Genomic DNA, 461,373 nt, shown 5'->3' with positions numbered 1-461,373 from the left:
TGGCCGGCAACAGTGCCATTGCGGTGTTTCCATGCGGTCGTGCCATCAGCGAGATTGACGCCAACCCGAACACCCCATGGCGGCGTGTTGCATGGCACCTGCAGCGACGAACGCATGTGGGAAATGGATACGGCATATGGACCGCCGAGGTTTTCGTTGCCCGGTTTGGACTCACCACCTGCTTCACCCGGCTTGCCGAACATACGCTTGTTCAAGTCGCCTTCCGGACGCGGAAACAGCTTGTAGACGTATGGCAGATATTGCGGTGTGGCGATCATCCACCGGTTGACCGGATCAACCGCGACCGAACCCCAGTTGAAGACGCCGATATTACCCGGCCAAACAATCGAACCAGTCGTTGTTGGAGGGGTGAACGAATTGCCGTCATAGCGGTTGGAGCGGAACGTGACCCTGCATTCGATCTGGTCGAAAGGTGTTGTTCCCCACATGTCAGCTTCTGTCAGCGGTGCAGGCGTAAAGCTCAGGCCCGACATGGGCTGCACTGGTGACAGTTTTTCGTTCGGGATATCGGTTTCAGTCGATACCTTCATGTCCCGAACTGGCTGGATTGCCTTGCCGTCACGGCGATCTAGAACCCAAATATTACCAATCTTGGTCGGGATGAGGATCGCAGGAACGTCTGCACCATCATGTGGCAGATTCAGCAGCACTGGCTGTGACGGGTTATCACGGTCCCAGAGATCGTGGTAGGACGTCTGGAATTTCCAAACCATTCGGCCGGTCTTGACATCGAGTGCTGCAAGAGCATCGACATAGGCCTGATCTTCTTCCGAACGGAACACGCCAACTTGGTCTGGAGACTTGTTGCCAAACGGCACATAGACGAGACCGAGGTTTTCATCTGCGGCAAACTGTGTCCAGGCAACTGCCGAGTTTGGCTCGTAGAGTTCACCGGCTTGTAGCGGACGTGTGTCGTCCGGTTTGCCAGCATCAAACTTCCAGACGATTTCGCCGGTGCGCACGTCATATGCGCGAATGACGCCCGACGGGTTATTCTCGTAGTAGTTATCGGCAATTGCACTACCGAGGATGATCAGATCCTTGGTCACGAGTGGAGCGGACGTTTGCTGATAGGTCGCCCGTTGCAGGTTCGGCATCTGCGCTTTGAGGTCAACATAGCCGTTCTCGCCGAAGGTCGTGCAAAGCGCACCGGTATCAGCATTCAAGGCGTAGAGGCGCGCATCGACAGACGAGGCGATAATGCGGCGTGGGCACTCGGCCACCGCGGCAGAAATCGCCTGTACCTTGACAGGATCGGTGTCAGCAGGTGGAGCATAGGCGCTGGAATCGTCGTAGGATACACCACGGCACGTCTGATGCTGGAACTGGTTGTCGCGCTGCATCTTCGGATCGAAGGACCATGCGAGCTTGCCGGTTTCCGGCTCCAAAGCCTGGACGATGTTGTGCGGCGTGCAGAAATAAAGCATGCCGTTCACTTTGATCGGCGTCGCCTCAAAAGTGTATTCTTTCGCGTCGACTGCGTCACCTTCGCGAAGATCGCCCGTATGGTGCTCCCACGCAACTTTCAAACCGGTGATATTGGTGGTGTTGATGTCTTTCAGCGCGGAATAACGCTGGCCGAGATTTGTGCCGCCATAGGCAATCCAGTCATTGGCAGGATAGGCCACACCGCTGGGATCGACTGCGGTGTCGCCAGCCGTCGCAACCTTTTCAAGGGTGCCCTGCTTTTCCATCGGATCGATGAACCAGACGGCAAGTCCCATGACGGCGATGAGGGCAACCACAGTGCGTAATGCAAGCGGACCGTTGCTGAGGCTGAAGGACCAGAGTTTTGCAGGCTTGTCGCGCAAACCATTGACGACAAATGGCAGGGAAAGCAGCAAGCCGATGAAGATGATCAGCGCGCCTCGTGGAATCCACTGCCACTTATCAAGCCCAACTTCATAGAGGGTCCAGATGAATGACGCAGCAAGGGTCAATGCATATATGCCCAAGCCGTTTTGACGTTGCCGGGCGATTTGAATTCCTGCGATCAACAGGCCGATGCCCATGACCACATAGAAAAAGCTGCCGCCGATGATTGCAAGCCGCGCTCCATAATAAAGGATCGCAGCTCCCAGTAGTGCGGATACAATACCGCCTAACCGAGCTAGCATGGCTCAAACTCCTATTTAATTTCATTGGGGAGGACTGAAAGTCCCGAGATGAGTGCTGAGGCAGAATGTCACATCAGCCTCTATTTAACGTGATAAATGTCAATGCTGCATTGCACAATAGATTAATCAACCGATCTCGAAAATGTTGGATTTTTTATCTACTTTATAGGCGCCTCCAAGAACCTGCATGCGCTGGCCATCGTTTTAAGTCACGGCAGGCGTGTGTATATCACTTTGATTTCGCTTACTATTTTTACTGTTGCACCCCATCACGTTGACACGTTTGCCTCTATTCCCGCTACGAGGCTTGCTACTTTTCAAGGCGCGCCGGTGGGTGTCTCGCGCGTGCTCAAGGCTGTGATGGTCGTTAATCAGGTTGCGTTACTGTTAGCCTGTCTGTGGCAAATTGAACGCCCCGCTCTGCTGCCTGTCGCAACCGCAAATCGGATAACCGCAGTGGTTCGTCTCATCGACAGGACTGCTGCGAAAGATCGCACATGGCCCGCACAATGTGAGAGATGCCTTGGCAGCGGACATTTTGACAATCACGTGATCATATGAGCAGGCGAGTATGCAATTCAGGACACTCCCAGCACCGGTCAACTTCACCATGGCCGCCTCCCGCCATAGGAAACGCTGGCCTGAACTCCTCAACGCATCATCGCGTTAAACCGGACAGGGTTCCTAGGAAAAGCGGTCAGACCAGAAGCGTGCCGAACGGCAGGTCAATGATGATATCTACACCGTCAATGCGCCATTCGTATGTAATCCTGCCATTCAAATTGCCCACGGTGCGCTTGATCAGCGTCGAACCAAATCCGGTATGATCCGACACGCTTTTTGCCGGTCCATCCCGTTCACTCCAGGTGATTTGCACGCTGTCAACATGTCGACATGAAATGACGAGGTGGCCTTGATCAGAACTTAACGCCCCATATTTCGCAGCGTTGGTGGCAAGCTCATGGAGGATCAGGGCAATACCGGTAATGTGCGCCGATGGAACCCGAATATCATCCGTTCCGACAAAGGTGATTTTTTCAGAGGACGCTTCACCGTCATACGGTGCCAGAATATCCGCCATAATCTGCCGAAGCGGAACGGCAGCGTCCGAAACGTCCTGTGTTGCAGAGGTAGTCTTGGGACGAACGAGATCATGGGCAAGTGCGAGTGCACGCAGACGCCCCCTCACCGCTGCAGAAAAATGATCTACGCCGGTCGCAGATTTCGCGGTCATTGCGACCATCGCATCTGCCAGCGCAAACACGTTTTTCACCCGGTGGTTCAGTTCATGGATGAGAAGAAGACGCTGCTCTTCAGCACGTTCGCGGGCCAGTTCGTTGCGATAGCGCTCAATGGCAATCGCGGTCGTTCGCGTCACCATGCCAATAACTTCGAGGTCTCGCTCGGTCGGCTCACGTGGTTCTTGGTAGTAATTGGCGAAGGTTCCCAGGATGGTGCCATCCGCAGCGCGGATCGGCATTGACCAGCAGGCACGTAAACCATGCTTCAGCGCAATATCACGGTAGTTTGTCCAAAGCGGATCGACAGCGATATCGCTGACCATGACCTGCTCTCCCGTAAAGGCAGCAGTACCACAGGACCCAATCCCGATGGCAACTGGGATACCGTCCACCGCCGCGTTGTATTCCGCAGGCAGGCTTGGCGCCGCTCCTTCAACGAGATTTTTGCCATCCTCTGTCGTCAGAAGTATCGACGCAAGCAACTCGCCATTCGCCGGCTTCTCAATGAGAAGAATAATGTCCCTTAGCACATCCTTGAGTGGGCCACCCAAGGCAACACGTGCGAGAATGTCTCGCTCGGCGATTATGAGCTCAGACGAGACCGACGGGCTGTTTATGTATGTCATCGTCCGTTCTTCTCTGTTGAAGAGAGCCGAATGTCAACGACAGCGGCAAGTTTGTTACAATAGGATATTTGAATCAAAAGTCATCCCAATTGCGGCGCTGAAAGAGGCCTGCGCAAAAATGCAACTTGAACAGGCATTCTCATGACTTACCCGTCAAATCCGCAACGCGTCTCGCAAGTGCATCGGCTGCCACTGGTTTGGTGAGCACCTGCATGCCGCGCTCAAGATGGCCATGGTTCAAAACGGCGTTTTCAGCATAACCCGTTACAAACAACACTGGCAGATCCGGCTGACTGCTGCGCGCGGCATCGGCAAGTTGTCGTCCATTTATACCGTTTGGCAAGCCAACATCAGTGACAAGAAGGTCTATGTCATTGCGGGACGCGAGGACCTTCAACGCGGAGGGTGCGTCTTCCGCTTCAAGAACAAAATAACCAAGTTCCTCAAGCACTTCGACCGCTACCATCCGGACCAGAGGTTCGTCATCAACGACCAAAATCGTTGTTTTTCCTGACGCTGGCGCCGCAGGGGTTTCCAGCGCAACAACCTCTACCACTTCGCCATCAGCGTGATGTCGCGGCAAATAGATACAGACCATCGAGCCCTTGCCAACCTCGGAATATATGCGTGCCGCGCCACCCGATTGACCCGCAAAGCCGTAGACCATTGAAAGACCAAGTCCGGTTCCCTGCCCGGTCGGTTTTGTCGTGAAAAATGGATCGAAGGCCCGGGATATAACGTCCTGTGTCATACCCGTCCCGGTATCGCTGACGCACATCGAGACATATTGGCCGGGCTGGACGCCGCGCTCCCTGGCGGCACGTTCGTCCAGCCAGCGGTTTCCCGTCTCAATGGTCAGCTTGCCACCGTCAGGCATCGCATCTCGGGCATTGATGCAGAGGTTAAGCAGTGCATTTTCGAGTTGGCCCACATCAACGAAGGCCGTCCAAAGCCCGCCTGCGCAGGCAATTTCGACATCGATTGCCGGTCCGACGCTGCGCGTCACCAGATCCTGCATGTCGGTGACGACGCGATTGATATTCGAGGGTTTTGGATCAAGTGTCTGGCGCCTTGAGAACGCCAGCAGACGCTGTGTCAGACCCGCGGCCCGTTTAACAGCGCCTTGTGCTCCCGTCAGATAGCGGTCAATGTCACCAATACGCCCCTGTGCCATGCGCATCTTCATCAGTTCAAGGCTACCGCCAATACCAGCCAGGATGTTGTTGAAGTCGTGAGCAAGTCCACCCGTGAGTTGCCCAACGGCCTCCATTTTCTGAGACTGTCGCAAAGCATCTTCGGCCTGCATGAGGGCTTTCGTTCGATCCTCGACGCGCTGTTCAAGCGTTTCGGTCAAGGCACGAAGTTCACTTGTCGCCCTGTCCCGTTCCTGCTCAATGGCACGGCGATTTTCGATGTCTAGCAGCACTCCAGGAAAAAGCATCGCACGGCCGTCGGGGCCAAGGTCGACACGACCATTTGCCTCCAGCCATCGGTAGTGTCCGTCCGACCGCCTTGTTCTATACTGGTGAAGAAACGGTCCTCCCCTTTTCAGCGCCTCATCGATCGCTTTGGACAAACTGGCCTGGTCGTCAGGATGGACCGTCTCGACAACCTGCGCCAGACTGAGCCCTGTCCGGCCAAGCGAATGGTCAAAACCGAATGCTGTTGCAAAGGCATCATCGACGGTGAATTTGTCCGCTTGAACATCCCAAGACCATGTGCCGATAATGGCCCCGGCAGCCAGCGCAAGCTGAACACGCTGGATGTTCTCTCTGGCCACAGCCTCGCTTTCGCGCAGAGCTTTTTCCGCTTGTTTGCGGGTTGTGATATCCCGGAAGAGAACAGAGACCTGCTTGAGGCTTGCAGGCTCAAGTCGCGTTGCAGAGACCTCAATGTGGCGATTGATCGCCTTGAACTCCTGCTCGAAGCGCACCGTCACGCCAGTTGTCAGGACATCCCCGTAGATCTTCAGCCAAACGTCAGCATTATCAGGTTCAATCTCGCGAAGACGCTTGCCAACAATTCCCTTGATACCAGTCTGGCGTTCATACCCCGAATTGGACTCCACATGTACATAGTCACTCATCGGGCCATCGGGACCGTCGATAAATTCTATGATGCAAAAACCGTCGTCAATCGCTTCGAACAAAGCACGCCTGCGAGCGTCGCTGCGAAACAGCGCATCTTCGTCATCACGTTCGGGTTGCTTGACCAAGTTTTCGTTTGTCACCGATGATCCTCAAGGCACACTCTTCCGCTAATAGATATGTGGCTCCGTCTCGAAGTCAATGAAAACACTTGACGATTCGAAAAATTACAATGGACAGTATGTCTCTTGGCTTAAGGGTTGCGTACGACTTTGGCCTATTCTAGTTTTTGCGGCTCAGGAACCAAAATCAACCAACTTCATTGTGAAGTAAGTTGTGCAGAGTACGGAACCAGAATGACGGATAAAGAGCAGCAACAGACTGATGCCCGCAGTGCCGGTGATCGCCTAGTGTCCGGGCACGTTAGCGAAGATCCATTTGCTGCAGCATTCAAGGCAACACGGATGCCGATGATCGTCACCGACCCCAATCAACACGACAATCCCATCATCTTCTGCAATGCTGCGTTCAATAAACTCACCGGCTACACCAATGAAGAAATCATTGGGCAGAACTGTCGCATCTTGCAGGGTCCGAAAAGTGACCCCAAGGCCGTCGAAAAGATGCGAAAAGCAATTGCGGCGGGCGAAGATGTCGCGGTCGACGTCACCAATTACCGCAAAGACGGATCGACATTCTGGAATGCCGTATTCATCAGTCCCGTACGAGATGATAGCGGCAAGATCATATACTTCTTCGCTTCTCAACTTGACTTCACGCACGTGAAAAGTCGCGAGGCAGACCTTGCCGCCGCACGACACAAGGCCGAGGAGGAAGTTGCCAGCCAGACTGCCAACCTTCGATCTGCACTGTCTGCCAAATCACTCCTGGTTCACGAGGTTGATCACCGCGTAAAAAACAACCTGCTGACGATGGCATCCATCGTAAAAATGCAGGCGCGCATAACCACTGACCAGGGACAGAAACAGGCGCTTGAATCCGTCCTCAACAGGATCGAAGCCCTGAGTACCGTTCAGCGCAAACTTTTCACCTTGGATGATGTCTCGAAGTTCGACATTTCCGAGTTCACCCGTGAACTGGTCACTGACCTGGTCGAGGCAACTGGCCGAAAAGACATACACCTGTCCCTTGATCTTTCGCCCGTGCATGTTCCGGCTGTCAAAGCAACACCGCTATCGCTTGTCGTCAACGAGCTGGTCGGCGATGCGGTATTGCGAGGGCTAAGCCAAGGAGGAGATATACATGTTGTCGTCCGGCGGACTAACGGTCATTTTGTCATCCTGGTTGAAGACACATCAGAGCCGGTTGAGGTGGATAAGGAGCGCGCGCAGTTCAGTCGAAAGCTGCTTGAAGCTTCTGCTCTGCAGCTTGGTGCAAAAATCGAGCGGACCGTACAGAACCGAAAGACAAGTGTAAGCGTTACTGTGCTTGTTGATGTAAACTTGGAGACGACGCATTGAAGGTAATGATAGTTGAGGATGAAATGCTGCTCGCAATGGAGCTTGAGAGCGAAGTCGAGCTGGCAGGTCATGAGGTTACTGACATGGTAATGAGCAGCGACCAAGCCCGGAGGGCACTAGCCTCGACAAAACCTGATTTTGCATTTGTCGACATACATCTGATGGACGGAGCTACCGGGATAGATTTCGGACGCGAACTATCCGAAAACGGCGTACCCTACGTTTTCGTCAGCGGAAACATCAAAAAAATCCCGGACGATTTCGCTGGTGCACTCGGTGCGATCGAAAAACCGTATACCGCAAATGGGATGAAAAATGCTCTGACCTATCTCTCGGCAATTGTTGACGGAGACGAAAGTCTGGAGCCGCCAGCAAGCCTTGTATTGGCGGATGATGCGCGGGCAAGCCGCCGCTCTTGAAAGTGAGACCAGCGTCTGCCACGGCGCTGGCTAGCTCCCAGCGACCGACCTGTCAGCAGTTCGGAAACGAACTCGTATAACGAACGCAGTTGACGCGGAAAATCTGAAACACCTACCGAAGTGGATCAGATCTCTGCTACCTCGTCCTGGCTGCTCTCTTCGTCAACAGCGGAATGTGCGACAGTCTTGTGATAGCTGTCATCGGAAAGCTCCGCCGCTTGCTCTGTATTCATGATGCCGAATGGCATGAGATTTCCGTCCGAGTCAGATACGGATACCTCGATTAGCGTTTTTTTCGTCAACGTCATTTCCTCAGCAATTTCCTGGAGCGGCCACAGACCGATCAATAAAAAAGGCAGCAACCTGTGCAGAAAATGCGCTCGACGAATCATTGTTCCATGATGTGGTGCCGCAAAGGGACGATTTCTGAGCTAAAGCCTGCTGTGTGTCTGGGATACATCGGCGAACAGAACGAGGCCCATGATGACCTCGCCGATTTGCGCGAATTAGCCGTGGAATTGTGTTGCAGTCGACTTCGCAGTTGTCGCACTGAGCCTAGAGTGCTGGCTCGAAAAGATCGACAATTTCGGGCGTCCCTGCAACATATGCAAGCCTATCTTCCAGGCCTGTCGCATTCCAGTCGATTGAACATTTACCGCCCATTCGATCAACAATTGCCAGTCCTGCCATCACGTCCCAGCTGCGTGCGCCAAAGCCAAGAACTGCATCGATTTGACCCGTGGCCATCATCATGAAGGCGACTGTCGTGGAGCCGCAGTTGCGGTAGGAAAACTTCAGATCCTCGAGGATAAAGCGCAGTGCCTCAACTTCCGAAGCGACGGGGGTGTCGGTGCTAAAGCCAAGCGATACCACCCCTCTTGAACGATCAAGAACCGCCAGTTGGTCCAATCGCTTTCCGTTGAAGACAACGTCAGCACCTACCCCCCCCGAAATGGTCTCCTGCCGTGCGGGGGCGTGGATCACGCCGTAAATGGGTTTTCCGTTTTCAAAAAGGCCAATTGAAACAGCCCATTGATCCATTCTTCGTACGAAATTGAATGTGCCGTCTATCGGGTCGATCACCCACTGCCGTGCCGCCGCAGGGTTGATCACGGATCCTTCCTCGCCAACTATTCCGTCGTCCGGATAGCGTCTCAGCAGTTCTGCAACAAGGAAGCTCTCCACATCCTTGTCGGCGCGGCTATGCTACGCACCTGTTTACGGACATGCCGACTGCGGCAGGTATTTTGCGTTTGAACCAGTAGGAAACGCTGATCCCGGCCGTTGCGACCATCGTAAAATGTCTATGTGTCTGCAAAGCGGGAACAACATCGGCCCTCGATGGTTCGGCTGGACAACCAACAGCCGACGGTTTGACCGAGGAGATGCCACATGCCCCTGAAAGCTCTTGCCCTGAACGGAACTCTGAAACCATCCTCGACGAAAGACATATCGTCCACGGAAAAGATGCTGCAGCTTATCGCTGACGAATTCTCCGCCCATGATGTGCAAACAGAAATCTTGCGACTGGCCGATTACGACATCAAACCGGGCGTCACATCAGATGAAGGCGACGGCGATGCATGGCCGGAAATTCGCGGGAAGATTCTAGCCGCCGATATACTCGTTGTCGGAACTCCAATCTGGCTTGGACAACCATCCAGCGTCTGCAAACGCACACTTGAACGCATGGATGCCTTTCTCGGGGAAACCGACGACAACGGAAGAATGGTGTCCTACGGAAAGGTCGCTGCGGTTGCTGTCGTGGGGAACGAGGACGGAGCCCACCATGTATCTGCCGAGTTTCCAAGCCATGAACGACGTCGGTTTTACACTTGCCGCCAACGCAGTGTCGTATTGGGTCGGTGAAGCTATGGGCAATAAGAACTTCGTTGATTTCAAAAAGCCGCCTGAAACAGTGACAACCATGGTTTCCATGTTGGCGCGCAACACGGTTCACCTCGCCACGCTGCTTAAACACAAACAATATCCCGGAGAAAGCGCGAGTTAAGGCGCTGCGAGCGATCAAAGCCAACGACAACCGATCGCTATGTTGACTGGTATTGTCGGATGCAATTCAAGGCCTTGCACTCATTTTAAAGCTTCCCATCTGAGCGTTATCACAGAAGGGAGCATCGTCATGAAACAGTCCAAAGCCGATACTCTGTCGGAATGCAAGATCGAAATCCTGCCACCTGACCGCAGATGCGCACCGGGTCCCGAAACCGTCACCTGCCCTTGCTGCCAAAAAGCGCGACCCGCCTCGACGATGGACGCTGATGGCTGCGGTATTTGCGATGAGTGTCTCGCACCATGATAAATGATGTAGTCGACGAGCCAAAATCTCGACAACCGTCTCCTTTTTGGAACTCCAGAGCGTTCGCGGCGTTTGTGATGGGAGTATTTAAAGAAAGGTATTTCATGACGCCGAACGCCCCAGACGACCCGATCTTGCGCAAAACGGAACCGAACGACAGCAAACCGGAAAAGCGGCGGGCTGGTAAATTCGTAATGGCGGCAATCATCATTGTCTGCGTGGTAGTCGTCATAATTTACGCAGCTCTCATCGGCTTCAGTGTTTCGGGGGCTTAGGTGTCTAAATCGACCGATTGCCACGACCCATCGCTGACAGCTTCGCACCGCGAACTTCCAGATGAGCCCCTGCAATGCGGGGGCTTATCATTATGATCGAATGGCTAAACTCGTTAGGCGTTCAAATCAATATCGTCCCACACCTAGTAGCCCTCCTCTTCGCCTACATCCTCGCATTGCCGATAGGATGGGACCGCGAACGCAACGAACGGAGTGCAGGCCTTAGAACGTTTCCGCTGGTGGCAATTGCTGCCTGTGGCTTTATCCAGGCAGCCGAAACAGTGACAGCCGACAATCCCGAGGCCACAGCACGCATTGTCGAAGGCCTTATCAATGGCGTTGGCTTCATTGGCGGTGGAGCAATCCTCGTGGGCAAGGCGAGTACCCGTGGTACCGCGACAGCCGCCAGTCTTTGGGCAACCGGGGCAGTGGGCGCCGCTGTAGGCTTAGGGGCTTACGACACTGCAATCGTATTATCGATCATGACATTTGCAACCTTGCGGCTCTTGTCCGGCTTCAAGTCGGAAGCCAGTGATAAGGAGCCATCCGCCGGTGATAACGCTGGCGAAACGGTGGCTTCCTCCGTCAAAAGCAGTGCCGAACCATAGCCAGTAACTCGCCGTTATCGTGGTTATCGGTCTCGCAAATAGAGATAACCATAGGTCACGCCGACGATCGCGCCCCCGAGGATGTTTCCGAGTGTCGCGGCTGCGATGTTGCTGACGATTGAAGACATCGCAATGCCGGACAATTCATCTGAGCCGAGTTGAACAATATACCCGTATGGCAGCAAAAACATGTTTGCAACCGAGTGCTCGAACCCACCTGCCACGAAGGCAGCAACCGGCATAAGCAAACCCAGCAGCCTTTGCGAAACAGTATGTCCGGCAAGTGCCAGCCATACACCCAGACACACGAGGAAATTGGCAATTACGCCGCTAAAAAACACTGTCGTGAATGCCTTGTCACCCTTGGTAACGGCAAGTTCCACTGCAGCACCGGCCACGGCATCATCGCCGCCAAGATGAAAGCCGGAGAGGAACACTATCCCTGCCAGTAACAGCGAACCGGCAAAATTCGCCACGTAAGCCACGCCGAGAACACGCATAACGGGCAAGAAGGCCAGGTTGCCAAAGGCAACTGACCCAAAGAACAGAGTATTGCCGGTGAACAGCTCCGCTCCCGCGATAACGACCGCCACCAGGCCAAGCGCAAAAACCAGTCCGGAAAGCAACTGGGCAACACCAAACGGCATGGCGTCAGCACCCGATAAAACTGTGATCGCAAAAACGCCCCCCAGACCAATGAACACGCCCGCAAGGGTGCCGAGGATTGCTACCGTCTTCAGCGGTTGAGAGGCTTTGTCCTCAAGCGTTTCAAAATTCGACGCTGTCAGTTCTGCAGGTGTCGGGAATGTACTCATACCGGCACCACGCGCACCGGGACCGATTTGGCAGCGGGTGTTTTACTCTCTTCAGCGAATTGCCACAGAGGGATTAGATTATTGCATTCAGGGTAATAGGCTGCGCAGCTGCCTGGAGGAATATCGTAATCGATAACCTGCAGAACGATATCCCGGATGATGCCGTCATCAACGGCAGTGGACACTTTCGCAAATCCGTCCTTTTGAATGCCTGCGCGAACTCGATCATCGGCGTTCATCATGATGATCGATCGGGACTTGTGAATGCCCCTCAGACGATCATCATAGCCATAGACCGTTGTATTGAACTGGTCATTCGATCGAAGGGTTATCAGCCGGAAGATGTCACTGTCGTCAATGCTTGCGAAACTCGAGGAAAGCGCCTTCGGCAGCAGGAAGTTCGCCTTGCCGGTTTCCGTCTCCCACTCGCGGGTACGCGCTGCCACAGGTCTGGGAAATCCTCCTGGAATGTCCAGTCGCTTGTTGAATTCACGAAACTGCTCTGGGAAGGTCGCTTCAATAGCATCTCGAACCAGGGCGTAATTACCAACCCATTCGTCCCACGGAACCGCCGGGTTTGGTGACAGTGCATGTTTGGCGATCTCTGCAACAATGGCGGGTTCCGACAGAAGCGTATCGCTCGCTGGCTGGTATTTGCCGCGTGATGCATGAATACATGTCGTTGAATCCTCCATCGACACGATCTGTGGTCCCGATGCCTGCTTGTCGATCTCGGAGCGCACAAGGGTGGGCAGGATATAGGTCGTCGCGGCGGTGATCAGGTGGCTGCGATTGAGCTTGGTGGCAATCTGCACGGAGAGATCGAGGTCACGCCATTTTTCTTCCATCAGGTCGCGCTCAGGAATGGCACGCACGAAGTTGCCGCCGAGACTGATGAATGCCTTGATGTGTCCTTTGACGATACTTTCACACGCCTCGACTGTGTTGAGACCGTCATTGCGTGGTGGCTCAAAGCCATACTGCTCGGCAAGCCGGTCCAGCGGCACCAATTCGGTTTTTTCCGCAATGCCGACTGTTCGCTGGCCCTGGACATTCGAGTGTCCGCGCACAGGACAGATGCCGGCGCCCGGTCGACCGATATTGCCGCGCATCAACAGCAGATTGATCAACATCTGCACATTGCTGACACCATAACGGTGCTGTGTCAGTCCCATGCCGTAGATGGCAATGACGGATTTCGCATTCGCGTAGGTTCTTGCAGCGGCCTCGATCGACGCCCGGCTCAAGCCGCTGACGTGGAGAATATCCGACCAGCTCGTGGTGCGGACCATTGTCTCGAAATCAGAAAAACCGTGTGTATGCTCTTGAATGAATGTTTGGTCGATGACCCTTTCGCGGCCATGTAGCTGTGCCTCATCATCCCATTCCAACAGGAACTTGGCCATTCCCATCATGACCGCGATATCGCCACCGGCATTGACCTGATAATATTGCGTGGCAATTTCGGTAGGCTTGTTGGTGATCATCTGGCCGGGTCGTTGTGGATTGACGAACTCTTGCCAGCCGCGTTCTTTCAGCGGATTGAAAACGATCACTGGAGAGCCGCGCTCCCGCACCTCCTGCAAACTGTGAAGCAAGCGCGGCGCATTTGTTCCGACATTTTGACCGAAGGAAAGGATGCAGTCCGTATGAGCGTAATCCTCCAGCAGAATGGTGCCGACAGGCGTACCTATACTCTGGGGAAGTGCAACTGAGGTTGTCTCATGACACATGTTGGAACTGTCGGGCAGATTGTTGTTGCCATAAAGTCTGGCCAACAGCTGATACATGTAAGATGTCTCGAGAGATGCCCGCCCCGAGGCATAAAATACAACGCTCTGCGGATCGTAGCTTTTCAGCTTTTGACCAATATCGGAAAAGGCCTCCGCCCAACTCACTTCGACATATTTGTCGCTTGAGGGATCGAAGCGTAACGGGTGCGTCAAGCGCCCCTGGTTTTCCAGTTCGTAATCAGACCAGCCAAGCAATTCAGTAACCGTATGACGCGCAAAGAAATCGGGTGTTGTTCGTTTCGCCGTTAAATCCCAGAAGGTTGCTTTGGCACCGTTTTCGCAGAATTCTGCCAGATGTGGCTTGCCAGGCTTTGCCCACGCACAGCTGGTGCACATGTAGCCGCCGGTCTTGTTATGATCCTTCAACAGTCCTGGCAAAGTTTTCACGGCTCGTTGCTGCACCGCGTTTTTTGCCAGCGACTTGACGGAGCCCCATCCTCCCGTTGGCATGGTATATTTGGCATATTTGACTTTGTCTTTCACTGGTACAACCTTTCGCAACTGGCGCGGAGAGCGCCATTCTGACAACCTGCTGGGCTCAATTTGCGCAGCCGCGCTATTGGGCGTTGGCCAGCTTTTGAAATGCATCCTTCACTTCGAAGAAGCGCTTTTCGGGCACCATCACCCTGACGATGGTCGAGCCTTGTTTGAGTTTACGGTCCACGTCTTCGGGTTCTTCGAAGCCACTGCTCATCAAAAACCCAAGTGCCCCGCCTGCGGTTCCCCCGGTTGCGGCACCCGCCATACCTCCTGTGATCGCAGTCACCAGCCAGCCGGACGCGACAAGTGAGCCAGCACCAGGTATGGCGACCAGCCCAAGGCCCGTGAGAGCACCGCCAACCGTACCCAAGACACCACCAATACCAGCGCCCGCTGTCGCACCTTGCTTGGCGTCCGGATGCGGGGCCAGATCGGCAGTTGGGTCATAAGCGATGACTGAGATTTCGGCGGGATTGATGCCGATATCCTCAAGGTATTTCACCGCGCGGCGGGCACCGTTGAGATGTTGAAACAACCCTGTGACATCTGGCATACGAACCTCCTCAAGTACAATCCAAGGTTATGTAACTAGGAAAATATCGGCATTGTTCCAAGCAAATGCCTATTTTAGGTTGTTTCTCGCAATTTTGTGACAAATCTTGGAACCGTTGGGAGCCAGACGCGTTGCGATAAGTGAACGGATCTCCGAAATCGGAACAAAGGGGGCAACAGAATTTGTCGCGCGTGTTTGAGCCCTACTGCGGCGCTGCTCCTATGCCTGCTAACCTGTCGTCCTCGTGGAATTTTGATCCCGCCTTGATCATCATCTTGGCTGCGGGGCTAACCGCGTTGTATTTCGGGCAATCGCGCGCGCAACGCGGATTGACGACAGCACTTGGCATCGTTGTGTTCGCCGCCTTCATCTCTCCGCTTTGTGCCCTTTCAAGCGCCTTGTTTTCAGCCCGCGCGGTACATCATATTCTTGTTGGAGCAGTCGCCGCACCAATGATTGCTATGATGCTGCCCCGTAGGCTCACCTCTCGTGTTAAAGTGCCGGTAGAGCTGGTGTTTGTGCTGCACACCGCAATTTACTGGTTGTGGCACCTTCCCTTCGCCTACGACTTTGCTCTGTCTGGCCCATGGCAATACTGGCTGATGCAAAGCGGGTTAATTCTCGCGTCTGTCTGGCTTTGGACCGTCATGCTGTCACAGGGCACATCTGTTTTTGCAGCGCTCGGTCTGTTGGTCGGCACAATGGTCCAGATGGGATTTCTGGCCGCAGTCATAACCTTCGCGCCTTTTCCGATTTTTGAAGCGCACTTTTTGACGACCGAAGCATTTGGTCTCAATCCACTTCAGGACCAGCAACTTGCCGGCCTTTTAATGTGGACCGTTGGCATTTTGCCTTATGCCATCACTGCAATCTGGATGGTAAGTGCACGGTTTATGGCCCCCGTTGAGCGACGGGGCGGCAGCTGATGGTGATGCTCGTCAAGTTTATTCATCTGGCTGCAATATCGATCTGGGCCGCCGGCATCGTCAGTTTGCCGGGTCTTTATGTTCAAAGAGCCCATATCCGCAAAGATGATGAACTGTACCGTCTGCAAAAGATCGTCCGGTTTTCCTATGTCAGTATTTTGTCTCCCGCAGCCTTCGTCGCCATCGCCACAGGCACAGGCCTGACGTTCCTGCAACATCCCTATAGTGGCTGGTTCTCTGTGAAGCTGGTACTCGTCGGGATGCTGATTGTCATCCATGTCCTGACGGGCCTCGTCATTATCCGCCTGTTCGGAAAGGGAGAGGTATATCCCGTCTGGAGATTTATCATTGCCACCGTACTGAGCTGCCTAGTGGCCGGCGGCATCATTTTTGTGGTGTTGGCACGGCCAGATATCAACTTAACCCTTCCACCTGGCGTTTTTGAACCTGGTGGGCTGAAAAAACTCGTGTCGGATGTCAGTCCTTGGGAGATACCATGAGGCCGATACCGTGATCAAATATCAGCTTACCGCCGTGCCAGCCCGCCAGTCCTGTGAGCATTGTCGCCAGCACCGACAGACCCAAGCCATGTGGCAAGACAGCAATCACATCTGTGACACGCCCTCCCCAGTTCGCCCCCGCGACGGCGATAAGCCCCATGGCTGCGATGCCATGCGCCCAGCTTGCAACCCGCGCCCTTATGCCGGCTACCAGCAAAAGCTCGGCGGTACCGATCAAACCAGCGGTAACACCACTAAAAAAAGCACCACCGGCTGCCCACAGCCCGGCTCGTTCCCAAAAGGTGTCAGCCGTCCACCAGAACATGATATCGGCAGCAAGGGTAGCGATGACCAAAGCAATGGGAAAATGAACCGTCATGGCATGAAGTGGATGACCGGCGACGGCCACTGCAGAACTCGTCGTTTTCTCTTCAAGTTTGGAAATGACCGGGTTCGGACCTTCAGTCTCTGGCATATCTTCTCTCCTGTGTCCAGACCAACACGCGAAGCACTGATCAGGTTCCAGCATCTCTTGGTTGCAGGCCTCGCCACATCTCTGTTATCCAGCTGCCGCAGTGATCTGTCGACACTCGACCCTGCTGGACCATCCGCAAGCATGGTCGCCGATCTCTGGTGGGTCATGTTCGGTGGGGCCACGGTTATTTTTGTCCTGGTCATGGCTCTGTTCGCGATGGTGATGTTGCGCACGGACAAGGTACGCCACATCAGCGCAAAACACTGGATCGGAATTGGCGGCATCGGCATGCCTGTTCCGATCCTTATCGCGCTTCTGATCTTTGCATTTTTTCAGGGCGAAACGCTTTTTGGGGCCAACACGCCAAAACCCGACGTCACGATAACGGCGACATCGCGCATGTGGAGCTGGGAGTTTACCTACACCATCGATGGAGACCAGGTGCACAGCCGTGACGTTCTTCATATGCCGGTCGGACAAACAGTCCAGATCGACACGACCAGCATCGACGTCATCCATAGTTTCTGGGTGCCAAGGCTAGGCGGCAAGATCGATTCCATACCGGGACAGGTCAACAGCATCGTCCTGAAGGCAGATGTGGAGGGTACGTTTGGCGGTATCTGCTCAGAATATTGCGGAATAGGCCACGACCAGATGAGCTTCCGCGTCAACACGCACAGCCCGAATGATTTCGAAGAACTGCTAAGGAATTTGCGCCAGTGATGGATCGAACAGAAACCCGACGAACATCATCTTTGGCACTGCACCGCCAACTGGAACACATCTGGGAAACGGGAACTGGTCTGCGCCGCCTTTCAGCGGTCAATCACAACGTCATAGGCAAACGGTTCATGGTAACGGCCCTGGCTTTTTTCGCCATTGGGGGCTTTCTCGGCATGCTTATCCGCACACAGCTTGCAACCTCTGCAAGCGCCTTCATGGACGCTGGCCAGTATGCCCAAGTGTTCACCATGCACGGCACCATCATGATGTTCCTGTTTGCCATACCATTTTTCGAAGGTCTGGCGATCTATCTTTTGCCCAAGATGCTTGGCGCACGAGACCTCGCATTTCCCCGCCTGTCAGCCTACGGCTACTGGTGTTACCTGTTTGGCGGTTCAATGCTTGTTATTGCCCTGCTGGGTGGTGTGGCGCCATCGGGGGGCTGGTTCATGTACACACCCCTATCGTCGTCAAAGTTTAGTCCTGGCATCAACGCCGACATATGGTTACTGGGCATCACCTTCGTTGAAATCTCGGCAATCAGCGCCGCTATCGAAATCGTCGTGACCATACTGCGCATGCGCGCGCCTGGCATGTCGCTGGTTCGAATGCCAATCTTCGCATGGTATATGCTGGTCGTTGGCGGCATGATGCTGGTTGGTTTTCCGCCACTTATCCTCGGCTCAATCCTGCTTGAGGCAGAGCGGGCATTTGATCTGCCATTTTTCGATCCAGACAGGGGTGGTGACCCGTTGTTATGGCAGCATCTGTTCTGGCTGTTCGGGCACCCCGAGGTCTATATCATATTCCTTCCGGCAGCCGGCGCGCTATCAACGATTATACCGGTTCTGGCGCGCACGACATTAACGGGCTACCACCTGATTGTTGCATCTCTGATCGCCATGGCGTTTCTTTCGTTCGGCCTGTGGGTACATCATATGTACACGGTGGGAATTCCGCACGTTGCCCTCTCGTTTTTTTCTGCCGCCAGCGCTTTGGTTACCATACCGACGGCCATTCAGATTTTCAGCTGGCTGGCGACACTTGCCCAGGGGCGCCCTCAACTCAACGTCCCGATGCTTCACGTCTTCGGGTTCTTTTTCGTCTTTATCATCGGCGGTTTGACCGGCGTCATGCTGGCAATGGTGCCGTTCGATCAACAGGCCCATGATACCCACTTTGTCGTCGCTCACCTGCATTATGTGCTGGTTGGCGGATTCCTGTTTCCCATGCTTGCAGGCCTTTATTACTGGGTGCCCCACATGAGTGGTCGCCAACCCGTTCAGCACCTCTCTCGTGCGGCATTCTGGATGATATTTTCTGGTTTCAACCTGACATTTTTCATGATGCACCTGACTGGTCTGCTGGGCATGCCGCGCAGGATTTCTACCTATCCCGACGCGTCACCATGGGAGTGGCTCAACCTGTTGTCATCCTTTGGCAGTTTCGTCATGGCGATGGGCTTTGTTCTCGCCGCCCTGGATATCGTGCTGATCTTCCTCTACGGCAAACCCTTCAGGAGAAACCCGTGGAAGGCCGGAACACTTGAATGGGCAATGCCCACGCCGCCAACGTCCTACAGTTTTGCATCGATCCCGCATGTTTCAAAGAGAGCGGACGATTTGCCAATCGATCAGTTGGGGGCAGAGCTGGCATCGGGAAAGGGCTACCTCGGCTTTGCCCGCAACGGCTGGATGGAATCCATCGGCGTGGATGCGGTATCCGGAGAGGCCAATCAAATCATCATCTTGCCCAGACCGACCTACCTGCCGCTACTGACAGCTATTGCGACCGGCGGATTTTTCCTATGCCTCCTGTTCAAATCATACGGCCTCGCGGTCGTGTTTCTGCTCGCCACGCTCGGCATCTTTCTGCTGTGGACAAGAAATGGCGATGCGCGCCAGGATCGCGGCCCTGTGTCTGCGTCACCTGAAAGCACGCTTCCCTTGAATTTCGAGAGCCGGGATGCGCCCAGCATACTTGCAATGCGCCTGACACTGGTCGCCAACTCCACCTTGTTTTCGTCCCTGCTGTTTGGCGGTCTTTTCCTCTGGGTTTCCGCAGCACCGGCGACAAGCGCGATCGCGTCCGACAACAACATTATCTGGATCACGGCCACCGCCATGGCCGCGGGCCTATGCGGAATACTGGCCGGATATCGCAAAACATGGAATTACGCGTTTCTGGCAGTCGCTTTTGTCGGTTATCTGATCTCGTCGGCTCTGACGTTGAATGAGTTGCTTCAACAGACGTTTGCAACCTCGCACGCGCTTGAGGCGGTGAAGTTCGCCGTTTTCACCTATTTGACAATTCATCTCATGCTGGGGGCAGTGTTTTCCGCCTTTTGCGGCTTCAGACTGTATCGCGGTTACATTTCGTCAGCGCGCCAAAATGACTTGCTGATTGCACGCCTGTGGCACGGTTACTGTCTGGTAGTCACTGTCGTTGCAGCCTCATACCCCTTCATTTTCACGGTCGCGCTGAAGGGGAGCTGACGATGACGCGTTATCGAATCATGATGATATTGATCGGACCTCTCCTGCTTTGGGCCATGTTCTTCAGCCTGTTTTATGCAGTGCAATCCGTTGGCTGCCGCGCCGGTTGGGATCTCGTCCTGTGGGGAGACATCAGCCAGTTGCGCGTCCTCATCGTCGCCGTGCTGGGTCTGGCCTTGATCGTGTCGGCCTATGCCTATTTCGCGGTGATCAAAAGCGAAGCGGCAAGCGGCGGCATCAACCGTATAGGACGGTATTGCGCCATCGCCGGAATGGCATCGACAGTGCTTGTGTTCCCGGGGATATTCTGGCTGCAACTGTGCTGAGAGATGACGGCCGCGTGGCGCAGAAGACCGTAAATACGCTTTAGACAGGAGCCCTTCAAAGCCGCTTACGATAATGCCCTCGGCGGCATGTTGGCACCGAGGGCATACTCAACAATGGCTTTTGCGACTAGGCAGCATTGACCCGATCAGCGACAATTTTCCAATTGATCAGATTGGTCAGCACAGCTTTGATGTGTTCTGGTTTTCGATTTTCATAATCAACGTAATAGGCGTGCTCCCAGATATCTATGCCGAGATAGGCCGGGCGTCCGACTGCCACAGGATTGTTGCCGTCTTCATACCCGACAAGTGCCAGTTTGTTGCCATCGTCTCGTGTCAACCACACCCAGCCGGTGCCAAATACCTCGTCGGAGGCCGCCACGGCCTTGTCGATAAAAGCTTCATAATCGCCGAACGTCGAGGTCAGCTCTTCTGCAAGTTTACCGTCGGGCCTGTTGGGGCCACCCGGTGTGAACTGCTGCCAATATACAACGTGGTTCCAGGCCTGTGCAGCGTTGTTGAAAATCTTAGTGTCCTTGTTCTCGGCGGAAGCAACAACGATGCCTTCCAGCTCCATATCCGCGTAGGGCGTGCCTTTCACCAAGGGGTTCAACTTGTCAAAATATCCCTTGTGATGTTTTCCGTAATGCAGGGCGACGGTTTTGGCCGAGATATGCGGGGCAAGCGCATCCTCCTCGAACGGAAGGGCAGGAAGCTCAAACGGTGCCGCGGCAGAAGCCACATGTGGACTGCTCATGATGCCCGCAGCCGCAGCTGCACTTGTGACGACCATTAGGTCGCGTCTCGTCATATGCATGGATCTGTCTCCTCTTCCGGTTCTACAAGTAGGGCTAACCATTTTGAGGATCAAAAGTTCGCCATTTCTTTTTGTCTCACCGAAAAAGGCTGCTGAGCAGGCACCGACGTGTTTTGATCGGGCGTTCATATTCTGCTGGCGCCTGTTGCCAGTGCTGAACATCTTTGCCGTGCTTTTTGCGCATCGAGTTCCCCCCATGCATAAGCTCGCGCTCTAATCCAGTCATTCCAGCATCGGTGATGAGTACGACCTTTGAATAGTGACAAATGGATGGTGGCATCTTGGATCGCGTAGCAAGCCAACCTTTTCGGAAAAAGCGCTGGCCGGAAGTATTTCTTGATCGGCCCCTAGCACCCACGTTTTGCCACTCGGGAGGATATGGCAGCCTGCGGCATTGATGCCGAGCGAAACGAGCTTGGCGAGTTCAAACCGTGAATGGCGGGAAAGACTTGCTGAGATAGTTGGATCCGCTCAGTCCAAACCGCCAGGGCACATCTTTTGCCTTTGAAATTCCTATCCGCGGCCCGCATTGCAGCGGCGAGTGCGACACAGGGATCGTCAGCGAAAAAATCGGCAACTCGAGGGACAGGCCATTGAATTTGCCGGTGATGTCCAGTGCCTGGCACAGTCTGCCCGGCCCGGCACACAGTATTGTATCATTATGCATTTTCCTGCGCGCATACATCTGGGCCAGTCCGTGCTCGGGTGCAATTGCCCGGATCAGGACGGCACTTGCAGGTAGACACACGAAATTGAGACACCAATGAAGGCCATAGGAACGATAGACATAAATATCCCCCGGCTTGCCAAACATGACGCTGTTGCCTGGCGTTTTACCTCTGAAGCTATGAGAGGCCTCGTCATCCGCCGTATAGGCTTCTGTCTCGACGATGACGCCGCCAACATTGTCGACGGTGAAGGTCGCACCAACAAGGTCTCTTGCGACATCAGCAGCGTGTCTGGCAAAAAACTGTTGGTGTGACATCGACTTTACCCTCGCCCGGTTTGCCTCAAGCAAGCAGGTGATCCCCTACACATTTCGTGCCTCAGTCTGATCGCAACAAAACCACACTGCGATCGGCCACCACATACTCATTGGCATCTAGCTGCTGTTCCTTCACATCTGGATCGGTCGTGGTCAGCACCGCCGTCCATTTCCCGTTCGCTTGAGGAAGAACGAAGGGCACAGAGGCATCGTGAGGATTGAACAATATCAGAACGTCTTTCCAGCCCTCTTCGTCACTGTCATCTCGCGATAAACGCAGCGCCATGGTCCTGCTTCTCGCATCTGCCCATTGTTCGCCACCACGCTCACTTCCATCGGGATTATACCACGTCACGACTGTTCCGTCGTGCCAGCTGTCGCGCCGGAGGATGGAGTGATTTTGCCGCAGCGAAATGACCTCCCTGGTGAACTCGCGCAAGCCATGCGTGCTTTCAGGAAGGTTGTCCCAATGCACCCAACTCAATTCGTTATCCTGGCAATATCCGTTGTTGTTACCCATCTGGCTGCGGCCGAACTCGTCGCCTGCCAGCAGCATGGGCGTGCCGTGAGAGAAAAGGAGCGTCAGGAGGAAATTGCGCTTCTGTCTTTCGCGTACCGCAATGATATCCTGATTATCGGTGGGGCCTTCCGCGCCGTAGTTGAAGCTGCGGTTATGGTCGTGGCCGTCCTTGTTGTCCTCTCCATTGGCTTCATTGTGCTTGTCATTATACGAAACAAGGTCGTGTAGCGTAAAACCATCATGGGCCGTTACAAAATTGACGCTGGACCAAGTACGCCGGCCGCGCTGGTCGTAAATGTCGGCTGAACCCAAAAGTCGTGACGCGAATTCCGGGGCGGTGCCATCTTCGTTTTTCCAGTATTCGCGCACAGTGTCCCGGTATTTGTCATTCCATTCCGCCCATCCCGGTGGAAAACCACCAACCTGGTAGCCCCCTGGGCCAATATCCCACGGCTCTCCGACCAGTTTCAGACGGGAAAGCACGGGGTCCTGCCCGACCGCATCGAAAAATCCGCCGCGCTGATCAAAACCCTCCGGTTCACGTCCCAGAACGGTCCCAAGATCGAAGCGGAAACCGTCGACATGCATCTCCTCCGCCCAATAACGCAGCGAGTCCGTGATCAGCTGCAAGACGCGCGGATGCGAGGTGTTTACCGTGTTTCCGGTCCCGGTATCATTGATGTAATACCGCGCCTCATCGGGCATCGTGCGATAATAGGAAAAATTGTCGATGCCTTTGAATGAAAGCGTCGGCCCGAGCTCGTTACCCTCGGCTGTGTGGTTGTAAACGACATCGAGGATGACCTCGATCCCTGCGTCATGGAAGGCGCGTACCATATCGCGGAAGCCCGCAAGGCCGCGCGGCCCGTAATAGCGGGGTGCGGCGGCAAAAAATCCAAGCGTGTTGTAGCCCCAGAAGTTTTTAAGCCCATTGTCGAGCAGGTGGGCATCATCTGGAAACCAGTGGATGGGCAGCAACTCAACAGAGCTGATGCCAAGACTTTTGAAATAATCCACAAGCTGTCGGTGACCGAGGCCCTCGAAAGTGCCTCTCACCTCCTCCGGCAACGCAGAGAAAAGCTGCGTGAACCCTTTGACATGGGTCTCATAAAATATGGTCTTGGACCATGATATTCCGGGCTTGATATCACCCGCCCAATCATAGTCCCTGGGATCGATGATCCGCGCCTTCGGCATAACGGGCGCGCTGTCCGTTTCATCGAATGACAGATCCTTGTCTTCACTGTCGAGACCATAGCCAAAATGCGGTTGGCCCCACTCGATGTCGCCAACAATTTCGCGTGCATAGGGGTCAACGAGCAGTTTGTTGGCGTTGAAGCGGTGACCTTTTGCGGGATCATAGGGGCCATGGACGCGGTATCCATAAAGGGTGCCCGCCTTTAGAGCGGGGACAAAACCGTGCCAGACCTCGTTGGTGTATTCTGGAAGCTCAATGCGTTCGATTTCACTTTTTCCATCCTCACTGAAAAGGCAAAGCTCAACCCGTTCCGCATGGGCGCTGAAAATTGCGAAATTCACGCCGTCATCATTGAGCGTTGCACCTAAGGATGTGTAGTCTCCCGCCGTTATACGGGCATTGTTTTTCGGCATCGATCGACCTCGCGTAGATCCAACAAGAAAGAGATGAAGACACGCGAAGCTGATCAGCCTGCGATGAACCGAAAGACAGCCGGTTCACGCTTGGCATAACCACATCAGGCGAAAATGGTTCCCGCGATGCAAACGCGACAGCGGTTCTCACTCCAGGTCGGTCTGAATCCAGCGCGGCGAATGGTGAATGTCGATCGTCTGCAATCGACCAGGCCCCAGATTGATAAAACGATGCGGTACGCCTGCGGGTCCCAGAACTGCCTGTCCGGCTTCGGCCTCGATGACCTGATCTCCGACAAAAAAGCGGGCTTGACCGGCGACAATGACGAAGGTTTCATCATAGGGGTGAACGTGAAGGCGCGGACCTTCCCCCGGCGTGTCGTTACCATAGGCCAAAACGGTAACCGCTGAGCCCAGCATTTCTCCAGGTAGCGAGCCACGCCATGGACCATCTGTTTCGAGACTGAACAGCGTCGCTTTCGCAGCTGGCCGACCATCTGGGCTGACTGTATCGGGATCAAAATCCTTGCGTGCCATCGCAACCCTCCTCCGCACTGGTTTCCATCCTAAGCGGAATTTCGCAAACAGCGAAGTGAATTGATCATCGCGACCAAACGCTCAACTATGTCGAAGGTCAAACGTGAGTGGAAGGGTGCGTTGGCACCACACCATTCCCCAAAGAACGACTGTATCCGACGGAACAGAATGCCTCGCATCCGGTTTGTTGTTTACAACAGGAGGAATGCCCCATGAGTATCAGCTATAACAACGATGCGCCTCGATTGGGAGATGCAGTTACCACGAGCAATTTGACCGCCCTATTCGATAGTCGCGCCGATGCCGACAGTGCCGTAAAGCGACTGAAGGCGGCTGGAATTGACGAAGTGCGGCTACTGCCCGGATATGAAGCCAGCGAAGGCGCTGCAACGACGCTCGATAAAAGTGGCTTTTGGGCTAAGCTAGAGGACTGGTTTTTTCCGGACGATGACCGGGCGACTTATGCTGAAGGATTGAAACGGGGCGGTTTCCTTGTTTCGGTCGATGTCGATCGCGAAAGATACGACACCGCCCATGACATCCTTGATGATGACGGCACGATCGACATCGATGACCGGGCCGACCTATGGCGGCGTGAGGGCTGGGATACCGACAAGGCAATCTCAGAATTCAGACAAGTGCAAACGGACCCTGTTTCCGCTGTCGCTGACGCGGACCGACGTCAACAAGCCGCCGGCGCGACGGATGATATTTTTGCCGGAAATCCATCAGGCAATGCTGGCGTCGGGCGGCTCACGCGCACAGCAGAGCCCCGCTCGGGGCGGGTCCGGTCTTACGAAGTAGATATGTCGGAGATCCCGGACGATCTTAGAGACGATATCCTGCCGACTGGCCATCAGCTTTCGGTAGACGAAGCTAACGACACAGCCAAGAGAGAGATGCGTCAGTCTCAGGACATTGACGGACTTCGGCAGGATCAAATCCTCAACCGTGATCGATGACATAATATCGGGCGTTCATCCCGCCGGTGAGCGCCCGACATTGTCCGTTGGTAAACAACCCGAACGAATTTTTGACTGGTGAGGTGAGGATGATTGAGAAAGTCGAGGCCACACGAGGCACAGAGCGATCAACGGCAACACGGGTCGGCGAGAGCATGTCGATCACGTCAGAGCCGGACAATACGTGGTTCGCCAAACGCCAGTCGACAATCAACGAAAATCTGCACAAGCGGTCCGTGCTTGCAGACACTGATGATGATCGCTCAACCGGTGGGGAAAACGACGCTAGTCAGAATTCAGCCGCCGGCGAAAACTCCAACGACGATAAACTGTTGTCAGGCGAAAGCCCCCGAATTGGAACCGGTAATTGGGATGACGATGTCCCAGATGGTGAGCACGTTGGATATCTGTAATCTCCGCTTTGCATACGAACCGGGCACAGCAACCTCGTGACGAATTTACGCATCATAGACGGATAATATTGCTATCATTGATGTCTCCCACCAAGGTGGAGAAATAGGGGCGGCAGATATGATTACGACGAAAGCCATCGCAAAAACGCCCATAAAGAGTGCTCTTTCTTGCCGACCTCGTGGTCGACCTGTCAAAGGTAGTGAGATGGCGGTGGTTCAGGACATCGTTACCGCAGCCCAGACATTATTTTTCCAGAATGGTTATGAGCGCACAAGCATAGACCAGGTGGCAGCGCTTGCGAAAAGTTCAAAGAGAACTGTGTACTCAAAATTCGCGACCAAGGCTGAACTTTTTGATGCCGTGGTCCGACGCTTCATCGGAGAAAAACAGGCTATTGCAGATCCGTATGTTCTATCTGGAACGACGCTTCGAGAACGGCTGATGAACATGGCTGAAAAATCGGTTGAAGGCTTTTTGCAGGACGATGTAAGGGCACTGTACTTTCTCGTGCATCGGGAAGCCGACATGTTTCCCGAGTTGGTCCGGATCGTCGAGGAGGCAGGGCGTAAACCCGCTCAGAGGCGGATAATGAATTTACTCGCCGAAGGTGGAATTGAGGGGGATCATAGCTTCCTTGCTGAGCAGTTTTCATCTCTCCTCTATTGGCCATTGACGCGTCGAGTCATTGCCGGCGACACAGATGTCACCGAAGAGGTGCTCGCAAGTGCACGAGCATCTGTAGACTTTTTCTTGCGAGGGTGCGGCTACACCGACCTTTAAAAACCCCGGCCTTTACAGGCCGAGGTGATAATCATCACTATTGGTAATCGACGTCATCAATAATAGGGCGACTGGCACGTTGCACGGACGCCAACCCGCGGTACGTATGTGTTGTCGTACGCGCGATATGTGCGGTAGCGCGCAGAGCACCACTGATAATGACGTGGATTTACACCAGAAGCTGATGGCCGAGAGTTACTGATTGCACCACCGATCACCGCACCTGCTCCGAACGCGGCCAGCGGATACCACCAGCCATCGGAATGACGACGATACCCGTGGCGATACTCGCGGTGGCCGCGGTGACCACCATACCAGCCTCTACGATCGTGACGATCATGGCGTCGGAAATCCCGGTGGTCTCGCCGAAAATTACGATGGTCGCGACGGTACTGAACAGTCTCAACGTCTTTTTGGTCTGAGATTGTCGGCTTCATTACAGTCATTGGTACTGCGGATGCGGGAATGACAGATGTCATCACGGTGACAGCGGACAATGCTGCGATCAAAGTCTTCTTGAAAAGCATCTCGTTCTCCTGATTTCCATGTCCCTAACTATCGATGGATAAATATTGTTCCCGACAATATAAACTCATCAGTACCTTTTTACGTCACGTTACGGTGAGCACCGTATTTTTGCCGATCGCAACGGGGGTTCTTTTTTCAAGAATTCGAGATAGATATCAGGCAGTTTCAGTCAGAGGTTTTTTCGTGCTCCGTATCGTGGTCCTGTTCTGCGTTCTCTTCCTCAGTGCATGCGCGCGCCCTGGGCCAGCCACCCTCGCCCTCGTGGCACCCCTCCCTGATGCGAAGACCGTATCGATCCTCGTGGCTTCAAATCGCGTTCCCGCCAAAGACGACTTCCAGTCTTTTACCTCCGGCAGGTCGGATCGGCTGCACTATCTGGAAGTGACGGTGTCGATCCCGCCGGGTCACAAGGCGCCGAACATCGAATGGCCTACCGCCAAGCCTGATCCCCGCACATCTTTCGCAGTCGTCGCACACCGGAATCTTACGAAGACCGAGTTCATCTCGCGTGCGAAAGAACGCGCCAAGGAAACTCCAACCGGAATATTTGTGCACGGCTATAACTACAGCTATCAGGAGGCTCTGTTCCGGCTTGCGCAGATGGCCGCAGATTCGTCCGCCGCAGATGTGCCGATTTTGTTTGACTGGCCGTCGCAGGGATCGGCGACCGGGTACCTCGCCGACAGAGATTCTGCTGCATTTGCGCGAGATGATCTCGCATCTGTACTGACCGATCTTGGCCGAGCAGATGTTCGCAGCATCGTGCTGGCCCACAGCATGGGAGCCTGGCTTGCCGTTGAGGCGGTCAGGCAATTAAGCCTGACAGGACGAAAGGATGGCCTCAGTAAGATCGATCAAATTGTACTGGCGGCGCCAGACATCGATGTCGATCTTTTGAGCAGACAACTTGCCATGACCGGTCGTCTCAAAAACCCGATCGTCATTCTGGCGGCCAAGGACGATCTCGCACTTAATTTGTCACGCAGGCTCGCAGGGTCGGAATTCAACGCCGGTGCTCTTGATGTAAATGACCCACGAACTCGCGCTCTTGCCGTACGGGAAAACCTTCAGATCATTGATATTTCAAGCCTTCCGTCTGCCAATGGGAGTAACCACGACCGTTTCGCAGCACTGGCGGCAGCTTACCCGCAATTGCGGAATGAAAGAATTGCCAATCCCGTGGCAGGAACCGGCTCGCTTGTCCTGAATGGAGTGGGTGCGGTTGTCTCTGCTCCGTTCCGGTTGGGCGGCGCGCTACTCAGCCAATGACTTGATCGATTATCGCGGGAGCAATCTTCGCTTTGCTTGGATCTCTCAGCAGTATGACTAACTACCAATCTGCGAGGGCGCATTTCGATCTTGTGACGGAACTGCAAACATCTTCCGAGGGTTATGTCTGCTTCCGAAGCAAGCCAGCCGCTGACAATGTGAAAATTCCGGCCGACTTTATCTCAAACGGGGCCATATGAACGTTGAACACGTAATTTTCCAATCAAGCGCCTGGGTCCCGAACAATCCAGACCTCCCGGTTTTACTTTATCGAGCCGCGTTGCAGGAGTTAGACTGGTCGGACTTCGAAACGGCCTTCGCCGCCAATGGCTGGACGGGAATATGGCGAGACGGCGTATTTGATTTCCAGCATTATCATTCTGGCGCTCATGAAGTGCTTGGTGTGGCCAGCGGTGACGCCACGCTGTTGATTGGTGGTGTTGGTGGTCACGTCTTCCATGTCGTGAAAGGTGATTGTCTCATTCTGCCAGCAGGTACCGGTCATCGGAATTTGGGAGCATCACCCGACTTCGAGATTGTTGGGGCTTATCCGAAGGACCAGTACGCGGATATTCAAACGGCCGCCCCTACGCAGGCAATGCAAACGACAATTTCAACACTGCCAATTCCCGATACAGACCCTGTGTTTGGTTCGAACGGTGGGGTGCTGGAATACTGGCGCTAGAACGACAGGATTTGGTCGGCAAGAACGCGCCCGTCACTAGCTTCGCCACGACCAACGCAGCCCTTCTTGTCGTACTTTATCGTTTAACAGGAACCACAGCATTAGCGCGAGCATTATAAGTGGGGAATATTGCAAAGGAGCGTATTGAATGGCACTTGTTACCTATCACCTCGACGAGCATGACGGCGGTTACGCATACCGGTCTGGCGATGTCTGGTCTGAAACATTTCCAACTCACGATAATGCGCTGGCCGCTGCCAGATCTGCGGCCGAGCGACAGCAGCTTGAAGGCAGCGATGCAGAGATTTCATTCCAGCTCTCTGACGGTAGCTGGAAGACCGAACATGCATCGGGTGGCGACCGGCCAGACACAGAGATCGTTGATGACACTAAGGCGAGCAGCAAATGAAAGCCGTCAGTTCTAACAGTAACCCTTTAAAAATGGGTCAGCTGACAGGGCTGCTACATACGTAGCAGTCCGCCAGCCAAGATGATAGCCTGAGCCGTGTCTACGTCGCACCTTGCAGCGGATCCGATATCGACCAGCCTGGTATCCAAACCACTCCTTTTTATCGCCATTTTACCCCCATCTTCGTCCCCCAGCCTTTGCATGGCCCCGAACAATGTCCTTGGAATGATGACCGGGTGGCCGGGCATACTGCCATGGGCTCCTCGCACAACAACTTGGCCGTCACTCGACGTGAATGCTAGCAGCAACTGATCGATGTGCTTGGACTCTATGATGGGCATATCCGCCAGCATAATGAGAACACCGTCGCAGTCGAACAAACCCTGATGTCGAAATCCGCTGGCGATCGATGTTCCGAGGCCTTTCGCAAAATCGGGGTTGTTCAAGGTGATGACAGGGAGCCCACGAAGGGCCGCTTCCACCTCAAGTCCCCGATGCCCGGTAACGGCAACAACACGCGACAGTTTGCTCTCCAATAATGTCGATGCAGACCGCCGAACAAGGGGTATGCCATCAAACTCAGAAAGCAATTTATGAAAGCCTCCTGCAACGCGACTTGATTGTCCCGCAGCGAGAAGTAGTCCTGCGACATTGATATCATCTAGTCTCATCGACGTCATGCAAATGCCTCAAGCCGGGCTGCGGCGACGTCGGCCAGGATCGAAATGGCCAGCGAAACGGCATCACGTGTCGGCCCAAATATACCGATAGGTGCTTTGATCCTGTTGAAACTCTCCGCGGGGACGCCATTGGACCGCAACCTTTCCACACGAAGGCGATGAGTACGCGTACTGCCGAGCGCCCCGATGTAAAACGCCGGCGATGAGAGCGCCTTATCCAGAACGTGCGTTTCCCGATCGAGATCATGATGCAGTAGAACAACCGCGGTAAACGGATCAATATTCAATGGCGCTTCCTGATCACCGCAAACCACTTGATAACCCGCAGCTTCTGCAAGGCGGCAGACCACCTCCACTTCCCCGGTCTGGCCTGAAACGACCAGACGCGTTTGCGGGCGATAAACCGTCAGAAACTCGCCTCCTCGCCATCCGCTTCTGGCAGGTATTCTGTCAAAGAGCGTGAGCTGCTGCGCCTCAGTGTCCAGGACAAGTCCGGCCGACTGACGTTTGGAAAATGCCGCAAGTATTCCGGCAATAGGGTCAACCGTACGCAGCACATGGATGGCCACCGTTATGCCTCCGCCGCAGGGCAGAGCGATGTCGAAAAACGGCGAGCCTTCACCAAATTTGACGATGCGGTCAACACCCTCAGCAATGGCTTCCAAAGCTTCTGCAGCAACCGCTGTTTCAACGCAGCCCCCTGAGACATAACCGCAATATCTGCCGTCGGCCGCGACCGCGACGTGCGCACCCAGTGCGCGTGCAGCACCTCCCCTGATCTCAACAAGAGTGGCAAGCGCCGCCCCGCCACACCGCATTGCTTCCACAGCGAACTGCAGAATCTCTGCAGGATCATCTCCGGCACGAGCTCTAACAGGTATAACTCTCGGCGTTGATGTGACATCACACAACATGTTGCCTCCGACACTTGACGCTTGTTCGGCCAACTCATCGAGTCCAATCATCCGAATTCGGGCAGCTTGCTTATCAGCTTATCCAGAGTGATGGGGTACTGCCGAACTCTGATGGCGGTAGCGTTATAGATAGCGTTAGCGATTGCCGCTGATACACCACACAGGCCAAGCTCCCCGATGCCTTTCGCTTTCATGGGTGATGAATATGGATCCGTTTCATCCATGAAAATAACGTCCTGGTGTGGGATGTCTGCATGAACAGGCACCTCGTAGCCAGCGAGGTCATGATTGACGAAGAAACCGTGGCGGGTATCGACAGCTAGTTCCTCCGACAAGGCCGCTCCAGCCCCCATTGTCATTGCGCCAATGACTTGGCTTCGAGCCGTGATCGGGTTCAAGATACGGCCCGCTGCACAAACCGCGAGCATACGCCGGATCCGCGTTTCGCCGGTTGCGATATCCACGGCAACTTCAACGAAGTGACCACCGAAAGTCGATTGCTGGTGCGTTTCGGTTAACTTCCCCCATTCAATCGTGTCTTCGCCAACAAGCCCCTCAGCCCCCGCAGCATCCGCCAGAGCTACCATCCGGTTGCCACTTCTCACCTGTCCGTTTTCGAAAACAACCTCAGAGGAGTTAAAACCGAGCTTGCTCGCGACGGCCTCTCGCAACTTTACACAGGCAGCGTAAACGCCTGACGTTGCAGAGTTGGCACCAAATTGTCCACCTGACCCTGCCGACACTGGAAAGCGGGAATCCCCCAGCCGCACGTCGACACGCGTAACATCAACGCCAAGCATTTCTGCTGCGGTCTGCGCAATGATGGTATAACTTCCAGTTCCAATATCGGTCATATCGGTTTCCACGGCGATCATTCCGGTTTTATCGAGCATCACCCGAGCGCCGGAAGGCATGACAAGATTGTTGCGAAATGCCGCAGCAACTCCCTGCCCGATCATCCATGTACCTTCGCGCCGTTGAGCAGGTAGCATACGCTTTTTCCATCCGAATTCTTGGGCACCACGCCTGAGGCAGCCGACGAGGTCACGATGGGAAAATGGCCGTTTGGGATTTTCGGGGTCCACGAGTGTGTCGTTTAAAATACGAAACTCGATCGGATCCATGTCGAGCTTCTCAGCCATCTCATCCATTGCAATCTCGAGCGCCATCAATCCCGGCGCCTCGCCGGGTGCACGCATTGCATTGCCCTCAGGAAGATCAAGCGTCGCCAGTTTCGTCGCAGTCATCCGGTTTTCGCCTGCATAGAGAAGGCGTGTTTGCATGACGGCTGTTTCCGGTCCACCGCCTGGCAGATCGCCTGACCAGCTCTCGTGTGCGATTGCCGTGATCTTCCCGCTGTTTTCGGCGCCGATGCGAATTCGTTGAATTGTCGCTGGCCTGTGGGTGGTGTTGTTTGCGATCATAGGACGTGGAAGGGCAACTTTGACCGGGCGCCCCACTGCCTTTGCTGCAAGGCACGCGAGAACACAATCTACCCTGAGAAACAGTTTGCCCCCAAAACCTCCGCCGATGAACGGCGACTTCAGATGAATTTTTTCTTTGTCAACTCCAAGCGTCATTGCTAGGTCAGATCGCCACCAATCGATCATTTGACTGGAAGTCCAAACGGTAAGCTCATCGCCGTTCCACTGAGCGATAGATGCATGCGGCTCCATCATTGCGTGAGATTGGTCAGGCGTAAAATATTCCGCGTCCAGCGTCACCGGAGCAGTGGCAAACGCACGTTCAAAATGTCCGATAGATGTATCAGGCTCCACTGAGGGGTCTGGCGTGGTCGCATTTTCAATTTCAGATCTGAGGTCAAATCTGCCTTTTTCTGGCGCATACTCGACCTTGAGCAGGGCTGCGGCAGCACGCGCCTCCTCAAACGTGTCGGCAACCACCACCGCAATAGCCTGATGATAATGCTGAACTTCACGTCCACCAAACAGCTTTGCGGTATTGAGTTTGCCCTTGTTCAGCTCAGATCGATCGAGTGTTGTAACGATGCCCAGAACGCCGGGGGCGGCTGCGGCGGCAGATGTGTCTATTGAGATGACATGGCCTTTGGCGATGGTGGAACCGACGGGATAGCCATAGGCATAAAGCAGGTCTGGATCTGACCACTCGTAAGCATAAACGGCACGCCCACTGGTTTTCAGCTCGCCATCGACACGGTGGACAGGTCGTCCAACCACTTTGAGCTGATCGATTGGGTTGATTGTTGCTGGCTTGTCAAATTGCATGGCTTATCCCCTTGCCTCGGCAAGAACGGCCGCAATTGTCCGTTGGACCAGCTCGATCTTGAATTGGTTTTGATCTGTGGGATGGGCACCCGCCATGAGCATGGCGTTCACGGCACGCGATCCCTTTGAAATCTCCTCGTCGGCGGCTTCGATCCGCCATGGTTTGTGCGCTACGCCCCCAACGGCGATTGCGCCTTTTGCATTGGGTTGGATAATCGCAGCGACCGAGACCAGGGCAAAGGCGTAAGAGGCGCGATCACGAACCTTTCGGTAAATCTGGCGACCACCGACTGGTGGCGGCAAGACGACGCCGGTAATCAACTCATCTCTGGCCAGTGTGGTGTCGATGTGGGGTTTATCTCCTGGCAGCCGATGGAAATCGGCTATTGGAATTGACCGTTTCTGACCATCAGGCTTGACGGTTTCAACCACGGCATCCAGAGCCCGCATGGCAACTGCCATGTCGCTTGGATGCGTCGCAATACACGCCTCACTGACACCCACAACGCCAAGCTGGCGACTGATCCCGCCAATTGCCGAACAGCCACTTCCGGGACTACGTTTGTTGCAAGCTTGGGCAGGGTCGTAAAAATACGGGCAGCGCGTGCGCTGCATAAGATTGCCAGCGGTGGTGGCCTTGTTGCGCAACTGGCCAGAGGCTCCAGACAAAAGGGCGCGAGCCAACACGCCGTAGTGCCGCCGGACCGTGCCATCGGCAGCAAGATCGGTATTGCGCACGAGCGCCCCAATTCGAAGGCCACCGTCCGAGGTCTTTTCCACTTTGTCGAGACCGAGACCGTTCACATCCACGAGGTGGCTCGGGGTTTCGATTTCCAGCTTCATCAGATCCAAGAGATTGGTACCGCCGGCGATAAATTTTGCATCCGGATTATTTGACACCGCAGCCGCAGCTGCCTGCGCAGATGAAACCCGTTCATACGAAAACCCTCTCATGCCGGCACCTCTGCGACTTCGTTGATCGCGTCAAGAATGTTTGAGTAGGCTCCGCACCGACAGATATTGCCACTCATACGTTCCCGGATTTCCTCCGATCCTATAACAACCGGATCTGTCAGGCTTTCGGTGACGTGGCTGGGGATATTTGACCTCATTTCTTCCAGCACCGCCACCGACGAACAGATTTGTCCGGGCGTACAGTAACCACACTGGAAACCGTCATGCTTGATGAATGCCGCCTGCATCGGATGAAGGTTGCCGGGGGCTCCCAATCCTTCGATCGTGGTGATTTTATCATCCTCATGCATCACCGCCAGCGTCAGGCAGGCGTTGATGCGACGCCCTCCTACGATCACCGTACAAGCGCCACATTGGCCATGATCACAGCCTTTTTTTGTCCCAGTCAGGTGTAGATGTTCGCGCAATGCGTCGAGCAGTGTCGTTCGATTATCCAGTGTGAGATGAACGACGTTTTCGTTGACCTGGAAGGAAACCTCGGTTTTCGTTTGCAATATTCCCACTCCCTAAACGGGCGCGCCAAAGAAGTTGCCGATGGCGCTGAATTTCATGACCCTGGACAAAAGCAGTTGCGGTCCCGAAAGTTCCATGAAGCGCATGCTGCGCTTAAGCCATTTCAATGGCTAAGAAGCACCTCTTTGGCCAAGAGCGGCTGAAAGCCAAGGTCCATCACGCTTGGCGATGGAACAATCCAATACGCAAAACAATTTAGCCTCGACGATCAGTCTCAAAACTGACTGAAGTGTTTTGGAGGAAACATCATTATGATTTTTAACCAGCCCACATCCCCTGACGAACAAGATACTGGCACATTTCCCGACGGTCTGATCCGCCTCGACAAGCAGCAAATTGTACCAAGCAATCAGTTCAAGCGCCGCGAAACGGCACATGAGCGTGACTACGGAGAGCGTCGCACTATCAACACCCGCGCTGTCGGATTTGTTTGAAACCCGCCTTGACTGTTAAATTACGGCTAGTCTCTCTCTGAATGGCAATTGCTCTTTCCGCGTGCCGACAAGTTCGGAGGAGCCCCCACCCACGGACGTAAAACATGGCGGATTTCGATCTTTACTACTGGCCGGTTCCTTTTAGAGGACAATTCGTCAGAGGTATTCTGGCCCATGGGGGATGCTCCTGGGATGAACATGATGCCAATGCCATTGAAGAAATGATGGGCCGTGACGTCGACAAGCAGCCGCTTGGGTTTATGGGACCGCCAGTTCTCATTGACCGACATCGTGGATTTGCAATTTCTCAGATGCCGGCCATCGCGATGTACCTTGGAGAGCGCCTTGATCTCCTTCCCACCACCCCAGAAGGTCGAGCCCTGACTACGAAAATCGTAAACGATGCTAATGACGTCCTTGATGAGCTTACCCTCGACGGCGGACGAGAAATGTGGACGATCGAAAAATGGACTAATTTTGTCCCCCGTTTACAGAGGTGGATCAATATTTTCGAGGATACTGGAACCCGAAATGGTCTTTCGGCTGGATCAGCGTTTATGCTTGGCACTGAAAATCCCGGTGTTGCTGATATCGTTACCTCCATCCTATGGATAACTGTCGCTGACCGATTTTCTGTCATAAGGCGCATAATCGAAGACACCTCGCCGACGATATGGTCACTTTCCAAACGAGTTGGAGATACCGCACGCTTGGCTGCGTTAAATCAAAAAAGTTTCCAGGATTATGGAAATGCCTATTGCGGCGGGGAGATCGAAAAATCTCTCCGCCATGTATTGGCCTAGTTAGCCAATAGAAAACTCAGCGCCACAGGCAGTTGAGTGAGAGGATCAGCCACATCCTGAAAAGCACAGCCCCTAACAGACACAAGATCGCCGGCATAGACATGAGAAAAAACTCCCGTCTTTTGTTAACGATCAGACTCTTCCTCTTCTTTCAGAGGCACAGGGTTGGCCACGTATAACGCGCTCGCCTTCGACAAGGTAACCGTTAAATCTGCGTGATCGTAAGGTTTTGCGAGAATGAGCGCGTCATGCTGCCCCTTCACTGCCGTCGGATCGCCAGTCGCAAATACAATTGTTATGGATGGTCGTAGTTTCCTCGCCTCGCTTGCCAGCTCAACGCCTGACGCGCCCGGCAGATTGAGATCAGTGACCAGAATATCGACCGGCAACGTCTGCAGTGCCGTGAGGGCATCTTCAGCACTTGCGGCATCGACGACTATATAGCCTGCATCCTGCAACATTTCAGCTGTCGTCAGTCGGATCAGTCCATCGTCCTCGACCAGCAGCACCGTCTTTGCGTCAGCTGTAAGCCGAGCCGATGTGATTGGCGTGGCAATCTGCTCCACGGTATCTGAAACCGGTGTCGCCGTCTTCTCTACGGCCCGCTGTTTCTGGTTTGCCAATACATGGCGGAACTTCCGAGCGAGCGCCTCACGGGTATAAGGCTTGGACAGCAACTCGACCCCCGCATCAAGCTTGCCCCCATGCACGATCGAATTTTCCGTATAGCCTGATGTGAACAGCACTGCGATATGAGGCAGGCGTTCTTTGGCCTTGCGTGCCAGTTCCGGGCTTTTCAAGGTCCCGGGCATGACGACATCGGTGAACAGAAGGTCAATCGGTATTCCGCTGTCGATTACTGTCAAAGCACTCGCAGCGTCCACTGCTTTCAACGTGCGATATCCGAGGTCAGCCAACAGAGCTACTACCGTTTCCCGGACTTCCTCGTCATCCTCAACAACAAGAACGGTCTCCGTTCCACCGGTGATCGGACCATTGTCGACGACAACCTCGATATCCTCGGCTTCCAGTGCTCGAGGCAGGTAAAGTTTGATCGTCGTGCCGTGGCCTACTTCGGAATAGATTTTGACATGGCCGCCCGACTGTTTGACGAAGCCATAGACCATGGAGAGGCCAAGCCCCGACCCCTTTCCCTCTCCTTTGGTGGAGAAAAACGGCTCAAAAACCTTGTCAATGATGTCTGGCGCCATCCCGCTGCCAGTGTCTGTCACAGCCATCATAACATACTGGCCGGGGGAAACTTCGTCGTGACTGCGTGCATAAGCGTCGTCAAGATGTGCATTGCACAGCTCGATCGTCAGTTTACCTGTTCCCTGCATCGCATCGCGAGCGTTAATCGCCAGATTGAGAAGGGCATTTTCGATCTGGTTGGGGTCGATAAAGGTATTCCACAGACCGCCTGCGACAACGGTTTCAACCTCGATAGCCTCCCCGATCGCCCGGCGGATCATGTCATCCATATCACGCACAAAACGACTGACGTTCACAACCTTGGGCTCAAGTGCCTGTCGTCGACCAAACGCAAGAAGTTGGCTGGCGAGCTTCGATCCGCGACTAACACCCGCCAATGCATTCGAGATCCGCATTTCGGCACGTTCGTTGCCGACAACTTCTTTTGACAAGAGCTGGAGATTGCCAGACACGACCTGAAGAAGGTTGTTGAAATCATGCGCAACTCCACCCGTCAACTTGCCCACTGTCTCCATCTTCTGCGCCTGGGCGAGTTTGGTTTCCGCTTGCCGCCTTTCGGAAATCTCTGCGATCACCCTTGTTTCAAGAGTATCGTTCAGTTGTCGAAGCTGCTCTTCCGCTCGCTCCCGATGTCGAATCTGACGCGACAGGTTTTCTGCCTGTTCACGGAGTGCGCTTTCGGCAGCTCTTTGATGAGTGATGTCCGTATGGACGCCGACCCATTCGACAATTCTGCCAGACGAGCCTAACAAAGGCAGTCCTCTGATTGCGAATTGCCGCCATTCGCCGTCATGCCGACGCACGCGATGCTCATGCACGTACATGGATTTGGTGGCTACCGCATTATTCCATGACACGGTCGACGCTTCTCGATCGTCTGGATGAACGGCATTTACCCAGCCAAACCCTTGGTATTCATCAAAGCTCTGACCTGTCAGTGCCGCCCAACCCGGTTGTTCGCCGACCATTTGCCCATCAGCGGAATTGGTCCAAAGGACTCCATGAACCGCATCCATGGCAGTTCGGAAACGGCTATTGCTGATTTCGAGTTCGGCCTCGCGTACCGCACGTTCCTCAATATCAATGCCAAGGATATGCACGCCTGGTATCGAACCGTCAGGCTCGACATGAGGAACATACCGGATTTCCAGCCGGCGGGGCGCACCCCCGCCATATGGCATATCTGCTTCTGCAATACATGCCTCTCCGGCGAGAGCGCGATCAAGGTCCGGGCGGCGATTAGAATAGGCCTCATCACCGACAACTTCCGACACATGTCGCCCCACCATATCGGCAGGTTTTGACCCAAACCAGCTGTCGTAGGCCGCATTTGCGAAACGATAGACATGGTCCCGGTCCACATAGGCAATCAGCATGGGAATAGCGTCAGTCACGCGACGAAGTTCTGCTTCATTTGCCGCAATCTTGGCTTTCATCGCAGAGCGATCGCTGTTGTCAACGACTGTACACAGCACGCCACCAACCGACCCATCCGCTTCGTAAACTGGCGTGTAAAAGAGATCGAAAATAAATGTTTTCGGAATGCCTTCTCGGACGAGTTCCATGGGCTGGTCACGGTAGGAACGGAGTTCGCCGCGAAAGCCGGCTTCAAGCATTTCCCTGTTCCAGTCCCATATCTCAGGCCATATGCCGGGGACGGTTCCCCCCAGAGCATGTGGATGGTTGGCACCGGCTATCTCTGCGTAACGATCATTGTAGATCATCACGTGGCTCTCACCCCACATTAAAACTTTTGCCACGGGTGAATTCACGACATTTGCAACGGTGGTCCGCAATTCAGCAGACCATGTCTGAACAGCTCCAAGCGCCGTTGATGCCCAATCAAACTCGCGGATCAGCTGGCCACACTCCCCGCCGCCGATTGGCCAATCTATTGTGCTAACTGGCTTTGCTTGAACTGGTGCAGCACGTAGGGTTTGAAGAGCCGCGCAAACCACTTCGCTTGCGTTGGCATACTCCCCCTTTTGAAGGCATTCAACAATGAACGCCTCGAACTCGGAGGTCAGCAAAATGTCGTATGAGAATTTATTGGCCATGAGCTTTCGTCGCAGTTGGATGGTGGTGTGTCAATAACCACCGGACACGAGAAAATGCCAGCCAGATTTATTTCACACCTTGTCTGGCGTTGCGCATCCAAACACTCAGTTCGGAAAGGTCGTAGGGCTTTTCAAAAAACTTGACGCTACCTGGCAGAGCAGACTGTGATGGCCGAACCATGCCAGAAGTCATAACCACGCTCATCGAGGGCCATCGCTGCCGGATGAGCCCTGCCAGTTCCATTCCGTCGATTGAACCAGGCATGTTCACATCGGTAAACACGACCTCAATATCTTCGCGATGCTCGAGTATTGAAATTGCTTCGTCAGCATTCGCAGCTTCAATGGTCACAAACTGATCGTCAGACAGATAATCTGCGACATCCATGCGTATAAATGCCTCGTCCTCGACGATGAGAACCGTGATGGGGGGAGAAATCGCTTCTTTCAAATCTTGCATCCGTACCAGTTCTTTTCTCGAAAATCGCGATTCCAAGACATCACTGCGATTTGATCGCTTGCCACAACGTGGAAGCACACGAATGGTTCCAGCCCTTTTTTGATGAAGCAATCAATATTCAAAAACCGTTGATGTTGCCAACCAGGCTCGTCGATGTTTGCGGCACGAAAGCGCGATGTCGTTGCAGGTGAGCCACTGGGTGCCTTCGAGTTTTCAATCGTTGATAATGGTAGCACTATTAAACAATGTTGCTGCGCACCATGTCACAACAACTCCAGTGAACAATACCTGCAACGATCGGGACTGGTGGAAACATCTGCCCGCATCGATAACCGTGATCTCTACGCCATTTGCGATTATTCTATATGCCGTCTTGGAGAAACGGACATGCAGGCGACTACGCTTACCTGATCAACAAGCAGCTTTCAGTCGTCTCCATGAAGCGCATTGATGTAATGTTAAGTGGTACTTCCCTCGTCCACCTTCCAAACGCAGAAGCCAAGAGAATTGGCCATGTTGGCACACAAGCCTCCTATCTTCGTCAAGCGAATGGTTTAGGGTGCCCAGTTGTCTTTGGGCCCCGTGTTCACGCAGTTGCTATCGATGTTTATATGCATGACAGGTCCGTCATGGGGCAGTCTCTTGCTTCATCTCGGCTATGCTTCGGTCTCGGGTCAGCAAGCGGCCGTTCAAACCGACATAGGCGACGAGGCCGATAACCAGTCCCCAGAATGCGCCACCAATCCCAAGCAGATTGATGTTCGCCGCCGACGCAAGGAAGGTTATGAGTGCTGCCTCACGGGTGACGGGGTTTGCCAGGGCGGCAGCAAGACTGTTACCAATGGTACCTAGCAAGGCAAGCCCTGCCAGCGCGGTAATGAAGGTCGAGGGAAACGCCATGAAAATGGCCGCCAGCGTCACACCAAACACGCCGACCAGCACGTAGAAGAAGCCCGCAGCAATACCGGCGATCCAGCGCCTTGAAGGGTCTTCATGGGCCTCCCGTCCTGTTGCGATGGCGGCGGTGATCGCGGCAATGTTGAACGCATGCGATCCGAACGGAGCCATAATGAGCGAGCCAAAGCCGGTCACCGCGAGTATGGGATTGGCACTCGTCCTGAAACCATCACTCCGTAAAACAAGCATTCCCGGCATGTATTGACCTGTCAGAGTAATGAGAAACAGTGGCAGCGCAACGCTTAACAATGAATTCAGAGAAAAGACCGGCATGGTCAAGACAGGTGCAGCGAACTGAAGCTGCAGCCCGGCCAGATCAACTCGCCCCAGCATGACCAGCAACCCAAGCCCCAGACCGAGAATACCGACAACTGCATATCGAGCAGAAAACCTCTTCAGCAGGACGTAGGCGACAATAAGAAGACCGACCAGTAGTGGGTCGACTGTTACACCGGCGAAGGCACCAATGCCGAATTGAAGAAGAATGCCGGCGAGCAGGCCCGATGCGATACCAGGCGGGATCAGGCGGACGATTCTCTCAAAGCCGCCCGAAAGCCCCAGCAGGACAAACGCAGCCGCCGATACGATATAGGCGCCGACCGCTTCGGCATAAGGGGTTGTGCCGAGTGCCGTCACAAGGAACGCCGCAGCCGGCGTCGACCATGCGGTGATGATGGGCTCACGGTAGCGCCAACTGAGGATCACCCCCGTCACACCAACGCCGATCGAAACCGACCAGACCCAGGATGCCGTGAGGTCGGGTGTGAGACCCGCGACACGTGCGGCTTGAAATACCAGAATGAAAGTCCCTCCGTAATTAACGATGACGGAGATCAGTCCCGCAACGATCGGGTGCACGAGATCGGATATGTATGTGAGATATGGTGATTTCAGACGAGTGGACATGGATTTTAGATGTTCCTTCAATCGCGGCGTTCGCAATTCTTCTGCTTGACTTCTAGGCGATAAATGGACGGATATTCCCATCCATTTATCGAGAGAGATGCAGACCAATTGTTCAGGCATTCACAACTGGAAACCGTACAGGCTTGGCTTGCCCATCCCGGCCATGCCGCGATGCCTATTCATGCCAGGATACAACGGGCAATCCGCCAAATGATCATTGACGGGGCACTTCGCGCCGGCAAACCGCTGCCCGCATCGCGGTCACTCGCACGATCACTTGGTGTTTCACGAGACACTATCGAATCGGCCTATGCCCAGCTTCATGCAGAAGGTTTTATCGAACGGCGTGTGGGCAGCGGCAGCTTCGTCTCGGCGATGACTGAGTTTGCACAGCAGCACCGGCTCAAGCAGCGTGGCACTCTATCGCGCAATCAGGCTCCTGACCTGAGCAAGCGTGGAGCGGCCATGTCGCACAGCGGTGGCGTGCGAGAGATTCTGGCGCCTCGCCCTTTTGCGCACGGTGTTCCAGAAACACGCAATTTTCCGCTGCAGCTCTGGGAACGACTGGAGCGACAGGTGCTGAAAGAGCATGGCACCAGTGCACTTCTCCACAGCGACCCGCAGGGAACGGAACCCTTGCGACGCGCCATCGCCGATTATGTAAATCTCGAGCGAGGTGCTTGCGCGACAGCCGACCGAGTACTGGTACTGACCAGTTCGCAACAAGCGATGACGCTCTGCGCAAACATGCTGTTTGATTCTGGCGACCGGATATTCATTGAAGATCCGGCCTATTACGGTGCGCGAAAGGCGTTTGACGCCGCAGGTCTTGAATGTATTCCGGTCAACGTTGATCATCACGGGATCGTTGTCGACCAGATCAAGGCTGAGCCCCGCAAGGTCAAAGCGGTATTCCTGACCCCGTCCCATCAGTTCCCGACCGGTGCCACGCTTTCCCTGGACCGTCGCCTGGCCTTGATCGACTGGGCCGCCCGGCAACAGGCATGGATCATCGAAGATGATTACGACAGCGAGTTTCACTATGCCGGGAAGCCAACCGCGTGTGTGCAGGGTTTGGATCCTCATGACCGGACAATCTACATTGGCACCTTCACAAAGGCACTCTTCCCGGGATTGCGCATTGGTTACGCCATCCTTCCATCGCAACTCGTCAGGCCGATGACCGTAGGGCGCACCCTTCTGGACGGTCATACCGCTTCCATAGCGCAACTGACGCTAGCCCGTTTCATGGAAGGTGGACATTTTGGCTCGCACGTACGTGTCATGCGCAGCATGTATGCGCAGCGGCTGGACGTCGCTTCGCAACTGGTTCGCAAACATCTTTCGGATTTTGTTGAATCGCAACCACCCGCCGGTGGCTTGCAAATGCCTTGTCGTCTCATCGGCGACCTTTCAGAGCAGGCTGCCGTCAACGCCGCGCGGCGCATGGGAGTGGAACTTCTGGGTCTGTCTGCGCTTTATGCCACCGGAGACGCCAAGCCCGGGTTACTGATGGGCTTTGCCGCCTATACACCGCATGAAATTGAAATTGCCGTCAGGAAGCTGTCTATTGCATTCAGATCGCTCAACCCTTCATAGCCGCGCTTTCGCCAAACTGATGGTCCCCCCTTGTCTTGGAAACTGGCACATTATGGGCGAGTGCGGAGTGTTTCACCTACTTGCACTTCAAAAACCATTCTGGAATCTGTGGTATCTAAGAAAAGTACATAATCAGCATTTTGGCATTTGAAAGCATAACGGCATGGGATCCGAAAGTGTTCGACCACACATCATAATCACCCCACACAATCGATGACCTCACATTTGTCACTTTTGAATCCACCCAGATCCTTTGAACCTTCTCATGTCACGCGCGCTTTGCCGGAAGAAATCCATGCGCTGCAGCGCAACACGTTCGATTATTTCTGGTCGGGTAGTCAGCCCAGCACGGGTTTTCCGCGCGATCGGCTGCGATCGGATGGAAAACCCATCCACGAGATCGCCTCTATCAGCGGGATCGGTTTTGCATTTATTGCAATCGTCGTTGGCGCGTATCGATCCTGGATCACTGCTGCCGATGCCTTGGAGCGGGCAAACAAGATCTTGTCATCGCTTGGGAAGGTAAAGCGTTACCATGGCGCTTTTCCTCACTTCGTGAATGCCGAGACATGCGAGTTGATACCATTTGCAAAATTCGATGACGGTGGCGATCTCGTTGAAACCGCCTTCCTTATGCAAGGTCTTATTTGCTCACGTGAATTTTTTTCAGGATCGACGCCCGCTGAACGCAAACTACAGACCGCGGTTGACGAGTTCGTGCAGGCTGTGGAGTGGGACTGGTATACAAAGGGAGAATCCGGGCCTTTATGGTGGCACTGGAGCGCTCGCCACGCCTGGGCTCGTAATCTACCTATAGAGGGCTGGAATGAGGCTCTGAGCTGTTACGTCCTTGCTGCCGGCTCCTGCAAATATGGGATTGATCCCGCCTGCTATCATTCAGGGTGGGCACGAGATGGATCAATATTGAATGGCAACGAATATCTGGGCGTTCGCCTACCGCTTGGCGACCCTTTTGGCGGTCCGCTTTTCTTATCCCAATATTCATTTTGCGCCTTAGATCCAAGGGGTCTGGGAGACCGCTATTGCAGTGATTATTGGATGCAAATCCATGCACATGCCAAAATCAATTATCTGCATTGTCGATCGCGATACAAAGATGCCGAAGGATGGGGATTGTCTGCGTGTGACGGCCCGAGAGGTTACTTGGTCAATTCGCCTGTCAATGACAGCGGGGTAATTGCACCGACAGCCGCCCTCTCCAGCATTCCGTTTTTGCCAACGGAAGCAATCGAGGCCGCACATCAATTTCTGCATTGGAGAGGGGGACGCCTTGAGGGCCGCTTTGGCCTCATGGACTCTTTCAAGCCGTCTACGGGATGGGTGTCCAATACTCATCTTGCAATTAATCAAGGCCCAATTGTCGCGATGATAGAAAACCATCGCAGCGGCTTGCTTTGGGACTTGTTTATGGGCGCCCCTGAAACGAAATCTGGTTTGAAACGGCTGGGCTTTAACAGCCATGGACAACAGCTCACGACTTAAACATCAGGAGCGATGTTTGCTGCAACTGACGCTCTGTTATGGTTGCGCAGTACGACGCAGGTGCCCGAGAGCACGTACCCGCGAACATGATCCACACAAAGTATCAAGACCGAGCAAAAAACTTAAATGCCCAAGCCTCTGGGCTGCCAGGCATTGGCCTAGGAAAGGTCTTGAAATAGCGACTCTGGCAGACACTCACCCGCCCGAAACCGCGACACGATTGTGCCGAGCTGAAAAGGAGATTATTCACCGATTTTTTCTTGAGATGACACCATTCGAGCATCCGGTCGATGAGAGGCAGCACAGGTATCACCGCCTAGTAGCCTCAACTCGGCAGTATCTTGTTCCTCGGGCAGTGATCAAGCGCGCCTTTCCTTTGCTACCACGAGTTCCCATAGCGACCTTCGTGCAAAACACTTGTCAGCGGAAAGACGGGCTCGGGGAAGAACACCACTATGCGACCGAATGCGGTGCCCTGCACGTTTATTCGCAGTGAAGGAACGATATGTCTGCAATGGCGTTTGCGATTGCCGCATCACGTGGCAAGGAGTACGTCTTATGACTGACGCTCGCAAACCTGATCGGAAGAAAGATCAGAAATCGGACCAGCGCTCCCAGACAGCTAATCCATCTAACAAAGACCACGACCAACAATCCGGTGGATCAAAGTCTGGCGAAAAGAAGAGTGGCTCTGGCGACCGGTAGGCCCCGGTGCCGGCTTGGTACAACCCCAGCCGGAATGTCTTTTTCATACTGATGTTGGTAGATCACCAGTCACCGGAGTAAAACGAAGTTTGCCAATCCGATGATAGGGAAACGGGATAACATGCGCTATTATCCCTAGACGTTTTTGTTCACTGCTGGCTCGTTTTTGAGCATCTCTTTTGTTCCGATAGCCAAACATCAGTGTTTCGAAGCCATCAACGACTTCAACCATCCAGGCATCGTGAGATTTATAGAGAACCACGCTGGAATTCACACGTATACGCGTTACCATTTGTCCGTCCTTTTGTGAGAAAAGGCGAGACAATGCTCCCGCAGTCGGCAACGTCCTGATGAATTTGCTGTCGATTGCCAGAGTATACACATTCTCACTCCGATAACCAATCCGATGGCTCTTACAACAGATCACTAATCCTGAGGTGTCGTCGTTATTTTTGCAGTACCAATCAAAACCAGTGGAGGACCTCCATGCGCGCTTATATAATTGGCAGTATAGTCATCTGGTGCGGGGTGTTTCTGGCTTGGTACTGCTTGACAGTCTTTACACGCCGGGACAGCCCCCAGGACGCGGCTTCCCCTGCAGCAAACGTTACAATCCTGTCCGCCTCACAGTGCAAAGTTGCAGTTGAGACGCTTTTTTCGATGACCGACAAACTGTTGCAAGCCGGCGGCCCGGAAGTCCCCGCAAAGTTACGTCGAAACATCGAATCTTGCATTTCGTCGGATCCAGTCACCCGCGACAAAATCACAGCAACACAACTCATCCGGCTTTTTCCGTGAGATCTACGGCACACAGTCAAAGCTGCGGCCTCCCCTAAGGCATCATCGGATAAGCCAAGGTAGAAAATGATTGAAACATATGCCCACCCGCGTCCACACGGTGTGTTCACACGGCGTTTACATCATGTGTGATGGTTTGATGGCTTGGTATCTCGCCCAAACATTCACGAAGAGCAGTCATTCCGGTCCCATGGCCGAGGAAATGAGCGCCAAGTGAAGGTCAGCCAATCTAAGTTAAGTGAGATCGCTGATTGTCAGAACGTTCAAATTGCGCCCGTATTTCGCATATACTTTTTTGGCCGCCTCATGGATGGGCTTGAGCATTGTGTCAAAACTCGAGAGATACTGGGCTTCCGACATTCGCGTTCTATGTGTCGTGCCCTTGGCCAAAGCCTCAGCTTCAACAAAAAAACGAATTTCGAACATGCCATCATAGCCGAGAAACCGCACGGCGTTTCGCACGTCATCGAAGCTGCGCGCACGGTTGGGAAAAGCCAGTGTCATGATTGACACCTGCTGCGCTCTTGTCTGAGGGTAGCGTTGCGTCGATTGAGTGACAACATGCCGTCAGTCGCCTCAGATATGCTCAAGTCAATGAGCGTGCAGTCCCCTATTCTTACCGGCACTCCCGTGAACACATGGTAGATCGTCCATGAGCGATCTCTCTCGATCCTTCTGCCGTATTGGCTATCAGGTGTATCCTTGACGCAGGCCCCACCCTCGTTTTCCCAACGCTCTACGCTCAGTGCTTGACGTCTGTGTTTGCCGTTCGTGTTCATGGTTTTGGCCTTTCGTTGCAGTTCGAACAAATTCGTCCGCGTAGAGCCAGTTTTCAACATGAGCGCGCGTACTGGAGAAAGTCCAGCACAAGACGAGCCGATAAAAAAAGCAGATCAAAAGCGCGTGTAATTCATACAATGCGGCTGTAATGGAAAGAAGTTCCGGCGAGATATCACAAGACACGCCGGTATGTTTTCCAATCATGCGCCCTGATTGCGCACAAAACAAGGCCGTATTGAAAGTATTTGGGACCAACCGCTTGCGATCATTGGCCATTTCATCGGGAACAATCTCTTTCAGTTCAGCCCCCGTGCAGCAAAAACCTTCGGTAACCCCAGCGCCCTTGAGCGCAAAAGAGTTCTTCAACTCACTTACGCGGATCGCCACTTTTGCGCGAGCAAAACAACGACAAGAACTTTTGGTTGACAATCATTGCAAGACACTTTACGAAGTGTGATCGAGTTTGCTTGCTTAGCTTTGATTATCTCGCGATTGGCACCGCGGTCTGAACGAACCTCTCCTTTCAAAATCGTTATCATCATATACGGCACTGAGTGCTGTGTTTTCTTTATCGTTATGAAAGGGTTCATCATGAACACTGGCACAGTAAAATGGTTTGATTCCACAAAAGGCTTTGGCTTCATACAGCCTGACAATGGGTCCGCAGATGCGTTCGTGCATATCTCCGCCGTTGAGCGCGCTGGGATGCGTAACCTCGTCGAAGGCCAGAAGATCGGCTTTGATCTGGAGCGGGACAGCAAGTCCGGCAAAATGTCGGCCTGTAATCTTCAGTCAGCCTGAGGAGATCGTGCTTTCCCTTGACCACGGATGTAATGGCACGGCTGAAAGCACGTCACCTTTTCATAAAAGGCCGGGTAAAACACCTAGCCCTTTAGCTCGGCCTCGTTGGCCAACTTTGCAACAGGAATTCAAATGACCGAAAAGTACAGCATTTCCCGACAGAAAGCGGAAATTGCTTTCAACGATATCCAAACGCCCTTCTTCGGGAAGGAAAAAGCGTTTGATGAGCTTGAGGCAATAACGCAGAACCGCGAAGCAAAGACTTTGCGGCTCCGGCAAGCACGCCTTGAAAAAGAGCATTCTGATCGTGTCTCTGCGACATCAGCTCTTGTCGCGAAACGCAAACGCACAACTTAAATGTGATAAGGCTCGAACCGCCAAGAACGCGGGCGATGTCCACAGCTTAATGCGCTTCGGACAGTGAGCACACCAAAGCCGCGAGGCGACACGGCGGTCGTCCCCGATGGAACGTCCCTTACTTGAGTGCGTTGCAATTGAACGGCTTGATGCCTTTCACTAGGAACACCTCTATGAAAATACGTGCCGGCTTTAATATCGGTTATCAGTGCGAGCATGAGACGGCGATGCTGCTTGTCCTCAATATTCACCCCAGCCGGCGCGCCGACCTACTTACTGAACAAACGCTCACCTTTGATCGGCCGATTGAGGCTTGGGGTTATCTCGACATATTCGGTAATGTCTGCAGTCGCATATCTGCTCCACCCGGCCTTACGACGATTTCTACCAAGTTCGATATATATGACAGTGGCCTGCCAGATCCGGTTCCCGAAAATGCCTTTCAGCACGACATAAAGGATTTACCAGATGAGGTGCTGGTTTTCCTGCTAGGCAGCCGCTACTGTGACACCGACAGATTGGCAGACTTCGCCTGGGAGACATTTTCCGGTACCCCGCTCGGCTGGCAACGCGTGAAAGCAATTGTTGATTTTGTCCACGAGCACATAACCTTCGATTATGATAGAGCAGATCCCCTCAGAACAGCTCACGGAGGGTTCACTGACGGAAAAGGTGTGTGCCGGGACTTTGCCCATCTGGCAATTACGCTATGTCGTTGCATGAATATCCCTGCACGTTACTGCACTGGATACCTCGGAGATATCGGCGTTCCCAAGAACCCGCACCCGATGGATTTCAGCGCATGGTTCGAGGTCTACCTGAGTGGACGGTGGTACACGGTCGACGCCCGCCACAATACACCACGCGTAGGACGGATACTGATGGCGGTTGGGCGGGATGCAACCGACGTTGCACTATCGACCGCTTTTGGCCCCGCGATTTTGACGAGCTTCGAGGTTTTTACAGACGAACTTCCGTCATGACCGAAGCAAATTGAGACAGAGTGCACCGCGTTGTTCGGAATCACGACACTGCTATAGTACTACCAAAATCTGTACTTTCTGAAGAGAAAGCTAGGTTCGGCTAGCCAACAAAGGCACACATGTCTATTCAACGAACAAGCTTCTACATCTTGCTGGCGGTAGTGACGATCGCGTTTTTCTGGCTCTTGTTGCCATATTACAGTGCCGTGCTTTGGGCAGTTATTCTCGCCATCATATTCTTTCCCGTACACAGACGGGTCGAGCATGCATTAAAAGGGAGAAGCGGGATAGCGTCGATGCTAACCGTATTGTTGTGCGTTTTTCTCGTCATCCTGCCCTCCATGATTATATTGGGGTCGCTCATTCGTGAAGGCTCCAGCCTTTATCAACGGATAAACAACAACGAGATTGATTTTAGCGCCTACGCCACGCGCATCGAGGAGGCTTTGCCCGCGTTTGCCAACGACTGGCTAAGATCAATTAGGCTGGATGGCTTCACAGATTTGCGGGAGAGTGTCTCTGCTGCCTTTATGCAAGCAGGACAGTCGATCGCCGGAACAGTACTCAGTCTGGGCCAGAACACACTGCAGTTTTTTATTAGTTTCGGCATAATGCTCTACCTCATGTATTTTTTGTTCAGGGATGGTGCGGCACTTGCCAGAACAATCCAACAGGCAATTCCATTGAGCGATGAATACACGCGCCAATTCGTCGATAAATTCGCAGCAGTTGTGCGCGCTACCGTGAAGGGTAACGTCATCATCGCGATCATTCAGGGAACGATCGGGGGTATTGCTTTCCTATCTCTTGGTATCGAAGCTCCTTTATTGTGGGGCGTGGTAATGACCTTTCTGTCAATGCTGCCGGCCGTTGGAGCAGCTCTTGTCTGGGGACCAGCTGCCATCTGGCTTTTCCTCACCGGAGCATGGTTGAAGGGGCTCGCCATGGTACTCATCGGAGTGCTGGTGATAGGGCTGATCGATAACCTCTTGCGACCATTGCTGGTAGGGAAAAGCACCCGGTTACCAGACTACATTGTTCTGGTTTCCACTGTCGGCGGTATTTCACTTTTCGGAATTAACGGATTTGTCATCGGGCCGCTCATTGCCGCCCTGTTTATGTCGGCATGGTCACTTTTTGGCCGACAACAGAATGCCAAAAAAACGAACCAGCCGACGAAGTGATCATGTAGGGCCGCAAACGACTGGCTCGCCTTTTTGCATCCCCGTTGTGCGATCTGAGTTTGACGACAGACGATTTATTTGAACGAAGAAGACAATTTGGAACACAACAGCAAGAAATCGTGTTGAACCGACGAATGGTGCGTTAATGCACGCGCTTTGTACTCGGGGCCGATAGCCGCGGCAAACTACTCCAAAAAATATTAGCTTCACTGCCTATTTGTAGGGCTACCGGACGACCGAGAGTGAAAACCGTATTCACCGTCGAAGGGAACTATAATGACCGATAACAAAGAATTTTCAATCAGCAGTAATGGTGATCGTTGGTCGCTTGAGACAAATGACGGAGACATAGTCGTCCTGCATACCGCCAATAAGCCTTCCGGAGGTCCGCAGACCCGCAAGGCTCTCTCTGATTTCCTTGAAGAGAGTGTTGGCAAACCTGAGCACACAGCGCTTCTTCAAATTTTGGGGCAATCCAAAAACGAGATCAACGACCAACTGGGAAATGAAGTCGCAGATCCGTCTGTTTTCGATCAAAGGATGATCGGAAAAGAATGAGGCCGTTCGTGAACTCAAGTGTCGTCACACTCTGACAACGCAAACGCAGACATCATAAACCTAACCGCCAGATAGGATCTCATAGTGCGAAGCTGCGTCTATGGCATGGTTGGTCATATACACACCGTCTCCGACAATACTTCCCTATGATCTGCACAACCTCTGAGACATTATTCCGGCCGTATCATCGATAAGAACCTGGATACGTGCGCCTGTCGTCACAGCCTTTTCCCCTTCTTTTACGGGTCAGTAATTGGGTGGAACGCAGTCCCCTTCAAAGCCGTTCTATCCGCCGATACTTCAAAGACTTTCAGACATATTGATTACAGTTCGGGAATTCGTCGTGAGTAACATCCGCGCGTCAAAATATTTCGTAGTAGACATGATTGCCTGGAAAACCAGACGCTGGAAAGATCAAAACCTATGAAGCCTTTTGTCATAAACCCTCCAGTCTTTTATGGGTCACTCTTCATCATCGGTATCTTTCTCGCCATCGGTGTCTTTATGCCGGGAGAGGCCGGGTTGTTGTTCAGTGCGGTGCAAAAGTCAATTTTGAGCGCTTTTGGATGGTTTTACCTTCTTGCAGTTGCAATATTTCTGCTTTCTGTGCTGGTGCTGGCATTCGGACGTTTCGGGCAGCTGAAACTCGGTCCTGACGATTCAATTCCTGATTTTCGTTTCACCTCATGGGTGGCCATGCTGTTTGCAGCCGGGATGGGCATCGGCCTCATGTTCTATGCAGTAGGCGAACCCATGACACATTACATGGCACCTCCCACAGCAGAACCACGTTCGATTGAAGCCATGCGGGAAGCGATGACAGTGACGTTCTTCCACTGGGGAATTCACGCCTGGGCCATCTACGCTGTCGTGGGTCTGTCTCTAGCTTATTTTGGCTACCGCTATAACTTGCCACTCACGATCCGTTCCGGCCTCTATCCCCTCCTCAAAAATCGGATAGATGGGCCAATCGGGCATGCTGTAGATATTTTTGCAATTGTGGGAACAATGTTTGGCATAGCAACCTCTCTTGGAGTAGGCGTTGCGCAAATCAATGCGGGGCTAAATCACCTGCTGGGCATCCCTATTGGCACAGAGATTCAGCTGCCTTTGATCGCCGCTGTGACCGTGGTTGCGACCTTGTCAGTGGTCTCTGGCCTCGACAAGGGTGTGCGGATCCTTTCAGAAACCAACCTGCTACTTGCAATACTGCTGATGATCTTCGTGCTGATCGTCGGACCAACTGGCCAGATTTTCAGGGACTTCGTGCAGAACCTTGGAATGTATCTGGACACGATCGTTTTACGCAGCTTCAACATTTATGCCTACAAACCCACTCCATGGATCGACATTTGGACATTGTTCTACTGGGCTTGGTGGATTTCGTGGTCGCCATTTGTTGGCATGTTCATCGCCCGCATATCGCGAGGTCGCACAGTGCGCGAATTCGTGATGGCGGTACTTTTCATACCGGCCGGCTTCACTTTTTTCTGGATGACGGTGTTCGGCAATACAGCTATGTTTATCGATACCGGTGTGGCATCTGGCGCCTTGGGCGATGCTGTGGCCAATGATATGTCGGTCGCGCTTTTCCGGTTTTTCGAATATCTCCCCCTTCCCGCTATCACCTCAACCCTGGCGGTCGTTCTGGTTTCGATCTTCTTTGTCACGTCCGCAGATTCTGGTGCACTTGTCGTCGACGCAATAGCAGCAGGCGGCGAAACCACCACAACCACGGGGCAACGCGTCTTCTGGTGTATCATGGAGGGATTGGTAGCGGGTTGCCTGCTTCTGGCCGGCGGCCTTGCGACTTTGCAGTCCGTTACAGTTGCGAGCGCGCTACCCTTTACAGTGGTGATGCTCGCTCTGGTATGGTCCCTGTTTAGGGGTATGAGGGAAGATCTCGCACAGCGGGAGGCTCATCAAGGCCAGAGTGTCCTTCCACCGGCGCAGCCTGCCAGCGGACAAACATGGCAACGTCGTCTTGGTTTAATGTTGACTGCAGCAACAGAACAAGACGTTCGCCGCTTCATGGAAACGAATGTGCGGCCTGCCCTTGTGCAGATGGCGGAAGAACTCACGGCACAGGGCAGAATTTCAGAGATTTTGACAGAAGACGACGATGCAATTGTCCTTCGATCACCAGCTGAAGGCGTGCGCGACTTCGTATATGGCGTGTCCCTGACGAGCCACCGTGTTGCTAGTTTCACAACGATACGTGCAGGACAACCGGAGCTCAGATACGAGGCAAGGACTTATTTTTCGAGTGGTAACCGGGGGTACGACCTGATGAGAATGTCACGAGATCAAATTCTAGCCGATGTGCTTATCCAATTTGAACGATACCTGCATCTGGTAAACTCTCCCGATATGCAGCTTGTCCACGGTGCCCCGGAACATCCCTCGGGAGTTTGATACAATCTCACAATGCAGGAAATCAACGACAGGGTTTTCCAAAAACATCCAGTACCTCTATAGACCAACGGTCCCATATGCTGATCGAAACTGACATGCTGTTGTTGCAGCGACAACTAGCTCAGCCGTACAAGTGCCTTTAACCCCCACAGGGCCCATATCAGGTGATCAGGATAGCGCGAAAATCGTTGACGTTAACACCGGTTGGCCCACAGACGAACAAATCCCCGGCCAGGGAGAAAGCCGAATAACTGTCGTTGGCGGCAAGCAGGGCCTGCCCATCAATGTGTTTCGCGCGAAAGCGCTCCATACTGGTTCCGTCGACAAATGCTCCAGCATTATTTTGCGAACCATCGATGCCATCAGTATCAGCTGCTAGGGCGTGCACCTCTAAACCGTCGATGGAAAGCGCCAGCGAGAGAGCAAATTCGCCATTGCGCCCTCCCCTGCCACCTTTAGATTTTAATGTCACGGTAGTTTCTCCGCCTGAAAGCAGCAGGCAAGGTTTTGCAAATGGACTGTCACGTGTGGCAATTTCACGGGCTATGGCAGCGTGGACGCGCGCAACATCCCGCGCCTCGCCTTCGATGGCATCGGACAATATCACCGCGTTAACACCACCATGCTGTGCAAATTCTGCGGCAGCATCGAGCGCCACACGCGCCGAAGACAAAACGTGCCATGTGTTGCCCTCAAAGACAGCACTTTTTGGACATGGAGCATCCGCAGCGGGCGTGCTGAGAAAATCCACCAGTTTCGATGGCAGCTCCATGCGGTAACGCCCAATGATGTCCAGTGCCTCTTGACGGGAACTGTCGTCGGGAATCGTTGGACCAGACGACACGAGAGCAGCAGTGTCCCCGGGAATATCCGAGACGACAAAAATGACGACGCGTGCTTTCGTCGCCGCAGCAAGCCGCCCGCCCTTGATCGTGGAGAAATGTTTTCGTACCACATTCATTGCTGAGATTGGTGCGCCTGACGCAAGAAGTACCTCGTTCAGACCTATCTCGTCGGCTAGGGTAAAGCCATCCGGTGGTGATGGCAGAAGAGCTGAACCTCCTCCGCACACCAGAGCAATTACGAGATCGCAAGCAGAAAGGCCTGACAGGATCGTTTTCAGCCGCTTTGCAGCGGTAAGTCCGGATTCATCAGGCACCGGATGAGCCGCCCCGATTACTTCGATATCAAGCGTTTCGCACTCGTAGCCATAAGGCGTCACGACAAGGCCGCTGAGCGGACCGTCCCAGACCTGTTCAAAAGAGCGTGCCATCTGGGCGGCTCCCTTCCCGACACCGATCACCACGACGCGACCATTGGCTGGTGGCTCAGGCAGGAATTTCGTCATGCCATTTGCGGGATCTGCCGCTTGCACAGCCACATCGTAGAGAGATGTCAGAAAGCGGCGTGGATCTAAAATCACAGCAGGTTCCTTTCTAAGGCCATCAGCGGGGATCGACTACAAAAGCTCAAACAACGCCGAGTGATCCTTGTCTCCGAAGCCTTTGGCCAACGCACTGTTCATGAGCTGTTGCACCAACGCTGCGTTTGGCAACATCAACTCGAGAAGTCGGGCTGATTCCATAGCAAGCGACAAATCCTTGTGATGCAGACGCATGCGGAAGCCTGGTTCAAACGTTCTGTTGATCATACGTTCGCCGTGCACTTCAAGAACACGAGACGCGGCAAAACCACCCATCAATGCCTTACGTACAATCGCGGGGTCGGCGCCTGCCTTTTGAGCAAACCTGAGTGCCTCTGAAACCGCCTGGATATTGAGAGCAACAACGATCTGGTTCGCAACCTTCGCAATCTGGCCGTCCCCGACGCCACCAATCAAGGTGATGTTCTTGCCCATACGCTCAAAAAGCGGTCTGGCACGCTCAAAGACCTCAGTCTTTCCACCAACCATGATGGTCAGAGACGCTGCCTTTGCGCCAACCTCGCCACCCGACACTGGTGCATCCAGATAGTCGCAGTCCAGGGCTTCAACTCGAGCCGCAAAGTCTTTGGTTGCCAACGGCGAAATGGAGCTCATATCGATGATGAGCTTGCCGCTGCTGAGACCTTGCTGAACGCCATCCTGCCCAAACAGAACTGTCTCGACATCAGGCGTGTCGGGCAGCATCAGAATGATCACCTCGGCCGACTTCGCAACCTCCGCCGCTGTGTCGCAGGCAACCGCACCGCTCTCAACGAGATGCGAGGAGACGGGCTTGACCCGATGCACATAAAGGTCATGACCAGCTTCAATCAAATGCTGCGCCATCGGGCGACCCATAACGCCCAGTCCGATAAATCCAACTCTCAACGTACCTTCTCCCTTATTGATATGCCTTCAGCCAGCCGAGCCCCTGGCTGGTATCGCCCGCCGGGCGGTACTCACAACCAACCCAGCCATCGTAGCCAAGCGCGTCCAGACGTTTGAAAATGAAATCGTGATTGATCTCGCCTGTGCCAGGTTCATGGCGCCCTGGATTATCGGCGACCTGAACATGGCCAATGGAGCTCTGCAGCCTCTCGAACGTTCTGACGATGTCGCCCTGCATGATCTGCATGTGATAAAAATCGTACTGTATCAACAGATTGGGATGGTTGACGCGCCCGATGATACGTTCGGCATGATCTGTGTTGGTCAGATAATAGCCAGGAATGTCGCGGGTGTTGATCGGTTCGAACACCAAGGTCACACCTGCATCTGCAAGCCGCGTTGCCGCATAACGCAGGTTTTTTACCAAGGTCTCCTCCAGAACGTCGGGAGCCACATCCTTGGGAGCGATACCGGCAAGACAATTGAGTTTGTGACAATCAAGAACACCAGCATATGCCAGCGCAGTGTCCACCGACACCTCGAACTCGGCGACCCTGTCGGGCAGGCAGGCTAAGCCACGCTCTCCTGCCGCCCAATCACCGGCCGGCAAATTGAAAAGAGCTTGTGTTAAACCGTTTTTCTTCAATTCGGCGGCGACCGCCTCGGGTGTCTCCTCGTACGGGCTGACATACTCGACGGCCTTGAAACCGTCCGCAGCGGCGGCAGCAAAACGCTGGATGAATGGGTGCTCCGTATAAAGCATGGAGAGATTGGCTGCGAATTTGGGCATGTGCTGGCCTCAGGTTTGCTCTGCGCGCAGACGATGAAGCATGCGCTTGTTGCGTGGATCGGGATTTGGAACGGAGGAAATCAACCGCCTCGTATAGGGCTGCGATGGGTTGGTGCAGATCGTCTGCGCATCTCCAACTTCAACAATCTTTCCCTTGTGCATCACCGCCACGCGATCACAGAAGTAGCGCACGACCGAAATATCATGAGAAATGAAAATGAAGCTGAGATGCAGCTGCTTCTGGATATCAAGCAGCAGATCGAGGATCTGGCTACGGATCGATACATCAAGTGCAGAGGTTGCCTCGTCTGCAACGATCACTTTGGGATCAACTGCCAGCGCTCTTGCTATGCCGATGCGCTGCCGTTGGCCACCAGAAAAGGCGTGCGGATAACGCTCCATAGCCAGCGGGTCCAGGCCCACTTTTTCAAGCAGTTGGGCAACGCGTTCGTCGACAGCTTTCCCGCTCATTTTCCCCGATACGATCAGTGGATCCGCAATGATCTGCTTGACTGTCATTCTTGGATTAAGAGATGCAAAGGGGTCCTGAAAGATCAGTCGCACATCCTGATGGTAGCGACGCAGATCAGTTTTACCGAGCGAGGTGACCTCAACAGGTGCAGTGTCACCATCGGGGCGGAAATGTACGCTGCCCGCGGTGGGCTCTATCACACGCAACATCATGCGCCCTAAGGTCGTCTTGCCTGAACCGCTTTCGCCAACAATGCCCAGATTTTCACCCGGAAAGAGTTCAAGAGTGGCATTGTCCACCGCAACCAGTCCCTGACCAGCGCTTGCGCCGAAAAGTTTCGATGCCCCACCGTAAATTTTCGTCAGTCCGCGTATCGATAGTACCGGCTCGACCGAAGAACTGAGCGACGAAGGTAGCGCTCGTTTTTCGGCAGCGCCCTCTAGCTTCACTGTCGCGTTCAAAAGTTGGCGCGTGTAGGCATGCTGGCTGGCGTGGAAGATCTCATCGACTGGTCCCTTCTCAACGATCCGCCCAAACCTCATCACCGCAACATCGTCAGCTACCTCGGCGACTACGCCCATATCATGGGTGATCAGCAGCATTGCCATGCCACGCTCGTCTTGCAGGCGTTTAATGAGGTCAAGGATTTCCGCCTGGGTGGTCACGTCCAGTGCTGTCGTAGGCTCGTCAGCAATCAACACTTCAGGATCGCAGGCCAGAGCCATGGCGATCATAGCTCTCTGGCGCATTCCGCCCGAGAACTCAAAAGTGTATCGCTTGGCCATCAAAGCTGGCTGCGGGATCTCGACCTGCCTCAACAGATCGATACAACGCTCCCAGGCTTCTTTCTTCGAGACCTTGTTGTGCAGTCGGATAGCCTCGACAATCTGCGATCCGATCGTGTGGACGGGAGACAGAGAGCTCATCGGTTCTTGAAAAATCAACCCGATGCGACCGCCACGAATGGCAAGCACCTCGCGACTGCCCTCTGCCATTTTTGCGACATCAACCGGACCGCCTGGTCCGTCGAGAAGGATCTCGCCGGCGATCATGCGACCAGGCTTGTCGATGAGCCTCATCAATGACCGGGCAGTCACCGATTTTCCCGATCCACTTTCCCCGACAAGTGCCAGTGTCTTGCCGCGTTGCAAATCGAAATTCACGTCACGCACGGCATGAAGGATGTGTGTTCGCAAATGGAAATCGATGGAGAGATTGCGCACCGAGAGCAATGTTTCAGATTTTATCATCGTGATGCACCTCACGTGTCATAAGGGTCGGCCGCGTCGCGCAGACCATCGCCAAAGAAATTGAAGGACAGCACAGCCAGCACGACGGCCAGGCTTGGCCAGATCAGCAACCACGGAGCCGTTGCGACCGTACGGACATTTTGTGCGTCCTGAAGCAATACGCCCCAACTGACGACAGGCGGTTTGAGGCCGACCCCTAGAAATGACAGCGACGTTTCCGCAACGATCATCGTGGGAATGGCGAGCGTCACGACAGCAAGGATATGGCTGGTAAGCGATGGAAGAATGTGACGAAAAATGATACGGCGCTCGCTAGCTCCATCCAGCCTGGCGGCCGTTACAAAATCTTCGCCACGCAGCGAGAAGAACCGCCCCCTGACCTCTCGGGCAAGTCCCGTCCATCCCAACAGTGAAACGATCAGCGTGACCATGAAATAGACAGATAAGGGTGACCATGTCAGAGGAATGGCGGCGGCCAGCCCCAGCCACAACGGTATGGTCGGCATGGCGCTTACGATCTCGATGATACGTTGTATCAGGGTGTCGACCCAGCCTCCGTAATATCCGGAGACCGCCCCCATGATAACGCCAAGGGTGAGCGAAATGGCCACACCCACGAGGCCAATCGACATTGACACTCGAGTTCCGTAGATCAGTCGGCTCATCAGATCTCGTCCAAGACGATCCGAGCCGAGAAGATACATCGGTTCCCGCTGGTCGAGGGGTCCCATCAAACGAGTTTGCATCGGGATAAGCCCCCAAAGCTTATAGGGCGAACCTTCCACAAACAGGCCAATGGGAATGATCTTTGTCTCGTCAACGACAAAGCTGCGGCGCAGGGCCTTCGGATCAATCTCGATCTTGTAACCTTTGACATGGGGAAGAAACTTGCTCCCACCATCCGCCGAGGGGGTAAACAGGGCAATTCTCTGCGGCGGGGCAAATGTGTATTGCGGCCTTGATGCGTTGGGCAGACCCGGTGCCAGGAATTCGGCAAAAACACCAATGACGTAAAGAATGAGAATGATCACACCAGCAACGGCGGCGACCTTATGTCTGAAAAAGCGCTGGCGGATCAGTGTCCATTGCCCAGCCGCCATCAGACTCTCGACCTTACCGCTGCGTTTCAAAGGACTGATTGCGGGACCTGTTTCCAGCGTGGAGACGCTATTTGTGTCACTCAACATGGAGAGCCCCTTCAGTTGAAACGGATGCGCGGATCAAGCGCAGCCAGAAGAATGTCGGAAATCAGCATGCCAACCAGGGTGAGCACGCCCATGAGAAGAATGAAACTGCCGGCGAGATACATGTCCTGCCCCACAAGCGCCCTAAGGAGTAGTGGGCCTGCGGTTGGCAGATTGAGGACGATTGCAGTTATGGTCACACCGGACACAAGATCGGGCAAAACCCAGCCAATTGAGCTGACGAAGGGGTTCAGCGCGATACGCACCGGATATTTTACAATGACTTTCCGTTCAGGAAGCCCCTTTGCACGCGCCGTAATCACATAGGGTTTGCTCAATTCGTCGGAGAGATTGGCACGCAGAATGCGGATCATTGCCGCAGTACCGGACATTGCGATGACAATGATCGGTATCCACATGTGACTAAGCATGTCCGTGAATTTGGCAACACTCCACGGTGCATCTACAAATGCAGGAGAAAAAATGCCTCCGACGCTTTGGCCCAGAAAACGGTAGCTCATATACATCAAGGTCAGTGCCATGATGAAGTTGGGCACTGCCAGACCGATAAATCCAAGCAGGGTAAAGGCGTGATCACCGAACGAATGCCTTTTTACCGCTGAGTAGATACCGATGGGCAGTGAAATGGCCCAGACCATCAACAGACTGGCAAACGAGATGAGCAGGGTCGAGCCCATGCGATCCCAGATCAGCGTTGATACCGGCTGGTTCCACTCGAACGAGTAGCCGAAATCGCCCCGCGTCAGAATACCCGTCATCCAAACGAAATACTGGACATAGACGGGCTGATCGAGACCATACTGCGCGCGAAGGCGGGCAATGGTTGCTTCATCCAGGTTCTGTCCCCCATCAGCCATGGTGGACAGAAGCGAGGTTAGATAATCGCCAGGCGGCAATTGAATGATCATGAAGGCGATTAACGACATGCCGAACAATGTCGGTATCATGTAGAGAATACGTTTCAGCACATAGGCCAGCATGGCTTCCTCCCACTGGTTTTCTCGGCTTATGAATGCCAGGTCAGGTGGACCGTCTCCATGGCCTCGACCGATGGCACCTCCACCTCGACACGGCCGCCCACGATACGGCAGGTGCACTCCTGACCTTTCACCAGCATCTTTGCGACGGCTGACCGCTTTCCTTTCGGCAGTGCTACTGAAAGCGTCTGCGTCCCGATTGGGTACACCTCCCGCAGCGGTCCCTTCATCATCATCGGGTTGGTCAGATTGACAAGGAATACCACCAGTGCGTCGTCCTTTTCGTAGATCGCAATATCTATAATCCCCTTGCCATCAATTCTAACACGATGGTCTTCACCGAAAGCCCAGTTGACTGCATTAGCAATCAGCCGCCCGTGGTCCGGTGCCAGCACTTTCCAATAGACTTCACCGAGGTTGAAGGGGATGTAAACCACGCGACCGCCATACCCTGTGTCCCTCGCGACAACGGCTGCGTCAGTCGGCTCTTGTCGCGGATAGACCTCTTCCATAGGCAAATCAGGAAAATCGGGAACGTAGAGAAACGGTGTTTCTGCAGCTTTTTCTGCATTGACGGCTATCAGGTGCGTACCACCGATGATGCGGGCAGCACCATCGTAACCGATGTTGATTGGGTGGGTACCTGAAAGAGCAATGTAGGTGTTTTTGACCGGCCCGCGGGTCGACGAGGTCAAATGTGCCCCAAAGACGTTTGCCAGACCAAAATCAGCGCGCGGCTTGCCCACCTGGTCGTAAAGCGACGTTTCGAATGCAGCAACAACCGATCCGCCGCGTTGGACGTAGGCTTCGATGGCGCTACATTGTTCATCGGAAAGGTAGGCGGCGTTTGCCAATATGATTAGCTTGAAGCGATCCAGCGTTTCTGCTGTCATGACCTGATCGGACACAAACTCGAACGGAATACGTGCCTCGACCAGAGCATGATAGAAGCCGAGATCGTTTTGTTCGGCAATATGCCGTTCTTCTGGCGCCCAGTGCCGCAGCGTGGTTGAAGGATCGATAATCGCAATCTCGGCAGTTGGTTGCATGCCGTCGATATGCGGCTCGATGTCAGCATGAAGATTGAAGGCGTCGACGACCGGCTGTACCCAGCGATCATCTGGAACACATGCATTGAATTTCGTGAACCACGGGAAAAGTCCCTGCGCCATGCCGTCATGGATCCAGAGCTTGATTTCCTCTCCGCTCTGAACGGAATCCTTCCAGCGATATTCCTCCTCTGGCCCGATGGACGTAATCAAGCCAACAGGCCGATCTCGAAATGTTGCGCGGATGCGTTTGCCGTTTCGCCCCGCGGACCAGCCAACCTCAACGCCTTGACGTGCCTGATGGTCAACGAAAAGAATCGGGCAATGTTTTTGAATAAGTGAAAGGTCAAATTCCATGAGCGATGAGCCGCTCATGTTGGGGATGAAGCTGGCATGCGGCCGAATGCCTTTGACGGTTTCGTCCCAATAAACAACCAGCTCAGTCAGAATACGCCTGCGCCACGCAGCCCATGCCTGCCAGGCAGGATCACTCGCATCCGGTTTTAGCGGCAGGTCAAAGCCGGTCTCATCCTTGAAACGGCGCTGGTTGTCCTCGCTGTAGGATACCCCATGACCTTGCCATCGATTGGCAAACACCGCGTCAATGTCGTATTTCGAAACAATCTCACGAATGACGTCTGTCGTAAAATCGCGGTTGTAGCTTCCCAGTGCGTCAGTCACATAAATGCCGGGAAATGCCCAGTGCTCGCGCGGACTGCCATCCTTGTTGATTGCAACCCATTCAGGGTGGGCCTGCGCTGCATCCGCATGAATTGCATGCGGATCGACACGGGCCATCACGTGCATTCCCAATTTGCGTGCCCCCTCAACGATCGTGCCAAAAGGGTCTGTGCTGCCAATGAACTTGGACACATAGTGCAAAGGGATTTCGCTGGGGTAATAGGCAATGTAACCGCCCGCCGAAAGGCATAAGGCATTCGATTTCGTGCGCCGGAAAACATCGATCCAAAATTCTGGATCGTATTTTTCCGGATCGTCCTCCGCAAATGTAAGCTGTGTCCATCGGGTGGCAGATTTGTACCACTCATGGGAGCGGCTGGCTGTATCGGTGGACGTATTTGGTCGGTGAAGCATATTGATATCCATGGCAATAGGTTGCCGTCGCGCCGGGGACGGCACGTGCGACACGTGGAGATTTACTCTCCCCGAACCGGTTTCTCAGTCCGGGGAGGGAGAGCGATCAGGCTTTGAAAAACGTCTCGGGATTGGCTGGAGCAGGTGTCGGATAGCCCCATGAATTCGGCATGGTTTCAGGAACGTTGCGCATGTCCTTCTTGACGACCCCGTAACTGTCCGTTGGCAGGCATATGCCAAAAACGTAGAATTGATCGGCTGCAATTTCCAGAATCTCAGCCATCAGTTTCTTCTGCTCGTCAGGATTGGACGAGCCAAGTACGCGGTCATAAAGGGCCAACGCATCCTTGACCGGTTGAGGTGGCTCGACTGCGCCCTTGGAACTGGGATCTCGATACCACAACTGCCATCCCTTGGCGTAAAGCGCTTCGGTGGTATTTGGAATGTAGTAGCGAGGATCAAGAATGGCGGCAATTCCGCCATTACCGCCGAAGCGGTGAGCCGTCGCATCATATTCGATACCCTGACGCACCCTTACTTCCCACAACGAGCGGTCCATCGTTCGCATTTGAACATCGACACCAACAGCCTGGAACATAGGCAGCGCCAGCTGAAAGATGTCGAGGAAGGTTGCGCGGGCCTGATCAATTTCAAATATGACCGTTACACGTTTACCGCTGTCATCCAGACGGTAACCCTCCCCGTCCTTGTTGGGAAGGATCTTGTCGAGAAGGGCAATTGCGCCTTCCGGGTCATATTGCGTGAACTGCGTTGCGAGGCGCTCGTTGTAGAGCGGATCTTCTGCTCTGAGTGCGGGTTGCGATACTGTGCCCTGGCCGATGAAAACGGTGTCGATGATGGCTTGGCGGTCAAGCGACATCGATAGAGCAGCCCTGAAATCCTTGTTGTTGTAAAGCTGGCGCTTGAACTCGTTGGGGTGATTGAGGTTGAGCTGGAACACCATCTCGTTCGTTTCGGTTGACGTCAGGGTATAAAAACCGAAGTTGCCCTGCTCCTGTGCGTCATAAAGTACGGCGCGATTGGCCGGGGTTGCGATGTACTGGTCCATCAGGTCAATCTCGCCCTGCATCGCTTTCAAAAGCAATACCTGGGGATCGGCGACCATCTGGTATACAATGCGGTCCAGATAAGGCAGCTGCTTGCCGTCAGTATCGACCTTCCAGTAGAAAGGATTGCGCTCGGCAATTGCCCTATCGGTGCTTTGTCCGGGAGCCACGGTCATCTTCCAGGCGTGGATGACGGGGCGTTGCGAATTCTGGAAGAATTCATTGTCGACAACCAGACCGGCCTCGCGCTGGAATAACTGGATCCAACCGGAGGCGCCCTTTTTCTTCGCCTCTTCCTCAGCATTCTTATTGTACTTGATGTGGAACTGTTTGAGGTAGTGCTTTGGCGCCCGTGTCGTCTGATCATCATTCGCCCACGCCAGTCTCAAGGGGAAAAGCCCGTTTGGCGCGGCGAAGATTACCTTGAATGTCACGTCGTCGACGGCTTCAAACCGCGCTTTCTTTCCACCGGAACGCAGGTGGTTCTGGCCGACGTCATCCAACCCCTCATAGTTGAAGATATCTTCGTACCAAAACAGGATGTCTTCGGTGGTAAAGGGTTCACCGTCCGACCATTTCATACCCTTCCGAAGCCTGAAAGTGAATTCAGTCGCATCAGCATTCGCTTCATAATGTTCGGCGACGTTTGGCACAACGCCCGACCAGCCTGGTGAATATCGCAACAGCGGTTCATAGGCTTGGTACCGGAAAAGCATCGACAAGGAACCGCCACCAACGATGGCACTGTTCCAGTCGCCACCGTGTGATCCGACGCGCTCAAGCGGTGTGACAATCAACGGGTTCAGCGGCAAACGATCCGCCAGCGCAGGCAGTTTTCCTTCGCCAACAAGGTCTTTCAGCATTTCAGCTTCAGTGAAAGTCATTTGAGCCCAAACAGGTAGGGCAGGCAGCAAAACAGCTGCTGTTCCCGCAGCGAGAAACGCGCGGCGTTTTAATCCTTGCATGTTTTCCTCCTCGTTTCATACGCCGAGTGAATCTCCCCTCCTCTGGGCCGACACCTCAGCTTTCTTGCAGATCATTCTCCATTGAGTATTTGTTTTGTTATTTTGTTAGCTTGCATTATGTATTTTGTTAGGTAAAGCGTTATGTTAAATTTCTTTTATTCACTGCGCGATGCGTCAATATTCAGGAGGGTTCGACATGGGTCGGGTCACGCTGCAGGACATTGCCAGCTACACTGGGCTGTCCAAATTTGCCGTCTCCCGCTCCCTTGCGGGAAAGGAAGGTGTGAGCGAAAGCACGCGACAGCGGGTTGAGGAGGCTGCAACCGCACTCGGGTACAACCGGCAAAAGCCGATTGAGGAACAGCGCGAAATCACCCTCATCTTTCATGATAAAGTGGATAGTGTGAGCTATGAGCTGCGCACGATGCTCCAGGATGGCATGCAACGGGAGGCCCACCGGCTCGGCCAGCCGGTTCGGTTGCAGTGGACCCACGATGCCAATCGCGTAGAGGCAATGGCCAAAGATAGCGCTGGCATCATTCTTGTTGGCCCTCACGAGCAGACCACGCTCGACATCGTCAAAGCTTCAGGTGTACCCGTGGTCCGGCTGGGCTGGGTTTCCCCTTTGGAGCAGGCGGATCATGTGGGCGGAACCGATCATGAGGCCGGAATTGCTGTGGGTGAATATCTGCTTGGTCTTGGCCACCGCAAGATCGTCTTTCTTCAGGGTGAAGAAGGATATCGCGGACGACGGGAACGATACTATGGTCTGAGGGAGAGCCTGGAGGGTTGCCCGGATGCTGAACTCCATGACCTGCGTTTTGCAGAAGACGGCGGCTTTATCCCAGCGCTCTTAACACTCCAGAAATCCGGCGTCCTCCCCACGGCAATGTTTTGTGCTCATGACGGGTTGGCACTGACCGCGGTTTCCGAGCTTCTAGCCCGCGGGTTCAGGATTCCCGAAGATATGTCGGTTGTCGGCTTTGGCGACTTCTCCGCTGCAACCCAGATATCTCCACAACTGACGACGATTAAAGTACAGGGCCTGGAAATGGGTGCAACGGCGCTTCGGCTTTTGCTGGAGCGGCTTGAAACGCGCGACCTCTCGGTTCCGGCACGACGCATTCTTATTGCATCGACATTCATTGAGAGGAGATCATCGGGGCCGGCTCCCGTGCAAGCGAAACAACTCAACGAGGCTTCGAGGTAACTTGCCTTGGCCGGGTTCGAACCGGCAATCCAACAGCATGTTGGTTAGGCCATGGAAGCAGGAGGCGTGAAGAACTCACGATCATCCAGCGAGACACGATGGCCATTTTCACGACCGTGGTGAAATCAATCGCCAGAGGCGTAGAGTAAGGAAATATCGCGGTGGTGTAGCTGACAGTTGGCACTTTCACTCTTCACCACAGCACGTTTTCGCTCCAATACGACCAAGCAACCACTTCGATAAGCATATTCCCGATCTCCGTTCGGCAGGGTCTTTTGAACTGGCACTTCGTCCATCGGCCGTACTTCCTGCGCCGTTTCTTTTTGCACATCAGCAGAGGAGCAAGCAGCGAGCGTTGCCGTAATCGGGAGGGCAAATATGAGGCGATATTTCAGCATGTCTGTCTCCTTCTTGATGCCTTACGCTAGGAGCAAGATGAGGCAAAAACACGAACGCGCCCGCCTCTCGGTAACGATCGATCGCCGGGCCACACCGCTCAAATCGGCGGCACTGGCATGTGCAAAGCACTCCGACACTGACGTCGCCGATCGGAGCAAGGTTTTCAGCAGGCTAAGCTGAGTTGGAACAAGCCGTGTCCTGGTTTCGGCCGTTCATGCCGTCCTCGCCCAACGAAGTAGTCGCGCCAGGGGTACGAGAGAATCGAGACGATGCGTCAGCACTCCACGCGTCCACCATGAAACTCGATGAAAGCTTTTATCCCCTTAGATCTTCGTCAGGCAGATGGTCAAAGCACCAGTGGTCGGTCCCCCTGGCGCCCCCGCGACATCCGTGCCCCCATTATTTCCGCTGTTGGTCTGTGAGCGCTCTTCAAAACCGGGCGTGTGGCCCGCTCAGGTCAGTCGGCAAGTTAAACTAGTCTCCAGCAGCATGGAACAATTGCCGGGTCCTGGGGTTAGGGACTGAGGAGTTCGTAACTACGAGCTCCAAACGAGAGGAATACCCCAGTGAAAAATTATATGCTTGCCGCGGCGCTGCTCAGCGCCAGCGCGGTTTGCGCATTCGCTCAGACAGCGCCGACCGCGAACTCTGATGCAACGACACCAGCTATCGCCACACCGCAGCCTAGGAATGCCACCGCACCCGTTGAAGGGGCAAACAGCTTCACCGAAGCACAGGCGAAAAAACGGATCGAAGAAGCAGGGTTCTCCGTCACGGACCTGAAAAAGGATGACAATGGCATCTGGATGGCCACCGGCGTGAAGGACGGCAAGTCCGTTTCGGTCGCCCTCGACTATCAGGGCAATGTCGTCGCGAAGTAACCCAATATAACAATAGGAATTTCAATCATGAAAACTGTAACCGGCCTTTTCGACAACTATTCCGATGCAAGCGCAGCTGTCGGCGCTCTCGAGTCAGCGGGCGTAAAATCCAGCGACATCAGTATCGTTTCTCACAATGCTGACGATCGGCACGCGGATAATTCAAATGCAGCGGAGGGCGCTGGCACAGGTGCTGGCATAGGTGCCGCCATCGGCGGCACTGGTGGCCTGCTCACGGGTCTCGGTCTGATGGCAATCCCCGGCGTTGGACCGGTTGTGGCCGCAGGATGGCTTGCAGCCACAGCTGCCGGTGCGGTTGCAGGCGCAGTCGCGGGCGGCGCAACCGGCGGGATAATCGGTGCCATGACAAGCTCGGGCGTAACCGAAGACGACGCGCACGTCTATGCCGAAGGCGTTCGCCGCGGAGGAACGCTGGTAACGGCTAAAGTCGAAGACACACTCGCTCCACAAGCAGACGCAATTTTGAAGCGCTCGAACCTGGTTGATCCGACAGAGCGGCGCGCCGCTTACGAGGAGCAGGGTTGGACGCGTTTCGACGATACCCTCGACCCCTACCCCGCCGAGGAAATCGAGCAGGAACGTAACCGCTATCGCCGCACAGGCGCTGGTCTCTAGCCCAGACAAAGCCCGCCCATAACAGGCGTGTTTTCAAGTTTCAGTTCACCCCATTTAAAAAACAGGACAACACCAATGGCTAACGAAAAAACATTGAACGACCTTTTCCTTGATACGCTCAAGGACATCTACTTCGCTGAAAAACAGATCTTGAAGGCCTTGCCGAAAATGGCGCGCGCCGCGCAATCAGAAGAAGGCAAGGCTGGCTTCCTCCAGCATCGCGACGAAACTCAGGTTCAGATCGAGCGTCTGGAGCAGATTTTCGAGCTTCTTGGCAAGCCAGCTCGCGGCAAGACATGCGAAGCGATCCAGGGCATCCTCGCAGAAGGCGAAGAGATCATGGAGGACTACAAAGGCACGGCAGCGCTCGATGCCGGACTGATTTCTTCCGCGCAGGCTGTCGAGCACTATGAGATCGCCCGTTATGGCACGCTGAAGTCCTGGGCCAGCCAGCTTGGAATGAAGGAGGCAGCGTCGTTACTGGATGCCACCTTGCAGGAAGAGATTGCCACGGACCAGAAGCTCACGGCGCTCGGTGAATCTTCAGCGAATGCCAAAGGCACGATGAAGAAAGCCAGCTAGACTGCCGACACTACGGATCAGGCCGCCCTTCGGGGGCGGCCTTTCTGCTTTCGGGCCGCAGGCGCCCGTCGAACCCAGTTCATCAGGAGCCCACCATGGCCAAGAACACAACCGTCAAATCGCCGCATTCAGCACCCGATACCGCCACAATACACGATGTGACGCTACAGCGCGGGCCGGGTGGTGAACTACACCAGATAGCCGAAGGCGACACACCCATATTGACGACCGCGCAGGGCGGACCAATTGCGGACGACCAGAACTCGCTGCGCATCGGGGCCCTGGGACCACTCGTCGTCGACGACTTTCACTTCCGTGAGAAGATGTTTCATTTCGACCATGAGCGGATTCCCGAACGGGTCGTGCATGCGCGCGGTTATGGTGCGCATGGATTCTTCGAGACGTACGATTCATTTGCTGCCTATACGAAAGCTGATTTCCTGCAGCGTAAAGGTGAAAAGACGCCCGCCTTCGTACGTTTCTCGACCGTAGCCGGAAACAAGGGGTCTGCCGACCTCGCACGCGACGTGCGCGGGTTTGCCGTCAAGCTCTACACCCAGGAAGGCAACTGGGATCTGGTGGGCAACAACATTCCGGTCTTTTTTATCCAGGACGCCATCAAATTCCCGGACCTCATTCATGCGGCCAAGCAGGAACCGGATAGGGCCTTCCCCCAAGCGCAGACGGCCCATGACAATTTCTGGGACTTCATCAGTCTCACTCCCGAAAGTATGCACATGGTCATTTGGACCATGTCCGATCGTGCCATACCGCGGTCTTTCCGCTTCATGGAAGGTTTCGGGGTGCACACCTTCCGCCTGGTGAATGCCAAGGAGGAGTCGACTTTCGTTAAATTCCACTGGAAGCCAAAACTGGGCCTTCAGTCCGTGGCCTGGAACGAAGCGGTCAAAATCAACGGCGCAGACCCGGACTTCCACCGTCGCGATCTCTGGAACGCCATCCAGTCAGGCAACTTTCCGGAATGGGAGCTGCAGGTCCAGCTTTTCGATCAGGCCTTCGCCGACAGCTTTGATTTCGACGTACTCGACCCGACGAAACTCATCCCCGAGGAAATCATCAAGCCTCAGCCGATCGGGCGGCTGGTTCTTGACCGCATGCCAGACAACTTCTTCGCGGAAACCGAGCAGGTTGCCTTCATGACGCAGAACGTACCGCCGGGCATCGATTTCAGTAACGACCCTCTTCTGCAGGGCCGCAACTTTTCTTACCTCGATACACAATTGAAACGCCTGGGCGGGCCGAATTTCACGCACCTGCCTATCAATGCCCCGAAGTGTCCGTTCGCACATTTCCAACAGGACGGTCATATGGCAATGCGCAATCCTGTCGGTAAGGTCAATTACCAGCCGAACTCGTTTGGCGAAGGGCCGCGGGAATCGCCGGCCCGTGGGTACCGGCATTTCCCCGCCGAAGAACAGGGGGCAAAAGCCCGGCTACGTCCGGAGAGCTTTGCTGACCACTATAGCCAAGCAAGGCAATTCTTCATCAGCCAAACACCACCGGAACAGCGCCACATCGCCGCTGCTTTGACATTTGAACTTAGCAAGGTTGAAATCCCGGTCATTCGCGAGCGCATGATATCCCATCTTTTAAACATAGATGAGACGCTTGCCACGACCGTTTCCCAGAAGCTCGGCATCAAGAAAATGCCAAAGCCTGCTGACGCTGCGGTACCAACGCGCCAGGATCTGGAGCCATCCCCCGCGCTCAGCATCATCGAAAATGGGCCCCAGCGCTTCGAAGGGCGAAAACTTGGTATTCTGGTCACCGATGGTGTGGATGCCAGCCTATTGAAAGGTCTGACAGATGCCATCATGAAGGAAAAAGGTGTTGTCGAGCTGATTGCACCCAAGGTCGGCGGGGTCGAAGCCTCTGATGGGAGCTGGATCGAGGCTCAGCATATGATCGATGGCGGACCGTCGGTTCTGTTCGATGCCGTGGCCATTCTTTCGTCAACCGATGCGATTGACGACCTGGTGAATGAGGCGACTGCCAGAGACTTTGTGGCCGACGCTTTTCAGCACTGCAAATTCATCGGTTACGATCAATCAGCGCTCCCGCTGCTTGAAAAAGCGGGGATTGCAGACCTTGATGAAGGCGTTCTGGCTTTGCCCGGAGAAGACGGCCTGTCAGCTTTCGTTTCGGAACTTGGCAAACTTCGTGTCTGGGGCCGTGAGCCGTCGGTAAAGCTTGGTAAGGCTTCTCCACCTGTCAAGTAACCGCTAATGGGGCGCGGCAGAATGAACCGCGCCCATCAACCAGCAACGATCGCACATCCAAAGTGACACACGGAGCGTTGCGAACATGAAAATACTACGGTCGTAGTATTGGAATAACACCCGTTTCAATGGACTTCGCCTAATCTGTAGCTGCAATCATCGCGGCTATAGGGAGGGATGTATGATGGCGAAGATTCTTATGATTACGGGTGACTTTACCGAGGACTATGAAACCATGGTCCCGTTCCAGACGCTTCTGGCCTGCGGCCACAGCGTCGATGCCGTATGTCCCGGCAAAAAGGCGGGCGATAAGGTCAAGACCGCGATACACGATTTCGAAGGCGACCAGACTTACTCCGAAAAACCCGGCCATAATTTCGCTTTGAATGCCGATTTCGCATCGGTCGATCCAGCGCATTACGATGCGTTAGTCGTCCCGGGCGGTCGTGCACCGGAATATCTCCGGATGGACCCCGATGTCCTTGCCAAGGTGAAGCATTTTTTTGACGAGGGGAAACCGGTTGCCGCAATATGCCATGGTGCTCAGTTGCTTGCTGCAGCAGGCGTTCTGAAGGGTCGTATCTGCTCGGCGTACCCGGCCTGCGCTTACGAAGTAACAGCGTCTGGTGGAACATTCGCTGAGATTGCAGTGACAGAAGCCGTCACCGATGGCAATCTGGTGACGGCGCCGGCATGGCCCGCACACCCGGCATGGCTCAAGCAGTTTCTTGCGATTTTGTAAGAGCAGTCTCCAGCTCCGGGCGAACCAGTGCGCAGTCGGGTTGTTGCCAGCTAGAGGAATTGTCACACTGCTGCGACATTAAAGGGAAGGGAGGCCCGTGCGATGTGCGAACTCTTTATCAAGGCCGATGCCAGTCAGTGGCAAAGCTGCACCCATAGTCTGCGCATCGATGGTGTGACCACCTCGATCCGGATCGAAAATCATTTCTGGTATACGCTGAGCGAAATCGGCCTGCGCGACGGCATGACTGTCGCGCAGCTCATAACAAGGCTATGGCATGAGGCGATGGATGCCGATCATGATCTCGGCAACTTCACCTCATTCTTGCGCGTATGCTGTGCCCGTTACCACGCCCTCATCGCTGCCGGCGAAATTTCGGCAAATCTGAGCATCCCGATTGCCAATCACGCGGCACGCGAAATACTTGCCCGGGAGGCACAGCAGTATAGCAAGATAGTCAACTGACAAGGGTGCTCTGCCGTGATTTGCCTTCTGCCATCCACCTCACGCACCTGGCCTGCCCGGACGTTTCAGATCCTGTGTGGTGAAAGTGCTGTTTCGCTACATCACGATCTGCCGATCACCGACGAGACGAAAATGAGGTGGTGGCGGCCTTAACACCCATAGGTAGAATCGCCTTTAGGCAAAACTAAAAGTTGACAATCAGATTTGGATCCACTATTTATTCATTATCGATATTTTCTTGCTGAGCTTTGGTTACCGCGCGATTAGCACCGCGCTTTCAACGAACCCTCCCTTTAAAACAATCGTTATCATCATCCGCAGCGCAGTCGCGCTGAGGTCATCTATATTGCTATGAAAGGGTTCATTATGATCACCGGCACAGTTAAATGGTTTAATTCCACCAAGGGCTTCGGCTTCATCCAGCCTGACAACGGCAGCGCTGACGCGTTCGTTCACATCTCTGCCGTCGAGCGCGCCGGAATGCGCGAAATCGTCGAAGGCCAGAAGCTTAGCTACGATCTGGAGCGCGACAACAAGTCCGGCAAAATGTCGGCGTGCAATCTTCAGGCTGCTTAAATCGGTATCTGCTTTCCTTTGACCACGGATGTACTGGCACTGTTGAAAGCACAATACCTACTGAGGTCAGGCAAGTTGCCTGGCCTTTTTTTTGCCTGATGACACCGCAATTGCGCGGGTGGCCCAGGTGGCCAGTGGCCGCAATAACAGGAGTTCTCGATGACGAACCCAGCCAACGAACTTCAGGCAATCAACACGGCTTGGCAGATTGCCGTGCAGGAAATTCTGCGGATGGTCGTTCGAGACCTGTACAAATCAGGGGATGAGGCGTCCTTCCAAGCGCATATCAAGAGAGTTGAAGAGGCGGCCGTCGACAGCATCTACACCGGACTGATGCTTCGCGGGACTGATGAATGGACGGAAGTCCTGGTCAAGGAAAAGGCCAGCAACTTCGTCACGACGCTTTTGACGTCGTTCACTTATGACAAGGTTTGATCATAATAATCAGATGCGAAGTTGACATCGGGATGATCAGCTTCAAGGGATCTTAGAGCCGAAGGTCTGAACCCATCAAGAGATGATGGAACAAGGCGGTAAAAGCCAATCATCAATTCGCAGTAAAATGGTCCGACGAATTGATTGGCTCAGCAGTCTCGACTGAGTGGCGATTGCCTGCAACGCGGCTCGCAACGGTAGACCTGACAATTTTCCACATCGCGCGTCGGTACGCTGTTTCGGGCAGCATATTCACCAATCTCGCATTGCCGGGCACTGCGGACGTAACGGTCGTAGAGTGTCATGTCACGAACGCGTGTTGATGGATAACGGAGAATGACTGCACCTTCCCTGTCAATCGCACTTTGTACCGATGCGCAGTTCATTGCGGGCGTTTCATAGCGGGATATGGCAGATGCTGGCGAAGCTGCAAGAGTAGCAAGCACAATCATAAATGTTGTCTTGAGCATGGGTTTGCCTTTCATTGACGTCGAGACCACTTGCGTCAACCGCAGACGCTGCCCAACCGAGAGTCGAACAATCGAAACACCAATTAGTTCCTCAGCCCCATGCAATCGCTGAGAAGCAGGCACCTATAGTGCTTAGCGGCAGCGGCCTCGTCCGCGCTGTGGCAATTCCATGACCAACATATTGAAGAACTTTGCCGACCAGACCGTCACGGACGAAGGCAGTTGCAAACCCACCGTCACGGTAGAGGAAAAGCAACAGACTGCTACAAAATCTCTTTCACCAACTGAGGCAAAGCGGCTTTCCGGTGCGTTTCACCCGCTCGACCCCGAGCCCAGGTTTTCGTCTCGTGAGATGGTAGAGCACAGCGCATTATGGCATGAAACCCTGGCGACTTGACGTAATCGGCCAGACATTGCTGCCTGGCCGATCCACGTAAAACAGGTACTTATTCCTTGCGGAGCAGAAATCTCCTCGATCAGGCAGCAGCCTTGACGGGCGCCCCGATCGTCACGGTTAGCGTGCCGAGATTGTCAATGCTTCCCACGAGCACATTTCCCTCCGTAACGGGCCCTACCCCGTCCGGCGTACCGGTCATGATGACATCTCCCGGCTCCAGCGAGTAATAGCGCGATAGAGTTGAGATGATTTCCGGTGTGCGCCATATCATCAGGCCAAGGTCTGAGTCCTGATGAGCCTTACCGTCGACTTCCAGTTTAATACGGCCCGTTGCCGGGTGACCGACCTGTTCAACGGGGTAGACGGGACCGCAAGGTGCAGACAGATCAAATGACTTCTTCAACTCCCATGGCGAACGTGGCCCTTCTGCGGTGTCGAGAAGCGTTCGTCGTGTCATGTCGAGGCAGATGCCGTAGCCGAATACATGCGATAACGCCTCGGCTTCGGGAATGTCATATCCCCCTGACTTCATGACGACCATCAGCTCAAGTTCGAAATGAAAATCATTGGTTTTAGGCGGATACGGCACGGTCCCCCCATCCTGAACAACGCAGTCGCGGGGCTTTTGGAATACAAGCGGAAAATCGCGTGTTTCGTCTCCGCCCATTTCACGCACATGGGCAACATAGTTGCGCCCGATGCAATAGATGCGTCGGACAGGAAATCGTTTGTCACTGCCAACGACAGGCAGGCTCGGTTGCTCCGGTGCAGGCACGGCAAAGGTGGCTTCTGGCTTCATTTAGGCAATCCTGAGAGTTTGATACGCCTCAGAACAATATGCATGTTACTGCGCCTGTCTATCAAAATCTGCATATTTTTAAAAAAAAGAAAAAAATATGAATATTGATTGACAGTCCGCAAAGTTAGTGACTTCCTGAAGACGTTGCAGAAGACAACGAAGGGGAACAGCAGATGATCACACGCAGAACACTGATGGCCTTCACGGCATCCGCCGCGATGTTTCTATCCGGCCATGCCATGTCCCAGGAGAAAAAGGAGCTGGTCATTGCCTATCCAAGCTCCATGGGGCTGGGTTATTTCGCCCTCTACAACGCAATCGGAGAGGGATATTTTGAGGAGGAGAATATTACGATCCGTCCCGAAAGCCTCAACGGTTCCGCCCAGGTAATCCAGGCCCTGCTCGCTGGTCAGGCGCAGCTTGGCCATCCCGGCCCCGGTCCGCTTTTGAATGCCCGTGGCCGCGGTGAGGATCTGGTCTATATCTACAACTACTTTGCGCGCAGCCAGTTTAACCTGGTAACGACAGAGGATTCACCCTTCCAAACACCAGCAGATCTCAAGGGCAAAGTCATTGGTGTGGGCACGTCGGACGGGGCCGAAGTCGCTTTCGTGCGATCGATCTTCGATGCCGCCGGAATGAAGGAAGGCAGCGACTATACCTTTATTACCGTAGGTGAAGGAGGAATGGCCGTTGCCGGGTTCGCAAACAAATCAATCGATGCTTACGCTGCCGATACTGCCGGCACCGCGACGCTGCGTTTGCGCGGTGTAAAACTGCGCAATCTGACACCACCCGACTTCAAGGCCTATTTTGGCAATGGATATGTGACGACACGGTCGTTTCTCGATGACAACAAAGATGTACTGGAGGGCTTCGGGCGCGCACTCGTCAGGGGAGTGAAGTTCGGCATCGATCCTGCAAACCGCGAAGCAACGCTGCAACATGCACAGATGGGCAACCCGCAGCAGCTAGAGGACAAGGAATTCGCAAGCGCACTTCTGGATATTTACTTCGATTTAACCACACCGCTCGATCCCACGAAGGGTTATGGATACCAGAACCCCGTGGCCTGGCAGCAGTGGCAGAGCACGCTTGTGGCGGCAGGCGATCTGAAGCAGCCTTTGGACAATCTCGAGCAGGCCTACACCAACGAGTTCATTGAAAAGTGGAACTCTCCGAGATGATGGCAGCACAGAGGAAAGCTGTGGTGGAAAAGCCTGACAAGCCGGTCTTTCAGTTGAGTAATGTCAGCAAGATCTATGGCCAGCGCGACGTTGTTGCGCTGGAGGCTGTCGACATAACGCTGAACAAGGGGGAATTTCATTCAGTCATCGGCTCAAGCGGCTGCGGAAAATCAACGCTTCTGAAGATCATGGCGGGTCTGACACCTCCATCCCGAGGCAGCGTCATGCTATCGGGAACGCCGGTTATGGGGCCACGTCCCGATATTGGCATGATGTTCCAGCAAGCGACATTGTTTCCATGGCGAACAACACTGGAGAACATCCTTTTACCCCTCGAAATCCGCGAGGGACGCGCCGTGGCTGCCGCGGCGCGAGTAAAAGCCGAGGCTCTTTTGTCGCTGGTCGGTTTGAAGGGATTTGAACACACCTATCCCGGTCAGCTCTCAGGCGGCATGGCACAGCGGGCAGCAATTTGCCGGATGCTAATTTCAGATCCCGATGTACTGCTGCTGGATGAGCCGTTCAGTGCGCTCGATGAAATCACTCGCGATTTCATGAACATGGAATTGCAACGAGTGTGCCTCGAACGCGGCGCCTCGGCATTTCTCGTGACACACTCCATTTCAGAGTCTGTCATCCTGTCGGATATTGTGCACGTCATGTCCGCAAGGCCTGGACGTGTTGTCAAATCCATCAAGATCGACCTACCTCGCCCGAGAACACTTGAAATGACCACGCTGCCGGAATTCGGGCATTACACGTCCACCATTCGCAACCTTCTCGACAAGGGGGCTTTCCTATGACCGATGCAACATCCTCCGGCTTGATGTCAGGCCCGGAAGACGACACCATATGGACTGAGCGGGTTTCGTGGATATCCCTCCTCCCCAGGTGGGTCTCAATGACCATCCTGATGCTGGCATTTCTGTCATGCTGGCAGCTTGTGTCGTCGGCAGGCATCGTTTCCCAGCTGATCTTGCCATCACCGCTGGCCACACTTTACGACCTCGGGTTTGTGGGCCGTAACCTGCTGTCTGGCCAGTACATGCTTCCCGCGCTGTGGGTCACCGCGCAAGAAGTCTTCTGGGGCTTCATCCTTGCGCTGGCAATCGGCGTTTTCCTCGGGGTACTCGTCGGTGAGACGTCATTTGGCGAACGCGCAGTGATGCCCTATGTCGTAGCAATCGATACCATGCCCAAGCTTGCATTTGCGCCATTGTTTGTTGCGTGGCTGGGTTTCGGCATCACGTCCAAGGTCGCACTTGCAGCCTTCATATCTGTTTTCCCCATCGTGGTAGGAACGGCTGCTGGGCTGCATGCCGCCGATGAGAATGCCAGAATGCTCTTTAAAAGCATCGGCGCATCACGGTTGCAGACACTGCTCAAACTCAAAATTCCCACCGGACTGCCACAGTTCTTTACAGGTTTGAAAATTGCTTCGATAAGCGTTGTATCTGGCGCGATTGCCGGTGAGTTTCTGGGTGGGGGCAAAGGATTTGGGGAACTGATCCGCATCGCTGCTGCTCAACTCGATACCCCGCGTGTATTCTCGCTAATTATGTATCTCAGCCTACTGGGCCTGCTGATGTTCGGACTGGTTTCGTGGATGCAGTACCGGTTTGTTTTCTGGCAGAGAGGCCCGGATGCGGTCAGAAAGACAAAGAAAAAATGAAGCTTCTGTCTCATGGAAAGAATGAATGGCAAAGGTGAGCGACAAGACAACGCTGGCAACCGCAGTGTACCAGAAGTTGCGAACGGATATAATCAACGGCTCGTTCAAGCCTGGAGAAAAGCTTCGCATTGAAACGATTGCCGCCAATTATGAAGTGGGTAGCAATGCGGTTCGGGAGGCATTGTCGCGGCTTTCCTCCGAGCGGTTGGTCGATCGCCACGAGCAGCGCGGTTTTTCTGTCCCGTCCATAGCGCTAGAGGAATGGCGCGTCTTGGTGAAGACACGCTGCTGGCTTGAAACCAGGGCGCTGGAAGAATCCATCAACAATCGCACCGCAGTCTGGGAAGAAGGCATCGTTGTCGCATTCCATCGGCTGTCACGCTATAAGTCATCGGGTTTTCCCGATGACAGGCCCGGCTGGGAAGATGCACACCGCAGTTTCCATCGTGCGCTGTTATCGAATTGCGGCTCGCCCTGGTTGCTCGACTTCTGCGACATCCTTGCCGATCACGCCGCACGTTATGTTTCTGTTTCCAATGCGTATCGCACCGTCCCCCGTGACGGCACCGCCGAACATGAAGCCCTTATGAGGGTTGTAATCGATGGCAACAGCCAGGATGCCTGTGCAGCGCTCATCACACATTACACAAGAACGCTCCAGTTGATTGAGCACCTGTTCGATGGAGGTGTCATGACCGGTAATCCCGGAAAGACAACCGATCTTCCCGCGATTGATCCTGCCGAACTGTTGAAACTCAATTTTTGAAAGATTAAAATGAAGTTCCCGTTTTCCCCGAAATACGTTTCCCGCCGCTCACCTGTCATGGCGCGCAATGTCGTTTCGACATCGCATCCGCTGGCCACTGAAGCCGGTCTGTCGATGTTACGCAAGGGTGGCAATGCGGTTGACGCCGCACTTGCTGCAGCGATTACCCTGCCTGTGGTAGAGCCTACTGGTAATGGGCTTGGCTCGGATGCCTTCTGCATTCTTTGGGACGGCAAGGAACTTCACGGCCTCAATGCCTCGGGACGTTCACCCGCCGGCTGGACGCCGGAACGCTTCACTGGTTCTTCAATGCCCCGCAGAGGTTGGGAAAGTGTTACGGTCCCGGGCGCTGTTTCCGCCTGGGTTGATCTCTCGTCGCGCTTTGGCAAACTTCCATTCGAAACTCTGTTTGAACCGGCGATCCATTACGCCTCGCACGGCTTTCACGTTACGCCGATTATTGCCGACCAATGGCAACGAGGAGCTGATGAGTTGAAAAGCCAGCCGGGTTTTGCGCAAACCTTCATGCCTGGAGGACGGGCTCCGGGTGCTGGCGAATTATTCCGCTCGGCCGATATGGCGCAAAGTCTGCGCCTGATTGCGCAGACGAAAGGCGAGGCATTCTATAGCGGTAGCCTGGCTGAAAACATCGCGGCATTCGCAAGAGAACATGATGCTGTCCTGAGTGTTGATGATCTCGCGCAGCATAAAAACGACTGGTGCGGGACCATCAGCCAGACGTTTGGCGACACAAGCCTTCATGAGATTCCCCCTAACGGACAGGGAATTGCAGCGCTGATGGCGCTCGGCATCTTGCAAGGCACCGAAATTGCGGATCTGGATCCCGACAGCAGCGAGGCAATGCACTTGCAGATCGAGGCCATGAAACTGGCATTTGCCGACATTCACGCCTATGTCGCCGACCAACTGCATATGACCGACGTCACCATTTCACATCTGCTAGAGCCAGCTTATCTGACCCGACGCGGCCAACTAATTGATCGCACGAAGGCGACAAACTTTCCGACCGGCGCGCCGAAAGACGGTGGTACGGTATGCCTTGCCACTGGTGACGAGAGCGGAATGATGGTCTCGTTCATACAGTCGAACTACGCCGGTTTTGGCTCTGGCGTGGTTGTGCCTGGTACGGGTATCAGCCTCCAGAACCGTGGCTTCGGCTTTTCGACCACCGATGGCCATCCCAATCAGGTAGGCCCTTCGAAACGGCCATTTCATACCATTATTCCAGGTTTCGTGATGGGCAAATCGGCACCGGTCATGGCTTTTGGCCTTATGGGGGGGCCAATGCAGGCTCAAGGTCATCTCCAGATGATGCTACGTACACAGGTATGGGGCCAGAACCCGCAAACCGCCGCCGATGCTCCGCGCTGGCGGGTGATTTCAGGGCTTGATGTCGCGCTGGAAAACTCAATGGATGCGGCGACAATCGAAGCACTTGCTGCACTGGGTCACCGCGTCACAGCCGAGCCCCCCGAGGCAAGCTTCGGGTTCGGCGGCGCCCAAATGGTCCATCGCATCGATGGTGGCTATGTTGCGGGGTCAGACCCACGCAAAGACGGTTGCGCGGCGGGATTTTAGACGAAACATCGCGGTTGCAAGGCTTCTATTTGCTTGAGCATCAACCGTCGCATGGCATGGCCGACGGATGAGCTGCAAGGGAGCGCCAATAGGAAAACTGATGCCTAAGTTTGTTCACTCGAACGAAGAGGCCTTGTAATCGGATAAATCGGCACGACCTTGGGTTATAGTGACAGCTTGTTTTCGGACCGCTGTCGCCGAGGGGCAAAACCTTGCCCCCAACCAAGGAGGCCAGCATGTCTTCCACTCCAGCAGAAACAGTGCAGATCGACAATGCCGGCTTCAAGCTGATCAGGGACGTCCTGAGGGCTGCCGGTCTTCGGGGTATTGAAGCCGACGCCAGTTCCGACATGAAACGCGACGCACTGATTTTTCTTACTACCGAATTCCGTGATGGAACCAGGACGAAAGCCAACCTTTTGAAAGCACTCACTCGGCGAAACCGCTCCGCAACAGCCACGGCCCGCTTTGGGCACTTGTCGACGGAAAATGCCATCGACAGGTCACAAGATGACGGAGGCTTTTGATGGCTATCACCTTTCCCAATGAGGCACGCAGTTTCGACGATAAAAACAGGTGTGTGCGATTCAGCGGTTATGACGGAATGTTCGAGGTGAAATTCTATCTCGCGACCGAGGTACTCGCCTGTGAAAAATCACACCGAAACACCAGCGAGAGCGACTATTTGACATCGTTTGACACGCTGCGGCCGAGAATCTTGAAAGCAGCTGCCTCTGCCTATGCGAAAGAAGCAAGCAGTGCCATTTCCCTCAGTCTCGAAAATTTCCGCTGAGGAGATCATTATGCGGGAAGGAACGACTGTGCACCATTCAGCCACTGCAACACCTCCCTCATCAGCGGAGGTAAAAACCGTCCTGGTCAGCGGGTTCGCAAGACGGTTTCGCCTGGATCTGGTCGAGGAAAACAGATTACGGAAGCTACTCGGCCCAGTTGCCAAAGAAATAGATCTTCTCAGAAACGCGGGCCGATAGGCGCGGATAACCACTGGCCTTTTGCGTTCAGGTTAGGACGCCCATGCAGTCTTGATTGTTGTGTGATGACAAATGCGTAGCTGCTGATGCTGCGGACGACAGCCTCAACCTTCAAAAACAAAGGACAAGCAGCATGAAGTCAATTCAGGAATGGCTCGATGACAAGTACGAGGAAATGGCCACTTCTTCAGGGTTCTCCAACGAGACAGTCTATTTCAAGCGACAGGCGGACATCCTGCGCACTCAAGCCCAGGAAGACGGCTACGGTACTCTGGAGCTCGCGGATCAATGCCAGGGCAATGTCGCCGCCTATATCATGAACAGGGTCAATACGCTGAACAAAGCCGAGATCGTACGCGCGGTCGAGAACGCACCGTATGGAGAATGACGACTATAGCTCAGGCCGGTCCGAGCCCGTCGTGTGAGATCAGCAAGTGAGCCGACAACCAAGTCAAAGGCGTGGGTCAAACGGGCAATTACCACTCGCCTCATTCCTGACGCCGTCCAATATCGTGTAACCGCTTAACAGGAGCAATCATGACCAAGGACAATGCAGACACAACAGCGCAAGAAGCTATTGAGGAGACGGCAAAGACGGCACCGATTGCCTCGGACAACCCAGCCGCAGGTCCCCACGCCAAGCAGCACTTGATGGACAAAAGCAAAACACCGGGCACTGGCGCTTCACCGGATGTTGAAGACAAAAGCGTTTCGCCCGGCGGCGGCTGATTTCAATGAACACAGGAGAACGCGACAGGATCGCTAGACAACGCGCGGTCTTTAATGGTGCGTATGCTCGTCTGATATGCGACACCATTCGTTGGCCCCTGCGCTCCATGTAGGATCACAATCGGCCGGCATTCGTCGATTATGAAGCGATAATCTGCTCGATGTTTAGCAGTGAGGGAACCGCTTACCTCCAGGCTTGTTAGAGCTACGTACCAATGCTGGTACGGGCATGGCGGCGATCCTGCTGGTTAGTCAGTTACGGAGCAGGCGCTATGCGCAGTGGAGATTTGACAATGTCAAATGTGACCAAAACAAGCGGCCTCGAACACGATAATAAAACGAGTGAAACACATTTTGGGCGATCAGTGGAAAGCTTGGCGCAGATACGGGACAGTGCATCCGCCGAAGGATTTGCTGGTGAGCCCCTTAATATCTACAGGCTGGAACCAACCGCCAGCATTGACGATCCAAGGTGGCAGAATGCTCCTCCGAACGGTCCCATCACTGTTGCTGCTCGCACGTCAGGCGACGCCCGGTTTGTCGCCTCGAGCCGTGAAGTGGACTTCATGGAGATCGATTCCGCTCCAGCGGAAGACGTCACAACGGTCAATGCCAGTACATTTCGAGACGAGAAGCTTTATACCGTCATCGAAATCGAGCACGGCCGGACCGATGTCCGTCGAGGTGTGATCGAAGGAACCGTTCGGGTCGATGCAATCCGGCCGCTGAAGGACTAGTAGCGCAACACTCGCTTCAGACATTCACGCGATATGCGGGGGCCGTCCCCGCATTCTTTGATTAAACTCATTCCCCAATTGCGCAGATGCGCAAGCCAGTTAACATGTTATTACAACGACGTGGACGATCTGGTACTGGGGACGCTTCTACTCCGCCCAGCGACGTCAAAAAATTCGGACCTGGCACCCTGCTTAAATCTTGCTTGTTCACCATTCTGCGCAAGACGTTTACAGCCGCTATCGGAAGGGGAACGCGAAGTGGCAGGTATTTAAGGCTGCGTGTCGCTGCTTATCTCTGTGCCTCCTTCCCTGAAGGGGCAGTAACGACGTATGAGTTCCATACTGCCGTATACCCTATCGTCCACCCACCGCTGTTCCTCTGAAACTTTTCTGATGGATGAAGATACCCACGAGGCGGCGCCTCTCAATGCAACCCCGATCGGGACCATGAAACGTGTGTGTCTTGCACTGCCTCTCCTGACGAGTGGCTTGGACTAAGGCATCTTCGAAAGTCGGTGAAGGACTCGAACGTATCATATGTGTTTGCCGGCACCTGAATTAACCTGTCTAATTGCCAGATCATCGGCACCCCCGGCCAGCCCCTGACAGAGAGACAACGCGCTCCCGCCGAAACCCAGGATGCCTGACATGCCACGATATTTCTTTCATATTATGAATGGCAAAGCCATTCTCGACGAGGAAGGGTTCGAGCTGGCAGATATGGACAAGGTTCGAACTGAAGCAATACGCGCTACGGGACAGATGCTGAGCGACGGGCAGCACAAGTGGAGAGGCCAAGCCTGGCAGATGATCGTCGTTGAGACAGACGGAACGATTGTGTTCGGCGTTAACCTATCCGTTGACAGGCATGGTTTATAAGCGGGATGCTTGGGACGACTGCGTGACCGAAGTACTCCCTCCAGCACCCGCCAAGCGCAGGTGTAAATAAGCGGGATCAAAATCGGAATAATCTTTCAGTCGGCGGACATTCGGGATCACTATCCGCCCATTCCTGAGACTAACAAGCCCAGCTTCACGAAGCTCCTTGAGGCTCCTGTTTACATGCACAACGGACAGTCCCATTGTGTCACTGAGTTCCGATTGGGTAAGCGGAAGCTCAAATGAACCGTCGTCAGTCAGTCCGACTGCTTTCAGTCTCTCGTGTAATTCACAAAACAGGTGGGAGATGCGATGAGGAGCGGAGCGCTGCCCTAGATTTACAAGCCATTCTCGCAATGTGGCGCCATCAACCAGCGAGCAGATCCAGAGCGCACGGGTGAGCGAGGGTCTTCGCTCCGTCATCTCAATAATTGTACTGGGCGGAAGGTATGCTACCCGACAGGTACTGAGCGTGCCGATGCTGTGATCCATCGTCTTTAGAACGGCAACATGGAGGTCGCAAAAATCACCCGGGATGAGATAGGCGAAAATCTGTCTCCGACCAGCGGAAGTCACCTTGTAACGCATCGCGAAGCCGTCAAGGATCAGCAGGACATTTTCGGGGTCCTCGCCTTCGCTAATCAGGTCTTGGTCGGCATCGACCTCTTTGGTCCGGCTGGAGATTGAGACAAGCCAGGCACGGTCATCGGCATCCAGCGCCTCAAAGCTCTCCAACTTTCTGATAAAAGCATTCGGCACCACAAACCCTCTCTGGTCGTTTTGACCGATAAACCAGCCAAAAGTTGCATTGACTATTAACTATGTGAACGCACGCGCCCTTTTTTCGGCCTACAGATGCTGTGCCCCGCCCTATTGCGCAGGCCTTACTTCCTTCTCGCTCGCTGGACTGTCTATGACTTATTTCTCAACGGCAAGTGGCTGCATGGCCGACGCCATCCGAAAGCATGATTGGGCAAGCACGAGCGCAGGTGCGATCGAGTCATGGCCTCAGGCATTGCGGTCAGTCGTTCAAATGATGCTTCACCAGCGTCATGCCATATGCCTGTTTTGGGGCCGCGATCTTAACATAATCTACAACGATGCTTATAGGCCTTTACTCGGAACAAAAGAAAACGATGCGCTCGGCAAACCGTTTTCGGTAATCTGGTCGGATGTCTGGGACGATGTGAAAGGCTTTGTGGAAGAGGCTCTGTCCGGCAGAGGTACATACACAGAGAATATGCGCCTCATCATGGACAGCACCGGCCGAAAAGAGGAGACGTTCTGGACGTTTTCCTACAGCCCACTTTACGATGATCTCGGCAATATTGCAGGCCTGATCGACATTGCCGTCAATACAACCCCGATGGTCCGCAGCCTGCGTGAGCAAGACGTTCTTCGTCACGAGCTAATACATCGGGTAAAAAACACCATGGCGGTCACAACCGCGATCATCACTGCGACCCTTCGGCAAGCCGAAACACTCAATCAGGCCCGAGAGACAATCAGCCACCGCATGGCTGCACTTGGCAAGGTCCAGAACATGCTGAGCGACGTTCCCACCGACGTAAATGTGGCCGAAGTCGTTATTGAAAGCATGAGTGGTCACCTCGATGACGAGAAACGCCTTTCGGTGTCGGGTCCGAATATGCGTATATCGACGCACCAAGGAGTCGGGCTGTCTCTAGCAGTATACGAACTTGCCACGAATGCCGTCAAATATGGCGCTCTTTCAAATGATACTGGTTGCGTAAAAATCAGCTGGACAACTTCGGCCGCCCAAGGCTTCGAATTTGTCTGGCAGGAAACCGGCGGCCCTGCCGTTAAGGAGCCCGTAAGGACTGGCTTCGGGTCCCGACTGACGAACCAGGTCGTCGCTGCTTATTTTTGCGGCAAAGGCGAAACAAGCTACCTGCCGGAAGGACTACGATTTGTCTTACGCGGCATTTATCAACGGGAAGCCGATACTGCATCGTTGACGTCCAATAGCGCAGCAGCCCCAGCCATTCCTAAAAATATCGTCCAGACGGATGTTGATTTATTCGACGCCCACGAGCGGACGGCTAACTCTGAGCCCTGCCACGGCATCAAGCGGCATCTTCAATAACGATATCGTTGCTGGATGAGGGCTTAACGACGTCGTCGACCGAAAAACCTTTTGTAAAAAGTCGATGAACAAATCGCGCGTCAGCAAATCGCATTCATCTTCCATCAAGCTGACAGGTTTGAGACTGCAGTCACTGGCACAAGGCGCCTCTTCCAACCGTAACTGAAGGAAAAGAAATGACGCAGAAAAATGTTGATCCCACAAGCGATGCAGCCCGGAGCGATCCTAAAGCGGCTGACCAGAGCCGGGAAGAACTCAAGAGAAAGGCCGAGCAGCAATTGCGCAAAACACTGGATCGCCCGAGCCGCGAGAGTGATGCTTGACGGTTCCAGGTAGTTAAAAATGGCCTGCTGCCGAGGCAATGTGACAAAACTCCCACAGCAGACCTACGCTGCTCTACCGCAAAGTTATTTCCCGGCTACGCGAAACAACAAAACGAGGAGATTTGCAATGAAGGCACTTTGCTGGCACGGAAAGGGCGATATCCGATGTGATAGCGTTCCCGACCCGAGGATCGAGCATGGCCGTGATGTCATCATCAAGATGACGGCCTGCGCGATCTGCGGTTCGGACCTGCACCTCATGGATGGCTACATTCCCTTTATGGAAAAGGGCGACATTCTTGGCCATGAGTTCATGGGTGAGGTTGTCGAAGTTGGTCGTGACAACAAGAAGCTGAAGGTAGGGGACAGGGTCGTCGTCCCGTTCACCATCTGCTGCGGCGAATGCCAACAATGTCTAAAGGGCAACTGGTCTGTCTGCGAAAAAACCAATCGTAACGCCGATAATGCGACAAAAGCATTTGGTTATCCAACTGCGGGCCTATTCGGATACTCGCACCTCACTGGCGCTTACGCTGGCGGTCAGGCAGAGTATGTCCGCGTGCCGTACGCCGATGTCTCGCCGATTGTCATTCCGAATGGCATGAGCGACGAGCAAGCGCTGTTCCTTGGCGATATCTTTCCGACCGGATGGATGGCAGCTGCCAACTGTGAGATCGAACCTTCCGATATCGTGGCGATCTGGGGCTGTGGTCCCGTCGGTCAGTTCTGCATCAAGAGTGCGCTAATGCAGGGCGCAGCCCGCGTTATCGCAATCGACAATATACCGGAGCGACTTGCCCTGGCGCGGCAAGCCGGTGCTGAGATCATCAATTTCGACGATGAAGACGCCGACATTCTTGACCGGATCAAGGAAATGACAGGCGGCCACGGCGCCGACAAATGCATTGATGCTGTCGGAGCGGAATCCCACGCAACTGCGTCATTCGATGCGATCATTGACAAGGTCAAGGCAGCCACACTGCTCGGTACAGACCGCCCGCATGCCTTCCGCGCCGCCATCATGGCCTGCCGTCCTGGCGGGATCGTGTCCGTTCCGGGTGTCTATGGCGGGCTTCTCGATAAAATACCGTTCGGAGCGGCTATGAACAAGGGCCTGACAATCAGAACAGGGCAGACCCATGTTAACCGCTACTCGCTCGATCTGCTTCGTCGCATCGAGGAAGGCGAAATCGATCCGAGCTTCATAATCACACACCGCGCGGCGCTCGAAGACGGCCCCGCCCTTTATGAAACCTTCCGCGATAAGAAGGACAGTTGCATTAAGGTCGTTCTAACGCCATGAAAATCAGCCCGGGCTGCAGGCGCGACAATGTTAATTGGCATTGAGTGCAGAGGAGCCTGCAACCGACACCGCATCCAGGACTGCCTCTTGAATCCTGGCTTGCCGGGATCGCTGGCCGTTCGAGTGACGAACTCAGTAGGACGAAAAGCTCCAAGCCTTTTCTCGCAAGGTTTGTACAAAATCGGCCAGTTTGCACCTCATAACTTCCTCTTCCGCCATAAATGGCGGCTTATCCAAGGATGATGTCGATGTTCAAAACGCATGACAGACCTGCCGCGGTCATCGTCGCCTTGACACTATTCATACTCGCCCCCATGCCGCCTGCCATCGCTCAACAAGATCAAAAACAGGAGTTCGCCCAACAGGCTGCCCGCTCAAACTCTTTCGAAATCCAGGCTGCAATGTTGGCAATCGAACGCGGCAAAGATGAACCTGCAAAGCAGTTTGCTCGAGATATGGTCAGGGATCACACCAAAGCTCAGGCCGATCTGGAATCTGCTGCCAAGAACGAGGGGATGCGCATTAATCCCGAACTTGGTGATGAAAATATGAAGAAGCTTGCTGCCCTTAAAGCTGCATCTGATGTCGACTTCGACCAAGCTTATCTTTCAACACAGATCACTGCCCATGAGGATGCAGTCGCGCTTTTTACCGCTTTCGCAAAAGATGGCCCCAACGGTCCAATCAAGAATTTCGCAACATCGACAATTGGCACATTACGAACCCACACGATCAGAATCCATGGCCTCACGGATAAAAAATAGCCAGTGGATGTCTGGATTTGTTCGAAATGCATACAGGTGCTGCAGCTATTTCTGCCTTCGTTCCAGGAAGGCGCCTGGCCATACCTTTTGAATGGTATACCGTCTCGTTATGGTGCTCCTGGCACTCGTATCGCAATCCTTGTGGCACGGCTCGTCAGGCAGGGAACCAAAGGGATCGCATGTCGTTTCCGCTTGTCTAGCGTAAGCCTTTATGTCGCCGACGGTTGCGATCTCTATTTGTTGGCCGCCAATCGCCACAGCACAAACACAAAATTCTGGGACCCATGGAAACTGAAAGCACCATCGAGGTTCGCGACCAGTCCAGCGGCACGAAGCTGCGGCGCTTAGTGGTGATCAGTGATCTTCAGGAAGGGCCGCCCGGTTCTGTGGACACGCTATCTGTCGAACGGTATCGCCAAAAGTGGATCAGCGGCTCACGAGGCCCTCCTCCCAGTCCTTTATCGTCACCACATCAGGTGATTGTTGAGGGCGGTTACATTGAACGACTTCCCCTCGCCGCGCTCAAGGATGAGCTTGTCGACTGCGCGGAAGTCTGGACACACTGGCGTGGAGATCTGCCGCCGCAAGACCTGCTATCTGCCAACCCTTTCTTGAGGCGTCGCTCGTTCAGGATGAACGGTCCAGAGGCCCCGTTCTCGTCAAATGACATGCTGGGCCATATACAGGCCTTCGGGCCACCCGCGATATTGTGTGTCTGGGGTCTTGGCGTGAGTGAAGACATTCTTCTGGCATGCAGCGAAAGCTTCAAGATCTACAATTCCATCGATGCTCCCGCCCTTCGGGTGCCTGCAGACGTCAGCCGCCACTTTGATCTTGTTATCAGCGGGGCTGAGTGGCAATCGGAAACAGTTCGAGCTCGTCATCCAGGAATGCGAACGGCAGTCATGCCCATCGGCCCTGAATTCGCTTCCGAGATAACGTTCAGACCGTTGAACCTGCCCAAAATATATGACGTGATCTACGTCGCGGCAGCGCAACCTTACAAACGGCATGATATCCTGTTTCAGGCTCTCCACAAAATGCCGCGAACCATAAAAGCGCTTTGCGTGTGCGGTTATGGCGAAATGATGAGCGATTTACGCCGCCAGGTGGAAGAACTCGGCATTAACGTCGACTTCGTGGATCCTCCAGGCGTACCCTTCGCGGAAGTAAATCGGCTGATGAACCAGTCGCGCATGGGTGTCGTATGCGGTATCGACGATGGTGCTCCGGCGATACTGACCGAATACATGCTGGCTGGCATCCCTGTCCTTGCCAACAGCCGTCTGTCCTGTGGGTTGCAGTATATAACCCCAGACACAGGCCGAACCGCAACGGCTGAACTTTTCCATGAAGGCATCAGCCTTATGTTGAGTATCCCAGATGCCTTTCATCCGCGCAAAACTGTGCTGGAAAACTGGACCTGGCCACACACCATCCAGAAGCTGCAAAACATAATCTCCGAAACATAGCCAGATATCTTCAGCAACTGGAACCTTATCTGACAATTGTTGTTAGGGGGCTGTCTGTTGCGAGGTAAGTCATGAATCGCCTAAGCTCATTCCCCGAGAAGTTTCTACCCGAAAATGCCCCGCTTATCTGTTTTTCACATCTGAGATGGGATTTCGTGGTGCAGAGACCTCAGCATCTCATGCAGCGCTTCGCTGCAGATCGCCAAGTATTTTTCTTTGAAGAGTTCATCCCGACTGATCATCACCTCGCCTATCTCGAAATCCACCCTTTCGATGGCACTCCAGTCAAGGCAGTTCGCCCACGGATTCCGCACTGGTGGAACGAGACCGAACGCGAGGCTGGCCTTGCAGGTCTGCTCAGCGAGCTCCTTGCGTTACACGGCGGCCATCGGCCGGTGCTGTGGTTCTACACGCCAATGATGTTTGGTTTTGCCAAGCATGTTGATGCTGCAGCGGTGATTTATGATTGCATGGACGAACTTGCAAACTTCAAAATGGCACCACCACACCTCAAGTCGACTGAAGCCGAACTGATTGATCGTGCCGATGTTGTCTTTACAGGCGGCGTAAGCCTGTATGAAGCAAAAAAGCATCGTCACGACAATATCCACCCCTTTCCATCGAGCGTCGACAAATGTCATTTTCTAACCGCTCGAGGCAAGCTGCCTGAGCCGCTTGACCAGGCATCAATCCCTCACCCGAGATTTGGTTACTACGGTGTGATTGATGAAAGGCTTGATCTGGAACTGATTGGTTCAATGGCCGCTAGCCGTCCGGAGCTGTCATTCGTCTTTCTTGGACCTGTGGCGAAAATCTCGGCGAGTGACCTGCCGCAAGCACCAAATATCCATTACCTTGGCCAGAAACGTTACGACGATCTGCCTGCCTATCTGTCCGGGTGGGATGTTGCGCTTATGCCATTCGCACTCAATGAAGCGACACGGTTCATAAGCCCGACCAAGACCCCCGAATATCTTGCAGCCGGTCGCCCGGTCGTTAGTACAGCCGTGACAGACGTCGTGCGCAGTTACGGAAATGTGCCTGGCGTGTTGATTGCCGGCGGGACTGAGGATTTTTGCAATGCTTGCGATAAAGCGATAACGATTGCAAAGTCAGGTACTTCCTGGCTGCGCGATGTTGATAGTGTCCTCGCACTATCGTCCTGGGATATAACATTCCGCTCCATGTCCGCTCTGGTGGACGAAGCAGTTTTGCGAAATGGCAGCGCGCTCGCTGCTGCTAAAAAGCCGCTCCTGCGGGAAAGTAGCCAGGTCCAGAGCGATACCTATGATTACCTGATCGTTGGCGCAGGTTTTGCGGGTTCAGTTCTTGCCGAGCGGTTGGCTGCTGATGGAGACAAGAAGGTTCTCGTTTGCGACAGACGCCCTCACGTCGCCGGTAACGCCTATGATCACTATGATGAAGAAGGGGTTCTTGTTCACAAGTATGGTCCACACATTTTTCATACCAATAGCGACGAAGTCTTTGCCTACCTATCCCGCTTTACGGCGTGGCGCCCTTACGAACACCGGGTATTGGCCCAGGTCGGCGAATTGCGCGTGCCGATCCCGATCAACCGAACCACACTAAACATGATTTACGGGCTCGACCTGCCGAGCGAAGCAGCAGCGGCACTTTTCCTCGCTGGCCGCGCCGAACCATGTGATCCGATTTCGACGTCAAAGGACGTCGTCATTTCGCAAGTTGGCTCTGAGCTCTATCGAACATTCTTCGAAGGATATACCCGCAAGCAATGGGGTCTTGATCCCTCCGACCTCGACCGCTCGGTGACCGCGCGTGTTCCAACCCGCACGAGCACCGACGATCGCTATTTCCTCGACACGTTTCAGGCCATGCCGCTCAACGGTTACACCCAGATGTTCGAGCGTATGCTGGATCACGATAATATCACCTTGATGCTGGGCACGGATTTTGCCGAACTCAAGCAGGCACGCCTTGCAAAACATATTATTTTCACAGGTCCGATCGACGAGTATTTCGACTATCAATTCGGGCGCCTGCCCTATCGAAGCCTGAAATTTCGACATGAGACACATGATGCCGAATGGGTATTACCAGTCGCAGTCGTGAATTACCCCTCAGAGGAGGTCGAGCATACCCGCATCACCGAATACAAGCATCTGACAGGCCAGTCTCACGAGAAAACCAGCATAAGCTATGAATATGCCTGTGCAGACGGAGACCCATATTACCCTATACCTCGGCCTGAAAACCAGGCTCTCTACAAGCGATACGAGGCACTCGCGCGTCAACGGGGTGATGTGACCTTTGTCGGTCGGCTTGGCACCTACAAATATTACAACATGGACCAGGTGGTTGGTCAGGCGCTGGCGACGTATAGACGCCTGAAGAAACGACACGATGTCGGCGCGGTACTGGCCGATATCCATCGTGACTGACAAGCTGCGGATAGTGCTCGCCACAGACAGCCTCGACCCATCAGGCATGGGCGAACACATGATCGCACTTGGTCGAGCACTGAGTTTCGACTGGGATGTAACTCTGTCTTTGATGACGGAAGACCGGACAGGTGTGTTACCTCGCGCTGCGCGTCATGGTCTCGGCGTCCGGCTGTCTGGCAATCACGAAGAATTCGGCAACTGGCTGACCACAGCCGATATAGACCTCCTGCATGTCCACGCCGGGATCGGATGGGAAGGACATGATCTTGCAGCGACAGGACGTAAAAAAAACATTCCGGTTATTCGAACGGACCACCTCCCGTATTTGCTGACAGATCCTGCACAAAAGGAGCACTACAGGCAGCAGACCCTGGGTGTCGCGCACCACATAGTCGTTTCCGCCGCCTCGGCGGAAAGCTTTCACAACAGTATCGATCCAGCCCGCCTTTCGACCATCCGTAACGGTATTTTTCCTTTTGACCCCAGCCGCGAAACTTATAATTTGAAACAGGAAATAGGGGTTGAGGGACGGATCGTTCTGTTAACCGTCGCGCGTTTCACTGCACAAAAAGACCATGCAACCCTCCTGCATGCACTGCCGAAGATTGTTCGGTCTTACCCGACCGTGGTTCTGCTGTTGGCAGGCTCGGGAAGCGAGCGGCAAAAAATCGAGACCCTCGTCACACAGCTTGGTCTTGAGGACCACGTCCGCTTTCTCGGGCAAAGACAAGATATTGCCCGGCTCATGGAAATCACCGATCTTTTGGTTCTCCCGTCGCTTTTTGAGGGCCTTCCCCTCGCGATACTTGAGGCCATGTCGCTTGGAGTTCCAGTCGTTGCCACGCGTATTGGTGGCACTGTTGAGGCGCTGGGCGACACTCATCCGTTCTTTGCAGAACCGGGCGTTCCAGATGCCATGGCCTGCGCCGTCATCGAAGCTCTCGCTGATCCTCGCCGCATGGCAGAGGCAGGCACAATGGGTCACGATCGCTTCTGCGACAACTTTTCTGCCCACCGCATGGCAGCGGAGACGGCCTCGATCTATCAGAGATTTATCAGCAAGCCAGCCAAGCGCTTTCACAAGGACAACTCCATGCAAAAGACACGTCTGGCCTTCATCGGTGCCGGGGGGATTGCCCAACGTCATCTGGATATCCTCGCGCAGTTTGCCAACGTGGAGGTGGCAGGATTTGCTGATCCTGATTTGGCCAAAGCAGACCTGGCCGCCATCCGGTTTGGCGCGAGATCGTTCGAGCATCACCGAGACATGTTGGACGCAGTAAAACCTGATGCTGTTTATATCTGCATCCCGCCTTTCGCCCACGGGATACCGGAACATGACCTGATTGAACGCGGGATCCCGTTCTTCGTTGAAAAACCGGTTTCGCTCCATCTACCGACTGCCGAAGAAATCTCGGCGGCCGTCATCGCCAAAGGGTTGATCACGGCCGTCGGCTATCACTGGCGTTATCTCGATATCGTTGATGAAGCGCGGGCTCTTCTGGAGAACAATCCCGCCCAACTACTGTCGGGTTACTGGCTGGATTCTACCCCGCCACCCGAATGGTGGTGGAAGCAGGACAAGTCAGGCGGACAAATCATCGAACAGGCGACGCACCTCCTTGATTTGGCTCGGTTTCTTTTCGGCGAGGTGACCGAGGTCTACGGCCGTGTTGGACACAAAGACCGACCAGACTTCCCCGGTTTGGATGTTCCAACAGCCACAACAGCCAGCCTCACCTTCCAGACTGGAGTGATCGCCAACATCGCATCCACCTGCCTGCTCGGCTGGAACCACCGCGTCGGCCTGCATATCTTTGCCGATCGACTGGCTATCGAACTGACAGACCGCGAAATCATGGTTGACGTTGGGAGCGGTCGACCGGTGCGTGCTGCCGACGGCGATCCCGTCTGGCGCGAGGATCGCGATTTCGTTGACGCCGTTCGCGGCGGCGAGAACCGTATCCGCTGCTCTTACGAAGACGCGCTTGCGACGCACAGGCTGGCGCTGGCTGTCGTGTCTTCTGCACGTGCGGGCAAACCCGTGCGGCTCGAAGCAGCACCTGTGCCACGAACGCCACTGGCACCCCTGACACACCAGCCGCGATCAGAAGAACCGCAGGCAGTGATGCCGCCTGGCCACCGCCATATTCGTTCTCTCGGTGTGGAGGCGCCCGGCCGGACCTACTTCTTCGAATATGAAGAAGGCCCTCCCGTCGAAGGGCAAGTCAGGCTGGACACGGTCTATACTGGTCTTTCTGCGGGCACCGAACTGACTTTTCTTAAGAACACTAATCCCTATTTCCGGTCTCGGTTCGACCGGGATCGTGGCGTATTCATCGAAAACGAGCCCGATCTGCATTATCCCGTTCCCTTTCTGGGATACATGGAGGTGGCGCGAATATCTCAATCCCGCGCCTTCGGACTTTCCGATGGCGCACTTGTCGCATCAGCTTACGGGCACAAAACTGGCCACACCGCTGACCCTTTCCACGACGTGCTGGTACCCTTGCCGAACGAACTTGATCCCTTGCTTGGCGTGCTGGTCGCTCAGATGGGCCCTATTTGCGCCAACGGTATCCTTCATGCTGATGCGGAAGCGTTTGGGCTACACGTTCCTGCTCTGGGGGCCGGCGTCAACGGTCGCCCCATTATGGTAATCGGTGCGGGAACCGTTGGCCTGATGACGGCATTGTTTGCCCGCTCGCTCGGTGCTTCGGACGTGATCATTACTGATCCGTCTGAATTCCGCCGGGGCAAAGCCGAAGCAATGGGCCTCACGGCCATGACAGAGGAACAGGGCTGGCAGCATGTAAAGGCACGCTGGCATGATGGCGCGATGGGGCGCGGCGCTGACCTTGTATTTCAGACGCGAGCCCATGCTGGCAGTCTGCACACAGCGCTAAAGGCCTTGCGTCCTCAAGGCACGGTGATCGACCTGGCGTTCTATCAGGGCGGAGCCGATCACTTGCGGCTCGGTGAGGAGTTTCACCACAATGGCTTGAACATTCGCTGCGCACAGATCAATCGCGTTCCGCGCGGGCTGGCACCGCTCTGGGATCGGCGCAGGCTGGCCCAAGCCACGGTGGATCTTCTACTCACTGAAGGAAAAATCATCCGTGAGCACATGATTTCGCATGTGCTTCCTATCGATGACGCGCCTGGCTTTTTAGCCGACTTAATCAAGAACCGGCCGGAATTCCTGCAGATTGTCTTCCAGGCGAACGAATGATTGGGCAGGTCTCACCTGTGCGAATTCTGTTCGTTTTTGCCTGGCTGGTCGTAGGCGGTGAGGAAACCGAAGTACGGCTGCTTGCAAAGAATCTGGATCCCAAACGGTATCGTATCGACGTGACAGCCTGCTTCCATAGACCTGGAATGACAGAGCAAACTCATGAGCAACTCCGCGCACTTGGCGTCGACGTCGACACGACACCCTATGAGCTGTCCTTCGATGACACGGTCGAGTATCTGGCCGGGAAAATTCCTCTCTACGACGTCGTAATATCTTGCCAGAACGTTGCTGATATTTACCCGGCACTCGAGCGATTACATCTGCGCCCCCCGCTAATCGAACACGGCGGGCTTATATCGGAGGCGCTGGCGGGACCTAAGCACTACACGACCAGATATGTTGGCGTCTGTCAGACCATCCGCGATGCAGCAGCTTCCATGATGCCAGGGCGAGAGCATCATGCCTTGGAAATACCCTCCATGGTGGATCTCACTGCCTTTGATGAGAACGATCGTAGCGCCATGCGCAACGCGCTGGGAATTCGCGATGGTGACATGCTGGTAGGATGGGTTGGACGGCTGGATCCCAAAAAGAATGTTGAGGATTTTATCAAGGCGGCGGCAATCGTTCACGATATGCATGAATCCGCACGCTTCGTCATTGTTGGCGGCCCGGACGCTTTTTACCCCGACTATGCAAAACAACTCAAGGAACTCGCGGGCAGCCTGGGACTGGATAATACCCTGCAGTTTCTTGGGGACCGCAAAGATGTCCCCACCCTCCTTTCGGCTTTCGACATTTTTGTCTGGCTATCAACTGGTGAGGGCATGCCGCATGTTATAGCCGAGGCGGGTGCGGCAACACTGCCCGTCATCGCGACACCTGACAACGGTGTGCTCCAGCAAATCGATCCTGGTACGTCGGGACTTCTCGTACCATTCAACGATCCGGTCATCGTTGCGCAATGTCTTAGCGATCTAATTGTCTCACCGGACCTGCGCAATGCCCTGGGTCAGGCATTGCGTTTGAAAGTAGAGGCAACCTACTCCGTCGAGGCGGTGCTGCCGCAATGGGAAAAGCTGATTGACGAGGTGGTGAAAGAACGCCAGCCAGCTAAGCCGACGGGTCTTTTTCACTCCTTCCTACAGGGAGGATTTGAATGTTCTACACATCGTCTGCGTCCCAATGAAAATCAACCTACCGGGCGGCGCCTCGACCTAATAGCATCGACTGGTCACGATACTTATGCTGCTCAAGACTACCGCCAGCTTTCTAATCTTGGAATACGAACAATAAGGGACGGTTTCCGTTGGCATCTGATCGATCGGCCAAGCGGCTATGAATGGACAAGTGTCAGACCGATGTTACGGGCGGCCTCGGAGGTTGGAACACAGGTCATCTGGGACTTGATGCACTACGGATGGCCAGACGATGTCGATATCTGGTCTCCCCGGTTCGTTGACCGTTTTGCGGATTATGCAGCCAGCTGCGCACGAATTGTTCAAGAAGAGAGTGACGGCATCCCTTTTTATTGCCCCGTTAACGAGATTTCGTTCTTATCCTGGGGAGGTGGTGATGCAGCCTATCTCAATCCGTTCGCACATGGTCGCGGTTTCGAGCTCAAGGTGCAGTTGGCACGTGCAGCGATTGCTGCCATGGACGCAATTCTGACTGTAGACCCGCGCGCTCGTTTCGTGCACTGCGAACCAGCTATTAACGTTGTCACGGATCCAGAACGCCCTTGGGAGGAACGTTTAGCCGACGGACACCGGAAGTCACAGTTTCAGAGTTGGGACTTGATTGCAGGACGGTTATGGCCCCAGATCGGTGGTGCGGAACGCTATCTCGACGTCGTCGGTGTCAATTACTACTTTAATAATCAGTGGATCCACGGAGGACCGCCACTCGATATCGGGCACAGTCTGTACAAACCCCTCAGCAAAATATTGATAGAGATTTACGCCCGCTACGGCAGGCCAATGCTGATTTCCGAGACAGGTATCGAAGATGAGCGAAGAACCGTCTGGTTCGAATATGTGACGGCGCAGGCTGACATCGCAATGGAAGCCGGCGTACCGTTGGAAGGCATTTGCCTGTACCCGATCGTCAACCATCCCGGCTGGGACGACGAGCGGGCCTGCCAAAACGGCTTGCTGTCTGCTGTGGCCAAACCTCCGAAAAGAGACGTTTATCAACCTCTTGCAACTGCCATAGAGATGTATTCCCTGGCTCACCGGTGTTCACAAGCCAGATGACTTCTGCAACAGGGACACTCACAGAGACCAAACATCTAAGATTTTCCTTATCGCGATATTGATTTTCGCGATGCGAAAACGTAAATCTTTGAGTGACAGGAGCACTCAAATGACTGATAAAGCCAATCCCCCGCCCCCTTTAACCGCACAGCTGTGCTACTCGATCTACTCGGCCGGGATAGCAATACAGCGAGCATACAAGCCTTTTCTTGACGAACTCGGTCTGACTTACCCCCAGTATCTCGTGCTGAATATTCTTTGGGCTCAAGACGAGCAAACGGTTGGATCGATCGCCAACAGCCTCGCCCTGGAATCCAGTACACTGACACCTCTCCTGAAGCGACTGGAAGTTGCAGGCCTGTTGCGTAGAACTCGCAGTAAAGAGAATGAACGACAAGTTGTTGTGGCGCTAACTGAAGAGGGGCGCACATTGCAGCGAAAAGCTGGTTGTCTCAGCGACGCGTTACTATCAGCGTCTGCACATAGTCCACATGATCTGGGCCTTCTCAACCGCGACATCAGAAATCTACGCGACGCAATTTACGCGAACATTGAAGGTTGGAGTGCTCCCGTCTGACCGACGAGAGCCCCGCATCTGTGCCAAGCACCTTAACGACACTGTAAATGCATCCCGCCAAGATCAGTGTGTTCGTAACGTGGGCCATTAAGAAATGGCCCACCGCATTTTCTTGGGGCAGCTGTCCTACTTCTCTGATTTGAGCGCTGTCCACAGCCTGTTCAGCACACGCTGTTGCGTAGCGTCGTATGGTGAAATTGTAAAAAGCCTGTCGAGGACCGCCGCTGAAGGATAGATTGAGGGGTTTTTGCGAACTTCCTCATCTAGAAACTCTTGCGATGCAAGGTTACCATTTGCGTATTGTACGTAATTGGAAGCTCTGGCAATGACTTCGGGCTTCATCAGATAATTGATGAAGGCATGTGCTTCATCCACGTTTTTTGCATCGGCAGGAATGGCCAGATTGTCAAACCACATATAAGTGCCCTCTTTGGGAATGACGTAGCCCAAATTGACCCCGTTGCCAGCTTCTTCCGCCCTTGCCTTCGCCTGCAGCACGTCACCCGAGAAACCGATCGAAATGCAAATGTCGCCTGTTGCAAGCTCATTGATATAGGCCGACGAGTTGAACGAGCGCACCGACGGACGGATTGATTTGAAGACCTCAACACCACTCTTGAGATCATCCGATTGTTTGCTATCGGGATTTTTACCGAGGTAAGACATGGCAATAGCGACCGTCTCGTCAGGCGCGTCCAAAATATTGATGCCGCACGCTGCGAGCTTTTTTGCATTGTCGGGGGCAAAAAGTACGTCCCAGCTGTCGATTGCGACATCGCCTAACGCAGTTTTGACCTTCTCGACATTATATCCGATACTTGTCGTTCCCCACATGTAATTGACGGCATATTGATTTCCAGGATCATAAGCGGCAAGCCGTGTCATGATGTCCGGCCACATATTGCGGAGATTGGGGAGCTTTGATTTATCCAGTTTCTGGAAAACCCGTGCGTTGATCTGTCTGGCAAGGAAGGGGCCGGTCGGAACAACAACATCGTAGCCTGATGCTCCTGCGAGGAGTTTTGTCTCAAGCAGTTCGTTGTTGTCGAATACGTCGTATATAACCTTTATTCCTGTTTCTTTTGTAAAATCATCAAGTATTGACTGTTCGATATAGTCGGACCAGTTGTAAACATGCACAACGCGGTCAGCAGCAATGGCGGAAGTCGCACTACCGATAACGGCAGCGCCGAAGATTACGCGCAACAATATTTCGTGCATAAAAGCCTCTTTTATGAAGTTGATGACATAGCGTCGCGAGTAATTCAGTGTGAGAGGGCCGCTTTGACGGTGCCGACAAAGAATTGCCAGACCGAGCCCCTACGGGGCTAATGGCAGCAGCCAAGACGTTTCTGGATCAAACTGGACACACCTATTGAAATACGGACGACGGCCAAAAATGCGTGCGGCCTGTTTCGTCAGTATTTCCGTTTTATGGTTTCACATTTCAATTGCAGTACGACACCTGCGAGTTGCGCTATGGTGACTGGCGAAACTAAAGCAAAGAATGGTGCGCGCAGAACATTATCGATGGCACAGAATCAAATATAAAACGGCCATGATGCTCAGCAGAGATAAGGCTGCCGCGCCGATCGTGTATAGTTGTCGGAATTCATCTGGTTCGCCATCGGAAGAATGGAATGACTGTTCATTACGTTGACTCACATCCAACGCAACAGGCAAATCAGGAGCGCATTTGGCTCCAATTTTCTCCCCGGATTTATCAAATAACCGATCTTGATAATCCCAAGATATCAGCGCTTTCCTGCGTCTCTTGGATCGCTTTGTATTGAGGTCTTCAGGTCTGTCACTACTTGGCGCTTTTTCAGCATAGTCCTCGGGTCCAAATCCCATTCCCTCATCTCCGTCGCGTGAGAGACTAGAATTTCATGGCCTCTTTTCAGCCGAGTTACATTTCATTACTCATGTCTTATAAATGAAACATGCCCAATTATTTGAAAGGTCTGCTCACACAGGGTGGCGAAGGTCGTCTCACTCTTACTGAGGGGTCACAACAAGGCGGCGTTGCCACTAGCACCCATCAATACGACGCAGCTTACAGGCTCTGAGTAGCCTGTAAGCCAGTCTTAAAGGTCAGGACGAAATTCCGTTATCCGCCTTTAACATGTCTGCCGCACGCTCGCCGACCACCACACATGGAGCCATCAAGTTGCCGACGGGTATTCTCGGCATAACCGAGGCGTCGGCAATGCGCAGATTTTTGACACCATACACACGCAGGCGTGAATCAACGACTGACATGGCATCTCGTCCCATTTTGGCCGTACACGACTGGTGCCAATACGTGACGGCGGAGTTGCGTATAAAGTTCTCCATACTTGCACGGTCGCGTATGGCGGGAATGACTTCCCGCTTGATCAAGGACCGAAAACGATCACTATTGCCCAATTCCCTGCACAATTCGATAGTGCGAAAGGCTGTGTCCATGTCCTGAGGATCGCTCAGTGAGTTGGGTGTAACAATAATCGGGTCGTCGGGTTGCGGGCCGGACAGGTGAACGCGTCCACGGCTCTTGGGCTGGGCAAGCCCGGCGAACATCGTCCAACCATGTTCAGGCGCTTGCAATCCTACCTCAGGTGGCGGCGGCACTGCGAATTCCAGCTGGCACTGCACAATATCAGGCGCAGGCAAGCGCGCGTCGCTCTTTGCATAGAGCACTGCTTCGCAGCCGCCACCACCGACCAATTGAGGTTTCAGATATTCCCAGGTGCAGCCGAAGGCTATGTGGTCCTGATGGTTTTCCCCAACCCCCGGAAGACCTTGGACGATAGGAATACCGTGGCGTCGCAATTCATTTGCAGGTCCTATACCGGATTGCATAAGCACTTTGGGCGTGTGTACCGCCCCAAGTGATAGAACCACTTCGCGATCCGCACCGAAGCGCAAAATCTTATCACCAACCATGGCTTCTACGCCGACGGCTGTCTTGCCTGAAAAAATGATCCGAGTGACAAGCGCGCCCGTCAAGACCGTGAGGTTTGGCTGATCCATGATCGGTTGCGTATAAGAACGAAAAATAGACTGCCGCTTGTTGTCACGGATTCGCAACTCAGCAATGGCGGCTCCGCCGTCACCCTCCATCATCTCGCCATTGGCGCTTTCAAATTTCGCGATGCCGAGATCCTTCGCGGCGTCAATCGTGATTTCCGCAAGCGGCTGAGGGGAATGGGGTTGTGCAACATATACCGGTCCACCCGCCCCCCGTCGTGTCGGATCGGCTTTACCCTGCCAATCTTCAATTCGACGGTAATAGTTCAGAATAGAATCGTATCCCCAGTCCGGATCACCTGTCTCATCAGCAAAATAGTCCCAGTCAGCCTTGTGACCGCGGGCCCATACCATCACATTGATACTAGACCCACCGCCGAGTACCTTGCCCATGTTCAAGGGAAGACGACGACCATTAAGGTGTGGTGAGGGCTCGCCTTCGAATGCCCAGTCGTGCGATGAACCAAGATTAAGCGGCCATTGTGCCGGGTCTGAAATCGAAGGCGCGTTGTCGTCGCCACCAGCCTCCATAAGAAGGACCTGAACGTTTCTGTCCTGGGCCAGTCGAGCGGCAACCACAGAGCCGCTAGAGCCAGCTCCGCAGATGATAAAATCGAAATGGGTACGAAATTTGGTGCGATGAGCCCGTGATTCCGGACCGTCGCGGTCTGTTGTGGCGTGTTCCATAAGTCACCTTGTATGTTGAATTACATGTGTTGTTGCGCCGAGCGCAATGCTCCACCGATCTATGTCGGGAGCCGCGTTAGACAGAGATTTCAGCTTGTGGTCCGTCAGTTTCATTTGAAGTGAACGGGCCGAACTCGTCTGGAAAATGTTGCATTGGTGTTTTCAAGCGAGTGCATTTTTGCACTCGCTTGATGTTTCTGTTGTCAGTTTGCTTTGTTGTTGTCAGTTGGCTTTGTTCTGGATTGTCTTGGCGGCCTCATCGATCGTGTCTGCGACAACCTTTGGCTGCGTCATGAACAGCGCATGGCTGGCTGAGACCTTGGTAATCTTCGCCTTGATCCGCTCAGCCATGTGAATGAGCATCGCCTGATCAAAGGCCTTGTCTTCCGTGGCAATGACAGCCCAGCTGGGCTTGGTGCGCCAGGCAGCATTTTTGAGCTTTGTGCCAAACACCTCCAGATTGATAGGAACCTGGGAGTCGCGCATGAAGGCAGCATCTTCATCACTGACATCATGGGCAAACCCGGCTTTGAATTTCTCGGGGCTGACAAAACCGAAGCCATCATCAGCCTTGTCGATGACAAATTCGGAGGCTGGGGCAAAACCCTCATATTGCTGGCCGGTCGTTTCACCAGCATCTGGCGACAGGGCCGACACATACACCAGGCCAGCGACATTGGCGTGAATGCCTGCTTCCGTGATGACGGTACCGCCCCAGGAGTGACCGACAAGAATGGTTGGGCCGTCCTGACGGTCGAGTGCGCGGTTTGTCGCGGCAACATCGTCGTCAAGAGAAGTCAGGGGGTTCTGGACAATCGTTACCTTGTAGCCACGCTGGGTGAGCTGATCGTAAACGCCGCGCCATCCCGAACCGTCTGCGAATGCACCGTGGACGAGGACGACATTCTTGACGGGCTGGGCTGCTGATACTGAAGTTGACTGTCCTGCGGCGGCGATAGCGATAGCGGCGGCAGCTGTGAGGAATTTGTTGTCGGTCATCTGCATCACTCCGTTGTTATGCGATAACTATTATCGCGATAACTATATAAAACCAGACATCAGCAGGACAGTCAACTCCTTTTTTTCGAGACGGGTTTATTGGCGCTCGCAAGTGCGGCTGGTTATGATGTTACCGCCGCGCCGTAATGTTGTTTTGTCGTGCACAGACTACGACAAAATCGTTTCTCTTCAGATAGTTGGATGGCATTTGCAACAATGCCATCTATTTAGATGCAAGCATGGGCTTACGCGTGCCCCTCGCCACCTGCTCGAAAATCAGCAGGATATTGAGCTGCGCACCACGCTGTCATTCATCATGGGAGAGAATTGTCTCAACGAGGCGAACCCAGTAACTCACGCCGAACGGGATGACGTCATCGTTAAAATCGTACGCGGGATTATGTAATCCCGGCGTATCGCCGTTTCCTATGATTATGAAAGCACCCGGTCTGCTTTGAGCGCGATGACAAGGTGGGAGGCGACCACAACGGGATCAATGGAGAGATGTGGTTGGCCAGCATGCCCGCCACGACCGTGAACAACGATATCAAAAGTGTCGGCAGCAGCCAGAATTGCTCCTGTCCGGATTGCAAAATATCCAACAGGAAGCATGGGCTCGTTATGCATCCCAAACACACGTTCTATGTTAAACCTCTCCATGAGCCCGTCCTTGACCATGGCAAGCGCCCCAGCGCCACCTTCCTCAGCTGGCTGAAAGATAACAGCCACTGCACCTCGAAAATTGAGCGTTCCACTGAGATAACGAGTGGCTCCGAGGAGCATGGCCATGTGACCATCGTGCCCGCAGGAATGCGCACGACCGGATATCCTCGACGCCCAGGATTTGCCGCTTCGTTCAAGGATCGGCAGGGCATCCATATCTGCCCGCAACCCGATGACCGGCCCCTCGCCCAACGTGCCTTTGTAGCCCCACAACCCCGGTTTCGCCGATACCAGTCTCAATCACATCGCAACCGAATTGCGAGAGTTTGTCAGTGATGAAACGGGCAGTCGCATGGACGTCGTAGAGAACTTCCGGGTTCTGGTGGAGATGTCGCCGCCAAGCAATCACGTCATCACCCACCTCGCAAATACCGTGCGCAAGCAGCATCTTGAAAATCCTATGTCTTGAATAATGATAGACCACCATGCTGATCGCACACTCGCCATCAGCACATTCGAGCCGGGTGGTCAGTCGTTGTGATCTGGATCCAATGGAGCCACCTTGTCTTGACCGTCCGTCAGGCGGCCGTCGATTTGCAAATGCGGAAAATCGCACTCGTCAGCCAACGGGTAATAAGGAGAGAAGTAGTAGGCTACACTGCCAATACCGACGATTTGTTTGAGAAACGAAAACACTCTGCTGGCGCGCTTGAGAAGCGCAGAGTACAGCGGGCTAAGCCACGAAATGGTTCCTGAAGAAACACTCAACTTCATGACAAATCTCCCGCCTTTAGGCCGCCTTAGGAAGCCTGCAGGTTGGCGAGGTGAGGTTTCGCTTTCGTATCAGCGAAGGGTGTGTTGACTACAAATGGAATAGATTGCCAATTCCAACACTTCTTGCATATTTTCCATATTTTACTATATCTAATGTTCAATGAGTGGGTAAGTACGTGAAAGATATTCTGACTACGGCGGACGCTGCGGAGTTATTAGGTGTTTCTGTGCGAACTGCCCAGTTATGGGTAGAAAGCGGTCAATTGCCGTCTTGGAAAACACCAGGCGGACACAGACGAATTCCCCGCCAGGCGGTTCTGGATCTGATTGATGATCCCCATTCCGATGATGTTCGGGTTTCAGCCCGGGGTGTGGTTGTCGCAGCTCAAGGTCGCGGTGCCCACTGGCAGCTGACCGGCCTTCCAGGATCGGGCTTGCTCCTGGATGTCGTGGAAGATGTCGAGGCCTTGTCCAAGTTGATCGCGGTCATCCCTCCTATGCTGATTATCGTTGAAAACGCAGATGAACCTGATCGAAAGCGGCTCGTAACCGCACTCGGCAACGATGTTCGCTACAGACAAACGCTTATCCTCAGTGCAACCGAAGCCGACGTTAATCATCCAGCGACGCGGATGTCCCGGCGGGTACAAGTGAAGATGTCGAGTGACGTCTCGCAGATGAGCGCAGCGGTCGTGGATTATCTGCGATCTACCAAGCCAGCTGATAATTTGCCCGCCGGCTTTCCAACGCCCTGGAATGAACGTGCGCGTCTGGACGCAGTGAAGCAGTCCGAGTTGCTTCAATCGGCACCCGACACGAGCTTTGATCGCCTTGTACGCTTGGCAGCCGACGTCACACATGCTCCTGTCGCAATGTTCACTTTGATCACCAAGGACGCACAGTGGTTCAAATCGCGAATAGGGTTTGAGGGAGAACAGACACCTCGAGACTGGGCATTCTGTAACAGTACGCTCATGGCAAACAAATTTACGGTGATAGAAGACCTTTCGAGAGTTGAGATATTCGAGGGCAATCCGGCGCTTGCAGCGCCATTTGGTTTTCGATTTTACGCGGGCGCTCCCGTTCGCGACAAATTCGACTTTGCGCTTGGCTCAATATGCGTCATCGACGTTGTACCGCGTACCTTGGCCCCTTCTGAGTTCGAAGCGCTGACAACTATAGCCGAGGCAACGACCAACTTAATTCGCGTGCGCGCCCAACAACGAGAAGAGCAAAACGCGTATTCTGCGATCTGAGCAGGACACAAACGTCGGCAGCGCTTACGTGGCCACGGATGGGTAGGTGAGGCCCTGCCAATGCGCCAACTTACCCGCAAATTCCCGCTGAAATGATAGCGGTCCCGACCTCGCGGCATATGGCTCGTCGTAGATGCCTATGAAAAGAGTGAGATTGAGAAAAAAATGTGCTCCCATCTCAAACAAAGCCACGAAGTCATGTGCGGTGAGCGCGTTGCGCTCATCTGCCGTCAAGCTCATAACTGTCGATTCCTCAGCTGAATTTGAGAGCAGGGTCGCACCGATCGTTTGTTCCCAGCGTGCGACAAGGCCATGTGGATCGATGGTATACTGCCGCAACAAAGCGGGATCACGGTCCACCATGAAGAGAAACTTGTTGACGAAGTATTTGCTCACGCGGCAGGCTCCTTTGGATACCAGGTAAAATATGCTTCCATTGTGTGAAACAGATCGAGATTGTCGATGTAGTCAGCACATTCCGCACCGGCGACCCCAAGCATCAGTATAAAATTCAGAAAACCGTGCGTCGCATTTCCGCTTTTTTGCATACTCTCGTGGCTGACATTTCGAAGTAACGCTTCGACATCACCATTACGCAGCCACTCAATAGCTTGCCGGTCAAATATCGGATCCGGGCCGGTCTCCGTGAATTGACGAGGTCCACCCAACTCTAGGGAAAGATGGCCCGTACCGATTGCTGCGACCCTTTTCGAAGATGGAAACTCCTCGATCGCTCGGCGAATAGCCTGCCCAAGATCATAAAACCGTCTGACTGACGGTAAGGGTGGTGCAAAGATATTGGTGTACATTGGCACAATGGGCAGGTCGTTCTGGGGCCGTAAAGTAATGATCGGGCAAACGATCGAGTGGTCGATCTTCAGTTCATTGGAAAATGCAAAGTCGAAGTTCTGATCAAGCAATGACTGGTGCATGAACGCCGACATAGCCTCATCGCCCTGCAACATATATTTCGGCAGGCCGAATTCGCGCTCTTCGTTATAAAATGTCGCGTCATACCTTGGGGCCTTGCCGATCAGAAATTGCGGACAATTATCCAGAAAAATCTGATGAAAATGGTCAGATCCGACCATGACGAGGATATCAGGCTGCGCGCGTGCCAAAGTCTCGCGATACGCTTCAACTTTGAGTCTCCATTCCCGCGCCTGAGGCATCTGCTCCTCGACAGGCGCTGTGGTCGCTCTAAGATAAAATGGGTGGTGAGTGGATGCCAGTGTGGCAACTAGTTTAGCCAATGCCCTGCTCCTAAATAAACAGATAGGGTTAAGTCGGGCCAGACTGAAGCATTGAGAATGCCAGTGCGATTTAACCTACCCGAACTGTAAGGTTTGCATCAGCTTTCGTAGGCAGGAATGCTTTCGCGGTTGTTTCAGATATGCATGTTTCTGTTGCGGGTGTAACAGTTAGTCGGGACGCGCGGTGACAGCCGCGCGCCGTATTTCGAGGACATTCTCGTCCTTGATCGCTTCATGACACTGCAGGGAGCGACACCTATGCTCTGCCGACCATCCTGCTAGCCGCGCCTCTGTACGTCGCGGTTACATCCGCATCAAACATGTAACCGGCGCCCCTCTCTGTCTTGATTAACGCTGGCTGAGAAGGATCCTTCTCCAGCTTTCGGCGTAATCTCAGGATCAGAACATCGATACTCCTATCGAACACTTCTTCATTGTAAATTCGGCTTGCCGAAAGGAGCTGCTCACGTGACAGGACCTGACGCGGCGACCGCAGAAAAGCTGTCAAAAGGTTGAACTCACCTGCCGTCAGCTTCACTTCTTGTTCGCCGCAATACATCAGCTTACGAAGCTTGATGTTGAGCTCCCATTCGTTGAATGAATATATTTTCTTGTCTTTATTGACTTCTATGGCAGGTTTTTCACGCAACGATGATCGAACGCGTGCCAACAACTCCCGCGTGCCAAAGGGCTTGGTGATGTAGTCGACAGCTCCCAGTTCCAGACCAACGACTTTGTCAGCCTCTTCAAGTCTGTCTCCGCTTATGATTATAATCGGGTAATCAGACGTGCTTGATAGCTTTCGAACGATGTCGAGACCGTCTTCGTTTCCCAAATTTAGATCGACGATGATTAGGTCAATCGGGTCTGTGCTCAGAACTCTGGCAAGGTCCTGGCTTCCGCTGAGAACAGTTACCCGAAAGGCATGCTGTGAAAGGTAGTCCTTCAACAAGCTGCGCATGGCGGAATCGTCGTCTATCACCAATATGTGTTTCACGGCGCGGCTCCAATCTCCGCAAGGCAAATGACGGCTAATTGCTCGTCTCGACCTAAAACGTTGCAGTCCATGGGTCTTCGGTTCGGGACGGATTGTTTTGACCGGGACGTGTCCACTATCAGATCCTCGGCCCTTGCAGACCCGCAAGCCATTCGATGGCAGTGGCCCAGGAGGCGTTTCAGCAAATCATACACTTTGAGTTTCCTTTTTTGACCTGTCAAAAAGTTACGTCTATCGAAGGTTGAAATTACCGTAAATATCATTTGTATCAATTTTATCATTTTGTAAAGCGCCCTTGAAGTTATTAGTTGTTCTGGTTTCGCGTTCCGCGGTGATATTTTTGGGCGGGGTATGTGCTCTCCCTCCTGAGTTTCGGGCTCATGTCCGGAAGCTGGTGAAGGATTGCAAATGCAACATTGCAAAGGGGTCCCAGCCAAGGATCGTTGAGACCGGCACGGTGAGCGGTTGCCTGTTCACTGATCGCTGATTTTTGAGTTTGGTGCTTTTGTAGAGGGGGAGCCAAAGCTAACTGATGTTAGGACACCGCAAATAAATGCCCTTACAAGAAGGAGACGTCAGCAATGTTTTTCGTTCGAAGCATCGACAGGCAACGAGAAAGGCAATAGCTAAGCCACTGAAAGGACCACAATATATCCTTCTTTGGCTTCATAAATCCATGAAACGCCATCCGACAACGAGGATGTGTTTTGTCGAAAGCCAGTTCGAGCAGCACAGGCTTTAAGGCTCAGTCATTGATGACCGTGGCTGCCCGACAATATTAAGTACCCTGTCATATGGAACGGGTCAGACTGTCGAAAATGGCATTTGCCAACGAAGCGGAACTGAACGGGGTTTTCAATATCCTCGATCGAAGGTGAGAAAGTTCCGGGGTAAGTTCGAGGGTTCTGTCGCCCAGCAACAACATTCTCCCCTGCCCAAACACAGTTTCAATGTGACCAAGATCAGCCTTGGCGATAACGCATTTTTGATTGAAAATAGCGACATCGGCACGCATACCGCGATCAAGCTCCCTGCGCAAACCGACCATGTCGGTGTAACCAATCGGCTCGTAGCCTAATGCGGCGACCTTCTCCTCATAGAGTTCCCGCAGCATCTTGTCCTCCTCAACAATAATCACCTGCTCCCCATTTCCGGTCGGCACCGCGCGCTCATTAAAGAAACTGTCTATCGGTAGCGGCGCTTTGGCTGTGGACGGAAAATAAAGCGAAAACTCAGTGCCTTTGGCGCTTTCACTTTCCACGTTGATGCAACCACCCAAAGCACTGACTATTCCGTGGACGGCAGAAAGGCCAAGACCCGAACCACCAGAACTGGAATTCGTGGTAAAAAATGGCTCAAATATATGGGGCATTACATGGTCTGGGATACCAGGCCCCTCATCTTTGACCGAAAGACAGACATATGCACCTGGCGCAATTTCGCCATGGGACAAAGCCTTTGTGCGAGCGACATCGAAAGTTTGAACCTCGATTTTCACTCTTTGCCCACGAGCCGATGCCTGACTGGCGTTTTTGCACAAGTTCATAACCAGCTGGTGGATCTCCACCGGATTGCCTTCGATAACGGCCGACGTTTGGCAAAGGTACCAGTCCAGCACAACCTTGTTGCCCAAGGTAACCTGCAAGAGAGGTAGGATGTCGGCAATGGCATCAGCAACATCAAATGGTTTGACAATGCGCTCGCGCTTGCGGCTGAAAGTCAAAATCTGATCCACGATATGTTTCGCCCGCGCCCCGCTCTTGAGTATTTCCTCGACATAATTGCGTGTCGCTGACGGTTTTCGAAGAAGCTGAACTGCCATCTCACCGTATCCGAGAATTGCGCCTAAGACATTGTTGAATTCGTGCGCAATGCCTCCAGCCAAAGTCCCGACGGCCTCCAGGCGTTGTGCGTGCTGCAGCCGCGTTTCGAGCCCGTCGCGCTCCTGACGTCCCTTAATTGTCTCGATGAATTCCATGAATGTCTTTAATGTCGCCAGCAACAGGTGCATCTCATCTGTCGTGAAGTGCGCGCGTGCATTGTCGAGCGCAAGAACAAGTACCGCAATGTCATGTTCACCCACTTCAGCACCAACAACCAGATGGCAAATGTTCCTGTCGCGGACATCAAATAGGCTACCCAATCTCATAGAGTGGCAGCAGGATGTCTTGTCGTAGAAGCGAAATGTCGGAGCGCCTTTCTGGCGAATATGATTGCGGGTGAAATCCTTCAGGATAGCCCTGCTTTCACTGCTGTCTGAAAACTGGTGTGCGTCCCTCAGTTCGGACCGATCGGAGTTGTAGATGGCAAAACTGGTGCGATGAGCACCAAAAATGGTTGAGATCCGGGCCAGAGCGCGATCCATGAAGTCAGGGAATCTTGAAGGACAGCAATCAACCATATCGTCTTTGATATCCGCTATGACTTGCTCATAGTGCAGTCGTCGCTTGAGACGGGTCGTTTGTGCACGAAGTCGATAGACAAGAACACAAATATAGACGGACAGAAAGGACGCTATGATCCCGAGCATAATGCGGCTGGTAGACGCTCGCGACGACGCATCGGCCGCAATGCTTACGTACTTTGACTGAAGTTTTTCCGCACGAAGTGGTGTTGGCGATGCCTGGATAGCTGCGATCTTGGAATCAACCCGCGGCAACACGGCAAGGATCATCTTTGCGTGCACAATCACGGTACCAAAACTTTTCAAGACCGGAGCTGCGGTGTCGAATTCGGGCAAGTGGGACAGCCTTGCCTGGATCAGGGACTGGAGGCTTTCGTCAGGCCTTGTTGAAAACCGCATCATGAGGTTTCCAAGGTCGCTTGCACGGGCCAGCGCACGTTTGATCACCTCGTTGTCGGATTCGTGTAAAGTCGTCAGTGTCTGGCCAAACACACTAATCGAGTTTTGCAAAAGAGCGTTGCGTGTCTTGAACCCTTCAACCAAGACCTCATCTGAATCTATGCCTTTGGCCAAGTCCGTCAGCAGCTGGTGTAATTCGTCGTCATCATTGAAGGGCGGGGTTTTCAGAAGCTCGGTCAGTTCGCTAATGGTACGCCTGAGATTTGAAACAGAATGGACGAGCGCGTCATATGACGGCAATAATCCTGCTCTGGCGCGCAGCACGTCGCGCTGCAAGGACGCATGATTGACATCAACTGCCCTCAAGTTCTGCATAACGGCTTCATGGACAGCACGCCCAGGATCTCTGCCTGCTACCACAAGCGCCAGAATGATTGCCGATATCGTCAGGATCCCGATTGGGAGGATTTCACCGAGACTCGTCAGTGACAGCCGTCGAGAGACGCTTACCATTATAAACCCCGGTCAAACTTTTCAGGAAAGCTTCTAAAGCTGCAATATCTTCGTCGTTGAGCTGGCGACCTAACTGGCTCTCCCCCATGATCGCGATCGCCTCCCGCAACGTTTCGGTTCGACCATCATGAAAGTAAGGCGCGGTGACCTCCACGTTGCGCAGACTTGGCACGCGAAAGACGTTCTCTTCTTTATCGTGGCGCTGCAGCCGCTTTTCCAGATCTTCAGGCTCATGCAAGGAGCGCGCATCCGGATCCCCGAAAACGCCAAATATCTGGAACATGTTGCCACCGATGTTGGAGCCTTGATGACAAGACACGCAGCCATACTCCATAAACAATTTCAGGCCCTGTTTCTGGATCGGAGAAAGAGCCTGCTGATTGCCTTCAAGGTACTGATCAAACGACGAATCCGGGGTAACGAGTGACAGCTGGTATGCCACCAGAGCATCTAGAACGTTTTCGCGGTCTGCCTGCCGTCCATATTGCGCTGCAAAAACCTCGATGTAACTTTTTTGCCCATTGAGCCTTGAAAGCAAATCAGGCCATTCAATCGCCATCAGATTTGGATCATGAAGAATGGTCTCGTTCTGCACCGGTAAAGACGTAAACCTGCCCCGCCAACCCAACCGGTAATTGTTGCCTACGTTAAATATCGTGGGCGCGTTGAACTGGTGCACTTTCCCTTGGTATCCAACCGTTCTGGAAAGACGGATCGTGCCACCTGTTTGCAGATTGTGACAGGTACTGCATGACATCGCATTCTGCCCCGACAGAACAGGGTCGTGAAAGAGACGTCGGCCAAGCGAAATCTTACTTGGATCAAGAACCGGCGGAGGTGGCAGCGGCGCCAAAGCCTCTTGATGGCCCGGATAAGGCTCCAGGCTCGCCGCAAATGTCGTGACAACACTGCACGATATTACAGCCGCCATCGCCAGAAGTTGGACGTATCGTGTTACCGGGAAGCGACGGCGTACTTCATCCATACAGCGTTTCGCTCCCCACGGCTCAACTTTGAAATGACAATCGTGCTCACTACCAAGGAATGACTAGCCTCCTAGAGCACTTCCAGTAAGGATATCAAATTTCATTTATTTCACAAGTATCAATTTAATCATTTATTGCGTTGTCTAAACAAGGCTGATTGGTCGTTATAGGTGAGCGACGGGCGCTTGAAAAAGAGCGGCGAAATGATCGCCGCGCACAGCCAACCTAAGATACATCCACCGAGTACGTCGGTGGGCCAATGCTGCTCAGTAAAGATACGTGACAGGCCAATAAGGACCATCATCCCGAAAGCAGTTCCCCGCCATCCGGGTAATCTCGAGACGATGCAGTAACAAACGGCGCCCGAAAGAGCAGCCTGGGCGGATGGAAACGATTCAAAGGCTCGCGAAACAGAAAATGGGCTGAAGAAAAACATATCGGGCACTGTCAACGTCGTTGGACGAGCCCTGCCAATGGATACTTTCGCAATGATGGCGACTAACAGTGCAAACACGCCGCTGACTAGAACAAAACCAAGAAGTTTTGCAAATGCTGAAGCCAAAGTACGTCTCACGACGAATGCGAAAAGCGTTGTGAGAACGAGTAACGTCGCGATTGCGGACAATAGGTTTGTCGGTTCGGTAAATTCGGTCAGATCCTGAAAAAAAACCTTAACGACTGCTGGCGTTTCTCGAGCAGCCATCACGACGGCCTCGTCAAAAAAAGCCACAGCTCCAAATGCGATGACCACGAGGCAGGCCCTAGTTATTCTGGCTTTACGCGAGGCCGGAATTTGCGAGCTGTCTTTACTGGTATCTGTTGATAGGCCTGACAGCCATTTTACGGATTTCAACACCATGGGTTCTCAAGCCTTAATTGTACGACGGTCTAGACATGCATTTCGCATCACGTGCGATTCACGATCGGTAGGCCCAAATGCGTTTCAGACTTTTGAACTTCAGCGTTATGTCGGTGAGGTGGAAAATCATTACACTTGAAATATGAGACTGCGACGCGCCGGGTAAACATTCGCGCATCAAAGGGGCACCGCTAGCTGCCTATGATTGAGAGTATGCGCTGTCATGACGCTACCCATCCCACGACCTCCGCCAGCCGCCCCGATGGACGTCACTGGTCAGGCTAACAGCTAGGTTCGCCCGTTAACCGACTTTTCACTCATTTGGCGATGCCGTTGAGGTTGTAGAATCCCCGCCCTGCGCTCAACAGACAGCCGCGTCACCGCTCAAGGGTACCAGTCCGGATAGAGTGGCGCAGACTGCAGGAGAACGGAAAAGATGGTAATGTGAATTATGCTGAGAGCGAGCAAGAGGATTAGGGGAAAGATACCATTGAACCAAACGTCTTCTGCACTGTTTTCAACCGCCATCTTACTGCCTGAAGCCGTGGTTGCAGTTTCATCAACATGCTGAGATATCACAATTGGCTTGGTTGGTTTGAACGGCGGTTCACCAAGTATGGCGATGATACTCTCAGCGGTTTGTGTATAGTGCGGATCGTTAACTTCCGTCCGAAACCGCGGCCTGCGCAGTTCATCTTCAGATCGAACGCTTACCAGATGGAGATGGCGGCTCTGAGGTTTCGAGGTGGCCTCTTCGTGGTAATCTTGCATGCGGATTTCTCCTTTGAAATAAAGGTTTGGTGTGCAGGTAGTGCTGTGGGGGTGAAGTCAGGGATTGTTTTGGGGCGCACAATCAAGCCTAAGCCGAGCCCCCCGGTACGGAGGCGCTTGGCGTCACGTCGCAGGGATTGCGAACCCTATCGATGTGAATATGTTTGTTGATTTTGCAGTCGGCTAGGACTGCTCAAATGTCTTCGAGAAATCTTTCCAGATAGCCATTAAACTCTTCGCTGTTCTGGAGAAACGGGGCATGCCCGGCCCGCGGAATACGAAAGCACGTACCCTTCCATAGTTTTGAGTAAGGCACGCTATCAACGTAATCCAGGTTAATAATCGAATCGTCGGCGCCATTAACAATGGCTGTGGGAATGGTTGTAGAACTTACAATGGCGCGCTGATTGCTTTTTTCCGTAATTCGCGCAGCGGAGGACAGGATTGTCCGGAAACTCAAATCTGTTCTCATCGCCGCCTGTTCCAGTTGGTACGTTGTTTCATCGCCGAAAACCCTGTTCACGAACTGCATCGCCTCCAGCTCGGTGAACTTTCCCCGAGATGCCAGACCCTTCAGCAGACCGTCGCTGAACCCTTCCGATATATCTGGCCCTACCGGTGACGTACCTGTTAGAAACAGCCCGCGGAGTGGATACGAACGCGCTGCTACTTCGATTGCAACGTGTCCGCCCAAAGACCAGCCAACAAGGACGGGTCTTTTCAAATCCAGCTTTTCAAGAAGTTCAATGCACGCGTCTGCGAGGCCGGGTAACGGATATGTTCTCTCCTTGACTTCAGCCTCATCAGACTGACCGTGCCCGGGCAAATCTATGCAGATCAAACGATGATCTCGGCCAAGGTGGGAATTTAACTGTCGGTGAAAAACCCTGCGGCAAGAGGAGTTGCCGTGGATCAGCACGACGTCCAAACCCTTGCCAAGTGTCATCTCGGCGACAAGATTGCCATGCGAGGTATCTACGTTCTGAATCACGGTATCAAACATGTCAGCCTGCTCTCATGCGTTGAATTGTTATGCGGGTAATCCGTCTTGGCTTCTTTTTCATTGGAGGAAGTTCTATGAGGACGGCTTGGCTTCGCTGTTTCGGATTCCGAAAATCGGGTTACAACTGAAAGCCATGGATCTCTTGAAATACGATAAGGCTCAGTGTGCTTACACCCCACCTGAAGGATGACATCCACGCGAGTTGACCCAAGGCGCGGACACGCATGTTTGGCACACTTGAGTTGCACTAAACTAAGCCGCCCAGGCACACATGTTGGTTTCACTTCGCATATCACTGCTGCTTTACTTTATCAGGAGGCGCCAACCGCAGCGTGTGAACAGGAACTGCCTCCGCGGGGCCAAATGGTCCCGGCACCCTGTTTTTCACCGGCTTGAGAGATTTCAGATACTCCACAAGCGCGAGAATATCGGGTTCTTGCAGTTGAGCTAAATCAGCCCACGGCATGACCGGCGACAGAAGTCGGCCATCGGGACGCTCCCCTGTTGTAAGGGCCAGTCTAATGTCCTGTGGGGTCCAAGTGCCGATTCCCGTCTCATCATCAGGTGTTATGTTAGGGCCGATCACGGTGCCGAGATTGGGGTCCCAGAAGCCAACGTCGGACCCAGACAGTGTTTTGCTTTGATCACGTTTACCTAGAAAATGCCCGGGCGTATGACAGTGCTCGCAATTACCAAGCTGAGAGAGATAGTAACCACGGCTCACCAACTGCTGGCTTAGTTTGTCTGCCGCTCCAGCAATCCCCGCAAAATATGTCGTTAGCACGCACACGCTGGCACAAGAGCTGAAAAAGGTGAACAAGCTTGGTAATTTCATCGGTCTGATATCTCTTGTAAAATGGATCAAAGTGCTGGCTAAAAAACACAGCCAGTGAGGCATTGTGGCTGGCGGGCGCTAGCCGATTGGGATGGATAAAGGGGACACCCGCCTATTCACGACCTTGGCGCCGCGAAATAGAGGGATTATCGCCAACCCGTTCACCTGCATCTCGCGCAGAGACCGAAATGGGATAAACAAGACAAGCCGCCGGACCAAAAAGGGAAAAGAAACGAAACCATAGCGACGGACGAGACACGTGAGCGGGGTGTAAATGCTGGTCACTATGACCTCCAGCACGCTCGTTAGTATGAAGCGACCCAACCAAGCCCGTCTCGTGGCCGACACCGGAGAAATCGTCTTCTGAAAAAGAGCGTCTCGCTTTATTTTGCCGTTCAACCAGCCAAGGGTGGTCAACACGCCTCATTTTCCCGACATCCTCTAAAGGTAGGCCGAGACAGCTAATTTCCTGACGGCTCATGCCCAAGTCACGCAGGATATGGTCATCAAGTAACCGCAACTGCTCGATTTGACGGCGAATTTTGCGCTGAAAATTCCACCAAGACAGTGGTGCTGTAAGAGTGTGCGTCAGTCGTTTTGCACAGTGAGACCAAATAGATCTGCGGCCATACAGTGCGTTGTTGCGTGAGTTCGTATTCATCAATAGGGCGCTCCAAGCGGTTTTGATCGCTTGACATTGCCCGTCTGTATTTGTTGCAAGATTGCGATATCAGACAACTCGATTACAGACGTAATCGCATGTGCCGCCGAACAATTTGCACTTGATTTGACGCAAGGCGCCGTCTCTTGAACGCGTAGTCTGGACGTCCTTAAAAACAGTACAGGCGCATTTGCAGGAAATGCGCCTGTTTTCTGAGTGTTGATCCTACTCTACTATATCGCGATACGCTTTAAGCAGGGCTGACAATCAATTCGTCAACGTTTCTGATGCCTGCATGTCCACTGACCCGCAACGACGCATCCCCCAAGCGCAAATCCTGCATGCAATCGAGTAAGGCACCCAATGCCTCTTCCAGTTCTATTTGCGCTAAGGCTTGCCCAAGGCAACGATGCTCGCCGTCACCATAAACAGGATGCCATCGCGGTCGATTGCGCTCGAGTGAAAACACATCCGGCTCAGGAAAGACGCAGGGATCACGCAGAGCTGACATGGTGGACAAGATAAGCATGCTTCCACGCGGTATTACATGGCCGGCAATTTCTATATCCTCCACTGCGAGCCGAGGGATCGATCCCACAGCGGGCTCCAGTCGCAAGCACTCAGCGACAGCAGGTACAATGAGGCGGCGATCCTCCTTCAATCGCAGCCAAATGTCGGATTGTCCAAGCAACAATCCGGTTTGAATCACGATTGCCGCACGTGTGGTATCTGTTCCACCCAAGATCACGCTAGCGAGTTGCATGACTGCCTCAGAAGGTGAAAGCTCGCCCTCTCTATCCACGTTAGAAACGTATTCGGAAATAAAATCGTCGTTCGGCGACTTGCGCCGTTCCGCGATCAACTCTTCGCAATACGATATGAAAATGGCAGTTGCCGCTTCCATTTCCGGTACGTCCTGGTCAGTCCAAGACGTGGTCAGCACCTTGGACACCTGATAAACCAATGCGGTGAAATGCTGGACATCCGACGCGGGGATCCCAAGTATCGCAGCAATTGTGATTGCCGGTATTTGAGCCGCGAATTCATCGCGCAATTTCAATCCATCTTCGCGCAGATGTCTGGATAGCAGGTTTCCTGCCAAAGCTCGTACTTTGGGCCGTAGGGCCTCCATCATTCGGAAAGAGAAACACTTGGTCATTGGCTGACGTCGTCGGCGATGTACGTCACCATTCGAAAACAACATGCTTTTCGACAGAAACTCCAGAATCGGTCCGCTGGTTATTCCACGAGCCCTCAAATATTCAGTTTCAATCTGTTTGGTGCGCGGGTCCTTGACGAAACGCTGAACATCTTCCCCGCGTAAAAGGAGATAGGCTCCATCCTCCCGCTTCAGGAACGGCATGTTTGCACGATATTCTGCAAAGATTTGGTGGGGTCGGGAGTTAAGTTCGGCGTAGGTAAGGACTGGCGGAGCTGGCATCATCGAATAATATGTCAAATGTAAATCCTTGGGTGAGAGGGGCCACCCTTCTGATCCGGCATTACTTTCTGATCATTACAAGGACGCCTGAATCTCATTGCATTTGACATGGTTTCGTTAGGCTGAACTTGGCCCGAGCTCTCAGCTTGCCGGTGGAAGATCACGCATCGTGGAGCGCGTCAGTCTGGAAAATGTTGCATTGTTGTTTTCAAGCGAGTGCATTTTTGCACTCGCTTGATGTTTCTGTTGTCAGTTTGCTTTGTTGTTGTCAGTTGGCTTTGTTCTGGATTGTCTTAGCGGCCTCATCGATCGTGTCTGCGACCACCTTTGGCTGCGTCATGAACAGCGCATGGCTGGCTGAGACCTTGGTAATCTTCGCCTTGATCCGCTCAGCCATGTGAATGAGCATCGCCTGATCAAAGGCCTTGTCTTCCGTGGCAATGACAGCCCAGCTGGGCTTGGTGCGCCAGGCAGCATTTTTGAGCTTTGTGCCAAACACCTCCAGATTGATAGGAACCTGCGAGTCTCGCATGAAGGCAGCATCTTCATCACTGACATCATGGGCAAACCCGGCTTTGAATTTCTCGGGGCTGACAAAACCGAAGCCGTCATCAGCCTTGTCGATCACAAATTCGGAGGCTGGGGCAAAACCCTCATATTGCTGGCCGGTCGTTTCACCAGCATCTGGCGACAGGGCCGACACATATACCAGGCCAGCGACATTGGCGTGAATGCCTGCTTCCGTGATGACGGTACCGCCCCAGGAGTGACCGACAAGAATGGTTGGGCCGTCCTGACGGTCGAGTGCGCGGTTTGTCGCGGCAACATCGTCGTCAAGAGAAGTCAGGGGGTTCTGGACAATCGTTACCTTGTAGCCACGCTGGGTGAGCTGATCGTAAACGCCGCGCCATCCCGAACCGTCTGCGAATGCACCGTGGACGAGGACGACATTCTTGACGGGCTGGGCTGCTGATACTGAAGTTGACTGTCCTGCGGCGGCGATAGCGATAGCGGCGGCAGCTGTGAGGAATTTGTTGTCGGTCATCTGCATCACTCCGTTGTTATGCGATAACTATTATCGCGATAACTATATAAAACCAGACATCAGCAGGACAGTCAACTCCTTTTTTCGGGACGGGTTTATTGCCCCAGTTCGCCATCCAACAACGGGGTCCTACAACCTATTGAAGTCAATGACGGTATCGTCGCACATTTTTGAAGGACATCGGTTCTGTGGCCAAAACGATGGACAGTACTCTGAAGGACATCAAACAGGGTGTAACTGAGGCCTGGAACAGCATGTACACGGCCATGGTCTGATCCCACATGCGCAACAATCGGTTTCAATGGAAACGTTAAGGCTGAGTTTTGTAGCCGAAACGCAACGCCGATCCCTCACCCCCGGAATGAGCCTGACGCAGTGTCATGCAGTACTCGAAAGGAAAATCGAATGCATGCGTCGTTCAAAATGGTATCCAAATGCCCTGGCGATGATGGTGAATGGTGGGAGGTGACGCCCGGTGAACGATTTACAATCCGGACTTCTGTCGCGATGACCGGAGGCCTGTACACTATGATCGAAGTTACGGCGGAGTCACGCAACGGTATACCCGTTCATACTCACCCTGACGAGGAGGAGCACATCATTGTGTTAGAAGGCAGTATTCACCTCACAAATGGCGACCAGAACCTTGTATTGTCAGCGGGGAACTCTGCAACTGTAAAGCGTGGCGAACCACACGCGTGGTGCAATCTGTCAGATAATATTGCCAGGATGCTGATCGTTTTTTCGCAGGGACACAAAGACAAGGCATTTGGGCTCATCAGTTCAGCGGACGACAGCTATTTGCCGGCCACCACTGAACCAGGAGAAAACGGTGGGTCCACGATTGTCAGCCCACCACCTTTCGACAACGTTTTTTCCGCTATGTCACCTCGTCCAAGCCGATGATCACTACAATAGGTGGAGTGGCTGAGATCGGTCCATTTCCAACGCCGCCTATAGGGCATCTATTTGAGCGGCTCAAAGCACCTGTTAACGCTGATCCGCTTGGCCGCAACTGGCATTCTCATGCACCCTCGCCCCATTTTGGTGGCAGCAGCGCATCGAAGACCGAAGCGTCGGCAAAACGACTCTTACAGATAAAACAGGACGGTTACACTTGAAGCTACTAAACGTTTGCTTCAAGCATCTCGCAAACGTAATTGAGCGCCAGGTGATCTGTATAGACATCCAGTGATCCTGTTCCCCTAGAGGTTATACCTCAAACCTAAGCCTGGGCAGCCAGGCTTTTTTTTCGCCTGGATAAAGCATGCAGGCTCATGGGCGTCTCTTGAAACCGTCACACTTTGGTTGGTCTTCGCCAAACTTACTTAGGATCTGGCGGGCTCGGGTTACATTTGAAACACAAAATATAAATTAGGAATATCGGCAAATTTGATAAATATGATACTTTAGGTATTATTCGTGATACCTCAGGATGAATTACATCACACATGGAGATATGATGCTGACCGTAGCGGAACTGAACGCAGACCCTCACAAAGCATTTGCCCGGTGGCGGCCCAATCAGCGCATCGTTGAATATGAAGGTGGCGGCTTCTTTGTGCTGCGCCACGCCGATGTTATTCGGTTGAGCAATGATCCGCGCCTCGTTTCAACAGAGACGGCTATTCCCGACTCCAGAGGGGTGTCTGAGGGAAGTCTGCACGAATTTTTTAGTCACGGTATGTTGACGGCGAATGGTGCACACCATGAAAGACGTCGTTCGCTCATATCGCGTTCATTGTCGATGTTTGTGGCAACGAAATTGCGAGCGCATGTCCGCGATGCGACTGAAAGTTTGATCGACGCAGTATATAAGGACGGACAGGTCGAGTTCGTCAGCCATTTCGCCGACCAAATTCCTATCCTTGCCTTGGCCGGCCTACTGGGAGTGTCTGACCAGGAACGCGGTTCTTTCATGGTCAACATTCGCGAACTCAGTCGTTTCTTCAGCCCTTCATCAAGCGAAGCAGACATCAAAAGATCGTCAGAGGCAATGGATTTCCTACGCGACTTCCTGGTGCAAAAAATCGCAGAACCAAATGGGCCCGACGATCAAGCATTCGTTGCCGCGTTCAAAAGTGCTTGTTTTGCCGAAGGCGTGCCACCGCTTGAAGCTGCCATCCAGATCATTCAACTGATCATAGGAGGAACGGAGTCTGTTCGAGCGGCAATTGTCGCTCAAACCTCCCTTCTCCTTTTAAATCGAAAGCAATGGAACTCGGTGTGTGATGATCCAGACCTCATCCCCGCAGCAGTTGATGAAGCTATGCGTTACCAGCCGGGGATCGCCGGACTGGTGCGGCTGACTACGGAGAAAATTGAATTGCAGGGAGAAACACTTCCTGCGCAGGCCCTCGTAATACTCTCAACATTATCTGCATTGAGGGACGAGACAGTTTACCATCGCCCTGACATATTCGACATCAGACGTGGAGATTCCGCTCGAAAGCATTTGGCCTTCGGAGCGGGCCCGCATCGATGCGTGGCAGATCATCTGGCACGCATCGAACTGGAAGAATGCCTGCATGTCCTTTCGCAGCGACTGCCGAAGCTTCGGCTTGACGACATTCCTGTTTTCAATGGGCATGTTTTCATCCGGGTCCCAAGCTGTTTCTGTGTGAGCTGGCCAGTCTGAATGGACAAGGCTCCCTCTTATGAGCGCCGCTATTCCATTCCATGAACTCCCAAGTCCGGCGAGAGCCTCGTCGGACACATATATCGCCGTTCTCCAGCAACACGTCCCGTCTTGCCTAAGGACTGCGGCCATGGCTGGTTGTACAGTTCCTGTCACTTTGGTCCGCCATTAACTGAGCGACGACACATCTGCTAAAAGTACAGTGCGAAAAAGCGTGGGTTACAAGCGTAATCCGTTCAGTTGAATTCTGAAACGGTGCTGTTTTTTTTGAGGAGCAAAATGGTCCTCCCGACAATCTCGGTATTACAAATCATCACCGGAGCCACAATGAAGTTAACTGCTCTAACGGTCGTACTGACTACCATTACCGCTGCACCTACCTCGGCTTTCGAGGCTTTTCCCTTCAGCCTCACCTACCCGACACAGTCACGGGCAAAGGCATCAAAACCCTCAGCGAACCAGCCGAAACCGTCATTTAAAACTATGTTCAAATACGACCGTGTGCATAGGGAAAAACCACCGGTCGCAAAAAACGCCCGTCACAATGCCAGACAGGACGACCGTTGAAGGCAACAGTATCGAGCCTCCTTATATCGAGATCGAACAGGAGCTGCACACTTGTTGCATATGGATGTCACGCCGGATGAGCAGCCGTTGATTTGACCCGGCTGCATGTCATTTACACAGTTGCGGTGACAATGAGATATTCGGCGACCGGTCACGTCGTTGGTCATTCTCTGTGATCCAGAATTAGTATTCCGTTGAGGTGATCAATCGCGTGTTGAATTCCTCTCCCCAAATCGTCCTCTGCAATGATTTCGCGCTGCTCTCCGGTGAGGAGAGAATATCCGACCCTCACTCTACTCGGTCGCGTAACATTTATTATTACCCCAGGGATGGACAGGCAGGCTTCGCGCACGGTGACCATATCACCAGCGGTCTCAATGATCTTCGGGTTCACGAAGGGCTGAGATTGCCGCAGGCCACCGCCAGCTGGATCGACGATAATTACCCGCTTGAGAATACCGATCTGGACAGCAGACAATCCCGATCCTCCCGCAGCATACATTGTGTCACACATATTTCTGACGAGCCGGTCTATGCTGTCGTCGTCTCCTGACACAGGCAGAGAGACCTGCCGTAGGACGCTATCCAGTGACGATACTATTTTCTTTACAGCCAGCTTCTGCTCCAACGCATCAGGACCAACGATAGCCAAGAAGCAGTTTTCTCTCCCCATTCCGGCAACGGGATTTTGAAAAACCTGGATATGACTACAGCTAAAACAGCGTTGCGCCACGCTACCCGCAGTCATCCAGTGCGCATGAGATAGGATTATCCTGCTCCCTAGCCGCAGCGCAGGTGGCGTTACATCGGCTACAGCGCCACCAAAACGCTTTTCAAATGCGAGGCTGTCACGGCAGCGTTTTCTTGATCATACAGGTGGCATGGCCCAAGTCCGCAGACGCGGAGTGCGACCTGCATTGTGCGATTTTCATGCTGGTGCCCTTCCTACAAATGCAATCAAATATACAGCTCGTGAAACGAGTGAGCAGAACGCTTCGCCTAAATATTGATCGTCTGGCGCAAATCATTTGTGCATTCAGATTATTTTTAATGCGCGGGAGAGCGTGATGAGATCTCAAAATTCGAAATTATTCTGGCCACTCGGGCAAATCATTGCTGGCGTCGAGCGCAGGTGGAGGTTGCGAAATGCGGCAAACCATCTTGAAGAACTGGATGACCATATGCTTCGCGACATTGGAGTAGGCCGTTGCGATATTGAATATATCGTGCGTCGTGGGCGTGATGGACACTAGTCCTATCTACACCGAACACCCTTTGCCACCCCCCTGAGCTATCGCATGTCATGATATTGGAATTCACCTGGGATTACCCCGGATATTGCGATCCGGGATAATCTATTCATGCACCAGCCAGGATCTTCGCATCGGCCGTTATGATCAACTCAGCTACGAAGCTTGCGCAAATCGCGCCTACCCACCCATCTTAGGCAGATCGATTTTGAAGGCAAAAAACTGGCTTTTCTGGCGCTTGGAGAAATTGTTGTCAGCCGCCAGGATCAGAACATCACTCCCATCCATCGCCTTACCAACAGCGATGCCCTCAATATTATCGGGCGTCAAACCGATTGCGCGCAGGTCAAGCACCTGGGATTTGCGAACAGGTACAACTCGCTCGGCGGTATGAGCAAGTGAAGTGATGTTTGACACATCAGTCGCCCCTTCAACATCGATCATGAACACCTTGATATTATTTCCAAAACCTTGAGAGAAATTGCGTTCGACGACCAGAAGATAACGATCATTGAGCGCTATCATATCTGAGGCACCGTTGTCGTTTGCTCCGTCTGCACTGTCCGGCGCCTGAGGGATAGGCGATACCGGATAGATGTATTGGGCCTTGGGTGTGCCGGTTGAGCCATCGTATCTGATGATCCGCGCAAGGCTGCCCTTTGTCAGGCTTGCCACGTCACCATCCTGAAAAAGTGCAGCCTCAGTTCCAACAAATACATCTCCTGACGGGGAAACTGCCAAATTTTCGAATGAAAGATTTTCCCGCACTCCATGGGCTTTGTCGGCGGTCGGAAAAAACTGCGCAGGAAGCGAAAACTGCCGGATAAATTCCCCACTTCTTGAGGCAACCTGAACGGATGGAGGGCTCATTGGATTGGCACCTCCTTCGCTGGACCAGTAAATTCCATCCGGGCTGATCCGAATTGCCTCGGGATCCACCTCCGCTTTGGAAAAAGCGTCCCCTTCAGCGTTCAAAAACGCAACATGTTTGTTTACACGGACACCTTTCAAACCATCATGGCTGACGTCGATGTCAAGCTCATAGAAACGGGCCGGACCTTTTTCGGAACGATCGTCACTTATGGCAATGTAACGGCCACTGGCCGCATCGAACTCAATGCCCGATATTCCCCCAAACTCAATTCCATATTCCATGCTGCCAGTGGGAATGACGAAGTCGCCGAGATATGTAAATGAGATCGATGCTTGGCACTCTCCAAACGGGCAAGGCGTGGAAATAACCGGGAAGTTTTCATCTGCGTGTAATGTTGAAGCGCCCAGCAGCAAGGCAACAAATGTAAAATGGACTAAGCGTTTATGCATGAGAGGTTCCGATCTGTTTCAGTTGTTGATCCGCGCCACTAAAAGTTGCCTCCATGATCGAAAGCGGAACAAGCGCGTCCCGTGCTGAACAACACACTGGCTGACGAAACCGGCGTTCAATTCGCTGTAAAGGAACGGTTTGCGCAGCTTGCTGTGGGCGCGCATACGTGGTTGGTGGAACGACACGCCTACAGCGCGTGCCTTCTATGCCGCATACGTTGGCGACGTCGAAGCATCTCCAATCTTCAGACATGGTCGATTTCACAAAAGCCCGAGACGGGCTTCAAATGAAACGCGGCCTTGCATTCTGCGTTGTGCCCCACCTGGATTTAATGCCCGCGCGATGCGCCTGCATACCAAATGATTTCATCTCCATGTCGCGGAGCAGCGCGAACGATGCTCGTCATGGAGCCTCAGGGTCGAGCGTTCTTGCCAAGAAAATTACGTCTGAAACCTTGATTGCTCGGCAAGAAATCTGCCTGAAGCAAATAATCATCACAAAGCACTCCTCAACAAAGGAGGTTCGCAATGACTAAGTTTAAACTCGAGTACATCTGGCTCGATGGTTACAAGCCGGTAGCAAACCTGCGTGGCAAAACGCAGGTCAAGGAATTCGACGAATTCCCGACACTCGAGCAGCTTCCGCTTTGGGGCTTTGACGGCTCCTCCACCCAGCAGGCCGAAGGCCACAGCTCGGATTGCGTTCTGAAGCCAGTTGCCATTTATCCTGATCCAGCCCGTACCAACGGCGCGCTCGTCATGTGCGAAGTCATGATGCCAGATGGCGTTACACCACACGCATCCAACAGCCGCGCGACCATCCTCGACGACGAAGATGCATGGTTCGGCTTCGAGCAGGAATATTTCTTCTACGAAGACGGCCGCCCGCTCGGCTTCCCTGAGCAGGGTTACCCAGCTCCGCAGGGCCCATACTACACAGGCGTTGGCTACAAGAATGTCGGCTCCATCGCCCGCGAAATCGTTGAAGAGCACCTCGACCTCTGCCTCGAAGCAGGCATCAACCACGAAGGCATCAACGCCGAAGTGGCCAAGGGTCAGTGGGAATTCCAGGTCTTCGGCAAGGGCTCCAAGAAGGCCGCTGACCAGATCTGGATCGCTCGTTACCTGCTTCTGCGCCTTTGCGAAAAGTACGGCATCGACGTCGAATTCCATTGCAAGCCGCTCGGCGACACCGACTGGAATGGTTCGGGCATGCACTGCAACTTCTCCACCAAGTTCATGCGCGAAGTTGGCGGCAAGGAATATTTCGAAGCCCTCATGGCCGCGTTCTCCAAGAACTGGCAGGAGCATATCGACGTATACGGACCAGACAACCACCTGCGTCTGACCGGCAAGCACGAAACAGCGCCATGGAACAAGTTCTCCTACGGTATTGCTGATCGCGGCGCGTCGATCCGCGTTCCACACTCCTTCGTCAACAACGGTTACCGTGGTTACCTGGAAGACCGCCGCCCGAACTCGCAGGGTTGCCCTTACCAGATCGCGTCTGTCGTTTTGAAGACAATCGCCACAGTTCCGGGCTGGACGAAATCCGCAGTGGCTTGAAAACATTGGCGAGGCACGGTTACAACCGGCCCCGCCATTTCTTCTTCCAAACTGGATAAAATGAAGGGATTATTTTTGCGTCTCATTTTGAGAGCGCCTTGTTTTCCCTGACGGGTTTAAACGAAATGGAGCATAGTCTTTTAGCGAATAAATCCGCCCAAAACATACCTATCGTTCCGCTCAAGTTGAAGGCGCTCCCAACCTGCCCGGTCGCCTCCTGCTGACAAACAGCCACACACCGACAATAAAAGGAGCGTGGCGGCTGCAGAGGATATTATGGATTGTGCGAGAGTTCCAGTTGCCCAGACCCACCATTCAGTGCTGCGACAGGTTGTGCAGCGGTGACTCTACCGTGCTGAACGTTGCGGAAACGCGCAACGTTGGAAATCGTCTGAACAACGGGCATCGAAATTCGCTCCAGGGCCGCCAACTCAAGAACGGCGTCGCAAATGCTTGATAATTCGAGACGTTGACCCCGTTCGTAGTCCTGCAACATCGACGTTTTTACATCGCCCATGCTTTTCCCCATCTCAAGTATGGCCTCCGGTTCGACCTCGAGTTTAGCTTCGTACGCGCTGACAACAGGGAGGACTTCATAGAGCATTTTGCGGCTGATGTCTGAAAGATAGGGATCTCCAAAATTTTCTCTTAACGTGGCACCAGTTATCGCGGTAAGTGGGTTGGAAATCAGATTTCTCGTCACTTTGGTCCAGACAGAATCTCGTATTCGCGGCGCAATATTCGTTGTAATTCCAGATTGCCGCAGGATCTCGGCAATAGCTTCAAGCCGCCAACTTCTACGGTTGTTCAGCTCACCTATCGTCATCTGGAGTGGATTGAATGTGACCGCCGAGCCACGATCAATACGTTGAGCCGTCATGACCGTGGTGGTGCCAATAACTTGATGAGAAGGAATTATCTTCTTTAGGACGTTTTCCGGATCGACCGAAAATATGGTCTTTCCTTCGCGCGCACCATCTATCCCATCGAAATACCACCACGGTATCCCATTGATGACAGGAACCACCGTCGTATCAGGCCCAATGAGATGAGCAATTGACTGCGCAAGGGCAGGTAGATCATGCGACTTCGAGCAAAGGAAAAGAAGGTCGGTTCTGTGAAAATCTGCCGCGACCCCTATATCTACCTCAAGTTCGTGACGCCCTTCAGTGTCGTCAAGGCGCAAACCATTCTCGCGAATGAAATCAACGCTTTCTTGTTTGGCGATCAGTCCAACGTTATGTCCACCAATTATCAATCTGGCCGCGAGCGTAATGCCAATAGCGCCAGCCCCAGCCACGCAGATGCGGGTTTTGTATCCGATAGATTTCATGAGCCAGTCCTTCGTTGTCGTCGAGACTGGATGATCGGCTGCTCACATAGATTGTTTGTTTCGATATACAGGTAATACGCTACAGTCGAAATAGCGGCCCTCTTGGATGGCGCTGTAGAGCATGGGTGGCAGCGGAACGTTTTTCACAGCTGACTGCAGAAATGGCGGCACTAAAACACCCGGTCGATGTCACCTCGGAAAGCAGGCATTGGCACTTGTACAGGAGGCTGATGCCCACCCTACGATCAGCGTTTCGCTCTTAGCGACTGGTCCCTGCGTAAAACCTTGTTGAATAGGAAGGCTGTCAGAACTGTGCAACGGAAGAGTTGCCTAAAGCGTTGCTGGCGGACTGCGACCCGGGCCCAAGACACTGTTTCCGAGTTCCTGTAAAAGGCTGGTATGTGTTGTCCTCAACCCGATAGGAACTATATCGCTCCATACACCACTGGGCATTTGCGTCCAGATCTATTGTATTTTGAACACCTGCTAGGTGCTCAGGTGCCTGCATTTCGGCCGGAGGTACGCAGGTGCGGCGAGGTCCTCCCCCGTATGGCTGGTAGGTATTGCTGCCAGAATCGTAAGAGCGATAGCGCGAACTGCACCATCCTCCGGGATCTACATTCTGCGCTTTGACCGGCGACGCACTCGATAATTCGCCTTCGTTTGCCAATTGTACAGGTATGGAAAAGCGATTGACAGCTTTTGCGCTGCCAGCAGGTTTTGCGTCGGCGATCATAGCAAAAGAAGAAACGCGAGCTGGGAGTCGCTCATATGATTGGTCGGTGAGATCAACGCGCCTTACCTGCGATGTCCAAAGCGGTTCATCGTCAAGATTTGTAAAAGCATGCGGTTTCGAAAACTGCATTATATGAGATGACACCTTCATAGCGCCAGCAGTCATTGGAAGAAGGCAGGAGACAAGAAGCAAGCTTGTGAGAAGTTCACGCATGGTATCGACGGCCCGATTATCTTGCAGGCGCAAATGCCTTTGCGGAAAAATTGTTCCCGATTACAAACGCAGTTTGTCACGGCGTTCACTTTTCTTCAGCACAAACCGGAACGCCTACAACTTAGCCAGGGGTCACTCGTCCCTTCAGCGCAGATTCGCTGTGGATACCCCCGCCAAAGCAATCCATGCGCGCAGCCGCGAATGCCAGACGTCCGACTGGGGTGGCATATTTACTTGTAAAGCACGCCGTCTTCTTATGCGATTGCGCTGACCCAAGCGCGAGTATCGTTGATCAAACTGCAGTTCTGTTGCGTGTCGCGCGGACTTTGGCTTCAAGTTGGCAAACTCTCGAGAGACGTCGTGCAGACGAGGTGCTGGTGCCAGTCGAGAGGTGGTTTGAGTGCGGGCTTGAAACAATTATGCCAAGCCCGCCCAAGTGATCAATTCGACGCTTTGATCTTTGTGACCTCTTCTGCGCTCAACTCTCCGACTGTCGTCACTTCGCCATTGGTGATTTTCCAAAGGCGGAACGGGCCTGTGATATCGCCATACTGGTCGAAGCTGACGGGACCGATAACCCCCTCATACTTTATCGGCTTGCCGTCCTTTATAAGCTGCAGCGCCTTGGCAAATTCCTCCTTGCCGGCATGAATCGGTGTCCCTCCATCGGCCACAACCTCCGGCACCGCAGCCTTGATGGCAGCGGCATCCGACTTGCCTGCCTTGGCAATAGCCAGCGCCACGATCGCCCCGGCATCATAGGAACGATCAGCTGCAGGAGCAGATGGGGATATACCGCCAGAGAAGGCTTCGTAATTGCTGTTGAAATACTCCGTCGATGCCGTAGGGCTTGTGCCAGAAGACGTGCCGTAGGCATTTTCGAGATATTGCGCGCCCACGCTTTCAACGAAGTCCTTGGAATTCATGCCGTCGTTTAAGAGAAAGGTCTGCTTGCCGCCACCGGAAATCCAGGCGCGTGCAATCGTTGCCCCATCAACCGGCGTGCTGACAAGATAAAGCGCATCCGGCTCGCCCGCCATCGCAGCACTGGCTTCAGAAGCATAGCTCGACTGCTTTTCGTTGTAAGGCGTCGTAGAGGTGATGGTGCCGCCGAGTTTCGTGTAGGCAGTGGTGAACTCTTTCACCATGTTGACGCCGAAATCGTTGTTGACGTTGATAATGGCGATCTTCTTCAGACCTTGATCCATCGCATACTTGGCAGCCGCAGTGCCCTGCAGCGCGTCAGAGGTGATTGTGCGGAAAAACACACCATTGGTCTTGCCTTGTCGGCCAAGCTCGGTGAGCGTCGGTGAGGACGAGGCAGGCGAAACCTGCACGACCTTGGCCGGAGCTGTGACCGAGGTCAAAATCGGGATCGACACCGACGAGATGATACCCCCGATGATCACCGGCACCTTCTTGATGTTGACAAGCTGCGTTGCCTGATCAACGGCGACGTTGCCCTGGCTCTGGCTGTCTCGCGTATCGGCCACCACCTTGCAGCCATCGACGCCACCGGCATCGTTGAAGTCACGGAAAGCCATCTCGACAGATTTCGCCCCTGCCTGACCGTATTCGCCAGCAGGCCCTGTCAACTCCATGACGAGGCCAACGGTGATATCGCAATCGGCTGCGAACGCTGGTGCCGTGGACGTCGCCAGTGCTGCAACAATGGCTGAAAGCAGAAATTTCGTTCCCATTTTTATTCCCCTTTATTGAGATTGTATTTCATGATGCTGCCGTGACGGCCCTCCCGGTCCCGCTCCAGCGTATAGACGTCACCCTCGAGCTCTTTGCCTTGTCGCAGGATCAACTCGATCTCTGCCAGGTCTGTGTCGGTGAGTTTGACATTTGCGATGGCGAGATTGGACGGCAGGTGGTCGCGGTTGCGCGCACCAACAATCACAGCGGCCACGCCGGGCTTGGTCAGCATGGCTGCACTGGCGATGGTCGCGATATCCACATCATGCCGGTCAGCGATCTTGCGGAGTGTCGACAACAGCGCCTGGAACAGCTCCCAGCCGCCGAAATCGTCGATAATCAGCTTGTATTTGGTGAGCGAACGGTTTTCGAGCGGATGTTCGGGCTCTGGCTGGCCCAGCCAACGATCACCTAGAAAGCCGCCGGCCACCGTGCCGTAGCAGAACAGCGAAAAATCCTTATCGGCAGCGAGCTCCACCATTCGCTTTTCCGGGCGAAGATCGAGCAACGAATATTGCAGCTGAAGTGAAGTGAACGACACGCCAGATGCAACGATCGCCTCGATATGATCGGTATCGAAATTGGTAGCACTGACCTTGCCGATCTTGCCGGCCTGCTGCAGTTCCTTCAGCCAGCCAGCTGTCTCCTGCCAGCCTGGAATATCGTACGCCCACCAGTGGAACTGGACGAGATCAAGGCAATCAAGATTGAGGCGCTTGCGCGAAGTATCTATGACGCCCTCGACATATGCCTTTGTGATGGCGGGCAAGACTGCCAGATCAGGAACGAACTTGGTGTGCACCCGTATGCGCGACAGCGCCTCGCTACCGCGCTGGTTACCATAGGCCAGACGAAAGCGGCCAATCAGCTCTTCAACGCCAGTATAGATGTCGGCGCAATCAAATGTGGTGATGCCTGCATCGGCAAAAGCGATCATGTCATCGATCGCACTTTCGGTATCAACCGCGCCATGCCCGCCCGCCAACTGCCAGCCGCCACGGATGACGCGGGATATTTCATAACCGGGGGCGATGGTGATGCGTTGCATGTCTACTGGCCTATTCTGCTATCAAGGGAACCGCTGTCGTCGCGGCGTGGCTGAAACGGCGGAGACCCGTACGGGTGATCCTTAACCGGGTGGAACAATTCGGATCGGGGCAAGCGATTTCGGTATCCGTCGTCATCCAGTCGTTGCGATGGGTCGCACGCTGCTTTGCGGCCAGCAGGGGCAAAACGGATGCCAGCGAGTAAATGGAGATGCCCTGACCGGGCGGCAGGTGCAGCATCTCGCCATGCAGTTCGAAGTGATCACCGGGCTTTGCTCCACAATAGACAGCCCCGCCTTCGGGAAAGACCACATCGATGCGCAGGTCGAAAAGGTCAAAACCGTCATCCAACGGATCAGCCATGGTTGTGCCCTTTCTCTACCTCGTCTTCCAGTCGCCCGCGGATCAGATCGAAAGATCGGCTGATGTCGTTGGTGAGCGATTGCGTCGCCCCTTCAACATCGCGTCTTTCCAGCGCATCGATCATGGACCAGTGGTGGTTGGTCGCCGCCAGTCCGCCCTGTTCATCATGGATATGCGCTGCCTTGCGGATGATCGCCCCCGACTGAAGCCAGAGGCTTTCAACGATCGGGATTAGCACCGGCGAGCGTGCGGCCTGATAGATGTGGAAGTGAAAGCGCTGGTTCAGCGCAGAGGTGACGTGGCCGATATCCTTGCCGTGCTGCTCGAAAGCCAGATCGCAATCGACATTGATCTGCTTGAGGACGGCGAAGTCGTCGGCTGTCAAGTTTGGCAATGCGAGAGCGACCATTTGTCCCTCGATCAGAATGCGTGCCCGGGCAAGGTCATCGAGGCGACTGCGAGTGATAAGCGGTACGCGCACCGACCGGTTTGGCAAAGATTCAAGCGCCTGCTCCGACACGAGCCGACCCAGCGCCTCGCGCACTGGCATGGTGCTGGTCTGCAACCGTTCAGCAAGATCGACAATGCGCAAGATGTCGCCAGCATCGAACATGCCATTGATCAGCGAATTGCGCAGCTGCGTGTAGACGCGATCTTGCAGCGTCTCGCGACCAACCGGCGCAAGTGCATCACCGCGATCAAAGCTGCTGGCCTCAGAAACAATACTCATCTCGATTACCGTCCCATTTGCATCGCCTGAAACAACTTTTTGTGGGTTGATTTTCTTCATGAGGTAAAGTTTGATCAAACATCACCGATCAAATCAAGAGACTTCTTTCGTTCATGCACTCTTCCGCGTCATCAGCCCCCGTGACCAATGCTCCCGATCTGCGGGCCGTGATCGATGCACGCGACCTCGTGAAGCGTTTCGAAGGCCATACGGCCGTCGAGGGCATGTCGCTAAAACTCGCAGCTGGCGAAATGTTGGGACTGATCGGTCCAAATGGAGCCGGTAAGACAACGCTTTTCAATCTGATTGCTGGCAGTCTAAGACCGACATCGGGAGAAATCTGGATTGGCGGCCTCGACGTCTCCCAAGAGAGCCCTGAACAGCGCATCGGCCGCGGTGTCGGGCGCACCTTCCAGATCCCAAAGCCCTTTCTCGAAATGACTGTGCTGGAAAACGTTATGACCGGCGCCCAAGCCCAGGATGGCGAGCGGCTTTTCGCGAATTTCCTGCGGTTCGGTCATGTCCGAAACCAGGAGAAACTAGTGATCGAAAAAGCACGGGGCCTGCTGGAGTTTGTTACGCTGTCAGGCCTTGAGGCCCAACCGGCAAAAGTCCTCTCAGGTGGCCAGCGCAAGCTTTTGGAACTGGCACGTATCCTAATGGCCGACCCGCAGGCAATCCTGCTTGACGAACCTGCAGCGGGCGTCAACCCAGCCCTGCTCGAAACCATCATGGAGCGGGTTATCGATCTCAACAGGCAGGGCAAGTCCATACTGCTGATCGAGCACAACATGGACATGATTTCGCGGCTATGCTCTCGCGTTGTTGCCATGGCGCTCGGCAAACCTCTGGCCGAAGGCACGCCTGCCGAAGTGGCTGCCAATGCCGACGTGATCAATGCCTATCTCGGGATTGCAGCATGACGGCGCCCGCGCTTCGCACCCAAGCGCTCGTCGCAGGGTATGAACCAGACCTGCCGATCGTGCGCGGTGTCGACCTATCAGTCGCGCCCGGGGAGCTGCTGGTGCTTCTCGGACCCAATGGGGCAGGCAAGTCGACATTCGTCAAGGCGATTGCCGGTGTCGTACCCGTGCATTCCGGCAGCGTCTTCCTGGGGGAGAGCGACATTACGCGCGTTACTACCCACCGCAAGATCGGCAAGGGCCTCGCCTTCGTACCCCAAACGGAAAACATCTTCGCAACGCTTACCATTCACGAAAACCTCCAGCTTGCCGCCGCCGTCCTGCCAAAGCCCATCCGCGCTGAAAAAATCGCTGCTCTGTACCATCGCTTTCCCGATCTGATGACAAAACCATCGCGGCTGGCGGGAGCGCTTTCCGGCGGACAACGCCAGATGCTTGCGGTCGCCAGAGCGCTGATTGTCGATCCTCCAGTCCTCATTCTCGACGAACCATCGGCCGGTCTTTCGCCGAAGATCGTGGCGGAAGTCTTTGCGATGCTGCAGGAAATCAATTCCGACGGCGTCACCGTCATTCTGGTTGAGCAGAACGTCAAGGCCGCCCTTTCGATTGCCAACCGCGCTGTCATTCTCGTCGAAGGTAAAATCCGCCATGAAGGAGATGCATCAACCCTACTTGGCGATCCTCTGATCGCCAAGCTCTATCTCGGCACATCGCAGCAACATGAGGTGCCGCAGCCATGAACCCACAATTCCTGATCGATGGGCTGATTGCCGGCGCGATGATTGGCCTGGGCGCCATCGGCGTCACGCTGACCTACTCGATTCTGCGCTTTGCCAATTTTGCCCATGGCGAGCTTCTCTCCTGGGGGGCCTATCTGGCACTCGCAGTGAGCGGTGGCCTGGGCCTGCTCTTCTCCACGCTGACAAAGCCTGTCGGCCCCTTCTCCTTCGGCTGGTCTCTGCCGCTTTCAACCGTGCTCGCAATCATCCTCACAGGTGCTTTGGCACTCGCCGTGGACGCGGTATTGTTCGGCCGCCTGAGGGCGCGCGGCAGCGCTGTTATCATTCTGGTGATGGCAAGTTTTGGCGCCTCGCTTGCCCTGCGCAGCCTGCTTGAGTTCATATTCACCTCGAAACCTGCCTATTACACCAAGGCACTGCAAATCGCTGTTCCGATCATTGGCAAACTGCGCGCAACGCCCGATCAGCTTCTATCGCTCGGCGTCTCTTTCGTTGCCGTCATCGCCATCCACCTGCTGATGACCCGAACTGATATCGGCCGCTCAATGCGGGCTGTGAGCGAAAACACGGCACTAGCGGGAATTGCCGGCGTAGATGTGCGCCGGGTAATTCGCTGGGTGTGGTTCGTTGGTGCAGCACTCGCCTGCATCGCGGGCGTCATGACCGGGCTGCTGGTTCAGATACGGCCCTATCTGGGTCATGACCTGTTGCTACCATTGTTTGCCGCCGCGATCCTCGGCGGCATCGGTAGCGTGCCCGGCGCCATGATCGCAGGATTGATCGTCGGGCTTTCAGAGGCTGCGGCCGTGCAAATGATCGGCGCGGAATGGCGCGCTGCGGTCTCCTTCGTCATCCTTGTTGCGGTTCTTCTTCTGCGTCCACGCGGACTGTTCGGGAGGGCGACATGAGCCTGGACCTGATTGCCTATGCCGCCTTCTTCCTCACGATGGCACTGACCTATGCCATCATGTGCCTCGGTCTCAATGTGCAGTGGGGCCAGACGGGTTTGTTCAACGTCGGCATCGCCGCCTTTGTGGCCATCGGCGCCTATGTCTCAGCCCTGCTGACCACGCCTGATGCTGCCGGTCGTGTCGGCGGCTTCGACCTGCCAATCCCCATCGGCTGGATCGGAGGCGCGCTTTTCGCAGGCCTAGCCGCCTGGCTGGTCGGAGCGCTTACCATCCGGCTCCGGTCCGACTATCTGGCAATCGCCACTTTCGGTGTGGCCGTCACAGTCCAGCTTTGCGTGCTCAACCTGCAGCCGCTTACAGGCGGCGCTTTCGGTATCGGTTTCATTCCGCGTCCGTTTGGCGATCTGGCCGGCGATCCGCTTGCCTTTGGCCTTTCTAATCTTGCGCTGATGGCAGCCATCGTACTGGCGCTGTACCTTGCGCTCCAGCATCTGGCCAAAAGCCCGTGGGGGCGCGTGCTAAGGGCTATCCGAGAGGATGAAGCTGCCGCGCAGGCGCTGGGCAAGCGCCCGATGCGCTTCCGGCTACAGGCCTTTACCATCGGCGGTGCCATCATGGGACTGGCGGGTGCCGCACAAGGGCATTTCATCGGCTTCATCGCACCCGACAACTATCTGCCGATTCTGACCTTCCAGGTCTGGGCAATGCTGATAGTCGGTGGCTCCGGCAACAATCGCGGCGCCATTCTCGGCGCGGTAATCGTTTGGGGCCTCTGGGCGCTGTCGGCCGCAACTGTTTCCGCTTTCGTCCCGCCGGAGCAGCAGGCGCGCGCTGCATCACTGCAGATTGTCATGATCGGGGTAGGTCTTTGCCTAATCCTGCTCCTGCGCCCTCGCGGCATTCTCGGCGCGTTGAACACAATCGCATCTCTCACGCGCAAGCGCGCGGCAAAATCTAAGGAATAGACCCATGGCAAAGCGGCCCGATCGCATCGCGATCACCAAGGACCTCTCAATCAGCCGTCTTGTCTGCGGGCTCTGGCAGGTTGCCGATATCGAAAAGAACGGCACGGTAATCGACCCGGACAAGGGCGCCGATGCACTTCAAGCCTACACGCGCGACGGCTTCGACACATTCGATATGGCAGATCATTATGGCTCGGCCGAAGTGATCACCGGACGTCTTTTGGCGCGTTATGACAGCAACGCCAGACCAGTCGCTTTTACCAAGTGGTGCCCTGAGCCCGGCCCGATGACTGCGGATGTCGTGCGTCGCGGCGTTGAGGAACGGCTGAGCCGACTAGGGGTCGACAGGATCGATCTGCTTCAGTTTCACTGGTGGAGTTTTGAGCACCCCGCATGGCTCGACGCCCTTCACGAAATGCAGCGCCTTCGCGAAGAGGGCCTGATCGGCGCGTTAGGACTGACCAATTTCGACGCCGGACATCTGGCGCTGGCCTTGGCCGATGGTATAGAGATCGCCACCAATCAGGTCTCGTTCTCTCTCGTTGATCGCCGGGCGGCCGGAGCGTTGTCCGATCTCTGCGCCAAAAGCGGTGTCAAGCTGCTGGCCTATGGCACACTGTGCGGCGGTTTTCTCTCCGAAAAATGGCTCGACCGGCCCGAGCCCGTCAACATCCCCGACTGGAGCCGCTCGAAGTATAAGCGCTTCATTGACACCGCCGGCGGGTGGGACGCGTTTCAAGGCATTTTGCGGGCGGCTTCCGGTATCGCGGTCAAGCACAGTGTCTCGATCTCCAATGTCGCCAGCCGGTGGGTCCTCGAACATAATGCTGTCGCCGCTGCTATCGTCGGCGCGCGGATCGGAGAAAACGAGCATCGTGATGATAATCTGAAGGTATTTTCCTTCGCGCTGGATGGTGAGGACCATGCGGCCCTTAACGCAGCTTTTGCAAAAACACATTCCATTCCTGGTGACTGCGGCGATGAATACCGCAAACCGCCGTTCCTGACGGCATCTGGCGATCTCAGTCACCATCTGGACGCCATCCCGTCTATCTATACCGCAGTCCCCGTCCCCGGCCGACCTGGTCGTTCGCGTGTATCGTCGGGCAGCATCTGGGAGCCGATCGCTGGATATAGCCGCGCGGTCCGGATTGGCAATCGCATCCTCGTCTCCGGCACAACAGCGACCCATGGCGCGGACCGATGTGTTGCGCCCAAAAATGCTGGCGCCCAGGCCACCTACATTCTTGATAAGATCGCAGCATCCATCTCAGCGCTGGGCGGCAGCATGGAGGATGTTGTACGAACCCGAATCTACTTGCGCGATGCTAATCAGTGGGAACCAGTTTCCCGGGCTCATGGCCGTGCCTTTTCATTGGTCCTGCCGGCCAATACACTGATTGAGGCCGGCAATCTGATCGGGGATTACGAGGTTGAGATCGAGGTGGAAGCGATCTGCGACTGAAGCCGAGAATAATCCCTGTCACGCCTGGCAAAACCGTTGCACCGTGGACACCAGATGGCGCACCCAAGGGTTTTCTGGCTTCACACCCGCTGATGTCCTGGCTTGCCCATGCAGGAGCAAGGTTTAGGATTACAGTGGCTGCAACGAGCTGCAAGCAGCAAGCGCCATCATGCCAGCATTGCCTGTCGTGACGCCTGTGCATGTACTCGTACTCGTCGAAACGGTCGTTACAGAACCATCCATAATGATGGCAACGAAGCCACGCGCGTCACGCTTCGCGACCATTCTGCCCACAGCGTAAAAATACGTAATGTCAGCCTGTTGGCCGGAAGACATCTTCGCACACCTGCTCGCTACCGCGCCTGGCCGATTTTTTGGAGACCAGACCTTATATGCACGAGCCCCACGGAACCGGGACGGGCCAATGCCGAATAGCGAATTATGGTTCGCCAGATAAATGCACCATATGGTCAAACACTGCGGCCGGATCGTCATGATCCGGGTCAAGCATATCGGCAACCCGTTCAAGCGACGCGACAAGTGTCATTTGCTCCCAATCTTTAAGCTGGGAAAAATGTTTCTGGAATTCGGCATGCACCGCATTTGGCGCTTTGGCCAAAATTTTCTGGCCGTGATCTGTGATCGACAAAAGAGCTTGTCTGCGATCTCGCTCGCCGCGGCGGCGATGGATCATCCCGATGGCTTCCAGCTTTTTCAGCAGAGCAGTCGCCGTTGCCTGAGTGATCCCCATGTGAGCAGCAACGTAACCCGCGGTCTGTTCACCCTGCCCGTCCAAGACCTGCATGAAGATAAGTTGTGACGGCGTCAGGCCGGTTTCTAGCATAAGCTCTTTTGAATTAAGCTCAGAAGCGCGCAAGATTTTTCGAATTGCTGTCAGTGCAAGCTTGGTACGATCTTCCATCGTTTTTCCCTGTCGGTTCACTGCGCTGTAACTCTAGAGGGAACCAAAGACAATAGGAATGCATTTACGTTCCCTCCATATCCTTAGAGAGACTAAGTATTGTTGCGCATCTAATCAAAAAAATAGAAACGATTGAAAATTATCTACGAGGATAAAAACTTAAATATTCAGGCATTTAGGCGTTATTTTAGAGAGTCGAAGTCTAATTTGCGGCTTTTTTGTGGTTGATATTTAGTTTGTTTAATCTAAATAAATGGCGTGTTATCGAAAGCGGAAATCTGCTTTTTTCAGATTTTACACATTGGAACAGCTACGGGCACGCGCGCACCGCGCGGGATGGAAATGCGGCGACGAAATCAGCCTTGCCACTTGTCCATCCAGGCATGAAATCAGGAGACGTGTATGACCAAATTTTCACAGCAAGTTTTGACCCTGCTAACATTAGCCGCAACGACAGCATTGGCGGCTAATCCCGGCAACGCCGCCACCCTGGAAGAGATCAAAAAAAGCGGAACCGTGCGTATCGCGGTCGCAAATGAAATTCCTTATGGCTATGTCGACCCGTCAGGTGAAGCAAAAGGCGCCGGTCCAGATGTGGCAAAGGTCATCATGGAAAAGCTGGGCGTCGAAAAGATTGAATGGGTTGCCACCAACTTCTCGTCTCTTATTCCCGGTTTGCAGGCGAACCGGTTTGATATGGTCGCCGCAGAAATGGCAATCTTGCCAGACCGGTGCAACCAGGTCCTTTTTTCCGATCCGAACACGTCTTACGGCGAAGGTCTTTTGGTCGCCAGTGGCAATCCAAAGAACATTCATGCTTTCGAGGACTTTGCCAAAAACGGCGATCTGAAAGTGGCAATTATGGCTGGCGCTGACCAGCTTGAGATGATGCAGAAACTTGGCGTGGACGAAGCCAACCTTGTCACCATCTCGGCCAACGCAGACGCCATATCGACTGTATCCACAGGACGCGCCGACGCATATGCCGCGACAAGTCTTACGGTCGGCAACCTGGCTGAGCAGAATAATGGCGTCGAACTTGCAGAAAACTTTACTGACCCGGTTGTTGACGGAGAGGCCGTGCGCAGCTGGGGCGGGTTTACCTTTGCAAAAGACAACGTGACATTGCGTGATGCCGTCAATCAGGCGCTTGTTGACATCAAGAAGACTGAAGACTGGGCGGAGATCGTCACCTCCTATGGTTTCACTCAATCCGATCTGGATGGCTCACTCAAACGCAGCACACAGGAACTCTGCTCTGTGTCAAACTAATCCTGTTAAAGCGCCTCGGAAGCTCAACTTCCGGGGCCAAAAAATCTTAGTCTAAGGATCATTCGATGCATTGGACCGAATATTTCGGACCGCTTCTCGAGGGAGCCTGGGTTACAATTCAGTTGACCGTTTATTCCACCGTGCTGGGTGCAATCCTCGCATTTCTGGCAGGAATCGGAAAACTGAGCAGGTTTGTGACCGTCAGGGTTTTATCTATTGCCTATATCGAGATATTTCGCGGCACCTCGCTCTTGGTGCAATTATTCTGGCTATATTTCGCGCTGCCGCTTGCAGGTATGGCAATCGGAATTGATTTGCGCCTGCCCCCCATACTCGCTGGTGTTCTGGCGCTCGGTTTGAACATAGGCGCCTACGGAGCCGAAGTCGTGCGTGGTGCTATCGTGGCCGTGCACCGGGATCAGCATGAAGCTGCGCGAGCGCTCAATTTTACGCCGCGCCAGACATTATTGACAGTCATTATACCCCAGGCGCTGCCGGAAATGATGCCTTCCTTCGGAAATCTCGCAGTGCAAAACCTAAAAGACACAGCACTGGTTTCGCTCATAAGCCTCGGCGACTTGGCTTTTCGCGCCGAACAGATCCGTAATTTCACCCAGGACAGCACGACGATCTACACAATGCTTTTGTTTGCCTATTTCGGGATGGCCCTGGTCCTCACGGCGATCATGCACAGTGTGGAACTCTATGTGAGCCGCTGGCGCACAGGAAGGAGCTGATCGATGCTCTTCGGTTATGAATGGGACCTGTCCAGTCCCTCTGCGTTTGCGGCTTCCATCCTGCCGATCTTGCTCAATGGCCTTGTGGTCACAATCCAGGCAGCTGTGTTAGGTTTTGTCGTAGCACTGGTGCTTGGTCTGGTGTGGGCAGTTCTCAAGAATGCATCGTCGCGTTTCATCTCCTGGCCCGCCAAGGCAGTTACCGAGTTCATACGCGACACGCCATTGCTCGTGCAGTTGTTCTTTCTCTACTATGTGCTGCCGGAACACGGCATAGTTCTGCCGGCATTCATGACCGGTGCCCTGGCCCTTGGCATTCAGTACAGTGCCTATACGGCCGAGGTCTATCGCGCTGGTCTGGAAGCTGTTGGGAGGGACCAGCGCGAAGCGGCGCGTGCGCTTAATCTGAGTTCCCGACGCACGTTCAGCCACATCATATTGCCGCAAGCGGTGCCGCGCATCATTCCGGCCATGGGAAACTATCTCGTTTCCATCATGAAGGACGTTCCCGTCCTCTCGGTAGTAACCGTTCTGGAAATGTTGAACGTCGCCAAAATAGTTGGAGACCGCACGTTCGACTACCTTATCCCACTGTCGATGGTCGGTCTCATTTATCTCATCATGACCATCATTGCGTCTGCCGGGGTTCGCCTTGTCGACGCCTCGCTACCCACTCGAGGAATTCCCCTGAAATGACTGATACAATCGTAAAGTTCGACAAGGTGGTAAAACGCTTCGGTGACCTCACCGTCCTCAACAAATTGGACTTTAACGTCCGCAAGGGTGAGAAAGTCTCCATCATCGGCCCTTCGGGCTCGGGCAAATCCACTGTCCTGCGAATTCTCATGACATTGGAAGGTATTAACGAGGGAAGCGTCACAGTGGATGGCGAGCCTCTGTGGCACGAACGAAAAGCCAGTGGCGAACTGATCACGGCAAGCGAAGCGCACCTTCGCAAAATGCGCAGCAAACTTGGTATGGTGTTTCAGCACTTTAATCTGTTTCCCCACATGACGGTGCTGCGGAACATAACGGAGGCCCCAGTCCAGGTTCTCGGATTATCAAAAGCTGACGCCCGGTTGCGCGCAGAGGAATTGCTGGAACTTGTAGGCCTTTCTGATCAAGCCAACAAATATCCCAGCCAGCTTTCGGGAGGACAAAAGCAGCGCGTGGGAATTGCCCGCGCGCTCGCCATGCGGCCCAGCATATTACTGTTTGACGAACCAACGTCAGCGCTCGATCCGGAACTTGTCGGTGAAGTTTTAAATGTAATTGGCAAGCTTGCCGATGAACATGATCTCACAATGCTGCTGGTAACTCACGAAATGCGCTTTGCGCGGGAAATCTCCGACCGCGTGTGTTTTTTCGACCGCGGGAGAATTCGAGAAGAAGGTGCACCTGAAGATATCTTCACCGATCCCACCGAGGAGCGGACAAGAGAGTTTCTCCAGGCCGTGTTGAACTAGGTTCGGCAACCCTGCCCGGCACGACACTCATCTTGTCAGCAGCGGCAGTCATGCTGTCCGGTCCGCGGCCAGCGACAATTCGAACCTTTTTATTTCAGCCCAGACTTCGAAAGCCAGCATGCGTGCATGTAATATCGTTGCCAGTTTCATTCTCTTTCTATCGATGATCCTGCTATCCGCCCCATCATTCGCCCAAAACGGAAGCGAAGCCGTTTCAAAGCAGGCCAGCAGTGTCGATGACCTGATCCGTATCCTCGAGAACGAAGAAGCACGTCACGCACTGTTGAGCCGCCTGAAAAGTGAAGCTGCAGCCCAAGCCTCGACCACATCAGATCCCGGTGAGCCCACGATTGCTCGCCAGATCGCAGAACAAACAAAAGCGGCGGCAGAGCATATCGTCGCTGGAGGCGAGGCCGTTTGGGAGGGTGTCTCCAGCATAGCGACGATTATCTCCGAACCAGACAGTATGAATTATCGCACTCTTCAGGCGTTTGTTCTCAACGTCCTTCTGGTCGGGGCAGCGCTGTTTGCGTCTTATCTCGTGTTGCGCATGACAACTCATTTTCTACAGCACCGTTTTGCAAGCCGAGCCGATGGCAGACACTGGTCTTTGCGCGTGCTCTTCACGGCAGTATCAACGCTCATCGACATTATGGCTATCGCTTTGTCTTGGGGTGCAGGCTACATTATTGCCCTTCAGGTGGTTGGCGGCGGCACGGGCCGAATGGACATCAACCAGACACTGCTTCTCAATGCATTTCTCATGGTAGAACTGCTGAAGGTCGCCATGCGGACGATGCTGCAGCCGCGCTTTCCAGCTCTTCGCCTGCCTCCTGTATGCGATACGACTGCAGCCTATTGGTATTTCTGGCTGGCGCGAATAATGTCGCTCGTTGGCTATACGTTCTTGTTCGTGGCACCCGTTATCGCCTCGCTTGCCTCTGACACGGCAGCGCAAGTGGTTCGCGTCGTGGTAATGCTCACAGTTTTGCTCATCGCTGTGATCATTATTTTACAAAACCGTGACCGGGTGAAACAAACACTCTCTGCGAGAGCGGCAAGCGGTCGTGTCGACTTCATCAGTCGTAGCGGAGCTTTTTTGGCCGGCATATGGCACCTTCTTGCAATCGCGTATGTCGTCTCGGCTCTTATCGTTTGGCTCGTCAATCCGGCAATTGCGCTGCCCTTCATGGTGGCAGCAACGGTTAAATCGATCCTTGCATTCATTTTTGGGGGCTTGGTGATCGCGTTCGTGGCGCGCTTTGCAAATGCTGGCCTTCGACTGCCGGACGACGTACGGCTTCGTCTGCCAATGCTTCAGGCGAGGCTACAAGCCTTCGTTCCGCTGATGATGCAGATCGTCCGCTCTCTGGTGTCGGCCGGGGTTCTGATCGCGGTGGCTCAGTCCTGGGGATTGATCGATTTTCTAGGCTGGTTGGCATCGGAGACCGGCCAACGCTTCACAACATCAACCATTGCCGCACTGGTCATCCTTTTGCTTGGCTTTCTAGCCTATTTGGCTATGTCATCATGGATCGAATACCGGCTCAATCCCGAATTTGGTTCGATACCGACAAGTCGCGAGAAGACGCTACTTTCCCTGTTTCGTAACGCCTTCAACATTGCACTTGTGATCCTGGTGACAATGCTTGCACTGGCACAAATTGGCGTGAACATCGCACCACTCTTGGCGGGCGCTGGCGTACTTGGTCTTGCGATTGGTTTCGGTGCACAGAAGCTCGTGCAGGACATAATTACTGGCGTCTTCATTCAACTTGAAAATGTCATGAACGAGGGCGATATCGTCAGCCTTGGTAACGTGACCGGCGCCGTGGAGAGGCTTACCATTCGCTCCGTTTCCATACGTTCACTGGATGGCACACTTCACCTCATTCCATTTTCCTCGGTCGACACTGTCTCCAATCTCATGAAGGATTTTGGCTATCATGTTGCGGAAATCCGTGTGGGGCTCAGGGAAGACATTGGCGCCGTCAAAAGTGCCATGCAGGAGGCCTTTGATTTGCTGATGCAGACGGAGTGGAAAGACAAGGTGATTGACGACCTGGAAATGCACGGCATCACCGCTTTCGGCGACAGCTTCATAACGGTCAGAGCACGCATCAAGACGTTGGCTGGCAGTCATTGGGGAACTGGGCGAGCCTACAACGAAATCATCAAGCAGGTTTTCGATCAGCGCGGCATCAACATCCCGTTCCCTCACATTTCCCTCGCCGTTGACGCCAGCGGTTCGGGCTACCTACCAAGTACCAACATTTCATAAGACTTCCATCACGGTCAGGACCTGGCACGACCAGGCTGGGTCGTCTGCGTCGGCAGCACTTGTTAGGGAAAACACAACTTCGTTGCGCCCAGTAAGTCACGCCCACGTGTTGTCCGTTCTTTGCGAGCAGTCAGAGACCAGCTCAGCCTTTGGACGTAATGACGGCGTTTCACCTGCCATTTATTCGACGCCATTCAGCAAACAGGGCCAGGTTACGTTCATCCGTTGCTGGATAAAGACCGATAATTGTGTGGCCTGCCTTGACCCGTTCAGTGACGAAATCCTCATAGGCCGTCATCTCGACTGCCTCATCAGCAATCTCCTCGGCAATTTCAGAGGGTATGACGATAACGCTGTCGTCATCACCCACCATGATATCCCCTGGGAAAACGGCCACGTCACCGCAGCCAATCGGCACGTTGATATCAATTGCCTCATGCAGCGTCAGATTGGTCGGGCTAGATGGACGGTTGTGATAGGCTGGAATGTCCAGTTCCCCAATCGTCATTGCATCGCGAAAGCCGCCATCTGTAACCACACCTGCCCCGCCACGTACCATCAACCTTGTAATCAGAATATCACCAGCCGAAGCCGCCCGCGGGTCTTTGCGACTGTCCATGACCAGTACCGAACCTTCCGGGCAGGTCTCGATGGCATGGCGTTGTGGATGTTTCGGGTCGCGAAACACGGACATCGGATTACGATCTTCACGCGCCGGCATATAGCGAAGCGTAAATGCCGGGCCGACCATGTTGCGGCCCTTCGGTCGTACTGGCCGCACATCCTGGATAGTCTGGTTTTTCAAGCCGCGCTTGTAGAGCGCCGAGCAAAGCGTTGCAACGGATACGCCCATCAGTTTCTCACGGGTATCGGGGTTCATATTATCCTCGTTCCTAATACGTGTTGCTTAATTGATGGCAGGCTCGGACACTTTTGCGCCGAACTCGGTTTTCAGAAAATCGAAATCACAACCCTTGTCTGCCTGCTCGATGTGCTTGGTGAACATAAAGCCGTAACCGCGTTCATACCGTGGCTCAGGCGCGGCCCAGGCGGCGCGGCGCGCCTCAAGCTCCGCTTCTGGGACGAGCATGTTGAGACTGCGAGCGGGAATGTCGAGCTCGACCATGTCGCCGCTTTTCAACAGCGCCAGAGGACCGCCAACAAATGCTTCAGGTGAGGCATGCAACACGCAGGCGCCAAAACTCGTGCCGGACATGCGGGCATCCGAAATGCGTACCATGTCTCTCAGTCCGAGTTTCAGCAGCGCCTTAGGCATGGGTATCATTCCCCATTCCGGCATTCCCGGGCCACCCTGCGGTCCGGCATTGCGCAATACCAGCACAGTCTCAGGCGTCAACGGATAATCAGGATCATCGATGATAGCCTTCAGTTCGGGGTAGCTGTCGGCGACAAGTGCCGGCCCTTTGTGCCTGTGAAATTTAGGATCACAGGCGGCCGGCTTGATGACTGCACCATCCGGGCACAGATTGCCTTTTAACACGGCAAGCGAACCCTCATGATAAACAGGATTTGACAGCGGCCGGATAACATCCTCATTCCAGACTTTTACCGTATCCAGCCCTTCTACCAGAGGCTTGCCCGTCACGCAGATGGCGCTCGGGTCTAGCTTGTCACCGAGTTGTTTCATCAGCGCGCGAAGGCCTCCAGCATAAAAAAAGTCTTCCATCAGATAGGTCGTGCCGGATGGGCGGATGTTGGCGATGACAGGCGTTGTGCGACCGATACGATCAAGATCATCCAGTTCCAGCGGAACGCCGGCACGCCTGGCCATTGCAATGAGATGAATGATCGCATTGGTCGAACAGCCTGTTGCCATGGCGACCGTCACTGAGTTGTTCACGGCCGCTGGCGTAATTATTTTGTCCGGAGTGAGGTCTTCCCACACCATGTCGACAATGCGCCGTCCGCACGCGGCAGACATGCGTTGGTGGTTGGCGTCAGCAGCTGGAATAGACGAGGCTCCGGGAAGCGTAAGTCCCATAGCCTCGGCAATCGCGGTCATCGTTGATGCCGTGCCCATTGTCATGCAGTGGCCATAGCTTCGGGCAATACCACCTTCAATGCCCTGCCATTCCTCTTGGGAAATTGTTCCGGCGCGCCGCTCATCCCAATATTTGAAACCGTCCGTGCCAGAACCCAGTGCCTTGCCTGCATAGTTACCACGCAACATCGGTCCTGCAGGCAGATAGATAAACGGAATGCCCATCGATACGGCGCCCATGACGAGACCTGGCGTGGTCTTGTCACAACCACCCATCAACACGGCGCCGTCGACCGGATGTGAACGCAGCAATTCCTCTGTCTCCATCGCAAGCATGTTGCGATAAAGCATTGTCGTCGGTTTCACGAAATTCTCCGACAATGAGAGCGCTGGCAACTCCATCGGAAAACCTCCGGATTGCAGTACGCCGCGCTTGACCCAGTCAACGCGCTCGCGGAAATGCATGTGACAGGGCTGCGCATCCGACCACGTGTTGATGATCGCGATGATTGGTCGACCTTCCCAATCTTGCGGCGCGTAACCCATCTGCATGGTGCGCGATCGGTGTCCGAACGACCGTTGGTCGTCCGGTATCATCCAGCGCGCTGAGCGCAACTCATTGTAGGTTTTCCGGTCTGCCATTTCATACTCCCGTGCCACAGGGCACCCAAGCTGGATCGATAATATCCGTTATTCAGTGAATGCCTCATCCCGCTTGCGACTGATGCTCGGCGACAATACGAGAGCCAGTACGACAACGGCAAAGACCAGCAATGACAGACTAAGAGGGCTGCGTACGAAGATGGTCGGATCACCCTGGCTGATCAGCATGGCTCGCCGCAGATTTTCTTCCAGCATCGGTCCGAGGATAAAACCCAGGAGCAACGGTGCCGGTTCAAAGCGCATCTTGCTGAGTGCAAGACCGATAACGCTGAAGGCAGCCATGACAAAGACATCAAACACACTGTTGTTGATGCTGTAGGCGCCGATACAGCAGAAACCGATAATCGCCGGAAACAGCAAGTGATACGGCACCGTCAACATGCGCACCCAAAGCCCGATCAGTGGCAGGTTCAGGATGACGAGCATGAGATTACCCGACCACATTGAGACAATCATGCCCCAGAACAGCGCCGGTTCATCCGAGATCACATTCGGTCCGGGTGTGATACCCTGAATGATCATCGCACCAACCATCAGCGCCATAACAGGGTTTCCGGGAATGCCAAGGGTAAGCATCGGAATAAACGATGTCTGCGCACCGGCATTATTTGCAGATTCAGGGGCAGCAACGCCTTCGATTGCGCCTTTGCCGAATTCGGCTTTGTTGGGAGAAATCCGTTTCTCCACCGCATAGGAAGCAAACGATGCAAGCATCGCGCCACCACCTGGAAGAACGCCCAGAAAAGACCCCAGTGCGGTGCCGCGCAGAACCGGCGCGCAAATCCGCCGAAAATCATCCTTCGACAGCATCAGTCCTGTGACCCGTTTGACGCCGACCGAACGCTCCTGCTCATTTTCCAGATTGCGCAGGATTTCACAGATTCCAAAAATTCCCATGCTGACTGCCACGAAATTCAGGCCGTCATAAAGCTCCGGAACATTAAACACGTAGCGTGGCGTACCGCTTTCCACGTCAGTGCCGATGGTGCCGAGGACGAGACCAAACACGATCATGGCAAAGGCCTTCAGCAGTGAGCCGCTCGCAAGTGCAACAGAGGCGACAAGCCCCAGCACCATCAGCGAGAAATATTCTGCGGGCCCAAATTTGAGCGCAACGGATGCCAGTGGCGGCGCGGCTACAGCAAGCAGGATGGTCGCAACCGAACCGGCAAAAAATGAACCAAGGGCTGCGGTTGCCAACGCGGCACCCGCACGGCCATTTCGTGCCATCTGATACCCGTCAATGGCGGTAACGACAGAAGAACTTTCACCTGGAAGATTGATCAGAATTGCGGTTGTCGATCCGCCATATTGCGCGCCGTAAAATATGCCCGCCAACATGATAAGCGCAGATTCCGGCGGTAACCCGAAGGTAATCGGCAACAGCATTGCAATTGTGGCGGTCGGACCAAGGCCCGGCAGTACGCCGATCGCAGTCCCGAGAAGACAGCCGATAAAACCGTAAAACAAGTTCATCGGCATGAAGGCCGTTGAGGCACCGAGCCAGAGGTTAGAGAAGATGTCCATGTGTAATCCAATCCGGTTGCGCGGCTGGCTGGCAAACCTTAGAAAAAGTCACCGATGAAAGGAATCCAAGGCCCGAAGGCACTGACGGGAAGCGACAAGAGCTTCGTAAAAAGCAGAACAGAACAGGCAGAGAGAAACAAACCAAGTAAGATGGCATGACGCCAGTTCGCATAACGACTTGCCGTGGCAACCCCGACGATGAGCAGGAACATTGTGGCGGCAAGACCCAGTCTGGCCAATAGAAGTCCGAAGCCGATGGGCGCGAGAATGACCAGAAAATAGGCCATCCAGTTCCACGCTTCAGGCCCATCATCTTCCACCTCAACTAGCACTGACTGCACGATGATCAGAGTTCCAAGGGCCATCAGCAGCAGGCTTAGCATGGTTGGGAAATAGCCAGGCCCCATCTGAAAAGAGTTGCCTACCTGTAGATCCCGCCCGAACCAAATGAACAGGAGACCGGTACAAATCATCGTTACGCCGCCGGCGAAGTCGCGGGCGTTTTTTATCTTCAGCATGGCATGATACTCGCGTGTGTAAAATGTACCGGCCGGAACTGCGTTCAACTCCGGCCGGCAGATAACATCACTGCAGCGGCACGTTGGCAGCCTTGATAACCTCGGCCCATTTGGCCGTTTCACTGTCGATGAAGGCCTGGAATTCAGCCGACGTATTGCCGACAGGCGTTACGCCCATGGCTTTAAGTTTCTCCTGCATCGCCGGATCTGCAATGATCGCCTGAACTTCCTTACTCAGTTTTTCAACAATCTCAGGCGGAGTACCGGCGGGCGCAAACAGACCGTGCCATGAAGTTGCTTCAAATCCCGGAATAACGCTTGCCATTGTTGGCACATCTGGCAACAGGCTGGCTTTTTCCAGGCTTGTTACAGCGAGCGCTTTGACTTTTCCGGCTTTCACCTGCTGGGCGGCGGTCGGGATATTGTCAAACATCATGTCCACGTGACCGGCCACGACATCGAGAATGGCCTGGCTGCTGCCCTTGTATGGCACATGGGTGATTTTAAGATCGGCCTTGGTTGCCAGAAGCTCGCCAGCCAAGTGGATGGATGTACCAACCCCGGACGATGCATATGTATGCTTTCCCGGCTCGGATTTCAGGAAAGTGATCAATTCTTCAACGGAGTTGGCTTTGATCTTGTCTGGATTGACAACCAGAACGTTGGGCAGGCTCGCAATCAGCGAAATTGGCGCAAAGCCTTTTTCCTTGTCATAAGGCAAAGTTTTGTAGAGCGTCTGATTGATGGCGTTGGAGCTGACCGTGCCCATGCCAATCGTGTAGCCATCCGGCTTCGAACGGGCCAGATCACCAAGACCGATATTGCCACCGGCACCGGGCTTGTTTTCAACGATAAAACGTTGCCCCAGCCTCTTGTCCAGTTGCTCGGCAACCAGACGGCCAAAGGTATCTGTATTTCCGCCAGCTGCAAATGGAACGACAACCGTGACGGTCTTGGATGGATAGTCATCAGCTTGGCTCGACTGTGAGCTCGCTACAGCCAATATGGCGGTAGCGGCCGCCAACGTCATGAAACGTTTGAGGTTCATCATAAATTCCTCCTCTTTTCTGGCCTCCCGCCAGCGTTACCTAGCCACCCTTCGAAACCCTCCGACGAAGAAATGGAAGCGCTTTCATTATAAAATCAAAATTCTGAACTTCAACCAGCGAGCGTATTTTTTAAAGTAATTTGAATCAATGGATTAACACGTTAACTATGAGATTTTTTATATTGCCACTTGATTATACTTAAAATGAAAGCGTAAATCATTTTAATGGAGACTATTGCGATGACGGAACACGACAAGACCAAAAACAATGTTACAAATGGTCCAGTGACACTTGCCGACATCGCCAAGCTGGCAGGTGTGTCGCCAGTGACAGTTTCACGGGCTATCAACACGCCTAGCCTCGTTAAACCCCGGACGCTGGAAGCCATTGAGCGAGTGATCGCCAAAACCGGTTATGTGCCAAATCTTCTGGCCGGCGGTTTGGCGTCCAGACGGACCCGGTTGATCGCTGCCATTGTTCCCTCGGTTGCGAGTACAATCTTTGCCGAAACCATCGAAGGTCTGAATGCGGAACTCGTCTCCGCCGGCTATCAGCTGCTTCTTGGTCTTTCCGGTTATGATGCCAGCCGGGAACTGGAACTAACCCGTGCGATCCTGGCACGACGCCCCGACGGCATCATTCTGACTGGCATCACTCACCTTAAAGAGACCCGCGCCATGCTGACGGGGGCAGGCCTGCCCATTGTCGAAATCTGGGATTCCACACCCTCGCCACTCGATACAGCGGTTGGTTTTTCTCATGCCGCGGTCGGCGTTCTGGTGGCTGAACATTTGCTGATCAAGGGGTATGACCGTTACGCACAGGTGGGCGCCAACGATCCTCGCGCCGTCCAGCGCCGTGACGGTTTTGTTGGACGCCTCAAGGGTATTGCTGATGTCGAATTGCCCGAACTCGAAATGAACTCGCCGTCCACTTTCCGTGACGGAAGAATGGCGATGGCTCAGCTTTTGGATCGTGGAGAAGGTACGCTTGGCGTGTTCTGCTCTTCAGATGTGGTCGCTCACGGCGCGTTGGCGGAAGCCCACGCCCGCGGATGCAGCATGCCGGACAAACTTGGAATAGTCGGCTTTGGTGATTTCGATTTCGCTCCCCACACACACCCACCACTAACCACTGTTCGCATTGATCGACGAGAGATAGGCACCAAGGCTGCCCGCTCAATCCTCAGAAAGATCGAGGGCGACAAAGACGTGGAAGCCATGATCAATGTAGACTTCCACATCGTTGCCCGAGGAACGGCCTGACGCATCTCGGTTACGGACGTTTGCCAAATTCAGCCGTTCCGCGCGTCCAATGCCCGGACTGCTCTGAAAGAGTAATGCCCAACCCCGGTCGGGTTGGAACGAGCATACGCCCCTGTTTAATCTCCAGCCGCTCATTAAATAGCGGATCAAGCCAATCGAAATGCTCTACCCAAGGTTCCAGCTCGTAGGCTGCTGCCAGATGCAAGTGAATTTCCATAGCGAAGTGCGGAGCAAGCTGCAGTTTCTTGGCTTCCGCCAGCGCGCAAATTTTCAGGAACTGGGTTATACCACCGACACGGGGTGCGTCCGGCTGGATAAAATCCACAGCGTTGTTTTGGATAAGCGCGATGTGCTCGAGAACGCTTGCCAGCATCTCGCCTGTTGCAATGGGCGTATCGAGCTGTGCTGCGAGGGCGGCATGGCCTTCCACGTCATAGGCATCGAGCGGCTCTTCGATCCAGGTTAGGAGATAGGGCTCCATAAGGCGGCCAAAACGCATCGCGCTTGGGCGATCCCATTGTTGGTTTGCATCAACCATCATCGCTGCCCGCCCACCAATGTGCTCATGCACTGCAGCAACGCGCTTCAGATCAGCACTCATATCGGGCTGACCAACCTTGATCTTGATGCCGCCGATACCTGACGCAATTGACATTTCAACGTTGTCAATAACCTCTTCGATCGGCGACGAAAGGAAGCCGCCTGACGTATTATAGCACTGCACGGAATCACGGTGCGCTCCCAGCAACTTCGCCAGAGGCAGTCCCGCACGTTTGGCCTTGAGATCCCACAAGGCCACATCAAAGGCCGCGATGGCTTGTACGGCAAGTCCGCTTCGGCCGACTGAGGCGCCTGCCCAGCAAAGCTTGTTCCACAACTTGCCAATATCATTGGGGTCCTCGCCGATCAGGACATGAGCGATTTCCTTGGCGTGCTCATATTGCCCAGGTCCGCCAGCTCGCTTTGAATAGCTGAAACCGATCCCGCTATAGCCTTGCTTCGTTTCGATTTCCGCAAACAGGAATGCTACTTCCGTCAGCGGCTTTTGTCTGCCTGTTAAAACCTTCGCGTCACTAAACGGTGTTTTCAACGGCAGGAAGATCGACGACAGCTTTATCCAGGCAATACTGTCCCCGGCCGACTGAAATCCTTGCTGACCTGTCTTTAAAGCATGCATATCCATCTATCCGCCTCCCGATTTCGAGCTTCTGTAGAGCTGTCATGCTTGACTGATAACGCGCCAATCCATTTAAGTCCAAGTTGATTATTGTTGAATATCTATACCGGATTTGAATAGATGCTTGATTTAGGACAGGTCCGTTCATTCGTTATGGTGGCCTCTGAACTGAACTTCAGCCGTGCCGCCCGACGTCTGAACATCACACAGCCCCCGCTCAGTCGGCAGATCAAGTTGCTGGAGCAAACACTGGATGTTACACTTTTTGAAAGGAATAGCAGGCGTGTCGTCCTGACACCTGCAGGCCTGACATTTCTAGTCGAGGCCCAGAAACTCCTGGAAATCGGCAATGCCGCTGTCACGGTGACCAGAAGGGCTGCTCGCGGCAGCGCCGGATCTGTCAAGGTCGCATTTGTTGGTGCCGCCACTTACAGCTTCTTGCCGGGCTTCATCAGTCAGGCCCGCGCTCTTGCTCCCCAAATTGAACTCGAACTGGTGCAGATGGAAACCGCCGAACAGCTTCAGGCTATCAATGGCGGAGAAATTGATCTTGGCTTGTCTCGTCCACTAACCGGCTCGCACCACCTTGAAAGTCTTTGTGTCGCGCGCGAAACCATGATGCTGGCCATTCCCCGCACCCATCCACTAGCGGCCAATCGCCGCTCGCCACTGGATGCCCTCAATGGCGAGCCCTTCATCATGTTTTCGTCTGCAGCACGTTATCTGCACGACAAACTCGCTCGGCTAATGGCGGAAAACGGCGTCACACCGCGTATCGTGCAGAATATGACACATTCGCAGGCAATATTGTCACTGGTCAGCGCAGGTATCGGTCTGGCAATCGTACCCGCTGGCACCCAAAATGCTTGCTTCGATAACGTCGTTTTTCGTGCACTGGATCTGAAGCACGAATGTATTGCCGAGCTTCATGCCATATGGAGCCCGGGCAATCGAAACGCACTGATGTGGGACATACGCGAGATTGCCACGACGAGCGCCGAGTTGCGGTGACAAACAGTTGCTGCGACCTAGTGCCTCGAGTTGATGACAAGGCTACCACGCGACCTTGCAACAACTCCGCCAAGCCCTGTTTTACGACCAAAGGCATCGGGCTTGCGCGGCGCAATAGCTCTCAGACCTCTGTTCACAGAACATCGAAACCTCGAATGAACACCCGCTCCCTATAACTGTCGTCGCCTCATGCGGACGAGAATCGTTCCCGCCTCGTCTACCGGATGCCGCCGTCGATAGCTAAATGAGATCTCGGGCTGACTATTGCACTGTTGCCCAGGGCCTCGCGAGGCAGCGCAGTGCGCGCGAACGCAATTACGTCACACAAGCCGTCACGGTACAAGTGACGCTCCGATACTTAGAACAATATCGCCTCTGGTGGTGAGCCTACGAGCGCCGTTCAACAGTTCGCCATCGGTGTTAGTGAACAAGTCAACCGACCCAGATCACTGTCCTCCTTGGTCAACGCGCGGTAGCATATTCCGGCGAGTAATCCGACCATCCTGACACACGTTCTTTTTCTGGTTCCTAAACTGCGCAGAATGGCTCTCTTGCTTCGTGACTGGAACACCTCAAACGCGGGTCTGGGAATTGCCAGAGCCGTAGTTGCCCCATGCGCCCATCAGCATTTCCAGAAATCTTTCCGCCGCAGGCGATAGTCTTGCGCCGCGACGTCGGACCACGCCGATCATGCGCGAGATTTCAGGGTTGCCGATGGGACGAGTTACCAGGAATGGATGTTCACCTTGAGGCGTTGCCATTTGCGGCAGTACCGAAATTCCAAGTCCAGCTTCAACCAGTCCTAGCGATGTAGAAAGATGAGTGACTTCGTAAAACCAGCGCAACTTGATGTTTGATTTGGCAAGTGCCGCATCAAGTAGTGTTCTATTGCCACTTGAGCGATGCACAGTAATGAGCGGGTATGGCTCAAGTTCTGCCCAGCCAACCTGGCTCCTTTCCGCAAGGGGATGATCTTTGCGTGCTGCAAGGACAAAAGGATCTTCCGCAAGCCGATCAAACGTCAGATCCGGATCTGATGTGCCCATGATGTTTATGCCGAATTCGACCTCGCCACGGGAAACAGCCTGTAGGCCCTCCGTTGCAGGCAGGTCCAGGATGCGGAAACGTATGTTCGGATACTCCTGATTGAACTGTTTGATAACAGTCGGGAGGAAATAAAACGCGGCGGTCGGAAGGCAGGCGATCGTTACCAACCCACCGCGGTTAACCCCAACATCGCGGACAACAAACAGGGATCCGTCGAACTCCTCCAGCATTCTGCGCACCAGCGGAATGAGTTCTGCCCCCAACGCAGTGAGACTTACGTGCCGAGTGGTGCGCTCAAGCAAAGGCGCGCCAATTGCCATTTCCAATTTCTGTATTCGCCTGCTTAGCGCAGGCTGAGAAAGATTTAGCGTCTCGGCAGCACGATGAAAACTCTCCAGTTCGATAACACTCAGGAATGCCCTGAGATCAAGTATTTCACAATTAATGCTCATGGCGCATCAATACTCCGAATCTTCGCATTTCACATATCAATCGAATTACCACAAAGTGCAATAAATCCATTGATTGATACTCATTACACATGAGTGGAGGCGAAAGCACAAGCATGAATGATTTGATCTCTATCCCCTGTGTGTTGATGCGCGGCGGAACGTCGAAAGGTCCATTCTTTCTGGCTTCCGATCTTCCAGCTGACAAGAATGAACGCGATCAGATCTTGCTGTCCGTTATGGGATCAGGCCACCCGCTGCAGATAGATGGCATTGGTGGCGGCAATCCCGTGACCAGCAAAGTGGCAATCATCGGCCCGTCCAGCATTCCGGGTGCAGATATAGACTATTTGTTTGCCCAGGTTCGCATCGATCAGCAAATGGTGGATACAGCGCCAAATTGCGGCAATATGCTCGCCGCTGTCGGGCCATTCGCTATCGAAGCCGGTTTGATGAAGCCCCAGGGTGCTACGACGGTTGTCCGTATTCATAACGTCAATACCGGAAAGCTCATTGAGGCAGAAGTTCCTACCCCCAATGACGAGGTATCCTATCTTGGTGATGCCAGCATTGATGGCGTACCTGGAAAGGCTGCCCCTATCGCCCTGACGTTTATGGATGCTGCGGGAGCGAGAACGGGCAAATTGTTCCCCACTGGCAAATCCCATGAGACGATTGAAGACGTCGCCGTAACCTGTATCGACTGTGCCATGCCAATGGTTTTGATGGAGGCTGAAGCTCTTGGCGTCAGCGGCTATGAAAGCGCTGCAGAGCTTAACAGTAACACTCCCCTGCTTGCCCGGCTGGAAGCTTTAAGACTGGAAGCAGGTAGGCGTATGGGCATGGGTGACGTCACCAATCAGGTCACCCCAAAACCTGTCCTGATTAGCAAAGCGGCAAAAGGCGGTGATCTCAATGTGCGGTATTTCATGCCACACGAGTGCCATCCGTCGCTCGCGACAACCGGCGCTGTTGGCATAGCCACGGCCAGCATTACCCCCGATACGATCGTCTCGAACCTGGTTGGCCTTCGCACACCAACCGTCGTTTTGTCGATTGAGCACCCAGATGGCCACCTCGATGTCAAGCTTCAGGAGCGCGACGGAAAGGTGACCGCTGGAATCCTTCGAACGGCACGCAGGCTCTTCGAAGGGCACGTCTTTGCAAAGCCTATCAAACAACTTGTTTGCGCGGCATAATTCTCGTGGTTGCCGGGAGGGCGCCACGTAAACCGGAGGAAAATCAATGCGTAAATTCATGCTCGCCCTAGCTGCAACTGTAGCGTTTTCCGGAACAGCCTTGGCTGAGCCGGTCCGCATCAGCGTAGGATCTTACAATCTTAACAATCTGCCATTTCCCGTAGCGCAGGGCTTGGGCCTTTACGAGAAGGAAGGGCTTGACGTTACCGTTGAAAACTTTGCGTCTGGTGGTTCCAAAACCCTGCAGGCTCTCGTGGCCGGTTCGACAGATATCGCTGTCGGCTTCTATGATCATACAATCCAAATGCAGTCACAGAACAAGGCAGTTGTCGGCTTTGTTGTGCTGGCCCGCAACTCCGGCCTCGTTCTGGCAGGTGGAAACAATTCGACATTCGACCCTGCAAAGCCTGAGACCATCAAAGGAGCGAAAGTCGGCATCACCTCACCGGGCTCCTCGTCGGATTTCTTCGTGAGATACTATTTGCAGCGCCACAATCTGTCGGCAAATGACGTTGCGTTGATCGGCGTTGGCTCGGGATCCGCTGCCGTTGCCGCACTCGAGCAGGGTAAAATTGATCTATTGGTCAACTATGACCCGGCTGCGACATTTATCGAAGCCAAAGGTGTTGGAAAAATCCTGATCGATGCGCGAAGCGACGATGGCGCCAAGGAAATTTATGGCGGCATTTATCCGACATCGGTTCTTTATGCCACGCAGGATTACATCGATGGCAATCCCGAGACCATTCAAAAAGTGACCAACGCCACTATCGCCGCACTGGAATGGATGAACGCGCATTCGGCTGAGGAAATCGTCGAAAAACTGCCTAAGGAATTCATCTCCGGCGACCGCGAGACCTACATCAAGGCTGTCCAGAACGCCAAGGCAATTTTCTCGACAGACGGAAAGTTCAACGAAGAGGATATCAAGACGCCACTCGCTGTACTGAAAAGCTTCAACGAGAAAGTGGCATCAACCGAAATAGACCTTTCGAAGACCTATACAAACAGCTTCGTCGGCAAAGCGCCGCACGCTGCTGCTAACTGACAGGAGGAGGCAATGTCATTGGCCGTAGTCAAACCCACGCCCCAGGATGGTGCAACAGACAGCAGGAAGGCGATGGTGTCTATTGACGCCGTCACCATGTCATTCGGCTCGTTCGTGGCTGTAGAAAATGTCAATCTGACGGTCGCGGATGGCGAGTTTCTTGCCATCGTTGGCCCAACCGGCTGCGGAAAGAGCACCATTCTCAATGCTATCGCCGGGCTTTTGAAGCCGTCGCATGGTGCCGTTTCAATCGATGGCAAGGCGGTCAACGGAGTGAACGATGACATCGGCTATCTGTTTCAGCAGGACGCTCTGCTACCGTGGAAAACCGCACTCGAAAACGTAGAGCTTGGTCCCATGTTCAAGGGCGTCTCAGCAGCCGAGCGCCGTACAAGTGCTCTTGCCTGGCTGGCGAAGGTTGGCCTCAAGGGTTTCGAGCATCGCTATCCGCATCAGCTTTCCGGCGGACAGCGTAAACGTGTCCAGATGGCGCAGGCCCTGATTACCGGTCCAAAAGTTATCCTGATGGATGAACCGTTTTCTGCGCTGGATATCCATACACGCCATCTCATGCAAAACGAGCTGTTGCGGCTCTGGCAGGAAGAGCGCCGTGCTGTCGTGATGATCACTCACGATCTTGAAGAGGCCATCGCGCTCGGCGACCGCGTTGTCGTGTTGGCGGCAGGCCCTCGCAGCCGTGTGATCGACAGCTTCTCTGTTGATCTGGACCGCCCGAGAGATGTGGCGGAAATCAAGCTCGATCCACGCTTCATGGATCTGTATCGCAACATTTGGGCGTCGCTGCGCGGCGAAGTGGAGAAAAGCTATGAACGCCACGACTGAACGTCTCATTCAGGTTGGACTGCTCGTTTTCATTCTCGGCGGCTGGCAGCTCGGCACCTCGCTGGGTGTCATCGATGTGTTCTTTTTCCCGGCTCCGGTTGACATTCTCAACCAGGTTGTAACGTGGATTACCGACACTGGCTTTTATCGCCATGTCACCATTACCCTTACCGAAACCGTACTCGGTTATCTGATCGGCACAGGTCTCGGAGTTGCCGCGGGTGTATGGCTCGGTCTGAGCCGCAGCGCATCACGCATTCTTGATCCATTCATCAAGGGCCTGAACGCTATTCCGCGTGTAGTGCTGGCGCCGATCTTCGTTCTTTGGTTGGGTCTTGGCCTTTGGTCGAAAGTCGCACTTGCCGTCACGCTGGTGTTCTTCGTCACCTTCTTCAACGCCATGCAAGGTGTTCGTGAAGTCAATCCGGTGGTGCTTTCCAACGCTCGTATTCTTGGCGCAAAGCGCTCGGACCTGCTGCGCCATGTATATTTCCCGGCTGCCGCCAGCTGGATTTTGTCCTCATTGCGTACGTCAGTTGGTTTTGCCGTTGTTGGCGCAATCATCGGCGAATATCTTGGCTCTTCCGCTGGCCTTGGCTACCTCATTGCACAGGCAGAAGGCAATTTCGACGCAGTCGGTGTATTCGCAGGCATTCTGATCCTCGCCATCTTCGTGTTGATTATCGACAGCATCCTTGATGTCGTTGAGAAGCGCCTGATAAAATGGCGTCCAGGCGGGAACGAGCGGACAGCCTGAACCTTTATCAACCACGATCAACAATCGGACGCGTTGTCAAAGAGACAGCGGGTCCGATTTTCCGCTACTATCGATCCGTTTACGCCCATCGACCTAAAGGCTGCAATACATGTCCAAATCTCTTGACAGTTTCCAATGTCGTTCCGTTCTTACCGTCGATGGTAAGGACTATGTTTATTACAGCCTGCCCAAAGCTGAAGCCAATGGCTTGAAGGGCGTTTCCAAGCTGCCTTATTCCATGAAGGTTCTTCTGGAAAACCTGCTTCGTTTCGAAGATGGTCGCTCGGTGACTAAGGCCGATATCGAAGCCGTTGCTGCATGGCTCGACAACAAGGGCGTCAAGGAAGCAGAAATTGCCTACCGCCCGGCCCGCGTGCTGATGCAGGACTTTACCGGTGTTCCAGCCGTGGTTGACCTTGCTGCAATGCGTGATGGTCTGAAGGCTCTGGGTGGTGATCCTGAAAAGATCAACCCTCTGGTTCCTGTCGACCTGGTTATCGATCACTCTGTTATTGTTGATGAATTCGGTACACCGCAGGCTTTCGCCCGCAACGTGGATCTGGAATACCAGCGTAACGGTGAGCGTTACCGCTTTCTCAAATGGGGCCAGCAGGCGTTCAAGAACTTCCGTGTCGTTCCTCCGGGCACCGGCATCTGTCACCAGGTGAACCTCGAATATCTCGGTCAGACAGTCTGGACGAAGGAAGAAGACGGCGAAACCATTGCCTATCCTGATACCTGCGTTGGTACCGACAGCCACACCACCATGATTAATGGTCTTGGTGTTCTGGGTTGGGGCGTCGGCGGCATTGAAGCTGAAGCTGCAATGCTCGGTCAGCCAGTGTCCATGCTGTTGCCTGAAGTTATCGGCTTCAAGCTGACCGGCAAGGTCAAGGAAGGCGTGACAGCCACCGACCTCGTGCTGACCGTTGTGCAGATGCTGCGCAAAAAGGGTGTTGTTTCCAAGTTCGTTGAGTTCTTCGGCCCCGGCCTTGACTCAATGACACTGGCAGACCGTGCGACGATTGGTAACATGGGTCCGGAGTATGGCGCGACCTGTGGTTTCTTCCCTGTCGATAGTGAAACCGTCAATTACCTCAACATGTCCGGCCGTACGAAGGATCGTATTGCACTGGTGGAAGCCTATTCCAAGGTGCAGGGCATGTGGCGCGACAATGATGGTTCGCAGCTTGTCTTCACCGACACGCTGGAACTGGATCTTGGTGACGTTGTGCCATCGATGGCTGGCCCAAAGCGTCCGGAAGGTCGTCTGCCGCTGGAAACCATTGCGCCGAACTTCGCGATGGCGCTGGAAAACGACTACAAGAAACCCGGCCAGCTCGACACACGTTATGCGGTGGAAGGCACAGATTTCGATCTGGGTCATGGTGATGTGGCCATTGCCGCCATCACATCCTGCACCAACACATCCAACCCATCGGTCCTGATTGCTGCCGGTCTTCTGGCCCGCAACGCCGTTGCCAAGGGCCTTAAGTCCAAGCCATGGGTCAAGACATCCCTGGCACCGGGATCGCAGGTGGTGGGTGAATATCTCGCCAAGTCCGGCTTGCAGAAGGAACTGGATGCGCTCGGCTTCAACCTGGTTGGTTTTGGTTGCACGACCTGCATCGGTAACTCTGGCCCTTTGCCAGCGCCGATCTCCAAGACCATCAACGACAAGGGGCTGATTACCGCCGGCGTTCTCTCGGGCAACCGTAACTTCGAAGGCCGTATTTCTCCTGACGTGCAGGCCAACTACCTGGCTTCGCCGCCACTGGTTGTCGCTTACGCGCTGGCCGGTACGGTTCAGAAGGACCTGACCAAGGAGCCACTTGGCGAAGATCAGGACGGCAAGCCGGTTTACCTCAAAGATATCTGGCCAACCTCGGCAGAGGTGCAGCAGTTCATCCATAAGTATGTGACCAGAGAACTGTACGAAACCAAATATGCTGACGTGTTCAAGGGTGACGAAAACTGGCAGGCCGTTCAGGTTCCTGAAGGTCAGACCTATGCCTGGGACGACAAGTCCACCTATGTTCAGAACCCGCCCTATTTCGTTGGTATGGGGAAAAAGGGCACGGGCGTCAAAAACATCAAGGGTGCTCGCGTTCTCGGCCTGTTCGGCGACAAGATCACCACCGACCATATTTCTCCGGCCGGTTCGATCAAGGCTGCTTCGCCAGCCGGTGCTTACCTGACTGACAATGGCGTCGGTGTTGCCGACTTCAACCAGTACGGCACGCGCCGTGGCAACCATGAAGTGATGATGCGCGGCACGTTTGCCAACATCCGCATTCGCAACCACATGCTCGGACCGAACGGCAAGGAAGGTGGTTACACCATTCACTATCCGTCCAAGGAAGAGATGTCGATTTACGATGCGGCCATGATGTACAAGGATGAAGGCGTTCCGCTGGTTATCTTTGCAGGCGTCGAATACGGCAACGGTTCGTCCCGTGACTGGGCTGCTAAGGGTACAAACCTTCTTGGTGTGAAGGCTGTGATCGCGCAGTCGTTCGAGCGTATTCACCGCTCCAATCTGGTTGGCATGGGCGTTGTTCCATTCACCTTCCAGGAAGGCACCACATGGGCAAGCCTTGGCCTCAAAGGTGATGAAATCGTCGAGATCGATGGTCTCGAAGGCGAGATCAAGCCACGTGAAACGAAGATCGCCAAGATCACTTACGGCGACGGCACGGTGAAGGAAATTCCTCTGCTTTGCCGCATCGATACGCTGGATGAAGTCACTTACATGGACAATGGAGGCATTCTCCAGACCGTTCTTCGCGATCTGGCTGCCTGATAATACTCAGGGCAACAAGAAACGCCGGGAGAAATCCCGGCGTTTTGCGTATTAGGGACAATTGTCAAATGTGGTTTGCTCACTTACAAGTTTTGACGAGCATGAAATGTGATCGACGTTTGAATTCTCACTGTCGTCATAACAAAGTTCTCCAACTTCTGTTCAATACATCCAAATGTTGACAGCTAAACCCCTAATCTCCTCAGTTTTCTCGACAAAATTTACGAGGCGGGCAGCCTGACATATCGTAAACGCGATTGCACAGAACCGGACCTTCGGTACCATATTCCCACAGGTGTCTAATCAGACTCGAGATGACCTGGGTGTAGACGTTTCAAGCGCTAACTTCGGAGTTTATGCGCCGAACGCAACAATAGGTCTATTATTTGCATTTCACGAAACCACATTTTTTCCGCTAAGTCTGATGCAAGAGGAGTGCTGTCGGCAATCGGAGTTGCCGGGCGGCTTGGAGGAAATTATGACATCCTTGTTTGGAGCAACATCACGCGTTGTGATGACGATCTCGCTTGCCTATTCCACAGCACCCGCGGCTTTCGCTGCAACGCCAGATGCATCCGGCCCGTGTTCGGCGATCGCCGCACTGTCAATTCCAGCGGAGAGGATAAGCCTGCCAACCAGTGGTGCCACAATCCAGTCGGCCACGCTCGTTACGACGTCCGAAACATCCAACCAAAACGGTGAATACTGCAAAGTGATCGGGCAGATCAAACCTGTTGATCCAAAGGCCCCCGACATTGTCTGGCAGGTTAATCTTCCATCTGCATGGAATGGCAAGCTGCTGCAATATGGTGGAGGTGGCTACAATGGAAACCTGCCGCCCACCACGGATAAAACGACTTTAGGTCTGGACGTCGTTCCAACGCCTCTGGTGCAGGGTTTTGTCACCTTCGGCAGCGATTCCGGTCATCAGGCTGCAAATGCGGATGATGCCTCCTTCGCCAGAAATGACGAGGCGATGTTAAACTACGGCTATATGCACATCAAAAAAGTGCTCGATGTAGCAAAGGTTCTGGTTGAAAAACGTTACGAGAAACCGGTCAATCGCGTTTATTTCCAGGGCGGGTCCACCGGGGGTCGCGAAGGGCTCACGGCAGCGTCACGCTGCCCACAATCGTATGACGGCATACTGACGAATTATCCAACGGCTAATTTTGTTGGGCTCAGGCTGTGGGGAGCTGGTCTGGCACGGGCAGTCTACGATGATGAATCTGCTGGCTGGATACCACCCGCACTCGTAGAGCACATTGCAAAGACGTCTTTGAAGTCATGCGATGGGCTGGATGGCGCCGAAGATGGTTTGGTCAGCAATTTTCAAGGCTGTCGTGCTCAGGCGGCAGCTTTAATCCAGAGCCTCTCCTGCAAGGCGGATGTCACTGGAAATCCCAGAGATTGCCTGACGAAAGCCCAGATAGATAGAACACTGAAAATCTATCATGAGGGCTATTCACTGCCATATCAGTTGGCAAACGGGATAGACCAGTATCCCGGCTATAACAGCCTGGAAGGCATCGTGATGCAGTTAGGATCGGAGCCAAGCCTTCGCATCCCTCCGGTCTCGGGACCAAACGCGCATCACGCAAGTCGGTCTTTTGAATTTTTGCAGAATTTTGTTCAGCGAGATCAGCCGCTTGACCTGCTGTCTTTTGACATTCGGGAGCCCGGAAAACTCAAAGATCGGATCGTGGAACTGTCCAACGTGATTGGTGCGACAACAACGGACTGGTCAGCCTTCAGCGATCGTGGAGGCAAAATCATATGGCTTCAGGGCAATGATGACCCAAGCGTTAGTCCACTGGGCAATGCAAAACTATTTGAAGCTATCGTGACAAAGATGGGCAAGGAGAAGGTCAGAGACTTTATGCGCTTCTATCTCGTTCCCGGTCTGGCACATGGTGGCGGCCGCTTTTCGCCAACGTGGGACAATTTAACGGCACTCGATAATTGGGTGGAAAACGGCGTTCCCCCTTCCAATTCGTTTGTCGTTGACGCAACGAAATCATCCACCACGGGCCGTAGCAGACCCCTTTGCGAATATCCAAGCTGGCCGAAATACAAAGGCGATGGCGACATGGAATTAGCGACTAGCTTTGTCTGCTCTGAGAAATAACTCCATCTGCCCTTCAGTACGCTACTCAATAATTAACGGGAGGATCACAATGGTCACAGGCTCTAACCTGTCAAGACGTTGCCTACTTGCAGCATCCGCAGCGTCAACCTTCGCCGCGATCGGCCTTAGCAGCCAGACAGCCAGCGCAACCAATACCACTCCAAACACCGAGGCTGGTAGACCATGGAAAACTGTGGGTGATGTCAGGTCCGTCGGGTGGTCACAAGCGAAACTCGCAGACGTAGAAGCAAAGCTCTATCCCATGCCAACAACGTCCATGATGGTGGTTCAAGGCGGAGATATCGTCTATCGATACGGCAATCTGTCGGATGTCAGCTATCTTGCATCTGCTCGAAAAAGTATATTGTCGATGCTTTTTGGCCGATATGTCGCCGAAGGAAAGATCGATCTCGACATGACGATTGGCGAGATCGGCATTGATGAAGATGACGGTCTTTTGGCCAGGGAAAAGACGGCCAGCGTCAAAGACCTTCTGACATCAAGTTCAGGTGTCTATCACGCCGCCGGGAGCCCTGGGGGCAACGCAAAAACACCGGAGCGTGGCCAAACGGAACCGGGGTCGGTCTTTCTCTACAACAATTGGGACTTTAACGTTCTCGGCGCAATCTTCGAAAAGCGCACTGGTAAGAGCGTGTTTCAAGCACTGAAAGACGATCTTGCCGAGCCGCTGGGCTTTGAGGACTTCGATTTCGATCGCCAGCGCATGATGGGTTACGAAAATCAATCGCGCTATCTCGCCTATCATCTGTTCCTGTCTGCTCGCGATATGGCGCGCCTCGGACAATTGATGCTCCAAGGCGGGAAGTGGAACGATAAGGTAATCGTGCCGGAAAACTGGATCTCTCAGAGCACGAAAATGCGGTTTACGGCGGAGCAGACCAAGAGCAAAGAAGGGCTTGGATATGGTTATCTCTGGTGGGTACCGACATCAGATGATCCGGCGTTCAAAGGGTCCTTTCTGATGAACGGCAACTTCGGACAATTCGTTTTATGCCTACCCGCGATCGATACTGTCATCGTCCATCGTCGCGCAGTCACGGATGAGTTTGCGTTGGCCCGAAATCTGGGAAAGACCACCTACGAACCCACCAAGGTGTCGGCTGGTGAATTTCTAACGATCGCAGAAGCAGTCGTGGCAGCAAGAGCCTGACACTGTTTTCGCAGCCGTGGTTAAAACGGCCGTCATTTCTATGTTGCCCATGAGAAACAGCACTTGCTCGATTGCTATCGAGCAAGTGTGCTTTTACGGTTAGAAGCAGTACACGTGGCGATATGATCACGGTGGATTGTCGCGGAGACGTCAGGGTTTGCCATGCAGCGGTTTCAATTGGGATCGGTCGATCTCAATCTTTTGAAAGTCATCTATGCGCTGGTCGTAAAAGGCAACATGACGGCCGCCGGAGAGTATATTGGCCTGTCCCAACCCGCTATGAGCCATGCCTTGAAACGGGTCCGCGCCATCACCGGCGACGAACTTTTCAAGAAAACATCGGGCGGGTTTGTGATGACCCGATTTTGCACCGAGATTTTTCCGACGGTGCGACGGATCATCGAAGACACTGAATCCGTTATGCTCCAGCAACTCGCCTTCGAGCCGGCGACATCCCACCGTGCGTTCAGAATTGGGATGAACGATTATTTCTCTGTCGTGCTGATGCCACGCCTTGTGGAGCGCATCCGCTCTGAGGCTGAACATTGTGTTCTGGAAGTCATCCACATGCCACGCACTGGCGTGAACAACAACAGAAACTTTCTTCCGGTGGTTCAGGAGCACCTCGATGAAGGAACCATCGATGTGGCGGTCATGACCGCCGACAATTTTCCAACGCGATATCGCTGCGCCTCACTGTTCACCGAGAGACGCGTCTGCATCATGTCAGCAAACAATCCCGCTGCGAAAAACCCGCTGACGCTCGACGCATTGTTGTCGCTTGGCCACGTCAAGGTAACGTCTGCACCGAGCCGTCGCGGCTGGGTTGACGAACGTCTCGATGCGATGGGATTAGAGCGCCGCGTCGTCGCGGTGGTACCGCATTTTTCCGCAGCCGTCGCCATTGTGTCCCGCAGCAATCTTGTCGCCATGATGCCCGAGAGCGTCGCGAAGCTGTTCGAGAGATCACAAGAATTATTGCTGCTGGAATCACCTTTTGCGGAAGAAAAACAATCCACCAGCATGATCTGGCTTGCCGAAAAGGAACGCGATCCGGCAAGCCTCTGGCTACGTGACCAAATCTCCGCTTGTTTTACGGACGATCGTCACTAGCGAAGTATTGCTTATCTGGTGCCCAACTTTGCTGTAATGAATTGGTCGGCAACGCTCAGGAACTGCTCCATGGTAACGGCAGGTAGTTCTTCCTTGAAGCTTCCGTCATTGCGGCCAATCGCTAGATCATCGGGAATAGCGCGTCTGTTGACGAACACCATGTCGAGTGTTGGCATGGCCAGGATGAACTGTCCGAAATGTCCCGCTGCGACGAAGGCACCCTCCCATTCAGGAGTATTCTTTGGTACGACTGGAATCCACCAGAGGTAGCTGTAGCCGGCAATTCGGGATTTTTCGCTTTCATTCATCTTGTCGGCGGGAACGCGAATGCACGTGCTTTCCGCGACCCATTCTGCCGGTATGATTTGCTCGTCTTTCCACCGGCCGTTGCGCACCATCGACAGAGCCAGTCGGGCCATATCCCTTCCCGACAGGAAGAAGTGATAGGCCAGATAACGGGAAGCGCCCTCATATCCCATCATCCGCTGCCGCGAAGGATCGAAGTCCTGGAGCCCCATTGGGCCCGCGAAGTCCTCTTCAAAAGCTTTGAAGACACTGCGGCCTGTCAGCTGCTCGAACGCCGCCCCCAAAACGTTGAAGTCCCAGTTATTATAGTGAAAATAGTCACCTGGTTTTTTTGAGCCGCGTTCTGGAATGTTTTTTGTATTGCTGCCCGGGCTGCCGGGGCGGTGATAAACCCCTGAACTGCTGATCAGCAGATCGCGAAGCGTCGCCGTCTTCTCGATGGGAAGAAGACCATGATCTTCGTCGATATTCAAATCGGCCATCGTGAGATCTAGATCGATCTTCCCTTCTTCAACGGCTTTACCAAACAGCATAGATAGGATGCTCTTTCGGGTGGAAGCGAGATAGCTGACCTCCGATACATCGCCATAGGTATAGAGCACTTCTCCACCAGCAACCGCCATGAAAGAGGTGCTTGGCAACCCATCGAGCATGGTGTCAACTTTCTCGCGAACATCGGCAGAAAGACCGTGTTCTTCTGGCGAATTTACACTCGCCCATTCCTGCCCGGGAAATTCCTGGCTGACCACTTTTGGCTGGCGTTCCAGAGGTGCGGAAACTGACATTTTCAATCCTTTTAACATTCAGGTTTGTCGATTGCGGGATGTTCAATCGTTAAGATGACAGGCACTCTTGTGCCCTGAACCGATGGTCCGAAGCTCCGGTCTTTCCATCCGGCACCGCGCCATCGCGAAAGGACAACGCGGATGGAAATGGCACCCCGAAGGCGGTGACAGCGGGCTTGGAATTTCGCCTTCAATGGCCGAAAAGAGCCGTTGAACAGGATCAAGACTTGGTCGCTCCTGAAGAAGCGCACGCGTATAGGGGTGATTGGGGTGCGAAAACAATTCTGCGACGGGCGCCTCTTCTACGACGCGTCCAAGATACATTACCACAACACGGTCTGAGATATGCTCGACCACGGAAAGGTCGTGGCTTATGAAAAGGTAAGTCAGATCCAGCTGTTCTCGAAGATCAAGGAAGAGATTGAGGATCTGTGCCTGAATGGAAACATCGAGCGCGGCAACGGATTCGTCGCAGATCAGCATGTCCGGCTGAACCGCCAGCGCGCGCGCAATGCCGATGCGCTGGCGTTGACCGCCACTAAACTGGTGTGGAAAACGGCTTGCCATGGATGGATCAAGTCCTGATCGCTCCATCTGCTGGCTGACATAGTCATCGAGCTCGCGTCCCGTTGTCATTCCGTGGTGCAAGGGTGCTGCTCCAATAATCTCACGGACACGCTGCCGCGGATTAAGTGATGACGACGGGTCCTGAAAGATCATCTGGACTTTCAGCCGCGCCTCTTCGGCGTGTTTGCTCGTCATCTCTGTCAGCTGCTTGCCTCGGAACAGCACTGTACCTTCCGACGCTTGCAACAATCCTGCCACGACGCGGCCAAGCGTGGATTTCCCGCAGCCCGACTCACCGACGATGCCAACAACTTCACGCTCTGTTACGGTGAGACTGACATCATCCAGCGCCCGCACGACTGGATTGGGCGCTTTCAACCCCACCAGTTCCGCACCACGTTCCACAACACCCGATTTACGACTGAAGCGCTTGCTGACGTTGCGAACCTCCAAACGATTGTTCACGATGGCGCTCCTTCCATGACCGGGTGAAAACAGCGGAGTAGACGTCCCCCGACCGGCTCGAGCGCTGGGGCGGTGAGACAGATTTCAGTGGCAAACGAGCAACGCGGACGAAACGCACACCCCTTGGGCATGTTGGCAACGGACGGTGTTGTGCCGGATATCTGTTTCAGCCTTTCACCGCGCTTGTTATGGGCAGGCAGGCTTGCGATCAGGCCATTTGTATAGGGGTGCAAAGGTCGTCTGAGCAAATCGGCAGTCATGCCTTGCTCGACGATACGGCCCGCATACATGACCGACAGTTTTTCAGCCAGTCCGGCGACCACGGACAGGTCATGGGTTACCCATATAAGAGCTGTGCCCTTTTCTCGGGCAAGCCTCTGTACGATTGAGAGGATCTGCGCCTGGATCGTTACGTCGAGTGCAGTTGTCGGTTCATCCGCAATGATCAGATCCGGTGACATGAGAAGGGCGATGGCAATTGCCACACGCTGCCGCATACCTCCTGAAAACTGATTAGGGTAAGCGCTAAGGCGCTCTTCGGGGCTTGGAATGCCGACCATGCCTAAGGCGTCGCGTGCACGCTCGCGTGCCGCCTGTTTACTGACGGCTTCGTGCGCATGCACGACTTCCATCATCTGCGTATCAATGCGAAGCACAGGATTGAGCGTTGACATCGTATCCTGAAAGATCATCGCAATCCGGTTACCGCGAATGGACCGGAGTTCTTTCTGCGAGACCGTTCGCAAGTCCCGCCCCTTGAACAGAATTTGCCCTCCGGTTACGTCTACGGGCTTTTCGAGCAGACCCATGATCGAAAGACCTGTTACGGATTTACCGGAACCGGATTCTCCAACGAGCCCCATGACTTCGCCTGCAGCGAGGCTGAGGTTGATGTCTTCGATAAGGGTGACGTTGCCCTGCTCCGTCACAACCTCGGTTTTCAGACCTTTGATTTCAAGCATGGCACTCATCTCCGTGCAGCCTTCGGATCCAGCAACTGGCGCAGGCGATCTCCGACGAGATTGATGGCGAAGATCGTGACCAGCAGTGCGATACCGGGAAAAAGCGCGATCCAGTATGTGCCGGACAGCATGAATTCGTATCCGCTCGAGATCAGTAGTCCGAGTGACGGTTCCGTCACCGGCACACCAAGCCCCAAAAAGCTGAGCGTTGCCTCAAGCGTGATGGCACGTGCCACCTGCATGGTGAGAAGCACGACAAGGGGTGACAGACAGTTGGGCAGCAACTGGCGAAAAAGGATGTTCCGATGTGGCAGCCGCAGAGACCGGGCGGCCTCCACATACTCCCGGCGTAGTTCCGTCAAGGCGGCCCCGCGGGCCGTACGCGCATAGGTCGCCCACTCTACCAGGACAATGGCAAACACAACATTGCCGACGCTCTTGCCAAGAAGTGCGAGGATCAACAGCGCAGACAGGATCGTTGGGAAGGAAAGCTGAAGGTCCACGAGCCGCATCATCGCAGTTTCAACCCGTCCACCGACATAGGCCGCCGTTAAGCCGAATGCAGTGCCGACGATGAATGCGAGTGCCGCAGAGCCAATGCCCACAATAAGACTTATCCGCAATCCATAGAAAATGGCCGACAGCATGTCGCGTCCCTGATCATCGGAACCGAACAGAAATGTAAAGCCTGCCGAGGATTGCGCGCCAGGAGCCATACGCCCGTCCATGATGTCCAGTTGCATCAGGTCGTATGGGTTTTGTGGCGACAGATAGGGCGCAAACACGGCCAGAAAGACGACCAAGATGAACAGCACAAGTCCCAGCACTGCCAGGGGCGAGCGTGCGAACTGCCGCATGAATTGCAGGCCTGTCCGAAATTTCGAGGAATTCATAACCGCTTGCACGTCACTCTCCCTGAAGCCGAATGCGTGGATCGAGTAGCCTGTAGGTGACATCCACGACGAGGTTGATGATGACGAACATGATGACCACCAGCATCAGGTAGGCGACGATGACTGGGCGATCGAGCGCGGCAATGCTGTCAATGATGATCTTGCCGACACCTGGCCATGCAAAAATTGTTTCGGTCACAACCGAGAACGCTATCGTCTGCCCGATATCCAGACCGACGACAGTGACGACGGGGATCATTACGTTCTTGAGCACATGGACACCGAGGATGCGTCTTGGTGATAGTCCCTTTGCTCGGGCAAACCGCACATATTCGCTCGACATTGCCTCGCGCACGCCAGCCTCAGTCAAACGGGTCACCATCGAAATATTGAAAAGCGAGAGACTGACGGCTGGCAACAGCATGTGCCGCAGACCATCAAGAGTGACAAAAGACCACGGTATTCCAAAGATGATTTCGGTTGCACCTCGCCCCGAACTTGGGAGCCAGCCGAGCTGGACGCTGAAGATCATGATAAGCAGGATAGCGATCCAGAAAATCGGCAGACTGAAGCCGAAGATCGAACCAATCATGATGAAGCGCGCAAAGGGGCTTTCGGGCTTCCAGCCAGCGGCAAGGCCAAGTGGCACACCGACGATGATCGATAAAAGAACGGCAGCGAAGGCGAGCTCCAGCGTTGCAGGCAAGCGCGACAAGATGAGCTCGACCGCAGGCTCCTTGTAAACGTAGCTGACACCGAGATTACCCTGTAACAACCCTTTCAGAAACAGGAAGAACTGTTCATAAAGAGGTCGATCAAGCCCAAGATCGGCGATCAGACGCAAACGGTCATCGTGGGTAGCCTCCGGCGGAAGCAAGGTCTCAATCGGACTGCCGATCAGATGAAGTCCGACAAATACAATCAGGGCCATGGCGAGAGCGACCAGGATCGCTTGCATCAGGCGCTGGATAATCCACAGGGTCATGATACCCTCTTGTTATAGGTAAGATACTGACCATCCGTTCGTGAATGGTTTGCAATGTTGTAGCCGACATCTGAGCCGATAGCTTCGCCACCAAATTGCCGGAAGCAGGCTGATGCTTTGACACCAGCCTGTTATTTCCAGATTATTCGGAAATGTCCTTGGCAAGCGTACGCTCGTCGATGCGCGGCGCATAAGACAGTCCCTTGCGCATCACCCAGGCATTGCTCTGCTGGTAAAGCGGGATGATGGCTCCGTCCGTGACGGCAACCTTGACAGCCTCGATGAGCGCCGTTTCACGGGCCTTGTCGTCGTAGATCGTCATTGCCTTGGATACGAGGTCATCAAGCGCCGGATTGGAATAACCGCTATCATTTGCAGCACCCAGCCCGCGTTTTGGATCCACTGTGCCAAGCACGTTGACCAGCATTGAGCTTGCGTCATAGGTCGCGTTGCCAAGACCCAGAAGCTTCATCGCAAATTCCGACTTGCGCGATGAGAAGGTCGTCCAGGGAAGAGCCTCCACATTCGTCTTCACGCCAATTCTTGTCCACATCTGAGCAACAGCCTGAACAACGGCAGGCGCATTGGGGTAGCGATCATTCGGCACGTGAACCGTCAACTGGAAGCCGTCCGGATAACCGGCTTCGGCCAGTAACTTCTTGGCTGCAGCGGCGTCTGGCTTTGGAGGTTGAATGTCAGGCGTATAGGAGAAAGCGCCCTTTGGAAGCCATTGACCAGACGCGGTGGCCGTCCCCTCCATGATCTTGTCGACAATGCCTTCGCGATTGATCGCTTCCGAAAGGGCGGTGCGAACACGCGGATCCGCCAGCGGATTTTTGTCCAGCGCCTCTCCCTTTGCTCCCTTCACATTGGCCTTCCACGCGTCACCTGATGTCGATGGCGCGAGATAAATAACCCGAAGACCCGGAGTGCTAACGAATGAGAGATTGGCGGTGGTCTTGAAACGGGCGATGTCTGTTGCAGCCGGTGCGTCGATGACATCAACGTCGCCTGCCAGAGCAGCCGTCGTGCGTGCGCTTGCACTGGAAATCATGCGATAGGTCGCGTGATCCCAGGCAACTTTCTTGCCCCACCAATCAGGATTGCGCTCAAGGCCAACCTCGATGCCCTGCTTGAATGTGGTGAAACGGAAAGCGCCTGTCCCGATTGCTGCCTTGCCGGAATTGTAATCGGCCGTATCGGCCCCCTCACCTGCATGACGCGACACGATAGCGATATTGGCGAGATCGCCTGGAAGCGTTGGTGCAGGTGTCTTTGTGTCAATCACAACAGCATTTTCGCCGTCCGCCTCGACTTTCGCAATATTGCGCATGAAGCCGCCAAAGCCACCCGGGCTGTTTGGCACGCTTCCAGCCCGGGTGAGCGTGAAAACCACGTCATCGGAGGTAAATGGCTTGTCATCATGCCACTTGACGCCATCGCGCAGCGCAAAACGCCATTTTGTCTCGGAGACTGATTCCCACTTTGTCGCAAGACCCTCGACCAACAGTCCCTCAGCGGTGCGCTCCGTCAGTCGATCGAAAATCTGCATCGCGATCGAGTTGTTCGGCGAAGCATTATAGAAATGCGGATCGATCGACGTCACCGTTCCGCTGAGACCGATCGTCAGATCCTTTGCCAGAACAGGAGTGGCAACCAAGCCCAAGATACCGGTTACGAGAAATACGCCTGTTTTCATTTTTTAGTTCCCTCTTTTATCAACGTTTAGACGTCAAATTCGCTTTTCTCGATTTACCAACGGAACATGAAATTTAACAAATGAATGTTTTTTGCGATTGCTATTCGCCCGGCGAATAACGCTAGGGGGCCTGGAGCGCCCTATTGTCTTCGTTGTTTCGCTGTCATGCGGGTACAGTCCCCTGGAACCGGGGGCGACATGCTGGGGCCTTCGCGGGTGACGGCCATGGCTTGAGGAAACAAAAATATAATCTGCGGTCCTCACAAACGCCGAGCGCTGATCCATCCAGTCCCAGACACGATAAACCGAACAGCTGACGGGGAGATACCGGTTTGAATCGAGTCCATCGTTCCCGGGGGATTTTGGTGGATTGAAATCTTCGGTTTTTCCGGCAGGATGTCCTAGAGGTGGAGGATGTCACGTGCTGGATCACGCTTTGATATATGATGCCGAAGGGCAACCGCTTTTAAACGGCCAGCTGAATGAGTCTCGAGAGTGGGCTCAAGTGAATGCCTTTTGTAACCGGGTTTATATGCCGCTCTCGACCCGGCCGCTGGTTGCCGGTGCCGATCCCAATGCTACGCTACGCACATTGTCCGTAGGGCAGATCGTTTTCAGTCGCTTTTGCTTTGGAACCCCGACAAAGGCGGACGAATTCGACCCCTCTTCTGGAAACATCATTGTCGTCAACACGATGCGTGGGAGCGTGCGCCAACCTCTAAGCGACGGAACGAGCGTCGACACCAGGCCGGGTGACAGCTATGTTGTTGATTGTAGTCGCACTGATTACTGGAACGTCGCTGATGGCAGTGATCTCCAGCTCAACCTGACGATATCCCATAGGTTAATGGAGCAGACGGCACAGCGCTGGTATGGCTTCGTACCGGAAGACGACCTGTGGAGGAAGCGCATCGTGTTCGGCCGAGGACAGTCAGCCTGGCTTTCCTTGCTTAATTACGCAACCCTTTCGATAAATGCTAACAGCGATCGCGTCGACAGCCCTCTGATTGAGAAACGGATCGAGGAAACGATCTGCCTCGAATTATTGCGCGCATGGGCCACATCCTCGGGGCTTAATCTCGAAACGGGCGCGCGTAGCGCTGCGCCACGTTACGTTCGCGACGCAGAGCGCTTGATGGCTGAACAAGCCCACAAAGCCCCGACTGTGGTGGAGATCGCCGCACAGCTCGGGATTTCAGCCCGTAGTCTCTCGGAAGGGTTCCGGCGCTTTCGTGGTATCACACCTCACGATTATCTGACCGCTCGTCGGCTCGATGGGCTGCGCAAGGCACTCGAGGACGCGTCACCAACCCACACTGTTTCCTCAGTTGCCGCCGCAAGAGGATATGTGAATATGAGCATCATGAGTGCCTCATATCGCCAGCGCTTCGGAGAAACACCTCTACAAACGTTGCAGAACCGAACAGGCGTGGGACGCGGCGAACCTATACCTGATCGGTGAGAGACAGCTCGTTTCGGCACAATACCAAACACCCCGGAACAATCTTTCTCATTTGGATCACAGACCTCCGGATTGGAGCACGCAGTGCCGGCATGACAATGCTCTTTTCGTCTAGGATGATACCAGGGCCAGTCGGCTCTTCACCATCCGGACAGGAGACGGGTTTGTGTGATCTCTGCAAAATCATGCTCAAGGGCATGCCCCAAGGGGAGGATTCGATGAAAGCGCTTGTTTATAACGGACCTGGCAAAAAGGACTGGGTTGAAAAGCCGAAACCAGAAATTCGCAAACCCACCGATGTTATCGTGCGTGTCACCAAAACCACCATATGCGGAACCGATCTGCATATTCTAAAGGGTGATGTTCCGACAGTCTCACCGGGCACCACACTTGGCCACGAAGGTGTCGGCATTGTCGAAGAGGTCGGGGCAGCAATACGCAACTTTAAAAAGGGTGATGCCGTCCTCATTTCTTGCGTCACCTCATGTGGCGCCTGCCCGAACTGCAAACGACAACTCTACGCCCATTGCTCCGACGGAGGCTGGATTCTCGGTCACAAGATCGATGGCACGCAGGCAGAGTATGTTTGTATCCCTCATGGCGACAACTCGCTTTATCCAATTCCCGAAGGAGCAGATGAAGAAGCGTTGGTGATGCTGTCCGATATCATGCCGACAGGCCTTGAAATCGGTGTGCAGGCAGGTGGCGTCAAGCCAGGTGATACTATTGCGATTGTCGGTGCGGGACCGGTCGGTATGTCAGCCCTCCTTACGGCGCAGTTTTACTCGCCCGGGAAGATCATCATGGTCGATACAGACCCGGCGCGACTGGCGCTCTCGCTTCAGTTCGGGGCAACAGACAGTGTTCAGGTCGGAGAGGAAGATGCGGTTTCGCGCATTCTCGCCCTTACCGATGGCCTAGGTGTCGATGTGGCCATTGAAGCCGTCGGCGTACCGGCGACCTTTGACATTTGCCAGAAGATCGTCTCAGCCGGTGGCAAGATTGCCAATGTGGGCGTTCACGGAAAACCGGTCGAGTTGCATATTGAAGAGCTGTGGATAAAAAACATCAACATCTCGATGGGTCTCGTTTGCACCAACACGACGCCGATGTTGCTCAAAACTCTGGCGAGCGGCAAACTGGACCCTGGCAAGCTAATCACGCACCGATTTGCGCTCCATCAAATCCTCGATGCCTATGATGTCTTTGGCAACGCAGCACGCGAGAAAGCTATGAAGGTCATCCTGGCAGCCTGATTGTTTGTGACGAAGTGCGACGGACTTGTGCGATGAAGCAGTGCCCAAGTCCGTCATTCTCAAAAACAGCTTTACCGTAAAGCACACGGCAGACCACCCCTTGTGGCGCCCGCCCGTAATATTGAAGCTGCGATGGGCCGTATGCACCAACGTTTTCTACGAGCGGCCCTTCGTTGAAATTCAAACCCGTTCCAAAGCGATCGCAATACCCTGTCCCACGCCGATGCACATTGTTGCCAGCGCATACTTTCCCTTGCCCAGAGAAAGTTGAAGCGCGGCTGTTCCTGCAATGCGGGCGCCCGACATACCCAACGGGTGGCCAAGCGCTATCGCGCCGCCATTTGGATTGACGCGCGGGTCATCATCGGCGATGCCGAGCTCTCTTAACGTTGCCAGGCCTTGTGATGCGAAAGCTTCGTTGAGTTCAATGACATCGAAGCGGTCCTGTGTGAGGCCGAGCATCGTCATCAGCTTCTTAGAGGCCGGTACTGGGCCAATGCCCATGACGCGCGGAGGAACACCGGCTGCCGCCCCGGCCAGAACACGGGCACGTGGCGTCAGACCATATTTTTTTGCGGCTTGCTCGGAAGCGAGTATGAGAGCGGCAGCGCCGTCGTTGACCCCGGACGCATTGCCCGCTGTCACCGTTCCCCCTTCCTTCCTGAAAGGTGTGCCGAGTTTGGCAAGGGCTTCAAGCGTTGTTGCTCGGGGATGCTCATCTTGGGAAACCATGATGGCATCGCCCTTTCGCTGCGGGACAAAAACCGGGATGATTTCTCGGGCAAGTCGGCCATTTTCCTGTGCAGCCGCGGCTTTCATCTGGCTGCGAAACGCAAATGCATCCTGATCTTCGCGCGAAATCCGGTAATCTTGCGCAACATTTTCCCCCGTTTCGGGCATGGAATCGACGCCATACAGACTTTTCATCAATGGATTGATGAAACGCCAGCCAATCGTCGTGTCATGGATTTCCGCATGACGGGAAAACGCCGTGTCCGCCTTGGGCATCACAAAAGGCGCACGGCTCATGCTTTCCACGCCTCCAGCGATCATTAAGTCTGCTTCGCCTGATTTAATAGCGCGGGCGGCGGTCATCACCGCATCCATACCGGAACCGCACAGGCGGTTGACTGTGGTGCCACTAACGGAGACCGGTAGCCCAGCAAGAAGTAGCGACATACGCGCGACATTCCTGTTGTCTTCGCCTGCCTGATTGGCACAGCCATAAATGATGTCTCCAATCGCCTCCCAGTCGACGCCAGTATTTCGTTCGACAAGCGCCTTGAGCGGCAAAGCTCCGAGATCGTCAGCGCGTACCGAGGAAAGCGCCCCGCCAAACCGGCCAATGGGGGTTCTGACGTAGTCGCAGATGTAAGCTTCGGCCATAGGTATTGCCCTCACAAATCAGGAACGACGAGGTCGGCGACCGCCCCGTCGACATGCAGCGCTGCTCCGGTCATGGCTTGCAGATCATCAACGCTCATGCCGACAAGTTTCTCCCTCAGCACAAAACGCCCCTGAGCGACGTCGATGACAGCGTGGCTGGTGTAGATGCGTGTGACGCAAGCAACACCGGTCAACGGGAACGTGCATTTCTCAACCAGCTTCGGCTCGCCGTTCTTGGTCACGTGTTCGGTGATGACAAAGACCTGCTTGGCGCCGTGGACAAGATCCATCGCACCGCCGACCGCTGGCACACCCTTAGAACCGACCCGCCAATTCGCAAGGTCTCCATTTTGCGCAACCTGTAAGGCACCGAGAATAGCGACATCGAGATGACCACCGCGCACCATGGCAAAACTGTCTGCATGATGGAAGAACGCGGCACCGGGCTTCAAAGTCACGGCCTTTTTCCCGGCATTGATGAGATCCCAATCCTCCTCACCGGCCTTCGGCGCCTCTCCAAAATCGAGGATGCCGTTTTCCGTGTGGAATATCGCTTCCCGGCCGGGTGGTTGGTACCGCGCAACCATCTCCGGAAAACCGATACCAAGGTTGACATAGGCACCGTCAGCGATGTCCTGGGCTGCACGCCAGGCAATCTGCGCGTTGCTTAGCTTGTGTTCTTCGTGAATGGCACTTGTCATGCGTAAGCAACTCCGGCCCGAATGAGTTCCTCTTCCTGTTGTGGCTGTGAGACCTCGACAAGACGATCAACAAAAATCCCGGGGGTCACGACATGTTCGGGATCAATTTCCCCGGGTTCGACGATGCCGGAGACCTGAACAATCGTCCTGGCAGCGGCCATGCACATCAACGGATTGAAGTTGCGTGCGGCCTTATTGTAGATCAGGTTTCCATGGCGATCGCCGAGATGAGCCTTGATGATGGCGAAATCGGCCTTAAGCCAACGCTCCTGAACATAGTGCCTGCCATCAAACTCGCCGATCGGCTTTCCGTTGGCAAGCTCCGTGCCGTAGGCGGTCGGCGTGTAGAATGCCGGAATTCCTGCTCCGCCCGCACGAATACGTTCCGCGAGCGTGCCTTGCGGAACAAGCTCAAGTTCGATTTCACCAGCAAGATACCTGTCAGTAAATGCACGCGGATCAGACGATTTCGGAAACGAACAGATCATTTTGCGGACCATGCCCGCATCGATCATGGCAGCGATGCCGATCCGGCCATTTCCGGCATTATTGTTTATCACTGTCAGGCCTTTCGGCCCTTTGTCGATCAGTGCGTGAATAAGTTCAATCGGCGCACCAGATCCTCCGAAACCACCGATCATCACCGTTGCGCCGTCACCAATCTCCGAGACGGCTTGCGCAAGGTTCGGGCTCGTCTTGTCCATCCTACGACCTCCACGGATGTAACTTCGATGGCCCCGTTAAGGAGCCTTGTCTAATTTTCTACCGCTGCCCATTGTCGACCTCAACCGAATTGTGCGATATACTGCATTTGTTTACATATCGCACAAACGAGAAATGATGTGGCTATCAAGCAGAACGACATGATGGGCGGTTTAGCCAAGGGCCTACGCGTTATCGAAGCATTTACCGCGGAAACACCGCGTTTGAGCATTTCGCAAACTGCGGACATCACGGGACTGGACCGAGCCACCGCACGGCGGTGCCTGTTGACCCTCGCAGAACATGGGTACTGTGCATATGATGGTAAATTCTTCACTGTGACCCCGCGTGTACTGCGGCTCGGAACAGGATGCCTCGCATCCATGCCATTGCCACGCATTGTTCAGCCTTGGCTTGATCAACTGTCGGAAAAGATCGGTCAGAGCACATCTGTTGCTATTCTGGACGATGCGGAAATCGTTTACGTGGCCCGTGCAGCGCAGAGAAGAGTGATGTCGATTGCTCTGATGCCCGGGTCCCGACTTCCGGCCTACTGCACCTCTTTGGGGCGGGTTATGCTGGCGGCACTGGCTGAACATCACGTTCGCGACATGCTGTCGGGCCATCCGCTCCAGGCCAGAACTTTGCGGACACTCGATGATGTCGACGCGATAATGGCAGAGTTGGAACTGGTGAGAAAGCAAGGATATGCCGCGGTCGACCAGGAGGTCGAGCAAGGGCTGCGATCGGTCGCGGTCCCACTTAAAAATGCGCGCGGCATTGTCATCGGGGCTCTCAATACGGGGCTCGCAGCCTCCCCTGAGCCCATGGCACAGGTCATTGAGACCTATCTGCCATCATTGTTGCAGGTAAGCCGCGAGCTTCAGGGCGTTCTCGCCTGAATCTGAATACGATTGGCGGTTCTCAAATTATCAGGCGAGAGGCTCGCGACCTCACGTATGATCTGCATCAGATAGCATCCTCGTGCTAACGAGCCAGCGTATGTCACTCGAGTTGATCGGCAGTGCACACAGTCGTTCGTCAAAGATACCGACAGAGCATCCTTAACCAACAGTGGATTTAGATAGTGCTTGCGATCAAATCCCTTGTCGCATGGCGCCCAGAGATAACTTCAATCTGGATGCTATAGAAAACGGGGGTGAGGCCTACCGCATCCTTGGACTTGTACATTCCCGGTTCCCACCAGTTGGCCCTCTGCTGTAAAAGAGACCAGGCATACATATGTTCATCATGCCATTTTTCGTCGTCAGGCAGTTCTTGATAACGGCCCTCGAGAAGGACGCTCTGCCATTCATCCGGTGTGACCAATTGCTCAATCTGGACGCAGGCGTGCGGGTTAAGTCGAAGACTGTCGATCTTTTTGCCGGGTAATGAAAAGCTGTAAAAGGCGCCGTCCCTGAAAGCATACCGTATTGGAACAACATAAGGACGCTCGTCACAGATGCAGCCGAGATGACCAATCTGGTTCACCGCTAGCATCGTCTCGCATTCCTGCCTTGTCATATCTCGCAAATTCATTTTGGAGCTCCTGTTTACCGGCAGCGATACGGTTTGTGTACGCACTGTGGTTTGCTGGCAGAGCGCTATTCTTGCGCCTTTTGCGCCAACTTTGCCACCCATCATGTTTACCGTCAGTCATGCTTCGCATGACGGTTCTCTTCCAATACAATTGGCGCACATGAGACGTCCGCAGATGAACGAATATTAGCATCCGGATAGTGGCGGGGATGCGGTAGCAGGTTAGGCAAAACGGCATCCGACTTGTGGCTAAAAACCGGAAGAGTTATCCTGGCCATGTTTGAATATTGGCACTTGCCACTTGGTCTTCGGGATACGCCACGTCCATGCGCTCATGTCATCTAGGGGCATTTGATTTGAAATGACAAGGGCGGCTGTCAGCTACAGCAGGGCGCGTGCAGGCCGAAGAATGCAATGGCTTAATCGGTGTCGCAATTAAACCATTGCATTTAGAGCATCACGGAGGTTGCATGTTCCAGCCTCAAAAAAATCGAACGTGCCCTATGGATTGCGCGGGTCTACTTTGTGACCGTCAGCATGGCATGCATGCCCGCTCCATAGTGGCCCTTGATATTGCATAACAGGACATATGATCCAGGAGCGAGCTTAACTTTCAACTGCCCATCAGCGCCAGGCTTTAACTCGGCAACTTCGCCCATGCTGTGCAGGGCCTTCTCGTCGACCCTATTCTTGGATTTGTTGATGGAGATCATCTGATCCGCTGACTTCAGCTTGACGAGCACCATTTCGTGCTCTTCGCTCATGGCGTCATTGTGAACCAGAAACGTCGTATCGCCGGCCTTGATCGTCGACTGATCGAGCGTCAACGTCATCGGACCGCCACCTTCGCCTCCTTCGACAACCTTAATCGTAGTCGCTGCGAACACAGGCGCTGCGACGCAGAACGCAGCACAGGTCATAAAAATTTTCTTTAAGATGCGCATTGTGTGTTCCCTTGGTTTGTCATCGGGAACCAGCTCATAGAAAACAATGCTGACATCAGCCTGAATGATCAAACTCTCGCTGATCCCCCTTGAACCAACTTCGCAAAAGGTGACTGTAACGCATGCGATTATTTCCGGACTGCCGTCGTTCCACCGCAAATCATGATCATAAATCCGCCCTTATAACTCCCCGCTTGAGAAGGACGGGCAATGAGAAAACAAACACGTCAACAGACAGCCATGTGTATGCTTTCGGCGACCATGTTCTCGCTCGCCGGGACGGCGCATGCCGACTGCCGCTCAGCCCTTAACACCCCCAACTGGAGCCAAATAGCGCGGTCAGTTTCCACTCTACAGCTTTGTGAACAAATCCCCGTCGGCCCAAATCAAACAGCAAGGTTCGACATCGTTTCGCTCGATACCTGCTCTTTTCCCAATAACGTTGTATCGGTCACAGCAAAGGCGATTCTCACCTGCCAGTCGGGACAAGGCTCTTTCCTACAAATGCCATCCGTTGATAGTGAAGTCACGGTTGCAGCCACGCTCGATATGGCGGCGTGTCGTATCATAAGTTCTGATCTCAAGGTCAGTGGTGAAATTGGTGCCATTCTGTCGAGCCTGGAAGATGTTCAGGCAGCTGCGCGTAACTGGGCACAATCCAATTTGTCGCGGCTTTGTGCGATGCAGCGCTGACAAAGCCTTATTCTGTCATATCTCACGTCACGGTGGTTCTTTAACGCAAATCACCTGTTGTACAGTCGAGCGTAAAGAGAAGGCCTTCGGAAAGGTATTCGATTTTCGCCTCTCCTTGCACTGTGGCCGATAGGGCGCGTTCTATCATTCGGGTGCCGAAGCCTCTGCGTTTGGGTGATGCAACGCGAGGGCCGTTCGTTTCGTGCCAGACAAATTGAAAGCGCTCACCTTCGACAGTCCACTTGATGGAAACACCTCCCGTCTCAGTCGATAGCGCACCGTACTTGACAGCATTCGTGGCGAGCTCATGCAAGGCCATCATAAGGGCACCGCTCACGGCGGAGGAAAGTGTCACCTGTGGTCCATCGATTGCAAACCTCACGTCATCATTGAACGGCGTCAACGCCCGCTCGACAGCGTTTTTTAAATCAACGATCTCGAAGTTTTCACCGGTCAGAATGGATTGAGACCGAGCCAGAGCGTTAATGCGTTCGTGAACGTTGCTGCTAATCTCATCAATAGGTGCGTCAGTTCTCAATGACTGGGTTACAACAGACTGAACCGTCGCGAGGATGTTTTTGATCCGATGGGCCATCTCCTGAGTTATCAGCGTTCGGAATTCCTCTGCCTTTTTGCGCTCAGTGATGTCGATCGAGATGCCGCTCATCACAGTCGGCTGACCACTTCCGTTATACATCGTCTGCGCTCGGATCTCGATCCAGTGGAGGGAACCGTCTGGCCAGTAGGCACGATACTCCACGTGGAGCTCGCCATCTCCGGCAATCGCAGCCCCAACCGTGTCTTGCCAGCGATCAACATCGTCGGGGTGGATAGCGGCACGAAGGTTCTCGTACGTGAAGGTATCGGCCTCAGGAATACCGAAATTGGCTTTGCATATTTGGCTGGCGACAAGCCGTCCCTCGGGCAAGCTTAGTGTCCATGTGCCAAGTCTGCCCGCCTTCAATGTAAACAGCAATCGTTCTTCTGCGGCGGTCAGATCGGCAATTCTCTGCTGCATCACAGTATCGACATCGAGGTCGCGGGGCGACGTCCCTGCCGTTCTCTCCCGCGTCACATCGAGTTGCGATGCAAAATAGTAGCTAAGTTCACCCTCGTTGAAGACTGGGGAAACCAGCAGGCGATTCCAGAAAGGTGTGCCGTTCTTGCGATAATTGAGAAGATCTATTTCGATGGGCTGCCTGTCGGATACCGCCTTTCGAACCCTGTTGACATCCTCGAGGTTCGTACCTGGCCCCTGTAGAAAGCGGCAGTTTCGTCCAAGTGTTTCCTCGCGGGTGTATCCCGTCAGTTTTAGAAACGCGTCGTTTACAAAAACGATCGGATTGTCTGATTGCGAAGGGTCGGTGATCAGCATCGGCATTCTGGTCGCACGCATCGCCGCAGCAAATGGATCAGCCCCGGCGGTCAGGGAGTGTATCTCCTGATCAATTCGCCGCGCTTCTTTTTTGTTCGTCATGGAGGCTGTTTCATCCAAACTGATCAGCAAGGTAATTAATTTCCTATATGCTAACACAGCGGAAAAAAGCAAGGCGACCACGGTCGACTCACATTTGGCTCCGGACAGATTGGCTTTCTGCGAAGCTCAGTCCTGTTTGAGCAGCAGACGAAACTACTTGATAAATGCGTGGGGCAAGGCGAGCCATCGTGGCAGCGCCGTGGCTACGGGCGCCGACAGTCGCCACCTTGTCTATGCTGAGACCGAAATCAGCAGCAAGTGTGATAACAGCGACAAGAATCTTCCAGTGCTTCGGCGAAGCTAATCTGCAACCCGTACCACGACCTTTCCCTTGGCGCGCCCGGTCTCGACATAGGCCAAGGCTTCCGGCATCTGCTCAAAGGGGAACACCTTGTCCACCACCGGACGGATGATGCCGGCGTCGATTAGCTTGGCGATTTCACGCAATTGCTGTCCTTCTGCGCGCATGAACAGGAAGGAGTAATTGACGCCCCGGCTCTTTGCTTTTTTCAGAATGCTACGGCTCAGCATATGCATCACCAGGCGCAGAAACATGTTCAACCGCAGCGATTTGGCGAAGGCAACGTCCGGCGGACCGGAGATCGAAATGAGCTGTCCACCCGGTTTGAGGACACTGAGTGACTTTTCCAGCGCTTGGGCATCCTGGCTGTTCAGCACCAGGTCATAACCGCTCAACAGCCGCTCGAAATCCTGCGTCTTGTAATCGATCACCACGTCCGCGCCTAAGCTCTTGACCAGTTCGACATTCGCGGCACTGGTGGTGGTCGCCACGGTTGCGCCGAGGTGTTTGGCAAGTTGGATGGCAAAGGTGCCGACACCACCGGAACCGGCCTGGATGAACACCTTCTGGCCGGGCTTGACCTTTCCCACCTCAACCAGCGCTTGCCAAGCGGTCAACCCGACCAGCGGGATCGATGCGGCTTGCTCCATGGAAAGGCTTTGAGGTTTCGGCGCAACATCTGCGGCATCAATCGCTATCATCTCTGCAAAGGCGCCAACCCTCTGATCTCGCGGGCGGGCGTAAACCTCATCACCTACCTTGAACTCTCGCACATTAACGCCAACACGAATGACCGTTCCGGCCAGATCGTGACCAAGAATGAAGGGCGGCCGATAGGGTAGGAACAACTTGAATTCGCCGTTACGAACCTTGGAATCCAGAAGATTGATCGCGGTGGCGTCTATGTGCACCAGCACATCATTGGCACCGATCTCGGGATCAGGCATATCCGCCAGACGCAAGGGACCGTTCTTTTTGTATCTGTCAACGACAAAGGCTTTCACGCGCTTTCTCCAGTATGAAATGATGTTCGATCAGACAGCCTGGCAAGCCAAGGGCTTCCGGCACAAACTTTCAATGATATTGGAATATACCACCATGTTCGGCATCACCGTAGATCACCAATTCGGCCTTCTGAATGGGTCGGGCCGATGCGTTCGTCATGTTCGACCTGCTCTTTGCCCGGGTGGGCAATTGGCCTGAGAATATGGTCTCATGCGATGTTGAACTGTTTGCGCAGGATGCGATCAAACAGCGCACGCGGAAGGAACCGCCGGGCAAACGAGGTCTGTCGGGCAGCCTTGCCCGAGGGGTAGCGTAACAGCAATTTCGTGGCCTGTGCTGCTGCAAGGATGGTCTCCGCAACATCATCTGCGGTGTCTCCAGCCGCCATGGCAGCATTGAATGCAGACTGATATCTGGCAAATGTGTTGCGATAGACCGCAACAGGACGATCGCCTTGTGGTGAGTTGGCTTCGATGGAGGTCTTGGTAGCCCATGGCTCGATGACCGCGACCCGGATGCCGAAACCCCGCACCTCATGATCCAGGGATTCGGAATAGCCCTCGATCGCGTGCTTGCTTGCGGTGTAATAGGCGCCGAAGGGGCCAGGAATAAGTCCCACGACCGAACCGATATTGAGGATCCGGCCACCGGCCTGCTGACGCATGATCGGAAGGACCGCGTTCGTCACCCGCACGACGCCCAGAAAATTGGTGTCGAACAACGCACGAACCTGCTCAATCGAACTCTCCTCTGCGGCCCCCGATATGGCATAGCCGGCATTGTTGACCAACAGGTCGATGCGGCCAAATTCGGCATGGGCGAGTGCCACAGCGGCGGTAACTGAGGCATCTGAAGTTACGTCACAAGCGACCATGCGTATGCCCTCGCGCATCTCCTGCGGCGAAGCCTTGCGGCTGGTGCCGACCACCCGGTAGCCTGCCCTAGCAAGCGACAAGGCGGCAGCCTTGCCGATACCGCTGGATGCACCGGTGACGAATGCAGTTTTCTGTCCTTTTGGTGTCAAGGTCGTCATAGCTTTCTTCTCGATCTGGAACGCGACAGCCTGCCGCGCAGCCCATGGTGTTGTCGGAGAGAATTGTCAGAGATTGATATGATCGGCATTACAGGGAGACGTACTGGCGTACGGCTCCCATCGCTTAGTTGCCGGACGCCTCGTCAAAGCGCGGATAATCGGTATAGCCTGCAGCACCGCCGCCATAGAGCGTGGCCGGATTGATTTCCGCCAGCGGCGCACCGCTTTGCAGCCGCTCTACCAGATCCGGATTGGCAATGAACGGTCGGCCGAAGGCGATAAGATCCGCCTTGCCATCGTTCAGTTGTGACGTCGCGAGATCGAGATCATATCCATTGTTGGCGATGTAGGTCTTGGTGAAGCGGCGGCGCAGCGATCCGTAATCGAAGGGTGCGACGTCGCGCGGCCCACCCGTCGCACCTTCAACGACATGAATGTAAGCAATGCCGAGTGCATCGAGCTGATCGACGATGTAGTCGTATTGTGCTTGCGGATCGCTGCAAGAAATGCCGTTGGCGGGTGAAACCGGCGAAATACGGATCCCCGTGCGCTGTGCGCCGATTTCATGTGCCACAGCAGCGGTGACTTCGATCATCAAGCGGGCGCGGTTTTCTATAGAGCCACCATAGGCGTCTGTCCGGACGTTGGCACCGTCCTTGGCAAACTGCTCGAGCAGATAACCGTTGGCTCCGTGAACTTCGACCCCATCGAAACCGGCCTCAATGGCATTGGCTGCTGCCTTGCGGAAGTCGTTGACTATCCCGGCAATTTCCCCAACCTCCAGGGCCCTGGGTTCGGAAGCATCGACAAAGGCATTATTGACGAACGTCTTGGTCGCCGCGCGAATTGCGGAGGGCGCAACGGGCTTGCCGCCATTGGGCTGCAGATCGGCATGACTGATGCGGCCGACATGCCAAAGCTGCAGGACGATGCGCCCGCCCTTCTCATGCACGGCGGCAGTCACCTTTCGCCAGCCATCGATCTGAGCCTGGTCATAGATCCCGGGCGTGTCCTGATAGCCTTGCCCTTGCTGAGAAATCTGGGTGGCTTCAGAAATGATCAGACCGGCCGAAGCGCGCTGGGTATAATATTCGGCGGTCAGTTCGCCGGGCACGAAGCCTTCACCGGCGCGATTGCGGGTGAGCGGCGCCATGACGATACGGTTTGCTAGAGTGATGGCGCCAAGGGTGTAGGGTTTGAAAAGCGGGTTGTTGGTCATGATGTGTACCTGTGGTGTTTCTTCTGCTGTGGCGTTGGCTTTCTGAGGGGATACTCAGGCTGGCGTCCGATACCGCTGCGCTGGAGCAGCGTTGCCGTAGTTGCCGAGCATGGCTTTGCGTGCGCCGTCAAAAGCGTCCCACTGCCCGTCATCGTGAAGCGGCGGTATCGTCACCGGTTCGCGACGATCAAAGCCGACGAGGGCCGCATCCACCAGATCGCCCACTTCCATGACATTATTCATGGCGTTTACATCTGCGCCAACATGATCCCAGATTTCGGTGCGGGTCGTTGCGGGAAGCACGGCCTGAATGTAGACGCCCTTGGGACTAAGTTCGTGCGCAAGCCCCTGCGACAGGAACAGGACAAAAGCTTTGGTGGCGCCGTAAACAGTCATGCCGAATTCCGGCGCGAGGCCAACGACCGACCCGATATTGACGATTGCACCCTCGCCCGCTGCGGCAAGACGCGGCGCAATGGCGCCGGCAAGCCGGACAAGCGCGGTGGCGTTAAGGGCAACGAGCTTGGTCATGTCGTCAACACTCTGGTCGACGAAACTTCCGCCGATTGCTGTTCCGGCATTGTTGACGAGAATGCCGATGCGCGCATCGTCCCGCAGCCGGGTCTCGACCTTAACAAGGTCCGTCGTATTCGTGAGATCGGCCGGGAGGATATCGATCGTCACGCCGGTTTGCTGGCGAAGACGGCTTGATAGCGCCTCCAAGCGGGCCACGTCTCGGGCCACCAGCACAAGATCATGGCCCCGACGCGCGAAGCGTTCGGCATAGGTTGCGCCAATGCCAGTTGAGGCGCCCGTTATCAGGACTGCAGGAATTTGGCTCATCGGATTGCTCTTTTCTGTCGTTGATCCTATATTCATGACGATCATCATGAATGGATTTAAATATGATAGCCATCATGTAAAAGTCAACTGTGATTACGGAGAAATTTGAAATGAAGGTCAGCCGGGAAAAAATGGCGGAGAACAGACGCCGCATTCTGGACGTCGCAAGCCTGTTGTTTAAGGACAAGGGGTTCGATGCGGTCAGCGTCGCAGAAGTCATGAAGGCGGCGGGCCTGACCCATGGCGGTTTCTATGGCCACTTCAGTTCAAAGGACGATCTGGTGGCACAAACGCTGGCACATGCGCTTGCGGCAGATAGTTTTGAAGACGGGACGTTCAGCGACTTTGTTCGCTCCTATCTGGCGCCTCGACACCGTGACAATTCCGGCAGGGGATGCCCGACGGCAGGGCTGGCCGCCGCAATCCGCCACCAGACGCCCGCAGCGACAGCCGCGATGACAGAAGGTCTGCGCGCGCAAATCGCCCGTATCCAGCAGGCGCTTCCGGATCAATGTGCGACCGACAAGCGCCGTGCAGCAATCGGAAGCTGGGCAGCAATGGTGGGCGCAATCATTCTGGCCAGGGCGGTCGACGATCCCGAATTGTCAAACGAGGTTCTTGATCAGACCCGCGCCTGGATCGACACGCGTGTCGCAGAGGTCGCGCAGGACTAGAACATACGCATTCAAGTAACCGAACATAGAACGGCAAAGACTAGCGTGGGACGATGTGCTCAAAACCCTTCTCGATCCTGAACGTTGGTTGATGGCACCGCGGTTACATTAGGGGGCGATGACTGCAAAAACAGTCCTGACCTCACCTTGACGCGCGGCGCCAACACCTGCACCCAGGGGCAAGCAGATTTGTCTGGACAAGCGATCTCGTCAATGACATTGACCCTCGAGAGCAGCGTTAATGAAAATTACAGTTTTTTACTAAATGTTTGAGGCGGTTGTAGACTGACGGCTTGACGCCACTCACAGCACATTTTGACACGAGTGCCAGGCACAGACTTGACCCGATCGCATCCGACATTTCACACTGAACGTCTTCAGCACCTTCATTACGCATGCCGCTGCGCGTTGCCTCTAGCCGCCCTGGTAAGCGGCGCATGGATACCGTTTTTTGTTCTGATCCAGAACTGGCATCTGGTCGCCATCGAGAGCACACTGTTTGCGTTCTTGACTTTGAGTTGGCAGGTTGGCCGTCACTGGAACATGTCTCTTGGTATGTTGCTGGCCCAGGTGGCCTGCTTACTGTTTATATTTTACTTCTCGATCTATTTTGATGTCCCGAGTGAAGAGGTTCCGCGTGTCTCTCATTTGTATCTGCTGATCATTGCTTTGGCTGGTTACGGAAACTTCCAGAGAGACCGCAGTCAGTTGCAGCTTGCGATAATTTTCTTGTCGCTCGCCGGTTTTGCTGTCTTTTCCAGTACATCGATGAGTTTCGACTTCGCCCTTCCCCTGCCCGATTCAGTGCGTTCGATAACAGCATGGATACATGTGAGTTTCCTTGCTGCGCTATTATGCGTTGGTGTTATTCTCCTTCAGGAAGGCATGACCGTTGACAGCAAGTTACGCAGGGAATTGCGCTCCGCGATTCCAAGGCAGCAGTTCGAGCTTTTTTTCCAGCCTCAAGTCAATCGTGATGGCCGATTAATAGGAGCGGAAGCGCTCATTCGCTGGAAGCATCCAAAACGTGGCTACATCCAGCCCGGCCACTTCATCCCTACGGCAGAGCGCGCCGGATTAATGGCCGATCTGGGTAACTGGGTTATAGAGAACGCGGTCAAAACGCTAGCGGATTGGACAACTCACGAAAGCACACGTGATCTTGTCATAGCTGTCAACATTAGCGCAGACCATTTCTTGAAACAGGACTTCGTCAGCAGACTGATAGATACCCTCAACGCGCATCATGTCTCGCCATCTAGATTGAAGCTCGAACTGACAGAGAGTGTGTTCGTGACCGAGGTGGACGAACTGATTGGCAAGATGAAAGTCCTGCAGCGTCATGGTATTTCGATTGCGCTTGATGATTTCGGCACCGGTTATTCATCTCTGAGCTATCTTCGCCGCCTGCCGCTTCAACAGTTAAAAATCGATCGAAGTTTCGTTCGGGCCATAGCGGAGGGCAGCCGGGGCGCATCGCTGGTCACACGCATTTCGCAGATGGGACAGGACTTGGGCCTTGAAATGTTGGCGGAGGGGATCGAGAATGATGAGCAATTTCAGTTTATGCTGTCTTGCGGCTGCCAATCTTTCCAGGGCTATTATTTCGGACGTCCGGTGGCCCTCGAAACATTTGAAGAGCGGATACGAGGTCTGATAAATCCAGCAGATCACTGAAACACGACTTCAAAACGCCCGACCGGCGCTCCCAAAGCGCCGTACTTAGGGAAAATTTGCATCATTGCCGTCATCCGGTTTCCTTGGCATCGAGCGCTTTACGTTGCATGCCAAGTTCAGTGGGACAGGATCAAAAACCGAAACCGAGAGGGATGGATTGGCAGCAACACCGCGGCCTTGGTATTCGACGCGGCATTATTGCCTAATGGCGTGTCCAACGAATAAGGCTCACGTCATAACCTAATGACTTGGCTTTTCTCGCCAGCATCTCCTGCGTGCGTTCTGAAGGGTTGGCGGTGCGGGTCAGAATCCAGAAGTACCGCCCTGACGGTTCGCCCACTATCGACCAAGTGTAATCAGGGGCGCGGTCAAGTACCCAGTAATTGCCAAAGAAAGGCCCGAAAAACGAAACTTTTAGCTTGGCATTGCCGCTGGAAGGCACGATTTTTGCCCGACCTTCAACGGATTTGACGCTGCCATTGATCCCGCCCTGACGACAGGTATTGATCACCTTGATCATACCATCATCACGCAACGAGTAATCAGCAGTGACGCCTTCGCAGTCAGTTTCAAACCGGTTTTCATAACGAGCCTGTTCGAACCAACGTCCAAGATAGCGGTTCAGTTCTACCGCTTTGACAGGCTGGGGAACTGACGTATTGCCAACCGGCCCGGACGGACTGCAGGCTGCGAGCAAGCCGACGATAAAAATTAGTGAAAGTGATTTCGTTTTCATGAAGCGTTAAATGAAGCGCCCCGCCTAAAGTTCCAGCCTGTACCTTTCCCAAAGCAATGCTTTGCACATTAAATGCATGCGCCGGTCACTTTGGGCAGATGGCAGTGCAAGCAAGGCTCCGCGGTGTATGAACTATCGCCTGGGAAATCAGTCGATCACCCCTTGAGATCTGTCAGGCGGCTGTGGTCGTCCCGGGCCTTGCCCTGATGAGCTTGCGAATGGGGGATTTAAGTTCAACTGCCATGACGTCTGAAAGCGCACCTTGGACCGCGTCTGCGATAGTCGAGGAAATGAAATCGGCACTTATTTCGCCCGGTTCAATGGCAACGATTTCTTCTGCTTCGAGCAGCGGAATGACGATTCCCACCCGCAGGGACGGCTTTTGACGCTTCAGTCTTCTTATGATCTGACGGGCGTGTGGCTTTGATTTCGGGTTCAGGAAAACGATAATCGCGGTGTCTGCCTCACCAACATTCGGCAATTTTACACGGTTTACCGCAGGCATTGCTAAGTCATCCGCGAGAACGGTTGCCCCCTGGACCGCCAGTACCTGCGAAATCATCGCCGCAGCTGCCATGTCTATCGGGCCTCGCCCACCGACGCATAGAAGCGTTTTACCCGCCCCGTCGGGCAGAGAATTTTCCGGGACTTCAGCATCCTGCGAACCATCACTCTCCTCCTCCAAGGCAATGTCAGCCAGGTTGCCAACCAGTGTCATTGTCGTTGCCGCGAAAAGAGCCAGTTGTTCGTCGGTCATCACCCCGCGTTGGCGATCAGCCTCGCCAAGAGACAAGGCAGGCAATCCCACCTTGTCATAATAGTCGATGAGATACTCCTCTTCGAGGAATTCCTCAGCGTTGTCAGTTGCCTCGCTAGGATCTCCTGCAAGCAATCGCTGGTAGAGCTTCTCTTGAGGTTCGAGCACCGGATTATTGCCCAAAAGTACATCGAGGAAGCTGAATTCCGGCACATATCGTCCCAGCACGACCAGGCACACTGTCAGTGGCGTAGACAACATGAGCCCTAAAGGTCCCCATAGCCAAGACCAAAAAATGGCAGATACGATAATAGCCAGAGGTGAAAGGCCTGTGTGGCTCCCGTATAACCAGGGCTCAACCACGTTGTTGCTGATCAGTTCAGTGACAATGAACAAACCAGCAACCCATGCCAGCAATGACCATCCAGGTGCGATTGCAAGTGCTAGGAAGAGCGGGAGGATCATGCCTATGACAGGTCCAATATAAGGCACAAAACGAAGCACCAGTGTCAGGAGCCCCCACAAAATCGCATTCGGGATTCCCAGCCACCACAGCCCAAGTGCAATAGGGATCGCGTAAAGAGAGTTCACGACCAGTTGCATCAGCAAGTATTTTCCCACGCGGCTGCCGGCATCCTTGAGCGCCGCAGTTGTCTTGTGCAGGTCGCCCAGCCCCACTAACCGTATAAATCGGTCGCGCAGATCTTCACGTTCGAGCAACATGAAAACCACAAGGACTATGACCAACCCGGCAGTCGCGAATGGGCTTATCAGGGGAATGATGAAATTTCCCAGTGTCTGGACCGGATTAGACCTCGTGACGATTTCGACGGGCATGGGTTCCTGACGGGAAGGCCCAACTGCCTGACTTTCACTTGCCCTGTCCTGCAGCTCGGCCCCCACTCGCTCAACGACCTTGCTTAAGTGTTCTAGGATCCCGTTTCCCGAACCAGCCTGGCTAAGTGCCTGTATCTTGAGAACGATATTTCGCTGATATGTCGGAATATTTTCAGCAAGATTTGCCACTTGGCCCGCTACGACGAAGCTAAACATGGCAATCGCCAAGAAAGCCACCACCACAGCGGAAATCACCGCTGCGACCTTTGGAACGTGTCGACGCTTCAGGAATGTAACAATTGGGGAAAGGGTGAATGTCAGAAGTAAAGCGAGCGCAAGCGGTACAAATATCTCCTGCCCTACATGGAGAATAACGGCGACCGAGACCAAAATCAGCAACGTTCTGCCTGTAATCGCAGACGTTATATGCCCGCCGGGCTGAGACCCTGTGCTTGCGGCGACGAGGATCTTATTTTGTTCTACAGCCAAGGGACCACCTCTAATGTTAGCCGCCAATGAACAAAGATTGTCTGCGTAGACCGTATTTTAGCTTGATGATTCGACCCGGCGGGCAGTTTCGGGTTTGAAGGTAACGACCCTGTACGCGTAGGCGAGTATGATCCCACAAAGCACCGTTGTTGCCACTGGATCGACGTAGTCTTTGACCGTATCGTATGCCTGACCCAGGCCAAATCCCGCAATTGCGAGTATCGTCGTCCACATAACACTGCCTAACGCGGAGTAAAAGGCAAACTGCCAAAACGGCATGCGGGCCAATCCTGCCGGTATGGAAATGAGTGTCCGTATGGTCGGTATAAGGCGGCCCAACAACACAGACATTTTGCCATGACGGCGAAAGCGGCCGCTTGCCACCTCAATGTCATTTGGCGACAGTGTCAGCCAGCGCCCGTGTCGAGAGGCTATTGCCTCAATCTGCTTCTGGTTCACAGCGCGCCCTAGAACGTACCAAGGCAAGATCCCCATGACGGCGCCGACTGACCCGGCTGCAATGACTGAGAAAACGTTTACTTCCCCTTTTGCGGCCAGATAGCCCGCCAAGGGCATGATAAGCTCGGAAGGAATTGGCGGAAAGATATTCTCAAGGAACATCAATAAACCTATGCCAAATAGCCCCAGTTCCTGCATGGTCCATTGAACAAAACTTTCCATCGTCACGCCGCCAGTTTTTATTGCGACGCAGTCGAGCTTTGCTAAGCCTATGCGATCAGCAAGGATGATCGCGTTTAACTCGCTGGCGATCGAAAGGATGCATCAACAGGGAGATATATATTTAAGGCCGTTGATTAACCTCGCAGCACTGGCTCAAGCGGTGCTGCCATTGCGAAAATCAGGTTCATAGTACCATTCGCTTAGACGATTGCTGCGAAAGAAATTCACCGATATCCGGCTCTTTCATGGGCCGCGCATAAACATAGCCCTGCACCAGGGTAGCCCCGAGACCTTCCAGAGCCTCGAGCTCCTCAGGTAGTTCGACCCCCTCAACCACGCATTCCAGCCCCATGTCTCGACTTAGGGTCAGAAGGGATTTCACGATTTTGTAACTGGCTGGCTTCTTATGCAAATCAGTCACGAAGCTGCGATCAATCTTGATCTTGGTGAGTGGTAGAGCATGCAGCCGTGTCAGGCTGGAATAACCCGTGCCGAAATCATCCAGCGAAATACCACAACCGAGGCGCCGCAACACTTCGACCGACTGTCTGACCTGTTCGAAATCATGCGCAAAGGCCGTTTCGGTAATTTCAAGATCAAGTCTTTGCGGATCAAAGCCGCTGTTTTCAATGATGCCGACTAATCTCAGCACGCCTTCGCAAGAGTTGAGATCATGGGCGGAAAGATTGAAGGACAACCTGAGGGATGGCTCCCATGCCGATGCAGCAGTAAGGGCCGTTTTGAGAAGGGGCCGAGTGAGTGAGCTGACGATACCAGCACGTTCGGCAATAGAGAAAAACTGGTCAGGTGGCACTTGTCCGAGGACCGAGCTGTGCCAACGGGCCAGTGCTTCAAAACCGTTGGCTCGTCCGTCGCGTATGTCAACGATAGGCTGGAATACGACAGAAAGCTCTTTTTCCATATCTTTCTGTTTGAGCATATGTTCGATGCGGGCCTCTATATTGATCTGCTTTTCATGCTCTGCATCGAATAAAACAGCATCGCCACGCCGGGTCTTCTTAGCGTGGTAAAGCGCATAATCCGCCCGGTCGAAAAGCTGTTCAAGCGTCGAGGCAAGGTTTGGAAAAACCGCGATCCCCATGGAAGCGGAAACATGCACTGTTCCTTCCGGCATGTGGTAGGGCGCTCTCAACTGCTCCGAAATAGCATTGGCGTTGGCGACAAGTTGCACATCGTCCGGTATGATCGGGGCAACAATGGCAAATTCATCGCCACCCAGTCGAAACGCCCTGCTTGCCTTGAGAGAAGCGCTAAGACGTTTACTTACATTGACCAAGAGCCTGTCGCCCACAGAGTGTCCATAGAGATCGTTGACTGGCTTGAAGCCATCAAGATCAATAACGCCGAGCGCCAGCCGGGTTCCCGTAATCTTGGCCTTTTCGAGTTCGGATTCCAGATGCGTGAAAAAGGCCCGGCGGTTCGGTAGTTCCGTCAGGCTGTCAATATTGGCAAGTAGCAGGTTCTCGTTGCTCAGCGCTTCAGTACGCTGTTGGGAAACGACCATGCGCTCGAAATTGCGATAGTTGGTCAACAAGATGGACATCATGCCCGCACAAACCAGCAGAACATTGATGGCGATGGCAATGAATGTCGGTTGTTGTGAGGCCAGAAAAAAGACAATGAACGCCCCATTGACAATGACTGTGACAATAAAGGCGGCCGATCGCACATACATCAAACAAAAGATGCAGGAAATGACGGTAATTGCCATGTAGAAGGCGACGTGGGATTGCGTGTAGGCGTTCCCATAGGGCACGAGCGAAAAAGACCAGAGCGTGAATGCTATTGCGATCCCGACGGCCAGCCGGTTTGTGCGCTGTAGTGCGGCATGCGCAACCTTTGGCGAGGGATCGACACCGCGCGTCCGCCACCAGAATGCGATCCTGAGTGTACAGCCGACTGTGAAAACAGCCGGAACTCCAATTGTGAGCCAAGACGGCGCCACTTCCACATGCGTCGTGGCAAGTGCCCAGGTGCTTGAAAGCAGTATAAAGTACATCATCGGCATTTGCCGGGTGAAGGCACGATACTGTTCTCGTAACAGGTCCGAATTATCAGCCCGTACAGACATAAAATACTGCAGTTTCTGCTTGGCGATTAATATGTTCATTCACACGACCCATCAAGTACAGAGTCGGTTATGTAGCAAATCGATCTTTCATCATCGGAAATACAAAAGGTGAATCAAGCGGAAATGAAATCAACTGCAAGGTGTGAATGCATATTGATACATGATGTGCAATCAATACTGCTTCAAATCTGCGCTATTCGTAAGCCTAAATATACTTGTTTTACTCTACTTTAGAAAGCGTTTGGCCTTTACCCAGCCCGTCCCGAGGAGCAAGACTTTTGGCATCGAGAATGAAACTCGACACGGCTACTCTGACGTGGTGTGATTTCTGTCCACTGTCTTCGCGTAATTCGCCGGTCCAGACGGTTGGGAGCCGATGTGGCGCAAGTGCATTTCGCCACATCCGGAGCAGATTGAAGCATAGCGGCTAGGGGAATTCCGTCACTTCTAGTTGGCAGGTCCCAACCTTCCCGGCAGCACTCCATGCGTTCGATGGCCCGACGAAGCTCTATTCTGCGGCCATCGCCCGCATGGGGCCCGGCTCGTCGATCTGGGCCGGTTGCGCATGGTGCACCCCCTTTGGCGGCTTGATCCGGAACCACACGGCATAAAGTGCAGGAAGAAAAAGGAGGATCATCACTGTACCCGCCGCCGTGCCGCCGATCAGCGTATAAGCCATCGATCCCCAGAACACTGAATGGGTCAGAGGTATGAACGCCAGGATCGCGGCAAGCGCGGTCAGGATCACAGGACGCGTCCGCTGAACGGTCGCTTCGATGACGGCATGGTAATCATCGAGACCTGCGGTCTGGTTTTCCTTGATCTGCTCTGTCAGGATCAACGTGTTACGCATGAGGATACCCGCCAGTCCTATCAGGCCAAGAATTGCGTTAAAACCGAACGGCTGATTGAACAGGAGCAATGTCGGCACGACCCCTGCGAGACCAAGCGGCGCTGTCAGCATCACCATAGTCATCGTCGACAGGCTGCGAACCTGCAGGATGATGACGATCAACATGGCGGCAATCATCAACGGAAAGACTTGCACAAGAGCGACGTTTGCCTTGAGGGACTCCTCGATATTGCCGCCCATCTCGATCCGGTATCCGACCGGGAGCGACGCGATGAGCGGCTGTAGTGCCTTCATGACCTGTTGCGAAACTTCCGGTGGCTGCGTCGCCTCGTTGATATCAGACCTGATCGTGATGACCGGGGTCCGGTCACGACGCTTCAAGATCGGCTCTTCGAACCGGATTTCCGAGTGCCCGAGTTGATCCAGCGGCACCTGACGGCCATCCCTGCTCATCAGCGAGAAGTCGGCAAGACGCGACGGGTCGAGACGGATTTCGCCAGCGCTTCGCGCAACGACTGGCACGTTGCGGATGTTGTCGCGGACCTGCGTGACCGGAATCCCGCTCAGAAGCATCTGCAGCTGCTGGGCCGCCTCCGCTGGCGAAAGGCCAATCAGATTGAGCCGCTCCTGATCAGGGACAAATCGCAGAACAGGCGTTCGATTGCCCCAGTCGCGGTTGGCTTGGCGGACATCGGGAACGGTCTTCATCAGCTTCAGAGCTTGCTCCGAGATCTTGTAGAGTTCGTCCTGATCAGGTCCCATGATCCGGAATTCGACGGGGAACGGCGTGTACGGACCAAATACGAGCTGCGTCACCCGGACAGATGCTTCGGGGACAAGTCCTTCCAATATGGCAGCGCGAAGGCGGTGCTTGAGTTCTTCGCGTGCATGGGCATCGGGTGTGAGCACGACGACCTTGGCGAAGGCAGGGTCAGGCAGTTCCGGTGCCATTGCAAAGAAGAAGCGCGGTGCGCCCTGCCCTACGTAGGACGTGACGATGTCGGACTCAGGCTGGGTCTGCAGCCAGCCTTCAACTTTTTTGACCGCAGATGTCGTCGCCTCGATGCTCGTACCCTCTGGCATGCGCACTTCGACCAACACCTCAGGACGGTCTGATGTCGGGAAGAATTGCTGTTTGACCCCGCCCATCCCAATGACAGAAACTGCCATAGAAATGCCCACCACGGCGCAGACCATAAATTTATGGCGAACTGCAAACTCGATGGTTGAGCGCAACCGGCGATAATTTGGCGTATTGTATATCGCCTCGTGGCCGCCCTTGACGGGTTTGATGTCCGGCAACATCTTCACGCCGAGGTAGGGTGTGAAGGTCACAGCGACAATCCACGATACGATGAGGGCAAAGCCGACGACCCAGAAAATGTTGCCGGCATATTCGCCGGCAGTGGACTTCGCAAAACCGACGGGCATCAGTCCGATGATCGTAACCAGCGTGCCGGATAGCATAGGGGCTGCGGTATGGCTCCAGGCATAAGCGGCAGCCTTGATGCGGTCCATGCCTTCTTCCATCTTCACGACCATGACTTCGATGGCGATGATAGCGTCGTCAACTAGAAGGCCAAGCGCGAGGATCAGTGCACCAAGCGTGATGCGGTCGAAGAACCGTCCCGTTTCCAGCATGATCAGGAAGACGACGGCAAGCGTCAGGGGTACTGCAAGCGCCACGACAATGCCGACGCGCCAGCCGAGCGCCACCAGGCTCACGAACAAAACAACGCCAAGCGCCATCGCGAACTTGAGCATGAATTCGCCGACAGCCTCGTCAATATTGACAGCCTGATCACTGACTTTGGTCAGTGTCATTCCCAGCGGCAATGTCTGCGAGATTGCAGCCGACCGGGCCTCAAGCGCCTTGCCCAGATCAAGACCGTTCCAGCCAGCCTGCATGACGGCACCCAACATTATGGTCGGCTCACCTTCATGGCGGATAAGATAGGTCGCGGGATCCTGATAGCCTCGACGCACCTCCGCCAGATCGGAGAGCTTCAGCGTTCGTCCGGCGACCGCGATCGGCGTGTCGGCGATTGCCTGCTCACTGTTATACGCACCGTCGAACCGGATGAAGACCTGTGGTCCTTTGGTGTCGATTGATCCCGCAGGCGTTACCGTGTTCTGTCTTTGCAAGGCGGCAGCGATATCCTGCGCGGATATGCCGAGCGTCGCGAGTTTTGCAAAGGAGAACTCGACGAAGATCTGTTCGGGACGCTCGCCGACGATGTTGATTTTCTTGACACCAGGCACGTGCAGGAGATCCTGCCGGATAACTTCCGCTTGCCGAACCAGATCGCGCATCGGCATTCCCTTTGCCTTCAGGGCATAAAGGCCGAAACTCACGTCGGAATACTCGTCGTTGACGAATGGGCCCATCACGCCCGGAGGCAGGTTTCGAGCCTCATCGCCGAGCTTTTTGCGCGCCTGATAGAATTCTTCTGCCACAGCACTGGACGGCGTATTATCCTTGAGGGTGACTGTCAGGAACGCGTACCCAGGCCGCGTTGTCGTTTCGACGCGGTCGTACCAGGTCAGTTCCTGAATACGTTTCTCAAGCGGCTCAGCGACGAGGTCCTGCATTTCTCTCGCGGTGGCGCCCGGCCAGACTGACGTGACCGTCAGTGTCTTGATCGTGAACGACGGATCTTCGGCGCGTCCCAGCTTTATAAAGGCATAGGCCCCAGCGGCTGCCAGCAGCACGATAAAGAAAAGAGTGATGGCACGTTCGCGAACCGCGATGGCGGAAAGATTGAAGCTCATTAGTTTTTAACCTCTTGTTGCGAGGCAATCCTGACGTTTGCGCCATCGTTGAGAAGATGTGCCCCCAAGGCAACGACCTGCTCTCCAGTCACAATCCCGGTAACAAATGCCGTCTCCTCGCCGATCTGGCGAACCTTGACTGGTGTGAACTTCACAGTCGAAGTGGTGCTTTCGACAACCCACACGCCTGTACGATTTCCGTCGTCCAGGAGTGCACCCACGGGTATCGCAACTTCCGACTGGCGGTCAGTTTCGGGGATTTTGATTGTCACAGTCGAGCCAAGCGGGGCTGAAGCCGCATTGCCCTCGAGAATGTAACGAGCCTCGTAAGTCCGGGTTTGGGGATCGGCAGAATCGGAAATCTGCCGCAGCCTGGCCTTGCCGCTCAGACTGCCGCCTCCGTAAACATCGGCCTGAGCCTCGGAGCCGAGAGCGGGCCGTAGGGTCTCAGGAAGCCAGACGACGGCTTCACGTGGTCCGGACTGCGCCAGTTGCACGACCGTCTGGCCTGCGGCAACGACCTGCCCGGGATCTCCAAGGGTCTGGACTATGGTTCCGTCAGCGTCTGCGACGAGAAGCGTATAGAGGGTGTTGTTTTCAGCCACTTGGGCGTCGGCTTCTGCTGCCGCGAGTTGAGCCGTCGCAGTGTCAAGCGCTGCTTTTGCCTGTTCATATCGCTGTGGAGTGGCTGCCAAACCATTTTTTACCAACGCTGCATAGCGTTTCTCGTCTAACTGCGCCTGGACCAGAACGGCGCGTGCTGCGGTGACTGCATTTCGTCTGGCGATGAGCGCCAGTTGCAGGTCGGTTTCATCAATGCGCATGAGCGCCTGGTCTTTGCTGACCTGCTGCCCCACATCGACCATCCGCTCGACAATCTTGCCCGGAACACGGAAACCAAGGTTGCTCTGGACGCGGGACGCGACCGTTCCTGTGAAAGAGCGCTCAGTCATTCCGGTGTTCGTGACCTCGGCAACCCGAACCAGAGGGGAGGCTGTCCTCGGATCAGCCGCCAAAGCTTCCTGCCTCGTCGGCTCGTAGAACATGAAGAAGGCTCCGGCAGAACCTGCTGCTGCCACGAGGCCTACGAGAGACAGGACATATTTGCGTTTCATTGTTGCGTTCTCTTCTTGACCAGCGATCCAAACGAATTAGATTGCGACCTAACTCTATTTTCATTATAGATGTCAATCGAAATCTAATTGGAGGTCGAAATGCGAGTGAGCCGCGCACAGGCTGAAGAAAACAGGGACAGGGTCATCGATGTGGCAAGTCGCCTGTTTCGAGAGCATGGCTTCGATGGGATCGGCCTCAAGGACTTGATGAAGGGTGCTGGACTGACGCAAGGCGCCTTCTACAAACAGTTTGCGTCAAAGGAGGACCTCGCAACCCTCGCGTCGGCGAGAGCAATGGAGAGCGCCACGGCACGTTGGTCGGACGCCGCCGCAACAAGCTCCGATCCCCTCGAGGCGGTGATGGGCTTCTACCTCTCCACAGATCACCGGGGAGAAAAGGCCGAAGGTTGTCCTTTGGTGGCTCTGGGATCGGATGCGGCTCGTCAGAACGCTGAGGTCAAGCAACCATTTGAAGACGGAATTCGCGCTCATTTCGATGTGCTGGAAAATTTGGTGGGCGGACCCGAGGACCCAACAGCCAATGGCAAAGCCTTGGCGATACTCTCACTGATGGTCGGTGCGGTCACGCTTTCACGTCTCATACAAGACGAAACCTTGTCCCGTGGCATCCTGGATTCAGCAGCTGGCGAGGTCCGCAGGATCGCGGGTCGCGATGTTCCAGCGTGACGTTCATCAACTCCAGCGCCTGACGTTGACAGAGCCAGACGACATGACCGGCACGGGTGGTATTCGGATTGAGATTTAGGTTTTGGCGAGGTTAATACCAGAGCAGTTTTGATCGGTTTCGCGTTGTGACGAAGACGCCCACGTTGACGCGGCGCGTCTGTTGTATTTCGTTTCTCGGTTGATGACGTTGGCGGGAAAGATTGACAGGTTTCAAATCAGCGCACGGGAGGCTGCGGCCTCACGTATTGTCTGCATCAAAAGAGACATAGGCACCGAAGGGACAGTATCCGTTCGCATTGTCAGGCCAACGGGTCCTCGCGTTTCGTTCGTATCAATCGGCAATACGCACAGCCGTCCGTCATCGATATCACGCGCCACGACACCGGCAGATATGATCCACACCGCATCGCTTGAAAGAACGAAGGCACGGCCGAAGGCATCTGACACGGTCTCAATCTGGTTCGGCAGGCCGGAAATGCCATTGGCAATGAGAAACCGATCAACAAATGGCCGAATGATCGACGACGTGGTCGGCATCAGGATCGTGTACTCTGCAAGTTCGGCAAATGGCGAGCAGTCCGATGCGAGCAGCGGATGTCCGGCTCGCACGGCAAACACCACCTGCTCGGAATAGAGATGCTCGAAAACGAATCCCGCCATCCTGTCGGCTCCCGCGAGCCGGCCGACGACAAGATCAAGCTCTCCAAAGCGCAGTTGCTCAAGGAGCACTGCATTTTCACCCGTTACGATCTTGATACGGCTCCAGGTCTTTTCTTTTAGAAAAATGTCCATGGCACGTGGCATGATATGGCTTGAAACAGTGGGCAGCGCACCAATGCGCAGAAGCGGAGCTTCCCCTATCCGTTCATGCGACACAGAATCGAGCCCTTGGCGAAGCGCTGCAATCGCCGATCCTGCATGTTTCAGGAAAACGTCTCCATAACGCGTTATCCGGATCCCTCGCCCATCACGTTCCACCAGCGCGACACCAAGTACGCCCTCAAGTTCTCGTATCGTCTTGGTCACCGCCGGCTGGCTGACATTGAGGAACCCTGCCGCCTTGACGACGCTTCGGTGGCGGGCAACCTCGAGAAATGCCTGAAGATGGCGAAATTTGATCCGGGATTCGTTCATTTAATCGATAACCATATGGATATGTAAGACGCTCAAGAAGTTATTTTACTTAACCGGTTCAATATACCAAGATCTTTGTGGGAGATATTTTTCAATGCAGTTTGCACACGTCAACGGAGTCACGATCCATTACCAGGTCATCGGCGGACCAGCCGATAAACCAGTTATTGTGTTCGCCAATTCACTAGGCACGGATTTCCGGATCTGGCGTGATGTGATCGTACGCCTTGCCGGGGATTTCCCAATTGTTTTGTATGACAAGCGCGGCCATGGTCTGTCCGATGTCGGAAACGCGCCGTATTCGATTGAAGATCATGCCGCAGATCTTGCCGGTCTTCTTGACCTGCTCAACGTAAGCCAGGCTATTGTCTGTGGCCTTTCCGTTGGAGGGCTAATCGCACAGGCGATGTATCAGACGCGACCCGATCTGGTGAGAGCACTCATCCTTTGCGACACAGCAAGCAAGATCGGGTCTGCCGAAATGTGGAATTCGCGCATCGAAGCAGTCAAAGAGCACGGCATAGCAAGCATCATTGATGCCGTCATGGAACGATGGTTCACGCCATTTTTTCGCAGCCCTGACAACATCGGCTATCGCGGTTACCGGAACATGCTGGCACGCCAGCCTGTCGAGGGTTATGCCGCAACCTGCGCTGCCATTCGAGACGCCGATTATACGGAAGCGGCAAGGCGCATAGCAGCTCCGACCCTTTGTATCGTCGGCGACCAGGATGGCTCAACACCGCCCGAACTTGTCAGGTCATTTGCGGGTCTTATTGCGGGAGCGCAATTCGAAATCGTCAAGGACGCAGGCCATATCCCCTGCGTCGAGCAACCCGAAGCACTGACCGACCTGATCCGAACTTTCATCAAGAGCGCGATCACCCGAGGCAAGCTCAATGAGTGACACCGAAACAGACCTCCATCGAATGGGCATGGAGACACGGCGCGCAGTATTGGGTGACGCCCATGTTGACCGCGCCATCGCCAATTCAACCGATTTTGACCAGCCGTTCCAGACGTTGATTACAGAATCCGCCTGGGGGCATGTCTGGTCGCGTCCCAACTTTACCAAACGTGAGCGGTCAATCATTACAATCGCGCTTTTGGCGGCGCTTGGCCAGGATGAAGAGGTCGCCATGCATGTGCGCGCCACCGCCAATACCGGTGCTTCACGCGAAGATGTTCGCGAAGCGCTGCTGCATGTCGCCATCTATGCAGGCGTGCCCGCCGCAAATCATGCCATCAAGATCACCAAGCGCGTCTTCGACCAGATGGACGCCGAAAAGACATCAAGGGAGGAGACCTAAGGATGTCCGATAATTCCAACCAGAGGCCGGAAACAGGTGCATTTTTTGCGCGGGATCGCGATTGGCATTCACCTGCATTGACGCCGGGATACAAAACATCGGTTCTTCGCTCGCCGCAGCGCGCATTGCTGTCCCTGGACGGCACCATCTCTGAAATTACCGGCCCGGTTTTCGGTCATTCCATGATCGGCGAACTCGATAACGACCTGATCCGCAACTATGCCCGCCCTGGTGAAAGTGCCATCGGGGAACGTATCGTCGTCCATGGCCGTGTTCTGGATGAACGAGGGCGTCCTGTGCGCGGTGCCTTGCTCGAATTCTGGCAGGCGAATGCTGGCGGTCGATATCGCCATAAAAAAGAAACCTATCTCGCCGCAATCGACCCAAATTTCGGCGGGTGTGGTCGCGCCATTAGTGACGATGACGGGCATTACGCGTTCCGCACGGTCAAGCCCGGAGCCTATCCATGGCCAAACGGCGTAAATGACTGGCGCCCTGCCCACATCCACTTTTCTGTTTTCGGCCACGGCTTTGCCCAACGGCTTATCACACAGATGTATTTCGAAGGTGATCCGATGATCTGGAAGTGCCCGATCGTCAACACCATCCCGGATCGGCGCGCTATTGAACAGCTGATTGCGCCACTCGACTGGGGGCAGACGATCCCAATGGATTCGCGAGCCTACAAATTTGACATCGTCTTGCGCGGGAGGCGCTCGACTATTTTTGAAAACCGGCTGGAGGGTAACTGATGACCCAGGAACTTCACAGGTTGAAGGAAACACCGTCGCAGACGGCCGGTCCCTATGTCCACATCGGGCTCACTCCGAATTTCTGCGAGATTGGCGGCATCTATGACGTTGATCTGGGAACAGAAATGATCAACGAGCAGACTGTTGGTGAGCGCATCACGATCTGTGGCCGGATATTCGATGGCGCTGATGTGCTGGTGCGCGATGCGGTCGTGGAAATCTGGCAGGCCGATAATGCAGGTCTCTACAACAGCCCTTCGGAAATGCGCGGCACCGCTGACCCGAACTTTATCGGCTGGGGTCGCTGCCCGACCAATAGCGAAGACGGGTACTTCCGGTTTGAAACCGTCAAGCCCGGCCGAGTGCCGTTCAGGGACGGGCGTTTGATGGCACCGCATGTAACGCTCTGGATCGTTGCCCGCGGCATCAATATCGGGCTGCATACCCGCCTCTATTTCTGCGACGAGAAAGAAGCCAATGCCGCAGATCCGCTATTGTTGCGCATAGAGCATCGCCATCGGGTGGAAACCATGGTGGCTCAAAGAGATGGCAGCGTCTACAGCCTCGACATTCATTTGCAGGGGCCAAAGGAAACCGTTTTTCTCGATATTTAAGTCCTTTGACGACATATCGACAAACGTTAATCTGGACACATGATGTCATTTTCCCCCTTCGACCACCCCTTTCTGTCGGGCCTTCTCGGCGACGGCGAAATCGCTGGCTATCTTTCGGCTGAAGCCGATATCAGAGCGATACTGTCCTTCGAGAGCGCATTGGCGCGTGCGCAGGCAGGGATCGGCGTTATACCGACCGAGGCCGCAAACCGTATTTCGATTGAATGTCTTGGACTTAACCCAAATGTGGAGCAGCTTGGCGCGGCAGTAGCAAGAGATTCTGTAGTCGTGCCGGAACTGGTCAAGCAGCTGCGCGAGGCAGTTGGCGGTAGTGCTGCAACCCATGTTCATTTCGGCGCGACCAGTCAGGACGCAATTGACACAAGCCTGATGTTGAGGCTTCAGACAATCGTGCAGATTTTCGCAGATCGCACAGCAGAAGTTGTAGATTTCCTGCATGGGCTCGAACGTCGCTTTGGCGACTGCATGTTAATGGGGAAGACCCGCATGCAGGCAGCCATACCAATTCATGTGTCAGACCGTTTGCGGAGTTGGCGAGATCCACTCGAGCGCAGCCTCAAGTCGCTGGAGCACCTGGAATTTCCCGTTCAATTCGGAGGTGCGGCGGGCTCACTCGACAAACTAGGCGAGCATGGCGCCGCCGTCCGCGCTGCGCTTGCCAAGGAACTGGGCCTTGCCGATATCAGGCAATGGCAAAGCCAGCGTGACCCCGTCGTCGCCATCGGCCATTACCTTTCATTGCTGACTGGAGCACTGGGGAAGATAGGGCAGGATATTGCACTCATGGCGCAGGCAAGTGGCGAGGGAGAAATCTCCCTTGAGGGCGGCGGCACATCTTCCGCCATGGCGCATAAGCAGAACCCGGTGGCGGCTGAAACACTTGTTGCACTCGCTCGCTTCAACGCCGTACAGGTTTCAGGTTTGCATCAGTCGCTTGTCCATGAACAGGAGCGTTCGGGCGCGGCTTGGACCCTCGAATGGCTAATATTGCCACACATGGTGATGGCAACGGCCGCATCGCTTCGCCTGAGCATGCGAATGCTCGCAAGCATCAAAAGCATGGGAACGACAGATCTGCCATGAATCGGGGAAAGTACCCGCCTGACGATCAGGAGTTCATCACATTGTCGATCAATTCCTGCGGGCGCACTGGCCTTCTCTCACGCGCCGATCTGGCGATGGTCAAAGTGGTCGCCAGCGTCATCATGCCATCGCGCGCAGAAATCAGCGGTGTTGCCGTTCCGGCGATGATGTCGATGAAATGGGCAAGCTGGTTGTCATAGGCCCTGCTACCGTCGAGCGTGACATGCCGCCGGACCAGAGGGTGCTGCCAATCTCCATTCTGCGTCTCATGCGTCCACAGATCCATTGAGGGTACAGCCAATGCGGCCTGCGTACCCGACAGAAAATATGCATTTTCCGGCTGGTGTGGGAAATACAGGGCCTGCCCGGCTGCGGTGTCCCAGTTGTAGGGTGAAACGGCAGCATCACTCATCAGGAAGGTTCCAAGTGCGCCAGAGGTGAAGCGTACGCTGATGCTGGCGCTATCCTCCACCTCGAATCCCCGCACTGTGTTGGACGTGAGCGCCATTACCTCTTCGATATCTCCGCAAATGAAGCGCAAACAGTCGACATCGTGAATGAGGTTGATGAGTAATGGCCCTCCACCCGGCTCGCGACGCCAGGCGGTATTGAAATAATGTCCAGGCTTGTCAGCCATCCACATTGCGTTGACAGCAACAAGGCGCCCCAGTGCACCCTCTGCCACCAGTTGTCTCGCCTTAGCAATATCCGGGCTGTGGCGCCGATGGTGGCCAACAAGCACGGGAACGCCTGTCCTGTCAGCCGCCGCGACGAGCAGCATTGCCGACTCCAGAGTATCGGCCACGGGTTTTTCCACCAGGCAAGGAATGCCGTGCTCCACACAGGCGATCACAGCAGCAGCGTGAAGAGCATTCGGCAGCGCGATAATAACGCCGTCCGGGCGAATTTGCTCAAACATCGTGACAGCATCACAATAATGCCTGGCTCCATATTGGTCAGCCACAGATTTTGCCGCTTCAGCAGGATCAACAATTGCGACCAGTGCCGTTTTCGGGTTTCTGAACAGCAACGCTGCATGTTCACGCCCGATCAGGCCCGCACCGAACAACGCAATTTTCGCAGGTTGGGAAACCATGCTCATCCTTCACAATCTGGCAACAGCGCGCAGTTCCTCGGCCGTTGTTGTCGGCAGGTCAAAAAACTCAAGATATGCGGGGATTTGCTCGAACAACATGTCGGTCCCCACCTGATATCCGCAACCGCGAGCACGAGCAGCAGCCAGAAACGGGGTGATTTCCCGGCTCAACACAACCTCCCCTGCAAAAGCAGATGGCGAAATATGGGATACATCGAAAGGAAGCGGATCGTTCTCGTTCATGCCAAGCGGCGTTGCATTGATGACGATATCGTATCCGTCGGGATCGGTTTTGCCGATCTCCACCTTCAAGTCAGGATAATGGCGGCGTAGCCGATCCGCGAGCCCCTGCATCATGGTGGCGGAAGCGTCTGACAGCGCTAGTTCCGCCAGTCCGGCCTTGGCAAGCGACGCTGCGATCGCTGACCCGACCCCGCCAGTGCCCGCCATGATCGCTCTCATCCCACTGATTTGCCTGCCCTTGCGCAAAACCCCGCGCACGAAGCCCTCACCATCGAACATATCGCCAATCAGGCGGCCATCCAATCCGATCCGCACCGCGTTGCAGGCTCCCGCCACCTGTGCATTGGTGGAAATCTGGTCCAGCAGTCCCATGGTCGTTATCTTATGCGGCATGGTGATGAGTGCGCCGTGAATATTGGACAGGCGGAAAACGAGTTTGAGAAACGCCGTGTAGTCTTCCGGGCGACATCCCATGGGTACGACAACCGCATCAATGCCGTTCTTTTCGAAATAGGGATTGTAGATCAACGGCGCTTTGAAGGAGTGCGTCGGAAAGCCGAGATGTGCTATGAGTTTTGTGTTGCCGCTGATCATCGGCCTACCTTCCGGCTGCGAATTGTGACCGCATCAATGCCGCCCAAGGATCTCACCAAGGAACTTCCTGGTGCGTTCATGTTTGGGATCGGAGAAAAATTCTGCAGGTGGTGCCTCTTCCACGATCACTCCGCTTGCCATGAAGACGACGCGATCCGCGACCTGACGCGCAAACCCCATTTCATGAGTCACGCAGATCATTGTCATGCCTTCATCAGCAAGAGCGATCATCGTATCCAGCACCTCCTTGACCATCTCAGGGTCCAACGCAGAGGTCGGCTCATCGAACAGCATCGCCTTGGGACGCATGCACAGAGCGCGGGCAATCGCAACGCGCTGCTGTTGCCCGCCGGATAGCTGTGCGGGATATTTCTCTGCCTGCTCAGCAATCTTGACCCGCTCAAGCAACTGCCGCGCGCGTTCTTCCGCCTGCGCCTTGTCGAGGCCAAGCGCCTTTATCGGCGCAAGCATGCAGTTTTGCAGCACGGTGAGATGCGGGAAAAGATTGAACTGTTGGAAAACCATGCCGACCTCGCGGCGTACCGCATCGATCGTTTTGGATCCATGTCCCAGCATGATGCCGCCAACATGGATATCGCCTTTTTGATAGGTCTCAAGGTGATTGATGCAACGGATAAGCGTGGATTTCCCACTGCCTGAAGGACCGCAGAGCACGATTTTTTCACCCTTGGCCACCGACATATTGATGTTATCAAGGGCCTGAAAGGCGCCATACCACTTGTTTACACCTGACAAGGTGATCATCTGTTCAGTTGGGTTTTCTGTGGCTACTGTCTGGTTCATCAACGAAACTCCGGAATTGTGTGCACGCATAAAGTTAGCGGCTGGCTGCCACGAACTTTCGCTCGAGGTGAGCGCCATAGATGGTCAGCGGGCAGCACATCAGAAAATAGAGAACTCCAACGATGCCGAAGACGGTTAGTGGCTGGAATATCTGGTTGGAAATGATGTTTCCTGCACGGGTCAGCTCGGTGAACCCGACGATCGAGGCAAGTGAGGTCCCCTTGATCAGCTGCACCAGAAAACCGATCGTCGCTGGAAGCGAAATCCGTATTGCCTGTGGCAGAACGACGTCTTTCATTCTGGAGATATAGCCGAGGCTCAGTGCCTTTGCTGCCTCAGTCTGGCCGCGCGGTACAGCTTCGATCGAACCGCGCCAGATTTCCCCCAAAAACGCACTGGCATGGAGTGTCAGACCAACAGAGACCGCAGCCCACGCATCCATCTGGATGCCGATCAACGCAAGGCCGTAATAAACAACGAAGAGCTGCATAAGAAGCGGCGTGCCCTGGAAGATGGCGATGTAGCCGGCAGTCAGGCGCTCCAGTATGGCAATGCCGGATGTGCGTGCCAGGGCGACAAGTAGGCCGGAAATGCATCCGAACAGGAAGGCAACCACTGACAAGGCGACGGTCCATTTAAGACCTGCCAACAGGAAAAGAAATTCATCGCGTCCCATGGGATTGTCTCCTCACTTGACCGGATAGCTGAAGTAGCGGGAGGAGAAGAGCGCAAAAATCCGCATCATCACCCAGGATATGACGAGATAAAATGCCGTCACGGTGAAGTAGACCTCGAAGCTGCGGAAGCTGTCGGACTCGATCCGCTGCGATACTGAGGTCAGTTCGTAGGCTGAAATCGCCGATGCGATGCTGGTCGTCAGCGTCAGCAGAATGAATTGACTTGTCAGCGATGGATAGATCGCACGAAGCGCCGGCTTTAGAACGATCAGCCGGAAGACCTGAGCCTTGTGAAGACCAAGGGCCAACCCTGCTTCCACCTGCCCCTTCGAGATCGACTGAACCCCGCCACGGATAATCTCGATGGCGTAGGCGCCGCCATTGATACCCAATGCAATGATTGCGGTCGGGGTTGGATCAAGGCGGATGCCCGCCAGCGGCAAAGCGAAATAGATAAAGAATATCTGCACCAGGAAAGGCGTGTTACGGATCAGCTCAACGAAGGCAATCGTGAGCCAGCGCAGCAGCTTGACTGGAGACTGGCGCAAAATAACGCCACCAATACCGATAACGATCGCCAGAAGCATGCCACAGATTGCCAGCGTGAATGTGCCAAGACAGGCCCACAGCAGGTTTGGCAAACCTTCAATGACTGGTGTGAAATCCAGGGTATAGTTCATGACGTCTCCTGCAATGCTCTCAGGATGATCTTGCCAGGTCGGCCATGGCCTCGATCGCCAGTTCATATCCGCGCGCGCCGAAGCCAATCATGATGCCGGTCGCGGTGCGGGAGATCAGGGAATTGTGGTAGATGCTTTCGCGTGCATGCACGTTGGAAATGTGCAGCTCTATTTTCGGCCCGTCAAATGTCTTGAGGGCATCCAGCAGGGCAATGGACGTGAAGGTATATCCTGCCGGATTGATGATGATGCCACACGCTTCCTTCCGTGCCTGGTGAACAGATTCAACCAGTTCACCTTCGAAATTCGTCTGGCGGAAATCAACCGAAAAGCCCAGTAACGCGGCTTTCGCCTCGCACCGATCGCGAATATCGGCGAGAGTGGTGGTGCCATATATCGAAGGTTCCCGCTCGCCCAAAAGGTTGAGATTAGGACCATTCAGGACAAAGATCTTATTTGTCATGCAAAGTCTCCATGCGCATCGGCGCACCGGCTTTGGCCGGGCACCGATGCGGACACCTGCACGTCAGGTGCCGCCTCGTGAATGTTGGGGTTGTGAAAGTCGAAACTCAGTTCGCAGTAAACGAGATGCCTTCGAGGCTCGTCGGAAACTCCGGAACCGGAACCTTCATCCAGTTGGCATAGATCTTGTCGAGTTCGCCATTCGCCTTGATCTTGTCGATGAACTCGTTCACCGCAGCATTGAGCTCTTTTTCTCCAAGACGGGTGCAGGCACCATTATAAAGCTTCTGGAATTCGAGCTTGTTTTCAAATTTACCAGGGACAGCCTTTTCGACGCGGTCCATGTAGAAAATGTTTCCGCCAAGAGCGTCAACCTGACCGGAGGCTAGTGCCTGGACACTTGCAGCGTCGCCATCATATCGACGGATCGTCGCTGTGGATGGTGCGTTCTTGGTGACCTGAGTATCCTGGGCAGCACCCTTGGCGACACTGATCGTCAAGCCAGCCATGTCTTCATTGGTTTTGATCGACTTGTCCTTTGGACCGATCAGAACGATGGCATTTGCATTGTAGGGCTTGCTGAACTGAACGGCTTTTGCGCGATCCGGCAGCATGGCCATCGTTGCAAAAAGGATATCAACCCGACCCGAGGTCAAGGCGGGAATACGGTTGTTAACTTCGAGCGGAACGAATTCCACATCCACGCCAAGCTCCTTGGCGAACAATGCGCCCATCTCGGCGTCAAAGCCGTCCTGTTTGCCAGCGCTGGTGACAAAACCCCATGGCGGGTTATCGCCCTGAATGCCAACGACCAGCTTGCCCTTGGCCTTGATCTCGTCCGGCGTGATAGCTGCGGCCGGTTGCGACAGTGATGCCGCGGCCACCATTGCCGCTGCGCCCAACAGGACACTGCGTCGGTTCCATTTGAATCCAAACATAAGGTGCTCCTCCTCTAGTAGCCCAAGGGCCAGCCAACTCTCCTCCAGCTGGCAACACGTTAAAATTGACATAAGGCCATTTCCAAATCAACAGAGTTTTTCTATAATCTCATATAAAATGCATTTCAGCATTCACACGAATTACTGAATGACGAATATCGGTGATGATTTGCCTCTGGAGGAGCGAATATGAAAACATCAATTGCCACGGTATCGATCAGCGGAGATTTTCCCGAAAAGCTTGCGGCCATCGCCGCGGCAGGTTTTGACGGGGTGGAGATCTTCGAGAATGATTTCCTCGCATTTGATGGCAGTCCTGCTGACGTCGGTCGCATGGTTCGTGATCACGGATTGGATATTACGCTTTTCCAGCCATTCCGTGATTTTGAGGGCATGCCCGAACCGCTGCGTGGCCGCACCTTTGATCGCGCCGAACGCAAGTTCGATGTTATGCAGCAGCTGGGAACCGATCTCGTTCTCGTCTGCTCCAACGTCTCACCTGCCTCGCTTGGCGGCATAGACCGCGCAGCCGCTGACTTCCATGAGTTGGGTGAGCGGGCTGCAAAACGTGGCTTGCGGGTGGGTTTTGAGGCTTTGGCGTGGGGCAGGCATATCAATGACCACCGCGACGCCTGGGAGATCGTGCGACGGACTGACCATCCTAATATTGGCCTGATACTCGACAGTTTTCACACATTGTCGCGCAAGATCGACATCAATTCTATCCGCTCCATACCTAAGGAAAAGATCTTCATCGTGCAGCTTGCTGACGCACCGCTGATAGACATGGATCTGCTCTACTGGTCGCGTCATTTCCGCAACATGCCGGGTGAAGGCGATCTGCCGGTGACGGAGTTCACCGCCGCGGTCGCTGCAACTGGCTATGACGGATATCTTTCCCTGGAAATTTTCAATGACCAGTTCCGCGGAGGCTCTCCCAAAACAATTGCCGCTGATGGCTACCGCTCGCTGATATATCTGGGTGATCAGGTTCGTCGTCATTCTGAAGCGGCAACGCTGACCCTGGCAGAAATGCCGGCGCGCGCGCCTGTATCCGGTATAGGTTTTGTTGAATTTTCAACAGATGAGGAGGACGGTGAAAACCTCGCAGGCATCTTGAAAACCCTTGGTTTTCGCAAGACGGCTTCTCATCGCTCCAAGAAAGTCGCGATTTTCCAACAGGGCAACATCCGCCTTTTGCTCAATACCGACGACAAGGGTTTCTCCAACGCGTCCTTTGCGGTACACGGCACGTCCGCCTATGCGGTCGCGCTCATAGTCGATGATGCCAAGCAAGCCTATTCGCGCGCAATCGCGCTTGGCGCCGAGCCCTTCGAGCAGTCTGTCAGTGAAGGTGAGATTGAGATACCCGCCATACGCGGTGTCGGTGGTGGATTGATTTATTTGATCGATGACAAAAGCGATCTCGGTCGCTTTGCGGAGATCGATTTTCTCCCCACCTATGAGGAAGCGGAGATTTCGTCTGCCCACCTTACTCATGTCGACCACGTCGCTCAGACCGTTGCCTATGACGAAATGCTGACCTGGTTGCTGTTTTACACAGCGATTTTCGACGCCAACAAGACTGCAATGGTTGATATCATCGATCCCGCAGGCGTGGTGCGCAGTCAGGTGGTCCAGAATGCCTCGGGCAGTTTGCGGCTGACGCTGAATGGAGCAGAAAACCGTCGTACGCTGGCGGGCCATTTCATTGCTGAAAAATTCGGGTCGGGCGTGCAGCATCTGGCCTTTCATACCGCGGATATTTTCTCAACAGCCGCGGCCCTGCGTGCCAACGGGTTCAAGCCACTGCCCATTTCGCCCAACTACTATGACGATGTAGAAGCACGCTTCGGTCTCGACCCGGAACTGACCGAACGGCTGAAAGTGGAAAACATTCTCTACGATCGCGACGACCATGGAGAATATTTCCAGCTTTACAGCACGACATTCGGTGAGGGTTTCTTTTTTGAGATCGTTCAGCGTAGTGGTTACCGGGGATATGGCGCTGCCAACGCCATTTTTCGTATCTCGGCATTGAAAAAGGCACTCCGACCGGAAGGCGTGCCAAAGCCCACGCCGGATGTGCGATAGGAGCAAACATCGAAGCTCTTCAACGCAAGGAGGCTGGATTTATGCACCGCCGCAAAATATGTATGACGATTAAGAGAATATCCGAGATCCTGACATGTCGTCTGAAACACTGAACGAAACCGTTGCCGAGAGTAGCTACAAGCGTATTCGGGCCGATATTATCTTCGGTCGCCTTGCTCCCGGACAAAGGCTGAAACTTGAAAAGCTCAAGGATACCTACGACACCAGCATCAGCACGCTGAGAGAAATTCTCAATCGGCTTGCATCCGATGGCCTCGTGATGGCTGAAGGCCAACGTGGCTTTCAGGTAATGCCCATGTCATCCGTCGATCTCAAGGAAGTCGCAGGCTTGCGCTTGCTTCTGGAAACGCACGCGCTGGAGCAATCCCTCGAAAGAGGTGATGTCGACTGGGAGGCGCGGCTGGTTTCTGCCCACTACAAGCTGGCGCGGATGGAAGGTGTAATGGCCAGCGGCGATACCAGCCATACGGAAGATTGGAAGCGCTATGACTGGGAGTTTCACCAGGCACTGATTTCAGCATGTGGATCGAAACTGCTGATGGAGGCACATGCGGCAGTGTTTGATAAATACCTGCGTTATCAAATGGTCGCGCTCTCCTACCGCGGTAAAATTGCTGCAGACGAACACAAGCAACTGCTGGATGCGGCGCTCAACCGTGACCAGAAGAACGCAAAGAAAATCCTTGGCCTGCATATTCAAGGCGGCGTCGAGCATGCGCTAGCCCACAAGTCGCCGCTTCAGGATTGACCATGGGCGAGGAACGAGTGACAGACAATAATGACGCAAAGGCATCGCTTGAAACCGTCAGCGACGCCGTTTTCCGCCGCTTGCGGCAGGACATCATACTTGGCATTCTACCTCCAGGTTCCAAGATCAAGCTCGAAAAAGCCCGTGAGCGATACTCGATCAGCATTTCTTCGCTTAGAGAAATTCTTAGCCGCCTCAGTGCGGAGAACCTTGTTCTGGCTGAAGGGCAGCGTGGTTTCGAGGTTAGCCCAGTCTCGCAAAGAGAACTGGAGGAACTCGCCGATTTGCGAATTCTCTTGGAGTGCCGCGCAATCGAGCTTTCCTTTGCCGCTGGCGATCTTGAGTGGGAAGGTACAATTGTCGCAGCCCACCATCGCCTTAAGACTGTCGAGCAAAAACTTCTCGCGGGGGATACCCTGCAGACAGCCGAATGGGTCCGTTTTGACTGGGAGTTTCATCTCGCAATTGTCGCCGCATGCAATTCCGCAGTGCTCGTCCAGAGCCTCTCATCCGTTTTTGACCGCTTCTTGCGTTATCACATGCTTGCGAAAAACTTTCGTGGGCAAGGTGTTGTTGATGACCACAAACGCCTGTTTGAGTACGCCCTGGAGAAGAACGTTGATGCGGCCAAAGACATGATAAAACGTCATGTTCTCAACGGGGCAAACCATATTTTGGCAACCCCTATGTTCATTCAGGAAAGTCCCGAGGTGGACCAGGCCCGGAGGGGATGAATTTCGTTTATTGGAGACACGAATGATCATCCGGTGGGCTTTCGAAACATCGTCCGCGTTGGGGATGTGAAGCTGTGACCAGCAGTTTGCTTGTCAACCCGTTCCACTCAACACCGCCCTGCTTGTCATGGTGTGCTGAAATCACTGCTCTGGGTTTAACAATAATTGGACGCCTGCGCATTGCGGGTGTACGCTTTAGGTACTGTGCACGCATGCGATGAATCTCGAGAGGACCGGGAGACAGCTATGCAGACGACGTCCACGACCTCAAAGGCTGCAAAAGACCTACCTGATACAGGGGAGATTCGGTCGCAACTCGAACACATACTGGCAAGCGCAGAGTTTCCAGGCATTGGTCGAAGTGCTGCATTTCTGCGATATGTTGTGGAAGAGGCCATCGCGGGACGAGCGAACCGCATCAAAGGCTACTCAATCGCGATTGAAGTGTTCGGCCGCAACGAAAGTTTCACGCAAGATGATCCAGTCGTTCGCATCGAAGCTGCACGCCTAAGACGCTCGCTCGAACGATATTACCTGGTGGCGGGGCACAGCGATGCGGTCAGGATCGACATACCGAAGGGTGGTTACGCTCCTGTGTTTTCTTACAACACTGCGGAGGTTTCCAAACAGCAGGCACCTGCGCCCGCTCTGGTGTCGCCACATGCCATCAGTGGGCGCTGGTGGAATGCAAAGGGACCTTTGCTTGTTTGTCTGATCTTGGCTTTGGCGACGATTGCCCTTCAACTCACCGGGGACTTGATATCGACACAGACGCTGCGGCCGCAAGAAGGCGTAACTCCCGAAAGGCCGACCCTTGTCGTTGCTCCTTTCGCCGATCTGGGCGATGGCACGAACGCTCATCTCTATAGTGCCGGGCTTACAGAGGAACTGCTGACTGCCTTGCCACGTTTCAAGGAAATAAGGGTCTTTGGTCGCGAGACGTCGAGATCTCTGCCACCTGACTTGGATTTGTCGAAAATTCGCAAAGAACTCGGCGCAGGCTATCTTCTCACAGGAAGCGTACGGACCGCTGGGAATAGCATGCGCGTCAATGCCCGTCTTCTGGACACGGATGACGGCGAGATTGTCTGGTCGCGGGACTATGACAATGATCTGGCGGCGAGCAACCTGTTTTCCATACAGTCGGACGTGGCCAAGAGGGTCGCCACCACCATAGCCCAGCCCTATGGCGTCATGGCGCAGGTTGATAACGCAAACCCTCCACCGCAAGACCCTGGCGCTTATGAGTGCACACTGCGCTTTTACGCATATCGCAGCGAACTCAGCCCTGCAGAGCACGCAAAGGTTCGCGACTGCCTTGAAGACGCAGTTGCGCGGTATCCCGGCTATTCAACGGCTTGGGCAATGCTGTCGATTATCTATCTCGACGAAGACCGCTTCAAATTCAACACGGATCACGGCCCGGAAGCACCACTGCAGCGAGCCCTTCGTTCAGCGAGACGCGCGACCCAGCTTGACGCGAACAATACCCGGGGGCTTCAGGCTCTGATGATGGCTCTTTTTTTTAACAGACAACTGCCCGAGGCCATGCGCGTGGGCGAAGAGGCCCTCATCACCAATCCCAACGATACTGAGCTGATGGGCGAGTTCGGCACTCGGCTGGCAATGGGTGGCCAATGGCAACGAGGTGCAAACCTGCTTGATCAGGCTATTGCACTCAACCCGGGCGGCAGTGGCTATTATCACGGCACGCGCGCTCTGGCCGCTTACATGCTGCGCGACAATTCAACCGCCGTTCGTGAAATTGCCAAGGCGGACATGCAGAAATTTCCGCTGTTTCACGCCGTCGCTGCCATCATATATGCAGATGCCGGCATGATGGATCAGGCCCGACGCGAGGGAGAGGCATTCGTGCGGATGCGACCAGACTTCCTGCCGAACATCGTTGCGGAACTTTCGATGAGAAACGTGCAGCCCGCTGATCGTGACCAGCTGATGCGGGGACTTCGCAAGGCAGGAATGCTTGTTCCTGCAGGCGAAGAGCCAACCGCAATAACGCTCAGCGCGTCGGATTTACAGCCGCGCTAGGGCCGACGTCCAACAGAAACCTCCCCTGCCCCCCGCGCACGCAGGTGAGAGGTGCAGAAATAAGCGGCTTATATTTTTCAGGAGCCAGTATGAGTCGATTTTCGCTGTTCGGATGGCTTTGCGCTCTCGCAATTGCAGCAGCGAGCGGTGCTCTCTACAGTACCTTTATTTTCGGCGGTAACGCTTCAATCGGGGCCGCATATGCAGTCGGCATCATCGGCCTTGTTCTGGCGTTCGAGCAGGATCTGATTCTGGTACGATTTCGCCTCTGGCTCATGGGACTTCCTACCGCGGCATACTTCCTGCTCACGCTCCTGCTCAACATAGTGACCATTGTGATTGGCACTTTTGTTGTCGGGACGCTGCTCTGGTTGTTTGGTTTTCTAGACTCGTGGGTGGGGTCTGTCGTCCCAACGGGTGGGATCCTTATCTATGCTCTCATTGTTTCCGCACTTATTGTTTTCGTGTTGCGCATGAGAGACCTTGTAGGACCCGAGGTATTCTCCAGTCTCCTTCTGAGCCGTTATCGGCGGCCACAATCAGAAAACAGGGTTTTCCTCCTCGTCGATCTCATGGGATCGACAAGTTACGCAGAGCGCTTTGGCGACTTGCGAACCCAGCAATACCTCGGTGAATTCTTGAAAACTGTTGCACTGTCGGTTCGCCGGTTCGAAGGCGTAGTTGACGATTACATCGGTGATGCGGCCCTGATCACCTGGCATTTCAAAAAGGGAATACACCGGTCTGCAAGCATTCGATGCGTCCTACACATTTTTGAGGCCATTCAAGCGAAAGAAGATTTCTGGATCACTGAATTCGGGGAAGTTCCCCGTTTGCGGGCTGCTCTGCATGGCGGACCGGTCATCGTTGCAGAAATTGGCTTGGATCATCGTAAAATCACCTATTTCGGTGACACCGTCAACACAACAGCGAAGATTGAGGGGCTTGCCCGAGAACTGGGTAAGAGCTTTCTTATTTCAGACAGCTTACTCAGTCAGTTCCCGCCCATGGAATTTGCGACGACCGAACCGCTCGGCAGTTATGCGGTAAGAGGCAAGGGGCAATCGCTGTCAGTGACAGCGGTCACTGCTACGCAACAACTGCCTTGATCCAACGTGCGCCGGTGAGCGCCAGGCATTTGCTCATTCCTTCAAAGGCGACGATTTCTCTGGTTCGGGCGATCCTGATGGTCACCGGCCCCAGGGCTCGCACTTTCAGGATCGGTGTCAAATATCGCATATGACGTTGGCGCGCGTCTCATCCAAATGCACACCGGTCGACCAACGGGCATGAGGTTTCGAAGTCTGAATGGGCGCCAAAGCGCGCCTTTGGATGCTCCCCGTGCTGTGATCCCGGTCAGTCCACTATCAGTTCCCAATTGTCATCAGGGTTGAAAGTCATGATACCTGCGGCCGTCTTTTCGGTGTTGCGTCCCAGATCCACCTGATAGACAGTTCCATTAGCGTTTACCGCGAAGGTGTGCACGCCGGTTTCACCGTATCGGATTGGCCATGCAATGAGCGCGAAACCCGCGATCATGTTGCCGTTGATGAGATAGTCGTGCTTGCCACCTGCTATATTGGAACCTTGCCGGGAGATGATCCGGTAGCGATAGCCATAATAGCCCTCACCGCGCTTTGCCTTGTCGAGCGCGGCATCGTTTTCAAGTGCACTGCCCGCCGGGCTGTCGCCCGCCCCCAGATCGGACGGCCAATAAAGGCCATCCGTATTCCCGTCGCTGCTGATAAGCCTCTGCGCGTACTCTAGGACACCGTCCCCGTCGCGATCCTGCGAGCGGTATTCCTCTTGAGCACCGACATAGGCCTGAACGGTCGCGATGGTCTGCAGCTCGTTTTCGCCGACACGGCGTTGAATTATCTCCTCAAATCCCGCGTAGGTGTCGAAGCTCCACTTGCGCTCATCGATCTTTACTATTGGAAATGGTAGCGGCCAGAGCCTGGCGCCGATCTCGACAAGCACGCGCCCACCACCATCCTTCAAAACCACCTTGTTAGCAGCTCCATCCCTGATCTGCGCATAGCTATCCATCACGCTTTTGTCCCCACGGGCCTTCGCCCCATCGATACCGAGAATGGTCACGAACTTTTCGAAGTCGTCGGCGGCGAGCGCTGACTTTAAGGCCTCGGCGGCGTCTTCCGGTGTTGAGAAAACCAGGGGATCGCTTCGCGAGGCGAACCCGAAAATCGCACTTGCCTCGGATCTCTCCCCCGTGGCCGAGGACACCGGACTGATCGTGAGGCCCAAAGTGGCAGCAAACACGCAACCCAACAGCGCAGGTCTCAATGACTTGGTCATGACGTCCATCCCATCTTGATGTTGTTACCGGCGACGTCCACCACCGCCGCCTCTGATTTCCCTGGCTGCGCCGCGACCGCCATCACCCATCGCCTGCCGCCCCCTCATCGACTGTATCTGAGCGCGTCTGCCGCTGTCCACCTGGCCCAGTGCCGATGGCCTCCTTGGACGATTGTCCACTCTTGCCGCCGGCTTCGGTCTCGCCACCGGGCGGTTGGCGTTGGTTTTGAGCCGGGTATTTTCGACGTTGGTGTGTGCGGTTTGCGGACGGCGGTCCTGCGCCGTCTTCACATTTCTGCCCTTGCCGCGATCAGATGCACCTTTGTCTGCATCGATCTTGCTCCTGCGGACGTCACTAACGGTCACTTTCCCGGGATTGTCACGGATCGTTGCGGAACGGTCGCGAATTCGGGCACCAAGCCCGTTCGCGGGGTTCGCTTCAATATTTCTACGGAAAGCACCACGATCCATCTTGTCGAACTGCGCGCGATCGAACTTGATTTTGCTACGGTCGACATTCTTCCAGTCAATGTCGTTGATATTGACTTTGCCATTGATGTTGTTGAAGCATTTGTTGCAATCGATATCGACATTACCGTTCCAGCGGCCGCCCCAGACGCCCCAGCGGTTCCAGTCGACTGCAGCCGCCCAGACAGCCCCCGTAACCACGCCTGCGAAGAACGTCGCAGTAGGGTAGTAGTAGCTTGGATAGGGCTCTGGATAATATGCGATTGGCACGGCTGCATAACCGGGCTCGTAAAGCATCTCGGGAGCATACTGGGGGACGTAGATTTTTTCCGGGCTGGCGGAGACGATGACTACGTTGTTGTTTTCCTCCGACACCTTAATCTTGTCATCCGTCTTGATGATGCCGTCAACCACCGCCTTATCGCGCAGTTGTTGAATAGCAACGAGAACGTCCTTCTGCTGATAGGCGAGCGCCTCTCCGAGCGACTGCGTCCAGTCTAGATCCTCGCTCATCATCGTCACGATCTGCGGATAGTTCAACAGCGAGACCACACTACCGTCCCAGGTGGTCTTCGGCTTGATACTTGGTTGCGTCTTGATCCCCTCGAGAAACCGCGCTGCTTCCACGATCTGCAGCGGGTATTGCGAGGCCGACGTGACGAGTGCGACCAGCTCGTCCGGATAAAGGGCAATCCGGGCAACGAGGATTTCCAGTTCGTCTTCGCTTAAGGGGGCCGACGCCTCTGCTGCCGGATCGGCAGCGGCTTTATCCTGCGCGGCTGCAGTCGGAATGGCATATGGCGTCGATGGCAGGCCCGTAATGGGCAGGCACAGGCTCGTGGCGAGAAGAAACAGTGCGTGAGACTTTTTCATCTCTTTCCTCCTTGTGCGCGGACACTCGTTCAGACTGCAGATGACAGCGCAGATGTTATAGCAAGGCGTGGTCGCAGTCCCGATCCGGAGTGTATGTTACAGTAACATCGGGGCTGAGCGGGCACTGTGTTGCAGCATCGCTCCTGCTCACTAGCCTCATGGCTCAAGGCTGCAAGCGCGTCTGGCGGAGCCAGTCATGGCCCCGCCTGCTCGAGTCCCGAAGCTCTTTTGAATTCACGAACATCGGCAGAGGCAGAACCAGTTCTCAAATATTGAGCCCATTGGGTCTGACCCCTTGAAGGCTCGCACTGCCAAGGCGCCTGCAGAGACGCTTTTCTGACCGGACTGATCAAATCAGACAGCACATCTCATGGATTTATCCGTCTCGGATCTGGCCTCCTTGACCACAGAATGGTGGCGAGCAAAAGAGCGTAGATCAAAGCCGCGGCGATATAGACAATGCGGGTAGCGAAGCTTTCGGCAGCAGTGCCGGGTAGAGGTGAGACACCAAGCCCGAACAAGATGAGGAAAATGGTCAATGCACCGGCAAACAGCGGCGCGTCTTTCGTCATTGCTGCTGCCCTGCCACCCAGGAAAAGCGCAACGCCCAGCACAATCAGAAAGATCGACAGCAGGTTTGGACGAAGGGTCAGTGCCGCATAGGCCGCAGATGCCACAAAGCCGCCGAGCAGGTTAACGACGACGAGGCCGAATGCCGCTCTTGTGCCAACGGCGACATCGAGCTGGCCAAGCAGAGATGCGACGGTAATGGGAATGACCGCCGCAGCTGTCAGATTATTGCTCGTAAGGCAGATCACAACAGACGTCAGAAGGATCAGCGTATTTGCAAATGCTCGCAGTAAATCCATCGGCTGAGCAGGCAACCGCTCGGTGTTGTCTTCGCAACAAGCGGGTTCAGGAATAATGGCGTGGGCCAGCCACATTAAAAGCGTGCCCGACAGCACGCCACCGACAAGGATCGACAGTATGGAATTGGCCAGTTCCTTATTCAGGATGCCGAGAAGCGGTACCACGATAGCAACGACCAGTACGAGAAAGACAGCCGGCCCGCCCTTGCCCGAGGTTTGCACTGCAAAACACAGAAAATAGGTCAGTCCCAGAAGGAGGAGAAAAGGTGCTGGACGGTCGCCGAGGCTGCTGGTCAAAACCATCATCGCAATTCCGGCGACCAGGATGACAATGGCTGCGCCGACAGTCTTGCCAGGCGGCATTGGTCGAGAGCTCGCCAGTAGAAACTGTGCAGCAAAAAGCGGTCCGAGAAACGGTATGAAAGCCATCCAGTACACCGCCAGCACAAAGCCGAACGAGACTGCAAGAGCGACCCGCAATCCCTTTCGCTTCTGCTTTGCGGCGGTGGTGTCAGTTGACATAGGTGAGTACCGACACGATGCGGACCCACAGCGATCCCCACGCATTTGTCACCGGATTGTCACCGGTATAGATGATGACCGTCGCCTGCGAACCGTAGCGCACACCACCCTGTGGTCTGTCGGCTTCGGCGATGTTGAGACGAACAGGGAACCGCTGTGCTTCTTTGACCCAGCCGCTCTCACTCCTGATGGTGGGCAATCCGGTGCTCGGATCCGTGTTGCCTTGCGACACGCCGAAGCCAACGCTCTCCACCGTAGCGGGAAACAGGCGCCCGGGAAGGGCATCAAAGAGGATTTCCGCCCTGTTGCCAACGACGACATTTTCGAGGCTGTTTTCCTTGAACGCGGCATTGATCCAGATGGTGCCGACATCAATGAATGTCATGGCCGGTTGACCCGCGGGTAAAACCTTCCCCGTGGTGAGCTGAAGATTGGTGACAACTCCAGGCGACGGCGCCCGCACGGTCGTATGCATCAGATCCAGCCGTGCCTTTTCCAGTCCCGCAAGGGCAGCACGCAGCTGTGGATTGTCGTTTCCGGAAGGACCAAGCTGTTCGCGGGCCTTGGCGAGATCAGCTTCCGCCCCCGAAACCGAGGCCTCCGCCTGCTCGTAGGCGGATTTGGCCGTATCAAAGCGGGCCTTCGAAAACACGCCGGACTTGAGGAGTGCGGAGGCCCTGGCATACTGGTCGCGAAGATTATCTCTGTCCGCTCGTATCTGCACGAGTTTGGCCTGAGCAGCGTCAACCGCCGCAGTTGATGCGCCGATTGATTGACCGACACTGGCAAGGCCAGCTTCCGCCTCGTTCACAGCAAGTTCGTAGCGCTGGGGATCGATCCGGAACAATATCTGATCGGCCTCCACGCGTGTGTTGTCCGTAACACCCACCTCCACAACACGACCTGTCACTTCAGGCGCAATGCCAACCACATAGGCTTGGACCTGCGCCTGAGACGTTGAGGGTGTCCGCCGCTCCATGAAGACCGAGAGTACGAACAGGCCCAACGCCAAAAAAACAACAATGAGAGCGACCCTCCGCAAGGGATTGCGAGGCGGCAAAGCAGGTGCTGGCTCGTCTATAGTCTCGGAAACCACGATCTTGTTCCTTTAACTGTGTGTTTGATGGAGTTACGCAGGGCGGGGGCGGGTTGGGCGATGAATCGAGACCACAATGGCGCGGTCGAGGGCGTCTTCAATCTCTTTGCCAAGCGCTGCCAACAGTTCCCCGTATTCGGCTATACGTTCCTCCCGAACCGGATCCGGAGATGTGTTCCATTTGGCCAGTTCACTTTGGGCTTCGGCATAGTCCCGGCAGATCTCGCAGAACACGACGTCTCGCAATGCGAGTTCGTCAATCGCATGAGCTCTTTTCGGAAATCGCAGCCTGACCGCAGCCACGTTTTCATCCATTGTCCGCTCCCACCGTCAAAGCGCCACAGCGACGCCGAATGTCCTGAAGTCATATTCAGTGATCAGGGGCAGTTCGTGCAGTATGTTACCGTAAGATACGGGTGGGCGATCGGAGACCGAGACCAGCGTATGCCGCCGCTACCAGCGGCTCGTCTCGTCGACACCGGAAAGATGCTCACCCGATCAGGCAACTGGCGCTGACGTTTGATTACCTCGAACAGTTTCGCAGCTTTCTTGCCTGCAACGAGGAGTGCTGCTCCGTAACATACCCGATGTTACGGGAATGCTGCCCGTCATTCGCATAGATTTTCCTGGTGCCGAAAATGGCGGCGAAAAGTTCTGGCAGCTAGGGCAGGTGAACGGGTGAACAGCGCCGAGACAAACGAACTGCGAGATGGACGCGTTCCCTGTCGAGTGGAATGGCTTGTCGCATGCATGGTTATTGCCGCACTCGCCGGGTGTGGCGGCCACGCCAAAAATGTTCTCGTCCCGGTTGCTGACAGCGCACCGAACGCCACCAGGGTCGACATGCTGGTTACAACAACCCGCAGCCGCTCAACGGTGAAAGGCGAAATGTTTACCGGCGAACGCGCCAAGGTTCCGTCTTTCGCGGAGATTACCGTCTCCATACCGCCAGGCAATGCGAGAAAGATTGGCGAGGTTGCATGGCCGAAGAGGCTACCCTCCAATCCAGCGACCGATTTCGCCACATTGAAGGCAAATGAGATCAGTCGCGACGATGCCAGAAAATGGTTGACCGCTTCAGTGCGCAAGAGCCGTGACGGAAGTGTGCTGGTGTTTATCCACGGCTTCAACAATCGCTTTGAAGACTCGGTCTATCGCTTCGCCCAAATTGTCCAGGATTCCGGAATCGCCAGCGCTCCGGTTCTTGTTACCTGGCCGTCGCGCGCAAGCCTACTCGCTTATGGTTACGACAGGGAGAGCACCAACTACACGCGCAATGCCCTGGAGATGCTGTTTCAGTATCTGGCCAAAGATGTACGGGTGAAGGAGGTTTCCATCCTCGCCCACTCCATGGGCAACTGGTTGGCCCTTGAGGCGCTTCGTCAGATGGCCATCCGTAATAACGGCCTTCCAGCCAAGTTCGAGAATGTGATGCTGGCATCGCCTGATGTCGATGTCGACGTCTTTCGACAGCAGATTTCCGATATGGGCAAACAGCATCCCAAGTTCACATTGTTTGTCTCGCGGGACGACCGGGCACTGGCCGTGTCCCGCAGGGTGTGGGGCGACGTCGCAAGGCTTGGTTCCATCGACCCCGAGCAGTCTCCTTACAAGAAGGAACTGGCTGATAGCCAGATATCCGTCGTTGATCTGACCACGATCAAATCCGGCGACAGGCTCAATCACGGCAAGTTTGCGGAATCCCCCGAGATTGTTCGTCTTATCGGTGCGCGGATTTCCGAAGGACAGACTTTGACGGACAGCAAGATTGGCGTTGGGGACACAATCCTCGCGGCAACCACAAGCACGGCAGTTGCGGTGGGCAGCACCGCCGGGCTGATCCTTGCCGCTCCGGTTGCCGTCGTCGATGCCAACACGAGAGACAACTATGCCGGAGGCGTTCAGTCGCTCATTGGTCCGTCTGGAACGTCAGCGCATTCATCAAACTTGCAACGCACCGAACAACACAACTGAGGCCATCGATTGAGGTCGCGTGTCCTCTAGGGGCACGCCGAACGATAACAATAGGACAGAAAATGGCATGGCGCCTGAAATTACTGCTGATCAAAGTGTTTCTTACCGCGGCTGCCCTGGCGGGTGCGACACTGGCTGATATTTCCGCGGCAGCAGCACAAGCGCCTGCTTCTCTGGCGGAGCAACCCGCCAGTGTCCAACGTTTTATCGGCCTGATGTCAGATCCTGACGTTCAGAAATGGCTGCAGGGCGTCGCTCGCGAAACAGAGAGTGCTACGGTCCCAGCGACTGCCAGCAAGGACCCGGCGTCGTCGTTTGCCGGATCAACGATGCGTTTTCGCGCCCACGCCGCTTCGATGGTTGCAGCTGTGCATTCTTTTCCCTCCGAGGCGATGCGGGGCGCGGCTTTGCTTGAGCAAGACGTCAAAGCGATTGGCGGAACCCGGCCCATCGTCTTGCTGGCCGCTTTCGTTGCCGCAGGATTGGGGGCGCAATGGTTGTTCTGGCGGTTCAGCGCTGGTTGGCGGTCATGGATGGCTGGAGCATCAGTCACATCCGTTTGGCACAGGGTCGTTGTCATAACTGCCCGGCTGCTCTGGGCGGTTTGTTATGTCCTGTCGTTTGGTCTTGGCAGCATAGGGTTCTTCCTGCTTTTTGACTGGCCGCCGATCATCAGGGAAATCGTCGTCGGCTTCCTGTTCGCTGTTGTCATCTACCGCCTCGCTTGCGCTTTGCTGGATGTATTTTTGGCGCCGCGTTCAAACGAACAAGGCCGTTTCCGCGTGGTCCCGATCACTAACGAGGCGGCAGGCCACTGGGCAAAACGGCTGAGCTATCTCATTGGCTGGTACGCCTTTGGCTGGGTGACAATCCGGCTTCTTGGCACGCTCGGCCTGTCGATCCCATCGCGTCAGCTCGCTGCCTACTTTCTGGGGTTCATACTTTTGGGCATTGCCATTGAGGCGATATGGCGACGCCCGCCTGGTTCACCCACGCAACAGACGAGCCGGATCGGCCTGCATGGTCGGAACTGGCTTTGGACTGCCTATTTAACAGGGATATGGCTGCTGTGGGTGGCTGGCGCGGTGGAGCTCTTTTGGGTCATGGTGGTTTGCGCCGCATTGCCAGGGGCGATCGTTTTTACAAAGGCGTCCATCAATAACATTCTGCGCCGTTCAGAAACTGATGAAGATGGGCGCAGCCGCGTCACGGTGCTCTCGGTCATCGTCGAGCGCGGGATACGCGCAACCCTTATCGTTGCAGCGATCGTTTTCCTTGCAAATATTCTGGATGTCCGGCTGACTCAGATGACAATGCAGGATTCGCCCGCGCTCCGTCTTGTACGTGGAGTGTTGAGCGCCGGCATTATCCTCCTGGTCGTCGACTTGGCATGGAATGTCGTGAAGGTTTTGATCGACCGGAAGATGGGAGACACCGAGACAGCGCTCGAGATAGGAAGTGAACGTGAGCGACGCCGCACCCGCCTGAGAACACTGCTGCCCATCCTACGCAACTTCCTGATGATTTTATTCGCTGCGATCGCAATCATGATGGCTTTGTCGTCACTCGGCATTGAGATCGGACCGCTGATCGCTGGCGCCGGCGTTGTGGGCGTCGCCATCGGTTTTGGCGCGCAGACCGTCGTAAAGGATATCATCAGCGGCATGTTCTATCTCCTCGATGATGCCTTCCGAATCGGCGAGTACATTCAGAGCGGCAGCTACAAAGGCACTGTAGAGGCGTTCAGTCTCCGCTCCGTAAAGCTAAGGCACCATAGGGGGCCCATATTCATCGTCCCGTTTAGCGAACTGGGCGCCATCCAAAACATGAGCCGCGACTGGTCAGTGGTCAAATTCCTGCTGTCCGTGTCCTACGAATCCGACGTCGCCCAGGTCAAAGCGATTACCAAATCCGTAGGCAAAGCTCTGCGAGAAGATCCCGAGTTCCAGCCGTTCATCATTGAGAACCTCAAGATGAAAGGCGTCGAGGAGATCAGCGATTATGGAATCAAGTTGAGCTTTGGAATGACGCTAAAGCCCACCCAGCTGCAGTCGGCAATCCGTCGCAGAGCTTATGCGATGCTTCGCGAAGCATTCAACGAACAAGGCATCAAGATTGCTGTCCCGACCGTGCAAGTTGCTGGTGGAAAAGAGGACAGTCACACAGCCGTAGCCCAGCAGGCTCTCGCGAAACAAAATGTGGTGGCTGCGCCCGGGCCGACTTGAATTTGGCACGACACCACCCGAATCGAGACCGAGTATCAGAGGGAGGATATTAAATGAATATCTCAAAACCAGTTCAAACCTGCCCAGTCTGCTCGCCTACAAGGACGGCGGGTTTGTGCGACGTTTGCCAGCACTGATAATTTCACAGCGAGAAAATCGTATTTCTTGCTACCGCCTTCATTGATGGAGCGGTGGCGAACAAGGCACCATCAAAAAGGGGATCTTCCATGGACTTCTCGACTATCGACGCCACGCTCGTCGGAAAGCTTCTACTTTTGCTTTTAATTGGTATGGGGCCGAAAATCGCCCTCGTGCCGTTTTTGGAGAAAACCCATGGCTTCGATGCGGCGACCAAGGTGCGCATCGGTCGCCAAATGGTGGTGACGGCGTTCGTCACAGCATTGATCCTGTTCGCAACAGGAGCACTTTTGATGCGGCTTCTCCACATTACGGGCGGCGCCGTCGCGGTGGCAGGCGGCATCATTCTTGCACTTATAGCGATCAAGATGGCCTCAGGACCAACCGACAAGCCACATGACGAGCTTACCGCTCCGATCGATCCCGATAAGCTCGCGGTGTTTCCGCTCGCCGTTCCCTATTTGCTTAACCCTGTTGGCATTACCGTCATCATTCTCGCATCTGGAGAAGTCGTCTCGGTCGCCAGCGCGGTGGTTGTTGTCGTTCTGATCATTATTGTGGCTGCTTTCGACTATCTTGTATTCACCAATACCGACAAGCTTTCCAAACGCATGAAACCGGCCGGCATGGTCGTCTCAGAGGTCGTGTTCGGGATTTTACTGACTGCGGTTGCAATTCAGTTGATCGTCAGCGGATTGGAACGTTTAGGAATCATTACAACGCTCGCAGCTCATTGACTAAAAAGTGCGAGTTTCTGCATGTTGCCAACGGGAATGCGGGCGGATGATTGATACCAAGAGAAATGCATTCGCTTACGCAGTACTTCTTGTGCTTCAATCCTTTGCCGTCGCATTCCTGCTCCGGACTATCTTCCCTATATTTTATTACGTAGTCACACATCTTGGTGAACGCCAAGAACTGCCGGTATCGACGTTGATTTTAATCCTCGTGGCTGCTCTTGTTTTGCAAGCAAGTTATTGGACGCGGTTGCGGTGGGTTGAGGTCCCCTCGCCTTTCCGCTCAACATTCGTTTCTCATTTACTTTCATTCGCTGCGCGCCTCGCATTTTTATTCGGCGGCGTCCTGTTTTCGACAATCTTTTTTCGGCACTTGCCGGAAACGGATTCACTTCCACCGCTTGGACAGGCTATCTTGCATGGAGCATTGATCCTGTTGGTGTTGTTTGGGTTCTTTTGCTACTCGGTCGAACTCGAACGGTTCGCAAAGGCAATCGAGGATCCGACTTGAGACGATAGACCGCGTTGCACGTTCACTCGTGAAATCCATGCTTGGCGAGAAAACCTACTTTTCTGGCGACAAGATTGAGGCCGCGTAGATTTCATCGAACTGCGACAAGCAGCAGCAGGCTTCGGCGCGACTGTAGGCATCCCGGATCTCTCACATACGCGCATCGTTGGTAGTCGAGTTGGCGCCCTTCGACCGGAAAACTGGTCATGGTCTTGGAGGGTACAATGGACGACCTAGATATCAGAGTGTGATCCCAACCATCCGCCCATCGGAATGGAGTGCAGTGCCGCAGGCCGTCCGAATGAAAAGCATGCACCCCACCCGCAATCCAGAGCTGTCGTATGTGCTGTACGCGCAAAGGAATTTGTTATCAGAGGTTTACACCAGCGCCTGAACATATCAAATTCGATCCAAGCCTCTCGCTAACGGGGCGGCTATCATCGAGCGACGCAAATGGTCAACAGTCTACAGACAGGGCACATTCTGCTCTAAGCGCTATGGCAGTCCGGAAGCCCCGCTTAACTGACACGTATCTCGGGAATTGCCTATGCCTGAAATGTCTTCACTGCCCGACAACTATACCGCTCTGGTCATAGGTTCGAGCGGTGGGATAGGATCGGCCATACAACAGACACTCAGTGCTGATCCGCGCTGCAACGAGGTCATCTGTATGTCACGCAGGGAAGACGGGCTGGATATTACCGAGGAAGCGTCGGTCGTTTCTTGCGTGCAAAAGATCGCCAGCAAAAAAATCCATTTGTTGATATGTGCGACGGGCGCTTTGACGATCAATGGTGTCGGCCCCGAAAAAACAATCAGGCAGCTCGATCCCGACGCGATGACAGCGCAGTTTCGGTTAAATGCCATCGGGCCTGCACTTGTAATGAAGCACTTTCTTCCGCTCGTTGATCGTGAAAAGCGTGGAATCTGCGCCTTCCTATCGGCAAGGGTTGGCTCGATCGGAGATAATCGCCTTGGAGGGTGGATTTCCTATCGCTCATCGAAAGCTGCTCTGAACCAAATCATCCGTACTGCGTCAATCGAGTTCAAGCGCACGCATCCTGACGCTGTGCTCGTTGGTGTCCATCCTGGGACAGTCGAAACCAGCCTGTCGGAGCCGTTCTCGCGCGGGCGTGAGAGAATGCGACCGGATGATGCGGCAAAGAGGATTTTGGAGGCGCTGAACGCAGTTGCCAGTACGCAAACGGGAAGTTTTATCGCATACGATGGCTCATCCATCGAGTGGTAGTGCAGGCATTCGACAGCGAAAAAAGTCCGCTTAAATATCTCCGAGATGGATATGGAAATGCGATCACTTCAGGTGCCTGGAGCCAAGAAACATAAAGGAGAGCAATGTCTTAGGTTGTCGGTAGTCCCGTAGATATGGCGGTGCGCTGACACAAAAGTTGCCAAACACCAGCGCTGACAAACGAAGAATTTAGCGGCAGGGACGTTTTTATCAGTCCGTATTGAGCATTTGCTGACTCACGGTCGGGTAGCGCTCTCTCACTTCGATCATTCGATGTCCAATCACAAACTGGCCGGGATGGGAGAACGCACCGAATTTGAGGCAAGCGCGAGAGAGAACCTGATCGCTTCGCGAGCGGTAAGTTTCTAGACCGCAGAACAATCATACGCGCGCGTCACCGCGATAGACATTTGGAGTAGCGCCAGTCAGCCTGCCAAATACCTTTCGGAAGGCAGCTGGATCAGTATAACCAACCGCCCAGGCAATGCTCTCGACAGAACCATTCGTCGTCTCAAGCAATTGCCGCGCCTTCATGATGCGCACATTTTGCAGATATTCGGTCAGCTTGAGCCGTGTCGCACGCAAAAAGCGGCGCTGGAGTGTCCTTTCGGAAAGATGCACGCTGTCTGCCAGCTCACCGATCGATTTTTGCAGCTCAGGTGCCGCATGAAACTGGTGCTGGACCTGCAGGACCTCCTTATCGCCATGATCAAAGCGGGGAAGAAAAGCCTTGTACTGGCTCTGACTGCGACGCGGCGGGTCAACAACAAGAAAGCGTGCCGTCTCAAGCATCACGGCCTGCCCAAGCAGCTTCTCGACAAGGAGCAGACCAAGATCAGCCCAGGCCAGAATTCCGCCAGCGGTGATGACATCGCCATCATCGATGATCATGTTATCGGGTGACACGTCAATCTTGGGAAACTGTTCAGCAAGCCTGTCTGCAAAAGCCCAGTGGGTCGTGGCGCGTCGGCCGTCGATGAGCCCGGTCTCAGCAAGGACAAACGCCCCGGCACAAATTGAACAGACAGTAACGCCGCGCGCATGCTGGGACGCGAGCCATTGCGACGCCGGGCTCATGCTTTGCATCTTCTCAGGCATGATGATGCTAGGCGGCGCGATGACGTAGCTCAACGCGTGTGGGATGCCAGGGCTTGAATCCCATGTGCAGGATACGTCACCACCCTCCATCTTCCAGTGACTGACCCGAATGTTGCGATAAGTTGTCGGCGCCTGCAAATTTGTAGACCAGTCGTTGGCGACGCGAAACAGATCGGTAAGTCCATAGACGGCAGCCAGCTGACAATCCGGGTAAACCAGTAAGCCCACCTCTATGAAATCAGGTGTTTTGGTATTTGCCACTTTTGCCTCGGATAAAGTCATTTCCGCCACGTGTTTTCGATAGAAGATCGCGATACCTTCTCTTTGTCAAATACGGAATTCGCAGACAAAGCGCGACAGGAGAAATGCCATGACATCTGATACAAACCGGTTTTTCGTGTCGAGACGCAGCGTACTGATCGGAAGCATCGCCCTTGCCAGCGTGAGCGTTCCGGCGATCGCCTTCTCGCAAAACTCATCCACCAAAAGTTCATCACAAGGAGAAATCGACATGGGCTTTGTAACAACCAAGGACGGCACCAAAATTTTTTACAAGGACTGGGGTCCAAAGGACGCGCAGCCAATCGTTTTCCATCATGGCTGGCCGCTGTCGTCGGATGACTGGGACGCCCAGATGCTGTTCTTCCTGTCGAAGGGTTACCGCGTTGTTGCTCATGACCGTCGTGGTCACGGTCGCTCGGCACAGGTGGCGGACGGTCACGACATGGACCATTATGCAGCCGACGCATTTGCTGTCGTCGAAGCCCTTGATCTGAAGAACGCCGTTCATATCGGCCATTCAACCGGTGGCGGTGAAGTTGCCCGCTATGTTGCAAAACATGGTCAGCCCGCAGGTCGTGTTGCCAAGGCTGTCCTGGTGTCCGCCGTACCGCCGCTGATGCTGAAGACAGACAGCAACCCTGAGGGTCTGCCGATTGAAGTGTTTGACGGCTTCCGTTCCGCACTGGCTGCCAACCGCGCCCAGTTCTTCCGCGATGTACCGGCTGGTCCTTTCTACGGTTTCAACCGTGATGGCGCGACGGCCCAGGAAGGGGTGATCCAGAACTGGTGGCGTCAAGGCATGATGGGTGGCGCAAAGGCCCATTATGATGGCATCAAGGCTTTCTCTGAAACCGACCAGACCGAAGACCTGAAGGCGATCACCGTTCCAACGCTTGTTCTGCACGGCGAAGACGACCAGATCGTACCGATCGCAGATTCTGCCCACAAGGCGATCAAGCTCCTGACGAACGGCACGCTCAAGACCTACCCTGGTTTCTCTCACGGTATGTTGACGGTTAATGCCGATGTTCTCAATGCTGACCTGTTGGCCTTCATTAAGAGCTGATCTTGTGGAAATTTTGCAGCAACCGTTGCTGCTATCGCCAAGCCACGGAAGCGAGAGAGGAGCGTTGACGCCCCTCTTTCGCAACCGTCTCTTAATTAATTATGCCGCTCGACGCCTCCGCCGCTCTATCGTGTGATTTCTTGACCAATTCGAGGTTGAATCGCGAGAACGCGCAACGCGTTGAGGATCACAGCCACATCGATCAATTCCTGAATGACGGCGCCCTGTACCGGCGTTAAGTATCCAAAGGCCGCCGCGGTCATACCGATAGTCGACATTCCGATACCGGCCACGACACTTTCGAGCGCTATACGCCGCGCGCGTTGCGCAATTTCGATACCCGGAAGCAGGCGGTCAAGATGATCGACGAGAAGAACAATATCCGCAGCCTCGGCTGAGGCCGCGGCTCCACGAGCCCCCATGGCAACGCCAATATCCGCAACAGCAAGTGCCGGTGCATCGTTAACACCGTCTCCTACCATCATCACTAGCCCGTTCTTGCGTTCAGCAGTCACAAGAAGAACTTTCTCGTCTGGCGTTAGATCTGATTTGACCGCGTCAAGCCCCAGGTTTTTTGTAACATCTTCCGCGACTGCCTTTCTATCGCCAGTGGCTAGCAGGATACGGCGTATGCCGAGTTGACGCAGGTTTGCTATAAGCTCTGCGACACCTGTCCGAAGAGCATCGGCCATGGTGATGTAGCCAGCAATTTTATCATCGACTGCAAGCGCGACAATTACCGCACCAACATTCAAGATCGGGCTGGGAATGGGCGCTGCGCCGATTTGCTGATTGACGAACGAAACTCCTCCCACACTGACCAGGTGACCTGAAACGGTTCCGCTAACTCCCTCTCCAGGACGCTCCGTTACGTGCTCTGGCGCTGGCAGCATAACACCCCTGCGGTGCGCCGCAGTAACAATCGCCACGGCCATCGGATGCTTTGACGCCTGTTCAAGAGCCGCAGCGAAATATAAAACTTCATCCTCCGACATACCGTTGCATGGTTCAATCAACACGATCTGGGGACGTCCATCCGTCAGTGTACCGGTTTTGTCGAGAACCAGTGTCGTGATCCGTGCCAGGACTTCCAATGGCTTTGCGCCCTTGATGAGAACACCAAAGTGCGCCGCCCGCGACAGCCCAGCCACGAGAGCGACAGGTACTGCAAGGATTAACGGGCAAGGCGTTGCCACGACCAACACCGCCACGGCCCGGATAGGATCACGCGTGAGCCACCATGCAGCTGTTGCGAGTGCAATTGTCACCACGAGGAAAAGCATTGAATATCGATCCGCAAGCCGCGCCATCGGTGCCTTGGATGCTTGCGCTGCTTCAACCAACCGGACGATCCCGGCGTAAGTGCTGTCAACCGCCCGACGCCGAGCGCGCAGGTCAAAAGGCTCGCCCGCATTCGTACAACCGCTCATCAACTCGTCACCATGGACAAGTCGCACGGGCATTGATTCACCCGTGATGGCAGACTTATCGACGATCGCCTGCGCGCCCTCAATATATCCGTCTGTCGGCACGATGGCGCCCTGATGAATGAAAAGGAGGTCGCCTGGTTCAATCGTGTCGAGCGCGACAACCTCTAGAGTGCCATTTTCATGGCGTGTGGCAGTTCTGGGAACCCGGGACAGGAGTGTGCTCATTTCGCGCCTGGCACGGCCCTCCGCAAAGTTCTCAATAAAAGTACCGCCGGCATACATTACGGCGACCACCGATGCGGCCAGCGTTTCACCGAATAACAGCGCTGCCGACATCGAAAGCGCCGCGACAATGTCCAGCCCGACTTCACCTCGCCAGAGACTGCGAAGGATTTCGACGACCAGAGCAATCAAGACCGGAATAACCCCAAGACGCCAAGCAAGGACGGCCATATCGGGCTTGTCGTATGCGAAAAAAACCAGCCCACTTACGAGACCGACTATCGCAATCGAGAGCAGCACAGTTTTGACGCGGTCATAGGTCAGAGAGAACATGACTTCCTTTCATCGCCCCTTCGAGCGTGTGGATAGTGGTCCTGCCGTCTTTCTATTTGGTTCAACTGCTGGCTTGTTTGTCGTGCTGTCACGGCTTGCCAATTCGAAGCTTTTTCTCGTGTAGTCGATATGCAGCTCTAACAACCATTAACATACCAGAGATGCGCGTCCGCGGCACCAGCGGGAATGGTGCAATTCGAAGGTTACTCTCGCCGGGAGGCTGGCATCCGGTATTTCAGCTGATGAGATCATCAAGTCTCGCTCAAAGCTGACTGAGCTGTCATTAGCGATTTCTGGATTAGCGAGCACTCGCCTTGAAGAAGCGGAATACACGTACACTTATCTTACGGCATAAGTCGAAGAGCCGGCCGGACAAAGTCATTTTCTATAGATGTTTCGCCTGGTGTCCAAAATGCGTGCGTATTTTTTCCTCTGCCAGCAAACCTGCTCGAGAGGCACCAGCTACTCTGGTATATCTGAACCGCCGCGTGGAACTTTGCCAGCCAGCGTGAATGGTCAGGAAGCGTGCGCTGGGCGAGAATACATCCTTAGGTAGATGTGCGGAAATGCTCTCAAAACTAAAAGTTGACAATCCGATTTAGATCCAGTATCTATCCATTATCGATATTTTCTTGCTGAGCTTTGGTTACCGCGCGATTAGCACCGCGCTTTCAACGAACCCTCCCTTTAAAACAATCGTTATCATCATCCGCAGCGCAGTCGCGCTGAGGTCATCTATATTGCTATGAAAGGGTTCATTATGATCACCGGCACAGTTAAATGGTTTAATTCCACCAAGGGCTTCGGCTTCATCCAGCCTGACAACGGTAGCGCTGACGCGTTCGTTCACATCTCTGCCGTCGAGCGCGCCGGAATGCGCGAAATCGTCGAAGGCCAGAAGCTCAGCTACGATCTGGAGCGCGACAACAAGTCCGGCAAAATGTCGGCTTGCAATCTTCAGGCTGCTTAAATCGGTATCTGCTTTCCTTTGACCACGGATGTACTGGCACTGTTGAAAGCACAATACCTACTGAGGTCAGGCAAGTTGCCTGGCCTTTTTTTTGCCTGATGACACCGCAACTGCGCGGGTGGCCCAGGTGGCCAGTGGCCGCAATAACAGGAGTTCTCGATGACGAACCAAGCCAACGAACTTCAGGCAATCAACACGGCTTGGCAGATTGCCGTGCAGGAAATTCTGCGGATGGTCGTTCGAGACCTGTACAAGTCAGGGGATGAGGCGTCCTTCCAAGCGCATATCAAGAGAGTTGAAGAGGCGGCCGTCGACAGCATCTACACCGGACTGATGCTTCGCGGGACTGATGAATGGACGGAAGTCCTTGTCAAGGAAAAGGCCAGCAACTTCGTCACGACGCTTTTGACGTCCTTCACTTATGACAAGGTTTGATCATCGCAAGCGGTTCGCCTGTTTCCATGAAGAGCCATCACAGTGACGACGCGCTTAAAACAAGTTTGTCGCTAACAATTTTTCCACCCGCCAGTCTGTTTCAAAACTCACTTAACGGACGGTCATTCTCCAACAACGGCACCCCCTAGGCGAGAAGATACCGTTAGCCAGTTGGTATGACCAACCGTTTCACATTCAGGCTGTTAGCCGACTTTCCTTTAACCGGAGCGTCACGACAACTCCCCCTTCAACCCAGTTAAAGTCAATTGACCCTCCCAGCTGCCCTGAGACGGTTCGATGCAGCAATTTGCTGCCGTAGCCTTCGGCAGTCTTCGCCGCACCGACACCATCACAGCCGTGCTCGCTCCAAACGATCTCGATGTCGTCTTTGGCTGATGCCCCGGAAATGTCGAGGGACCCCGTTTCGTTTGAAAGGGCACCATACTTCAGCGAGTTCGTTGCCAGTTCGTGAATGATGAGCGCAAGACTTGTCGCGGCCCTCTCCCCAAGCCCCATGCGTGGAACTGCAACGCGGATACGCCCAGCGAAAGCGCCATGGTCGTCGTATGGCGCCAACAGCACACTAAACAGATCGCCCAGCAAAGCCGCGCGCCCCTGACCATCCGGAAGCGGGCGGACAAGCTCATGGGCGCGTCCGAGTGCGGTAAGGCGCTGCGTCAACTGCTTTGCCATCTCCTCCTTCGTTTCAGTTGAACGCGACGTGATGCTCGTGAGGCCGGAAGCCAAAGCGAGCAGGTTCTTAACGCGGTGGCTCATCTCACCGGCGAGCAGCTCATGGCTTTCCTCCGCCTGCTTGCGCCCCGTTACGTCAAGAAAAATTCCAGTCGTTTTTTTTGTTGCCGTATCGCCGTCGTTCCCCTGGCCACGCGCGGAGATCCATCGGACATCAGAGGCGGTCGTGAGGATGCGGAAATCGATTTCAAAGGGCCCATCAATCGCACGAGTGGCAACAAATGCCGCCCTGACGCGGTCTCTGTCCGCAGGATGGACCTTAGCTGAAAGATGCTCAAAGCTGAGATCCGTCTCTGCTGGTATGTCCCAAAGTTCGTATGCCTTGGTGTCCATGACGAACGTATCGTCGTCCAGCATCCAGGTCCAAAGCGCCACCCCCGCCGACTTAATAGCCCGTCTAAGCTCGTCTGCACTCCATTCAGGCTGCGACCTTGATGCGCTCATCGTAAATCTCTTCTGACAGATGCCACTCACTATTTTCAGAACTACCGGGCCGGACTAAGGTTATCAATGGCCTATGCAGGCTTTGTGATGCTAATACCACAAGCTTACACGTTGAAAAGTGGGGCAGGATGCCTCTGTCACCGACGACAAATTGTGCCATTGAAGCGATATAAGCGCGCCCCGATCCCGCTGTGCTTTGGTAACATGATCTGCGCGCACGCAAATGCAACGTCACACCGATGCCGGGCGGCGTGCGATAACGTGGCGCCTCGCGGCTGCGTTGTGCAGATAGCAGGCGCTTAATTCTGTATGGAGTTTGAGCGCGTACACATCGCGGCTCGATTGGTCGGAGCAGCCATGGACGCCAGTGGCGTTCCTGGCGAAAGGCAGGTGAAACGTCCGCTGGGCTTGCCTCCACCCCTAAATCACGCCAAAAGGCTCCCCGTCTTAGTGCCTTGTACCACCGATACCCAACAGGCGCTTTGACCTGAACGGGATCCTGAAATCTTGTTTGCAATTTGATGTCTTTGCAGCTTGGAAGTGACGATCTCCTCAGAGATGAAATGAGGACGCAAATGAAACAAAATCAGAACTTTAACCCCCTGTCTCCCTTTTTCGCCATTGCAGCAGCCCTGCTCATTCTGTCGGCGTGTGATGACAACACCTCCAGCCAGACAGACCGTGCGCGCGAGACACAAACCTCCAGCGAACAGTCAGAAGTTCAAAAATACAACGCCTATGTCGAGGTTGCCAATTCGGTGCACCGACCTTACGCCGAGGATCTGGCAACATATCAGCGCTATATTCAGCCTGTACTTGACGGCAAGGAAGAGAATGACGACCTCCTTTTCCCTTCATCGTCGACGATGAGCCGGGTCAAGGAGAATCTGGACAAAGCGCGGGCCTTGAAACCCGACATGGCCGAACTTGACGTTTCGGCGCAGACCTATAGCGATGCGTTGGACAAGGCCATCCCTCTTGATCGCGACCTGGACAATTACATCGAGGCCAAGACCTATCTGAGCGATAAGGGCGCGCATGGACGCGAGATTCAACCCGCCTATATCTCCGCCATGGAAACCCTGGCAAAGGCCCAGATGAATTACGCCAAAGCGATCGAGGCAAAGGACCGCGCCCGCATCAAGTTGGAATTTGACGAGACGGAAAAGGACACGCTCGCCTATTTCCGGATCGGCATGGTCTATCATATCAAGGACAGCATCGACCAGGCCTCTAGTTTCCTGACTGGCGAGGGTTTTGGTGACAGCAAGGACGTGTTCAAGGCGGCGCTCGACGCGTTCGCCACTATGGCATCAGGCTATGATCGCAAGGTGCGGGACCAAAACAGCACGGGTTGCCCGGCCATCATGTCCAATGCCAATGCCTATCTCTCCGTCGGCAGGCAGATCATCCACAGGACAGAAGACGGCTCGTATGAAAAGGACAAGCAGCAAGGCTCCCAGTTCCAGCTAATGCAGTCGCGGGAGCAGCAGGACGCAAGCTCCCTCCTCCAGAACTATAACAATATGATCAGCCAACTGAACATGAACCAATGCTGAGCTGAACCTGAACCTGAACCTGAACCTGAACCTGAACCTGAACCGCGTTATGCGGGCTGCGTCCCCAACGCAAAACCTAGAGATGCCACACATTTCGTTTGAGCGTGGAATGTGTGGCTCCGAATTCGATTGTGTCGAGGCGACACGACATCTCCTTGCCTGAAGCAATGGAGCAATCAAAGCATAAATCCGTACGGTAGGATGCGAGCGATTACAACAACGCCGCACCAGCATCGAGCAGCAGTACCCCATATGACAGCCGTTCCGCCGATCCCAAGTCGCAACGAACTCGATGAGCTTATGACAAACCAGGGCTCTGAACGTGGGCCATCTCGTTAACCCAACGCCGTCGTCTAACAATCCGCAGTGATGGCCGCGCTCGACCCGAAGCGCCAAACGGGCGTTCTCCTAACAGCAGCCATTGAGCAGTCAAAGGACAAGGCTATCCACCAGACTTCATAGCGATAAAACAGCACGGTTTTTGTCTTAGCTTAAGGTCCATTATCTCCAAGTCCTCAAACCAGATTGCTCCTCGAGCCTTGATTCTCTTAAGACCTGTATCTAAGTATTTTAGGAAGTGCGGAGGAAACATGGACGAGATTTTAAGTCAGAGCGCTAGAACAGGCGTGCAGGGATTGGATGATGTTCTTTCCGGTGGCTTAACTCGCAGGCACGTGTTCCTCTTAGAGGGATCTCCGGGGACGGGCAAAACGACAATCGCCCTGCAGTTCCTCATCGAAGGCGCAAAACTCGGCGAGCGCTGTCTTTACATAAGCCTATCGGAGACGAACGAAGAGCTGCGTGATTGCGCAAAATCACATGGTATGGAAATCGGTAGCGAGATCGAAATCTTTGAACTCGTACCGCCAGAAAGCCTTCTCGACGCCGACCAACAGCAAAGTCTGCTCTATTCCTCGGATCTCGAGCTCGGTGAAACCACAAGAATGATTTTCGAGGCGTTTGATCGCATCAAGCCTCAGCGCGTCGTAATAGACAGTCTTTCCGAAATCCGCTTGCTGGCACAAAGTTCGCTGCGCTACCGCCGACAGATACTTGCTTTGAAACACTTCTTTTCACGTTCGGATGCCACCGTCCTGTTGCTAGACGACATGACGTCGGAAAATTTCGACAAGACTGTGCACAGCGTTGTCCATGGCGTGATCTATCTCGAACAACTGGCTCCAGATTACGGTTCTGAACGTCGTCGCCTGAGGGTGATAAAATATCGCGGACAGTCGTTCCGTGGTGGCTATCATGATTTCGTCATCAAGACCGGCGGCGTTTCGGTGTTTCCGCGGCTTCGTGCAATTGAGCACAAGACCGGTTTCGAGCGAACCACCTTATCCAGCGGTCTTCCCGAGTTCGACGATCTCCTTGGCGGAGGCATCGAGCGCGGGTCCAGCACACTGCTTATCGGGCCGGCAGGCACCGGCAAAAGCTTGTTCGCCCTGCAGTTTGTGAACGCTGCAATCCAGCGAGGGGAAAAAGCCGCGATCTTTATCTTTGATGAGGAGCTTGGCCTGCTTTATGCCCGTACCAAGACCATGGGTATCGACCTGGAAACACTGCACGCACAGGGCCATATCCACATAGAGCAACTGGATGCCGCCGAACTGTCACCGGGTGAATTTGCGCAGCGTGTTCGTGACCGGGTTTCAACCTATGAAGCCAAGACGGTCGTAATCGACAGCATTAATGGCTATCAAGCTGCGATGCCGGAAGAGAATGCTCTCATCCTGCACATGCATGAACTTTTGCAATACCTCAACAGGCAGGGTGCAAATACCTTTTTGACGGTCGCGCAGCATGGTCTGGTCGGCGACATGAAATCGCCTGTTGACGTTACCTATCTTGCAGACAGCGTCATTCTTCTGAGGTATTTCGAGGCACTGGGAAAAGTTCGGCGCGCAGTATCGGTGATCAAGAAACGCACCGGGCCACACGAAGATACTATTCGTGAATTTAAAATATCCGGTGGAGGACTAACGCTCGGCGAGCCGCTTTCGGCCTTTCAGGGAATTCTGCGTGGCGTCCCTAACTTTGTGGGGGATCAAAACCCTCTTCTTCCAATGACCGGTGAGGGTAGCGACAATTCCTAATAGCGACACAAGCGCCCTGGTTTACGCTCCTATCGGCCGTGACGCGGAGATTGCAGTTTCGCTCCTGAAAGAAGCTGGGGTGGCCGCCACCGCAGTGAGTGATATTGCGTCGTTTGTGGCGAAGTTGAGTGACGACATCGCTTTCGCAGTTGTGACAGAGGAGGCTTTTCGGTCTGCCGATCTGAGAGGTTTTTCCGCGTGGATCGAGGCACAGCCGAGTTGGTCTGACCTTCCGTTCGTCATCCTCACGAACCGTGGTGGTGGACCTGAACGCAATCCGGCGGCGGCAAGATTATCTGAAGTCCTGGGCAACGTGAGCTTCATTGAACGGCCATTTCATCCAACCACCTTCATAAGCGTTGCGCGATCCGCCATGCGGGGCCGTCGCCGCCAATTCGATGCCCGAGCTAGAATAGAGGCTCTTGATGAAGGCGAGAGACGTCTTCAAACGGCCCTCAGTGCCGGCAGACTGGGCGCGTGGGAATTCGATCTTGCAACCGGCGAACTGATCACTTCGACGACCTTTCGATCAATATTCGGTCGCAATGCCACCGAGGAGTTCTCCTACACGGATCTGTTGGCCAGTATCCATCCTGAGGATGTCGACCGGATGCAGTTCGCCGTTCGAACGACGATTGAAACCGGCGCCGACTACGCCATAGAATACCGCACGATCTGGAGTGACGGCTCTGTCCATTGGGCCGAGATCCGCGCCCAGCTCTACAGAGACCGCGAAGGTAAGGCCATAAAGCTCGTCGGCGTCTCGGCCGACATCACCGCACGACTGAAAGCGGAAGAGCACCAGCGACAACTGAACGAGGTTCTTGAAGAGCGCGTTGCAGAACGGACCCGTAAACTGGAAGAGACCCACGCCAGAATGATGGCAGAGGTGAACCAACGGGAGAGCGCCGAGCAACAACTTCGCCAGGCTCAGAAGATGGAGGCGATCGGCCAACTTACTGGAGGCGTGGCGCACGATTTCAATAACCTCCTGATGGCCGTACTTGGCAATCTTGAACTCCTGCGAAAGTACGTTGGAGAGGATAACAAGGCGATTCGTCTCATAGACGGAGCCCAGCAGGGCGCAAAGCGCGGTGCATCGCTCACCCAGCGGTTACTGGCTTTCTCGCGCAAACAGGACCTCCGTATCGACCCGGTCGACATGCGAGCGCTGATAATGGGAATGGAAGATCTGCTGAAACGCTCGGTTGGCGCAAATGTGGTGATTGAAACGCATGTGCCGCCTCATCTTCCTCTGGTCTCGGCAGATGCAAACCAGATTGAACTGGCGCTCCTCAATCTCGTTGTCAACGCTCGTGACGCAATGCCAGACGGAGGCGAGATCCGCATTGGGCTGGACGAGGTTCATCAGTCCAGGCCGGAAGGTGAGCTTGCCGCCGGCCATTACGTCGTCCTTTCGGTTGTTGACCAAGGTCAGGGCATGGATAGTGAAACACTTAGAAAAGCTGTCGAGCCGTTTTTCTCCACCAAGGAGCTCGGAAAGGGCACCGGCCTTGGCCTTTCGATGATCCATGGCCTGGCGTCCCAGCTGAAAGGTGATCTCAAGCTGACAAGTGAGTTGCAGCGCGGGACAAAGGCGGAACTATGGATACCGGTATCCACATCCGGCGCGGCAACTGAAACCGGGGTGATTGATATGCCGATTGAGATAGCGCAGAAAGCCAAAGGGCCGAAAAGAATTTTGCTTGTGGACGACGATGCACTCATTGCCATGAGTTCAGCTGACATGTTGACGGACCTTGGTCATGACGTGGTGGAAGCCTATTCGGGAAACGAGGCACTTCAGCGCCTGGGCGACGGGTCCGAGTTCGACCTTCTCATCACGGACTATTCCATGCCGGGAATGACCGGTGGAGAGCTGGCAATTGCTGTTCGGGATATAGTTCCAGATCTTCCGATACTTATTGCGTCCGGCTATGCCGAGTTGCCACCTGGAGTGAACCTTGACGTGGCGCGGCTTGGAAAACCCTACACCCAAGATCAGTTGGCGCGGGAACTCGACCGGCTGTTTGCTGATAGGATTTAGGCGAAAGGCTGCCAAATCTGAGTTCGTTTTGAGGTTTCTTGCGCCGTCTTTCGCCATGAGGAAGAATGCAGGCCAAAGGTATTATTGGGACGTGATTATGTCAGCGGGATATAAAATAGATAACACACACTCTGCTTAGCCTCATACATGCGATACGAACTCTCCCGGCGTCAAAGCTGAAATGTCCTGCTTCTGATTAAGGCCAATTTCTACGAATGCCCCTAGGACAACCGTTGGTCGGTAACTCTGAGCAGCATTGCTTTTGGCGCAGGCTTCTCAAAACAATATCGCTACAGCCATCCTCAGGAACGGATTAGTATCAAGGGTCCTACCCGAGTTGTTTTTACGCCTAGTGCTGCGCGAAGGAAGGATAGAGCAGCTTCCGTATCCGTGACATTGATCGTTCCGCTGATCCGGCGATTAGCGACTGTATCGCCCGCAATGACAATCCTGCCGGGGAAATGACGACCGATTTCCTCGACGACTTTGAAGAGCGGCGCATTATCGACGGCGATCTGGCCACGCCGCCAAGATAGTGCAACATTGCTATCAACACGCTGAACAACGGAGCTACCGCTCCGGCGGTCCACAAGCGCTTGTTCACCTTCGTGAATCTGAAGGGAGCCGGAATTGCCCACGTCCGGTTCAATCATCACAGCACTTTCTGTGACGCTCACCTGCAGGTCGGTGTCGCTGTAACGTACGTCAAAGGCGGTGCCTAGAGCCGTCACCCGGGCTGGGCCTGCATCGACGCTGAACGGGCGTTCCGGTGCATGGGCAACCTCGAAATAGGCCTGGCCGCGCAGGAGCCGCACGACACGTCGCTCTGGAGTAAAATCGACTGCGATGGCTGATGAGGAGTTAAGTTGAACCGTCGATCCATCCTGTAATGTGACGACTGGCATTTCATCGACGCCTGCAACGACATCCGCCTGCATTCTGATGGGGCCATCAAGCGAGAGGAATGTGGCGCCAGCAATGGCGAGAAAAAACAGCGCTATGACGACAGGTTTGACAGGACTGCGGGGTTTTATACGAATGTTGGAAAGCGCGGTATCAGACTGAATGGCAGTTTGGGCATCACCCAGAAGCTGTTCGGCCGCATTGTATGTTCGACAGTTTTGCGGATCGGCGTTTAGCCATGCCTGAAAACGCGACTTTTCTTCCGCTGGTTGGCGGGGGTCGCTGTTACGCAAAATCCAGTCCGCAGCCTCCCGGTTGCGTTTTCGTTGGGCATCTTTCGCCCGGTTGCCTGGCATATCCCTCTCCAGCCTGTGTCCTCTATCGTATAGACGCTTGGCTATACCGAATTGGGACTACGGCTCATTTAGAACATTTCGGGGATCAGGTGAAGCGGGCTAGACTTGCAAGAGGCGATCAAGGCAGTGCGCAAAGGCACGTCGCAAATGTCGGTCCACCATGTTTCGTGAAATGTTGAGCTTCACGGAGATCTGGTCCGGTGTCAGATGATGAAGCCGGTGCAGGATAAAGACAACGCGTCGTCGCTGCGGCAGATCGGCGATTGCATCACGCAATATGGCAACGCGCGCTTCGATCTGCAGGACGTGGTCAGGAGCTGGTGCGGCGCTGGCGACCGCCAAAGCCTCCTTTTCGGAGCCTGAAAACAACCGTGCCTCGATGTTTTCACGACGAAGTCTATCAAAACCGAGATTGATGGCCGCTCGGCAAAGGAAGGCCTTCACAGAGCGCTTGTTGCGAAGGACCTCCGGCTTAGTAGATAGCTTGATGTAAAGATCGTGAACAACGTCCTGAGCCGTCGAGCGCGGATGCCCGCGGCGCAGCACGGCACCAGTGATATCGGCATAGTGCTCTTCGATTGCTCTGTTCAGCAAATCACTGCCATCAAGACTGTCCCAAGACATCCGTGAAGTGGAAGAGCTCGACATAATACTCGTTTCCCAAAGCAACAATATTGTCAGGACGGCATCATGTCCTATTGTTCTGAACGCTACAGGTTCAGAAAAAATCGTGCAAGGACAACAAGTTAAAACAATCCATCAGTACGAATTTCTACGCGCCTTAAATCATGACATTAAAATTCATCTTTATGCCTGATTTTGTTGGTCGATTTTCATTTGACCTGTTCCGATCAGACAGCGCTGACCATGCCCAGACATCTGAAAATATTGCAGTGGTGTGATATTTCCATCACCCATCATGAAGCCGCAACATTGACGGTCGCCTTATAGCGGTATGCACAGCGGTGTTCCGGCAACCGGATCGCGCATGATCATAGTGTCTACGTTGAACACCTCAGTGATTGTCTTGGCAGAAATAACCTCTGCCGGATTTCCGGACGCTATGATGCGCCCAGCCTTGAGGATGACGATGTTGTGGGCATAGCGGGCGGCCTGGTTGATGTCATGCAAAACGGCAACAATGGTCTTGCCCTGGCGTTCAACAAGCATCGTCACGAGTTTCATCAATTCGATCTGATGTTCAAGGTCGAGATAGGTTGTCGGTTCATCGAGTAGAAGGACTTCACTTTGCTGGGCGAGTGTCATGGCAATCCATGCGCGTTGTCTTTGTCCGCCCGACAGGCTGTCCAAGGAACGATCGGCAAGGTCGGTTATACCGGTAAGTGTCAGCGCCTCTTCGCAGGCAGACTGATCTTCGCTGGACCACCGCGCAAATAAAGACCGGTGGGGATAGCGTCCTTGCTCGACAAGATCAGTGACAGTAAGCCCCTCCGGTGCGACCGGTCCTTGCAAAAGAACACCGATGCGCCGTGCCGTCTCCCTCGTAGAGAGCTGAGAGATGTTGTGACCATCCAGGAGCAAAGTGCCAGTTGTCGCAGGCATAAGGCCCGCGAACGTACGCAGAATAGTGGATTTGCCACTCCCGTTCGGCCCTATCAAAGCAGTGAAACGGCGCGGCGGCACGGCGAGATCAAAATTCTCGACAACGTAGCGTTTTCCATATGCAATATGGACATCAAATCCAGCCAGCTTGGCAGGCGGCGTTTTCTCATCCACGGTCATGGCGGCGTCCCCAGATCAAGTAGGCAAAAAATGGTGCTCCGATGAGGCCTGTGACAATGCCCGCAGGCAGTTGTGCTGGCGCTATGATCACGCGGCCCACCAGATCCGCCGATGTTACAAGGCAAGCTCCGACGAGGGCTGCCACAGGTATAATTCTGTAGTGTGCTGGACCGACCAGGCGGGTGGCAATGTGGGGTCCTATCAGCCCGACGAACCCGATCAGTCCAGACACTGCAACCGCTGCGCCACAAATCATTACGCAGATAAAGATCAAAAGACCGCGCATTTTATCAACCGGCTGGCCCAGGCTTCGTGCGGCGTTGTCACCAAAGCGGATGAGATCCAGTTCGGACGACAGAAGAAACGTCAGTATGATCGGCAGGACGAGCCAAAGCGATAACAGCCGAACCTTGAGCATATTGGCGTCATAGACACTTCCAGAAACCCAGATCATCGCGCGCTGTACATCACCAATCTCACCGAAGGCAGACAGGAAAGTAGTGACCGCACTGGCAAGCGCACCCAATCCCACGCCAATCAGGATGATCCTTAGGGATGATGTTCCACCACGCCATGAGAAGAGAAAAACAGTCCCTGCCATAATGGTTGCGCCACAAAATCCCGCGACCTGTAATAAAAATACAGGCGGGTCCTGCATCAGAACGATAACCGCCATCGCCGCAGCAGCGGCGCCGCCATTAATTCCAAGGACTCCAGGTTCCGCTAGAGGATTACGCAGGACGGCAATCGTGATCGTGCCTGCTGTTGCAAGCGCCGTTCCAACAAGGATGCCAAGAAGAACACGCGGCAGTCGCAGTTCAAGAACAATCATCACGTCTTGTTGGCTGGCATCGATACTCCCGGATAGCACGTCAAAAACTGCACGCCATGAGATGGAGATGTCGCCGAAGGTAAGGCTTGCGGCAATGAGGAGTGTCAGCAGCAACGTAAATACGGAAATGACCCGGATCACGTTTCCGCCCTCACCCTTGTCCGTGCAAGCCACAGAAAGAACGGTGCGCCGACCAGCGCAATCGTCACTCCAACCGGAAAACTCTGGCTCGCGAACAAGGTGCGTCCCATCATGTCGGCTATCACCACGAGGAAGGCGCCACCCACGGCGCAGAATGGCAAAATCCAGCGGTAGTCAACGCCGACCATGAAGCGAACAATGTGCGGCACAATAAGGCCGACAAAGCCAATCGGGCCAGCGAGCGCCACGGCTCCTCCTGCAAGGAGCATCACGATGACGACAGACACACCACGCCACAACGCGGTGTTTTGCCCAATCGCGCGGGAAGCGTCCGGGCCGAGACTAAGAGCTGTCAAATGCCTGCCGATGAACAAGGACGCAGCGAGCGCAACTGTTACATAGGGGGCGACATCCAGTATCTCAGCCAATGTCCGACCGGAGACCGATCCAGCCGTCCATAGGCGTACGGCATCAAGTGTGCTCTGATCGAATATCAGCACCGTCCCGGTCAATGACGTAAGGAAAGCGGTAACGACAGCGCCAGCGAGAATAAGACCAAGGGAATGGTGAACGATACCGCCCACGGAACCGAGTGCGTAAACAACAACGGCGGCAGCTCCTGCTCCACCGAAAGCAAACCATATGTAACTTGAACCGCTACCTGACCCCGTTAGTGTCATCATGGTTACGACAGCGAATGCAGCGCCGGCGTTGATTCCAAGCAGACCGGGTGAGGCAAGTGGATTATTGGTCACGGCCTGCATGATGGCGCCTGACATTGCGAGGGCGCTTCCAGCGATGATTGCGGTCAGTACACGTGGAAGCCTGATGGCGATGATCAGGATGTGATCACGCGACCCGTCGAAATGCACGAGTGCAGCAATCACAGTTTTCGCGGGCATCCACGTTGTGCCGACACTGATGGCCAGAAGACAGCCTAGCGCCAGCAGGAACAGCAGCACAAACAAAGCCAACATCCTCCGCCCAACTAACGTGCGGGCTCCCGTCCTCATTGGCTGTCCAGAATATGACGTTCAATGTCATCAAGAATGCGATGTGCCGACGCAAGACCGTGAAAGCTTTGCCATGGCCCACGATCGACCCGATAAGCCCGACCGCTCTGCACAGCAGGCAATAGCTGCCAAAGCGGATTTTGCACGACATCCTTTTCCAGTTTGTCGTCTTCATCGTTCTCAAAGCCGCTGGCCGAAACATAGAGCAGAATATCGCCGTCCAGACTGGCCAGTTCCTCCCAATCCGGACGCTTCACGATAGTGCCGTCTGTCACTGTTTCGTATGACGTGCGTTTCACTCCGGCTTCGTGAAGCACGGCAAAAGGCGCATAGGCTTCTGGTCCATCAACGAAAACCACGAAGCGGCCGGGTGCGAAACGCACAGTCGATACTGTCAGATCAGTCTTCGCCATTCGCTCTCGAATGCTGGAGACGCGCCTCTCATATGCTAGTAGCGCCTGGTCTGCCGTTCCCTCACGCCCCGCGACCTCAGACAAGCGCTGCAGATATTGTTTCCAATCCATGTGCTTGAAAAGCACCGTAGGGGCGATTTTCGCTGCAGTATCGTAAATCTGTCCATGGGCTTCGGCAGAACCGATAATCAAATCGGGTTTCAGCGCTGCAACCCTCTCGAGACTTGGCTCTCTGGGATTGCCCAAGTCGACCAAATTACGGTCTTTAACACTCTTCATCACCCCATCGTCCTGGATCGCCATATAAGGCGTCGCAACGACGGGAGCACCAAGTTCAAGGAGCATGCCTAGAGTGATAAGCGGATCAAGTGTCACAATCCTCTGCGCATTTTTAGGGATGCAGAGAGGACCATTGTAAACATCCTCACTGATCTCTTTGCCTTCGCATGCGGCATGCGAAAAAGAGGTGTTCATCAGAAAAATAATCAGGGCAAAACAGAAGCGCATTACAGACGTCATTTCATTCTTAGGGCTGAAATGGCTGTGGGGTACGACACCCCACAACAGCGGTTATCAGAACTTGACGCGGACATTCAGTCCGAATGAGCGACCCTTGCCCGCCTGGCCGAACGGCAGGGAATAGTCAGGATCCACGATCGTGAAATACTTCTCATCCGTGAGGTTCTCCACGAAGGCGATAACCTCCCAATTGTCCTTCTTGAAGCCAGTTTGCGTATTTAGGATGAAGCGCGGATCTATCTTGTACATGCCATTCGTGCCGAAGCGCGAATTGTAGCTCGTCGTGTACTTGGCATCGGCTCCGACAAAGACGCCGTTTTCGAACTCATACCGTCCACCCAAAGCCACACTCCATTCTGGAGCTTCCGGGAACGACTTACCGTCTTGTGGCAGCGTAAGTGCTGCGTGGTTGAAATCGATGAACTTAGTGTTCAGGTAGCCGATAGACATGAATGCGGTAAATTCATCTGTGACCTCAAGAGTTGGCTCGATCTCGAAACCCCAGGCCCGCGACGTTGCAGCGTTCGAAGTTATGCGATAGCCCGGGATGGATGGATCAGGGCGTATTTCAACCTGCTGATCGTCGTACTTCGTGTAGAAAAGATTGGCGTTCAGCGTCAGCCGGTCCTCAAGAAGCGTTCCCTTATAAGAGAGCTCAACATTCTGAGAGTATTCCGGATCGTAAGTGCCCAGATCACCGGTCACCCGATCGAAATAGGAGCCACCTGAACGAAAGCCCTGCGTGTAAGTAAGGCCAACCGTCTGGTTGTCACCGAACTCCTTGGAAAGGCCAACCTTTGGCACAAAATTCAGCTCGTTTAGGGACGATGGATCGCCTGTCAGCACCGCTGAGGGATCGATAAGGCCGAAATAGTTTCGCTGGTGATCCCTATCTTTCAGATAGTCTAGGCGCCCGCCCAGTGTTGCAAACCAGGTCGGTGCAAATTCGTAGGTCGCTTCACCGAAGACAGCGAAGTTAGATGTTCTGCGGTTCTGTGTATCGCTCTGCTGATACAGGTCGAATGCGACAATATCCGTTGCGCCGTCCCACACTTCGTGGCTACCGTAGACGCCAGCAACCCATTTCCAGCTATCGGCTTCGTAGTTTAACCGGAACTCTTGCGTGAATATTGAATTATCGTCTTCGCCGGTGATTCCATTGATCACACCCTCAGTGCCGTAATCGATCGAGCGCCGGTTGTTGATGCCGTACTGGTAACCCGTCTGGGATGTGAATCGCAGCGTATCTGAGAAATCATGTGTGACCTCGAGGCCTAGGTTGTGCGTCTCGGTCCAGCGATACTCCGTATACGTTACCGGGGAATTGTTGAAGTCGCCGCGGCCCGTATAGAGGCCCACGAGGGCGTCGTTCGGCCGATCTTTTGAGTAAGAATAGGTCAACAGTGCGCGGGTGTCCGGCATTTCTGATGGTGTGATCAGCACCTTAGCCCGCAATACACCGCTAATATCGGTCGTCAGTTCATCGTAATTGTCGAAAATCCTGAAATCCGAATAATCGGGCTGGGCATATGAACGCTCGAAGGCACCCGATATGCGCAAAGCGATCTGGTCATCGATAACAGGAGTATTAACCATGAAGGCAGTGCCTGCGAGATGATCGCTACCTATCGTGCCGGAAAGCTCAACTTCTTTATCGAACGTCGGATCTTTGGACTTGATGTAAATCGCCCCGGTCATGGCTGCACGGCCGGAAAGCGTTGACTGTGGGCCACGATAGACCTCAACCTGCTCAACATCCCAGAGGTTACGCGCACCGAAGCGGGCATTGTATCGCGTCTGGAGGATGCCATCGACATAGACCGATCCAGCCGGTCCACCGGACGGGACAAGACCTTCAGAACTCATGCCGCGGATGACGAAACCGGCGTTGACCGTGGCGCTGTCGAGCACGTTTGCCATGCGACGGTAGGTGTCCTGGGTGGTGCGTATTTGGCTGTCTACCAGGTTTTCAGCGTCCACGACGCCGACGCTGCTTGTCGTACCTTGAAGCGTCGTTGCGTTGCGTGATCCGTAAATTTTTATGGCATCAAGCACGGTACTTCCGTCCGCGGCAGGAGCTGTTGTGAGGTTGGATCCAGAAGAAAGTGTGACCTGGTTGGTTCCCGCAAATCTGGCACCAATACCTGTCCCGACCAGCACGGAATCCAGAGCTTGTTGAGCAGTCAGATTGCCACTGGCGCCTGAGGTCGTTTTGCCTTGGGCGATGGAAGCATCGAAGAGAATCTGTAACCCGGTTTGTGCAGCAAGGCTGTTGAGTGCTGGCGTCAACGGACCTGCCGGAACCGAAATTGGTTGCTGCGTTTGCTGCGCGACTGCCTTTTTGGCCATTTCCGGGACGACCGGGCTTAACACTACAAGTGCTGTACCAGCCAAAAGGATTTTACCCAGGCTTGCCCAAACCCGGCTTCCGGAAAAAACATCGTTATACATCGAGACCCCCAAATCGTAAGGCGCTTAACGCGCCTGTACCCAACACGTAGTTTCCGTACCAAACCGGAAAAATCGCGATTTCCGGCATGGTTTTGGACGCGGTTACACAATCCGCTCATGGGGTAGACGACTGGGTTTTGGCTCTTGGGACTATCGGCGAAAGAAAATCTGCTGATCGATCTGGGCACGCACCTACTTTGGGCGTTTCAAACGCTCAGATCACATCAAATGACAACGAGAACCATGGTATGTGAAGCCATATGACAATCCCAGTTTTGTTCACTCCAGCATGAACTCCAATGCCCTGGTCATGAATGTCAGCATATCCAAGGCCGGAAAATCTCCGCACGGGGAGTTTAATCATATGGCGTATCCCATACCGCGGGATATTGCCGCAGCGCTTTCTTGAACGATCGGCGCAAGCTCGATTAGCCTGGCTCTGGATATATGGGGTGGAGTGCTCGCCACACTCAAACCAGCGATGATCTTTCCTTGCGCGTCGCGAATGGGCGCAGCCACACAACCTATCCCTGTTTCGTTTTCTTCGATCTCCAAAGTGTAACCTGATAGGCAAAAATCACGCATTGAAGCCAGATAGTCGCTCCAGGTCAGGAAACCCGGTGGGGGACGATCATCTCCGAAGACCTCTGCCTGCGCCAGAGAATAGAGCCTTGCCCATTCGCTTTCGCCAAGATCGAGCATCTGGGCCTTTCCGGTACCGGTAACAGCTATCGGTTTGCGAAGCCCCACCCGCGAGCGCATTTCCAGCCCACGTCGGCCAGGTATCTTGTCGACATATATAACGTGGTCCCCATCGCGTACGCTCAGGTGGATCGTATCGCTGGTCTCATCGGATAGTTTTTCCAAAATAGGCCGCGCGACGAAAGTCAGTGGCATTTGCGTCAGTGCCGTGGCTCCCAGTTCAATCAAACGGGTGCCAAGCAGATATCCTCGTCCCTCGACGTGGCGAATAAAGCCCTCCCTCTGGAGGAATGCGACCAGTCGATGGGTCGTGCTGCGCGTTGTGCCGGTTTCCTTGCCAATCGATGCCAGGTCGCTCTTTCCGGCCGCGACAGCATTCAGCGTAGCAAATGCCCGAGATAAAGATTGAGTGCCCTGACCTGCCTGATCGCTCATTTAATATCCATACTATGAAACAGATTCTCTCATGTTGGGATATAACACGATTTTATTTCCGGCAACAACATGATAATCGCATTAAATCCCATATTATGGGATTGCATCTTACATATTGAACACAAATGAAAATGGTGCTAGGAGCTTGCCCACTGCCCGACCTGCACTTGCACGGCAGCCCCATTGGACGCTCAAAAGGGAGGAGCGCCTGCACCATGGACTATCAATTTGACTTCAGCTTTCTCGCTGAATACTGGCCCGAACTTCTTCGCGGCCTCTGGCTGACAATAAAGATGTCGGTGATCACGATCGCGCTCGGTTTCGCAGTCGGCACCCTCTTTGCTGTTGGGCGGAGCTCTCAAAGCAGTTGGCTTCGCCGCCTCTGTGCGATCTATGTGGAAGTGATCCGCAACACGCCACTTCTCATCCAGATGTTCCTGATCTACTTCGGGCTGGCATCACTCGGCTTGAAGCTCGGCGCTGATTTTTGCGCGATCCTCGCAATCGTCATCAACATAAGTGCCTACACTTGCGAGATCATGCGGGCAGGCATCGAATCGATCCGCAAGGGTCAGCTTGAAGCTGCGAACTGTCTTGGCTTGTCGAGGCTGCAGACTCTGGCAATGATCGTTCTGCCGCCAGCAACCGAGCGCGTTTATCCCGCACTGACCAGTCAGTTCATCCTTATCATGTTGACGACAAGCGTCGTTTCGCAGATTTCCGCAGAAGAACTGACCTCAATCGCAACACGGATAGACTCCATCACCTTCCGCTCCTTCGAGATCTATCTGGTGGTGGCAATTCTCTACATTCTCCTGGCCGCAACCGTGCGCATCTTTTTCTGGCTGCTCGGCCGGTTGGCCTTCCCTCGCTTGCGCCGACTTGGCAGCCCGCTCTAAGGCCCCGCCATGCTTACAAGTTTTCAAATTCAAGCGCTGCTGGTCGGCGCAACCTGGACCTTGGGCCTGTCTCTGGTCGCCTTTGCGGCAGGCGGTATTCTGGGGCTGCTGATTGCCGTTTCACGCGTGTCCCAAAACCGCATGCTGCGTTACCTGTCGTTCCTTTACGTGCAAATCGTCCAAGGTACGCCACTGCTGATCCAAATGCTGCTGGCTTATTTCGGCCTGTCGCTCCTGGGAATTGACATCGCGCCTTTCGCGGCGGCTTCGCTGGCAATTGCAGTCTACGCCAGCGCCTATTTCGGGGAGATCTGGCGCGGTGGCATCTTGTCAGTCCCCAAGACCCAGTGGGAAGCTGCCGAATGTCTGGCGCTCAGTTCCCTTCAGCGGTTCTGGCTGGTCATAGTACCCCAGGCGCTTCGTCTCTCAACGCCCCCCACAGTAGGCTTCATGGTGCAGATCGTGAAGAACACGTCGCTTGCTTCGGTCATCGGTGTCGCCGACCTGACCTATACGAGCAAGCTAATCAACAACTCGACGTTCCAGCCCTTTCAGGTCTTCGTGCTCGTCGCCGCCCTTTATTTCCTGATGTGCTTCCCGCTCGCATGGTGGAGCCGCAAGCTGGAGGATCGCCTCAATGTCTCCAATCGTTAAACTCACGAACGTTTCCAAATCCTTTGGAGCCCTGCAGGTGCTCAAAGGCATCTCATTCGAGGTCGCCCAGGGATCGGTGGTCGCACTAATCGGACGAAGCGGTTCGGGGAAAAGCACTGCCCTGCGCTGCATAAACGGCCTCGAAACCATCAATGGCGGCGAGATCGAAATCTGTTCGCACACACTTGGCACCAAGCTCGACAGCAAGTTACTGCATCAACTGCATCTCGACGTTGGCATCGTCTTCCAGAGCTATAACCTTTTCCCGCACCTGACGGTCGGTCAGAACATCATGCTCGCGCCTCGCTGGGTGAAAAAGGCGTCGCGTTCCCACGCGAAAGAAACGGCCAGGGAAGTGCTCGATCGCGTGGGCCTCCTTGAGAAATTCGACAATTACCCTGAGCAGCTCTCCGGTGGCCAGCAGCAGCGCGTGGCGATCGCCCGCTCGCTGGCCATGCGTCCAAAGGTCATGCTGTTCGATGAAGTCACATCAGCGCTTGACCCGGAACTGACCGGCGAAGTCCTGCGCGTCATGGAAAACCTTGCCCGTGAAGGCATGACCATGGTGCTGGTCACTCACGAAATGGCTTTCGCCCGCGGCGTCGCCAACAACGTGATTTTCATGCACGAGGGCAAAATTCACGAAAGCGGACCAGGCTCAATGCTGTCTGCACCCCAAACGCGTGAACTCGCCCAATTCGTCGGCAACGGCCTGTGAAGGGGCACCGCAACACTTTCCAAAAACTCAACGGAGGAAATGAGTATGAAACTGACAGCATGTCTTACCGCCTTTCTAGCGACGATTGCCTTGGGAACCGGCGCATACGCCGTCAAGGCCGACGACCTTGCCAAGATCCAAGAGAACAAGTCGATCACCATTGGGATTGACCTGGGCCAAGCCCCGTTTGGCATGGTCGATGGACAGATGAAGCAGGTAGGCTCGGACGTTGCGGCCGCCGAACTCCTGGCCAAGGATCTCGGCGTTGAACTTAAGGTCGTTTCCGTTTCACCCGCAAACCGCATCCCCTACCTGATGACGAACAAGGTCAATGCGGTCATCGCCAGCTTTTCGATCACAGACGAGCGCAAAAAGACGGTCGACTTCTCCGCTCCTTACGCCGTCATTCAGGCTGCTGTGTCCACGACGGGTGGTCTGAAAGTCACCTCATTGAAGGATATTGAAGGCAAGGAAGTCGCTGTAACCCGTGGCTCGACCAACGACCAGATCATCACCAAGGCAGTCACCGACGAAGGTCTGAAGGACGTGACCATTGTCCGCTATGACGATAATGCCACGGCAACCAACGCCGTCGTTTCCGGCCAGCAGTCGGTTTACGTGGTCGCACCGTCCCTGCTGGCGCCGGTCAACGCCGCCAACCCGTCGAAGCAGATCGAACCTCAGCTCACACTTAAAACCTTCCCGCTCGGCATCGGCCTCCGCAAGAACCAGGATGCCTTCAAAGCCTATCTTGACAAGTGGGTGGCTGACAATCTGGCGAACGGCAAGCTGCGTGAGATCTACAAGACCTACCACAATGTCGACCTGCCAGAAGACATGACCAACATCAACTGACTATGAAGCCTGCCGGTCTCCTGGCGGAGGCCGGCCCCCATTTCGCAAAGGCACTGGAAATCGAGATGTCTGCACCAACAATCATCCGCCTCCGACCTGAAGACGACGTCGTCATCGCCGCCAAGGCGGTCTGCGCCGACACAGTGTTGCCGGAACACGGAATCACTGTCCTTACCGATGTGCCCGCAGGTCACAAGATCGCGGTGCGCGATATTAAAGCGGGCTCTCCGGTCCGGAAATACAATCAGATCATCGGCGCTGCCAGTGCGGATATACCCGCTGGCGCCCATATTCATGTCCATAATCTTGAAATGATGGAGGTCGAACACGACTTTGCGATCGGCCAGGATTTCCATCCCGTGAAATACGAAACAAAACCTGTGACCTTCATGGGCATCAAGCGCCCGGACGGACGCGTAGCCACGCGCAACTATATTGGCATTTTGACCAGCGTGAACTGTTCGGCGCGCGTGGCGCGTGTCATCGCCGATCACTTCCGTCGCGATATCAATCCATCGGCGTTGGCCGATTTTCCCAATGTTGATGGCGTCGTGGCTCTCACGCATGGCATCGGTTGCGGCGTCGATGTCGCAAGCGAAGGCATGGCGATGGTGCGCCGGACGATTTCCGGTTACGCTGTCCATCCGAATTTCGGAGCGGTCGTGATCGTCGGTCTTGGCTGCGAGGCGAACCAGATATCCACAATCATGGACGAGCGGGAGCTTTCTGAAAAAGAAACCCTGCAGGCGTTCACCATTCAGGCGCTCGGCGGGACCGCCAAAACCATTCAGCATGGTATCGAGAAGATTCGCTCGATCCTTCCCACTGTCAACGAGGTTCAGCGGGAACCGCTGCCAGTTTCGCATCTTACTGTCGGTCTGCAGTGTGGCGGCTCTGACGGGTATTCAGGCATTACAGCAAATCCGGCACTAGGTGCAGCCGTCGATATATTAGTCCGGAACGGCGGCACCGCCATCCTTTCCGAAACGCCGGAAGTCTATGGCGCAGAACACCTTCTGACGCGTCGCGCCTCCAGTCAGATCGTGGGCGAAAAACTTGTCCGCCGTCTGGAGTGGTGGAAGGAATATTGCGCCCGCAACGGCGCTGAAATGAACAACAATCCTTCCGCCGGCAACAAGGCGGGCGGCCTCACGACCATTCTGGAGAAATCACTGGGTGCCGTGGCCAAGGGCGGCACCACGCCGCTGAACGGTGTCTATGAATATGCCCAACAGATTACGACCAAAGGTCTCGTGTTCATGGATTCGCCCGGCTTTGATCCGATCTCTGCTACCGGACAGGTCGCTTCGGGGGCCAACCTGATCTGCTTTACCACTGGTCGCGGCTCTGCATTCGGTTGCATGCCCTCCCCGTCCCTCAAGCTTTCGACCAATACCGCCACGTGGAAACGACAAGAAGAGGATATGGACATCAACTGCGGCTCGATCATTGACGGCGACGCCACGATTGACGAGCTGGGTAAGACGATCTTCCAGATGATCATCGACTGCGCATCAGGAAAGCCGTCTAAAAGTGAAGCTTTCGGCTATGGCCAGGACGAATTTGTTCCATGGCAGATCGGCGTCGTTACCTGACCACCCGGCATCATGTCCCTACGTAGGGCGGTAGGTCTTCGACCTTCCGCCACGTTCCGTGCGCCATTTGGGCAATGCGCTCGTAGAAGATTTTACAAAGGTCGGCTGTTCCCTCATCTCCTCTGCGCCCATACAGGGCGGGTTGTGCGCCCGGTAAGACCCCGGCCATGATGGCCGGGGTGTGGATAAAGCTTACTGGTTTAACCCTGTCGCCAAAGAAAACAGTCTAGCCTGACGCTGCGCAAAGGCGCGCGGGTCGGAGGGTTTGTCCCCGTCGAGAATGCGGGCCTGATCGAGCAGCAGCCACGCGGCATCCTCAAGAAATACCCGGTCTTCGACGCCGGCAATACGCTGAACCACTTCGTTTTGCGCATTGATTTCAAGGATCGGCTTTGACGCGGTTTGAAGTCGCCCTGCCCCTTGAAGGATTTTTTCAAGCTGTCTATCCGGGCCATGCTCAGATGCCACGAGACACACGGCACTTTCGGTCAAACGGCCAGATACCCGCACGTCGGCGAGCTCGTCAACAAGAACGCTGCGGGCGAGATCGATAAAGGCAGCGACATTCGCAGGCGCTTCGTGTTTTGGAGCGCCAGTGCCATCCACGCCAGAAACTTCGTCTAGATCGGCCAGACCCTGGGTGACAGACTTGAGAGGTTTGCCCTCAAACTCGGATATGTTGCCTGGCCAGAAACTGTCAACCGGATCCGACAGCAACAGCACTTCAATTCCTTTGGCACGAAAGCCCTCCAGATGTGGCGAAGACCTCAGTTGTTCGATACTGGACCCGTTGATGTAGTAGATCGATGACTGCCCTTCCTTCATGTCCGCTACGTAGTCACCGATGGTGCGTGTGGCGTCGTCGACGGCTGTTGTTTGGAATCGCGCCAGCTTGAGCAGTTGCTCACGACGTTCCCAGTCTTCGTAAATCCCTTCCTTTAAAATCGGTCCGAAGAGGTCCCAGAATTTGGCGAAAGTGTCGCTCTCGTTTTCAGCCAGTTTCTCCAAGGCGACAATGACCCGGTTGGTAACCCCTTTGCGGATTGCCGACAGGACCGGACTTTCCTGGATTGTCTCGCGCGAAATATTGAGAGGCAGGTCAGACGTATCCACAATACCACGCACGAACCTGAGGTATCTTGGCAGCACTTCGGCATCGTCCGTGATAAAGACGCGCTTCACGTAGAGTTTCATTCGCCCCTTACGCTCCGGGTCGAACAGATCAAACGGCTGGGCTCCCGGGACGAACGCCAGAGTGGTATATTCGTGGCGGCCCTCGGCGTGGAAATGGACTGTTGTCAAAGGTGCATCATAGTCCCCGGAGATACCACGATAGAAATCGTCGTAATCCTGTTTGGCAATTTCGCTCCTGGAACGGGTCCAGAGCGCCACACCATCAGAGACTTGCGTCGGTTCAGCGCCATCCTTTTCAATCAGGCGGACGGGAATGGGTACATGCCCGGACTGGTCACGAATGATTTTCTCTACGGGCCACTTGCCGGTATACTTCTTCGCATCCTCCATTAGGTGCAGGATGACTCGAGTGCCCCTTTCAGGCGCCTGATCAAGATCGACGGCAACCATGTCGTAACTGCCCTTGCCGTCGGACGACCACTTCCAGGCGGCGGCCTCGCCTGCGCGACGGGAAATGACATCGACCCTCTCGGCAACCATGAAGGAGGAATAGAAACCCACCCCAAACTGACCGATCAGTTGCGCCTTGTCCCCGGTTTTGGCGGCTTCGAGCCTTTCCATGAAGGCTTTGGTCCCCGAGCGGGCAATCGTACCGAGGGCATCGATCATTTCGTCGTGGCTCATGCCAATGCCGTTGTCCTCGACTATTACCGTAGAAGCTTGTTCATCGAGTTTAACGAGGATTTCTGGCTGCGTGCCCTCAGGATTGAGCTGCGGCTGCAATATTGATTCATAGCGAAGCTTTTCGCAGGCATCTGCGGCATTCGAAATCAGTTCGCGCAGGAAGACATCCCTGTCCGAGTAGACAGAATGGACCATCATATGCAGAAGGCGACTGACATCGGCTTCAAATGAATGTTTTTCGGGCAGAGCGTCCTGTCCTGTGGTCATTGGTAATCTCCATGTTGCAGAAAACGGCGATCAGATGGTTTTTCATGTTGTGAATTTCAAGCCATGAAATCTGTCTTTACCGAAGATATGAATTCACCTGAAACTTTGGCCGAAGCACACGACACCCTACTGCTGGAAGCCTCCTGTTGTCGTGCAAGACGACCTTGTTCCACCAGATCGCAACACTACCGTCTATAGCGTGTCGGTTTCCAGTTGGACCATCTCACAACGATAACCCGCACAAGTGCTGTCCAGCGATGGATCTGGGGTGTGAGGCGTCACTATGTAAGCCAGCGTACATTTGCGCCGGAAGAACAAACGACGAGGAACTTTCCTGGCGAGGCGGTGTTGGTAGCGGCAGCAGCAATGGAGGATGATATGCCTGCCCTTTCCTGGAATACCCCGGTCCAAGTCAACATGCCCCATAGCGGAAGGCAGACCGTACACGGCCCGTTTGCGGCTTTAATTTTACTTTTGGACGAATGGCCCACTATCAGTGGTCCAGCCTACGCCATGGCGCGCAGCAGATGTCGCGCCGCCCTTGATGGAAGAGCGACACCGGAAGAAGCTCGCGAGCTGTTTTTGACAGCTGCCGAAGAAGCCAGCGTTCTGCCAGGATCGCATCGTTACGTCGCCTGAGTAGGAACATATCACAGCGCCACAGGACTTGTTAGAACCCGCCGAGCGCGTCGCTGTGTTTACTTGCCAGTAACGTGTATTGCACCGGCATTACCGAAGCTCTGCTGAACTGCCGGTATCTGGCTCGCCGCGATGTCGGCCGAAACCTCTATCTCGCCCTCATGCGGCGCGTCGAGCCGATCGACGTCGCCACGTGAGGAACTTGTTCCATTTGTATTTTGATCGGAGGCCGACTGGATAAATACATCTGGGCGCGAAATGCCCACCTGCTGCACCAGATGCTCGACCGCCAGATCGGCCGCCTCACGTGTCCTGAACCGTGCCCGGATGGTAATGGTGTTTTCGTCTGTCACGATATTTCTCCTGTCTGAATTAAAATCAGTTTGACTAACGCTCGGGACCACCATGTGGAGAGCCGCGAGCGACTGCCGGCACCGGTGAGATCCGTTTGACTGGTCAAAGCCAGTTAATTGCAACAGCGGTAACTGGCGTCCGTCATCCATGTCGCAGTTGGCGCCTTCCCTCAGTCCAGACGCAGGGCTGAGCGCACGGGTATTGTCGCAATTACCACACCATCTATTCGTATCACCTCGAACCTCGCGCCATCGACGACCTCACCTTTCAGGATTTTCTCGGCGAGCATTTCTCTGGCGGCCTGCATGGCCTCAGCTCGGGCCCGGTCATCACTGGCAAGTTCCACACCCTCCTCATCGAGGGATAGCCCGTCGCGATCTCTGACATGGAAGAAATACCTGGGCATTATCATGCTCGCTAATCATTCAGATTACTAAACCTGCTTGGCGCTAGTTGGTTCCGTGACGTCGCCTTTATGGCGATCCCGTTGCGCGGTCGGGGCGCAATCACATAGCCGACGATCGGCCGACTATGGGCCAACATTCCCCAGTGAGTGTCGCGGCCATGCGGGTACAAAACTCGGCGTTGCTCAAATTAAGCGGGCAACGCCGTTCGCACGTTTAATGTTAAATCCACAACGGAAACACCGACCGATAGGAGGAAAATTAGCAGATCGATTATCCGGTACTGATAAATCGTCTCAGTTCCCATCCGTTTGCAACGCTGACGGCAAGATTAGACCGCTCGCAGGTAAAAGCGTCAGAGTTAGGCTTGGTCGCACCGACAGGCCTGCCATCCAGGCCTTAGCCAGACATAGGGTTCACGACTATCAAGGGATAGAGAGAACTGCCCACACGTTCCGGACAGCGGGCAAAAAGTTGATACGGGCTTTCACCTCCCTGAAGCGGTAACCCGTTCACGCCGAAGTTCCGGCCCGGGCCGCTATCGTACGGTGACGTACTTTTTTATTGTGTTTGAAACCGTTCGAGCAGATGCGGGTTAAGCGAGTGGTAAATTCATTCCCTCTCAGTAAGGCAACATGTCCCCCTGCTTCGGTCCCATCATTGGCAAAGACAGTACTACATTTCAGCTATGGGCTCCATTTCATGACAGAATAGGTTTAAAGCTCGACAATCGCCACTTGTACGACATGCGCCGTGCTGATGACGGCTGGTTTACAGCTGTCGTCGAAGGTGCGGGGCCCGGCACCCTCTACCAGTTTATATTGCCCGACGGGATCGCTGTACCCGACCCCGCTTCACGCCACCAGCCGAACGACGTTCATGGACCAAGCGAAGTCGCTGATCTTAGCGCCTATGCATGGAAGCGACAGAAGTGGACCGGTCGTCGGTGGGAAGAGATGGTTCTCTATGAGCTTCATGTTGGGACCTACACAAAAGAAGGAACGTTCAAAGGGGTGATCGAACGGCTTGATCACCTCAAGCATATTGGCGTGACCGCTCTCCAGATCATGCCCATCGCTGATTTTCCTGGCGGTTACAACTGGGGATACGACGGCGTTTTACCCTATGCCCCCGACAGCAGTTACGGACGGCCGCAGGATCTCATGGCGCTGGTTGATGCCGCCCATGAGCGCGGCATCTGTGTTTTCCTCGATGTCGTTTACAATCACTTCGGATCTGACGGGAATTACATTCCACTTTATGCGCCGCTGTTCTCGAAGCGTCACGAAACGACGTGGGGAAATGGCCTCAATTACGACGGCGCCGACAGTGGCATGGTCAGGAAGTTCATCGTTGAAAACGCGTTGTACTGGATCAGAGAGTACAATGTCGACGGCCTGAGACTTGACGCGGTTCACGCGATAATCGACGACTCGCAAGAGCACCTTCTGGTGGAAATCGCAAGACGTGTTCGTGAAGCAGTGACCGATCGGCATGTGCATCTCATCGTTGAAAACGAAAACAACGACAGCGCGTTGCTGGAGCGCGACCATGACGGCCATGTTCTCCACTACACCGCGCAGTGGAACGACGACCTACACCATGCACTTCATGTCGCGGCCACTCATGAAACATTCGGATATTACGGGGACTACGCTGCTGGTCAAAATGGTCTTGGCCGAGCGCTCGCGGAAGGGTTTGTGTTCCAGGGAGAGGTCATGCCCTATCGGGGCGAGGCGCGCGGCAAGACAACTGCCGACCTTCCACCGAGCGCTTTTGTCTCGTTCATCCAGAATCATGATCAGATCGGAAACCGCGCCTTTGGCGATCGGATGATCACCTATACCGATCCGCAGGCTCTCAAAGCCATCACGGCGATATATCTTCTTCTACCACAGATACCGATGTTATTCATGGGAGAAGAATGGGGAGCCTCCACCCCTTTTCCGTTCTTTTGCGATCTCAACGAAGACTTGAACGATATCGTTCGCGAGGGTCGTCGCAAGGAGCTTTCACGTCTTCCCGGCTTCGAGGGCGAGGACATCCCAGATCCGACAGCGTTGTCGACGTTTATCTCGGGAAAACTGGATTGGGCAGCCCTTGGATCTGACCCTGCTGTCCAGTGGCTTGCATTTTATCAGTCCTTGTTGATGACCCGGCGACAGTGGATCGTTCCTCTTCTCGATCAAGGCATCAAGGGAGTTGGAACAACGCATCAGGAAGGCACAACGGTGATCGTTGAATGGAAGCTGCCGCGTGAAGCGACGCTCCGTTTGATGGCAAACCTTTCACCAGCTCCCGGCGCGTTCGTCACAAGGAGCGATAAGGCAGAAACGATTTTCTCCCTTGGTGGCGTTGCAAATGAGCAGCTGCCGCCATGGGGTATTCTCTGGAGGATAGAGCATCCATGACAGCAACGGTTCCAACAGCAACCTATCGCCTCCAGTTTCGCAATGGCATGACGTTTGCGCGAGCAAGCTGCCTTGTTCCGTATTTAAAGCAACTGGGTATCAGCCATCTGTACGCTTCTCCCGTCTTCACGGCTGTACAGGGCTCCACCCACGGCTACGACATCATCGATCCGAACGAAATTGATCCGTCTCTGGGGGGACGCAAGGGATTTGACGGTCTGGTCGACGTGCTCAGAAAGCACGATATCGGACTGATCCTGGACATCGTTCCCAATCACATGGCTGCGTCCATGGAAAACGAGTGGTGGCGTGACGTAGTCGAATTTGGTCGGGAAAGCACATATGCCCGATTTTTCGATGTTGACTGGTCCCGGCCGATCACGCTTCCGTTTCTGTCCGATACGTTTGAAAAAGTCCTCGAAAGTGGTGACCTTAAAGTCAAACTGCATCCTGAGACGGCACAGCCCTCGATAGAATATCTCGGTACGTTTTACCCTCTTAATTCTTCATCCTATACAGGCGACGACATCGTTACCTCTCCCGACAAGAACCGGCTGCGTCAACTGCATGAGCAACAGCCGTATCGATTGACGTCATGGCGCGATGCGTCCAGCAACCTGTCATATCGGCGATTTTTTGAGGTAACCGGTTTGATCGGAATGCGGGTTGAGGACGAAGCTGTCTTTGAGACAACGCATCGGCTGATCCTGGAGCTTGTGGAAAATGGCGCCGTAGATGGCTTGCGCGTCGATCATGTCGATGGCCTATCGGATCCGTCGAGTTATCTTGAACGACTTCGGAAGAAAGCGGGGCCGGACTGCTACATCACTATCGAGAAAATTCTCGCAACCGGTGAGCAGATCCCGCAGACGTGGCCCGTGTCCGGCACGACCGGCTACGAGTTCATCGAAGCCATTTCCAATGTCTTTGTGCCTCCTGATAAAGCTGACTTGATGTACTCATCCTATGATGAGGTTGCAGGACATGTATCGGCTGCGACGAATGAGCTCGAACTGGCTCGATTACAAATGATTGACGTCAACTTCGAGGGCGAGACAGGCACTCTTTGCGATCTCGCTCAGAACATAAGTATCCGTCAGTCCCGCGGGTTTTCGTCGGACACGATTAAGAATGCGATAAGGGCCGTTCTTCTCCACTTTCCGGTGTACCGGACATACGGCACCGATCAGGGCTTTGCGTATCAGGACCAGGAAATACTCGACCTCGTACTGGCCCGTGCCAGATCCATGCCAAACGCGCCGAAATCAGATGCTTTGACATTCATCGAGCAGATCCTTTTGACAAAGGTTGGCACGCCCCCTGACCCGGACGCGTCGGAATTCCGCAGACGCTTCCAGCAGTTGACCGGCCCCCTGATGGCCAAGGCGGTTGAAGACACATTGTTTTACCGGCGCAACGCCATTCTTGCCCTCAATGAGGTGGGCGGCGAGCCTCTAGCCAGACCCTATTCGCTACACCGCTTTCATGCCGACATGCAAAGGCGCCTTGTGCGGCAGCCGGATGGCCTTTCTGGTACATCAACCCATGACACGAAACGCGGCGAGGATGCCCGAGCCAGACTATATTCCCTTCTTGAGGCACCCGAGACCTGGAAAAGCGCCGTTCAAAGATGGCAGGTCATCAATCAGGACCACGTCCGGTTCCTGCCAGACGGGCCTGCCCCTGAACCGGCCGTAGAATGGATGTTGTATCAGGCACTCGCCGGCGTATGGCCTGCGGATTTGCAGCCAGAGGACAAAGTTGGGCGTCAGGGACTTCACGAGCGGTTTTCCGGTTATGTGGAAAAAGCCCTGAGAGAAGCAAAGCTGCGGACCAACTGGGGCCAGGTGAACAAGCCCTACGAGGACGCTGTCTTGTCCTATTCGAAAAATCTGCTGTCCGTCGATAACCAGTCTTTCCTTAGGGATTTCGTGGCAACAGTTACACCCTTTGTCCGGGCGGGTCTCGTCAATTCATTGACGCAGGTCGCGATCAAGCTGACCGCGCCTGGAATTCCCGACGTCTATCAGGGATGCGAAAGTCTCGACTTCAGCCTGGTTGATCCGGATAACCGACGTCAGCCCGACTTTGAAGCGCTCCAGCACGTGCTATTGTCCGGTCAGCGCATTGATTTCAGTGACGACCAGAACTGGAACAGCGGCCTGGTCAAGCAGTTCGTGACCCGCACATTACTCACGCTAAGACAGCGGGCGCCCGGACTTTTCAGAGCCGGACAATATATCCCGCTGCAGACAACCGGTGATAATCGTGACGAATATGTCGCCTTCGCTCGCGCTGACAACACCAACGTGATCATTATTGTAGCGCCCCGGGTGGTGCTTGAAAAAGTCGGCCGCGGACCGTTCGCGAACTCATTCTATAAAAAAGGCACCTGCTCCGTCAGATTGGCGGGAGAACTGTCAAACAGGCATTATCGAAGTATCTGGAGCGGCAAACCGGTTGAAGTCGATGAACGTCTCGACATCGCGTGTATCGATGGCATGCCTTTGATTGCTCTTTGGGCGGGAAGCGACTTGCCTCAGCAGGGCAATAAGAGTGGCGAACGAGGGTGAAGCCTGCTTGGTTCGTTTCTCCATTCGGACTGACGGCCATCACCGCCAGACGCCGCCCGCGCCAGATGCCGCCTTATGGGCCATCTATGGGGTCCAGGGCGGTCTGATCAGCAATTTGCTCACATCCAGCGGTTCTGTTGAACCGCTTTGCGGAATGGAAAAGGCGGCGAACGTTCAATCGGGCTTTTTCAAAACAAAGCAGATAACGCCTGATCTCGAGAGAACCCGCGAGCTCAATACGCAGCCACCAGCCAGACTGATAACGAATTAGCAGGATCAACCGTTGTCGGTCAGCTTTCACTGAAGGTTTCCCGCTTATGCCACGGTCGTGCGCTCTCGCCATCGTCGCAGCCAGCATTAACCCAGCTTAACGCGGGAGGATTCACCGTCTTCCATAAACAGAACCCAACGGCCTCATCCTCTTCACGCTTTGGTATCGGCTAGGACCGCGCTTTGCTAGAGCTTTCCGGTGGACAGGTCTCGCCCTGAAATGTCGGCCGGAACTCTGACCTCCTGCACTTCATCCTTTAAGGGCAACGATACGTTGTCTGGCACAGACACGACCGGTTGGTCGCTCGGCGGGGTACGTGCGGACCTGCCAGTTTTCGGAACTGCGCGGTTTTTAGCTGTCTTTTCTGGCGTGTCGTGGTCGGATCCTTCCTCTATGGACTTTTCTGCCAGGAGCTCGCTTGGATAGACACCTTTGATCAAGCCGCCCTGCATGACAGCCCATCCGTTTTCGTGCGGTCTGATACTATAGCCGACATTGCTCATGACCACGCTCCTCCCTTTTAAGCATCCCTAACCTTGAATACTGGAAACGGTTCCATCGAACGGCCCATTTGCAAGGGTCAGTTTAGGATGACGGAGGGGATGAACCGTTAAACAGTGCCTCTGGACACTACAAAAAGTGATGCAGTTGATTGTCTCTGCGGAACACTCTGAGCTTGTCGCAGTTAGGACTTTTTTGGAGGAATGACGTGATGATGGTTATCGACACCACTTTTAAACCGGTCTGGCCGGTTCCAGTTCGTATTAAAACAGCAACGGGTTCCAGCGCGCAAGTGAGAGGACCGGAAGATGCGCTGCAGTGTCTGGCCCACAGTTGGCCTGCCAAACAGGGAACCGAGTTTGAGTCAGCGTGGCTGAGTTGCATGAGGATGTTGAAAAGACAGGCACGTTGCGATGACGCGCGCGAAGCATTTGTCACTGCCGCGCTCAAAGCAAATGTACTCGTGCTGTAATAGCAGCGGACGTAGCTGACGCCGAACCGCGGCTGGGCAATGGTTGTAATTTATTTTGAGATTTCGCCTGGCCTGTTGACTGTCGGGGGCAGCGGAGCACTCCATCATCGAACTAATCACGTCGACCCGCGACCAGCGCCGACAGCTTGTAAGACATGGGATCATATATGTCGTGAGGAAATGCAGTGAGAGATCGCCTTCCCATTATCGGTCGCCGACATTGGATCCACGACGCAACTGCCATTGTGTAAAGGCGAAACGAAAATCGCCGCACAGACAAGACGCGCAAGCCGTGCAAACAAGTGTCACCGATTAACATAGTCAACGATCGCGGCCCAAACGGATCCCGGCCAGTGTCGTTCATCTTGTCTCAATGGACTGCATTCCGGTCGTTGAAATCCGCATCCTGGCCATCAGCCGACGAAACGCTTGGACTTTTCATGCGCACAATGAAACAGGTTTTGAAAATGGGGCACGCCCGGCTGCTTACCAACCGGGCACTCGTCTGTTAACACGGCTTTAAATTTCAGCCCGCACGACCGGCTGTACTGCCTCCTTACTGACCAGCGAGGCTTTTAGCTTTCGGCCACCCGTTACCCCTTTTGATTCGTTTTTCGACTTCGCGCGCATCAGTTTCACGTCAGCACCATCAACCGATGCGCGGGTTCTGGCGCGGCGCTCGTATTCCGCCGCGGCCTGTTGCCAGTGCTGGACATCCTTGCCGTGTGCTTGCCCATCTAGTTCCCAAAGAGCATAGGCTCGGGCGCTAATCCAGTCATTTTTGGCGTCAGTCATTGTGTTCAACCTATTCGGATAAAGAGAAAACCGGTGATGCGATTTGGACTGCTGTTTTAGAACAGCGTACCTAACCACCCGTCCCGGAAAATGTTCCCGGTCCCGACGCATTATTTTTGATATTCGTTAGCGATTGCGTGATTTGTAAGCTGAGACGTATAAACCCGCATACTGAAGATTCTTTTCCGTTCTCGGGGTCTTGCTGTTGCCCTTGGATCTTTCAGGGTCGGTAAAATCCCGTATACGGGGGCAAGCAACTGAATATCCTATCAAAACAGGCCGTTATGACATGATATGCGATTGCTGAAACCACGTCTGGCCATGGCCGACTTGCGGAAAACGCGACAAACGTCCCCTAGTGCGGCCTATGGGAAAGCCTGTTTTCGTGAGCACAGACAGAGCTCGTTAAAACCAGCCATTAGATCAGTCAGCCACACTTAAAATTCATTTTAGTCGAGCTGCTATCGTCGTCGGCATACATTTTAGATGTTTGTAATATTTTGGTGAAAAATACGCGAAACAGATGCGACCATTCCGTTACAGGTTGCTGATGTACCTGTTTCGGCATAACCCCTTTTTACCAGATCATAGGCTGGTGCCTCATCACTATCGAATGAACTCAGATGATCGCGGGATCCACCTGGTTTTCCTGCGCGTGTCGCAGATCAACGGCTGCGCCCACTGCATCGACATGCACAGTCGTGATCTCCGCAAGACGATGTCGGTCGACAAGATCACCCTTGTGTCGGTCTGGGACGAGGTGCCTCATCTGTTCAACAACCAGGAATGCGTCGCTCTCGCCTGGGCGGAGGAAGGGACGAACGTCAGCCAGACCCACGCATCCGACGAGGCTTATGCGGGCGCTGCAGCCGCCTTCGAACCAAAGAATCTTGTCGATCTGACGATTACGATCGCCGCGATGAACGCCTTTAACCGCCTGGGCTCACCGTTCCGGCTTCCGGTGGCAGCCAAAGCCTGATCAGCGCCACTTCGTCGCGCGGGCGACACCCTGCCAGTCCGTAGAGGTCCGACAGGGTGTCGCAAGTTACAGCGGCAGTCACAGCATCCGTGTCGCCATCTTCCAGAGGCGCAAGGCGTTATCCGGATCAACCGCATATCTTGCCACACCCTTGAATGGTACCGTCCCTCGCTCTTCGACGACCGGGGCCTCCTGGCAGTCGTCGAAGTACCTGCCGGAAATCCCCTCCACCAGAGGCGAGCCCGCAAGCAGGACCGTCGTCGATGCTCCCTGCTCTATCGACTTGCGAAGATGCTCGGGCGTTTGGAGGCCTCCGGTGTGCCTTTGAAGTCCGGTCGCGATCGCTCCGGGATTGAGTGCATTTGAGGTGATGCCATCGCTGGCCCAGTGGTTGGTGATGCCCACTGACATCAGGATGCAAGCCGTCTTCGACTGCCCGTAAGCAAGCAGCGGATCATAGGGAATAAAACGAAAATCCGGGTCGTCCCAGAACACCGGTGCAAAGAGGTTTCCGCTCGAGGCAACGCAGACGACGCGAGCGCTGTTTGCCTTTGCGAGTTGCGGGCGAAGGCCAAGGGTTAGCGCGAAGTGTCCAAGATAGTTGGTGGCGAACTGCATCTCCCGGCCTTCCGCAGTCCACTGCAGTTGCGGAATGGCCATAACGCCCGCGTTGTTGACGAGGACGTGCAGCGGCTCGTCCCAGCTATCCACGAATTCCTGCACTGAAGAAAGATTGGCAAGGTCGAGCGGTCGAACCTGCAGTCGTGCGTTGGGCATCGCCGACTTCAACCTGGCGACCGCTCTTTCGGCCTCGTCTGGACGGCGGGCTGCGATCGTAACGCTCGCTCCCGCGGCAGCCAGAGCACGGCTAGTCGCCAGGCCGATACCAGCTGCTCCTCCGGTCACAACGATGTTTTTGTCGGTGAGATCGACACCCTCCAGGACGTTAGTGGCAGTGGATGAAAATCCGAACTGTATAGGTGAAGTCATGATCATGCTCCTTCAGACATTAGACTTGTTCAGAAGATAAGCACGTGGCATTGATGAACTAGATGACCAATACAACACGCAATGATGAAATAATTCGTACAGTCGGTTCGCTTCCGCCCGGCGAGCTGGCAGCCTTTCTCGCAGTCGCCGAACACGGAGGATTTCGTGCAGCGTCGAGGTCACTCAACCAGACGGCATCTGCATTGAGCCATGCGGTTGCCGGTCTCGAAAAGCGTCTTAAGGTCAAGCTCTTCCATCGCTCGACAAGAAATGTCTCTTTGACGGAACCGGGTCGGCGGCTTTCCGAGCGGCTCATGCCTGCGCTCGCAGAGATCGGTCTGGCGGTGGAGGAACTGCACGAACAGGCGTCTTCACCTTCAGGACTCGTCCGGATCAACTGCGACGCCAACGCAGCCGAACAGGTCTTGATGCCGCTGCTCACCCGCTTCATGGCGCAGGTTCCGACCATGCGTTTCGAGATCAGATCCGAGGGGAAACTGGTCGACATCGCCGAGGGAGGATTCGACTGTGGCGTGCGAGCGGCTGAACTCGTCCCCGATGAGATGGTCGCGATCCCGATCGGTCCGGACCAGCAGCACATCGTCGTGGCTTCGCCTGCCTATCTTCAAAGCGCGCCAAGCGTCGACAGCCCTTCAGATCTCGGTCTGCACCAGTGCATTCAGCTTCGCATGGCAGGCGGATCGATCTATCGCTGGGAGTTTCAACGTCGCGGGGAGACTGTCGTGGTGGCAACGACCGGCAACCTCGTGGTCGACCAGTCCCGGCTTCTTCTGGCCGCGGCTCTGGACGGCTGCGGGCTTGCCTACGTGACAAGATGGATGGCGGCTGACGCGCTTGCCGGCGGGAGCCTGCGACAGGTGTTGGATGACTGGACGCCACCCTATCCGGGCCTGTGCCTTTACTACCCGCGGCATCGCCACCTTGGCACGGGCATGCGATCCTTTCTCGACTTCATGAAAGCCGAAGGATCGCGCTTTCATGAGACGAATTCCTAGAGGGCCGGACCTTCAAACCTTGGAGAGGTCCCCAGGCTTGGTCTTGCAGGTATCGATGACAGACGCACGGGCATGTCGTCCCCGAGGCACAGGTTTTGAGCGCTTGCGGATTCCGCACATCCTGGAGAACCACCAGCGAACTCGTCCAACCGTCCGCTCGCAATCGGCCATACCTGACACGTGGGGCCTTGCTCACAACGTGCATGGGCGACGAGAAAAACAACGCCGCCCTTTTACTCGATGCGGCCGTGCTAGCCATCATCGACGTCCCACAACAACGCCTGTTGCGTAAAGCTCCAATGTCTAACACGGTCAAGTGACGTCACGCAGCGACGAGTTCTTGCCTCATTTCCTTGCGGATTGCAGCGAGATGACATGTCCGAGCGAAGATGCAGAGCGTTCGAGTGCAGCACGGCTCTTTGCCCAGGCATCCGCGTCAACGTCGAGCGCCGTCAAAAGCCAGGCAAGCGTCAAGCGTCTCGCTGCCTCCAGCACATCGGGCGCTTCCGTCTCGGTCTCTTTCGCGTCCAGACCCGCAATGCCGCCAAGTCCGTGACCGACACCATGCAGCGTCAGCATGTCGCGGTTTACACCCGTGGCATCGTGGAACGCGTCGGCATGCCATTCAGGGCCGCGCGTCGTAAAATGCGGGTTGTCTTCGTCACCACAAACGACGAGGTTTTGCGTTGAAATGGTTGAGAAATCGACATCGAAGAACGGAAATTTGGCAGCGCTTTCCTCCATCATGTCGCTTCCTCCGCGTCCAGGCGTCGTAAGCAGCATGCCTGCACCGATCCGCGGATCGGAAAAGTCCTCGCCATTCAGTTGCGCTCCGATCAGCAGGCCAACGGTGTGTCCGCCGAAGGAATGACCCACCGCAGCGATACGATCCTTGTCCAGTCGGCCAGCGATACCGCCTGCCTGTTGTTCCACCTCGTCCAGACGATCAAGAATTGCTCGCAGCTCTTCAACGCGTTCGCGCCAGAAGAAAGGCGCGCCGGGAGCGTCGGAAGGCAGTCCGCCAACACGCGAGCTGGCATGGGTCGGCTGGATCACCGCAAATCCCCGCTCCGCCCAGAACTGGACAAGCGGCGCATAACCGTCTTTGGAGGGGATATAGTTGGATGGTCCGAAGCCGTGGGAAAAAATCACCACGGGAAGCCTCTCGCCCTTGGCTGGCGCGGTCAGACGCAACTCCAGCGGCTGTCGTCCCTTCATCGGCAAACGGATCGGTGTATAGGCAACGGTCAGCGCCGCATCCGTTGTGGGTATATGTCGCGCCAGCTCAATCAGATTGTTCATGTCGAAATCCTGTCTCTTAATGATGTGCTAGCGCGAAGGTGGACTTACCCGCCCGGACATTCTATATCTGTTTGTCCAGTTTCATTTAGCGTAAGTCCGAATTTATGACCGACCCTGTTGCAGATGTCGTTTCGCTCTTAAGGCCCAGGCCCTCCATCGCCAAGCAGGTGACCGGCTCGCGGCAATGGCTCGTCGAGCGAACTGAGCTCGGTAGTCCGTTCTATTGTGCGCTGCTGGAAGGTGAATGCCTTTTGACTATCGCTCGTCAAAAGCCAATACGGCTTGAAGCTGGCGACTTCGTCCTTGTCCCTGAGGCTTTCTCCTTTACCATGAACAGCCTGCAGCCACCGCCGCGCGGGTCACTCCCCCAACGTCTTGAGACAAGTCCTGGAGTATTCAGGCTTGGTGATCCCGATGCACCAGCCGAAATCAGGGCCATGGTCGGTCACTGCACCTTCGGATCAAACGACAAGACGCTCCTTGCATCGCTGTTGCCCGATCTCGTTCATGTCCGCGGCGAGGAAAGGCTGATGCAACTTGTGCGGATGATCAATGATGAAACTGGTGACAGACGGACTGCACGCGAGATCGTTCTTTCACATCTGCTCGAGGTCCTCTTCATAGAGGCATTGAGATCGGTCGGAGGCAGCCATGCCACGCCGGGGCTTCTGCGCGCAATGGCCGATCCGCAACTGGCGCCGATACTTCGGCGCATACACGAGGATCCGGCCCACAGCATCAGCGCTGAAAGTCTTGCCCGGGAAGCCGCTATGTCGCGCTCCACCTTCTACGCCCGTTTTCAAAGTGAGGTCGGCGTGACACCGATGGAATATGTAACAGGCTGGCGCATGGCGCTGGCAAAACAGCTCTTGCGGGAGAATATCGCACCGGCTGAAGTCTCAGAGCGCGTGGGATACGGTTCAGCCAGTGCCTTTAGCGTGGCCTTCAGCCGCCATGTCGGCATGTCACCCGGCGCCTATTCACGCACCGATGCTGCCGCGTGAGACCAAGGCGCATCACGCGTTTGGCCGACGAACATCAAAAGCAATCTTTCGATCGACAGAGGCAGGCCACCAAGACAAATTATTCGGTTGAAAACGTCCACCTATTTACGCTGGGCCGCCCATACCAGGATATGCCGATCAACACCTGCCAGTTTTCGACCGAAATCGCGCTGTTCAAGGCGTCTAAGCTTCAACCGCCCCATGACCGCCTGAGATCGGAGGTTTTCGCTTGATGTATAGGCAAGGATTTCATCAAGCCGGAGACGTGAAAACCCGTCAGCAAGTGCCGCTTGTGCGGCTTCGGTCGCAAATCCGCGTCCCCAAGCTTTGCGGACAAGGCGCCACCCAATTTCAACGTGGACACCTAAAGGATGCTCGCTGCCGGCGGACATGAGGCCCGCGCAGCCAAGAAAACTGGCTGTACTCCCACACTCGATGGCCCATCGCGTGAACCCGTGCAATTCGAATGCCTGTTTGTACCGCTCCAGTCGGCGGTCGCTCTCGGCCCGCGAAACTGGCCCGCCCTGATCGTTCATGACCTCTGGATCAGAATTCATGCTGGCAAAATCCAACGCATCGGTATCGGCCCAGGGGCGCAAAATGAGCCGCGGTGTCGTAATGCGCATTCTCGTTGGCTCCTTTCCGTAGAAGTCGTTTACAAAGTCTATCAAACCGGTAGTTGCACCAGCAACCTTCTAGCGGCGCCAACTGTCGGTAGTGCCCACATGCGCGTGCAAGTGCGGTATCAATGATACCATCGCCACAGTAAGCTTAGATCGACAAGCCCCCCCCAACAAATCGGGTGGTACCTGTTAATGTTTGGGTAACCATATTAGCCAAAGCTTAGCCCATTCAACAATGGAGGTTGGACATGGCTTACGACTGGGATGGATCCAGAAACAGAAGCAAGATGGATGAGTGGGCTGTAGGCTTGCTCTTCTTTGGATGGCTTTGCCTGATATTGGTGGCTGTCTTCCTCGTCACGAGACTGGCTGCGTAGTGAATTCGTGACGGCGCTGATCGACGGATTTCCCGTCAGGGCTTGCGCCGTCTGCATGCTATAGGGCGTCGAGGTGGCGACGGCACACCAGATCATCGCGTCTCTGATCAGAAGTCGCCACCTGCATAATCTAGAGCTGTACGCCGCGGGTCAGTGCGCCATCAACGACCAGGTTGGTACCGTAGACGAAACTTGCAGCCGGGCTTGTTAGAAATACGGCAGCATTGGCTATTTCCTGGGGGGTGGCCATGCGGCCCGTGGGGTTTAATGCAAGCGAAGCTGCAAACAACTCCGGATTGTTCTTTTCGATATTTTCCCAGACGCCCCCGGCAAAGTAGGTATTGCCCGGAGAGACCGTGTTGGCACGGATGCCTTTAGGTGCCAGAGAGAAGGCTAGGCCTTGCGTGTAATGCGTGAGTGCAGCCTTGAAGGAGCCGTAGGGCCCGGCAGCAAAATCAATTTCGCGGCCGGACACCGAGGCAATGGTAACGATAGACGCGGACTGGCTTTTTTCCAGATACGGCATCGCTGCGTTGACAAGCCTGACCGTACCCAGCATGTCGACGTTGAAACCCTGTCTCCAGCTCTCTTCGTCATTGCCGATCGCCAGCGCACTGACATTGCCAACGACGATATCCAGACCTCCGAACAGTGTCGCAGCCTCCTCTACCCACATCGAAATCGCTGCGCCATCGGCAACATCAACACCGCGACCTATAGTAGAAACGCCCTTTCTCGCCAGATCGGCCGCTACCGCCTTAGCATCATCGACATTTCGGCTGCAGATCGCAACGTCTACCCCTTCCCCAGCCAGTGTTTCGGCAATTTTAAAACCGATGCCCCGCGTTCCACCCGTGACCACCGCGCGCAAGCCTTTCAGACCCAGATCCATCTTCGTTCCCCTTTGTTCGGGCCGGTTCGTCGGCGCCTATACGCGCATAGGATCCCCTCCCGTTTTGCACTGCGTCAAGGATCGAAACGAACTCAAAAAATTTTGATTTTCCGCGCTTGACATATCGCCCGCAAACGGTCAGCTTAATTTCAAGGCGACGAGCAAAGATGCTCATTAAATCGCCAATACTGAAAAATCGTTTTCATTTTTGGCACCGTCGCCGCCGACAGTATCTGCTGTCAGGTCCAACATCGTGGCTGCCGAAACATGGTCAAGAAATATTCGATCGGAATATTATTTTCGGTTACGGGATCTTACGGAACGGTCGGCAAATCGATGCTGAACGGCGCGAAACTCGCCTGCGATCAAGTCAACTCAGACAAGGGCTTCGGCATTCAGCTACGTCCTGTCGAGCACAATCCCGGCGGCGACCTGAGCGCCTATGCGCCAGCGGTCGAAACAATGATTGCCGGTGGCGTCAACCACATCGTCGGATGCTACACCTCATCAAGCCGCAAGGAAGTCATTCCAGTCTTCGAAAAGCACGACGCGCTGCTGTGGTACCCCACTCACTATGAAGGCTTTGAAAGTTCGGCTAACGTGATCTACACTGGCGCCGCACCAAATCATCATATGTTGCCGCTGGTCGATTATTTTACACGCAACATCGGCAAGCGCGTTTTTTGTGTCGGTTCAAACTACATATGGGCATGGGAAAGCAACCGGGTTTTGCGGGAAGAACTCGCCCTGCGGCAAGGATCTGTCGTTGGAGAACGTTATCTGCCGGTCGGCGAGACAGATGTTGACTGCATTATCCAGTCCATCTTCGAGACCAATCCAGACATCGTTTTCAATTCACTGATCGGTGAATCCGCCTATGCGTTCTTTCGCGCCTTTCGGGCTGCCTGTACAGCGCGCGGCATCGACCAGGTGAAACGTTATCCCGTCGCCAGCTGCAATCTTTCCGAACCCGAGCTTTCCAGCATCGGACAGCAAGCCATTGATGGCCATTTGAGCTCCAGTGTCTATTTCGCGTCGATCGACACCCCCGCAAATCACGATTTCGTTAGAAAATACCAGGCCGCGTTTCCACAAGAGATTGTGCCATCGGCGGAAGCGGAAGCGGCCTATAGTGCTGTAATCCTGCTCGCAAAATCCCTGTATCAGGCGGGCAATGACGATATGCGGGCCGTAAAAACTTGCGCAGCCAACCAGCGGCTGAGTGCGCCGCAGGGCGAAGTCGTCATCGATCCAAGTACGTTTCATGCCCACCTGACACCGAGGATCGGGCGATCGCGCGGCGATGGACAGTTCGACATCGTTTTCGATGCTGGCAGACCCGTCGCGCCAGACCCCTACCTGATCAACTCCACCTCCACTCTTGAGGCACCGTCGCGTCGCCCAGCCCTGAGGATCGTGTCATGAGGTCGAACCGATACGTTCAGAATTTTCGCCAGCGGCGGGCGCTCGTGCTGAGCAATGATGTTCGCGCGACAGAGACAATCATGGCGATGGTGACACGCTTGGGAATGTCACCGGAGCATCTTTCGTCTCATGACGGTGAGTTGCGCAATCTGCTCGATGCCGCAAAACCACAGCAAGACGTGCTGTTCCTCGATGGCGATCTCAACCTCTTCCCTGAAATGACCCACAATGCGGTCAACGAGCAACCTCAAGTCCCGGTCGTGGGTCTTGTCGGAATAGAGGCGCCGAGCCGCCTGAGGATGCTGATGCAGCTTGGCGCCACGGCATTTCTTTCAAAGCCAGTCCATAGTGGCTCGATCTTTTCAGCCCTTTATCTGGCAATCAACACCTTCGAACAGAAGGCGGATTTGCAGCTCTCGATCCTGGAGCTGGAAAAACGCCGCAGATATCGCCGTCACGTCATAAAGGCTGTGACGGTGGTGATGAAGTCCCATTCCCTCGATGATGAGGGAGCGTTCGCCCTGCTCCGCAAGGAAAGTATGCGCGCACGCCTTAGCCTTGAAGCCTATTGTGAATGTGTCGTTCAACGAAGCACGGCGCGCACCATCGACGACATGGAACCTGACGAGAAGCAGGCCATCGCCGAGTAGTTAAACCACCTCCATGGAGAACAAAATGATGAAGACGCTTAACGGCGCCATGACGGCGCTCGGCCTAATTTTGCTTTGCTCCGGGGCGGCCAACGCCCAGGAACCCATCAAACTTGGCGTGCTTGAAGACCAGTCTGGCGATTTTGCCGCCGCGACAATCGGCAAGGTTCACGGCATCCAGCTTGCAGCCGAAGAAATCAATGCCGCCGGAGGCATCGCAGGTCGCCCCCTCGAACTGGTGGTCTACGACACCCAGTCCGACAACACGCGCTATCAGGAATTCATGCGTCGCGTACTTCAGCGTGACAAGGTGGATGCCGTTTTCGCCGGTTTTTCCTCCGCGTCGCGTGAAGCTTACCGGCCAATCGTCAACCAGTTCGACGGTTTCGCCTTTTACAACAACCAGTACGAAGGTGGTGTCTGCGACGCCAACATGGTTGTCACTGGCGCTGTTCCTGAACAACAGTTTTCGACGCTTCTTCCCTACATGATGGAGACCTACGGCAAGAAGGTCTACACGATCGCTGCTGACTACAATTTCGGCCAGATCTCCGCCGAATGGGTGCGCAATATCGTCAAGGAAGGCGGCGGCGAGATGGTGGGCGAGGAGTTCATTCCGCTTGGCGTCTCACAGTTCTCTCAGACCATCCAGAACATCCAGGCAGCCAAGCCCGATTTCATCGTGACTTTGCTTGTTGGCACGGCTCAGGCTTCATACTACGAGCAGGCAGCTGCGGCCAACGTCAACCTTCCGATGGGCTCTTCGGTCAATGTAGGCCAGGGTTATGAGCACAAGCGCTTCAAACCACCAAGCCTCGCCAACATGTATGCGACCGTCAACTGGATCGAGGAAGTGGACAATCCACAGTCCAAGGCCTTCGTCGAGAAATGGCACAAGAAGTTTCCCGATGAGCCCTACATCAATCAGGAAGCAGAAAACTCCTATCTCGCCGTGTATCTCTACAAGCAGATGGTCGAGCGCGCCGACGGTTCGACCAAAAAGGACGAACTGCGCAAAATCATTGCCCAGGGCGATGTCTGCTTCGATGCGCCGGAAGGCAAGGTCTGCCTCGACCCTAAGAGCCAGCACATGTCGCACACGATCTACTTGGCTAAAGTCAACGATGATCACTCGATCAGCTTTCCCAAAGTCTGGAACGACATCAAGCCTTACTGGCTGGGCGAAGCAGGCTGCGATCTGACCAAGAACGATCCGAGCGCACAATACACGCCATCCAGCCCCCCACCGGCTGCCAACTAACCCCAAAAGCGGCCGGGGCCCTTTGCTCCGGTCGTTCCCCGAGGCGTGCCCGCAAGGAAGTCTACCGCGATGACTTTAGTCTACACCCTGTTCAGTTTCCTCTATCAGACGGGCGACGCCTTCGCCTTTCTCGTTCTTTCAGCCTGTGGTCTGGCAATTATTTTCGGCATGATGGGCGTGATAAATCTTGCGCATGGCGAGTTTATTCTATGCGGAGCCTATGTGTGTTCAGCCAGTGCCCGGGCCGGACTACCGCTACCGCTTGCCATCCTCGCTGGTGCCGTTGCTGCAGGTCTTGTCGGCATGGTCATCGAACGCATCGTCATTCGTCCGCTCTATGACCGCCCACTCGATACGATCGTGGCCACATGGGGTGTCTCCATGATTGTCACGCAAAGTACGCTTATTATTCTGGGCTCCACAATGCCCGGCACCGGAACGCCGTTCGGCAGCTTTGCGGTCGGCCCCTATTCCTATTCGGTCTACCGCGTGGTCCTCATGGCGGCAGCGGTGGCAACCCTTGGCGTCCTCTGGCTTGGGTTCACCAAGACCCGTTTCGGCATCCTGGCCCGGGCCACCATACAGGTGCCGCACATCGCTCAGGCGCTCGGCGTCAATACCGGCCTCATCTACAGCCTGACATTTGGTCTGGGTGCAGCCCTGGCTGGTCTCGCTGGCGGTCTCTACGCGCCGACGATGACCCTTGTGCCGACGATGGGGAGTGCCTTCGTCGTTGAAGCCTTTGTGACCGTCGTAGTCGGTGGAGCTGACATCTTCCTTGGCACGGCACCGGCTGCACTCGTCCTCGGTGCTGCCAAGGCCGCGCTTACCTCTTGGCAAGGACAACTTGCAGGCCAGATTGGCCTTCTCGTCGCAGTCATCATCGTCATCCGAATCCTGCCGCGGGGCATATCCGGCTGGATCCTTCGTGAAAGAGCCTGACCCTATGTTAAGACCCAATCCCCTATCACGAGCCATTGCCTTGCTGGAAGGCCCTCAAACGCAGGGGCGAGGCACACCGTTCTGGGCAAGCTTTGCCGTCGTTGTCGCCATTGCCTGCGCCTATCCCCTCTTCGCGGACGGTTACGACGTCGGCAACAATGTTTACTTCTTCAACTGGACCTTTATGGCACTGGGCCTCAGCCTTATCTGGGGCTATGGCGGAACACTGAGCTTCGGACAGACTGCCTTCTTCGGTGTCGCTGGCTACAGCTACGGCGTGATCTCCATCAATCTTGGTGATGCCTATGGGTTGACGCTGTTTGCATTATTCGCGTCTGTGGCGGCGGCGGCATTATTTGCAGCCTTGCTTGGGTACTTCCTGTTTTTTGGTCGTATCAGCGGAGTTTTTCTGGGGATCGTCACCCTGTCGGTCACGCTTGTTCTGGAGCGTTTCATGGCACAGACCGCTGGCCCGGAATGGCGAGTGGGCCTGGCAAGACTTAACGGTTACAATGGCATGGGCAGCATGCCCTCACTTACAGTTCCGTGGTTTGGCGGCGACATCGTTCTCTTTCCCGATGTGCAGCTGTACTACTTTACGCTCGCACTGTTGGTTGTCAGTTATCTCGGCCTTCGTATCCTTGTGAATTCCCGCTTTGGAAATGTGCTCGTTGCCATTCGTGAAAACCCACAAAGGGCAGAGATGCTTGGCTACGACATCCGCGTCTATCAGCTCGTGACTTTTGTCATCGGTTCAGCCTTTGCAGGTCTATCAGGCGTTCTTTACACCTCCTGGGGCAACTATATCACGCCCGCATCGATGAACATGACCGCAGCAGCTCTGCCAATCGTATGGGTGGCCGTTGGCGGTCGCAGCGACCTGACCACCACATTAATCGGGACGCTGGTCGTGCTCGCCGGGTTTCAGGCTTTGACCATTCACGGGAGCCAGTATGCACTCGTCGTCATGGGTGTCCTGCTCGTACTGACTGTTCTTATAGCACCGCGCGGGCTCATCTTCGGCCTTGGTACATTTCTGGCAAAATGTTTCCACCACAAGACCACGGCCGGGAGGGAGTGACGCATGGCTATCCTCGAAACACGTGAACTCAACAAATGGTTCGGAGGCCTGCATGTCACATCAGGCGTGAATTTCTCTCTGAAACAGGGCGAAATCCACTGCCTCATCGGCCCAAACGGCGCCGGCAAAAGTACACTCTTCCGCCTTATCCTAGGAGAGCATCTGCCGACCAGTGGTCAGATCGTCTACGAGGGAGTGGACATCACGAGAGCAAAATCGTTCGAGCGCATCCGCAAGGGTATCAGTGTTAAGTTCCAGGTCCCCGGGATATTCAAGGCGCTAAGCGTCCGCCAGAACCTGCAGATCGCGCTTCAGCATCACCGGCGCCCGGAGGATCTGGACGAGGAAATCGACAGGCTCCTGGAATTTCTCAAGTTGACCGAGGCGCGCGCTCAACTCGCGGGCAACCTGAGCCACGGCCAGAAACAATGGCTGGAGATCGGCATGGCAGTTGGCCTCAAGCCACGTCTTCTGCTCCTGGACGAACCGACCGCCGGTATGACACCGGACGAGACTGCTGCCACCGGCGAGATGGTGCAAGCGCTCAACCGGGACGGAGTGACCGTTCTGGCGGTCGAACATGACATGGCCTTCGTCCGCCAGATTGCCCACAAGGTCACTGTTCTTCACTTCGGCAAAATCTTTGCCCAGGGCACTATCGACGAGATTGTTGCCGATGAGCGCGTGGCTGCCATCTATTTGGGAGACGCCCATGCGTAAGGAAATCCTCCTCAACACCCTTGGTCTATGGTCGGGTTATGGTGGCAAGCCGGTCCTGCAGGGCATCGATATCCAGGTCCGCGAAGGCGAGATTGTCGCCGTTATCGGTCGAAACGGCGTGGGAAAGTCCACCCTTATGAAAAGCCTGATCGGTCTTCTTCCCGGCGACAAAGGATCAGTGGTTTTTCGCGGAGCCGCGATCGATACCATACCGGCTTTCAAGCGGGCGCGGCTCGGGATCGGTTACGTGCCGCAAGGACGCGACGTTTTTCCTCGGCTCAGCGTAATCGAAAACCTGCTGGTCGGCGAATCCATCAGTGGCAAACGCGCCACGGCCGACCAGATCGAAGCCGTGTTCAGTTATTTTCCTATCCTCAAGGAACGCCGGAACCAGCAGGCCGGAACCATGTCTGGCGGACAACAGCAGCAGCTTGCGATCGGCCGCGTTTTGATGGGCAGGCCCTCGCTGATCCTGCTCGACGAGCCGTCAGAGGGCATCCAGCCCAACATCGTTCAGGATATCGCCCGGATCATGGTGGAGCTCAACAAAACAACCGGCGTCACGGTGGTGTTCGTGGAGCAGAACATCGACATGATCCGCGCGATGGCGCAGCGCTGCTACGTCATAGACAAAGGGCGGATCACCAATGAGATCATGCCAGAAACGCTCGAGGACCGTGACGCCGTCCGCCGTTATCTGGCTGTCTGAAACCTCAAAATCCCTCACATGAAAAGGATAAAACACATGAGTTGGCTCGACGAAACAATCATGGCCCGAAAAGGCGTTGCCAAAGGCAAAGTCGGAGAGACTTACGCCATCACCGAGGAAAGCCAGGGTAAATATCATTATGTCTACGGTGCCTATGTCGATCCGATCTTGAAAGTTGATCCGGGCGCCGTCGTCTCGGCGGAAACCCATGATGCATTCGAGGGAGCAATCAAAAGCGAGACAGATGTTCCATCCAAGGTTCTCAATTTCCCCTACCTCAACCCACAGAATGGACCGATCTACGTCAACGGTGCAGAAAAGGGTGACTGCCTCGCCGTCTACATCAAGAGCATTGTGCCGCGCGGGCCGCAGCCCAGGGGCACGACAGTCATCATGCCGGAGTTCGGCGGCCTGGTGCCAACAGCCGACACGGCGCTATTGACCGCGCCTTTACCCGAACGCGTACGGAAAATACATGTCGATGCCGAGACCGGTGTCCAGTGGAACGACAGGATCACGCTTCCCTACGAGCCCTTCATCGGAACAATCGGCACCGCACCGGAAATTGAGGCCATATCGTCGCTCGTTCCGGACTATTACGGCGGCAACATGGACCTGCCTGATGTTTGCCCAGACACCGTGATCTATCTGCCAGTCAATACCGAAGGTGCATATCTCTATCTCGGCGATTGCCATGCAGCGCAAGGCGACGGCGAGCTTTGCGGCGTCGCACTCGAGCATCCCACCGTCACGACGGTTCAGATCGACCTCATCAAGGGCTGGACCATCAAGACGCCGCGGCTGGAAAATGACCGGTTCTACATGACGATCGGGTCGGCAAGGCCGATGGAGGATGCGGCCCGTGGCGCTTACCGCGAATTGATCCGCTGGATGGTTGCAGATTTCGGCTTCGAAGAACTCGACGCCTATATGTTGCTTACCCAATGCGGTCGTGTCCGTCTCGGCAACATGGTCGACCCGAAATATACGGTCGGTGCCTCCGTTTTGAAATCCATCATCGGCATAGCCGCCTGAATAGACCAACCGAGCAGGGTCGCCCGTCTTGGGCGGCTCCCTATCTTCCCGATGGAGCTAGACATGACCGACCCTTTCAAAGGCGCTGCAATCCAGTTTGAACCCGATTTTGGTAACAAGGACCGCAACGTTTCAGCGCTGCTGGCATTGGTCGAGGAAGCGGCAACCAATGGTGCGAGGCTGATCACCACGCCGGAAATGTGCACAACAGGTTATTGTTGGTACGACCGCCAGGAAGTTTCCGGTCTTGTGGAAACGATCCCCGGGCCGACGACAGATCGTTTTGCGGAACTTGCGCACAAACATGACTGCTTCATTGTTCTGGGCCTGCCCGAAGTCGATGCGGAAACCAACCTCTACTACAATTCTGCGGCACTCATCGGGCCGGAAGGTTTGGTAGGCGTTCATCGAAAAACGCACCCTTATATTTCAGAGCCGAAATGGGCTGCATCCGGCAATCTTGGTCATCAGGTTTTCGAAACAAAGATTGGCCGCATAGCGATGCTCATCTGCATGGACATCCACTTTGTGGAGACGGCGCGATTGGTGGCACTCGGTGGTGCGGACGTGATCTGCCATATCTCGAACTGGCTGGCCGAACGGACCCCTGCTCCCTATTGGATAAGCCGCGCTTATGAGAACGGCTGTTACCTGATGGAGAGCAATCGCTGGGGACTTGAACGAGGTGTTCAGTTCTCAGGTGGCAGCTGCGTCATTAGCCCTGAAACCGAAATCCTTGACGTGGTTGATGACGGTGACGGCATTGCTTACGGCTTGATTGATCCGGCACGGTCGCGCATGAGGCAGATCGCAGGCGAGCCCGTTATGCTGCAGCGTCGTCCCGAGCTTTACAGCGAGCTGATGACGAACACCTATACGTGGAATCCGGGAGAATTCTTCCGTCTCTACGGACACCAACCGATTGAAAAAGGGCGTCGCAGCCGCATTGCCGTTGGCGAGTTCACTCCGACATCTGATCACGACGCCAATCTCTCCATGATGTCGGCTCTGGCGGAACAAGCCAAGGTTCAAGGGTCAGAGCTCATCGTCTTTCCGGCTTTTGCCTTGACCGGGCTCGACAACCCTGCGCAAACGGCAATCCCCCTCTCTCATCCTGCGGCGCAGACGATCGGCAAACTCTCGCAGCAGCTCGGCATCTCCATCATCGCCGGCTTTGCCGAGGCGCAGGAGAACGAGCGCTTCTGTAGTGTCATGATCGCCAGACCTGATGTTCCTGCCATCGCTTACCGCCAAGTCCACCTCACTCAGGATGAGCACGCCTGGGCAACACCGGGCGACGAATTCTGCGTCTTCGATCTTCCACTGGGAAGAGTAGGCGTCATGGTCGGACACGATGCGGCCTTCCCCGAGACTGGCCGTATCCTTGCGCTCAGGGGTTGCGACCTAATCTGCTGCCCCTCGAGTATCAGTGATGGATTCCATCTTGGCCACCCGGGCAGTAAGGTCAGGCAACCAGAGCCGATCCCCTATGGCGCAGACCAATTGCACTGGCACCACTACCGGGTGCGCGCAGGGGAAAACAACTGTTACTTAGCATTTTCCAATACCAGGACGGTGGCAAACCAGGCGGCAGGCCTCAGCGGCATATTTGGCCCCGACACCTTTGCATTCCCACGCAAGGAGGCGCTCGTGCAGGAGGGAGGCCTTGCGGTCGCGGAAATAGATACCTCAAGCACAAGCCCGACATATCCGACAAACGTCGTGCGGAGGAAAGACCTCGTCCTCATGCGTCAGCCGCATCACTATTTGCCACTGGTGATGTCATCCGTAGCTATTTAATCGTACAAAGGTTGCCGACGCCAAAACCCTGTTGCGAAGGCAAAACCTCAGTGACAGTCTGAAATTTCAGAAGCGTGGACGCATCGCGCGACGATGAAAGCGACAGGGAGAAACCGGTTAAAAACTCGCTGTAATGAAAATACGAAACACGAATTTCGCCACGGCGCTGTTGGCCCTCAACGCTCTGCAACAGTTCTATGGCGAAGTGACACCCGGATTACCCTCTTGCGAGGCGGGAGCACCCGTTGTCTCACATCACATGTTTCTCCTTCGTGTGGCCGTGCAGCTGGCGGCCAACGGCTTACTCAACTCGGCAGGTCAGGCCGCTTGAGGTGCCGCGCGGCAAACGACAGCCTCAAGGACGTAAAACTGGACCAAGCTTCTACGAGGCCTTGGAGAGCACATCGTTTCCGATTTTTGTCGCGCAACAGTGAACGATCATAGAATAAGGCCGCTAAGCGGAATTTCCTATTGCTGCCAAAGTGGAACACCACGATCCGGGCGTAGTCGGTCCCGCCCTCCGCTGTGCGGCCACTATGTTGGGCTCCTGCGGCGATGCTTTCCCGGTCCTGGCGTGTCGAGAATTCCCGAAATCCCGCCTGAAGGCGGCCGCTATGCTGATTTCTCCGATACTCTTCATTCTGGTCTTGGATCACGCCACAGCGGTTCCGATCCAAGATTGTGTCATCCCGTCGCAACGAATGGTCAGCCAACAGCGCTGAAGCTGACTTCTTAATTTCGCTGGGTCAGGGATCAAAGGTACTGTTTTGCCATGGCGGGACAGCGGACGCACACAGGTTGTGCGTCCGCCAGAAAGCTTCTTCAGAGAACCATGAAGCCGGCGTCGACTGGATCGTCGCGATTGATAGTCCAGGCCGCGGTGCCCAGCATTCCGGCCGTGCCCTTGACCGTCGGACGCACGGCACGCACAGAACCAAGCGTCGTTTCGCCGATCAGGCAGCCTTCGAACACACCTGATCCGAGGAGACCTTCGGAGGTGATCGTCTGGTTGAGGGAAATGACGCCACGTTTCTCAAAATAGGCCATCATCGCAGATGTACCTGTTCCGCCGGGTGAACGGTCCAGCTGGCCAGCAGAGAAGACGTGCACGTTTTTGTAAAGGCATCCCTCGATTGTTGGTTCGTGCCAGAAGGTAACGAAGTTCAAATTGTTGATGTGGGATTGCGTGGGATGCTGCACCTTGACCTTCTCACGGATCGCCTCTCGCGCTATCAGGCCCATACGCGAAAGCTCGGAACCGTTCTCCGGCGCGATGCGCAGTGTGGTATTGCGAAGGTCGATGATGCCGAAGTAGTTACCACCCCACACAAGGTCGGCCTTGAGGGCGCCGTAGCCGGGCAATTCGAACTCGATATTCTGTTCGGCGACGTAGGCTGGAACGTTTTCGAACCGGGTCCACAATACGCGATCACCCTCGTGTGCGACCTCGGCAACGACCAGACCAGCCGTCGTTTCGAAGCGGATCTTTGTCAACCCGTCCGCAGAGCGTCTCACCAGGCCATTGGCGACCATAGCCATGGCGACCGCGATCGTTCCGTGACCGCACATGTGCGAATATTCCTTGCCGTCGATGTAAATCAGCCCGGCATCGAATTCAGAAGATGATGGCGGTGTGAGAAAAACGCCGAACATGTCCGCATGTCCACGCGGTTCGCGCATCAAAGCCTTGCGCAGCCAGTCGTAGTTTTCCTCGAGAAAAGCACGCTTTTCGAGGATGTTCGAGTTAGCCGGATAGGGCACTCCGCTATAGATGATGCACAGCGGTTCGCCTTCCGTATGGGTATAGATTACGTTGTACACGTCCTGAACGCGCATTTTATGTCTCCTGAGAATGTTGGGGGATGGGAAGGGTTTAACTTCCAGACAGGAAGTCCAGACCGATCAACCAGTCGATCAGAATGATCGCGATAGCTGCGGCCAAGATTGTCAGCGACGAGACCGCCGCAATGGATGGGTCGACCGAATACTGCACGTAATTGAACAACTGTACCGGGATGGTATTCAGCGTCGACGTTGTATTGAAAATCGATAGCTCGACATTGATGAATGAGGTGATGAACGCAAAGATACCACCCGAGACAAGCCCGGCTCTTATTTGCGGAAGCGTGATGAGAAAGAAGGTCGACCATGCAGAAGCACCAAGATCGCGCGATGCTTCCTCTAGCGACAGTTGCTCATGTGAAAACAGTGGCAGTAGCGTGCGCAGCACGAAGGGCGTGATGATGACAACATGGCCGACCAATAATGCCGGGAAATTGCGAACCAGCCCGATTGAAGCACCATACTGCAACAACGCTGCGCCGATGACGATATGTGGCAGGACCAGCGGCGACAGCAGCATCGCTGACAGCACCGACTTCCCGGGAAAGGAATAGCGTGCCATTGCAATCGAGGCAGGCAGTGCGACCACTATCGCAGCCAGAGTTGCCACGCCGGCAAGACCGGCACTTGTCAGGAATGAACGCACATAGGTAGGGTTTTCGAGCACGACCGCGTACCATGACAGCGTCAATCCCTGTGGTGGAAAGGCCAGAAACTTTGTTTCGGTCAGCGAGACGCCGATCACCACGACCAGCGGCAACACCAGATAGGCAAGCGTGGTCAGCGCGATAAGTCGAATGATCATGTCAGTTTCCTTTCACGTCACGCGCGCCGTAACGCGCCAGCCATGACGAGAAGCCGATAAGGGTCATGGTGAAAGTCAGGAGCGTGATCGACAGCGCGCCACCATAATTGAAGTCAAAAACCGTCGAATACTGCTGGAAAGCCAGCATCGCCAGAACAGTCACCTTCCCTCCAGACAGAAGCGCCGGTGTGACATAGGCACTTATTGCCATTGAAAAGACGATGATCCCTCCAGCCATGACGCCGTGCATCGTGAGCGGGAATGTCACACTGAAGAACGTTCGCACGGGACCTGCACCCAGATCGCGCGATGCGTGTTCCAAGGCAGGCTCGACCCTCGCCAGTGCGTTTCCGATCGTCAGAACCATGAACGGCAGCAAAATATAGACCAGTCCGATCAGGATCCCCGTTTCCGTTCCTAGGAAACGGATCGGACGATCAATCAGACCGGCGCCCATTAACGCGTCGTTCACGAGACCTGTACGCCCCAGAAGAACCATCCAGCCGAACGACCGGACAATGTTTGAGGTAAAAAGTGGAAGGATCAGCAGGATCACACAGGCCCTGCGCCAACTGCGCCACTTGACGATACGCACGAGGTACCAGGCAAGCGGGTAGCCGAGGATTGCGCAGATCAATGTCGACAGTATAGCGAGCCGGAAGGTGACGCCAATCACCTGCCAATGGTAGCCATCCATAAGGATCCGGCCATATTGGGCAAAACCGAACTGGCCATCCGGAGCGGTCAGTGAGGCAACGAGTACGACGCCGAGTGGCATCAGAAAAAATGCCGTGAACACACAGACCGGCAGTGCCAGCAGCCAACAAAGGGTCAGGCGAGAGGTAAACATCGCCCTAGCCCTCCAGAATATGAAGGTCTGAGGGATCGAAAGCCGCGATAACCTCGGCGCCTTCGGTAACGCCGTCCGGTAACGCACGGTATTGGCGGGCGTGCAGTGTGCGTGCACCCGACTGCATGTAAATGTTGGACGTGCCGCCAACATAGGTGGTCGCTGTGACACGCCCGGGCAGTGACAGCCAGCCGGCCGGCACATCGTCCAGGTGCCGGAATACGCGTAGATTTTCCGGGCGAAGAATGCCCTCTGACTGTCCCTCGGCAAATGAGCGACCGTTGGAACTCATGGGCAGAACGGTGGCTTCACCGATAAAATCAGCCACGAAGCGTGTCTTTGGCTGGCGATATATTGTCTCAGGTGTGTCGATCTGCTCGATACTGCCTGACGACATCACAGCGATACGATCTGACATCGCCATGGCTTCGTCCTGATCATGGGTCACGAAGATAAACGTGATACCCAACTTGACCTGCAACTGTTTCAACTCGATCTGCATGCGTTTGCGAAGCTGCAGATCCAGTGCTGACAATGGCTCGTCCAGAAGCAACAGTTTGGGTTTGTTGACGATGGCACGTGCGAGCGCCACACGCTGTTGTTGTCCTCCAGACATCGCGCGCGGGCTGCGGGGCGCCATTGCCGCGAGCCCGACCATATCAAGAGCTTCCAGCGCGCGGACTTCCGCCTCCTTGCGCGACGAGCCGGCGCGTCGCGGGCCATAGGCAACGTTTTGTAAAACCGTCATGTGAGGAAACAGTGCGTAGTTCTGGAAAACCGTGTTTAGTGGTCGCCGTTCAGGCGCAAGCCTCGTCACGTCTTCTCCGTCAATAATGACACGCCCGCCGTTTGCGGACATGAAACCTCCGATGATCCGCAAAAGCGTCGTCTTTCCACAACCCGATGGCCCAAGCAAAGAGATGAACTCGCCCTGGGTCACGTCCAGCGACACGTGATCGAGCGCACGATGATGACCAAAGGACTTGGTGATGTCTGTAATTGCGAGCAGCGTCATTGGATCAGTTCGCTATTTCGCGGTTCCAGCGATCAGTGATGGCAGGTCGCTTGGCATTGACTTCAGTCCAATCGAAAAGCCGCAGGTTCTTGATCGATCCGCCGGTGCCCCATGGCAGCTTGCGCTCGACATCATCAGACAGCGTCACACCTGTAATGGCCGGACCAAGATAGAGTTTCTCCGCCAGGCAGGTTGCGGCTTCGCTTGTCAGAGCCGTGTCGATGAACTTCTGCGCAGCCTCTTCATTCTTTGTACCCTTGACGATATGCATTCGTGCATCAGTCGCCCACACCCCTTCGCTGGGAACGGTGAAGCCGATCGGCAAGCCGGCGTCGATCAGATCCCATGCACCGACATTGAAATGAGCGCCGATGAGGACCTCATTGCTCTGAAAAGCGTTCGATGCTGCGCCTGACGTATCGTAGAGAAGTCCCGAGTCCAACGATTTAAGCTTAGAGAAGGTCGCATCGAGTGTTTCGGTCGCGTCACCGAAAGCACCAGCAAGGAAAATTACGAACGGTACGCCGGCAGAATTGTTAGGTGAGGGAATGGCCACCGCGCCCGCATAGGCTGGATTCCACAACTCTTCCCAGCTTTGGGGTGCCTCAGTCACCTCGGAAGTATTGTAGATCAGTCCTAGTGAGTAATAACCGGCGCTGACGGCAAAGACATGATCACCGTTCTTGTACGCTGCCTCAGGTTGAAGTGCACCGGCATTGGCAAGCTTGGCCAGATCGATTGGCGCAAGAACACCTGCTGCCTCGGCGATCTCGCTGACGCCACCATCCATGTAAGCAACATCAATAACCGTGTCGCCCGTCTGCTGTTGGAGCTTGGACAGTGTCGTGGTCGAGTTTCCAATCTCCGCGATGACCTGGATCCCGGTTGCCGTGGTGAAAGGTTTCGCAACACAGGCATCGAAAGCCTCTCCCCAGTTGCCACCGTAATAGGCAACCGTAATCGACTGCGGCGCCGTTTGCGCAACTCCAACCTGCGAAATGAATGCGATGCTGGCGACCGTGCCGAGAAAAATGCTCTTCTTCATCTGATAGCTCCGTCTCTGGGGTAACGCGTTGTGCGCTTGGGATCGTTGTCCAGCCACGACCATAGCAAAGACCTCAACATACCTGTTGAATAATCCGGACACATGATTGAACATAACCGACGAATTGATGAGTTGGATCAGCCATGATGAAAGTTCAGGAAAACAGTTTCGAACTGCGCATAGCGTTCATATTGCAGAACAAATTCACGCTGGCAGCGTTTTCCGGGTTCATTGACGCACTGAGGCTCGCAGCCGATGATGCCGCCAAAAGCCGACAGATCCGCGTCGGCTGGGAGGTCTGTTCACTGGCCGGTGGTGCAGTCCATGCCAGTTGTGGCGTGGCAATTGCCACTTTGCCGATCCCACGCGATGCAGCAGGGTTCGATTACGTTGCTGTCTGTGGCGGTAACAGTTTTGATGATGACAGACCTGCCCCTGCCTTGATGAGTTTTATCCGTTCTGCGCATGCACAAGGTGTCGGACTGCTCGGTATCTGTACGGGGAGTTTCGCTCTGGCACGGGCGGGATTGGTCGCGTCACGTCGCTACTGTATTCACTGGAACGTTCTTGAAGCGTTTAAGAGCCGCTTCCCGCGCGCACAAATATCGCTCGACCGAATTTTCGCAGACGAAGGCGACGTAATAACTTGCGCAGGCTCTACTGCTGCAATCGACCTCGCCCTTTATCTCATCGTTCGACATTGTGGTCGTGAACGGGCCCAGCAGGTGATGCGACACATGATGCTCACATCGATGCGCCCGGCCAGTGTCCCGCAAGCGCACTTTTTCCAGATGCCACCCGATGGAACGGATAGCCGTGTGCGCAAAGCGCTCTACTTCATGGAGCAACAGCTCGATCAACCGCCCAACGGCCCCGCAATAGCACGCTATTGCGCGATCTCAAGCCGCCAGCTGGAAAGATTATTCCGCGCCAATTTGGGGCAGACGATCGGACAAACGTTTCGGAACATGCGGTTGAACTACGGGCGATACCTTCTTTCAGGCGGCTCGCTCTCTGTCATGGAGATAGCGAACATTACCGGCTTTGCCGACACTGCACATTTTTCTCGTGAGTTTCGTCGCGCCTTCGGTGATACGCCTACAAACTACCGGGCCGCTTCGAGCCCAGATCGTGGCTAGCGGTGTTTTTTTCCAAACCACAACTGCGCGCAGTTTGACACAAAGTGAAGCTCTTGGGAGCGACATCTGCCACCTACGGCGTCTTATGGCCATCGACATCCATTATTGCGGTTGCTCAAGCGATCTGGTCATCAGGATCTCATGAAACCTATTATCATTTTCTCTAAAACCATCCGGGATAAAACCGACCTCAGCAAAACCTCTTTTACGATAAAAGCGCCGTGCCGGTTCGTTATCCTCGCGGAGCACCAGCTCGATCTGCGAGATATCCTCTGTCCGAGCGTAAGCCTCGACCGCTTGCAACAGGGCGGACGCAAGTCCTGATCCCCGCAAGGATTGCCGCACATAAACCATGACAAGCGTAGCGCGATGACGCATCATGGCTGGTTGTGATCGTTTCAAGCCCATAAGGCCAGCAGGCACGTCCTGGGCGAAGGCTATTTCCAGACCGCTCGCAGTCCGTTCGAAAAACTCCGTGAAGGCATTGAGCCTTGGCGCGAGGCGCCACCGGTTGATTACCTGCTGATCAACCATAGCATTGTCTCCCTTTTGAGTCCGTTGCACCGAGCGCGCGTAAAAAAACGGACCACCAAATAGCGCTTTAAGGTCTGCGCTCAGGAGACTTCGCATGAGCGAGTGGCGCAATCTGACGATATCAACAGATTGACTGATTGGCTGGAAGCTTTCGTCAGTGCGGAACCCTTGTTCAAGTCGCACGCCATGATCCGGGCGTAGTCGGTCCCGCCTCCCGCGGCGCGGCCACTACGCTGAGGCTCCTGCGGCGACGCTTTTCCGACCCTGGCGTGTCGAGAATTCCCGAAATCCCGCCTGAAGGCCAGCCGCTTTGCAAAGTCTTTCTTAAACCTCGCCAAGGCGGTTGATCCAAGGTGTGTCATTGCATGACTTAGAGTGGTCAGTCGGCACGACAGAAGTAGGGCGCGCCCGCACGCGAAAAATCGCGGTTGCGGCGCACATTCATCTGTTTGTCTGGTTTCCCCTGCAATCGGATCGTTCCGGCGATCAAGGGGCAAGCGCGCTGCGCGCTGTCACTCCGTCAAAAAAAAGGCTTTCACCCTTCGGCCGAACCTTCCGTTTTTTGTTGCCTCCATGACCCCTGTCACGCCGGATCCATCCGCCAGTGGGCTGGCTTCGCCCTCCCCCCTTTGCCCGGGAATACATACGTATTCCCAATCAAATTTGAGAGGGAGCGCCAACGGGGAAAATAGGAGTGTTTCGTGAGCCCTGAGCCTTCTTTGAAATATGTTGTGGTCGAAAATGCAGGATATCAGGGTGAGCAGGATGTCTTCAGCCACCCTGATTTTAGGGTCGCGGCAAAGTGGCTGAAGGATCGGTATACCGATTTTGAGGTCAGAACATGCACATCGACATCGCCTGTGATCTGCCAAATGGCGATCGTACCTATGAAATCTAGTCCGACACCAGAAATGGTCCGCTACTCACTGGCCTGGAGAAATCCCCATACACAGCCACCGGGACCACGTGTTTTGCATGCGGTACTCGTGACGCGGGGTGAAAAGTGCCCTCAAGAAATCCTCGATCTTTGGTCGCCGGGTTGTGGTTATGCCGTGACGTGGGAACTGGTGACGCAGCGGCCTATTCGACGCTGGCGCAAGGAAGCGAGAGCAAGGGTGCGTAGCAAGACCCTTGAACGACGCATGACGGCAAAGTTCCCGCTGTTCGCGGTCGAGTTTATCGCGCAGGAGCTGGAGAAGCGCCCGCAATATTACGAAGGCGATTACTAACCCGCCTCCTCGTCCCGCCATCAATGACAATCCATCCCGCCTGAACGCTCAAAGGTTCAGTCGCGCGTTTCCTATGGGTATTCCTATGTCCAGTTCTTATGTGGCCACCATCGTCAAGCTATTCGAAAAGTGCCGGTACAAGCACGATCTTTACACGGTGTTTTCTGACTGGTGCCAGTGCGCGGCGATCTCGTTGAGCAATGCCGCCGATCTGCCAAAGCGCGATGAGCGCGAGAGCCAATATCTGGAAGTGGTGCGCCGGTATGACCCGGCAACATTAAAGGTGTTTCCCGAGATCCTTGGCGCGGTCGTAAAGGCGTTGGAAGAAAAGCCAACGGATATCCTGGGGCAAGTGTTTCATGCGCTGGAGTTGCACAACACCGCCCGAGGTCAGTTTTTTACGCCCTACTCCATTTGCGAAATGATGGCGAAGATCAACATAGGATCAGGTGACGATATTGCAGCCGTCATGAAAGGCCGGGGTTATATCCGCGCGCAGGAACCGGCTTGCGGTTCTGGAGCGATGGTTATTGCGCTGGCCGAGGCCATGAAAGACGCAGGCCATAACTATCACCAGTGCTTGCATGTGACCGCAATTGATATTGATCGCCGTGCTGTTCACATGGCCTATATTCAGTTTGCCCTTCTCCATATTCCGGCTGTGATCCTTGAGGGCAACACGCTTTCACTTGAGTTTCGCGATGAATGGAAAACCCCGGCGCATGTCCTTGATCAATGGGATGCAAAGTTCAGGTTGTGGGATCAGATCGACAGGGTGAAAGAGCGTTGTTCGTCGGTTTCTGCGCCTGTGTCGCTTCCGTCCGTCAAGACCAACGACCTACCAACACAGGATTATACCATTGAAAAAACAGGACAAATCCGGTTGTTCTAGTGTTTTTTGTTGTAGATTGGATATCCTTGTGATATAAAGGAGGATATCCAATAAGAGGGTTTTGAGATGGGCCAACTCTATATCAAAGACGAAGCAGTATATGATCTGGCTGTAGCTGTGATGAAGGCTACCAACGCCAAGAGCAAGACGGATGCTGTTCGCCAGGCGCTGCTGCATGAATTGCAGCGTGCGCAACAAACCGTGCCTTTGCGGGATCGCGTGCGCGAGCTTCAGGATGCCGTCGCCGCAAAGCGTGGGCCAAACCCGAAACCTATTGATTTGAAGAAAATCTCTGACGACTTGTGGGACATGTAATGTATCTGGATGCTTCAGCTATAATCTCGATCCTGGCAAACGAGGACGACAGCGGCTACCTCTTGGCAAAAATCGAGATGACCAATAAGCCGATTATGTACTCGTCGCTCACTGCGTATGAAGCAGTTGTCAGTCTTGCGCGCGTATACACGGAAGACAGGATCGGTAGTAATAAGCCCATCCCGAAAGAGTTTTTGGACGATGCGCAGGAAGCTGTTGAACAGTTTCTGTCCCTCATCAATGCGCGTGACATTTCCATCAGTGGAACCACCCACCGCAAGGCGCTGGCGGCAAACCGTGAATACGGGAAGGTCGTTGCCAGCCCTGCCCGATTGAACATGGGCGACTGCTTTGTTTACGCGATGGCAAAGGAATATCGTTTGCCACTGCTGTTCAAAGGCGATGACTTTACAAAAACCGATATCGAGCAGGCATAGGGCGAGATAGGGCTGGCGGTATTAATTGCTTCCCAACTACACCGCTCTCCAAATTTGCGTATCGCTGTAAAGTTCAATTGGTTAGGGAACCAACAACGGACCAATGACTTGTGAACACATACAGTTTTGTGGTTTGGGGTTATCACTATGAAGATTATTCTAGCTCTCACAGTCTATAGCGTCGTCAGCATGACCGCGTTAACAAGCTACGCACAGACGAGCAATGACGCTGCCGTGCAAGCCTGCCAGTCCACAGGGCTCATTGCGCTCAAACAGAGAGCGCCCGAGATAACAGACCTTGTTTTAGATATGGAAACGCTCGCGGTTAGCGCGGCCGACACGAAAGTTGAAGACGTTGCTGTGAAGGCTGTAATTATGGGCGATGCTTACATCGCTCGCGGTGGTCAGACTGGAAAGCCGGACCGCTTCGTTTGCCTTATTGGAGATAAGGGCAAGGTGCTTCTTACTTTCTTTACCGCGCAGTAGTCCCTTCGAGAGGGGGTGCAAACCGGTTGATCTAGGTCGGGATGATGATGTGTAGCAACTTGCCCGGTTCGTTGCTTCAGCCCACCTTGGCTCTCATGTTACTCTTGCGGGCGGTCAGATCACAATACGCCGATTACTGCGGGGGTTTGGTTTCCTGGACCAGTGCCAAACTCGACTATCGCGTCGTTCTGCGCATCCGCAACTTGCCATCGAGACGGCTTTATCTGTTCAATCCGGTACCAACGCACAAGGATTTACGCCGTCTGGTCAGCGGCAAGATCCGCGAAGAACTGATTATCGCAAACTGGCCTGTTATCGGTCGCGAGCCAAGTGCCGACTGTCGAGTTTTGCTTCAACTTTCGTAGTGGTGTCTTTAAATACATACATGTTCTTAGCCGCAAATTCCGGACTGAAAATTTCGTCAAGCAAATTCAAAACACGGTGCACTCCTACGTTTGTGCAAGTGTAGTAGACAATTTGAGATTTACGGCGTGTGCTGACCAAACCGTCCGACCTCAGTTTTGCCAGGTGCTGGGATACAGCAGACTGGCTTATGGTCATTTTTGAACAAAGCTCACCAACAGACACTTCTCGTTTAGTCATGAGCGAGAGCATTTCAAGCCGCGTAGCGTTTGAAAGATTGGTCAGCAACCGGGCTTTTGATGCATTTGAGTACATTCTACCAAGCTCCTAAATTAGGCGTTAGATGCCATAGGGGAAAGCCCAAGAATTGTCTGAAACAGCAGCTTATGTTTTTCGGCTGTCTGCGCACGCAAGGGTGAACCTTCCCCTCAGAGGTAAGGACCATCTCAGGTTCGCAAACCAAAGCACGCTCAGATCGTAACCGTACGGCCTTAATCGAACACAGGCCCTTGGGTACCGATCACTTCGGAACAAACTGCAACTGATTGAGTTCACCTACAGAGCGCGGGCCGTGTCAACCGGACGCGACAGGGATGGTGAACATCGCGGTTTTTCCGGTTTCTCGCGATGGCCAACGAAACGGCAGACGAGCGACCCACCTATCCGGCTTCGCACTCGATACTATACAAAGTGGCCGACCTTGCAAGGTTGTACGGAAGGAAAAGGACATCAATCTTCAGCGTAGACTCTGAAGGTGCTGATGGGTTTGGAAATGTTCTTTACCCGTTGAAATCCCGCATCCTCAAACTTTAGCTTTCGGTGCTTTCTGACATGATCTCTCACTGATCGTGAAACGCATATTCCACCAGGCTCTGAAATGCTTTCCAACCGCGCAGCTATGTTCACCGTGTCGCCAAAAATATCCCCATTGTCGATAATCACGTCGCCAACATTCATCCCGATTCTGAACCGAAGCTGATCATTTTCTGATCTGTCGATGTTTTGAATTCCCAAATGCTTTTGGATTTCAATAGCGCAATCGATTGCTGACAGGGCACTCGAAAAAGCCGCTACGATGCTGTCTCCGGCAGTCGTGATGATGACGCCACTGTAGTCCTCAATGATCGCATCAATGCCGTGTCTGGCCGACTTGAGCCGATTGAGTGTGTCTGCTTCGTCAATTTCCATCATTCTGCTGTAGCCGACCAAGTCCGCCGCCATGACGGCCATCAGGCGTCGATCGGCGTGCCCCAGAAGCTCATCTCTCGTCTTCTCGGCCGCTTTTGCGCGCGTGACCGTCGCGCGCACCACAAGGATACTCAAGCCCCCTGCGAGAGTTGCGAATAGTACGAGCAGGATTTGCATTCGCCTCTTTCCGAGAGCGACCGCTTCCAGCCGCGTGGCTAACTGCGCGACACCATCTTCTTTCATTTGGAGGATGACAGCCCGTATGCCATCCATCAGGATTTTACCCTGACCGGACCTCATGAGTGCAATCGATGCTGCCTCGTCCAAGCGACGAAGCTCGACGCTTTGCTGGAGCTCAGATTTCTTCTGCGCAACGAGACTTCGGAGCGCTGCGATATTTGATGTCTGCACAGGGGTGCTATCTACCTCTGCGAGTTTGTCGATGATGTTGTCCAACGACGCCATAGCGACGTTGTAAGGATTTAAATAGAGTTCATCACCCGTAAGAAGATACCCTCGTTGCCCTATCTCCGCGTCTTGAATGGATGACATCAGATCAGCGACACCGTTCTGGTATGCAACGGTTACTCGGAAAGCCTGATCTGCCTCCGAGTCTTCTGAGGCTATCCAAACCGATAGGAATATTGCGACGCAAAGAACAAGCCCAACGACTGTGGCAGTGATGGGCATCGCTCCGCTTGCAAGCTTCCCAGAAATCCTTGAATCAATGACAGAAGCGCGACGCATGTGTGTGATCCTGCTGCTAATAGCTTTGCCGATTCGTCAGCGGATTCTCGCCTTTATCTGACAGATTAAAGAACGTTTGACTCTGAACTTCGTTCAGAAAGTTTCAATTTGGGGATATTGCCCTGTCCATTGTCGAAATGCTTGGTTCCGCTGGAGGGAGAAACCGCCATCCGAAGCTATCAGCGCGTCTAAGAGCCAGGTCGAAATTGCCGACGCTTCATTACATGTTTGCTTTCAGGAGACCTTTTCCGAGATTGCCAAACCACCATCAACGACCTTTCCCCTAGGCGAGCTTCCACGATCGCCCGAGTTGTTTGGAACAAGGGAGGACCGTTTCGTTCTCGATCGGAACGAACCGGGTGCGGGACGGTTGATTCGCTGTCAAGCGTCACTCGGAGTATCTCGTGTGGCCGCGCATCGAGCACAGTGGAAAGGCTTCTTGAAGGTTGGTGAAGTGAGTTGTGGGATCGCGCTCTACACAGCGGCGTCACCACATTGAACTATGACTTCCAGGTTTGGTCTTCGAAGAAAGCATTCGAGGAAATGCCGAAGATTAAGCTTGAGGCCGAAATGTTTGATCTCGCCCGACATATCATCTCAACCAAGAAAGGCACATTCGATCCGGCGACATTCGATGATCGCTACGAAGCTGCCCTCACTGAACTCGTTGAAGCGAAGGTCTCCTGTAAGGCGCTTCCCAGGCGAAAGGCCGTCGAGGTTTCAAAACCGAATGACCTGCTGGAAGCGCTTCGTCAAAGTGCTGTCATGTCGAAAGGTGGTGAAGCGAAACCGAAACGCGCTGCGGCCAACGCCAACAGGACAACGGCTAGAAAACCCGCAGCCCGAGGGGCCGCTAAAAGTTCGTCATCGTCCTCGGCACGCAGAAAGGCTGGTTGATCATGCCTAGACCTTATTGGCGCGGTTATCTTAAACTCCGCTTTGTGACCTGCCCTGTTACGATGTCACCGGCTACGTCGGAGAGTGACAAGGTTCGCTTTCACACTTTAAACTCCGAAACCGGCAACCGTGTCATTTCCCAGTACATCGACTCCGTGACGGGTAGGTGGGTGAAAGAGGGCGACGATGTTCGCGGTTACGCGCGGGGAGAAGACGACTACGTCATCCTTACGGACGATGATCTCGATGCTGTCGAGCTCGACACGGTGAAAACCATCGACGTTGAGAAGTTCGTACCAGCCGATAGCATCGAATGGGTTTATCTCGAAAAACCGCATTATCTGATGCCTGAAAGCTCAGTTGGCAACGAGGCATTCGCCGTTATCCGCGATGCCATGAAATCTGACTAAGTCGTTGGTGTTTCGAAACCCGTCAGGAGCCGCCGTGAGCGAGCCGTGGTGCAGGAACCTCGCGACGATGGCATCGTACTCTGGACTCTTCGTTTCGGTGATGAGGTCAGGCCTGAGAAAGAATACTTCGAGAATATCGAGGACGATTCTGACCCTAAACTAATCCCACTGATGCAGCACCTCATCAAGCAAAAAACCGAGAAGTGGTCGCCTGAGATGGTGAGCGACCCTGTTCAGGAAACGCTGCTGCAACTGATTGCGACGAAAAAGAAATCATTGAAACCAAGGAACGGCGGTCGAAAAGGGAGTGCCCCCGCGGAACCTAACAACGTCGTCAACATTATGGATGCACTGAAGAAGTCGTTGGCCAAAGAGCTTAACGGCGGAAGAAAGGCTGGCTGATATGCATTTGACTGAAACACACATTGAACACTCAAATGATGGCTGGAAGATCGAATTCATTGGCGATGATGGCGATGAAGTGATCGTCAAAGTCGCTGGTGACAACGATCTTGACGAGATCGATGTTGTCGAGCGGGCTCGCGCCGTGATGGTGCAATTAACTGCATTTGGTACTCGCGTCGGTGGAGAAAGCGTCAATTCCTATGATGCTCTCAGTAACGGTAATTTTGATGATGACGACAGTGTCGTGGAGACGCACCACTGACCGCCCCTCACCTTCACTCGTGTTTTGGATTTCGTGCAGGGTCGCCAATGGGCGGCCCTTTTTCAAAACGGGCGCCAAACCTTATTGTCGTGTTACGCTTCCAATTGACTGACGCCATCAACCGTTGATGCATCTTTTTCATGAGGTTGCGAGTTAGTGAGGTATCGCTAACGAAGGAGAATACCATGAGCAAGCGCGAACTGATTGATACGGGAACCGACAAGCGTTACGTCCGCCGAGATGAGGACGGCCGCTTCAAAGAATCCGTTGATGTGGGCAGGTCTCTCTCAGCAGACAAACGGCATGACGCCAAACACGATGCAAAACCGGGGGAAGGAGACAAGGGCGACCGCAAGTCGAAGTGATAGTCGCGACCTATAATGTCAATGGCGTAAACGGCCGACTTGAGGTTTTGCTGAAATGGCTCGAAAAGGCGCAGCCCGATATTGCCATACTTCAGGAACTGAAAGCGCCTGACATCCGGTTTCCCGAAGACGCAATCGGAAACGCTGGGTACGGTGCGGTCTGGCATGGTCAGAAGTCATGGAACGGTGTCGCGATACTCGCTAGAGGACAGATGCCATTACTCACCCGTAAGGGGCTACCTGGGGAACCAGAGGATGAACAGAGCCGCTACATTGAGGCTATAGTGGATGGCATCGTAATCGGCGGTCTCTATCTTCCGAACGGCAATCCATATCCCGGCACGAAGTTCGAATACAAACTCCGCTGGTTTCAACGTTTGCGGGATTATGCTGCGGGGCTTCTCGAACTTGGGGTACCCGTCATTCTCGCCGGCGACTACAATGTTATGCCGACCGAGCTCGACGTATATAAGCCAGAAAGATGGAAGAACGATGCACTCTTCCGCATTGAGGTCAGAGATGCATTTCGCGAGCTGATCGCTCAAGGATGGACGGATGCCATCCGTGAACTTCATCCCGATGAAACAATTTACACTTTCTGGGATTACTTCCGGAATGCCTATGCCAGAAATGCCGGGCTCCGTCTGGATCATCTCCTTCTAAGCCCCGATCTTGCCGAACGGTTAGCGAAGGCGGACGTAGACACGCATGTCCGAGGATGGGACCACACGAGTGATCATGCGCCTGTCCGAATTAAACTTGCAGAAAAACCCATCAAAAGGAGAACGAGATGACAACGCAATGGCGAAATGAACTCCGGCTCAAACTCGAAGACTTGGTCGACAGGTTCGTTACGGAAGGCGTCGACCAACAGGAAGTTCTCGGGGCGGTCAGCGAAGAGATAGGAAATCTGCATAAAGCCTACCAGCAAGATCCAGCTCCCGCTGACGACGGTAGCATGGTTGATGAACCAGCCAACGACTGGCCCGCTGCGACCTAACCATATTTTACGTCAACGAGGCATTTTACCAATGAGCCATTCGCTGTTGCCTCTCACGCCACATTCGCATCGTAGCTTGGGAAGCAACATAGTGATGACACACTGTCTTCCGTGTTTTCGGGCCATCTCCCAGCGGTTGACAGGCGCAACCGGGTCGCAACTTTTGCAGTGGATCGCGAGCGTTTTCCATTCTGGTAACGAGGCGAATGTGTATTCGGGGTCATCAAGACCGTCGGGATAGTGGTCCGTTCTTTCCTTGCAATCCGACGGCCTCAATGACTCCGGTAGATCTGGCGCGAGTTCGCATGTCATGTGATGGCATTCGTGAGGTACGCTTCATGTCTGCCCAACTGCAATGCGGAGACTGGATCAATCTGCCCCGCATCGGTATTTCCGGCTTAACCGATATCGAAACCGAAGTGCGGGTGACACGGGCGGTGGCGAGGCTCTTTCTACAACGCTCGCCAACCCATGTGAACGACTTTGCTGGCTTTGCCACAATCACCTAACGTTGAGCAATCTTCGATTTACGCATTGAGACATTGGTGGGCAAGACATCGAGGATGAGACGATAAGTCGTGCCCTGTCCCCTAAAGTCCCGTTGCTTGTGTAAATATCTCCCAGCGATCCATCAGACCTTTCAATGCGTAATAAGAGCGAATGTCTTTTAGCAGAGAAAGCCATCATGAGCGCTGCCAGAAATTTGATTTTTATACTAGGCGACCAGCTTACGCTGGAAATGTCGAGCCTCGATGGTGCTGATCCCACGCAGGATATAATCCTGATGTGCGAGGTAATGGAGGAAGCAACGTATGTGCAGCATCACAAGCTGAAGATAGCTCTGATCTTCTCCGCAATGCGGCACTTCGCCGATGAGCTTCGGAATGCCGGGTTCACTGTCCGGTACACGCAACTCGATGATCCCGAAAATTCCGGAGGGTTTACCGGTGAGCTGAAACGCGGCGTTAGGGCCACGGGCCCCTCCTGCGTCATCGTCACTGAAGCCGGCGAATGGCGTGTGCTGGACGCCATGAACAGTTGGCAATCCGATCTTGGCATACCCGTGGAGATCCGAACCGACAGTCGGTTCCTCTGTTCTGGGGAAGGTTTCCGGGCCTGGGCTGCGGGGCGGCGATCACTGACTATGGAATATTTTTACAGGGACATGCGCAGGAAAACCGGTTTGCTAATGAATGGCGACAAACCTGTCGGCAGTCGGTGGAATTTTGATGCCGAGAACCGAAAGCCGGCGCAGCCTGATCTGTTTCGGCCGAAACATCCGGAGTTCCGGCCAGACCGGGTGACGGCAGAAGTGCTTGACTTGGTCGAGCGAAGTTTCCCGAGTAACATGGGATCGACCAAGAATTTCAGCTTTGCCGTTACCGGTGCCCAGGCATTGGATGCAGCGGATGTATTCATTCGGGACTTCCTGCCGCATTTCGGTGAAACACAGGATGCAATGCTGATTGAAGAGCCATTCCTCAATCACGCGCTGCTGTCGTTCTACATTAATATCGGACTGCTCAATCCTCTGGCTCTTTGCCGCGCTGCAGAGCGCGCCTACTTCGAAGGCAATGCCCCACTTAATGCCGTCGAGGCGTTCATCCGCCAGATTATCGGGTGGCGCGAGTATATCAGGGGCATCTACTGGCTGAAAATGCCCGGGTACGAAAAAAGCAATGTGTTTGAGGCACAGCGGCCCCTACCCGACTTCTTCTGGAGTGGTGATACCGACATGGCGTGCATGGCAACCGTCATAAAGCAGACTATTGCTCATGCGTACGCCCACCACATCCAGCGGCTGATGGTGGTTGGAAATTTCTCGATGCTGGCAGGCCTCGACCCCCATCTCGTTCATTGCTGGTATTTGGAAGTGTATGCTGATGCCTTCGAGTGGGTGGAACTCCCCAACGTCATAGGTATGAGCCAATTCGCCGATGGCGGTTTTATGGCGTCCAAGCCCTACGCCTCAAGTGGCGCCTACATCTCACGAATGTCGAACTATTGCGATGGCTGCCGGTATGACGTCTCGAAGAAGACTGGAAAGGACGCCTGTCCCTTCAACGCGCTCTATTGGGATTTTCTCGATCGGAATGCTGGTACCTTGTCCAGCAATCATCGTCTGGCGCAAATCTATGCCTCTTGGCATCGCATGGAACATCAAAAAAAAGTGGCATATCGCGATAGCGCCGCATCTTTCCTGCAGAAGCTGGATGCCGGTGAACGCGTTTGACAACCCGCGAGTACTTGCATCGTGAGGGCGTGTACTGATGGCGAAGATGGTCAAGAAGGCGGACCTGCCGTCCAAGACGTGTGCAGCCTGCGGGCGGCCGTTTGTCTGGCGGCGCAAGTGGGCGAAGACGTGGAACGAGGTCAAGTTCTGTTCTGAGCGCTGCCGCAGAACGAAGGCTGAACCACTTGGCACTGCTTGAGAGGTTTGAACCTACCACAAAGGATACCGCTGTGAACGATAAGCTGTTTGAGCGGTGTCGATCACCCGTTCATCAAAGAATGACTTAGCTAGAGTTTATCAGAGCGGCAGCGATTTATTCCTGTGACAGCGAGTACCGGATACGCCGACGTTCACAGTGTCACACCTGCAACGCTTGGCGGCGGTCCGCGTTATGAGAGACAAGTTGTATCTGACCTCGGGGGTGACATGGACAAAGGCTCGAACGTTCCAAAGATAAACCGCGTGGTTTTGCAAAATCTGATAGCAGGCCTGAGCGACGGTCTGATATTGCTGGAAAATGACGGAACAGTAGCATGGGCCAACAGCGCGGCGCTTGAGATGCACCGCGTAGAAGCGGTGTCCGAACTTGGTGCAGACACTGCAAGCTACAGACGAAATTTCACACTTCGCTATCGCAACAACCACCTGCTTGATGAAGGCCAATATCCACTTGAGCGGCTGCTTGCGGGCGAAAAATTCGAAGACGTGACGGTGGAAATATCGCCGAGCGATGATGAAACGGAATGTTGGGTCCACACCGTACGAGGACTGGTTCTTGAAGATGCAGGCGCTGAACCTGACGTGCTGGTGTTGATCATTCGCGACGAGACACCGCGTTTTGAGGCGGAAGCACGGTTCGAAAGTGCGTTTAATGCCAATCCCGCACCCGGGCTTATCTGCAGACTGGAGGATGAGCGCTTTATTCGTGTTAACCAGGGCTTTCTGGAAATGACCGGTTTTAGCCGGGAAGACATCATCGGCATAACCGTCGAGGAACTCGGGTTATTTTCTGGATGCGACACAGGCGAAGACGCATTGAATCGCCTGCATGAAGGTCGCATCATCCGCCATCGGGAGGCGCTTATTCCCATTCCAGGTGGCGACAGACTGGTCATCGTGGCTGGAGAACCCATTGCCGTTGCTGAAGAGCCCTGCATGCTCTTTACGTTTGCAGATCTGGACGGACGTCGAAAAGCGCAAAATGCGCTACGCCAGAGCGAGGAGCGTTTTTTTAAATCTTTCCGCCTCTCTCCTGCCCCCACAGCGATATCGAGGCTGGACGATTTCGTTCTGACGGAAATCAACGACGCCTTTCTTATGCTTTGCGGGCGCAAGGAAGCCGAAGTTGTCGGCAAAACGGCAAGTGAACTGAAACTGTGGAGCGATGTTGCGGCGCGGCGCGACATTGAAAAGCGGCTGAAGGATAATATCCCTGTCCGCAACGAAAACATGACAATGAGCCTTCCAGATGGCGGCACCGCTGAATGCGTTGTCTCGGCTGAACGGGTGGAGATCAATGACCAGCTGTGCATCATCTGGGCGATACAGGACGTGACGGAAAGACGTCGTTCCGAAAATGAGCTGATCGAGGCGATCGAGAGCGTGATGACTGATACATCCTGGTTCAGCCGTACTGTGGTGGAGCGGCTGGCTGGGCTAAGGCAGACTTCGCGTGGGGCAACATCCTCTACTTCTCTCAAGGATCTTAGCGACCGCGAAGAGCAAATATTGTCTCTCATCTGCGATGGCTGCAGCGACAAGGAAATGAGCGACCGGCTTAACATCTCCAAGCACACCATCCGCAACCATATCGCCTCGCTTTATGGCAAGATCGGTGTGAACCGTCGCACAGCAGCTGTGATATGGGCCAAAGAACGCGGCTTTACCGGTCGCCGGTAAAAAATACCCGTCGCTAGACCGAAAATAGGTCAATTTGTACCTGGCCAACTAGTAGATAATGCTCTGCAAGGCGCGCTTTTTACTGACTACCTTTCCATTATGCCGTTACCAAAAACGGCACCCACTACACGATGGAAGGAGTTCATTATGGACAATAACCGTATCGAAGGCTTTGCCCGTCAGACCAAGGGCGCGATCAAGGAGGCAGCTGGCAGGATAACCGGCAACGACAAGCTTCAGGCTGAAGGCAAAGCCGAAAAACTGGCTGGCGAAGCTCAGGAGAAGCTGGGCAAGACAAAAGACACCGTCAAAAAAGCATTCAAGTGAACCACAAATGTTCAAGGCAGGAGGGTTTACCACGATGCTTGCATGTCAACCACACAAGCTGGCAGGCTGCTACCCACAGGATGTGAGCCTGTGCGCCGCACTGCAAGCGATCATCGCCTATGCGGACGGGCAGGAAAACAGCTCAATCTCCGTCACATCTGCAGAGGGCCGCATTGTGCTCTCGGGCGAGGTTGAAACGCTCGCTGCCCTAGAACGTGCAGTCATCATCGCAGAATGTTTCGCGTCGCGACCGATCATCGCCGACCTGGCGATCCGGCAGCGCGTTTGTAACGACACGGACCGCTCTACCCGACGCATCCATTTTGCGACAACAACAGGAATGACAGATAATGAAGAAAATCATTCTCGCAACCACAATTGCCACCCTTGCGGTCACGCCTTTCGCATTCGCGGAAACAAAGCATAGCGCCAAGCGGGTGACGGAGACCACGCAAAAGGAACGCGTCGGGACCTTGTCCTGCGAAATCGCTGGCGGCGTCGGCCTTGTTCTTGGGTCTAGCAAAACCATCGACTGTGAGTTCCGTCAACGCTCCGGCAAGACAGAACGCTATTCGGGCAAAATCGGCAAGATTGGTCTCGACATCGGCGTGACAGGCAAGACCTATATGAGCTGGATCGTGTTGAACACGGCGGCAAGCCGCGTTGGCGATGGTGCCTTGAGCGGTGACTATGTTGGCGCGTCTGCCGGTGCATCCGTCGGTGTGGGCGTCGGTGCGAACGCGCTTATCGGCGGTAATGCCAAGAATTTCGCGCTGCAGCCAATCAGCGCCGAAGTTAGCACCGGTGTTAATGTTGCGGCTGGTATATCGCACCTTCAACTGAAGCGTGGTGGCTAATTCGTCGATCCATACACGTATGAAAGTGGCAGAATGAACGTTTGCACAGCAAGTATGTCGCGTTCATGAATTTGGGCGGTGTGGTTGGTGGCTGATATAGCCATCTCCGCGCCGCGTCTTTTATCGCCTCTAGGCGTGCACTAATTCTTCGCAGGAGGCTAAGGGGAGGATCAGTTCTTATCCGGCCGCCCTCAATCTCAGCAGTCTACACCGACAAAAACTGACAGCACCTATTTCGGTACCGGACCTTACGAAGAATAGAAGCCTGCTTCTCGCGCCCTGAACCGGATTGAACCGATGCTGCCCTGCGGTGTTCTGCGTTTAAACGGGACCCAACTCACGATCAGCACGTGGTGACGTCGGAGAACGAATTAACTAGCTTGAATCTCCTGCCCATTCCTCGTGGGAGTGTCGGATGAGGATCACGAAAATCTTGCCTACCTCGTCAATGCGGTAAACTACTAGGTACGCCTTGAACGAATGTATTTTGACGGGCGGAGAAATCTCATTGCGTTCACATGCAATTCTTGGGTTTGCGGCGATGAGTTCGAGTAAGACAAAAAGCTCATCATGATATCGTTTGGCAACTAGCGCTCCGAAAATGCGGATGCCTTCCTCTGCAATCGAAACAATACCTTCTTCAGCTTGGGTCGAAAAGCAAACCGCTACTAAGAGCAAACGCGGCTGTTTTCCCGTCGGGCTGTGGCTGCAGCAAACAATTCATCTGCTGAACGGCGCCCGACGCAACTCGCGAGCCCCTCGTCGTCAATGCGCTGCATCGCGGCAATATTGTCCGTGTGTGTCTGATCTTTACGGATTAGGTCTCTTACGTAATCACTGACGTTCGAATATCGACCTGTCCTGGCCTGTGCTTCACCATTACTTCCTTGGATCCGGCAGAGACACATTCATCATCGCAAGCATAATCTCCTTAAAGCCATCAAGATTCTTTCTGATGGCAAAGCTTGTCAAACTCGCAAGATCGTTTGATTGCATTTTGAAGGGACGTGTGCTTGGAACCTGCGACGGGTGCAGTCTATCCACACGCTGTCCATGCGGGCATGGGATAGTTGTCATTCACCTTGCTTGGAATGGTTTTGGGCTCTCGATGCGACGTAATTCCCCGCCGAATTGGCTAAGACAACATGTATTCGCTGTAAGTCTCGTCTCTTTATTATGCTCACTTGTTCTTAGCATTTTACCCATACAACGCTCGTCAGAGGACGACGCGTTCAAAGCGAGATGTCCAAATGGCAAGTACATGGGGTGCATCGTGGATGATGACCTGAGTCTTGAAGGTCCTAATTGGGAGCCATGATAAAAATGGCCTTAAGCTATTAAAAGTCACTTCCCTAGAGCCGACAATGGCGACAATTTTCAATTGCCGCATCAATGATATCTGGTGGGATGTTCGGATCATCAAACACTATCACCATCTCGGTGACGTAACTATTCCCCAGTGTATGTATGACGCACAGGTGGACGACGCCTTTTTGCTCGAAACCCTCAACCTCAAAGAGATGAGCATGAACGCGTCGATCCACGTCAAGTCGATCGCAGCGGCTAGAGAATATGGCAAGGTTGTCGCCAGTCCTGCACGGCTGAACATGGGCGATTGCTTCGTTTACGCGGTGGCAAAGGAATATCGTTTGCCGCTGCTTTTCAAAGGTGATGACTTTACGAAACCGATATTGAGCGGGCATAAAGCAAGATAGGAGGCATCAATGTGCGACCCCTTCACCAATGATATGACATGGAGCGAGATCCACGCGCGTTATAGCATTCTGGATAAGGGCCCGCCCACCCTCCAACATGCCGCCACGCTACAAAATAATGGCCACCCAAAGCGCTCGTTTCACCCACAAGCACGGCGAATGGCTCGACACTGACATCAAGGGAAGGCGTTCACTCCACCGAGTTGAGAGACGTGGCCAAATTCAAACATCAAGACGAATCCCGTCCAGTCGTTGATAATATGGGCACCCGCCGAGACCCAGAGGTTTCTCGTGACTATGTAAGCGAGCGTCAAGATCACGCGGGCGAAGCCGATCCCGATCAATGACTGCGCCCAGTGCCAGTCATATGTTGGCAAATGTGCCGCGCCGAAGAGCAAAGCGGAAATGATAAGCGCTATAAGGATTCCCGACCTTCGCGAAAAGTACAGAACTTGTACGCAAAACCAAAGAATGGCGAGGAAAGACAGTACTCCGAAAAGCTCTTCCCCTACCAACTGGATGCCGGTAACAATAAACGTGGCGCCGATTTCGGAGGCAGACATCGCGGCGAGCTGATCTGCCACCGGATTTGAGTGGAGTACGACAAACTGTTGCAAGATCCAACCTACCGCCATGGACCCGACCAGCGTCGTTACTCCAAACAAAGCCATCAGCGCCAAGGATCGAAAGTTGACAGCACGGAATAGGCATTTCCATTGCGACCCGGCCACCTTGCTGAGCGCCAGGATCGGGATGCCGACGAAGACGAGCGCCGGAACGAAATTGTACGGAAAGGTGCGAAGCGGAATAAAGGTGAGTGCCAAAAAGGCGATCGTCAAAGATGCGATGAGAGCGAGCCAGCCCGTTCCATTGATCTCCACGGGCTTGCCGTTATAAAATGAAAGATCGACATCCGATGAAATCATCTCAGGGTCTCGGCACCTGACTACTCGACGTAGAGGGTGAGATCGTAGTTTGCAGTCTCATTGCGCCGGGCCGCGTTGCGCATCAGATAGACGTCGATAAGGTACTTGCCGCTAGACGGGATGGTGATGCTTGTTTCGTTACCATCTATTGAGCTGTTGTACATCGCGGCAGCGGCACCCGGAGCCGTGACGTTGAAATACAGGCTGGCATTCGGGGAATCGAGCTGGACGCTCATCTTCTGGCCGGCAGTGACAGACAACGTATACTGGATACTCTGATAACCTTTTACGGACGCCTTGATGGTCGAACTCGACGAACCGGGGGCGAAGCGGACTGTCTCGCGCCGGATGTCGTCGGCGATCGCGGGCACGGATGCCAGCATGGTAACGCCTAAAATCACGCTCCTAATGATCTTCATTGACTGGCTCCTCTTGTCCGATACAGGATCAACCATTTTGTCAGAGTATCGCACCCTGATAGCGTTGCTCGGATCTTCGTGAATACAGCTGGAGTGCCATTCCGAGCGGCTTCACACGCGCACCATAGTCCTCAACACCCAGAGTGGAAAGACAATATGGATAGGGCCGCAATGTGTAAAACTTCAGGCTCGCCTTCGATGCGATGACGTGGCGCTCAGGGCCTGCTATGAAACAGACCTACAGACGGAAATCGAACGGGAAGGACTGGCACTTGGACTTCATGAAAATGCTGAAGTCGCTCGAAGAGCTGCTCTACGAACTGGTCTCTTGGCTGATATTCTATCCTGTGACAATGTGGCGCTCGGTGGTTCGACCTCTTAGCATGATGCGCTACGCTGACATCGAACTAACAGATAAGCCGGAAGACCAGTATCAGGACACCCTTAGCCCACCACTTTTCCTGCTGATCACCCTGCTTCTCTCACAAGGACTGTCCGCTTCGCTCCCTTCGGTCTATGATCCGACTGAGGCGGTTCGCGAACTCGGGTCCGGATCAAACCTTCTGATAGCACGGGGGGTAATATTCGGGATTTATCCTCTGTGCATGGCCGTGGCCCTGCTGCGAGCGAAGAGGGTCAGTATAACGCGCGATTCACTCCGCCCGCCCTTTTTCAGCCAGTGCTATGTCGCGGCTCCATTCGCCCTCGTCCTGATCTTAGGTTTGGATTTTCTCAGCATGCCACAAGGCCAAGGCACGCTCGCAGGGATCTTTGTAGTATTGGTGGCATTGACCTGGTATGCACAAGCACAGATGCGCTGGTTCATGCGCGACCTGAGCATAGGTATCCTCCGTGCGACCGGATTTCTCGTCGGAGCGTTTTTGTTCGCCACAGTAGCGGCATTCGTTATTGCACTGCTCATCACTCTTGATGCCAAAAACATCGCACCACAAGCGGGATGATCTGCCGAGCTGGCTGACCTCGCACCGGCTATCAACCGGCGGCGTTCATCCACGATTTCCGGGACATTGCGCCATCACAGGACGCGGATCACAACTCTGCGTATCGTCATCCACAGGACAATCTGAGCGAAATTTGCGCAATACATCCCTTACGTGTATTAGCTTGAGAACCAATAGCTCTGGGGGGAGATTATGGCTCGCAAATATCCAACGATTTTGAATGTTAGCGGAACAAAATCTGGCGACGGGAATAACTCACGTTGTTTAGTTGCCACGGCTCTTCTGACCGCCAGCGTTTCCGTCATTGCATGTGCTGCATCAGCGGATGAAATCATTGATGGAGGCTTGGCGCTGAATGTGCCTGCCGGTATCCAATTTGACGCCGCAGGCTACCTGATAGTTGGTGACACAGGTTTTGGCCAGCTCAATATCAATGGTGGACAATTTACCAACACTGATGCGTATATCGGTGACAGCGCTTTGGCGCATGGCGAGGTATTTGTTACCGGCTCCGATGCGGTCTGGACAAGCAACGGCTATCTTACGATAGGGTGGAATGGGGAAGCCTTCGTCATGGTAGACGATGGCGCCAGAGTACTTGCCCGTGACGGAACCGATCTCGCAGTAGTCTCTACCAGTTACGCTCAGCTCACCCTCAGTGGTACATCAGGTGCGCGTGGTGTATTGTCAACACCTTACATCATGAAAGGCGCTGGTACCGGATTGCTGCAATGGGATGGCGGCATTTTGCAGGCCACACGTAGCGAGGCCGAATTCTTACCCAATTTTGCCTATGGTGATATCGCCATTCAGTTAAATGGTGCTTTCTTCGATACCAATGGCTTTAACGTCGGAATGCAGACCCCCGACATTCTTATAGGCACAGGTGGACTGACCAAGCTGGGTACGGGGACGCTCACTATTGCCGGCGGCAACGCGTGGAGTGGCGATACAACGGTCACCGCTGGCACATTAACGCTGGACAGTTACCTCCAAAGTGGTAGCCAGTTTCTCACACTTGGGGTTGCAGGCAGCTCGAATTACGGCAAGCTGAATGTCAACGGTGTCGCAACCTTCAACAATAGCAACCTTGCGGTCGATGTTATCGGAAGCCCGGTATTGGCCAACAACCTCTCGCTGACGGGTGTCGTTACCGCAGGGACTCTCAATGCTTCCGGCTTCACCGTTACGGACAATTCTGCACTTTTTGATTTCACACCAACCATCAACTCCAACAGTGTCGACCTCAATGTCAGCACAAGTGGTATCGGGACTACCGTTTACAGCTCGGTACTCAACAATCGCTTGTACCCTGCACTCGGTGCAGCCAGCGTTCTCGACACTCAAGTCCAGGGGGCCCCGACAGGAGATATGGCCGACGTCGTTACAGCACTCGGTCGCCTGCCAGATGAAAGCAGCGTCGCCCGCGCTGCGGCGCAGACCCTGCCCTTTAACGCCGGCGCTGACGCAACCCTAGGCGCATTAGGAATTGTCAACTCGACCATTGCTGCCCGGTTTGCCCCAGGCCGCAATGGCGTACCGGCCGCTGACCTGACCACTGGGCGAAACTTGTGGATCAAGCCGCTGGGTTCCCGTGCTAATCAGAATGATACGGATAACAATGCATCAGGCTACAATGCTGACACCTGGGGTATAGCGGCGGGCGTTGAAGGCGACATCGAAGGTACTCTGATCGGTGTGGCTTATGCCTACGCAAACAGCCGTGTCGACGGGAACACTTATCTGAGCGGCGCAAAAACGCGAGCCGACATCGACAGCCACGTCATTGCCGCCTACGGCAGGCATCCAATCAATGACATGACGCTAGGTTTCCAGATCGACGCGGGTTGGAACCACAACGAAAGCACGCGCGCTCTCAATTTTGGAGGGCTCGATAGACTTGCAAGTGCTGATTACAATAGCTGGAACGTTCATCTGGGCGCTGATTTATCCAAGGTCATTGCACTCGGTCAGGACAGATCATTCATTCCGACATTCCGTGCAGATTACACCCGACTTAGAAGTCAGTCCTATACTGAACAAGGTGCCGGAGCCTTGAACCTCGACGTCAATGCAAGCACTGTCGATGCACTGACTTTTGGATTGGATGGGCGCCTCGTGCACACGCTGAGCCCCAATGCGGAAATCGAAGCTCTCGTTGGAGCTAGCTATGATGCAATCAACGATCGCGGAAGCCTGATGGCGGCATATTCAGGGACACCAGGCCAGAGCTTCTTGGCAACCGGTATCGACCACGGTCCTTGGCTTGCCAAGGCAGGTTTGGGTTTTAATTACAATCTCGACAACGGGATGGATGTGTCACTTCGATATGACGCTGGTTGGCGCAAAGATTACCTGAATCATGCCGTCTCGTTCAAGGCGGCGTGGAGGTTTTGAGTTTTTCCTGCTAGTAGCGTCGGGGACGTTGACCAACAACAAAACCTGTTCTTGCCCGCTTCCTCGCTGAGCGATCAACAGCAGCCTGCTCTGACAAGAACCATATTCTCTTTGCTGGCAACATGTGCCGCCGCCGCGCTAATCCTTGCCTGGGCTGAAGACGACGGGAAACTCATTTGCCTTCCCCGTCCACTATTACGTCTGTTCAGCGGAGGTCCAAAACCGCGTCCTTTTGTACACTTTTGGGTACACCCAACAAGACCCGCAGTCCAATCATTTGGGTACACGACCTGTTGAAATCAATGCAGCGTTTTACGCTCACCGCTCATTTTTCTTGGGTTGTGTCGGTACTGTCCTGAACCGTAACACGCAGTTCTCGGAGTGAACTCTGCAGTTACTTGCACGTCTAGGCATTCACCCGTCCCGGAATAAGAAGCAGCTTTCCTGTGGTGGAGCGATCTTCCATGGCGGCATGGGCACGCGCTGCATCGGAGATTGGGTAGCTGGTGCTGACATCAATGCTGACATCCCCTGCGCTCAGCCAGTCGAACAGCTGTGCAGCGTGTCGACGCAACAATACCGGTGTATAGATGTGATCGAAGAAAACAGCAAAACCGATCTTGATACTCTTGGGAAGGAGCATCAGATCGACCGGCGCTGGACGACCCAGAACCGGACCGTACCAACAAAATGTTCCGGATCTACGCAGCGCTGCGACCGAGCCCGTAAAAGTCGCTGGACCCGATCCATCATAAACGACATGAACGCCCTCTCCTCCAGTGACACGGATGACTTCGTCGGCGAAATTGCTTCCGTCATCGACGACGACATAGTCCGCACCGGCGGCACGTGCGGCATCGACCTTGGAGGCCTTGGAGACGCGTCCGATGACCGTCCCCCCTCGCAGCTTGATAATCCGGGTGAGTAACTGACCGAGCCCGCCGGCTGCGGCATGAACCAGCGCAATGTCGCCAGGCTGGATAGGATAGAAATCGGTGGCGAAGTGGCTGGCGGTCAGCCCCTGCATCATGAGTGCCGCGGCCTGCTGATCGTCTATTTCGTCAGGCACGGGGACAAGCGCGTCGGCGGAGATTGCAACGCGCTCGGCATAACTGCCGGGTCCATAGGCCCAGGCGACACGTTGGCCAATCACAAAATCACACGTACCCCCACCGATTTCGATGACACGGCCTGCCCCCTCGACGCCCAATGTGTGCGGGAACTGAATATCGTGCCCAATAATCCCGCGGCGCGCGCCGATGTCCGAGAAATTGACACCGGCAGCCGCAACCTCAACGACCACTTGGCCAGGGCCTGCCACAGGCTCTGGCAGGTCGACCATTTCCAACACTTCGGTACCGCCAGGGCGGGTCGCTACAATAGCTTTCATCAGGCAACTCCTTGAGGGATTCCTTCGAGGGGAGATCAGTATCTACTTAGCATACCGGGCGCACGCGGTATGCCCCGTCTTTGCTGATGCCACGAGGTTGCCACACCTCCCTGCAATGCGTCAGGGTAGCCGTCCGAACACAAAGGTTGCAATCGGCGTCACGTTCAATTCGACTTCGATATATCCTCGCGCTTCCATCATCGTTTTGATTTCGAGAGGGTCGGTGATTTCACCTCCGCTTCGGAGCGTTCTTAGATTTGCCATGAGCGCCAGAAATGGATCTGCTGGCTGGGTATATATCCCCGCGACGAGATAGGCATTGTGAACCGAAGCGCGTACAATCCTGTCAAACGCTGCCTCGACGATCGGACGTTTCAGAAACATCGTCGGCAACCAGACTAGCGAATACCTGTCCTGCTCGTCTAACGCAGAGACATCAAGATTGCGCGCACTCACGCGGTCCGAGTAACCGCTTTCGGCGATGTTTTTCCGGGCTAGTTCCAGTGCCGGCTCCCAGATGTCGATCCCTTCAACCTTGATTTCAGGGCAGGACCTGGCTGCCTCGAGGGCGATGCCTGCGACCCCGGTGCCAACATCCAGAAATGTGCCGCTAAACGTTTCACGCATTGCTGGATACATTTCGGCAATTGATTTCATACGTATGAAGGCGCTTTTGGACGAACGCCCCATAGCCTCCATTGCCGCCGCATCCGTAATTTCCCAGTTCGAACCTCGGTCCGGATTGCGAAAAAGTTCGCCAGCCTCACTCAGTGCCATTTCGACCATCGTCAGGGCCACGGATGCCTGCTCTTCATTGGCTTCATCCAAACCGTCACCCAAGGCCATCCGCGCACCAAGTTCGATCTGCTCACGAATTGCCGACATGACTGAAGCGTCGGATCGCAGTCTGATTGAGGCGCCAACAAGCGACAGCATTCTCGCAGACTTGGCGAGCTCTTGGATCTTCGGCATAAACGTATCGGACATCTCTTTTACCTCACGTTGCTTCTTCGGCTCGTAGAATGCGTCTTGCACGACGTAAGCCCCACTCGAGGCGACCAGCAGCACTGTTTCATCCTCCAGACGGCGTTGAGTCTCTTGTGACGGTTCTTGCTGCTTGGTTGCATCGCTGCGCTTGCGGGCGGCATTGAGCGAGAGAGTTCCCGGACTCAGAATTTCGGCCGGGGAGACATGACAGAATAGACATTTTCAAACGGTGGAGGACCAACTATCACCGAGCCGCCATTCTTGGCCATTTCCGCGATTTCGGCCAGATTGCCGCCGTCACTGAAACCGATCAATCTGAAAGTTTCCTCCATTTCGCCTGGAGTGAAAATAATCAGAACCCTCACCAGCGCGTCGGAGAGATTAGCCCAGCTGTGGGGAGTGCCCCTCTTTACAGTTACAGAATCGCCAGGTGTTAGCGTCACGCTCTCGTTACCATTCACCATCTGAAAAGCGCCCTCTAGAACGATGAAGTGTTCTTCCTCGTTGGCATGAGTGTGAACCGGCACAGCGTTACGTGGCTCGACAGTCATTTCGATGATGGTACAGAAACCGCCCGTGTCCTCGACGGACGCACGGACTGTAAAGTTTTCTCCGGGGGTGACCTCCCACCACTCATTGAGAGGAGTTTTGGTTCTGGGCGTAGCATTGATGTTCATGCGGATTGACCTCTGTGTAGATTATGCCTGCGTATCAGGAGACCCTGTTTGCAGACCCCGCATTGCTCACTGGTTACAGTCACCGCGCCACAGGTTGCAATTGTAACATGGGCATGCATAGGAGTAGAGGGAACCCGTATTATGTGCGCCTTCGGCGCAAAACTCCCAGTGGTAACGATCTTTGGCAACTCGACGAGATCGTCCATGACCGCCACACCACTTAAGCTGCTAGGACATCGGTGACGCACCTACTGAAAAAAGCAGGGTATCGTACTGGAAGCGGATGATCACTGACACGTTGCGCTCTCATCGAGCAGCCCGGCGACAGTTCATGACGCACCTCGAACTCCGATCCCGATGGCTTTGAACAACCGGGTCGAGCATTATCATGTGCCTCTGCTAAAACGTGAGCGGATCATGGAAGGCTCCCGGTCACCGGAAGGCCATTTCCAGAATTTTTACTGAACTGGTCCGATCGAACATGTCCGATTGCTCTGTTTATGCGCTGGCAACGGAATATCATTTGCCGCTGCGGCTCAAGGTCAATGACTTTACCGAAAACGATATTGAGCAGACATAGCTCACTCGTTAGGGCTTAATCGGTCCCAAAAATATTTGCCTAGTCTTGAACGATGTCGCGTCCATCCCAATATCATTTTCGCTTCTAGATCTGGTTGTTTAGATTGGAGGTATGAAATGGACAGCCAAGACGTGTTATTTCGTTCACCTGTTCGTGTCCGTCTACAGTGCGGGCTCGAAAGAACATTTCTAAGTGTCTATGACGCGCTAGACTATCTTGAAAATGAGTGGCCCCTGCGGCGCGGCGAACGCTATAAGAAAGCGGTAGACAAGTGTCGCGCAGCGCTCTCCTGGTTTGCGCCAGTCGAGGTTGCCCGCGAGGCTTTCATTTCCGCATGCCTTGAGGCTGGTATGCCGCTGGTAATGACCGCCCCCCGAGGCATAGGAGATACCACTATCCGGGCAAGCGCCTGACCCGAAATGGCCCCGCCGAATGGCGGGGCTTTATTGTGTTGGCAGTCACGGACATAGCATGCAGGAGACACGCCCCTCGCACCAAACAGGCCACCATGCTGTAATATCACACCCACCCAAAGCGTTGATTTCGCGCACAAGGACGGCGATGGACATCTTATGGTCCATTATGGCCACAGGGGAATGCGGTTCAGCAAAGTAAAGCTGCCGGAAGCGGCAATGTTTAATGCCAGGATTGAGGCTCTCGTGCCATTCTCGTAATAGGTTCCCACAGCTCTGTCACATCGGTCGGATGCCGAGATGGGACAAGCCGGCAAACATCGTCTGTTCCGAGTGAAATTCCGCTATTTCACGCACTTGGTCGATGTCGTTAGTCATCCACGAAATATGCCACAGCGTTTCTTTCGAAAACATTCTCTGCATATCGATGCATAAAAGAATCCAGCTGTTGATACACCCTCTTGGCAGGGTATAGCAATGAGGGCGCTCGACCCGCTTACAGGGAGCGCCCTCGCCATCCCGTCGACAGCACAAGCGCGACCGTCGATCGCTGCAGGCTGAGTTTGTTCGGGAGGTTATCCTTAGATGAGGATGTCGAAACGAATATTCAAGATCACATCACATGGCGCTGGCCGTCGTTTCCATCCACGCACGATGTCGTGCCTCATCTTCGTGAGCCTTCATGAAAAATGCCTTCGACTGGGGAACCGCATCCTCGTGACGCGATGCTCGCTCGTAAGCAGTCACGGTATCATCTTCATTCGTCTTCATAGCTTTCAGGATCGCTGAGTCGCCCATCAGGTCCGCAAGTGCGATCTTGCCTGTCGTAAGCATCTGTTTCATGTCGCCTTCGGTCGGGGCTTCGATGCCAAGGCCTCGAGCCATGTCGTTCAAGACGGAAACATGCTGGAGATGGTCCTGTTTAAACTCGGCGATTTTCGCACTGAGTGCTTTGTCATCCAGCCGCTCGATGCAGGAATCGTATGCGGCGATTGCATCGTGCTCCAAATAGAGAAGGTCTTTGACGAGCTTTTCAATACTGCCTTCGTTGCCAACCAATGTAACCATTTTGAGAGCTCCTATTGTTATAGACCTCGAAAACGTCGCCTGGCTCGTCTTGTTCCCAGTCAGGCTTTAACGGTACGCAACCGGACGCGGTGAATTTGATAGTATGCCACGTTTGACCGGGTCCATTGAACGTCCAGCGTGTGTAAGCCACGCGATGTCGGGCCCATCGCGGAATGCGGGCATCTTCAACGCCACGAAAAAAATTTTGACGAAAATCTTGAAACTGTTTTTCCCAAAATTAGATCATTCTCGTCAGTCGCCGACAGGGGCTGACAGAACCGGGGACGCGAGTTTCCGCGTCCCCATTCCATCTCGCTTCAAGGAGGATTTGGCTATGAGAACCGAACTCGATTTTGCACCTCTCTATCGCTCAAGCGTCGGTTTCGACCGCGTGTTCAATCTGTTGACCAACGCTCAGCGTCTACAGGCAGTTGACCCTTGGCCTCCTTATGACATCGTCAAAACGAGTGACGACGATTACCGTATCGAAATGGCGGTCGCGGGCTTCGGCGAAGCCGATCTCGACATCATTCAGGAGCGCAACGTACTGGTTGTAAAAGGCCAAAGGGCCGAGGACAGAGACGGCGAATATCTCCATCGCGGCATTGCCGGTCGTCCGTTTGAGCGCCGTTTTGAACTTGCCGACCATGTGAAGGTAGAAGAAGCCTCTTTGGTGAATGGACTTCTACGCATTGCATTGCGGCGAGAGATTCCCGAGGCCCTGAAACCGCGCAAAATCACGATCGGCCCGGCTGGTAATCAGGCAGCCCCGCTACAAATCGAAGCGGAACGACAGGTCGCATAAGGCACCCGACATGAAGACGCGGCTTGTAAGAACTTGAGCATAAGCGGGAAGCGGACCACGCTTCCCGCCTTCATCTCTCATACAGACACAATCGGGGCAGATGGAAAGGAAAAGCTGATGAAACCCGATATGTTCGAGGAACCCGTTACCATTCTTTTGGGTCTAGGTATGCCAACAAAAGTCAGATCGGTCATGCATGCCTACCAGATACTCTTGGATTGGCGAAACCCTGCGGATCTTGAGCGCGAGCTAGCGCTCGAAGCGTGCAAGACTGCGATCAAGGGGGAAATCGATGCCCAGACCGCACGAGCCGTTTTTGTGGCCTTTGCCGAACGACATGATCTCCTTGCGCCGGACGTTGACAGTCTGGTGGCGCAGAGTAAAAAGCGCAACAGCGACCCCCATATTCGTTGAGCGGATTATGACCAGTGCATTGCGGGGATCACACTTCTTCACCGCACTCCAGCTCGAAGAAATAAAAGCGGTCGTCGCCGTTAACGACCATTGCTCCCATTATGCGTCCGTCATCGAATTTGCAAAAATGATCGATGATCATCGCAGCGCTTGTCACGCCTTTATTTGCCTATCTGTAGCCAGATGGTGGATAGCGGGGAAAAATGGCCTCGTCCAATTTTCTTGAGCTTCCCCGGATCAGTCGCCCTGAGCCAAGGCTAACAGCTTGGCCCTCAAAACATCTGCTTGGCTCTCAGAAAATAGAGCTAAGTGGTAAGCAGCACGGGCCAAAACCTCTCTTTTCGACCGCACCAAGGCCGCGAAAACCATACGGCGTAACTCATGTAGACCAAACGGGCACTAACTTCAGAAATCTGCGGGCTTCGACACGATGGTGTCTAACTTAATGCATGGCTTAGTCCGTCAACGTACACAGAGCTTGTTAGCGGAACACAATAGCGACCGTTACCATTACACACTGCCGCCGCAGTGGGCGATGTGGAGTAAATGCATGAATACCAGAATTTGCATCATCGGTTCAGGCCCAACCGGCATTTTTACACTTAAGACGCTGGTTGCCTCTCCAGTCCCGCTGATAATCAGCGTGTTTGATGCCGAACTTGTCGCCGGCAAGGGAACACCCTACCTGCCGGGGGCAAATGATCCGGTTATGTTGTCAAATATTCCCAGCATCGAGATACCGCCGTTGATGGAAACGCTCGTGGATTGGCTTAACCGTCAGTCCAACGACTATCTGAACACATTCAACATAAACCGATCATCAATAAATGATCGCGAATTTTATCCGCGTTTAGTGATCGGAGACTATTTTCACGATCAATTTCAGGCGATCCTCTCCGTTGGAAAAATCAACCGCCATCGCGTGGAGGTTTATCCCGGCCATAGGGTTACCGACATTGAGCTCGGTACAACCGATATCCGTCTTAAAGTCTCCAGCTTCGACGGCGATTTTGACGCCGTGTTCGACCATGTCGTTATGGCCACGGGTCACAACTGGCCTGAAAACACTCAGGTCAAACCCGGATATTTTGCGTCGCCGTGGCCCGCCACAGAACTGCAAGAGATCGGCGATGGCAGACTTGGCATTCTTGGTACATCGCTCAGCGGTATCGATGCACTTCTAACAGTTGCGACCTCTTGTGGTTCATTCGTGTGTGACGACGGAGGAACATTGCAGTACGTAACAAGTGCAGGACACCAGGACTTTCACGCAACAATGATGTCCCGGAAGGGCTTATTGCCCGAAGCTGACTTCTACTGCCCACTTCCCTATATAGAACCACAAATTTGTACGTATGAAGCCATCCAAAACGAAGTCAATATCGGTTCTCAGGGCCTGCTGGATCGGGTGTTTGATCTGTTCCAGCGAGAGTTGTTGGCAGCTGACCCTGATTATTCCGCTGAAATCGGTCTTAGTCACCTGTCGGTTGACACATTTGCGGACGCTTACTATGGGCGGCGTTCAGACACCGATCCATTCGTATGGGCGGCGGCAAACCTTGCGGAAGCGCACCTTAATTTCGAGCTGCAGTTCACCATTCCCTGGCGATACGCCATTCTCATTACGCATGAGATTATAGAGAAAGCCATACCACACCTCGACACAACCGATCTCACGCGTTTTAACCGGTCATTCAAGGGTATTTTTATCGATCAGTACGCGACGGTTCCACATCTTTCTATTCGTCGGCTTTTGGCACTGCGTAACGCTGGCCGATTAGACATTATTAAGCTCGGATCGGACTATGACATTGAGACCGAGGGGCTCGAACGCGGAGCACGGATCCGGACAGGCGATAGAGAACAACAGTTCAGCAGTTTCATCGACGCGACCGGACAAAGCAGTTTGTCTGTTCGTGAACTGCCTTTCCCTACACTGTTAAAGCAACGCGGAATCCAGGCGGCAAACACGCCTGAGCCAGCACGTCGTTTCATGGATGGCGAAAGTGCCAACTTTAAAAAGACAGGTGGCATCGAGATCGACGAGGCGTACCGACCACGGGGAGCAACTGCACTCTCAAACCGACTTTACTGTGTGGCAATCCCATTCCTCTTGCACAAGCGTCCCTTCGTTCAGGGCATTACAAGTGCAGCGGAACTGGGAAAAACGGCAGCAAACGCCATATTGGCGGACATTGCGGTGGATCAGCCGCCCATACTTCGCATGGCATAACAGAGGCTGTGGAACAGCTGAATTCGTCAAGCGTTGGCTGGTAATGAAAAAAATCGGAATAGTAAAAGAGATTTGGCGCTACCCGGTCAGTTCAATCGGCGGGGAACGGTGTTGTCGGGCGGAGGTGAATGGCTCAGGGATTGGCGGAGACCGTCAGTATGCTCTGTTCGATGCTTGCTCAGGGGCAGTGGCGGCGCCCGAGAAGGACAGCCGGTGGCGCCCTGCCCTGTTCTTGAGCAGCCGCACCTGCGATAATGACATTACCCAGATTTGCTTTCCCGACGGGCGTCGAATGGACGTCAATGAACCAGGGTTGCTGCCATACTTGAGGGATCATTTCGGATTTGACGTGGCTGTAGGCCAGTACGATGAACCAAACGCACAAAATGTTTCGCTTCCACAGGTAAGTAATCGATACGATCTAGCACCCCTACACCTGCTGACCACTGCCTCGCTTTGTGAGATTGTAAAAACAGCTCCAGAAAGTGCTAACGATCCACGGCGCTTTCGGCCAAATATCTTGATTGAAACAGATTGTGAAGCAAGCTTTGCAGAGACAAATTGGCTCGGCGCGAAGTTGAGTATTGGTCCCACCACATTGAATGTCTCAGAGCCCACGAAACGTTGTGGAATGACCTTCATTGGCCAGCCGGGTCTTGAGGAAGAACCAGAAATATTGCGCAATATCGTCCGAAAAAATCGCAGGACACTCGGTGTCTACTGCGACGTGATGATATCAGGATCGATCGAGTCGGGAGCAGCAGTCAACCTGCAAATTCAGTCGCTGAACGAAAAGCCTACCAACTGACCTCAACTCATTGCCACAACTGATGGACATGGGCTTTGTGGTCGGGTTAGCGATTGAAATAGTTCTGGAGAAACATAGACGCCTTCTGCGCTCCGGATGAGGAGATCGTGTGACCAACATCTGGAAGCAATGTCACTGAAACATCAAACCCAGCAGCCTTCAACTGCGTGCCGGCAGCTACCGAGGCAGCCGACGGAATAGTCTTGTCGGCGCGACCATGGATCAACAGAACGCGTGTGTCGTTACTGGCAGAGATCGCTAATGGCAGCATGCCGGCAAAACTAACGACGGCGCCTACTTTCCATCTCCCATTGGCGACTGCGTCCAAAGCCATGATTGCGCCTTGCGACACACCCACGAAAGCAACGTTACGAAGGTTACCTTCGAAACCTTCTCTTCTCACGATCTCCGATACCAGTTCGTCAAATGCCTGTCGCGCTCCCTGGATGCGATCGGGACGCATAACTTGGTCATCCACTACGAACCACTGCCTCCCACCCGATCTGTGAACGAAGGGTGCATCGGGATACACGAAGCTCGTATTCGCCAAGGTCTTTTCCCACGATTTTCCGATCGTGGTAAACTGACTCCCCCCTCCTCTGATGCCGTGGAAAAAGATAACCAACTGTCGGCTTTTCTGTGCGTTGGCCGAGCTTTGAGCGATCTGTGCAGTGAAAAGCTCATGGGTTCGAAAAGCGGTTGGCTGGGGAACTTGGCCGTGGACTGCAACTCGTCCAGGACGCTCCAACGCGCTTGCGTTGGATGAACCCACCCCCAAGAAACCGACTGAAAAGACCATGCAAGTGACGAAGGTGAATACGGCGAGTGATGACATCATAAGGGATCCAGTGGAATTATCGAAACCAGTCTGACTTGCCTTTGTTCCCCTGTTCCGCCGTTACCATGGCTAACAACTGCGTGATTACATATCGCTTATTTTAGTTGGCACGACGACGCAGGCCTGATGGTGTTCGGAACATTCGATTTAGACCATCGTTATCGGACGAGAAGTCATCACACATGTCGGGAGAATTTCATGCAGCGCTTCCACGATAAGGTTATCATCGTCACCGGAGCTGGATCCGGAATTGGCAAGGCAACAGCAGAGAGATTTCTGAGTGAGGGGGGCCAAGTCACACTCGTTGGCCGCACCATGTCAAAGTTGGAAGAGGTGGCGAAGCGATATTCGCCCGATCAGGTGTTGATCGTTGAAGCAGACGTATCGAATGAAGCTGAAGTAGCTGCATTTGTTGCGGGAACCAAAGAGAAGTTTGGCCGCATAGATATTCTTGTGAACAATGCAGGCGTGGTCGCCGAGGGCGACGTCGAGACGCTCTCTACTGATGACTGGCGCAATGTGATGGCCACTGATCTCGATGGTGTCTTCTTCGCGTCGCGTTCGGCCATGCCACATCTCAAATCGTCAAAGGGTTCGATAGTGAATGTCAGTTCGGTTTCCGGGACAGGTGGTGACTGGGGCATGGCTGCCTACAACGCAGCCAAAGGCGGTGTCACGAACCTGACGCGAGCAATGGCGATGGATCATGGCAAGGACGGCGTGAGGATAAACGCAGTTTGCCCGAGCTTCACAAGCACTGGAATGACCCAGTATATGATGGGTGATGAAAAGCTTCTCGCCAGATTTAATGAGCGGTTCGCGTTGGATGGGCCAGGAAAGTCGGAGGATGTGGCCGGGGTCATCGCCTTTCTTGCGAGCGAGGACGCGAGATTTGTGACTGGAGTGAACTTACCCGTAGATGGTGGCATGTCGGCCTCCAATGGCCAGCCGCCTCAATAATCCAAACGCTTCATAAGATGGTTCAGTGGTCAGGCTGATCTGCAGGAACAGTGCGATGTCAACATTTCGAGTTCGCGTGATTGATCTTGAGACGGCAGGAAACGGCCAAAGCGATGTGTGCGAGATCGGCTGGCAGGACGTGGTTTTCGACAGCGCCGATGGCTGGGTCGTGTCGAGCGAACGTGGATCGCTGTTGGTCAATCCGGGTAGGCCTATATCTCCTGATACGATGGCTGTTCATCACATTCTCGACCGTGAGGTTGCCGATGCGCCCTACTGGAAAGAAATAGCGCGATCGATACTGCGTCCTGACGGTAAAATTGATGCTTTAGCTGCGCATCGCGCGACCTTCGAACAGAGATATTGCACGCCGCGCATGACCGGTGGCCTGCCCTGGATCTGCACATGGAAATGCGCGCTCCGAATTTGGCCGGAACTCCCACGATTCTCCAATCAGATGCTGCGCTACCAACGTATGCCTCAGGGCCTTATCCACGAGCTTGGACTTCCGGCGCACCGGGCCATGCCGGACGCCTATGTCACGGCTCACCACCTGCGAGACCAATTGAACGCCACATCGCTCGAACAGTTGCTCGCGTGGAGCAATGAACCTGGGCTTTTGCCACGGGTGCCTACCGGTAGTGACCGAGGCAAGAGGTGGGACCGTCTCAGTCTCGAAACGCTGGCTGAATTCCTCCACGACAGAGATGTCGATGTGCGTTTCAGTGCTCAGACAGAGCTTACACGAAGAAGCGAACTGCAGCCTCCCGTGGTGTCGGAACCAGTGCAGCGAACTTTGTTATGAACGAGCACTCGCCGTCATCAAAATATCCCCACACGCCAGATGGAAGATACTTTGTCGTGCGCGGACGTTTGTGGCGAGCAAGTAACCCATTTCTCGATGAGCAGACGAGACGACATTTGGTCAAACAGTTAATGTCAGCGCGTCGTGCGGTTCGGCAGGCTAAGGGTGATCCTGACCGTCTGGCTGCTGCACGCAGCCGTGTCGACATTGCGAAGGTGGCGCTGGGCGAGCGCGGTCCTGTGTGGTGGAACGCCGAGGAACCGGATTTCAATAGGCAGCTTGTCAGAAAAACACCTTACGCCGCATGGTTTTCTGCGATCTCAAAATAGCGCGGAGCTAGCAGGGGAGTATGAACAGAGGATTAGTAACCACCTCACTGACATTGCGCGCAAACGCAGATGTTGAAAGCGAAAGTAAACGGAAATCATCATCTTGGCGCTGGTGTCGCCTTTGCTATCACCAGCTGAGATTTATTAGACGTTCAGGTGGCGCACAAAAGCGCTTAATTTCCAGTCTGAGCGCGCGGGACATGCAGAAATGGTATCCCCACAGGACGGTTTTCCCGCAATGCCAAGGTCCAGTTTTACCGTATTATCACCTCGCAGTATCTTGCTGGTCCGTTAAGTACGGTTATTTTCCGCTCATGACGTGACACTGTGGGGCTTGTGGAATATCGAATTCCGATTTTATACGCAAACAACCCAAAAACTTTCCACACGCGTTACGGATCGTAATTTATATCCCAGTCCTTGCTGGGCTTTTTGGCCCCAGGCGGCGCCTTATTTACGGTCGCATCGTCTGACCCCGTGATAACTCGGGGTTTGGCGCTAGACACTCCGTTGTTTCTGGATGATTTTTTACCACGGGCAAACTGCGGTTTGCTGTCCTGATGAATCTGCTCAATATTGTCTTTTTTCGTCATGTGTACTTCCTCCACTCCCCCCTAACTCTGATCGTTTGACGTTGTTCCTGATTTTCTTCGTACCCTCCTGAGATGAGCGCGGGTCCTAACCAGGTAACCCGCCTTTTCAGTGACCAGGACGACGGAAACAGAATGAACATGCATGACAGCTGCCAGCCCCCAACTGCAAACGAAAGCAAAGTTTACCGGTTTTTGGTCACCAGCACAGAAGCTGTTTTCTTTACAGGGCTGACCCCGAGACTTCTCACCGTACGGTGCCGTACGGCAACCATAGACACGTAAAGGCATTCCTATCCCATGTGAGGAAGCCAAGATGAGTAATCCTAAAATAATCGGCGCTACGCTAAGGGTTTCGAACGAAAACGAGATCAGTTTACTCAAGGACCAGATCGCGGGATTCACCACTATACTTCTGGTGTTCGCCCGCCGGTTTGTGCGAACGGACCAAGACGCTGAAGATTTGGTACAGGAAGCAATTTTCAGGGCGCTTCGGTCCGCGCATCTTTTCACTCCCGGTACGTCGCTCAAATCCTGGCTTTTTACCATTCTACGAAATAGCTTTTGCAGTCGCTACAAAGTCGCAAAGCGGGAACACGTGGGTCTCCCACTTTCGGTTCATCAATGCATGACAACGACACCAGAACAAGAATGGAAATTAGAACATGATCAGGTAATGCTCGCGATCCGGGATCTGGACGTAAGGCAACGACAGGCCCTTATGCTCGTTGCAGAAGGGACAAGCTATGCCGCCGCAGCCGAGATTTGTGGCTGTAAGATCGGCACTATAAAAAGCCGCGTAAACAGAGCTCGAGAGACCTTAAAGCGAGATCTCTACTGAGTATGTATTTCCCGCCTCATCTGGCACATCTCTATTCATTTTTTTAATCCAGCGCCTTAGTCTGTTAGAGCGGTGGCCATATTCTCAACATCCACCGAATGCACGGAGACTGGAAATTGTCCGTGCCTGAACGTATTCAGCGTGTTTGCGACATTTGTTATCACGACTGATATAAGACTGCGGATGTCCTGCTCTGATAGAGAGCGACTAATGCTGAGGAGCAAATGCAAGTGCACACGCTCGTTGAGAACAAATGGCCTTGACGATTTCCTTAAGCATCTGGGTGAAGTGAAATAGGCATACGGAATCGGGCCAATTCGGTGGACCAGCCTTTGGGATTTTTGCCCTACGGTCCAGTTAGCCACTAAGAACGTTCAACGAAATGGCTTCGGGCAAAACGTGGTTGCCTGCATCAGGCCACTGCCAAACGACGAGATCAAGGTTCGTCAGCGCTCATTCACTCATGAAAGAGCAACGCAGATGGCGCGAGCTAGTGATACATTCGTCGGTTAGGACGACTACTGTCAAAAAGCGAAGCCCAGAGATAGTCCCGCACCTCACCCATTACATTCTCAAGCCCTGCCGATTTCAACAATCCATCCAGATGGCGGACGAATTTTGCCAGATGCTGTCTTCCCCCGAACTCATTGTAGTCGTCAGCTCGCTTCATCAACGCAAATAGCTCGGCCTGCAACTGAATTCCACTTAGTCCGGCTGCGATTAAAGCCGCATCGCTAGTAGACGCGACCTTTAAGCGCGCGGCGCAAAATCTTTCTTCGGCGCTACTACCAGGGACAGCTGGATCTCCACGCCATGCATTGATCATAGCATCATACAGGTTGGATGCGAATAACCGCACACCCAGACTATCCTCGCCGGAAACAACGAGTTGACACAGGAATACCTCTGCCTCGTCAAGCAACTCGATCAACATAACGCGGCTCGACTTGTCCATGGGCAGTGGAATGTTAATTATGGACAAGCCGTACCTCGCGATATCGGAGACCGGAATTACCTTAAGCACGACATGTGCCGGGACCGTCGAGATGATTAGTCTGAAATCCTTAATGTCTGCCAAAAAACGCCCCACCGAAACCAGCCTTGATCCGAAAAGACTTGCCGCTTCGTGAAAATCCTTAATGGGCAATCGTGACCCATCAAGTGAAATTCTAACGAGGATTTCGTCGGGTCCGACGCGCACGCAGCTGGGCTTCGTTCTGGGGGCCAAGGGTCACGCGTCACTCACGCGTGTCTAGCAGCTGCCCCGTCAGTTGCTCAGACAATGTCCAAAGCCGCTCTGCCGCCTCAACATCCATGGCCCAAGACGCGACGCCCTTGTTCCCGTCAGCTTGGCTCTGCGGCAAAGCAATCTCGCAATCCTCGCAATAAACGCCACCAATGCCATTAAGCTCAGGACGGGTTGCTGCCCAGACACTGGTCGCAGCGCCTTGTTCCGGGCTCTTGAGATCGCGTGATGGGTCAACGCGACGGTTACCGTTCTCGTCATAGACATCGAATGAGTTAATCTCGTCTTCGCTCAGATGCCGGGCAAGATCTGTTAGAATGACACCGGGGTGGAGAGAGAATGCCCGCACGCCGTGTTGTTCACCGCGCCGGTCGAGTCCGACAGCAAAGAGCGCATTGGCTGTTTTCGCCTGTCCGTAAGCCTGCCACTTATCGTAGGCGCGTTTTCTGAAGTCGATATCGTCGAAATCAACCGGCGCAATCTGATGACCTCTCGAAGATACGGAAATCACACGCGCACCATTCGCCTTAAGGAGTGCGGGCCATAACCCTGCCACTAGCCGGAAGTGCCCGAGATGGTTTGTCGCGAACTGGTTCTCATGTCCATCCGCATCTCGGGCCAGCGGCGTCGCCATGATACCCGCACTGTTAACCAGAATCGAGATCGGCGTGTCGTTCGCGACCATCCTGTTTGCGAATGCCGCGACGGACGCCGGATCTGCGAGGTCCATGGTTTCGATGATCACCCTGTCGATGCCGGCAAGCGTGCGCTGCGCCTTCTCGCCGTTTCGGGCCGGCACAATGACGGTGGCGCCAGCACCGGCAAGCGCTCGTGTGGTCTCGATTCCCAGACCCGAATAACCGCCCGTGACAACCGCCGTCTTGCCGGACAGGTCCATCTCAGCCACCACATCATGCGCCGTGCTTGCCGCGTTAAAACGGGACCCAATCGGTTTTTGCTCGGACATATCGGCACTCCTTTTTTGTTTGTGCTGATTTTTATATCGGATAAGATATCGGAGCCTCCAGTTCGCAAACGCCGGATTTTTGTCGTGATCGTCCAATATAATCAGGATGCCCTGTCCCATGTGCTAAGCGTGATTGATGCGCAAGCTCTGTTTACGGTACGGTTTGCCGCAGGTGGTAACTGGTCAGTTGCCTTCCCACCACCCGGATATGTCAAGTTCAATGCTATCCGCCAAGGCGGCGCATGGTTGCTCTCAGACGGTGAGGCGCCCATGTGGGTAAAAGCCGGAGATTGTCTCGTGGTGAGCGGCAGGGCCTTTACACTCTGTGGCAATCCGAAGGCGAAGCCGATCCCCGCGAGCGAAGTGTTCGCGGGCGGTGCTTTGGACGTTTGTGTCGGAGATGGTCGAGATTTCGTGCTTCTTGGCGGCAGTGTCAGTCTCGACACGGTCGACGGCTCCCTGTTGACCGATGCCCTTCCACCGGTCGTCGTAATCGAGCGCGAGGAGACTGGTCCCATCACTTTCCTGCTCGAACAGCTTGATCTCGAATGGAACGGTGCAGCGCCTGGCTCGCGCATAGCCTGCAACGATCTGCTGCGGTTGGTATTCATCCACGTTCTGCGCGCCTACCTGGCACGCCAGACCTCGCAGCATCCGGGTTGGCTTGCTGGACTTGCCGACGCACGCCTTGCGCCATCCATGCGGGCGATCCATTCGCAACCGGCGCGCAGATGGACAGTAGATGCACTGGCCGAACTTGCAGGACTGTCACGCTCGGCCTTCGCCGAGAGATTTCGCGCTACTGTTGGATCCTCACCGATAGATTATCTTGCCAACTGGCGGATGCGGCTTGCGGCAGCAAGGCTGCGTCGTGGCAATGAGTCATTGTCACGGATCGCTCAATCCTTCGGTTACAACTCAGACAGTGCCTTTGCCGCCACATTCCGGCGCGTTGTTGGGCAGTCTCCTGCGCGCTACCGCAGCCTGCACCGAGACCAGGCGGACGCTTAGCCGTCACGGTCCCATCAGTGCGTCGGAGCGCACCGCTTCAATGATAAAATCAAACGCTGCTTTCACCCGCAAAGGCTAATATCTGGGCGGCGCAAATATGAATTGATCGGGAAACGCGCCGACAGACGCGACCGGAGTTGCGCTGCGAAGATTTCGACAAATCGATAGAAATGCGCCTTGTCGCATATTAAGCCAAGAAAACGGCTGTTGTAACGAGGTGGGATTTTGCCCGGCTGCAGGATTTGTACCTGCTAGCCGGGTCAATGTTTTTGAGCGATCCGTGCCAATAAATCAATTATCCACTCAGATCGCCGTCTCCCTTACCTTGCTTTCCCGATAGTCGAGAGCCTTGTCTGCCAGACAGGGCTTATGGTCAGTCCGGTGATGTCTGCGCGTATGGCAACGGAGTCAGTGACCTGAGAGATTGCCTGGATCGCGGGCACTCGATCGCGATAGATTTGCTGGATTTTGGCATATTCGGCTTTTTGCTGCTCGGGTGCCATGAACAGCGCCTTATCAATCTTATTGTTGAGCTCTTCGTCGCGGTAAGAAACCCGCCAGCTCAAAAGACCTGACAATTGCGCTTCATCACTATTGTCAGGATTATGGACAATACTTCGCAGGTCACCGTCTGGATGAGAAACCTGGCCGCCACTTCGCCCTACCAGCAGCTGGAATTCGCGTTTGCGCATTGGTCCATAAACAGTCTCTCCACCGCCTGTGATCAATTTTACATCCACGCCCCCATCTGACAACGCGCCCTGAATGGCGACTGATAGATTGTCAAACGGTGGTTCCGACAGGGCGTGTAAGGACAGTTGCAGGCCGTCTGGATATCCTGCTTCTTTCAAGAGCAACTTGGCGCCTTCGATGTCCCGCTCAGGCGGAGTGTCATTGTTTTCACCACCCAGACCAATTTGGATCGGGTCAACATGAAGGACCCCGTAATATTTCATAACGGCATCGTTGATCGCTTTGAAATCAATGAGCTCGATTATTGCTTGTCTGACCTTGGGATCTGACAGCGCCTTATCCTTTACTGACATGGCCAGATAATAGAGACCGTTACCGACCTCGTTGATTATCTTGACGTCCTTGTCCTTTTCCAGTGCACTGAGGTCTCCAGCGCTCAGTGAATAGGCGATGTCCAGATCACCTTTGCCAAGAAGCAATCTCTGAGACTGAGATTCCGGCAGATGCCGCATTATCACCCTGTCCATAGTCGCGGGTGCGCCCCAGTAGTTTTCATTGCGCTTCAGGACCACCATCTCGTTCGGCGTCATGACCTGCAGGTCGAATGCACCGGACCCTGCTGCATGTGTTGCAAGCCAAGCGCTGCCGAGATCGCCGTTCTTTTCGTTTTCAAGCACCGTTTTCATATCCAGGATGGATCCTGGACCGGTCATTGCGATCGTCAGGAGAATGATTTTCGGGTCGGTCTTTTGCGGAATGCGAATTTCAACTGTCTGCGGGTCTATTGCTATGAAGTTTTCGTCAGCATTTTGCGCGGTGTAACCCCTAATCTTGAAATTCGTGGCTTGGGCAAGGTTGAGTTTCAGGACGCGCTTGAAGGACCAGACGACATCTTCGCTGGTAACAGGGTTTCCAGAAGCGAAAGCGGCCCCGGGTCGTAAGTTAAGACGTATGGATGTTCCGTCCTGCGCAACAGTCCAGTTCTCCGCAAGTTCTGGTTTGAGTGCGGTACGGTCGTCCGGGTCAATAGCAATGAGATTGTCATAAAGATTGGTGATGATCTGGACACGTTCTTTGCCACCTGCGCCAGCCGGATCAAGCGTCAGAACGTTAGCCATCGAAAACCCGACGACCAGTTGGTTTTCCGGTGTTTTAGCGACGGCCGTCCATGGCTGCAAAGCCAGGAGAACCATAGCCGTCGTGGTTGCGATAAAACCTCGCCGGTTCAACTTTTTCATAATATTTCCTCCCATGGCGTTTCCTCCTCAGGGCGCCTACGTGGCAAAGACTCTCTCACTTCACCAGGTTGTCGTTGATGTAATCAAGGTTGATGTCGACGCCGATCCCCGGCTGTTGAGACAGCGACACGTAGCCTTCAGAATCCATCGGATCATCAATGGAGTTGAGGTATTCGGGGCATGCATCATAATCCAGCATGGGATGCAGGAGGCCACGCTCGTACCAGCGGCAGTTTTTGCTGACTGCAGATATCAGAAGATTTTCAGCGCCGTGACCATGAACCTCGCAATTCATGCCAAAACTCTCCGCCAGATGCATTGTCTTCAACGCAGGCGTAATACCTCCGACATCCTCAACGCCGGTGCGCAAAATATCGCAGGCACCCGCCTTTACCCATTCGGCCCGGTGCTTGTACTTGCCACCCATGGACTCAGGACCAATCACGGGGATTTTCAGTTCGGCGGCAAGCCATGCGTACGAGGACATCGACTGCTCGTCCATTACTTCCTCAATCCATGTAAAGTTCAACTTCTCAAGACCTTTACCGAGCGTGTATGCCTCCTCACGCGAATACCAGTGATAAGCGTCCAGCATGAGCGGTATCGCAGGTCCGACAGCTTCGCGCACGGCAGCACAGGCTTTCAAATCCATGTCGATATTGGGAGACCAGCTTACAGGGGGCATCCAAGTGTGCAGCTTGATGGCACGGTAACCGCGTTTAACAAGCCATTCAGCAAAGCGACCGTAATCCTCAGGCGTCGCCAGTCCGCCTTCAATCTCGTCACCGCACATGATCGAACCATAGGTCGGCACCTTGTCCCTGTACGATCCTGCCAGCTTGTAGGACGGTATGTTCGCCAGTTTCCCGCACAGATCCCAAAGTGCCACATCCACAACGCCAAGTGTTCTGTCACTCAACTGGCCACCACTGCCCCGTTGCCAGTGTGCCAGATCCTGCCACAACCGTTCGCGTGCAAATGCGTCCTGATGTAACAGCACTGGCTTGATGAAGTTGTCGAGCAGATGCGAACGAACCTGTTCAGGGCTGCCAAACGCGTGTCCCTCCATGCCGTTTTCGGCGACCAGCGTTAGAATGGACTTTCTTACCCGCTTTGCTGGCCCCGGGTGATCGTGACCATCCGTATCCTTTTGCAGATGGGTGGTGTGCCAAAACGTGCGGACACGCACATCGACAATCTTCATTCTTCAACTCCCTAGCATTCATTTGACCTTGGCGGCTGGACGCAACCGGCACAGATTTCACGTGCACAACAATTCCACAACGTAGTAGGACATGTAAACACGACTTCAGTGCTTTTTTTGACGCATCGAGAAGATGGACACTTCATCGGATTTCAATACGACATCTATAAACTTGTTTTTTCTATCTTTATTCCGTTAAACGAAAACGAAAATAAAATTTTTGCTGTCCTACCACGATTGAACAACAGCCATCACTTGTCATACATATTGTCTCGTAGTATGAAGAATTCAGGAGATCAGGAGGACCGGAATGAACAAAACGACATCGCTTGACAGCCTGTCATTGGCCGCCACGGATGCACGCCCTCTTGTTGCCCGCATCACGGATACTTTGCGCGAAGGCATTGAGCACGGCGATCTTGAGGCTGGTGACCGCCTGTCGAGCGAAACTGAACTCGCTCGACAGCATTCAGTCAGCCGTGCAGTCGTCAGAGAAGCTATCGCAATCCTGAGATCAAAGGGTCTCGTCGAAGTCAGGCGAGGCGTTGGCGCGTTCGTAGCGGAGCGTGTTCAAGAACCAGTCCCGTTTGCTGACCTGTCATTGGAGCGAATTTCGTCGGTCATTGAGTTGATCGAGTTGCGGCTTGGGTTTGAAACGGAGGCGGCATCGCTCGCTGCTACGCGACGCTCGGCGACCCAGCTTGAAGCAATTTTCGATGCGCATCGCCGAGTGGCTGAAGATATCGAACAGGAGCAGCCGACACGTTACACAGATTTCAATCTCCACCTGAAGATTGCCGAAGCCACGCAAAACAGCCGGTTTCCTGAATTGATGTTACTAGTCAAAGCAGGAATGGTGGCGGCAGGGCCGAAGGCCATATCGGAGGATTCCGCCTCGCTGCTTCCTAAAAATCCCCATCTTCAGGAAGAACACGGGCGGATCGTCAATGCCATATTGCGTGGATCGTCCGAAGATGCACGTGCCGCCATGCGAGCTCACCTGGAAGGCAGTCTCGAACGTTACAAAAATCTGCTCCTGGCTCGCATCGCTATGTAGCAAGGCAAAGTCGATGCGCTCAGGCATCGTCAACTCACCATAATAACATCATGAACCTGCTCGGGAGGCAGGCGGGAGGAAACATGTCTATGTGGAGGCTGCGGTTTATGCGATTTGCCGACCAGTTCGGTACGATAGCGGTCACCCTGCTCGGCTTGCTTATGCTAACTTTCTTTATTGGCCGTATGATGCCCGCCGACCCGGTGCGGGCTATTGTCGGTGAAGATGCGACACGGGAGACCTATGAGCAGGTCTTTCGTTCGCTCGGTCTCGACCGCCCCGTGTGGGAGCAGTTCTTCTTATATCTGCGCGATGTGCTGACGGGTAATTTCGGCACGTCTATTCGCACCGGTCAGCCGGTCATCCAGGATATCCTGCATGTCATGCCGGCGACGATCGAGCTGGCAACCTTTGCCATCATCATTGGTGCAGGCCTTGGTGTGCCGCTTGGCGTGTTTGCGGCTGTGAACAAGGATCGCTGGCAGGACCATGCCGTGCGTGTCGTCAGTCTGTTCGGCCATTCCATGCCGATTTTCTGGACCGGTATGATCGCGCTGATCGTGTTTTATGCCCATCTTGGCTTGGTTGGCGGCAGTGGCCGTATGGACCAGTTCTATATCGGCCTGGTCGACGAGCGGACGGGTTTCCTGCTGATCGACAGCCTGCTTGCCGGTGACATGGATGTGTTCTGGTCGGCGGTAAACCACCTCATTCTTCCCGCCAGCCTGCTTGGGTATTCGTCATCGGCCTATATCACCCGTATGACCCGCAGCTTCATGCTGGATCAGCTGGGTCAGGAATATGTGACGACGGCCCGAGTGAAAGGCCTTTCCAGCCGACAGACCGTCTGGTTACACGCCTTTGGCAACATCCGCGTCCAGCTCGTTACCATCGTGGCGCTGGCCTATGGCTCACTGCTTGAAGGTGCCGTGCTGATTGAAACGGTTTTCGCTTGGCCCGGTTTTGGCCAGTACCTCACCAGCAACCTGATTATCGGCGATATGAACGCGGTTATGACCTGCGTACTGATCGTGGGCGTCATCTTCATCGGGCTTAACCTGTTGTCTGACGTTCTCTACCGCTTCTTTGATCCGAGGACACGCTGATGACCACGCAAACACAAAGCACAGTGCGTCTTCCCGCCTGGTTGAATGCCCTGAAGAACATCTTTGTTTTTCTGCTGAAAAGTCCGACCTCGACCTTTGGTCTGATCGTTCTGGGACTGCTTATTCTGGCGGCGGTTTTTGCGCCATTCATTGCAACACATGACCCCTATGCTCAGGATCTGGTCAACACCCTGCAGGCACCTGGCAATGGACATCTGTTCGGTACGGACGAGCTGGGACGCGATATTTTCAGCCGCCTGATCTGGGGTGCCCGTATCACACTGACGATCATCTTTCTGGTGTCGATCATTGTTGGCCCGATTGGACTGATTGTCGGTACGGCGTCCGGTTATCTTGGTGGCAAGTTTGATACCGTGATGATGCGCATTACCGATATCTTCCTGTCTTTTCCGAGCCTCATCCTGTCGCTGGCTTTTGTTGCGGCGCTTGGGCCAAGCCTCAACAATGCAATCATCGCCATTGCCTTGACCTCGTGGCCACCGATTGCGCGTCTGGCACGTGCTGAAGCAATGACCTTCCGCAATGCAGATTACATCGCGGCCGCACGTCTTCAGGGTGCGTCACCCATGCGCATCATCGTCAAGTCGATCATGCCGATGTGTCTGCCATCTGTTCTCATCCGCCTGACACTCAATATGGCAACGGTGATCCTGACAGCTGCTGGCCTTGGCTTTCTCGGTCTCGGTGCACAGCCACCATTGCCGGAATGGGGCGCAATGATCGCGACGGGACGGCGTTATATGCTGGATAGCTGGTGGTTGGTGACCTTCCCGGGCGTTGCCATCCTGTCGGTCAGTCTTGCCTTCAACCTGTTGGGCGACGGTTTGCGTGATGCACTCGACCCGAAGCAGATGAACCGGAGATAAGACGATGGAAAAGACCATTCTTGACGTTGAAAATCTCCGCATTCGTTATGGTGGCTCCGCCACGGAAGCCGTGCGCGGAGTGTCCTTCACCCTTGGACGCGAACGTCTCGGTATCGTTGGGGAAAGTGGCTCTGGTAAATCGACCGTAGGACGTGCGTTGCTGAGACTGCTGCCCGGTGCGACCATTACCGCTGACACGTTGCGTTTCGACGAACTCGACCTTCTATCGCTCTCGGAAAAAGAGATGCTCAAGGTTCGCGGTCGTCGTATGTCGATGATCCTTCAGGATCCGAAGTTTTCGTTGAACCCGATCCGTCGGGTGGGCGATCAGGTGGCTGAAACCTATTTGCGGCATTTCAAATGCGCCAAGTCGGAAGGTAAAGACAAGGCGCTGGCCATGCTGGAGGCGGTGAAAATCCGTGACCCGCAGCGTGTCTACCAGCAGTATCCGCACGAGATTTCCGGCGGTATGGGCCAGCGTGTGATGATTGCCATGATGCTGCTGGCCGATCCTGATCTGGTGATTGCCGATGAGCCAACCTCGGCACTTGATGTGACCGTGCGCCTTCAGGTGCTCAATATTCTCGACAGTCTTGTGCGCGATCGCGGTATTGGCCTGATCATGATCAGTCACGACCTTAATCTGGTGCGCAACTTCTGTGACCGTGTTCTTATCATGTATGCCGGTCGCGTTGTGGAAACCCTTGAGGCGCGTAATCTCGATAATGCGCAACACCCTTACACACGTGGTCTGCTGGCTGCACAGCCGCGTATTGGCGGCGCGCGCGCGCCGCTTGCAGTGCTTGACCGTCGTCCTGAATGGCTGGAGGAAACTGTCTGATGTCCGTTTCTGTTGAAACTCGCGATCTTTCCATTTCCTTCGGTACTGAACCCAATGCGGTCAAGGTTCTGCCCGGTGTATCGTTTTCTGTTCAGCCGGGAGAATGTTTTGGCCTCGTCGGTGAATCCGGCTCTGGTAAGTCCACCGTCCTGCGCTGCGTTTCCATGCTGACGGATTTCTGGAAGGGTGAGGTGCTGATCGCGGGCAAATCCGTTCGGGATATGCCGCTGATCGACCGTTGCCGCATCCTGCAAATGGTGTTTCAGGACCCCTATGGTTCCTTGCATCCGCGCCAGTCGGTGCGGACCGTGTTGAATGAACCGCTGGTCATCCACAAGCTGGGAGACAGGGAAGAGCGGATGCGCAAGGCCATCACCGATGTTGGGCTGCCGGTGTCCTTCCTTGATCGTTTTCCGCACCAGCTGTCCGGCGGTCAGCGCCAGCGCGTTGCTATTGCCCGCGCGCTGATCCTGGAGCCATCCTTGCTGCTATTGGATGAACCAACTTCGGCACTGGATGTGTCTGTTCAGGCGGAAATTCTCAACCTGTTGCAGCGTCTTCGCGAAGAGCGTGGTTTTACCTACATCATGGTCACCCATGATCTGGCTGTGGTTGATCATATGTGTGATCGCTTTGCGGTGATGTTGCGGGGCGAAATTACCGAAATCCTGCCGCGCCAAGCCATCGCTGGAAACGGTGCCACGCATGATTATGCGCGTGAACTGATTGGTGCATCTCTGGAGTATGAAGGCGCACATTAAAACGCCTGAAAATTTTCAAGTCTAATAGCCGTGTTCGCTGTCAATTATTAGCGAAAACGACAGCGTGCCTTATTGTACTCGAATGGAATTTCTTGCCGAGTAGATAGCGTGTTCAAAGCGGTCAGGTCTTCCAAAAGATGACGACAACTCTGCGATGCCTTGAAACACCATCATACCGGCAAACGGCGACAGGTTTCTCAGCTCACGATTAGGCTGTACATTGAAGAGAGCTTCAGTTGCGCGCAGTTCAGCACGAGCTGATCGGGGTGTCGCTTACAGACTGTTCAGCGTAAGGGTGACCTGCGTTTGCTGCACGATTCTGATCAATTTGTCGAGAAAGAACTCGAGCAGAGATTGCGCCCCCTCTGGCCAAGCTGAATTAAAACGTGCACACCAGATTTGCACGAAAGGAAATAACAATGGCGACGACACCACGACGACCGTCCAATCCTAAAGACGCAGCCGAGGCGCTGTTCAAACCGGCCAAGAAAGTCACGGCGCCGGTCTTTGAACGTCCGGTTATCCGCAATGCCAAGGAGTTGGTGTCGCTGAAAATCGACAGCGATATCTTGGCGCACTTCCAAACAGACGGCCCAGGCTGGCAGGACCGTATTAATGACGCCCTACGGGCAGCGGTGAATGAAGCAACTTAACGCTCTTGTGGCGTCACCTACATCATGGTCACACATCATCTGGCCGTGGTCGATCATATGTGTGATCGCTTTGCAGTGATGTTGCGGGGCAAGATTACGGAAATCCTGCCACGCCAAGTATGGAGTTTTGCACCGCAATTCGTTTTATTCACATCTACGACAGAAGTAATAAAGCGACGGGTGCGATGCGTCGACAAGCAGTTTGGAAATTTGCGCGTAAGCAAGTCGAAACCTGGTTGAGGCGGGTCCATGCAATAATATTTTGCGAAATTGACTTCGATCAATATCACAATGCTTATTCTCATATACTAAAGTGCGAACATACAGGTCGTGCAAGCCTTTGCTATTTTGCGAGGGTTCGCCTAATTCAGCAGCTGCAATTCAAAATTACACCGCGAGAGAACTTTACCGGGACGACCATCTATGACGCAAATCCGCCCGCTGAAAACAGCAGATTCCAAGCTTCGTCTTTTGGAAGAAAAGTTGAATGTCGGAACGTGGGTTTGGGATCTAGCTACAAGTGAGCTCGTCTGGTCGTATGGTCTGTTCAGAATGCTGGGTTACGAGCCGACGTCCGTGGTTCCCAGCCTGGACCTTTTCCAATCGCTCGTCCACCCCGATGATCAATGGGACTTTGACAATGCGGTAGGGCTCGCATCCGACAAGCGCACTCAGGATAGGCGCTTTCGTATTATCAGGCCTGATGGCACTCTGCGTTGGCTCTTCAGCAAAGCGCAACCGCACCACGACCGCCATGGAAACACGATGATTCTTTTTGGCGTGATCGCCGATGTTACCCAGGAAGAAGAAACAAGATCTGCCCTACTTGCAGAAGAGCGTACTAACACAGCGCTCACGGGGCTTCTCAAAGGCAAGGTCTGGCGAGCCTATCCCAATGGCAAACTGATTGAAACCGCAGACTGGACTAAGCTAACCGGTGAAACCGCCGCGCAAGCTCATGACTGGGAAACACTTGCAGCAATACACCCCGAAGATAGAAGTTCCTTTCGCGCAGCATGGAAGCAGGCGATAGATACTCGGGGGGAATATGTCTTGACATTCCGCGTGAGAACCGTGGCCGGACACTATGTGCATATTGCCAACCGCGCTATGCCTATTTTGGGAAACCATGGCCGTATCGAACAATGGGTTGGTCATTCGGTTATGGTAGAGCCAAGCCAATTGCCACGGCGTACGCCTGTAGCTTTGTGTGCATCACAGGTTCGGGCCGCAAGAGGATTTCTAAACTGGTCGGCCCAGGATCTTTCAAATCATTCTGGCGTGTCCTTTTCTACTGTTCGGCGCATGGAAGCATCTACGACTTCGGTTCGGCCTGAAGCAGTGGCCGCAGTGCGGACTGCCTTCGAGGCTCACGGTGTTCTCTTCGTTCAAAATGAAGGCAGCCTGTCAATCGTTCTAAGCGACAATAGATTCTACTCGGGCGGGTAGAACGTCCGCTGAGCGATTTTCGCCCACAAACGGCAACATATCTCTGCGAGGTGAGCCAGATTGGCTCATTTTGCATTTCTGGGCAATTTTGGTCCATTAAATAAGCATTTCTAAATAAGCAAATATAAAGCCTCCACTAAACGCCCCTTGCTAGACTGGTGGTCGACGGGGAGCAGTGACGTTACCTGCATGATGCAGCCCATTTTCCGTATTCTCTCCAATGACCAACGCAAACGTTGCGCGCGTGCCAATTTGCTCGCCGAACAGAAAGTCGTGTAAAATGCAGCATCATGCTCGGAACCAGCTTCAGGAACGGCTCGATTTTGTAGGGCTGGACAATCGCCAACGGGCGGCGTTGGCCGACCTCTCTTCTGTCATTGCAGCGTCGCTCGACGGAGCGCTCAACATCTTTTATGGCAAGGCCAGAGTTCATCCCGACACGGCGAAATTCTTCTCCAGCGAGTCCCACATTCAGCACGCCAAATCACGCCAGGTTCGCCATTGGGAAAATATCGCATCCGCACGGTTTGACGACACCTATGTCGAGGCAGTGACGACAGTTGGACGAACCCACGCCCGTCTTGGTCTCGAGCCGCGTTGGTACATCGGCGGCTACGCTCTCATCCTGGAACAGATCGTGCGCCGTGTCGTTGCTGCACAAATGCCGGGTCGCCTGTTGCGCAAAAAGCGAGACAAGGTGTCGGATGGAATATCTGCAGTCATGAAGGCTGCACTTGTCGATATGGACTACGCCATTTCAGTTTATCTCGACTCTCTCGACCAGGAGCGAAAAAAGGCTGAGCAACAACAGGCGTTGCTCAAGCAGGACCAGGATGTTGCAATAGATGCGCTCGACCGTGCCTTGGCAACGCTTGCGTCCGGTGATCTCACATCACCACTGACCGAACAAGTGGCCGAAAATTTCACCGCCTTGAAGGACAATTACAATTCATCCCTACTGGGCTTGGGTACAGCAATCTCTGAAATTCACAGGGCAGTCGCTTTGGTATCTGCGCAGTCGCACGAAATATCCTCAGCTACAAATGAGATGGCGCGCCGCACGGAGAAGCAGGCAACCGCCCTTGAGGAAACGGCCGCAGCACTCGAAGAAATCAGCACTATCTCCCGCCAGGCACAAGACCGGACGAATGAAATTCAGGGTCTTGTGCACAAATCTGCCATGGAAGCGACCGATTCCGGGTTGGTAGTGGAACAGGCCATTACCGCCATGAGCCAGATTGAAAGCTCGTCCAGGGAAATGACCGAGATCATCAGCGTAATAGATGAGATTGCCTTTCAGACAAATCTCCTGGCACTGAATGCCGGTGTCGAGGCAGCGCGCGCCGGAGATCAAGGCAAAGGGTTCGCTGTTGTGGCGCAGGAAGTTCGCGAACTTGCACAACGCTCAGCCAAGGCGGCCAAAGAAATCACTGCCCTGATTGGCAAATCCTCGGAAGAGGTCGTCCGTGGGGTTGGCTTGGTCAATCGTACCGGGTCAGCCTTGCAAAGCATTGGTGATCAAGTCCGTTCGATCAATGATCACATGGTATCCATTTCGAAATCATCGCAGGAACAAGCAACCGGTATTGCGGAGATCAATGCGGCTATTGGTAGTCTGGACAGTATCACCCAACAAAACGCCGCCATGGTGGAAGAGTCCTCGGCGGCAACGGCTAAACTCTCGGATGAAGCAATCAAGCTGGAGAGACTTGTCGCCGATTTCAAGGTGCCAACCCATCCGGCCAGCAGTCGGCCAGGCTTGACTGGTCATCTCGGTACACCCGTTCGCTCTCCAGCACATCAGCTTGTCAGGGCTGTAAAATCGAGCTTTTCCGCGGCGCCGGCGGCTGCTCTGCGTGACGCATCTTGGGAAGAGTTCTGACACGCCAAGCAAATGGAAAACCCGACTTTGACCATAATTGGCCAAGGCTTGGACCCACCTTCAAAATCGCACAGAGGGAACCGTAATGAGACTTGCACTACTTACCGGCTTTGCCATCAGTCTAATGACAGCGCAGCATGCGTTCTGTCTTGATATGCCAAAGGGCAAGGTGGTTTTGACCATCTCGGGCCATGTAACCCAAGCCAATGTCGGCGATACTGCGCAATTTGACCTTCCCATGCTTGAGGCGCTGGCGGGTCGCAGCGGCACCATGGAAACACCATGGACAGAGGGAACCGTAAAGTTTAGCGGACCGTTGTTGCGGTCGGTTCTTGAAGCGGCAGGTGCCAAGGGTGGCAACTTGAAAGTGGTCGCATTAAATGACTACGCAGCGGACGTCCCATTTTCCGATGCATACGATCTCGACACTATCCTTGCCACGCGCATGAATGGCGCGCCGATGAACGTCCGGGAAAAAGGTCCGCTTTTTCTTATCTATCCGTTTGATCTTAGGCCGGAAACCTATAACGAAAAGTACTTCTCCCGCTCGGTCTGGCAGATAAAGTCGATTGAGGTCCGGTAATGATTCATGCCGCCCATGCCAGTGGCGAAGTAATCCGCAAGGCTGGCAAATCGACAGCCGTCCTTCAGGTCTTTGCTGTCATTCTCCTGGCGCTGCTGGCATGGGTCTATTCTGACATATCCAAACGTTACGCAGAACTTCAGGACGGCATCAAGGAAAATGCCCTGTGGTCGGTCTATCAATTGGAAAGGGAATCCCGCAGGTTTGAGGAAGAACTGACGCGGATGATATTAACGCTGGACACATCAGACGCGGTCGTTGAGAAGCTGTCGCTGCGTTATGACATCCTCTATTCGCGAATGGTAATGCTCGATCAGGCTCGGTTTGAGTACTATTTTTCAACCGACACAACGGTTCAGACCTATCTGCAAACCATTCGATCGGTGATATTTGCCAACGCGCCGTTATTTGACGCTATTGCCGCCAACAGCAATCCGGACATGCAGGGTCTGGAGCTGTTGCTGGATGATGTGACGCAGATGACCAAGAGCAGCGAACAGTTGCTCAACTACAGCAATAATGCACTCAGCATAGCCCGCGCAGAAAACCGTACAATCCTGAGCGAACTGGCACGGGCGTCCATGCTCCTGACCGTGCTTATTATCGTCTGTGTGGTGTTTTTGATCTACACGCTCAGGCGTCAGCTCAAGAACGTTCGTGAAGCTGGTCTAAGCTTGGAGGCGATGGCGCGGCGCATCAATGACGCATACCATGCCGCCGAGGCAGGAAACCGCGCGAAATCACAATTCATGGCAACCATAGGCCATGAAATCAGGACTCCTTTGAACGCCATTTTGGGAATGGTTGAGTTGCTGAAGCTCAAAACACTGCCGGATCATGTCGTTCCCAATATCAAGACCATTCAGCGCTCGGGTGAGGCACTTCTCGACATCATCAACGAAATACTCGATTTTTCAAAGATCGAGCATGGCAAGCTCGAACTGGAGTATCGGACTGTCAACCTTGTTACACTTATCGATAATACCATCGAGATGATGCGTGGCCGGGCGACTGATGGCGGGAACACGCTGCTCGTCGATATGCCCGTCCATTTACCTGCACCGAATATCATGACCGACCCTACGCGATTGCGCCAGATTGTGCTGAATCTGCTCGGCAACGCTGTCAAGTTTACCAGCAATGGTTCGGTCACGCTGGTGGTGAAGGAGCGAGAGACATCCGACGGCCTCAGACTGCGCATTGAAGTGCGCGACACAGGCATTGGTATCGATACTGACGGGATGGCCAGGCTGTTTCAACCTTTCAGCCAGGTAGACGCCAGCATTTCCCGCAAATATGGTGGTACCGGCTTGGGCCTGACAATTTGCAAGCAGATTGTTGCCGCAATGAATGGCGAGATGGGCGTAGACAGCATTTTGGGACAGGGCAGCACATTCTGGCTGGAAGTGCCAGTTGAGTACGCCATGGCATCCGGCCCGGCTACGTCTGAAGCATTCGAAACCCTTCAGCCATCGCTTCCACGGCTCGACATCCTTGTGGTTGAGGACAACCTCGTCAATCAGCAAGTCGCGATGCAATTTCTCAAACACCTTGGACAAAATGTTACGCTTGCTGAAAATGGCGCGATCGCTGTCGAGGTTGCGGCGTCGCAGCACTTCGACATGATATTCATGGATATGCAGATGCCGGTGATGGATGGTATCGAAGCCACACAAATGATCCGGTCGGGTACTGGGCAATGCGCCAACGCGCTAATTTATGCCATGACCGCCAACGCGTCTGATCAGGATCGTGAGCGCTGTCTACAGTCAGGCATGGACGGGTTCCAGTTGAAACCCATCAAGTTGCAACAACTTCACGAGCTGATTTCCCAAAGCCAGTCAAAAATCGCAATAGCCGACAAGGTGGAAAGCGATGACATGTCACCACGCGCGCAGGAGTTGATCGCAGTGATTGGCAGACCCGCCTTCGACGGACTGGTTCTCTCATTTTTTGACGATGCGGTACTATTGCTTGACGATACCTGCGCAGCGCTGAAAAGAGCTGATCACATTGGCATGGATGCATGTCTTCACACACTAAAAGGTGCTGCCGCCAATCTGGGCTTTGATAGCATCGCCCACAAATCGCAGGCATTGCGTGGCGCCTGGAATGACATCTCTGAATTAAATGCCCTCTCCGACATGATCGACGAATCCCGTAAACACTTTGTCAGGTGAATTGATGCGCATTCTGCTGGTAGACGACAACAAAACCAATCTCGCACTGCTTACGCATTTGGTGGAGCGCCTGGCAGGTTGCCAGGCCGTGCCATTTCTCCGGCCGGATCTTGTGCTTGAACAGGTGCCACAGCTTAATTTCGATATTGCGATATTTGATTTCCAGATGCCCGGGATGAACGGTATTGAATTGATGAAAGCGCTGGTGTCCCTTGAGCAATACCGTGAAAAGGCCTTCGTATTTGTAACCGGCGCCACTGATATTGATACCCGCATGGCAGCACTCAATTGCGGTGCGATGGACTATTTAACAAAGCCAATCAATCCACTGGAGTTCAGCGCGCGCGTGCGCAACCTCGTAGCTTTGGCCGACGCGCGCAACAAACTGGCCGATCGCGCCGCGTGGCTTAAATCCGAAGTGGACAAGGCAACTGCAGAGCTGAAAGACCGCGAGCACGAAATTATTGATCGACTGACGATGGCGGCCGGGTACAAAGACCCTGAAACAGGAAAACACACGCAACGTGTCGGCGCGTACGCCGAAGCCATTGCTCTCGCGTATGGGCTTGATCAAGAAGTTGCAACAGACATTCGCTGGGCCGCTCCAATGCATGACATTGGCAAGGTTGCTACGCCAGATGCAATCTTGCTGAAAAAGGGCAAGTTGACGGACGAAGAGTTCAACGAAATGAAACAACATGCATCTATAGGCTACCAAATCCTGGCCGGATCTCGGTCCAAATTGTTGCAGCTTGCAGCCGAAATTGCGGGCAGTCACCATGAAAGATGGGATGGCACCGGGTATCCGCAGCAGAGGCGTCGTTTCGACATTCCTCTATCTGCCCGGATTGTGGCAATAGCCGATACGTTTGATGCTTTGACGGTTGCCAGGCCATATAAGCCTGCATGGAGTTTCGAAGATGCCGTCGCGTATATCGTTTCATGCGCTGACTCGCATTTCGATCCCGCCTGCGTGGTCGCCTTCTCCTTCGCAAAACCACGTATTCGCGACATAATGCAAGACTATGAGGATCAGGCAGAAGAGCATCCGCGGCTCGCTGCCTGTCTGTAATACGAGCCTTGCCTGTGTACTTGCCTTATTGGCAGGACCTACTCTAGGCCACGGAGTTTCCAAGACTATCGATTAATCGTTTGCAATATATCTAAAAACCTATTGTCAAAAGACCCGCTTATTCTTCCGTGGGCAGCAGCCGCATCCCTCAAAACAGAGTGGAGGACCGGCTAAGTAATTTCAGAATATCGGCTCAATACACTGGCTGGTACTGAGCCGATATGGATTTTAGGCCTACCTCAAGCGCTCGACGGTCAACCAGACCGGCTCCTTGTGGAGATAGGTGGATTCCCATACAGCTGCGCCGACCTTGGCAAGCTTCGAAACATCTTCGGGCAGAACGGAACCGATAACCGGAGCGAGAATATCTTCTGTCGTGCGCCCATATTGCACAATCAGCTTCTGCCCTGTCCTTGGGTTGAACCTTATGCGACCCGGAGGGGCAAGACGTATTTCCTCTTTGAAAGGCGTGGGTGCGGTTGATACCAGAGGCGTGTAAGCCATAAGTGACTCGCCAGCGACCATCGCATGCGTCTGAAGGCATTTAAACGGCATGATGGCCATCAGCTCATTGCACAACTCCGCATTGCCGTCAGTGACTACAAATGCGTTGACTTCAATACCAATTGGGTCCCACCTCAACTTTATCAGCGTGCTTGTCGGCTCGAGGCTGTCAACGACTTCTGGAAGTTCGATTTCGCCCCCTTCTTCATAACGCATGGCATCACCGATGTTCCAAGGGAACCAGTGATATGCCCAGCCATAGAGTAGGTTTGTGTAACGGAGAAACCGAGTGAGCGCCTGATCAAACTGCTCGTTGTTCAATGTTGGAGCCAAGCGCAACAGCCTATGCCCGAGCACCTTCAATTCGCCAAAACCACTGTAGCCGAGATAGTTTAAAACCGTGGGGAACATCTCTGCAATCATTGCTCGCGATGCATCCAGTTCTTGCCGCTGGCGGTGCAGAACAAGGCCAGGATAGACAATGTACATTGTAAAATCTCGCAGCATTCCATGGGCGATGTCGAGCGTCGTGAAATAACTTCCCTTACCACCAGGCCGAGCCTCAAGCTTGCCGGTTCGAAGTTTGCGGTGTTCCTCAGGCTCCTCCTGCGCGACCCGCGCAACGGCAGCATCCATCGCAACGAGGAAGTCCTCGAAGTCCTTCATATCAGTTCCTTTCGGTGTTTTAGTTTAGAGCAAGGTCATGCGACATGCGCCTGAAGTGATCGTGTCAATCGCTCATAGGTTTCGGTAAACACTTCCACAAAACGCTCCAGCATCGGGCTTCGGACGATTTCAGGCGCGTAGACAACGGACAGTTGATAGCGAATTTTGGGAGAGAATTTGCGCACCACTGTGCTCGATGTATCGACCATCGACGCGACCAGAGGATCAACAATCGCCAGCCCCAGTCCACGATTGACATAGTGGACAACGGTTCCTGAAAACAGACTTTCTACGCGCAAGCGTGGATGCGCCTCAGCCGCGCGCAATAGCGCCTCTAACTCCATACGCATCAGGCTGCCGTGGCCCAACGCGATATAGTCCTGTTTATCAAGGTCTGCCGGACTAATGACCTTCTTTTCGGCAAGTGGATGAGTGCGGGGAAGTATGCACACAGCCTCTGCCTCCGGAAGAAGCCGGAATGAGCAGTCGTTGCGAGATGCAGGACGCGCAATGATGGCGACATCCACGTGGCTGGCGGCAACAAGATCGATGAGGTCAACCGATGCGCCGTTGTGCACAGATACTATAGTATTGGGGAAATCAGACGCGTAACGAGCAAGTGCATCCGGCAAGCAATGGCCGGAAAGTGCAGGTATTGCCGCAATTCTAAGCCTTCCTGTTCCAAACTCCCGAATGCTGGAGGCGCTCTCCCGCAATCTTTCAGTCGAAATGAAATGCCGCTCCACCTCGTTGAAAAACTCTCTTGCTTCTGGAGTAGGACTGACTGTCGCACCACTGCGTGAAAACAGTTGCATTTCAAGATCAAGTTCAAGATCACGTATGAGCCGTGTCACCGCAGGCTGCGAAATGGAAAGAAGAAGCCCCGCTTTGGTAATGCTTCCAGATACCATGACGGCGCGAAACGCCTCGAGCTGGCGCGGATTTAGCGATCTGTTTCCCATATCATCCCCTATAGACCCGACGATGGTTGCCCCTCGCGATGTCGCGAGGGGCAAATCTTTTACTGGCCTAACTTGATGCCAAGGCGGGTGATAAGATCGGAATAGGTCTTCTCCTCACTTTGCAGCATGGATCTCGCCGCCTCAGGACTATCGGCAACGACCGTTGCCCCCATCGAAGAAAACTTTTCAACCACCTCCGGTTTTTTCAGAACTTCCACGATCTTTGAGTTCAGGTATTGGACGCGTTCTGCAGGAATGTTGGCTGGAGCAAGAACCATGCCCCATGTATTGGCACTATAGCCAGTGACACCCTGTTCGGCAGCGGTAGGAAGGTCAGGATAAACGGCTGTACGTTCAGGACCCCCAGCGGCAATCGCTACGAGCTGACCGCTGTCAATATATCCACGGACCGCCAGCACCGACTTGAAGCCAACTTGAATAACGCCTGACAGCAGGTCTGGCATTGCGTCCCCAGAGCCCTGGTACGGCACATGAATCATCTCGATGCCTGCCGCATCTGCAAACCATTCTCCAAACAGATGGGTGTTGCTGCCCTGACCGGATGAATCGAAGGCGACATCGCCGGCATGTTCTTTTGCGTAGGAAATAAACTCCTCGACATTTTTTACACCGATCGATGGCGTGGTAACCATCACGATGTCTGTTCTTGCAGTCGTGGTTATGGGGGTGAAACTTGTTACAGGGTCGTAGGGCAGGTTGGGAACCAAAGCCTTCGCCATCGCATGAGACGCAACAACGACACCAATCGTATGGCCATCGGCCTCGGCATTGGCTATCGCAGAGATCCCGATAACGCCATTGGCGCCCGGTCGATTCTCGACGGTCACTGGCTGCCCGATCAGTGGCGACAAGTGCTCCGCAATCAGGCGGCCCGTGATATCACCCTGGCCACCCGGCGCATAAGGAACGATGATTGTGACGGCGCGTGACGGGAATTCATCCGCCAACGCACCTGTCGTCATTGGGATTAACGATGCCAAGGTTAAAGCTGCGAAAGTTCTGCGTGAGATTTTGTACATTCTGAAAGTTCCCTTTTTGTATTTTTTGGCAGGCTTTAGTCTTCAACAAAGACTTCTTCTCGTTTCCTGCGCACCACGGGCGAAAGAACGGAAATCAGGAGTGCGAGCGCGGTCAGCAAAAGAACGAGCGAAAGCGGTTGCGTTACAAAAACGCTGACGTCTCCTTTGGACAACAGCAGCGCGCGGCGCATATAGACTTCGATCATCGGGCCGAGAATGAATCCGAGCAACAAAGGCGCAGGCTCACAACCCAAGCGGTTGAACAGATAACCAAGGATGCCAAAACCGGCCGCCATCAAGATCGGCGCAGACGTATTTCCGATGGAGTACAGGCCTACCAAGGAAAATATCAGGATAGCCGGGAAGAGCATATTGTAAGGCAGGCGAAGCAAGCGGACCCAAATGCCGATCAGTGGCAGATTGATAATGACGAGCAGAAAGTTGCCGATCCACATTGAGGCGACCAGACCCCAAAAAAGATCTGCATTGCGTGTCATCACCTCGGGACCGGGAACGATGTTATGGATCATCATCGCGCCAATCATCATGGCCATGACCCCGTTCGACGGCAAACCTAACGTCAACATTGGGATGAACGCGCTCTGGGCGCCAGCATTGTTGGCACTCTCAGGTGCAGCAACGCCAGCAGGTGCCCCTTTGCCAAATCGTTCCGGATGTTTTGAAAGCTTCTTTTCAATCGAATAGGATGCAAAGGAGGACAGCGTGGCACCACCGCCAGGGAGCAATCCAAGGAGTGATCCCAGCGCCGTGCCCCTCAGGACAGCTGGCCAGGCTTCCTTAAATTCTTGCTTGTTTGGCCAAAGATCCGTGACCTTGCCCTTCACCATACTGCGGTCATGGGTTTTGCTCGCATTGGCGATAATGTCGCCGATCGCGAACAGGCCCATCGCCAGCGCGGTAAATTCCAAGCCGTCAAGAAGCTCGAAAGTACCAAAAGTGTAACGCGCCGTGCCAGTCGTGAGGTCGGTACCGACCGAACCCAGAAGAATTCCCACAAGGATCATTCCGAACGCCTTCAGCAGGCCACCGGATGCAAGCACGATTGCAGCGACCAAACCAAGAACCATTAGCGAGAAGTAGTCTGCCGGCCCGAAGGATAGTGCTATCTTTGAAAGATATGGCGAGAACGCCGCAATCATAAGTGTGCCTACGGTGCCAGCAAAGAACGATCCTAGCGCAGCTATCGCCAACGCTGATCCTGCACGGCCGTTTCTGGCCATCGCATTGCCGTCAATGCAGGTAACAACGGAACCAGATTCCCCTGGCAGGTTCACCAGGATCGCTGTGGTCGATCCACCATATTGGGCACCGTAGTATATGCCCGAGAGCATGATCAAGGCACTCGTTGGCTCCAACGAATATGTCAATGGTAGCAATATCGCTATTGTGACAAGCGGTCCCACACCCGGAAGAACACCGATTGCGGTCCCAAGCAAAACACCGATGAAGCATAACATAATGTTATTTAACGTTACGGCTGTCTCGAAACCGCCCGCGAGGTTTGCAAACCAATCCATTACAAAACTCCTGCCAGAAACGGGAGGCGCACGCTGAAGCCAACGACAAAGACAAGCCAGACGAACACCGTCAAAAGCGCAGCCAGTTTAAGAGCGTGCGATATGGGAAAATCACGCGAGGCACGGCTGGAAATCAAAACGGCGCCTGGCACAGCAACCGCTATGCCTCCAACCCGTAAAGTTGCAGCAGCAAAAACCAACGCTACAACAATATATGCTGGCGTACGCAGGTTCATCTCTGCAACCGCAGCCCCCTTGTGGCCGACTAGCGACCTGATAACGAGTAGCAGGCCCACAAGCGCGAGAAGCAGACCTACCACCAGCGGAAATACGCCCGCGCCTAGGCGGCGCACGCTTCCAAAGCCATACCCGATTGCCGGGACGACAAAACAGACGGCAAGAATAAGGTAGAGCAGGCCTGCTGCTCTATCGGAATCAGATAACTTCATATGTGTCCCCTTGCGATCTTCGCCGCGTTCGTCTGCAGATGATCACTATGAGCGCATAACATCAAATCAAATTGCGTCATCGCATTATACTTAAATGTTATGATGGTTCGGATTGCAGCCCAGGCTTGCATTTTGCAGATCGGCATTGGCGAAACATGGCGAGGCGACAAGGACTTCCGCGTGACGGCATCACGCTGAGCGGGCCTCTCTACCCCGTAGTCCCGTTCAAGCTCTAGAAGCCAGAGTTCAGGCCTCCGGGTTTCATGCATTCGCCATCTGAAGACCGAGATGGGATCGATGCGATTGCCACAACAGGCTGCATTCAGCCAGAATGAAGGAACCATCAATGTCTGCGTCTGCGCTGGAAATTCAACCATACCGGTCATGGTCCGATCGCCAAGCGCCTTCGAACGTCGGATAGGAAAAAGGTTCTCATCGACCTTTTTCTTACTGATCGGTGAGCTGACGCAGGAATCGCCATAAATCGCGCCGATGGTGGTTTGTGAGTTTTTGCAATACGGAAGATGACAAAAGACAATTTGATTGCCCGTCCCACCGGCGCTCCGGATAAATTATCTTCCTGCCATCAGGAGGCCGAATGGCATTTGGTTCAACGCCGCCAGCTTCTGAGCGAAATTGCATCGGCCAGTTTGTGCATCCACGTCAGCTTGCCAGGTTGTGACATAACCTCAGAGACGTGCTCTGCCGGTAGCTCACCGACTGTCGTTTCTTCAGATACAATTGATGGTAGTGTCTTAGCACCCACAACCACATGAGAGATGTCTGTATGGTCCCGTTTAACAGCAACCAACACTTCGGAGCCTGAACGGATCAAATCGATTGCGTTTTGCGCCGCAGATTGTGGGTCATCCGCTTCAATGAGAGTGGTCTGGGTGACAAGATAGAATGGCATGGATATTCCGCAGTCGTTTCGTAACAAGTCCATTGTCTGGCAGCGCGCGTCAAGACGCATCAATCAACAATCTACAGAAGAAATTTAAGCCCATTTCTCTACCATTGGTTCAGTCGCACACGGTGGCTTTCCGGCGCCAGTAATGACGCACAGTCGTCCGACAGGAATGAGAAAGAAAAAAGGCCGTCGACAAAAGTCGCGGCCTATAAGTTTGAAGGTTCAAAACCTCCAGAGGGGAACAACCGACGCTGCGATCCCGGGAGGAGGCCGCCATGTGCATCGGTTGTAGTCGTTATGCCCGATTTTTGACCATTTGGAAAACAATTACTGTGCAACTCAGCTATGCGCGTATCGCGCTGCTTGTCTGAAATGCGCTGAGCGAAATATGGATTACCCAAGATCCACCGGTCCTGCCGCCGCTCGGCAGCACCACGGTCGCGGAAGCTCCTTGACCCAATGCAGTTTGGGCCCGCCCGAACAGCGCCGACGTGTGGGTGTATTTCGCAAGATGCGCAACGTGGTGCTGATCAATTCGTCTTTTGTGCAAACACCTGATACACCCATGGGCTGATGGGTATGACGGTCGAACATCATCTTCAGAGTTTAAGAACATCGGACCGATATTGGAGACCATTCTATGGGTTGGAAAACGACAAAGTTTGAATACGTGAATGGATATAAAATCGTCGAAATCGACGGACCCGCCTTCCAGGTTTACGACGGCGACCGTCAGTTGTCAGACCCATTTCCATATTCCGGCGAAGCTGCTGCTTACGCAACCTCTTTGCCTAGGCGAGAACAGCAGCGCACCTAGGCAGGAAACCATCAAACCTCTGTAAACTCCGACAGCGAATGCGATAAGAAATTTGACCGAATCCCATCTTCACACCGCCTTGGTATCGCTTGGTTGGTCAGACTTCTTCGCAGATCAGATCAAGCCTGGTGAAGCTGGCCTCTTGCCTCGGCGCGTCGCATCGGTTCACCGCGCGCGCATCGACGTGATCGGTGCCGCGGGGCCTGTCGAGCTGGTGCTTCCGGCCAATGCCAATACGGCGGAATTTGCGGTCGGAGATTGGGTTTTAGCCGATCCCTACTCTGAAATGTTTGTCCGTCGGCTTGATAGGAAAGCGGTGTTTCAGCGGCGTACAGAGGTCGGACGTGGCCAACAACTCGTTGCTGCCAACGTCGATACGCTGCTGATTGTGACGTCGTGCAATGCCGATTTCAATAGTGATCGGCTGGAACGCTACATAATCATGGCCAACCAGGCTGGGAGTAAGCCGGTAATCGTGCTAACAAAAGCTGACACCGCCGACGATGTCGGCCTGTTTCAGACCAAGGCAGAGGCTTTGCAGCGTGATCTGCCTGTCGTTGCGCTAAATGGTCGATCCGGCGATGCAAGGTCTCTTTTAAGTCCCTGGTGCGGTGCTGGCCAAACGATTGCTTTGGTTGGATCCTCAGGGGTAGGAAAATCGACGCTGGTGAACACGCTGACCGGCCCAGCGTCCGACTTAAAGCAGAAAACCGGACCTATTCGCGAATATGATGCGCAAGGCCGTCACACCACGACCGCGCGATCCCTGCATGCCATTCCCGGTGGTGGCTGGGTGATTGATACCCCTGGGATCAGGACACTCTACATCAGTGATGTCACAGACGGTATAGACACACTTTTTGCAGACGTCGTTGAGCTTGCACCACATTGCCGATTTCGTGATTGCACCCATGCGCATGAGCCGGGCTGCGCAGTTCAGACGGCCGTCAAAAGCGGAGCTTTGGCCGCCGAACGCGTTGATCGGTGGCGCAGGCTTGTCTCTGAAAATCTGGCGAGAACACCCGTCATCAGCGGAGCACGTGGCAACAAGAGTGTTCGCAAGAAGAAATATTGAAGCCCCGCGGTACGATGTGGAGCAACGACGGCGGCGTAACCGCTATCATCACAGCGCTACTGCAAGGCTAAAAGTCCGTCGCCATCATAGTCGGCAACACCGTCGCGGTGCCCCTCACCCCGTAGAGAAGGCCTCCTGATTTCCGGACTACCAGCCAGCCCTCCGTTTGGCTGCACACGGTCAGTCCGCGATCGTTATGGAATGCTGCACTGCTCCGTCTGACTAATTGTCGGCAGGCTTCGCCCTTTGCATCGATTTACGACGCTTAACTCGCCAAACAAAATTCAGTCAGGTAACGTCATCTCGTCAAAGGCGGTCAGAGGAGGATGCTATCAGCGATCGCACGCTGGCACTCGCATCGGGGAACCAGATGATGTCGTCCGCACATAATTGGACGATACGGAAATCTATTCCCAGACAGGGGTCTTGTGACACTGACCTGCTTGACTTCATCGAAGGCTGGACTCTCATTTGCTGCACGCGATGGCGCAGTAGCGACAGGCACCACGCCAGATCAAAAAAAGGGGAATGGCATGATGATTTTTCTCGCGCTTTTAATCGGTGTCATCGCCGGACTACGGGCGATGACAGCTCCAGCTGCCATCACTTGGGCGGCAAGCCTTGGCTGGCTCGATGTTTCCCAGACACCTCTGGCCTTCATAGGTTACAAGTGGACACCTTTGATTTTGACCGTTCTGGCACTTGGTGAATTGATCACCGACAAGCTCCCAGGCACGCCCTCCCGCAAAGTGCCGGTCCAGTTCGGAACCCGCTTGGCATCAGGCGCTCTGTCAGGCGCAGCCATCGGTGCGTCGGCTGGATTGCTCGCTTTCGGCTTGGTCGCCGGGATCGTCGGAGCGATCATCGGTACCTACGGCGGAGCAGCCGTCCGCGCCAGACTTGCCACCTCGTTCGGGCGCGACCTGCCCGCCGCCCTGATCGAAGACGCTGTCGCCGTCGTTGGAGCGCTGCTGATTGTAGCGGCCGTGTCATGACTTCCTTCGACGCCATCTTCATCGGTGCAGGACAGGCCGGTCCATTTCTGGCGGCGCGAATGGCGGCGGCTGGACGCAAGGTCGCGCTGATCGAGCGCAAATATCTTGGCGGCACCTGCGTCAACGCCGGATGCATGCCAACAAAGACATTGGTCGCCAGCGCACGGGCTGCACACGTCGCCCGGCGCGCTGGCGAATATGGGGTCGTTGTCCCCGGCGAGATCGGTATAGACATGGAGACCGTGCGAGGCCGGGCTGAAAAGGTCACGCTCGATGCCCGCAAAGGCCTCGCTACCTGGTTTGACAGTCTCGACAGCATGTCGGTGATCTACGGACAAGGACAGTTCGAGAATCCCAATACGGTTGTGGTCAATGGCATGCGCCTGACAGCACCGCAGGTGTTCATCAACGTTGGTGCACGTCCGTCTATTCCCGACTACCCTGGGCTTGCGGACGTGTCATACCTGACAAGTACGTCGATCATCCAGCTGGCGGAGGTTCCGCGTCATCTCGTTGTGATCGGGGGAAGCTACATCGGCTTGGAGTTCGCGCAGATGTACCGCCGTTTCGGCGCAAGCGTAACCATCTTAGAGCGTGGCACCCGCCTCGCCTCCCGTGAAGACGACGATGTCTCATCCGCCATCGCTGACATCCTACGGGCAGAAGGCATTGCAGTTCATACGGGGGTAACCGGGCTATCGTTCAGACAAACTGCGGACGACATTGCGGTCACGACAAACAGCGGGACCATGAATGCAAGCCACGTCCTTGTTGCCACAGGTAGACGACCCAATACCGATGATCTGGGTCTTGAAGCGGCTGGTGTCGAGACCGACGACAAAGGTTTTATCGTCGTAGACAACAGCCTCTCCACGAATGTCAGCGGCATATGGGCATTGGGGGACTGCAACGGCCGCGGCGCTTTTACCCACACGTCCTACAACGACTTCGAGATCGTCGCCGCCAACTTGCTTGACGGGGGCGACCGGAAGCTCAGCGATCGCATTCTGGCCTACGCTCTCTACATCGATCCTCCGCTTGGACGGGTAGGCATGACGGAGCGCCAGGCAAGAGCATCGGGTCGCCAAATTCTCGTATCGACACGGCCCATGAGCCGTGTCGGCCGAGCCGTTGAGAAAGGCGAGATACAGGGCTTCATGAAGCTAATCGCGGATGCCGAAACCCGACAAATCCTCGGGGCGGCTATACTCGGCATAGAGGGCGACGAGGCCATCCATGGCATTATCGATGCAATGAACGCGCGCACCCCCTACCCGGCTCTCCAATGGTCGGTACCGATACATCCCACCGTGTCGGAACTCGTGCCTACGCTTATCGGAGACCTCAGGTAAGTCTCCTGATCTGCGCATCGAAAGCGAAGGGGTGCCCAGCAGGCAAATGGTGAGAAGGGTTACATCCCTTCCTTTTGCCGAACAGAGAAAGGCTGCCAAAGGTGGCCCGCCGTACGGCCGGCGGCGCGCATGGGTTCGCTGCATTCGTTGTACCTGAGGAGGCGGAACTTCATGGCCAACCAACCGTTTCAGTCCAGCGAACAGGGCCGCGTCGCCACGTTGTTTTCGAGGCCCACGGAGGAGAAGAACATGGTAAGTGGTCAACTGAAAGCATTGCTTGGTGTACTAGCCGTCGCTGGCTATCAGAACAGGGACAAGATCGCGGACCTCCTGCGCGGATTGAACAAGCCGCAGGCGGAGGGCGCAAACACAGGTCAAGACGCTGGATCGCGCCAGACAAGTGGCCTTGACGATCTGCTTGGCAAGCTCGGTGGAGGCAATGAGACAGGGGGACTCGGGTCTATTCTCGGCGGCCTGACCTCTGGGGGAATTTTGAGCGGTGGCCTGAGCGACCTACTCAAAACGTTCCAACAGAACGGCTTCGGACAAAAAGCTGATTCCTGGGTAAAGCCTGGGACAAATGACGATATTGATGACAACGAACTTGCAGAGGCGATTGGACCTGACGTGCTAGACGAATTGACTGAAAAAACCGGTCTGTCGCGAGAGGAAATCCTCGCACGTCTCAGCAAGGATTTGCCGCGGGCGGTCGATGAACTGACACCGGATGGGAGGATACCCGGCGACGATCAGCCAACGACTGTCTGACCCCCAGCGATGCGTCCTATAGCCGACGGATCGTCGGCAGCGCAGTGATCCCACTCCGGTAAGAGCGTCAAATTTTTTGATTAGTAGCGTGCGGCAGTTTTCCATTGCCGCATGAAACATGATGGACGCCTTGTTCGAATTATCCAATGGCTGTTTTGACTGCACCACAGCAGTTCTTCTGCGTTTACCTGGCACTTTCCCGATGCGCACATGCCCGGACCTGCAGATCAGCATTCTCATCCTTTGAGAAGGGATTAAAGAGACCGAGCCGTCGGCATAGGCCGAAAGCCCATAGGATCCGCTTACTTTTCAATGTCTGAACGGCGCGGTGCGATTAGAGGAGCCGACTATCAGCCCTGTTGCGACCGCCACAAACCATCCCATTGGAATTAAGTCTTCTGCCAAATCGTCGTCAAATGCCCGTCGCGATAGTTCTGCAACCACTTTGCGGACATGAACCAGCTTCAAATTGCCTGCTTGAGAATCGCTGAAAATCGAGGGTCGAAAGCGCGACTGATGGGTTCTGCCGCCGCCCCCAGTGCTACCGCCCATGGATCTGTCATTCCCAGCTGAAACCTTGGAACGCTGCGGTCGGACCGCTGCGCAACTGACGGAACCAGCGGCTCCATCGCTGCCATCAAGCGACAGGCAAGCGCTTCGGGCGCACCACCGCACAAGATCACTGTTTGTGGGTCGAAGACTGTCTCAATGAGATGGACGCTCCAGCGAAGATCCATCACCGCTTCATCAAGCCATAGCTGGACCCTCGGATCATCCGTCGATGCGAGTTCGTTGACCTTGGCGTAAACCCTGGGGTCGGCCGGATCGATTTCAAGATGCTGGTAGAGTGCTGCCAGCGACGCTCGATGTTCCAGGGGAGCAGCACGTCCGCCCGGCGACAACAGAGCCATACCAATTTCACCAGCATTGCCATTTGCGCCACTGTACAATTCACCACCGAGAATCAAACCGGCACCGATACCATAGCCGAGATAAAGGCAAACGGCGTGGTCGAGCCCGTGGGCCGCACCGACCATGCGCTCCGCTTGCGCACAGGCTGCCGCATCGTTCTGCAACCCTACTTCAAGGCCGGTGCCTGCAGCCAGCATTTCCAGCAGCGGAAATGTCTGCCATGCCGACATCATCCAGGGATCGTCTGTCGTGGTTTCTGTGCCGAAGGGCCCCGGCATCGCCGCGCCAAGGCCGACCAAGCGTCGCTCAGACTGGCTAAACATCTGACCAAGTTCCCGTCTGACGGCCTCGACAAGATCCAGGATGACCTTCACGCCCCCCTGTGGACCGTTCGCCGGCAGCGGCGCTTCGGCGCGGGTCAGAATTGTGCCCATAAGATCGACTGCTAGCGCGCGGGTGATATGCCGGTCGATCTGCAGGCCGATAGCGAATGCACCTGCCGGGACCAGACTGTAAGGGGTCGAAGGCTGCCCCCTGCCCTTTCGGATAACATCATGCGCGGCCACAAGCCCATCGCGCTCGAGTTCATCGATGATGTTGGATACGGTTTGCTTCGTCAGTCTGGTGGCTCGGGCAAGATCGGCCCGTGAGAGCGCGCCGTTGACGCGCAACGCATCAATCATCACCCGTCTGTTATGCGAACTGGTGCCTTCTTGGTTGGTCCCACTTTTGGCCCTTATCGGACGTCTGTCATGCATCTGCAATTCCCCTTGACACCAATAGAATATTGAACAAGAAATAAAGTCAATGCAATTGACTTAATAAGGAACCGCAGAGTTCCGGGGAACGCAGAGAGCCCAAAACGGCTCCACGACGCTCCGAAATCGGCATCTGAAACACTGGATGCCTTGAAGGCCGGAGGCGACGTACAGCCGCCCCCGGGAAACGCGTGAATGCCAAAAAGCTGGAGGCTGGCTAAATGTTGAATTCATTAAATAAGACACTGCTTGGAGCTGCACTATTCGGCGCTTCCTTTGCACCAGGTGCATTTGCAGAAACCACGATCAATGCACTTTTCATGGCGCAGGCGGCCTATAGTGAAGCTGACGTGCGCGCGATGGCCGAGGCTTTCAGCAAGGCAAATCCCGAGGTGAAGGTTAATCTCGAATTTGTTCCCTATGAAGGCTTGCACGACAAGACGGTGCTCGCACAGGGTTCCGGCAGCGGCTATGACGTCGTTCTCTTCGACGTGATCTGGCCATCGGAATATGCCTCCAACAACGTACTCGTGGATGTCACATCGCGCATTTCCGACGACACCAAGAAGGATGTTTTGCCGGGAGCCTGGACCACCGTTCAGAACGACGGCAAATACTATGGGATGCCTTGGATCCTCGACACCAAATACCTGTTTTACAACAAGGAAATCCTTGAAAAGGCCGGCATCAAAACACCGCCAAAGACCTGGGACGAACTTACCGAACAGGCCAAGGTAATTAAGGACAAAGGACTGTTGGATACCCCGATCGCGTGGAGCTGGGCGCAGGCCGAAGCTGCGATCTGCGATTACACGACGCTGGTCAGCGCCTATAAGGGCGACTTCTTGAAGGACGGAAAACCGGCTTTCCAGTCTGGCGGCGGTCTTGATGCCCTCAACTACATGGTCGCAAGCTACAAGTCCGGCCTGACCAACCCGAACTCCAAGGAATTCCTCGAAGAGGACGTCCGCAAGGTCTTCCAGAATGGCGACGCCGCCTTCGCGCTGAACTGGACCTATATGTACAACATGGCAAACGACCCCAAGGAAAGCAAAGTTGCCGGCAAGGTCGGTGTTGTGGCTGCTCCCGGTGTCGCCGGGAAGAGCGAAGCATCTGCTGTCAATGGCTCGATGGGTCTCGGCATTACCTCGGCCAGCAAGCATCCTGACGAAGCCTGGAAGTTCATTGAATTCATGACGTCGCAGGCGACGCAGAACCAGTATGCCAAGTTGAGCCTCCCAATCTGGGCATCCTCCTATGATGATCCTGCCGTCACCAAAGGCCAAGAGGAGCTGATTTCCGCTGCGAAAATCGGTCTCGCCGCCATGTATCCGCGACCAACGACACCGAAATATCAGGAGCTCTCGACCGCCCTTCAGCAGGCGATCCAGGAGTCCCTTCTCGGCCAGTCTTCGCCCGAAGATGCGCTGAATACGGCTGCAGAAAACAGCGGCCTTTAAGCAAGTGAACAACCAGGCGGCCACTAGCGCCGCCTGGCTTGCCATCTCCATACCGATGAATTGAAAGGGCGCCCCATGTCCGGCACCTGGATGACCACCCGTGCGTGGCTTTTGATGTTGCCGCTGCTCGCGGTGATGATGGCCGTCATCGGATGGCCGTTGATTGACACCGTCACCTTGTCCTTTACTGACGCCAAGTTGGTCGGCACCGCAGGCAATTTTGTCGGTATCGATAACTACGTGAAGATGCTTACAAGCTCGAATTTCCAGCGCACGCTTTCAACGACCCTCGTGTTCGCGATTGTCTCGGTGACCGCCGAGATGGTGATAGGTGTTCTTGCTGCGCTGCTGCTGAACCAGAATTTCTACGGCCGCACCCTGCTGCGTGCGCTGATGATCCTTCCCTGGGCGCTGCCCACCGTGGTCAATGCCACCCTCTGGCGGCTGATTTATAATCCCGAGTATGGCGCGTTGAATGCAATGTTGACCCAGCTCGGATTGCTCGATGCCTATCGCTCCTGGCTTGGCGAGCCGGGCTCTGCGCTTGCAGCGCTCATCGTCGCCGATTGCTGGAAAAACTTTCCGCTTGTTGCACTAATCGCCCTTGCCGCACTGCAGGCCGTGCCCCGCGATATAACATCGGCATCGCTGGTCGATGGTGCAGGGCCTTTCTCCCGCTTTCGTTTTGTCATCCTGCCCTACATCGCTGGTCCGCTCATGGTTGCGCTGGTTCTGCGCACGATCGAAGCTTTTAAGGTTTTTGACATCATATGGGTGATGACCCGTGGCGGACCTGCCAACAGCACTCGCACGCTGTCGATCCTCGTCTACCAGGAAGCATTTTCGTTTCAGCGGGCGGGATCCGGGGCCTCTCTGGCATTGATCGTCACACTGCTGGTCACCGTGCTTGCGGCCGCCTACGCCATACTTGTTCGCAAGACCGCAGGGAGTGCAAGCTGATGGAACGTCGCAATCCTGTGTTCAACATCTTTATCTACGGCTGCGCGCTGTTGCTTGCCGCCGTCATTCTCGCTCCGGTCCTCTGGCTGTTCATCATGAGCATCTCGCCAGCTGCCGACCTTGCCGCCAAGCCATTGCGGTGGTGGCCGCAATCGCCAGACTTTTCGCGCTACGGTGTGTTACTGTCGACGTTGGAAAACAGCGCTGGCGCGGCATTCACTTCGTCGCTGGTTAACAGCATCGAAGTTGCCGCATTGTCTACTATTGCAGCGATCGCCCTCGCCATCCCCGCAGGCTGGGCTGTCTCAAGGACACCAACGGTCGGCTGGTCGCTCACAATGGTGATCGCCACCTACATGCTGCCGCCTGTGGCGCTGGCCGTGCCGCTCTATATGGGTCTTGCCCATCTCGGCCTGCTCAACAACGTCTTCGGACTGGCACTGGTATATCTGACAATTCTCGCTCCCTTTACCACCTGGCTGATGAAATCCGGGTTCGATTCTATCCCGAAGGAAATCGAGGCAGCGGCGATGATCGACGGCGCGGGCCTGTTCCAGACGCTGAAGATCATCACGTTACCACTGGCCATGCCCGTGATGGCGACGTCGGCCCTATTCGCCTTCCTGCTGGCCTGGGACGAATTCTTTTATGCGTTGCTGTTCACCTCCGACCAGCGCGCCAAGACACTCACGGTTGCCATCGCAGATCTCGCCGGTGGCCGTGTTTCCGATTATGGACTGATTGCAACCGCTGGAGTGCTTGCCGCCCTGCCCCCGGTGCTGGTCGGTCTTGTCATGCAACGCGCCCTGATCTCGGGGCTTACCAGCGGTGGCGTCAAGGGATGATCATGACCCAGCAGAAGAACAGACCCGTCGGCCTCGTCGCCATTGATCGCGAGATGGCCCGGCAGCATGCCGATGCGCTCGCCTCGTATGAAGCAGCGAAGACAAAAGCCCACACCATTGCCGCGTCATTGGCAAAGACCAGGAAGCTGCTGCTGCTCGGCATGGGCGGATCGCACGCGGTAGGCCGCGCCGTCGAACCACTCTATCGGGCGCTTGGAATTGACGCGATTGCCGTGCCTCTTTCGGAACAACTCGGTGAGCCACTGGCGCTCGAAGGTCGCACCGTTCTGGTCACCTCGCAGTCGGGCGAGAGCGCTGAAGTTGTGCGCTGGTTCGATGAGACCGGCGGCAATGCCGAGACCTTCGGCTTGACACTAGAGGGCGGATCCTTCCTGGCACGCACTGTGACATCACTGATCGGTGCCGGTGGCACCGAGCTTGCCTTCGCCGCGACCCGCAGCCTCACGGTAACCTTCGCCTTGCACCTCGCCGTTTTGTCAGCGTTCGGAGACGATCCATCAGCGGCTTTCGCCGTGCTGAGTGCACCAGAGGAGCCCGACATCGCGTCGGCACTCGCTGCTCTCGCCACGGTTCGTACCGTCGTCACCTCCGGCCGCCGCCTGCAGGGCCTTGCCGAAGCGCTCGCACTCGGCCTCACCGAACTGTCGCGACTGCCATGTTTCTCGCTCGAAGGCGGCCAGTTGCGGCATGGTCCGATGGAAATGCTCGGCTCGGATATTGGCGTCGTTCTATTCCGCGGCAACGACAGTACAGCCGGCCTCGTGACGGCGATGGCCGTCTCCGCGGTGGAAACGGGCGCTCCTGTCATCATGTTCGACGCTTCGGGCGACGAACCGGTCGCTGGCACGGTCTCAATCCGCTTTGCGCCAGCCACCGGCCTAGCGGCGATATTCGCAATGCTGCCTGCGGCGCAGCGGCTGATGATCGCGTTTGCCGATGCCCGCGTCGACGATGCCGGCACGCCTGTACGCTCAACCAAGATTACCAGGAGCGAATAAATGCGACCTCTCGCAGTCATCGGCAATGTCAATGTCGATCTTATTTTGGGGCCTGCAGCTCCATGGCCAAAGGCTGGCACCGAAATCATTGTCGATCACGACGAGCTTCGTGTCGGCGGCAGCGCCGGCAACAGTGCCCTGGCCTGGGCAGCGCTCGGCGTGGAGTTCTCGATCGCCGCCAATGTCGGCAGCGACCAGTTTGGCAGCTGGCTGCGTGAGGCCTTCGGGGAGCGCGCCGCCAAATGGTCCGTCCGCTCGGAGCGCACCACGCTGTCGGTCGGCATTACCCATCCGGACGGTGAACGAACCTTCTTCACGACACGTGGTCATTTGCCCCACTTCGGGATATCCGACGTCCTGACCACGATCGACGGCGCGGCGATGGCGGGGGGATATGCACTGGTTTGTGGCTCATTCCTGACCGACGACCTGGCTCACAACTATGACACATTGTTCGACTGGGCGGCGACCCACCAAATCACCCTTGCACTCGACACGGGCTGGCCGCTGGACGGGTGGACAGAAAAGAACTGCACGAAGACACGTCGCTGGCTTTCCCGCTGTGGTATTGCATTGCTCAATGAGATTGAGACGACAACGCTCGCTGGCATTGATGATCCGATCGAGGCTGCACGCGAAATCCGCTCGCACATGCCTGAAGGAGCGATTGTCGTCGTCAAACGCGGTCCTGATGGCGCAGTTGCCATTGGTCCTGACGGCTCGTTGGTTACAGTTGCAGCACCCAAGGTCGAAGTCGTCGACACGATCGGCGCCGGTGATGTGTTTAACGCCGCATTCCTGGCTGCGCTTGCCAATTCCAGGTCGATTGAAGCCAGTTTGCTTGCCGGCACACAAGTCGCATCGCGCGCAATTTCCACCCTTCCCCGTCATTATGGCGGACCACTTGCTTCCGAGGAGGCCGTTCGATGAGCGCGCTTGAGATCAACAGTATTCGCAAGACATACGGTGAAGTCGAAACACTGAAGAGCGTCGATATCTCGCTTGAAAGCGGCGAGTTTCTTGTCCTTCTCGGCTCGTCCGGTTGCGGCAAGTCAACGCTTCTGAACATCATTGCAGGGTTGGTAGAAGCGACTAGCGGCGATATCCGGATTGGAAATCGTTCGGTGCTGGGCGTGCATCCAAAAGATCGCGACATCGCGATGGTGTTCCAGTCCTATGCGCTTTATCCCAACCTGACAGTGCGGCGGAACATCGGTTTTGGACTGGAAATGCGTAAGGTACCGGTGCAGGAGCGTGACAGAGCGGTCAACGAGGCTGCCAGATTGCTGCAGATCGAGCCGTTATTGGATCGCAAGCCGGCTCAGCTTTCCGGTGGACAGCGCCAGCGCGTCGCGATCGGTCGTGCGCTGGTGCGAAAGCCTGAAGTCTTCCTGTTCGACGAGCCCTTGTCCAACCTTGATGCCAGATTGCGCATGGAAATGCGCACAGAGCTCAAGCGCCTACACCAGATACTGAAAACGACGGTGGTGTATGTCACGCATGACCAGATCGAGGCAATGACACTCGCGACCCGGATCGCCGTCATGAAAGACGGGCGCATAGAACAGCTTGGCACACCTGCTGAAATCTACGACCAACCGGCAACCTTGTATGTCGCCACTTTTGTTGGCGCACCGCCGATGAACCTGCTGCAGGTGACGGTCGAGAATGGCGCTCTGGCGATCGATAATGGAGACGGCCGTGTGCCTTTGCCGTCATCACTGAAGACTGCGCCGGCAGAAGGGCAGAAGCTCATCCTCGGCATTCGCCCGGAAGCGCTTTCGCTCGCCGGCAATGGCAATACCATCGACGCGCGTTGCGATGTGGCCGAGTTAACCGGTCCGGAGCTGCTTGTTACCGCATCCGTCGGCACACAACGCGTGACAGCGAGCCTGCCACCAAGAACAACTCTGGCCAGCGGCGACCACATATCGCTGTTCTTTGATCCGGAAGCCGTTCATCTCTTCAATGCGGAAACCGGGCTTCGGTACGGCTGAGCGCGTAATCGTATTCGATGCGTCAGGACTATCCGGGTAGGCGTCGCGCGTCGACGCCCCAAAATTGCCCATAAACAAGATGTCGCCTGGCATTGGAATCGAAATTACTGATGCCAAGTGAAGCTCCAACAACGGTAGAGCATCAGTAATCATTCACCTCGAAAGAATTCGAACCCGCGTTCGAAAAACCGATTGATAGTCAAATGGCGAGACAGTCACCGCAATTGTCCTCAGATTCGATGTTGGCCACAGCACCATCGCCCTGCCCTCCGGTAAATTGGCTGTCGAAGGAAATGAACTGGATGAATTCCGGATCTGGCACATTGAAATGTCTTCCGTTGGTTGTTACCTGATCGCAAAATAACAGGATGTCAGATGGCAGCGCGCGACAGATATTCCCGAAAGCTTGAATGTTCAAACTGTGGTCACCAAGGCTTTGCAGAAGTCTCGGAAACCGACGATAAGCGTTCAGCTAATGTCGATTTTCGCGTAGACGAGATGCCGCGCGGATTTCGTGCCGAGCGTCCATCCAGCATTCCCTCGGAATTCATGATCCGCTGCTCTCACTGCGGCAACCAGTTCCGATTTGTGGAAAAAACAGCCTACGCTCAAGGCGGTGAGCCGCGCAAGCCGGGGCGCTAGGTCTCCAGTTCCATACAGACTTCAAACACTTTCGTTATACAAGACACGCATATCAGTGTTTAGGGATTCAAGCTGCTACTTGTCGGTGATGAAAACTCTCGATGGGGATCGACGACACACCAGTCGCTCGACCCTGGTCCTTCGCAACGAACATCACAGTATTCTGTGACGCGTTTGCCCGACTATCCGATCTTCTAACGCGTCGACAATGCAAAGGTAGTCATCATTCATATTCTGCATGGCGCCACCAACTATGGCGCCTCCCTTTCGCAAGCTCGGCGGCGACAAAATACCCGAAACATCAAACCAGTATGCATTGGCAGGGTTTTCATGCATGAAAAATGCGGTAAGCGGCACGGCCTCCCTATAAACTTCTGTGCGTGACAGTCTGCCTACAGGACAATCACCGACCGGCCGCTTGCCGCGAAGGCTTACCTTACAGGCCCACACCTTGCAGTTTTTCGATCAGCGTGTTGCGATCCTCAAGGGACTTCAATCGCACCGTGAGGGCCTCACTTTTGACCGGCACCTGGGGCGGCAGGGACACGGCGACGCCCGGAATATTTTCGGCCGCCCACCGCCTGAAACGAGGCAACTTGTTCGGGCCGCTGATGGGGAACGTATGGGTGTATCTAAAAGTCATTGGTGGCTCTTTCTGGATATGGATTATGCTCTGGCACAAAGGGCCAGGCTTGCTCCACAGTTTCAGTCACGGATTGGGAAACACCTGGCGCCAATGTTGCAATCGCAGCTCTTGGCGCCAGGCAGTTAGCGTCCGGCACTGGTCCTTCGAATTGGAAAGACAGAAGGCATCCAACCTGCGAAGCCTGTCAGAAATATCGTCGGCACGTCAGGCACCTCGCGTATGGTGGTCGCGTAGTCCCTCGGAACGGTTGTGTTGCTCAAGGCGACCCGGCTCCGAGTCGATTGTCCTTACGAACTCGGCAAGCTGGATATCATCAAGCTTGTCCGCCGCTGCTTCGAGGGAAAACCACCGTCGGTGTCTTTGCTCCTTCTGACGCCAGTGGGTCAGCGTGCCACGCACGTTCATACCGAACACAGTGACGCGGCAGGCAACCTGCGATCCTTCGTCAAGGACCTTAATGTATTGGTAGGTTGTCACCGGGACGGTGGAAATTTCACCGATGATCCCCGCCTCCTCGAAAGCCTTCCGGGACGCCGCAACAAAGGGCGGTTCTCCCCTCACGGGCAACCCCCTGGGCATGATCCATCGTCCCTGCCTGCGCGAGGTGATGAGCAGCACCATCCGTTCGCCATCACGCCCGATACGCCACGGAAAGACCCCGACCAGCTGCAACTCGTCCGTATCGCCACCTGTTAGGGTCTTACCGCTCAAGGTCATCGCGCAAGTCATAGTCCGGCATCCTTCGAGAGCAAAAGGAATGTCTCTAGAGACGCCTGTTGCTTACGAACGGCAGAGCGGCGGTCGATTGTGGACGGGACAGAGGTGTCGCACCATGGGCAACGGGCCGCAGCACCAGGCAATTTTCGGTTGCATGTGACGCAGGTGGGATGGTGTCGAAAAAGGGACATGATACGCTCCATGACACGCCTCAACGACGTGTAACGAAACCGCACTTTCTATTACGTGGGTGCCCGGAGCGGCTGGGTCTGTGGCGGCGTTACAGGATCAATGCTGCCAGCTCCGGGTGACGGAGCGTGCTTGATCGGTAAGCCAGGAGATTTGAATGACCCAAGTATTTCGCATGAGGGTTAGGTAAGCATAGGCAACGTATCCTTCAAGGCGACGTTTTGCCGCACGATTAAGAGAACGCCATAACATCTGCGCCAGAGCGCGATGACCTCATAGAAGTCGTCGTTAGCCTGAAACGCCGTCAGCGATTTGCGGATGACAGTGGTTACGCCATGATTTTCCCAATCGCCCAAATGACGCGTCTTAGACCTCTCGATGAAGAGCTGTTCGGTGCAACGAGCAGTCAAACGAAATACCTTGGAATGTGATCTCCGAGGAACAAGATGTCCGCTGTGAGCTTTACTCTTGGCATCATCCAAGGAGTTTCATAATGGCATTTATTGAAGCAAAAGACGGGACTAACTTGCACGTAAAAGACATGGGTCAAGGACGCCCTGTGGTGCTAATTCATGGCTGGCCCCTGACCGGCGACATGTTCGAGTATCAAACGGTTGCTCTGCTTGAGGCCGGTTTCCGAGTCATCACATATGACCGCCGTGGATTTGGACAGTCTGGTCACCCCGCAAGTGGCTATAATTACGACGTCTTCGCTGACGATCTGGCCTCAGTTATTGACGGTCTTGATCTGGAAGGTGCTGCGCTTGTCGGTTTTTCCATGGGGGGAGGCGAGATTGCCCGTTACCTGTCGAGACACGGCGCATCCAAGATTTCTAAAACCGTGCTCGTCGCATCGGTCGCGGGCTACCTACTCAAAGATGATACGAACCCGGACGGTGTCGATGGAAGCGTCTTTGATGGAATGAAAAAAGACATCAGAGAGGATCGCTTTGCTTTCCTCCAAAGCTTTGCCAAGACGTTTTACGGCGTCGGATATGTCACTAAGCCTGTTAGCCAAGGTGTGCTGGACTGGTCGTTTGTGCTGGGTGTGATGGCGAGCCCGAAAGCCACAATCGATTGCGTAGATGCATTTGGCAAGACCGACTTCCGTGCAGATTTTGCTGCCTTCACGGTTCCAACACTGGTGATCCACGGTACAGGCGACAAAACGGTCCCCATTGATCCCACTGGGCGGGCTGCCGCGAAGGCTATCGCAGGGGCGAAACTGATCGAATATGATGGCGAACCCCATGGCCTGTTCGCAACGGTCCCTGATCGCCTCAACCAGGACCTTATCGCGTTTCTGTCTTAAGCAAAAACGGGCGAGCGCAAAGGTTACTTTGCGCTCGCTATCTCAACAATTATTTCGCGACGATGTCGCCAACCCGATTGGCCGTACACAGTTGAAATGACTTGAGTATCTGCCAATTCCGCATCAAGACCAAAACATTAAGAACGCATTTTCAGTGTAGCCAGTCACGAACAGCACTTTCAGGCTCGGACGAGAATGACGGTGAAAGATGTACCCTTCCAACTTCGAAATGCACGTGAACCGATCAGCCTGATGGTTGGCAGACCCGAAGATCCCCAAAAGCCCAAGTCCCGTTCCAAGCCAATAGGATTTACTCCCGATGGACGGGCCCAGGAGCTTCGGGCACTGTGGGATAAGTTCGAGCCTTGCGCCGCTGAAGAGGCTTGCTTCGCCAACGTCGTTTATGGCCTTAGCGAATGCAGGGCAATTCCTTCACGAAGGGCGGCACATGGAGTACCCTTGTCGTCAGCCACATTGTGCATGGCTTACTCGAGGAGCTGGGAGTTCTTCGCCGAACAGCGAGCGAAATCCACCACGACAACATTGCCGCCTGAGCCAAGATCGATGCCTCCTACCTCTTCACAGCTCTGATAAACTGTCAGTTCCTCACTACTTGACGTGCAAGTCGAATTGTTGAGGTGGCTTTCGTCCTTCGCTGTTTGCCGGTTCTGATGAAGCTGCACGACAAGCTTTTTGTAATATGCGACTATGGCATTATGTTCTGCACGGCTTATGTAGCGCTCATGAAATTGGGGGGTCATTCTATCCTCATCTGCAACACCGTAATCGGAATGCCCGCGCTCCGTTGGAGGTTCCCGCGCCGCTTAGACCATGCTTAATGCATAGTGAATCCGGGGTGTTGGCTAACAGGCGTGTCGTGGACGAGCGTTCGATGGCGGAGTTGGTCTCTCGAGTATTAAAAAACGAAAGAGCCGGGTACTGCCGCGACGAAGTGCAAAAAGTTTCGACTCGATGCAGTGCCACGGAGTGTTCCATAAGCTCCAATGTTCGAACTAATCCCCTTCCCCAGGGGCCTCGCGATTGGAAAAAAGCGCGGAACGCGGCTATTATATCCGAAGGGTGCTAATCTCGTCTTCACCGATTTCACTCCTGCAGTCGCCTCAACTGTATTGGCCTTGGATGGTCCCCTCATGGACTGGGTGGAGCTCCCCATTTCCAAGCCAACCATGCCATGCTTCGTTGGCGCGGACGTGTACCGTCTGTCGAAAACGCTACCGCGAATGGAGCCTCGTGCAAAATATCGGCACATCAAACTCGGTTCTCTAGGGGTGCGCTGCTTTCCAGACGATAACCTTGCTGGACACGCTCACGCCGACGTGTCCCAACAAAGCATTGCGCGTGCCGCCGAAAACGTTGCACGCGCTTTGAAAAACCGCTCAGAACTGGACCATATCGTCGACTTCGACCGGTAAGCCCGTCTGGAACGACCGGTTGGCGGCAAGGCCGGTCAGGATTGACATGGCACCATCGCGAAAATCTGCGGCGAAGGCACCGCCGGAATTCGAACTACCGAAGATATCTGCCAGCATGCGGTTGTCGCCACCGCCATGACCGCCCTCCTCCATCACGACAGGTACGATACGCGGTTCGCCGTGCAGCGGGAAATGATAGAGTTGGATACCCTTTGCAGCGCCTTCCTCGTGTGAAGAACCACCGGCATTGATATAGGAGGTTTCGCGAACCATGAGTTCGATTCTCCCCTTCGACCCGTTGAAGGCAACATTAAATCCTTCCCAGGGCGCATAGGTGTTGAGCGAATAGGTCATGACCGCGCGGCTCTTGTAGCGCACCATGACCTGCATCGTATCTTCGATGCTGATGCCATCCCCGAAGACGTTCTGATCCCGTTGGTAACCGTCCTCATGTTCGGCATCCCAATAGAGCGCTTTCTGGACCGGGCTTTCGGTCAGGTCGATGGCGAAGGGATCGGTTTTAGCGGCGGCAACTCCGGTGGTGCGGTTGTAAGGCGTGAACAGGCCCCGCTCCTCGGCATTGGCGCGGCCATAAAAGCGCAGATCACCCATGCCGAACACGGTCTGTGGCTGGCTTTGCAGCCAGAAATTGACGAGATCGAAATGGTGAGTGGACTTGTGCACCATTAGCCCGCCGCTGTTGCGCTTGTCACGATGCCAGCGGCGGAAATAGTCGGCGCCGTGTTTGGTATCGAGCAACCACTCGAAATGGACGGAATAGACATCACCAATTCCGCCTGAAGCGATGATCTCGTGGACAGCCGCATTGTGCGGCGCGTAGCGGTAATTGAAAGTGACGCGGACCGAGCGACCGGTACGCTTGACCGTGTCGATGATCTGCTGGCATTTGACCACATCCGTGGTCATCGGCTTTTCGGTGATGACGTCACGGCCAGCTTCCAATGCCGCGATGATGTAGGTGTGATGTGTACGGTCGATCGAGGTGACGATCACGACATCGGCAGCTGTCTCATCCAGCATGCGACCGAAATCCTCGACCTTATAGGTGGGCAACTGGCTAAGGCCGAACTCCTCGATCAGCACTTTGTTGGTGTAATCCATGCGCGTCTGGTTGGTATCGCAAAGTGCCACCAGTTCATTCTGCGCGCTGAAATTACGCGCAATGGCTTCGTAAAACATGCGGGCGCGCGCGCCTGTGCCAACGATGACGTATTTTTTCTTGGCCATCGGCTATCTCCTCTTCCATTCACGCCAAACCGCTTCGATCAATGATGCCGATCTGACGCAGCCACGTGTTTCTGATTGTCCCGTGAGAAGGACGCTGCTTCGCTTTACCGGCGCAGGGCGCAACCTTCCGCATCGAATAGGTGCAATATTTCGGATCGATCCGCGATGCGGCACGATCAGCAGATCGGCAGGGCACTCCGGATGCCAGGGGTCAGCTCACAAGCCGACACACTGGCTGGTGGGATTGTTGTCGGTCTCCACTCCTCCTCCTCCTCGAGTGTGCTCTGCACAGCGAAGTTAGCCCTCTGGAGATATATGGACAAATAGAATATTTCCGACCAATCATAAAATTTCTTTATGGAGACGAGAAGGCGGACATGAACAAGGCACTTGAGCAATTTGTTGCGGTCGCCGAAGCTGGGTCATTCATGGCAGCGGCAGAGATACTGCACATCTCGCAACCAGCACTGAGCTACAACATCAAGCGACTGGAACAGTCACTGGGTGTGGAACTCCTTTATCGCTCGGCACGCGGTGTCCAGCTGAGCCCTTATGGGGAAACGCTCTACAACAGCGCGATCCTGATGAACCGCCTGCACACGAACGCCCTTACAACTATCGCCCGGCAGAAAGCGGAGCTGGAAGAAGGCATCAGTATCGGCACCGGTTATTCCACCTGGATTCTGCTTTTGAAGGATTTTGTGATCGAACATTTCAAAGCGCACCCGGCAGCACCAATCAATGTCAGCATCGGCAATATGATGCGCTGCATGGACCAGCTGGTCGCTGGCGACATTTCCCTGTTCATGGGACATCGCATCGACCATCTAAAGCCGGGGCTTGCGGTCGATTTCATTCCCTTGGGATCAGCGACCGACGGATATTTCGTCCGTGAAGGGCATCCGCTTCTTGAAGGAACCCGCAAAATTGACGAAATCCGTAACTATCCAACGACAATGGCGAATCCGGCAGAGGCTCGTCAAAAACGCCTCATCTCAGGGACAGGTGCTCAAAATCTCGACGGCACTGGCCACGCATTCGCATGCAACTCGATGGACGCCTGCATCGGTTTTGCGCTGAGTACGGACGCAGTGCTGATCCACAGCGATGTGCTGAGAGACTATTTTGTCGAAAAGGGTCTGCAAGAGGTGAAGATTTGCCCGAATAGTCCGCGCCGCCGGGCGGTGATGGGGTTTTACCTTCTGCCGGAAAGCAGATCCAATCCCAAGATCAAGGAAATCATTCGCCTGATATCAGCCCGTGCTGAGGCGGCAGGACTGTTTCCATCGGCGATTTGAAGACCAGTATTGTTAACCCGCCCACGGTGACGAAAAGGCAACCGGGCGTTCGACGGCTGGCTATCGTCGGGACGGCAGCTCGGGACCAGCGGCGATAGCAACAACTATCACGCGGGCGTTTATGAAATTGGGCGACGGCAAACCATCATCGCACACAGGTTGAAATTGCACCACAGGTAAGGAGTAGAATATACTACAAGTTTCCAAAATAGATCATAATAATTTCGATAAACCTCAAGAAATGATATTTAATTATATTTAAACCATAACTAACTAAGCATAGGCGCGACAGAGCACCGATCAGGTCGCCATGATGGCACGCACCGTCTGTTATTCTCCATATCCACGCCGAATCCCCTGCAGCAGAGTTTTTCGTTCGACCGGCCCCGGTCGTAATGCTCCCTGCTTCGTGTTCGCGACTTCAAAATAGAACCGCGAGGAAATATGTCATTTCTTAAAAATGCGAGCATTCGCACGAAAATTCTGTCCCTGATCCTTCCCCTTTGTGTGGTTGGCTTGAGCGCCACAGCCTTTATCTCCACCCGGTACAAACAAGCAGATACAAGCTATTCCGACTTTATCTCAAATGACGCTGCGGCAAGCGTGGAAATGTCGCGCGCAAACCGGAATGTCGTGGCAACCGCATATGCCGCCTATCAAATCCTGACTTATCGCCAGGAAGATCCAGCGATGAAAACAGCGGTGGACTTTTACAACGATAGCAAAAGTAAGCTATTTGAGCGTCTTCAGAATACGAAACTACTCTTTCCCAGCGAGAGTGTTGCGATCGACAAAATCATAGAGAGAACGAAAGACGTCGTCGCCCTGACCGACGAGGCCGTACAACTCGGGCAAGCGGACCAGAACGACCCTGCAAGGGCGGCTCTGGCGAAAGCCGACACGCTGATCCTGCCTCTGACCACCGACAGCGCAACGTTTCTGGATCAGATATTGAAAACGGTCGCCGTGAGAAGTGACGAACTGACCAACCAGACAAATTCTACTATCTTCACCTCGCTGACGGTCGTCGGCGTGGCCTTCGCGCTTGGCATCATTGCATCACTCATCGTTGCCGCAAAAGGCATTACCACTCCAATCGCAGCCTTGCGTGAACGCATGATTTCGCTGGCCCAGGGGCAGACGACTGCACCTGTAGATGGGCAGGACCGCAAGGACGAAGTCGGTCAGATGGCAAAGGCTGTCTCCGTTTTCCGTGACAACGCCCTTGAGAAAATTCGCCTCGAAAAAGAAGCTGACGCGAACCGCAGCCTTTCCGAACAGGAACGCCTGGAACGAGAGGCCCAGAAGGCGCGGGACGCTGCCGACACGCAGTTCGCCGTCGATCAACTGGCCAAGGGTCTCGATCGTCTTGCAGATGGTGATGTTGCCTACCGCATCGAAACACCTTTTGTTGCCCATCTCGATACGCTACGCAACAACTTCAACGGTTCGGTTGCCAACCTGAATGACGCACTACGTGCCGTCGGCCAGAATGCCCGTGGTATCGACGCTGGTGCCAATGAAATCCGTTCTGCGGCCGACGACCTGTCAAAGCGTACCGAGCAGCAGGCTGCATCGGTCGAAGAAACAGCGGCCGCGCTGGAAGAGATCACCACCACAGTGAAGGATAGCAGCAACCGTGCCGAAGAGGTCGGCCACCTCGTTGCCAAGGCCCGTAATGGGGCGGAGAAGTCAGGTGAAGTCGTGCGTCAGGCCGTGACGGCCATGAACGAGATCGAGCGCTCGTCCGGTGAGATCACCAGCATCATCAGCGTTATTGATGAGATTGCCTTCCAGACCAATCTTCTTGCTTTGAACGCCGGTGTCGAAGCTGCACGCGCTGGTGAAGCTGGTAAAGGCTTTGCAGTCGTCGCACAGGAAGTTCGCGAACTGGCGCAGCGTTCGGCAAAGGCTGCGAAAGAAATTAAGGCACTGATCACCACTTCCGGTGAACATGTTCGCTCAGGCGTCAATCTGGTCGGTGAAACGGGTCGCGCGCTGGAAGTGATTGTCACTGAAGTCCAGGAAATCAACCGGCACATCAATGCCATCGTGGAATCCTCACGCGAACAGTCGGTTGGCCTTCAGGAAATCAATACTGCCGTCAACACGATGGATCAGGGCACGCAGCAGAACGCAGCCATGGTTGAGCAGTCGACCGCGGCTAGCCACAGCCTTGCCAAGGAAGCTGCATCTCTCAACCAGTTGCTGTCACGCTTCAATCTGGGCAACGGCGCGGGTGCAAGCAGCTCGGCTCCAACTGCCGCACCTGTCCGCTCTGCGTCAAGCGCGTCCATACCAGCGCCATCTCCAGCACGTGCGCTTGGCCGCAAGATCGCGGGCGCATTTGGTGGTGGCTCTGCTGCTGCCGTTGCACGGGATTCGTGGGAAGAATTCTGACATCCAAGACTGCTGCTAGGGGCGCTTATTCGTCCAGCCCTTAACGAAACTTTGAAATAATTATGGTCGGGAATTTTGCTTACGGTAAAGGCAGGTTCTCGACCGATGGTCTTTCCAACAAAGACCGGGTAATCAGTGGCTGAACGGCAATGAGGATCGGCGGAACAGTAAGCCCATAGCCAGAGTTTATTTTTAGCTGTTTCTCCAGTCGGCGCCGTAAGCGGCACACGACGGCGCGCCAGGCAAGAGCATGGGGGGGGCCCCCGCCCCATCCTCACACCGACACGACTACATGAGCCATGTCAGCGGAGCCGTTGAGAAGATGAGACACCGGGTTTCATGAAGTTAATCGCAGATGCCGAAACCCGACAAATCCTCAGAGCAGCTATCCTTGGCATCGAGGGGACAAGGCAATCCAAAGTATGGATGCAATGAACGCCTGCCCCCCCATAACCGACCCTTTTAATGCTCGGCACGTGCCCACGCTTATCGGAGACCTGAAGTCAGCCTCCTGATCTGCGCACTCGCACCGCTCAAGCCAACCAGAAAATCAACCCCGATATAGCAAAACCCACAAGGCCCACTAACGTTTGCATAACAGTCCAGGTCTTGAACGTTGTTTTAATGTCCATTTCAAAGAAACGGCCAACCAGCCAGAAGCCGGAATCGTTGACATGTGAAAGCACCGCAGAACCGGACGCGATCGCAATGACGATGGCCGCCAGTTCGATGCCCTGATAACCGGCAGCCTGGACAGCAGGCTGGATGAGTCCAGCAGCTGTAATCAGGGCAACTGTTGCAGAACCTTGTGCGACCCGCAATGCAGTTGCAACCAGAAAACCTGCCACAAAAACTGGCATACCGATATCAACCAATGCGCTCGACAGAGCATCGCCGATCCCAGAGGCACGAAGGACACCGCCGAACATGCCTCCTGCGCCGGTAATCAAGATAACGGAGCAAACCGGACCCAGAGCGGAGTCAACGATGCGCTCAACCTTGATAGGATCACGACCCCGCATTGGTCCAAGAACGACGGCCGAGACCAAAACAGATATTAAGAGGGCAATAGGCGTCGAACCAACAGCGCGTAGCAACTGAAACCAGCCTGCATCCTTATCCACCCAGTCCTGAGCCCGGGCGAAATCGAGTCCTGTATTCATGAAAATCAGCGCAAGCGGCAAAAGCAGGAGCCCGACGACAAGTCCGGGACTTGGCAGGGACGCCTCGTCCTCAGGGGTTTCGTCTTTCTGAACGACTTGGGGAACGGGTAAAAGGATTCGTTGGCCGATCCATTTGCCGAAGAAATGACCAGCAATGATCCAGGTCGGGACGGCAACAACCAGACCGACGATGACCAGTAGCCCAACGTCCGCGCCGAGCAATTCCGAGGCAGCAACCGGGCCTGGATGCGGTGGCACGAACACATGCATGCATGAGAACGCGCTCGCAACAGGGATACCATACAGCAGGAGACTTCCGCCCAGGCGACGCGCAACCGTGAACATTACAGGCAGCATAACAACGAGGCCTGCGTCGAAGAAGATCGGGAAGCCGAAAAAGAGGGAAGCGATGCCCAAGGCCATTGGCGCGCGTTGCTCGCCAAAACGCCGGACAAGATCATCGGCGAGAGCTTGTGCGCCACCAGATACTTCGAGCAGGCGTCCCAGCATTGCGCCAAGTCCGACAAGCAGCGCTACGCCGCCAAGTGTAGAGCCAAATGCATTTGTCAGTGTGTTCATGATGTTTGCCATCGGGATGCCCGTGACAAGCGCCGTCAGGAAGCTGACGAGAATAAGGGCAACGAAGGCGTGGACACGAAACTTGATGATGAGCAACAATAGTAGCGCGACAGCGCCAACCGCTATCGAAATCAGTGTGCCTGCGGATAATGTCTGTTCAAATTCCGGCAAATATAAACTCCTTGATGTGATGGAGTGGCTGTTGACAGCCGCTTCTCTGAAAATCCCTGTTGAACTTACAAAGATTTCCGAGCCGAGGCCTTACGACAAAGAACAGCACCACTCAACGAGATCACGCGTAAATCTCCTGAAAAGAAGCGCGCGAGCGTCACCTCTTCGTGACCATCCGCCTACGAGCGCGAAAAACTCGAAAGCAAAACCAAGCGATGAACATTCGACCCATCCTGCCCGTCGATGTACCCGCCATTCGTGATCTCTTTCTACGGTCACGCCGTGCAGCGTTCGTATTGGAGCGGTGCTCGGACCCGACGCTTGATGATTTCGATAGTCAGACCGAGGGCGAGTCACAAATGATCGCGCTCGTTGGAGAGCGACGTGTGGGGTTCATCTAGATTTGGGGACCTGACAATTTTATCCATCATCTCCACGTCACGAGTCGTTTAACTGGGCGGCAGATACTCTGGCCATTCCTGCGCCCCATGAAGCACACGAAGGATCCGAACTTTCGTCTCGGTAATAGTGTATGCCGCGACGTAAGGCGTGCCATTGATAACGAGTTCGCGTGTCCCGGCAATTCTGCCCACGCGCCCACTCGCCGGGAAATCGAGTAAACGACGAGAAGCGGCGACTATTCGTTCATCGATCAGAACAGCGGCAGCGGGATTGTCAATTTCGATGTATGTAAAGATGGCATCGCGATCTGATAGCGCAAATGCAGACCAGGCAAGTTTCACGATTTTGGTGCGCCTGCTTTTAGACGGGCGGCTTTTCGTCGTTCTGCAAAATGCGCCTCAACCTCTTCGTCTGATAGATCCGGTCGAGTATCGTTCAACGCTTGAAGCACCTTGGTCCGAAACCAGGCATCATGCGCTTCACTGCCCGAAAGAAGTTCAAGCGGTAGCGCCCCCTCGTTGGCAGTCCGCGTGAGCAAGATACGAACCACATCAGATACGGTGAGGCCCATACTTTCGAGCACGGCAGAGGCACGGTCTCGAACCTCGGCATCAATACGTGTTTGGACAAGTGCGTTTGCGGCCATGACTATCTCCATATTTGTCGGAATAGTAATGCAATTGAATGACATTTTCTAGATGAACTTTAACGGCGGGATAATCCTGCTGACGGCTCTTTTAAGATGTGGGAGAGATCGAACTGTCTCGCAACAAACAACGGCCTGTAGAATCGACACAGATATTGATTTCATTTGGAAACACCGAGAGCTCGATAAGCCTAAGCGGCACCAACTGTGATGACGTTGCTGTCGTTGCGACATACAATGTAACAGCAAACGCCTTCTCCAGGTCACAGCAGGAACGGTGTAGCATCACTAAGGGCGATTCTTGCCACAGGATAAAACAGTGCTGGCAGACCGAGTTCCCGATAAGGTTTTGGCAGGCGGCTTGAGAAGATGCCACAAGTCTACCTCCCATCATTCAGAGTTATGGCAAACCGCGAACGTCCCCTTCGACTAAAGCGCCTTGAAAAGCTTCAATCTTCCTTCGAAAGCGAGGTTGATGCGTAGTCAAAAATTGGGAGCTTATGGCAGCATTGCGCCGACATCGGACGTTGCTTCCCTCGGAGAACTCCCAGAGCTGCTGTACGGACAAAACCAGAGAGTGAACAGATGGTCGAAATTCGCCCCGCAAAAGCCGCTGATTATGAGGAGATTGTCCAGCTCTGGCACCAAGGATGGCATGATGCCCATGCTAACCTTGTGCCTGATGGGGTGCTGCCTTATCGGTCTAAAGACCATTTCGGTCTCTGGCTGACGGAAGCGGAGGACGCATTCTTCGTCGCAGCAGACGACATTGGCATAGTCGGGTTCGTCTCCGTAAAGGGAGCTGAGGTTGTCAAACTCTATGTCAGCGACCGTGCTCGTGGTACACGCGTGGCCCAGACATTACTATCCTTCGCTGAGAAACTTCTGAGTGAGTCCGGGATAGCAAGAGCGATGCTGCTCTGTACGGCCGGCAACATTCGGGCTGAGCGGTTTTATGCGCGGCAGGGGTGGGAATTATCTGGTTCCTACGAAGACGCGCTTTGGACACCAGCGACTAGCAATGAAAGGTTCTTTGTGCTGACCCACCGTTTTGAAAAGGACCTGAAGCTGCTTCTTTAACAACGCTGCGAACAGTTTAGGATCTGCGACGCGGCTATTTTTATATGACCGGTTTGGGCAAATTGCGGCCATCAAGACTAATGTGCTCTCGAATAGATGTGAACCGACAACCCGCCAAAGCAAGACCGTCAATCATGAGCAATACTCTATAATATCCTATCCCTCGTCACGAGGATCGACTAATCGACTGATCGTACTTAGTCGCCGATGTTGCTCCGATGCACACGCCAGTGCCTTGTCGAAAACGGCTTGGCGTTGTCGGCATGCTTGGGTTGGTCTATCGATGCGGCGCGAACGCAGTCTGACAGCCGATAGAGAGGCACCAAATCAATGGCACGCAAGCAGAGAGACAATTTTACTACGCAAGATGTGGAGGCGGAGCCCGTCATCTGCCAGCTCTGCGAGCGGGTGATACCTGACGACCAGATCGAGCACCACCATCTTGTTCCTCGGAGTAAGGGTGGCAGGGTCACGGTGCCTTTGCATCGGATATGCCATAGCCACATACATGCAGGCTTCACTGACGCCCAGTTGGCAAAGAAATTCTCCACGATCTCAGCTATTCTCGAGGACCCCGCGATTCAGAAGTTCGTCAGTTGGGTAAAAACAAAACCAATTGGCTTCGATGATGAAGCAGAGGAGCGGGGCCGACGTCGCTGACTATTGGCCACCAGACTACGCGCTCAAGGCTTGATTTAAGATTGCCTGCGCGTTGCCTGCCCGATTTGATGCTTTGCACCTCTCCCCTGGTAAAACATTGATGCGGCAACGTAGCGGAAACGCATTTTTGCGGGAAAACTGCGCTAAATGGCCGATCCACAGTTATTCAGTGACTACGTAGTCCCGTTGGATCATTGACGTGGCTGTGAACCACTCGGATGCGCGAGTACGCTGCTGATGAAAATCAAAGGCGGCTCGGTCCGAAAATACTTCTTCGACGCGCCAAACAAGGGGATCATCCGTCTGCGATACCTCAAACGAAATGCAACCCGGCTCCGTCTTCGTCAGACGGATATGATCAGGCAGGTGCGTTTTGACGATCTCCACCTCATTGCCGGATGCGCAGCGAAGGAGGCCAGAGAGCCGAATCTGAGTTTCTGGTTTGTTCATATTGTTTCTCCAATTCCAGCATTTGGCCGTGTTCGGCCATGAGTTATCGCGCCGACATGTGGTGCTATGCGGAGCCGAACTATTATTGACGATATGGCGGCCGAGAAGCCGCCATTGCCTATCTCATACCGGTAAAGACACGCGTCTTTTCACCACCCTATCCGTGAGTGGATTGGAACGCCCCGCCGTCGAGCAAAAGATTTTGTCCAACGATATAGCCTGCGTATTGGCTGCACAGGAAGGCGGCGGCGGCACCAAACTCTTCTGGCGTGCCGAACCGGCCTGTCGGATTGAGCGCATGTGCTTTGCGTCGAGCCTCATCGAGGCTGATACTTTGTTCTGCGGCGGTTCTCTTCATTAAACCCTCTGTACGATCTGTTTCGTGTGAACCGGGTAGAAGATTGTTGATGATAACCCCGTGTTTTGCCACCTGCCTAGCCGTTCCGGCAACGAAACCGGTAAGCCCGCTGCGCGACGCGTTGGAAAGCCCAAGTTCGAGGATCGGTGCTTTGACAGATGCGGAGGTGATATTGATCACCCTTCCCCATTTCCTGTCGATCATGCCCGGCAGCACCGCTTTCATAAGCAATATCGGCGCAAGCATATTCGCGTGAAGAGCTTTGAGCCAGTCATCCTCAGTCCAGTCGGACCAAAGCCCCGGCGGTGGGCCACCAGCATTGTTGACAAGGATGTCCGGTGCTGGTTCCGCGTCCAGAAGTGCTGCGCGACCTTCCTCCGTGGTCACGTCAGCAACGACCATGTGGACCTCGGCATTGGTCTGTTTTCGAATTTCGCTTGCAGCCAACGCAAGTGACTGAGGGTTCCGGCCATTGAGCGTAACGACGGCCCCCGCTTCCGCGAGTTTCTGCGCAACACCCCTGCCAAGCCCTTTTGAACTTGCGCAGACGATTGCCCGTTTGCCAGCTATTCCAAGATCCATTGCGCGTTCTCCTATCGTTTGGCCATCCGGGCGATTTTTTCTACCGCCTCAACGAGATAAGTGACCTCATCTTCGGTGTTGAGGTAGCTGACCGAAGCGCGGGCCACTTCCTGCAAACCGCGAGCTGTCATATCGTAAGGCGTGTATGACACCCCGTTTGCACCGATGTTGATGCCTTTTTCGGCCAAGCTACTTTTGACGTTTGAGGCCAGTAAGCCATCTACCGTGAATGAAACCAGTCCCGAATATGTCGATCCGAGATCACGCACTTCGACACCGGGCACATGACGCAATCTGTCCCGAAGGCTTGCGGAAACCACGCCGATGCGGTCCCGAATTGCCGCCACACCCAACTCCGAAGCAAGGGAAATTGCCTCTCCGAGACCCAAAAGCAACGCGACCGATGTCTCAGACATTTCGAACTGACGCGCATCTGATCTCAGTAATGGCATACCATTTATGAGAGGACCTGAACTCACATCCACAAAAAGCGGATCAAGTTTGTGGAGAAATTCGGGCCGAATATACAAGAGCGCGGTTCCGCGCGGTCCCCGCAAATGTTTCCGTCCGGCACTTTTGAGCATGTCGCAACCGATCTTTGCTACATCAATCGGGATTTGACCCAATGCCTGCCCGGCGTCCACCAGATAGGGAATGCCAGCGGCGTTGGCTATCTTGCCAACGGCCTCGGCATCGTTGATCAGGCCACCATTCGCGGGAAGCCAGGTCAATGAAATCAGCCTTACCGTATCATCAATCATGTGGGCCAGCGCATCCGGATCGAGACTTCCGTCCTCGCGGCAGGGAATGACCTCAATGCGGGCGCCGCTTCTGCTTGCCGCGCGCTGCATCGTAGCGACATTTCCACCCCATTCGTGGCGACCGACAAGAATGCGGTCGCCCTCGCGCAGCGGTGGCAGTGCCGCAAAAACCATGCCCCACACGGAGGACCCCGACGATCCGAATGCGATATCTTCGGGCTCTGCACCGATCAGGTTTGCCGCATTGTGACGTATGGTTGAAAGCAGATCTGCGACAACGGCTGCAGCCTCCATCGGACCACGTGATGATTCAAGTGCCAAGTGTCGTGTCACCGCCTCCGCGACAGCCCTTGGTGAAAGCGATGCGCCAGCATGGTTGAAATGGATGAGCTCGGCGCAGCCTGGGGTGTCAGCTCGTAAGCTCCTGACCCTGGCGTCTGTCAGCACCTGCTTTCCTCCAACTCAACAATCGCATCGATCTCGACAGCAGCTCCGGCGGGCAGCGAACTCATTCCGAGTGCGGCCCTTGCGTGTTTGCCAGCATCACCGAAGACAGCAACCATCAGGTCTGAAGCGCCATTTGCGATCTGGGAGTGATCCTTGAACTCATGTGTTGCAGCGATATAGACGCCGAGCTTGAGGACACGGCGCACGGATGAAACCAGGCCATCCGTATGGGCTACGATCTGAGCGAGAACATTGATGGCCGCAATGCGGGCGGCCTCGGTGCCCTGCTCATCCGCACAATCCCTACCAAGTGTTCCCGCGAGAACCTCAATGTTGGGAGCCTTGCTGATCTGACCTGAAATGAACAGGAGATTGTTCGCTTTTGTCACAGAGACGTAGCTTGCGACAGGCGCAGTTGGAGCAGGCAGTTCAATTCCGAGAGTCTTGAGCTTTTCGCTGATGGATATCGACATGTGTTTCTCCTTTTTTGAATTCATGGAAGAAATCCGTGCCATCGACCAATTCAAAGCTTTGCAGCCTGCGATCGAAATTGTTAATGTCACGCACAACACTCGTGAGGCAGATCAGATTTGCGCAGCTCCCCCCTTCTTCCTCCACTGCCCGCTCTCAGGGTATTTCAGGCCGTAGCCCACCGTTTAAGTTTTCGGCTGGCTGGTGAGGAGTTGCTGATTACTCAAAGCGCCGTCAGTCACCATATCAAGCAACTCGAAACCGCATTGGGCACGCAGCTTTTCCAACGCAAAAGCAAAAGCATCGAGTTGACTGACGAGGGCGTGATGTTTCTGGCCACCGTGGATCAAGCATTGTCCCTGCTGGCGACAGGGACTGCGCAGTTACGCGCACGCTCAAGCCAGACATATCTGCGCGTCAGCCTCTTACCATCTTTTGCTGCAAACTGGCTGATCAGTCGCCTTGAGCGGTTTGAAACGCAACATCCAAATATAGAGCTGGATCTGGACCCAACGCTGCGTGTGGTCGACATAAATCGCGGGGAAGCAGACGTCGCAATCCGTTTCGGTGACTTTAGTGCGGATAAGCAGGGAGGCATTCATCTCGCGAATGAGGAGCTTTCACCTGTGATGAGCCCGGTTCTTTACGGAGACGGATCCCGCTTCCAGTCTACCGATGATCTGCTGCCTCACCCTATATTGCAGGCGAAAAGCGGGCTCGAATGGCAATTGTGGAGCGAGAGCGCGAACCTCTACCTCGACAAAGCCAGACACATACGCCTAACCGATTACAATATCGTCCTGCAGGCAGCACTTGATGGACAGGGTATAGCCATGGGCCGAAACCTGCTCATCAAGGAACATCTGCGAAAGGGGCGGCTGATTAAGCCGTTTCCAGTCAGTTTTAGCTCAGAGAAGGCAGCCTATTGGGCGGTATGTGATCTAAACTCAAAAAAAGCCGCCGCTATCGAGGCATTCGTGGAATGGCTCAAAGCCGAACTGCAATTTTAGCTTGGGTCAGGCGTACGCGTTGACCGTAACATTTCCTTCTCCTGAATCAGACCCATAACCGAGTGCCAACAAAATTTGCAACTTCTCCTTCGGCTAAGCTCGACCAGGCGTTATCAACGCCAACGATCTCGGGCGGACGTAGCCGAACGTTGACTACAGCGCTGATGAGACGGCAATGCGTAACGAGCCTCTATTTGCTGTAGTGCTGGCCTCGTAAACGTGCCCAGTTTTGCTCTGTCAAGGGCCCGTTCCAATGCCTCGATGCAAATAGGATCGTGCGATGTTCCCGCTCCTTCTCGCAGGATTCCTATGGCTTTGTCTATCGGCATTGCAGATCGGTAGGGTCGATCGGCGGTAAGTGCGTCAAACACGTCAGCAGTGGAAACAATTCGGACTTCCATCGGGATTTCTTGCGCGGTTAACCCCCGCGGGTAGCCTTTACCGTCCAACCGTTCATGATGAGCGCCGCCAATTAACGCTGCCTCTGAAAACGCTCCAATTGTGGACAGAATCCGCTCGGAGAATTCCGCATGGCGCTTCATTTGCAGCCACTCTTGATCGTCAAGCTTCCCCGGCTTGTCCAGCACGCTGTTGCTCACGCCGAGCTTGCCTATATCGTGAAGAAGAGCAGCTCGTTTCAGAAGCCGACGATCCTCAAAACCGATACCCATTTCTTCAGAAATCAAATCCGTGTAGAGCGCAACACGATCGCTGTGGCCTGACGTGTAGGGGCTTTTTGCATCAATGACTTTCGCAAAACCGGCGGCGATATCGTCCAGATAATCATCGTCAGCCATGACGGCCTGCTGTCCGGGCTCCGACGCAAGCACCAGGGCCTCAAGATCAGGCGAGGCTAAAGTCTTCCAGAAATTTGAGCGTGATGACAGCCGGGTGAAAGCATCTACCAAATCGGGGTCGAACCACTCTCCCCTACGCTTCCTTATCTCCCTCAACGCACTGTTGGGGCCGCCGGATTCCTGAAACACGTCGATGACTTGTGATAAGAGCGCAATACGGGCAAATAATGGGATTGTCAGACCTGCAGCGCTGTTTGGTTTTCCGCCACCATTCCAGTGCTCATCAAGGGCAAGAATACCGTCTGCCACCTGTTCAGAAAACCTCATCTGACGGGCAATATCTGCTCCTCGTTGGCATCGCGTCTGGATGAGCTCGGTGGATATAGTGCCGCCGTTTTGAAGAATGTTAAGAATTCCACGAAAGCGCTCGGCCAAACCCGACTTCATCCCGGTGTGGCCAATCACGAAACGCAGCACCTGGCCGAGACTTCCATCGACCAGCTTGAAATCGTGTTTGAAGCTCAGATCGTCAGCAAGGTAGAGTTCGCAAATGCGGGCAGCATTACTGCTGCACCCAAGGTCTTTCAACAGAAGAGTATAATACAGGTCGTGGAGATCGCTGTCCTCAAGTCCAATTTCGCGCCCGATTTCCGTTCCAATGTAACAGCACCGAATGCAATGTCCTTCCGGCTGCCCTTCTGTCATATCGAGCGCCTTGCTCAACGCTTCGATGATTTCAGCCAGGCGGATTTTTATGCCGGTCATGGAGTGGCCCTCGTTTGAACGACCACAATATTTGCGAGAGCGTTTCAGAATCATTGATCGAAGACACTAAAACGGCAGAAAAGCCATCGAAATCAATTAATTAGACCAAGCTAACAAACGCGCTAATTTTAAGTATTGAGTATGAAACAACCTGACATGGCTAAGCTTCTATTTTTTGCTCTCCACCGTGGGAGGAAGCAACTACAGCGTTGCGGCCACTGGCTTTTGCTCGATAAAGCGCTTCGTCTGCCAGTTTGAACAAGCTCAACTAATCAATGTTGGCAATGTCTGTTGCGACCCCAATACTGATCGTCACGTGCCCGAAGCTACTGCCTTTAAGCGAAATGTTGAGGTCTGCGACGGCCCGCCTCATCGTTTCTGCAAGTAAAAACGCACCTTCCTCGTTCGTGTTCGGGAGAACGACAGCGAACTCTTCGCCACCATAACGGGCGCAGCTGTCAGCCGGGCGTCTAATGGATGCGGAAATTGTTGTTGCCACGCTTTTAAGGCAATGGTCACCTATAAACGCGCCTGACTGACTATAGAATTAGAAATCAGGTCTATTCGCGCCATCCGGCCAATGCTAGCCGCCGACAGCGAATAACTGGCTAAGTTGAGCAAAGTCTCTACGCGTTAGCCTATCAATCTCGAGGTCTGAAATTCCGTCATCGCTCATGAACTGTTGAAACCGTGCGTTCTGAAGCTGAAAGATCGTGTCCGCTAGCGCGTCGGGATCGATCGCAGCCGACAACGTGCCTGCTTTTATACAGATACGCGCCCAATGAGCCAGGAAATCCGTCAACGCCACGTCGAGAGCCCGGTAGCTGCGCCCGAATTCTTCACTTCCGCTCTGGATCGACGCAGCCAGAATTTCGCGCCAGACCGGCTTGGGAAGGTTGCCGGTAGCGTGAAGACGAAGACGTTGCGCGAAGTCGGCACAGTAACCCACGAAATCGGGTGCATCATGCGCCAGCACCGCCTGCTCCTCAATCAGTCGTCGGGTAAGGCTGCGGTCGCTTTCCTCGACAAGTGCCAGCAACAGACCAGCCTTATGACCAAAATAATTGTAAACAGTCACGCCTGAAATGCCTGCTTCATAGGCAATCGATTCAACTGTGACGTCACCATAGGGTTCGTCTCGCAACTTACGGCGTGCAATATCCATTATAAGTTCGCGCCGCTTTGCCTTTTTGCGTTCTCTAAGTCCCGTTTCAGTCATTATCTGCCTGTTTTTTATCCGTTTTTTCGTCTGGTTCGATTAATAATTGAGCTAAATATTTAATTGACAAAAATATTTTATGTCATAAAAATTTTTATAAATATAACCAAAGGGAACTATCTACATGATTAAGTCATTGCGCAATGGATTAATCGGCACCGCGCTAGTGTTCGGAGGCCTTATCACGCCTGCATCCGCTGATGATTTCAAGGTCGCGATCGTGCTTCCTGGCGTTATCACCGACAATTCCTTCAATCAGTCAGGCTATGAAGGCGTCAAGGAAGCTGCCGACACGCTTGGCATCGAGTTCGCCTATAGCGAAAAGACGGCGCAACCTGACCAGCCGCAAGCGTTGGCCGACTACGCGCGCCGTGGCTACAATCTCGTCATCGGTCACGGAGGGGAATTTCAGGATGCTGTCGACCGCGTTGCAGGCCGCTTCCCGGACACTAAATTTCTCGTCGTCAATGGTGTCGAGGCCGGCAAGAACGTTTCCGTAGTCAGCTATGACTTCCCGTCCATGGGCTATGCAATGGGGTATGTCGCCGGAAAAACATCACAGACCGGCAAGGCCGGATATATCGGCGCGCAGAAGCTGAAATTCTATGTCGAACTTGGCGAAGGCTTCGAGAAAGGCTTCAAGGCCGCCCGCCCCGACGGAGCGGTCATGACCGCGTGGACCAATGATTGGGACGACGTCGCCAAGGGCAAGGAAGCTGCGCTCAATCTGATCGGCCAAGGCGCCGACGTGATCTTCCCGTCCATGGACAATGCGGTCGTCGGCAGCCTTCAGGGAGCCAAGGAAAAGGACAAGATGGCGATCGGCATCTATTATGATGCGATCAAGGACTGGCCGGATACGGTCATTCAGTCAGCGGTCTTTGACATGCGCGGCGCGCTCGGCGAAGTCATCGGGTTGGCGAAGTCCGGCAAGCTTGAGCCTAAACCCTATATTTTCAGCTTCGACCACAAGAATGCGACGCGCATCGGGACTTACGGGACGAAGGTTCCGGCGTCCGTGCCCGCCGAAGTGGATGCACTGCTTCCGAAGCTTGCTTCCGGCGAAATCTCCGTAAAGTAAGCCCGATTGCCGGCAGAATTGCCTTCTGCCGGCGGCCTCGGTTGCCAGAGAAAGGTTGGTCGCATGGTGGTTCCTGCCCTTCGCCTTCACGGAGTCGGAAAACTGTTCGGTGAATTCCGCGCGCTCGACGCGATCGAAATGACGGTGGCCGCGGGCACTATCCACTCGATCCTCGGCGAGAACGGCGCCGGCAAGACGACACTGATGAACATCCTCTACGGTCTTTACCAGCCCGATGAAGGCGAGGTGGAGGTCTTCGGTCAGACCGTCAGTATCCCATCGCCACGTGCAGCGCTCGACCACGGCATCGGCATGATCCATCAACATTTCATGCTGGTGGATACACTGTCCGTGGTTGAGAACATTATTCTGGGACTTCCGGGCCAGGGTATGCGTCTGTCACTTGACGAGCATTCCTCAAAGATTGACGCGCTGTCGCGTCGCTATGGTTTCGACGTCAATCTCCACGCACCGGTCTGGACGTTGCCCATGGGCATGCGTCAACGGGTCGAAATCCTAAAGGCGCTCTATCGCGAGGCGCGAATTATTATCTTCGACGAGCCGACAAGCATTCTTGCGCCACAGGAAGTCGATGGACTGCTGCGGGGACTTAGGCGCCTGCGTGAAGAGGGAAAGACTGTTGTCCTCATTACCCACAAGCTAGAGGAAGTGGCCGCCGTCGCGGATCGCATCACTGTGATGCGATCGGGCCGTGTCGTGGCAGAGCAGGATGTCGCTGGTCTCGAAAAGTCCGACATGGCGAGAATGATGGTCGGGCGCGATGTCGCGCTATCATCTTACGACGTCGAGCGCCCGGATTCCGGCCCTGTCGTCCTCGAAGCCCGCGGACTCGCGGCTCGCAATAGCCATGGCGCCCTGGCACTCAAGGCTGTCTCCTTTGAGCTTAGGGCGGGCGAAATATTCGGGATTGCCGGCGTCGATGGCAACGGCCAATCCGAACTGGCCGAGGTTCTTACAGGTACACTGCGCCCTGAAGGCGGCACACTAACACTTAACGGAGCAGACATTCTGCCCATGACCATCGACCAACGCCGCCACGACGCAAAGATTTCGTCCATTCCGGAGGACCGGCAGCATACGGGCCTCGTTCTGGATCTCTCTGTCTGGCAGAACGCAGCACTACGCGATTTCCGGCGGCAACCATTTTCGCTGAGGGGATGGCTCAAGCCAACACGCATGCGCGACATCGCCGCCGACTGGGTGAAGCGCTACGATGTGCGGCTGCGCAGTCTCAATCAAGCGGTGCGCTTCCTCTCTGGCGGCAATCAACAGAAGTTGATCTTTGCACGTGAGATCGAGGCTAGGCCCGCGGTCATGGTGGTCATGCAGCCCACCAAAGGCGTCGATGTAGGCGCCATCGAACTTATCCAGCGCGCCATTCTCAAGGCACGCGCCGAGGGTGTTGCCATCCTCTATATCTCGACCGAACTCGAGCACATCCTCGCCGTAGCCGATCGTGTCGCAGTGATCTGCGGTGGCCAATTCACCGGCATGTTGCCGCACGACGAGGCGACGGTTGAGCGTATCGGCAGCCTGATGGCTGGTATCAGTGAAACACCGGAGGCCCCATGATCCGTCTCGTCGCAACGCTCTATGCCCTGCGCACCGTCTGGGCTCTCTGTATAGCCTTCGCGCTTGGCGCACTGCTGATGCTATTTTCCGGCGGCAATCCGCTTGCCGCCTACTCCGCGCTGATCAACGGTGCTTTTCTCGATTATTGGGGAATTTCCGGCACGCTTGTAAAGATGTCGCCGATCCTGCTCGCCGGCCTCGCCGTCATCCTCTCGTTGCGCGGCGGCCTTCTCAATCTGGGTGTTGAGGGGCAGATCTACATGGGCGGTCTGTTCTCCTCGATCGTTGCGCTCTATGTCACCGGGCTTCCGACAACATTACATCTCATCCTCGCCATCCTCAGCGGTGCGCTCGCCGGCGGGGCATGGGGCATGATCGCGGGCGTGTTGAAGGCTAAGCGGGGCGTTAACGAGGTGATCGTCACGCTGCTCCTTAATTTCGTTGCCATCAATCTCGTCAGCTATTTCGCAGGCGGGCCGATGATGCAGGACGGTGCGCCTTATCCCTATTCCGAGGAAATTCCGGAAGGCCTATTTCTGCCGATTATCATGCCAATGACGGATGCTCATTTCGGCGTGGTGCTCGGTTTACTGATTGCCATATTGTTATGGGTTCTGCTCCGTTCTTCAACGCTCGGCTTCTCGCTCGATCTCGTCGGCTGCAATCCACAGGCGGCGCGTTATGCGGGCGTCGACGTTGGGCGCGCCGTGATCTCGACCATGTTTCTTTCCGGCGCACTCGGCGGCTTGGCTGGAAGCTTCGAAATTCTTGGGCTGAAACACCGTCTCTACCACCTGTTCTCTGCTGGTTTCGGCTTTGACGGCATCGTCGTCGCCTTCATGGCACAGCTCAATCCGCTGATGTCGGTAATCGCCGCCTTCTTCCTCAGTGGCCTGAAAAGTGGCGCACTGATGATGCAGCGCGCAATAGGACTGGAAAGCACCGTTGTCGACGCGGTAATAGGCATTGTCATCATTTGCGTCGCCGCATCGCAGGCCTTCACGTTCAAGGCCGACCAGTGGCGCGCCTGGTTTGCCAGACGCCAGAGGCTCAACGCTGCGCTTGCTGTTCAATCGCAGGAGGCCAAGTGATGGATTACATTATGAATCCGGCGTTCCTCACCGATTTTCTCTCGTCCTCCCTACGCTTGTCGATCCCGCTCATCTTTGCCGCGATCGGCGTCGTCTGGTCGGAGCGCTGCGGCGTGTTCAACATCGCCATCGAAGGCTGTATCCTCGGCGGCGCCTTCGGCGCAGCAATCGGCACGTGGTGGTTCGGCGACCCTCTGGGCGGCCTCCTTATGGCCCTGGTCATCGCCAGCCTGCTCGGCCTTCTGCTCGGCGGGCTAGCGGTCGGCCTCGGCATCAACCAGTTGGTGGCCGGCATCGCAATCAATCTGCTGGTCGGCGGCATGACGGCCTACCTCGCCCGCCAGATCATGGGCAACGACGCGACCGCGCCGTTGCCTGGCTTCGCAGTCATGCCGATTCCCCTTCTGTCAGATATCCCAATCGTAGGCCCCGTCCTCTTCAGCCAGGGGCCGCTTGCCTATCTCGCCTATGTCATCGTGCCGCTCGGCTGGATGCTGCTTTACCGCACCCCCTGGGGACTGCTTGTGCGGGCTGCGGGCGACCAGCCGATGGCGGTCGATACGGCCGGCGTCAACGTGCAGCGGCTTCGCTTCCTCTCGGTCCTCGGCTCCTGCATGCTGGGCGGGCTCGGCGGCGCCTATATCGTACTCTCGCAGGTCCATGTCTTCACCGAGCATATGAGCGCGGGCAAAGGCTTCATAGCGCTCGGCGCCGTCATCCTCGGGCGGTGGAACCCGCTCGGCGCAGCCATCGCCTGCCTCGCATTCGGCATGGCTGACGCTACCCAACTGCGGCTGCAATTCGGCAGCCCCGAAATTCCCTATCAGCTGTTCTCCACCCTGCCTTTCATCGCGGCCCTCGCAGCCCTGGTCCTGTTCTCGGGCAAGGTCCACGCGCCAGCCGCCGTCGGCAGAAAATTCGAGCGCAGCGGCAAATGAAAGGCATAGACATGATCACCAATCCCGTTCCGTGGCCGAACGGCGCCAGATGCGCAGCCTGTGTCACCTTCGACATGGATGCCGAAAGCCTCATCCACATCGACCATCCGCAAGACGGCTACAAACGCGCTTCAGCCCTCTCCATGCTGCAATACGGACCGACCGTCGCTATTCCACGCATCGTCGAGACCTATCGTCGGCTCGGCCTAAAGCAGACCTTTTTCATCCCGGCTTGGTGCATAGAGCGCTATCCGCAGGCAATCGAAACCATTCTCGCCGGTGGCCACGAGATCGGCCAGCACGGGTTCCTGCACGAAAATCCGGTCAAGCAAAGCGCAGAGGAACAGGCCTATTGGCTCGACCGATCGAGTGACGTGATCGAACGGATCACCGGCAAGGCGCCGCGCGGTTTTCGCGCGCCGCTTTACAATTTTTCCGACCAGACCGCGCGGCTCCTGGTTGAGCGCGGTTTCCAATATGACAGTTCGCTGATGGCCGATGACGTGCCTTATCTGGTCCAGGCCGCGGGCGGCGATTTCGTCGAGCTACCAACGCACTGGGGCGTCGACGACTGGCCGCAATATGTTCAGTCGATGGACCTTGATTATATGATGCCAATACGCTCGCCGAGCCACGGCTTCCAGATCTTTCGCGAGGAGTTCGAGGCGGCCTATCTTTATGGCGGTCTGTGGATTCCTGTCGTCCACCCCTTCGCCACCGGCCGCCTGGCACGCTGGCATGTCGTCAGCGAATATCTCGAAGAAGTCGTCGCCCGCGGCGATGTCTGGTTCGCGCCAATGGAAGAGATCGCCGCGCATGTTCGAGACGTCATCGCCAAGGGGCTCTACACACCAAGGGAAATCCCGATGCCGCAATATGACGGGCCGGTAGAGCTCAGCGCACCCCGGTTCGCATAAGCGGTCGCTTCCCACCGATTGCCTGAAAATTCACGGCCCCTGTGCCCTAACCATTTTGAAAGGAACTGTAATGGCCTCCCACGGATATGATTCCGGACGGCTGAACCTGCCGTTCGTAGGCATCTCGACCTTCGCCAAAAGCCCCTATGTGGAAAACTGGGACCAGATCGAAGCCGATGTCGCAATCCTCGGCGCGCCCTTCGATTTCGGCACACAATGGAGGTCCGGCGCCCGTTTCGGGCCGCGTGGCATCCGGGAGGCCTCAACGTTGTTTGCCTTCGGCCATGCCGGAGCCTATGACCACGAGGACGACGTCACCTACCTGGAAGGCGTTCGCATGGTCGATCTCGGCGATGCCGATATCATCCACACCGACACGATAAGCAGCCATGCCAATATCGAATATGGCGTGCGCAAAATTCTGGCGGCTAACGCCCTGCCTGTCATCCTCGGCGGCGACCATTCGGTCAACATCCCCTGCATTAACGCCTTTAGCGAGCAGGAGCCGATCCATGTCGTGCAGTTCGACGCGCACCTGGACTTCGTCGATGAGCGCCACGGCGTCCGCTTCGGCCATGGCAGTCCGCTGCGCCGAGCCTCGGAAAAACCTTGGGTCACTGGCATGACGCAGCTCGGGATCCGCAACGTCTCCTCCACTGCCAAGGAAGGTTATGACGATGCGCGCGCAAAGGGCTCGGACATTCTTTCTGTGCGGCAGATCCGCAAGCTCGGTGTCGACGCCGTTCTGGAGCGCATTCCGGCCGGCAAACGCTATTACCTGACCATTGATATCGATGGATTCGATCCATCAATCGCACCGGGCACCGGTACACCGAGCCATGGCGGCTTTATCTATTATGAAGTGCTGGAATTGATCGCAGGGCTTGCGAAGCGCGGTACGATCGTCGGCGTCGATCTTGTCGAAGTCGCGCCGGATTATGACCACACTGGTTCCACTGCCATTCTTGCGGCTCAGCTGCTGCTCAACACGATTGGCAGGATCTTCGTGAATAATCGCAAATGAAGGTGTCCGCAGACGTCAATTGGCGAGCATCCAAGATGCTCGCCAATTGACACAGTGGAGGAGATATAAAGTTTGCGTTTCTTTCCGAGCCGCGCAGACGGCATGATTATCCGAACGCGCTACTTCGCTGCGGCACGTTCACGAAACAGTGTCGCTATTCTTCAGCGGCTTGGTGTTAGACCTGCGCTAAGCCGCCATCAACGAAGACTTCGCCGCCCGTCATGAAACTGGAATCTGAAGATGCCAGAAATGCTGCAACACCGCCGGTCTCAGATGGCTCGCCCATACGACCAAGCACCGTCGTCGCTCCGATTGCGTTCATCCCCTCGTCACCGAGAACTTCCAGTGCCAACTCTGTGGTGATCGGGCCAGGTGACATCACATTGACACGGATGCCGGTACCTCGCAGGTCTAGCGCCCAACTGCGCGCTAGGTTTCGAACCGCGGCTTTGGTCGCACTATAGATGCTGAACGCCGGTGTCCCCATCACACCCGTGCTTGAACCCGTCAGAATAATCGAGGCACCCGCCGTCATGAGTGGCAGTGCCTTTTGTACCGTAAAGACCGTGCCCTTTACATTGAGGTCAAATATCTGGTCATAGTGCTCAGGCGTAATCTCGCCGAGCGGCGCGAACGCTCCGGTTCCTGCATTAGCAAGGAGTATGTCGAGCCCGCCCCGCTCGTTTTTTACCTTTTCATAAAGACGGTCGAGGTCGGAGAGATCGGTCACTGAGCCCTGAACCGCCTGCGCTGAAGATCCAAGTTGCGCAGCGGCGGCATCAAGCGTTTCTTGCCGACGGCCAAAAATATAAACGAATGCCCCCTCCTCGATAAACCGCTTGGCGGCTCCAAAACCTATACCGCTTCCGCCACCCGTTATAACTGCTGTCTTACCCTGTAGTCTGCCCATGTCGCGCTCCTTTGTTGTAATCACACTAAGCTGGCGACCTACGCACCCATTGACAAGTATGCACCTTTTGGTAAGTACCTAGAAATGTCAAATCGATCACACCCATCCGTATCACCGACGGCGGCCGAACCACCTTCGGAGACCTGCACCCCGACGCTGGCCGGCTTCACCTGCGGACTTGACGCAACCTTGCGTGTCATATCGGGGAAGTGGAAACCGTTGATCTTGTACTTCGTCGCCCAGGGTGGCCCGACCCGCTACGGTGCGCTTCGGCGCGCAGTGCGCGACGTAAGCGACAAAGTCCTAATCCAACAGCTCAAGGAGTTGGAGGCTGACGGTCTCGTGAGGCGGACTGACTACAAAGAGGTCCCGCCGCGCGTCGACTACAGTCTGACCCCACTGGGCAGGAGCTTGGCCGAAGCCTTAGTGCCGCTCTGCTCTTGGGGCACTGACAACATGGCCGAGGTTACGCGCGTCTTCGCTGAGCGCGGTGCTTTGCGGTAAAGCCGAAGCTCTTGTCGGTATCATGCCAATATTGAACTCACCAAGTCTGGCCACCTAACTTAACGCAACGGTTGCCTGCACCAGCGGGTACAAAAATAAGCCCGCGGCCCCAAAGCCGATTGTTGAGCAGTCAACAATTATGAGCTCTCGGCCACTGTGCGCCATTAGCGGACAATTTCTACTTGGCTGTCGCTTTCACGATGCGCTCAGCAAAGCTTGCCGCGGCAAGTGGCAGGATGCGTCCGCGCAACTGGCACATCACGAGGTCGGATCGCGGGATATCGCGTTCATCGATTGGCCGACCAACCACACCCATACCGAACTCTTCACGCGGCGCGCCAACGTCAATCTGGAAGGAGATCATGTTGCCGCGCAGCACAAGGCCGCGGAGCATCTCAAAGGAATTGGATTCGGCCATGACGTCGAACCGAAAGTCGCGCCTTGCAATAACTTCATCAAGAACCTGGCGTCCGCCAAGACTTTGGTCCGGCAATGCCAACGGATGCCCGACGCAGTCCGAGAGGCGCAAAACCTCTTTGCTGGCCAACGGATGGTCATCGCGCATGATCGCGACGAGCCTTTGTGGAACCGAGGCCAGAATTCGGACTGCGGGGCGCATGGCTGCGCGGTAGACGATCGCGAGATCGACGTCGTAGTCGATCAGAGCATTGATCGCGGCATTGTGGTCCATGACCTTGATGTTGAACACCAGGCGCGGATTGGCCTTTCTGAACTCGCCGATCTGGGAGGGCAGGAAGTCAAGCGCAAGTGCCTGGCTGCAGGCGATTTTCACGGGACCACGGCGCAATCCTCGCAAGTCTTCAACCTGGGAGCTCAGGCGTTCCGCGTCGGCGATCTGGCTTCGTGCATAGCGGACAAACATCTCTCCGGCGGCCGTCAGCCTCACGCCACGCGCTCGACGTTCGAAAATCGGCGTTCCGATCTCAAGCTCGAGGTCCTGGATTTTCCTGTTCATCGCTGATGCCGTGATGTTCATCTTTTCCGCCGCCTGACGGATGGAACCAGCACGGGCGATTTCCGAGACCTGCTCTAAAAGCTTGAGATGTCGCATGGCGTTCCTCCTCAGTGAGGCCTTTTTGTCACCGCTGATGCACGATAATAGCGGTAGATGTGTTCACTGAATAGTGGCACTTCTGCATTGCAACACAGACGAAAGAGCAGCCGGACAAGGCGGCCCCCAACCACCAGATCAAGGGAACAGAGAATGGCTCACCATCAGATGAAGACACACGCCCGCATGGTAGCACTCGCTGCGATGACGGCGCTTGCTACGGTTGGCGCTTCCGCGGTCGCGCATGCGGAAACCAACATCAAGCTGGTCCTGAACTGGAAATATCAGGGACCGCAGGGCTTGCTGTTTCTGGCAGAGGACAAGGGCTACTTCAAGGAAGAAGGCCTGAACGTCACGATGGACCAAGGTAATGGCTCGGGTGCCGCGGTCCCGTTGGTCGCCAATGGTGCTTACGACATGGGCTTCGGCGACATCAACGCGCTAATCGAGTTTGCGGCAAAGAAGCCGGAAGATGCCCCGGTTGGCGTCTTCATGATGTATAATCAGCCGCCCTTTACCGTTGCCGTCAAGGCCGACAGCCCGATCAAGACGCCTGCTGACTTCGCGGGGCACACGTTAGGCGGAGCCGCCAACGACGGCGCGCTGAAGCTATTCCCGGCTCTCTGCTCGATCACCAAGTCGGATTGCTCCACGGTCGAAATCACCAACATGCAGCCAAACCTGCGCGAGCAGATGCTGATGAAAGGCCAGGTCGACGGCGTCTTCGGATACGTCAACACAATCCGCTTCAGCGCCAAGCTGATCGGCGTTAATCCGGACAAGGATATCCGCTTCATAAACTACGGCGACTACGGCATGGACCTCTACTCAAACGCCATCATTGTCTCGAAGACCTTCATGAAGGATCACCCCGATGCCATCAAGGGTTTCCTGCGCGCGCTGAACAAGAGCATCAAGGACGCGATCAAAGATCCCGAGGCTGCCATCGCCTCTGTGAAAGCCCGCGAGCCGCTGATCAAGTCCGACGTAGAACGCGAACGCTTTGATGCGACCCTGGCCGATGAGATGGCGCATCCGGAACTTGCGACCGTCGGCCTCGGTGATATCGACGAAGCACGTCTGGCGAAGTCGATCGACATCCTTGTAGACGCCAATAGCCTGCCGCGCAGCCCGACGGTCGGCGAGGTCTTCGACCGTAGCTTCCTGCCTGCCAAGAGCGAGCTTCTGACCTCGGTCAAGTAACCGACGGCGCAGTACGCCGTCCCCCTTTCTCCATACACAACGAACGGAGCAACATCATGGACTTGATGCTGAAGGATAAGGTCGTCTTTATCACCGGCCCCGCCAAGGGGATGGGCGCGGCAATCACGCTGGCCTTTGCCCGGGAGGGCTCTAAGCTCGCACTTGTCGGTCGCGACACGGCAGCGATCGAACCTGTAGCTAAAGACGCCCGTTCCAAGGGTTGCTCCGTCATCGTTATCGACTGCGATCTCACCGATGCGGGCCAATGCGATGCGGCGGCTGAGAAAACTGTCGAGGCTTTCGGCCGCATCGACGTTCTGGTCAATGTCGCGGGCGGCTCCGGTCCTATGGGCAAGACCGGAGTCGAAACCACGCCGGAAGAATTCGACGAGATCGTCACGCTTAACATGAACGGCTGCTTCCATACGATCCGCGCGGTCCTACCGTCGATGATTGAGAACCGCTATGGCAAGGTTGTCAATGTGGGCGGCACCTTCGGCATGAGGGGACGCTCCGGTCGCTTGGCCTACTCGGCATCCAAGTGGGGTCTGCGCGGCATCACCAAAAGCTTCGCACTTGAGGTCGGCCAGCACAACATCAACGTCAACAACGTCGCACCCGGCATGGTCGATGGGCCCCGCTTCCGTGACAAGGTCTGCAAGACCATGGCGCAGAAGCTCGGCATCACCGAAGAGGAAGCCGCGATCCGTCACGCCGAGGATTACGCGCTGAGGCGCATTACCGTCGACGAAGATGTCGCCAATGCCTGCCTGTTCTTTGCCAGCGACGTATCGCGCCAGATCACCGGCGCGGATATCCCGGTCGACGGCGGCTGGGCAGCACTTTAAGGAAGGTTCTAATCCATGACCGCAGATACCACCGCAGACCTCGTCATCCACGGCGGCACCATCGTTTCGCCGGACACCGAATACAAGGCTAGTATCGCAATCAAGGACGGCACAATCCTCGCCATCGGCGAGCAGTGTGCCATGCCTGCCGCGAAGGAAACGCTCGACGCAACCGGCCTCCACATTCTTCCCGGTGCAATCGACGTCCATGTTCATTTTCGCGATCCGGGCTATGCCCAGAAGGAAGACTTCGCCAGTGGCACGGCGGCCGCGGCGTTCGGCGGCGTCACCACGGTTTTCGACATGCCGAACACCCTGCCAGCGATCTCCGACGCGAAATCACTTAAGGAAAAGCATGCAATCGCCAGCGCGAAGGCACATGTTGACTACGGCCTCTACGCCGTGCTCGGCGAAGACAGTCTGCCGCACATCCATGATCTGGTCGATGGCGGCGTCATCGGGTTCAAATGCTACATGGGCAACACCTTCGGCCGCATCCCGTCGCCAAGCACTGGTGCAATGCTGGAACTGTTCGAGATCGTCGCTCCTACGGGTAAGCGCATCTCGCTTCATGCCGAGACGAACTCGATCATGGAGCGTCGCGAGGCACGCCTTCGCCAGATGGGGCGCACCGATGCGCTTGCGCATCTTGCCGCGCGTCCGGCCGTGGTCGCCACCGAGGCCGTGGCCCGCGCTGCGATCCTCGCCGAATGGACGGGTGCCCGCATCCACATCCTTCACATCTCCTCTGCGGCCGAATTACGGCCTCTCGCAGAAGCCAAGGCACGCGGCGTTGACATCACCGGCGAGACCTGCCCGCAATATCTGGTCCTCTCAGCCGACGACTATGAGGAAAAGCGCGGCGTGATCCGCGTTAATCCGCCAGTCCGAGAAGCGGAAAACCAGGACCCGATCTGGCAGGCGCTAGTGGACGGCACGATCGACATGATTGCCACCGACCATGCCCCGCATTCCATCGAGGAAAAGACACGTGAAGACATCTGGACAGTTGATTGCGGCTTCCCGGGCGTAGAAACCCAAATGCCGCTGATGCTGACGGAAGTCGCGCGCCGCAACGCAAGCATCTCGGACTACGTTCGCTGGAGCGCGGAAAACCCGGCCAAGTGCTGGGGTCTCTTCCCGAAAAAGGGCGCGCTGATGGTCGGCTCCGACGCCGATATCGCTATCGTCGACACCAACCGCACCTGGACAGTCGATGACAACCTGATCCAGTCCACCGCCAAGATTTCTCCCTGGCACGGCATGGAGACAACCGCTCTTCCGATCCATACGATCGTCCGCGGCCGCTTCGCCATGAAGAACCGCAAGCTTCAGGAAGACGCACGAGGCTGGGGGCGCTCGGTCCACGACATTCAGGCGATGCCGACGCCAGACGTCCGCCACGCAGATCAGACGATGGCAGCCGTCACGTCTCAAACAGCAACGAACAAGGGGAGTGCTGCGGCATGACATCAGCTCTCGCTACCGAAATCGCAGTCCGTAATGCTATTATCGATCTGGAAAGGGTGAACGTCACCTTCGGTGGCGAGAAGAACAAGACCGTAGCACTGGCGGAAACGTCGCTTAGGATCGAGAATGGCGAATTTGTCGCTCTCGTCGGTCCCTCTGGCTGCGGCAAGTCGACGATCCTCAAGCTGGTGGCGGGAACGCTCTCGCCATCCCAGGGACACATCTTCGTTGCCGGCCGTGAAATCGGTGCGAATAACGTTCGGATCGGCATGGCCTTCCAGAACCCGACACTGTTGCCCTGGCTCAACATCCGCGACAACGTGATGATGCCGCTGAAGATCGTCTCTCCGTTTAAACAAACCTATTCGAAGAAGAAGAGCGGTGAATATCGGGATCGTGCCGAGGCGCTCCTGAAGCAGGTCGGCCTGACTGGCTTCGGAGACAAATTTCCCTGGCAGCTTTCGGGCGGCATGCAACAGCGCGCTTCACTCTGCCGGGCGCTGATCCACGATCCCACCCTGCTCCTGCTCGACGAGCCTTTCGGCGCACTCGATCAGTTCACCCGCGAGGAGCTCTGGGAGATTATGCAGAACCTCTGGATCGACAAAAAACCGACGGTGCTGCTCGTTACCCATGATCTCAAGGAGGCCGCCTACCTCGCATCCCGCATCTCCGTCATGCAAGCGCGCCCGGGTCGCATCATCGAAGACAGCACCGTACCTTTCGCCCGGCCGCGCACGATCGATGTTTCCTTCGAACCCGAATTCGTTTCCCTCACGCAAAGGCTTCGCGAGCGCATCGTCGCGGCACGGGCCGTCAAGGAGCATCAGTCATGAAGCCGGATACCAGACGTCGCCTTCTCTCCGCCTGCTGCATATTCGGCTTTTTCATCGCCTGGGAAGTCATCTGCCTCGCCTTCGGGATCTCGGAAATGGTCCTGCCCCGTCCGACACAGGCCATCTACACCTTGGTAAGCCAGTTCCCGTCGATCTGGCCGCATGCATTTCAGACTATTTACACGACGCTGGTCGGCCTCGGTCTCGGCATCATTATTGGTGTGCTACTCGGCATGCTCATTGGATCGTCAAAGCTTGCCTATGACGTCGCTTATCCAATGCTGGTTGGCTTTTCCTCGATCCCGAAGGTTGCGATCGTCCCGATCCTAGTTCTCTGGTTTGGAGCGGGAACGGTTCCGGCGATCATGACGGCGATGGTGATGTGCATTTTCCCTATCGTCGTCAATGTGGCGACCGGCCTTGCCTCGACGGAACCCGAGTTGCAGGACGTGATGCGGACATTGAAGGCGACGAAACTCGAAATCCTCTGGAATATCGGGTTGCCGCGGACCATGCCCTACTTCTTCGCTTCGCTGAAAGTCGCCGCCACGCTCGCATTCGTCGGAACGGTCATCGCCGAAACCGTCGCCTCAAATCGCGGCATCGGCAACCTGATGATGATCGCCAGTTCCAGCTTCGACGTGCCTCTGGTGTTCGCCGGGCTGTTCATTCTCGCAGCTCTCGGCGTCGCCCTCTACATCATCTTCTCGGCCATAGAGGCACGGGTCACTGGTTGGGCAGTGCGCAACGATAACTTCGCCGCCAACGGCTGATCTTTCCTAACAATCACATCCTCGCCTCCTCTACCACGACGGAGCCGAACCTCAGAGGGACAATCCCATGACCAAGCTCAAAATAACGGCAGGCCCGTTTAGCTTCGACGCCCGCCTCGAAACCGGAAGTGCGCCAAAAACCTCGGCCGCTTTCCTCAAACGCCTTCCTTATGAAAGCCAAATTGTCCATGTCCGCTGGAGTGGCGAAGGCGTGTGGGTGCCGCTGGGCGACGAGGACTTCGGCGTCGGCTACGAGAACCACACCAGCCACCCGGCTCCAGGTCACATCATCCTCTATCCGGGTGGCATCAGTGAAACCGAAATCCTGCTCGCCTATGGCGGCGTCGACTTTTCCTCGAAAATGGGGCAGCTTGCCGGAAACCATTTCATCACGCTGACCTCGGGATTGGAGAATTTGCCCGCACTCGGAAAGACGACATTATGGGAAGGCGCACAGCCCATCCGCTTCGAGCTGGCTTGACCCATGGCCGAGCACGAGCTTCTTCCAGACATTGATACGGTCCATTGGGGTTATCTCGACGCGACCCTGCCACCGGCGCTGGAGATTGCTGATGGTGATATCGTTACAGTCCATTCCGTCAGTGGTTCGGCGGAAGAAACGCCTGTCGCCGGATACTGCGTGCGTCCGGAACTCAAATCCATCCAACGGACACTATCGCCGGAGCTTGGCCCTCATATTTTGACTGGGCCAATCAAAATCAAAGGGGCAATGCCTGGCGATACCCTCAGGATCGACATTCTTGACGTCAGATTACGCGACAACTGGGGCTACAACATCATTCGTCCCGGCAAGGGTGTGCTGCACGAAGATTTCGGAGAGCCGCATACGGTGCATTTCGGGATCGATCTGGAAACAGGAGCCATCGCGACTCCCTGGGGTGGCGCACTAACAGCACGGCCATTCTTCGGGGTGATGGCGACGGCTCCCAATGCCGAAGATGGTCGTCGTTCATCGGTTGCGCCGGGATATTTCGGTGGCAACCTAGACAACAAGGAACTGACCGCTGGCTCCACACTCTATTTGCCGGTGTCCGTTGAAGGGGCGCTCGTGTCTATTGGAGATGGACACGCAGCGCAGGGCGACGGCGAGGTCTGCCTTACCGCCGTTGAAACTGCATTGACCGGACGTTTCCGTTTTACGGTTATTAAAGCTGGACTGATGCCGCTACCTTACGCCGAGACACCAACCCATATGATTGGCATGGGCTTTGGCGAGAACCTCGACCTCGCCGTTCGTGAAGCCCTGCGCAGCGCCATTTCTCTCATCTGCAATCAAACGGGCATGAGTGCGGCAAATGCCTACACGCTCTGCAGCGTCGCCGCCGACGTGCGGATTACCCAACTCGTCAACGTTACAACGGGGGCTCACGTGATGATCCCCAAATCCGTCTTCCCGCCTGCCAGGCCTGAATAAAGAATGCCATGACCCGCCGTGCGATAAAAATCGATCGCCGTTTTCTGCTGTTCCAATTTAGCGGCTCGGAAGACGTCGCCAATGGCGCTGGGTAAGACCGATATCCAAGCTGATCTACGGTAGCACGACGAAAGTGCTTCATGCTTTTCTCGGCCTCATCGATCATATGGTCGCTGAGAAATCTGCCACCTGCGCACCAGCATACGGCTTTTGTCGATGCGGATGCAGAGGTATTGATCGGCAAATTACACGCATACCAACGCATCGAGGTTCCCAAGTGGACGTGATACTGACCACGACGTCGAAAGGCAGAAAGATGAGCGGCGCGGGGTGACGCGCCGCTCATAGCGATCAGCCAACCTTGAAGGTCAGTTCATCGACGCCGTCCACATGGGCAACCATGACATCGCCCTTGACGATCGCGCCGACGCCGGCAGGCGTGCCTGCGAAGATCAAATCGCCTGGTTGCAGGGTGAATAAACCTGAGAGATAGGAAATCATTTCCGGAACCTTCCAGATCATCTGGTTAAGGTCGCCCGTCTGGCGCACTTCGCCATTGACCTTGATCCAGATCGCGCCGGCGGAGGGATGTCCCACCTTGGACACGGGATGCAGCGGGCCGCATGGAGCGGAAGCCTCGAAGGCTTTGCCGGTTTCCCAGGGGCGACCGAGTTTCTTTGCTTCGTTCTGCAGATCACGGCGGGTCATGTCGAGGCCGACGGCATAGCCGTAGACGCAGTCCAGTGCCTTATCAAGCTGGATATCTTTGCCGCCACTCTTCAGCGCCACGACAAGCTCTACTTCGTGGTGCACGTCCTTGCTCTGCGCCGGGTAAGGGAAATCCGTACCCGACAGAACCAAGGTGTCCGGGTTCTTCTGGAAGAAAAACGGCGGCTCCTTGTTTGGGTCGTGGCCCATTTCGATCGCGTGGTCGGCGAAGTTGCGGCCGACGCAATAAATGCGGTGGACCGGGAAGAGTGCCTGGCTGCCGGCGACCGGAAGGGTTGGAATGGCGGCCGGGTTGATGACATAGGCTGGGTTGGTTGCGGTCATGTCGTTCATTATCGTGCTCCTGCGTAATATTCGATGCGTTTTTCGAAGAGTTCCACGGCCGCGGACAGCAGCATTGCCACCGCGAAGAGGATGATTGTCAGAGCCCAGAAGCGCTCCATGTCGAAGCTGCGGGAGTAGAGCTCGAAGAGTTCACCGTATCCGATGATGGATACGAGGATCTGGCCAATGACCACGCCCTTCACGCCGCGGATGAGACCGATGCGGATGCCTGCCAGGATTTCCGGGAGGGCTGAGAAGAGAATGATCTTAGTGAAGATGGTGAGCCGGGATGCACCGTAGCAACGACCCATCTCGATGAGCGACGGCGGAACCTGCATCACGCCGGCCCGTGCATCAAGCACGATGATCCAGACTGCGAACAGGAACACCGTGACGAACACCGTGGTCTCACCAAGCCCGAACAGGATCATGAGAACCGGAACCAGAGCCGAAAGAGGCGCGCTGACGAACATATTGACCCAAAGGCCGAAGATGTTGTCGACGACCTTGAAACGGCCCATGGCGATGCCGAGCGGCACGCCGATGCCGATGGCCAGGGCCATGCCCAACACGAAGGACCGGATTGTCACCAGCGATGCGTTCTGCCACGAGTTCGTCGCGACCAGCTCAAAGCCGGCCGAGATGATCGCGCTCATCGGCGGGACCAGGAAGATTACATCCATCCGACCGACGATTTCCCAAATCAGCGCCCAGAAGATAAGCGATGTCATCATGGGGATCTTGATGCCGAAAAGTTTCATGGCCGGTTACTCCGCATACTGCCTGAGGCCCTGCCAGATCTCTTCGACCACATCGAGATAACCCTTGTCGCGGCGGATGACATCGGGTGCAGCGGAGCGATCGATGTTGGGTTCGATGATCTGGGAGACGCGACCGGGGCGCGGCGAAAGCAGGACGATGCGATCGGAGACGTAGACGGCCTCTTCGATCGAGTGCGTGACAAAGAGGAAAGTCTTGCGCTCCTTCTCGACCAGTTGCAGCAAATCTTCCTGGAATTTTCGACGGTTCTGTTCGTCGACGGCTGAGAAGGGTTCGTCAAGCAGCAGGACATCCGCATTGACGGAGAAGGCGCGGGCGATGCCGACGCGTTGGCGCATGCCGCCCGAGAGTTCGTGCGGATATTTTTCCTCGAAACCTGTCAGGCCCACCTCGCTGATATAGTGCTTGGCGATGCGGTTGCGTTCAGCCTGCGGAACGCCTTTGAGCTCAAGGCCAAACGCAACGTTTCGCAACACGGTGGCCCAGGGCATGAGCGCAAAGTCCTGGAACACGAAGGCACGTTCCGGGCCGGGGCCTGTGACGACCTTACCGTTGACCCGTATCTCCCCTGAGGTTGAAGGCACAAGGCCCGCGATGATTTTCAGGAGCGTGGTCTTGCCGCAGCCAGAGGGACCGAGCAGTGTGGTAAGCTTGCCGCGCTCGAACTGAAGATTAATGTTTCTGAGTGCCTCGATGTCACCATAGCGTTTGCAGATGTCGCGCACCTCGACAATGGCGTCGGACATGGTCGAGCGCGACGGATCGATGGTGCGGGCCGTCATGGAAAGAGCCATCTTATTTTCTTCTCTTTTCGGGACGCAGGAAGTTGACCTCGACATATTGCAAGGCAGCGAGTGTCAGCGTCGAAACGGCAATGATGGATGCGACGGCCGCGTACATGTGGGCGTAGTTGGCGATCGAGCGGTGATAGGTGATGAGGTCACCAATACCTGTCGGGGTAATCAGCAGTTCGGCAAGCATGACACCTATGAAACCGGCGGCTATACCAAGGCGTAAGCCCGCGAACAGAACCGGCGTGGCGTCGGGTATGATGACCTTGAAGATCTGCTGGAGGCGATTGCCCTGAAACGATCGGCACATGTCGACCAGCGACGGATTGACGTGACGAACCGCCTTGTAGGAATTGAGCACGATCACCGGCAGGGCCAGCATAATGACGGCGAGTGTCTTGGCGACCAGACCAATGCCGTAGATAAAGGTGACCAACGGAACCAATGCAGCCATTGGTGCGGCCTGGAGCACAATGAAGACGGGGGCCAGAAGCCACTCCGCCTTGTCTGATAGGCCCATGATGATGCCAAGCCCTATGCCAAGCACGGCTGAGACGGCAACGCCGATCAACAGCGGCTGGAACGTGATGAGATAGGCTCGCAACAAGGTGCCGTCGAAGGCCATCTCGAACAGCGCAAAAAGTGTGTCGAAGAAGGTGGGGAAGGCGAAGCTGATCGGGACGCCTCCCGCGATTTCCCAGATTGTGAAAAGAGTTGCAAGAGAAGCCACCACCCAGAAGGATTTACGGCGTCTGGCGAATTCGGCGAGCGTTTCGGCGAACCGGGGGGAGCCGGTGGCGGCCCCCTCCGTTGCACTCGCCCTATGGGGTGAAGTGGTCATGTGCATCACTTCGTTCCGACCTTGGCAAGTGCTGCATTGAGCGCGGTGAGGTCCCAGAAGTCTTCGACCTTGAGGTCGGCCGACTTGCCTTCGAGCGCGCCGGAGACCGTGTAAAAGTCGAAGTCGTCGCGGGCTGCGTCCTCGCCGCCACCATTGAGCGGAAGGGTAGATGCCGCCTCGCTAAAGTAAGGCTCAATGTCGGCTACCATGTCCGGCGTTGCATCGGGAAGAAGCTTGTATTTTTCACGCAGCGCAACGGCTGCCTTAGGATCCGCAGCGACCTCCCGCCAAGTGGTCAGAATGCTCTCAACGAGGATTGCGACATCCTTCTGGTTTTTCGAAAGATAGTCAGTGTTGGCAAACAGTGCCTCGTCGGTCGCGCTGACTTCGCCAAGGGGCAGGAAGCCGAATTTCCCTGGCGCTTCCTTCTCCAGCACGCGCTTGCCGGAGGAATCGACGATCGTCGCCTTTACATTGCCCTGAAGAAGGGCGCCGGTGCGGACTTCCGCGCCCGGAACGTAGGAAATGTTGGAATACTTGATGCCGTTCTTGTCGGCCATAAGGCGCATGATCGCCTCAGTACCGGAACCGCGGGAGTGAACCGCGATTTCCTGGCCATCAAGATCCTTCCATTCCTTGTAGAACTCGGTGTTAACCACCGGATAGAACTGGAGCTTGGAAAGCTGCATGAAGATGCGGATCGGCGCCTTCACTTTCTGGAGAAGGGAGTAAGGGCCACCGATGCCAATGTCGGCCTGACCGCTCACAACCGCCTGCGCCGCGATATCCTCGCTCTTCAGGAAGGTGACCTGCACATCAACGCCCTGCTCCTTGGCGCGTTCGATCGCCGCGAGAAGATGGACGGATTCCACGGTTGCGATATCGCCGAACGCGATGCGCATTGGCTCGGCAAGCGCCAGGCCCGGTATTGCTGCTGAAAGGCAGAAGGCGGCGGCCACGGCCGATACCCTCAATCGTCTGAGATAAGTGTTCATGCTCATTCCTCCCAAAATTGTGTTTTTCTCAACCCAATCTGAAACCAATTCTTCATTAATTACGAATTGTGTCAACCAATGAAACATGTTGCGGCGCGACAGAAAAGGTAGAAAAATAGGCTTTTTATGCGATAAATTGTTGTTATTTATGGCTTTAAAATTATCGTAATTCGTCCGTAAGTGGGTGCGTTGACATGCACCAATATGCCGGATATAAGCAAACCAATCGTAAATTGGTTCGGAAATTGAGCATGACAGACTTTTCGGATGGGGCGGTTCTCACGCGCCTCAGGGACTTCCTCACAACCGCGGAATTGCAGGATGGCGGACGCCTTCCGCCGGAGCGGGAGCTGGCAGAAGCGCTGGAAATCGGGCGCGGTGCGCTGCGCAAAGCGCTAGCAACCCTGCAGGCGGAAGGGGTGGTCTGGCGGCATGTCGGCAAGGGCACGTTTACAGGCGAGCGGCCGATCGACACGGTGGCTGATATCAACGCTATGGTGCATCGGACCAATCCGCTCGAAGTTATGGGAGCCCGCATCGCCTTCGAGCCTGAGGTCGCCCGTTGTGCTGCGCTCAATGCCACACCGAGCCAGATTGCAGAGCTGCGCAGCTGCATGATCAAGGCGCAGCAGGCGCCAACCTGGCGGCTCTATGAGCAGTGGGACAACCGACTCCATCGGCTGATTGGCGAGTCCTCGCAGAACTCACTCCTTCTTGGGCTGCTCGACACGTTGAATGCGGTACGCCGCGCCGTCACTTGGGGAAGGTTGCGTGACACGCCGGTGCGCCCTCCGGTCAACCACCATTCATTCGAGGAACATGAACGCATCGTGGAGGCCATTGCCAATCGCGATGGTGCCGGGGCTGCGGATGCGATGCGCAAGCACTTGCGCAGCGTGGAAAGCCATATGCGCGACATGCGCTGACACGACAATCTTTGAGGAGGGGCGGCGCAACGTCGTCTCATGGGAGAACACAATGGCAAAGATCAAGGTTGCAAACCCCGTCGTCGAACTCGACGGCGACGAGATGACGCGCATCATCTGGCAGTTCATCAAGGACAAGCTCATCCACCCCTATCTTGACGTGGATCTCGAATATTACGACCTGAGCATCGAGAACCGTGATGCGACCAATGACCAGGTGACAATCGATGCGGCACATGCGATCCGCAAGCACGGCGTCGGCGTCAAATGCGCGACCATCACCGCCGACGAGGGGCGTGTTGCTGAGTTCGGCCTGAAGCAGATGTGGAAGAGCCCGAACGGCACGATCCGCAACATCCTGGGCGGCGTGATCTTCCGCGAACCGATCATCTGCAAAAACGTGCCACGCCTCGTGCCCGGCTGGACCCAGCCGATCATTGTTGGCCGCCACGCCTTCGGTGATCAGTATCGCGCGACCGATTTCAAGTTTCCGGGCAAGGGAAAGCTGACGATGAAGTTCGTCGGCGACGACGGCACTGTGATTGAGCGTGACGTGTTCGATGCTCCGTCCGCCGGGGTGGCACTTGGCATGTACAATCTCGACGAGTCCATCACCGAATTCGCCCGCGCTTCGTTGAATTACGGCCTGCAGCGCAAGGTGCCTGTCTATCTTTCAACGAAAAATACAATTCTCAAGATCTATGACGGTCGCTTCAAGGATATCTTCCAAACCGTGTTCGACGAGGAGTTTGCTTCAAGGTTCAAGGAAGCGGGCATCTGGTACGAACACCGCCTGATCGACGATATGGTCGCTTCGGCTCTCAAGTGGTCCGGCGGCTACGTGTGGGCCTGCAAGAATTATGATGGCGACGTGCAATCGGACATAGTTGCGCAGGGCTTCGGCTCGCTCGGCCTCATGACCTCCGTTCTGTTGACGCCAGATGGCCAGACCGTCGAGGCGGAAGCTGCCCATGGCACTGTGACCCGCCATTATCGGCAGCATCAGAAGGGTGAGGAAACCTCGACCAATTCGATCGCTTCGGTCTTCGCCTGGACGCGAGGCCTCGCCCATCGTGCCAAGCTGGACAACAATACGGAACTGGCAAAGTTCGCGCACACGCTTGAGCAAGTGTGCGTGGAAACTGTCGAAGCCGGCTTCATGACCAAGGATCTTGCGCTGCTGATAGGCCCGGACCAGCCATGGCTCTCCACCACGGCCTTCCTCGACAAGATCGACGAACACCTGCAGGAGGCCATGCAGGCTTAAACTGAGCCGAGGGCGACGTGGCGACGTCGCCCCGCCCGCTCCAGGGCAACGTCTGGCTTGTCAATCTGGGGCTGGTCTCAAGACTGCAGCAATCGATCATGGATGGTTCTATTGACAATCTGCTGATGGGAAATGGATCCGAGCAACCCATCCTGATGTATGCCCAAATGGCAGCGCAGCAGCCCGTTTCCTCATCGTTCGGCGATTGCAGAACATGCCTGGCAGTCATGAAAGAACAGACGCCATAGCCATCGCTGGTATCGCAGCATACACAGAAATGGCAACCGAGCATGACGGTTCAGGACAAGACATTAAAAACAATGGCGAACATTTTCTATCGCTCATTCGACGTGTCTTAAGAGAACTCAAGATTCGCAATCGTGAATTCTAAAGAGCTATTAAATGCAACTAACGCTCGAAATGCACTAATTCACTTCGATATTTCAAAGGATATTCTACTTTAAATCGTTATCAAGACTTGACTCAAATAGTCATCTTTGAGATTGCGTCTTTACGTTCCAAGTTTTTTCTAGAAGACGCGGACAAAACGCACTCAAGTGATACGATCCGAGGTATTCATGTCCAGCAGGCAGGCGATCATTTCGACGGAGTATGGAAGTCGCTATCTACAGCAACTTTCCAAGCACTGGGCACATAAATTTGAAACGGAAGCCACGCCCGTTTCGGCAAAGATTGCTTTGCCGCTAGGAGATGCCCGACTGAGGGCGGACGATGGAAGCCTTCACATCGAAATCACTGCACATAAGAGCGAAGACCTTTCAGTTTTACAGGATGTCGTTCAAACGCATATCGAGCGCTTTGCCTTCCGGGAGACGCTTGAGTTCGATTGGCAGCCGCAAACCTGACGCTGCCGGCAACACGTTCTAATCATCAAACAGAATTCTATTGAAATGGGGATGGGGTACATGTCGAAGGGAACACACCAGTTCTGCCTGCGTAGTTACGGCTGCGCGATACTTGCTGGCGTTTCGCTGCTCGCGCTAACGCCAGTTTTAGCGCAAGGCCAAGAAGCAAATCGCGCTGAACGCGGTCCAGGCACCTCCGCAACAGTACTTGCCCCCATCTTGATCGAATCTCAAAACGAAAACAAACCGAAGACAAGCACCATCGGACTGCCTCCTGCATCGTTCAGTGGTGGACAGCTTTCGACAGGAGCACGACTTGGCTCCCTTGGAGACCGTCCTGTTAAAGACACGCCCTTCAGTATCACGGCCTACACAGCTAAGCTCATCCGTGATCAGCAGGCGCGAACTGTTGCTGATATTACACTCAACGACCCGTCCGTGCGCGCGGATGCGCCTGCAAACAGCGAGCGCGATTCGTTCTTCATCCGCGGCTTTTCGGTGGTCAACCTCGATATTCTTTACGATGGACTTCCGTATATCGCCAACCCGCGTCGTCATTTCCTTGACGGCATTGAGCAGGTTCAAGTTTTGAAAGGACCGAGCAATTTTGCGAACGGCGGGCTGGGTCGCGTCGGCGGAACGATCAATCTCATCCCAAAGCGTGCAGCAGATGAACCATTAACCCGCCTCACGACTGGTTATCGCAGCGATTCACAATTCTGGACGCACGCCGACGTTAGCCGTCGGTTTGGTCCAGCAAATGAATGGGGCGTTCGCGCCAATGGCTCAATCAAGGGCGGTGAAACCGCTCTTGATCACAATGATACCAAAGTTGGCGTGGCAACGCTCGGCATCGACTATCGTGGTGATGATTTTCGTGCTTCGTTAGATTTGAGCCACTCGACACAAAAGCTCGATTCGCCAACATCACTGTTTAACACCGTAGATACACGACCTGTATCTTTGGTAACGCAGATACCGCGAGCTCCAAATGGCAAGGTGAATACGGGCAATCCGTTTGAATACCTTGATAGCTCATACAATATGGCTACGGGCCGGATTGAGTACGATATACTGGACAGCACGACGATCTATGCTGCGGCTGGCGCATATCGTTACCGTGAGGACTTTCTGACATCGTCCTATACAATTCTAAACAACAGCGGTGATGCCCGGATCGATTTCGGATACAATCCGCAAGAAATTATCAGCTATTCCGGCGAGACAGGGATTCGTTCAGAATTCGAAACGGGTGAGATAAACCACCAACTGAACATATCCGCCCAACTAGCATATACGGAAAATAATCGCGGTTACCTCAACCCATCTGCTTTGGGTTTCCCAAGCTACGTGTCCAATATCTACGATCCCGTTTATATCTCAGGGAGCTTGGTGAATACGTCGGGCTTGCCCCGTTCTGGTAACCTGAACCCGTTTTCAGAACTGTTGTCTACCAGCTTTGCAATCTCGGATACGCTTTCCTTCCTAGACGACAGACTTGAACTGACTTTGGGCGGGCGCTTTCAAAGTGTCCGCCAAAAAAGCTTCAATGTGCGCCCAGATCGTGGACCTCTCGGAGTACAGAATTACTTTTATGATGAGTCACGGTTTAGTCCAGCGGTTGCAGCCAGCTTTAAGTTGACCGAAGACCTCTCCATCTACGCAAATTACGTAGAGGCGTTGACGGAAGGCGCAATCGCTCCTTTGACGCCAACGTTAAGTAACCCAGGCGAAGTACTTCCTCCTACGGTCAATCGACAAAAAGAAGTTGGGGTGAAATATGACACCGGTTCGCTCATGCTGACGGCCGCGCTTTTCGAGATAAAGCAGCCTAGCGCTTATGTGGTGGGGAACACCTATGGTCTCAATGGTCTACAGACCAACAGCGGCGTAGAACTTACGGCTTACGGAGAGCCAATCGATGGCCTGCGACTTCTCGGTGGGATCACATTTCTTGATGCAGAGCTAAGCCGCACCAATGGCGGAGGAAATGATGGCAACGTGGCTCCTGGCATCCCGAAGACTTCGATCAGCCTCTATGGCGAATATGATTTGCCATGGATTGAAGGCCTAACAGCCACCGGTCGCGTCGTTCACAGCGGCAGCACTTACTTTAACGCGGCGAATACCCTGAAGGTCGACGACTGGACACGCGTTGACCTTGGTGCACGGTACAAATTCGAGCGCGAAAACGGAAAGCCTATCGAAATCCGCGCCAATGTCGAAAACGTTTTTGATGAGAACTATTGGGCGTCGTCGGCTCGCAGCTTCCTCGCAGCTGGCGCATCTCGTACCTTTACACTTTCAGCATCGTTCGATTTCTAAAAGGAACATTCACAGCGAGCCAGAACCGAGCCACTGCATTCTCAAATCAAGCGCGATTATTACCCGCGCCTCTCTCTATCGCACAGAAAGACTATTGCGAACGTGTCAGACTATGACGGCGCGGTGGTCGTGCGATTTTGAGACATGCTTTCTGCAAACTCGCTTATCGATATTCCGAACAGCTTATGATCTGAGCGGGTGATAAGCGGGTTTTTACGACACTAGAGTAATAAAACTCCGTGACTGTCGAAATAATGGAGTTTTGACGGATCGGCGGTTAATCCAACCTCGCTTCCCACAGATGGCATTTCCGGCCTGTCGTGGGTGACAAGGCAAATCTGTCCGCTGGGCAACGCGATGTGCAGCAGAGATATTGCGCCCGTATACTCACAGAGATTGACAATCCCACGCATAACGCCCTCTCCTGGGGCGGAAATGATAAAATGTTCGGGTCGTACGCCTAGAGATTTGGTGGAGGCAGGATGCTGTCCGCTCAGCAATGCACTTGCCTCACCTGCCGGTATCACGTTCATTTTCGGGCTTCCTATAAATTGGGCCACGAAAATGTTGGCCGGCCGTTCATAGAGTTCCCTTGGTGAACCCACTTGCTCTATTCGCCCGTCGCGCAGAACGACGATCTTATCGGCCAACGTCATGGCCTCGATCTGATCGTGGGTCACGTAGATCATCGTGGTGGCAAGACGCTTATGTAGCGCGGCGATCTCGGATCGCATGTGCACTCGCAGTTCTGCATCAAGATTGGACAGGGGTTCGTCAAACAGGAATACGTCGGGATTGCCGACGATGGCCCTACCAATGGCTACGCGCTGACGTTGGCCGCCTGAAAGTTCGCGCGGATAGCGATCCAGCAAAGCCTCCAGCTTAAGCGTTGCCGCCGCTTCGCCGACGCGCCGGTCGCGCTCCGCAGTCGGTACCTTCCGCACCTTTAGCCCGAAAGCCATATTGTCGCGAACCGTCAGATGCGGATAGAGTGCATAGGACTGGAACACCATCGCCACGCCACGTTGCGATGCCTGCACCTCGTTCACCACGCGCCCGCCGATCGATAACTCGCCGCCAGTGATATACTCCAGCCCTGAGATGAGCCGGAGCAGTGTGGATTTTCCGCATCCGGAAGGGCCTACGAAAACGACGAACTCGCCGTTCTCAATCTCCAGATCGACACCGCGGATGACGTCCACCGCCCCGAAGCTTTTTTTAATGTCCGTTAGCGTAACACTGGTCATATTTTACCCTTTGACGCCGGAAAGCGCGAAACTTTCAATGATCTGCCGCTGGGCGATCAGATAGACGATCAGGATCGGCACCACGGCAAGGCTGGTTGCGGCAAGCTGCAGGTTCCATAATGGAAGTCCGTAGCTGTCGTTGAAGTTGGAAAGTGCGAGCGGAAGCGTGAACATTTCGAGCGAACTGACAAAGATCAGCGGTTCGAGGAACAGGTTCCACGAATGAAGAAAGGTGATTATCGCAACCGCTGCCAGTGCCGGGCGCGACATCGGTATCGCGATCTTCCACCAGACCCCAAGGCGTGAAAGCCCATCCATCTTGCCCGCATCTTCCAACTCTTTTGGCAGCGCCAGAAAATATTGGCGCATCAGGAACGTCGCCATCACGCCTTGCGGACCAAAGGTCGGCAAAAGGATGAGAGGCCAGTGGCTATCCACCATGCCCATCCCGCGCATCAGAAAGAAGTTGGGAATGATCGTGACTTCCTCCGGCACCATCAGCGCCGAAATCAGGAAGACCATCAGCAGCCCCGCTCCTGCAAATCGCATCCGCGCCAGCGCATATCCGGCCAGCGAAGCGATTATCAGCGTCAGCACGGTCACAACGACCGCGATGTATATCGAATTGAAATACTGTCGGGCAAATGGCTGGTAGGTGAAGACCTCGACAAAGTTCTGCCAACGCCAGACACGCGGAATGAGCGTCGGCGTGCCGAAGATTTCGGTCACGCTTTTAAAGCCCGCAGATACCATCCAGATAAACGGAAAGACGAAGGGTATGGCGACGATCAAAAGCGCAATCGTCCAGCAGGTGCGATAAAGAATCTGGATCTGACGCTGCGTCATTGCATGCCCTTCCGTCTCAGCATGACCTGGACCAGTGTCAGGGCCATCACGATGACGAACATGATCATCGCCAGTGCAGATGCGTACCCGATATTGAAGAACTTGAAGCCCTGCTGGTAAATGTAGAAGGCCAACACCAGCGTGCCGTTTTCAGGCCCGCCTCCAGTCATCTGGTATATGTGATCGAATACCTTGAACGAACCGATCGTGGTGATGACCATGATGACGAGCGTCGTCGGCGCAAGCAGCGGCCAAGTAATCATTTTGAAAACCTGCCGACGCGAGGCCCCTTCAAGGCGAGCCGCCTCCTCGTAATCCCGCGGGATGGACTGCAGGGCGGCGATGTAGAGGATCATGTTCAGTCCCACCATCTTGATGACCCGCGTCACGATGACAGCGGCCATCGCCCAGTTCGGCTCACGCAACCAGTTCGGTCCACTGATGCCGACAATCGCCAGCACCTGATTGATAAAGCCGCCCTCTCCCTGCAACAGGAACTTCCAGACTATCGCCCAGGCGATCGCCGAGGTGATAACCGGAGCGAAGAACACCGTGCGGAAGAACACAACGCCGAAGAAAGGCCGTGAAAGGGCGAGCGCCAGCATGAGAGCCAGCGCCATATTGAGCGGCACAAGCCCGATTGCAAAAATAACCGAGTTGCGCACCACGAGCCAGAAATCCGGATTTTCGAGCAGCGCATTCTCGAAGTTGGCCAGGCCGATAAAGGTTGCCTCCTGCGTCAGCAGGTTCCATTCCGTTGTCGAATAATACAGGATGGCGCAGAGCGGCCCGAGAAAAAAGATGAGGAAGCCGATGAAGGTGGGGCTGACGAACAGCCACGCCTCCATCATTTCTCTCGCCTTCAAATTCAGCCAGGGCTTTTGGTTGTTTACTCTCACGGATCCAAGCACTCCATCGTCATCCTCCGCCTTGCGCCGAGAATTTGACTGCGTTCATGTTGGCACAAGGTCGGGTGACGAAGAGGCGTCATCAGAGTTGTGGTGTAATTGCCGCGCAGATGTCCTTGATGGCGGCATCGACATTCGCATCGGTCTTCCAGAGAGCGTCGACACGAGGCATCATTGCGGCGAGGATTTGTGGCGCCTTCTCATGTCCGGGAACCACACGGCCCTTTTCAATCGCCGCCGCGACATTCTTCATCATCTCCGGCGAAATCAGCTTGTTGCCGTTAATGAAAGCTGGCGCTTGCAGAACACTCTTACGGGCAGGCGGGAAAAATTGCGCCATGGTGGCGACATTTTCCTTACTGGTCATGTGCGCCACAAACTCCGCAGCAACCTTGGTGTTCTTGCCCTTGGCAAAAACGACGAGCGCAGCTTGGCCGATGACCGGAGATTCCCCTCCCGGACCCGTCGGCAAGGGTGCGATACCCCAATTGAAACCCGCCTCCGGCATTTTCGATGCGCGCGAAATCTGGTTCACGGTCATCGCTGAATTTCCCGAGAAATAGTCGCCTTGAGTGCCAGGCGGCACGATCGACTTGTCCTTGAACACCATGTCATGCAGTTGCTTGATCGCCTTCACGGCTTCAGGCTTGTCAAAACCGCATTGCTTGTTCGACCAGATATCACCGCCATAGGCGCGGATGGGAGGCAGGAAAGCATGCGTCATGCGCGAGGCATAACCTTCACCGTCCTTGAACTCGAAACCCCATTTGCCGGGGTTGGCTTCTACCAGCTTCTTGGAGACCTCTTGGAACTTGTCCATGTTCCACTCGCCCTTGGCCGCTAGCTGTTGCGGATCCTCAAGGCCTGCTTTGTCGAACATGTCCTTGTTGTAGTAAATCAGGAATGGCGAGGTGGAAAATGGTATCCCGTAAACCGTTTCACCCTGCTGCCACAGGCCCATGGCCGGCTGAGAAAAGTCCGCGAAATCATAGCCCTCCGTAGCCTTCAGTGTTGGCCCGAGATCCATGAGAAGCTTGGCATTCTCAAAAGCGGGAGCCGCATCTTCCATCATCCAGGCGACATCGGGCGGATTTCCGCCGGCCACTTGGAAGGTCAGTTTTTGGGTATAATCGTTGACCGGAACTGTCTCGAATTTGACGTTTACGTCCGGATTCTTGGCTTTGAAACTCTCTGCGATGGCATTCAGCATCTTCAGATGGGCTTCGCTACCGGTCCACACCGTCATGCGGAGATCCACAGCGAGCGCGGCAGATGTCGACATCAATAGTGCTAAAGCGGATGCTGCTATACCTGCTAGTGCGGTCCTCATGGCTTCCTCCCGTTTGGTCGCTTCGTAAACAGTACTCCTCCAGCGATGCCTATGGCATTCGCTGTAACTCCTTGACGCGGGCGACTAATCAGCAACCTGCAGAAGGACACCAGGGGCATCACCGATCGACCATCCTCCGTCGACCGGTATATTTGCTCCGGTAATGTAGCTTGCAGCGTCGCTGCACAGAAAAACGAACGCACCTGCCAGATCCTGGGGCTGACCCTGTCTTCCTGCTGGGATTTTAGCCGTCACGGCCCTGCGAAAAGCAGGGTCGCTGTACTGGGCCGCGTTGGCCTCGATCTCGATGGCGCCGGGCGAGACGACATTGACTGTAACGCCACGCGGCGCGACGTCGCGGGCAATGGCCCGCACCGCCGTCAGTTGCGCGGCCTTCAAGGATGCATAGACGATCGTTTCAGTCCGCGGTCGGGTCGCCATGATACTGCCGGTAGCAACCACTCTGCCCCAACCACGCTCGACCATGGGCGGAATCAGCCTCCCCGTCAGGGCCAGAAGTGCCGCGAAATTCGATGCCACATGCGCGGCTATATGCGCCTCATCGATATCGTTCCATGGCATGCGCCGTTCGATAGCAGCATTGGCGATCAGGATATCTATCGGCCCAAACTGATCAAGTACATGGCGGGCGAATGCTTCCGTCGCGCCCTGCCTGGTAAAATCCGCCTCAATGACGGGCGTTTTGCCGCCCATCATTTCTGCCACTTCCTTCGCGCCGGCCTCGTTCCCGAAATGGTGAAGGACAGGTTCCGCGCCATGCTCTGCCAACCCCAGCGCCACCGCGCGGCCGATGCCAGAACTGGCACCGGTCACCAAGGCACGCCGACCTTTGAGCGAGAAGCGCAAGCTCGTCATCCCTCTGCGCCATCCAGCTTGTCAGCGACTTCCAGCGAAGCGATATCGGCAGCATCGAAATGCGCGCGTATCCTTTGCTCGGCTCGATCGGCATCGCCCAAACGGATGGCTTCGCAGATTGCAGCGTGCCGTGCGATCGTCTCATACCAATCCGCCTCGCTACGGTTGGCCCGCCGTGAGAAAAGCTCCGACACTTCCCGCTGCACTGTGCGCATGCCTTCCATCTGAACGCGGATCATCGCATTGCCCGTCGCGGTCGCCAGACCTAGATGGAACAGAATGTCCGCAGCCGTGAAACTGGCGGGATCATGGACGCCTGCATTCATGTCTTTCAACGCCTGCTCCATAATCTCCAGGCCTTCGGGGTCTCGACGCTCGGCGGCAAGTCTCGCAATGCCGGTTTCGATGACCCGGCGCATCTCATTGGCTTCCTGCAGGCGCTTGAGGCTCGAGCGCACCGCATAGCCGTAGATCTTGTCCATCGTCTCGCCACTCATTGCCTTGGCGCGGGCCACTTTTCCTTGTTGCGTGAAAATCAGTCCAGCAGCTGTCAACTGGCGCAGAGCCTCACGCGCAATCGGCTTCGACACACCGAATTCCTTGGCGATTTCTCCCTCGGGCGGCAAAGGCTCGCCCGGTGGAATACGGCCGTCGAACAAAGCGGCAGCAATAGCATCCGACACACCGTCGGCGAGCCTGACAGGGCTCACCAGCTTGGCATCGAATACGGATTTTCGGGACATAACCATCGTTTGCTTCCTCATGATCAAAAGCTAGCATACAGTTTACAACATAGCAACTAGGTTTATCAGTTGCCAAGATGATACGATGCGGCTAGAACTAGCATACAAGCAGGCCGCTGAACACAGTGAGGCAAAACCCGATGGCATCATCAACACCGAGCCAAATGGCAGACATGACGGAAAGCTTACGCATCGCTCTGCTACGGGCCGATCCCGCCCTCAGTCGTTTTGACCCATTGCCACGCATTCTTTCGTTCGACGACTTTTCGCGCGGCCATTGCGGCTGGTCGCAACTGGTCGGCAATTACGAGGACACGCTGGATGCCATGCTGCCCGGTTACGCCCAGCATTCCAGCGCGATGATTTCCACACTTGGGCATTGGGATGCCGGCTCGCATGGCGGCATGGATTCGTCCTATGCGCTCAAGATCGCAACCAGGCCCAAGCCCGGCGCACAGAATGTCGCGATCAAGCGTCACACGTTCCGCAAAAGAGGCCCGATCCGCTTCGAGATTTACTTCACCTTCAAACCGGAAGCATCCGAGCTGAAGCTGTCGGAAACCGACGTGCGTTCCGTCGGGTTTCTGTTCGATCTGCAGGGCGGCGACCGTGACAGCGATAGCGAGCGGGTGATGCCGCATTTGAGGTTTCTGAATGCCGAAAACGGCAAATTCCTGCAGAAGTGGCAATATAAGCGTGAGACGACCGAAATCAAACCTCTCGGAACGGACGACAAGACGGTCAGTCATTACCACCTTGCACCGGAAGGCTGGCTGGATCTGCCGGATGGCGAACAAAAGCTTTGCTACAACGAGATCCCGACCAAAGTGAACTGGAGCTATCTGCGGTTCGATTTCGATCTTGAAAAAATGCAGGCCACCGGCATGCAATGCAACGATCGCACCTTCGATCTATCGGGCTTCGAGCCTATCCGTATTCCGGCAATGAAAAACCTCTGGTGCATGCTGAACTTCTGCTTGTTCGCGGAAACAGACGTCGCCAAGCGCGCCTTTCTCTATGTCGATTCGATCTGCATTTCGGGAGATTTCTGATGCTGCCTGAAAACATCACAGCGATCATTGCCCGCAACGAGCGTTGGAGTGGTGATGCCGCCAGTGAACCCTATGAGGCAGGCTGGGCGCGCGAAGCAGTCTTCTTCATCCGCGCGCTGAAACAGCCGGTTGGCGCATCGCCTCGCGGATGGGTGGAAATTTCACCCGATGGCATGCACTGGGTGCGCGAGGGAACTGAGTTCGATATGCCGACCGAGTTAGATGGACTGACATCTGCACGGGTACAACATTTCGGTAACTGGCTACGCGTCGTAACTCACTTTGCCGAAGGCGCGGAATGCACCCTGCTGATCACATTGCATTTGAAGGCGTGAACGTGAAACGGGCGAATGATATATCCGCCCCTCACCTCACCCCAGATAAGCGCCCTGCGCCAGCAATTCCCGGCGCAGGTCCTCGTATTCGATATGGCGAGGGCTGGCGCGATTACCCACGGAAAGCGCAGCCGCGATGCCGGCAGCCTGGCCAAGCGCAAAGCAGGGCGGCATGACGCGGATGGCACTTAGCGCCTCATGCGTTGCTGATACGGCACGACCGGAGACCAAAAGACCATCGTGGATGCGCGGTACCATCACTCTATACGGAATCTGATAGATATTGGCGGCGTCCGGCCCTTCTCCACCCGTGCCACCACCCGAACCCGTCGGATCGTGGATATCCAGCGGATAGCCACACAGTGCAACGACATCCTCAAAGGCGCGACCGGAATGCAGATCCTCAAGCGTCAACTCGTAGTCGCCCTCGATGCGGCGGGTTTCCCGCACACCGATCTGCGTTGCGGTATCGCGCAGCGTCGCCTCTTTGAAACCTGGCAACTCGTTGCGGAAGAAATCGAGAAGAGCCACGGTTTGCTCACGACCCTCCACCTCGGCCAGTGACAGTTCGAGCGCATCGGCGCCGTTTCGTTTAAGCACCCGCCCGGTATTGATACGCCAGACTCTCGGCTCCATGGTCTTATAGAGACCTATGCCACGACGAGGTGCAGGGAACCGCCCCTCTTCCGTCGCCTTGGCGACAATCGACGAAAACGGGCGATAGTCGTCCGGATGCGATCGAACATACTCCTCGACAACCTGATCATCGACATTTTGAACGCGAAAGAACAGGGTCTGGGGCTGGGACAGCCCGTCGCTGTCACGCCCCTGCCGGGTGTGGACGCCAGCATAGTGAGCGACATCGCCATCGGCTGAGCAATCGACTACCACTTTGGCGCGAGCGGCTCTCAAGCCACCTTTGCCTGCGCAAACAACACCGAGCACCCTGGGATTGTCGGCATCGCGGTCGCCGACGATAGCATCTACCACCATTGTGTGAAGCAGAAGTTCGACGCCTGCCTCAAGACACATGCGCTGGGCGACAACCTTCGCTGCCTCGGGCTCGAAAGGGGTGACCTTGTCATGGCCGTAAACGATAAAGCCGCAATAGGCCGAACCAGCAGGGATGGCACTCGGATGCAATGCGCCTCCCAACGCCATCATACCCTGTACGAATTCCTCGTAAATGCCTCGGATCAGCTGTGTTTTGCCATCAAGCGAATAGGACGTCATGCAGGGACCGACCAGACCTGCGGTCAGGTTGCCCCCGAGGAACCCGTAACGCTCTACGAGTCGTACCCTCACACCGAGACGGGCGGCCGCTACCGCGGCTGAAATTCCCGAAGGCCCGCCACCGATGACGAGTACGTCGACGTCATCGAGTTCGGGAACGTCGACCGAATAGGCATAACGCAACTCTGTCTGATGCATCTTTTCCTCCCAGACTGATTTAGCGGAACATCGATCCGCCATCGACATCGAGCGCTGATCCATAGGTGAAACTGGCGGCGTCGGAGCAAAGGAACATAATGGCAGCGGCCATGTCATCTGGTCGACCCATGCGACGCATCGGCAGGTTACCAGCAATGCGCACTTTCAGCTCGGGATCAATATGGGAATGCATCGGCGAATCCGTCGGCCCGGGGTTCAGTGCGTTGATGCGGATTTTCTTACCCGCCAACTCTCGCGCGACAGACTTGACCATCGACAGGGTGGCAGCCTTCGATGCAGCATAGGGCGTATCGGCAATGAGCCCGCCGCCGCCATGAACCCCAGCATCGGAAGCGGTGCACACGATATTGCCACCTTCGGTATTATGGAGCATTCGCTCGACTGCCGCCTGAACCGTGAAGAAGGTGCCAAGCAGGTTGACGTCCAGCACGCGGCGCCAGTGCGCCCAATCCTGTTCCAAGATACGCTTGGCGGTAATGATTGCCGCACAGGTTACCACGTTGTCGAGCCGCTTTAGATTGGCGTCACAATATTGGAATGCGGCCGCAATACTCGCTGGATCGCTGACATCCACCTTCACAGTGTGAATCTTGGCTCCCGATTGCCGCAAATCGGCGCTGTACTTCTCAAGCCCGGCCTCGTCTCGGTCTGCCATGACAACCTCCGCGCCCTTGAGGGCGAAAGCACGGGCGGTCTCGAGACCCATTCCACTAGCGGCACCTGTTATGAATACCGATCTGCCGGCAAAACAGTTATCCGCAAAAGTCGCATATTTCACTGGCATACTCGGTCTCCTCTTTACGGTCTCGTAAGATGTCACAGGGGTATAACAGACCGACACTGAGCAACCTAGCAACTATGTTAGTTAGATGTAAAGACTATTTTTACATCGGCTGAATCAACGCCAACAAAACCGCCGTCACGGAGAGAAGTTGACCCCCTCTACCGCATTCAGCAGGTCCGCCCAGAGCGATATTTTGCCAGTCAAAGGTGGAGTGTAGCCGTCTTAAAAAGATCTGAATCAACGGTCCCAAAGCCGAGTGATTTGCAATCGGTAATTGCAGGCCGCTTAAATAAAGAGCCGTGCGCTGCCCTGGCCACGCGACGTCAGAATGTCACTTTTGCCTCTCAACCCTCATCGATCATTGGAGGGCGGGGAACGTCTCATTTTATCTAAAGTCTTAATTCGGTGTTCCGCTTGGTTTCGTCGGCTAGGAATTCGCATGCAGTTTTGAGTACACGTTCCGTATAATTCTTCGGTACACACGCCAGACCATCGGCCAGACCTCGATAGGCGGGCGCTGGTGGAAAGAATAGACCAGCGCACGTCAGGTTCCTCAAACTTTCGAGTGACAGTCCTATCAGTGGCCGCACGCTTTAGCATAATCACGCAACGTCGCCTGAACATAGGCAAGCTTTATCCCATCGAAATCAGCCACGACGTCGCCTGATCGCACTTTCGCAGTCAAAGGGGCGAGGTACTGGCTGACCAGTGTTTCAGGTATGGACCTATTCCCGAGACGGGTTCTCACAACGTCTACTGCCTGTCGCGCAGCGGGCTGGGACCAATAATAGCGAATGCGGTCCGAATAACTGAAATGCCGTTGGAGGCGCTGTTGCGACGAAGTACCTGAATAATATTTAGCCCAGTGGTTGCGATCTCCCATCATGATGTTTTCCATTGTCTGCTTGAGCGTCGGCGCTTCACCATCAAGTTCCGACGCAATCAAATCCAACCCATAGAGCGCTTCCCGCAACGCAAACGTCAGGCCGGGCCCAACCTTTAGAATGGCAAACCCGCCGCCCACGAGCGAAGAGAGTGCCTCAGCAGTTTGGTAATCGGTCGAATGTGCTTCGAAGACCACATTCGGCATGTCGGTAAGCGATTGAGAGAGGTTCCTTGCTTGCTCCGGCTGGTAAGCCACAACATTTGCGTTGCCGAATTCGACACCGGGCTGCACGACCAGACCGATCACCCGCTGAAACGCCGCCTCCAGGCCTTCTTGCGCGAACGACCTGAAATGCACATCATACGTCCTGCGCGCCGCAGCCGGATCCGTCACATCAAGATCATCGACGGCATGAGAAGCACCACCTGGAACAGGCACTTCCGTTCCGATAATGTAGACGGGTGAAAAAGAACTGTTGTCTTCGGCAACTGCTGCCAGCTGCGCTGCGCGCCGGGCCACGATTTCATCCTCGAGCGCCTCGGGCTCGCCGGAACATCCCATTGAGCAATCGAGATGCAGCTTGGAAAAGCCTGCACTGGCGTATGCTGCAACCATCTCTCTGGCCTTGATCATCGCGTCAGTCGCAGGCAGATGTTTCCAGGGATTGGGACCTAAATGATCTCCGCCAAGGATGAGGCTTTCGGTATTGAAGCCCACACTGGACGCGATCTCCCCAACAAACGTCCGGAATATCGCAGGTGTCATACCCGTGTATCCGCCGTCTTGATTCACCTGATTACAAGTGGCTTCGATCAGGACCGGCTGATCAATGTCGCGACCAAGTATCAAAGCTGCGCGAATGACATCGGGATGCGCCGAACAAACGGATGTTATGCCATATGTCTCACCACGATCGCGGCGCGATCGTAGAGACGTGAGTGTAGAGGTATTCATGTAGATCTCTCAAATTGCGGGCAAAAAATTGCGCGGACGGATGACTACATATCGTTGCGCAGTCATCAGCATGATTTAAGGGCATATGGTCCAGACCCCGTGTCCCGCGACGGCGTTTCTATTGCGCAGAAACGCACAGCCTTAGAAGCTTCATCCCAACCGTCTTCCAAAAGCGGTGCGAGATAATCAACAACGCAGCCTTTGTTCACGCGGAAGAATTGGCTGAGTGTTTTAAGGTCGAACGTTACAGCATGGAGATGATCAAACTCGGGGAGTTGCCCGGCGGCCAGTTGTTCCGATCGATAACTAGCGAAAGAATTTTGCGCCTGCCCGGCGGTCATATCGAGAGACAGGGCGTAGAATATCCCGATGGTGGAAAGGTTTCCTCCACACTTCAGACCAAAGGGATGAAACCTTGCAACGTCGTTGAAAAAATCCGATCCAAGTTCCTCAGTTACCTCGCGCTGGCAGCAGGTTTGTGCGTTGAGTTCACCATCGGCGCCCATTTCGACGCCGCCTCCCGGAAACTGGATCTGACCGGGTGTTGACGTGTGCTGCGCCATTTCACCAAGCAAGAGGTAATTATCGGAGGTCACAATGGCGGCCGCGCAAAAAACAGCCCGGCAATCGAACTCGTGATCCCGGTCTTGAGCAGCATAAAGATAATGCGCATAGTCGGTCGAAGAGACCTCGACAACAACACGGGAACTATCCGTAGCGACTGACGATGCGGCAAGAACCGGGCCGTTAAAAAACCGCCCGTTGTTACTGATGCGGGCCCAGTGTGTTTCGACCTTGGAGCGATACCCATCTGGATACATGATTGGCGATTTACCAAGAACAAGCCGAACGTCCTGATTGATAAAGGTAATTTCAAGCATCTGGTTGTCCTTCTACGCCATTAAGTTTGGAGTGCTTCAGACCACAGCAGCGATGCTCAGCGGCACCGAAGCTGTTTTAATTGTCATCCAAGTGCGCTGGCGGCAGCGCTGTCGAGGTACCAGTGGATATTTGCATGAGACGTCAGCAACGAAGCCGGGCAGTCGGTTGAGGGTTTTTCCCGAAGGCTGCGGCGAACGGCAGTCGCCTTCGCCGGTCCCGTCGCCAGCATGATGATTTCACGCGCATTCAGTATATCGGCGATCCCCAAGGTAATGGCCTGCGAGGGTACCGAGCGCAGTTCCACAAGACCAGGCTGGTTGGCCGAGAGGGTTTCATGGGAGAGATCAACGATCCGTACATGACTGTCAGGTGCCGATCCGGGCTCATTGAAACCGATATGTCCGTTTGTCCCCAGGCCAAGAAGCTGTACGTCGATACCTCCGCTTTTGTGCAGCAAAGTCGCATATCGTGCAGCCTCGGCCCCCAGATCCGCTGCGGCACCGTCGATGAGGTTGAGCTTGGCAGGATCGAAATCGGCAAGACCGAAGAGTTCGCGCTTCATGAACGCGGCAAAGGAATCTGGATGGGATGCAGCCAGGCCACAATATTCGTCCAGATTGAAAGTCGCGACATCTCGAAACGAAACTTCGCCCTCAAGAAATGCATCGACGAGACTTTTATAGACGCGGCGCGGCGTCTGGCCAGTTGCAAGACCCAGAACGCTTTTGGGGTCACGCCTGACTGTTGCGATCAAGTGATCTGCAACCGCATCAGCAGCATCATTCGCCGTCGGAAATACCGTTAGCAGACAACCATCGCCGACAGCTGTCCTCTGCAATGAAAGGTTCATTATTTCAATCCTTTAACTGGTCCTGTCGTGCGACGCAAATGCTCTGCAGGGGTCAAATCACAACACGCTTTAGTGCATCGTCGAGCGCTATGATTTCGTTGGCAGGCGTTCCCGGCCGAAGTGACGGCCGCGTGAGGCCCATTACATCCAGAGGGATCATGGCTGCCATCTGATATGCTTCCGCCAATGAGAGCCCGACATGCAGGACGGCGTTTGCGAGGCATGTGGCAAGATCTACATGCGCTCCGGCAAGAGAGCCTGCTTGATTGATGAGTGCCCCATCCCGAACCCTTATGATCTCACCATAAAGTTCGAATTGATCAGGCCCGCCAATCGTCGCCATAGCGTCGGAAACCATAAACATACGCCCTGGCGATGGACGCGCATGGCAGGCCAGAGCCACCATCGACCAATCAACATGATGGCCATCGACAATAATCCCGGCATAGGCATCCGAATTAATAGCCGCACCAAGGATACCGGGCTCGCGCGAGCTCATAGGTGGCATTGCATTGTAGAGATGGGTGAAGCAGCTAACACCCGCTTCTATTCCAGCTCTGGTTTCCTCAGCGGTCGCCGCAGAATGACCTGCGGAGACGATCACGCCCATATCTGCAATGCGGCGGATCGTATCAAAATCGACTGTCTCTGGCGCAAGTGTCAGCATCACCGGAATACCAGCACCACGCAGTTCTTCAAGGATGGCAACCGTCGTCTCATCCATAGGGCGGATGAACGCAGGATTGTGCGTGCCTTTGCGCAACACATTGAGATGCGGTCCCTCCACATGAAGACCCAGGAAGCCATCCGTTCCCCAAGCATCGCGTGCTGCTGTCGCGGCCGTGCGCATACGTTCAGCCTCGCAGGTAATAAGGGTCGGCATTACCCAGCCAGTGCCGAGAGAGCGCTGCGTCTCGACAATGCGCAAAATTGATTTTGCCGAAGGATCGGAATTCAGCATCACTCCGCCGCTACCGTTCACCTGCAGATCAGTCAACGCCGGACCAAGCAGACTGAGGCGCACGTCCGGGCTTTCACCACTTTCAAGCGGGCGGATTTTTCTGAGCTCACCGCTGGTCAGCTCAGCCGCAAGCCCGGTTTGCATGGCACCATCCAACCAGATGAAATCGGCGGCAACGAGTTGGGTCATGAAAATGGGACTCCGGACGGTTAGAGTGGTTTTCTGCTGGCCATGATCGCGGCGCCACGTGCTCCCGAACTGTCACCATGGATGGCGCATCGGATGGCCGGCATGCGCATTTCGCCGAGCTTTACGGATTGAAACGGTTTTTCCAGCAGCGGCACGACATCCGGAATGCCGGACAATCCACCACCGAGGACAATGCAGTCGGGATCATGCATGAGCTGGATGATCAGTAACAGCTCTGAGGCGATCTCTGCCCACTGCCACAGTACCTGCTGGTGTTGCGTGCCCCCGGCTTGGGCCGAAGCTACGATCTCTTCGGCAGTCACCGGCCGGCCCAGCCAGTGCGCGCCCAGTGCTGCCAGGCCCGTGCCGGAGACATAGCGTTCGAAACACCCTCTCTTCCCGCAACCGCAATCCCATAACGGCAGACTGCGGGACGCCAGGAGATGGGCCGGGATGCCGATATGGCCAATTTCCAGTGCCGAACTATTGAGGCGCGGCGGTAAGTGACCGTCACACGTCAGACCGGCCCCAACGCCGGTACCCATGATGAGTCCAACAACAGTCTTGAACCCTTCACCGGCTCCGCCATTTGCCTCCGACAGCGCAAATGCCTGGCAGTCATTCATTAATGGTAGCCTTCGACCTATCCGTTCCTCGAGTATGGCGGCGATATCGTGACCACTGGCTGGCAGATTAGAGGTGAAAGCGCGGCCCGTGTGCACATCGATAAGACCGGGTATGGCCATTCCGACGGTTAAGTCCTGGCCCTGATGCGAGAATTGCTCGAGCCATCGGACCTGCTCGGCGAGGGCATCGATGAAATCGGCGAGCCGGTCCTTTGGCGTTGGGATGCGTCGCATCTCGACGGTCGCCAGATCGTTGGAGAACAGCCGCGCTTCGATCTTGGTGCCGCCGATATCGATGCCGCCGCAGATCATGCCCGCACCGGATAAAGCGTCACGCCGGAGACGACACGCGACAGATTACCCTGCCCCGCAAACGGATTGTCGATATTGAGCGCAAGTTCCCCGGACCATGCAACCGCCCAGATCTGGGCCGCCAGCACGTAAAGTGGCGCTTCCCAGCAGGCATCACCCAGGGTGCGCAGATCCACATCGCATCCCTCTCCGCCGAGTGTAAGCACTGTGGCCTCTGGGTACTGTGCCTTGATCTCGCGTGCCACATCGTGATCATATAGTGAAGTGTGGGCATTCGGATGGATCATCACGACGATAAGGTCGCGGCCGGTGATGACCGCCTTAGGACCATGTCGAAATCCGAGCGTGCTGTCCCAAGAGGTCATGGTCTGGCCAGCTGTCAGTTCCAGCACTTTAAGCGCAGATTCGCGCGCAACGCCCTTCAGCGCGCCTGAGCCGAGAAATACCACGCGGTCGGGCCGAGCCGGCGTCATGGAGTGCAGCGCCGGCAGTAACGATGACGCCTTGTCGGCGATCCTTTTGAGATTACCCGCCACATCCGCCCCAGTATCGAGGCACGCCAGTGCCGACAAGAGCATCGTCGTGAAACTGGACGTCATTGCAAAACCGCTGTCATGCGTAGCTTCGGGCAGCGCAATCACCTTTTGCTCTCCGCTTCCGGCGGGTGCTCGCGTGGCGAGCGCGCCATTCGGGTTACAGGTGATATTCAGCCGCTGCACCTTGGGAAACTGGTGGTCGAGAAGATCGAGCGTGCCAATGCTTTCAGAACTGTCGCCAGAGCGACCAAACTGCACGACGAGAAGCTGCGGGTCATCGCGCAGGCACTCGAAAGGGCACGCCACAATATCGGTCGTCGGGATTGCCTTGATGAGAAAGCCGTCGGACGGCGCAAAGCTCAATGCGTCACCAATAAAGGCAGATGTTCCCGCACCGGCAAAGACAATCTCGGTAATCTGCTTTTCCTTGATCCAGGCACTGATTTCCAGCGCCTTACCAGCAAGCGTCGGGGCCCATTCGTTCCAAATGAGCGGCTGTGAGAAAATTTCATTCCATGTCTGACTGTCTTCGGCCCGCATGATAGGTTCCTGTTCTATGTGTTTAAAGGCCATCCTGGTTGCCCGGTGGCAACGATGCTCTTCGGATCAACTCGTGAGAGATCGGGGAAGGATGGCGCAGAGAATTGTCCTGTCGTCACAGCTTTCGACGGAGGTGGAGCCCTTCACCGCAGGAAAAGCACCAGTCTTGTGAAAATCGACGGTTTCGACCCGCTCGAATTCCTTCTCCCAGTCACCCACCCGGATTCCACTGGTTGGGATCGAAACATAGCCGTCGGAAAAGATTTCGATGCTCGCAACGTCGTTTTTGGATAACAGGACATCGGTCAAACCATCGACTGTGATGTCCTTGCCATTTATCGACGCATAGCCAAGCGGTTGCGTGCTATTTGCGTAATGGAATTGCGTACGGATGCCGCCCTTGAGAAACGTCTCGGCGATTTCGGGGGCTGTCCCGGCAGCGGCGACAGAGGCGGCTATGGCTGTTGATGCCTCTGTCGCCGTCAAACGGCCTGTCTGCACGGCAGCATCAAGACCGTCAAAAATGACCCTGCGTGTCGCCATCTCGGCTTCATCGCTATTGTTCATTCGATCCGACAGTATGCCATGTACAGCAATACGCGCGGCGGTGCTGACCGTGTCGATCAGCTTGTGATGCTGATAGATGGTTTCACCGTTGATGCGAATTCCGGTGTCACCGAGTGCCAAGAGACGAAAATGATCGCCCGAGCTGACGACGATTGCCGCCGTCGTTGATGGTGGATGGGCAATATTACGCTCAATCGCTGCATCTCGGACGCTGTCGCTCAGCGCCTGAAATATCTCACGGCCGGCGGCCGAAACAAGCTTGCCTGAAGCGGCAAGACGCGCAGTGCATTGTGCAGCGCTTCGGGCTGCGATGCGGCCAGAACTTTCCCCGTTGTAAAACGCACCTGTTGGATCAGTTGCGCCGTCAAAGACCGCCAGAAGTGTATCCGGCTCGATCAGAATGATATCATCACCCGGCTTGGTTCCGTTCTTATATTTGGAGCGTGAAAATGCTTCGATATTCATAAATGCAGGTCCTGTTGGCGACAGCAGTCCGCCCGGCGCCCCAAGACGCCGGCCAGATCTGTCGATTGGCCGAGGCCGGGGATCAGACGAACGCGGATTCCTTACGATCCGAGAAACGGAAAACGATGAAGACACACAGTCCGGTCGAGGCTAACAGCAGGGTTGACAGAGCCGCGGCCGTGCCAAACTCACCGTCGATCACCTGTACATAGATCAGCACCGGCATAGTGACGGTTCGCGACGTGTAAAGAATGAGCGTCGACGACAGTTCGTTGATGGCGGTAATGAAGCTCATCAGCGAGCCGATGATGAGGCCTGGCATCATTAGCGGCACGGTCACCGAGGCAAAGGTTTTTGCTGGCGATGCTCCGAGGTTAACGGCCGCTTCCTCGATCGAAGGTTTAATCTGACGCAGGATCGATGTCGTTGAGCGTACGCCGTAAGGCAGGCGCCGGATGAAGACCAGAAGGATGATGATCAATGCAGTGCCGGTGATGTCGAACGGCGGATGACGGAACGTGGCGACATAGCCGATCGCCATGACGACACCCGGGATCAGGTAAGGCACCATCAGGACGAGATCGAGCGAACCTGAGACGACATTATCCTTTCGAACGACGATGAAGGACAAGAGGCCCGAGACGACGGCAATCATGGCCACGGCCGCCAGCGAGAACAGGAAACTGTTGTAGATTGCCTGCGGAGAATCCCGAAGAATACGCTCATAACTGCCAAGCCCGAAATTGCCGGTAAAAACAGGTCCGCTTGTCTCAAGGAACGAGGTGTAGACAACGGTAAATGCCGGCAGCATGGCGATGAAGACGACAAGATAGCAGAAGCCGTGCACGAAAAGCGATTTCAGCGGCGACATTGCCCTCTTTACGGGGCGGTTGGTCAGGGCACTGGCGTAACGACGCTTGGAAAGAATACGGCGTTGCAGCAGAAGTGCTATCATCGAAATTGCGATCATCAGCATCGATACCGTGACCGCCATTGTTGGCGTACCGCCCATTTCGGAAGTGTATTGCGCATAGGCGATGGTTGCCAGCGTCCGAACGCCGCGACCGAGAATGGCAGGCGTTCCAAAATCGGCGATCGACAGCACGAAACATATGATCGCACCAGTGCTCACAGCCGGGAATATCAACGGCAACGTAACCTTGTAGAAGCGCTGGAACGCGGTACAGCCTAGGTTCTCGGCGGCATCCTCGTAAGACTTGTTGATTGTGTTCAGCGCATTCTCCGTCATCAGGTAGATGTATGGAAAAAATTTCAGGCTGAAGACCATAACGATGCCAGGGATTCCATAAATGGTCGGCGCGGGTAGCCCGACAGCTTGGAGAGCGTTTGTAACCGCACCGTTCGAGCCAAACAGCATGATCCAGGCATAGGCGCCGATAAACGGTGGAGCGCAGAGTACCAGAACTGCGAAGGTCGCGATTACCGCGCGGCCGCGAATGCGGTAGCGGGACGTGCAAAACGCGAGCGGTATGCCGATCAGGCAGGCTCCGAGCATACCCAAGAGGCCGATGACAATCGTGTTCCACAAAGCCAGTGTATAGAAGCGCCGGGTTAGCACCTGAACATAGTTGGAGATCCCGAAATCACCGGTTGAGGCATCGAAGAAGCTGATCGCAAGCACATTGACAATCGGCAGAAGTAGAAAGACCGCGAGAAGAATAACGGCCAGCGCGGTGATCACCGTCCAGAAACCTGGCATTCTGAAGCGGCTGGCAGGAGTGGATGTGGCTGTTGCTGTAGTCATCAGAACACCCTCGCCCCGGTCACGCCGTCCTCAAAAAGCTGCACGCTGCGGGCGGCGAATGCAAACGTGGCATCGTCGTTTGGATGTAGCGCGATGATATCCGGCGTCGGCTTGGTGATCGCCTCGATTTCCTCGCCGGAGGCAAGGACCGCAGCGACAGCCATTTCGCGGCCAGTAAAGCTGACCTGACGGATCTTTACAGGGAGATGAATGAGATCATCGCCAGCTAGAGCATTGACGGAGATGAATTCCGGACGCACTGAGGCGACAAGTGGTTTGCTAGTCGAAACACCTGTCAGTTGTGGCAGCACGACAGCAGTACCTGCTATGGCTGCCTGTGCACCCTCTACCGCCAGCGCCATGAAATTGTTAGCGCCGACGAACGACGCAACAAACCGGTTGGCCGGACTGTTGTAAACTTCCCAGGGAGCCGCCGCCTGCTGGATGACGCCACCATACATGACGCAGACGAAGTCGGACATCGCCAGCGCTTCTTCTTGGTCGTGCGTGACATAGACGGTCGTGATATTCATCGACTGCTGAATGGCGCGCAGTTCGCGGCGCAGGTCTACACGCAGCTTGGCATCCAGATTGGATAGTGGCTCGTCCATCAGCAAAACTTGGGGATTTATGACGAGAGCACGTGCAAGGCCGACACGCTGTTGCTGGCCTCCGGACAATTCGTGCGGCATACGCTGTGCGTACGACTTCAGTTGCACGACATCGAGAATGTCTGCAACGCGACGCTCGATCTCACTGCGTGAAACCTTACGTTGCTTCAGACCGAAGGCGATGTTGTCAGCGACGCTGATATGCGGGAAAACCGCATAATCCTGGAAAACCATGCCGACATTGCGCTTGTGCGCGGGCACGTTCTCAATGCGCTGATCGGCAATCGCAATGCTGCCGCTGTCCTGCTGATGAAACCCGGCGATTGTGCGCAAAAGTGTGGTCTTGCCACAGCCGCTTGGACCAAGCAGTGTGAAAAATGAGCCGGATGGAATGGAAATGTTGATATCCGAAAGAGCGATGGTCGCCCCGTAACTTTTTCGGATGTTTGAGATTTCGACAGCGGACATAAAGCGTCTCCGTAGACCGGCAGGTGTCTTAATGCCTGCGGACGAACGAATGGGAATGGCGGATCAAATGGGAGAAGCGGACATGGCAAGCATGCCATGCCCGTCCATTGATGTTACTGGATGTCCAGCATGACATCGTTCCAGGTCTTCATAACCTGATCGCGGTTTTCCGCGGCCCATGCGAAGTCGTATTTTGCATCTGGAACTTCAGACAACGGCACGAGGGCAGCATTGGCTGCGACGTCACCACGGATCGGCCGACGACCATGCTTTGCGACGACTTCCTGGCCTTCCTTCGAGACGATAAAGTCGATGAAGGCTTCGCCGTTTGCTGCGTTCGGCGCCCCTTTGACGATGGCCATACCGTCAGGAGCAATTGCTGTGCCTTCCTTCGGATAGACGATATCGACCGGTGCGTTGCCAAGCTTGTAACGAAGCGCGGCGTCTTCAAGGGTAATGCCAATGGCCTGCTCACCATCATTGACGAAACGCGGTACGGCACCGGAGGATGTTGAGAAGACAGTGTTTGCGAGAATGCCCTTGTAAATTTCCCAGCCTTTTTCTTCAGGCTTGAAAAGCTGAAGCACGGTCGATAGCTGAATATATGCCGAGCCGGACTGGTCGGCGCGAGCCGATGAGATCAGTCCCTTATATTCCGGCTTGGCAAGATCTTCCCATGACGTGGGCGCCGGGGCACCCTTTAGCGCATCACGATTGACGATGAATGCTGTGACAACAGCTGTAAAAGGGATCCAGTTCTTGCTCGGCGCTAGCGAGGGAGTGATTGCCGAAGCTTCCTTCGCCTCATAGGGCTGGAAGAGATCGGCAGAAAAATCGATGACGGTGCCATCAACACTCCACAGAACGTCGGCTGCAGGTTTGCCGCTCTCCGCCTTGATGCGGTTCATCAACTCACCGGAACCGGCTTTGACGAGTTCGACCTTGGTGCCGGTCTTTTTCTCGAATGCTGGCAGCAAATCGTCCATCAGCTGCTGGGGAGCTGCAGAGTAGACCACAACGGTCCCGTCAGCGTGAGCAGCCGACAGCGAAGCGAACATAGCCGCACTCGTGGCGAGAGCGGTCACAAAATTACGAACATAGCCCAATGTGGCCTCCAGATTGTTTTGGTTCCCGAAAGCGCATGTCGATTTGCCGCGTCCAGTTTGCCTGGATCTATCAATCGTATTCAGCGCTACAATTAATTTTCATTACGTAATTAAATATGTCAAGACTGATTTCGCAAAACTGTCACAATTTGAATAAGTAGCTGTTATTGCTATTTTAAAGCCCGCCCACCCTACCGAATTCATGGGAGTCCACACAGGGGCAAAAAGAAATCAGATGCTACGTCTAGTGAACTAAGCTATGCAAATTAAGAGATGTGAGACAGGGGACAGATTTGATTAACCTCGGCTATAACGAACGTCGATTGATCGAAATGTTGCGCGGCCGCGGCGGCATGTCACGGACCGAGCTCGCGCGGGACATGGACGTCTCCGCTCCAACCCTCACACGACTTACGTCGAGTCTGCTCGAAGAAGGTCTTATTCGTGAGGCAGAGACCCACCGGCCTGGCTCCGGTAGAGGTAAACCAGCTACCGTCCTAACGCTTGATCCCGACGGACTGTTTACAATTGGCGTATACTTCAATCCGGACGACTTGAGGATCTGCGTGGCGGATCTCAATGGCAAGATCAGAGCCGAGATTCGCGAAGATTTGAGCGATCATAGCTTCCGTCACATTATGAACATCGCAGCCCCGGCAGCGCGAGCGGTTGTTGCGACATCAAAGGTCGACAAGCGGAGAATTCTTGGTTGCGGCCTGTCATTTCCTGGTCATTTCTCTCGCAACCCGGGCCACGTTTTTCAGATCCCACAGTTTGCTGCCTGGCATGACGTTGACGTAGATAGAGATTTCCAGCCGTTCTTCGATCACCCGGTACATCACGAGAATGATGGTAAAGCGGTGATACTGTCTGAACTCTATTACGGCGTTGGCCGTAACCTCGCAAACTTCGCAATGATCTGGCTTACATATGGCATCGGAGGCGGTGTTGTCGTGCAGCGGCATCTCTACCGAGGTAGCAACCGTAATGCAGGGGAATTTGGTGGCCTTTTTCCCAAATCACATCACCGTCCCTCAGGGCAGGACCTCTGCAACCTTCTGGATAGCAATGGCATCACCATTAAGCGGCTGTGTGAAATTGACGAAAGTTACGCTGATCACCCTGTCGTGATGCACTGGTTGGAGCGCGCGACGGATCAGCTTAGAAGCCTGGCGCTTACTGTTGCTAGAACACTCGATCCCTCCACGATTGTTTTTGGCGGGTCGTTGCCGGCCTGGCTCATAGCGGAAATTGTCGAAAGGCTTGGATCGCTGGAAACTCTCGGCGAGGACTTTTTCGTTGAGCCACCGGAAATCCGCAAATCGGAGTTAAGCGAAGTACCGCATTTAGGAGCCGCGACCATTCCACTCTACCGCGCGACGACGCCAAGCTACTACTCAGGTAGAGCCTTGAAGGGTTGGGCGTGATGGTATGCGCGGGAAGCGCGCACATCCAGCTCTGAACGGAATGGCGACCAGCTGCAATCCCCCGCGAACTATGAAATGCCCGAAATTTCGCTCGATCCGCCCCCCCTTAGAGTCGACCGCCTCTGACAGGTACAAACCCGCATTCCCAAAGCCGGATCGAGTTGTCGCCACTACCCTGGACATCCGACGTGGATAATTAGCGCCTGATGTTTAAACTGTTTATGGAACGCTCCAGTGTAGTCACTCTTGCTCGTAGAGAGGTCGTATAATGAAACGACATGAATTCACGGCTCAAACCTCAGGGGCCAACGGATCGATCAGGGCTCAGATCAGCACCGTTCAGCATGAAGGCACTCAGTCGGCACTCTTCATGTGCCCCTAATCATTCCGCCATCAACGCGGATGGCAGAGCCGGTGACATAACTTGCATGTGCGCTGGCGAGGAAGACCGCGACGGCTGCGAATTCTTCCGGCTTTCCGTAACGACCGGCCGGGATTTCGGCGCGCGATGCTTCCTGCACGACTTCGACCGTGTTGGCGGTCTTCTCGGCCTTGCCGGCATCCAGTTCGCGCACGCGGTCGGTGTCGATCCGGCCGGGCAGGATCATGTTGACTGTGATGCCGTGACGGGCAACTTCACCGGCCAGCGTTTTCGACCAGCCTGACACGGCGGCGCGCACACCATTGGAAAGCGCCAAGTTGGGTATGGGCTGTACAACGCCGGAAGACCCGATGGTAATGATGCGGCCCCACTTGCGGTCGATCATGCCTTCAAGCATCGCATCGGTGACCGCGAAGATCGAAGTCGCCATGCTTTCGAATGCGCTTGTCCAGCTGTCTTTCGACTGGCCGACCGCAGGACCGGCCTTCGGCCCACCGGAGTTGTTGACGAGTATATCGACGCCACCGGCAGCTTTGATCGTAGTGATCAGCGCTGCCACTGATGCGGCGTCGGAAAGATCAACGCTGACCGGAATGAAGCTCTCGGTCTCCTCCATCGCCGAGACATTACGGGCGGCGGCAAAAACTTTGACGCCCTCTGCGGTCAGTCCCTTGGCGATGGCGGCCCCCAGGCCGCGGCTGGCACCGAGAACGAGTGCGGTCTTGCCGGAAATCATAAAGTCCATGGTATCGATGCCTTACTTCAGTTCATCTAGTTTGCGTGTCTGACGCTCGATCAGTCGTTCGACTTCAGCGATGGCCTTGGCATTGAGAGAAGCGCCGGGACGGCGCTGTGCAGCGCTGGCGATGGCACCGCGTCTGGCCAGCACATATTTGCGGATAGCAAGGCCAAGGCCCGGCTGCTGTTCGTAGCGCATCAACGGAAGATAAGCGTCGAACAGGTCCTGAGCTTTGTCATGCTTGCCTTCATCGCAAAGGCGGCAGACCTCGACCATCATCTCCGGATAGGCAAACCCGGTCATCGCCCCATCGGCTCCGCGCTGCATTTCTTCCGGCAGAAAAACGCCCGCATTGCCGCACAGGATGGACGTGCGACGACGGCCCTTTGCTTCCGCCTCGCGCAGATCGGTGATCTTCTGCAGACCCGGCCAGTCTTCATGCTTGAGCATGACGATGCTCGGATGCGCCTCAAGGATCACGCCAAGCGTCCGCGACGAGATTTGCACGCCGGTAGACAACGGGAAGTCCTGCAGCACGACGGGCACATCGGTGCCGATGGTCTCGATGACGTTGCGGTAGTAACCGATGATCTGCTCGTCGGTGCGCAGGCTGGATGGCGGTGCGACCATGACACCGGCAGCGCCCATGTCCATCACCTTCTTGGTCAGTTCGCCGATCGCGGCCAGACCCGGTGCGGAAACGCCAACCACCACCTGTTTGTCGGCCGACCGGGCAATCGTCTGGCGGGTGATGTCGATAGATTCTGCCTGTGTCAGCTTCGGCGCTTCTCCCATCATGCCGAGGATCGTCAGACCATCGGCGCCCTTGTCGTAATAGAAGTCCACCATTCTGTCGACGCTCGCCACATCGATGGCGCCGTTGTCAGTGAACGGTGTGCAGGCAATCACGAAGACGCCCGATGTCTCGTTATTGATCAGTGTCATATCTTGTCTCTCCGAAGCTCAGAACCAGCTGGATGTGCCGCGGGCGACATACTGCCCGTCACCGGCTGCGTTGACGACGTTTGTCCCGTCAAAGGCCAGCTTTCCGCCGACATATGTTCGCGAAACCTTGACGGAGAATTCACGCCCGTCGAAGGGGCTCCAGTTCAACTCGTCATGCGCCTTGGCGGCGTCCCATACTTGCGATTCAGCCTTCAGAATGGCGATGTCGGCATCAGCGCCAATGCTCAAGGTGCCTTTCTGGGGCCACAGGCCAAAGAATTTGGCAGGGCGTTCGCACAGTTGCTCGACGGTCAACATGACGGCATCATAGCCACGCAGTTCTGCCCCAGTGAAGAAAGCCGGGAGCAGGGTTTCAAGACCGGGAACGCCCGCGCCCGCCTCGAAGATCGATGGTGTGAACTTGTTGTCGATCGGCCAGGAGGAATGATCCGAACTGACGAAAGCCACCCGGCCGGAGATGACGTCGCCCCACAGGGCGTCGATCTGACCGGGGCGGATCGGCGGGTTGACCTTCATCTTAGCGCCCAGTTCCGTGCCATCGGCGTCAGGGTCGAACCAGAGATAATGCACGCACAGTTCGCCGGTTGAACGGTAACCATCAGAGAGGTAGTTCTCGACGATGTCGAACCCGCGTGTCGTTGTCAAATGCACGATATGCGCATGGGCATCAGCGGCGGCACCGAGCTCAAGGAACTGCGCTGTGGCCGCCATCTCGGCTGCCACGGGTCGGCTTTCCGAGTGAGCCTCGATGCCATCACGGCCTGCAGCCTTGGCTGCGGCGATGTGCGCACGTACGATTTCCTGGTCTTCATTGTGAACGCCAAGCGGAACGTCAGTATCCGCCAGCGCGTTGAAAATTTCCAACGTCTGGTTGGAAGATATACGCGGAAAGCGCGTCGGGCTGCTTTCAAAGGTCGAAATCTTGAAGGCCACAACGCCACCCGCAATCAGACCGGCGATCTCATCTGTCGACTGGCCCGGCATGACGGTGCCATACAGCGCGACGTTGGAGTGGGCATGTTTGCCAATGGCGGCAATCTTAGCGTTGAGCGTTGCCAGCGAGTTGAGCGGATCGGGATTGTCATAGGGCATGTCGACTATCGTGGTGATGCCACCGGCGACAGCAGACCGCGTCGTAGAGGCAATGCCCGGCAGGCCGCCATAACTGCAGGCATGGGTCTGACCGTCGATGACGCCCGGGATGATCAGATCGTCACCAGCGTCGAAAACCTCGTCGCTCGCAGGCACCTCACCCGTTCCAAGTGCAGCGATCTTCCCATCGCGTATACCGACCCATCCATGCTCAAGCAGACCATCGGGTAAAACTGCAGTGCCACGGATAACGAGAGAAAATGTCATGTTTCCATTCTTTCATTGGGTGGAGATTGATCTTTAACAGGCACAATCATGCGGCAAGGAACGTTTGCACCCTTTCCGGCGCAAGGTCGGAAAACAATTCAGCCGGGGGTGCCTTAGCGTAAATCGACCCGTTTTCCATGAAGACCACCTCGTGGGCAACGTTGCGGGCAAAACTCATTTCGTGGGTGACAACAATCATCGTCATCCCCTCTTCTGCAAGCTCCTGCATAAGATGAAGAACCTCTCGCGATAATTCTGGATCGAGAGCCGATGTTGCCTCGTCGAAGAGCATGACCTTCGGCTCCATCGCAAGAGCACGTGCAATGGCTATGCGTTGTTGCTGGCCACCGGATAACTGTTCAGGCAAGCTGTCCAGCTTGTGCGCCAATCCAACGCGGGCAACAAGACGCCGCGCTCGATCGTTGGCTTCCGCACGGGTGCAAATACCCGAAGATACAGGAGCAAAAGCGACATTCTCAAGAATGCTCATGTTACGGAACAGGTTGAATTTCTGAAAAACCATTCCTGTCTGTCGCCGGTGGTGGCGCAATAATCTCTCACCAGCAGGAACAAGCCTGTTATTGCGCTCACGATGTCCCACAAGCTGTCCACCAACCCAGACCTCACCTGTCGTTGGCCGTGCAAGATAATTGATGCAACGCAGGAGAGTGGTCTTGCCTGATCCGCTGGGACCAATGATCGCCGTGGTCGTCGCCTCGCGAATGGCAAGATCGATATTGTTCAAAATTCCCTGCTCGCCAATTGAAAGCCCGACACCGCGCAACTCGACAGCATGAACAGGGTCCGGTTTTTCTGGCCAGCGTGGTGTGTAAGAATGCGCGATTGCGTGAACAGAACTCATGCGATTGCCATCCTTCGAGTACAGCGTTTTTCAATTGTGATCAGGAATGTGTTGATAATCGCGTAGATTGCACCGGCGACAGCGACCATTAGCAAAGGGTTCTCTCCCGAGTAGATGAAGGCACTGGTAGTGCTCATGATTTCGCTTACCGATATCGCCGACGCCAGTGAGGTCTCCTTGAACAGAACGGTCGTCCGCCCCATAAACGGTGCGGCGGCAATCTTGGCGACCTGGGGAATTATTACCTTTATGGCAAAGCTTAGCGGAGGAATGCCAAGCGCATATGCAGCTTCGAACTGGTCCTGCGGAACGCCGTTATAGCTCGCTCGAAATATCTCGAAATAATAGGCTGTCGCAAAAAGCACGAAGGCAATGACAGCAGCCGTCATTGGCGAGATAAACCATCCAAATGCGGTCGATCCATAAAACGCCAGAAACAGCAGGATGAGTGGTGGCGTAGTTTGTGCAAGCCAGCTGTAAAGCCTAATAAAAAGGCGCAGGGCTTTCGGCGCAGCAATATCCGCAACCGTCAAACAGACAGCCAAAAAGCTTGACAGAAATACGGTTGTCACCAAGAGAAACAAGGCATTGAGTGTTGCACTCGCCACTGATGGTGCAAGATTGAGAACTGTTGACCATATAGCGATCATGACCTGACCTTCTCGCTCGCCCTCGGAAGCAATTTTGCGGCCATTGAAATCGATGCAACGGCTGCCGAAATAACGGGAATGCCGAGTTTCAGCGAGAGACTTTCAGCACCATCTTTTCCTTGCCCGACACCGGCGCCATAAGCCCAGACCAGGATCAGGTCAGGTATGATTGACCGGAACTCTTCAGCGGCAGCGTCGAGGTTGTTGCCATGACCGCAAAAGACGAGATTAAGGCCGCCTGCCCAAGTCTTGGCTGCCCATCCATCCTGTTGTTGCTGGCGTTGGCGGTCTCCGTAAACAAGAAGTCCTAAAGTTGCAGTTGGTTTGGTGTTTGCCAGTAATTGCCCATAGGCAGCCATCGCAATGCTTGGCAAGACAACCGGACGGTTTGATCGGAAGCTTGCAGCAGGAAACTCCTCGGCAGCACAAATGATGGTCAGATCAACACCGTCTTTTACTTCCAGATCATCGATGGCGTCCTGAACCAGCGGTATGAAACTGTCACGGTCAAACCAACGTGCAGTCCAACCCGGACCCAGAGCGCCATGCTCACCCGACTGACGCAGATTGGAGCGAATAGCAGGCATGCCATCTTTCGCAGCCATAGACCCCAGCGCCTCGTGAGAAAGCCCATCAAGGACATGTCTCCAAATAACGCATGCCTTGATACCCGTCTGCTCCAGCAGGCGTTGATGATAGCTGTCCAGATCAAGACGCGGCCCTTGCCCGAGACTAACAAAACCTATTTTCGGTTGATTCAGTTGGCTGGCGCTCATTTTGGGCTCCATCGGCGCACGGAGGCCCGTGCAATTAGGGAAAGTAGACCACCAAGCAGGATATAGATTGCGGCAGTCGATAGCAGGATTTCAAATGGCCGGTAGCTCTCGGCAACGAGTTCGTTGGCCTTGGCTGTGAGTTCGGGGATTGTGATGATCGAGGCGACCGATGTACCCTTCAGGATTAGCGTTGCGTTCGAAAGCCATGTGGGAACAACAACAGGCAATGCCTGAGGATAGATGATCCAAATCCATACCCTCCAAGCAGGAATACCAAGCGCACTTGCTGCCTCGTATTGCCCGGGATCGACCGATTTCAATCCTGACCGAAATATTTCCATCGTATAGGCAACCGCCGAAAGCATAAGTCCTGCCAGTGCTGTGACCAGCGCGGGTAGAACAATTCCAATCTCCGGCAGGCCGTAATAGACCAGAAACAGGATCACGAGTGTCGGCACAGAACGCATCAGTGTGCTGCAGGCCTGAATGACGCACGCCAACCGTCCGGGTCTGCGAAGACCGCATACGGCAAGAGGCAGAGCGACGATCGTGGACAAGACGAGCGTAGCGGCTGTCAGCCACGCAGTTGTCCAGGCTGCCCGCAAAAGTATGGGCAGGCTCTCAACGAGAAAACCGAAATCCATGATCGTTGCCCGCTATCAGTTACGACCAATCCAGGTCTCTTCGAGCTTGGCGAGTTCACCACTCTGTTTCAGTCGCGCCAGTTCACCATTCACCGCTTTCAGCAGTTCTGGCTGACTACGGCTAACGATCAACGCATGGGTGTAAGGAGAAACGCCATCACGTTCGAAACCGGGTACGAGAATCTTCAGCGCCGGATCACCGTGAACATGATGGCTGGCGGTGATGTAGTTGATCGCAACGGCATCGATACGACCATTCTTGAGATCGAGTATTTCCTCGGCAATCCCGGGATACGTCGTGACCGTGACGTCTTCACCGAATAAATCGGACAGCAGCTTGCCTTCCTGACCGCCACGCACGACCCCGATGGTCTTGCCCTTGGCGTCACCGACCGCAGCAATCGTTGCACCCTCAGCTTTGACCAGCAGGGTTGAAAAATTCTCGACCGTCGGCTCGGTCATGAACAGATCGGGCGATGCGAGCCTCTGTGGGGTACGGGCAGTCGCAGAGCAGATCATGTCGAACCGCCCGCTTTTCAGGCCCGGGATTGTCGCGGCAAAATCGACACGCACGAACTCAGTTTTCAGCTTCAGGCCGGTGGCCACTGTGCGGCAAAGCTCCACGTCAAAACCGGTAAGCGTACCATCGCCACCCATCGTGGTCATGGGAGGAGCATTTCCGGTCGTGGCAATGGTAATCGTTCCCGGCGAAACAAGTTTGGAAGCATAGGCAAGTTCCTGCGCGCAAGCGGTCGACGCGAGCGCCAGGGACGTAGAAAGAGGAATAGCAAGAGCGAATAGTCGTGAAAGCATGAATGGAGTTCCCTTGTTTTGTTATTGGGGAAAAGCCAGAGCCAACACCTTTAACGGTGTGCATCTCTTGCTGCATGGCGCCTTCCCGTGACCGGATTGGAGACCATGATCTACTGTGCGTCCAATATTTTCCTTCTATATTTTCATAGGAAAATGCCTATGGTCTGAGCGGGAGGCAACGATTGCTCTGGAGTGCACATGAACCCGAATCTTCGGCATCTGGAAGTTTTCCGGCTTTTCTCCCGCGTCATGAGCGTCACCGAGACGGCGAGGCTCTTACGCATAACCCAACCCTCGGTCAGTCAGGCGCTAAGGGATCTGGAAAACCAGCTCGGGGTTGAACTAATCATTCGTGGGAACGGTCCGCTCAAGCTGACCGCGAATGCAGAGTTGCTACTGAAAAACATGGAAGACGTTCTCGATAATATGCAGGCCCTGCGAGAGCGTGCCGCAAGACTGCGCGGAGAACAGGATAACAGTCTTTCGATTGCAACGGTCCACCCCCTCACTGGATGGATTCTGCCACAGTCTCTGAGCCGGCTGAAGGACGCCCATCCGCAGACGCGCATCAGCATCGAGGCCTATTCCAGCCGTGAAGTTACAAGACGGGTTCAGGATCGTTCTGCCGATATCGGCTTTACCTTTCTGCCTGTCGAACATCTTGACATGGTTGTGAGACCGTTGATGGCAACGGAAATGATATGCCTGATGCCAGCGCATCACCCATTGGCAGGCACTCCAGTGTTGACACCGGAAGCGCTGAAAGACGAAGTTGTGATAACTTTCGGTCAGCAGGTACGTCAGGAATTCGATGTACGCATGTCTTTCGACCGTAACACCAATGAAAGCAGCTTTCTGACCACTAACCTCTCCGTGGTGTCAGCGGACCTTGTAAGGCAGGGTCTGGGCATAGCCATCACCCTACCTTTCGTACTGTCTCCACGCGGAAACGATGATCTTGCCGTCGCCGCCTTTAAGCCGGAGATCCGCAGATCACTGGTTGCTGTGTATTTGAAAAAACCAGGACTTTCGCCTCTGGCCAAATCTTTTCTTACCCAGGTTCGCGAAGAGATGCGTGGTTTCGCGAAACACCTGAACGAACTTGGCATATCCGCAAAACCGAACTAATCCGACATTAGTAATAGCCTATGCCTTTATCCGCGTTTCTTATTGGACATCCCCCCCGCTCCCCTTCAGCTTTGCCACATCAAAAACCGGCATTTCTGAGGAAGAAAAAATGAGTAAACCGCTATGGTCCTATTCCGCATCCGAGCTGCACTCGGCATACAGAAAAGGCGAGCTGCAACCGACCGCCGTTCTTGAAGAGGTTCTCAAGCGCAACGAAACCGTCAATCCCAACCTTAATTTGTTCGCAACGATGGACGTCGATGGCGCAAGAAAGGCTGCCGCTGAAAGCGACAAGCGCTTTGCGCAAGGGCAACCACTCGGCGACTTCGACGGTATTCCGGTCACTATCAAGGACAATATCCATGTGAAGGACCTGCGTTGTGCCTGGGGCAGCAATTTGTTCCTCGATCAGATTTCGCCTGAAGATGAATTGCCCGTCGCACGGATCAGAGCACAGGGCGCTGTCATTCTTGGCAAGACCAATGTTTCGGAATTCACACTCGGCCGCGGCAATGTCAGCACGCTGGCTTTTGGCACGACGCGCAACCCATGGAACCCGGAACTAACCAGCGGTGCCTCCACAGGCGGCGGCGCTGCTGCAACGGCTTCCGGTGTCGCACCAATTGCTTTCGGAACCGATGGCGGTGGCTCCATTCGCCGTCCGGCAGCCCATAACGGACTTGTTGGCCTCAAACCTTCGACCGGTCGCGTCGCGCGCATCAACGGACTGCCACAAATCCTGCATGACTTCGAGATCATCGGGCCCATAGCGCGCACGGTCGCAGATGTCGCCCTGGCATTATCGGCTGTCGAAGGACCGCACCCGCACGACCGGTCATCCTACGGCTTCACAAAGGGTAAACTCACACCTGCGCGCAAGGGCTTGAAAGTCCTCTATGTCCCACAGCTTGCCGACATGCCTGTTGAAGAACCAATCCGTATTTCCTGCGCCAAGGCCGCCGAAAATCTGGCGTCGATTGGCTTTAAAGTCGAAACCGGCGCGGCTCCCTTCGATGTTGCGCTGTTTGAGAAACATTGGCCGGCAATCGGCGGTTCCGGACTTGCATGGCTGTTGAAAGATACAGATTGGGAAGATAAAATTGGGACCGCCTATCCGCCGATGATCGAAAAGGGCAAATCGCTCTCTGCGATCGACTATGTCGATGCACTGATGGCATTCAGGGAAATCTACGCGCAGCTCGCCGTTGCATTCGAAACTTATGACTTCATCATGACCCCGTCTGCAGGCGCAATGCCATGGAAAGCAGAGGAATTCGGACCACCTTATCACCGGGCCTTCACAGGATTCGTGAACTCCGCCGGTCTTCCAGGCATTAGTATTCCGTGCGATCCTGCATCGGATGGCATGCCAATCGGTTTTCAGGTCATCGCACCCTTCGGCGGTGACTGGGACCTGCTCTCGGTGGCCGCAGCTTATGAACAAGAGTTCCCCTGGGCGGCTCGCTGGCCTAATATCTAATCACGAGAAAATAGAGGCGGGCGTGGCGGTTTCAGGATTGACCGCCGCGCCCTAGTCCAATTGTCCAGACTGGGCTCAACACCATCAGACCAACAAGCCGGATGAGATGATGCGAACTGACAAAGCTCGGATCGAGGTTGAGGGCAAAGGCAAGCACGGTCATGGCCTCAACGCCACCCGGTGCAAAAGCCAGCCAGATCTCGTTGAATGGCAATCCTGTCAAAAAAGCCGCCAGCGCTGCGAAAAAGCCAGCAATAACAATCGCAAAAGCAATGCTTCCAAGTGCCGGTCCGCAAAGTGCTATGATAGCTGGCAGGCTTGTACCACGAAGTCTTGCACCGATGGCAGAGCCAACGACAATATAGGCCACGATCAATATTGGAGCAGGAAGTACGCCTTCGACGATCCCGGTTGCATGCAATGAACCGCTGGCCAGAAGAGCGCCAAGCAAGAGGCCACCGGGAATGCGTAATCTGGCGCAGATGAGACCACCAATGCCGCCAGCCACAAGCATCACTCCGATATCAAATACCGAGGCCAGCCGGATGTCGACTTGCATAGGCCCTGCCGGACTGACATAGATCAGCAACGGCACAAGTGAAACCAGAACGATTTGCCGCAAAGTCTGGCTGATGGTGATCTTGACAAGATCCCCCTTGCTGTCGCCTGCAATTGCCAAAACAGCCGAAAGTGCCCCCGGGACAGAACTCAATCGCGCCGATGCCAGATCCCAGCCATGCCGACGGATGAGATACTGTGTCCCGACAACCATGGTTGCCGCCACCGAAATACCCAAGAGGGCTATGCTGGCAGGCCACTTTTCGAGTTTGACCAGCATTTCCGGTGTTATGCCGGCCCCCATGGAGGAGCCTAGCAAGATGAACGCTACACCCCGAAATCCATCTGGAATTCGTAAAGGTCTCCCTGCGAACACGGCGATGATGACTGCAAGCATAGAGCCGCACAGCCACCCGGCAGGGAAGCCGGAGAGCTCGAGAAGCCCCCCGCCTAATGCACCTACAGCCAATGTCTCCAACACCCGGACAACCAATTTCCGGTCGAACAAACTCGTAAGGATGGATGACATCAGACTGTTGCCAATGCTGGCCAGCGATCAGCCCAGGGCTGAGCCTTCTCGAATTGTGTTGCAAAATCCAGAAGCAGATCATCCGCGCCATAGGCCCCAACAGCCTGCAAGCCCGCGGGCATATTGTCGCTGTTCCAGCCTGCGGGTAGCGAAATGCCCGGATGCCCGCATGCATTCACCCAGTTGGTGAAAATTGCGTGACCACGGGGACCCGCATCCTTTCCATCGATAACGGGGGGAAACTGCGTGTCTCGCGGCCATGGATGAGCAGCAGAGGACGGCGTTATGACGACATCGAAATCTTCGAACAATTTGCCCGCCGCGAAGCGGAAAGCATTGATCGTTTCAATAAACCCGACATAATCGCTGGCAGAGAGTTTGGCACCTGCCCTTGCCTGATCTGCAAATGTCGTTGAGACCAGATCGAAGAAACATGGCATGTCCTGCGCGAGCTTGGCCAATCCTGCATTTGCCAGTATTTGCCAGCCATTTGAGATCGGCCCAAGGTCTAGTGGCAATGATCCACGTGTTATCTGATGGCCAAGGCGTTGCATGACATCAACAGATGCTGAGCATAGAGCAACGATCTCGGGATCGACAGGTGCTTCTCCGAAACGTTCTACAAACAGAATACGCAATGCTTTTGGTTCTTCTGCCTCCAGAGATATTGGCCGGAAACCATATGACCGCTGATCCTCACTGATTGCATGACCGATCACACTCATGATTACGCGAATATCATCGCTTGTCCGAGCAATTGGCCCAACAACCTCGCAGTCGGAAAGCAGCGGCAATAGGCCATTGTTACGTGGTATACGGGCAATTGAAGGCTTCAAGCCAACGATCCCTGTATAACCGGCAGGACGTCGAATCGAGCCTCCGCCATCGGTGCCGATGGAATAGGGCGCAAGTCCGCCAGCAACCGCTGCCACCGATCCACCACTGGATCCACCTGGGGTCAGCGCCGGGTTCCACGGGTTGCCCGTCGAGCCGAAAACCGGATTTCCGGTAAAGCCGCGCAACGTGAATTCCGGGACATTCGTCTTACCGAGAATAACCGCGCCCGCCTCACGCAACAGCTGAACGGGCAGTTCGTCGGTCTCTGCGCTAAAGTTTTCAAAAAGCCGCGTACCCCATACGCATGGCATGCCAGCGACCAGGAGGTTATCTTTGACTGCAACAGGAATGCCGTCAAGCGGACCAAGCGGCTCACCGGCGCTGAACCGCACATCGGCTTGCGCGGCTGCGCCGCGTGCACCGTCTTTATCCAGATAAACGAAAGCATTTAGTGCAGGATCGATCCTCTCGATCCGCTCAAGATAATGATCCAAGACTGCAATCGCGGTCAGGCTTCCATCCCGCAGGCTTTCACCCATTTCGCGAAGGGTCATGCGATAGATATCTTTGGTCATACTGTTCACTCTGATCTGACGGTTATTGCGAGGCATCGGGTGCAAGGAGACTGCGCAATCCCTCGCCTAGAAAGGTTATTCCAACGACCAGCACGAAAATTGCCAGACCGGGAATGTTGACGAGCCAGGATTCGAAGAACACGAAGTCTTTGGCTTCCGCGATCATCAGGCCCCAAGAACTGTCGGGTGGTCGAATGCCGAGACCGAGGAACGAAAGAGCCGCCTCAAGAAGAATGGCATGGGCCATCTCAAGCGTGCCGACAACAATCAGCGGACTGACAAGGTTTGGGAGGATTTCACCAGTCATGATGCGGAAATTGGATAGTCCAGCAGCGCGTGCCGCCAGAACAAACTCGGCATTGCGATAACGCATGGTCAGGGACCGTGTCACCACAAGAAACTGATCCCACAGAAAACAGGCGAGAATGAGCATCATCAGAGGCAACGAATTGCCAAGCAGGCCGACCAGCGAAATCGCGGCAAGCATGATGGGAAGGCTGAGGCGGACCGTCAGCAAAAACATGACGGCCATATCGATACGGCCACCAAAGAAGCCACCCAAAAGCCCAAGACCGATGCCCATGACCGCCGAAAGCAGGATGGTACCAAAGCCGATGATAATCGACAGCCTTGCTCCATAGATCAGACGGCTGAGATAATCCCGGCCGAGGTGATCAGTTCCCAGAATATGGTTCCAGTTGCCACCTTCCATGAAGACAGGACGGATAAGGCGGTCGGTCAACGACTGCTCATATGGTGAGTGAGGCGCGATCCATGGTGCTAGGATTGCGACGATGGCAATCAGCCCGATAATGACCGCCCCCGTTGTCAGACCCCATCGACCGACAGGAATACGGGGACCTTTCCAGAGGCGCGCTGTTGGTGTGTTTTCAGTCATATGCAGGCGCATGTTTAGTCCAATCTGATACGGGGATCGATCATCACGTTGATGAGGTCGGCCAGAAGCGTCAGGACGACGTAAGCGGAGGACACTGCCAGAAGCGCTGCCTGAACGACGGGGTAGTCATTCTGGTTGATGGCCTCCCAGGTCAGGTACCCGATCCCGTGAATTGCAAAAATATTCTCTACGACAACAGAACCACCCAGCAGGAAGCCGAATTGGACGGAGGCTACAGCGACAACCGGAACCAGCGTGTTGCGAAGAGCATGGTGCAGATAAATCTGCCACGGGCGCAGGCCCTTGGCGCGCGCGGTGCGGATATAGTCGGAGCGCATCACTTCGATCATGCCTGCGCGTGAAATACGGATGATGGCAGGCATCGAGTAGAACGCAAGCGCCATGGCCGGCATTAGCAGGTGCTTGAACGAACCGCCGCCTGAGATCGGCAGCACAGCGAACTGTAACCCGAGCACCAGAATAAGGATGAAGCTGAGCCAGAAAATCGGTGTCGAGACGCCGAGAAGCGCAATGAACAAGGCTATGCGATCCACCATCCCGCCAGGCGCACGACCGGCGGCCATGCCAAGAGGAATAGCCATGGCCAGTGCCATGACGATCGCAATGGCTCCCAGTGCCAAAGTCGCGGGCATTCTATCGAGGACCAGTGTGACGACAGGACTGCCGTAATAGAACGAAGTACCGATATCACCCTGCAGTGCCCGAAGAAGCCAATCCCAGTATTGCGCGATCAGCGGCTTGTCCCAGCCATATGTCTTGCGAAGAAAGTCGACATAGTCGGCACCACTTCCCTCGCCTGCAAGTGAAATCGCCAGATCACCAGACATCTTGAGCATCACAAAACTCAGGAAGGAAATGGTCAGCATCACCAGTATGGCAAGGCCTAGTCTTCGGGCGATGTAATAAGCCATCTCTGTTCGTCCTTATGCGAAACTCCGCTCCGGCAGTCGTGGCGCCGGAGCGGAAAGATAATCATTTCCAAGTGGCGCGCCAGAATTCGACGTTCTCGTCTCCCGGAACAGGAACCGTCACATCTTTTGCCGTCACATAGTTGACCGGCATGCTGAACATCGGCACCCAATAGGCCTGATCTGCAATCTGCTTCAGAGCGGTTGCATAAAGCTCCTTGCGCTTTTCAGGATCGGCAATCGCACCGGCATCCTTCACCGCTTGCGTCACGACTGGATCACGCGACTGATCATCCGGGGATTCAGCAAAGAAGAACGGCAGGATGGCGCCCACGTCATTCACACCCGCCGAACCGAAGTCATCGATGACGATTGGAGTCTTGTGATCGCGACGCTGCTGGATGACGGCCGAATACTGCAGCCAATGAAGGTTCGCACGGATGCCAATGGCACCGAGATAACCGATGATGGCCTCTGCGACAGGGCGGCTGCGATAACCGTAGATATCGATATCGAAGCCATCCGCATAACCGGCTTCAGCCATCAGAGCTTTAGCCTTTTCGACGTCATATCCATATTGCGTGACATCGGCAAAGCAACCGAACTGCGATGGAGTGCACGCCGAAGGGACTGTCTTGGAGGCCCCGCCAACCAGCGACTTTGCCATGGCGTCGCGGTTAACCGCATGAGCGATAGCCTGGCGAACACGAACATCCTTGAGAGGGCTTTTCGCGTCGGAAAGGCCAGCAGCGTCCAGAGTAAGAAAGCCGATACGGAAAGTGTCTGCATTCACCACATCCACCATCGGCATCATCTTCAGGCGATCGGCCTGATCGGCCGGAATGTAATAAGCCCAGTCAACGCCGCCACTGATGAGCTCGGCAACCTGTGTGTTCACGTCCGGAACTGCCCGGTATACCAAGGTCTTGATGTGCGGCTTGTTCTTGCCACCGCCTTCGAAGTAGTCGTCATTACGTGTGAAGATCACATCGTTGCCGCTACCGCCGCTGATCTTGTAAGGACCCGTACCCACAGGCTTTTCGGCAAATCCCTGCAAGCCAACGCTTTCCCGGTATTTTTTGGGTACAATCGGGAGCTGAATAATGTATTCCAGAGCCAGTGGTGTTACCTGTTTGCCAACCACCCGAACCTTGAAAGGATCGACGATTTCGATCTTTTCAATCCAGCCACCGGTCATACGGTTGAAGACCTTGTTTGCAGGCTCGGCGGCATACATGAAGCTGTAGGCAACATCTTCGGCGGTCATCGGATCGCCATTGTGAAATTTCACGCCCTGACGCAGGTCGAATTCCCAGGTTTTGTCGTCCACCTGCTTCCACGCAGTTGCCAGCAAGGGCTTCAGCTCGAAGGTATTCGGATCGCGATAAACAAGCGCATCATAGGCAAGCAAACCAAGGAGAAATCCCTCGCGGCCAGGTGAATGATAGCGGTCCAGACTTGGGAGCTTGGCCTGGAACGCAGCAACTAGGGTATCGTCATCTTTGCCAGCGAAAGCAGCTACAGGCGTGAAGGCTATGCTTGCGGCAAAAAGAGCAAGGGTACTCTTTCGAGCTAAATTCAACATGGAGTATCTCCGATTCAAGATATGCTGGTTTGGGGAGGAATAAAATCTGGCGACACAAGCGGTCGAGCAAGATCCGGGTCCACCGGCAGAACAGCCGAGAGAAGCCGTCTGGTGTAGTCGTGAGTGGGTGACGACAGAACATCGTCAACAGGACCATCCTCAACGATACGCCCGTTGTACATGACAGCCACACGGTCGGACAATTCGGCCACGACACCGATATTGTGGGTCACGATTAGGTAGGAGAGGTTCATCTCTACCCGAAGTGTCTTTAGAAGCTCGAGTATCTGGGCCTGTACTGAGACGTCGAGTGCCGATGTCGGCTCATCACAGACAAGGATTCGTGGCTGATTGATGAGCGCACGCGCAATCGCAACACGCTGGCGCTGACCTCCGGAAAGTTCGTGTGGAAACCGCTCGGCAAAGGAAACAGGAAGATCAACCTTGCGTAACAGGTCTTCAACACGATGCCGCGTTTCATCGCGACCAACTTTGCGTGCCGCCCAAAGCGGCATCGATATGATATCCAAGAGACGCTTACGCGGATTCAGTGAGGCATATGGATCTTGGAAAACCGGCTGCACCAGCGCTGCAAGCTGCAAACGGGAATAAGTCGAAATATCACGCCCGAATACCTGAACGTCACCGCGTGTGGGTTCCAGAAGTCCTAGCATTATGCGTGAAAGTGTTGTTTTGCCGGAACCGGACTCTCCGACGAGTGCAAGCGATTCTCCTTCGTACAACCTGAGACTGACTTCATTTACTGCAACAAACGGCTGCTTCTTGCCTTTGATCGCGAATTCGCGGGTGGCCATCGCTGTTTCCATGGAAATGTTGCGGGCTTTGTCAAACATGACCCACACTCCCAATGACACTGCGTGCTTGTGACGCAATTAGCGGTTTGGCTTTCGGAACTGCGGCAATCAACGCCCGGGTGTAATCGTCGCGTGGGCTTTTCAGAACCTGGTAGACGTCACCAATTTCCACGACCTGCCCGGCCTTCATGACGGCAACCCTGTCGGCAATCGCCGCCACCACCCCAAGATCGTGGGTGATGAACAGAATGGAGACGCCAAAACTAGCCTGAACGGACTTCAGCAAAGACAGCACCTGAGCCTGCATCGTCACGTCGAGCGCGGTGGTCGGCTCATCGGCAATCAAGAGTTTCGGTTCGCACATCAACGCCATGGCAATCATCGCACGCTGGCGAAGTCCACCGGATAACTGATGGGGAAACTGCGTCATCCGGCCTTCAGGCTCCGTCATTCCAACGCGCGACAGCAGTTCGACAGCTTTCGCACGGGCGGCTTTCTTGTCCTGTTTGATATGGCGCAGATACACTTCCTCCAACTGCCTTCCGACCGTCATTGTCGGATTGAAGGCCATCATCGGATCCTGGAAAATCATTCCAATGGATCGCCCGCGAAGATCCTGCATCTGCCGTTCCGACAAATGCGCGATATCCTGTCCGACAAAAGTCGCAACGTTCGTACGGCGGGATGCGTTTGGCGGTAATAGACCAAGGATTGAAAGTGCCGTGAGTGACTTTCCGGAACCCGATTCGCCAACGAGGCAGAGGGTTTCTCCACTGGCGATGCAAAATGACACGCCCCGGACGGCATGAAGAATGCCCGCCTTCATGGCGATGTCGACCTCAAGGCCTTTTATTTCAAGGATATTATCCAACGTGTTCCGGTCCTGCTTTATGCTCTTATGTTCGCGAGATTGAGAATTGCAGAGTTTTAACATTAGAACTAATACAAAAGCTCTATAGTGACATAAGGAAAAGATTATGAACCTCGGGATACGTCAGCTGGAGACGTTTCGGCTCTTCGCCCGGACCCAGAGCGTAACGGAAACAGCGCGGTTGATGCGTGTTTCACAACCGGCAGTGAGTCAGACGCTGAAGGAACTCGAGGCGCAGCTTGGATTTGCGTTATTCGTCCGCTCGAATGGCAGAACGCGTCTGACAATCGAAGCAAATAATGTTCTGCCGGATGTAGAGCGGCTTTTTGCGCAGATGGCGACGTTGAGGGGAAAAGCCGAAGAACTTAAGGATATGCGGGCGGGCGCACTGTCGATTGCTTCAGTGCCGTCCTTTACGGCCAGAATCCTGCCAACCGCACTTGGAGCTTTTCGGGCAGAACGCAGTCAAGTCAGATTGCGGCTTGAGGTCTATACCGCAAGTGATGTCGTCAGGCAGATCCGTCAGGAATATTGCGATATCGGCTTTGCGTTCATGCCACTGGACGAGGCGGGTGTAGCCGTCCAGCCTTTGCTCCGAATGTCTATGGTGTGCCTTGTACCGGTCGGACATCCCCTTGCCTCAAAATCCATCATCACTGCAGGTGATCTGGAAAATGAAACCATCATTGTTCACGGCGCGCAGACGACCCCCGGTTTTGTGCTGCGGGAAAGCTTGAGAACTGAAGTCGAGAGTTTCCAGATACTAACGACAAACCAGTCGGTCGCTTCCCTCCATATGGTTCAATGCGGCATGGGTATAGCTTTTGCGCATCCGTTGGTTCTGCCGTTCGATCCGCTTGGGCAGGTCGTGGCAGTACCTTACGAACGAGACGTGCCTTTGACATTTGCCATGCTTTACTCCCGCAATCGTCCTGTCTCGCGTTTGGTTCTGCAGTTCGAGGCAATCTTGCGCAAATCGATCACAGCCTTCTGCCATGAACTGAAAGGAAAAGGATTGACTTGCGAGGTTCTCGTCTGATCGCCCTTGCGGGACGTGGAACGTAGCAGCTTTCCATGGCCGATCCGAGTGAGCCAATCATGCCAGCGATCATAGCACCACGTGTTGGTTGCCGGATCAGTGATATCCTGTTTTCCATTGTCAGTAATCCGTCAAAACCGAAACAGTTGTTTTCTGACGATTGGTTACGTTCGATTTCCTGAACCAACCCAGAATGGAAACTTGGCTCATCCTGCTAAAGTTCAATAGCGCAACCCGGCCGATGCTGGCCGCCGACCGCGAATAACTGGCTAAGTTGAGCAAAGTGTCTACGCATGAGCTCGACCCCAGCGTTAGAGGAGAGCTCGCAAGACGCATGCGAGTTCTTCGCCTTGAAAGGATTCGTCCTGCAGTCGCAAAGTCGATTGATGAGTCGTCAAAAATGGCGAAATTCTCTCACTGTCGTAATCCAAACGGTTGATGGCATGCAGACTAGACATGAACGGACGAGGATGTGTGATCATGACCGATCTCACACCCAGGGTGCTAAGTTGCACTATCTCGGAATAGCAAGGATCGCGCCCTAATGCGAAAGCCAATGTATAAGTCCGCCGTGATCTCCCTCACTGTTTTCATTGAGTGCTGCTAATCCCTCCACCATATCAATGTCGGAAACACTTCCACCTAACCGCGTCAGTGAGTTGGGAGAGCAGGTCGGCATCTAGTTTATCGCATAGTTGGTCTCAACGACGCCGGTGCTCATTGCGGTTTTGTGGTGCACCACACATATGAAACGCATGAGCATAGAGACCATGATAGATAAAACACGCTTAAAAAGAGCACTACTCCTGATTAATCCCCACGCCAGACGTGGGCGTGATAGCCTTGTTCAGGCACGCCAACTGCTCCTTCAGACTGGCGTTGATGTGGTTGAACCATCACAGGATTTCACAAACACATCGGAGGCTATCGCGTCTCATCGGGACAGCGTCGATCTTGTTGTTGTTGGCGGTGGTGACGGCAGTCTCAACAACGCAGCACCGGGTTTGCTGGAAGCCGGATTGCCTTTGGGCGTTCTACCTCTTGGGACAGCAAACGACTTTGCCCGGACGATGGGCATTCCGCAGGATCTTCGTGCAGCGATTGAGGTGATTTCGCGTGGCAGGAGCATCGATGTGGATGTCGGCACAGCCAATGGGCATGCGTTCTTCAACGTTGCCAGCATCGGTTTCAGTGCTGACCTCGCGGCATCGCTGACCCAGGATGCAAAGAAGCGGTGGGGTAAGTTGGGGTATGCAATCGTTGCCGCCCAATTGCTGGCGAAGTCACAGCTTTTTACCGCCGATCTCGACCACGACGGAAAGGTAGAAACTCTCAAGACCCTGCAGGTTTCTGTCGGAAACGGCCGGTTCTATGGCGGCGGCATGTCTGTGCATGCGGACGCCACCGCAACGGATGGAATGCTCGATTTTTATAGTCTGGAAGTGGACCATTGGTGGCGCCTGCTTGGCCTGCTGCCCGCGATCCGGCGTGGCACTCATGGAAACTGGCATGATGTCCGCGCCTTTTCCACCAAGGCACTGACGATCAGAACGAGCAGACCCCGCCCCGTAAACCTTGATGGCGAACTGAAGACACAAACACCTGTCGAATTTGCTATCTTCGAAAAGGCAATCAAGGTTTTTGTGCCATAAACACCAAAATGGCATGCCCGTCGCTATTCCGGCATGCCAGTTTAGATCGGACCATTCATGACAGTTGTTGGCTCTTACCTCTATCGAAACGGTGTGCGTGCCGAAGAAATCGCGCTGACTGATGAGGTTTTCGAAACAAGCGATGGCGACTTCGCATGGATTGGCCTGACAGATCCAAGCGTTGAGGAAATGGCAAGCCTTCAAAAGATGTTTGGTCTTCACTCGCTGGCGGTGGAGGACGCGATCAATGGCAAGCAGGTTCCAAAGGTCGATATTTATGGCGAGCAGTTGTTCGTTGTTGCCAAGACCGCTCATCTCGAAGGCGACAAGATTGCTTATGGAGAAACCTGCATCTTTGTGGGCAGGCACCACCTGATCTCGGTTCGGCATGGTTCGGCCAGATCCCACCAGAACCTGCGGCGTCAACTCGAGCAGTCACCGAAGCTGTTGAGCCACGGCCCCGATTATGTGTTGCACGGCATTCTGGATTTCATAGTCGACGGTTACCTCCCAATGGTCGAAACGTTGGAAGACAAGGTATTGGACATGGAAAAACATGTCCTTGTCTCCTTCCTTCAGCCCGAACAAATCAGGCGCATCTTCCGCATGCGTAGACAGGTCATCAAATTCCAGCGCATTCTTGGCCCGATGGCCGAAGTTGCAGGCAAACTTTCTCACCTCGATATGCCCTGCGTCGATGATGACGCACGGCCGTATTTCAAGGATGTCTATGATCACATGCGTCGTGTTGAAAACCTCGTTGGTGGTCTGCGCGAAATCATGACGTCGGTGTTCGAAGCGTCAAATTTGCTGGAACAACAACGCCAGGGTGCCATCACCAGGCAACTCGCCGCCTGGGCCGCGATACTGGCGGTTCCGACAGCCATTGCCGGCATATATGGCATGAACTTCGAGTATATGCCGGAACTGAAATCGCAGTTCGGCTATCCAGCTGTCATCTGCGTCATTATCGTCTTGTGCAGCACCCTCTATTACCGTTTCCGTAAAAGCGGCTGGCTCTGAACCTTACACATTCAGACTGTCTGCACCGGTGGTCCGCTATTGTTTGAAGGTCTTCTCGCGATGCCAACTCAGCCTGAAAAAACTATGCTTGATAAGCTAGATCCGAGTAGAATCCGCAGTACCGTTCTCGCGACTCAGCCAATCTTCGATCGTCAGGAAAAGAGCCAGCCGGAAACGGCTGAATACAAGTAGAGATCGCCCGCACGCGATTAATCGCGGTGCGGCAAACATTCTGCTGTTTGGCAAGGGCTCCGCCAGCTATGGCGACCATTAGCACGCAGAGTGTCATGTGACCCTCTGACGGCAGCCGATGCTATGTCTATTCCACCAATCAAAGGCGACGCCATCGCGCCATAGATTCAAATCAACTAACTGCGCACCACTACCCAAAGAGCTTGTTCATATGTCGATAGCTGGCTCTACAATTGCCATGGTTGCCTCGACGTGAAGCCGGGCTGCGCGGTCGGCATCTTCTTCGTCACGTTTTACAAGCGCCTCCAGTATCTTTCGGTGCTGGATGTTGGTGTCTCGCACCTCAGACTCTGAAAACAGGATTGGCACTCGCAACATCCAATAATGGAACTGAGTCCGCTCGTGGAACTGCGCAAGCAGGATATTTTTTGACGCCGTGACGATGAGCTTGTGGAACTGGGTGTTCAGACTGTTCAGGTCTGCGCGTGTCAAGGTCTCCGCCGGCTCCATCGCCTCAATCATCCGGGCGAGCGCATCTAGTTCCGCTTGGTCGGCATGGCGTGCTGCAAGTCTGGCAGTCGCGGCCTCAATCGCAGCGCGACTTTCAAAGATGGCCCGCAGCTGGCTTCGATCAATGGTTTCGACAACCCAACCTCGTTCCCGGCTTAAAAACCCTTCGCCTTGTAGAAGTAACAGCGCTTCACGGACGGGGGTTCGCCCAACATTCAGGCGCTCACACAAATCGTCTTCAACCAATCTTTGCCCGGGCTTCAACTCTGCACCGAGGATCATGCTACGCAAGCGGTTTCTGACGTCGGATGCGAGGAATTCACCTACCGCGGCTTTTCTTGATGCCATTAATCTTTTTCCTTTTCCGGCCCTTGAGTAAGCCTTACCGCCAAACTATCGATTTGGGTATATTTCGTCGTGTATAAAGCCCTTCACACATTCAAGAATGAGAAATGTGCCATCACGCCAGTTTCCCCAATTCCGCAGAACGTAATCGCGCGGCTTCCACCGCACGCCGCAGGAGCGGCGCGAGGCCATCGTCAGCATCCATAAGCACCGAAAGGCCGGCTGCAGTCGTACCGTTTGGACTCGTTACCTGGGCACGCAACGTGGAGGGATCGGCCTTCGGGTCCAGCGCCATCTTGATCGCGCCATAAAGGGTCTGCTTCGCAAGCAGCATCGCAATGTCAGGCGGCAGCCCGGCAGAAACACCTGCTGCACTGAAGGCTTCAAGGAAATAGAAGACGTAAGCGGGGCCCGAGCCCGAAACAGCCGTGACCGTATCCATCTTACCCTCGTCTCCGACGAAGACGACGCGACCAACGGCAGAAAGCAAAGTTTCCGCACGCTCTCTATCCGCTGTGTGAGCATTTCCGCCGTCGCAACATACAATCATGCCTTCACCGATAGCAGCAGGTGTATTTGGCATGGCGCGAATAATGACTGCATCCTCTCTGGCATTCTGTCGCATACCTTTAATGGTGACGCCAGCCGCGATCGAAATGATCAGACCACCCAATGTCAGACGGTCACGAGCGACGGCAATCACGTCCGCAACCGTCTGTGGCTTGGTTGCGATCACCAAGATATCGGCCTTATAGTCGGGCGGCAAATCTGAAAGATCGGCGTAGCTGGTAGCCCCCACGTCTTCCGCGCGCTTTTGCAAGACATCGTTAACCTCCACGACCGCAAACCGGTGGCCGGCTATACCGATCCAGCTACGCAGCATGGCAAACCCCATATTGCCGGCCCCGATCAACAGGACGTTTTTCATGGCATTACTCCCAATGTGCGGTGTATCACCGCTGCACAAAATCATTTGCGAGCCAATAGCCCGGACGAAACAATCAACAACGCCCCAATAATGGTCATGCCATCAGGGATCGTGCCGAAAACCAGATATCCAAGCCCGGTCGCCCAGATGAGGTGCGAATAAGAGATCGGTGCAAGACGCGAGACCTGTGCCTCGGGTCGTCGATAGGCGTAGGCAATTGCAACATGTGCCGACAGCCATAACAGGGCTGTTGCGACAGATAAGACCAAATCAATTGCCGTTAATTGCCGGAAGAAAAAAGGCATTGTCGCGCTAAGAAGCACAAGACCCGTAAGAGACGAATAAGCCAGTGTTGTCACGAGACTATCAGCCAAGACCGCCCTGCGCGTCATCACGAGAGCCGTGGCCCAACAAGCCGCGGACGCAATCGAAAAAAGCGCTGCAGGATTATATTCGGCAAACCCTGGACGCAAGATCACCAGGACTCCGATCAAACCGCCGACAACACCGACCCACCGCAGGCCCGGAACAGATTCCTTGAGAATCAGCACGCAAAGGAATGTCACGATACATGGCGAGATGAAGACGAGCGCCGTTGCTTCGGCAAGTGGTTGCAAGCTCAGCGCCGCAATCAAAAGGATCGTCGCCCCGGCCATCCCAATGCCGCGAATAAACTGTTCGACAGCCGCCGTGCTGCGCTCTGGCCAGCCAAATCGCAAGCACACGACGGCCAGCAAGATCGACGCGGCCAGATAACGAAACCACGCAATCTGGAACGGGTGGTAGGTCATCGACAGATGTTTGGCGATGACGTCCGAAGCGGCAAACAGGACCATGGCGGCGAGGCAGAGCAAGACACTTTCGTGTCCACGCAATGCGGCACCCAGATCAAGACGCGCGCCTGTACGAGAGAAAATCCTCGACATAGCAAAGGCTCAAGACTTACGGATTTCAAGTACGATACCCGCATTTTCCCGAGTGTCGAAATAGCAGAAGCCGGAACCATCCATCCGCTTGCCACGGGCGATCACACTGAGATCGAGCGCCCGCCCTCTTGCTTCCGCGGCATCGCGATCCGCCACCTCAAATCCCAGATGGTATACACCTTCACCGCTTTCATCGAGAAACCGTTTTTGCGGAGAGTCTAGTTCGCCCGGATCACAAAGCTGGATTTGGACATTTTCAAGATTACAGCACTTGTAACGCATTGCATCTGAGGCCGCCTTGTTAGGCACCTCAAACTCAAGATAGATGCCCTTTTTGGGATAGTCGAACCAGGGCCCCACCCCGAGACTTTCATAGTAGGCAACCGTTTTCTCAAGATCACGAACGACGATGCAGATGTGGTGGAGATGTTGGAAGATTTGGGACATGACACATTCCTTGTGAGCACGGCGAAAGGCCTTCCCCAAGGCGGGGAGGCGCATTGTCTTTTTCGCATTTTGGTGAATGGCGCTGCTAAACCGGCAGCAATCGGGCGAGGAATTGCCGGGCGCGATCGCTTTTCGGCGCGGTGAAGAATTGCGTTGAGCGGGCATCTTCTGCCAGGCGCCCTCCCTCCATGAAGATCACCCGGTCAGCAACGTCACGGGCAATACCCATATCGTGTGTGGCGATCATCATGGTCTGCCCCTCCTCGGCAAGCTTGCGGATCGTCTCGACCACCTCCTGCGCGAGTTCAGGGTCGAGCGCCGACGTCGGTTCGTCCAGCAAAAGAACACGCGGCTGCATGGCCAGTGCACGTGCAATTGCCACGCGTTGTTGTTGACCGCCGGAAAGCTCGGAGGGATATGCATCCTGCTTTGCCTTTAGCCCTACCTTATCAAGCAATTGCAGGGCAAGTTCCATCGATTCAGCCTTTGGGCGACGAAGCACCTGCACAGGCCCGCACATGACGTTCTGCAAAGCCGTCATATGTTTGAACAGGTTGAAATGCTGGAACACCATGCCGATTTTTTGACGTTGGCGGCTTATCTCGACATCGGACAATTCATGCAGGGCACGATCGCCAATACGGTAGCCAATCAGTTCGCCGTGCACGTAAATCCGGCCTGCGGAAATGGTCTCAAGGTGATTTACGCAGCGTAGCAGCGTCGACTTTCCGGCTCCAGACGGGCCCAGCAATGCAACAACCTCGCCTTGCGGGACATCGAAACTGACGTCGGAAAATGCGGAAACGATGCCCCATTTCTTGGAAACGCCAACCACGGAGACAGCGTGTTTCTGAATGTTCAGGTCGCTCATCTTTGGGGGAATACCTTTTCAAGAATAGCCTGGATGGCGGTGGCGAACGCGGTCATCACGAGGTACCAGAAAGCCGCTACCACAAGCAGTTCCACGACATGGAAGTTGGAGGAATAGATGTCGGTCGCAACACGCAGCAATTCGAGGTACCCTATTGCAGAGGCAAGTGACGACGACTTCAGCAGCATGATGTACTGATTGCCGGCAGCCGGAATAATGATCCGTCCTGCTTGCGGGATGACGACCTGAACCAGCACTTGACGCTGGGTCATGCCAAGCGCGGTTGCGGCCGCTCTCTGCCCCTTGTCAACGGCAAGAATACCAGCGCGGATAATCTCGCTCATATAGGCGCCTTCAGCCAGACTCAAACCCGCCAGAGCCGCGAGGAACGGTGTGACGATGGTTGTTGTCGGTGCGCTCACCAGGGGCTCCGTCATGAACGGTAGACTGATGGTGATTGAAGGAAACATGATTGGCACGGCATTGAACCAGAAGATAAGCTGGATTAGCATCGGCGTGCCGCGAAACAGGTACACGTAAGTCGCTGAAATCGCTACCAGGATTGGATTACCGCTGACCCTCATCAACGCCACGACGAAGCCGATGACACTTGCGATAAACAGTGCCAGCGTGCCGAGTATCAGCGCGTTGACTGCCCCCATGACGATCATGGGACTGAAGATGTAATTGGCGAAGACCCCGACATCGATAATGCGCGACTGAAATGCAGCATGGACAATCGTCACGACGATGACCAGGGCAATGGCTCCGAAAATCCACGCGCCCCAAGGGCGTCGATGCACGATCGGAAGTTCGGAAGGGTGAAGATGATCTGTAGTGGCCATTGCCCTGTCCGATTTCATTAGCGCTTGCTGGCGGGTAGATTGATGGTGATTTCCGAAAGCAGCGCGCCGCCGACACCCCACTTGTCCATGATGGACTTGTATGTACCGTCCGCGAGCATTTCCGCCAGGGTCACCTGTACAGCGTCACGCATCCCGCTGTTGTCCTTCGCAAATCCCCAGGAGGTGATGTACGGAGTGAGCATGTAATTGCCCCCGACGATGGAGTATTTTCCGGGAAACTGTGCACCCATGTAGACGAGCGCCGGGAAGTCGCCGAGATAAGCATCGACACGCTTCAGGTCTAATTGCATTCGGGCATCCGGAGCGGATGGAAGCTGCTCCGCGCGGATTTCGGCCTCACCTTTTGCCTTGCAGGCGACGGATGCTTCTTCGACCTTGGCCATGATGACACGGCTACCGAGCAAGGTGGCGACTGACTTGCCGCAAAAATCCGCAATTGTGTTGTATTTGCTCAAGTCTTCCGTGCGCACCATCGCAGAGCCACCAGAAAGCATATAGTTCACGAAGTCGAGCTTCTGCTCGCGCTCTTCGGTATCACTGATACCGCCGGACGCCATATCAAAGCGCTTGGCCTCAATACCCGGGATGAGGGCGGCATATTCTGCCTGAACATATTCCAGCTTGAGCTCGAGGCGCTCGGCAACTTCCCGCAGCAGATCGGCACTCGCTCCGGTAACTTCGGTCGATCCCGGCTCGCGAAATTCAATCGGCGGAAATGTCTGTTGCGATCCCACGGTGATCTTGCCTGCAGTGCGGATCGCCTGCGGCACAAGCTTGACCCCCTCCCCTGCGGAAGCCGCGCAGCTGAACAATACAGCCGCAAATCCCGCCATGACGGCGGCACCACTCTTCCCAATTTTCATGTCGTTACCCCAAGTTCATCTTTGATTGATGTTTTGCTTTTCTTTCACTCTATAGCGGCGGTGACCAATACATAGAAGCCACCGCCGGATAGCTTTGTTATCGAGTGTCTGCTCCGCGACCCGGTATCTTCGAAGGGTTGGGACGGTCAGCGCGCGGGCACTCAGCAGCATTGTCGAAGACCGATTGTACCTTGGCGATATAGTCTTCGGAGAAGCCCCACTGCTTCAGTCCTGTCGGAATGTGCTCGAAGTAAAAATTCGGCGGACGCATCGCGATGCCGGGAGTGATCAGACGATAGGTCCAGCAATCATACTGCTTGCCGTCATCGCCATAGACGGTCACGCAGCAGCGCTCGAAATCGTCGTAATCTTCTTCGAAGTGCTTCTCATCATGCTCGAAGACAACGCCGAACGCTTTTTCGCCCCAGGCGTCAGCCGTGTTGAGAAAATGGCACCAACCCCGATCTGTTCGGTCACCGGCAGCGTGGAAACGAAGGGCGTGATTGGCTGCGAACCCCTTGGTCACGGCTTTCGCCTCCGGCATGAACCGGGCAATTTCGATGTCGTGCAGCCAAGTGCAATAAGCGAAGTAGTACATGGAACCTCTTCCCTGGGACGGCATCAGCCGGGCCCGTTATTGTTGTGATAGGTTGAAGATTGCGGCTTACACGATCTTCATATATTGTTTCGTATATGAAGATGCATATGGCGTCAAGCCGACTTTCAGGGCTACTTTTTAGATGGAGGAAACGATGATCATCATCACGGACAGTCATGCCTATCCGGGCTGCCTGGTCTTAACGGACCAGGATGTGATCGCCGGGCCGACCCATGTGCAATTCGGCGACGGCATCGTGGTAGAGGCGCGTATCAATAGTATGAGCCCTGAGCAAATCGTTCTGACGATCAATAGTTATGTTACAGCGCGGGGCACGGCGGTTGGCGAGAAATCATGGCTGTTGCAGAGCGTCGGCTCTCATCGTCTGCGCGTTAAACAGCGATGCGACCTGACAAAATGAGATTGGTTTGGGCTGGTTGCCGGGCTTGGCCCTCGTGCCGATCAGACCTCACTAAATCCGGGAATTGGACGGACGAGGACAAACTCTCCCGTGATCCCTGCATATATCACTCCATATATCTTCTATATCTACGGCGCGGCTGCCCTTAAACTTTTCTTGTCACGTTAAAGAACGAAAAGAGGGGTAAATATGAAAAAAATAGCAATCAGCGCGACCGTCGCCGCCGTGTTCGCAGGACTGTCGACCGTCGCACCAGCCAAAGCTGAAGACGTCACCATTGGCGCAATCATTCCGCTCTCCGGTGCCAGCGCCACGACCGGTAAGGACCAGAGCCGCGGTATCGAACTTGCCGTCAAGCAAATCAACTCCAATGGCGGCGTGCTCGGCAAACAATTGAAAGTCATTATCGAAGACTCTGGCGGCAAACCGCAGACCGCGATCGATGCCGCCAAGAAACTTGTTTCTGTTGACAGGGTACCGATCGTCATAGGCGAATATTCTTCCGGCAACACCATTCCGCTGGGCCAATATCTGGTTCAGGAAGGTATGCCTCACATCAATCCGGCCTCCACCAGCGGTCTGGTTCGCGGTATCGGCGCAACATCCTATAGCGTTGTCGGACTCGACAATGTCTCGACCGAATTCGCCGCGCAGGACGTCATCGACCATGGTTGGAAGAAAGTTGCTGTCTTGGCAATGAACAACGCCTTCGGCCAGGGAGTTGCGGAAGAGTTCAAGAAGCATTTTACGGCAAAGGGCGGTGAAATCTCAACCACGGTCATGTACACCATCGGTCAGTCCACCTATCGTCGCGAACTGCAGCAAGTCGAAGCCGCCGCACCCGACGCCTATGTCTTCACCGCTTACGGCACCGAAGGCGCGCTCATCATGCAGGAAGCTTTCGAACTTGGTCTTCAGGAAGGAAAGCCCTGGTATTCGATCCTTATTACCATGATGAACAAGGATACTCCGGCTGACTTCAAGGCGGGCCTT

The 461,373-nt window shown here is 54.7% G+C and carries 435 protein-coding genes and 8 pseudogenes (1 of these 443 only partly in view); 223 read left to right on the top strand and 220 right to left on the bottom strand.

The window, feature by feature from the left end:
- From PYL13_RS24190 to PYL13_RS24180, 3 genes are all read right to left on the bottom strand, one after another.
- A protein-coding gene (locus PYL13_RS24190) for a membrane-bound PQQ-dependent dehydrogenase, glucose/quinate/shikimate family (protein WP_275643600.1) crosses the window boundary here: on the bottom strand, positions 1–2,138 show its 5' portion. Its footprint begins 301 nt before the window's first position; the window shows 2,138 of its 2,439 coding nt (coding positions 1–2,138); the start codon lies at positions 2,136–2,138; the stop codon falls past the left edge of the window.
- Positions 2,139–2,835: 697 nt separating this feature from the next.
- Positions 2,836–4,005 carry a sensor histidine kinase gene (locus PYL13_RS24185; RefSeq protein WP_275643599.1) on the bottom strand — a complete coding sequence of 390 codons (1,170 nt, stop codon included), beginning with the start codon at positions 4,003–4,005 and terminating at the stop codon, positions 2,836–2,838.
- Positions 4,006–4,144: 139 nt separating this feature from the next.
- Positions 4,145–6,235, bottom strand: coding sequence for a response regulator (locus tag PYL13_RS24180; RefSeq protein ID WP_275643598.1), 2,091 nt, complete (start codon positions 6,233–6,235; stop codon positions 4,145–4,147).
- A 213-nt stretch (positions 6,236–6,448) separates the two neighbouring features.
- On the opposite strand from PYL13_RS24180, the gene PYL13_RS24175 reads away from it, so the two are divergent.
- Together PYL13_RS24175 and PYL13_RS24170 are read left to right on the top strand one after the other, a co-directional pair.
- Positions 6,449–7,573, top strand: coding sequence for a PAS domain-containing protein (locus tag PYL13_RS24175; protein WP_275643597.1), 1,125 nt, complete (start codon positions 6,449–6,451; stop codon positions 7,571–7,573).
- Entirely contained in the window at positions 7,570–7,992 is a 423-nt protein-coding gene (locus PYL13_RS24170) for a response regulator (RefSeq protein ID WP_275643596.1), read from the top strand. The genes PYL13_RS24175 and PYL13_RS24170 overlap by 4 nt, the downstream gene beginning before the upstream one ends.
- Before the next feature lie 125 nt (positions 7,993–8,117).
- On the opposite strand, the gene PYL13_RS24165 is transcribed toward PYL13_RS24170, so the two are convergent.
- Positions 8,118–8,384 carry a hypothetical protein gene (locus tag PYL13_RS24165; protein ID WP_275643595.1) on the bottom strand — a complete coding sequence of 89 codons (267 nt, stop codon included), beginning with the start codon at positions 8,382–8,384 and terminating at the stop codon, positions 8,118–8,120.
- Positions 8,385–8,547: 163 nt separating this feature from the next.
- Positions 8,548–9,180, bottom strand: a pseudogene (locus PYL13_RS24160) (inositol monophosphatase family protein); the annotation flags it as partial.
- Positions 9,181–9,384: 204 nt separating this feature from the next.
- Between PYL13_RS24160 and PYL13_RS24155 the strand changes: the two are divergent.
- From PYL13_RS24155 to PYL13_RS24140, 4 genes and pseudogenes are all read left to right on the top strand, one after another.
- Positions 9,385–10,003, top strand: a pseudogene (locus tag PYL13_RS24155) (flavodoxin family protein).
- 129 nt (positions 10,004–10,132) lie between these two features.
- Positions 10,133–10,309 carry a hypothetical protein gene (locus tag PYL13_RS24150; protein WP_275643594.1) on the top strand — a complete coding sequence of 59 codons (177 nt, stop codon included), beginning with the start codon at positions 10,133–10,135 and terminating at the stop codon, positions 10,307–10,309.
- Between the two features lie 104 nt (positions 10,310–10,413).
- Entirely contained in the window at positions 10,414–10,584 is a 171-nt protein-coding gene (locus tag PYL13_RS24145) for a hypothetical protein (protein WP_275643593.1), read from the top strand.
- A gap of 92 nt (positions 10,585–10,676) precedes the next feature.
- Entirely contained in the window at positions 10,677–11,192 is a 516-nt protein-coding gene (locus tag PYL13_RS24140) for an MgtC/SapB family protein (RefSeq protein ID WP_275643592.1), read from the top strand.
- 23 nt (positions 11,193–11,215) lie between these two features.
- Here the strand turns inward: PYL13_RS24140 and PYL13_RS24135 are convergent, their stop codons facing one another.
- From PYL13_RS24135 to PYL13_RS24125, 3 genes are all read right to left on the bottom strand, one after another.
- Entirely contained in the window at positions 11,216–12,007 is a 792-nt protein-coding gene (locus PYL13_RS24135; protein WP_275643591.1) for a formate/nitrite transporter family protein, read from the bottom strand.
- On the bottom strand, positions 12,004–14,283 hold the full coding sequence (locus PYL13_RS24130) for an FdhF/YdeP family oxidoreductase (RefSeq protein ID WP_275643590.1): 2,280 nt from the start codon (positions 14,281–14,283) through the stop codon (positions 12,004–12,006). The genes PYL13_RS24135 and PYL13_RS24130 overlap by 4 nt, the downstream gene beginning before the upstream one ends.
- Before the next feature lie 73 nt (positions 14,284–14,356).
- On the bottom strand, positions 14,357–14,833 hold the full coding sequence (locus PYL13_RS24125; RefSeq protein ID WP_275643589.1) for a hypothetical protein: 477 nt from the start codon (positions 14,831–14,833) through the stop codon (positions 14,357–14,359).
- 191 nt (positions 14,834–15,024) lie between these two features.
- On the opposite strand from PYL13_RS24125, the gene PYL13_RS24120 reads away from it, so the two are divergent.
- Both PYL13_RS24120 and PYL13_RS24115 read left to right on the top strand, forming a co-directional pair.
- Complete coding sequence (locus PYL13_RS24120) at positions 15,025–15,759, top strand: cytochrome c oxidase assembly protein (protein ID WP_275643639.1); 735 nt, start codon at positions 15,025–15,027, stop codon at positions 15,757–15,759.
- Positions 15,759–16,259, top strand: coding sequence for a CopD family protein (locus tag PYL13_RS24115; RefSeq protein WP_275643588.1), 501 nt, complete (start codon positions 15,759–15,761; stop codon positions 16,257–16,259). The genes PYL13_RS24120 and PYL13_RS24115 overlap by 1 nt, the downstream gene beginning before the upstream one ends.
- On the opposite strand, the gene PYL13_RS24110 is transcribed toward PYL13_RS24115, so the two are convergent.
- On the bottom strand, positions 16,237–16,734 hold the full coding sequence (locus tag PYL13_RS24110) for a DUF2231 domain-containing protein (RefSeq protein ID WP_275643587.1): 498 nt from the start codon (positions 16,732–16,734) through the stop codon (positions 16,237–16,239). The genes PYL13_RS24115 and PYL13_RS24110 overlap by 23 nt on opposite strands.
- Before the next feature lie 12 nt (positions 16,735–16,746).
- On the opposite strand from PYL13_RS24110, the gene coxB reads away from it, so the two are divergent.
- Genes coxB through PYL13_RS24095 form a run of 3 tightly spaced genes read left to right on the top strand, consistent with a single transcriptional unit; the run spans position 16,747 to position 20,278 of the window.
- Positions 16,747–17,457: a cytochrome c oxidase subunit II gene (gene coxB, locus PYL13_RS24105; protein ID WP_275643586.1), complete on the top strand. Its 711-nt coding sequence runs from the start codon at positions 16,747–16,749 to the stop codon at positions 17,455–17,457.
- Positions 17,457–19,952 (top strand): cytochrome c oxidase subunit I, encoded by a 2,496-nt coding sequence (ctaD, locus tag PYL13_RS24100; protein ID WP_275643638.1) that lies wholly within the window; start codon positions 17,457–17,459, stop codon positions 19,950–19,952. Before coxB ends, ctaD begins: the two co-directional genes overlap by 1 nt.
- A 2-nt stretch (positions 19,953–19,954) precedes the next feature.
- The gene (locus PYL13_RS24095; protein ID WP_275643585.1) at positions 19,955–20,278 is read left to right on the top strand and encodes a hypothetical protein; all 324 of its coding nucleotides are present in this window, start codon (positions 19,955–19,957) and stop codon (positions 20,276–20,278) included.
- Between the two features lie 127 nt (positions 20,279–20,405).
- Here the strand turns inward: PYL13_RS24095 and PYL13_RS24090 are convergent, their stop codons facing one another.
- From PYL13_RS24090 to PYL13_RS24075, 4 genes are all read right to left on the bottom strand, one after another.
- Positions 20,406–21,095, bottom strand: coding sequence for a superoxide dismutase (locus PYL13_RS24090; RefSeq protein WP_275643584.1), 690 nt, complete (start codon positions 21,093–21,095; stop codon positions 20,406–20,408).
- Positions 21,096–21,519: 424 nt separating this feature from the next.
- Positions 21,520–22,080, bottom strand: a complete 561-nt coding sequence (locus tag PYL13_RS24085; RefSeq protein WP_275643583.1) for a DNA-3-methyladenine glycosylase — start codon at positions 22,078–22,080, stop codon at positions 21,520–21,522.
- Between the two features lie 61 nt (positions 22,081–22,141).
- Positions 22,142–24,211 (bottom strand): glycogen debranching protein GlgX, encoded by a 2,070-nt coding sequence (gene glgX, locus PYL13_RS24080; protein WP_275643582.1) that lies wholly within the window; start codon positions 24,209–24,211, stop codon positions 22,142–22,144.
- Positions 24,212–24,358: 147 nt separating this feature from the next.
- Entirely contained in the window at positions 24,359–24,748 is a 390-nt protein-coding gene (locus PYL13_RS24075; RefSeq protein WP_275643581.1) for a cupin domain-containing protein, read from the bottom strand.
- 212 nt (positions 24,749–24,960) lie between these two features.
- Between PYL13_RS24075 and PYL13_RS24070 the strand changes: the two genes are divergently transcribed.
- From PYL13_RS24070 to PYL13_RS24060, 3 genes are all read left to right on the top strand, one after another.
- Positions 24,961–25,710 carry a hypothetical protein gene (locus tag PYL13_RS24070; protein WP_275643580.1) on the top strand — a complete coding sequence of 250 codons (750 nt, stop codon included), beginning with the start codon at positions 24,961–24,963 and terminating at the stop codon, positions 25,708–25,710.
- 89 nt (positions 25,711–25,799) lie between these two features.
- Positions 25,800–26,123: a hypothetical protein gene (locus PYL13_RS24065; protein WP_275643579.1), complete on the top strand. Its 324-nt coding sequence runs from the start codon at positions 25,800–25,802 to the stop codon at positions 26,121–26,123.
- A gap of 118 nt (positions 26,124–26,241) precedes the next feature.
- A complete protein-coding gene (locus PYL13_RS24060) occupies positions 26,242–26,904 on the top strand; it encodes a TetR/AcrR family transcriptional regulator (protein ID WP_275643578.1) in 663 nt (220 codons plus the stop codon).
- A 56-nt stretch (positions 26,905–26,960) separates the two neighbouring features.
- On the opposite strand, the gene PYL13_RS24055 is transcribed toward PYL13_RS24060, so the two are convergent.
- Positions 26,961–27,431: a BA14K family protein gene (locus tag PYL13_RS24055; RefSeq protein WP_275643577.1), complete on the bottom strand. Its 471-nt coding sequence runs from the start codon at positions 27,429–27,431 to the stop codon at positions 26,961–26,963.
- 184 nt (positions 27,432–27,615) lie between these two features.
- Between PYL13_RS24055 and PYL13_RS24050 the strand changes: the two genes are divergently transcribed.
- The 3 genes from PYL13_RS24050 (at position 27,616) to PYL13_RS24040 (ending at position 29,795) form a co-directional block, all read left to right on the top strand.
- Positions 27,616–28,701: an alpha/beta hydrolase gene (locus PYL13_RS24050; RefSeq protein ID WP_275643576.1), complete on the top strand. Its 1,086-nt coding sequence runs from the start codon at positions 27,616–27,618 to the stop codon at positions 28,699–28,701.
- Between the two features lie 196 nt (positions 28,702–28,897).
- Entirely contained in the window at positions 28,898–29,386 is a 489-nt protein-coding gene (locus PYL13_RS24045; protein ID WP_275643575.1) for a cupin, read from the top strand.
- Positions 29,387–29,534: 148 nt separating this feature from the next.
- On the top strand, positions 29,535–29,795 hold the full coding sequence (locus tag PYL13_RS24040) for a DUF2188 domain-containing protein (RefSeq protein WP_275643574.1): 261 nt from the start codon (positions 29,535–29,537) through the stop codon (positions 29,793–29,795).
- A gap of 53 nt (positions 29,796–29,848) precedes the next feature.
- On the opposite strand, the gene PYL13_RS24035 is transcribed toward PYL13_RS24040, so the two are convergent.
- From PYL13_RS24035 to paoA, 5 genes are read right to left on the bottom strand one after another with little or no spacing between them, the layout of a single operon-like run.
- Positions 29,849–30,475 carry a nucleotidyltransferase family protein gene (locus PYL13_RS24035; RefSeq protein WP_275643573.1) on the bottom strand — a complete coding sequence of 209 codons (627 nt, stop codon included), beginning with the start codon at positions 30,473–30,475 and terminating at the stop codon, positions 29,849–29,851.
- Positions 30,472–31,389 carry an XdhC family protein gene (locus PYL13_RS24030; RefSeq protein ID WP_275643637.1) on the bottom strand — a complete coding sequence of 306 codons (918 nt, stop codon included), beginning with the start codon at positions 31,387–31,389 and terminating at the stop codon, positions 30,472–30,474. Before PYL13_RS24030 ends, PYL13_RS24035 begins: the two co-directional genes overlap by 4 nt.
- A gap of 47 nt (positions 31,390–31,436) precedes the next feature.
- The gene (paoC, locus tag PYL13_RS24025; protein WP_275643572.1) at positions 31,437–33,635 is read right to left on the bottom strand and encodes an aldehyde oxidoreductase molybdenum-binding subunit PaoC; all 2,199 of its coding nucleotides are present in this window, start codon (positions 33,633–33,635) and stop codon (positions 31,437–31,439) included.
- Positions 33,636–33,638: 3 nt separating this feature from the next.
- Positions 33,639–34,589, bottom strand: coding sequence for an FAD binding domain-containing protein (locus tag PYL13_RS24020; RefSeq protein ID WP_275643571.1), 951 nt, complete (start codon positions 34,587–34,589; stop codon positions 33,639–33,641).
- Positions 34,586–35,104: an aldehyde dehydrogenase iron-sulfur subunit PaoA gene (gene paoA, locus PYL13_RS24015; RefSeq protein WP_275643570.1), complete on the bottom strand. Its 519-nt coding sequence runs from the start codon at positions 35,102–35,104 to the stop codon at positions 34,586–34,588. The genes PYL13_RS24020 and paoA overlap by 4 nt, the downstream gene beginning before the upstream one ends.
- 270 nt (positions 35,105–35,374) lie before the next feature.
- Between paoA and PYL13_RS24010 the strand changes: the two genes are divergently transcribed.
- Entirely contained in the window at positions 35,375–35,557 is a 183-nt protein-coding gene (locus tag PYL13_RS24010; RefSeq protein ID WP_275643569.1) for a hypothetical protein, read from the top strand.
- 104 nt (positions 35,558–35,661) lie between these two features.
- Positions 35,662–36,360 (top strand): glutathione S-transferase, encoded by a 699-nt coding sequence (locus tag PYL13_RS24005; protein ID WP_275643568.1) that lies wholly within the window; start codon positions 35,662–35,664, stop codon positions 36,358–36,360.
- 125 nt (positions 36,361–36,485) lie between these two features.
- Here PYL13_RS24005 and PYL13_RS24000 read toward each other — a convergent pair whose 3' ends face one another.
- Both PYL13_RS24000 and PYL13_RS23995 read right to left on the bottom strand, forming a co-directional pair.
- Positions 36,486–39,629: a PAS domain-containing protein gene (locus PYL13_RS24000; protein WP_275643567.1), complete on the bottom strand. Its 3,144-nt coding sequence runs from the start codon at positions 39,627–39,629 to the stop codon at positions 36,486–36,488.
- A gap of 67 nt (positions 39,630–39,696) precedes the next feature.
- Positions 39,697–40,080, bottom strand: coding sequence for a response regulator (locus PYL13_RS23995; protein WP_250985763.1), 384 nt, complete (start codon positions 40,078–40,080; stop codon positions 39,697–39,699).
- A gap of 162 nt (positions 40,081–40,242) precedes the next feature.
- On the opposite strand from PYL13_RS23995, the gene PYL13_RS23990 reads away from it, so the two are divergent.
- Complete coding sequence (locus PYL13_RS23990; protein WP_275643566.1) at positions 40,243–40,500, top strand: hypothetical protein; 258 nt, start codon at positions 40,243–40,245, stop codon at positions 40,498–40,500.
- A 216-nt stretch (positions 40,501–40,716) separates the two neighbouring features.
- Here PYL13_RS23990 and PYL13_RS23985 read toward each other — a convergent pair whose 3' ends face one another.
- On the bottom strand, positions 40,717–41,952 hold the full coding sequence (locus tag PYL13_RS23985; protein WP_275643565.1) for a benzoate/H(+) symporter BenE family transporter: 1,236 nt from the start codon (positions 41,950–41,952) through the stop codon (positions 40,717–40,719).
- Between the two features lie 108 nt (positions 41,953–42,060).
- Here PYL13_RS23985 and pdxR point away from each other — a divergent pair, with 108 nt between their 5' ends.
- A complete protein-coding gene (gene pdxR, locus PYL13_RS23980) occupies positions 42,061–43,551 on the top strand; it encodes a MocR-like pyridoxine biosynthesis transcription factor PdxR (protein WP_368077711.1) in 1,491 nt (496 codons plus the stop codon).
- 369 nt (positions 43,552–43,920) lie between these two features.
- Positions 43,921–45,054: a glucoamylase family protein gene (locus PYL13_RS23975; RefSeq protein ID WP_275643636.1), complete on the top strand. Its 1,134-nt coding sequence runs from the start codon at positions 43,921–43,923 to the stop codon at positions 45,052–45,054.
- Between the two features lie 748 nt (positions 45,055–45,802).
- Here the strand turns inward: PYL13_RS23975 and PYL13_RS23970 are convergent.
- The 3 genes from PYL13_RS23970 to PYL13_RS23955 form a co-directional block, all read right to left on the bottom strand.
- Entirely contained in the window at positions 45,803–46,141 is a 339-nt protein-coding gene (locus tag PYL13_RS23970) for a hypothetical protein (protein ID WP_275643563.1), read from the bottom strand.
- Positions 46,142–46,791: 650 nt separating this feature from the next.
- Positions 46,792–47,061: a DUF1488 domain-containing protein gene (locus tag PYL13_RS23965; protein ID WP_275643562.1), complete on the bottom strand. Its 270-nt coding sequence runs from the start codon at positions 47,059–47,061 to the stop codon at positions 46,792–46,794.
- A gap of 186 nt (positions 47,062–47,247) precedes the next feature.
- Positions 47,248–47,703, bottom strand: coding sequence for a hypothetical protein (locus PYL13_RS23955; RefSeq protein WP_275643642.1), 456 nt, complete (start codon positions 47,701–47,703; stop codon positions 47,248–47,250).
- A gap of 225 nt (positions 47,704–47,928) precedes the next feature.
- On the opposite strand from PYL13_RS23955, the gene PYL13_RS23950 reads away from it, so the two are divergent.
- The 6 genes from PYL13_RS23950 (at position 47,929) to PYL13_RS23925 (ending at position 53,635) form a co-directional block, all read left to right on the top strand.
- Positions 47,929–48,138, top strand: coding sequence for a cold-shock protein (locus tag PYL13_RS23950; protein WP_275643560.1), 210 nt, complete (start codon positions 47,929–47,931; stop codon positions 48,136–48,138).
- A gap of 132 nt (positions 48,139–48,270) precedes the next feature.
- Complete coding sequence (locus PYL13_RS23945) at positions 48,271–48,495, top strand: hypothetical protein (RefSeq protein ID WP_192490323.1); 225 nt, start codon at positions 48,271–48,273, stop codon at positions 48,493–48,495.
- A 173-nt stretch (positions 48,496–48,668) separates the two neighbouring features.
- The gene (locus tag PYL13_RS23940) at positions 48,669–49,478 is read left to right on the top strand and encodes a transglutaminase-like domain-containing protein (RefSeq protein WP_275643559.1); all 810 of its coding nucleotides are present in this window, start codon (positions 48,669–48,671) and stop codon (positions 49,476–49,478) included.
- Between the two features lie 119 nt (positions 49,479–49,597).
- Positions 49,598–50,662, top strand: coding sequence for an AI-2E family transporter (locus tag PYL13_RS23935; protein WP_275643558.1), 1,065 nt, complete (start codon positions 49,598–49,600; stop codon positions 50,660–50,662).
- Positions 50,663–50,938: 276 nt separating this feature from the next.
- Complete coding sequence (locus PYL13_RS23930; RefSeq protein WP_275643557.1) at positions 50,939–51,220, top strand: hypothetical protein; 282 nt, start codon at positions 50,939–50,941, stop codon at positions 51,218–51,220.
- 423 nt (positions 51,221–51,643) lie between these two features.
- A complete protein-coding gene (locus PYL13_RS23925; protein WP_275643556.1) occupies positions 51,644–53,635 on the top strand; it encodes a BCCT family transporter in 1,992 nt (663 codons plus the stop codon).
- 160 nt (positions 53,636–53,795) lie between these two features.
- Here the strand turns inward: PYL13_RS23925 and PYL13_RS23920 are convergent, their stop codons facing one another.
- From PYL13_RS23920 to PYL13_RS23885, 8 genes are all read right to left on the bottom strand, one after another.
- Positions 53,796–55,058, bottom strand: coding sequence for a glycerate kinase type-2 family protein (locus PYL13_RS23920; protein ID WP_275643555.1), 1,263 nt, complete (start codon positions 55,056–55,058; stop codon positions 53,796–53,798).
- 36 nt (positions 55,059–55,094) lie between these two features.
- Entirely contained in the window at positions 55,095–55,946 is an 852-nt protein-coding gene (locus PYL13_RS23915) for a 2-hydroxy-3-oxopropionate reductase (RefSeq protein ID WP_275643554.1), read from the bottom strand.
- A 13-nt stretch (positions 55,947–55,959) separates the two neighbouring features.
- The gene (gene otnI / locus PYL13_RS23910) at positions 55,960–56,736 is read right to left on the bottom strand and encodes a 2-oxo-tetronate isomerase (RefSeq protein WP_275643553.1); all 777 of its coding nucleotides are present in this window, start codon (positions 56,734–56,736) and stop codon (positions 55,960–55,962) included.
- Positions 56,737–56,745: 9 nt separating this feature from the next.
- Positions 56,746–58,458 (bottom strand): ABC transporter ATP-binding protein, encoded by a 1,713-nt coding sequence (locus tag PYL13_RS23905; RefSeq protein WP_275643552.1) that lies wholly within the window; start codon positions 58,456–58,458, stop codon positions 56,746–56,748.
- Between the two features lie 11 nt (positions 58,459–58,469).
- Positions 58,470–59,645, bottom strand: coding sequence for an ABC transporter permease (locus tag PYL13_RS23900; RefSeq protein WP_275643551.1), 1,176 nt, complete (start codon positions 59,643–59,645; stop codon positions 58,470–58,472).
- Between the two features lie 11 nt (positions 59,646–59,656).
- Positions 59,657–60,643 carry an ABC transporter permease gene (locus PYL13_RS23895; RefSeq protein ID WP_192490204.1) on the bottom strand — a complete coding sequence of 329 codons (987 nt, stop codon included), beginning with the start codon at positions 60,641–60,643 and terminating at the stop codon, positions 59,657–59,659.
- Positions 60,644–60,669: 26 nt separating this feature from the next.
- Positions 60,670–62,784 (bottom strand): family 10 glycosylhydrolase, encoded by a 2,115-nt coding sequence (locus tag PYL13_RS23890; protein ID WP_275643550.1) that lies wholly within the window; start codon positions 62,782–62,784, stop codon positions 60,670–60,672.
- Between the two features lie 106 nt (positions 62,785–62,890).
- Complete coding sequence (locus PYL13_RS23885) at positions 62,891–64,816, bottom strand: ABC transporter substrate-binding protein (protein WP_275643549.1); 1,926 nt, start codon at positions 64,814–64,816, stop codon at positions 62,891–62,893.
- A gap of 196 nt (positions 64,817–65,012) precedes the next feature.
- On the opposite strand from PYL13_RS23885, the gene PYL13_RS23880 reads away from it, so the two are divergent.
- A complete protein-coding gene (locus PYL13_RS23880) occupies positions 65,013–66,026 on the top strand; it encodes a LacI family DNA-binding transcriptional regulator (RefSeq protein WP_192490201.1) in 1,014 nt (337 codons plus the stop codon).
- Positions 66,027–66,151: 125 nt separating this feature from the next.
- On the opposite strand, the gene PYL13_RS23875 is transcribed toward PYL13_RS23880, so the two are convergent.
- Positions 66,152–66,424: a hypothetical protein gene (locus tag PYL13_RS23875; RefSeq protein ID WP_275643548.1), complete on the bottom strand. Its 273-nt coding sequence runs from the start codon at positions 66,422–66,424 to the stop codon at positions 66,152–66,154.
- 579 nt (positions 66,425–67,003) lie between these two features.
- Between PYL13_RS23875 and PYL13_RS23870 the strand changes: the two genes are divergently transcribed.
- The 8 genes from PYL13_RS23870 to PYL13_RS23835 all read left to right on the top strand — a co-directional run bounded on the left by PYL13_RS23870 (position 67,004) and on the right by PYL13_RS23835 (position 72,982).
- Positions 67,004–67,306 carry a PepSY domain-containing protein gene (locus PYL13_RS23870; RefSeq protein WP_441296699.1) on the top strand — a complete coding sequence of 101 codons (303 nt, stop codon included), beginning with the start codon at positions 67,004–67,006 and terminating at the stop codon, positions 67,304–67,306.
- Between the two features lie 27 nt (positions 67,307–67,333).
- Positions 67,334–67,942: a general stress protein gene (locus PYL13_RS23865; RefSeq protein ID WP_275643546.1), complete on the top strand. Its 609-nt coding sequence runs from the start codon at positions 67,334–67,336 to the stop codon at positions 67,940–67,942.
- A 75-nt stretch (positions 67,943–68,017) separates the two neighbouring features.
- Positions 68,018–68,524, top strand: coding sequence for a YciE/YciF ferroxidase family protein (locus PYL13_RS23860; protein WP_250985743.1), 507 nt, complete (start codon positions 68,018–68,020; stop codon positions 68,522–68,524).
- A 95-nt stretch (positions 68,525–68,619) separates the two neighbouring features.
- The gene (gene catE, locus PYL13_RS23855; RefSeq protein WP_275643545.1) at positions 68,620–70,764 is read left to right on the top strand and encodes a catalase C; all 2,145 of its coding nucleotides are present in this window, start codon (positions 68,620–68,622) and stop codon (positions 70,762–70,764) included.
- A gap of 181 nt (positions 70,765–70,945) precedes the next feature.
- Positions 70,946–71,506, top strand: coding sequence for a DJ-1/PfpI family protein (locus tag PYL13_RS23850; protein WP_275643544.1), 561 nt, complete (start codon positions 70,946–70,948; stop codon positions 71,504–71,506).
- Between the two features lie 102 nt (positions 71,507–71,608).
- Positions 71,609–71,971 carry a ribbon-helix-helix domain-containing protein gene (locus PYL13_RS23845; RefSeq protein WP_275643543.1) on the top strand — a complete coding sequence of 121 codons (363 nt, stop codon included), beginning with the start codon at positions 71,609–71,611 and terminating at the stop codon, positions 71,969–71,971.
- Positions 71,972–72,337: 366 nt separating this feature from the next.
- Entirely contained in the window at positions 72,338–72,547 is a 210-nt protein-coding gene (locus PYL13_RS23840; RefSeq protein ID WP_192490079.1) for a cold-shock protein, read from the top strand.
- Between the two features lie 159 nt (positions 72,548–72,706).
- The gene (locus PYL13_RS23835) at positions 72,707–72,982 is read left to right on the top strand and encodes a hypothetical protein (RefSeq protein ID WP_250984718.1); all 276 of its coding nucleotides are present in this window, start codon (positions 72,707–72,709) and stop codon (positions 72,980–72,982) included.
- 149 nt (positions 72,983–73,131) lie between these two features.
- Here the strand turns inward: PYL13_RS23835 and PYL13_RS23830 are convergent, their stop codons facing one another.
- On the bottom strand, positions 73,132–73,452 hold the full coding sequence (locus PYL13_RS23830; RefSeq protein ID WP_275643542.1) for a hypothetical protein: 321 nt from the start codon (positions 73,450–73,452) through the stop codon (positions 73,132–73,134).
- Positions 73,453–73,621: 169 nt separating this feature from the next.
- Between PYL13_RS23830 and PYL13_RS23825 the strand changes: the two genes are divergently transcribed.
- Positions 73,622–73,849: a hypothetical protein gene (locus PYL13_RS23825; RefSeq protein ID WP_275643541.1), complete on the top strand. Its 228-nt coding sequence runs from the start codon at positions 73,622–73,624 to the stop codon at positions 73,847–73,849.
- 79 nt (positions 73,850–73,928) lie between these two features.
- On the opposite strand, the gene PYL13_RS23820 is transcribed toward PYL13_RS23825, so the two are convergent.
- The gene (locus PYL13_RS23820) at positions 73,929–74,648 is read right to left on the bottom strand and encodes a fumarylacetoacetate hydrolase family protein (RefSeq protein ID WP_192490192.1); all 720 of its coding nucleotides are present in this window, start codon (positions 74,646–74,648) and stop codon (positions 73,929–73,931) included.
- Positions 74,649–74,842: 194 nt separating this feature from the next.
- On the opposite strand from PYL13_RS23820, the gene PYL13_RS23815 reads away from it, so the two are divergent.
- From PYL13_RS23815 to PYL13_RS23760, 11 genes are all read left to right on the top strand, one after another.
- Positions 74,843–75,835: an ABC transporter substrate-binding protein gene (locus PYL13_RS23815; RefSeq protein WP_275643540.1), complete on the top strand. Its 993-nt coding sequence runs from the start codon at positions 74,843–74,845 to the stop codon at positions 75,833–75,835.
- Positions 75,832–76,638 carry an ABC transporter ATP-binding protein gene (locus tag PYL13_RS23810; RefSeq protein WP_275643539.1) on the top strand — a complete coding sequence of 269 codons (807 nt, stop codon included), beginning with the start codon at positions 75,832–75,834 and terminating at the stop codon, positions 76,636–76,638. Before PYL13_RS23815 ends, PYL13_RS23810 begins: the two co-directional genes overlap by 4 nt.
- Positions 76,635–77,507 carry an ABC transporter permease gene (locus PYL13_RS23805; protein WP_275643538.1) on the top strand — a complete coding sequence of 291 codons (873 nt, stop codon included), beginning with the start codon at positions 76,635–76,637 and terminating at the stop codon, positions 77,505–77,507. The genes PYL13_RS23810 and PYL13_RS23805 overlap by 4 nt, the downstream gene beginning before the upstream one ends.
- Positions 77,508–77,532: 25 nt before the next feature.
- Complete coding sequence (locus PYL13_RS23800) at positions 77,533–78,273, top strand: GntR family transcriptional regulator (RefSeq protein ID WP_275643537.1); 741 nt, start codon at positions 77,533–77,535, stop codon at positions 78,271–78,273.
- Between the two features lie 9 nt (positions 78,274–78,282).
- Positions 78,283–79,872 carry a gamma-glutamyltransferase family protein gene (locus PYL13_RS23795; protein WP_275643536.1) on the top strand — a complete coding sequence of 530 codons (1,590 nt, stop codon included), beginning with the start codon at positions 78,283–78,285 and terminating at the stop codon, positions 79,870–79,872.
- A gap of 236 nt (positions 79,873–80,108) precedes the next feature.
- On the top strand, positions 80,109–80,399 hold the full coding sequence (locus PYL13_RS23790) for a hypothetical protein (RefSeq protein ID WP_275643535.1): 291 nt from the start codon (positions 80,109–80,111) through the stop codon (positions 80,397–80,399).
- A complete protein-coding gene (locus PYL13_RS23785) occupies positions 80,399–80,665 on the top strand; it encodes a DUF1488 domain-containing protein (RefSeq protein ID WP_275643534.1) in 267 nt (88 codons plus the stop codon). The genes PYL13_RS23790 and PYL13_RS23785 overlap by 1 nt, the downstream gene beginning before the upstream one ends.
- A 332-nt stretch (positions 80,666–80,997) precedes the next feature.
- Positions 80,998–81,252 carry a hypothetical protein gene (locus tag PYL13_RS23775; RefSeq protein WP_275643532.1) on the top strand — a complete coding sequence of 85 codons (255 nt, stop codon included), beginning with the start codon at positions 80,998–81,000 and terminating at the stop codon, positions 81,250–81,252.
- Between the two features lie 149 nt (positions 81,253–81,401).
- On the top strand, positions 81,402–81,593 hold the full coding sequence (locus tag PYL13_RS23770; RefSeq protein ID WP_275643531.1) for a hypothetical protein: 192 nt from the start codon (positions 81,402–81,404) through the stop codon (positions 81,591–81,593).
- A gap of 293 nt (positions 81,594–81,886) precedes the next feature.
- Complete coding sequence (locus PYL13_RS23765) at positions 81,887–82,330, top strand: hypothetical protein (RefSeq protein ID WP_275643530.1); 444 nt, start codon at positions 81,887–81,889, stop codon at positions 82,328–82,330.
- Between the two features lie 648 nt (positions 82,331–82,978).
- Positions 82,979–83,209 (top strand): DUF6894 family protein, encoded by a 231-nt coding sequence (locus PYL13_RS23760; RefSeq protein WP_275643529.1) that lies wholly within the window; start codon positions 82,979–82,981, stop codon positions 83,207–83,209.
- Here the strand turns inward: PYL13_RS23760 and PYL13_RS23755 are convergent.
- Entirely contained in the window at positions 83,204–83,971 is a 768-nt protein-coding gene (locus tag PYL13_RS23755) for a Crp/Fnr family transcriptional regulator (RefSeq protein WP_368077705.1), read from the bottom strand. The genes PYL13_RS23760 and PYL13_RS23755 overlap by 6 nt on opposite strands.
- Before the next feature lie 181 nt (positions 83,972–84,152).
- Between PYL13_RS23755 and PYL13_RS23750 the strand changes: the two genes are divergently transcribed.
- From PYL13_RS23750 to PYL13_RS23710, 9 genes are all read left to right on the top strand, one after another.
- Entirely contained in the window at positions 84,153–85,316 is a 1,164-nt protein-coding gene (locus tag PYL13_RS23750; RefSeq protein ID WP_275643528.1) for a sensor histidine kinase, read from the top strand.
- Between the two features lie 176 nt (positions 85,317–85,492).
- Positions 85,493–85,639, top strand: coding sequence for a hypothetical protein (locus tag PYL13_RS23745; RefSeq protein ID WP_275643527.1), 147 nt, complete (start codon positions 85,493–85,495; stop codon positions 85,637–85,639).
- A 127-nt stretch (positions 85,640–85,766) separates the two neighbouring features.
- Positions 85,767–86,942, top strand: coding sequence for a zinc-dependent alcohol dehydrogenase (locus tag PYL13_RS23740; protein WP_275643526.1), 1,176 nt, complete (start codon positions 85,767–85,769; stop codon positions 86,940–86,942).
- Positions 86,943–87,190: 248 nt separating this feature from the next.
- A complete protein-coding gene (locus tag PYL13_RS23735; RefSeq protein WP_275643525.1) occupies positions 87,191–87,706 on the top strand; it encodes a DUF4142 domain-containing protein in 516 nt (171 codons plus the stop codon).
- Between the two features lie 284 nt (positions 87,707–87,990).
- Complete coding sequence (locus PYL13_RS23730; RefSeq protein WP_275643524.1) at positions 87,991–89,178, top strand: glycosyltransferase family 4 protein; 1,188 nt, start codon at positions 87,991–87,993, stop codon at positions 89,176–89,178.
- Positions 89,179–89,249: 71 nt separating this feature from the next.
- On the top strand, positions 89,250–91,598 hold the full coding sequence (gene glf, locus PYL13_RS23725; protein ID WP_441296693.1) for a UDP-galactopyranose mutase: 2,349 nt from the start codon (positions 89,250–89,252) through the stop codon (positions 91,596–91,598).
- On the top strand, positions 91,591–94,833 hold the full coding sequence (locus PYL13_RS23720; protein ID WP_275643523.1) for a glycosyltransferase: 3,243 nt from the start codon (positions 91,591–91,593) through the stop codon (positions 94,831–94,833). The genes glf and PYL13_RS23720 overlap by 8 nt, the downstream gene beginning before the upstream one ends.
- Positions 94,830–97,091 carry a glycosyltransferase family 4 protein gene (locus PYL13_RS23715; protein ID WP_275643522.1) on the top strand — a complete coding sequence of 754 codons (2,262 nt, stop codon included), beginning with the start codon at positions 94,830–94,832 and terminating at the stop codon, positions 97,089–97,091. Before PYL13_RS23720 ends, PYL13_RS23715 begins: the two co-directional genes overlap by 4 nt.
- Before the next feature lie 109 nt (positions 97,092–97,200).
- Positions 97,201–97,668, top strand: a complete 468-nt coding sequence (locus PYL13_RS23710) for a MarR family winged helix-turn-helix transcriptional regulator (protein ID WP_275643521.1) — start codon at positions 97,201–97,203, stop codon at positions 97,666–97,668.
- A gap of 126 nt (positions 97,669–97,794) precedes the next feature.
- On the opposite strand, the gene PYL13_RS23705 is transcribed toward PYL13_RS23710, so the two are convergent.
- From PYL13_RS23705 to PYL13_RS23680, 6 genes and pseudogenes are all read right to left on the bottom strand, one after another.
- Positions 97,795–98,889 carry a polyamine ABC transporter substrate-binding protein gene (locus tag PYL13_RS23705; RefSeq protein ID WP_275643520.1) on the bottom strand — a complete coding sequence of 365 codons (1,095 nt, stop codon included), beginning with the start codon at positions 98,887–98,889 and terminating at the stop codon, positions 97,795–97,797.
- Between the two features lie 303 nt (positions 98,890–99,192).
- Positions 99,193–99,522, bottom strand: a complete 330-nt coding sequence (locus PYL13_RS23700; protein WP_275643519.1) for a hypothetical protein — start codon at positions 99,520–99,522, stop codon at positions 99,193–99,195.
- 240 nt (positions 99,523–99,762) lie between these two features.
- Positions 99,763–101,364 (bottom strand): GMC family oxidoreductase, encoded by a 1,602-nt coding sequence (locus PYL13_RS23695; protein WP_275643518.1) that lies wholly within the window; start codon positions 101,362–101,364, stop codon positions 99,763–99,765.
- 222 nt (positions 101,365–101,586) lie between these two features.
- Entirely contained in the window at positions 101,587–102,363 is a 777-nt protein-coding gene (locus PYL13_RS23690; protein WP_275643504.1) for an alpha/beta fold hydrolase, read from the bottom strand.
- A gap of 307 nt (positions 102,364–102,670) precedes the next feature.
- Positions 102,671–103,363: pseudogene (locus PYL13_RS23685) on the bottom strand (amidohydrolase).
- 191 nt (positions 103,364–103,554) lie between these two features.
- Positions 103,555–103,800, bottom strand: coding sequence for a hypothetical protein (locus PYL13_RS23680; RefSeq protein ID WP_275643517.1), 246 nt, complete (start codon positions 103,798–103,800; stop codon positions 103,555–103,557).
- A 176-nt stretch (positions 103,801–103,976) separates the two neighbouring features.
- Between PYL13_RS23680 and PYL13_RS23675 the strand changes: the two genes are divergently transcribed.
- On the top strand, positions 103,977–105,056 hold the full coding sequence (locus PYL13_RS23675) for a helix-turn-helix domain-containing protein (RefSeq protein ID WP_275643516.1): 1,080 nt from the start codon (positions 103,977–103,979) through the stop codon (positions 105,054–105,056).
- A 24-nt stretch (positions 105,057–105,080) separates the two neighbouring features.
- On the opposite strand, the gene PYL13_RS23670 is transcribed toward PYL13_RS23675, so the two are convergent.
- The 12 genes from PYL13_RS23670 to PYL13_RS23615 form a co-directional block, all read right to left on the bottom strand.
- Positions 105,081–105,452: a hypothetical protein gene (locus tag PYL13_RS23670; RefSeq protein ID WP_275643515.1), complete on the bottom strand. Its 372-nt coding sequence runs from the start codon at positions 105,450–105,452 to the stop codon at positions 105,081–105,083.
- Complete coding sequence (locus PYL13_RS23665) at positions 105,449–106,309, bottom strand: extradiol ring-cleavage dioxygenase (protein WP_275643514.1); 861 nt, start codon at positions 106,307–106,309, stop codon at positions 105,449–105,451. Before PYL13_RS23665 ends, PYL13_RS23670 begins: the two co-directional genes overlap by 4 nt.
- Positions 106,310–106,565: 256 nt before the next feature.
- On the bottom strand, positions 106,566–107,306 hold the full coding sequence (locus PYL13_RS23660; RefSeq protein ID WP_275643513.1) for a response regulator: 741 nt from the start codon (positions 107,304–107,306) through the stop codon (positions 106,566–106,568).
- Positions 107,307–108,096: 790 nt separating this feature from the next.
- Positions 108,097–110,622, bottom strand: a complete 2,526-nt coding sequence (locus PYL13_RS23655; protein WP_275643512.1) for a two-component system VirA-like sensor kinase — start codon at positions 110,620–110,622, stop codon at positions 108,097–108,099.
- Positions 110,579–111,607, bottom strand: coding sequence for a cytochrome-c peroxidase (locus PYL13_RS23650; protein WP_275643511.1), 1,029 nt, complete (start codon positions 111,605–111,607; stop codon positions 110,579–110,581). The genes PYL13_RS23655 and PYL13_RS23650 overlap by 44 nt, the downstream gene beginning before the upstream one ends.
- A 128-nt stretch (positions 111,608–111,735) precedes the next feature.
- Positions 111,736–112,467 carry a phosphatase PAP2 family protein gene (locus PYL13_RS23645; RefSeq protein WP_275643510.1) on the bottom strand — a complete coding sequence of 244 codons (732 nt, stop codon included), beginning with the start codon at positions 112,465–112,467 and terminating at the stop codon, positions 111,736–111,738.
- A gap of 384 nt (positions 112,468–112,851) precedes the next feature.
- Positions 112,852–113,238, bottom strand: coding sequence for a hypothetical protein (locus tag PYL13_RS23640; RefSeq protein ID WP_275643509.1), 387 nt, complete (start codon positions 113,236–113,238; stop codon positions 112,852–112,854).
- Positions 113,239–113,431: 193 nt separating this feature from the next.
- Positions 113,432–114,241: an alpha/beta fold hydrolase gene (locus tag PYL13_RS23635; RefSeq protein WP_275643508.1), complete on the bottom strand. Its 810-nt coding sequence runs from the start codon at positions 114,239–114,241 to the stop codon at positions 113,432–113,434.
- Between the two features lie 292 nt (positions 114,242–114,533).
- Complete coding sequence (locus tag PYL13_RS23630) at positions 114,534–115,076, bottom strand: cytochrome c (RefSeq protein WP_275643507.1); 543 nt, start codon at positions 115,074–115,076, stop codon at positions 114,534–114,536.
- Positions 115,077–115,188: 112 nt separating this feature from the next.
- Positions 115,189–115,737, bottom strand: a complete 549-nt coding sequence (locus PYL13_RS23625) for a DUF1127 domain-containing protein (RefSeq protein ID WP_275643506.1) — start codon at positions 115,735–115,737, stop codon at positions 115,189–115,191.
- Between the two features lie 250 nt (positions 115,738–115,987).
- Positions 115,988–117,196 (bottom strand): cytochrome P450, encoded by a 1,209-nt coding sequence (locus PYL13_RS23620; protein WP_275643505.1) that lies wholly within the window; start codon positions 117,194–117,196, stop codon positions 115,988–115,990.
- 250 nt (positions 117,197–117,446) lie between these two features.
- Positions 117,447–118,223: an alpha/beta fold hydrolase gene (locus tag PYL13_RS23615; RefSeq protein WP_275643504.1), complete on the bottom strand. Its 777-nt coding sequence runs from the start codon at positions 118,221–118,223 to the stop codon at positions 117,447–117,449.
- Between the two features lie 405 nt (positions 118,224–118,628).
- On the opposite strand from PYL13_RS23615, the gene PYL13_RS23610 reads away from it, so the two are divergent.
- Both PYL13_RS23610 and PYL13_RS23605 read left to right on the top strand, forming a co-directional pair.
- Positions 118,629–119,129: a cupin domain-containing protein gene (locus tag PYL13_RS23610; RefSeq protein ID WP_275643503.1), complete on the top strand. Its 501-nt coding sequence runs from the start codon at positions 118,629–118,631 to the stop codon at positions 119,127–119,129.
- A 529-nt stretch (positions 119,130–119,658) separates the two neighbouring features.
- Positions 119,659–120,861, top strand: a complete 1,203-nt coding sequence (locus PYL13_RS23605; protein ID WP_275643502.1) for a cytochrome P450 — start codon at positions 119,659–119,661, stop codon at positions 120,859–120,861.
- Positions 120,862–121,591: 730 nt separating this feature from the next.
- Here PYL13_RS23605 and def read toward each other — a convergent pair.
- Positions 121,592–122,080, bottom strand: coding sequence for a peptide deformylase (def, locus tag PYL13_RS23600; protein ID WP_275643501.1), 489 nt, complete (start codon positions 122,078–122,080; stop codon positions 121,592–121,594).
- Between the two features lie 415 nt (positions 122,081–122,495).
- Here def and PYL13_RS27010 point away from each other — a divergent pair, with 415 nt between their 5' ends.
- Positions 122,496–122,681: a DUF1127 domain-containing protein gene (locus PYL13_RS27010; RefSeq protein ID WP_368077704.1), complete on the top strand. Its 186-nt coding sequence runs from the start codon at positions 122,496–122,498 to the stop codon at positions 122,679–122,681.
- Between the two features lie 177 nt (positions 122,682–122,858).
- Here the strand turns inward: PYL13_RS27010 and PYL13_RS23595 are convergent, their stop codons facing one another.
- Positions 122,859–124,001 (bottom strand): esterase-like activity of phytase family protein, encoded by a 1,143-nt coding sequence (locus tag PYL13_RS23595; RefSeq protein WP_275643500.1) that lies wholly within the window; start codon positions 123,999–124,001, stop codon positions 122,859–122,861.
- A gap of 528 nt (positions 124,002–124,529) precedes the next feature.
- On the opposite strand from PYL13_RS23595, the gene PYL13_RS23590 reads away from it, so the two are divergent.
- Positions 124,530–125,567, top strand: coding sequence for a glutamine synthetase beta-grasp domain-containing protein (locus tag PYL13_RS23590; protein WP_192490150.1), 1,038 nt, complete (start codon positions 124,530–124,532; stop codon positions 125,565–125,567).
- Positions 125,568–125,841: 274 nt separating this feature from the next.
- Here the strand turns inward: PYL13_RS23590 and PYL13_RS23585 are convergent, their stop codons facing one another.
- The 6 genes from PYL13_RS23585 to PYL13_RS23565 all read right to left on the bottom strand — a co-directional run bounded on the left by PYL13_RS23585 (position 125,842) and on the right by PYL13_RS23565 (position 131,689).
- On the bottom strand, positions 125,842–126,900 hold the full coding sequence (locus tag PYL13_RS23585) for a ketopantoate reductase family protein (RefSeq protein ID WP_275643499.1): 1,059 nt from the start codon (positions 126,898–126,900) through the stop codon (positions 125,842–125,844).
- A gap of 304 nt (positions 126,901–127,204) precedes the next feature.
- Positions 127,205–127,636 carry a BA14K family protein gene (locus PYL13_RS27005; protein ID WP_368077710.1) on the bottom strand — a complete coding sequence of 144 codons (432 nt, stop codon included), beginning with the start codon at positions 127,634–127,636 and terminating at the stop codon, positions 127,205–127,207.
- 653 nt (positions 127,637–128,289) lie between these two features.
- Positions 128,290–129,549 carry an ABC transporter substrate-binding protein gene (locus PYL13_RS23580; RefSeq protein ID WP_275643498.1) on the bottom strand — a complete coding sequence of 420 codons (1,260 nt, stop codon included), beginning with the start codon at positions 129,547–129,549 and terminating at the stop codon, positions 128,290–128,292.
- 2 nt (positions 129,550–129,551) lie between these two features.
- Positions 129,552–130,598 carry an aldo/keto reductase gene (locus PYL13_RS23575; RefSeq protein ID WP_275643497.1) on the bottom strand — a complete coding sequence of 349 codons (1,047 nt, stop codon included), beginning with the start codon at positions 130,596–130,598 and terminating at the stop codon, positions 129,552–129,554.
- A 10-nt stretch (positions 130,599–130,608) separates the two neighbouring features.
- Entirely contained in the window at positions 130,609–130,959 is a 351-nt protein-coding gene (locus PYL13_RS23570; RefSeq protein ID WP_250984659.1) for a TIGR04076 family protein, read from the bottom strand.
- The gene (locus PYL13_RS23565; RefSeq protein WP_275643496.1) at positions 130,952–131,689 is read right to left on the bottom strand and encodes a GntR family transcriptional regulator; all 738 of its coding nucleotides are present in this window, start codon (positions 131,687–131,689) and stop codon (positions 130,952–130,954) included. The genes PYL13_RS23570 and PYL13_RS23565 overlap by 8 nt, the downstream gene beginning before the upstream one ends.
- A 113-nt stretch (positions 131,690–131,802) precedes the next feature.
- Here PYL13_RS23565 and PYL13_RS23560 point away from each other — a divergent pair, with 113 nt between their 5' ends.
- The 5 genes from PYL13_RS23560 to PYL13_RS23540 are packed head-to-tail and all read left to right on the top strand — an operon-like array spanning position 131,803 to position 136,693.
- Entirely contained in the window at positions 131,803–132,612 is an 810-nt protein-coding gene (locus PYL13_RS23560) for an ABC transporter ATP-binding protein (RefSeq protein ID WP_275643495.1), read from the top strand.
- Complete coding sequence (locus PYL13_RS23555) at positions 132,609–133,352, top strand: ABC transporter ATP-binding protein (protein ID WP_275643494.1); 744 nt, start codon at positions 132,609–132,611, stop codon at positions 133,350–133,352. Before PYL13_RS23560 ends, PYL13_RS23555 begins: the two co-directional genes overlap by 4 nt.
- The gene (locus PYL13_RS23550; RefSeq protein ID WP_275643493.1) at positions 133,349–134,260 is read left to right on the top strand and encodes a branched-chain amino acid ABC transporter permease; all 912 of its coding nucleotides are present in this window, start codon (positions 133,349–133,351) and stop codon (positions 134,258–134,260) included. The genes PYL13_RS23555 and PYL13_RS23550 overlap by 4 nt, the downstream gene beginning before the upstream one ends.
- The gene (locus PYL13_RS23545) at positions 134,257–135,228 is read left to right on the top strand and encodes a branched-chain amino acid ABC transporter permease (RefSeq protein WP_275643492.1); all 972 of its coding nucleotides are present in this window, start codon (positions 134,257–134,259) and stop codon (positions 135,226–135,228) included. Before PYL13_RS23550 ends, PYL13_RS23545 begins: the two co-directional genes overlap by 4 nt.
- 4 nt (positions 135,229–135,232) lie before the next feature.
- Complete coding sequence (locus tag PYL13_RS23540) at positions 135,233–136,693, top strand: aldo/keto reductase (protein WP_275643491.1); 1,461 nt, start codon at positions 135,233–135,235, stop codon at positions 136,691–136,693.
- A gap of 129 nt (positions 136,694–136,822) precedes the next feature.
- On the opposite strand, the gene PYL13_RS23535 is transcribed toward PYL13_RS23540, so the two are convergent.
- Both PYL13_RS23535 and PYL13_RS23530 read right to left on the bottom strand, forming a co-directional pair.
- Positions 136,823–137,029 carry a hypothetical protein gene (locus PYL13_RS23535; RefSeq protein WP_275643490.1) on the bottom strand — a complete coding sequence of 69 codons (207 nt, stop codon included), beginning with the start codon at positions 137,027–137,029 and terminating at the stop codon, positions 136,823–136,825.
- A 103-nt stretch (positions 137,030–137,132) separates the two neighbouring features.
- Complete coding sequence (locus tag PYL13_RS23530; RefSeq protein WP_275643489.1) at positions 137,133–137,615, bottom strand: MarR family winged helix-turn-helix transcriptional regulator; 483 nt, start codon at positions 137,613–137,615, stop codon at positions 137,133–137,135.
- Positions 137,616–138,017: 402 nt separating this feature from the next.
- On the opposite strand from PYL13_RS23530, the gene ehuB reads away from it, so the two are divergent.
- From ehuB to PYL13_RS23505, 5 genes are all read left to right on the top strand, one after another.
- Positions 138,018–138,887 carry an ectoine/hydroxyectoine ABC transporter substrate-binding protein EhuB gene (ehuB, locus tag PYL13_RS23525; protein ID WP_192490137.1) on the top strand — a complete coding sequence of 290 codons (870 nt, stop codon included), beginning with the start codon at positions 138,018–138,020 and terminating at the stop codon, positions 138,885–138,887.
- Between the two features lie 65 nt (positions 138,888–138,952).
- Positions 138,953–139,624 (top strand): ectoine/hydroxyectoine ABC transporter permease subunit EhuC, encoded by a 672-nt coding sequence (ehuC, locus tag PYL13_RS23520; protein ID WP_275643488.1) that lies wholly within the window; start codon positions 138,953–138,955, stop codon positions 139,622–139,624.
- Between the two features lie 3 nt (positions 139,625–139,627).
- A complete protein-coding gene (ehuD, locus tag PYL13_RS23515) occupies positions 139,628–140,320 on the top strand; it encodes an ectoine/hydroxyectoine ABC transporter permease subunit EhuD (RefSeq protein WP_275643487.1) in 693 nt (230 codons plus the stop codon).
- On the top strand, positions 140,317–141,090 hold the full coding sequence (gene ehuA, locus PYL13_RS23510) for an ectoine/hydroxyectoine ABC transporter ATP-binding protein EhuA (protein ID WP_275643486.1): 774 nt from the start codon (positions 140,317–140,319) through the stop codon (positions 141,088–141,090). Before ehuD ends, ehuA begins: the two co-directional genes overlap by 4 nt.
- Before the next feature lie 118 nt (positions 141,091–141,208).
- Positions 141,209–143,371: a mechanosensitive ion channel domain-containing protein gene (locus tag PYL13_RS23505; RefSeq protein WP_275643485.1), complete on the top strand. Its 2,163-nt coding sequence runs from the start codon at positions 141,209–141,211 to the stop codon at positions 143,369–143,371.
- 169 nt (positions 143,372–143,540) lie between these two features.
- Here PYL13_RS23505 and PYL13_RS23500 read toward each other — a convergent pair whose 3' ends face one another.
- The 5 genes from PYL13_RS23500 to PYL13_RS23480 form a co-directional block, all read right to left on the bottom strand.
- A complete protein-coding gene (locus PYL13_RS23500; RefSeq protein WP_275643484.1) occupies positions 143,541–144,251 on the bottom strand; it encodes a ribonuclease activity regulator RraA in 711 nt (236 codons plus the stop codon).
- Positions 144,252–144,278: 27 nt separating this feature from the next.
- Positions 144,279–146,015 carry an L-arabinonate dehydratase gene (araD, locus tag PYL13_RS23495; protein ID WP_275643483.1) on the bottom strand — a complete coding sequence of 579 codons (1,737 nt, stop codon included), beginning with the start codon at positions 146,013–146,015 and terminating at the stop codon, positions 144,279–144,281.
- A 48-nt stretch (positions 146,016–146,063) separates the two neighbouring features.
- A complete protein-coding gene (locus PYL13_RS23490) occupies positions 146,064–147,563 on the bottom strand; it encodes a tripartite tricarboxylate transporter permease (protein WP_192490131.1) in 1,500 nt (499 codons plus the stop codon).
- 38 nt (positions 147,564–147,601) lie between these two features.
- Positions 147,602–148,081, bottom strand: a complete 480-nt coding sequence (locus tag PYL13_RS23485; RefSeq protein WP_275643482.1) for a tripartite tricarboxylate transporter TctB family protein — start codon at positions 148,079–148,081, stop codon at positions 147,602–147,604.
- Positions 148,082–148,148: 67 nt separating this feature from the next.
- Positions 148,149–149,132, bottom strand: coding sequence for a Bug family tripartite tricarboxylate transporter substrate binding protein (locus PYL13_RS23480; protein ID WP_275643481.1), 984 nt, complete (start codon positions 149,130–149,132; stop codon positions 148,149–148,151).
- 237 nt (positions 149,133–149,369) lie between these two features.
- Between PYL13_RS23480 and PYL13_RS23475 the strand changes: the two genes are divergently transcribed.
- Positions 149,370–150,395: a LacI family DNA-binding transcriptional regulator gene (locus tag PYL13_RS23475; RefSeq protein WP_275643480.1), complete on the top strand. Its 1,026-nt coding sequence runs from the start codon at positions 149,370–149,372 to the stop codon at positions 150,393–150,395.
- A gap of 10 nt (positions 150,396–150,405) precedes the next feature.
- On the opposite strand, the gene PYL13_RS23470 is transcribed toward PYL13_RS23475, so the two are convergent.
- Positions 150,406–151,578, bottom strand: a complete 1,173-nt coding sequence (locus PYL13_RS23470; RefSeq protein WP_275643479.1) for an L-talarate/galactarate dehydratase — start codon at positions 151,576–151,578, stop codon at positions 150,406–150,408.
- Between the two features lie 114 nt (positions 151,579–151,692).
- Here PYL13_RS23470 and PYL13_RS23465 point away from each other — a divergent pair, with 114 nt between their 5' ends.
- Complete coding sequence (locus PYL13_RS23465; protein ID WP_192490126.1) at positions 151,693–152,583, top strand: LysR family transcriptional regulator; 891 nt, start codon at positions 151,693–151,695, stop codon at positions 152,581–152,583.
- A 572-nt stretch (positions 152,584–153,155) separates the two neighbouring features.
- Here PYL13_RS23465 and PYL13_RS23460 read toward each other — a convergent pair.
- Positions 153,156–154,082, bottom strand: a complete 927-nt coding sequence (locus tag PYL13_RS23460; RefSeq protein ID WP_259149099.1) for a LysR family transcriptional regulator — start codon at positions 154,080–154,082, stop codon at positions 153,156–153,158.
- Positions 154,083–154,195: 113 nt separating this feature from the next.
- Here PYL13_RS23460 and PYL13_RS23455 point away from each other — a divergent pair, with 113 nt between their 5' ends.
- The 8 genes from PYL13_RS23455 (at position 154,196) to PYL13_RS23420 (ending at position 165,141) form a co-directional block, all read left to right on the top strand.
- Positions 154,196–155,278 (top strand): 4-oxalomesaconate tautomerase, encoded by a 1,083-nt coding sequence (locus PYL13_RS23455; protein WP_259149098.1) that lies wholly within the window; start codon positions 154,196–154,198, stop codon positions 155,276–155,278.
- A 46-nt stretch (positions 155,279–155,324) separates the two neighbouring features.
- Positions 155,325–156,326, top strand: coding sequence for an ABC transporter substrate-binding protein (locus PYL13_RS23450; protein ID WP_275643478.1), 1,002 nt, complete (start codon positions 155,325–155,327; stop codon positions 156,324–156,326).
- Between the two features lie 12 nt (positions 156,327–156,338).
- Complete coding sequence (locus PYL13_RS23445; protein ID WP_275643477.1) at positions 156,339–157,169, top strand: ABC transporter ATP-binding protein; 831 nt, start codon at positions 156,339–156,341, stop codon at positions 157,167–157,169.
- Positions 157,153–157,926 carry an ABC transporter permease gene (locus PYL13_RS23440; protein WP_259149092.1) on the top strand — a complete coding sequence of 258 codons (774 nt, stop codon included), beginning with the start codon at positions 157,153–157,155 and terminating at the stop codon, positions 157,924–157,926. Before PYL13_RS23445 ends, PYL13_RS23440 begins: the two co-directional genes overlap by 17 nt.
- Before the next feature lie 109 nt (positions 157,927–158,035).
- A complete protein-coding gene (gene acnA / locus PYL13_RS23435) occupies positions 158,036–160,729 on the top strand; it encodes an aconitate hydratase AcnA (RefSeq protein WP_303299145.1) in 2,694 nt (897 codons plus the stop codon).
- A 478-nt stretch (positions 160,730–161,207) separates the two neighbouring features.
- Positions 161,208–162,857: a tannase/feruloyl esterase family alpha/beta hydrolase gene (locus PYL13_RS23430; protein WP_275643059.1), complete on the top strand. Its 1,650-nt coding sequence runs from the start codon at positions 161,208–161,210 to the stop codon at positions 162,855–162,857.
- 49 nt (positions 162,858–162,906) lie between these two features.
- A complete protein-coding gene (locus PYL13_RS23425; protein ID WP_275643058.1) occupies positions 162,907–164,028 on the top strand; it encodes a serine hydrolase domain-containing protein in 1,122 nt (373 codons plus the stop codon).
- A gap of 177 nt (positions 164,029–164,205) precedes the next feature.
- A complete protein-coding gene (locus PYL13_RS23420; protein WP_303299144.1) occupies positions 164,206–165,141 on the top strand; it encodes a LysR family transcriptional regulator in 936 nt (311 codons plus the stop codon).
- An 11-nt stretch (positions 165,142–165,152) separates the two neighbouring features.
- On the opposite strand, the gene PYL13_RS23415 is transcribed toward PYL13_RS23420, so the two are convergent.
- The 6 genes from PYL13_RS23415 to PYL13_RS23390 all read right to left on the bottom strand — a co-directional run bounded on the left by PYL13_RS23415 (position 165,153) and on the right by PYL13_RS23390 (position 171,803).
- Entirely contained in the window at positions 165,153–166,232 is a 1,080-nt protein-coding gene (locus PYL13_RS23415) for a serine hydrolase domain-containing protein (protein ID WP_275643056.1), read from the bottom strand.
- A gap of 42 nt (positions 166,233–166,274) precedes the next feature.
- Positions 166,275–167,264, bottom strand: a complete 990-nt coding sequence (locus PYL13_RS23410) for an ABC transporter ATP-binding protein (protein WP_259149732.1) — start codon at positions 167,262–167,264, stop codon at positions 166,275–166,277.
- Entirely contained in the window at positions 167,261–168,235 is a 975-nt protein-coding gene (locus PYL13_RS23405) for an ABC transporter ATP-binding protein (protein WP_275643055.1), read from the bottom strand. The genes PYL13_RS23410 and PYL13_RS23405 overlap by 4 nt, the downstream gene beginning before the upstream one ends.
- Positions 168,232–169,119 (bottom strand): ABC transporter permease, encoded by an 888-nt coding sequence (locus PYL13_RS23400; protein WP_405049486.1) that lies wholly within the window; start codon positions 169,117–169,119, stop codon positions 168,232–168,234. Before PYL13_RS23400 ends, PYL13_RS23405 begins: the two co-directional genes overlap by 4 nt.
- Positions 169,120–169,132: 13 nt before the next feature.
- Entirely contained in the window at positions 169,133–170,104 is a 972-nt protein-coding gene (locus tag PYL13_RS23395) for an ABC transporter permease (protein WP_259149729.1), read from the bottom strand.
- 142 nt (positions 170,105–170,246) lie between these two features.
- Positions 170,247–171,803: an ABC transporter substrate-binding protein gene (locus tag PYL13_RS23390; RefSeq protein WP_275643054.1), complete on the bottom strand. Its 1,557-nt coding sequence runs from the start codon at positions 171,801–171,803 to the stop codon at positions 170,247–170,249.
- A gap of 421 nt (positions 171,804–172,224) precedes the next feature.
- Here PYL13_RS23390 and PYL13_RS23385 point away from each other — a divergent pair, with 421 nt between their 5' ends.
- Together PYL13_RS23385 and PYL13_RS23380 are read left to right on the top strand one after the other, a co-directional pair.
- Complete coding sequence (locus PYL13_RS23385) at positions 172,225–173,265, top strand: AraC family transcriptional regulator (protein ID WP_275643053.1); 1,041 nt, start codon at positions 172,225–172,227, stop codon at positions 173,263–173,265.
- A 218-nt stretch (positions 173,266–173,483) separates the two neighbouring features.
- On the top strand, positions 173,484–174,521 hold the full coding sequence (locus PYL13_RS23380; RefSeq protein ID WP_275643052.1) for a zinc-dependent alcohol dehydrogenase family protein: 1,038 nt from the start codon (positions 173,484–173,486) through the stop codon (positions 174,519–174,521).
- 180 nt (positions 174,522–174,701) lie between these two features.
- On the opposite strand, the gene pcaF is transcribed toward PYL13_RS23380, so the two are convergent.
- From pcaF to PYL13_RS23365, 3 genes are read right to left on the bottom strand one after another with little or no spacing between them, the layout of a single operon-like run.
- Positions 174,702–175,907, bottom strand: coding sequence for a 3-oxoadipyl-CoA thiolase (gene pcaF / locus PYL13_RS23375; protein ID WP_275643051.1), 1,206 nt, complete (start codon positions 175,905–175,907; stop codon positions 174,702–174,704).
- An 11-nt stretch (positions 175,908–175,918) separates the two neighbouring features.
- The gene (locus PYL13_RS23370; RefSeq protein ID WP_275643050.1) at positions 175,919–176,608 is read right to left on the bottom strand and encodes a CoA transferase subunit B; all 690 of its coding nucleotides are present in this window, start codon (positions 176,606–176,608) and stop codon (positions 175,919–175,921) included.
- Positions 176,605–177,312 (bottom strand): 3-oxoacid CoA-transferase subunit A, encoded by a 708-nt coding sequence (locus tag PYL13_RS23365; protein ID WP_250984680.1) that lies wholly within the window; start codon positions 177,310–177,312, stop codon positions 176,605–176,607. The genes PYL13_RS23370 and PYL13_RS23365 overlap by 4 nt, the downstream gene beginning before the upstream one ends.
- 138 nt (positions 177,313–177,450) lie before the next feature.
- Here PYL13_RS23365 and PYL13_RS23360 point away from each other — a divergent pair, with 138 nt between their 5' ends.
- Positions 177,451–178,212 (top strand): IclR family transcriptional regulator domain-containing protein, encoded by a 762-nt coding sequence (locus PYL13_RS23360; protein ID WP_275643049.1) that lies wholly within the window; start codon positions 177,451–177,453, stop codon positions 178,210–178,212.
- A gap of 178 nt (positions 178,213–178,390) precedes the next feature.
- On the opposite strand, the gene PYL13_RS23355 is transcribed toward PYL13_RS23360, so the two are convergent.
- Both PYL13_RS23355 and PYL13_RS23350 read right to left on the bottom strand, forming a co-directional pair.
- The gene (locus PYL13_RS23355; protein ID WP_275643048.1) at positions 178,391–178,849 is read right to left on the bottom strand and encodes a pyridoxamine 5'-phosphate oxidase family protein; all 459 of its coding nucleotides are present in this window, start codon (positions 178,847–178,849) and stop codon (positions 178,391–178,393) included.
- Positions 178,850–179,367: 518 nt separating this feature from the next.
- Complete coding sequence (locus PYL13_RS23350) at positions 179,368–179,793, bottom strand: plastocyanin/azurin family copper-binding protein (RefSeq protein ID WP_275643086.1); 426 nt, start codon at positions 179,791–179,793, stop codon at positions 179,368–179,370.
- Between the two features lie 210 nt (positions 179,794–180,003).
- Here PYL13_RS23350 and PYL13_RS23345 point away from each other — a divergent pair, with 210 nt between their 5' ends.
- On the top strand, positions 180,004–180,486 hold the full coding sequence (locus tag PYL13_RS23345) for a hypothetical protein (RefSeq protein WP_275643047.1): 483 nt from the start codon (positions 180,004–180,006) through the stop codon (positions 180,484–180,486).
- A 40-nt stretch (positions 180,487–180,526) separates the two neighbouring features.
- Here the strand turns inward: PYL13_RS23345 and PYL13_RS23340 are convergent, their stop codons facing one another.
- From PYL13_RS23340 to PYL13_RS23320, 5 genes are all read right to left on the bottom strand, one after another.
- On the bottom strand, positions 180,527–182,044 hold the full coding sequence (locus PYL13_RS23340) for a PAS domain-containing protein (RefSeq protein WP_368077703.1): 1,518 nt from the start codon (positions 182,042–182,044) through the stop codon (positions 180,527–180,529).
- A 219-nt stretch (positions 182,045–182,263) separates the two neighbouring features.
- Positions 182,264–183,268, bottom strand: coding sequence for an NADP-dependent oxidoreductase (locus tag PYL13_RS23335; protein ID WP_275643046.1), 1,005 nt, complete (start codon positions 183,266–183,268; stop codon positions 182,264–182,266).
- 209 nt (positions 183,269–183,477) lie between these two features.
- Positions 183,478–184,302: an oxidoreductase gene (locus PYL13_RS23330; RefSeq protein ID WP_275643045.1), complete on the bottom strand. Its 825-nt coding sequence runs from the start codon at positions 184,300–184,302 to the stop codon at positions 183,478–183,480.
- Positions 184,303–184,426: 124 nt separating this feature from the next.
- On the bottom strand, positions 184,427–185,521 hold the full coding sequence (locus PYL13_RS23325; RefSeq protein WP_275643044.1) for an alkene reductase: 1,095 nt from the start codon (positions 185,519–185,521) through the stop codon (positions 184,427–184,429).
- Positions 185,522–185,575: 54 nt separating this feature from the next.
- Positions 185,576–186,364, bottom strand: coding sequence for an SDR family NAD(P)-dependent oxidoreductase (locus PYL13_RS23320; protein ID WP_275643043.1), 789 nt, complete (start codon positions 186,362–186,364; stop codon positions 185,576–185,578).
- A gap of 110 nt (positions 186,365–186,474) precedes the next feature.
- On the opposite strand from PYL13_RS23320, the gene PYL13_RS23315 reads away from it, so the two are divergent.
- A complete protein-coding gene (locus PYL13_RS23315) occupies positions 186,475–187,038 on the top strand; it encodes a TetR/AcrR family transcriptional regulator (protein ID WP_275643042.1) in 564 nt (187 codons plus the stop codon).
- 339 nt (positions 187,039–187,377) lie between these two features.
- Entirely contained in the window at positions 187,378–188,715 is a 1,338-nt protein-coding gene (locus tag PYL13_RS23310) for a putative bifunctional diguanylate cyclase/phosphodiesterase (RefSeq protein ID WP_275643041.1), read from the top strand.
- A gap of 202 nt (positions 188,716–188,917) precedes the next feature.
- Here PYL13_RS23310 and PYL13_RS23305 read toward each other — a convergent pair whose 3' ends face one another.
- The 6 genes from PYL13_RS23305 to PYL13_RS23280 all read right to left on the bottom strand — a co-directional run bounded on the left by PYL13_RS23305 (position 188,918) and on the right by PYL13_RS23280 (position 199,047).
- Positions 188,918–189,451 carry a lipocalin family protein gene (locus tag PYL13_RS23305; protein WP_275643040.1) on the bottom strand — a complete coding sequence of 178 codons (534 nt, stop codon included), beginning with the start codon at positions 189,449–189,451 and terminating at the stop codon, positions 188,918–188,920.
- A gap of 172 nt (positions 189,452–189,623) precedes the next feature.
- On the bottom strand, positions 189,624–191,513 hold the full coding sequence (locus PYL13_RS23300) for an AI-2E family transporter (protein ID WP_441296698.1): 1,890 nt from the start codon (positions 191,511–191,513) through the stop codon (positions 189,624–189,626).
- A gap of 78 nt (positions 191,514–191,591) precedes the next feature.
- Entirely contained in the window at positions 191,592–192,215 is a 624-nt protein-coding gene (locus tag PYL13_RS23295; protein ID WP_275643039.1) for a DedA family protein, read from the bottom strand.
- A gap of 184 nt (positions 192,216–192,399) precedes the next feature.
- Positions 192,400–194,346, bottom strand: coding sequence for a putative bifunctional diguanylate cyclase/phosphodiesterase (locus tag PYL13_RS23290; protein WP_275643038.1), 1,947 nt, complete (start codon positions 194,344–194,346; stop codon positions 192,400–192,402).
- A 469-nt stretch (positions 194,347–194,815) separates the two neighbouring features.
- Positions 194,816–197,932, bottom strand: a complete 3,117-nt coding sequence (locus PYL13_RS23285; RefSeq protein ID WP_275643037.1) for an efflux RND transporter permease subunit — start codon at positions 197,930–197,932, stop codon at positions 194,816–194,818.
- A complete protein-coding gene (locus PYL13_RS23280) occupies positions 197,932–199,047 on the bottom strand; it encodes an efflux RND transporter periplasmic adaptor subunit (protein WP_275643036.1) in 1,116 nt (371 codons plus the stop codon). The genes PYL13_RS23285 and PYL13_RS23280 overlap by 1 nt, the downstream gene beginning before the upstream one ends.
- 99 nt (positions 199,048–199,146) lie before the next feature.
- On the opposite strand from PYL13_RS23280, the gene PYL13_RS23275 reads away from it, so the two are divergent.
- On the top strand, positions 199,147–199,734 hold the full coding sequence (locus PYL13_RS23275) for a TetR/AcrR family transcriptional regulator (protein WP_275643035.1): 588 nt from the start codon (positions 199,147–199,149) through the stop codon (positions 199,732–199,734).
- A 210-nt stretch (positions 199,735–199,944) separates the two neighbouring features.
- Here the strand turns inward: PYL13_RS23275 and pcaQ are convergent, their stop codons facing one another.
- Entirely contained in the window at positions 199,945–200,868 is a 924-nt protein-coding gene (gene pcaQ / locus PYL13_RS23270; RefSeq protein ID WP_275643034.1) for a pca operon transcription factor PcaQ, read from the bottom strand.
- A gap of 94 nt (positions 200,869–200,962) precedes the next feature.
- Between pcaQ and pcaD the strand changes: the two genes are divergently transcribed.
- Genes pcaD through PYL13_RS23245 form a run of 5 tightly spaced genes read left to right on the top strand, consistent with a single transcriptional unit; the run spans position 200,963 to position 204,648 of the window.
- Positions 200,963–201,775, top strand: coding sequence for a 3-oxoadipate enol-lactonase (pcaD, locus tag PYL13_RS23265; protein WP_275643033.1), 813 nt, complete (start codon positions 200,963–200,965; stop codon positions 201,773–201,775).
- Positions 201,768–202,178 carry a 4-carboxymuconolactone decarboxylase gene (pcaC, locus tag PYL13_RS23260; protein ID WP_250984697.1) on the top strand — a complete coding sequence of 137 codons (411 nt, stop codon included), beginning with the start codon at positions 201,768–201,770 and terminating at the stop codon, positions 202,176–202,178. Before pcaD ends, pcaC begins: the two co-directional genes overlap by 8 nt.
- Positions 202,179–202,180: 2 nt before the next feature.
- Positions 202,181–202,930 carry a protocatechuate 3,4-dioxygenase subunit beta gene (pcaH, locus tag PYL13_RS23255; protein WP_275643032.1) on the top strand — a complete coding sequence of 250 codons (750 nt, stop codon included), beginning with the start codon at positions 202,181–202,183 and terminating at the stop codon, positions 202,928–202,930.
- Entirely contained in the window at positions 202,930–203,544 is a 615-nt protein-coding gene (pcaG, locus tag PYL13_RS23250; RefSeq protein WP_275643031.1) for a protocatechuate 3,4-dioxygenase subunit alpha, read from the top strand. The genes pcaH and pcaG overlap by 1 nt, the downstream gene beginning before the upstream one ends.
- 42 nt (positions 203,545–203,586) lie before the next feature.
- Positions 203,587–204,648 (top strand): 3-carboxy-cis,cis-muconate cycloisomerase, encoded by a 1,062-nt coding sequence (locus tag PYL13_RS23245; protein ID WP_275643083.1) that lies wholly within the window; start codon positions 203,587–203,589, stop codon positions 204,646–204,648.
- Between the two features lie 25 nt (positions 204,649–204,673).
- Here PYL13_RS23245 and PYL13_RS23240 read toward each other — a convergent pair whose 3' ends face one another.
- The 7 genes from PYL13_RS23240 to PYL13_RS23210 form a co-directional block, all read right to left on the bottom strand.
- Positions 204,674–205,744: a Gfo/Idh/MocA family protein gene (locus PYL13_RS23240; RefSeq protein ID WP_275643030.1), complete on the bottom strand. Its 1,071-nt coding sequence runs from the start codon at positions 205,742–205,744 to the stop codon at positions 204,674–204,676.
- Between the two features lie 9 nt (positions 205,745–205,753).
- Positions 205,754–206,581: a shikimate dehydrogenase family protein gene (locus PYL13_RS23235; RefSeq protein ID WP_250984701.1), complete on the bottom strand. Its 828-nt coding sequence runs from the start codon at positions 206,579–206,581 to the stop codon at positions 205,754–205,756.
- A gap of 33 nt (positions 206,582–206,614) precedes the next feature.
- Positions 206,615–207,346 (bottom strand): amino acid ABC transporter ATP-binding protein, encoded by a 732-nt coding sequence (locus PYL13_RS23230; protein ID WP_259149743.1) that lies wholly within the window; start codon positions 207,344–207,346, stop codon positions 206,615–206,617.
- A 73-nt stretch (positions 207,347–207,419) separates the two neighbouring features.
- Positions 207,420–208,061, bottom strand: coding sequence for an amino acid ABC transporter permease (locus PYL13_RS23225; RefSeq protein WP_250984702.1), 642 nt, complete (start codon positions 208,059–208,061; stop codon positions 207,420–207,422).
- 12 nt (positions 208,062–208,073) lie between these two features.
- Positions 208,074–208,742, bottom strand: coding sequence for an amino acid ABC transporter permease (locus PYL13_RS23220; RefSeq protein WP_192490099.1), 669 nt, complete (start codon positions 208,740–208,742; stop codon positions 208,074–208,076).
- 19 nt (positions 208,743–208,761) lie between these two features.
- Positions 208,762–209,205, bottom strand: a complete 444-nt coding sequence (gene aroQ / locus PYL13_RS23215) for a type II 3-dehydroquinate dehydratase (protein WP_275643029.1) — start codon at positions 209,203–209,205, stop codon at positions 208,762–208,764.
- A gap of 106 nt (positions 209,206–209,311) precedes the next feature.
- Positions 209,312–210,142 (bottom strand): transporter substrate-binding domain-containing protein, encoded by an 831-nt coding sequence (locus PYL13_RS23210; RefSeq protein ID WP_192490097.1) that lies wholly within the window; start codon positions 210,140–210,142, stop codon positions 209,312–209,314.
- 189 nt (positions 210,143–210,331) lie between these two features.
- On the opposite strand from PYL13_RS23210, the gene PYL13_RS23205 reads away from it, so the two are divergent.
- The 5 genes from PYL13_RS23205 to PYL13_RS23185 all read left to right on the top strand — a co-directional run bounded on the left by PYL13_RS23205 (position 210,332) and on the right by PYL13_RS23185 (position 216,897).
- Positions 210,332–212,236, top strand: a complete 1,905-nt coding sequence (locus PYL13_RS23205) for a bifunctional sugar phosphate isomerase/epimerase/4-hydroxyphenylpyruvate dioxygenase family protein (RefSeq protein WP_275643028.1) — start codon at positions 210,332–210,334, stop codon at positions 212,234–212,236.
- Between the two features lie 94 nt (positions 212,237–212,330).
- Positions 212,331–213,005, top strand: a complete 675-nt coding sequence (locus PYL13_RS23200) for a GntR family transcriptional regulator (RefSeq protein WP_275643027.1) — start codon at positions 212,331–212,333, stop codon at positions 213,003–213,005.
- A gap of 2 nt (positions 213,006–213,007) precedes the next feature.
- A complete protein-coding gene (locus PYL13_RS23195) occupies positions 213,008–213,739 on the top strand; it encodes a GntR family transcriptional regulator (protein WP_259149687.1) in 732 nt (243 codons plus the stop codon).
- A gap of 246 nt (positions 213,740–213,985) precedes the next feature.
- Positions 213,986–215,788, top strand: a complete 1,803-nt coding sequence (locus PYL13_RS23190) for a FlgO family outer membrane protein (RefSeq protein WP_275643026.1) — start codon at positions 213,986–213,988, stop codon at positions 215,786–215,788.
- Positions 215,789–215,877: 89 nt separating this feature from the next.
- Entirely contained in the window at positions 215,878–216,897 is a 1,020-nt protein-coding gene (locus tag PYL13_RS23185) for an adenylate/guanylate cyclase domain-containing protein (protein WP_275643025.1), read from the top strand.
- A gap of 247 nt (positions 216,898–217,144) precedes the next feature.
- Here the strand turns inward: PYL13_RS23185 and PYL13_RS23180 are convergent, their stop codons facing one another.
- From PYL13_RS23180 to PYL13_RS23160, 5 genes are all read right to left on the bottom strand, one after another.
- A complete protein-coding gene (locus tag PYL13_RS23180) occupies positions 217,145–218,104 on the bottom strand; it encodes a DUF2950 family protein (protein WP_275643024.1) in 960 nt (319 codons plus the stop codon).
- Between the two features lie 24 nt (positions 218,105–218,128).
- Entirely contained in the window at positions 218,129–219,445 is a 1,317-nt protein-coding gene (locus PYL13_RS23175; RefSeq protein ID WP_275643023.1) for a DUF3300 domain-containing protein, read from the bottom strand.
- 368 nt (positions 219,446–219,813) lie between these two features.
- Positions 219,814–220,836, bottom strand: coding sequence for a hypothetical protein (locus PYL13_RS23170; RefSeq protein WP_275643022.1), 1,023 nt, complete (start codon positions 220,834–220,836; stop codon positions 219,814–219,816).
- Positions 220,826–221,932, bottom strand: a complete 1,107-nt coding sequence (locus tag PYL13_RS23165; protein WP_275643021.1) for an HlyD family secretion protein — start codon at positions 221,930–221,932, stop codon at positions 220,826–220,828. The genes PYL13_RS23170 and PYL13_RS23165 overlap by 11 nt, the downstream gene beginning before the upstream one ends.
- A 33-nt stretch (positions 221,933–221,965) precedes the next feature.
- Positions 221,966–222,247 carry a hypothetical protein gene (locus PYL13_RS23160; protein WP_192490087.1) on the bottom strand — a complete coding sequence of 94 codons (282 nt, stop codon included), beginning with the start codon at positions 222,245–222,247 and terminating at the stop codon, positions 221,966–221,968.
- Positions 222,248–222,682: 435 nt separating this feature from the next.
- On the opposite strand from PYL13_RS23160, the gene PYL13_RS23155 reads away from it, so the two are divergent.
- From PYL13_RS23155 to PYL13_RS23135, 5 genes are all read left to right on the top strand, one after another.
- Positions 222,683–223,906, top strand: a complete 1,224-nt coding sequence (locus tag PYL13_RS23155) for an alpha/beta hydrolase (protein WP_275643082.1) — start codon at positions 222,683–222,685, stop codon at positions 223,904–223,906.
- A gap of 62 nt (positions 223,907–223,968) precedes the next feature.
- Positions 223,969–226,131: a mechanosensitive ion channel family protein gene (locus PYL13_RS23150; RefSeq protein ID WP_275643020.1), complete on the top strand. Its 2,163-nt coding sequence runs from the start codon at positions 223,969–223,971 to the stop codon at positions 226,129–226,131.
- Between the two features lie 227 nt (positions 226,132–226,358).
- Complete coding sequence (locus tag PYL13_RS23145) at positions 226,359–227,006, top strand: MarC family protein (RefSeq protein WP_275643019.1); 648 nt, start codon at positions 226,359–226,361, stop codon at positions 227,004–227,006.
- Between the two features lie 46 nt (positions 227,007–227,052).
- Positions 227,053–227,517, top strand: a complete 465-nt coding sequence (locus PYL13_RS23140; RefSeq protein ID WP_275643018.1) for a hypothetical protein — start codon at positions 227,053–227,055, stop codon at positions 227,515–227,517.
- Between the two features lie 547 nt (positions 227,518–228,064).
- On the top strand, positions 228,065–228,766 hold the full coding sequence (locus PYL13_RS23135) for an SDR family NAD(P)-dependent oxidoreductase (RefSeq protein ID WP_441296692.1): 702 nt from the start codon (positions 228,065–228,067) through the stop codon (positions 228,764–228,766).
- A 381-nt stretch (positions 228,767–229,147) separates the two neighbouring features.
- Here the strand turns inward: PYL13_RS23135 and PYL13_RS23130 are convergent, their stop codons facing one another.
- On the bottom strand, positions 229,148–230,146 hold the full coding sequence (locus PYL13_RS23130; protein WP_275643017.1) for a GlxA family transcriptional regulator: 999 nt from the start codon (positions 230,144–230,146) through the stop codon (positions 229,148–229,150).
- A 229-nt stretch (positions 230,147–230,375) separates the two neighbouring features.
- Between PYL13_RS23130 and PYL13_RS23125 the strand changes: the two genes are divergently transcribed.
- Positions 230,376–231,212 (top strand): alpha/beta fold hydrolase, encoded by an 837-nt coding sequence (locus tag PYL13_RS23125; protein WP_275643080.1) that lies wholly within the window; start codon positions 230,376–230,378, stop codon positions 231,210–231,212.
- A gap of 125 nt (positions 231,213–231,337) precedes the next feature.
- Here the strand turns inward: PYL13_RS23125 and PYL13_RS23120 are convergent, their stop codons facing one another.
- Positions 231,338–233,197, bottom strand: coding sequence for a heavy metal translocating P-type ATPase (locus PYL13_RS23120; RefSeq protein WP_275643016.1), 1,860 nt, complete (start codon positions 233,195–233,197; stop codon positions 231,338–231,340).
- A gap of 760 nt (positions 233,198–233,957) precedes the next feature.
- On the opposite strand from PYL13_RS23120, the gene PYL13_RS23115 reads away from it, so the two are divergent.
- Together PYL13_RS23115 and PYL13_RS23110 are read left to right on the top strand one after the other, a co-directional pair.
- On the top strand, positions 233,958–234,167 hold the full coding sequence (locus tag PYL13_RS23115; protein ID WP_192490079.1) for a cold-shock protein: 210 nt from the start codon (positions 233,958–233,960) through the stop codon (positions 234,165–234,167).
- A gap of 159 nt (positions 234,168–234,326) precedes the next feature.
- Complete coding sequence (locus tag PYL13_RS23110; RefSeq protein ID WP_192490078.1) at positions 234,327–234,602, top strand: hypothetical protein; 276 nt, start codon at positions 234,327–234,329, stop codon at positions 234,600–234,602.
- 195 nt (positions 234,603–234,797) lie between these two features.
- Here the strand turns inward: PYL13_RS23110 and PYL13_RS23105 are convergent, their stop codons facing one another.
- Positions 234,798–235,799: a sensor histidine kinase gene (locus PYL13_RS23105; protein WP_275643015.1), complete on the bottom strand. Its 1,002-nt coding sequence runs from the start codon at positions 235,797–235,799 to the stop codon at positions 234,798–234,800.
- A gap of 521 nt (positions 235,800–236,320) precedes the next feature.
- On the opposite strand from PYL13_RS23105, the gene PYL13_RS23100 reads away from it, so the two are divergent.
- From PYL13_RS23100 to PYL13_RS23090, 3 genes are all read left to right on the top strand, one after another.
- Positions 236,321–237,358, top strand: a complete 1,038-nt coding sequence (locus PYL13_RS23100; protein ID WP_275643014.1) for a YiiG family protein — start codon at positions 236,321–236,323, stop codon at positions 237,356–237,358.
- A 590-nt stretch (positions 237,359–237,948) separates the two neighbouring features.
- Positions 237,949–239,457 carry an ATPase domain-containing protein gene (locus PYL13_RS23095; protein WP_250984879.1) on the top strand — a complete coding sequence of 503 codons (1,509 nt, stop codon included), beginning with the start codon at positions 237,949–237,951 and terminating at the stop codon, positions 239,455–239,457.
- Positions 239,435–241,504 carry an ATP-binding protein gene (locus PYL13_RS23090; RefSeq protein WP_275643013.1) on the top strand — a complete coding sequence of 690 codons (2,070 nt, stop codon included), beginning with the start codon at positions 239,435–239,437 and terminating at the stop codon, positions 241,502–241,504. Before PYL13_RS23095 ends, PYL13_RS23090 begins: the two co-directional genes overlap by 23 nt.
- A 302-nt stretch (positions 241,505–241,806) precedes the next feature.
- Here PYL13_RS23090 and PYL13_RS23085 read toward each other — a convergent pair whose 3' ends face one another.
- The 8 genes from PYL13_RS23085 to PYL13_RS23050 all read right to left on the bottom strand — a co-directional run bounded on the left by PYL13_RS23085 (position 241,807) and on the right by PYL13_RS23050 (position 251,012).
- Complete coding sequence (locus PYL13_RS23085) at positions 241,807–242,763, bottom strand: FecR family protein (protein ID WP_275643012.1); 957 nt, start codon at positions 242,761–242,763, stop codon at positions 241,807–241,809.
- A 99-nt stretch (positions 242,764–242,862) separates the two neighbouring features.
- Positions 242,863–243,411 (bottom strand): RNA polymerase sigma factor, encoded by a 549-nt coding sequence (locus tag PYL13_RS23080; RefSeq protein ID WP_275643011.1) that lies wholly within the window; start codon positions 243,409–243,411, stop codon positions 242,863–242,865.
- A gap of 297 nt (positions 243,412–243,708) precedes the next feature.
- Entirely contained in the window at positions 243,709–244,506 is a 798-nt protein-coding gene (locus PYL13_RS23075) for an ABC transporter ATP-binding protein (protein WP_275643010.1), read from the bottom strand.
- Positions 244,493–245,479 carry a FecCD family ABC transporter permease gene (locus PYL13_RS23070; RefSeq protein WP_275643009.1) on the bottom strand — a complete coding sequence of 329 codons (987 nt, stop codon included), beginning with the start codon at positions 245,477–245,479 and terminating at the stop codon, positions 244,493–244,495. Before PYL13_RS23070 ends, PYL13_RS23075 begins: the two co-directional genes overlap by 14 nt.
- Entirely contained in the window at positions 245,476–246,456 is a 981-nt protein-coding gene (locus PYL13_RS23065; RefSeq protein ID WP_275643008.1) for a FecCD family ABC transporter permease, read from the bottom strand. Before PYL13_RS23065 ends, PYL13_RS23070 begins: the two co-directional genes overlap by 4 nt.
- Positions 246,457–246,488: 32 nt before the next feature.
- Positions 246,489–247,424, bottom strand: a complete 936-nt coding sequence (locus tag PYL13_RS23060; RefSeq protein ID WP_275643007.1) for an iron-siderophore ABC transporter substrate-binding protein — start codon at positions 247,422–247,424, stop codon at positions 246,489–246,491.
- A gap of 54 nt (positions 247,425–247,478) precedes the next feature.
- Positions 247,479–249,875: a TonB-dependent receptor domain-containing protein gene (locus PYL13_RS23055; RefSeq protein ID WP_275643006.1), complete on the bottom strand. Its 2,397-nt coding sequence runs from the start codon at positions 249,873–249,875 to the stop codon at positions 247,479–247,481.
- A gap of 360 nt (positions 249,876–250,235) precedes the next feature.
- Positions 250,236–251,012 (bottom strand): IclR family transcriptional regulator, encoded by a 777-nt coding sequence (locus PYL13_RS23050; protein WP_275643005.1) that lies wholly within the window; start codon positions 251,010–251,012, stop codon positions 250,236–250,238.
- A gap of 215 nt (positions 251,013–251,227) precedes the next feature.
- Between PYL13_RS23050 and PYL13_RS23045 the strand changes: the two genes are divergently transcribed.
- The 5 genes from PYL13_RS23045 (at position 251,228) to PYL13_RS23025 (ending at position 255,733) form a co-directional block, all read left to right on the top strand.
- Positions 251,228–251,911 carry an amino acid ABC transporter permease gene (locus PYL13_RS23045; RefSeq protein ID WP_275643004.1) on the top strand — a complete coding sequence of 228 codons (684 nt, stop codon included), beginning with the start codon at positions 251,228–251,230 and terminating at the stop codon, positions 251,909–251,911.
- A gap of 9 nt (positions 251,912–251,920) precedes the next feature.
- Positions 251,921–252,565, top strand: a complete 645-nt coding sequence (locus PYL13_RS23040) for an amino acid ABC transporter permease (protein WP_192490066.1) — start codon at positions 251,921–251,923, stop codon at positions 252,563–252,565.
- Positions 252,549–253,283, top strand: a complete 735-nt coding sequence (locus PYL13_RS23035) for an amino acid ABC transporter ATP-binding protein (protein WP_275643003.1) — start codon at positions 252,549–252,551, stop codon at positions 253,281–253,283. The genes PYL13_RS23040 and PYL13_RS23035 overlap by 17 nt, the downstream gene beginning before the upstream one ends.
- Before the next feature lie 45 nt (positions 253,284–253,328).
- A complete protein-coding gene (locus PYL13_RS23030) occupies positions 253,329–254,138 on the top strand; it encodes a transporter substrate-binding domain-containing protein (protein ID WP_259149663.1) in 810 nt (269 codons plus the stop codon).
- A gap of 65 nt (positions 254,139–254,203) precedes the next feature.
- Positions 254,204–255,733 carry a UxaA family hydrolase gene (locus PYL13_RS23025; RefSeq protein ID WP_275643002.1) on the top strand — a complete coding sequence of 510 codons (1,530 nt, stop codon included), beginning with the start codon at positions 254,204–254,206 and terminating at the stop codon, positions 255,731–255,733.
- A 192-nt stretch (positions 255,734–255,925) separates the two neighbouring features.
- Here the strand turns inward: PYL13_RS23025 and htpG are convergent, their stop codons facing one another.
- Positions 255,926–257,818, bottom strand: a complete 1,893-nt coding sequence (htpG, locus tag PYL13_RS23020; protein WP_275643001.1) for a molecular chaperone HtpG — start codon at positions 257,816–257,818, stop codon at positions 255,926–255,928.
- A gap of 366 nt (positions 257,819–258,184) precedes the next feature.
- On the opposite strand from htpG, the gene PYL13_RS23015 reads away from it, so the two are divergent.
- Complete coding sequence (locus PYL13_RS23015) at positions 258,185–258,457, top strand: DUF982 domain-containing protein (protein ID WP_441296691.1); 273 nt, start codon at positions 258,185–258,187, stop codon at positions 258,455–258,457.
- Between the two features lie 59 nt (positions 258,458–258,516).
- On the opposite strand, the gene PYL13_RS23010 is transcribed toward PYL13_RS23015, so the two are convergent.
- Together PYL13_RS23010 and PYL13_RS23005 are read right to left on the bottom strand one after the other, a co-directional pair.
- Positions 258,517–258,810, bottom strand: a complete 294-nt coding sequence (locus PYL13_RS23010; RefSeq protein ID WP_275642999.1) for a hypothetical protein — start codon at positions 258,808–258,810, stop codon at positions 258,517–258,519.
- A 170-nt stretch (positions 258,811–258,980) separates the two neighbouring features.
- Positions 258,981–259,223, bottom strand: a complete 243-nt coding sequence (locus PYL13_RS23005; protein ID WP_405049481.1) for a DUF6894 family protein — start codon at positions 259,221–259,223, stop codon at positions 258,981–258,983.
- 627 nt (positions 259,224–259,850) lie between these two features.
- Between PYL13_RS23005 and treZ the strand changes: the two genes are divergently transcribed.
- Positions 259,851–261,626, top strand: coding sequence for a malto-oligosyltrehalose trehalohydrolase (treZ, locus tag PYL13_RS23000; RefSeq protein WP_275642998.1), 1,776 nt, complete (start codon positions 259,851–259,853; stop codon positions 261,624–261,626).
- Positions 261,623–264,199, top strand: a complete 2,577-nt coding sequence (gene treY / locus PYL13_RS22995; RefSeq protein WP_275642997.1) for a malto-oligosyltrehalose synthase — start codon at positions 261,623–261,625, stop codon at positions 264,197–264,199. Before treZ ends, treY begins: the two co-directional genes overlap by 4 nt.
- A gap of 456 nt (positions 264,200–264,655) precedes the next feature.
- Here the strand turns inward: treY and PYL13_RS22990 are convergent, their stop codons facing one another.
- Positions 264,656–264,973 (bottom strand): hypothetical protein, encoded by a 318-nt coding sequence (locus PYL13_RS22990; RefSeq protein ID WP_275642996.1) that lies wholly within the window; start codon positions 264,971–264,973, stop codon positions 264,656–264,658.
- Between the two features lie 209 nt (positions 264,974–265,182).
- On the opposite strand from PYL13_RS22990, the gene PYL13_RS22985 reads away from it, so the two are divergent.
- Positions 265,183–265,443, top strand: a complete 261-nt coding sequence (locus PYL13_RS22985; protein ID WP_250984728.1) for a DUF982 domain-containing protein — start codon at positions 265,183–265,185, stop codon at positions 265,441–265,443.
- A gap of 519 nt (positions 265,444–265,962) precedes the next feature.
- Here the strand turns inward: PYL13_RS22985 and PYL13_RS22980 are convergent.
- On the bottom strand, positions 265,963–266,238 hold the full coding sequence (locus PYL13_RS22980; RefSeq protein ID WP_275642995.1) for a DUF2934 domain-containing protein: 276 nt from the start codon (positions 266,236–266,238) through the stop codon (positions 265,963–265,965).
- A gap of 631 nt (positions 266,239–266,869) precedes the next feature.
- On the opposite strand from PYL13_RS22980, the pseudogene PYL13_RS22975 reads away from it, so the two are divergent.
- Positions 266,870–267,217 (top strand): annotated as a pseudogene (locus PYL13_RS22975) (carboxymuconolactone decarboxylase family protein); the annotation flags it as partial.
- 78 nt (positions 267,218–267,295) lie between these two features.
- On the opposite strand, the gene PYL13_RS22970 reads toward PYL13_RS22975, so the two are convergent.
- Positions 267,296–268,207: an SDR family NAD(P)-dependent oxidoreductase gene (locus PYL13_RS22970; RefSeq protein ID WP_275642993.1), complete on the bottom strand. Its 912-nt coding sequence runs from the start codon at positions 268,205–268,207 to the stop codon at positions 267,296–267,298.
- A gap of 62 nt (positions 268,208–268,269) precedes the next feature.
- Here PYL13_RS22970 and PYL13_RS22965 point away from each other — a divergent pair, with 62 nt between their 5' ends.
- Positions 268,270–269,223 carry a LysR family transcriptional regulator gene (locus tag PYL13_RS22965; protein ID WP_275642992.1) on the top strand — a complete coding sequence of 318 codons (954 nt, stop codon included), beginning with the start codon at positions 268,270–268,272 and terminating at the stop codon, positions 269,221–269,223.
- Between the two features lie 345 nt (positions 269,224–269,568).
- Here PYL13_RS22965 and PYL13_RS22960 read toward each other — a convergent pair whose 3' ends face one another.
- Positions 269,569–270,525, bottom strand: a complete 957-nt coding sequence (locus PYL13_RS22960; protein WP_275642991.1) for an alpha/beta hydrolase family protein — start codon at positions 270,523–270,525, stop codon at positions 269,569–269,571.
- A gap of 104 nt (positions 270,526–270,629) precedes the next feature.
- On the opposite strand from PYL13_RS22960, the gene PYL13_RS22955 reads away from it, so the two are divergent.
- On the top strand, positions 270,630–271,529 hold the full coding sequence (locus tag PYL13_RS22955) for an AraC family transcriptional regulator (RefSeq protein WP_275642990.1): 900 nt from the start codon (positions 270,630–270,632) through the stop codon (positions 271,527–271,529).
- 101 nt (positions 271,530–271,630) lie between these two features.
- Here the strand turns inward: PYL13_RS22955 and PYL13_RS22950 are convergent, their stop codons facing one another.
- The 3 genes from PYL13_RS22950 to PYL13_RS22940 all read right to left on the bottom strand — a co-directional run bounded on the left by PYL13_RS22950 (position 271,631) and on the right by PYL13_RS22940 (position 273,421).
- A complete protein-coding gene (locus tag PYL13_RS22950; protein WP_275642989.1) occupies positions 271,631–272,155 on the bottom strand; it encodes a GNAT family N-acetyltransferase in 525 nt (174 codons plus the stop codon).
- A gap of 206 nt (positions 272,156–272,361) precedes the next feature.
- Positions 272,362–272,625, bottom strand: coding sequence for a hypothetical protein (locus tag PYL13_RS22945; protein WP_275642988.1), 264 nt, complete (start codon positions 272,623–272,625; stop codon positions 272,362–272,364).
- Positions 272,626–272,659: 34 nt separating this feature from the next.
- Positions 272,660–273,421, bottom strand: a complete 762-nt coding sequence (locus tag PYL13_RS22940; protein ID WP_275642987.1) for an SDR family NAD(P)-dependent oxidoreductase — start codon at positions 273,419–273,421, stop codon at positions 272,660–272,662.
- A 267-nt stretch (positions 273,422–273,688) separates the two neighbouring features.
- On the opposite strand from PYL13_RS22940, the gene PYL13_RS22935 reads away from it, so the two are divergent.
- From PYL13_RS22935 to PYL13_RS22895, 9 genes are all read left to right on the top strand, one after another.
- On the top strand, positions 273,689–274,846 hold the full coding sequence (locus PYL13_RS22935; protein ID WP_275642986.1) for a transporter substrate-binding domain-containing protein: 1,158 nt from the start codon (positions 273,689–273,691) through the stop codon (positions 274,844–274,846).
- Complete coding sequence (locus tag PYL13_RS22930) at positions 274,843–275,496, top strand: ANTAR domain-containing response regulator (RefSeq protein WP_275642985.1); 654 nt, start codon at positions 274,843–274,845, stop codon at positions 275,494–275,496. The genes PYL13_RS22935 and PYL13_RS22930 overlap by 4 nt, the downstream gene beginning before the upstream one ends.
- A gap of 49 nt (positions 275,497–275,545) precedes the next feature.
- Positions 275,546–276,757: an urea ABC transporter substrate-binding protein gene (locus PYL13_RS22925; RefSeq protein ID WP_441296697.1), complete on the top strand. Its 1,212-nt coding sequence runs from the start codon at positions 275,546–275,548 to the stop codon at positions 276,755–276,757.
- A gap of 69 nt (positions 276,758–276,826) precedes the next feature.
- Complete coding sequence (locus tag PYL13_RS22920; RefSeq protein WP_275642983.1) at positions 276,827–277,699, top strand: ABC transporter permease subunit; 873 nt, start codon at positions 276,827–276,829, stop codon at positions 277,697–277,699.
- Between the two features lie 4 nt (positions 277,700–277,703).
- Entirely contained in the window at positions 277,704–278,780 is a 1,077-nt protein-coding gene (locus PYL13_RS22915) for a branched-chain amino acid ABC transporter permease (protein WP_259149641.1), read from the top strand.
- 3 nt (positions 278,781–278,783) lie between these two features.
- A complete protein-coding gene (locus tag PYL13_RS22910) occupies positions 278,784–279,500 on the top strand; it encodes an ABC transporter ATP-binding protein (RefSeq protein WP_259149640.1) in 717 nt (238 codons plus the stop codon).
- Positions 279,493–280,209 (top strand): ABC transporter ATP-binding protein, encoded by a 717-nt coding sequence (locus tag PYL13_RS22905; RefSeq protein WP_259149639.1) that lies wholly within the window; start codon positions 279,493–279,495, stop codon positions 280,207–280,209. Before PYL13_RS22910 ends, PYL13_RS22905 begins: the two co-directional genes overlap by 8 nt.
- Before the next feature lie 36 nt (positions 280,210–280,245).
- Complete coding sequence (locus PYL13_RS22900) at positions 280,246–281,244, top strand: acetamidase/formamidase family protein (protein ID WP_275642982.1); 999 nt, start codon at positions 280,246–280,248, stop codon at positions 281,242–281,244.
- A gap of 63 nt (positions 281,245–281,307) precedes the next feature.
- Positions 281,308–283,044, top strand: a complete 1,737-nt coding sequence (locus PYL13_RS22895; protein WP_275642981.1) for a nitrilase-related carbon-nitrogen hydrolase — start codon at positions 281,308–281,310, stop codon at positions 283,042–283,044.
- A gap of 822 nt (positions 283,045–283,866) precedes the next feature.
- On the opposite strand, the gene PYL13_RS22890 is transcribed toward PYL13_RS22895, so the two are convergent.
- Genes PYL13_RS22890 through PYL13_RS22870 form a run of 5 tightly spaced genes read right to left on the bottom strand, consistent with a single transcriptional unit; the run spans position 283,867 to position 288,601 of the window.
- Positions 283,867–284,880 (bottom strand): proline racemase family protein, encoded by a 1,014-nt coding sequence (locus tag PYL13_RS22890; protein WP_275642980.1) that lies wholly within the window; start codon positions 284,878–284,880, stop codon positions 283,867–283,869.
- A 37-nt stretch (positions 284,881–284,917) separates the two neighbouring features.
- On the bottom strand, positions 284,918–285,691 hold the full coding sequence (locus tag PYL13_RS22885; RefSeq protein WP_275642979.1) for an ABC transporter permease: 774 nt from the start codon (positions 285,689–285,691) through the stop codon (positions 284,918–284,920).
- A gap of 1 nt (position 285,692) precedes the next feature.
- Entirely contained in the window at positions 285,693–286,541 is an 849-nt protein-coding gene (locus PYL13_RS22880; protein ID WP_275642978.1) for an ABC transporter permease, read from the bottom strand.
- 4 nt (positions 286,542–286,545) lie between these two features.
- Positions 286,546–287,556, bottom strand: a complete 1,011-nt coding sequence (locus PYL13_RS22875; RefSeq protein WP_275642977.1) for an ABC transporter ATP-binding protein — start codon at positions 287,554–287,556, stop codon at positions 286,546–286,548.
- Positions 287,557–287,560: 4 nt separating this feature from the next.
- Complete coding sequence (locus PYL13_RS22870) at positions 287,561–288,601, bottom strand: ABC transporter substrate-binding protein (protein WP_275642976.1); 1,041 nt, start codon at positions 288,599–288,601, stop codon at positions 287,561–287,563.
- 143 nt (positions 288,602–288,744) lie between these two features.
- Here PYL13_RS22870 and PYL13_RS22865 point away from each other — a divergent pair, with 143 nt between their 5' ends.
- The gene (locus PYL13_RS22865) at positions 288,745–289,740 is read left to right on the top strand and encodes a GlxA family transcriptional regulator (protein WP_275642975.1); all 996 of its coding nucleotides are present in this window, start codon (positions 288,745–288,747) and stop codon (positions 289,738–289,740) included.
- A 102-nt stretch (positions 289,741–289,842) separates the two neighbouring features.
- Here the strand turns inward: PYL13_RS22865 and PYL13_RS22860 are convergent, their stop codons facing one another.
- Positions 289,843–290,457, bottom strand: a complete 615-nt coding sequence (locus PYL13_RS22860; protein WP_275642974.1) for a GNAT family N-acetyltransferase — start codon at positions 290,455–290,457, stop codon at positions 289,843–289,845.
- A 518-nt stretch (positions 290,458–290,975) separates the two neighbouring features.
- On the opposite strand from PYL13_RS22860, the gene PYL13_RS22855 reads away from it, so the two are divergent.
- The 5 genes from PYL13_RS22855 to PYL13_RS22835 all read left to right on the top strand — a co-directional run bounded on the left by PYL13_RS22855 (position 290,976) and on the right by PYL13_RS22835 (position 293,633).
- Positions 290,976–291,503 carry a hypothetical protein gene (locus PYL13_RS22855; RefSeq protein WP_275642973.1) on the top strand — a complete coding sequence of 176 codons (528 nt, stop codon included), beginning with the start codon at positions 290,976–290,978 and terminating at the stop codon, positions 291,501–291,503.
- Positions 291,504–291,588: 85 nt separating this feature from the next.
- On the top strand, positions 291,589–292,395 hold the full coding sequence (locus tag PYL13_RS22850; protein WP_275642972.1) for an N-6 DNA methylase: 807 nt from the start codon (positions 291,589–291,591) through the stop codon (positions 292,393–292,395).
- A 66-nt stretch (positions 292,396–292,461) separates the two neighbouring features.
- Complete coding sequence (locus PYL13_RS22845) at positions 292,462–292,710, top strand: type II toxin-antitoxin system VapB family antitoxin (RefSeq protein WP_259149628.1); 249 nt, start codon at positions 292,462–292,464, stop codon at positions 292,708–292,710.
- Complete coding sequence (locus tag PYL13_RS22840) at positions 292,710–293,147, top strand: type II toxin-antitoxin system VapC family toxin (RefSeq protein WP_259149627.1); 438 nt, start codon at positions 292,710–292,712, stop codon at positions 293,145–293,147. The genes PYL13_RS22845 and PYL13_RS22840 overlap by 1 nt, the downstream gene beginning before the upstream one ends.
- A gap of 147 nt (positions 293,148–293,294) precedes the next feature.
- The gene (locus tag PYL13_RS22835) at positions 293,295–293,633 is read left to right on the top strand and encodes a hypothetical protein (protein ID WP_275642971.1); all 339 of its coding nucleotides are present in this window, start codon (positions 293,295–293,297) and stop codon (positions 293,631–293,633) included.
- A gap of 312 nt (positions 293,634–293,945) precedes the next feature.
- On the opposite strand, the gene PYL13_RS22825 is transcribed toward PYL13_RS22835, so the two are convergent.
- Positions 293,946–294,311, bottom strand: coding sequence for an ArsR/SmtB family transcription factor (locus PYL13_RS22825; protein ID WP_250984802.1), 366 nt, complete (start codon positions 294,309–294,311; stop codon positions 293,946–293,948).
- A gap of 414 nt (positions 294,312–294,725) precedes the next feature.
- Positions 294,726–295,931 (bottom strand): CHASE3 domain-containing protein, encoded by a 1,206-nt coding sequence (locus tag PYL13_RS22820; RefSeq protein ID WP_250984803.1) that lies wholly within the window; start codon positions 295,929–295,931, stop codon positions 294,726–294,728.
- Positions 295,932–296,420: 489 nt separating this feature from the next.
- Here PYL13_RS22820 and PYL13_RS22815 point away from each other — a divergent pair.
- From PYL13_RS22815 to PYL13_RS22755, 13 genes and pseudogenes are all read left to right on the top strand, one after another.
- Positions 296,421–296,828, top strand: a pseudogene (locus PYL13_RS22815) (Ku protein); the annotation flags it as partial.
- A pseudogene (ku, locus tag PYL13_RS22810) lies at positions 296,828–297,640 on the top strand (non-homologous end joining protein Ku). The pseudogenes PYL13_RS22815 and ku, both read left to right, overlap by 1 nt.
- Position 297,641: 1 nt before the next feature.
- The gene (locus PYL13_RS22805; protein ID WP_275642970.1) at positions 297,642–297,905 is read left to right on the top strand and encodes a hypothetical protein; all 264 of its coding nucleotides are present in this window, start codon (positions 297,642–297,644) and stop codon (positions 297,903–297,905) included.
- Positions 297,906–298,090: 185 nt separating this feature from the next.
- Positions 298,091–298,270, top strand: coding sequence for a hypothetical protein (locus PYL13_RS22800; protein ID WP_250984805.1), 180 nt, complete (start codon positions 298,091–298,093; stop codon positions 298,268–298,270).
- On the top strand, positions 298,267–299,064 hold the full coding sequence (gene xth / locus PYL13_RS22795; protein ID WP_275642969.1) for an exodeoxyribonuclease III: 798 nt from the start codon (positions 298,267–298,269) through the stop codon (positions 299,062–299,064). Before PYL13_RS22800 ends, xth begins: the two co-directional genes overlap by 4 nt.
- Positions 299,061–299,270, top strand: a complete 210-nt coding sequence (locus PYL13_RS22790) for a hypothetical protein (RefSeq protein WP_275642968.1) — start codon at positions 299,061–299,063, stop codon at positions 299,268–299,270. Before xth ends, PYL13_RS22790 begins: the two co-directional genes overlap by 4 nt.
- Positions 299,271–299,545: 275 nt before the next feature.
- The gene (locus PYL13_RS22785) at positions 299,546–299,779 is read left to right on the top strand and encodes a hypothetical protein (protein WP_275642967.1); all 234 of its coding nucleotides are present in this window, start codon (positions 299,546–299,548) and stop codon (positions 299,777–299,779) included.
- A 176-nt stretch (positions 299,780–299,955) separates the two neighbouring features.
- Positions 299,956–301,503 (top strand): cryptochrome/photolyase family protein, encoded by a 1,548-nt coding sequence (locus PYL13_RS22780; protein ID WP_275642966.1) that lies wholly within the window; start codon positions 299,956–299,958, stop codon positions 301,501–301,503.
- Between the two features lie 37 nt (positions 301,504–301,540).
- On the top strand, positions 301,541–301,702 hold the full coding sequence (locus tag PYL13_RS22775) for a DUF2256 domain-containing protein (protein ID WP_259149821.1): 162 nt from the start codon (positions 301,541–301,543) through the stop codon (positions 301,700–301,702).
- 227 nt (positions 301,703–301,929) lie between these two features.
- Positions 301,930–303,402, top strand: coding sequence for a helix-turn-helix transcriptional regulator (locus PYL13_RS22770; protein ID WP_275642965.1), 1,473 nt, complete (start codon positions 301,930–301,932; stop codon positions 303,400–303,402).
- A 147-nt stretch (positions 303,403–303,549) separates the two neighbouring features.
- Positions 303,550–303,729 (top strand): CsbD family protein, encoded by a 180-nt coding sequence (locus PYL13_RS22765; RefSeq protein ID WP_259149823.1) that lies wholly within the window; start codon positions 303,550–303,552, stop codon positions 303,727–303,729.
- Positions 303,730–303,736: 7 nt separating this feature from the next.
- Complete coding sequence (locus tag PYL13_RS22760) at positions 303,737–304,156, top strand: BON domain-containing protein (protein ID WP_259149825.1); 420 nt, start codon at positions 303,737–303,739, stop codon at positions 304,154–304,156.
- Positions 304,080–304,586, top strand: coding sequence for a DUF992 domain-containing protein (locus tag PYL13_RS22755; protein WP_259149827.1), 507 nt, complete (start codon positions 304,080–304,082; stop codon positions 304,584–304,586). The genes PYL13_RS22760 and PYL13_RS22755 overlap by 77 nt, the downstream gene beginning before the upstream one ends.
- A gap of 375 nt (positions 304,587–304,961) precedes the next feature.
- Here the strand turns inward: PYL13_RS22755 and PYL13_RS22750 are convergent, their stop codons facing one another.
- Both PYL13_RS22750 and PYL13_RS22745 read right to left on the bottom strand, forming a co-directional pair.
- Positions 304,962–305,264 carry a type II toxin-antitoxin system RelE/ParE family toxin gene (locus tag PYL13_RS22750; RefSeq protein ID WP_275642964.1) on the bottom strand — a complete coding sequence of 101 codons (303 nt, stop codon included), beginning with the start codon at positions 305,262–305,264 and terminating at the stop codon, positions 304,962–304,964.
- A pseudogene (locus PYL13_RS22745) lies at positions 305,255–305,510 on the bottom strand (ribbon-helix-helix domain-containing protein). The gene PYL13_RS22750 and the pseudogene PYL13_RS22745 overlap by 10 nt, the downstream one beginning before the upstream one ends.
- A 440-nt stretch (positions 305,511–305,950) precedes the next feature.
- Between PYL13_RS22745 and PYL13_RS22740 the strand changes: the two are divergent.
- Positions 305,951–306,301, top strand: coding sequence for a hypothetical protein (locus PYL13_RS22740; protein WP_275642963.1), 351 nt, complete (start codon positions 305,951–305,953; stop codon positions 306,299–306,301).
- A gap of 176 nt (positions 306,302–306,477) precedes the next feature.
- Here PYL13_RS22740 and PYL13_RS22735 read toward each other — a convergent pair whose 3' ends face one another.
- Complete coding sequence (locus PYL13_RS22735; protein WP_259149832.1) at positions 306,478–307,227, bottom strand: CPBP family intramembrane glutamic endopeptidase; 750 nt, start codon at positions 307,225–307,227, stop codon at positions 306,478–306,480.
- A 20-nt stretch (positions 307,228–307,247) separates the two neighbouring features.
- Complete coding sequence (locus PYL13_RS22730; protein WP_259149833.1) at positions 307,248–307,646, bottom strand: hypothetical protein; 399 nt, start codon at positions 307,644–307,646, stop codon at positions 307,248–307,250.
- 281 nt (positions 307,647–307,927) lie between these two features.
- Between PYL13_RS22730 and PYL13_RS22725 the strand changes: the two genes are divergently transcribed.
- Positions 307,928–308,608 (top strand): permease, encoded by a 681-nt coding sequence (locus PYL13_RS22725; protein WP_259149853.1) that lies wholly within the window; start codon positions 307,928–307,930, stop codon positions 308,606–308,608.
- Positions 308,609–308,800: 192 nt separating this feature from the next.
- Positions 308,801–311,005 carry an autotransporter outer membrane beta-barrel domain-containing protein gene (locus PYL13_RS22720; protein ID WP_275642962.1) on the top strand — a complete coding sequence of 735 codons (2,205 nt, stop codon included), beginning with the start codon at positions 308,801–308,803 and terminating at the stop codon, positions 311,003–311,005.
- Between the two features lie 406 nt (positions 311,006–311,411).
- Here the strand turns inward: PYL13_RS22720 and PYL13_RS22715 are convergent, their stop codons facing one another.
- From PYL13_RS22715 to PYL13_RS22705, 3 genes are all read right to left on the bottom strand, one after another.
- Positions 311,412–312,395 carry a quinone oxidoreductase family protein gene (locus PYL13_RS22715; protein WP_275642961.1) on the bottom strand — a complete coding sequence of 328 codons (984 nt, stop codon included), beginning with the start codon at positions 312,393–312,395 and terminating at the stop codon, positions 311,412–311,414.
- A gap of 120 nt (positions 312,396–312,515) precedes the next feature.
- Complete coding sequence (locus PYL13_RS22710; protein ID WP_275642960.1) at positions 312,516–313,382, bottom strand: SAM-dependent methyltransferase; 867 nt, start codon at positions 313,380–313,382, stop codon at positions 312,516–312,518.
- A 182-nt stretch (positions 313,383–313,564) separates the two neighbouring features.
- Entirely contained in the window at positions 313,565–314,059 is a 495-nt protein-coding gene (locus PYL13_RS22705; RefSeq protein WP_275642959.1) for a cupin domain-containing protein, read from the bottom strand.
- 696 nt (positions 314,060–314,755) lie between these two features.
- On the opposite strand from PYL13_RS22705, the gene PYL13_RS22700 reads away from it, so the two are divergent.
- Complete coding sequence (locus tag PYL13_RS22700) at positions 314,756–315,052, top strand: DUF982 domain-containing protein (protein ID WP_275642958.1); 297 nt, start codon at positions 314,756–314,758, stop codon at positions 315,050–315,052.
- Between the two features lie 618 nt (positions 315,053–315,670).
- On the opposite strand, the gene PYL13_RS22695 is transcribed toward PYL13_RS22700, so the two are convergent.
- Positions 315,671–316,120 (bottom strand): DUF892 family protein, encoded by a 450-nt coding sequence (locus tag PYL13_RS22695; protein ID WP_275642957.1) that lies wholly within the window; start codon positions 316,118–316,120, stop codon positions 315,671–315,673.
- 334 nt (positions 316,121–316,454) lie between these two features.
- Here PYL13_RS22695 and PYL13_RS22690 point away from each other — a divergent pair, with 334 nt between their 5' ends.
- From PYL13_RS22690 to PYL13_RS22670, 5 genes are all read left to right on the top strand, one after another.
- Positions 316,455–316,925 carry an Hsp20 family protein gene (locus PYL13_RS22690; protein WP_275642956.1) on the top strand — a complete coding sequence of 157 codons (471 nt, stop codon included), beginning with the start codon at positions 316,455–316,457 and terminating at the stop codon, positions 316,923–316,925.
- A gap of 117 nt (positions 316,926–317,042) precedes the next feature.
- Positions 317,043–317,339: a DUF982 domain-containing protein gene (locus tag PYL13_RS22685; protein WP_275642955.1), complete on the top strand. Its 297-nt coding sequence runs from the start codon at positions 317,043–317,045 to the stop codon at positions 317,337–317,339.
- Positions 317,340–317,346: 7 nt separating this feature from the next.
- The gene (locus PYL13_RS27085) at positions 317,347–317,565 is read left to right on the top strand and encodes a hypothetical protein (RefSeq protein WP_441296690.1); all 219 of its coding nucleotides are present in this window, start codon (positions 317,347–317,349) and stop codon (positions 317,563–317,565) included.
- A gap of 324 nt (positions 317,566–317,889) precedes the next feature.
- The gene (locus tag PYL13_RS22675; protein WP_275642954.1) at positions 317,890–319,572 is read left to right on the top strand and encodes an FAD/NAD(P)-binding protein; all 1,683 of its coding nucleotides are present in this window, start codon (positions 317,890–317,892) and stop codon (positions 319,570–319,572) included.
- Between the two features lie 43 nt (positions 319,573–319,615).
- Positions 319,616–320,380 carry an MOSC domain-containing protein gene (locus tag PYL13_RS22670; protein WP_275642953.1) on the top strand — a complete coding sequence of 255 codons (765 nt, stop codon included), beginning with the start codon at positions 319,616–319,618 and terminating at the stop codon, positions 320,378–320,380.
- 46 nt (positions 320,381–320,426) lie between these two features.
- On the opposite strand, the gene PYL13_RS22665 is transcribed toward PYL13_RS22670, so the two are convergent.
- Positions 320,427–321,218, bottom strand: a complete 792-nt coding sequence (locus tag PYL13_RS22665; protein WP_303299138.1) for an alpha/beta hydrolase — start codon at positions 321,216–321,218, stop codon at positions 320,427–320,429.
- A gap of 198 nt (positions 321,219–321,416) precedes the next feature.
- On the opposite strand from PYL13_RS22665, the gene PYL13_RS22660 reads away from it, so the two are divergent.
- The 3 genes from PYL13_RS22660 (at position 321,417) to PYL13_RS27000 (ending at position 323,312) form a co-directional block, all read left to right on the top strand.
- The gene (locus PYL13_RS22660) at positions 321,417–322,178 is read left to right on the top strand and encodes an SDR family NAD(P)-dependent oxidoreductase (RefSeq protein ID WP_275642952.1); all 762 of its coding nucleotides are present in this window, start codon (positions 321,417–321,419) and stop codon (positions 322,176–322,178) included.
- Positions 322,179–322,233: 55 nt separating this feature from the next.
- Positions 322,234–322,983 carry an exonuclease domain-containing protein gene (locus PYL13_RS22655; RefSeq protein ID WP_275642951.1) on the top strand — a complete coding sequence of 250 codons (750 nt, stop codon included), beginning with the start codon at positions 322,234–322,236 and terminating at the stop codon, positions 322,981–322,983.
- A 131-nt stretch (positions 322,984–323,114) separates the two neighbouring features.
- Positions 323,115–323,312 carry a hypothetical protein gene (locus PYL13_RS27000; protein WP_310503238.1) on the top strand — a complete coding sequence of 66 codons (198 nt, stop codon included), beginning with the start codon at positions 323,115–323,117 and terminating at the stop codon, positions 323,310–323,312.
- Positions 323,313–323,704: 392 nt separating this feature from the next.
- On the opposite strand, the gene PYL13_RS22645 is transcribed toward PYL13_RS27000, so the two are convergent.
- A complete protein-coding gene (locus tag PYL13_RS22645) occupies positions 323,705–323,905 on the bottom strand; it encodes a hypothetical protein (protein ID WP_259149846.1) in 201 nt (66 codons plus the stop codon).
- Between the two features lie 313 nt (positions 323,906–324,218).
- Here PYL13_RS22645 and PYL13_RS22640 point away from each other — a divergent pair, with 313 nt between their 5' ends.
- A complete protein-coding gene (locus PYL13_RS22640) occupies positions 324,219–324,743 on the top strand; it encodes a sigma-70 family RNA polymerase sigma factor (protein WP_259149847.1) in 525 nt (174 codons plus the stop codon).
- Between the two features lie 490 nt (positions 324,744–325,233).
- On the opposite strand, the gene PYL13_RS22635 is transcribed toward PYL13_RS22640, so the two are convergent.
- Positions 325,234–325,890 carry a hypothetical protein gene (locus tag PYL13_RS22635; RefSeq protein WP_275642950.1) on the bottom strand — a complete coding sequence of 219 codons (657 nt, stop codon included), beginning with the start codon at positions 325,888–325,890 and terminating at the stop codon, positions 325,234–325,236.
- Between the two features lie 91 nt (positions 325,891–325,981).
- Positions 325,982–326,956 (bottom strand): oxidoreductase, encoded by a 975-nt coding sequence (locus tag PYL13_RS22630; RefSeq protein WP_275642949.1) that lies wholly within the window; start codon positions 326,954–326,956, stop codon positions 325,982–325,984.
- Between the two features lie 84 nt (positions 326,957–327,040).
- Between PYL13_RS22630 and PYL13_RS22625 the strand changes: the two genes are divergently transcribed.
- Positions 327,041–327,967, top strand: coding sequence for an AraC family transcriptional regulator (locus PYL13_RS22625; protein ID WP_275642948.1), 927 nt, complete (start codon positions 327,041–327,043; stop codon positions 327,965–327,967).
- Between the two features lie 320 nt (positions 327,968–328,287).
- On the opposite strand, the gene PYL13_RS22620 is transcribed toward PYL13_RS22625, so the two are convergent.
- Complete coding sequence (locus PYL13_RS22620; protein ID WP_275642947.1) at positions 328,288–329,898, bottom strand: ABC transporter substrate-binding protein; 1,611 nt, start codon at positions 329,896–329,898, stop codon at positions 328,288–328,290.
- Positions 329,899–329,953: 55 nt separating this feature from the next.
- The gene (locus tag PYL13_RS22615; protein WP_275642946.1) at positions 329,954–331,102 is read right to left on the bottom strand and encodes an enolase C-terminal domain-like protein; all 1,149 of its coding nucleotides are present in this window, start codon (positions 331,100–331,102) and stop codon (positions 329,954–329,956) included.
- Between the two features lie 310 nt (positions 331,103–331,412).
- Between PYL13_RS22615 and PYL13_RS22610 the strand changes: the two genes are divergently transcribed.
- From PYL13_RS22610 to PYL13_RS22560, 12 genes and pseudogenes are all read left to right on the top strand, one after another.
- The gene (locus PYL13_RS22610) at positions 331,413–332,159 is read left to right on the top strand and encodes a FadR/GntR family transcriptional regulator (RefSeq protein WP_192490044.1); all 747 of its coding nucleotides are present in this window, start codon (positions 331,413–331,415) and stop codon (positions 332,157–332,159) included.
- Positions 332,160–332,242: 83 nt separating this feature from the next.
- Complete coding sequence (locus PYL13_RS22605) at positions 332,243–333,265, top strand: ABC transporter permease (RefSeq protein WP_250984866.1); 1,023 nt, start codon at positions 332,243–332,245, stop codon at positions 333,263–333,265.
- Positions 333,265–334,152 carry an ABC transporter permease gene (locus PYL13_RS22600; RefSeq protein ID WP_192489325.1) on the top strand — a complete coding sequence of 296 codons (888 nt, stop codon included), beginning with the start codon at positions 333,265–333,267 and terminating at the stop codon, positions 334,150–334,152. The genes PYL13_RS22605 and PYL13_RS22600 overlap by 1 nt, the downstream gene beginning before the upstream one ends.
- A 4-nt stretch (positions 334,153–334,156) precedes the next feature.
- Complete coding sequence (locus PYL13_RS22595) at positions 334,157–334,993, top strand: ABC transporter ATP-binding protein (protein WP_275642945.1); 837 nt, start codon at positions 334,157–334,159, stop codon at positions 334,991–334,993.
- On the top strand, positions 334,993–335,754 hold the full coding sequence (locus PYL13_RS22590) for an ABC transporter ATP-binding protein (protein WP_192489323.1): 762 nt from the start codon (positions 334,993–334,995) through the stop codon (positions 335,752–335,754). Before PYL13_RS22595 ends, PYL13_RS22590 begins: the two co-directional genes overlap by 1 nt.
- Positions 335,755–336,173: 419 nt before the next feature.
- Entirely contained in the window at positions 336,174–336,407 is a 234-nt protein-coding gene (locus PYL13_RS22585) for a BrnA antitoxin family protein (RefSeq protein ID WP_275642944.1), read from the top strand.
- 9 nt (positions 336,408–336,416) lie between these two features.
- A pseudogene (locus PYL13_RS26995) lies at positions 336,417–336,524 on the top strand (ABC transporter ATP-binding protein); the annotation flags it as partial.
- A gap of 306 nt (positions 336,525–336,830) precedes the next feature.
- Positions 336,831–337,856, top strand: a complete 1,026-nt coding sequence (locus PYL13_RS22580) for a PAS domain-containing protein (protein ID WP_275642943.1) — start codon at positions 336,831–336,833, stop codon at positions 337,854–337,856.
- 280 nt (positions 337,857–338,136) lie between these two features.
- Positions 338,137–339,738: a methyl-accepting chemotaxis protein gene (locus PYL13_RS22575; RefSeq protein WP_275642942.1), complete on the top strand. Its 1,602-nt coding sequence runs from the start codon at positions 338,137–338,139 to the stop codon at positions 339,736–339,738.
- An 85-nt stretch (positions 339,739–339,823) separates the two neighbouring features.
- The gene (locus PYL13_RS22570) at positions 339,824–340,321 is read left to right on the top strand and encodes a molybdopterin-dependent oxidoreductase (RefSeq protein WP_275642941.1); all 498 of its coding nucleotides are present in this window, start codon (positions 339,824–339,826) and stop codon (positions 340,319–340,321) included.
- Positions 340,321–342,501 (top strand): ATP-binding protein, encoded by a 2,181-nt coding sequence (locus PYL13_RS22565; RefSeq protein WP_275642940.1) that lies wholly within the window; start codon positions 340,321–340,323, stop codon positions 342,499–342,501. The genes PYL13_RS22570 and PYL13_RS22565 overlap by 1 nt, the downstream gene beginning before the upstream one ends.
- Before the next feature lie 4 nt (positions 342,502–342,505).
- Positions 342,506–343,573 carry an HD domain-containing phosphohydrolase gene (locus tag PYL13_RS22560; RefSeq protein ID WP_275642939.1) on the top strand — a complete coding sequence of 356 codons (1,068 nt, stop codon included), beginning with the start codon at positions 342,506–342,508 and terminating at the stop codon, positions 343,571–343,573.
- Positions 343,574–343,807: 234 nt separating this feature from the next.
- On the opposite strand, the gene PYL13_RS22555 is transcribed toward PYL13_RS22560, so the two are convergent.
- The 6 genes from PYL13_RS22555 to PYL13_RS22530 all read right to left on the bottom strand — a co-directional run bounded on the left by PYL13_RS22555 (position 343,808) and on the right by PYL13_RS22530 (position 349,645).
- Complete coding sequence (locus PYL13_RS22555; RefSeq protein ID WP_275642938.1) at positions 343,808–344,743, bottom strand: hypothetical protein; 936 nt, start codon at positions 344,741–344,743, stop codon at positions 343,808–343,810.
- 35 nt (positions 344,744–344,778) lie between these two features.
- Positions 344,779–345,705 carry a LysR family transcriptional regulator gene (locus PYL13_RS22550; RefSeq protein ID WP_275642937.1) on the bottom strand — a complete coding sequence of 309 codons (927 nt, stop codon included), beginning with the start codon at positions 345,703–345,705 and terminating at the stop codon, positions 344,779–344,781.
- Between the two features lie 59 nt (positions 345,706–345,764).
- The gene (locus tag PYL13_RS22545; protein ID WP_275642936.1) at positions 345,765–346,706 is read right to left on the bottom strand and encodes a Bug family tripartite tricarboxylate transporter substrate binding protein; all 942 of its coding nucleotides are present in this window, start codon (positions 346,704–346,706) and stop codon (positions 345,765–345,767) included.
- Positions 346,707–346,780: 74 nt separating this feature from the next.
- Positions 346,781–348,283 (bottom strand): tripartite tricarboxylate transporter permease, encoded by a 1,503-nt coding sequence (locus PYL13_RS22540; protein ID WP_275642935.1) that lies wholly within the window; start codon positions 348,281–348,283, stop codon positions 346,781–346,783.
- Positions 348,283–348,732: a tripartite tricarboxylate transporter TctB family protein gene (locus PYL13_RS22535; RefSeq protein WP_275642934.1), complete on the bottom strand. Its 450-nt coding sequence runs from the start codon at positions 348,730–348,732 to the stop codon at positions 348,283–348,285. The genes PYL13_RS22540 and PYL13_RS22535 overlap by 1 nt, the downstream gene beginning before the upstream one ends.
- A 610-nt stretch (positions 348,733–349,342) precedes the next feature.
- Positions 349,343–349,645 carry a hypothetical protein gene (locus tag PYL13_RS22530; protein WP_275642933.1) on the bottom strand — a complete coding sequence of 101 codons (303 nt, stop codon included), beginning with the start codon at positions 349,643–349,645 and terminating at the stop codon, positions 349,343–349,345.
- An 866-nt stretch (positions 349,646–350,511) separates the two neighbouring features.
- Here PYL13_RS22530 and rsgA point away from each other — a divergent pair.
- The 4 genes from rsgA to PYL13_RS22510 all read left to right on the top strand — a co-directional run bounded on the left by rsgA (position 350,512) and on the right by PYL13_RS22510 (position 354,649).
- Complete coding sequence (gene rsgA / locus PYL13_RS22525; RefSeq protein WP_275642932.1) at positions 350,512–351,534, top strand: ribosome small subunit-dependent GTPase A; 1,023 nt, start codon at positions 350,512–350,514, stop codon at positions 351,532–351,534.
- Positions 351,535–352,067: 533 nt separating this feature from the next.
- Positions 352,068–352,529, top strand: coding sequence for a DUF4126 family protein (locus tag PYL13_RS22520; RefSeq protein ID WP_275642931.1), 462 nt, complete (start codon positions 352,068–352,070; stop codon positions 352,527–352,529).
- Complete coding sequence (locus PYL13_RS22515) at positions 352,526–353,881, top strand: FAD-containing oxidoreductase (RefSeq protein ID WP_275642930.1); 1,356 nt, start codon at positions 352,526–352,528, stop codon at positions 353,879–353,881. The genes PYL13_RS22520 and PYL13_RS22515 overlap by 4 nt, the downstream gene beginning before the upstream one ends.
- Before the next feature lie 249 nt (positions 353,882–354,130).
- Positions 354,131–354,649 carry a YidB family protein gene (locus tag PYL13_RS22510; protein ID WP_275642929.1) on the top strand — a complete coding sequence of 173 codons (519 nt, stop codon included), beginning with the start codon at positions 354,131–354,133 and terminating at the stop codon, positions 354,647–354,649.
- Positions 354,650–355,113: 464 nt separating this feature from the next.
- On the opposite strand, the gene PYL13_RS22505 is transcribed toward PYL13_RS22510, so the two are convergent.
- Complete coding sequence (locus PYL13_RS22505) at positions 355,114–356,319, bottom strand: ROK family transcriptional regulator (protein WP_275642928.1); 1,206 nt, start codon at positions 356,317–356,319, stop codon at positions 355,114–355,116.
- A 221-nt stretch (positions 356,320–356,540) separates the two neighbouring features.
- Here PYL13_RS22505 and PYL13_RS22500 point away from each other — a divergent pair, with 221 nt between their 5' ends.
- From PYL13_RS22500 to PYL13_RS22475, 6 genes are all read left to right on the top strand, one after another.
- Entirely contained in the window at positions 356,541–357,779 is a 1,239-nt protein-coding gene (locus PYL13_RS22500; RefSeq protein WP_275642927.1) for an extracellular solute-binding protein, read from the top strand.
- Positions 357,780–357,854: 75 nt separating this feature from the next.
- Entirely contained in the window at positions 357,855–358,739 is an 885-nt protein-coding gene (locus tag PYL13_RS22495; RefSeq protein ID WP_192490028.1) for a carbohydrate ABC transporter permease, read from the top strand.
- Entirely contained in the window at positions 358,739–359,584 is an 846-nt protein-coding gene (locus PYL13_RS22490) for a carbohydrate ABC transporter permease (RefSeq protein WP_275642926.1), read from the top strand. The genes PYL13_RS22495 and PYL13_RS22490 overlap by 1 nt, the downstream gene beginning before the upstream one ends.
- A complete protein-coding gene (locus tag PYL13_RS22485) occupies positions 359,581–360,603 on the top strand; it encodes an SIS domain-containing protein (RefSeq protein ID WP_275642925.1) in 1,023 nt (340 codons plus the stop codon). The genes PYL13_RS22490 and PYL13_RS22485 overlap by 4 nt, the downstream gene beginning before the upstream one ends.
- Entirely contained in the window at positions 360,604–361,533 is a 930-nt protein-coding gene (locus PYL13_RS22480; protein ID WP_275642924.1) for a PfkB family carbohydrate kinase, read from the top strand.
- Complete coding sequence (locus PYL13_RS22475) at positions 361,530–362,600, top strand: ABC transporter ATP-binding protein (RefSeq protein WP_275642923.1); 1,071 nt, start codon at positions 361,530–361,532, stop codon at positions 362,598–362,600. The genes PYL13_RS22480 and PYL13_RS22475 overlap by 4 nt, the downstream gene beginning before the upstream one ends.
- A gap of 199 nt (positions 362,601–362,799) precedes the next feature.
- On the opposite strand, the gene PYL13_RS22470 is transcribed toward PYL13_RS22475, so the two are convergent.
- Positions 362,800–362,922 carry a hypothetical protein gene (locus PYL13_RS22470; protein ID WP_275642922.1) on the bottom strand — a complete coding sequence of 41 codons (123 nt, stop codon included), beginning with the start codon at positions 362,920–362,922 and terminating at the stop codon, positions 362,800–362,802.
- 53 nt (positions 362,923–362,975) lie between these two features.
- On the opposite strand from PYL13_RS22470, the gene PYL13_RS22465 reads away from it, so the two are divergent.
- Positions 362,976–363,242: a hypothetical protein gene (locus PYL13_RS22465; protein ID WP_192490308.1), complete on the top strand. Its 267-nt coding sequence runs from the start codon at positions 362,976–362,978 to the stop codon at positions 363,240–363,242.
- 436 nt (positions 363,243–363,678) lie between these two features.
- On the opposite strand, the gene PYL13_RS22460 is transcribed toward PYL13_RS22465, so the two are convergent.
- Positions 363,679–363,885, bottom strand: a complete 207-nt coding sequence (locus tag PYL13_RS22460; protein ID WP_192490023.1) for a hypothetical protein — start codon at positions 363,883–363,885, stop codon at positions 363,679–363,681.
- A 207-nt stretch (positions 363,886–364,092) separates the two neighbouring features.
- Entirely contained in the window at positions 364,093–364,605 is a 513-nt protein-coding gene (locus tag PYL13_RS22455; protein ID WP_275642921.1) for an NUDIX hydrolase, read from the bottom strand.
- Between the two features lie 682 nt (positions 364,606–365,287).
- Here PYL13_RS22455 and PYL13_RS22450 point away from each other — a divergent pair.
- Positions 365,288–366,106, top strand: coding sequence for an alpha/beta fold hydrolase (locus tag PYL13_RS22450; RefSeq protein WP_275642920.1), 819 nt, complete (start codon positions 365,288–365,290; stop codon positions 366,104–366,106).
- A gap of 485 nt (positions 366,107–366,591) precedes the next feature.
- Here PYL13_RS22450 and PYL13_RS22445 read toward each other — a convergent pair whose 3' ends face one another.
- Positions 366,592–366,867: a hypothetical protein gene (locus PYL13_RS22445; RefSeq protein WP_250983734.1), complete on the bottom strand. Its 276-nt coding sequence runs from the start codon at positions 366,865–366,867 to the stop codon at positions 366,592–366,594.
- A gap of 636 nt (positions 366,868–367,503) precedes the next feature.
- Positions 367,504–368,787, bottom strand: a complete 1,284-nt coding sequence (locus PYL13_RS22440; RefSeq protein WP_275642919.1) for a Gfo/Idh/MocA family oxidoreductase — start codon at positions 368,785–368,787, stop codon at positions 367,504–367,506.
- A 377-nt stretch (positions 368,788–369,164) separates the two neighbouring features.
- Here PYL13_RS22440 and PYL13_RS22435 point away from each other — a divergent pair, with 377 nt between their 5' ends.
- Positions 369,165–370,085: a LysR family transcriptional regulator gene (locus PYL13_RS22435; protein WP_275642918.1), complete on the top strand. Its 921-nt coding sequence runs from the start codon at positions 369,165–369,167 to the stop codon at positions 370,083–370,085.
- 444 nt (positions 370,086–370,529) lie between these two features.
- A complete protein-coding gene (locus PYL13_RS22430) occupies positions 370,530–372,485 on the top strand; it encodes a methyl-accepting chemotaxis protein (protein WP_275642917.1) in 1,956 nt (651 codons plus the stop codon).
- 533 nt (positions 372,486–373,018) lie between these two features.
- Here the strand turns inward: PYL13_RS22430 and PYL13_RS22425 are convergent.
- Complete coding sequence (locus PYL13_RS22425) at positions 373,019–374,398, bottom strand: GntP family permease (protein ID WP_275642916.1); 1,380 nt, start codon at positions 374,396–374,398, stop codon at positions 373,019–373,021.
- A 215-nt stretch (positions 374,399–374,613) separates the two neighbouring features.
- Here PYL13_RS22425 and PYL13_RS22420 point away from each other — a divergent pair, with 215 nt between their 5' ends.
- The gene (locus PYL13_RS22420; protein ID WP_275642915.1) at positions 374,614–374,799 is read left to right on the top strand and encodes a hypothetical protein; all 186 of its coding nucleotides are present in this window, start codon (positions 374,614–374,616) and stop codon (positions 374,797–374,799) included.
- A 48-nt stretch (positions 374,800–374,847) separates the two neighbouring features.
- On the opposite strand, the gene PYL13_RS22415 is transcribed toward PYL13_RS22420, so the two are convergent.
- Both PYL13_RS22415 and PYL13_RS22410 read right to left on the bottom strand, forming a co-directional pair.
- On the bottom strand, positions 374,848–375,141 hold the full coding sequence (locus PYL13_RS22415) for a type II toxin-antitoxin system RelE/ParE family toxin (protein WP_275642914.1): 294 nt from the start codon (positions 375,139–375,141) through the stop codon (positions 374,848–374,850).
- A complete protein-coding gene (locus PYL13_RS22410) occupies positions 375,138–375,446 on the bottom strand; it encodes a type II toxin-antitoxin system RelB/DinJ family antitoxin (RefSeq protein ID WP_259148084.1) in 309 nt (102 codons plus the stop codon). The genes PYL13_RS22415 and PYL13_RS22410 overlap by 4 nt, the downstream gene beginning before the upstream one ends.
- A 585-nt stretch (positions 375,447–376,031) precedes the next feature.
- Here PYL13_RS22410 and PYL13_RS22405 point away from each other — a divergent pair.
- Together PYL13_RS22405 and PYL13_RS22400 are read left to right on the top strand one after the other, a co-directional pair.
- Positions 376,032–376,526: a GNAT family N-acetyltransferase gene (locus tag PYL13_RS22405; protein WP_275642913.1), complete on the top strand. Its 495-nt coding sequence runs from the start codon at positions 376,032–376,034 to the stop codon at positions 376,524–376,526.
- 330 nt (positions 376,527–376,856) lie between these two features.
- Positions 376,857–377,186, top strand: a complete 330-nt coding sequence (locus PYL13_RS22400; RefSeq protein ID WP_259148087.1) for an HNH endonuclease — start codon at positions 376,857–376,859, stop codon at positions 377,184–377,186.
- Positions 377,187–377,348: 162 nt separating this feature from the next.
- Here the strand turns inward: PYL13_RS22400 and PYL13_RS22395 are convergent, their stop codons facing one another.
- From PYL13_RS22395 to PYL13_RS22380, 4 genes are all read right to left on the bottom strand, one after another.
- Positions 377,349–377,636 carry a putative quinol monooxygenase gene (locus PYL13_RS22395; protein ID WP_275642912.1) on the bottom strand — a complete coding sequence of 96 codons (288 nt, stop codon included), beginning with the start codon at positions 377,634–377,636 and terminating at the stop codon, positions 377,349–377,351.
- A 157-nt stretch (positions 377,637–377,793) separates the two neighbouring features.
- On the bottom strand, positions 377,794–378,576 hold the full coding sequence (locus PYL13_RS22390) for an SDR family oxidoreductase (protein ID WP_275642911.1): 783 nt from the start codon (positions 378,574–378,576) through the stop codon (positions 377,794–377,796).
- 11 nt (positions 378,577–378,587) lie between these two features.
- On the bottom strand, positions 378,588–379,784 hold the full coding sequence (locus PYL13_RS22385) for an aminotransferase class V-fold PLP-dependent enzyme (protein ID WP_275642910.1): 1,197 nt from the start codon (positions 379,782–379,784) through the stop codon (positions 378,588–378,590).
- Positions 379,778–380,257, bottom strand: a complete 480-nt coding sequence (locus tag PYL13_RS22380; RefSeq protein WP_275642909.1) for a RidA family protein — start codon at positions 380,255–380,257, stop codon at positions 379,778–379,780. The genes PYL13_RS22385 and PYL13_RS22380 overlap by 7 nt, the downstream gene beginning before the upstream one ends.
- A gap of 117 nt (positions 380,258–380,374) precedes the next feature.
- On the opposite strand from PYL13_RS22380, the gene PYL13_RS22375 reads away from it, so the two are divergent.
- A complete protein-coding gene (locus PYL13_RS22375; protein ID WP_275642908.1) occupies positions 380,375–381,265 on the top strand; it encodes a LysR substrate-binding domain-containing protein in 891 nt (296 codons plus the stop codon).
- A gap of 113 nt (positions 381,266–381,378) precedes the next feature.
- On the opposite strand, the gene PYL13_RS22370 is transcribed toward PYL13_RS22375, so the two are convergent.
- From PYL13_RS22370 to PYL13_RS22365, 3 genes are all read right to left on the bottom strand, one after another.
- Positions 381,379–382,827 (bottom strand): HD-GYP domain-containing protein, encoded by a 1,449-nt coding sequence (locus PYL13_RS22370; RefSeq protein ID WP_275642907.1) that lies wholly within the window; start codon positions 382,825–382,827, stop codon positions 381,379–381,381.
- A 268-nt stretch (positions 382,828–383,095) separates the two neighbouring features.
- Positions 383,096–383,350, bottom strand: coding sequence for a GGDEF domain-containing protein (locus PYL13_RS26990; protein ID WP_368077709.1), 255 nt, complete (start codon positions 383,348–383,350; stop codon positions 383,096–383,098).
- 60 nt (positions 383,351–383,410) lie between these two features.
- A complete protein-coding gene (locus PYL13_RS22365; RefSeq protein ID WP_250983747.1) occupies positions 383,411–383,992 on the bottom strand; it encodes a TetR/AcrR family transcriptional regulator in 582 nt (193 codons plus the stop codon).
- A 178-nt stretch (positions 383,993–384,170) separates the two neighbouring features.
- Here PYL13_RS22365 and PYL13_RS22360 point away from each other — a divergent pair, with 178 nt between their 5' ends.
- The 6 genes from PYL13_RS22360 (at position 384,171) to speB (ending at position 390,690) form a co-directional block, all read left to right on the top strand.
- A complete protein-coding gene (locus PYL13_RS22360; protein ID WP_275642906.1) occupies positions 384,171–385,127 on the top strand; it encodes a BMP family protein in 957 nt (318 codons plus the stop codon).
- Positions 385,128–385,190: 63 nt separating this feature from the next.
- Positions 385,191–386,720, top strand: coding sequence for an ABC transporter ATP-binding protein (locus PYL13_RS22355; protein ID WP_275642905.1), 1,530 nt, complete (start codon positions 385,191–385,193; stop codon positions 386,718–386,720).
- Positions 386,717–387,811, top strand: coding sequence for an ABC transporter permease (locus PYL13_RS22350; RefSeq protein WP_275642904.1), 1,095 nt, complete (start codon positions 386,717–386,719; stop codon positions 387,809–387,811). Before PYL13_RS22355 ends, PYL13_RS22350 begins: the two co-directional genes overlap by 4 nt.
- The gene (locus PYL13_RS22345) at positions 387,811–388,749 is read left to right on the top strand and encodes an ABC transporter permease (protein ID WP_275642903.1); all 939 of its coding nucleotides are present in this window, start codon (positions 387,811–387,813) and stop codon (positions 388,747–388,749) included. Before PYL13_RS22350 ends, PYL13_RS22345 begins: the two co-directional genes overlap by 1 nt.
- Before the next feature lie 11 nt (positions 388,750–388,760).
- Entirely contained in the window at positions 388,761–389,666 is a 906-nt protein-coding gene (locus PYL13_RS22340) for a polysaccharide deacetylase family protein (protein WP_275642902.1), read from the top strand.
- Between the two features lie 70 nt (positions 389,667–389,736).
- The gene (gene speB, locus PYL13_RS22335; RefSeq protein WP_275642901.1) at positions 389,737–390,690 is read left to right on the top strand and encodes an agmatinase; all 954 of its coding nucleotides are present in this window, start codon (positions 389,737–389,739) and stop codon (positions 390,688–390,690) included.
- Between the two features lie 175 nt (positions 390,691–390,865).
- Here speB and PYL13_RS22330 read toward each other — a convergent pair whose 3' ends face one another.
- Positions 390,866–391,600, bottom strand: coding sequence for an SDR family NAD(P)-dependent oxidoreductase (locus PYL13_RS22330; protein WP_275642900.1), 735 nt, complete (start codon positions 391,598–391,600; stop codon positions 390,866–390,868).
- A 156-nt stretch (positions 391,601–391,756) separates the two neighbouring features.
- On the opposite strand from PYL13_RS22330, the gene PYL13_RS22325 reads away from it, so the two are divergent.
- On the top strand, positions 391,757–392,104 hold the full coding sequence (locus PYL13_RS22325) for a winged helix-turn-helix transcriptional regulator (RefSeq protein WP_192490007.1): 348 nt from the start codon (positions 391,757–391,759) through the stop codon (positions 392,102–392,104).
- A gap of 178 nt (positions 392,105–392,282) precedes the next feature.
- Here the strand turns inward: PYL13_RS22325 and PYL13_RS22320 are convergent, their stop codons facing one another.
- A complete protein-coding gene (locus PYL13_RS22320) occupies positions 392,283–393,176 on the bottom strand; it encodes a LysR family transcriptional regulator (protein ID WP_192490006.1) in 894 nt (297 codons plus the stop codon).
- A 153-nt stretch (positions 393,177–393,329) separates the two neighbouring features.
- On the opposite strand from PYL13_RS22320, the gene PYL13_RS22315 reads away from it, so the two are divergent.
- The 7 genes from PYL13_RS22315 (at position 393,330) to PYL13_RS22285 (ending at position 399,741) form a co-directional block, all read left to right on the top strand.
- A complete protein-coding gene (locus tag PYL13_RS22315) occupies positions 393,330–394,379 on the top strand; it encodes an ABC transporter substrate-binding protein (protein WP_275642899.1) in 1,050 nt (349 codons plus the stop codon).
- 56 nt (positions 394,380–394,435) lie between these two features.
- A complete protein-coding gene (locus tag PYL13_RS22310) occupies positions 394,436–395,227 on the top strand; it encodes an SDR family NAD(P)-dependent oxidoreductase (RefSeq protein WP_275642898.1) in 792 nt (263 codons plus the stop codon).
- A 15-nt stretch (positions 395,228–395,242) separates the two neighbouring features.
- Positions 395,243–396,697 (top strand): allantoinase AllB, encoded by a 1,455-nt coding sequence (gene allB, locus PYL13_RS22305; protein WP_259148105.1) that lies wholly within the window; start codon positions 395,243–395,245, stop codon positions 396,695–396,697.
- The gene (locus tag PYL13_RS22300) at positions 396,694–397,533 is read left to right on the top strand and encodes an ABC transporter ATP-binding protein (RefSeq protein WP_275642897.1); all 840 of its coding nucleotides are present in this window, start codon (positions 396,694–396,696) and stop codon (positions 397,531–397,533) included. The genes allB and PYL13_RS22300 overlap by 4 nt, the downstream gene beginning before the upstream one ends.
- Positions 397,530–398,306: an ABC transporter permease gene (locus tag PYL13_RS22295; RefSeq protein WP_275642896.1), complete on the top strand. Its 777-nt coding sequence runs from the start codon at positions 397,530–397,532 to the stop codon at positions 398,304–398,306. The genes PYL13_RS22300 and PYL13_RS22295 overlap by 4 nt, the downstream gene beginning before the upstream one ends.
- A 67-nt stretch (positions 398,307–398,373) precedes the next feature.
- Positions 398,374–398,787, top strand: coding sequence for a DUF3830 family protein (locus PYL13_RS22290; protein WP_275642895.1), 414 nt, complete (start codon positions 398,374–398,376; stop codon positions 398,785–398,787).
- Positions 398,788–398,790: 3 nt separating this feature from the next.
- Positions 398,791–399,741 (top strand): acetamidase/formamidase family protein, encoded by a 951-nt coding sequence (locus tag PYL13_RS22285; protein WP_275642893.1) that lies wholly within the window; start codon positions 398,791–398,793, stop codon positions 399,739–399,741.
- A gap of 351 nt (positions 399,742–400,092) precedes the next feature.
- Here the strand turns inward: PYL13_RS22285 and PYL13_RS22280 are convergent, their stop codons facing one another.
- From PYL13_RS22280 to PYL13_RS22260, 5 genes are read right to left on the bottom strand one after another with little or no spacing between them, the layout of a single operon-like run.
- Positions 400,093–400,803 (bottom strand): fumarylacetoacetate hydrolase family protein, encoded by a 711-nt coding sequence (locus PYL13_RS22280; protein ID WP_275642892.1) that lies wholly within the window; start codon positions 400,801–400,803, stop codon positions 400,093–400,095.
- A complete protein-coding gene (locus PYL13_RS22275; protein ID WP_275642891.1) occupies positions 400,803–401,555 on the bottom strand; it encodes an ABC transporter permease in 753 nt (250 codons plus the stop codon). Before PYL13_RS22275 ends, PYL13_RS22280 begins: the two co-directional genes overlap by 1 nt.
- Positions 401,556–401,561: 6 nt before the next feature.
- Entirely contained in the window at positions 401,562–402,368 is an 807-nt protein-coding gene (locus tag PYL13_RS22270) for an ABC transporter ATP-binding protein (protein WP_275642890.1), read from the bottom strand.
- Between the two features lies 1 nt (position 402,369).
- Positions 402,370–403,212, bottom strand: a complete 843-nt coding sequence (locus PYL13_RS22265; RefSeq protein WP_275642889.1) for an ABC transporter permease — start codon at positions 403,210–403,212, stop codon at positions 402,370–402,372.
- Positions 403,212–404,201 (bottom strand): ABC transporter substrate-binding protein, encoded by a 990-nt coding sequence (locus PYL13_RS22260; RefSeq protein WP_275642888.1) that lies wholly within the window; start codon positions 404,199–404,201, stop codon positions 403,212–403,214. Before PYL13_RS22260 ends, PYL13_RS22265 begins: the two co-directional genes overlap by 1 nt.
- A gap of 251 nt (positions 404,202–404,452) precedes the next feature.
- On the opposite strand from PYL13_RS22260, the gene PYL13_RS22255 reads away from it, so the two are divergent.
- The 4 genes from PYL13_RS22255 (at position 404,453) to PYL13_RS22240 (ending at position 409,585) form a co-directional block, all read left to right on the top strand.
- Positions 404,453–405,127 carry a FadR/GntR family transcriptional regulator gene (locus tag PYL13_RS22255; protein ID WP_275642887.1) on the top strand — a complete coding sequence of 225 codons (675 nt, stop codon included), beginning with the start codon at positions 404,453–404,455 and terminating at the stop codon, positions 405,125–405,127.
- A gap of 52 nt (positions 405,128–405,179) precedes the next feature.
- Positions 405,180–406,394 (top strand): NADP-dependent isocitrate dehydrogenase, encoded by a 1,215-nt coding sequence (locus PYL13_RS22250; protein WP_275642886.1) that lies wholly within the window; start codon positions 405,180–405,182, stop codon positions 406,392–406,394.
- Positions 406,395–406,972: 578 nt separating this feature from the next.
- Positions 406,973–407,260, top strand: coding sequence for a DUF2218 domain-containing protein (locus PYL13_RS22245; protein ID WP_275642885.1), 288 nt, complete (start codon positions 406,973–406,975; stop codon positions 407,258–407,260).
- Positions 407,261–407,320: 60 nt separating this feature from the next.
- Complete coding sequence (locus tag PYL13_RS22240; protein ID WP_275642884.1) at positions 407,321–409,585, top strand: TonB-dependent receptor; 2,265 nt, start codon at positions 407,321–407,323, stop codon at positions 409,583–409,585.
- 221 nt (positions 409,586–409,806) lie between these two features.
- On the opposite strand, the gene PYL13_RS22235 is transcribed toward PYL13_RS22240, so the two are convergent.
- From PYL13_RS22235 to PYL13_RS22210, 6 genes are all read right to left on the bottom strand, one after another.
- Positions 409,807–410,832: an ABC transporter ATP-binding protein gene (locus tag PYL13_RS22235; protein WP_259148116.1), complete on the bottom strand. Its 1,026-nt coding sequence runs from the start codon at positions 410,830–410,832 to the stop codon at positions 409,807–409,809.
- Between the two features lie 3 nt (positions 410,833–410,835).
- On the bottom strand, positions 410,836–411,678 hold the full coding sequence (locus PYL13_RS22230) for a carbohydrate ABC transporter permease (RefSeq protein WP_259148118.1): 843 nt from the start codon (positions 411,676–411,678) through the stop codon (positions 410,836–410,838).
- Positions 411,675–412,529, bottom strand: a complete 855-nt coding sequence (locus tag PYL13_RS22225) for a carbohydrate ABC transporter permease (RefSeq protein WP_275642883.1) — start codon at positions 412,527–412,529, stop codon at positions 411,675–411,677. Before PYL13_RS22225 ends, PYL13_RS22230 begins: the two co-directional genes overlap by 4 nt.
- A gap of 139 nt (positions 412,530–412,668) precedes the next feature.
- Positions 412,669–413,916 (bottom strand): ABC transporter substrate-binding protein, encoded by a 1,248-nt coding sequence (locus PYL13_RS22220; protein ID WP_275642882.1) that lies wholly within the window; start codon positions 413,914–413,916, stop codon positions 412,669–412,671.
- Positions 413,917–414,000: 84 nt separating this feature from the next.
- The gene (locus PYL13_RS22215; RefSeq protein ID WP_275642881.1) at positions 414,001–414,792 is read right to left on the bottom strand and encodes an SDR family NAD(P)-dependent oxidoreductase; all 792 of its coding nucleotides are present in this window, start codon (positions 414,790–414,792) and stop codon (positions 414,001–414,003) included.
- Entirely contained in the window at positions 414,789–415,541 is a 753-nt protein-coding gene (locus PYL13_RS22210) for a FadR/GntR family transcriptional regulator (protein WP_275642880.1), read from the bottom strand. Before PYL13_RS22210 ends, PYL13_RS22215 begins: the two co-directional genes overlap by 4 nt.
- A gap of 134 nt (positions 415,542–415,675) precedes the next feature.
- Between PYL13_RS22210 and PYL13_RS22205 the strand changes: the two genes are divergently transcribed.
- Positions 415,676–416,587: a DUF6772 family protein gene (locus tag PYL13_RS22205; RefSeq protein ID WP_275642879.1), complete on the top strand. Its 912-nt coding sequence runs from the start codon at positions 415,676–415,678 to the stop codon at positions 416,585–416,587.
- Complete coding sequence (locus tag PYL13_RS22200) at positions 416,587–416,922, top strand: hypothetical protein (RefSeq protein WP_275642878.1); 336 nt, start codon at positions 416,587–416,589, stop codon at positions 416,920–416,922. Before PYL13_RS22205 ends, PYL13_RS22200 begins: the two co-directional genes overlap by 1 nt.
- Positions 416,923–416,958: 36 nt before the next feature.
- Here PYL13_RS22200 and PYL13_RS22195 read toward each other — a convergent pair whose 3' ends face one another.
- The 12 genes from PYL13_RS22195 to PYL13_RS22140 form a co-directional block, all read right to left on the bottom strand.
- Positions 416,959–418,353: an FAD-dependent oxidoreductase gene (locus PYL13_RS22195; RefSeq protein ID WP_275642877.1), complete on the bottom strand. Its 1,395-nt coding sequence runs from the start codon at positions 418,351–418,353 to the stop codon at positions 416,959–416,961.
- Positions 418,354–418,372: 19 nt separating this feature from the next.
- Positions 418,373–419,158, bottom strand: coding sequence for an SDR family NAD(P)-dependent oxidoreductase (locus PYL13_RS22190; RefSeq protein ID WP_275642876.1), 786 nt, complete (start codon positions 419,156–419,158; stop codon positions 418,373–418,375).
- 577 nt (positions 419,159–419,735) lie between these two features.
- A complete protein-coding gene (locus PYL13_RS22185) occupies positions 419,736–420,998 on the bottom strand; it encodes a D-tagatose-bisphosphate aldolase, class II, non-catalytic subunit (protein WP_275642875.1) in 1,263 nt (420 codons plus the stop codon).
- A 65-nt stretch (positions 420,999–421,063) separates the two neighbouring features.
- A complete protein-coding gene (locus PYL13_RS22180; protein ID WP_275642874.1) occupies positions 421,064–421,879 on the bottom strand; it encodes an NUDIX hydrolase in 816 nt (271 codons plus the stop codon).
- Between the two features lie 83 nt (positions 421,880–421,962).
- Positions 421,963–422,730, bottom strand: a complete 768-nt coding sequence (locus PYL13_RS22175; RefSeq protein WP_275642873.1) for a glucosamine-6-phosphate deaminase — start codon at positions 422,728–422,730, stop codon at positions 421,963–421,965.
- Between the two features lie 52 nt (positions 422,731–422,782).
- Positions 422,783–423,880, bottom strand: coding sequence for an N-acetylglucosamine-6-phosphate deacetylase (locus tag PYL13_RS22170; RefSeq protein WP_275642872.1), 1,098 nt, complete (start codon positions 423,878–423,880; stop codon positions 422,783–422,785).
- A gap of 20 nt (positions 423,881–423,900) precedes the next feature.
- Positions 423,901–424,818 carry an ROK family protein gene (locus tag PYL13_RS22165; protein WP_275642871.1) on the bottom strand — a complete coding sequence of 306 codons (918 nt, stop codon included), beginning with the start codon at positions 424,816–424,818 and terminating at the stop codon, positions 423,901–423,903.
- Complete coding sequence (locus tag PYL13_RS22160; protein ID WP_275642870.1) at positions 424,815–425,894, bottom strand: SIS domain-containing protein; 1,080 nt, start codon at positions 425,892–425,894, stop codon at positions 424,815–424,817. The genes PYL13_RS22165 and PYL13_RS22160 overlap by 4 nt, the downstream gene beginning before the upstream one ends.
- Positions 425,895–425,960: 66 nt before the next feature.
- Positions 425,961–426,926 carry a hypothetical protein gene (locus PYL13_RS22155; protein WP_275642869.1) on the bottom strand — a complete coding sequence of 322 codons (966 nt, stop codon included), beginning with the start codon at positions 426,924–426,926 and terminating at the stop codon, positions 425,961–425,963.
- An 82-nt stretch (positions 426,927–427,008) separates the two neighbouring features.
- Positions 427,009–428,691, bottom strand: coding sequence for an ABC transporter permease (locus PYL13_RS22150; protein ID WP_275642868.1), 1,683 nt, complete (start codon positions 428,689–428,691; stop codon positions 427,009–427,011).
- Positions 428,691–429,770, bottom strand: a complete 1,080-nt coding sequence (locus tag PYL13_RS22145; RefSeq protein WP_275642867.1) for an ABC transporter ATP-binding protein — start codon at positions 429,768–429,770, stop codon at positions 428,691–428,693. The genes PYL13_RS22150 and PYL13_RS22145 overlap by 1 nt, the downstream gene beginning before the upstream one ends.
- A gap of 113 nt (positions 429,771–429,883) precedes the next feature.
- Positions 429,884–430,828 carry an ABC transporter substrate-binding protein gene (locus PYL13_RS22140; RefSeq protein ID WP_275642866.1) on the bottom strand — a complete coding sequence of 315 codons (945 nt, stop codon included), beginning with the start codon at positions 430,826–430,828 and terminating at the stop codon, positions 429,884–429,886.
- Between the two features lie 341 nt (positions 430,829–431,169).
- Here PYL13_RS22140 and PYL13_RS22135 point away from each other — a divergent pair, with 341 nt between their 5' ends.
- Complete coding sequence (locus PYL13_RS22135; protein WP_275642865.1) at positions 431,170–432,303, top strand: ROK family transcriptional regulator; 1,134 nt, start codon at positions 431,170–431,172, stop codon at positions 432,301–432,303.
- A gap of 368 nt (positions 432,304–432,671) precedes the next feature.
- Here PYL13_RS22135 and PYL13_RS22130 read toward each other — a convergent pair whose 3' ends face one another.
- From PYL13_RS22130 to PYL13_RS22095, 8 genes are read right to left on the bottom strand one after another with little or no spacing between them, the layout of a single operon-like run.
- Positions 432,672–433,430, bottom strand: a complete 759-nt coding sequence (locus tag PYL13_RS22130; RefSeq protein ID WP_275642864.1) for an SDR family oxidoreductase — start codon at positions 433,428–433,430, stop codon at positions 432,672–432,674.
- 12 nt (positions 433,431–433,442) lie between these two features.
- Positions 433,443–434,369: a dihydrodipicolinate synthase family protein gene (locus PYL13_RS22125; RefSeq protein WP_275642863.1), complete on the bottom strand. Its 927-nt coding sequence runs from the start codon at positions 434,367–434,369 to the stop codon at positions 433,443–433,445.
- A gap of 18 nt (positions 434,370–434,387) precedes the next feature.
- Positions 434,388–435,749, bottom strand: a complete 1,362-nt coding sequence (locus PYL13_RS22120; protein WP_275642862.1) for a dihydroorotase — start codon at positions 435,747–435,749, stop codon at positions 434,388–434,390.
- Positions 435,750–435,795: 46 nt separating this feature from the next.
- Complete coding sequence (locus PYL13_RS22115) at positions 435,796–436,611, bottom strand: amino acid ABC transporter ATP-binding protein (protein WP_275642861.1); 816 nt, start codon at positions 436,609–436,611, stop codon at positions 435,796–435,798.
- Complete coding sequence (locus tag PYL13_RS22110; protein WP_275642860.1) at positions 436,608–437,261, bottom strand: ABC transporter permease subunit; 654 nt, start codon at positions 437,259–437,261, stop codon at positions 436,608–436,610. The genes PYL13_RS22115 and PYL13_RS22110 overlap by 4 nt, the downstream gene beginning before the upstream one ends.
- Complete coding sequence (locus tag PYL13_RS22105; protein WP_275642859.1) at positions 437,258–438,037, bottom strand: AroM family protein; 780 nt, start codon at positions 438,035–438,037, stop codon at positions 437,258–437,260. The genes PYL13_RS22110 and PYL13_RS22105 overlap by 4 nt, the downstream gene beginning before the upstream one ends.
- Positions 438,034–438,681, bottom strand: a complete 648-nt coding sequence (locus PYL13_RS22100; protein ID WP_275642858.1) for an amino acid ABC transporter permease — start codon at positions 438,679–438,681, stop codon at positions 438,034–438,036. Before PYL13_RS22100 ends, PYL13_RS22105 begins: the two co-directional genes overlap by 4 nt.
- A 15-nt stretch (positions 438,682–438,696) precedes the next feature.
- Positions 438,697–439,494, bottom strand: coding sequence for a substrate-binding periplasmic protein (locus tag PYL13_RS22095; RefSeq protein ID WP_275642857.1), 798 nt, complete (start codon positions 439,492–439,494; stop codon positions 438,697–438,699).
- Positions 439,495–439,692: 198 nt separating this feature from the next.
- Between PYL13_RS22095 and PYL13_RS22090 the strand changes: the two genes are divergently transcribed.
- Both PYL13_RS22090 and PYL13_RS22085 read left to right on the top strand, forming a co-directional pair.
- Entirely contained in the window at positions 439,693–440,622 is a 930-nt protein-coding gene (locus PYL13_RS22090; protein WP_192489965.1) for a LysR family transcriptional regulator, read from the top strand.
- 109 nt (positions 440,623–440,731) lie between these two features.
- Positions 440,732–442,102, top strand: coding sequence for an amidase (locus PYL13_RS22085; RefSeq protein WP_275642856.1), 1,371 nt, complete (start codon positions 440,732–440,734; stop codon positions 442,100–442,102).
- Positions 442,103–442,133: 31 nt separating this feature from the next.
- Here the strand turns inward: PYL13_RS22085 and PYL13_RS22080 are convergent, their stop codons facing one another.
- The 7 genes from PYL13_RS22080 to PYL13_RS22050 form a co-directional block, all read right to left on the bottom strand.
- Complete coding sequence (locus PYL13_RS22080; RefSeq protein ID WP_275642855.1) at positions 442,134–443,189, bottom strand: AbrB family transcriptional regulator; 1,056 nt, start codon at positions 443,187–443,189, stop codon at positions 442,134–442,136.
- The gene (locus tag PYL13_RS22075) at positions 443,189–444,601 is read right to left on the bottom strand and encodes an amidase (RefSeq protein ID WP_275642854.1); all 1,413 of its coding nucleotides are present in this window, start codon (positions 444,599–444,601) and stop codon (positions 443,189–443,191) included. The genes PYL13_RS22080 and PYL13_RS22075 overlap by 1 nt, the downstream gene beginning before the upstream one ends.
- Before the next feature lie 22 nt (positions 444,602–444,623).
- Entirely contained in the window at positions 444,624–445,511 is an 888-nt protein-coding gene (locus tag PYL13_RS22070; protein WP_250983799.1) for an ABC transporter permease, read from the bottom strand.
- 2 nt (positions 445,512–445,513) lie between these two features.
- Positions 445,514–446,431 (bottom strand): ABC transporter permease, encoded by a 918-nt coding sequence (locus tag PYL13_RS22065; protein ID WP_192489960.1) that lies wholly within the window; start codon positions 446,429–446,431, stop codon positions 445,514–445,516.
- Between the two features lie 61 nt (positions 446,432–446,492).
- A complete protein-coding gene (locus PYL13_RS22060; RefSeq protein ID WP_275642853.1) occupies positions 446,493–448,013 on the bottom strand; it encodes an ABC transporter substrate-binding protein in 1,521 nt (506 codons plus the stop codon).
- 14 nt (positions 448,014–448,027) lie between these two features.
- Positions 448,028–448,867: an ABC transporter ATP-binding protein gene (locus PYL13_RS22055; protein WP_275642852.1), complete on the bottom strand. Its 840-nt coding sequence runs from the start codon at positions 448,865–448,867 to the stop codon at positions 448,028–448,030.
- Positions 448,860–449,699, bottom strand: coding sequence for an ABC transporter ATP-binding protein (locus PYL13_RS22050; RefSeq protein WP_275642851.1), 840 nt, complete (start codon positions 449,697–449,699; stop codon positions 448,860–448,862). The genes PYL13_RS22055 and PYL13_RS22050 overlap by 8 nt, the downstream gene beginning before the upstream one ends.
- 106 nt (positions 449,700–449,805) lie before the next feature.
- Here PYL13_RS22050 and PYL13_RS22045 point away from each other — a divergent pair, with 106 nt between their 5' ends.
- From PYL13_RS22045 to PYL13_RS22035, 3 genes are all read left to right on the top strand, one after another.
- A complete protein-coding gene (locus tag PYL13_RS22045) occupies positions 449,806–450,738 on the top strand; it encodes a LysR family transcriptional regulator (RefSeq protein WP_259148169.1) in 933 nt (310 codons plus the stop codon).
- A gap of 770 nt (positions 450,739–451,508) precedes the next feature.
- Positions 451,509–452,390, top strand: a complete 882-nt coding sequence (locus PYL13_RS22040) for a lipid kinase (protein WP_275642850.1) — start codon at positions 451,509–451,511, stop codon at positions 452,388–452,390.
- 57 nt (positions 452,391–452,447) lie between these two features.
- Positions 452,448–453,413 (top strand): magnesium and cobalt transport protein CorA, encoded by a 966-nt coding sequence (locus PYL13_RS22035; RefSeq protein WP_250983804.1) that lies wholly within the window; start codon positions 452,448–452,450, stop codon positions 453,411–453,413.
- Positions 453,414–453,812: 399 nt separating this feature from the next.
- On the opposite strand, the gene PYL13_RS22030 is transcribed toward PYL13_RS22035, so the two are convergent.
- The 8 genes from PYL13_RS22030 to PYL13_RS21995 form a co-directional block, all read right to left on the bottom strand.
- Positions 453,813–454,463 carry a GntR family transcriptional regulator gene (locus PYL13_RS22030; RefSeq protein ID WP_275642849.1) on the bottom strand — a complete coding sequence of 217 codons (651 nt, stop codon included), beginning with the start codon at positions 454,461–454,463 and terminating at the stop codon, positions 453,813–453,815.
- Positions 454,464–454,575: 112 nt separating this feature from the next.
- Positions 454,576–455,388 carry a pyrroline-5-carboxylate reductase gene (gene proC, locus PYL13_RS22025; protein WP_275642847.1) on the bottom strand — a complete coding sequence of 271 codons (813 nt, stop codon included), beginning with the start codon at positions 455,386–455,388 and terminating at the stop codon, positions 454,576–454,578.
- Between the two features lie 41 nt (positions 455,389–455,429).
- Positions 455,430–456,314 carry a DMT family transporter gene (locus PYL13_RS22020; RefSeq protein ID WP_275642846.1) on the bottom strand — a complete coding sequence of 295 codons (885 nt, stop codon included), beginning with the start codon at positions 456,312–456,314 and terminating at the stop codon, positions 455,430–455,432.
- A gap of 9 nt (positions 456,315–456,323) precedes the next feature.
- The gene (locus tag PYL13_RS22015) at positions 456,324–456,761 is read right to left on the bottom strand and encodes a VOC family protein (RefSeq protein WP_275642845.1); all 438 of its coding nucleotides are present in this window, start codon (positions 456,759–456,761) and stop codon (positions 456,324–456,326) included.
- 85 nt (positions 456,762–456,846) lie between these two features.
- A complete protein-coding gene (locus PYL13_RS22010) occupies positions 456,847–457,632 on the bottom strand; it encodes an amino acid ABC transporter ATP-binding protein (protein WP_275642844.1) in 786 nt (261 codons plus the stop codon).
- Positions 457,629–458,477: an amino acid ABC transporter permease gene (locus PYL13_RS22005; protein ID WP_275642843.1), complete on the bottom strand. Its 849-nt coding sequence runs from the start codon at positions 458,475–458,477 to the stop codon at positions 457,629–457,631. The genes PYL13_RS22010 and PYL13_RS22005 overlap by 4 nt, the downstream gene beginning before the upstream one ends.
- 17 nt (positions 458,478–458,494) lie before the next feature.
- On the bottom strand, positions 458,495–459,361 hold the full coding sequence (locus PYL13_RS22000; protein WP_275642842.1) for an ABC transporter substrate-binding protein: 867 nt from the start codon (positions 459,359–459,361) through the stop codon (positions 458,495–458,497).
- Positions 459,362–459,458: 97 nt separating this feature from the next.
- The gene (locus tag PYL13_RS21995) at positions 459,459–459,959 is read right to left on the bottom strand and encodes a gamma-glutamylcyclotransferase family protein (protein WP_275642841.1); all 501 of its coding nucleotides are present in this window, start codon (positions 459,957–459,959) and stop codon (positions 459,459–459,461) included.
- Between the two features lie 154 nt (positions 459,960–460,113).
- On the opposite strand from PYL13_RS21995, the gene PYL13_RS21990 reads away from it, so the two are divergent.
- A complete protein-coding gene (locus PYL13_RS21990) occupies positions 460,114–460,380 on the top strand; it encodes a hypothetical protein (RefSeq protein ID WP_275642840.1) in 267 nt (88 codons plus the stop codon).
- Between the two features lie 189 nt (positions 460,381–460,569).
- Positions 460,570–461,373 (top strand): ABC transporter substrate-binding protein (locus PYL13_RS21985; protein WP_303299136.1); only part of this gene is annotated, 804 nt, incomplete at its 3' end.

The organism is Agrobacterium sp. Azo12 (assembly GCF_029193765.2).
Lineage (GTDB): Bacteria > Pseudomonadota > Alphaproteobacteria > Rhizobiales > Rhizobiaceae > Agrobacterium.
This window is presented reverse-complemented; position numbering and strand designations above follow the sequence as displayed.

What these genes read in the sequence shown, in the direction of transcription:
- PYL13_RS24185 (WP_275643599.1), bottom strand. Translation starts at nt 4,005, where the DNA reads ATGACATACATAAACAGCCCGTCGGTCTCGTCTGAGCTCATAATCGCC.
- PYL13_RS24175 (WP_275643597.1), top strand. Translation starts at nt 6,449, where the DNA reads ATGACGGATAAAGAGCAGCAACAGACTGATGCCCGCAGTGCCGGTGAT.
- PYL13_RS24165 (WP_275643595.1), bottom strand. Translation starts at nt 8,384, where the DNA reads ATGATTCGTCGAGCGCATTTTCTGCACAGGTTGCTGCCTTTTTTATTG.
- PYL13_RS24150 (WP_275643594.1), top strand. Translation starts at nt 10,133, where the DNA reads ATGAAACAGTCCAAAGCCGATACTCTGTCGGAATGCAAGATCGAAATC.
- PYL13_RS24145 (WP_275643593.1), top strand. Translation starts at nt 10,414, where the DNA reads ATGACGCCGAACGCCCCAGACGACCCGATCTTGCGCAAAACGGAACCG.
- PYL13_RS24140 (WP_275643592.1), top strand. Translation starts at nt 10,677, where the DNA reads ATGATCGAATGGCTAAACTCGTTAGGCGTTCAAATCAATATCGTCCCA.
- PYL13_RS24135 (WP_275643591.1), bottom strand. Translation starts at nt 12,007, where the DNA reads ATGAGTACATTCCCGACACCTGCAGAACTGACAGCGTCGAATTTTGAA.
- PYL13_RS24125 (WP_275643589.1), bottom strand. Translation starts at nt 14,833, where the DNA reads ATGCCAGATGTCACAGGGTTGTTTCAACATCTCAACGGTGCCCGCCGC.
- PYL13_RS24115 (WP_275643588.1), top strand. Translation starts at nt 15,759, where the DNA reads ATGGTGATGCTCGTCAAGTTTATTCATCTGGCTGCAATATCGATCTGG.
- PYL13_RS24110 (WP_275643587.1), bottom strand. Translation starts at nt 16,734, where the DNA reads ATGCCAGAGACTGAAGGTCCGAACCCGGTCATTTCCAAACTTGAAGAG.
- ctaD (WP_275643638.1), top strand. Translation starts at nt 17,457, where the DNA reads ATGGATCGAACAGAAACCCGACGAACATCATCTTTGGCACTGCACCGC.
- PYL13_RS24095 (WP_275643585.1), top strand. Translation starts at nt 19,955, where the DNA reads ATGACGCGTTATCGAATCATGATGATATTGATCGGACCTCTCCTGCTT.
- PYL13_RS24090 (WP_275643584.1), bottom strand. Translation starts at nt 21,095, where the DNA reads ATGCATATGACGAGACGCGACCTAATGGTCGTCACAAGTGCAGCTGCG.
- PYL13_RS24085 (WP_275643583.1), bottom strand. Translation starts at nt 22,080, where the DNA reads ATGTCACACCAACAGTTTTTTGCCAGACACGCTGCTGATGTCGCAAGA.
- glgX (WP_275643582.1), bottom strand. Translation starts at nt 24,211, where the DNA reads ATGCCGAAAAACAATGCCCGTATAACGGCGGGAGACTACACATCCTTA.
- PYL13_RS24075 (WP_275643581.1), bottom strand. Translation starts at nt 24,748, where the DNA reads ATGGCACGCAAGGATTTTGATCCCGATACAGTCAGCCCAGATGGTCGG.
- PYL13_RS24070 (WP_275643580.1), top strand. Translation starts at nt 24,961, where the DNA reads ATGAGTATCAGCTATAACAACGATGCGCCTCGATTGGGAGATGCAGTT.
- PYL13_RS24065 (WP_275643579.1), top strand. Translation starts at nt 25,800, where the DNA reads ATGATTGAGAAAGTCGAGGCCACACGAGGCACAGAGCGATCAACGGCA.
- PYL13_RS24060 (WP_275643578.1), top strand. Translation starts at nt 26,242, where the DNA reads ATGATTACGACGAAAGCCATCGCAAAAACGCCCATAAAGAGTGCTCTT.
- PYL13_RS24055 (WP_275643577.1), bottom strand. Translation starts at nt 27,431, where the DNA reads ATGCTTTTCAAGAAGACTTTGATCGCAGCATTGTCCGCTGTCACCGTG.
- PYL13_RS24045 (WP_275643575.1), top strand. Translation starts at nt 28,898, where the DNA reads ATGAACGTTGAACACGTAATTTTCCAATCAAGCGCCTGGGTCCCGAAC.
- PYL13_RS24040 (WP_275643574.1), top strand. Translation starts at nt 29,535, where the DNA reads ATGGCACTTGTTACCTATCACCTCGACGAGCATGACGGCGGTTACGCA.
- PYL13_RS24035 (WP_275643573.1), bottom strand. Translation starts at nt 30,475, where the DNA reads ATGACGTCGATGAGACTAGATGATATCAATGTCGCAGGACTACTTCTC.
- PYL13_RS24030 (WP_275643637.1), bottom strand. Translation starts at nt 31,389, where the DNA reads ATGTTGTGTGATGTCACATCAACGCCGAGAGTTATACCTGTTAGAGCT.
- paoC (WP_275643572.1), bottom strand. Translation starts at nt 33,635, where the DNA reads ATGCAATTTGACAAGCCAGCAACAATCAACCCAATCGATCAGCTCAAA.
- PYL13_RS24020 (WP_275643571.1), bottom strand. Translation starts at nt 34,589, where the DNA reads ATGAGAGGGTTTTCGTATGAACGGGTTTCATCTGCGCAGGCAGCTGCG.
- PYL13_RS24010 (WP_275643569.1), top strand. Translation starts at nt 35,375, where the DNA reads ATGATTTTTAACCAGCCCACATCCCCTGACGAACAAGATACTGGCACA.
- PYL13_RS24005 (WP_275643568.1), top strand. Translation starts at nt 35,662, where the DNA reads ATGGCGGATTTCGATCTTTACTACTGGCCGGTTCCTTTTAGAGGACAA.
- PYL13_RS24000 (WP_275643567.1), bottom strand. Translation starts at nt 39,629, where the DNA reads ATGGCCAATAAATTCTCATACGACATTTTGCTGACCTCCGAGTTCGAG.
- PYL13_RS23990 (WP_275643566.1), top strand. Translation starts at nt 40,243, where the DNA reads ATGTTTGCGGCACGAAAGCGCGATGTCGTTGCAGGTGAGCCACTGGGT.
- PYL13_RS23985 (WP_275643565.1), bottom strand. Translation starts at nt 41,952, where the DNA reads ATGTCCACTCGTCTGAAATCACCATATCTCACATACATATCCGATCTC.
- PYL13_RS23965 (WP_275643562.1), bottom strand. Translation starts at nt 47,061, where the DNA reads ATGACACTGGCTTTTCCCAACCGTGCGCGCAGCTTCGATGACGTGCGA.
- PYL13_RS23950 (WP_275643560.1), top strand. Translation starts at nt 47,929, where the DNA reads ATGAACACTGGCACAGTAAAATGGTTTGATTCCACAAAAGGCTTTGGC.
- PYL13_RS23945 (WP_192490323.1), top strand. Translation starts at nt 48,271, where the DNA reads ATGACCGAAAAGTACAGCATTTCCCGACAGAAAGCGGAAATTGCTTTC.
- PYL13_RS23940 (WP_275643559.1), top strand. Translation starts at nt 48,669, where the DNA reads ATGAAAATACGTGCCGGCTTTAATATCGGTTATCAGTGCGAGCATGAG.
- PYL13_RS23935 (WP_275643558.1), top strand. Translation starts at nt 49,598, where the DNA reads ATGTCTATTCAACGAACAAGCTTCTACATCTTGCTGGCGGTAGTGACG.
- PYL13_RS23930 (WP_275643557.1), top strand. Translation starts at nt 50,939, where the DNA reads ATGACCGATAACAAAGAATTTTCAATCAGCAGTAATGGTGATCGTTGG.
- PYL13_RS23925 (WP_275643556.1), top strand. Translation starts at nt 51,644, where the DNA reads ATGAAGCCTTTTGTCATAAACCCTCCAGTCTTTTATGGGTCACTCTTC.
- otnI (WP_275643553.1), bottom strand. Translation starts at nt 56,736, where the DNA reads ATGCCCAAATTCGCAGCCAATCTCTCCATGCTTTATACGGAGCACCCA.
- PYL13_RS23905 (WP_275643552.1), bottom strand. Translation starts at nt 58,458, where the DNA reads ATGATAAAATCTGAAACATTGCTCTCGGTGCGCAATCTCTCCATCGAT.
- PYL13_RS23900 (WP_275643551.1), bottom strand. Translation starts at nt 59,645, where the DNA reads ATGTTGAGTGACACAAATAGCGTCTCCACGCTGGAAACAGGTCCCGCA.
- PYL13_RS23895 (WP_192490204.1), bottom strand. Translation starts at nt 60,643, where the DNA reads ATGCTGGCCTATGTGCTGAAACGTATTCTCTACATGATACCGACATTG.
- PYL13_RS23890 (WP_275643550.1), bottom strand. Translation starts at nt 62,784, where the DNA reads ATGCTTCACCGACCAAATACGTCCACCGATACAGCCAGCCGCTCCCAT.
- PYL13_RS23885 (WP_275643549.1), bottom strand. Translation starts at nt 64,816, where the DNA reads ATGCAAGGATTAAAACGCCGCGCGTTTCTCGCTGCGGGAACAGCAGCT.
- PYL13_RS23880 (WP_192490201.1), top strand. Translation starts at nt 65,013, where the DNA reads ATGGGTCGGGTCACGCTGCAGGACATTGCCAGCTACACTGGGCTGTCC.
- PYL13_RS23875 (WP_275643548.1), bottom strand. Translation starts at nt 66,424, where the DNA reads ATGCTGAAATATCGCCTCATATTTGCCCTCCCGATTACGGCAACGCTC.
- PYL13_RS23870 (WP_441296699.1), top strand. Translation starts at nt 67,004, where the DNA reads ATGCTTGCCGCGGCGCTGCTCAGCGCCAGCGCGGTTTGCGCATTCGCT.
- PYL13_RS23865 (WP_275643546.1), top strand. Translation starts at nt 67,334, where the DNA reads ATGAAAACTGTAACCGGCCTTTTCGACAACTATTCCGATGCAAGCGCA.
- PYL13_RS23860 (WP_250985743.1), top strand. Translation starts at nt 68,018, where the DNA reads ATGGCTAACGAAAAAACATTGAACGACCTTTTCCTTGATACGCTCAAG.
- catE (WP_275643545.1), top strand. Translation starts at nt 68,620, where the DNA reads ATGGCCAAGAACACAACCGTCAAATCGCCGCATTCAGCACCCGATACC.
- PYL13_RS23850 (WP_275643544.1), top strand. Translation starts at nt 70,946, where the DNA reads ATGATGGCGAAGATTCTTATGATTACGGGTGACTTTACCGAGGACTAT.
- PYL13_RS23845 (WP_275643543.1), top strand. Translation starts at nt 71,609, where the DNA reads ATGTGCGAACTCTTTATCAAGGCCGATGCCAGTCAGTGGCAAAGCTGC.
- PYL13_RS23840 (WP_192490079.1), top strand. Translation starts at nt 72,338, where the DNA reads ATGATCACCGGCACAGTTAAATGGTTTAATTCCACCAAGGGCTTCGGC.
- PYL13_RS23835 (WP_250984718.1), top strand. Translation starts at nt 72,707, where the DNA reads ATGACGAACCCAGCCAACGAACTTCAGGCAATCAACACGGCTTGGCAG.
- PYL13_RS23830 (WP_275643542.1), bottom strand. Translation starts at nt 73,452, where the DNA reads ATGCTCAAGACAACATTTATGATTGTGCTTGCTACTCTTGCAGCTTCG.
- PYL13_RS23825 (WP_275643541.1), top strand. Translation starts at nt 73,622, where the DNA reads ATGACCAACATATTGAAGAACTTTGCCGACCAGACCGTCACGGACGAA.
- PYL13_RS23820 (WP_192490192.1), bottom strand. Translation starts at nt 74,648, where the DNA reads ATGAAGCCAGAAGCCACCTTTGCCGTGCCTGCACCGGAGCAACCGAGC.
- PYL13_RS23815 (WP_275643540.1), top strand. Translation starts at nt 74,843, where the DNA reads ATGGCCTTCACGGCATCCGCCGCGATGTTTCTATCCGGCCATGCCATG.
- PYL13_RS23810 (WP_275643539.1), top strand. Translation starts at nt 75,832, where the DNA reads ATGATGGCAGCACAGAGGAAAGCTGTGGTGGAAAAGCCTGACAAGCCG.
- PYL13_RS23805 (WP_275643538.1), top strand. Translation starts at nt 76,635, where the DNA reads ATGACCGATGCAACATCCTCCGGCTTGATGTCAGGCCCGGAAGACGAC.
- PYL13_RS23800 (WP_275643537.1), top strand. Translation starts at nt 77,533, where the DNA reads ATGGCAAAGGTGAGCGACAAGACAACGCTGGCAACCGCAGTGTACCAG.
- PYL13_RS23795 (WP_275643536.1), top strand. Translation starts at nt 78,283, where the DNA reads ATGAAGTTCCCGTTTTCCCCGAAATACGTTTCCCGCCGCTCACCTGTC.
- PYL13_RS23790 (WP_275643535.1), top strand. Translation starts at nt 80,109, where the DNA reads ATGTCTTCCACTCCAGCAGAAACAGTGCAGATCGACAATGCCGGCTTC.
- PYL13_RS23785 (WP_275643534.1), top strand. Translation starts at nt 80,399, where the DNA reads ATGGCTATCACCTTTCCCAATGAGGCACGCAGTTTCGACGATAAAAAC.
- PYL13_RS23775 (WP_275643532.1), top strand. Translation starts at nt 80,998, where the DNA reads ATGAAGTCAATTCAGGAATGGCTCGATGACAAGTACGAGGAAATGGCC.
- PYL13_RS23770 (WP_275643531.1), top strand. Translation starts at nt 81,402, where the DNA reads ATGACCAAGGACAATGCAGACACAACAGCGCAAGAAGCTATTGAGGAG.
- PYL13_RS23765 (WP_275643530.1), top strand. Translation starts at nt 81,887, where the DNA reads ATGTCAAATGTGACCAAAACAAGCGGCCTCGAACACGATAATAAAACG.
- PYL13_RS23760 (WP_275643529.1), top strand. Translation starts at nt 82,979, where the DNA reads ATGCCACGATATTTCTTTCATATTATGAATGGCAAAGCCATTCTCGAC.
- PYL13_RS23750 (WP_275643528.1), top strand. Translation starts at nt 84,153, where the DNA reads ATGGCCGACGCCATCCGAAAGCATGATTGGGCAAGCACGAGCGCAGGT.
- PYL13_RS23745 (WP_275643527.1), top strand. Translation starts at nt 85,493, where the DNA reads ATGACGCAGAAAAATGTTGATCCCACAAGCGATGCAGCCCGGAGCGAT.
- PYL13_RS23740 (WP_275643526.1), top strand. Translation starts at nt 85,767, where the DNA reads ATGAAGGCACTTTGCTGGCACGGAAAGGGCGATATCCGATGTGATAGC.
- PYL13_RS23735 (WP_275643525.1), top strand. Translation starts at nt 87,191, where the DNA reads ATGTTCAAAACGCATGACAGACCTGCCGCGGTCATCGTCGCCTTGACA.
- PYL13_RS23730 (WP_275643524.1), top strand. Translation starts at nt 87,991, where the DNA reads ATGGAAACTGAAAGCACCATCGAGGTTCGCGACCAGTCCAGCGGCACG.
- glf (WP_441296693.1), top strand. Translation starts at nt 89,250, where the DNA reads ATGAATCGCCTAAGCTCATTCCCCGAGAAGTTTCTACCCGAAAATGCC.
- PYL13_RS23715 (WP_275643522.1), top strand. Translation starts at nt 94,830, where the DNA reads ATGATTGGGCAGGTCTCACCTGTGCGAATTCTGTTCGTTTTTGCCTGG.
- PYL13_RS23710 (WP_275643521.1), top strand. Translation starts at nt 97,201, where the DNA reads ATGACTGATAAAGCCAATCCCCCGCCCCCTTTAACCGCACAGCTGTGC.
- PYL13_RS23705 (WP_275643520.1), bottom strand. Translation starts at nt 98,889, where the DNA reads ATGCACGAAATATTGTTGCGCGTAATCTTCGGCGCTGCCGTTATCGGT.
- PYL13_RS23700 (WP_275643519.1), bottom strand. Translation starts at nt 99,522, where the DNA reads ATGGGATTTGGACCCGAGGACTATGCTGAAAAAGCGCCAAGTAGTGAC.
- PYL13_RS23695 (WP_275643518.1), bottom strand. Translation starts at nt 101,364, where the DNA reads ATGGAACACGCCACAACAGACCGCGACGGTCCGGAATCACGGGCTCAT.
- PYL13_RS23690 (WP_275643504.1), bottom strand. Translation starts at nt 102,363, where the DNA reads ATGACCGACAACAAATTCCTCACAGCTGCCGCCGCTATCGCTATCGCC.
- PYL13_RS23680 (WP_275643517.1), bottom strand. Translation starts at nt 103,800, where the DNA reads ATGAAGTTGAGTGTTTCTTCAGGAACCATTTCGTGGCTTAGCCCGCTG.
- PYL13_RS23655 (WP_275643512.1), bottom strand. Translation starts at nt 110,622, where the DNA reads ATGGTAAGCGTCTCTCGACGGCTGTCACTGACGAGTCTCGGTGAAATC.
- PYL13_RS23650 (WP_275643511.1), bottom strand. Translation starts at nt 111,607, where the DNA reads ATGGATGAAGTACGCCGTCGCTTCCCGGTAACACGATACGTCCAACTT.
- PYL13_RS23645 (WP_275643510.1), bottom strand. Translation starts at nt 112,467, where the DNA reads ATGGTGTTGAAATCCGTAAAATGGCTGTCAGGCCTATCAACAGATACC.
- PYL13_RS23640 (WP_275643509.1), bottom strand. Translation starts at nt 113,238, where the DNA reads ATGCAAGATTACCACGAAGAGGCCACCTCGAAACCTCAGAGCCGCCAT.
- PYL13_RS23635 (WP_275643508.1), bottom strand. Translation starts at nt 114,241, where the DNA reads ATGTTTGATACCGTGATTCAGAACGTAGATACCTCGCATGGCAATCTT.
- PYL13_RS23630 (WP_275643507.1), bottom strand. Translation starts at nt 115,076, where the DNA reads ATGAAATTACCAAGCTTGTTCACCTTTTTCAGCTCTTGTGCCAGCGTG.
- PYL13_RS23625 (WP_275643506.1), bottom strand. Translation starts at nt 115,737, where the DNA reads ATGAATACGAACTCACGCAACAACGCACTGTATGGCCGCAGATCTATT.
- PYL13_RS23615 (WP_275643504.1), bottom strand. Translation starts at nt 118,223, where the DNA reads ATGACCGACAACAAATTCCTCACAGCTGCCGCCGCTATCGCTATCGCC.
- PYL13_RS23610 (WP_275643503.1), top strand. Translation starts at nt 118,629, where the DNA reads ATGCATGCGTCGTTCAAAATGGTATCCAAATGCCCTGGCGATGATGGT.
- PYL13_RS23605 (WP_275643502.1), top strand. Translation starts at nt 119,659, where the DNA reads ATGAATTACATCACACATGGAGATATGATGCTGACCGTAGCGGAACTG.
- PYL13_RS27010 (WP_368077704.1), top strand. Translation starts at nt 122,496, where the DNA reads ATGAGATCTCAAAATTCGAAATTATTCTGGCCACTCGGGCAAATCATT.
- PYL13_RS23595 (WP_275643500.1), bottom strand. Translation starts at nt 124,001, where the DNA reads ATGCATAAACGCTTAGTCCATTTTACATTTGTTGCCTTGCTGCTGGGC.
- PYL13_RS23590 (WP_192490150.1), top strand. Translation starts at nt 124,530, where the DNA reads ATGACTAAGTTTAAACTCGAGTACATCTGGCTCGATGGTTACAAGCCG.
- PYL13_RS23585 (WP_275643499.1), bottom strand. Translation starts at nt 126,900, where the DNA reads ATGAAATCTATCGGATACAAAACCCGCATCTGCGTGGCTGGGGCTGGC.
- PYL13_RS27005 (WP_368077710.1), bottom strand. Translation starts at nt 127,636, where the DNA reads ATGATCGCCGACGCAAAACCTGCTGGCAGCGCAAAAGCTGTCAATCGC.
- PYL13_RS23580 (WP_275643498.1), bottom strand. Translation starts at nt 129,549, where the DNA reads ATGGGAACGAAATTTCTGCTTTCAGCCATTGTTGCAGCACTGGCGACG.
- PYL13_RS23575 (WP_275643497.1), bottom strand. Translation starts at nt 130,598, where the DNA reads ATGCAACGCATCACCATCGCCCCCGGTTATGAAATATCCCGCGTCATC.
- PYL13_RS23570 (WP_250984659.1), bottom strand. Translation starts at nt 130,959, where the DNA reads ATGGCTGATCCGTTGGATGACGGTTTTGACCTTTTCGACCTGCGCATC.
- PYL13_RS23565 (WP_275643496.1), bottom strand. Translation starts at nt 131,689, where the DNA reads ATGAGTATTGTTTCTGAGGCCAGCAGCTTTGATCGCGGTGATGCACTT.
- PYL13_RS23560 (WP_275643495.1), top strand. Translation starts at nt 131,803, where the DNA reads ATGCACTCTTCCGCGTCATCAGCCCCCGTGACCAATGCTCCCGATCTG.
- PYL13_RS23555 (WP_275643494.1), top strand. Translation starts at nt 132,609, where the DNA reads ATGACGGCGCCCGCGCTTCGCACCCAAGCGCTCGTCGCAGGGTATGAA.
- PYL13_RS23550 (WP_275643493.1), top strand. Translation starts at nt 133,349, where the DNA reads ATGAACCCACAATTCCTGATCGATGGGCTGATTGCCGGCGCGATGATT.
- PYL13_RS23545 (WP_275643492.1), top strand. Translation starts at nt 134,257, where the DNA reads ATGAGCCTGGACCTGATTGCCTATGCCGCCTTCTTCCTCACGATGGCA.
- PYL13_RS23540 (WP_275643491.1), top strand. Translation starts at nt 135,233, where the DNA reads ATGGCAAAGCGGCCCGATCGCATCGCGATCACCAAGGACCTCTCAATC.
- PYL13_RS23535 (WP_275643490.1), bottom strand. Translation starts at nt 137,029, where the DNA reads ATGTCTTCCGGCCAACAGGCTGACATTACGTATTTTTACGCTGTGGGC.
- PYL13_RS23530 (WP_275643489.1), bottom strand. Translation starts at nt 137,615, where the DNA reads ATGGAAGATCGTACCAAGCTTGCACTGACAGCAATTCGAAAAATCTTG.
- ehuB (WP_192490137.1), top strand. Translation starts at nt 138,018, where the DNA reads ATGACCAAATTTTCACAGCAAGTTTTGACCCTGCTAACATTAGCCGCA.
- ehuC (WP_275643488.1), top strand. Translation starts at nt 138,953, where the DNA reads ATGCATTGGACCGAATATTTCGGACCGCTTCTCGAGGGAGCCTGGGTT.
- ehuD (WP_275643487.1), top strand. Translation starts at nt 139,628, where the DNA reads ATGCTCTTCGGTTATGAATGGGACCTGTCCAGTCCCTCTGCGTTTGCG.
- ehuA (WP_275643486.1), top strand. Translation starts at nt 140,317, where the DNA reads ATGACTGATACAATCGTAAAGTTCGACAAGGTGGTAAAACGCTTCGGT.
- PYL13_RS23505 (WP_275643485.1), top strand. Translation starts at nt 141,209, where the DNA reads ATGCGTGCATGTAATATCGTTGCCAGTTTCATTCTCTTTCTATCGATG.
- PYL13_RS23500 (WP_275643484.1), bottom strand. Translation starts at nt 144,251, where the DNA reads ATGAACCCCGATACCCGTGAGAAACTGATGGGCGTATCCGTTGCAACG.
- araD (WP_275643483.1), bottom strand. Translation starts at nt 146,015, where the DNA reads ATGGCAGACCGGAAAACCTACAATGAGTTGCGCTCAGCGCGCTGGATG.
- PYL13_RS23490 (WP_192490131.1), bottom strand. Translation starts at nt 147,563, where the DNA reads ATGGACATCTTCTCTAACCTCTGGCTCGGTGCCTCAACGGCCTTCATG.
- PYL13_RS23485 (WP_275643482.1), bottom strand. Translation starts at nt 148,081, where the DNA reads ATGCTGAAGATAAAAAACGCCCGCGACTTCGCCGGCGGCGTAACGATG.
- PYL13_RS23480 (WP_275643481.1), bottom strand. Translation starts at nt 149,132, where the DNA reads ATGATGAACCTCAAACGTTTCATGACGTTGGCGGCCGCTACCGCCATA.
- PYL13_RS23475 (WP_275643480.1), top strand. Translation starts at nt 149,370, where the DNA reads ATGACGGAACACGACAAGACCAAAAACAATGTTACAAATGGTCCAGTG.
- PYL13_RS23470 (WP_275643479.1), bottom strand. Translation starts at nt 151,578, where the DNA reads ATGGATATGCATGCTTTAAAGACAGGTCAGCAAGGATTTCAGTCGGCC.
- PYL13_RS23465 (WP_192490126.1), top strand. Translation starts at nt 151,693, where the DNA reads ATGCTTGATTTAGGACAGGTCCGTTCATTCGTTATGGTGGCCTCTGAA.
- PYL13_RS23460 (WP_259149099.1), bottom strand. Translation starts at nt 154,082, where the DNA reads ATGAGCATTAATTGTGAAATACTTGATCTCAGGGCATTCCTGAGTGTT.
- PYL13_RS23455 (WP_259149098.1), top strand. Translation starts at nt 154,196, where the DNA reads ATGAATGATTTGATCTCTATCCCCTGTGTGTTGATGCGCGGCGGAACG.
- PYL13_RS23450 (WP_275643478.1), top strand. Translation starts at nt 155,325, where the DNA reads ATGCGTAAATTCATGCTCGCCCTAGCTGCAACTGTAGCGTTTTCCGGA.
- PYL13_RS23445 (WP_275643477.1), top strand. Translation starts at nt 156,339, where the DNA reads ATGTCATTGGCCGTAGTCAAACCCACGCCCCAGGATGGTGCAACAGAC.
- PYL13_RS23440 (WP_259149092.1), top strand. Translation starts at nt 157,153, where the DNA reads ATGAACGCCACGACTGAACGTCTCATTCAGGTTGGACTGCTCGTTTTC.
- acnA (WP_303299145.1), top strand. Translation starts at nt 158,036, where the DNA reads ATGTCCAAATCTCTTGACAGTTTCCAATGTCGTTCCGTTCTTACCGTC.
- PYL13_RS23430 (WP_275643059.1), top strand. Translation starts at nt 161,208, where the DNA reads ATGACATCCTTGTTTGGAGCAACATCACGCGTTGTGATGACGATCTCG.
- PYL13_RS23425 (WP_275643058.1), top strand. Translation starts at nt 162,907, where the DNA reads ATGGTCACAGGCTCTAACCTGTCAAGACGTTGCCTACTTGCAGCATCC.
- PYL13_RS23415 (WP_275643056.1), bottom strand. Translation starts at nt 166,232, where the DNA reads ATGTCAGTTTCCGCACCTCTGGAACGCCAGCCAAAAGTGGTCAGCCAG.
- PYL13_RS23405 (WP_275643055.1), bottom strand. Translation starts at nt 168,235, where the DNA reads ATGAGTGCCATGCTTGAAATCAAAGGTCTGAAAACCGAGGTTGTGACG.
- PYL13_RS23400 (WP_405049486.1), bottom strand. Translation starts at nt 169,119, where the DNA reads ATGAATTCCTCGAAATTTCGGACAGGCCTGCAATTCATGCGGCAGTTC.
- PYL13_RS23395 (WP_259149729.1), bottom strand. Translation starts at nt 170,104, where the DNA reads ATGACCCTGTGGATTATCCAGCGCCTGATGCAAGCGATCCTGGTCGCT.
- PYL13_RS23390 (WP_275643054.1), bottom strand. Translation starts at nt 171,803, where the DNA reads ATGAAAACAGGCGTATTTCTCGTAACCGGTATCTTGGGCTTGGTTGCC.
- PYL13_RS23380 (WP_275643052.1), top strand. Translation starts at nt 173,484, where the DNA reads ATGAAAGCGCTTGTTTATAACGGACCTGGCAAAAAGGACTGGGTTGAA.
- pcaF (WP_275643051.1), bottom strand. Translation starts at nt 175,907, where the DNA reads ATGGCCGAAGCTTACATCTGCGACTACGTCAGAACCCCCATTGGCCGG.
- PYL13_RS23370 (WP_275643050.1), bottom strand. Translation starts at nt 176,608, where the DNA reads ATGACAAGTGCCATTCACGAAGAACACAAGCTAAGCAACGCGCAGATT.
- PYL13_RS23365 (WP_250984680.1), bottom strand. Translation starts at nt 177,312, where the DNA reads ATGGACAAGACGAGCCCGAACCTTGCGCAAGCCGTCTCGGAGATTGGT.
- PYL13_RS23355 (WP_275643048.1), bottom strand. Translation starts at nt 178,849, where the DNA reads ATGAATTTGCGAGATATGACAAGGCAGGAATGCGAGACGATGCTAGCG.
- PYL13_RS23350 (WP_275643086.1), bottom strand. Translation starts at nt 179,793, where the DNA reads ATGCGCATCTTAAAGAAAATTTTTATGACCTGTGCTGCGTTCTGCGTC.
- PYL13_RS23345 (WP_275643047.1), top strand. Translation starts at nt 180,004, where the DNA reads ATGAGAAAACAAACACGTCAACAGACAGCCATGTGTATGCTTTCGGCG.
- PYL13_RS23330 (WP_275643045.1), bottom strand. Translation starts at nt 184,302, where the DNA reads ATGACGACCTTGACACCAAAAGGACAGAAAACTGCATTCGTCACCGGT.
- PYL13_RS23325 (WP_275643044.1), bottom strand. Translation starts at nt 185,521, where the DNA reads ATGACCAACAACCCGCTTTTCAAACCCTACACCCTTGGCGCCATCACT.
- PYL13_RS23320 (WP_275643043.1), bottom strand. Translation starts at nt 186,364, where the DNA reads ATGAGCCAAATTCCTGCAGTCCTGATAACGGGCGCCTCAACTGGCATT.
- PYL13_RS23315 (WP_275643042.1), top strand. Translation starts at nt 186,475, where the DNA reads ATGAAGGTCAGCCGGGAAAAAATGGCGGAGAACAGACGCCGCATTCTG.
- PYL13_RS23305 (WP_275643040.1), bottom strand. Translation starts at nt 189,451, where the DNA reads ATGAAAACGAAATCACTTTCACTAATTTTTATCGTCGGCTTGCTCGCA.
- PYL13_RS23295 (WP_275643039.1), bottom strand. Translation starts at nt 192,215, where the DNA reads ATGGAAAGTTTTGTTCAATGGACCATGCAGGAACTGGGGCTATTTGGC.
- PYL13_RS23290 (WP_275643038.1), bottom strand. Translation starts at nt 194,346, where the DNA reads ATGAACATATTAATCGCCAAGCAGAAACTGCAGTATTTTATGTCTGTA.
- PYL13_RS23285 (WP_275643037.1), bottom strand. Translation starts at nt 197,932, where the DNA reads ATGAGCTTCAATCTTTCCGCCATCGCGGTTCGCGAACGTGCCATCACT.
- PYL13_RS23280 (WP_275643036.1), bottom strand. Translation starts at nt 199,047, where the DNA reads ATGAAACGCAAATATGTCCTGTCTCTCGTAGGCCTCGTGGCAGCAGCA.
- PYL13_RS23275 (WP_275643035.1), top strand. Translation starts at nt 199,147, where the DNA reads ATGCGAGTGAGCCGCGCACAGGCTGAAGAAAACAGGGACAGGGTCATC.
- pcaQ (WP_275643034.1), bottom strand. Translation starts at nt 200,868, where the DNA reads ATGAACGAATCCCGGATCAAATTTCGCCATCTTCAGGCATTTCTCGAG.
- pcaD (WP_275643033.1), top strand. Translation starts at nt 200,963, where the DNA reads ATGCAGTTTGCACACGTCAACGGAGTCACGATCCATTACCAGGTCATC.
- pcaC (WP_250984697.1), top strand. Translation starts at nt 201,768, where the DNA reads ATGAGTGACACCGAAACAGACCTCCATCGAATGGGCATGGAGACACGG.
- pcaH (WP_275643032.1), top strand. Translation starts at nt 202,181, where the DNA reads ATGTCCGATAATTCCAACCAGAGGCCGGAAACAGGTGCATTTTTTGCG.
- pcaG (WP_275643031.1), top strand. Translation starts at nt 202,930, where the DNA reads ATGACCCAGGAACTTCACAGGTTGAAGGAAACACCGTCGCAGACGGCC.
- PYL13_RS23245 (WP_275643083.1), top strand. Translation starts at nt 203,587, where the DNA reads ATGTCATTTTCCCCCTTCGACCACCCCTTTCTGTCGGGCCTTCTCGGC.
- PYL13_RS23240 (WP_275643030.1), bottom strand. Translation starts at nt 205,744, where the DNA reads ATGGTTTCCCAACCTGCGAAAATTGCGTTGTTCGGTGCGGGCCTGATC.
- PYL13_RS23235 (WP_250984701.1), bottom strand. Translation starts at nt 206,581, where the DNA reads ATGATCAGCGGCAACACAAAACTCATAGCACATCTCGGCTTTCCGACG.
- PYL13_RS23230 (WP_259149743.1), bottom strand. Translation starts at nt 207,346, where the DNA reads ATGATCACCTTGTCAGGTGTAAACAAGTGGTATGGCGCCTTTCAGGCC.
- PYL13_RS23225 (WP_250984702.1), bottom strand. Translation starts at nt 208,061, where the DNA reads ATGGGACGCGATGAATTTCTTTTCCTGTTGGCAGGTCTTAAATGGACC.
- PYL13_RS23220 (WP_192490099.1), bottom strand. Translation starts at nt 208,742, where the DNA reads ATGAACTATACCCTGGATTTCACACCAGTCATTGAAGGTTTGCCAAAC.
- aroQ (WP_275643029.1), bottom strand. Translation starts at nt 209,205, where the DNA reads ATGACAAATAAGATCTTTGTCCTGAATGGTCCTAATCTCAACCTTTTG.
- PYL13_RS23210 (WP_192490097.1), bottom strand. Translation starts at nt 210,142, where the DNA reads ATGTTTGGATTCAAATGGAACCGACGCAGTGTCCTGTTGGGCGCAGCG.
- PYL13_RS23205 (WP_275643028.1), top strand. Translation starts at nt 210,332, where the DNA reads ATGAAAACATCAATTGCCACGGTATCGATCAGCGGAGATTTTCCCGAA.
- PYL13_RS23200 (WP_275643027.1), top strand. Translation starts at nt 212,331, where the DNA reads ATGTCGTCTGAAACACTGAACGAAACCGTTGCCGAGAGTAGCTACAAG.
- PYL13_RS23195 (WP_259149687.1), top strand. Translation starts at nt 213,008, where the DNA reads ATGGGCGAGGAACGAGTGACAGACAATAATGACGCAAAGGCATCGCTT.
- PYL13_RS23190 (WP_275643026.1), top strand. Translation starts at nt 213,986, where the DNA reads ATGCAGACGACGTCCACGACCTCAAAGGCTGCAAAAGACCTACCTGAT.
- PYL13_RS23185 (WP_275643025.1), top strand. Translation starts at nt 215,878, where the DNA reads ATGAGTCGATTTTCGCTGTTCGGATGGCTTTGCGCTCTCGCAATTGCA.
- PYL13_RS23180 (WP_275643024.1), bottom strand. Translation starts at nt 218,104, where the DNA reads ATGACCAAGTCATTGAGACCTGCGCTGTTGGGTTGCGTGTTTGCTGCC.
- PYL13_RS23175 (WP_275643023.1), bottom strand. Translation starts at nt 219,445, where the DNA reads ATGAAAAAGTCTCACGCACTGTTTCTTCTCGCCACGAGCCTGTGCCTG.
- PYL13_RS23170 (WP_275643022.1), bottom strand. Translation starts at nt 220,836, where the DNA reads ATGTCAACTGACACCACCGCCGCAAAGCAGAAGCGAAAGGGATTGCGG.
- PYL13_RS23160 (WP_192490087.1), bottom strand. Translation starts at nt 222,247, where the DNA reads ATGGATGAAAACGTGGCTGCGGTCAGGCTGCGATTTCCGAAAAGAGCT.
- PYL13_RS23155 (WP_275643082.1), top strand. Translation starts at nt 222,683, where the DNA reads ATGGTTATTGCCGCACTCGCCGGGTGTGGCGGCCACGCCAAAAATGTT.
- PYL13_RS23150 (WP_275643020.1), top strand. Translation starts at nt 223,969, where the DNA reads ATGGCATGGCGCCTGAAATTACTGCTGATCAAAGTGTTTCTTACCGCG.
- PYL13_RS23145 (WP_275643019.1), top strand. Translation starts at nt 226,359, where the DNA reads ATGGACTTCTCGACTATCGACGCCACGCTCGTCGGAAAGCTTCTACTT.
- PYL13_RS23140 (WP_275643018.1), top strand. Translation starts at nt 227,053, where the DNA reads ATGATTGATACCAAGAGAAATGCATTCGCTTACGCAGTACTTCTTGTG.
- PYL13_RS23135 (WP_441296692.1), top strand. Translation starts at nt 228,065, where the DNA reads ATGCCTGAAATGTCTTCACTGCCCGACAACTATACCGCTCTGGTCATA.
- PYL13_RS23130 (WP_275643017.1), bottom strand. Translation starts at nt 230,146, where the DNA reads ATGACTTTATCCGAGGCAAAAGTGGCAAATACCAAAACACCTGATTTC.
- PYL13_RS23125 (WP_275643080.1), top strand. Translation starts at nt 230,376, where the DNA reads ATGGGCTTTGTAACAACCAAGGACGGCACCAAAATTTTTTACAAGGAC.
- PYL13_RS23120 (WP_275643016.1), bottom strand. Translation starts at nt 233,197, where the DNA reads ATGTTCTCTCTGACCTATGACCGCGTCAAAACTGTGCTGCTCTCGATT.
- PYL13_RS23115 (WP_192490079.1), top strand. Translation starts at nt 233,958, where the DNA reads ATGATCACCGGCACAGTTAAATGGTTTAATTCCACCAAGGGCTTCGGC.
- PYL13_RS23110 (WP_192490078.1), top strand. Translation starts at nt 234,327, where the DNA reads ATGACGAACCAAGCCAACGAACTTCAGGCAATCAACACGGCTTGGCAG.
- PYL13_RS23105 (WP_275643015.1), bottom strand. Translation starts at nt 235,799, where the DNA reads ATGAGCGCATCAAGGTCGCAGCCTGAATGGAGTGCAGACGAGCTTAGA.
- PYL13_RS23100 (WP_275643014.1), top strand. Translation starts at nt 236,321, where the DNA reads ATGTCTTTGCAGCTTGGAAGTGACGATCTCCTCAGAGATGAAATGAGG.
- PYL13_RS23095 (WP_250984879.1), top strand. Translation starts at nt 237,949, where the DNA reads ATGGACGAGATTTTAAGTCAGAGCGCTAGAACAGGCGTGCAGGGATTG.
- PYL13_RS23085 (WP_275643012.1), bottom strand. Translation starts at nt 242,763, where the DNA reads ATGCCAGGCAACCGGGCGAAAGATGCCCAACGAAAACGCAACCGGGAG.
- PYL13_RS23080 (WP_275643011.1), bottom strand. Translation starts at nt 243,411, where the DNA reads ATGTCGAGCTCTTCCACTTCACGGATGTCTTGGGACAGTCTTGATGGC.
- PYL13_RS23075 (WP_275643010.1), bottom strand. Translation starts at nt 244,506, where the DNA reads ATGACCGTGGATGAGAAAACGCCGCCTGCCAAGCTGGCTGGATTTGAT.
- PYL13_RS23065 (WP_275643008.1), bottom strand. Translation starts at nt 246,456, where the DNA reads ATGTTGGCTTTGTTTGTGCTGCTGTTCCTGCTGGCGCTAGGCTGTCTT.
- PYL13_RS23060 (WP_275643007.1), bottom strand. Translation starts at nt 247,424, where the DNA reads ATGACGTCTGTAATGCGCTTCTGTTTTGCCCTGATTATTTTTCTGATG.
- PYL13_RS23055 (WP_275643006.1), bottom strand. Translation starts at nt 249,875, where the DNA reads ATGTATAACGATGTTTTTTCCGGAAGCCGGGTTTGGGCAAGCCTGGGT.
- PYL13_RS23050 (WP_275643005.1), bottom strand. Translation starts at nt 251,012, where the DNA reads ATGAGCGATCAGGCAGGTCAGGGCACTCAATCTTTATCTCGGGCATTT.
- PYL13_RS23045 (WP_275643004.1), top strand. Translation starts at nt 251,228, where the DNA reads ATGGACTATCAATTTGACTTCAGCTTTCTCGCTGAATACTGGCCCGAA.
- PYL13_RS23040 (WP_192490066.1), top strand. Translation starts at nt 251,921, where the DNA reads ATGCTTACAAGTTTTCAAATTCAAGCGCTGCTGGTCGGCGCAACCTGG.
- PYL13_RS23035 (WP_275643003.1), top strand. Translation starts at nt 252,549, where the DNA reads ATGTCTCCAATCGTTAAACTCACGAACGTTTCCAAATCCTTTGGAGCC.
- PYL13_RS23030 (WP_259149663.1), top strand. Translation starts at nt 253,329, where the DNA reads ATGAAACTGACAGCATGTCTTACCGCCTTTCTAGCGACGATTGCCTTG.
- PYL13_RS23025 (WP_275643002.1), top strand. Translation starts at nt 254,204, where the DNA reads ATGTCTGCACCAACAATCATCCGCCTCCGACCTGAAGACGACGTCGTC.
- htpG (WP_275643001.1), bottom strand. Translation starts at nt 257,818, where the DNA reads ATGACCACAGGACAGGACGCTCTGCCCGAAAAACATTCATTTGAAGCC.
- PYL13_RS23015 (WP_441296691.1), top strand. Translation starts at nt 258,185, where the DNA reads ATGGAGGATGATATGCCTGCCCTTTCCTGGAATACCCCGGTCCAAGTC.
- PYL13_RS23005 (WP_405049481.1), bottom strand. Translation starts at nt 259,223, where the DNA reads ATGATAATGCCCAGGTATTTCTTCCATGTCAGAGATCGCGACGGGCTA.
- treZ (WP_275642998.1), top strand. Translation starts at nt 259,851, where the DNA reads ATGTCCCCCTGCTTCGGTCCCATCATTGGCAAAGACAGTACTACATTT.
- treY (WP_275642997.1), top strand. Translation starts at nt 261,623, where the DNA reads ATGACAGCAACGGTTCCAACAGCAACCTATCGCCTCCAGTTTCGCAAT.
- PYL13_RS22990 (WP_275642996.1), bottom strand. Translation starts at nt 264,973, where the DNA reads ATGAGCAATGTCGGCTATAGTATCAGACCGCACGAAAACGGATGGGCT.
- PYL13_RS22985 (WP_250984728.1), top strand. Translation starts at nt 265,183, where the DNA reads ATGATGGTTATCGACACCACTTTTAAACCGGTCTGGCCGGTTCCAGTT.
- PYL13_RS22980 (WP_275642995.1), bottom strand. Translation starts at nt 266,238, where the DNA reads ATGACTGACGCCAAAAATGACTGGATTAGCGCCCGAGCCTATGCTCTT.
- PYL13_RS22970 (WP_275642993.1), bottom strand. Translation starts at nt 268,207, where the DNA reads ATGACTTCACCTATACAGTTCGGATTTTCATCCACTGCCACTAACGTC.
- PYL13_RS22965 (WP_275642992.1), top strand. Translation starts at nt 268,270, where the DNA reads ATGACCAATACAACACGCAATGATGAAATAATTCGTACAGTCGGTTCG.
- PYL13_RS22960 (WP_275642991.1), bottom strand. Translation starts at nt 270,525, where the DNA reads ATGAACAATCTGATTGAGCTGGCGCGACATATACCCACAACGGATGCG.
- PYL13_RS22955 (WP_275642990.1), top strand. Translation starts at nt 270,630, where the DNA reads ATGACCGACCCTGTTGCAGATGTCGTTTCGCTCTTAAGGCCCAGGCCC.
- PYL13_RS22950 (WP_275642989.1), bottom strand. Translation starts at nt 272,155, where the DNA reads ATGCGCATTACGACACCGCGGCTCATTTTGCGCCCCTGGGCCGATACC.
- PYL13_RS22945 (WP_275642988.1), bottom strand. Translation starts at nt 272,625, where the DNA reads ATGATCTGGTGTGCCGTCGCCACCTCGACGCCCTATAGCATGCAGACG.
- PYL13_RS22940 (WP_275642987.1), bottom strand. Translation starts at nt 273,421, where the DNA reads ATGGATCTGGGTCTGAAAGGCTTGCGCGCGGTGGTCACGGGTGGAACG.
- PYL13_RS22935 (WP_275642986.1), top strand. Translation starts at nt 273,689, where the DNA reads ATGGTCAAGAAATATTCGATCGGAATATTATTTTCGGTTACGGGATCT.
- PYL13_RS22930 (WP_275642985.1), top strand. Translation starts at nt 274,843, where the DNA reads ATGAGGTCGAACCGATACGTTCAGAATTTTCGCCAGCGGCGGGCGCTC.
- PYL13_RS22925 (WP_441296697.1), top strand. Translation starts at nt 275,546, where the DNA reads ATGACGGCGCTCGGCCTAATTTTGCTTTGCTCCGGGGCGGCCAACGCC.
- PYL13_RS22920 (WP_275642983.1), top strand. Translation starts at nt 276,827, where the DNA reads ATGACTTTAGTCTACACCCTGTTCAGTTTCCTCTATCAGACGGGCGAC.
- PYL13_RS22915 (WP_259149641.1), top strand. Translation starts at nt 277,704, where the DNA reads ATGTTAAGACCCAATCCCCTATCACGAGCCATTGCCTTGCTGGAAGGC.
- PYL13_RS22910 (WP_259149640.1), top strand. Translation starts at nt 278,784, where the DNA reads ATGGCTATCCTCGAAACACGTGAACTCAACAAATGGTTCGGAGGCCTG.
- PYL13_RS22905 (WP_259149639.1), top strand. Translation starts at nt 279,493, where the DNA reads ATGCGTAAGGAAATCCTCCTCAACACCCTTGGTCTATGGTCGGGTTAT.
- PYL13_RS22900 (WP_275642982.1), top strand. Translation starts at nt 280,246, where the DNA reads ATGAGTTGGCTCGACGAAACAATCATGGCCCGAAAAGGCGTTGCCAAA.
- PYL13_RS22895 (WP_275642981.1), top strand. Translation starts at nt 281,308, where the DNA reads ATGACCGACCCTTTCAAAGGCGCTGCAATCCAGTTTGAACCCGATTTT.
- PYL13_RS22890 (WP_275642980.1), bottom strand. Translation starts at nt 284,880, where the DNA reads ATGCGCGTTCAGGACGTGTACAACGTAATCTATACCCATACGGAAGGC.
- PYL13_RS22885 (WP_275642979.1), bottom strand. Translation starts at nt 285,691, where the DNA reads ATGATCATTCGACTTATCGCGCTGACCACGCTTGCCTATCTGGTGTTG.
- PYL13_RS22880 (WP_275642978.1), bottom strand. Translation starts at nt 286,541, where the DNA reads ATGTTTACCTCTCGCCTGACCCTTTGTTGGCTGCTGGCACTGCCGGTC.
- PYL13_RS22875 (WP_275642977.1), bottom strand. Translation starts at nt 287,556, where the DNA reads ATGACGCTGCTCGCAATTACAGACATCACCAAGTCCTTTGGTCATCAT.
- PYL13_RS22870 (WP_275642976.1), bottom strand. Translation starts at nt 288,601, where the DNA reads ATGAAGAAGAGCATTTTTCTCGGCACGGTCGCCAGCATCGCATTCATT.
- PYL13_RS22865 (WP_275642975.1), top strand. Translation starts at nt 288,745, where the DNA reads ATGATGAAAGTTCAGGAAAACAGTTTCGAACTGCGCATAGCGTTCATA.
- PYL13_RS22850 (WP_275642972.1), top strand. Translation starts at nt 291,589, where the DNA reads ATGTCCAGTTCTTATGTGGCCACCATCGTCAAGCTATTCGAAAAGTGC.
- PYL13_RS22845 (WP_259149628.1), top strand. Translation starts at nt 292,462, where the DNA reads ATGGGCCAACTCTATATCAAAGACGAAGCAGTATATGATCTGGCTGTA.
- PYL13_RS22840 (WP_259149627.1), top strand. Translation starts at nt 292,710, where the DNA reads ATGTATCTGGATGCTTCAGCTATAATCTCGATCCTGGCAAACGAGGAC.
- PYL13_RS22835 (WP_275642971.1), top strand. Translation starts at nt 293,295, where the DNA reads ATGAAGATTATTCTAGCTCTCACAGTCTATAGCGTCGTCAGCATGACC.
- PYL13_RS22825 (WP_250984802.1), bottom strand. Translation starts at nt 294,311, where the DNA reads ATGTACTCAAATGCATCAAAAGCCCGGTTGCTGACCAATCTTTCAAAC.
- PYL13_RS22820 (WP_250984803.1), bottom strand. Translation starts at nt 295,931, where the DNA reads ATGCGTCGCGCTTCTGTCATTGATTCAAGGATTTCTGGGAAGCTTGCA.
- PYL13_RS22805 (WP_275642970.1), top strand. Translation starts at nt 297,642, where the DNA reads ATGCATTTGACTGAAACACACATTGAACACTCAAATGATGGCTGGAAG.
- PYL13_RS22800 (WP_250984805.1), top strand. Translation starts at nt 298,091, where the DNA reads ATGAGCAAGCGCGAACTGATTGATACGGGAACCGACAAGCGTTACGTC.
- PYL13_RS22790 (WP_275642968.1), top strand. Translation starts at nt 299,061, where the DNA reads ATGACAACGCAATGGCGAAATGAACTCCGGCTCAAACTCGAAGACTTG.
- PYL13_RS22785 (WP_275642967.1), top strand. Translation starts at nt 299,546, where the DNA reads ATGACTCCGGTAGATCTGGCGCGAGTTCGCATGTCATGTGATGGCATT.
- PYL13_RS22780 (WP_275642966.1), top strand. Translation starts at nt 299,956, where the DNA reads ATGAGCGCTGCCAGAAATTTGATTTTTATACTAGGCGACCAGCTTACG.
- PYL13_RS22775 (WP_259149821.1), top strand. Translation starts at nt 301,541, where the DNA reads ATGGCGAAGATGGTCAAGAAGGCGGACCTGCCGTCCAAGACGTGTGCA.
- PYL13_RS22770 (WP_275642965.1), top strand. Translation starts at nt 301,930, where the DNA reads ATGGACAAAGGCTCGAACGTTCCAAAGATAAACCGCGTGGTTTTGCAA.
- PYL13_RS22765 (WP_259149823.1), top strand. Translation starts at nt 303,550, where the DNA reads ATGGACAATAACCGTATCGAAGGCTTTGCCCGTCAGACCAAGGGCGCG.
- PYL13_RS22760 (WP_259149825.1), top strand. Translation starts at nt 303,737, where the DNA reads ATGTTCAAGGCAGGAGGGTTTACCACGATGCTTGCATGTCAACCACAC.
- PYL13_RS22755 (WP_259149827.1), top strand. Translation starts at nt 304,080, where the DNA reads ATGAAGAAAATCATTCTCGCAACCACAATTGCCACCCTTGCGGTCACG.
- PYL13_RS22740 (WP_275642963.1), top strand. Translation starts at nt 305,951, where the DNA reads ATGGCGACAATTTTCAATTGCCGCATCAATGATATCTGGTGGGATGTT.
- PYL13_RS22735 (WP_259149832.1), bottom strand. Translation starts at nt 307,227, where the DNA reads ATGATTTCATCGGATGTCGATCTTTCATTTTATAACGGCAAGCCCGTG.
- PYL13_RS22730 (WP_259149833.1), bottom strand. Translation starts at nt 307,646, where the DNA reads ATGAAGATCATTAGGAGCGTGATTTTAGGCGTTACCATGCTGGCATCC.
- PYL13_RS22725 (WP_259149853.1), top strand. Translation starts at nt 307,928, where the DNA reads ATGAAAATGCTGAAGTCGCTCGAAGAGCTGCTCTACGAACTGGTCTCT.
- PYL13_RS22720 (WP_275642962.1), top strand. Translation starts at nt 308,801, where the DNA reads ATGGCTCGCAAATATCCAACGATTTTGAATGTTAGCGGAACAAAATCT.
- PYL13_RS22715 (WP_275642961.1), bottom strand. Translation starts at nt 312,395, where the DNA reads ATGAAAGCTATTGTAGCGACCCGCCCTGGCGGTACCGAAGTGTTGGAA.
- PYL13_RS22710 (WP_275642960.1), bottom strand. Translation starts at nt 313,382, where the DNA reads ATGTCCGATACGTTTATGCCGAAGATCCAAGAGCTCGCCAAGTCTGCG.
- PYL13_RS22705 (WP_275642959.1), bottom strand. Translation starts at nt 314,059, where the DNA reads ATGAACATCAATGCTACGCCCAGAACCAAAACTCCTCTCAATGAGTGG.
- PYL13_RS22700 (WP_275642958.1), top strand. Translation starts at nt 314,756, where the DNA reads ATGGACAGCCAAGACGTGTTATTTCGTTCACCTGTTCGTGTCCGTCTA.
- PYL13_RS22695 (WP_275642957.1), bottom strand. Translation starts at nt 316,120, where the DNA reads ATGGTTACATTGGTTGGCAACGAAGGCAGTATTGAAAAGCTCGTCAAA.
- PYL13_RS22690 (WP_275642956.1), top strand. Translation starts at nt 316,455, where the DNA reads ATGAGAACCGAACTCGATTTTGCACCTCTCTATCGCTCAAGCGTCGGT.
- PYL13_RS22685 (WP_275642955.1), top strand. Translation starts at nt 317,043, where the DNA reads ATGAAACCCGATATGTTCGAGGAACCCGTTACCATTCTTTTGGGTCTA.
- PYL13_RS27085 (WP_441296690.1), top strand. Translation starts at nt 317,347, where the DNA reads ATGACCAGTGCATTGCGGGGATCACACTTCTTCACCGCACTCCAGCTC.
- PYL13_RS22675 (WP_275642954.1), top strand. Translation starts at nt 317,890, where the DNA reads ATGAATACCAGAATTTGCATCATCGGTTCAGGCCCAACCGGCATTTTT.
- PYL13_RS22670 (WP_275642953.1), top strand. Translation starts at nt 319,616, where the DNA reads ATGAAAAAAATCGGAATAGTAAAAGAGATTTGGCGCTACCCGGTCAGT.
- PYL13_RS22665 (WP_303299138.1), bottom strand. Translation starts at nt 321,218, where the DNA reads ATGATGTCATCACTCGCCGTATTCACCTTCGTCACTTGCATGGTCTTT.
- PYL13_RS22660 (WP_275642952.1), top strand. Translation starts at nt 321,417, where the DNA reads ATGCAGCGCTTCCACGATAAGGTTATCATCGTCACCGGAGCTGGATCC.
- PYL13_RS22655 (WP_275642951.1), top strand. Translation starts at nt 322,234, where the DNA reads ATGTCAACATTTCGAGTTCGCGTGATTGATCTTGAGACGGCAGGAAAC.
- PYL13_RS27000 (WP_310503238.1), top strand. Translation starts at nt 323,115, where the DNA reads ATGTCAGCGCGTCGTGCGGTTCGGCAGGCTAAGGGTGATCCTGACCGT.
- PYL13_RS22645 (WP_259149846.1), bottom strand. Translation starts at nt 323,905, where the DNA reads ATGACGAAAAAAGACAATATTGAGCAGATTCATCAGGACAGCAAACCG.
- PYL13_RS22640 (WP_259149847.1), top strand. Translation starts at nt 324,219, where the DNA reads ATGAGTAATCCTAAAATAATCGGCGCTACGCTAAGGGTTTCGAACGAA.
- PYL13_RS22630 (WP_275642949.1), bottom strand. Translation starts at nt 326,956, where the DNA reads ATGTCCGAGCAAAAACCGATTGGGTCCCGTTTTAACGCGGCAAGCACG.
- PYL13_RS22620 (WP_275642947.1), bottom strand. Translation starts at nt 329,898, where the DNA reads ATGAAAAAGTTGAACCGGCGAGGTTTTATCGCAACCACGACGGCTATG.
- PYL13_RS22615 (WP_275642946.1), bottom strand. Translation starts at nt 331,102, where the DNA reads ATGAAGATTGTCGATGTGCGTGTCCGCACGTTTTGGCACACCACCCAT.
- PYL13_RS22610 (WP_192490044.1), top strand. Translation starts at nt 331,413, where the DNA reads ATGAACAAAACGACATCGCTTGACAGCCTGTCATTGGCCGCCACGGAT.
- PYL13_RS22605 (WP_250984866.1), top strand. Translation starts at nt 332,243, where the DNA reads ATGTCTATGTGGAGGCTGCGGTTTATGCGATTTGCCGACCAGTTCGGT.
- PYL13_RS22600 (WP_192489325.1), top strand. Translation starts at nt 333,265, where the DNA reads ATGACCACGCAAACACAAAGCACAGTGCGTCTTCCCGCCTGGTTGAAT.
- PYL13_RS22595 (WP_275642945.1), top strand. Translation starts at nt 334,157, where the DNA reads ATGGAAAAGACCATTCTTGACGTTGAAAATCTCCGCATTCGTTATGGT.
- PYL13_RS22590 (WP_192489323.1), top strand. Translation starts at nt 334,993, where the DNA reads ATGTCCGTTTCTGTTGAAACTCGCGATCTTTCCATTTCCTTCGGTACT.
- PYL13_RS22585 (WP_275642944.1), top strand. Translation starts at nt 336,174, where the DNA reads ATGGCGACGACACCACGACGACCGTCCAATCCTAAAGACGCAGCCGAG.
- PYL13_RS22580 (WP_275642943.1), top strand. Translation starts at nt 336,831, where the DNA reads ATGACGCAAATCCGCCCGCTGAAAACAGCAGATTCCAAGCTTCGTCTT.
- PYL13_RS22575 (WP_275642942.1), top strand. Translation starts at nt 338,137, where the DNA reads ATGCAGCATCATGCTCGGAACCAGCTTCAGGAACGGCTCGATTTTGTA.
- PYL13_RS22570 (WP_275642941.1), top strand. Translation starts at nt 339,824, where the DNA reads ATGAGACTTGCACTACTTACCGGCTTTGCCATCAGTCTAATGACAGCG.
- PYL13_RS22565 (WP_275642940.1), top strand. Translation starts at nt 340,321, where the DNA reads ATGATTCATGCCGCCCATGCCAGTGGCGAAGTAATCCGCAAGGCTGGC.
- PYL13_RS22560 (WP_275642939.1), top strand. Translation starts at nt 342,506, where the DNA reads ATGCGCATTCTGCTGGTAGACGACAACAAAACCAATCTCGCACTGCTT.
- PYL13_RS22555 (WP_275642938.1), bottom strand. Translation starts at nt 344,743, where the DNA reads ATGAAGGACTTCGAGGACTTCCTCGTTGCGATGGATGCTGCCGTTGCG.
- PYL13_RS22550 (WP_275642937.1), bottom strand. Translation starts at nt 345,705, where the DNA reads ATGGGAAACAGATCGCTAAATCCGCGCCAGCTCGAGGCGTTTCGCGCC.
- PYL13_RS22540 (WP_275642935.1), bottom strand. Translation starts at nt 348,283, where the DNA reads ATGGATTGGTTTGCAAACCTCGCGGGCGGTTTCGAGACAGCCGTAACG.
- PYL13_RS22535 (WP_275642934.1), bottom strand. Translation starts at nt 348,732, where the DNA reads ATGAAGTTATCTGATTCCGATAGAGCAGCAGGCCTGCTCTACCTTATT.
- PYL13_RS22530 (WP_275642933.1), bottom strand. Translation starts at nt 349,645, where the DNA reads ATGCCATTCTATCTTGTCACCCAGACCACTCTCATTGAAGCGGATGAC.
- PYL13_RS22520 (WP_275642931.1), top strand. Translation starts at nt 352,068, where the DNA reads ATGATGATTTTTCTCGCGCTTTTAATCGGTGTCATCGCCGGACTACGG.
- PYL13_RS22515 (WP_275642930.1), top strand. Translation starts at nt 352,526, where the DNA reads ATGACTTCCTTCGACGCCATCTTCATCGGTGCAGGACAGGCCGGTCCA.
- PYL13_RS22510 (WP_275642929.1), top strand. Translation starts at nt 354,131, where the DNA reads ATGGTAAGTGGTCAACTGAAAGCATTGCTTGGTGTACTAGCCGTCGCT.
- PYL13_RS22505 (WP_275642928.1), bottom strand. Translation starts at nt 356,319, where the DNA reads ATGCATGACAGACGTCCGATAAGGGCCAAAAGTGGGACCAACCAAGAA.
- PYL13_RS22500 (WP_275642927.1), top strand. Translation starts at nt 356,541, where the DNA reads ATGTTGAATTCATTAAATAAGACACTGCTTGGAGCTGCACTATTCGGC.
- PYL13_RS22495 (WP_192490028.1), top strand. Translation starts at nt 357,855, where the DNA reads ATGTCCGGCACCTGGATGACCACCCGTGCGTGGCTTTTGATGTTGCCG.
- PYL13_RS22490 (WP_275642926.1), top strand. Translation starts at nt 358,739, where the DNA reads ATGGAACGTCGCAATCCTGTGTTCAACATCTTTATCTACGGCTGCGCG.
- PYL13_RS22485 (WP_275642925.1), top strand. Translation starts at nt 359,581, where the DNA reads ATGATCATGACCCAGCAGAAGAACAGACCCGTCGGCCTCGTCGCCATT.
- PYL13_RS22480 (WP_275642924.1), top strand. Translation starts at nt 360,604, where the DNA reads ATGCGACCTCTCGCAGTCATCGGCAATGTCAATGTCGATCTTATTTTG.
- PYL13_RS22475 (WP_275642923.1), top strand. Translation starts at nt 361,530, where the DNA reads ATGAGCGCGCTTGAGATCAACAGTATTCGCAAGACATACGGTGAAGTC.
- PYL13_RS22465 (WP_192490308.1), top strand. Translation starts at nt 362,976, where the DNA reads ATGGCAGCGCGCGACAGATATTCCCGAAAGCTTGAATGTTCAAACTGT.
- PYL13_RS22460 (WP_192490023.1), bottom strand. Translation starts at nt 363,885, where the DNA reads ATGACTTTTAGATACACCCATACGTTCCCCATCAGCGGCCCGAACAAG.
- PYL13_RS22455 (WP_275642921.1), bottom strand. Translation starts at nt 364,605, where the DNA reads ATGACCTTGAGCGGTAAGACCCTAACAGGTGGCGATACGGACGAGTTG.
- PYL13_RS22450 (WP_275642920.1), top strand. Translation starts at nt 365,288, where the DNA reads ATGGCATTTATTGAAGCAAAAGACGGGACTAACTTGCACGTAAAAGAC.
- PYL13_RS22445 (WP_250983734.1), bottom strand. Translation starts at nt 366,867, where the DNA reads ATGACCCCCCAATTTCATGAGCGCTACATAAGCCGTGCAGAACATAAT.
- PYL13_RS22440 (WP_275642919.1), bottom strand. Translation starts at nt 368,787, where the DNA reads ATGGCCAAGAAAAAATACGTCATCGTTGGCACAGGCGCGCGCGCCCGC.
- PYL13_RS22435 (WP_275642918.1), top strand. Translation starts at nt 369,165, where the DNA reads ATGAACAAGGCACTTGAGCAATTTGTTGCGGTCGCCGAAGCTGGGTCA.
- PYL13_RS22430 (WP_275642917.1), top strand. Translation starts at nt 370,530, where the DNA reads ATGTCATTTCTTAAAAATGCGAGCATTCGCACGAAAATTCTGTCCCTG.
- PYL13_RS22420 (WP_275642915.1), top strand. Translation starts at nt 374,614, where the DNA reads ATGAACATTCGACCCATCCTGCCCGTCGATGTACCCGCCATTCGTGAT.
- PYL13_RS22410 (WP_259148084.1), bottom strand. Translation starts at nt 375,446, where the DNA reads ATGGCCGCAAACGCACTTGTCCAAACACGTATTGATGCCGAGGTTCGA.
- PYL13_RS22405 (WP_275642913.1), top strand. Translation starts at nt 376,032, where the DNA reads ATGGTCGAAATTCGCCCCGCAAAAGCCGCTGATTATGAGGAGATTGTC.
- PYL13_RS22400 (WP_259148087.1), top strand. Translation starts at nt 376,857, where the DNA reads ATGGCACGCAAGCAGAGAGACAATTTTACTACGCAAGATGTGGAGGCG.
- PYL13_RS22395 (WP_275642912.1), bottom strand. Translation starts at nt 377,636, where the DNA reads ATGAACAAACCAGAAACTCAGATTCGGCTCTCTGGCCTCCTTCGCTGC.
- PYL13_RS22390 (WP_275642911.1), bottom strand. Translation starts at nt 378,576, where the DNA reads ATGGATCTTGGAATAGCTGGCAAACGGGCAATCGTCTGCGCAAGTTCA.
- PYL13_RS22380 (WP_275642909.1), bottom strand. Translation starts at nt 380,257, where the DNA reads ATGTCGATATCCATCAGCGAAAAGCTCAAGACTCTCGGAATTGAACTG.
- PYL13_RS22370 (WP_275642907.1), bottom strand. Translation starts at nt 382,827, where the DNA reads ATGACCGGCATAAAAATCCGCCTGGCTGAAATCATCGAAGCGTTGAGC.
- PYL13_RS22365 (WP_250983747.1), bottom strand. Translation starts at nt 383,992, where the DNA reads ATGGATATTGCACGCCGTAAGTTGCGAGACGAACCCTATGGTGACGTC.
- PYL13_RS22360 (WP_275642906.1), top strand. Translation starts at nt 384,171, where the DNA reads ATGATTAAGTCATTGCGCAATGGATTAATCGGCACCGCGCTAGTGTTC.
- PYL13_RS22355 (WP_275642905.1), top strand. Translation starts at nt 385,191, where the DNA reads ATGGTGGTTCCTGCCCTTCGCCTTCACGGAGTCGGAAAACTGTTCGGT.
- PYL13_RS22350 (WP_275642904.1), top strand. Translation starts at nt 386,717, where the DNA reads ATGATCCGTCTCGTCGCAACGCTCTATGCCCTGCGCACCGTCTGGGCT.
- PYL13_RS22345 (WP_275642903.1), top strand. Translation starts at nt 387,811, where the DNA reads ATGGATTACATTATGAATCCGGCGTTCCTCACCGATTTTCTCTCGTCC.
- PYL13_RS22340 (WP_275642902.1), top strand. Translation starts at nt 388,761, where the DNA reads ATGATCACCAATCCCGTTCCGTGGCCGAACGGCGCCAGATGCGCAGCC.
- speB (WP_275642901.1), top strand. Translation starts at nt 389,737, where the DNA reads ATGGCCTCCCACGGATATGATTCCGGACGGCTGAACCTGCCGTTCGTA.
- PYL13_RS22330 (WP_275642900.1), bottom strand. Translation starts at nt 391,600, where the DNA reads ATGGGCAGACTACAGGGTAAGACAGCAGTTATAACGGGTGGCGGAAGC.
- PYL13_RS22320 (WP_192490006.1), bottom strand. Translation starts at nt 393,176, where the DNA reads ATGCGACATCTCAAGCTTTTAGAGCAGGTCTCGGAAATCGCCCGTGCT.
- PYL13_RS22315 (WP_275642899.1), top strand. Translation starts at nt 393,330, where the DNA reads ATGGCTCACCATCAGATGAAGACACACGCCCGCATGGTAGCACTCGCT.
- PYL13_RS22310 (WP_275642898.1), top strand. Translation starts at nt 394,436, where the DNA reads ATGGACTTGATGCTGAAGGATAAGGTCGTCTTTATCACCGGCCCCGCC.
- allB (WP_259148105.1), top strand. Translation starts at nt 395,243, where the DNA reads ATGACCGCAGATACCACCGCAGACCTCGTCATCCACGGCGGCACCATC.
- PYL13_RS22300 (WP_275642897.1), top strand. Translation starts at nt 396,694, where the DNA reads ATGACATCAGCTCTCGCTACCGAAATCGCAGTCCGTAATGCTATTATC.
- PYL13_RS22295 (WP_275642896.1), top strand. Translation starts at nt 397,530, where the DNA reads ATGAAGCCGGATACCAGACGTCGCCTTCTCTCCGCCTGCTGCATATTC.
- PYL13_RS22290 (WP_275642895.1), top strand. Translation starts at nt 398,374, where the DNA reads ATGACCAAGCTCAAAATAACGGCAGGCCCGTTTAGCTTCGACGCCCGC.
- PYL13_RS22285 (WP_275642893.1), top strand. Translation starts at nt 398,791, where the DNA reads ATGGCCGAGCACGAGCTTCTTCCAGACATTGATACGGTCCATTGGGGT.
- PYL13_RS22280 (WP_275642892.1), bottom strand. Translation starts at nt 400,803, where the DNA reads ATGAACGACATGACCGCAACCAACCCAGCCTATGTCATCAACCCGGCC.
- PYL13_RS22275 (WP_275642891.1), bottom strand. Translation starts at nt 401,555, where the DNA reads ATGAAACTTTTCGGCATCAAGATCCCCATGATGACATCGCTTATCTTC.
- PYL13_RS22270 (WP_275642890.1), bottom strand. Translation starts at nt 402,368, where the DNA reads ATGGCTCTTTCCATGACGGCCCGCACCATCGATCCGTCGCGCTCGACC.
- PYL13_RS22265 (WP_275642889.1), bottom strand. Translation starts at nt 403,212, where the DNA reads ATGCACATGACCACTTCACCCCATAGGGCGAGTGCAACGGAGGGGGCC.
- PYL13_RS22260 (WP_275642888.1), bottom strand. Translation starts at nt 404,201, where the DNA reads ATGAACACTTATCTCAGACGATTGAGGGTATCGGCCGTGGCCGCCGCC.
- PYL13_RS22255 (WP_275642887.1), top strand. Translation starts at nt 404,453, where the DNA reads ATGACAGACTTTTCGGATGGGGCGGTTCTCACGCGCCTCAGGGACTTC.
- PYL13_RS22250 (WP_275642886.1), top strand. Translation starts at nt 405,180, where the DNA reads ATGGCAAAGATCAAGGTTGCAAACCCCGTCGTCGAACTCGACGGCGAC.
- PYL13_RS22245 (WP_275642885.1), top strand. Translation starts at nt 406,973, where the DNA reads ATGTCCAGCAGGCAGGCGATCATTTCGACGGAGTATGGAAGTCGCTAT.
- PYL13_RS22240 (WP_275642884.1), top strand. Translation starts at nt 407,321, where the DNA reads ATGTCGAAGGGAACACACCAGTTCTGCCTGCGTAGTTACGGCTGCGCG.
- PYL13_RS22235 (WP_259148116.1), bottom strand. Translation starts at nt 410,832, where the DNA reads ATGACCAGTGTTACGCTAACGGACATTAAAAAAAGCTTCGGGGCGGTG.
- PYL13_RS22230 (WP_259148118.1), bottom strand. Translation starts at nt 411,678, where the DNA reads ATGACGCAGCGTCAGATCCAGATTCTTTATCGCACCTGCTGGACGATT.
- PYL13_RS22225 (WP_275642883.1), bottom strand. Translation starts at nt 412,529, where the DNA reads ATGATGGAGGCGTGGCTGTTCGTCAGCCCCACCTTCATCGGCTTCCTC.
- PYL13_RS22220 (WP_275642882.1), bottom strand. Translation starts at nt 413,916, where the DNA reads ATGAGGACCGCACTAGCAGGTATAGCAGCATCCGCTTTAGCACTATTG.
- PYL13_RS22215 (WP_275642881.1), bottom strand. Translation starts at nt 414,792, where the DNA reads ATGACGAGCTTGCGCTTCTCGCTCAAAGGTCGGCGTGCCTTGGTGACC.
- PYL13_RS22210 (WP_275642880.1), bottom strand. Translation starts at nt 415,541, where the DNA reads ATGGTTATGTCCCGAAAATCCGTATTCGATGCCAAGCTGGTGAGCCCT.
- PYL13_RS22205 (WP_275642879.1), top strand. Translation starts at nt 415,676, where the DNA reads ATGGCATCATCAACACCGAGCCAAATGGCAGACATGACGGAAAGCTTA.
- PYL13_RS22200 (WP_275642878.1), top strand. Translation starts at nt 416,587, where the DNA reads ATGCTGCCTGAAAACATCACAGCGATCATTGCCCGCAACGAGCGTTGG.
- PYL13_RS22195 (WP_275642877.1), bottom strand. Translation starts at nt 418,353, where the DNA reads ATGCATCAGACAGAGTTGCGTTATGCCTATTCGGTCGACGTTCCCGAA.
- PYL13_RS22190 (WP_275642876.1), bottom strand. Translation starts at nt 419,158, where the DNA reads ATGCCAGTGAAATATGCGACTTTTGCGGATAACTGTTTTGCCGGCAGA.
- PYL13_RS22185 (WP_275642875.1), bottom strand. Translation starts at nt 420,998, where the DNA reads ATGAATACCTCTACACTCACGTCTCTACGATCGCGCCGCGATCGTGGT.
- PYL13_RS22180 (WP_275642874.1), bottom strand. Translation starts at nt 421,879, where the DNA reads ATGCTTGAAATTACCTTTATCAATCAGGACGTTCGGCTTGTTCTTGGT.
- PYL13_RS22175 (WP_275642873.1), bottom strand. Translation starts at nt 422,730, where the DNA reads ATGAACCTTTCATTGCAGAGGACAGCTGTCGGCGATGGTTGTCTGCTA.
- PYL13_RS22170 (WP_275642872.1), bottom strand. Translation starts at nt 423,880, where the DNA reads ATGACCCAACTCGTTGCCGCCGATTTCATCTGGTTGGATGGTGCCATG.
- PYL13_RS22165 (WP_275642871.1), bottom strand. Translation starts at nt 424,818, where the DNA reads ATGATCTGCGGCGGCATCGATATCGGCGGCACCAAGATCGAAGCGCGG.
- PYL13_RS22160 (WP_275642870.1), bottom strand. Translation starts at nt 425,894, where the DNA reads ATGCGGGCCGAAGACAGTCAGACATGGAATGAAATTTTCTCACAGCCG.
- PYL13_RS22155 (WP_275642869.1), bottom strand. Translation starts at nt 426,926, where the DNA reads ATGAATATCGAAGCATTTTCACGCTCCAAATATAAGAACGGAACCAAG.
- PYL13_RS22150 (WP_275642868.1), bottom strand. Translation starts at nt 428,691, where the DNA reads ATGACTACAGCAACAGCCACATCCACTCCTGCCAGCCGCTTCAGAATG.
- PYL13_RS22145 (WP_275642867.1), bottom strand. Translation starts at nt 429,770, where the DNA reads ATGTCCGCTGTCGAAATCTCAAACATCCGAAAAAGTTACGGGGCGACC.
- PYL13_RS22140 (WP_275642866.1), bottom strand. Translation starts at nt 430,828, where the DNA reads ATGTTCGCTTCGCTGTCGGCTGCTCACGCTGACGGGACCGTTGTGGTC.
- PYL13_RS22130 (WP_275642864.1), bottom strand. Translation starts at nt 433,430, where the DNA reads ATGGACTTTATGATTTCCGGCAAGACCGCACTCGTTCTCGGTGCCAGC.
- PYL13_RS22125 (WP_275642863.1), bottom strand. Translation starts at nt 434,369, where the DNA reads ATGACACTGATCAATAACGAGACATCGGGCGTCTTCGTGATTGCCTGC.
- PYL13_RS22120 (WP_275642862.1), bottom strand. Translation starts at nt 435,749, where the DNA reads ATGACATTTTCTCTCGTTATCCGTGGCACTGCAGTTTTACCCGATGGT.
- PYL13_RS22115 (WP_275642861.1), bottom strand. Translation starts at nt 436,611, where the DNA reads ATGAGTTCTGTTCACGCAATCGCGCATTCTTACACACCACGCTGGCCA.
- PYL13_RS22110 (WP_275642860.1), bottom strand. Translation starts at nt 437,261, where the DNA reads ATGATCGCTATATGGTCAACAGTTCTCAATCTTGCACCATCAGTGGCG.
- PYL13_RS22105 (WP_275642859.1), bottom strand. Translation starts at nt 438,037, where the DNA reads ATGAGCGCCAGCCAACTGAATCAACCGAAAATAGGTTTTGTTAGTCTC.
- PYL13_RS22100 (WP_275642858.1), bottom strand. Translation starts at nt 438,681, where the DNA reads ATGGATTTCGGTTTTCTCGTTGAGAGCCTGCCCATACTTTTGCGGGCA.
- PYL13_RS22095 (WP_275642857.1), bottom strand. Translation starts at nt 439,494, where the DNA reads ATGCTTTCACGACTATTCGCTCTTGCTATTCCTCTTTCTACGTCCCTG.
- PYL13_RS22090 (WP_192489965.1), top strand. Translation starts at nt 439,693, where the DNA reads ATGAACCCGAATCTTCGGCATCTGGAAGTTTTCCGGCTTTTCTCCCGC.
- PYL13_RS22085 (WP_275642856.1), top strand. Translation starts at nt 440,732, where the DNA reads ATGAGTAAACCGCTATGGTCCTATTCCGCATCCGAGCTGCACTCGGCA.
- PYL13_RS22080 (WP_275642855.1), bottom strand. Translation starts at nt 443,189, where the DNA reads ATGTCATCCATCCTTACGAGTTTGTTCGACCGGAAATTGGTTGTCCGG.
- PYL13_RS22075 (WP_275642854.1), bottom strand. Translation starts at nt 444,601, where the DNA reads ATGACCAAAGATATCTATCGCATGACCCTTCGCGAAATGGGTGAAAGC.
- PYL13_RS22070 (WP_250983799.1), bottom strand. Translation starts at nt 445,511, where the DNA reads ATGCGCCTGCATATGACTGAAAACACACCAACAGCGCGCCTCTGGAAA.
- PYL13_RS22065 (WP_192489960.1), bottom strand. Translation starts at nt 446,431, where the DNA reads ATGGCTTATTACATCGCCCGAAGACTAGGCCTTGCCATACTGGTGATG.
- PYL13_RS22060 (WP_275642853.1), bottom strand. Translation starts at nt 448,013, where the DNA reads ATGTTGAATTTAGCTCGAAAGAGTACCCTTGCTCTTTTTGCCGCAAGC.
- PYL13_RS22055 (WP_275642852.1), bottom strand. Translation starts at nt 448,867, where the DNA reads ATGTTTGACAAAGCCCGCAACATTTCCATGGAAACAGCGATGGCCACC.
- PYL13_RS22045 (WP_259148169.1), top strand. Translation starts at nt 449,806, where the DNA reads ATGAACCTCGGGATACGTCAGCTGGAGACGTTTCGGCTCTTCGCCCGG.
- PYL13_RS22040 (WP_275642850.1), top strand. Translation starts at nt 451,509, where the DNA reads ATGATAGATAAAACACGCTTAAAAAGAGCACTACTCCTGATTAATCCC.
- PYL13_RS22035 (WP_250983804.1), top strand. Translation starts at nt 452,448, where the DNA reads ATGACAGTTGTTGGCTCTTACCTCTATCGAAACGGTGTGCGTGCCGAA.
- PYL13_RS22030 (WP_275642849.1), bottom strand. Translation starts at nt 454,463, where the DNA reads ATGGCATCAAGAAAAGCCGCGGTAGGTGAATTCCTCGCATCCGACGTC.
- proC (WP_275642847.1), bottom strand. Translation starts at nt 455,388, where the DNA reads ATGAAAAACGTCCTGTTGATCGGGGCCGGCAATATGGGGTTTGCCATG.
- PYL13_RS22020 (WP_275642846.1), bottom strand. Translation starts at nt 456,314, where the DNA reads ATGTCGAGGATTTTCTCTCGTACAGGCGCGCGTCTTGATCTGGGTGCC.
- PYL13_RS22015 (WP_275642845.1), bottom strand. Translation starts at nt 456,761, where the DNA reads ATGTCCCAAATCTTCCAACATCTCCACCACATCTGCATCGTCGTTCGT.
- PYL13_RS22010 (WP_275642844.1), bottom strand. Translation starts at nt 457,632, where the DNA reads ATGAGCGACCTGAACATTCAGAAACACGCTGTCTCCGTGGTTGGCGTT.
- PYL13_RS22005 (WP_275642843.1), bottom strand. Translation starts at nt 458,477, where the DNA reads ATGGCCACTACAGATCATCTTCACCCTTCCGAACTTCCGATCGTGCAT.
- PYL13_RS22000 (WP_275642842.1), bottom strand. Translation starts at nt 459,361, where the DNA reads ATGAAAATTGGGAAGAGTGGTGCCGCCGTCATGGCGGGATTTGCGGCT.
- PYL13_RS21995 (WP_275642841.1), bottom strand. Translation starts at nt 459,959, where the DNA reads ATGTACTACTTCGCTTATTGCACTTGGCTGCACGACATCGAAATTGCC.
- PYL13_RS21990 (WP_275642840.1), top strand. Translation starts at nt 460,114, where the DNA reads ATGATCATCATCACGGACAGTCATGCCTATCCGGGCTGCCTGGTCTTA.